Source organism: Bacillus sp. Pc3 (assembly GCF_000815145.1).
GTDB classification, from domain to species: domain Bacteria; phylum Bacillota; class Bacilli; order Bacillales; family Bacillaceae; genus Bacillus; species Bacillus velezensis.
In genome coordinates, this window is record NZ_CP010406.1 from 57,672 (window position 1) to 519,044 (window position 461,373).

Consider the following 461,373-nt stretch of genomic DNA (forward strand, 5'->3'; position numbering starts at 1 on the left):
TTACCATCCGGAATGAAGTTGACACGCCTGCTTTAAATCAAAAGCTAGATGCTCTAATCACACTCCTGTCACAGCAACAGTCTGGCGGGGCAGGCCAGGCCGCGATACCTCAGCAGCCTATTATCATCCATCCGGCTGCGGTGCATATGGACGGCCAACAAATTGCGACGATCGCTTTTGAAAAAGGAGATGGCAGGATACTTGACCAGAAAGCTGCAGACCGATACAACCAGAATGCCTATAAAGGCGGTGTCAGATCATAATGCTAGATTTATATATTGATTTTAATAACAGTATGGGAGAACAAAGCTTATCACGAATTCTCCCCCGTTTTAAGGTGCGCAGCTTCACGCCTGACTCACCGAATATTGAACGAGAAACAACAACCCTCCCAAGGATAAACGGTTTAGTGCTGCCGCAGCACCCCCGGGACGTTGTCTACAAAGAGAGAGACATCAAGGTTGATTTTTTATTAGATTCCATCATTCCCGAAACCTTTTATCAGAACAGGCATGAACTTTATTCATTGTTAGTGCAGCCGTTTCCTTATTATATTTCAACGGACCTTCTGCCTAACCGTCGGTTCCTTGTTACGTGTGACGGGAATTTTACTATCGCTAAGGACAAACAGAAAAACCATGCCACATTCACAGTGGGGTTCACGGATATTCTGGGGCTTGCCGAGTCGAAATATACCTCTTCTACCATCCAGAATTTCAATGGAGAGCACTGGAGTCCCGGTATGGGAATCCTTCGGAGAGATGATCTTGAATATCATTTCAAGAACCAAAAACGATTCAGCGTTTACAATCCCGGCGGCGCCGCGGTCAACACTCTGCAGCATGATTATAACGTCTTTCTGTGGGCCAAAGGGACAAACGTAACCATTGCGAACCGAACGAACGGGGAAAAATTGAAAATTGAGCAGGAGCTAAAACGCTCGCAAAAAGTCACATTCATCAGGCAGTACACTGTAATCGGGGATAAGCGTCTGAAAACATCCGGCCGTCTGCCGACACTGGATGTAGGATGGAACGATTTTGAAATTATAAACTCAAATGACTTTGAAATTTTATTTGATACTCGTTTTTATTATAAGTAAGGAGGGATGACATGGCTGTGGCTGACTTTATTAAAAGCCTGGTACCCGGGGCGAAAAAGGTATGCAAAAAATATAATGTCCTTGCCAGCCTTGTCATTGCTCAAGGCTGTCTGGAAAGCGGGTTCGGCACGAGCGGCCTTTCCAAACAAGCTTACAATTTGTTTGGGATAAAGGGAACCTATAACGGAAAATACGTGTTGATGTGGACCAGCGAGCAGGACAAATACGGAAATGTTGAGAGGGTACAAGCTAAATTCAGAAAGTACCCTTCATATGCTGAGAGTTTGGCAGATCTGGGAAGCTTGTACACTCGTCTTGATCGGTATAAAGCAGTGGTAGGGGAAACGGATTATAAAAAAGCATGCCGAGCCGTTCAAAAAGCTGGCTACGCAACAGACATCAACTATGCTAATAAATTAATTACCATGATCGAACAGTATAAGTTGATGCAATATGATGATACGTCAGAATTGCCGAACGAGCCTGATGATCCAGAATCCCCGGAGACCCCAGAAGAGGAACCGAGTTTTCCAAGTAAAGAATACGCGGGTAACGACATCCCTCTTAATAAAAAACTGCCGTCAGATGTGGACTTTCCTCAGCTGCATGTTTCCACGAAAGACGGAAATGACGTTGTGGAAGTAACAGGCGTGATCGTTGATCTTACAGACGATACTACCGGGAAAAAGAGCTTTACCTTTACAATTACCAAAACAGAGAGCAATGCGACTGAATTCGATTTACTGGTCAATGACAATATTCTTTACATTGACGAAAGAAGATTCAAACAACAAAAATACTATATTACAGATGTAGACTTGAAGCAGGCTAAAAACGTCCTGACAAAAACAATCACGGCCAATCATATTTTTACCGTTTTTCTTGCTGAGAACCAAGTAAATGACACTGTAACAAAGAAACTGACCGTAAAAGAGGCCTTTGACATTGCGTTAAAAGGTACTGATTTTTCATATGTGCTGGAAGAGCCTGAAAGCAAATTCGCCACCGCCGAAGAAGAGAATTTCGGTGATAAAAACTCCACCGAATTAATAGATCAGCTCATAAATGATTATGAGTTAGAGCTTGACGTGGATAATTATAAAATTCATGTCTATAAGAAAATGGGGAAAGAGATTCCTTTCACATTTGACTCCCGTTATAATATGCCGGGCATCAGTATCAAAACCAACTCGCAAAACTGCTCTACCCGTGCATGGGGATATGGTGCGATGTCTAAAGACAGTAAGAGCACAGACAAAAAACCGAAATACGTATTTGAGCCGATCTTGTACATCCATCCAGAGGAAAAGAAATTTCTGCGGGAAGGTAAGCCGAAGTGGGCCGACCCGATCAGAGACGAAACTATAAAAAAGTCGGGCAGCATGGTTTCTGCGCTGAAAAAACATGTGAATCCATATCCGGAAACAGTCGTCAGTGTAGATTATCAATATGTATACGAACCGAAATTGATCAAAATTGAAAAGCCGTTCTGGAAAGGCGATACAGTCCACATTTTAGCCGACACAGCAGACGGAACGACTTATGAGGATGATGTGCGGCTCTTAACGATTCAATACAATCCGCTAAATCCATACAGCAGCCCGAAGCTGACTTTTGCTAATTTCAGAAAAGACATACAAGATATTGCGGTGAATCAGGCGAAGAAGCTGAGAGAACAAAAACGATATATTGATCAAATACTGACAGCGCTTTGATAGGCGTTTTTTATTTTGTCGAAAAGGAGAGTGAATACAGTGTTGAGGTTGAAAAAAAATTACGATACCACTAGAAACTCTCGCTATGAGGATGAGCTATCTGGTGATATGGAAGCGATCGAGAGAAGCGTAAACGGACTTGAAAGTGAAATTACCCGTCATAAGAAAGCTGCTACGGCGCATACATCTGAGCAAATTGATCACGGGGGCTTTTCTTTACGAACTTATATTGACGGCCTGTATAATCGGGTGCGTAATCTCATTCTTAATGCCGACGGGACAAATGTAAAAGAAGTAGTGGACGCCCGTGTTAATGCTGATGGAGAAATTGCTCCACTGTTGAAAGAGCGTCTTGATAAGGAATATAACAAACTTCTGCGTAAAATCACCAGAAACGTTAACGTAGACGACTACGGGGCCGACCCTACCGGGGAGACAGACAGCACAGAAGCATTCAAAAGAGCGATCGGAAACGGAAAGGTGCGGCTCAATCTATCAGCCGGCGAATACGTGATAAGAGGCGTCAAACTGCCGTCATGGACGTATTTGATCGGCCAGGGCATGGGCGTCACCACTCTGAAGCTGCACGAGGACACGCCGGCCAGTGAGTGGGTTGTCACAAATGCTGATCATGCGAAAGGCAACCGGAATATCGTTGTGGAAGGTATGTCGCTTGACTGGAATCCTGATCGCCAGGGCGGCGTAGGCGCAACCGGTGGTGTACATTCAAGCTGTCTGCTTTTTGCGCAAGTAAAGTTTGGCATTGCACGTGGTGTTGAAGGCATTAACCCAGGTTTGCATTGTTTTGATGTATCAGCGCCTTCTTATAACATCACAGCAAAAGATTACACGGCAACAGGGAGCAAATATATTTGGATCGACAAGTGTGTTGGCTCTGGGTATGGTGACGACGGCATTACGACCCATTACAGCGAGTATGTTTTCATCACAAACAATGTGATGACGAATCCGCGCGGTACTGCACACCGTAAAGGCGGAGCCAATTCAAACGGAATTGAAGTGGACGACGGCTCTAAGCATGTCTGGGTTATAGATAATTATACGGAGGGGAATGTGCGGGGCGTAGAGGTAAAAGCTCATAAGGAATGGCCGGCACCGAGTGACGTTCACATTCGCGGTCATGAATCATTTCGTGACGTTCGCTCATTTGATTTACGGCATATTGATCACCATCTTGTAAAAGACCCTTGGAGCGAGACGGCTCGTGATGTGACGTTAGTAGACTGCACATCCCGTGAACCCGTCTATAATTCGCTTTATGAAGGATTAGCTCCGAAAGCCCTTGTCGTTTCGGCGTACCAGCGTGTTCAGATAATCGGTTTTAAAGCGATTGGCGATCCGACATATGACTACAAAGACGGCTCGATCATTGCCTTCCAGTATAAAAGCAGGAAGATAACAGTAAACAACTTGCACATTACCGGATTTAAAAAGGCTGATTGTGACATTTATATCACCGGCGGCGATCAGATGACCGACGATGTATTTATTTCTGATTTTGTTATCCATGATTCCGCAAGAACCGGCATCGCGATAGGGGGCGGCGTGCGTAATGTCAACTTGTTAAATGGCCTTCTGCATGTAGCAAGCGGAACGGCCGGCATCACCTCTCCGAACACCCAGACCAATATTTTTCTTGTCAGAGCTTACGGTTATAAGGATGCAGCTGTCCTTGCCGGAGAAAAGCATTCAGTAGTTCCGAATAACGTCAAGGGAGGATTTCGAGCAGCTTCCAGCTCGGGCCATGCACTTACGAAGTACAGTGCGATTATTGCGTGTACGGGGGCGACGTATGCGAAGGGTGAGCGCAATTTGCTTGCGGGTAATGCTGGCGGCTCTTCTTCTGAGGGTTCACGCAACGGCGTCATGTTTTCATATGACTCTCACACAACAGGAGATGGGGCGTCCGCGGGTGTCATGTTCTCCAAGGCCACTAAGAACAGCAAATCTTACACAATGGTTTTAGGCCATGGAAACGGCAAAGCCTCGGAAGCCAACAAAAAAATTGAATTAAACGCAAAGGGCGGAACAGTGCGGTCCACCGGCGCAATAGAAAGCGTATCGAATTTAAAAGACTTGGCGGAGTATTTTGAATCAGCTGACGGAACAAAGATAGAGGCATCTTATCTTGTAGCGTTAGAGGGCGACAAAATCCGAAAAGCTCAAGAAGGCGACAAGATACTAGGGGTCGTTTCCAAGACTGCCGGCGTTGTGCTCGGCGGAGCTGCCTTCTATTGGAATGATCGTTTTCTTCGTGATGAATTTGGGGGCATTATCTACCGGGAAGTATTTGACGGTGACGACATCATTACGATTCCAGCTGAGAACCCGAACTATGATCCGGAAGCTGAGTACAAGCCACGAGAGGAAAGAGACGAATGGCATATTATCGGTTTGATTGGTCAAGTCTTTGTGCGGGTTGATGATACTGTTAACGTCGGTGACAGCGTTTCAGCAGTTGACGGCATCGCCACAAAGGCGGAAAGCGGCGGCTACGGAACCGTTATGAAATTAGATACACCTTATGATGCGAAGAAAGGCTACGGCGTGGCTCAAATGATGGTTACGCCGCAGCACTAAGGGGGGGATAAACGACGATGTATAAAACGGGCAGCGTGCCGATCAACATTAATACAAATCCAATCAATGGCCGGAGTACAAATATACAATTTATGACGCAGGACACTGGCAGCGCAAAGCTGTTTTTTTCTTTTATAAAGGATGGTGTACCGTTGCCTCTGTCAGCCGTAGACGCAAAAATCGTTCTCCTGTATGATGATGGATCGTTTTATAAAAAGAGCCTTACCATCACTGACAAGATAAATGGCACGGCGGAATATGTGTTGTCGAATGCAGAACTCAAGCATTACGGGACGGTTAAGGCTGAAATCAAACTATATTACACGAACGGGCAAGCGCTGGCGACTTCTTTTTTTACTTTCTCTATCGCCAAAACGTTAGAGGATCAGAACATCATCCCAACAGCTGACTATTACATTGACGATTTTGAAACGCTGAAAGACGGGATAAAACACATCGTCGAAGAAATCAGCCAGACTGTCGAGGAATTGAGAAAGAAATTTGCTGACCTGGAATCCATTGAAACGAAAGAGGGCGCGCAGCAAAAGGCGGATGCTGCAGAGGAAAACGCCAAGTCTTACACAAACGAACATGCAAAAGATAACGTGAAACACATCACGGCTGCCGAGAGAAAAGAGTGGAATGCCAAGGAAACCCCTTCCGGCGCGCAGGATAAAATAAACGCCCATGCGAACGATGCAGATATGCATGTTTCTGCAACAGATCGGAAGTCTTGGGACGCCAAGGAAACCCCTTCCGGCGCTCAAGATAAAGTAAACAAGCATGCAAATAATGAAGACATTCACGTTAACAAACCTTTTAAAGATACATTGGAAGAGTTATCAAAGCTGTTCACAGCAGATTTTAAAGAAAAACTGGAAGAGTTATTACAACAGTTCACTGCCCATAGTTATAATCAAATTCGGCACATCTCTGCAGCTGAACGGAAGACATGGAACGGAGCCGCCACCTATGCTAACATCATGCTGAAGAACGGAGCCGCCGCAGGGACACGAACGCCTATATACGCAAAATGGGGGCCTCTTATCTTATTAAGGGGGCATGTTAGAACTGAACCAGAAATCATATTCGGCTCCATCCCCGAGGAATACGCACCAGCTGGCGGTGGCGTTTATACACTTCCGTTAAGTGGTACAGGTGGCACGGCCAATTTAATCATTTATGATAATGGGGATTTAAAAATAAAATACCCGGACCCGGCGGACTCAAGTAAGATGGGCGGAGGCTATTATCTGGATGTGGTCGTGGGCTTTCAGGAAGGAGGGACAGCATGATTCAGGTTTATGAATACGATGAAAATTTCATTTTGACCAAACCCGTTCAGATTGAGCCTGATGAAGAAGGTAACTATACAATCCCTGAGAATTGTACAACCGTCCAGCCTCCGTCTTTCATAAAGGCGATGTATCATCCGGCTGAGAAGACATGGACGGAGGCGGCCACCCAGGAAGAGAAAAAAGCCTTGGAAAAGCAAATTGAAAGCGGGCGGGTACCTTCTCCCGTTGATGAGTTGAAAGCTCAGAACGCGGCCATTACAACGCAGCTTGCAGAAGCTCAAAGTCTGGCCGAGTCACAAGCGCAAATGATAGCCAATCTTTATCTGATACTAGCGGAGGGAGGGAAAGGAGAATGATGGATTGGTTTACAAGCGTTAAAACAATCTATGGATGGGGGCCGCAGTATTACAGTAATGAAGACGTGGCCCGTTTTGTTGAGTGGGGGAGAATTACAGAAGATGAATACAATAAAATAACCGGCTTGACCTATCCGATGACAAAACAGCCTGTCAGTGTGGATTTAGGCGGCGCCGCAAACTGATCGACACCCCAGAGGTGTTTTTATTTTGCCTCGAAGGAGGTGATTAATAATTGGAGGGAATATACGTGTGGATGAATTTTGAGAGCTTACAGATCGCAAGAACATATCTTTTCGGGGAGGTGAAATACCTTGATTTACTTTTGATCCTCAGCATCTTGGATGTTATCACCGGCATTATTAAAGCGTGGAAAATGAAGCAGCTCCGGAGCCGCAGCGCGTGGTTTGGGTATGTTCGAAAGATGCTGAGTTTTATGGTGGTCATTGTCGCCAACATTATTGATACGATAACAAATTTGAACGGTGTTCTGACCTTTGGAACCGTTCTTTTTTATATTGCAAATGAGGGCCTATCCATCACGGAGAATTTGGCGCAGATCGGTGTTAAAATTCCGGCCGTCATCACTGACCGGCTTCACGTGATTGAAAGCGACAACGATCAGAAAACAGAAAAAGAGGAAAAAGCTGCTGAGTAAATTCAGCGGCTTATTTTATTACTCAAAAGGAGACGATGAAACATGGTGAAAATCACTAAAGACTTTATTCCAACGGGGCACAATAACAGACCGGGATACGCAATGAACCCGGCATACATCACAGTTCATAACACGGCAAACACGGCACAAGGGGCAAGCGCAGCCATGCACGCCCGTTATGAGAAAAATCCGGAAACACCCACCAGCTGGCACTTTACGGTAGACGACAAAGAGATTTATCAGCATCTGCCATTGAATGAAAACGGATGGCACGCGGGAGACGGAAACCGCGGAACTGGCAACCGGAAATCTATCGGCATTGAAATTTGCGAGAATAGCGATGGGGATTTTGAGAAAGCCGTGGCAAATGCTCAATGGCTGATCAAAAAGCTCATGAAGGAGCAGGGCATTTCCTTTGCAAACGTGGTCCCTCACCAGCACTGGTCCGGCAAGTATTGTCCACGCAAGCTGCTTGATCGATGGGACTCCTTTAAAGCATGTATCAGCGGCGCCCCGTCTAAAACGGTAAATTCTCCTGTTGATAAAACAAAAGAATCTTATATTAAAAATACAGTTGTTGCTGACAGCCTTAATGTGAGAACTCAACGCAATGCCAACTCGTCTATTGTGCTTGCTCTTCCTAAAGGTTCGACTGTCCAATATAAAAAAGGATCGACTCAAAATGGTTGGGGTTACATTAAATATACCAATTCTAAAGGAGCCACATACAGCGGTTACGTTAACGTAAGATATATCAAGAGTGATGCAGAGTTAGGGAAAACCTCTTCAAAATCTGCTCCTGCTAAACCTTCAAACAAGACTAGCGGGGGTATTAAGTCTGTAGGCAAAATTAAAATTGTTGGTGTTAAAAGTGCAGCCATTATTATGGACAAACCAGACCGTAAAAATGCCAAGAATGTGGATACGATTGGTCTCGGCAAGACAATTAACATCTCAGGTTCTGTTAAAGGTTCAAACAACTCTAAAGGCTATTGGGAAGTCATCCACGACGGCAAACGGCGGTATGTGTCTGGACAATATGGGGAAATGGTTTAAGTAAAACGCTTTTGAAATAATGAAAAAGCCCCCAAAAGGGGCTTTTATTTTGGTTCAATATTTATAATTAACGACATTTGAGGAATTTTAGCTAGTGTAACAAGATAGTCACCATCAAATACCTCAAGTGTATTTTGCTCGCTTTTTAGAAGGTCGTTTACATGCTTAATATCAATTCCTAAAGCATGAAAAACCGTAAGTGTATTAACCAGGCCTATTTGAGAAGCCATATTATCTGAACCAGAAGTGGATAAATGTAAACGGTAGAATTTATGATTCTTGTCATACCATGCTTCCAAAGTGAAAGTTCCACCGGAGTTATCAGTTTCTGTTTTCAGTTCTCTGGTGTAAATTGTACCATCTTTGGCTTCGGTAAGTTCAAAGTCTCCGATATTATCTTTATTAATACGATTGAGACCAGAGGATTCAATATCTTCATCACTTTCAATATCTCGAGTCGCTTCATTGAAAGACTGTACAAATTCTTCAGGACTGAAGTTAAATTCTTTTTGGTTATCTTCAACACTCCGGACGTCAGAGTCTTCCTCGTCTTCAGAATACATTGGCTCCTCTTCTGTACTTTCTGTGGCAGCAGTGACATCCTCAGTTTTGGTTTCGTGAGACTCTCGATTCAACGCACCCATAATGAAAAAAAGAGATAAAGCCAAAACAAGGCTTATTGGAGCTATTTGTTTACCTATTTTCTTAGTTTTTTCAAAGAAGATAAAAATCAATGCTGTAATAAAGACAAAGGTTGCTAATGTTGCAACAATACCAAGAATAATCATATGATCCCCCTCTTATTTTAAAACGAACGTTTACATTTTAAAGCAAAGGAGGATTCATTTCTATGCTTTGTAAAGGATTTGATAATGATTGGAATTGCGAACCGAAGACAAAAGCAATACTGGAAATATTATCGAAATAACAAAAAACCCTTCTCAAAAGGGAAGGGCTTTGTTTATATGGACTTTTTGTTTCTATTCTTCGTAGAGCTTATCTACCAATTCCGTAAACGAATTACATATATGACTCAGAGCACCCTCTGGATTTTCAAATGCAATTTCATGATCCCAAAAAACAAGAGGGGGATTACTATGATTCTTTCTAAAATCGAAACAGATCTCATTACCAAACACATCATCCGCAATAGGAATTACTTTATCAGGCATTCTGCCGTCTCGATAACGATTAGAAACGTTAATTATGTATGACTCACTATCCTCATGAAAACTATGTAAGTATCCGAAAGCAATCCCTTTTCTTCCTTCAAAATCAAAAGTCTCAGGAGTTGGTGTTGCGCCAGAATAACTTTTGACATATTCTAAGTAATCTTTTGGGAACTTTACTTGTAGCGTATTTTCTACTTCTTGAATTTCTTCGTTACTGATAGGATGTTCTCCGAAATCCCATTCAACCATGTTATTACTCTCCTTTTATCTGTATTCGGAACCTCCGCCCCAGATGTTTCTTCCACCAGTGTGACCTGTTTTACCATGTATATCTGAATCAACTAGCTGCATTATACCTTCATTTTGATGATGATGCCACGTAAACCCTTTTGGTTTTTTCCCTTTTAAAATTTGCTTCAACTGCATTTCTGTAAAGTGATTTTTCAACTCGGGATTTTTGTTGATTTCTTGCAACAGGAGTTCGGTTGCTTTTTTAAACTGTACAGTATCTTTTTCAAGATATAATGACTTATCAATTTTCACTTCTGCAACGGGCTCAAATATTGGAAAACCATTTTTATCATAGGGTATACCTGTTATAGGATGCACATCATTTTTTAAATGACCATTTTTTAAGTTAGTTGTTACTGTATTTCCAAAGGCATCTTTATGTGTGAACGGCGCGGCCTGTGTCAGCATATCTTGCTTTTTTTGAATTTCTTTCTTTAAAAGCGGGGTGTTTTTTACATTATGGGTGTTTTCAATATCTTTTGCTATTCCAACAAGGGCAGGTTCGTTTTTATTTTTCAATAAAGAGTTGATATAGTCTGTTCCGTTCTTTATTCCTGTGTGTACATGGCTTGCAGCGCCAGGCTCCAATAATTTTCCCACCTTGGAGAAGCCTGTTTTTGCGAGTTTGTTTGATACTTTAACCGTCGAGCCCACACCTTTCAGGCCGACAAGGCTGCCCACCGCATAGGAGACATAGTGCGCTCTAGAGTACGTATCACCATTCACCATTTGATCATTCCACGAATCGGCTAGGTTTGTCCATATGATTTTTGCGTAAGACGGAGTATTCAATACGGTAGAAATCGTTTTAACAACCTTTTGTTCATCAGAGAGCTGATAAAAGTCCCAGGCGCCGACAGCGAGGTCTTTCAGACCTAACACAGTATCTTTCCCAACATCATAAAGGCCGACTGCAACCCCTTTGAAACCGTCTGTGAGTTCTTGCGTGTTTTCAATTTGAGTGAAATAACGCTGCTGTTCTTTTGTCAGGTTTTCATAGCCGATTGTTTTAGCCATTGAGTAGAACTCATCGGCATTCGCATAGTCGAAATTGTTTAGCCTTTCTTTTAGTTTTTCAACCTCACGTTCTCTTGCTTCTTCTTTCTTAATCGTAAGGTAAGCATCCGAATGCCTAGCAATCTCGCCTTTTTTCTTATGGATGTCGCTTTCACGGTACGCCTTGGCATTGTAATGAAGCGGAGTTGCGCTTTTTCCTTTGCCCGTGGCGTTTTGAAGCTGCTGGAAGTCAGCTTGGATGAACTGTTCGTTCGCTTCGGTTTCTGCGTATTCTTTCGTTAGATCGTGATCAAGCTTGCCGAGCTTATGTATGGTTTCGCTTCTTTTTTTGTCAGCTGAAGAGAGCTTCTGATCCATGTTTTCGGTTGAAAACAGATCAAGCGAGATGATGTCTTCGATCTCTCCGAGGATGGAGCGCATGTCCTTTTTCTGCTCTTCCATAATCGCCTTTGATTTACTGAGGGCATGGGTGAGCTCGTGCTCGAGAAAAGATTCTTCTACATGAGATTCGGAAAGGCCTGCGTCTTCGACTTTGCCGGGAAGGCTTGTGAGAAATGCGATTTTCATATCGATCAGATCAAGCCAGCTGTCTGTGACGCCGGCGTGGTCCTGGAAAAAGGCTTTGATGTTATCTGCGCCCCGGCCAGAGAAATCGCCGTCACCGAGATCAGCCATGCCTTGAAATGCTTTTTTCAGGTTAACCATCTGGCCGCGGAGTTCTTTATATTCGTTTGCGCGTTGTTTAGCGGCAGAAAGCAGGGTGGTTGCTTCAAAGATTTTCATGCTCATATCCTTTCGCGATAAAATGTTATTCAAAATTTTACCACGTTGAAACTCGGAGTAAAATGAATATCTTTAAGAATTCGAAATTTACACAGATAAAAACACTTAAAATATTTTTCACAAATTTAGCACAAGTATTGTTTAAAAAGCTTATATATCAACGAATATAGAGGTATATTGTACGTTCTCCTAGAGCGTTTTTGGCATAAGATAGGCGCAGCTTAATAATGTCGGTAAAACAGAAACCCCCTTGTTATACAAGGGGGTTTTGAGTTGAATATTTTGTGAAAACCTGGTGGAAATTTATGTTTTGCACAAATTTTGCACATTGCTATGCAAGTGTTTTTGCGGCCGTGTTGTTTTTTAAAAAAATCAAGGATATTCGATTATCTTCTTCACAGAGTTCCTCCCATAAGCTGTTTCTTCTTAACCGTCAACTGCTTCTGAAAAACAGCCTTCCGTTATAATATGCCAGCATATCATTGAAAAAAGCCCGCTGTAAGCGGGCTTTTTCCTTATATGACAGCATCAAATTGATTGACTTTCCAAACGTTGTTTTCTTTTACGAATGTTACATCGCGTTTTGCTGACGGAGAACCGTCAAGAGTCGGTACAGTGAAGCGGTATGTTTGGACGCTTCCTTTTTTAGAAAGAAGGGTCATTTTTGCTTTTTTCCAATTCAGGAGGTTATCTCCGTCGCCGACCGGAACAGCCAATTTGCCGTCTTTTACAGTGAAGTGGTAATCTTTGAGCCCTTTGTCAATCGCTTGCTTTGTAAAAGCGGGTGTCAGATATTTTACGGCTTTCGCTTTTGTTCCGAGGTCTTTGCACATAAATACATATTGCAGATTTTGATATTCAAACGGTTCAGATGTGCAATTTGCGTTTGATTTAAGCGCACCGCCGCTCATTGTGTTCCAGAAATGTTCTCTCGCTGAAAGGGCCAGCTGAAGTGCTTGTTTTTGTGTAAGGTCATTAGGTGCATTTTTTGCGGTCGCCGCAGTGCCCAATGACAGAATCAATGTAATAGTAGTGAGGAATAATAGCCATTTTTTCATGATATAATCTCTCCTTATCAATCTCTTTCTCTTATGTTACAAATGTTACAATAATTACGGTAAGATTACAATACCTTTTCAGAAATATTTTCCGGACTTTTTATTTTTATGGTTTATTTCCATGTAAGACGCGAGAAAAAGATAAAGAGTTTCATTGAACAAAAGGTTTTTACAAGCTGTCTGCTGAATAATAAAATGGAAGAAAATCAAAAAAGGAGTCCTACATATGGAAGTACAAGATCATTTAGAAACAGCGGAAGGCCGCGGCCAGTCAGTCTGGCGATCGATGTCACTGTTTTTAGTGCCGCTGCTTTTAAGCAATGTATTGCAATCTGTCGGCCAATTGGTCGGAATGGTATTTGTCGGAAGGTGGCTCGGAGTCGATGCGCTTGCCGCCGTATCGTCTTTTTTTCCGCTGTTTTTTCTGCTGATCTCCTTTACGATCGGAATCGGTTCGGGAAGTTCCATTCTGATCGGGCAGGCTTACGGCGCGAAAAACGAAGAGAGGATGAAGGCGATTGTCGGCACTACACTGACTTTTACCTTTATGCTCGGTGTTGTCCTGGCAGTTGTCGGCAGTGTGTTTACGCTTGATATTCTGCGGCTGATGGGAACGCCGGAAAACGTAATAGATGTCAGTGTCCGATATGCGCGCATTTTGTTTTGCGCAATGCCGCTGATGTTTTTATATTTTGCGTATACGACATTTTTACGCGGAACGGGAGATTCAAAGACTCCGTTTTATACGTTAATCGTCAGTACAGTCATTAACATCGGGCTCTTGCCCTTATTGATTCTCGGGCTTTTCGGACTTCCGAAGTTCGGCATTTACGGTTCGGCGTATGCAACCGTGATTTCAAACATCGTGACATTTATCGTACTCATGGTTTATTTGCGGAAAAGGAAACATCCATTGGCATTTGACCGGACTGCGCTCCGTTCTCTTAAAATGGACAAAAAGCTGCTCGCGCTTTTACTCCGTCTCGGTATTCCGTCGAGCATCAATATGATTCTCGTGTCACTTTCTGAAATTGCGGTCATTTCATTTGTCAATCATTACGGATCAAACGCGACGGCTGCTTACGGGGTCGTCAACCAAGTGGCGAGTTATGTGCAGATGCCGGCGGTAAGCCTCGGTATCGCCGTTTCCATTTTTGCCGCCCAATCCATTGGCGCCAATCAATTCGGCCGGCTGAAACAGGTCATCAAAGTCGGCATCGGCCTGAATTATTTGATCGGCGGGGTGTTGATTGTGCTGATTTACACCTTCTCCCGGCAGATACTTGCTTTGTTTTTAACAGATCAGGATACACTCCACATTGCCCGCAATCTGATTATGATTACCCTTTGGAGCTATTTGATTTTCGGTCACGCTCAGATCGTTTCAGCGACGATGCGGGCGAGCGGTACGGTGTTATGGCCGACGATTATCAGCATTTTTGCGATTTGGGGAATTGAAGTGCCTGTGGCCTTTATTCTTTCTCATTATACGAATCTCGGCATTCTCGGCATTTGGGTCGGTTATCCGGCGGCTTTTGTCGTCAGCCTGCTGCTGCAATACGGATATTACCGGTTTGTATGGAAGAAAAAACAGATTACCCGGCTGATTCAATAAGGTTTTACCGCACATCGCTCAGTTCATACGGGCGATGTTTTTTTTAGAGAAGGAAAATGAGTTTAGAAAATGGAATTCCTATACATGCTAGAAAACAAGGAAAGGGCAGGTGCTTATGACGATTGAACATACGACTTATTTAGGGGCTTCAGCCATAAAAGCGGAGACTGATCAGGCTGAATGCATCATTGTGCCGGAGTGGGGATCAAATGTCATATCGCTTCGGGATAAAAGAACCGGTATGCGGCTTCTGAGAGAACCGGAAACTGCGGAGCAATTCCGCGCAAAACCGATGCTGTACGGCATTCCCGTTTTATTCCCGCCGAACCGGATTACGGATGGGACGTTTCGTTTTGACGGCCGTGCGTATCAATTTGAGATAAACGAAGAGGATAAACATAATCATATTCACGGCTTTCTTCACAATCAGCATTGGAAAGCGGCGGCAGCGAAAGAAGAGGGGGATGGAATGACAGTCGAAACAGAAATTGATCTTTCAAAGATTCCCCGTGTTCATAAACAATTTCCGCACGATGTCATTGTCCGGATGACCTATACTTTAAAAGACAATGTGTTTACGCAGCGGGCGCTGATTATGAATAAGGGAACGGAGGCTTTTCCTTGGGGGCTCGGCTATCATTCAACTTTTGTTTTCAATGAAGAGCGATCCCGTCTATTTTTGACGGCTGACCGCATGTGGGAATTAAATGAACGTTTCGTGCCGACGGGCCGTTTATTGGATGTGCCTGATAAAGAAGCGTTCCGTCAGGGGATGTCTTTGAAAAATAAACAGTTTGACGATGTTTTTCTTTCTTCCGGACGGAATGGCGGCAATAACGAAGCTGTTATTTATCATCCGGATGAGCAATTATCCGTTTTGTATCAAGCAGACACGTCTTTCAAGCATTGGGTGGTATATAACGGTGACGGAAAGCAAGGGTTTGTCAGTCTTGAGCCTTATACTTCCGTTACAGATGCATTTAATCTGAATCAGCCTGCATCACTGACAGGGCTTCAGATTCTGAAACCGGGCGAAGAAGCGGCTTCGTCATCCAGGATCACCATTTTGCATGACGAAGAATAGGAAAGAGGCGGGATAACATTGAAAACATATGTGAAACGCTTGAGCGCGGTGATTCTGCTTTTGATCATTGCCGCAGTTCCTTATATTGATGATGCGGTTAAGGCGGCTGAACAAAAAAATACTTTGCAAAAAGAGCTGGAACACATTCTGGATGAAGAACCTGCTTTAAAGGGGGCTTCAGCGGGCGTCAGTGTCCGGTCAGCAAAAACAGGGGAGGTGCTGTTCGGCAGCCGGGAAGATATGCGGCTGAGGCCTGCATCACTGATGAAGCTGCTGACGGCATCTGCGGCGCTTTCCGTTCTCGGAGAAGATTACACCTTTAAGACAGAAGTACGGGCAGACGGCGCCGTAAAAGGAAAACAGCTGCGCGGAAACCTTTATCTCAGGGGAAAAGGTGATCCGACCCTATTGGCTTCTGATTTTGAGAAGATGGCTAAACAGGTCAAAGCCAGAGGCATCCATGTCATTAAAGGAGATCTGGTCGGGGATGATTCGTGGTATGACGATACCAGGTATTCGGTTGATCTTCCGTGGAGCGATGAAGGCCAATATTATGGCGCGCAAGTATCAGCTCTTACCGCTTCCCCAAATGAGGATTATGATACCGGAACGGTGATTGCGGAAATCAGCCCGGCGAAACAGCCCGGTAAAAAGCCGCGCATTTCGATTTCTCCCCATACGGACATCGTTCGTGTGAAAAATGAAGTGAAAACCGTCGCTTCTGATGAAAAGAAAGATTTGACGGTTGAACGGGAGCACGGCGGCAATGTGATTACGATAAAGGGAACCATACCTGCCGGCTCGGCACAGGCAAGAGAATGGGCGGCAGTGTGGGATCCGTCGTCCTATGCTTTAGATTTATGGAAACAAGCGCTTACTAAACAGGGTATAACTGTAAAAGGGAAAATCAGAACAGGGCGAATGCCGCACCGCACCCAGCTCGTCACATCACGGACATCCATGCCTCTTTCAGAATTATTGATCCCGTTTATGAAACTGAGCAACAACGGGCACGCCGAAATTCTGATCAAGGAAATGGGAAAAGTGAAAAAAGGGGAGGGCAGCTGGGAAAAGGGCTTGGACGTGATGAAATCGGAGCTCAAATCGTTCGGGCTGAATCCGGATGAATTGATTGCAAGAGACGGATCCGGCGTTTCTCATATTAACGGCGTAACCGCCGGGCAAATCGGAGAGCTTTTGTATGCGGTTCAGAAAGAAAAGTGGTACCCGGCTTTCCTTCGTTCGCTCCCTGTCGCCGGTGCAAGCGACAGAATGACGGGAGGAACCCTTCGGAACCGGCTGAAGAATACTCCGGCAGAAGGCAAAATTAAAGCGAAAACCGGGTCACTAACATCAGTCAGTTCGATTGCCGGCTATGCAGACACAAAAACAGGAGATACGCTTATTTTTTCCGTGCTTCAAAACGGGCTGCTTGACGAAGATGACGGAAAAGACATTGAAGACAAAATCGCAGTCGTGCTGGCAAATCAATAAGAAGGGCCGAATCCTTAGAGGATTCGGCTTTTTTTGATGTCTGTAAAACATTATATTGCGATTATGAATCAATCTTTTCAAAAAGTAATATCGTCAATACCCTTCCTTTTTTTTACATACCGCTTTCTTACATGTTCACCGATTATTCATTTTTTAACATAAAACTTCTTTTCGGGAGGAAAACCTTTTTAAAAGCGCAATTAATTATACATTTTATTCCTTATTATAGTGTTTAAGAACCAGTTTATAGTATGCATACATACCGTTTTACATGGTATAAAGATTATAGAAATGAAGAAGTGAAGTGAGGAATATATACTATATTCTAAAAAATGTTAGAGAAAATTTAATTTTTTATTGTGATTTCTAAAATATGTTTTAAAATAATGCTTATATGGATGATTAAGTCATATGCTGTCGAAATTTAATTGTAATTATTTCACTTTCTTATCCTCTTAAATTGAAGCGGAGGGATTCCATTGGAGAACACTGTTTATTCTTTAACTCACGCACAAAGAAGAGTGTGGTTTACGGAGCTGCTCGAACCGGGCACAAGTATCTGCAATCTCGCGGCATGCGTCAAATTCAGGGGGGACATCGATTTTGACGTACTGCGCCATGCTTTAGATTTTTCTATCTCGCAAAATGATTCGCTCAGGTTTCAACTGACAGAAGGGGACGGATCAGAACCCCAGCTGTATCTGGCGGGGCATCGGCCGATTTCTCTAGAGACTGTTGATTTTACTCATACTGATCAGGCAGAGCGGGACGCATGGATTGACACGCAGACCCGTGTTCCGTTCAAGCTGTTTCATTCACCTCTGTATCAATTTACTCTGCTTGTCATGTCAGACGAAGAAGTTTGGCTTTATTCAAAATTTCACCATATTATCATGGACGGCATCTCGCTCAACCTGCTCGGCAACCAGCTCATTGATATCTACCAAAAGATCATGCGGAGCGAGGATTTAGCTGAACACCACAGACCTTCCTATCTCAGCTACATGGAAAAAGAACAGCAATACTTACAGTCTTCCCGTTTTCAAAAAGACCGTTCATTTTGGACTGAAACATACCGAACCGTTCCGGAACACCTTTCACTGGCGGAACGAACCTCTCATCTTAGACAAAGCACTGCGGCTTCCAGAGATACAATCACTCTTTCTCACTCCTTAGAACAATCAATCCGGCTTTTTTGCAAAGAAAATAATATCAGCATCATCTCTCTGTTTATGGCTTCGTTATACATATGCATCAGCCGTCTGACGGCTAAAAAGGATATCGCCATCGGCACTTATTACGGAAACCGGGGCTCCAGGCTCGAAAAGGATATGCTCGGCATGTTCGTCAGCACACTGCCGATCAGAATGACGGCAGATCCTGATGCGGAGTTCCTGTCCTTTGTCCGCAGCGTAGGAAAAGAGCAGCTGTCTGTTATGCGGCACCAGAAATATCCTTACAATCTTTTTGTGAATGAATTAAGGCAGACTCATCATGACCTGCAAAATATCATCGGTATTTCGATGCAGTATCAGCCGCTTGAGTGGCGTAAGGCAGACGGTTTCGATTATGAAACGGCCATGTTTTTCAGCGGACATACCGCAAACGAGCTCTCCATTTTAATTAAGGAGCGGACAGATACGGGATTGATTGAGCTGAATTTTGATTACCAATCCGCTTTATTTACTGAAAAATCGATTAAACGTATTCAAACTCATTTGCTGACGATCGTTGAAAATGCCGTTAGAAATCCAGACCGGCTGATTCGGCATATTGATATGGCGGATGAAAAAGAAAAGAAACGGGTGTTATCTTCGTTTAACCGTACAGAAGCGGTTGAACCGCCGGCTCCGACGCTTCACGGGCTGTTTGCCCGTCGCGCCGCGCTTTCGCCGCATCGTCCGGCGCTCCGTTTTCCGGGCGGTATGCTGACGTACGCCGAGCTTGATCAGTACACGGACAGGCTCGCCGCTCGGCTCCGACAAAAAGGCGTCCGCAAAGAAAGCATGATCGGCGTGCTCGCTGAACGCTCGCCGGAGATGGTGGTTTCAGTGCTTGCCGTGTTAAAAGCGGGCGGCGCCTACGTGCCGCTTGACCCGGAGTATCCTGAGGACAGGCTGCGCTATATGCTCGATGACTGCGGCGCTTGTCTCCTGCTTGCACAGCCGGGATTATCCGTTTCCGGTTTTTCCGGCGAGACGCTAGAAGTGTCTCTTTCTGCTCTGACAGGCGAGACGGAGACAGGGGCTGTCTCTGAAGAAGCGGATAGCGATTCGCTCGCTTATATCATTTATACGTCCGGTTCGACGGGAACACCGAAGGGAGTGGCTGTTGAACACCGTCAGGCCGCCGCCTTTTTATCAGGGATGCAAGGGCAGTTCCCGTTGACGGAAGAGGATATTATCGTGCTGAAATCATCCTTTTCTTTCGACGCTTCCATCTGGCAATTGTTTTGGTGGACGATGTCAGACGCCTCCGTGTATCTGCTTCCGGCCGGCTGGGAGAAAGATCCTGTGCGGATGATTGAAGCGTTTGTCTCAGAAAAGGTGACGACCGCGCATTTTATTCCGGCGATGGTCAACAGCTTTTTAGACGCGCTGGAAACAGAGCCTGCGGAAACAAGAACACGCCTCGGCAGAACCTTGACACGCGTGTTTGCCGGAGGCGAAGCTCTTTCACCGCTTACGGCTGCCCGGTTTGCCGATCTTCTGCCGGAGACCGTGCTCATTCACGGCTACGGGCCGACGGAAGCGACGGTTGATGCGGCGTTTTACGTCTGTGACCGAAAACGGGACAGCGGACGGACGCGGCTTCCGATTGGTAAACCCGTTCCGGGTGCCCGTCTGTATGTATTAGATAGCGGAGGAACCATCCAGCCTGCGGGCGTGGCAGGAGAGCTGTACATCGCGGGGACAGGGGTGGCCCGGGGCTATCTGAACCGGCCCGAGCTGACGGAGGAGCGCTTTCTCAATGATCCGTTTTATCCGGGAGAACGCATGTATCAGACGGGCGATATCGCACGCTGGACAGAAGAGGGCCTAGTCGAATGGCTCGGACGTTCAGACGGACAGGTGAAAGTCCGCGGCTACCGGATTGAACCGGGAGAGATCGAAGCGGCGATCCGGCGCATCGACGGCATTCGTGAGGCGGCCGTCACCGCCCGGACCGAACACGGCGAAACCGCGCTTTACGCCTATATCGAAGGACGGGAAAGCGATGACGTGCGGGCGGAGCTTGCGACACGCCTTCCGGCTTACATGATGCCGGCTCAGTTTATAGAGATGAGCGAATGGCCGGTCACGCCGAGCGGAAAACTTGACCGCCGCGCGCTTCCGGCTCCCGACGGAGCGGCAGACAGACAAGCGTACACCGCCCCGCGGAACGTCACGGAAATGAAGCTTTGCGCCCTTTGGGAAGAGGTGCTGAAAAACGGCCCCGTCGGCATCCGGGATCACTTTTTTGAGCGGGGCGGCCATTCGTTAAAAGCGACGGCTCTCGTCTCCCGCATCGCCAAAGAATTCGGTGTTCAGGTGCCGTTACAGGACATCTTCGCCCGGCCGACGGTGGAAGAGCTCGCTTCGGTTATTCAGGACTTGGAAGAAAGCCCGTATGAAGCGATTCAGCCTGCGCAAACACAGGACACCTATCCGGTGTCTTCGGCGCAGAAACGGATGTATGTGCTCCAGCAGCTTGAAGACGGCGGTGTCGGCTACAACATGCCGGCTGTGCTGGAACTGACGGGCCCGCTTGACCGTGTCCGGCTGGAGGAGACGTTCCGGCAGCTTGTGGAGCGGCACGAGTCGCTCAGAACGTCCTTTGAAACGGGGCCTGACGGCGAACCGGTGCAGCGCATCCATGACAGCGTACCGTTTCAGCTCGATGAGGCCGAGTCAGCTGACGCATTCGTCCGGCCGTTTTGTCTGGAGGAAGCGCCGCTCTTCCGTGCGGCCCTCGTGAAAGAATCGGACGAACGCCATCTTTTATTAACGGATATGCATCATATTTTTTCTGACGGTGTGTCCGTCAACACCTTGATTAAAGAATTCGGCGAGCTGTACGCAGGCCGTTCGCTTGCGCCGATGCGCCTCCAATATAAAGACTATGCCGTCTGGCAGCGGTCGTTTCAGCAGAAAGAAGGATATCAGAATCAGGAAGCGTATTGGCTGAAGCGGCTAGAAGGAGAGCTTCCGGTGCTGGAGCTTCCGGCTGACAAGCCCCGTCCGGCTGTCAGAAGCTTTGCGGGCGGCAGCGTATCGTGCACGCTTGACGCTGAAACGGCATCCGGCCTTCACCGCATCGCCCGGGATCACGGCTCCACTTTGTATATGGTGCTTCTCGCCGCGTACAATACGTTACTCGCGAGATTGAGCGGGCAGGAAGACATCATCGTCGGCTCGCCGATTGCCGGGCGCCCGCACAAAGACCTTGAACCGATTCTCGGCATGTTCGTCAACACGCTGGCCATCAGAACGGAGCCGAAAGGAGACAAACGGTTTACTGATTATTTGGCGGAAGTCCGCCAAGCCGCGCTTGAAGCGTATGAGCATCAGGACTATCCGTTTGAAGAGCTTGTGGAACGGCTCGGCGTGCAGCGGGACATGAGCCGCAATCCGCTGTTTGATGCGATGTTTATTCTTCAGAATATGGAGCGAGAGGAAATAAATCTGGCCGGTCTGAAGGCGTCACGATCAGAACATACCGAACATGATGTATCAAGTTTTGACCTGACCTTATCAGCGGCTGAATCCGATGGAAACATCCGCTTTGAAATGGAATTCAGCACCGAGCTTTTTATGAAAGAAACGATTGAACGCTGGATGGGCCACTTACTGAATCTCTTGCGCCATGTTGCCGCCGAACCGGAAGTCACACTATCGAAAGCTGACATTTTGGATGAAGAAGAAAAACAAAAGTTACTGATTGAGTTTAATAACACACAAACTGAATTCATGGAAAAACACAAACTGTTTCACCAGCTGTTTGAAGAGAAAGCAGAAGAAACGCCTCATCAGACCGCTGTTATTGAAGGAACACAACAGATCAGCTATTCGCAGCTTAATGAGCGGGCAAATCGGCTTGCGCGAACATTACACAAAAATGGATTAGGTCCGGGAAAAAGAGCAGCTATATTGGCAAACCGTTCGATTGAAGCAATCGTCAGTGTTCTTGCCGTCATGAAATCGGGAGGGGCGTATATACCGGTTGACTCCCATTATCCTGAGGAACGGATTCGCTATTTATTAAAAGACAGCGCGGCATCCGTCTTGATGGTGCAGTCAGAATACAAAGAACTTGCTTCACAGCTGACGGATCACAATTTATTTCTCATTCAGCTCGATCATGAAGATCAATACGATATTTGTGCAAAGAATATTCAGCCGTCAGCGTCACCGGATGATACTGCATATATCATATATACTTCGGGAACAACGGGAACGCCGAAGGGAGTCGAAGTCAGAAATCGCAGCTTTACGCATGCAGCACTTGCATGGCGCAGGATTTATGAGCTTGATCTTATACCGGTCAGAGTGCTGCAGATGGCGAGTTTCTCATTTGATGTATTTTCAGGGGATCTTGCACGCGCCCTGCTAAACGGGGGAACGCTTGTCATTTGTCCGGATGACGTCCGGCTTGAGCCGCAACAGCTTTATCGGCTCATTGATCAGCACCGTATCACGTTTATGGAGTCGACACCCGCGCTGATTGTTCCGTTTATGGAATATATATATCGCCGGAAGCTCGCGCTGCAAAGTGTAAAAATACTGGTACTGGGTTCAGATATGATCAAGTCGCAGGATTTTTATACGCTTCATGAACGCTTCGGAAAAGAAATGCGGATCATTAACAGCTACGGTGTAACAGAAGCGACAATTGATTCTTCGTATTATGAAGCCGAAATGAGCGAAAAGCCGCGGGAAGATGATGTGCCGATCGGTGTTCCGCTTCCGAATGTACAAATGTACGTCTTAAACAAAGACAAACAGGTCCAGCCGATCGGCGTTTTCGGAGAGCTGTATATCGGAGGGGCCGGCGTCGCCAAAGGATATTGGGGACAGCCTGAGCTGACAGAGGGCGCATTCAGTGACCCGTTACAAACGGGAGAAACGCTTTACAGAACCGGAGATCAGGCTTGCTGGCTGCCGGATGGTACTCTTCGTTTTCAAGGGCGGATTGATAAGCAGGTAAAAATCAGAGGCTACAGAATTGAGACGGGAGAAATAGAAAGTGTGCTTTTGAAACACGATCAAGTCAAAGAAGCGGCTGTTACCGTGATGAAAGATGCCGAAGGACAAGCCCGATTAGCGGCATACATCGTTCCTAAAGAGGCCGATATCTCATCACTTCGCCAGTCTCTAATGCAGGAGCTTCCGGCTTATATGATGCCGTCCCATATTATCGGTTTAGACAGCATGCCCCTGACACTGAACGGCAAACTTGATAAATCGGCATTGCCGGCAGAAGAGATACATTCATCCCAGGCATTTGTCGCGCCCGGCGATGAAAAACAGGCGATGTTATGCCGGATTTGGGAAGATGTGCTTCATATTCAGAAAGCGGGAATCCATCACTCTTTCTTTGAGCTTGGGGGAGATTCCATTAAGGCGCTTCAAGTGTCAGCCCGACTCGCCGGAGAAGGCTGGAACATGTCGATCCGCGATTTGTTTCAGTTCCCGACGATTGCAGAACTCGCGAAGCACCTCACGCCGGCTGTTGCAACTGCTGATCAGGGGCCGATAGAAGGAAGCGCTCCGCTGACACCGATCCAGCAGAGATTTTTTGAGGAGCCGGGTGCGTTTGAGCTTCATTATAACCAAGCGGTCATGCTGTGCAGTGAAGACAGCCTCGAAATAGATGCGCTGTATCAGGCGGTTTGCGCGCTGACCGAACATCATGATGCGCTGCGAATGACTTTCACTGAAAATGAGCATGGGGAAACGGTTCAATATAATCGCGGAATCACAAAGCAGTATGAAGAAATATTTACGCTTAACGTCATAGATATTTCAGAAGAAACGCAGCCCGAAAAACGGATAGCCGCTGAGGAAAAAGAAATACAGCAGGCTATGCGTCTTGATCAGGGGCCTCTGCTTCATCTCGGAGTGTTCCGTCAGAAGGAAGCCGACCATCTTCTTATAACGATTCATCATCTTATCGTGGACGGCGTGTCATGGAGGATATTGCTTGAAGATCTGCAGACAGCTTATCAGCAGGCATTGGACGGCAAACAAATCGAACTGCCGCCGAAAAGCGATTCTTATATAAAGTATGCCGAAGAACTTTTTGACATTTCCAAAAGCAAAGCATTGCTGGAGGAAGCCGCATACTGGGACAGCGTGATGTCTAGTGAAACAGCGCCGTTGCCGAAAATAACTGATGAAAACGCCGGACGATTGCAGGAAAACGCGCGCACTGCATCGTGGATATTAAGCAGCGAAGTCACGAAACAGCTGCTGTTGGAAACACAGCAGGCATACGGAACGGATGTTCATGAATTGCTTTTAACGGCGCTTGGAATGGCGCTTCATGAGTGGACGGGTTCTGAACAGATCCTTATCAGCACTGAGGGGCACGGGCGCCAGGGGCATATGCCTGACATTGATATGTCAAGAACGGCAGGATGGTTTACATCTGTTTACCCGGTGCTTTTGGATATGAGAGTGCCGGGAGGCTCAGGCGAAAAAACCGCTCACCGCATAAAGACGGTAAAAGACATGATGAGACGGGTTCCTCATCACGGAACCGGCTACGGGCTGCTGAGATATTCGCGAAACATTCTTTATAAAGACCCAGAAATAAGCTTTAACTATCTCGGTGCGTTTGACGGTCTTGAGGGAGCGCTGAAGATGTCACCGTTCAAGCCGCAGCATGATATAGCGGCCGGGCGCATCCGCGAGTTTGATTTGGATATTAACGCGATGGTGGCGGCCGGGCAACTGGAGGTAAAAGCCGTTTATACCGATGTATTTGCACCGGGGGCAATCGAGTTCTTCATGAATCGTTTCCATACTCACCTCGAGGACATCATCGCCCACTGTTCCGGCAAGAAAGAGCGGGAAAAAACATTAACGGATTACAGCCATACAGAATTGACCGCTCAAGCACTATCAAGCATTGAAGATCTCGTAAAAGGACTTTAATTTCATAAAAAGGTGTGTGGCATTCGTGACACAAGCGACAGAAATTCAAGATATTTACCCTTTATCATATATGCAGGAAGGCATGCTGTTTCATTCGCTTCTGGATTCCGGATCAAACGCATATGTCGAGCAGATTTCGTTTACAGTCAGCGGGGATTTATGCATTGATACATTCCAAAAAAGTCTGGATATGCTTATCAGCCGTTATGATATTTTCAGAACGATTTTCATAAAAGAAGTGCCTGACCTTGAAGGACCGCAGCAGGTTGTTCTTTCACGCCGTGACACAGCCGTACAGACTGAGAACATTTCAGACTATTCGGAAGAACGGCAGCAAAGCATCATTAAGGAATTCAAGGAAACCGACCGGAATAAGGGCTTTGATCTGCAAAAAGGCCCCTTAATGCGCCTGACTCTTTTTCAAACGGGAGAAAACCGCCATACATGCGTTTGGACTCACCATCACATTATGATGGACGGCTGGAGCTTGGGCATTGTGCTGAAAGATTTCTTCAGCATGTATTATGCGAACCGGAACGGGCGGCCTGTAAACCTCGGCAGTCCGGCTCCGTACAGCTCTTATATCAAATGGCTCCGAAGCCGGAATAAAGAAGAAACGTCAGCGTTCTGGTCGCGCTGCTTGGAAGATTACGGAGAAGTCGTTTCCGTTCCGCAAACGAAGAATAAGCCGGCGCAAAACGGTTATGCATCTGAGCATTTTCAATTTTCCCTTGAGTCTGAAACCGTGCAAAAGCTGACAGACATTGCCCGAAGCACCGGGGTCACGCTGAATACTTTATTTACGAGCATTTGGGGACTGCTTCTCCATCGTTACAACGGCACTGAAGATGCGGTATTCGGTTCAGTTGTTTCCGGCAGGCCGTCAGCTATCGCCGGCATCGAATCAATGGCCGGACTGTTTATCAATACCGTGCCGGTAAGGGTGCGCGCGGCTGGGGATATGACTTTTTCTTCTCTTCTCAAAAAGGTGCAAAAAGAGTCACTCGCTGCGGAAGAGCACAGCTATTATCCGCTTTATGACATCCAAAACGAAAGCGGCCTGCAAAAAGATCTATTGAACCACATCCTGGTTTTTGAGAATTATCCGGTTCAGATGCAGACTGCGGTAAACGGCTGGAAGCAAACGGAAAGCAGTGCGCTCTCACTTGAAAACTTTTCGATGGCGGAAGAAACCAATTACGATCTTAACGTCGTCATCGTTCCGGGAGAAGAGTTTTATGTGAAATTCAGCTACAATGCGGGCATCTACGATCGGGAAGACATGAAACGGATCAAAGGGCATATTCTGGAGGTCATCTCCTGTGTAACGGAAGATCCGGACAGGCTTTTATCAAGCATCAGTCTCGTGCCTCCGGAGGAAGAAGCCTTGATTCATTCGTTTAACGAAACGAACCGTCCGTACCCTGAGACAACCGTTCATGGGCTGTTTGAAGAACAGGCGGCAAAAACGCCTGACCAAGAGGCGTTGAGATATAACGGGGTAAGCTGGAGCTACAAGAAATTAAATCAGCGGGCGAATCAGATTGCGCATGCGTTAAGGGAAAAAGGCGCACGCCCCGACCAGATCACCGCTGTTATGCTGCGCCGATCAATGAGTACGGTTGCCGCTCTGCTCGGAATTTGGAAGTCGGGCAGCGCCTATATGCCGATTGATGCGGAATTCCCGCCTGAACGGATTTCATTTTTACTGAGAGACAGTGAAGCCTCACTGCTCGTGACCGAAAAGGACCTGCTCCCCCTCATTCCGCCGCATTTCAAGGGCAGCGTCGTCATCATGGAGGAAACGGTTTCCCAGCAGACCGCACCGCTTCTGCCGGTATCTGACAGCAGAAATTGGGCGTATGTCATTTACACCTCCGGAACGACAGGCCGGCCGAAAGGGGTGCTTGTACAACACAAAGCGATCAGCAATACATTGCAATGGCGGCGTGAAGAATACGGGATGACAGAAGGGGACATAGCGCTTCATCTTTTTTCATACGTATTTGACGGGTCATTAACGAGTCTTTTCACTCCGCTTCTGTCGGGCGCCTGTGTATTGTTAACTGATGAAGATGATGCGAAAGACGTCCTTTCAATAAAACAGAAAATCACCCGCCACGGAGTGAGCCATCTTCTGATCGTTCCGTCTCTGTATCGCGTTCTGCTTGATTCGCTGACGAAAAAAGATGCAGAGACACTTCGGGCGGTGACATTTGCCGGGGAAGCGGCCACTCCTGATATCGTGGAAGCGAGCCGCGGCATATGCCCGAATGCCGAGCTGCTGAATGAATACGGCCCGACGGAAAACAGTGTGGCCACGACGATTCTGCGCAACCTGCAAAAAAGCAGCCGGATTACGATCGGGCGCCCGATTGCCAACACTTCTGTCTATATGATGCACGGAGATCGGCTGCAGCCGGTCGGAGCCGTCGGTGAACTGTGTATTTCCGGAAAAGGTCTGGCGGACGGATATTTTCAGCAAAAAGAGCTGACGGACAAAGTCTTTACCCCTCATCCGTTTCGTGAAGGTGAACGGCTGTACAGAACGGGAGATGCAGCCCGATTTTTACCGGACGGAACGATTGAATATATGGGACGCTTTGACGATCAGGTCAAGGTAAGAGGTTACAGAATTGAATTAGGAGAAATCGAAACGGCACTCAGAAGTCTGTCCGGGGTAAAAGAGGCGGCAGTCACCGTGCGCAAAACGGCGGACGGGGAACAGGAGCTTGCAGCTTATGTCGTACTGGAAAACGCAGGTGTGACATTTGACCCTCATGCCGAATTGGCCGGGAGATTACCTGCTTATATGATACCGGGAAGCTTTACCAAATTAACGGAGATGCCGCTGTCTGTGAGCGGAAAACTTGATCGGGCCGCACTTCCTGAGCCGAAAGAAGCTGAGAGAACCGGAGATTATCAAGCTCCGCGCACAATGCTTGAGACCGAGCTGCTTTCTATTTGGCAAGAAGTGCTGAAACGGGAACATATCAGTATGAGAGATGATTTCTTCCAAATCGGCGGACAGTCGCTGAAAGCCGCGTCGCTTGTTTCAAACATACATAAACGGCTCCAAATTGAACTTGCCGTCCGCCATGTTTTTGAACATCCGACCATCGAGAGCATGGCCCGCTTCCTTGAACAGAGGAAAAGAGGAGAATATGCAGAAATCACGCCTGCTGTGGCAAAGGACTTGTACCCGCTATCTTTTGCGCAAAAAAGGCTCTATGCCCTTCATCAGCTTGCAGCGGACAGTACGGGCTATCATATGCCCGCTTGTCTGGAACTGAGCGGCAGACTCAACCGGGATCGGCTGCACGAAGCCTTTTCAGCGCTGTTACAAAGGCATGAAGCGTTACGCACTTCATTTGTTTTACGAAACGGGGAGCCGATGCAGCACATACATTCACATGTCGATCTTGACCTCACAGAGATTCACATGCCATCCGGGAACCTTCTTCAAGAGGTGATGGAAACTTTCGTCAAACCGTTTGACGTGGAAAAAGCGCCGCTTTTGAGAGTGACTTTAGCCAAAGTTACTGAAGAACGTCATTTTCTGCTGCTTGATATGCATCATCTTATCGCAGACGGTGTGTCAATGAGTGTTCTGATTCAAGAATTGACGGATTTGTACAGAGGAAAAGAGTTGCGGCCGTTAAAACTCCAGTACAAAGATTTTTCCGTCTGGCAGCATGAGCGGTTTGCCGCTGAAGAATTCAAAAGACATGAGCGTTATTGGCTGGATGCGATCGGGGAAAACATTCCCGTTCTTGATCTGCCGCTCGATAAAAAGCGCCCGCAGCTTCCTGATTTCAGCGGGTCCGTTGTTCGAACGCGCCTTCAAAAGGAAACGGCGGAGAACTTGCGCCGGCTCATGGATGAGACGGGTTCGACACTGTATATGATTCTTTTGGCAAGCTACTCCTTGTTCCTTTCTAAATTGGGCGGGCAGGAAGACATTGTCGTCGGTTCACCTGCGGCCGGCAGAAGCCGCGCTGAGCTTGACGGGGTCATCGGCATGTTTGTAAATACCGTGGCAATGAGAAGCAGGCCGAAAGGGGATAAGACATTCCGCGCTTATTTAGAAGAGGTGAAAATGCTCGCCCTCGGCGCGGCCGAACATCAGGACTTCCCGTTTGAAGAACTTGCCCAAAAGCTTGATACACACCGGGAAGTCAATCGCAATCCGCTGTTTGATGCCATGCTCGTTTTGCAAAACAGTGATGATTTCGAAGTGAACCTTCCGGGCTTATCCGTTTCTTCACATGCAGTGAAGCATGACATTTCAAAATTCGACTTGACGCTTCATGCCGAGGAACGGCCGGATGGCTCACTGGATTTTCATTTTGAATACAGTACCGCGTTGTTTGAAAAAGATACGATTGAACGGTGGGCTGGTCATTTTAAAGAGCTTTTAGGACAAATCGCATCGGATGATGAGCGGAAGCTGTCTGACATTCATTTGCTGGGCATAAACGAGCGGCAGATGCTTCTTCAAGCGGAAAATCAAACGGCGGAGTATCCGAGGCATGAAACGATTGTCAGTTTATTTGAAGCACAGGCGGAAAAAATGCCGGATCAAATTGCAGCCGTCATGTCTGATGAGCGTCTCACCTACCGCGAGCTCAATGAAAAGGCGGATCGAATCGCCGATATGCTGTCGGAAAACGGCATCCGCTCCGGACAGATTGTCGGAATTATGACCGAACGATCTCCGGATATGCTGATTGGGATTCTCGGTATTTTAAAAGCGGGAGGAGCTTATCTGCCGATTGATCCTGACTATCCGGACGAGCGGATTTCATTTATGCTGACTGACAGCGGCGCGCGTGTTCTGTTGACGCAATCGGGTCTTGGGATATCCGGAATGGACGGGCTGCCGGTTTTATACATCGATAAGCCTGAATCCGTTTCAGCAGACAGAACGAAAGAAATGATAACGCCTGAACAGCCGGCTTACGTGATTTATACATCGGGCACAACCGGAAAACCGAAAGGCGTTATGACGGAACACTGCAATGTCATCAGCCTTATCACACATAAAGGACTGCCGTTTGATTTCGGCTCTGAAGACGTCTGGACGCTGTTCCATTCCTATTGCTTTGATTTTTCTGTCTGGGAAATATTCGGCGCGCTCTTATACGGCGGAAAGGTAGTTATCGTGCCGAAAGACACAGCCCGTGATCCGCATTTGTACCGGCAGCTGCTGCAAAGTGAAGGCGTAACGGTGCTGAACCAAACGCCGACGGCTTTTTCCGGACTCATTCATGAAGAGGCCGGGCATACGGACAAGCTGAAGCTTCGATATGTCATTTTCGGCGGAGAAGCGCTTCAGCCCGGCATGCTGAAAAGCTGGAAAGAGAAGTACCCGGAGACGGAGCTTGTTAATATGTACGGTATTACGGAAACCACGGTTCACGTCACATGCAAAAAACTGAATATGGATGATATTGAGAGAAACAAAAGCAATATCGGCAGACCGCTGGAAACCCTTCGTGCTTTTGTTATGGACGCCTATATGAATCCGCAGCCGATCGGAATTCCCGGTGAGCTTTATATCGGCGGGGAAGGCGTCGCGAGGGGATATGTAAACAGGGATGATTTAACCGCCTCCCGTTTCATCACGAATCCGCACGTTTCCGGCATGCGGCTCTACCGGACGGGTGATATCGCCAAAAGGCTCTCAAATGGCGAGCTGGAATATGTCGGGCGGAAAGATGCGCAAGTAAAAGTCAGAGGCCACAGAATTGAGCTGGGAGAAATTAAATCAGCGCTGCAAGAGCTTTCCTCCGTGAAAGAGGCCGCCGTGATCACACGTGCTGATCAGCACGGTCAGCACTCCATTTACGCATACGCGGTCTTACACGGGAACGAAAAGATAAAAGAAGCAGAGATTCAGGCCTCTCTCAGAGCTTTTCTGCCGGAATATATGATTCCCGCCCGCTTGATAGAGCTTGATGAACTGCCTTTGACGGCGAATGGGAAGCTGGACGAGAAGGCGCTCCCGCAGCCTGAATTAAATGATAGCCTTGGAGATGATATCAGCCTGAGAAATGAAAATGAAGAAATGATGGCTGACATTTGGGAAGAACTCTTAGGTGTTGAAGGTCTCGGCCCCAATGCTCATTTCTTCCATCTCGGCGGGGATTCGATTAAAGCGCTGCAAGTATGTGCGAGGCTGAAACAGCAGGGCTATGAAACGACCGTCCGCGAGCTGTTCGAGCATCAGACACTGGGAGAAGTATCGATGCGGCTCCGGAAAGTCCGCCGCGTGATTGATCAGGCTCCCGTCACGGGAGACGTGCCGCTGACGCCGATCCAGCACTGGTTCTTGTCGCAATCATTGCCGCATGATCATTTTAATCAGTCGGTTATGCTCCGCAGTGCGGACAGAATCAATGAATCTGCTATGAGAAAAGCGTTGGCACAGCTTGCGGTTCATCATGACGCATTACGGATGGTATGCGGCACGCAAAACGGATCGGTGATTCAATATAACAGAGCGGAAAACCTTTTTGAAGAAGAACTCTTTACGTTTGAAACGCTTGACGTGAGAGGGAAAGGGTCATTACAAGAGGAGCACGCCGCAATTGAACAGGCGGCCGCCCGTATTCAAACTTCCATTCGGCTGGAGACGGGGCCGCTCGTAGCTGTCGGATTATTTCACGCTAATGATGGCGATCATCTGCTGCTTTCCATTCATCACCTTGTCATTGACGGTGTATCATGGCGGATTTTATTTGAAGATCTCACCGCGTGCTACAGGCAGGCGCTCGAAGGAAAAGAAACCGCGCTTCCGGCAAAAACCGATTCCTATCAGACTTACGCGAAGCAAATTTCTGATTATGCAAAAAGCCGCCGGCTGTTACAGGAAGCAGACTACTGGTCCGAAAGAGAAAAAGCGGCGGTCGAACCGCTTCCGAAAGATGCCCGCATCTCTTCCAATCTTCTGAAAGATACAGATGTGATGACCGTTACATTGACAAAACAGGAGACTGAGCAGCTGTTAACGGAAGCGAACAGAGCATACACAACAGAGACGGGTGAATTATTGCTTGCCGCGTTAAGCCTTGCGCTGAACAGATGGACCGGAAACGAGACATTCAAAATCAGCATGGAAGGCCACGGAAGGGAAGAGCACTTGGAGCATCTTGATATCAGCAGAACCATCGGTTGGTTTACGTCAATTTATCCGGTATTGGTTGACGCAAGTTTTCAAGATCAGGCTGATGACGGCGAGCGGCTCGGCTATCACATTAAGCGGACAAAAGACATGATGCGCCGCATTCCGCATAAAGGAGCGGGATACGGAGTGCTGAAATATATAAGCAAACTCTGGGAAGAGACGGAATCCGATTCTCCTGAAATCAGTTTTAACTATCTGGGACAGTTTGACCGTGAAATCCGTTCAAGCGGCTTTGGTGTTTCTCCCGTAAAAGCGGGAAATGAAGTCAGCCCAGACTGGGAACGTCCGTACACACTTGATATCAGCGGCTCCGTATCGTCGGAATGTCTCAGCATGTATGTCGTGTACAACCGTTTTCAGTATCAAAAAGAAACGATTGAAGTTTTGACGGGATATTTTCATGCCTTTCTCAAGCAGATCATCTCGCATTGCACAGGCAAAGAGGAGCGTGAATGGAGCGCCGCTGATTTCAGTGACGAGGAGTTAACGCTGGAAGATCTGAGTGACATTATGGGGGCCGTCAACAAACTATAGAAAAGGAGTGGCGCAATGGGGCAGCAACCGGAAATACAAGATATATATCCTTTATCTTTTATGCAGGAGGGCATGCTTTTTCATTCTCTGTTGGATCATGACTCAAGAGCCTACTTCGAACAAGCGGTGTTTACGATCAACGGACAGCTTGACCGGGAACGATTCCAAAAAAGTATAGATGCTGTTTTTGAACGATACGATATTTTCCGTACGACATTTATTCATAAGAATGTGGCGAAGCCCCGCCAAGTCGTATTGAAAAACAGGCCGAGCCGCGTTCAGTTTCATGATATTTCTCATTTGGACGAGAAGGCGCAAGACAAATATGCCGACCGGTTCAGAAAAGAAGATAAAGATAAAGGCTTTGATTTGCAATCAGACCCTCTCATGAGAGTCTCCATTTTGAAAAAAGCGCCTGAACGCTATGTTTGTATCTGGAGCCATCATCATATCGTCATGGACGGCTGGTGCTTCGGGATTGTCATGAAGGAATTTCTGATGATCTATCAATCTCTCGGAGACGGGCGGCTCCCGTCTCTCGAGCCTGTTCAGCCATATGGTAAGTATATTAAATGGCTCATGAAGCAGGATCGTAAAGAAGCCGAGATTTTTTGGAAAACGAGACTTGCCGATCTTGAGCAACCGGCGTCTCTTCCGAAAAAATCCGCGGAACCAAATGGCGAACTTGAGCAGGCGGTTTTCACTATTTCTGAAGAGCAGACAAATGAGCTGAAGAACATTGCGGCAAGGGCGGGAGCAACGCTGAATACAGTGTTCCAGGCACTGTGGGGCATTTTGCTGCAGCGTGTCAGCCGCTGTGATGACGCCGTTTTCGGTTCTGTCGTTTCCGGCCGGCCGTCGGATCTCGCAGGCGTGGAAAAAATGGTGGGGCTGTTTATTAATACGATTCCCGTGCGGGTGAAAAGCGGTTCATTTTCTTTTCTGGAACTCGTCAGGCATTTGCAGCAGGAGACGCTGCAAGCAGAAGCGTACAGCTATTATCCGCTGTATGACATTCAGGCGCAAAGCCCTCTGAAGCAAGCGCTGTTTGACCACATTATCGTGTTTGAAAATGTGCCGGCCCAGCGTGAAATTGAAAATGTGAGTCAGGCCGGTTCATTTGATTTTGCGGTAGAAGATTTCTCGATGGAGGAAGTCACAAACTACGGATGCAGCATAAAGGTGATTCCGGGAAATTCTCTTTATATCCGCTTAAACTTTGATACCGGTATATACGATCGTGTTTTTATGAAGAATATTGAAACATTTTTACGGCATATGATGAAGTCAGTCATTTCCGACCCTGAAATGAGCGCCTCCGAGATCGCATTGCTGGATGCGTGTGAAGCCAGAAATATGCTTGATGCGTTTAACCGTACAGAAACGGTTGAACCGCCGGCTCCGACGCTTCACGGGCTGTTTGCCCGCCGTGCCGCGCTTTCGCCGCATCGTCCGGCGCTCCGTTTTCCGGGCGGCATGCTGACGTACGCCGAGCTCGATCAGTACACAGACAGGCTCGCCGTTCGGCTCCGACAAAAAGGCGTCCGCATAGAAAGCATGGTCGGCGTGCTCGCTGAACGCTCGCCGGAGATGGTGGTTTCAGTGCTTGCCGTGTTAAAAGCGGGCGGCGCCTACGTGCCGCTTGACCCGGAGTATCCTGAGGACAGGCTGCGTTATATGCTCGATGACTGCGGCGCTTGTCTCCTGCTTGCACAGCCGGGGTTATCCGTTTCCGGTTTTTCCGGCGAGACGCTTGAAGTGTCTCTTTCTGCTCTGACAGGCGAGACGGAGACAGGGGCTGTCTCTGAAGAAGCGGATAGCGATTCGCTCGCTTATATCATTTATACGTCCGGTTCGACGGGAACACCGAAGGGAGTGGCTGTTGAACACCGTCAGGCCGCCGCCTTTTTATCCGGCATGCAAGGGCAGTTCCCGTTGACGGAAGAGGATATTATCGTGCTGAAATCATCCTTTTCTTTCGACGCTTCCATCTGGCAATTGTTTTGGTGGACGATGTCCGGCGCCTCCGTGTATCTGCTTCCGGCCGGCTGGGAGAAAGATCCTGTGCGGATGATTGAAGCGTTTGCCTCAGAAAAGGTGACGACCGCGCATTTTATTCCGGCGATGGTCAACAGCTTTTTAGACGCGCTGGAAACAGTGCCTGCGGAAACAAGAACACGCCTCGGCAGAACCTTGACACGCGTGTTTGCCGGAGGCGAAGCTCTTTCACCGCTTACGGCTGCCCGGTTTGCCGATCTTCTGCCGGAGACCATGCTTATTCACGGCTATGGACCGACGGAAGCGACGGTTGATGCGGCGTTTTACGTCTGTGACCGAAAACGGGACAGCGGACGGAAAAGGCTTCCGATCGGAAAACCCGTTCCGGGTGCCCGTCTGTATGTATTAGATAGCGGAGGAACCATCCAGCCTGCGGGCGTGGCAGGAGAGCTGTACATCGCAGGGACCGGCGTGGCCCGGGGCTATCTGAACCGCCCTGAGCTGACGGAGGAGCGTTTTCTCGATGATCCGTTTTATCCGGGAGAACGCATGTATCAGACGGGCGATATCGCACGCTGGACAGAAGAGGGCCTAGTCGAATGGCTCGGACGTTCAGACGGACAGGTGAAAGTCCGCGGCTACCGGATTGAACCGGGGGAAATCGAAGCGGCGATCCGGCGCATCGACGGCATTCGTGAGGCGGCGGTCACCGCCCGGACCGAACACGGCGAAACCGCGCTTTACGCCTATATCGAAGGACGGGAAAGCGATGACGTGCGGGCGGAGCTTGCGACACGCCTTCCGGCCTACATGATGCCGGCTCAGTTTATAGAGATGAGCGAATGGCCGGTCACGCCGAGCGGAAAGCTTGACCGCCGCGCGCTGCCGGCTCCCGGCGGAGCGGCAGACAGACGGGCGTACACCGCCCCGCGGAACGTCACGGAAATGAAGCTTTGCGCCCTTTGGGAAGAGGTGCTGAAAAACGGCCCCGTCGGCATCCGGGATCACTTTTTTGAGCGGGGCGGCCATTCGTTAAAAGCGACGGCTCTCGTCTCCCGCATCGCCAAAGAGTTCGGTGTTCAGGTGCCGTTACAGGACATCTTCGCCCGGCCGACGGTGGAAGAGCTCGCTTCGGTTATTCAGGACTTGGAAGAAAGCCCGTATGAAGCGATTCAGCCTGCGCAAACACAGGACACCTACCCGGTGTCTTCGGCGCAGAAACGGATGTATGTGCTCCAGCAGCTTGAAGACGGCGGTGTCGGCTACAATATGCCGGCTGTGCTGGAACTGACGGGCCCGCTTGACCGCGGCCGGCTGGAGGAGACGTTCCGGCAGCTTGTGGAGCGGCACGAGTCGCTCAGAACGTCCTTTGAAACGGGGCCTGACGGCGAACCGGTGCAGCGCATCCATGACAGCGTACCGTTTCAGCTCGATGAGGCCGAGTCAGCTGACGCATTCGTCCGGCCGTTTTGTCTGGAGGAAGCGCCGCTCTTCCGTGCGGCCCTCGTGAAAGAATCGGACGAACGCCATCTTTTATTAACGGATATGCATCATATTATTTCTGACGGTGTGTCCGTCAACACCTTGATTAAAGAATTCGGCGAGCTGTACGCAGGCCGTTCGCTTGCGCCGATGCGCCTTCAATATAAAGACTATTCCGTCTGGCAGCGATCGTTTCAGGAGAAAGAAGGATATCAGAAGCAGGAAGCCTATTGGCTGAAGCGGCTTGAAGGAGAGCTTCCGGTGCTTGAGCTTCCGGCTGACAAGCCCCGTCCGGCTGTCAGAAGCTTTGCGGGCGGCAGCGTATCGTGCACGCTTGACGCTGAAACGGCATCCGGCCTTCACCGCATCGCCCGGGATCACGGCTCCACTTTGTATATGGTGCTTCTCGCCGCGTACAATACGTTACTCGCGAGATTGAGCGGGCAGGAAGACATCATCGTCGGCTCGCCGATTGCCGGGCGTCCGCACAAAGACCTTGAACCGATTCTCGGCATGTTCGTCAACACGCTGGCCATCAGAACGGAGCCGAAAGGAGACAAACGGTTTACCGATTACTTGGCGGAAGTCCGCCAAGCCGCGCTTGAAGCGTATGAGCATCAGGACTACCCGTTTGAAGAGCTTGTGGAGCGGCTCGGCGTGCAGCGGGACACAAGCCGAAATCCGCTGTTTGATGTGATGTTTGTGCTCCAAAATATGGAGCGTGAATCCCTGGTGTTAAATAAACTGCATTTGGCTCAAGCTGCGGATACAAGTCATAAAACCGCAAAGTTTGATGCCACGCTTTACGCGTCAGAAGGGTCTGACGGTTCCATCAGCTTTGATTTTGAATTCAATACAGATATCTATCAAAAACAGACAATTGAAAAATGGCTTTCTTATTTTACCCGTATTCTTACAAAAGTAATTGAAAACCAAGCGATATCGCTTGGTGACATTCACGTACTGGATGATGCTGAAACAAATCGCGTCATTTATCAGTTTAATCAGACGAAAAGCGATTACCCAAGACACGAAACCATCAGCCGTTTATTTGAGCGTCAGGCAAAAGAAACCCCCGATGCCCGGGCAGTTGTATATGATGGACAAATCTTGACATACCGTGAGCTGAACAAACGGGCTAACAGAATAGCGGCGGCTCTCCGATCAAATGGCGTCGGTCCGGAAAGCGTTGTCGCATTATTAACCGGCCGCACAACAGAGCTTGCTTCCGGAATCCTCGGAATATTAAAAGCGGGAGGCGCCTACTTGCCTATTGGTGACGATGTGCCGCGGGAACGGGCTGAATGGATGCTTAAAGACTGTAAAGCTGATATTCTTCTCCAATCTGATAAACTTGACGGTCTGCCGCTTTCAGGAAAACGTTTATTCATAGAGGATATTCAAACAAAGGCCGGCTTGAGTTCGGAAAATCCCGAACCGCTCGGCGGACCTGAATCATTGGCCTACATGATTTATACGTCCGGGTCAACAGGTGCGCCAAAAGGCGTCATGATTGAACAGCGAAGCGTGATCCGCCTTGTGAAAAACAGCAATTATATCGATTTTACGCCGGAAGACAGACTGTTGTTTACTTCATCATTAGGATTTGACGTTACGACATTTGAAATATTCGGTCCGCTTTTAAACGGCGCTTCTTTATATGTAAGTGACCAGGAAACCTATCTCGACTCTGATGTTCTGGAAACATTTATACAGCAAAACGGCATTACGACACTGTGGCTGACATCGTCTTTGTTCAATCATCTATCAGAACAAAATGAACACGTGTTTTCCGGATTATCCCGATTGATTATTGGCGGGGAAGCACTGTCCCCAAGTCATGTAAACCGGGTTCGGAAAACGCTGCCGCATCTTTCAATATGGAATGGATACGGACCGACTGAAAACACGACGTTCTCGACTTGCTTTTTGATTGAACAATCATACGATCATTCAATCCCGATCGGCCGCCCTGTCGGAAATTCAACTGCTTATATCATAAACAGCAGGGGAACACCGCAGCCGATCGGCGTCATCGGCGAATTATGCACGGGCGGAGATGGTGTGGCAAGAGGATATTTCGGCCGCCCTGAGCTGACGGAAGAAAAATTTGTCCCTAATCCTTTTGTTCCCGGAGAACGGATGTACCGCACCGGAGATTTAGCCCGCTGGCTGCCGGACGGAACGATCGAATATGCCGGGCGGATGGATGATCAAGTGAAGATCCGCGGTTATCGGGTCGAGCTGGGAGAGATTGAAGCCGCACTGAGGAGCCTGGACGGCGTGAAAGAAGCCGCCGTGTCAGTCAGAACCGGGCAGTCCGGCAATAAAGAACTGATCGCATATATGAGTCTGCAGGCGGACATGGATACAGAAAAAGTGCGTTCTTCACTGTCTAAGCAACTGCCGAATTACATGGTTCCGGCCTATATAATGGAACTTGAGAAGCTGCCGCTTACGCCGAACGGTAAATTGGATCGGAAAAATCTGCCCGAACCGGAGCTCGCGCTTCAAACCGCGTACACAGCTCCCCGCAATGAGCTTGAAGAACAGCTTTCCGTGATCTGGCAGGAAGTGCTCGGCACAAAACAAGTCGGGATTGAGGACTCATTTTTTGAGTTGGGCGGCGATTCAATCAAAGCGCTGCAAGTTTCCGCACGGCTCGGACGCTATGGGTGGAAAATGACGGCAAGCGACTTATTCCGGCACCCGTCCATTAAGGAACTCGCGCCGCTTATTCGTAAAGCGGAAAGAGTCATCGATCAGCGGCCGGTGGAAGGAGACATACCTTGGACACCCGTTCAGCACTGGTTTTTATCACAGCGGATGGAAAACAGAAATCATTTCAATCAGTCCGTCATGATGTTCAGCTCTGACGCATTGCATAAACAGCCGCTCAAAGAAGCCTTGGAGCATCTTGTCATTCATCATGATGCACTCCGGATCACCGTTAGTGCAGAAAACGAAAGTTTCAGACAAATCAATCACGGTATTCAAAAAGACGAACTGTACACCTTGGACATTTGGGATATGTCTGGGACAGATACTTGGGAAAGAGAAATAGAAACTGAAGTGGCTGCGCTCCAACAGCGGATGGATATTGAAAAAGGCCCGTTATTAAAAGCCGGCTGGTTCAAAACCCGGTCCGGAGATTATTTATTCATCACCGTACATCACCTGGCGGTTGACGGAGTGTCATGGCGTATTTTGCTGGAGGATTTATCTGCCGCTTACACTCAAGCCGTAAAAGGTCAGCCGGTCCAGCTTCCGCCAAAGACCGATTCGTTTAAGCAATACGCTGAAAGGCTTTCAGAATACGCAAAAAGCAGCAAGCTGATGCGTGAAGAGGAATATTGGCGTTTTATTGAAGAAGAAACAGCCGCCGAACTTCCTTATGAAAAACCGCAGCATCAGACGGGAGCCGACAGCATTCGGCAAACGGTAAGCTTTACGCTTACAGAAGAAGAAACGTCCGTTTTGCTTCAGCAGGTCAACCGGGCCTACCATACCGATACGCAAGATATTCTTCTGACTGCCGCAGCTTTGGCTTTACGGGACTGGACAGGGGGCGGCAGACTGCGCATCGCGATGGAAGGGCACGGGAGAGAGCACATCATGCCGGAGCTCGACATCAGCCGCACCGTAGGCTGGTTTACCTCCATGTATCCGGTGCTCATTGACTTGAACACAGCAGGCGCTGAGCTTGGAACGGCGGTAAAAACGGTCAAAGACACACTCGGAAGAATACCGGATAAAGGAATAGGCTACGGCATTTTAAAATACATGACACCGCCTGAACAAAAAACAATCCGCTTCAGACAAGCGCCTGAAATCAGCTTTAACTATTTAGGGCAATTCAATGATACAGAAGATCAGCACACGTTCAGTCTGTCCGGTCTTGCAAGCGGGCACGACATCACGCCGACATGGCAGCGGGAACAAGCGGTGGAAATGAGCGCGATGGCCGCACAAAACAAACTTCACTTCAGTTTGAGCTATCCGCCGAGCCGCTTCCGCAAAGAAACGATGGAACAGCTGCTGCAAACTTTACAGCAATATTTGCGTGATATTATGGCGCACTGCACCGGCAAAGAGGAAGCAGAAAAAACCGTTAGTGATTTTAGCAGCAAAACGTTAACATCTGATGATTTGGACAGCATAGCGAGTTTTGTTGAGGAACTGTAGAAAAAGGCGACGGGGAGATTATAACATGACAAAAAAGAATGCAATTCAGGATATTTATCCGCTGTCTTATATGCAGGAAGGAATGCTTTTTCATTCCCTCCTGCAAAAGGAATCACAGGCTTACGCCGAGCAGGCCTCCTTTTCAATAACGGGGAAGGTTGACACCCGCGTGTTTGAAGAGAGCGTTCATGCCCTTTTCGAAAGACATGATATTTTCAGAACGATCTTTATCAGCCAGAACGTGTCAGTGCCGCAGCAGGTCGTATTAAAAGAGCGGAACGTCAGCATCATTGAGGAAAATCTCACCAATTTAAACAAGGCTGATCAAATCAAGCATATTGAAGAAGCCAAACGAAGAGACCGTAAGAAAGGGTTTCATCTGCAAAAAGACATGCTGATGCGGGTGACGCTGCTTCAAACCGGTGAATGTGAATATACGTGCATATGGAGTTTCCATCACATCATTATGGATGGCTGGTGTCTCGGAATCGTGCTGAAAGAGTTCTTCCAGATATACGCCTCGCGGCTCCGCCGGACACCGTTAACGCTTGAGCCCGCTGTGCCGTACGGGACCTACATCAAGTGGCTGATGGAGCAAGATAAAGAAAAAGCCGCTTCGTACTGGGAGCGGTACCTTGAAGGCTTTGAGCAGCAGACTGTACTGCCGAAGCAGAAAAAAGCCGGCGAAAGCAGACAAGAGGAAGTGACGTTTTCCTTTTCAAAAGAGGACACGGCTAAACTGAAAGAGCTGGCCGTAAAAGAAGAGGTCACGCTGAGCACCATTTTCCACACGCTCTGGGGCATTTTGCTCCAGGCGTATAACCAGACAGAAGATGCGGTTTTTGGTTCTGTCATTTCCGGAAGGCCGTCTGAAATCGAAGGCATCGAGCGAATGATCGGCCTGTTTATTAATACCGTGCCTGTCCGGATCAGCGGGGCAAACATCCCGTTTCAAAAGCTGATCAAAAACGTGCAAAAGGACGCTTTGAAAGGACAGGCATACAGCTATCATCCGCTTTATGACATACAGGCGAATTCACAGGTAAAACAAGGCTTAATTGATCATATTCTTGTCTTTGAGAATTATCCGGTTGAACAGGAGCTTGATGTGCTGAACAGCAAGGGGGACACGAAAGACCTTTTTCACATCCATGATTTCAGCATGGAAGACGAAACCAACTACAGTTTTTACCTGATGGTGGCGCCGGGTGACGAGATTCATTTGAAAATGAGATACGATTCAAGCGTGTATGAACGCCAATTTATTGAAAATATCAAAGGCCATTTGGCACATATCGTCTCCCAAGTTCTCGACAAACCGGACATCACGCCGGACAAGCTTGCAATCATCACTCCAGGGGAAAAAGCGCAGCTGCTTGCGCCGATTTCTGAAGAGACCGAAAAGCCTGAATATGACACGGTTCATGCGATGTTTGATCGGCAGGCCGCAAAAACGCCGGATCAAATCGCGATTCGGTATGAAGGCGAGTCAGTAACGTACAAAGAGCTGAACGAATCGGCTAATAAGCTGGCCCGCCTGCTGCAAAAGCGCGGATTAAAGCGGGAGGAACCGGTAGGCGTCATGCTCGGCCGTTCCCCTTCTTTAGCGGCGGCCGTTCTCGGTATTTTAAAAGCGGGCGGCGCCTTTGTCCCGATAGATCCGGGCAGTCCAAAGGAGCGTATTCGATATGTCATTGAAAACAGCGGCTGCGTCCATGTTGTAACAGAGCGGCATCAGTCAGTGCCCGCGGAACAAACGCTGCAGGTTACATACATAGAAGACGCCGGGACGGAAGCGGACGGAAGCAATGTGCAATCCATTAATACGGCCGATGACCTTCTTTATATGATTTATACATCGGGAACGACAGGGAAACCGAAGGGTGTGCTGCTCGAACATAAAAATATGGCCAACCTGCTTTCTCACCAATTGACGAACACAGACATTGATTTTTGCACAAATGTGCTGCAGTACGCATCTGTGGCGTTTGACGTCTGCTATCAGGAGTTATTTTCAGTACTCTTGAGCGGCGGCACCCTTTGTATCGTGCCCGAATCAATCAAACGAGACGTTTCTCAGCTGTTTTCGTTTATTGATCAGCACAACACGGAAGTTGTGTTTTTCCCGACTGCGTTTGTCAAAATGCTTTTCAATGAAGAAGGTTATGCACAGTCTTTTCCCCGCTGTGTGAAGCATGTCATTACGGCCGGGGAGCAGCTGACCGTTTCGCGTTTGTTCAGGCAGACGCTCCGTTTACACGGTATGCATCTGCATAATCATTACGGCCCGTCAGAAACTCATGTGGTTTCAACGTATACGATTTCTGCGGGAGATGACATACCTGAACATCCGCCGATCGGGAAACCGATCCATCATAACAAGATGTATATTCTCAGCAAAAATAGGCAGCTTCAGCCTCTCGGAATTGCGGGAGAATTGTATATTTCCGGCGCGAATACAGGAAGAGGCTATGTGAACAATCCGGCGCTGACCGAAGAGAAATTTTTGCCGGATCCGTTCAGAACGGACGCCGTCATGTACCGGACCGGAGATTTGGCAAGACTGCGTGCGGACGGCCAAATTGAATACATCGGCCGGACAGATGATCAAGTGAAGATCAGAGGGTACCGGATTGAACCGAAGGAAATTGAAACCGTCCTGGCAAATCATCATGCCGTGAAAGAAGCTGCCGTTCTGATTCAAACGAATGAGTCGGGCGAAAATGAATTATGCGCCTACTGCAGCGTCTCACAAGCGACTGATCCTTCTCAGCTGCGAAGTGATTTGGCGAAAGAGCTGCCTGATTATATGATTCCGGTCAAATGGGCTTTTGTTGACTCGATTCCGCTCACTGCGAACGGAAAAGTCGATCAGCGGGCCCTTCCGGAAGCTTCGGCATACGCAGCGGGCCGTCAATATACAGCTCCCCGGAATGTGACGGAGCTGAGGCTTACCCGCATATGGGAAGAAGTGCTTCAAAGCGGCCCGATCGGCGTTCACGATCACTTTTTCGAGCTTGGCGGCCATTCATTAAAGGCGACGGCACTCGTTGCAAAAATAGCTAAAGAGTGCAGTGTGCAAATCCCGCTGAGCGATGTCTTCAGCCATCCGACTGTAGAAGAACTCGCCAAAATCATCAGTGAAGCAGAAGAGAACCCGTTCGCATCCATAGAAAAGACAGAAACGAAAGAAACATATCCTGTCTCATCCGCCCAAAAACGGATGTACGTCCTTCACCAGCTTGAAAATGGCGGTGTCAGCTATAACATTCCAGCCGTTTTAGAGGTGAAGGGGCCGTTTGACCGAGACAGGATGGAAGCCGTGTTCAAGGAACTGATCCGGCGGCATGAACCGCTCAGAACATCCTTTGAAGAACAAAACGGCCTGCCCGTGCAGAGGATTCATGACGACGTGCCGTTTGCATTTACAAAAGAACAATCAGCCGAAGCGTTTATCCGGCCGTTCGATCTCGGCAAAGCGCCCCTTTTCCGGGCGGGATTTGTCCAAATAGAAAAAGACCGGCATCTGCTTTTAGCTGATATGCATCATATTATTTCAGACGGCGTATCCGTCAATCTTTTGATACGTGAATTCAGTGAGCTGTATGCTGAGAGAAGTCTGCCGCCGTTACGGATTCAATACAAAGATTATGCCGTCTGGCAGCAATCATTTATGGCGGGCGCCGCATATCGGAAACAAGAGGAGTACTGGCTGAACCGGCTTGCCGATGAGATTCCCGTGCTTGAATTGCCGGCTGATAAGCCGCGTCCCCCGGTGCGGAGCTTTTCCGGAGACAGGGTGTCATTTGTCATCAATGAAAAACATACAGCTCAGTTGAAAAAGCTGGCGAAAGAAAACAAATGCACACTGTATATGACGCTGCTTGGTGTGTACACAGTTCTGTTAGCCCGTTTAAGCGGACAGGAAGATATGATTGTCGGGTCTCCGATTGCAGGAAGGCCTCATGCCGACCTTGACGCCGTTCTGGGCATGTTTGTCAATACGCTTGCTTTCAGGACGCGTCCCGACGGAAGCATGACATTCAAAGAATATTTAAAGGAAATTCGCCAAACAGCGCTTGAGGCTTACGAACATCAGGATTACCCGTTAGAAGAGCTCGTCGATAAGCTCGGTGTGCCGCGTGACATGTCCCGAAATCCGCTGTTTGACACAACATTTGCGCTGCAAAATATGGAACAGCAGAAGCTTAGGGCAGCCGGACTTGAACTGCAGCCGGCAGACGTCAGCCTGCCGATTTCTAAATTTGACTTATCGCTGTACATCTCTGAAAACGCCGGTGAATTGTACTGCCAGTTTGAATACAGCACCGATTTGTTTAAGAGAAAAACGATTCAAAAATGGGCGGGATTTTTTACGACACTTGCCGAAAACGCCGCGGCTGATCCGGGCTTGGAATTAGACGATATTTCTGTTTTGACAGAAAAAGAAGAAGAGTCTCTGCTTCAAGATTTCAGCCCCTTGCAGAAAACAGCGTTTCCGCTTCATCAGCCTCTTCATGATCTGCTGGAACAGCAGGCGGAAAAAACGCCGGACCGTCCGGCAATTTTAACTGATGACATTTCGATTACGTATCAGGAACTGAACGAAAGGGCAAACGAGCTTGCGCACCAGCTGATCAAGCGCGGGATAAGGCTGGAGGATAAAACTGCCATTATGGGCCGGCGTTCTCCTGACATGCTGATCGGCATTTACGCTGTCTTAAAAGCAGGCGGTGCATATCTGCCGATTGATCCGGATTACCCGGAAGAGCGGATTCGCTTTTTACTGAAAGACAGCGGCGTGAAATTCTTACTGGCAGAACCAGAACTTTTCGCACCAGATCTTTTTGAGGGAGAAACGATCTCTCTGAAAAGCGGACAAACAGGAAAACCTGAAGCTGCGGCCAACCCTAACGTTCCGGTAAAACCTGATTCATTGGCTTATATCATCTATACATCCGGTTCTACGGGACGCCCAAAAGGCGTGCAGGTTGAACATCGGTCAGCCGTAAACTTTTTATACTCACTGCAAACGCGTTATGGATTAAGTGATTCTGACATCATTTTGCATAAAACATCATACTCTTTCGACGCTTCGATTTGGGAGCTGTTTTGGTGGCCGATCGCGGGAGCTTCTGTTTTCCTCCTTCCGCAAGGCGGCGAGAAAGACCCTGAAATGATACTGAACGCATTGGAGAATAACCGCATAACGGCGGCTCATTTTGTGCCATCCATGCTTCATGCTTTCTTGGAATATATAAATTCCAGAAAACAGCCGATCAAAAAAACCTGCTTAAAAAGGGTTTTTGCCGGCGGCGAACAACTGGGCCCGCACCTGGTTTCCCGTTTTCATGACCTTCTTGCGGGAACGGAATTGACAAATTCCTACGGTCCGACGGAAGCGACAGTAGAAGCGGCGTACTTTGATTTGCCGCAAGGAAAAGAATTTCATAATGTTCCGATCGGCATTTCCGGGCATAACATGCGGCTTTATATTTTAAATCAAAAGAAACAGCTTCTGCCGCCGGGCTGTATCGGAGAGCTGTACATCGCGGGGACAGGGGTGGCCCGGGGCTATCTGAACCGGCCTGAGCTGACGGAGGAGCGTTTTCTCAATGATCCGTTTTATCCGGGAGAACGCATGTATCAGACGGGCGATATCGCACGCTGGACAGAAGAGGGCCTAGTCGAATGGCTCGGACGTTCAGACGGACAGGTGAAAGTCCGCGGCTACCGGATTGAACCGGGAGAGATCGAAGCGGCGATCCGGCGCATCGACGGCATTCGTGAGGCGGCCGTCACCGCCCGGACCGAACACGGCGAAACCGCGCTTTACGCCTATATCGAAGGACGGGAAAGCGATGACGTGCGGGCGGAGCTTGCGACACGCCTTCCGGCCTACATGATGCCGGCTCAGTTTATAGAGATGAGCGAATGGCCGGTCACGCCGAGCGGAAAGCTTGACCGCCGCGCGCTGCCGGCTCCCGGCGGAGCGGCAGACAGACGGGCGTACACCGCCCCGCGGAACGTCACGGAAATGAAGCTTTGCGCCCTTTGGGAAGAGGTGCTGAAAAACGGCCCCGTCGGCATCCGGGATCACTTTTTTGAGCGGGGCGGCCATTCGTTAAAAGCGACGGCTCTCGTCTCCCGCATCGCCAAAGAATTCGGTGTTCAGGTGCCGTTACAGGACATCTTCGCCCGGCCGACGGTGGAAGAGCTCGCTTCGGTTATTCAGGACTTGGAAGAAAGCCCGTATGAAGCGATTCAGCCTGCGCAAACACAGGACACCTACCCGGTGTCTTCGGCGCAGAAACGGATGTATGTGCTCCAGCAGCTTGAAGACGGCGGTGTCGGCTACAATATGCCGGCTGTGCTGGAACTGACGGGCCCGCTTGACCGCGGCCGGCTGGAGGAGACGTTCCGGCAGCTTGTGGAGCGGCACGAGTCGCTCAGAACGTCCTTTGAAACGGGGCCTGACGGCGAACCGGTGCAGCGCATCCATGACAGCGTACCGTTTCAGCTGGATGAGGCCGAGTCAGCTGACGCATTCGTCCGGCCGTTTGGTCTGGAGGAAGCGCCGCTCTTCCGTGCGGCTCTCGTGAAAGAATCGGACGAACGTCATCTTTTATTAACGGATATGCATCATATTATTTCTGACGGTGTGTCCGTCAACACCTTGATTAAAGAATTCGGCGAGCTGTACGCAGGCCGTTCGCTTGCGCCGATGCGCCTTCAATATAAAGACTATTCCGTCTGGCAGCGATCGTTTCAGGAGAAAGAAGGATATCAGAAGCAGGAAGCCTATTGGCTGAAGCGGCTTGAAGGAGAGCTTCCGGTGCTTGAGCTTCCGGCTGACAAGCCCCGTCCGGCTGTCAGAAGCTTTGCGGGCGGCAGCGTATCGTGCACGCTTGACGCTGAAACGGCATCCGGCCTTCACCGCATCGCCCGGGATCACGGCTCCACTTTGTATATGGTGCTTCTCGCCGCGTACAATACGTTACTCGCGAGATTGAGCGGGCAGGAAGACATCATCGTCGGCTCGCCGATTGCCGGGCGTCCGCACAAAGACCTTGAACCGATTCTCGGCATGTTCGTCAACACGCTGGCCATCAGAACGGAGCCGAAAGGAGACAAACGGTTTACCGATTACTTGGCGGAAGTCCGCCAAGCCGCGCTTGAAGCGTATGAGCATCAGGACTACCCGTTTGAAGAGCTTGTGGAGCGGCTCGGCGTGCAGCGGGACACAAGCCGAAATCCGCTGTTTGACGCCATGCTTGTCGTCCAGAATATAGAGCATGAGGAACTGCTGTTGGACGGTTTGCATATTCAGAATGCGGACGTGTCCCGTCCGGTTTCCAAATTTGATGTCACTTTGCAGGCTTCTGAAGGCGGGGGACAGATTCATTTTCTGTTTGAATATGCGGCGTCTTTATTCCGGAAAGAAACGATGCAGCGCTGGGCTTCCCACTTTATGACGATGCTTGAACACATTGTCCGTGAACCGGAAACTTCTTTACAAGCGATCAGCATGCTGACTGCTCCGGAACGGAACCGGATTCTTTCGGACTTTAACGGCATGACGGATCAACAGCTGCCTGAAAAAACAGTTCATGAACTGTTCATCACCCAGGCGCGAAAAACACCTGATGCCGCGGCCCTTATCAGCGGGGAAACATTGATCACATACAAAGAATTAGATGACTGGTCGAATAAAATCGCCAGAGCCCTGCAAAAACGGCAGATCGGACCTGATGCAGCCGTCGGCATTGTGATACCAAGATCGCCGGAACAAGTAGCGGCAGTCTTCGGGGTATGGAAAGCCGGAGGAGCCTACGTCCCGATAGATCCTGAATATCCGGAGGAACGCAAGCAATATATCATCTCAGACAGCGGCACAGCGCTTCTCCTTACCGCACACGGTGCGATAGAACAAGTGCCTGATCGTTTTAACGGTGAAGTGCTCGCACTGGAGGATATCCAAGAACAGGATGCTTCGCCGGTCCAGTCATTATCAGCACCGGAAGATTTGGCTTACATCATTTATACATCGGGAACGACAGGCAGGCCGAAAGGGGTTATGGTCGAACATCGATCCGTCAGCCAAACCCTTCAATGGCGGAGCGGATTTTATGATCTGAATGAGAAAGATACGATTCTTCAGCTCTTTTCATTTTCATTTGACGGGTTTGTAACAAGCATGTTCACACCGCTGATTTCCGGTGCGAAAGCGGCCGTTTTAGCCGAAGACGAAGCAAGAGATATTCTTGCTATTAAACACTATCTTGCATCTTACCGCATCACTCACATGATCATTGTTCCCGTACTGTACCGTACACTGCTTGACGTACTGGAGCCGGGGGATGCAGAGTCTCTCAGAATTGTCACATTAGCCGGAGAAGCTGTCGACCAAAACATTATCAGCCGCAGTTTATCAGTTTGTCCACACACGGAGCTTGCCAATGAGTACGGCCCGACGGAAAACAGCGTCGCCACTACAGCGGCAAGACATATAGAACAAAGTAAGAACATCACGATCGGCCGTCCGATTGAGCATTCACACGTTTATATTTTAAACGGAGATCATCCGCAGCCGATCGGCGTAACGGGAGAACTTTGCATTTCGGGTTCCGGCCTTGCAAGAGGGTACCGCAATCTTCCTAAGCAAACGGCCCAAGCCTTTGTCCAAGACCCGTTCCAGAAGAACCGGCGCATGTACCGCACGGGCGACCTGGCAAAATGGCTGCCGGACGGCACGCTGCAATATATCGGCCGAATGGACGAGCAAGTCAAAATCAGAGGCTACCGGGTGGAACTGAAAGAAATTGAATCCGCCTTAACAGGCATAAAAGGAGTCAAAGAAGCAGCCGTCACCGCTCTGCCCGCATCAGCAGGCCAAACGGAACTATGCGCTTATATCGTGACAGAAGAAGGAACAGAAAGTGAAACCGTGCAGAAAGCACTCAGAAATGAAATGCCCGCTTATATGGTGCCGGCGTTCTTTGAAACACTTGAAGCCCTGCCTGTCACACCGAACGGGAAGCTTGACCGCCGCGCGCTTCCTGAGCCGCGGAAAAAAGCGCACACCGGACGGGCATTTACCGAGCCTGAAAGCGACATGGAAAAAGAACTGTCCGCGATTTGGAGCGAAGTGCTCGGAACTGAAAACATTGCCGCGGATCAATCATTTTTTGAACTGGGCGGCGATTCCATCAAAGCCCTGCAAGTATCAGCCCGATTACATCAGGCAGGAAAACAGATCGCCGTAAAAGATATTTTCAGCCGGCCGACAATTAGGGAGCTGGCGCCTTATGTCCGTACAGAGCGGCAGCCGATCAGCCAAGCTCCTGCAGAAGGAGAAGTGAAGTGGTCGCCGATTCACAAATGGTTCTTCACACAAGACATGAAGGAAGCAAATCATTTTAACCAGTCCGTCATGCTGACGAGAGCAAATTCAATAGATGAAGAGGCTCTGAGGAAAACGTTAAAAGCTATTACCGTTCATCATGATGCCTTGCGCATTGTCTGCAAAAAAGACGAAGAGAAAGGTCTTCTCCTCTTCAACAGACCGGCTGACCTCGCAGATGAGCAGCTTTACAGCCTGACCATATTAGAAATGGAAGGCGATGAGCATGAGAAGGAACGTTTTGTAAAACGCCGCGTCGCAGAGCTTCAGAGAAACATGGATTTAGAGAACGGGCCGCTTGTACAGGCGGGGCTGTTCCGCTCTGGAGCAGAAGATTACTTGTTTCTGACGGTCCATCATCTCGCTGTTGACGGGATATCATGGCGGATTTTATTGGAAGACTTGGCTTCTGCTTATGAACAGGCCGTCTCTGGACAGGGAATCAAACTCCCTTCGAAAACCATGTCATTCAAAACATATACGGAGCAGCTGGCCGATTATGCCGAAAGTAAACAGCTTCTTCAGCAGGCGGAGTATTGGCGGGAGATTGAACACTATGAAACAGAAAGTCTTCCTTACGAACAGGCAGATTTATCTCAAACTCCTGCAAAAAAACGGAACACGGTATCCTTCACTCTGACAGAAAGTGAAACGGACGCCCTGTTGAAAGATGTGCACAGTGCCTACAATACGGATACGCAAGATGTGCTTTTGGCTTCCGCCGTGCTTGCCATTCAAAAGTGGTCGCCGCGGCACGCTTTGAAAATCGCCCTTGAAGGACACGGACGCCAATCGGAGCAGGCAGGTGCGGACATCAGCAGGACAGTGGGGTGGTTCACTTCCATTTACCCGGTGCTTCTCCGGAGCGGAGTTTATGAACCTCTTGAAGAATATGAAATTCGCACATTGAAAACCGTCAAAGACACATTGCGGCGCATACCGGATAAAGGCAACGGATACGGCGTCCTCAAATATTTAACACCGCCGAAGCTTGCCGGGATGACTTTCGGGAAAGCACCGGAGATCAGCTTTAATTATCTCGGACAATTCGATGCGCCCGGCGGGAACCCGGCAGAAACGGAACAGCCTGACGCGTTTCAGTTTTCTCCTTTGGGAGGCGGAGATGATGTGACAGATACATGGAAACGGGAGCAGTCACTTGAAATCAGCGCGATTGCGGCAAAAGGCCGGATGACCGTCAGCATTTCCTATGAAACGGAGCGCTTCCGGCAAGATACGATCGAACGGCTGTCCGAAAGCTGCCGGTATTATCTCCTGAAACTGTCGGAACACTGCCTCAGCAAAACCGATACGGAGAAGACCGTCAGTGACTTTGATGATCGGGAGCTGACTGAGGAAGCATTGCAGGATATTGCCGACTTACTCAGCTTCCACTAAACCGAGCGGGAGGAACACATGGACAAAACAAAAAATATCCAAAATATTTATCCCCTCAGCCGAATGCAGGAAGGAATGCTTTTTCATTCCTTTCTGCAAAAGGAGGGGGCTGCATATATCGAGCAATCCGTCTTCACCATAAAAGGCCGGCTTCGTCCGGAATTGTTTGAGCAAAGCGTACAGTCTGTCATCAGCCGTCACGATATTTTCAGAACGGTTTTTTTACCTCATGTCGCTCAGCTGAACGGCCCCCGCCAAGTTGTGCTGCGTGAGCGGGAATTCCGGCTGCACCGCGAAGATCTTACACATTTGGACGAAGCGGAACAGAGCGCCTACTTACAGCGATTTAAGGAACGTGACCGCTTAAAAGGCTTTGACTTGCAAAAGGATATGCTGATGCGCGTTTCTTTGTTTAAAACGGCTGACGAAAAATATATATGCGTCTGGAGCCACCATCACATCCTTATGGACGGCTGGTGCCTCGGCATCGTCCTTCAGGAATTCATGCATATGTACCGGGCGATTGAATCAGGCTCACCCGTCACACTGGCACCCGCAAAGCCTTACAGCACTTATATTACATGGCTGACTGATCAGGACAAAGACGCGGCTTCTGAATATTGGAAAGGATATTTAGCAGGCTGCGAGACACCCTCAGGACTCCCGAAAATATCGGCCCGTCCCCAGGAAAAAGGCTACCGCAAGGAAGAGCTGCTGTTTTCTTTAGATCAAAACCTGACGGACAAGCTGAAAACCATCGCCAAAGAAGAGGGCGCTACGCTCGCTGTTCTTATGCAGACTGTATGGGGTCTGATGCTGCAGCGCTACAACCGGACGGACGATGCCGTATTCGGCGCCGTCGTATCAGGGCGGCCTTCCGTCATTGACGGCGTGGAAAGCATGATCGGGCTGTTTATCAATACCGTTCCGGTACGCATTAAAACGGGTGACGAAAGCTTTAGAGAACTGCTGGGCCGCTTGCAGAAAGAAATGCTTGACTCAGAGGCGTTCAGCTATCATCCGCTTGCTGACATCCAATCGCAGACTGAGCTGAAACAGGATTTAATCGACCATATCATCGTGTTTGAAAATTATCCGATTCAGCAGCAGATGAAAGACGCGGAAAAGGAATCGGATGCACCATTCCGGATCGGGAATGTCAACGTTTCGGAACAATCGGGCTACGATTTTAACCTCATCATAGCGCCTGGCGATGAGCTGCTCATCAAATTCAGCTACAATGCGAACGTTTATGACGAAGTATGGATAGAGAGCGTAAAAGGACACTTGGAAGAAGCTCTGCGCGGCGCCGCCTTCAATCCCGATGTTCCCGCTGATCGGCTTCCGATGCTCGGACAAAAGGAAAAATCAAGAATAATCGGCGAATTTAATGACACGAAAACAACTTATGAAAGAGATGAAAGCATCATCAGCCTGTTCAGCCGACAGGTGAAGAAAACCCCGGACCATCAGGCGCTTCACGCCGGCGGGCTGACGATGACGTACCGGGAGCTCGATGAACGGTCAACTGCATTCGCCCGCACCCTGCTGGAAAACGGTTTGGCGCCAAAGGGAATTGCCGGGATTCTGGCCGAACGCTCACCGGAATTTATCATCGCTGTTCTCGCTGTATTGAAAGCGGGAGGGACGTACCTTCCCCTTGATGCAGAACTGCCATCCGACAGGATCGCCGATATGCTCACTGAGAGCGGAGCACAGCTGTTAACGGTACAAAAAGGAATTGAGACTGACATTGACTTTTCTCACATCATCTCTATCCCGGCTGCAGCTGAAAAACAAACACCTGATGCGGGAAAACTGAATACCGATACAGCACCTGATGACCTTGCCTATATTATGTATACATCCGGTTCAACAGGAAAACCGAAGGGCGTGATGATTTCCAACCGAAACGTCATATCGCTCGTGTCAAACAGCAATTACACGTCGGCTGGCATGTCGGACCGTCTCATTCTGACAGGGTCCATCGGTTTTGACGCAGTGACGTTTGAAATCTTCGGAGCACTTTTGAACGGAGCATGTCTTCATGTGGTTGACCGCTCGACAATGCTTGCCCCTGAGAGGTTCGGCAATTATCTTTCTTCCAACCGGATTACGATTCTGTTTTTGACGACGGCGCTCTTTAACCAGTTCGCCCAGGCAGATCCGGAGATGTTTTCTGGGTTGCACACCTTATATGTCGGCGGAGAAGCTTTGTCCCCGGCGCTCATCAATAAGGTCAGACACCGCTGTCCGAATCTCAGCCTTTATAACATATACGGACCGACGGAAAATACGACATTTTCTACCTTTTACGAAATCAGGCACGATTTTTCTCAGCCGATCCCGATCGGAAAACCGATCAGCAATTCAACTGCGTATATCATTGATAAAAATGGCGGACTTGCGCCGATCGGCGTGCCCGGTGAGCTTTGTGTCGGCGGTGACGGGGTTGCCAAAGGCTATTTAAACAGGCCTGACTTAACAAGTGAAGCATTTGTCAGCCACCCGGTTCATCCTGAAGAAAAGATCTACAAAACAGGCGACTTGGCACACTGGCTGCCTGATGGAAGCATTGGATACATCAGCCGTATCGACCGCCAATTCAAGATTCGCGGGAAGCGGATTGAGCCGGCCGAAATCGAAGCGCGCTTGACTGAAATTGATGGAATCAGGGAAGCGGCAGTCATCGTGTCAGATGAAGGACAAGAAGCAATCCTTTGTGCGTATTATACGGGCGCACATGTTGAAGAAAGAGCCATTCGATCCCTGTTGGCCAGGTCGCTTCCCGACTATATGATTCCTCAGTATGTGATGAAGCTTGACCGTATGCCGCTTACCGCAAACGGCAAAGTGGACCGCCGCGGGCTGCCTGCGCCGGAACGGAAAAAAACGTCATCAAAAGCCGTTCCGCCACGAAACTGGGTAGAGCGTGAGCTGATCGACATTTGGACGCCGATCCTCGGCTGCAGGGAGCTGGGCATACAGGATGACTTCTTTGAGCTGGGCGGCCATTCTTTGAAAGCATTGCAAGTGATTCATCAGCTGAAGACCAGGCAGCAGATGGATGTGCCGATTGAAATGATATTTGAATATCCGACAATTGAACAATTGGCTGAAAAGCTGTATTCAAACACACTGACAGAAGCTGCAGAGCAGCATATCAGCAGGCTGAACCAGCCGAAAGGCCGAAATCTTTTCTGTTTTCCGCCTATCTCAGGTTTCGGGATTTTCTTTAAAGATCTTGCGGCGGCATTAAACGAACGGGCTGCTGTGTACGGTTTTAACTTTATTGAAGAAGACAGCAGAATGGAACAATACATTGATAAAATGCTGGAAATCCAGCCGGAAGGCCCTTATATTCTCTTCGGATATTCGGCAGGCGGCAATACGGCATTCGAGGCGGCAAAAGCGATGGAAAAGCGCGGCTTAGAAATCAGCGACGTCATTATCGCAGACGCGTACAGAAAGCTTGACACATTGGCGCCGCAGCCAACAAACGCGACAGCCGAAAATGTCCCGGAAGCCGTCAGGGAAGCGGTCATCCGAAAAACAGAGCGCTATCAAACGTACTGGGCGGAACTGATAAATGACGGCCAAATCGCGGCAAACCTCCATTTTATCGAGGCCGGCATAAAGGAAGAGCACAGTGATAAGACCGAGCCGATGAAATGGGAAGGCGCCACAACGGGACTCTATCAGGAATATCAAGGCGGGGGCGCCCATAAAGATATGTTTGAACCCGCCTTTGCACAGCAAAATGCTGAGGTCATACTCGACATCATTGCAAACAGCGGAAGACGCTTGGCGCGGAATCTGTAACATCCGGCAGAATGGTTCAGGATGACAGAGGGCAAGATAGGGGAATCAAACCAGTTTTTTGGAGGCTTTGACATGACGAACCTATCTTGGCTTACGTATGTAATGATTATTCTTGCCAGCTACCGGCTGACCCATTTGATCGTATTTGATAAGATTACGGAATTCATAAGAAAACCCTTTATAAAGCAAGAAAAAACCGTCGATCAAAACGGGCGCGCCGTCCAAAAAAAAGTTCCTTCCTCCGCATTCGGTTATATGCTGCAATGTTATTGGTGTGCGGGCGTCTGGTGCGCCATATTGATCGGCATCTGCTACTTGGTCTGGCCCCGCTATGCACATCCGGTTATTTTCATTTTGTCCATCGCCGGAGCGCAGGCCATTCTTGAAACGTGTGTCGGCGTCGGAACGAAGGTCATTGACGTGCTCGCCGCCATGAAACATAAAAAGTCCTGAAGCGTTTTGATTCGCTTTAGGACTTTTTTCTTTCCCTTTTAGGCTGAGAGGAGCAAAGCAGGCTTTCTGATTCACCGCCCGGAATGCTTCGGAATACCGTAAAGCAGAGAGGGGGGAAAAACATGAAAAGCTGCCGTTTTAGCATGATATGGTTTTTGGCCGCTGTACTGACAGCCGGCATCTTTACATTCTCAGCATCCGCACAAGCAAGCGGCACTCAGCCGGAGAGAGAAATGAGAGCCGTATGGATCGCGTCTGTCACCAATATCGACTGGCCCTCTAAAAAAGGGCTGTCACCGGAAGAGCAAAAAAGAGAATACAGCAAGCTGCTGGATGACGTTCAGGAGATGGGAATGAACGCCGTTATCGTCCAAATTAAGCCTGCGGCTGATGCTTTTTATCCATCAGATTACGGGCCTTGGTCAGAGTATCTGACAGGAACACAAGGCAAAAATCCCGGCTACGATCCGCTTGCTTTTTTAGTTGAAGAGACACATAAACGGAATCTTGAATTTCACGCTTGGTTCAATCCTTACCGAATCACGATGAATCACACAAATTTGAATGCGCTTTCAGATGATCATCCCGCGCGTTCGCATCCGGACTGGGTCGCTGCATACGGAAAACAGCTGTACTATAATCCGGGCATTCCGGAAGTAAGACAATTTATAACGGATGGAATCAAAGAGGTGGTCAGCCGTTATGACATTGATGCGGTTCATATGGATGATTATTTTTATCCTTATAAAATTGCCGGACAGGAATTCCCCGATCAGGCGGAATACGAACGGTACGGAAAAGCTCACTTTGCATCAGTTGATGACTGGCGCAGGGATAACGTCAACCGGCTTGTAAAAGAAATCAACCAAACCATCAAACGAGAAAAACCTTATGTCAAATTCGGAATCAGCCCGTTCGGCGTATGGAGAAATGCCGCAGATGACCCGACAGGCTCCGAAACGGCCGCAGGGGTGCGGAACTACGATGATTTATATGCTGATACGAGAGAATGGATCCAAAAAGGATACATTGATTACATCGCTCCGCAAATTTACTGGAGCATCGGATTTAAAGCGGCGGCATATGACGTCTTAGCGGATTGGTGGGGAAAAGAAGTGAACAATCGGCCGGTGCATTTATATATCGGGCAGGCAGCTTATAAAATCAACAACAACGCTGATCCGGCCTGGGCCGACCCGGGGGAATACGGAAGACAGATTGCTCTTAACAGGGGATCAGCATGGATAAAAGGCAGCATGCATTTCAGTTTAAAGGATTTAAACCGTAATCCGCTCGATGTAAAAAACCGTTTGATCAAAGACATGTACAGTCGGCCCGTATTAATTCCGGAGATGCCTTGGCTCGGACATTCCGCTTTAAAAAAACCGGCTGTCAAGCGGGCGGAGAAGAACGCTTCAGGCCATACACTCTATATCGAAGATGCGAAATCCAACGGTAAAAAAACGGCTTATTACGCCATTTACCGCGCAGAAAAGGGAAAGCAGCCTTATTTAGTGGATACAGTCAGAAAAACATCGTCACGGACGCAGACATTTTCAGATACTGATATTCGGGCGAAAGAAGCCTGCACCTATTTCGTTACTTCCGTTGACAGGCTTCACCATGAGAGCCGTCCCTCCGCAAAACGGACAATTAAATAGCCATTATTAATAAAACTGACAGTTGCGGCGCTGTCAGTTTTTTTGTAGCGGATGAGTCCGAATGTTCAGACTTTATTTGGATGGAATGAATAAAGACCCCCATTAATAAAATGTAGAAAGCAGCAGAAGGAGGAAGGTTAATGAATTTTCAACTGACAAAAGAACAGCAGATGGTGCGCGAAATGGTCAGAGATTTCGCCAAAAATGAAATTGCCCCGAAAGCCCATGAGGTTGATCAATCAGCCGTCTTCCCGATAGACACATTTAAAAAAATAGGCGAACTCGGGCTGCTCGGAATTCCGTTTCCGGAAGAATACGGCGGGGCGGGCGGTGACACCATTTCATATGCAGCAGCGGTCGAAGAAATCGGAAAAGCCTGCGGCAGCACGGGGCTGAGCTACGCGGCGGCCGTGTCACTCGGTGCAAGCCCATTATACTATTTCGGTACTGAACAGCAAAAGCAAGAACATCTTATTCCGCTTGCTTCGGGAAAAGCGCTCGGATCATTCGGGCTGACAGAGCCGAATGCAGGTTCCGATGCCGGCGGAACCCAGACAAAAGCCGAGAAAAAGGGCGATGACTATGTGATAAACGGAGAGAAATGCTGGATCACAAACGCAAATTACGCCCGCACGGTCATTGTCACCGCCGTTACGGGAAAGAACTCCGCCGGAAAACCGATCATTTCAGCTCTCATCGTCCCGACAGACACACCGGGATTTGCGATCACAAATCCGTACGACAAGATGGGTGTGAGAGGGTCGGATACGGCCGAGCTTGTGCTGGAGGATGTCAGGGTGCCTGCCGATAACCTGCTCGGTGATCCTGAAAAAGGTTTTAAACAATTTTTATATACATTAGACGGCGGGCGGATCTCGATTGCGGCACTGGCTGTCGGTATCGCTCAAGGCGCACTGGAGGCGTCGCTGTCATATGCGAAGGAACGCAAGCAGTTCGGCAGTCCGATATCGTCATTTCAAGCCATTCAATTTAAGCTGGCCGATATGGCGATGGAAATTGACCTTGCCAGACAGATGGTGCTTAAAGCGGCATGGCTGAAGGATCAAAACCTGCTATTTACGAAAGAAGCTGCATTCGCCAAGCTTTATGCTTCAGAAATGGCCGTCAGAACATGTCTTCAGGCCATCCAAATTCATGGCGGTTCCGGTTATATGAAGGAATGCGGTGTTGAGCGCATGCTTCGTGACGCAAAGCTGATGGAGATTGGCGAAGGAACGTCAGAAATTCAAAGAATGGTCATCGCAAGACAGCTTTTGAAGTGAAATGAAAACGTTTACTAAGACAGAGATGGAAGGGGGGCAGGTCATATGGCTGAACTTATCCATTTAACAGCCGGAAAGCTGCTTGAGCGGACCGCGAAGCTTTTTCCGGATCGTGAAGCGGTTGTTTACCCTGAGCGCGGCCTTCGTTATACGTATGCCGAGTTTGACCGGTTATGCCGGCAAACCGCAAAAGGGCTGTTGAAGCTGGGAGTTGAAAAAGGAGATCATGTGGCCATTTGGGCATCCAACATTCCGGAATGGCTCGCGGCGCAATTTGCAACAGCGAAAATCGGCGCCGTTCTGGTCACCATTAATACCAATTTTCAAATCGCAGAGCTCGATTACCTGCTGGCACATTCAGACGTTTCGGCCCTGATAATCATGGATTCCTACCGGCAGACATCTTATGTTGAAATCGTGAATAAGCTGATTCCGGAGCTGAAAACTTGTAAGCGCGGCAGGCTGCGTTCGAAACGTTATCCATTTTTACGGACGGTGTTATATATCGGTGATAAAAGCCCGCCCGGGATGTACCGTTGGGATTCATTGCTGGATAATGCCGAGTCTGTAACGGATGCAGCGCTTGACGGAAGGATGGACAGCCTGAAAAAGGATGATTGCATTCATATGCAATATACATCAGGTACGACCGGATTTCCGAAAGGCGTCATGCTCTCACATTTTAATATCGTAAATAACGCGGCCAATATCGCAGAATGCATGAAGCTTACTTCATGTGACCGTTTATGTATTCCCGTGCCGTTTTTCCACTGCTTTGGGTGCGTGCTCGGCGTGCTGGCATGTGTTTCCGCGGGTGCGGCGATGATTCCGATCGAACAGTTTTCTCCGCCGGCCGTTCTGAAAACGGTGGAGCAAGAAGCCTGCACCGCTCTGCACGGTGTACCGACGATGTTTATCGCCCTCCTAAATGACAGCCGTTTTTCTGAATATGATCTTTCCCACGTCCGAACCGGGATTATGGCAGGCTCGCCATGCCCGGCGGAAGTCATGAGAGAAGTGATCGGCAAAATGGGGATGACCGACATTACAATTGCCTACGGACAGACCGAAGCATCACCTGTTATTACGCAGACAAGAACGGATGATTCATTTGAAAGAAGAGTGGAAACAGCGGGGCGCGCGCTTCCCCATATCGAAGTCAGAATCGTTCGGCCCGGAACATCCCAAGAAGCCGCCCGGGGCGAACAAGGAGAGCTCTGCACCCGCGGATATCATGTCATGAAAGGCTATTATAAAAATCAAGAAGCGACCGAAGAAGCGATAGACAAAGACGGCTGGCTGCATACAGGTGATTTGGCGGTCATGGACGAGGACGGGTACTGCAAAATCACGGGCCGTCTGAAAGACATGCTGATCAGGGGCGGCGAAAATATCTATCCGCGCGAGATTGAGGAAATGTTATATCGGCATCCCGCGGTAGCAGACGTTCAGGTCGTCGGCGTTCCTGATCCGAAATACGGAGAAGAGGCCGCGGCGTGGATCAGGCTCAAAGACGGACAAACCGCTTCCGCAGAAGACATCAGAACCTTTTGCAAAGAACATATCGCCCGCTATAAAGTCCCCAGGTACGTTTTGTTTACAGATGAATATCCAATGACAGCCTCAGGAAAAATTCAGAAATTCAAGCTGCGGGAAAAAACGATTGAAGAGCTCAAGTTAACTTAATGAAAAAGGAGTGCTTCACATTTGTTTAAAAAAGTCCTGATTGCCAACAGAGGAGAAATCGCCTTACGAATTATCCGCACCTGCAAACGTCTCGGCATCCCCTCGGCAGCTGTGTATTCAGAAGCCGACCGGGACGCGCTGCATGTAAAAGCGGCTGATGAGGCCTATCCGATCGGTAAATCGAGAGTAAATGAAAGCTATTTACATATCGACAGAATCATAGAAGCCGCCAAATCCGCCGGAGCGGACGCCATTCATCCGGGCTACGGGCTGCTGTCAGAAAACAGCCTGTTCGCCGAACGCTGCCAGAAGGAACAAATCACATTTATCGGTCCGCCCGGTGATATCATCGCCAAGATGGGCAGCAAGATTGAAGCCCGAAAAACGATGCAAAAAGCAAAGGTCCCGATCGTTCCCGGTGTTTCAGAGCCATTGCCCGATGTTCACTCCGCCTTAGCCGAAGCCCGTGCCATCGGTTTTCCGGTCATGCTGAAAGCGTCCGCAGGAGGAGGCGGAATCGGCATGCAGATCGTACATTCAGAAGAAGAGCTGGCCAAAGCGTTTGAAGGCAATCAAAAGCGGGCCGCCTCCTTTTTTGGAGACGGCGCAATGTATATGGAAAAGGTCATTGAAAATGCCCGTCATATTGAAATTCAGATACTCGCAGATTCTTTCGGCAACACCGTTCATCTGTTTGAACGTGACTGTTCAGTCCAAAGGCGCCACCAAAAAGTGATAGAAGAAGCGCCGTCGCCGTTTGTTGACGATGAATTAAGACAAAGACTCGGTGAAACCGCCGTTAAAGCCGCTAAATCGATCGGCTACCAAAATGCAGGCACAATAGAATTTCTCGTCGACCAAAAGAAACAAATCTATTTTTTAGAGATGAACACAAGACTGCAAGTGGAGCATCCGGTGACAGAAGAAATTACAGGACTGGATCTTGTGGAAGAACAGCTGAAAATTGCCGCCGGGCAGGCGCTGCCTTTCTCGCAGAAAGATATCAACCACCGCGGTCATGCGATAGAAGTGCGGATCTATGCGGAAGATCCGGTCACCTTTTACCCGTCACCCGGTACCATCTCGTCTTTTTCCGTTTTAAGACACCCGTCAGTGCGACACGAATGCGCCGTCGAAAAGGGAAGCGTCATTTCTCCGTTTTACGATCCGATGATTGCCAAAATGGTCGTCACGGCGAATACGAGAAAACAAGCCATTGAACAACTGAAAACCGCCCTTGGCGAATATCATGTAGAAGGGATTAAAACCAACATTCCGCTGCTGACAAAAATTGCTCATTCAGAAGTGTTTGAAAAGGGCGAGGCAACAACCGGTTTTTTACAAACAATGAACGAGGGGGCGTCCAAATGAGCGTCATAAAAATTCAAATGGCGGGAAACCTGTGGAAAATTCATGTGAAGCCGGGTGATGTCATTGAAGAAGGACAGGAAGTGGCCATCTTGGAATCTATGAAAATGGAAATTCCGATTATCGCTGATGCAGCGGGTACGGTGAAAGAAGTGAAAAAATCAGAAGGTGATTTCACTGATGAAGGAGAGGTCCTGATTGAACTTCAATAAAACGGGAGGTGCAGCATGAACTGTCCGAAACATGTCCGCATCAATGAAGTAGGACCGCGTGACGGCTTGCAGAATGAATCGGCGTGGGTGGATACAGAAGATAAGATTGAGTGGATCAATATGCTGTCAAAAACAGGCCTTCCCTATATCGAAGTGACATCATTCGTGCATCCGAGATGGATTCCGGCTCTTCGTGACAGCCTGGACGTCGCAAAAGGCATTGCCAGATCTGAACATACGGTCTACGCGGCTCTCGTTCCGAACCTCATCGGACTGGAGCATGCGGCAGAAGGCGGAATCGATCAGGCATGTGTATTTTTATCTGCAAGCGAAACCCATAATCAAAAAAACGTAAACAAACCGATTGACCGGACCGTTCAAGAGCTCAGGCGGGTTATTACTGAAGCAAAAGCTGAAAAAATGGCGACGAGAGCTTATCTGTCCACTGTGTTCGGCTGTCCGTACGAACAGAACGTGCCGGTCGAACAAGTCATCCGCCTGTCAGACACCCTGCTCGAAATGGGTGTTGATGAAATATCGCTCGGCGACACGATCGGCGCGGCAAACCCCTTGCAGGTCATAGCCGTGCTTGAAGCCCTTTTGCCGAGAATTCCCGCCTCAAAAATCGCACTCCATTTCCATGATACAAGAGGAACGGCTCTAGCGAATATCATTCCCGCTCTTGATATGGGCATCACATCCTTTGATACTTCCTCAGGCGGGCTTGGAGGCTGCCCGTACGCCCCTGGATCAGCAGGCAACGCTGCCACAGAAGACGTCATTTATATGCTCGAACAAATGGGGATTGATACCGGGACGGACATGAATAAACTTCTTTATGCCGCAGGCTGGATCGCGGATAAAATAGGCAAAGACCTGCCAAGCAGAAACCTGCAGGCATTCAGAACGAAATGAGAAAGGAGAAGCCATGGGAGATTGCGTCTTGTATTCCGTCTGTCAAGAAACAATCGGTCTGATCACGCTGAACCGCCCGCATGCGGCCAACTCGCTGTCTTCAGAAATGATTGATCACTTACAGCGTGTGATTGAAGACATCAAAAACTCGCCATCCATTCGTTGTGTCATTCTCACCGGCACCGGGAACACATTTTGCGCCGGTGCTGATTTAAAAGAAAGAGCGGGGATGAATCATGAACAAGTTAAGCAAAGCGTCAGGCGTATCGGTGAAACAGCCGCATCCATTGAAGCTCTCCCGCAGCCGGTCATTGCAGCGCTGAACGGAACCGCTGTCGGAGGAGGCCTTGAACTCGCTCTCGCCTGCGATATCAGAACAGCCGTCAGCCGGGCGGGCCTCGGCCTTCCTGAAACAGGGCTTGCGATCATTCCCGGAGCGGGCGGAACGCAGAGACTGCCCCGGCTTATCGGCCCCGGCGCGGCAAAAGAATTGATCTATACCGGCCGAAGGCTTTCTGCCGAAGAGGGAAAAGACATGAAGCTGATCGAGCATGTTTGTAAAGCCGATGAACTAATGGAAAAAGCAAAAGCACTGGCCGGCCGCATCGCCGCTAATGGGCCGATCGCCGTCAGACAAGCAAAAGCCGCGATAAACAAGGGTCTGGAGACAGATCTCAATACAGGGCTCGAAATCGAACGAAAAGCATATGAACAAGTCATCCCCACACTTGACAGAGAAGAGGGCCTGCGCGCTTTTAAAGAAAAAAGACCCCCTGAATACAAAGGAAAATAAAACATGGAGGGACTCGGATGGATTACGAAAAAGAACGGCAGACACGCAGCAAAACGATTGAAAAGGGAGGAGCCGCGAAATATCACGCAAGCAACGAAAAGAAGGGAAAACTTTTTGTAAGAGACAGGCTGAAGCTTTTATTCGATGACGGCATATCCGTTGAAGACGCTTTTTTCGCCGAGTGCATGTCAGACGGACTGCCGGCTGACGGGGTCGTTACCGGGATCGGAACCATCGGCGGCAGAACCGTTTGTGTGATGGCAAACGACTCAACCGTAAAGGCGGGCTCGTGGGGCGCGAAAACGGTGGAAAAAATCATCCGCATTCAGGAGACGGCGGAAAAGCTTCAGTGTCCGCTCTTGTACTTAGTCGATTCCGCAGGTGCGAGAATTACGGATCAGGTCGACATGTTCCCGGGCAGAAGGGGAGCCGGCCGCATCTTTTATAATCAAGTAAAGCTGTCGGGCCGCATTCCGCAAATCTGTTTATTGTTCGGCCCTTCCGCTGCGGGCGGCGCTTACATTCCGGCCTTTTGCGACATTGTCATTATGGTTGAGGGCAATGCATCCATGTACTTAGGTTCCCCGCGTATGGCAGAAATGGTGATCGGCGAGAAAGTATCGCTTGAAGAAATGGGCGGCGCCCGTATGCATTGTTCCGTATCAGGCTGCGGTGATCTCCTCGCCCGGACGGAACAGGAAGCAATCATGATGGCGCAGACATATCTCAGCTACTTTCCGGCAAATTATACTGAAAAAGCGCCCGTCAACAAATCTAAGAACCCGAAAGCTTTTGAAAAACCGCTCTCAGATGTCATCCCGGCACATCAAAACGCACCGTTCAACATGATGGATTTAATTGAACGTGTCATTGATGAAGACTCATTTTTTGAGATTAAACCGTTATTTGCGCAGGAATTAATAACGGGGCTTGCGCGGATTCACGGACAGCCGGTCGGCATTATCGCCAATCAGCCGCGTGTAAAAGGCGGGGTTTTATTTCTCGATTCGGCGGATAAAGCCGCAAAATTTATCGCTTTGTGCGACGCATTCCATATTCCGCTTCTGTTTTTAGCAGACATTCCCGGATTCATGATCGGAACGAAGGTTGAGCAGGCGGGCATCATCAGGCATGGCGCAAAAATGATCTCCGCAATGGCGGAAGCGACTGTTCCGAAGCTTTCCGTTATCGTCAGAAAAGCCTACGGTGCCGGATTATACGCGATGGCGGGGCCTGCTTTTGAACCGGACTGCTGTTTAGCGCTTCCGACTGCGCAAATTGCCGTAATGGGTCCTGAAGCAGCGGTGAATGCGGTCTACGCAAACAAAATCAGCGAGCTAGCCCCTGAAGAAAGGCCGGCTTTTATTCAAGAAAAGCGTGATGAATATAAGGAAGACATTAACCTTTATCGGCTTGCTTCTGAAATGGTGATTGACGGCATTGTTCCTGCTGATTCCTTGCGGGAAGAACTCAATAAACGCCTCACTGCTTACATGTCCAAACAACTGACATTCACACACCGGAAACACCCCGTATACCCGGTATAAATAAAAAAAGACTGCATAGATCCGGCTCGCAGCCGCTCTTATGCAGTCTTTTTTCACAGTCTTGATCTCATTTTCTTCACAACAAAATAAACAACAATAAATACGAGAGCCAATATAATGATCGGAGTTGTATACATTCCGGCATAGCTGTCTACGTCTTTCCACTGTCCCCCGAGCTGATACCCGAGATAAACGAAAATGACAGACCACGGAATAATGGCAAGCGTCGTCAATATGACAAACTTGGAAAGAGGCATTTTCGCAAGGCCGGCCGGGATGGAAATCGCATGTCTGACGACCGGGATAAACCGCGCCGAGAACACAACGCCGGCGCCGTAACGGCGAAACCAGTTTTCCGCAACATCAACATGATGCTTTTTCAGAAGTAAGTACTTGCCGTACTTGTCCAAAAACGGCCGTCCCCCATAACGGGCGATCCAGTAAATAAAGCACTGCGCGATCGTTCCCCCGATCACACCGGCGACAATGGCGCCGATAAAGCTGATCGTGCCTTCTGACACCATATAGCCTCCGTAAGCCAGAACGATTTCACTCGGAATGATTTCGATCATTAATCCGAGCGCAATCCCTAAATAGCCCATACTTGTCAGCCAGGATAATATTTCACTAATAAAATTGCCCACACTGTTCACAACCTCTTTATCTTTTTACCCAATTATATGACTGATTGACAAGCAAAATGGTTACAAATTATTTTTTAACGCACGATTTCTTCAGATTCTCTTTTTAACACCTCTTCTAAATAAGCTAAAAGTTTCGGTCTCATTTCTTCCCGCAGAAGCCCGATCTCCGTGCCGGCCTTAAAACAGCCGAACTTATCTCCTATATCAAACCGGCTTCCTTCAAGCTCCCGCGCGTAAATGCTTCGGGTGCGGCACACTTCGCGCAGCGCGTCTGTCAATTGGATTTCGTTGCCCGCGCCTCTTCCGATCGTCTTCAGCGTTTTAAAAATAGCAGGGGTTAATATGTAGCGGCCCATCACGGCAATATGAGAGGGCGCCTTTTCAACAGCCGGTTTCTCAATCAGATCCTCAACCTGGTACACATGACCGCTCTGCCGCCCCGTGTGTATAATACCATATTTGCTGACATCAGCAGGATCGACGGGCTGTACGCCGATCGTTTCTGTGCCGTGTTGGTTATAGACGTCGATGAGCTGTGAAAGAGCGGGAGTGTCAGATACCATAATATCATCACCTAATAGAACGGCAAAAGGCTCATCTCCGATAAAATGCTCCGCACACAGCACCGCATGTCCTAATCCGAGCGGTTCTTTCTGACGGATGTAATGAATATTGGCCAAATCGGCAATCCGCTGCATTTCCTTCAGCGTCTCCGTCTTGCCTTTTTCCTCAAGATCGAATTCCAATTCCGCCGACCGGTCAAAATGATCTTCAATCGAGCGTTTGTTTCTCCCTGTAATAATCAATATATCTTCAATTCCTGACGCTGCGGCCTCTTCGACAATATATTGGATGGCCGGTTTGTCGACAATCGGCAGCATTTCTTTCGGCTGCGCCTTAGTCGCCGGCAGAAATCTCGTTCCTAAACCTGCTGCGGGAATGACCGCTTTTCTCACTTTTTTTCTCATTCATCTTCACTCCTGATCCTGTATGTTTTTCAGCGAATCTCCAAATACCCAGATTCGGTTTCCGATAAAATTCATCATCATTCCGCCGATAGTGGCGGCGAACTTACTCACCAATAGCGAACAGCCGCCTTTTTGAAACGCGTAAAGCAGCAAAAAGGTGATTCCCGACGCGGCAAGATTAATCATGAGAAAGCGCATGATCTCTTTCCCGTCAGCCTTGCGTTTTACACGAAACGTCCACTTCCGGTTCCATACATAGCTGTTGATGATCCCTGCCGAATAGGAGCAGATCTGCGCCGGAAGATAGGGGACATGACAAGCGGCGAGAAGAAAGAAGACACCAAAATCGATCAGCGTATTGCCGACGCCTACAGTGCAAAAACGGCCTGCTGTCTTTACTTTTTCTTTCAGCATAACGGCATCCGGTGTTGACCTCCCTTCATAAAAAAATCAGATGGCTGTCATATTTGTTGATATGGATTACTTTAGCGGACAGTGTTGAATAAACAATTACTAAAATATGAACAAAACATGAAAACGTAATGAGACTTTGCAAAACTCATTAAGTTAACATTTTGATAGTTTAGGTTGACATATTCCGCGGAGGGCACTAATATTCTGTATAAGAGTTAACCTTAAATTCATTTTGGTTAACATTAATTTTCAAAGTATGAGAAAGGAGGGGAATATATGCGGGAAGAAACCTATTACAGCGTCAGAATGAGAGCTTCCCGAAACGCCCCCCATGAGCAGGGCGGAAAACACATTTCCGGCGGAGAACGGCTCATCACTTACAGCGGTTTACAGGAAGCGGTAGATGGCTTATTACATAAAGGCTTCTCGCACTCAAGAGGGATACCTGATTTTATGCAGATTCAGCTTGAAAGCATTAATGAACCGATCGAAACGATCCGCCCTTTGCCGGTTGCTTTCCATCAAACAGACACGCCGGAAAAAGGACAAGCAATCGCCCGCGAGCTTCTGCAAAAGGCGGGGATTCCCCCGCACATGATAGAGAAAGCGTACGAAAACATTGCGGAATATGCAGAAGCAAGAGGAGCGGTCCTGTTTGATATCCGGGCAGGAAAACGCATTGACGGCAGAGGAAATAGAGGTGTGCGGGTATCCCGAGTGGATTGGCCGTCACATGATTTTCAAAAATGGGCTTTTACGCACAACATGCCGGAACATTCACGAATAAAAGAAGCACATGCCATCGCGGCAAAAGTTTGCGCACATCCGGGGATTATTGCTGAATTGTGCTGGTCGGATGACCCTGATTACATAACAGGCTACGTTGCCGCAAAGAAGCTGGGATATCAGCGGATTGCCAAGATGAAGAATGCCGGAGATGAAAGCGGATGCCGGATTTTCTTTACAGATGGCTCCATAGATACGGAGAGCTGTATCCATTTTTTAGAGAAGCAGCCTGTATTCATTCAGCGGGAGGGGAACATATGAAACAATCAATGATTGAAAAAAGCAAACAGCATCTTTGGCTGCCTTTCACACAAATGAAAGATTACGATGAAGATCCGTTAATCATTGAAAGCGGAAACGGGATCATGCTGAAAGACATCAGCGGCAAAGAATATTATGACGGCTTTTCTTCAGTATGGCTCAATGTACACGGCCACCGCAAAAAAGAAATGGATGAAGCGATTCAAAAACAGCTTGAAAAAATCGCTCATTCGACCTTGCTGGGTATGACGAACGTTCCCGCAACAGAACTTGCCGAGATGCTGACAGGCATCACACCGGAAAAGCTGACACGCGTTTTTTACTCCGACAGCGGAGCGGAAGCAATGGAAATCGCTCTGAAAATGGCCTTTCAATACTGGAAAAACATAGGGAGACCCGAGAAACAGACGTTTATTTCTATGCAGAACGGCTATCACGGCGATACGATCGGAGCCGTCAGCGTCGGCTCCATTGAACTCTTCCACCATGTGTACGGCCCGCTGATGTTTGAAAGCTACAAAGCCCCGATTCCGTATGTATACAGATCTGAAAGCGGCGACCCCGTACAGTGCCGGGATGAATGCCTTCACGCGCTCGAACAGCTGCTTGCAAAGCATCACGAAGAGATTGCCGCACTTACGATTGAATCGATGGTGCAAGGCGCATCCGGCATGATCGTCATGCCTGAAGGCTTTCTGGCAGGCGTACGAAAGCTGTGTACGGCATATGATGTGTTAATGATCGTTGACGAAGTGGCGACGGGGTTCGGCCGCACCGGAAAAATGTTTGCCTGTGAGCATGAAAATGTCCAGCCGGACTTGATGGCGGCAGGGAAAGGCATTACGGGAGGCTATTTGCCGATCGCTGTGACGTTTGCCACAGAAGCCATTTATGAAGCCTTCTACGATGACTACGACAAAATGAAAACATTTTTCCACGGCCATTCCTATACAGGAAATCAGCTTGGCTGTGCCGCGGCAATTGAAAATCTGCGTTTATTCGAATCAGAGCGCATCGTTGATCAAGTCGCCGAAAAATCAAAAACGGCAGCGGAATTTCTTCATGATTTGAAGCAGCTTCCTCATGTCGGCGATGTCCGCCAGCTCGGTTTCATGTGCGGCATAGAGCTTGTGCGGGATAAAGAGACGAAACAGCCTTATCCGCCTGAAAAGCGGATGGGATACAAGGTGTCCTTGAAAATGAGAGAGCTTGGTATGCTGACACGGCCGCTCGGAGACGTCATCACCTTTCTGCCGCCGCTTGCCAGCACAACCGATCAGTTACAAGCCATGATCTCCATTATGAAAGAAGCGATAGCCGAGGTGACCGGCCGTGGATTTTGACGGATGGCTCCTCGGAAGGCTCGATGCGGTGAAAAGAGACGGGCTGTATCGGACGCTGCGAACACAGGAAACCGCTCTCAAAACCAAGGGGCAAAAGCGGCAGACCTGGGCGTCCAATGACTATTTAGGCCTGTCAAAAGATGAGCGGCTGATCACAGCCGCGCAAACGGCGCTGAGCCGGTTCGGAGCGGGAAGCGGCGGCTCACGGTTAACGACAGGAAATACTGTGTGGCACGAAAAACTGGAACACACAATCGCGGACTTTAAACAGACGGAAGCGGCTTTATTGTTTTCAAGCGGTTACTTGGCAAATATCGGCGTGCTTGCCTCACTGCCTCAAAAAGGCGATGTCATTTTAAGCGATCAACTGAACCATGCGAGCATTGTTGACGGCTGCCGTTTATCAAAAGCGGAAACCATCGTGTACCGCCATATTGATATGGCTGATCTTGAGAAAAAACTTGCCTCCGTCCAGGCTCGGAACCGCCGCTTTATCGTCACAGACGGCGTCTTCAGCATGGACGGCACCATTGCGCCTCTTGACCGCATAATGGCGCTTGCAAAGCAGTACCAGGCATTTGTGATAGCAGATGACGCGCATGCAACCGGTGTACTGGGGGAAAACGGCGGGGGAACCAGTGACTATTTCGGTGTTTGTCCTGATGTTGTCATCGGCACATTAAGCAAAGCTGTAGGAACGGAAGGCGGTTTTGCCGCGGGATCAAACATTTTCATTGATTTTTTGCTGAATCAGGCGCGGACGTTTATTTTTCAGACGGCCCTCCCGCCGTCAATTTGTGCGGCTTCGCATACGGCATTTGACATCATATCAGATATGCACGATACGCGCCGTGAGCTGCAGTCGTCTGTCAAAATGATAAAAACGCGTCTGGCCGATATGGGCTTTACCGTAAGAGGCGGAGATACACCGATTATCCCCGTTATCATCGGTGATGCAAAAACAGCGGTTTCAGCCGCTGCGCTGCTGGAGAAAAAGGGAATCTGCGCCCCGGCCATCCGCCCGCCCGCCGTTCCGGAAGGCGAAAGCAGAATCAGGCTGACCGTTACGGCGGATCGCAGCTTACAGGATATAGACGAGCTGACAGAAGCATTTGATTCCATTAGAAAAGAGCTGAATATAAACAAATGAGAAGTTTTTTTGTTACAGGAACAGATACCGGCGTCGGAAAAACCATCGTTTCTTGCGGACTTGCCGCGGCATTCCGGCAGAAACAGGCGGATATCGGAGTGTTTAAGCCGTTTTTAAGCGGTGTGCCGCGGACTCATCCGGAAAGTGACACCTCGCTGTTGAAAGACATGTCACAAACCGCACTGTCTCATGAAGAAATCACGCCATTTGAATGGAAAGAGCCGCTTGCGCCGTACACGGCCGCCATGCTTGAGGGGAAATCCGTGAGCATGGCGGATGTCATGGCCCACTGGAGTAAGATTAAAAATCGTCATGAGTGTTTCATCGTTGAGGGGGCAGGCGGCATTTCCGTCCCGCTTGGTGAAAATTACTTAGTCAGTGATCTGATAAAAGCCATGGAATTGCCGGCAGTGATTGTGGCCAGGCCTGATCTCGGAACCATCAACCACACATATTTAACCGTTGAATATGCGAAAAACATGGGGATAGAGGTTCTCGGCATTATTATCAACGGCGTAAGGAGCAGGCCGGGGCTGGACGAAAAGACAAACCCGAGCATGATTGAAACATTATGCAAAGTTCCGATTTTGGGAATCACACCGAAGCTGGATCACGTTTCATCGGAAAACATTCAAAACATGATTGAGAAACATATAGATGTTTCCTCTTTCATGAATCTGACACAAATGGGGAGATAAACATGAATCAATGGATGGATCTTGCAGAGAGAGTGCTGGACGGGGCGGAAGTAACGAATCAAGAAGCGCTGGCCATTTTAAATTGTCCTGATGAGGATCTTTTATTGCTGATGCATGCCGCTTTTCATATCAGAAAACGATTTTACGGAAAAAAAGTAAAGCTGAATATGATTATGAATGCCAAATCAGGCCTGTGTCCGGAAAATTGCGGGTACTGTTCACAATCTTCAATATCAAAAGCGCCGATTGAGTCTTACCGGATGGTGGATAAGCATATATTGCTAAAGGGGGCAAAACGCGCCCACGACCTGAATATAGGGACATACTGTATCGTCGCCAGCGGGCGGGGACCGTCAAACAGAGAAGTAGATCAAGTTGTTGATGCTGTCAAAGAAATTAAAGAAACGTACGGTTTAAAAATCTGCGCATGCCTCGGTCTGCTGAAGCCGGAACAGGCAGAGCGGCTGAAACAGGCAGGAGTAGACCGGTACAATCATAACATCAATACATCACAAAGGAATCACTCAAACATTACGACCTCCCACACGTATGACGACAGGGTCAATACAGTGGAAACGGCGAAACAATCGGGGATGTCACCTTGTTCTGGTGTCATCGTCGGCATGAAAGAGACGAAACAGGACGTCATTGATATGGCGAACAGCTTAAAAGCGCTTGACGCCGACAGCATCCCGGTTAATTTTCTGCATGCGATTGACGGAACTCCGTTAGAAGGGGTAAGCGAATTACATCCGGTGTATTGCCTGAAAGTGCTTGCCTTGTTCCGTTTTATCAATCCGTCAAAAGAAATCCGTATCTCAGGAGGCCGGGAAGTCAACCTTCGTTCGCTACAGCCGCTGGGACTTTACGCCGCAAATTCGATTTTCGTCGGAGATTACTTAACGACAGCAGGGCAGCATGAAACAGAGGATCATCAAATGCTCCATGATTTAGGTTTTGAAGTCGAATCCGTTGAAGAAATGAAAGCCGGCCTGCAATCCGCCTGCAATACGGAGGTATAAGATGACGGCGGACCTATCGATTGCACATCCGTCTCTCCATGCGGATTCGGATTTTTGGAATGACCCTTACCCGTTTTATGACAAACTGCGATCCAGTGATCCTGTTTATAAAGGAACCGTATTAAAATATCCGGGCTGGTATGTCACCGGGTACAAAGAAGCGGCAGCGATTCTGAAAGACATTCGGTTTAAAAACCGCATTCCTCTTCCGGAAGCTTCAACGAAATATCAAAATCTATCGCATATCCAGCACGATATGCTGTTATTTAAAAATCAATCAGACCATAAACGGATGCGGATGCTTATCGGTAAAGAATTTACCGCAAAGACGGCGGAATCACTTCGCCCCTGTATAAAAGAAACGGTTCATGACTTGTTGGATCAAGTCCAAATCAAAAAAACCGCGGACCTTGTTTCAGAGTTTGCCTTTCCATTGGCAAGCCTTATCATTGCGGAGATACTCGGAGTGCCGAAAGAGGAGAGATATCAATTCAGACAATGGACGGCAGACGTCATTCACGCCATTGATCTTACCCGATCAAGAAAGACGTTAGTCAGAGCAAGCGACACCGCAGGCAGGCTGACGTCATATTTCAGAGATTTGATTCACAAGCGGAAAGCGCACCCTCAGCAAGACTTGATCAGCAGGTTTATTATGGAGGAGCAGCTTTCAAAAGAGGAAGTGCTCGCGACATGTATCTTACTTGTCATAGCCGGACACGAGACGACGGTAAACCTCATAAGCAACGGTGTGTTTACTTTATTGAAACACCCTGAACAGCTTAGCGCACTGAGAGAAAACCCCTCGCTTATTGAAACTGCAGTTGAGGAATGTCTGCGCTACGACAGCCCCACGCAGCTGACGGCACGCACCGCCTCAGAAGACTGCGAAATAAATGGGAAGACCATAAAAAAAGGAGAGCAGGTATATATCCTTTTAGGTGCAGCCAATCGCGATCCAAGCATATTCGATCAATCTCACAAAATGGATATCCAAAGAAAACCGAACCCGCATCTTGCATTCGGAAAGAACGCCCATTTTTGCATAGGCTCCTCATTAGCGCGCATCGAAGCACAAATTGCAATTCTCACACTGTTTGAGCGGATGCCTAAGCTTCGGCTGGCTGCACACCGCCTTGAATACCGCAAGCTCATTGGTTTTAGGTCGCTCAAAGAGCTCCCGGTTGTCATTGGCTGAATGACCATGCAGGAGGGCCGGATTTTATCGGTTCCTCTTGCAGGAAATAAATGAAAGAAAAAAGAATACATATTTATAAAGCAAAAATCCTCTCTGATCCATCTCACTATCCCTAAAAAAACTCACTGCTCAGCCAATCAATCTAATACAGCAAGAGTCTCCCTTTTTCGCCAAAACGGAACATTCACCATGATGCACATTTTTCCAGCCTCAGAAACTGTGCAAAACCGGCATGTTTTTCGCTTTATTTTCTCGATTCTTTGTAAGCGCTTACTAACATTAAGCAGAAAAGAGGGGGATTTGTGGACATTGTTATTATATTATTGGCATTAGGCATGCTGATGTTTGCGGCTTACCGGGGCTTTTCAGTCATTTTATTCGCCCCGATTTGTGCGCTGTTTGCCGTGCTCCTGACAGATCCAAGCTTCGTACTTCCTTTCTTCTCGAATATATTTATGGAGAAGATGGTAGGATTTATTAAGCTGTATTTTCCCGTATTTCTTTTAGGGGCCGTTTTTGGCAAGGTTGTTGAAATATCCGGGCTCGCCGAGTCGATTGCAAAAACAATCGTCAAGCTTGTGGGAGCAAAAAGAGCCATTCTCGCCATCGTCTTAATGGGTGCGATTTTAACGTACAGCGGCGTCAGTCTCTTCGTAGCGGTGTTTGCCATTTATCCGTTTGCTAAAAACCTATTTATTAAAGCTGATATTCCCAAGCGTCTGATACCCGGTACGATTGCATTGGGCGCCTTTACATTTACAATGGATGCGCTTCCCGGCACACCGCAAATTCAAAATGTCATTCCGACCGCTTTTTTTAAAACAAACATTTATGCCGCTCCCTGGCTCGGACTGATTGGTGCAGCATTTGTGCTTACGGCCGGAATGATTTATTTAGAATCCCGGCGCAAAAAAGCGGCCAATGCCGGAGAAGGCTATGCTGGATTTCAATCTGAAGTTTCCGCTGCAGAGGAATCCTCAAGTCTGGCTAATGAAACACATACGCCTGTTTTACCGCAACCCAGCCCCGCGCGGCAAGTGCTCGCCTTTGTTCCGCTTATCCTTGTGGGAGTCATGAACAAATGCTTCACGATGTGGCTCCCGCATTGGTACCCTGACGGATTTGATTTTGCGCCGCTCGGCTTAGAAGCGTTCGGGAAGATTGACCTTTCCTCCGTCACTGCGATCTGGTCAGTAGAACTCGCACTGTTCATCGGAATCATGACCACGATTTTGTTCGATTGGAAAAAAGTCCTCTTCAATTTGAAAGAAGGACTGAATGAGGGCATCGGGGGTGCCTTGCTGGCGTCAATGAATACAGGAGCCGAATACGGATTTGGCGGCATCATTGCGGCGCTTCCCGGCTTTAAAATGGTCAGCAGCGGCATATCGCAGACGTTTACTGATCCGCTCGTCAACGGAGCGGTGACGACCACTGCGCTTGCCGGGATTACAGGATCGGCATCAGGAGGAATGGGCATCGCTTTAAGCACGATGTCAGCAGCGTATACAGAAGCAATCAATACATTCCACATCCCGCCGGAGGTCATGCACCGGGTGATCTCGATGGCCTCCGGCGGGATGGACACTCTTCCGCATAATGGCGCCGTCATTACGCTGCTCGCGGTCACCGGGTTGACCCACCGCCAATCCTACAGGGATATCTTTGCCATTACCGTCATTAAAACAGCCGCTGTGTTTGTCATCATCGCCATTTACAGTCTGACGGGCCTTGTGTAGCCAAAACAGAAAGGGGAAACGAATATGGGAAAAGGAAAAGTGATGGACTCTTATCAAGATGCTGCTGCACTGATCAAGGACGGAGACACCCTCATCGCAGGAGGCTTCGGCCTGTGCGGCATTCCGGAACAATTAATTCTCGCGATCAGGGACAGCGGCGTAAAAAACTTGACCGTTGTCAGTAATAACTGCGGTGTTGATGATTGGGGGTTAGGCCTCTTGCTTGCAAACCGGCAGATCAAAAAAATGGTCGCATCCTATGTGGGAGAAAACAAAACCTTTGAACGGCAGTTTTTAAGCGGAGAGCTGGAAGTCGAATTGGTGCCCCAAGGAACGCTCGCAGAAAGAATTCGCGCGGGAGGGGCGGGCATTCCGGCGTTTTACACACCTGCGGGCGTCGGAACATCAGTAGCCGAGGGAAAAGAACATAAGACATTTGACGGACGCACCTATCTTCTGGAGAAGGGGATTACAGGGAACGCCGCCATCGTAAAGGCCTGGAAAGCCGATCCTCTGGGCAACCTGATGTTCAGAAAGACGGCGAGAAATTTCAATCCGCTTGCTGCAATGGCAGGCAAAGTGACGATTGCAGAGGCTGAAGAAATCGTCGATGCCGGAGAGCTTGATCCGGATCAAATTCATACGCCGGGTATTTTTGTGCAGCACGTGCTGCTCGGCGGGATTCATGAAAAACGGATTGAGCGCCGCACCGTCCGGCAAGCATGATAAAGGAGGCTGACAGAATGAGAGATAGCAGAAAACGAATGATCAAACGGGCTGTAAAGGAAATTAAGGACGGAATGAATGTGAACTTGGGGATAGGGATGCCGACGCTTGTAGCCAATGAGATACCGAATGATTATAACGTCCTGCTTCAGTCTGAAAACGGCTTGCTCGGGATCGGGCCTTATCCGGCGGAAGGAACGGAGGACCCCGATCTGATCAACGCGGGAAAAGAAACCATCACCGAAGTAAAGGGAGCCTCGTATTTTGACAGTGCCGAATCCTTTGCCATGATTCGCGGCGGCCACATTGATGTAGCGATCCTCGGCGGGATGGAAGTGTCCGAACGGGGAGATTTGGCGAACTGGATGATCCCAGGAAAAATGATCAAAGGAATGGGCGGCGCCATGGACTTGGTCCACGGAGCAAAACGGATTATTGTCATTATGGAGCACGTGAATAAATATGGGGAATCTAAAGTGAGAACGGAATGTACGCTGCCTTTAACCGGCAGGCAGGTGGTCGATCGGCTGATCACAGATTTGGCTGTATTCGATTTTCATGATGGCCGTATGACGCTCACCGAACTGCAGGAAGGTGTAACAATGGAGGAGGTCTTTGAGAAAACAGAAGGTCATTTTACTGTCAGCCAGTCGTTAAAAAACGGGGTCAGACCAAAATAAGGAGGTGCCGTCATGCATTCATTGCTTATTGAAAAAACAGCCGTTGTAACAGGAGCAGCCGGAGGAATCGGGCTTGAAATCGCAAAAGAATTCGCCCGTGAAGGAGCAGCCGTCATCATCTCTGATATAAACGAACAAGCGGGGAAAGAAGCGGCGGCAAGACTGAAAGAAGAAGGCTGTGAAGCAGTCAGCATCACATGCGATGTAACAAATGAAAAGCAAGTGGCCGACATGCTGCAGACGGTCGAGAAACAATTCGGGCGCCTCGATATCCTTGTGAATAATGCGGGCATTCAGTATGTCGCGCCCATCGAGGAATTTCCCACCGAACAGTTTGAACGGCTCATTCGTCTCATGCTGACTGCGCCATTTATCGCAATGAAGCATGCATTCCCCATTATGAAAAAACAGCAATTCGGTCGAATCATTAATATGGCGTCTGTCAACGGGCTGATCGGTTTTCACGGGAAAGCGGCATATAACAGCGCCAAGCACGGCGTCATCGGTTTAACGAAAGTCGGCGCACTTGAAGGCGCGGCTGACGGCATTACCGTCAATGCGCTTTGTCCGGGATATGTGGACACTCAGCTTGTCCGCAATCAGTTAAAGGACATTTCCGCAACAAGGAATGTACCGTACGAACGGGTGCTTGAGGACGTCATCTTTCCGCTCGTTCCCCAACAACGGCTGCTGTCAGTGAAAGAAATCGCTGATTACGCCGTATTTTTGGCCAGCGACAAAGCAAAAGGGGTCACAGGTCAGGCCGTAGTCATGGATGGCGGGTATACCGCTCAATAGTTCTTATACTTTTTTAAAAAAACAGCCGCTCTGAACGGCTGTTTTTTTATGCCTGAAAACCTTGTTCACTCAATAGGCCGATTTACTGCGCCAACCGGTATCCGGGCAGGGTCATTCACATGTTCTGCAGTTTTGTCCTTGCAGATTTTCCTCATCCAGATCCATCTCTTGCACCACATTTATAATCAAGCGCCATCAGTTTACAATCCTTCACAGATATACAAATGAATTTTTACAACAAACAGAAAATATGTAATTTCTGACACAATAATGCCAATAGCCCTAAAACTTATAAAACATGAAGAGCGCGTCCGAAGTGAAGAAGAGCCGGTAACAGGCTCCACCCCGGCTTTTCATCATCTCTCTTTAAGACTGATTTTCGGTGAAGCCCCATGTTTTATTTTATGAATAAATATATCTAATTCGTTTGTAAAATCGAACAATAACTCCTCCGAAAGTATTCTATACACATTTGTTATAATCATGCTAGGATGTTAGATAAAGGGATAATTTGTAGGATATTGTATTTTTGCTCAATATGATCGGAGGAATCTCATGAACAATCTTGCCTTTTTATTTCCTGGACAAGGGTCTCAATTTGTAGGAATGGGCAAACAATTTTGGAATGATTTTGTGCTCGCAAAGAGATTGTTTGAAGAAGCGAGCGATGCGATCTCCTTGGATGTAAAAAAACTGTGTTTTAACGGAGATATGAATGAATTGACAAAGACAATGAACGCGCAGCCCGCTATTTTAACGGTCAGTGTGATTGCTTTTCAAGTGTATATGCAGGAAATAGGGGTGGAGCCCCGCTTCCTGGCAGGCCATAGCTTAGGCGAATATTCAGCGCTTGTCTGTGCCGGCGCCCTTTCTTTTCAGGATGCCGTTACACTTGTAAGGGAGCGGGGAATTCTTATGCAAAATGCGGATCCCCATCAGCAGGGGACGATGGCCGCCGTGACACAGCTCTCTCTCCAAACGTTGCAGGAAATATGTTCGAAAGTATCGACGGAAGACTTTCCGGCAGGTGTAGCCTGCATGAATTCAGAACAGCAGCATGTGATTTCCGGACACCGGCAAGCTGTGGAACGTGTCATCAAGATGGCGGAGGAAAAGGGTGCGGCATACACTTATTTGAATGTCAGTGCGCCTTTTCACAGTTCGATGATACGATCAGCCTCCGAACAATTCCAGACTGTTTTACACCGGTATTCTTTCCGGGATGCCGCATGGCCGATCATTTCAAATGTCACCGCGCGCCCTTACAGCAGCGGAAATTCGATCAGCGAACATCTCAAGCAGCACATGACGATGCCGGTTAGATGGACAGAATCGATGCATTATTTGCTTTTACATGGAGTCACAGAAGTTATCGAAATGGGTCCGAACAATGTCTTAGCCGGTCTGCTGAGAAAAACAACGAATCACATTGTACCTTATCCCTTAGGACAGACATCTGATGTTCACTTGCTTTCCAATTCAGCGGAAAGAAAGAAACATATTGTCCGTTTACGCAAAAAACAACTGAATAAATTGATGATTCAATCCGTCATTGCGCGAAATTACAACAAGGATTCAGCGGCTTATTCCAATATGACGACGCCATTATTTACGCAAATCCAAGAGCTGAAAGAGAGAATGAAAAGGCATGAAGACGTGCTTTCAGAACAAGAACTCGAACATTCGATCCATTTATGCAAATTAATTTGCGAGGCTAAACAGCTTCCGGATTGGGAAGAATTGCGGATTTTAAAATAAAGCGCCCAGGAGGGGACCTATGTATACCAGTCAATTCCAAACCTTAGTAGATGTCATTCGGGAAAGAAGCAATATCTCTGATCGCGGGATCCGTTTTATCGAATCCGATAAAAACGAGACGGTTGTCTCTTATCGCCAATTGTTTGAAGAGGCGCAAGGGTATCTTGGCTATTTACAGCATCTCGGCATTAAGCCGAAGCAGGAAATTGTATTTCAAATCCAAGAAAACAAATCATTTGTCGTTGCTTTTTGGGCTTGTATATTAGGAGGAATGATCCCGGTTCCGGTCAGTATCGGAGAAGATGATGACCATAAACTGAAGGTCTGGCGCATTTGGAATATATTAAATCATCCCTTTCTGATTGCCTCTGAAAAAGTATTGGACAAAATAAAGAAATACGCTGCAGAACACGATTTACAGGATTTCCATCATCAATTAAACGAAAAATCTGACGTCATTCAAGATCAAACCTACGATTACCCCGCTTCATTTTATGAACCTGATGCGGATGAACTCGCCTTTATCCAATTTTCTTCGGGATCGACAGGAGATCCAAAAGGAGTCATGTTAACGCATCACAACTTAATACATAACACGTGTGCCATTGGGACTGCCCTACACGTTCATTCGAAAGACTCTTTCTTATCATGGATGCCCTTAACGCATGATATGGGGCTCATCGCCTGCCACCTTGTTCCCTTCATAACCGGAATCAATCAAAATCTGATGCCTACAGAGTTATTTATTCGCAGACCTATTCTTTGGATGAAAAAAGCTCATGAACATAAAGCCAGTATTCTATCCTCTCCTAATTTCGGATACAACTACTTCCTTAAATTTCTGAAAAACGAACCAGACTGGGATTTATCCCACATCAAGGTCATCGCAAACGGTGCAGAACCGATATTGCCGGAGCTCTGTGACGAATTTTTGAAAAGATGCGCAGCATTCAATCTGAAAAGATCCGCCATTTTGAATGTTTACGGTTTAGCGGAAGCGTCGGTCGGCGCAGCATTCTCTAAATTAGGTGAAGAATTCGTTCCCGTTTATTTGCATCGTGACTATTTAAATCTTGGTGAAAGAGCTGTAAAAGTCAGCAAAGAGGACCAAAATTGCGCTTCATTCGTCGAGGTGGGACAACCTATTGACTATTGTCAGCTTCGGATCTCCGATGAAACAAATGAAAGAGTAGAAGACGGAATCATCGGCCATATCCACATCAAAGGAGACAATGTGACGCAAGGGTATTATAACAACCCAGAGAGTACGGAAAAAGCGCTGACTTCTGACGGCTGGGTAAAAACGGGAGACCTCGGATTCATTAGTGAAAGGGGTAACTTAGTCGTAACCGGAAGAGAAAAGGACATTATTTTCGTGAACGGAAAAAATATCTACCCGCACGATATTGAACGGGTCGCGATTGAAATGGAAGAGGTTGACTTAGGAAGGGTTGCCGCCTGCGGTGTATATGATCAAAAGACGCAAAGCGGAGAAATCGTGCTCTTTGTTGTTTACAAAAAATCACCTGAAAAATTCGCACCGCTTGTCAAAGAGATAAAAAAGCATTTGTACAAGCGGGGCGGCTGGAGCATAAAAGAAGTCCTTCCGATCCGAAAACTCCCTAAAACAACCAGCGGAAAGGTTAAACGCTACGAACTTGCCAGACAGTATGAGGCAGGGAATTTTTCAACAGAGTCTGCCGCCATCAATGAATGTTTGGAGAGCAGCCCGGAAACATCCGGACAGACACCCATTCATGAGATAGAAACGGAATTGCTGTCTATCTTTTCCGATGTGCTCAACGGGAAAAAGGTTCACCTCGCTGACAGTTATTTTGATATGGGAGCAAATTCATTACAGTTATCGCAGATTGCCGAGCGCATAGAACAGAAATTCGGACGCGAGCTTGCCGTTTCAGATCTCTTTACGTATCCTTCTATCACTGATTTAGCGGCATATCTGTCTGAAAGCCGGGCTGAAATCAAGCAGGACGCGGCCGCGAAACCAAGCCATGTGACACCGAAAGATATCGCCATTATCGGGATGTCGCTCAATGTCCCGGGAGCGTCAACGAAAAGTGATTTTTGGAATCTGCTTGAAAAAGGTGAGCACAGCATTCGAGAATACCCCGAATCCCGGCTGAAAGATGCGGCGGATTATTTAAAGTCCATCCAAAGCGAGTTCAATGAGAGTCAGTTTGTGAAGGGCGGCTATTTAGATGAAATCGACCGCTTTGATTACTCGTTCTTCGGTTTAGCTCCTAAAACGGCTCAGTTTATGGACCCTAACCAAAGACTGTTTTTGCAGTCTGCATGGCATGCGATTGAAGATGCGGGCTATGCCGGCGGCAGCATGAACGGGAGCCGTGTCGGGGTATATGCGGGGTACTCGAAGGTGGGCTACGATTATGAACGTCTCCTTTCTGCGAATTATCCGGAGGAACTTCATCAATATATCGTGGGCAATCTCCCTTCCGTGCTAGCCAGCCGAATTGCTTATTTCTTAAATTTAAAAGGGCCGGCGGTCACAGTGGATACGGCATGCTCCTCATCGCTTGCCGCCGTTCATATAGCATGCAAATCTTTAATATCCGGCGATTGTGAAATGGCCCTTGCCGGAGGTATCCGAACATCGCTCTTGCCGATCTGTATCGGGCTTGATATGGAATCTTCGGACGGATACACGAAAACCTTCAGCAAAGATTCAGACGGCACGGGCACAGGTGAAGGCGCGGCCGCAGTCCTGCTAAAACCTTTGCAGGATGCTGTTCGCGACGGAGACCATATTTACAGCGTAATCAAGGGAAGCGCGCTGAATCAAGACGGAACAACCGCCGGGATTACAGCACCGAATCCGGCAGCTCAGACTGAGGTCATTGAAACGGCTTGGAAAGACGCGGGCATTGCTCCTGAAACACTGTCTTTCATTGAAGCGCATGGCACCGGAACGAAGCTCGGCGATCCGGTTGAATTTAATGGGCTTTGTAAAGCGTTTGAAAAGTATACGGCAAAAAAACAATTTTGTGCGATTGGTTCTGTTAAATCGAACATCGGTCATTTGTTTGAAGCGGCAGGCATCGTCGGGCTGATCAAATCTGTCCTCATGCTGAATCACAAGAAAAATCCGCCGTTAGCGCACTTTAATGAACCTAATCCGCTCATTCATTTTCACTCTTCACCATTTTACGTAAACCAGGAAGCTGCAGCGTTCACATCCGGTGATGAGCCGCTGCGAGGCGGAGTCAGCTCATTTGGTTTTAGCGGAACGAACGCTCATGTGGTATTGGAAGAATATATTTCTCAAAGTGAGTATGCACCCGAGGATGAACATGGGCCGCACCTGTTTGTTTTATCCGCTCATACTGAAAAATCACTCTATGAACTCGCACAGCAGTACTTGCAATATGTATCGGGTGACAGCCAAGCTTCATTAAAGTCCATTTGCTATACAGCCAGTACGGGCAGGGCTCATTTGGATCATGGCATTGCCATGATTGTATCCGGTAAGCAAGAATTATCGGATAAGCTGACCCGCCTGATTCAGGGAGACAGAAACCTTCCCGGTGTATACATCGGTTACAAGAATATGAAGGAAATGCTGCCTGCCCATAAAGAAGAGCTGAATCAACAAGCAGCCGCTCTGATTAAGCAGCGTTTACGTACGCAAGATGAACGGATCACATGGCTGCATCGCGCAGCCGAATTATTTGTGCAAGGAGCCGTTATCGATTGGCGCGCGCTTTATTCCGGTGAAACTGTACAAAAGACGCCATTGCCCCTGTATCCGTTTGAACGGAGCCGATGCTGGGCTGAAGCTGACCAATTGCGCTTAAACGAGGGCGAAAAGAAAGGAGGAGCAGCATTGAATATCAATCAATCGAAAGCGCACATTGAATCCTTCCTGAAAACTGTAATCAGCAACGCTTCAGGGATCAGAGCGGAGGAACTCGATCTGAATGCTCATTTTATCGGGCTCGGAATGGATTCTATCATGCTGTCACAGGTCAAAAAAGCCATCGCGGACGAATTTGGGGTAGATATCCCGATGGATCGTTTTTTTGATACGTTGACCAACCTTCAAAGTGTCATAGATTACTTGGCTGATACCGTTCCATCGTCCTTTGCATCCGCTCCGCCTCAAGAGAATGTTCCGGCGCAGGAAAAACAGGTCATTTCAGAAGCGCAGCCTGAATCGGATCGCAGAGATGGTCATCAAGAGCATACGCTCGAAAAAATCATCGCTTCTCAGAATCAATTAATTCAGGATACCTTGCAAGCTCAATTAAATAGCTTTAATTTGTTGAGAAACAGCGGACATCATTCCGATGAGAAAGAATATGCTAAAGCGCGAGAGAAATCAATTCCTTCTGTCAAGCAGGGGCCTCCGACCGTCAATGCAGAACAGAAAGCGGCTCAAGAAGCGAAACCCTATGTTCCTTTCCAGCCTCAGAACCTGAATGATCAGGGACACTATACCGCACGGCAAAAACAATACTTAGAAGACTTCATCAAGAAATACGCAGATAAAACGAAAGGTTCCAAACAATATACGGACAACACCCGATTTGCTCATGCAAACAACCGCAATTTGTCCAGCTTCCGTTCGTATTGGAAGGAAATCGTATACCCGATTATCGCCGAACGTTCTGACGGTTCTAAAATGTGGGATATTGACGGAAATGAATATATCGATATCACCATGGGATTCGGGGTTAACCTGTTCGGGCATCATCCTTCCTTTATTACACAGGTTATCGATGATTCAACCCGTTCATCATTGCCTCCGCTCGGCCCGATGTCAGATGTCGCCGGTGAAGTTGCCGACCGGATCCGCACATGTACCGGAGTGGAAAGGGTCGCTTTCTATAATTCCGGAACAGAGGCCGTCATGGTTGCCCTGCGTTTGGCGCGGGCGGCAACAGGAAGAAAGAAAGTCGTGGCGTTCTCGGGATCTTATCATGGCACGTTTGACGGCGTATTAGGGGTAGCCGGCACAAAAGGCGGGGCTGCGTCTGCGAATCCGCTGGCTCCGGGCATACCGCAGAGCTTTATGGATGATTTGATTATTTTACATTACAACAATCCCGATTCGCTGGACGTGATCCGCAGTCTTGGTGATGAATTGGCAGCCGTACTGGTAGAACCGGTACAAAGCCGCAGACCGGATTTGCAGCCGCGGGCATTTTTGAAAGAATTGCGGGCGATCACGCAGCAATCCGGAACAGCTCTCATTATGGATGAAATTATTACCGGATTTCGGATCGGTCTCGGCGGCGCACAGGAATGGTTCGGCATTCAGGCTGATTTAGTGACCTACGGAAAAATCATCGGCGGCGGACAGCCGTTAGGGGTAGTTGCCGGAAAAGCTGAGTTCATGAATGCGATCGACGGGGGTACCTGGCAGTATGGGGACGATTCCTACCCGCAAGACGAGGCGAAACGCACGTTTGTGGCCGGCACCTTCAATACTCACCCGCTTACCATGAGGATGTCATTAGCCGTCCTTCGCCATTTACAAACCGAAGGAGAACATCTGTATGAGCAGCTTAATCAAAAAACAGCCTACCTGGTCGATGAGCTGAATCGCTGCTTCGAACAAGCGCAAGTGCCTATCCGCATGGTTCGATTCGGTTCTTTATTCCGGTTTGTCTCATCGCTTGATAATGACTTGTTCTTTTACCATCTCAACTATAAAGGGGTCTATGTATGGGAGGGACGCAACTGCTTCTTGTCTTCGGCGCATACCGCGGATGATATCGAAAATATTATTCAAGCGGTGAAAGACACGGTGGAGGATCTTCGCCGAGGCGGATTTATTCCGGAAGGCCCGGATTCCCCTGATGGCGGAGGCCGTAAAAAGTCCGGGACGCGCGAGCTTTCACCTGAACAAAAGCAGTTGGTTATGGCATCCCATTACGGGAATGAAGCTTCCGCCGCTTTAAACCAGTCCATTATGCTGAAAGTGAAGGGCGAACTGCAGCATACACCATTAAAACAAGCCGTCCGGCATATCGTTGACCGTCATGAAGCTTTACGTACGGTGATTCATCCCGATGACGAGGTGCAGCAAGTGCAGGAACGGATGAATATAGATATACCTGTCATTGATTTTACCGGTCTCCCGCATGAACATCGGGAGCCGGAAATCCAAAAATGGCTGACAGAAGATGCCAAGCGGCCGTTTCATTTCCATGAACAAAAGCCTTTGTTTAGAATCCATGTGCTTACATCGGCTCACAATGAACATCTGATTGTGCTCACGTTCCATCACATCATTGCCGATGGATGGTCAATCGCCGTTTTTGTTCAAGAACTGGAGAGCAACTACGCGGCAATCGTACAAGGAAAACCGATTTCGACGAAAGAGGCAGATGTTTCGTTTCGCCAATACTTAGACTGGCAGCAGGCACAGATTGACAGCGGCCAGTATGAAGAAGGGGTCCGTTATTGGCGGCGTCATTTCTCTGAACCGATACAGCAGCCAATTCTGCCAAGCACAGCTTCTGTCCGTTATCCGAACGGGTATGAGGGAGACCGGTGTACCGTCAGGCTTGGACGGCCATTGAGCGAGGCTTTAAGGTCTTTAAGCATTCAGATGAAAAATAGCGTATTTGTAACGATGCTGGGTGCATTTCATCTTTTTCTGCACCGGCTTACCAAACAGTCAGGCCTTGTGATCGGGGTCCCCGCAGCAGGTCAATCGCATATGAAACAGCATGATCTGATTGGAAATTGCGTCAATATGATTCCGGTGAAGAACACGTCTTCTTCAGAAAGCACTTTATCCGGTTATCTTGGCAGTATGAAAGAAAGCGTGAATCTTGCAATGCGGCACCAAGCCGTCCCGATGACACTGGTGGCCAGAGAGCTTCCGCACGATCAAGTGCCGGATATGCGTATTATCTTTAATTTAGACAGGCCTTTTCGAAAACTGCATTTCGGAAAGGCTGAAGCGGAGCCCGTTGCATACCCGGTAAAATGCACCCTGTACGATTTATTTCTGAACATAACAGACGCGCATCAAGAATATGTTCTTGATTTCGACTTTAATACGAACGTCATCAGTCCGGAAATCATGAAAAAGTGGGGAGCGGGTTTTACAAAATTGCTGCAAAAAATGGTTGAGGGAGATTCAATCCCTCTTAACGCCATGATAATGTTTTCCGATGAAGAACAGCATGCTTTACAAGCACTTTACGCCGATCACCAGAAGCGGGTCTCTTCAATAGGAAGCAATACGGCAAATTTTACTGAAGCCTATGAGGCGCCGGTAAATGAAACGGAGCGGCAGCTGGCGCGGATTTGGGAGGAACTTTTCGGCCTTGAACGGGTTGGCAGATCAGATCGCTTTCTGGCTCTGGGAGGAAACTCACTCCAGGCGACGCTTATGCTTTCCAAAGTTCAGAAGACATTTCAACAAAAGGTTTCCATCGGACAATTTTTCAGTCACCAGACTGTTAAGGAATTAGCACATTTCATTCAGAACGAAACGAAAGTCGTACACCTCCCAATGAAGGCTGCCGAGAAAAAAGCGTATTACCCGACATCGCCGGCACAGCAAAGAGTATATTTCCTGCACCAACTGGAACCGGATCAGCTGGCGCAAAATATGTTCGGCCACATATCAATAACAGGGAAGTACGATGAGCAAGCCCTGATCTCATCTCTTCAACAAGTGATGCATCGGCACGAAGCGTTTCGCACGTATTTCGACATTATAGATGGCGATATCGTTCAGAAACTTGAAAACGAAGTTGATTTTAACGTTCATGTCCGGACAATGAGCCGGGACGAATTTGATGCCTATTCAGACCGGTTTGTAAAACCGTTCCGCCTGGATCAAGCTCCGTTAGTTCGTGCGGAGCTGATCAAGATTGAAAACGAGCAGGCCGAACTGCTTATCGATATGCATCATATCATTTCGGACGGTTATTCCGTCAACATCCTTACAAATGAATTGCTGGCTTTATATCATCAGAAACCATTACCGGACATTGAATTTGAATATAAAGATTTCGCAGAATGGCAAAACCAACGGCTGAATGACGATGCCATGAAGCGGCAGGAGACATATTGGCTGGAACAATTTCAAGACGAAATTCCTATCCTTGACCTTCCGACAGACGGTTCCAAAGCGGCAGAACGGTCTTCTGAGGGACAGCGTGTGACATGCTCCTTACAGCCGGATGTCATCCGTTCGCTTCAAGACTTGGCGCAAAAGGCGGAAACGACTCTCTATACGGTGCTTCTGGCCGCCTATAATGTGCTGCTTCATAAATATACGGGACAAGAAGACATTGTCGTAGGCACGCCTGCATCAGGAAGAAATCATCCGGATATCGAAAAGATCATCGGTATTTTCATACAAACCATCGGAATCCGGACGAAGCCGCACGCCAATAGAACGTTTACGGATTATCTGGAAGAAGTAAAGCGGCAGACGCTTGACGCTTTCGAAAACCAAGACTATCCATTCGACCGGCTTGTGGAGAAATTAAATGTACAGCGGGAAACAACCGGAAAGTCTCTGTTTAACACGATGTTTGTGTTTCAAAACATTGAATTTCATGAAATCCGGCACAATGAATGTACATTTAAAGTGAAAGAACGAAATCCAGGGGTCTCTTTATATGATTTGATGCTCACGATCGAAGATGCCGGTCAACAGATAGAGATGCATTTTGATTATAAACCGGGACGATTCACAAAAGACACCATTGAACAGATCACCAGACACTATACCGCCATTTTAAACAGCCTTGCTGAGCAGCCGGAGATAACATTGTCTTCCGTTCCTATGCTGTCTGAAACCGAACGGCATCAACTGCTGACGGAGTGTAATGGCACAAAGACGCCGTATCCGCATAAGGAAACGGTATATCGGTGGTTTGAAATGCAGGCTGAACAGAGTCCCGATCATGAAGCCGTTATTTTTGGCAATGAGCGGTATACGTACAGACAGCTCAATGAACGGGCGAACCGATTGGCGCGGACGTTACGGACAAAAGGCGTACAAGCGGATCAATTCGTTGCCATCATCTGCCCGCATCGGATCGAGCTGATTGTCGGAATTTTGGCTGTTCTGAAAGCCGGCGGCGCATACGTGCCCATTGATCCTGAATATCCGGAAGATCGGATCCAATATATGCTGAGAGATTCAAGGGCGGAGGTTGTGTTGACACAGCGCAGCCTGCTGGATCAATTACCGTATGATGGTGACGTTGTGCTTTTGGATGAGGAAAACTCATACCATGAGGATCACTCGAATCTTGAATCGGACAGCGATGTGCATGATTTGGCCTATATGATCTATACGTCAGGTTCCACGGGAAACCCAAAAGGTGTACTCATTGAGCATCAGGGGCTGGCTGATTATATTTGGTGGGCGAAAGAGGTTTATGTAAGAGGTGAGAAAACCAACTTTCCATTATACTCTTCCATCTCTTTCGATCTGACTGTGACCTCGATATTTACACCGCTGGTTACGGGAAATACCATCATTGTCTTTGACGGCGAAGACAAAAGCGCTGTGCTTTCTGAGATTATGCGGGACTCAAGAATAGACATGATCAAATTGACCCCGGCACATCTGCACGTCATCAAGGAGATGAATATCGCTGGCGGCACCGCAATACGGAAAATGATTGTCGGCGGAGAAAATTTAAGCACCCGTCTGGCCAAAAGTGTCAGCGAGCAGTTTAAAGGCCGGCTGGACATTTTCAATGAATACGGACCGACGGAAGCTGTCGTCGGATGTATGATTTATCACTTCGACGCAGAACGGGACAAGCGGGAATTTGTACCGATCGGCACTCCGGCTGCCAACACGGATATTTATGTGGCCAATGCAAGCAGAAACCTGGTTCCCATCGGGGTAATCGGCGAAATATATATCAGCGGACCGGGTGTTGCCAGAGGGTATTGGAACCGTCCGGATTTAACGGCAGAGAAATTTGTTGAAAACCCGTATGTCCCGGGAGCGAAGATGTACAAATCAGGGGATTTGGCTAAGCGATTGAAGGACGGAAATCTCGTATATATCGGGCGCGTTGATGAACAAGTCAAAATCAGGGGATACCGAATCGAGCTTGGTGAAATTGAAGCAGCAATGCATAACGCGGAAGCGGTGCAAAAAGCCGCGGTTACAGTGAAAGAAGAAGAAGACGGCTTAAAACAATTATGTGCGTATTACGTAAACGACAAGCCTATAGCGGCTGCGCAGCTTAGGGAACAATTATCATCGCAGCTTCCGGACTACATGGTTCCGTCCTATTTTGTCCGTCTGGAGCATATGCCGTTAACGTCCAACGGGAAAATAAACCGTAAGGCACTGCCTGCACCGGAATCGAGTCTGCAGCAGACAGCTGAATATGTTCCGCCGGGTAATGAGACGGAGTCCAAACTGACAGATTTATGGAAGGAAGTGCTCGGAATAAGCCATGCGGGGATCAAACATAATTTCTTTGATCTCGGAGGCAACTCCATCCGAGCGGCTGCCTTAGCCGCCAGAATTCACAAAGAGCTGGATGTGAATCTGTCTCTCAAAGACATATTCAAGTTTCCTACCATTGAACAATTGGCTGACAAGGCGTTACACATGGACAAAAATCGATATGTACCGATTCCGGCTGCAAAGGAAATGCCATATTATCCGGTTTCTTCAGCTCAAAGGCGAATGTATTTATTAAGTCACACAGAAGGCGGCGAGCTGACTTACAATATGACGGGTGCCATGAATGTGGAAGGGACGATCGATCCCGAACGGTTAAACGCCGCTTTCCGAAAAATAATCGCGCGTCATGAAGCGTTGCGTACCAGCTTTGATTTATATGAAGGCGAGCCGGCACAGCGTATTCATCAGAACGTCGACTTTACGATAGAACGGATTCAAGCAAGCGAAGAAGAAGCGGAAGACCGTGTGCTTGATTTCATCAAAGCGTTTGACTTAGCCAAACCGCCGCTGATGCGGGCCGGACTGATTGAAATTGAACCTGCGCGGCACGTGCTTGTGGTTGATATGCATCATATCATTTCTGACGGCGTGTCCGTCAATATTCTGATGAAAGATTTAAGCCGAATCTACGAGGGGAACGAACCGGGCCCGCTCTCTATTCAATATAAAGACTTTGCAGTTTGGCAGCAATCGGACATTCAGAAACGGAACATCAAGAGCCAGGAAGCGTATTGGCTGGATCAGTTTCACGGTGATATTCCTGTACTGGATATGCCTGCGGATTATGAGCGACCTGCCATACGCGATTACGAAGGCGAATCATTTGAATTTCTTATACCCGAACACTTGAAACAGCGTTTAAGCCAAATGGAAGAAGACACAGGAGCAACACTGTATATGATTTTATTGGCAGCCTATACGATTCTTTTATCCAAATACAGCGGACAAGAAGATATTATCGTAGGAACGCCATCTGCCGGGCGGACTCATTTAGATGTAGAGCCGGTCGTGGGAATGTTCGTTAATACGTTAGTCATTCGCAATCACCCGGCGGGCCGTAAAACATTTGATGCCTACTTAAATGAAGTAAAAGAAAACATGCTGAACGCCTATAAAAATCAAGACTATCCATTGGAAGAATTAATTCAGCATCTGCATCTTCCAAAAGATTCAAGCCGCAATCCTTTATTCGATACGATGTTTGTGCTGCAAAATCTTGATCATGCTGAATTGACTTTCGATTCCCTTCAACTCAAGCCGTATCCATTTCATCATCCGGTTGCCAAATTCGATTTGACCTTGTCGATTCAGGCGGACCGCGACAACTATCACGGACTGTTTGAATATTCGAAAAAACTGTTTAAGAAAAGCAGAATCGAGGTTTTATCAAACGACTACTTACACATCCTATCGGAGATTTTGGAACAGCCAAGCATTCTAATCGAACATATCGGATTGAGCGGAAGCAATGAGGAAGAAGAGAACGCGCTTGATTCTATTCAATTGAACTTTTAGGGAAAAGCATTATTTCTTTAAAATATATAAAATGAGGTGCTCCAATGTCGGTATTTAAAACTCAAGAAACGTACTGGGAAAACCTGTTTGATGAAGAAGACGGCCTAAGCGCATTCCCTTACTTTAAAGCAGCGGATAAAGCGTCGTTGGCCCGTACCGGCTACCAGGAAAAATGCATCTGCCGTTCCTTATCTCCGGAAGTATCTCAAAGAATCATGACAATGGCGAATCATTCCGATATGGCGGCCTATCTGATTTTATTGGCGGGTATTGAATGCTTGTTATATAAATATACGGATCGAACGAGCCTGATTCTTGGCATTCCAACGGTATCGAAGCAAAAAGCCGGCCAGTCAGCCGTTAACAACATTGTCCTCTTAAAAAATACGCTTTCAAACGAGAGCACATTTAAAACCGTATTCGGGCAGCTGAAAGAAGCCGTTAATGATTCTCTGAAAAATCAAAACCTGCCGTTTAGAAAAATGGCCCGGCATCTGAGCGTGCAATACAATGACGAGCATATGCCTTTGGTTCATACCGTCGTTTCGCTTAACGAAATTCATTCCTTGCAATGTAAAGAAGATACTGCAACCGATACGCTGTTTCACTTTAATTTGGAGAACAACGGGATTCATTTGAAGCTTTTTTATAACGGCAATCTGTACGATGAGCGCTATATCAATCAAATTGTATCCCATTTGGATCAGCTGCTGTCTGTGATCCTGTTTCAGCCTCAAGCCGCGATCCATACGGCAGAGATCTTACCGGAAGCGGAAAAACAGAAGCTATTGTTTGATTTTAACGACACCGTCAGAGATTTCTCCGGGAGCAGAACAGTCTATCAATTATTTGAAGAGCAGGCAGAAAGAACGCCTGAGCATGCGGCCGTCAAGTTTAAAAACGACCATTTGACGTACAGGGAACTGAATGAGAAGGCGAGCCGTTTGGCAAGAACATTGCGTAATTGCGGGGTTCAACCCGATACGTTAGTCGCCATTCTCGCTGATCGTTCATTAGAGATGATCGTATCCATTATAGCTGTTTGGAAGGCAGGGGGCGCTTATGTGCCCCTGGATCCTGAATATCCAAAAGAGCGGCTTCAATATTTGCTTCATGATGCGGATGCAGACGTTCTCCTTGTTCAGCATCATTTAAAAAACAGCCTCGCCTTTGACGGCCCGGTGATTGATTTGAATGATGAGGCATCATACCATGCCGATTGCTCATTGTTATCACCAGTAGCGGAACACAGCCATTTAGCCTATGTCATTTATACGTCGGGTACAACAGGAAAGCCGAAAGGGGTCATGGTTGAACACGGCGGCATTGTGAACTCGCTTCAGTGGAAGAAGTCGTTTTTCAAGCATTCTCCGGCGGATCGCGTGCTTGTCTTGTACCCGTATGTTTTTGATGCGTTCATTTTAAATTTCTTCGGCCCGCTCATCTCGGGGGCAACTTTGCACCTTTTGCCTAATAAAGAGAATAAAGAAACTTTCGCCATTCAAAATGCCATAAAACAAGAAAGAATTACCCATTTTTCAACTTCCCCCCGTCTTCTGAAAACGATGATCGAACAGATGAACAGAGAGGATTTCATCCATGTTCAGCATGTTGTTGTAGGCGGTGAGCAGCTGGAAACAGATACAGTTGAGAAGCTGCATTCTCTGCAGCCTCGCATTCGGATCAATAATGAATACGGACCGACAGAAAACAGCGTGGTATCTTCATTTCACCCTGTTCAGTCCGCTGATGAACAGATCACAATCGGCAGCCCGGTGGCCAACCATCAAGCTTATATTTTAGGAGCGCACCATCAAATCCAGCCGATCGGCGTACCGGGAGAGCTGTATGTCGGAGGAGCGGGAGTGGCCCGCGGCTACCTCAATCGGCCTGAATTGACGGAGGAAAAATTTGTGGAGCATCTGCATGTCCCTGGTCAAAAGATGTATAAAACGGGGGATCTCGCAAGATGGCTGCCGGATGGAAGAATCGAATATTTAGGGCGGATTGATCATCAAGTGAAAATTCGCGGCTACCGGATTGAGATCGGCGAGGTAGAGGCAGCCATGTTCAATCTGGAAAACGTTCGTGAAGCCGCAGTCGTCGCGCGGGAAGACGCAGACGGGGCCAAACAATTGTATGCCTATTATGTCGGCGAGCCTTCTTTGACCGCTGCGCAGTTCAGAGAAGAATTATCCCGGGAACTGCCTAATTATATGATTCCCTCCCGCTTTATCCCATTGGAACGCATTCCGCTCACTTCCAATGGGAAGATTGATCTGAAAGCTTTGCCTGCTGCTGACGAAAATACGCGGGCGGAAAACGAATACATAGCCCCGCGGAACACAATAGAAGAACTGCTGGCGTCTATCTGGCAAGAAGTATTGGGGGCAGAACGTATAGGAATTTTGGATAATTTCTTTGATTTTGGCGGAGATTCGATTAAATCAATTCAGGTGTCATCCAGATTGTATCAAGCCGGATACAAGGTTGATATGAAGCATTTGTTTAAACACCCCTCGATTGCTGAACTCAGTCAGTTTGTAGCACCGGTCAGCAGGGTGGCTGCTCAAGGAGAAGTGAATGGCGGAACCAAGCTGACCCCGATACAGCATTGGTTTTTTGAGCAAAAAATGCCGCATGCACACCATTACAATCAGGCCGTCATGTTATATTCGGCGGAAGGCTTTAAAGAGGGCCCCCTTCGCCGGACGATGGGACGGATCGCGTCACATCACGATGCCTTGAGGATGATTTTTGAAAAAACGCCGGATGGATACGCTCCGCGAATTACAGGAACAGATGAAAGTGAACTATACCATCTGGAAGTGATGAATTATAAAGGGGAAACCGATCCGGCTCAAGCGATTGCCGATAAAGCGAATGAGATTCAAAGCAGCATGGTATTAGACAAAGGGCCATTGATGAAGCTCGGTTTGTTCCAATGTCCGGACGGAGATCATTTGCTGATTGCAATTCATCATTTGCTGATTGACGGAGTATCCTGGCGTATTTTACTCGAAGATTTTGCAAGCGGATATGAGCAGGCAGAACGCGGACAAACGATCCAGCTCCCGCAAAAAACAGACTCGTTTCCATCCTGGGCCGATCAATTGTTCAAATATGCGGCGGAAACCGATATGGAAGAGGAGATTGCGTATTGGACCGAGCTTTCAAGTATAAAGCCTCAGCCATTGCCTAAGGACACTATCAGCGAAGGGTCGTTATTAAGAGACAGCGAAGAAGTGACGATTCAATGGACAAAAGAGGAAACGGAGCAATTATTAAAACAAGCGAACCGCGCCTACAACACGGATATCAACGATCTGCTGCTGACTTCGTTAGGGCTGGCTGTTCACAAGTGGACAGGCACGGAAGACATTGTCGTGAATTTGGAAGGCCACGGGAGAGAACCGATTATTCCGGATGCTGACATTTCCCGCACGATAGGATGGTTCACAAGCCAGTACCCTGTCGTCCTGAGGATGGAAGCCGGAAAAAACCTGTCGCAGCGGATCAAGATCGTAAAAGAAGGGCTGCGCCGTATCCCTGACAAAGGAATGAATTACAGCATCATCAAATATATATCCGGGCACTCGGAAGCCGACAGCCTGCAGCTGAATCCGGAGATATCGTTTAATTATTTGGGACAATTTGACCAAGACCTGAAGCATCAGGCTTTGCGCATCTCGCCTTTTTCCACAGGGTTGTCAATGAACGAAAAACAAGAGAGAACGGCCGTGCTTGATTTGAACGGCATGATTGCCGAAGGGACATTATCACTGACACTGAGCTACAGCAGCAAACAATACGAAAGATCTACTATGGCTCAATTTGCCCGGGGGTTGAAAGAAAGTCTGCAAGAAGTCATTGCACATTGCGTAAGCCGGCAGCAGACTTCTCTCACACCAAGTGACATCCTGTTAAAAGACATCTCAATCGACGAACTGGAACAGCTTTTGGAGCAGACGCGTGAATTAGGCGAAGCGGAAAATATTTATCCATTAACGCCGATGCAGAAAGGCATGCTGTTTCACAGCTTATTTGATCCGAATTCAGGTGCTTATTTTCAGCAAACGATGTTTGATCTGCATGGAGATCTGGAAATTGATTCATTTTCAAAAAGCTTGGACGGCTTATCGCAAAAATATGATATTTTCCGCACGAATTTTTACAGAGGCTGGAAGGATCAGCCGCTCCAAATCATATTCAAAACGAAAAAAATCGGTTTTCAATTCAATGACTTACGAGAGATGAAGGAATCACAAAAAGAAGCGATGATTCAGCAGTATGCCAGAGAAGATAAGATGCGGGGGTTCGACTTAGAAAAAGGCGCGTTAATGCGGTTATTTATCCTTCGTACGGATGAAAAGACATACCGTTTTATCTGGAGTTTCCACCATATTTTGATGGACGGCTGGTGTCTGCCGCTGATTACAAAAGAAATTTTCGAGAATTACTTTGCTTTGCTTCAGCAAAAGCAGCCTGAACAATCGTCAATTACTCCGTACAGTCAATATATTGAATGGCTCGGCCGGCAAGATGCGAAAGAGGCCGCGGCTTATTGGGATAAGTACTTGGAAGGATATGAGGAGCAAACCGGCCTTCCTAAGGATCACCATGCAACGGAAGACGGACGATACGTTCCTGAAAAAGTGACGTGTGACATAAGCTCCGATCTCACTTCGAAAATGAAGCGGACGGCCGGCAAGCATCATGTCACGCTGAACACGCTGCTGCAGACGGCATGGGCGGTTTTGCTGCAGAAATATAACCGCAGCCGGGACGTTGTGTTTGGAAGTGTTGTATCCGGAAGACCTGCTGGAATTCCAAACGTGGAAACCATGATCGGCTTATTCATTAACACCATTCCCGTCCGGTTCCGATGTGAAGCCGGGACAACGTTTGCCGGGCTTATGAAAGAGGCGCAGGAAAGGGCTGTAGCGTCTCAACAATTTGAGACACACCCGCTGTACGATATTCAAGCGCGTACAACGCAAAAGCAAGATTTAATTACACATTTAATGATATTCGAAAATTATCCGGTTGATCAGTATATGGAAAGTATAGGCCGCCAAAACGGAACATCCATCACGATTTCCAACGTACAAATGGAAGAACAGACCAACTACGATTTTAATTTGACTGTTATTCCGGGCGACGAGATGAACATCTCTTTTGAATACAACGCAAATGTGTATGAGCGGGCAAGCATAGAGCGGGTTCGGGAACATTTCATGCAAATCCTGCATCAAGTCGTGACAGATGCGGATATTCGGGTGGATCAAGTTGAATTGTTAACGGAAGGCGAAAGAAGAACCCTTCTGCAGACGCTTAACGACACGGCCGCGCCGTTTCCGCAGACGCCGGTTCATCAATTATTTGAAGAGCAATCGCAGCGTACGCCCGATCAAGCAGCCGTCATTGATAAGGACATGCAGCTCACGTACGGAGAGCTCAATAAGCGGGCCAACCGACTGGCGCGAACGTTAAGAGCGAAAGGAGTGCAGGCGGATCAGCCTGTAGCCATCATCACAAGAAACAGCATCGAATCGGTGGTCGGAATCCTTGCCGTTTTAAAATCAGGCGGAGCCTATGTCCCTATAGATCCGGAATATCCGCAAGACCGCATCCGGTATATGCTGGATGACTCCCAAGCCGGAATCGTTTTAATGCAGCGGGACGTCAGGAAACAGCTTGCCTATGAAGGCGCCACGGTTTTACTGAATGATGAAAGTTCTTATCACCAAGATGACTCTGACCTTGCTCCGGCAAATGATGCGAGTCATTTGGCATATGTCATTTATACGTCAGGTTCCACAGGGCGGCCAAAAGGCGTATTAATCGAGCACGGAGGCTTGACCAATTATATTTGGTGGGCGAAAGAGGTTTATGTAAAAGGCGAGAAAGCCAACTTCCCATTGTATTCGTCAATTTCTTTTGATCTGACGGTGACTTCTATTTTCACGCCGCTTGTCACAGGCAATGCAATCATCGTCTATGATGGAGAGGATAAAACAGCTCTGCTTGAATCGATTGTGCGGGACCCGAGGGTGGATATCATTAAATTGACCCCGGCCCATTTGCAGGTCTTGAAAGAAATGAACATTGCCGATCAAACGGCTGTCCGAAGAATGATTGTGGGCGGGGAAAACTTAAGCACCCGGTTAGCCCGCAGCATTCATGAACAGTTCGAAGGCCGGATTGAAATATGCAATGAGTATGGACCGACGGAAACCGTTGTCGGCTGCATGATTTACCGTTACGATGCCGCAAAGGACAGACGGGAATCGGTACCGATCGGAACCGCTGCGGCAAACACGAGCATTTACGTTCTTGATGAGAATATGAAACCCGCGCCGATCGGTGTCCCGGGAGAGATCTATATCAGCGGCGCCGGTGTGGCAAGAGGATATTTGAACCGTCCCGAATTAACGGCAGAGAAATTTGTCGATGACCCGTTTGAACCCGGAGCGAAGATGTATAAGACCGGGGATTTGGCGAAGTGGCTGGCGGACGGAAACATTGAATATGCGGGCAGAATAGATGAACAAGTGAAAATCAGAGGCTATCGTATCGAATTAGGCGAGATCGAGGCGGCACTGCTTCAAGAAGAAGCGATCAAGGAAGCTGTCGTTACAGCCAGAGAGGACGTCCACGGGTTTAAACAATTGTGTGCATATTACGTGAGCGGCGGGCAAACAACGGCAGCCCGGCTCCGGAAACAATTGTCACACAGCCTGGCGGGTTATATGGTTCCGGCTTATTTTATCGAGCTTGATGAAATGCCTTTAACTTCTAACGGAAAAATAAACAGAAAAGGGCTGCCGGCTCCGGATTTCGAGCTGCAGGACAGAGCAGAGTATAAAGCTCCCCGAACAAAAGCTGAAGAAATATTAGTTTCTGCCTGGGAATCGGTATTAGGCGCTGAAAACGTCAGTATTCTTGATAATTTCTTTGACCTTGGCGGAGATTCCATTAAATCCATTCAAGTATCCTCCAGATTAAATCAGCAAGGATACAAAATGGAAATCAAAGACTTGTTTCAATATGCAACAATTGCTGAATTGAGTCCGCATATCAAGCAGAATCTGCGTATAGCCGATCAAGGTGAGGTCAAAGGAAAAGTCAGCCTGACTCCTATTCAGCATTGGTTTTTCGAACAAATAACAACAGATCAGCATTATTACAATCAAGCCGTCATGCTGCATGCGCCGGAAGGTCTTCAGGAAACGCAGCTTCGTCAAACCCTGCAAAAGCTTGCTGAACATCACGATGCGCTCCGCATGACGTTCCGGACTACGGAAAATGGCTGTGAGGCACACAATGAAGAAATCGCCCAAAGCGGGCTGTACCGCTTAGAAGTCCTGAATCTGAAAGAAGATCCCGATCCGGGACGTACAATTGAAGCCAAAGCTGATGAGATACAAAGCAGTATGCATTTAAGTGATGGGCCGTTAATGAAAGCCGGGTTGTTTCAATGCGCAAATGGAGATCATCTGCTCATTGCCATCCATCATTTGCTGATTGACGGAGTATCCTGGCGTATTTTACTCGAAGATTTTGCAAGCGGATATGAGCAGGCAGAACGCGGACAAACGATCCAGTTCCCGCAAAAAACAGACTCTTTCCAATTATGGGCTAAGAGACTCTCAGAATATGCGCAAAGTGAAACCATAAAACAAGAACAGGAATATTGGACAAAAATCGAACAAACCGAAGTCAAACCGCTGCCTAAAGATTTTCATGAAACCCATACAACTGCAAAAGACAGCAAAACAGCAACTGTGGAATGGACGAAAGAGGAAACGGAGCTCTTATTAAAACAAGCGAATCGCGCTTATCACACGGAAATAAACGATTTGCTTTTAACTTCTCTGGGTCTTTCCATATCGCATTGGTCAGGACTGGAACAAATTCCGATTCATTTAGAGGGACACGGCCGAGAACAGATTATACAAGATATAGATATCTCCCGCACGGTCGGGTGGTTTACAAGTCTGTATCCGGTTGTGCTGCACGCGCAGCCGGGCAAAGAAATCTCTGATTATATCAAGACGACCAAAGAAGGATTGCGCCAAATTCCGTATAAAGGGATCGGATATGGAATAGCAAGGTACTTAAGCGGCGGAATGCCATCGAAACTCAATCCTGAGATCAGCTTTAACTACCTGGGACAGTTTGACCAAGATTTACAGCAGCATGGGGTTCAGTTATCTTCTTATTCTTGCGGTTCAGACTCAAGCGGACATCAAGAAAGACCGTATGTATTGAATATAAACGGAATGATCACCGAGGGCCGGCTGAAGCTTACGATCAGCTACAGCAGCAAACAGTACGCAAAAGAAACGATCATGCGGTTATCGGAAACGATTCAAAGCCGCCTGCGGACCATCATTACGCATTGCGTTCATAAAGAACAATCGGAACTGACGCCAAGCGATATTTTGTTAAAAGGCATGTCCATTGGCGAATTGGATCAGCTCCTCATTCAACTGCCGCATGCAGGTGAGGTTGAAAACGTGTATCCGCTCACTCCGATGCAAAAAGGAATGCTCTTTCACAGCCTGCTGGACGAGGCCTCAAGTTCTTATTTTGAACAAGCATCGTTCGATTTGCAGGGAGAGTTAAAGATTGATTGGTTTAAAGCAAGCCTTGAACGATTATTTGAAACATACGCCGTGCTCAGAACCCGTTTTTACAGCGGCTGGAACGATACTCCTTTACAAATTGTCTATAAAACGCAAACACCGCAAATTCATTTTGCAGATTTGCGTGATAGAGAGGAGCACCTGAGAGAGGATGCAATCGCAGCCTATCAAAGAGAAGACAAGGCAAAAGGATTTGACTTGGCTCGGGATCCGCTGATGCGCATAGCGATTTTCCGTATGGAAGACCGCAAATATCATTTGATTTGGAGCTTCCATCATATTGTGATGGATGGCTGGTGCCTGTCTCTTATCACGAAGGAAGTGTTTGATCATTATAGCGCCTTACAGGAAGGAAGGGAACCAGAACCGCCATCGGCAGCTCCTTACAGCGACTATATCGAGTGGCTTGACCGCCAAGATCAGGGAGCGGCAAAGCGGTACTGGAGCGGGTATCTTGAAGGATATAAAGGTGAAACCACGCTTCTTCATAAAATAGCGCAGCATGAACAAAAAGAATACGCCTATGCCAATGTGATCTGCCGATTTGATCACGAACAGACAAAACAATTACAGCAGATCGCAAATCAGCATCAGGTTACGTTAAATACGTTGATCCAAACGTTATGGGGAGTATTATTACAGAAATACAGCGGGTCCGCAGACGTTGTCTTCGGCAGTGTCGTGTCGGGAAGGCCGGCGGAAATTCCTGATGTGGAACAGATGATCGGCCTGTTCATCAATACGATTCCGGTCCGCATCCGTTGCGATGAGGACAGCACTTTTGCTGATACGATGCAAATGGTTCAACAAAACGCGCTGGCTTCCCAATCGTACGATACCTATCCTTTATACGAAATACAGGCCCAAACGGAACAAAAGCAAAACTTAATTGATCATATCATGATCTTTGAAAATTATCCGATAGGGCAGCAAGTTGAAGAGACGGGACATTATGGTACGGAGCTGAACATTACGAATTTTCATATGCAGGAACACTCCCACTATGATTTGAATGTGGTTGTCATACCTGGCAAACAGCTGGCCGTTCATTTCGGTTTTAATGAAAACGAATATGAAAAATCAGAAGTGGAGCGGCTCCGAGGTCATTTTGAAAAACTCATGCAGCAAGTATTGCGGCAGCCGTCTGTCAAAATAGAAGATTTGGAGCTTCTCTCTCAGCAAGAAAAAGAATATCTGCTCAGCCGCTTTCAGTCTAATGACATGCATTACCCGCGTAAAAAAACGATTCATGAGTTGTTCGAGGAACAGGCGCATCGTACTCCGGACAATACAGCGGTTGTATTCGAGGGTAAACAATTCACCTACGAAGAACTGAACCGGCGTGCCAATCAGCTTGCTCGAACCTTGCAGGCAAAAGGAGTGCAGGCGGATCAGCTTGTCGGCATTATGACTGAACGCTCGCTTGAGATGGTTGTAGGCATCTTGGGAGTTTTAAAAGCGGGCGGTGCATATTTGCCGATAGATCCTGATTCTCCGTCTGAACGCATCCGTTATATTTTAAATGATTCAAGCATCAGCGTATTGCTTTACTGCGGGAAGCTGCAGGATGACATCGGCTTCTCAGGAACATGTATCGATCTCATGGAGGAACATTTCTATCACGAAAAAGACAGCAGTCTTGCACTCTCTTATCAGTCCAGTCAACTGGCCTATGCCATTTATACTTCCGGCACGACAGGCAAGCCTAAAGGCACGTTAATTGAACATCGCCAGGTCATCCACCTGATAGAAGGGCTGAGCCGCCAAGTATACTCTGCCTATGATGCGGAGCTGAATATAGCCATGCTCGCTCCATATTATTTCGATGCTTCTGTTCAGCAAATGTATGCTTCCTTGCTGTCAGGCCATGCCTTGTTTATTGTTCCGAAAGAGATAGTGTCAGACGGTGCTGCCTTATGCCGTTACTATCGGCAGCATTCGATTGACATCACTGACGGAACACCTGCCCACTTAAAGCTTTTGATAGCTGCAGGTGATTTGCAGGGAGTCACGCTTCAGCATCTTTTAATCGGAGGAGAGGCTCTTTCCAAAACGACGGTAAATAAGCTCAAGCAATTATTCGGCGAGCATGGCGCTGCGCCTGGGATTACTAATGTATATGGGCCTACGGAGACTTGCGTAGACGCGTCTCTGTTCAACATTGAATGTTCTTCCGATGCTTGGGCACGCAGCCAAAACTATGTCCCTATAGGCAAGCCGTTAGGCAGAAACCGAATGTACATTCTTGATTCAAAAAAACGGCTGCAGCCGAAGGGCGTCCAAGGCGAGCTGTATATTGCAGGGGACGGTGTCGGGCGGGGTTACTTGAACCTGCCGGAACTGACGGACGAAAAATTTGTTGCCGATCCGTTTGTACCGGAGGACCGAATGTACAGAACCGGTGATCTGGCCCGCCTTCTGCCGGATGGAAATATTGAATATATCGGCCGGATTGATCATCAGGTGAAAATTCAAGGTTTTCGGATTGAACTCGGTGAAATCGAATCGGTGATGCTGAACGTTCCTGATATTCAAGAAGCCGCCGCAGCTGCCCTTAAAGATGCAGATGATGAATATTACTTGTGCGGATACTTTGCAGCAGATAAGACAATACAGATCAGTGAACTTCGCGAAAGAATGGCCCGGCATTTACCCGGATATATGATCCCGGCTCATTTTGTGCAGCTGGATAAGATGCCGCTGACGCCAAACGGGAAGTTGAATCGCCAGTTATTGCCGGCTCCGGTCAAAAAGCGTGACAGCGGCATAGAGTACGTCCCGCCGCAAACTTCGGCAGAAATCCAGCTGACAGCAATTTGGGAGGATGTCCTTGGACTAGAGCAGGTGGGGATCAGAGATCACTTTTTTGAGATCGGCGGACACTCCCTGCGGGCAACGGCGCTGATTGCAAAAATACAAAAGCAAATGCATGTCCAAATTCCTTTGCGGGACGTCTTCCGTTTCCCAACCATTGAACAGCTCGCACGGACGATCACGAAGACGGAGCTGACCGGGTATGCCGCGATTCCTGCAATTGAAAAAAGACCTTATTATCCGGTATCCTCAGCACAAAAACGGTTGTACATCCTGAATCACTTGGAAGGCGGAGAACTCAGTTACAACATGCTGGGACTGATGACTGTGGAAGGAAAGCTTGATCGTGACAAGCTGCAGCAAGCCTTCCGCACGCTGATTTTGCGCCATGAATCTTTGCGCACCGGTTTTAAAATGGCTGACGGAGAACCTGTTCAGTATGTCTTGGATCACGCGGCGTTTGAAGCAGAGTGGTACCAAGGGGAAGAAGTTGATGCGGACCTTTATATCCGCCAATTTATTCGTCCTTTTCACCTGGATGAGCCGCCGCTGCTTCGCGTAGGGCTGATTGAACTTCAATCTGACCGGGGAATTCTGATGTTTGATATGCACCACATTATTTCTGACGGAACATCCATGAGCGTATTGATCAAAGAATTTATCCGGATTTATGAAGGAGAGACATTACCGCCCCTGCGCATCCAGTACAAGGACTACGCGGTATGGCAGACCGGCGAAGCGAGATTACAGCAGATTCAAAAACAAGAAGCCTATTGGTTAGAGCTGTACAGCGGCGACGTTCCTGTCCTTCATCTGCCGGCCGATTATATCCGGCCGTCGGCACGGGATTTTGCGGGAGCCACAATGCATTTTACGCTTGATAAGCAAAAAAGCGACGGATTAAAGCAGCTGGCATCCCAAACTGAATCGACTTTATATATGGTGCTCCTTGCGTCTTATACATTATTGCTTTCAAAATACAGCGGCCAGGAAGACATTATTGTCGGCAGTCCTATAGCGGGAAGACCGCACGCCGATTTGGAACCGATTATCGGAATGTTTGTCAATACATTGGCGATGAGAAATTACCCTGAAAAAGGGAAGACGTTCTCTCAGTATCTGTCCGAAGTGAAGGAGAATGCATTAAAAGCTTATGAACATCAGGATTATCCGTTCGAAGCGCTGATCGATCAACTGAATATCGCCAGAGACTTGAGCCGCAATCCATTGTTTGACACCATGTTTGTGCTTCAAAACACGGAGCAGGAACAGTTAGAGATAAATGACATCACTTTCAAACCATATCCAAACGGACATACGATGGCGAAATTTGATCTAACTTTAACTGCTGTGGAAGAAGGGGCGGGTATTCAGTTCACGATGGAATACTTGACGGCTCTGTTTAAACCGGAAACGATCGAACGGATGATGGGGCATTTTGAACAGCTGGTTGATTCAATTATTAAACAGCCTGAGGCCGAGCTGGCTCGTTTAAATATGATGACCAAGGAAGAGGAAAGAGACATTCAGCAACTCTTTAACGATACTGCAGTTGCGGAAAAACGAATTCCGACAACGATTCATCAGCTTTTTGAGCAGCAGGCTGAGCGTAACCCGGATCATGAAGCCGTCATGTTTGGAAATCAGACGCTGACTTATCGTCAGCTGAATGAACGTTCCAATCAGCTGGCGCGCGTTCTTCAAGATAAGGGTGCCTGCACTGATCAGGTTGTTGCCGTTCTCACGGATCGCTCAGCACATATGATCATCGGCATTTTAGCCATATTAAAGGCCGGCGCAGCATTTCTCCCTATCGATCCGGAGCTTCCCGAAAAACGGCGGGCTTTTATGCTAAAAGACAGCGGTGCCGATGTGCTTTTGACTTGTGCAGGTCACGCTATTCCGCCGCTCTTTGAAGGAGAAGTGCTTCTGCTTGATGATCCGTTACTATATCAAGGCAGAACAGACAATCTTAATCTTTCCTGCTCGGAAAATGATTTAATGTATGTTATTTACACGTCAGGCACAACAGGGCAGCCGAAAGGCGTTCAGCTGGAGCACAAGACGATGACGAATCTGCTCGCTTATGAGCAGGATCATACGCAGCTTCGCTTTGACAGAGTGCTGCAATTTGCCGCAATGAGCTTTGATGTCTGCTATCAAGAAATGTTCTCCGCGCTTTCAAGCGGAGGAACACTCTTTATCATCGGCAATGAGGCAAAACGTGACATACGGCAGCTCAATGATTTTGTCAGAACGCACGGGATACAAACAGCATTTCTCCCGACAGCGTTCCTTAAGCTCCTTGCCTCAGAGAAACACTATTTCGAACCGTTTGCCGAGTGCGTGGATCACATCATCGCTGCGGGAGAACAGCTCATCGCAACAAGGATGCTGCGTGACATGCTGGCACGACACCAAGTCACATTGCATAATCATTACGGTCCGTCGGAGACGCATGTTGTGACCATGTATACCGTCGATCCTGATACAGATCAGGAGCTTCAGCCGATCGGAAAACCGATTTCAAATACGGAGATTTTCATTTTGAATGAAGCCGGAACGCTTCAGCCTGTCGGAATCGTCGGTGAACTTTGTATTTCAGGAGTGAGCTTGGCCAGAGGCTATCATAACAGGGAGTCTCTGACGCTCGAAACTTTTGTTCCGCACCCATATGACTCGAATCAACGGATGTATAAAACAGGCGATCTGGCTCGTTACCTTCCTGAGGGAAACATTGAATATGCGGGAAGGAGGGACCATCAAGTCAAAATCCGCGGTTATCGGGTTGAACTCGGTGAGGTGGAAGCCGCTCTTCTCAAGCACGTACAGGAAGCAGTTGTCCTAGCAAAAGAAAATACCGATGGCCAAAGCGATTTGTATGCCTATTTTACAGCAGAGCAATCACTCTCGATCAGTCAGCTGAAAGAAAAACTTGCTGGCCAAATACCGGGATATATGATCCCTTCATACTTCATCCAGCTGGAGAAACTGCCGCTAACCGGCAATGGAAAAGTAAATCGAAGAGCATTACCGATGCCTGAAGCAGGTTTGCAAACGGGGACTGACTACGTTGCTCCGCGGACGAATATGGAAGAGCAGCTGATATGCATCTGGCAAGACGTTTTGAAGGTAAAAGAAATAGGTGTAAAAGATAACTTTTTCGATTTGGGCGGCCACTCGTTGCGAGGGATGACGCTCATCGCCAAAATTCATAAGCAATTCAGCAAAAACATTTCATTAAGAGAAGTCTTTCAATGTCCGACAGTTGAAGAAATGGCACAGGCTATTGCAGAAGCTGAAACCAACGGACCGGACTATATTCCGAAAGCCAAAGCAAAAGATGTCTATCCCGTATCGTCCGTGCAGAAGATGGTTTACCTGTCAACACAAATAGAAGGCGGAGAACTGAGCTACAATATGCCGGGAATTCTTACATTAGAAGGAAAACTCGACATGAATCGCTTGCAAACCGCTTTCCAAAGACTGATCCAGCGCCATGAATCGCTGCGTACCGGTTTTGAAATGGTCCGCGGAGAACCGGTGCAGGTGATCAAATCGCAAGTGGAGTTTTCGATGGAAAGATACAAAGCAACAGCCGACGAGGTTGAGGAATGTTTCCGGGCCTTCGTGCGGCCGTTCGATCTCAGCCAAGCTCCATTACTCAGGGCCGGACTCATCGAGTTAGAACAAGACCTGCATATTTTCATGTTTGACATGCACCACATTATCACGGACGGCGCCTCCATGAATATTTTTGTCGAAGAACTGATTCAATTGTATGACGGCAAAGAGTTAGCTCCGCTCCGTATTCAGTACAAAGACTTTACGGAATGGAAACATCAAAAAGAACAAAGAGAACGAATCAAGAGCCAGGAAGAGTATTGGCTTGGTGTATTTCATGAAGAGCTCCCGTCATTCGAGCTGCCGAAAGATTTTGCGAGACCGTCGGTTAGAAGCTTTGATGGGAAAAGGCACAATTTTACGCTCGATAAGACTGTCACCCAAGGGATAAAGCAGCTGGAAGAATTGACCGGAACGACCGCTTACATGATTCTATTCTCGGCCTATTCCATACTGCTGGCAAAATACAGCGGTCAGGATGATATCGTTGTCGGTACACCTATTGCAGGGAGACCGCATGCGGATTTGGAACCCATTATCGGAATGTTTGTCAATACATTAGCCATCCGCACCGCTCCAATGGCGGAAAAGACATTTTTGGATTATATAACGGAAACGAAAGAAACCATGCTGAAGGCTTTTGAACATCAAGAGTATCCTTTTGAAGAATTAGTTGAAAAACTGGGTGTGAAACGGGACTTAAGCCGCAATCCATTGTTTGATACGATGTTTGTCCTGCAAAATACCGAACAAACAGATATTGAAGTGGACTCTCTCGCAGTCAGGCCTTATGAACAAACAGAGACGGCAGCCAAGTTTGATTTACAGCTGAACTTCTTAATAGATCAAGATGAGATTCAGGGCAGTTTTGATTACTGTACGAAACTGTTTAAAAAGAAAACCATTGCTGTATTGGCCAAGGATTACGTCATGATCCTTTCGGCGATTATGAGAAACCCATCCATTCCTTTAAAAGACATTCAATTAAGCGAAAAAGTAAACAAAAGTAAACATCTCGCAAGCACAATCGAATTGGATTTCTAATCACAGGGGCAGCGGCTGTCCCGGCATGAATGCCGCGGCTGCCGCCAGTCGCCTGAAAACAGGAATGAAACCAACTGGAGGGATATGAGTGTCAGAATTCAAACAACAGGAGTTGTTCTGGGGCCGAATGTTTCACACGGAAGACCGTCCTAGTGCATTCCCTTCGTTTCAAATGTCCGACTCAACAGTAAAGCGTGATATAACAAGTGGATCTGACTGTATTCACAGTTCATTGAGTGCGGATGTATCACGGCGCATCCTGACCATGACGAACCAAACGCCAATGGCCGTCTATCTGGTTCTCCTGATCGGAATTGAATCCCTTTTATACAAATACACGGGGGAAGAAGGCGTGATTACAGGGGTTCCAACCTTTGAAGACGAAACTGATGAAGATCTTCGTTCAGACCAGCTCATGTTAATCAAACAGCATATCAATTCCGGCAGTACGTTTAAATCAATTTTCCATGAATTGAAACATACGCTGGACGAAGCGATCTTATATCAGGACGTTCCCTTTGATAAAATGGCCGGACAGCTGAGGCTGAACTACAATGCAAATCATTTGCCAATCATCGATACAGTCGTTTCACTAGAGCAAATTCATCCTGATGGTTTCATAGAAACGGCTGCTGCAGATGCTTTATTCCAGTTTGCTATGGGTGAAGACTTGATTGACATAAAGTTATGTTTTAATGAACAAGTCTATGACCGTCAGTATATGATGCAGGTGCTCGGACATTTAAACCGGCTATTTTCTGTCATATTATTTCAGCCTGAGCTCCCCCTCGGTCAAGTGAATATTTTGCCAGAATCGGAGACACATTCACTTCTCGTTGACAATCAAACTGCGAAAACTGAATATCCGCGGGATAAGACGGTTTATCAGTTATTCGAAGAACAGATGAAACGAACACCGGATCAAGCAGCCGTTATTTACGGAGAAAAGCAATTCACATATCGTCAGCTCAATGAACGTGCCAATCAATTAGCCCGAACGTTAAGGAAAAAGGGGGTAAAGACGGATCGGCTCACTGCGATTATCTGCGAACATGAGATCGAACTGGTCGTGGGAATACTGGCCGTTTTAAAAGCGGGAGGGGCCTATGTGCCAATTGATCCGGATTATCCGAAGCATCGCATACAGTATATAGTAGAAGACTCCCAAGCTGATATCGTCCTGACGCAGAGCCATCTTCAAAAACAGTTGGAACTTGCGGGCACAATGGTTTTCCTCGATCAGGAAAGCTCTTACCACGAAGACGGCTCTGACCTGGAACCGATCAGCAGTACGAAGGATTTGGCCTATGTCATTTATACGTCAGGCTCCACAGGCAAGCCTAAAGGAGTGGCAATTGAGCATCAGGGCTTAACCAATTATATTTGGTGGGCCCGCCGGGTCTATGTCAAAGGGGAAAAAACCAACTTTCCCCTATATTCGTCCATCGCTTTTGATCTGACGATAACGTCTGTTTTTACTCCGCTCATTACAGGAAATGCCATTATTGTCTACGGAGGAGAAAACAGTGCTGCCTTGCTTGATTCCATTATTCAGGATTCAAGGGCGGATATTATCAAGCTGACCCCGGCGCACTTGCAGTTATTGAAAGAGATAAATATCCCTGCTGAGTGCACCATTCGGAAATTCATTGTCGGCGGTGACAATTTAAGCACGCGGCTCGCCCGAAGCATCAGCGGGAAATTCGGCGGAAAAATCGAAATTTTTAACGAATACGGGCCTACAGAGACAGTCGTCGGCTGTATGATTTATTCCTTTGATCCGCAATACGACAGACGGGAATCAGTGCCGATAGGAACCGCCGCGGACAACATGAACATTTTCGTGCTGGATAAGAACATGAAGCCGGTGCCGGCCGGCGTCCCGGGAGAAATATATATCAGCGGGGACGGCATCGCCAGAGGATACTTGAACAGAGCGGAATTAACGGCGGAAAGATTTTTGCAGCACCCCTTTGTACCAGAGGTGAAAATGTACCGGACGGGAGACTTAGCAAGACGGCTGCCGGACGGAAATATCGAATATTTAGGCCGGATCGACCACCAGGTGAAAATCCGCGGTTACCGCATTGAAATCGGGGAAGTCGAATCCGCATTTTTCCAAATACCGCCGATTCAAGAAGCTCTCGTTACGGCACAAGAAACCAACGGGGAAACATCCTTGTGCGCCTATTATACCGCACAGCATTCTTTAACCGCAGGCGAAATTCGGGAGCACCTGTCCCGGCAGCTTCCGTCCTATATGATCCCTGCTTATTTTGTACAGCTGGCAGCGATGCCGCTTACTTCCAACGGAAAAATAGATCGTCAGGCGCTGCCTGCTCCAACGGGAAATCTCACCGGCAATCCTTATACAGCTCCGCGGACAGAACTGGAAAAAATACTGGCCGGGGTGTGGGAATCGGTATTAGGCGCAGAACAGGTCGGAATCGATGACCATTTCTTTGAGCTGGGAGGAGATTCGATTAAGTCGATTCAGGTAACCTCAAGCTTATATCAAGCCGGGTATAAGCTTGACATCAAACACTTGTTCAAACACCCGACGATCTCCGGGCTTGCTCCTTTTATTAAGCCCGTTACCCGAATCGCAGAACAAGGGGAAATCAAAGGCCGTACCTTATTGACGCCGATTCAGCATTGGTTTTTCGCCCGGCAATACCCTGATCCGCACCATTATAATCAATCTGTCATGCTTTATTTTAAAGAGGGGTTGGACGAATCGAAGCTTCAGAAAGTCATGAAGAAGATTGCCGAGCATCACGATGCTTTGCGCATGGTCTATGTTCAGGGAGATCATGAATACGAAGCCAGAACCCGCGGGATCAGTGAAGGAGAATTATTCAGCCTCGACGTATTCTCTTTACTCGAAGAAAACAACCCTGCCGAAACGATAGAAATGATAGCCAATGACATTCAGCAATCCATCCATTTAGCCGATGGTCCGCTCATGAAACTGGGATTGTTTCAATGTCAGGATGGCGATCATTTGCTGATTGCGATTCATCATCTGGTTGTAGATGGCGTATCGTGGAGGATTTTACTTGAGGATATAACGTCAGCTTATGAGCAGCTCCAAAACGGAGAAGCGATCACGCTCCCTAAGAAGACGGATTCCTATCTGTTATGGGCTGAACGATTGAAACGTTATGCAGAAAGCCCGGAATTTGAAGCGAAAAATCAATATTGGCTTGAGCAGAAACATATCTCGCAACACAAATTGCCAGAGGATAATGAGCAGGAGACCGGTCTGGCCGAAGACCGGGAAACGATCATCGTCCAATGGACAGAGGAAGAAACCGAGCGTTTATTAAAAAAATCGAACCGTGCCTATACGACTGACATTAATGATTTATTGCTGACCGGACTCGGAATGGCTGTTCATCGCTGGACAGGGCATGAAGAAATTCATGTTCATCTGGAAGGACACGGCAGGGAATCTGTTTTTCAAGACGTTGATATTTCACGTACGGTGGGCTGGTTCACAACCCAATACCCGGTTTCTCTTCAAATCCAGGCGGACCGGGACATCTCCCAGCGGATTAGGACGGTGAAAGAACAGCTGCGTCAGATTCCCCAAAAAGGAATAGGATATGGCCTGATGAAATATTTGTCCGATCATCCGAAGGCATCAGAATGGACCGGACATCCGGAAATCAGCTTCAATTACCTCGGACAATTTGATCAAGATTTCGAAAATGGAGGAATCGAGGTATCTCCTTACTCCGGAGGGAAAATTGCGAGCGACAGGCACCCCATTGCCTATACGCTTGACATTAACGGCATGATCTCAGACGGTCGGCTGTCATTGGCCATCAGTTACAGCGGTAAACAATATCGAAGAGAAACAATGGAAACATGTGCAGCTCTCTTAAAGAAAAGCCTAAAAGAAGTCATCGAACATTGCGCAGCTCAAGAACACATTCACCTGACGCCAAGCGATATTTCGCTGAAGGACATAACAATCGAGGAATTAGATCAATTTGTTAAGCAAACACAGCATATCGGCGACATTGAAAATATATATCCTTTAACTCCCATGCAGAAAGGTATGCTGTTCCATAGTTTAATCGATTCGGCTTCCAGAGCTTACTTTGAACAAGCCGCTTTTGACCTCAAAGGCGACTTGGATATTGAGGCATTTACAATGAGTTTGTCGCAGCTGGCGGAAAGACACGAGATTCTCCGGACTCATTTTTATACGGAATGGAAAGATCAGCCTTTACAGATCGTATTCCGAAAAAAACCGATCGAAATAACTGTTGAAGATATTCGAAGCATGAAGAATAAACAACGAAACGAGTTCATTGCCGGCTTTGTACAAAAAGATAAGGCAAGAGGATTCGACCTTACCCAAGATGCGTTAATGCGCGTATCAATCCTTCGTACAGAGGACGACCAAGTCCGATTGATATGGAGCTTCCATCATATTTTAATGGATGGCTGGTGTCTGCCTCTTATTACGAAAGAAGTGTTTGAAACCTATTATGAGCTTCTTGAGAGAAGAAAACCGGAGCGGGAAGCCGTCACCCCGTACAGCCGATATATCGAATGGCTAAAAGACCAGGATCATCAGAACGCTTTGGCCTATTGGCAAAAATATTTGGACGGTTATGAAGGACAAACCGTTTTACTGAAAGAACCTGTCTCAAACCAAGCCAAGAAATATCAAAAACAAAGGCTTGCATGCCGGCTCGGAAAGCAGCTGTCAGAAGAAATCAGACAGACTGCAAGCAAGCATCACGTCACCGTGAATACATTCATTCAAAGTGCGTGGGGGCTATTGCTGCAAAGATACAACAACAGTCAGGATGTCGTTTTCGGGTCGGTTGTATCCGGACGCCCGGCAGAAATTCCGGGTATTGAATCCATGGTCGGCTTATTTATCAACACCATTCCCGTACGTATTACCGCTCAGCCTGGAATGACTGTGGAACAAGTGTTGAAAATGAGCCAGGAGCAGGCATTGGCCTCTCAGGCGTATGATACATTTCCGTTGTATGAAATTCAGGCTCAAACCGAACAAAAGCAGCAGCTGATCAGTCATATCATGGTATTTGAAAATTATCCGGTCGAGAAACAAATGGAGCATATGAAACCGAATCGTGACGCGCTGGACATTATCAATTTCCATATGGAAGAGCATACCCATTACGATTTCAATTTCATTGTCATGCCGGCTGGAGAAATCGACATTCATTTTGTATACAATAGCAACGTCTATGATCATGCAAGTGTCAAGCGGATGGAAGAGCATTTTATGCAAATCATTAAGCAGATGGTGAACAGTCAGGCGATTCGCGTCCAAGACTTGGATATACTTACGGGAGATGAACGTTCGCTCCTTATAGAGGCATTTAATGATACGGAAGCAGATTATCCAAAGGAAAAGACGCTTCATCAATTGTTTGAGGAACAAGCACAGCGTACGCCTGATCAAACGGCTGTCGTATACGGGGAAAGCCAGCTGACATACCGGGAACTGAATGAAAGAGCGAATCAACTTGCCCGGACATTGCAATCAGAAGGCGTGCAGCCGGATCAGCCGGTCGGGATTATGGCCGAACGTTCCTTGGAAATGATCGTAGGACTCTTCGGAATCTTAAAAGCCGGCGGCGCGTATGTGCCGATCGACCCGAGCTATCCGGTAGAACGGATTCACTATATATTGGAGGATTCGGATACGAAGCTGTTGTTAGCACAGAGTCACTTGAGAAAAAGCGTGCCTTTTACGGGAAAAATGCTTGACCTGGAAGATCCGCGATTCTCTTGGGAAGATGGTTCAAACTTGAAACAGACGGCCGGACCGAATCACTTAGCTTATGTTATCTATACTTCGGGATCAACAGGCCGACCGAAAGGGGTTATGGTGGAACACCGATCCGTAATCAACCGTCTCGTTTGGATGCAGGAACATTACCCGCTGGATAAGCAGGATGTCATTTTGCAAAAAACCCCAATCACCTTTGATGTATCGGTGTGGGAATTGTTCTGGTGGTCGATGACTGGTTCTAAAGCGGTATTGCTGTCAAACGGAGGAGAAAAGAACCCTGACGTCATTTTAGATACGATTGCGCAGAAAAATGTCACCATTATGCATTTTGTGCCTGCGATGCTGCATGCTTTTCTTGAGTCCATGGAGCAGAAATCCGACGAGGAATTAAAGAGAAAGCTGGCGTCATTAAAATATGTATTTGCAAGCGGCGAGGCTTTGACGCCTGCGCACGTTGCCGGGTTTCATCGCATGATCACACCGGCGGGCGAGGCTCAAATCATTAATTTATACGGACCGACCGAAGCGACGATCGATGTATCGTATTTTGAATGTGAAGCGGGAGAAACGCTTAACTCCGTTCCGATAGGTAAACCGATTTCCAACATTCAATTGTACATCGTACAGCCCGGATCGGAATATTTCCAGCCGCTCGGTGTGGCAGGAGAGCTGTGTATCGCCGGAGACGGGCTCGCTCGGGGCTATTTGAACCGTCCGGAGCTGACAGCTGAGAAGTTTGCAGCTCACCCATTTGAAGCAGGGAAGCGGATGTACCGGACAGGCGACTTGGCAAGATGGCTGCCGGACGGAAATATCGAGTATTTGGGACGAATCGATCATCAAGTGAAAATCCGAGGCTACCGGATAGAACTCGGCGAGATTGAAGCATCTTTATTACAACTCGATGCTGTCAAAGAAGCGGTCGTCATCGCGATTGAAAAAGAGGGCTCAAAGCAGCTGTGCGCTTACTTGTCAGGAGACGAGTCATTAAATACGGCGCAGCTGAAGCGTCATTTGCTGAACAAACTGCCTGCGTATATGATTCCGGCTTATTTTGTACAAGTAGAGAAGATGCCGATAACTGCTAATGGAAAAATCGATCGAAAAGCTTTGCCGGCTCCTGAGGGAAATAGGCTTACCGGAACCGAATACACAGCGCCAGGAACGTTAATTGAAAAGCAGCTGGCCGATATATGGAAGGATATTTTAGCTCTGCCTGACCCCGGGATTAAAGATCACTTCTTTGACGTTGGCGGCCATTCACTTAAAGTATTGCAGCTCATTCATCAAATTAACGCCGGTATGGGACTCAACATGCATTATCAAGCCGTATACGATTTTCCTACCATCGAAACAATGGCACGCGCCATTCAAGCGGCAGTTTTCGAATCCGAGACGGATCATAACGTATTCGTCAAGCTGAACCAGGAAGATTCAATCCCTGTGTTCTGTTTCCCGCCTTTAATCGGATATGGACTCGTTTATAATGAAATGGCGAAAAGACTTGACGGCGTCAGCACCGTCTATGCTGCTGATTTCTTAGAAGAGCCGTCTCATGAGAAAGAAATCGTTGACCGATATGCAGAAAGCATGATACGCATTCAGGAACAAGGGCCTTTTGTTTTGCTTGGTTACTCTTCGGGATCGAATTTGGCTTTTGAGGCTGCTAAAGCTTTGGAGAAGCGAGGCCGCACCGTATCTGATGTGATTATGCTGGATTCTAAAATAACCACTTCTGTAACTCATTTATCGGAAGAGGAAATCGAAGAGATCGTCCATCTGAATATGGACATTATTCCGGACTATTACAGAGAAATATTAACCATTCCTTCGATTAAGGATAAAATCAGAGGCTATCTTGCGTACCACAATGAAGTGATCAATTCCGGCGCCGTTAACGCCAACATCCATCATTTGCTATGCGGCGATGTAACCGATGATAGGGGCTGGACACAATCAACAGCACAGCATTATCTTGAGTACAAATTAAAAGGAGATCACGTGACGATCTTTGAACCTCACAACATCGAAGAAAATGCGGAAGCCATTCGATCTATTATTAAAAAGATTGAAGAACGGCATCATCACGGACTTGTTCTTGAAGAACAACTGTCAATGGGATCGTTTGCGGGGGACGCAAAGTTTGACAAAATGTAAATGATCAAGTGTAAAACGCCGCTGGCCTGGCACTCAGCGGCGTTTTTATTAAAAAGGCGAGAGTCATACTCCTGTGTTCGCAAGGTTTACTCCAGAGCCGTTCTCCATGACCAGTTGTCATCAAATGGTAAAAAAATCATCATACATTTTAAGGAAAAAGGAGGATGTCAAGTTATTAGAAAAAAGTGTAGCGTATGTTTATGGGTACTAGCTCTATTATTGAGTTGCTTAACTGCGGAGTCTGCTTTTTACTGCCGGTACTGCAATTTGTTCTCAGATGGTAAAAGTTGCCTAAATTTTTAAAAAAAGGAGGAGCGTTAAGTTATGTGTAAAAAATGTTGGGTATGCCTATGGGTCCTTGCTTTATTATTGAGCTGTTTACCTGGGGAATATGCGAATGCGGTAAGCATTCCAATTGCAAAACATGTTGGGAATTCAAATCCGCTTATAGACCATCATCTGGGCGCAGATCCGTTTGCGCTGACCTATAACGGAAGAGTCTACATCTATATGTCAAGCGATGACTATGAATATAACAGCGACGGCACGATTAAGGATAATTCATTTGCCAATTTGAATAAAATATCCGTCATATCTTCAGCGGATATGGTGAACTGGACAGATCACGGAGCGATTCCCGCAGCGGGTGCCAATGGGGTGAATGGCGGCCGGGGGATTGCCAAATGGGCAGGAGCATCATGGGCCCCGTCAGCCGCGGTGAAAAAGATCAACGGTAAGGATAAATTTTTCCTTTATTTCGCAAACGGCGGCGGAGGTATCGGGGTTCTCACCGCAGACAGCCCGACCGGCCCATGGACAGATCCGATCGGAAAACCGCTGGTGACGCCAAGTACACCAGGAATGTCCGGCGTTGTATGGCTTTTTGATCCGGCAGTATTCGTAGATGATGACGGTACCGGTTACCTATATGCCGGCGGAGGCATCCCTGGAGGTTCAAATCCAACGCAGGGGCAATGGGCCAATCCTAAAACAGCAAGAGTCATGAAATTAGGGCCTGATATGACCAGTGTTGCCGGAAGTGCATCTACGATCGATGCGCCTTTCATGTTTGAAGATTCGGGAATGCACAAATATAACGGGACATATTACTATTCCTATTGCATCAATTTCAGCGGCGCGCACCCGGCCGATAAACCCCCGGGTGAGATCGGCTACATGACCAGCTCAAGTCCCATGGGTCCCTTTACATATAGAGGGCACTTTCTGAAAAATCCGGGTGCATTTTTCGGAGGCGGCGGAAACAACCATCATGCCGTTTTCAATTTTAAAAACGAGTGGTACACGGTGTATCATACTCAAACTGTCAGCTCCGCTCTGTTCGGGGCCGGCAAAGGATACCGTTCTCCCCATATAAATAAGGTTGTGCATAATCCAGATGGCTCCCTGCAAGAGGTAGCGGCAAATTTTGCAGGTGTCAAACAGCTATCCAACTTGAATCCATATCACCGGGTAGAAGCGGAAACGTTTGCCTGGAACGGACGGATTTTGACAGAGGCATCCTCAGCACCCGGCGGGCCGGTCAATAATCAACATGTCACAAACATTCATAACGGAGACTGGATTGCTGTAGGAAATGCAGACTTCGGGTCAGACGGTGCCAGGACGTTTAAAGCAAATGTAGCATCCGCTCTTGGCGGAAAAATAGAAGTGCGTCTCGATAGTCCAACAGGTAAGCTTGCGGGAACACTGAATGTCCCTTCCACAGGCGGAACGCAATCTTGGAGAGAAATAGAAACTGCGGTAAGCGGCGCAGCCGGTGTACACAACGTATTCTTTGTATTTACCGGAACAGGTTCAGGAAACTTGTTTAACTTTGATTATTGGCAGTTTACGCAAAAATAGCATCAGTACTGTGATTTAAAAGCAGGACAGAACACATTTTTCTAATACGGTAAAAGACAGATAAAGGAGAGGAAAAAATGATGTCGAGCGTAAAAAAAACAATTTGTCTATTATTAGTATGTTTCACTACGCTGTCAGTAATGTTAATGGGCCCAGGCGCTGCTGAGGTCTTGGCGGCAAGTGATGCAACAGTTAATATATCTGCAGAAAGACAAGTGATTCGCGGTTTTGGAGGAATGAACCACCCGGCTTGGATTGGAGACTTGACTGCGGCTCAACGGGAGACCGCTTTTGGCAATGGACAGAATCAGTTAGGTTTTTCGGTCTTAAGAATTCATGTAGATGAAAATAGAAATAATTGGTACAAGGAAGTGGAGACTGCAAAGAGTGCGATCAAACATGGAGCAATCGTTTTTGCTTCCCCTTGGAATCCGCCAAACGATATGGTTGAGACTTTCAATCATAATGGTGACACAACAGCTAAGCGGCTGAGATACGATAAGTACGCCGCATACGCGCAGCATCTTAACGATTTCGTTAATTTCATGAAGAGTAATGGTGTGAATCTGTATGCGATTTCTATGCAAAACGAGCCTGATTACGCTCACGAATGGACATGGTGGACGCCCCAAGAAATCCTGCGTTTCATGAGAGAGAATGCCGGTTCCATTAATGCCCGCGTGATTGCGCCGGAATCATTTCAATACCTGAAAAATATATCGGACCCCATTTTGAATGATCCGCAGGCGCTTAGGAATATGGATATCCTCGGAACCCACCTGTACGGCACTCAGGTCAGTCAGTTTCCTTATCCTCTTTTCAAACAAAAAGGAGGAGGGAAAGAGCTATGGATGACGGAGGTATACTATCCGAATAGTGACAACAATTCAGCGGATCGCTGGCCTGAGGCTTTAGGTGTTTCAGAGCATATTCATCATTCAATGGTAGAGGGAGATTTTCAAGCTTATGTGTGGTGGTACATCCGCAGATCATACGGCCCTATGAAAGAAGATGGGATGATCAGCAAACGCGGATACAACATGGCTCATTTCTCAAAATTTGTGCGCCCAGGCTATGTAAGGATTGATGCAACGAAAAATCCTGAACCGAATGTTTACGTGTCAGCCTATAAAGGAGACAATAAAGTCGTGATTGTTGCCATTAATAAAAATAACACAGGGGTCAACCAAAACTTCGTGTTGCAGAATGGAACTGCTTCGCAAGTATCCAGATGGATCACGAGCAGCAGCAGCAATCTTCAACCTGGAACGGATCTCAAAGTAACGGACAATCATTTTTGGGCCCATCTTCCGGCTCAAAGCGTGACAACATTTGTTGTAAAGCGTTAAAGGCATCAGCATCGCAATAAGCCAATTTTCTTACTCAATAAAGAAAATTGGCTTATTTTCTGTGGGAGAGAAGTGTTGATTTTTAACGATACACGGACATTGGGTATAATAATGACAATGACTTCAAGGAGTGATCAATATATGTCACGGCTTCACAGCAAAGTATTAATCATAGACGATGAAAAAGAAATTTTGGAACTGATCAAAACCGTATTAATAAGAGAAGGCATTGATCGCGTAGTGACCGCTTCGACTGCCCGTGACGGATTGGCTCAATTTCATCAAGAAAATCCCGATCTGGTGATATTGGATATCATGCTGCCAGACGGTGAAGGCTATGATATCTGCAAGCAAATAAGAGACATTTCACACGTTCCTATTATCTTTTTGTCTGCAAAGGGGGAGGAAACGGATAAAATTGTAGGACTTGCCATCGGCGGGGACGACTACATTACAAAACCCTTCAGCCCTAAGGAAGTTGCATACCGGGTCAAAGCGCAGCTGAGACGGGTCTCTTACTTACAGCCTTCTCAAACCGGAACCGTAATAAAAAAAGGGCCATTTGAATTAAACCAACAACAAGCCGAGCTCACCAAAAATGGAGCGGCTATTGAGTTAACACCTAAAGAACTTATGCTTATGACCTATTTTCTGCAGCATCCCAATCGGGTGATCAGTAAAGAAACACTCTATCAAGCTGTATGGGGAGAAGATTTCTTCGGTTCTGACAACACGGTGATGGTTCATATACGCAGGCTCCGTGAGAAAATAGAAAACACCCCGTCAAAACCAGACTTTCTCGTCACTGTGAAAGGGTTAGGCTACAAATTTGTTGTAAAGGATGCATAAGGATGAATTGGCGATTAACAGGCAGATATATGGTCTCTGTCATTATCGTGACCATCATTACAGTCTTCATTAATTTATTTATTTTTATGTTTTGGCTCGTTTTCCAGGCGAACAGCCAACATGACGAAGAAAGTACACCGGAAACTTTCACAAGATCATTCCGACAATATGTCACGTTATCGAACAATGGTATCACGGTAAACAAAGAGGGCCAAAAAGCTTTAAAAGAGCAGAATGCATGGATTCAAATATTAGATGAAAACGGACAGGATGTTTATCATGATAGAGAACCTAAAGGACTGAAGAAAAAATATACGCCTATTGAAATTGTAAATTTACATAAATATAAGGATGAACAATTATTATCAACCATTTACGCCGGCGGAAAAAAAGTAAACGGCAAGGAGTACAGTTACTTTATAGGGTTTAAAAATCCCTCTCTCGGAAAATTTGTCCTCTCATATGATACCAAGGAATTTGTGACGAAGTTCAATGCAGGAACCATCATATTATTATCAATAGATGCATTGATCGCGTTAGTCATTGGCTATCTATTCAGCCGGCAGCTCACAAAACCGCTCGGCCGTGTCATTCAAGGAATCCAGCGGTTAGCTAATGGAGATTATACGATCAACATGAAACCCAAAGGCATTTATAAAGATGTCTTCTATAATGTCAATCATTTATCGGAACAACTATCTTCAAGCAAAAAAGAAAAAGATAAATTAGAGCAAATGCGTGAAGAGTGGATCAGTCATATTTCTCATGACATTAAAACACCATTAGCATCTATTCAAGGCTATGCAGAAATCATCAAAGATCCAAATTACCATCTCACAGCCGAACAGGTCAGAGAGTACGCCCAGATCATTGAGAGTAAATCCCTCTATATGAAAGATGTGATGGAAGATTTAAATTTAACGACAAGGCTGAAAAACAACGATGTGATGTTACATACAGAACGGGTAAACCTTGTATCGCTGCTGCGGGAAACGTTAATTGATATGTTAAACGATTCTAGATATGCGGATAAGTCCATTGAACTTCAAACGAACGTGGAAAAGCTGATGCTGAACCTTGATGCGATATTGATTAGGAGAGCGGTCACGAATCTCATTTTAAATGCCCTCGTTCACAATGATCCTGATGTGAAGATCGTTGTACAGCTTGAACAAAAAGAACGGACCCATGTGACAATTAAGGACAATGGCAAAGGGATAGAAGAAGAGGAGCTGGAAAAAGTGTTTGATCGCTATTACAGGGGGACAAATACAGGAACGACGCATGCAGGCTCTGGTCTTGGAATGGCCATAGCAAAGGATATTATCCAAAAGCACGGAGGGGACATCACCATTCACAGCACCGCGGGAGAAGGGACAACGATAGATATACAATTATCATAATGGCTATACAAAAAAAACGGTTCTGCTGATTAAAAACAGAACCGTTTTTTCCTATTGTTCCGAAAACACTTTGATTCCTTTGACAATGTTCCAAATGAAAAAATAGATCGCCACAAGGAATGTAACAGCATACGTCGCAAGCAGGAAAGGCCCGGCGTGCCTGATATCATTCATACCAAGTAAACCTGAAGCGATGATGCCAATTCCAAAAATCAAATAAGGAATCAGATGCGTCCACAAAGATTTTTTCGCATGATATTTCACATCATCCTGGCCTAAGAAATAGACGATAATCGGAAACAGAAACGGCGCAAAAAATATACTGAAGTAACATAATGAAGACAACATTTTATTTTCTCTCAAACCTTTTCACCTCTATGATTTATTGAAGGGGGAATTCTTCTGGCTGAATCCCTCACTGAAGTACAATCTTATTGTACAACTCCAACCTTAACCCGTATTAATCCGAACCTTACATCAACCTTAAATTAACAAGGACTCGTCTTCTTACAGCAATCATAAGATTCAATGCCATACTGAGACTCATCACATTCAGCGTGTCTACGTTGGAAATACATTTAATTTTTCGATTCGATTGAAAAATGACGTGTAAAGTCCCGATTCAGCCCGGTTTTCTTTGTTCTATATGTGTCAGGTGTGTCTTATTCAATAGAGATAGAGCAAATTGACAGACTTTAACACCTCCCAAAAACAAGAAATTAGGTTGATAGACAATCATGAGAAAGATTTTTACAATGAGTTCGAGCTCATAAGAAAGAGCCAAAATGATGCGAAGGAGGAAAAGATCAGATATGAAACGGTCAATTTCTATTTTTATTACGTGTTTATTGATTGCGGTATTGACAATGGGCGGCTTGCTGCCTTCGCCGGCATCAGCAGCAGAGACAAAAACGCCAGTAGCCAAGAATGGTCAGCTTAGCATAAAAGGTACACAGCTCGTAAACCGAGACGGTAAAGCGGTACAACTGAAAGGGATCAGTTCACATGGATTGCAATGGTATGGAGATTTCGTCAATAAAGACAGCTTAAAATGGCTGAGAGACGATTGGGGCATAACCGTTTTCCGCGCGGCGATGTATACGGCAGATGGCGGTTATATTGACAACCCGTCCGTGAAAAATAAAGTAAAAGAAGCGGTTGAAGCGGCAAAAGAACTTGGGATATATGTCATCATTGACTGGCATATTTTAAATGACGGCAACCCAAACCAAAATAAAGAGAAGGCAAAAGAATTTTTCAAGGAAATGTCAAGTCTTTACGGAAACACGCCGAACGTCATTTATGAAATTGCAAACGAACCAAACGGTGACGTGAACTGGAAGCGTGATATTAAACCGTATGCGGAAGAAGTGATTTCCGTTATCCGCAAAAATGATCCAGACAACATTATCATTGTCGGAACCGGTACATGGAGCCAGGATGTGAATGATGCTGCCGATGACCAGTTAAAAGATGCAAACGTCATGTACGCGCTTCATTTTTATGCCGGCACACACGGCCAATTTTTACGGGATAAAGCAAACTACGCACTCAGCAAAGGAGCGCCTATTTTCGTGACGGAATGGGGAACAAGCGATGCGTCTGGAAATGGCGGTGTATTCCTAGACCAGTCGCGGGAATGGCTGAATTATCTCGACAGCAAGAACATCAGCTGGGTGAACTGGAATCTTTCTGATAAGCAGGAATCATCTTCGGCTTTAAAGCCGGGAGCATCTAAAACAGGCGGCTGGCCGCTTACAGATTTAACTGCTTCAGGAACATTCGTAAGAGAAAACATTCGCGGTACTAAAGATTTAACGAAGGACGGCCCTGAAACGCCAGCACAAGATAACCCCACACAGGAAAAAGGCGTTTCTGTACAATACAAAGCAGGGGATGGGCGTGTGAACAGCAATCAAATCCGCCCGCAGCTTCACATAAAAAATAACGGCAATGCGACGGTTGATTTAAAAGATGTCACTGCCCGTTATTGGTATAACGCGAAAAACAAAGGCCAAAACGTTGACTGTGACTACGCGCAGATGGGATGCGGCAATCTGACCCACAAGTTTGTGACGCTGCATAAACCTAAGCAAGGTGCAGATACCTATCTGGAACTGGGGTTTAAAACAGGAACGCTGTCACCGGGAGCAAGCACAGGGAATATTCAGCTTCGTCTTCACAATGATGACTGGAGCAATTATGCACAAAGCGGCGATTATTCCTTTTTCCAATCAAATACGTTTAAAACAACGAAAAAAATCACATTATATCATCAAGGAAAACTGATTTGGGGAACAGAACCCAATTAGTAAGCTTAAGGCGGACATCAGCAACGATGTCCGCTTTTGTCATCTTAAACAGCAATACAAGGAGGTTTACGTGGCGGATGAACTCTGAAACAGTATATGGGCCTGTACAAATGTTGTTAGCAATCTCAAGAAAGCCAAGGAGTAGATATGATTCACTGAACATATGATGTAATCGTTTCACAGTTTTGAAAAGCGTTTATAGCGCAATGTATGTATTTCACATCCGCCACATTTTTTACGTAAGGGGGAACAAGAGAATGAAAAGGTATGACGCATTTCCAGAGCCAATTGGCGGCTATACTGTCGGCCGAATCCAGATGGATTTTGAGTACACGGCATCAGATCATACAAAAAGAGAACTGACGGCGTTTGTATACTATCCGTCCGACAGCAGCGAAGGTAAGACTACATCAGCGTACATGTTTCCTGAAGTTTGCGATCGGATGTCATTATGGCGTTTTCTGAAGATCCGGAGATGCTGGCTTTGGCTGGTAAGATGGAGATGCGGCCCGACGATGAAACTGCCATTGAGATGTGTCAAAACGTGCTTACACTGCCGATACTTGACAAGTTAACAGAGTATAGTGAATTACAGGCAGAAGGTGTAAGGTATGTAGCCGATTATCTTGTCAAATTGGATTCTGGAGAGCTGAATTCCATCTTTAAGGGCAGATTGTTGCTTGACATCGGCATGGGCATAGTCGGACATTCTTATGGAGGGCCGACGACGGCGATTGTTTGCGGGGACGACGACCGGTTCGCCTGCGGGATTGGCTTGGATAGCGGAGCGTTCGGCCTTCAGGGCAGCGACATTAAGAAACCCTTTTTGCTGCTGTTTTCTGAACCGAACTATAACATGAATGCGATCATTGGCGCTAACAATAGCATGGATACCTATTATTTCTCTGTTGATCGTGCTGCGCATTTAGATTACTGCGACATCGTGTTTACCAGTGTGAATGAGGAACTTAGAGCGAACGGGATGCCATGGAGATGCGAAATCTTGTTACAGACTATACGAAGAACTTTTTTGATCATTACATCCTGCAGAAGGCTGCAAGTGTGGAAAGTCTGGCATACGATGGCGTGGACTTGATCAAGAAGACCAGCAACAAGTGACATAACCGATTAAAATACTCAAACTGAAAAACCTTTATGACCAACTTAATTTATTAAGGACGTAGAGTTTTTTTAATATTACCTTACAAAAAGGGGATGTTCTTAGAATATGGATCCACTTTTATATTCTCTTCACAATTCCTAGTTTACATAATATATATTCTAGGAAGTTAAATAGTAAATAAAAAATTTTGTCTCATTATCCTAAGTATACTTAGATATTGAGACAAAATGAGAAAAAATAGGACTTATTACGATTTATCTTCGCTATATACTATGAATAAGACTTATTCATTCATATACGTAACAAACTCCGCCTTCTGTAGTTACACACTCAAAATCTTCCCAATAATATTTTCCTTCACTGTCTCTAAAGAAAATTCTAACAGTATCATTACCAAGCCATCTGTATTCTTCAACCTTATCATCAAATTGTTTGTTTCGAATTGGGATTAAATTTCCTGGTTTAGTTGCTGCATCAGCCGCTTGTACTCCAGATACTAGCAAGGCCCCCACCAGTGCTGTAGCTCCTGCTATCTTCTTGAATTTACTTTTTAACATTTTTATTGCCCCCTTTTGATTTGTTGCCTGCTGCTTACTCACTTAGCAGGCAATCTGATTTTATCACCTTGCAAGAGGGAAATTTGTCATATTTTGTAGATGAGAGTATTATTTTTGGAAAAAATACAAAATTATGGCGATTCTTTTCCATTCTTGAATTCTGAAACTTTTCGAAGGGCTTCTGATAGCGATTCTTTTTGCAAATATGCTTACATAAAAAACCGGCGTGTTGGCCGGTCCTTTCTTCTAGAACAAAATGTACCCTTCTTGATACTTCGTGAGGAAGCATTAAAGCCTTTATTAAGCCTCGTAATTTCTGCTGTTTGAACCTAAATTTCTAAAGAGTAAAGAAGAAAGCAGAGCTAACACAAAATAAACAACTACAAATCCGCCCCAGAAAATTATTGCTTGATCAAAAGGTAAGCCAAACATTCTAAAGATTACTCTATGAACGACCCCTGTAATAATAATCAGGACACTTGTAGACAGTGCAAAAGTAATATGTTTCATTTAGAACCTCTCCTTATGAAAGATTGATCACTCTATCCGAACCATTGGCGATTTCTTGATCATGAGTAACACAAATAATCGTTTTCCCCATGTCTTTTAACTGATGGAATAAAGACAAAATAATGCTTTTGTTATATTCGTCTAAGTTTCCTGTCGGTTCATCAGCCAGGATAATATCACAAGGCTTCAAAATAATTCTTGCGATGGCCACACGTTGCTGCTCTCCGCCACTCAGTTGATAAACCTTTTTCTTTAAAAAGCTTTTATCCAGACCAACCATTTCTAAAGCTTCTGTCAACTTTTCTTTCTTGAAGTCTTTTGCATAAGCCGTCGAAAGTTGTAAATTTGTTAATACTGTTTCATTGTCCATAAGCACATAATTTTGAAAGATATACCCTAAGTTCTCTCTCCGTAGTTTCATCACGTCGTTAGGTTTAGGGTTTCGAAAGCCTAAAATCTCAATATCTCCTGAGTGTGGAGTATCAAGAAGGCCTATTATATTTAGAAGGGTTGTCTTCCCTGAACCACTCTTACCAACAATTGAAACAAATTCATTTTCTTTTATCTGAAGAGAGAAATTCGAAAGAACAGGTTTTTCATCAAACGTCTTTGATATGTTGTTGAGTGTAATCATATTCTATCTCCTTTTAAGATCCTATTCATGTTTTTCCTGTTTAAATAGACACTCAGAAAATAAAGAATAAGCAGCTCGATTACAATAAACAGCGCGATGAAAATTGTTAATTCGAAGATTTTGTAATAAATACTGCATCCTAAACCTATAAGGCAATTGGTTAAAAGGGAAAAGATGATTAAATTTTTATTTCTGGCCCAATATGAATATCCAAAAAGCTCTTTAAGGTAAAGCCGATATGCATTTGCGCTGTAATACGACCAAATATAAGCGACAAGAAAGGCTGCGGACAGGATAACCGTTATTGTTAGGCCAATTAAATTCTGTAAGAATTGATTCTGAATTCTTGCTATATTGTCGCTTAACTCTTGATAAACCGAAATAGATGAATCAATTAGATCTCTCGTATTGGTCTTCTCCAAATAAGGAACTATGCGATCATACGCCATGCCTTTTGAAGAATCTGAAAAGAATAAACATGAGGTTGAGTAAGCCCCTATAACAGATGGATCAACGTTGTCCGTGAAAATTGCAGCTATCGGATCAACAATGTTATTTTTATTGCCGGCATCCCCAAACTCACTATTAAAGGTGAAATACTTCTGCCTATTTTTAGTATAAATGATGTTGATTTTCAATTCATCTTTTTTGAGGGTGTTTAAAGGTTGATTAATCTCCTTGTTATACATATTATCTAATTCAACTTTTTTAAAGAAAAAGTGATCCCTGTATGCAGCTATTATTTTTTCTTTATATTTTTCATACTTTTGTGGAACAAGCAGGTTCAATGTGTTTGAATCAACCCTTAATTGCTTTTGGCTTATGGCTTCCCTATTAGCGCCGATAATGGGATTCACCTTTAAATAATTAGGGCTGATTGTAATGCTTTGTCCAGAAGGAGAGTAAACTTCATTTTTCTTTGTCGTATTTAAGGTGTAAAAATAAACAGTTTTTTTTCCATCTTTCCTTAGTACAGCATAGTTATGTGCATCAATGACGAACGCATTTTTATGCTTCTCTAATTGATGATACAACGCGCGAACTCTAACATTTTTCTCCCTGTCTAATTTTAAATCACTATAGTCTATCCCGGTATTTGCAAAGCTTGTCTTATAAGTGTTTTGTGTCTTTTTCCAATACGATTGATTATCAAGCTGCTGTTTGAGATCGAATAAGTTAGAAAGTGAAAACGCAACAATATTGAAAAGCAATATCGTGACAACAATTTTAAAGCCTACAGATAACCATTGGAATTTTTTAATCGGTGTGCTGCCTTTGATCGAACCACTAATGTCGCTGTTGTTATACAAGATTAGGGTAACAATGATGGTGTATACCATCATGATAAGCGCACCAATCACCGCGTTCCTAATGTAAATTCTAAGATATGCAGCCAGCCAGTCATTTAAACTGAAAGAAAAGGTTAGCAAAGCCACAATAATTGCACCGCAAAATATGATTATAATTAGAGGTTTCAAAAACATTGCTGGGTAAGAAAGCAGTGTTTTAACCTTGGAATACCCCCATAACTTTTGCAGCAGAAGCCGTTTGCGATTTTTAATTACAAAATAAAGGACACCAATAAACAAAATCAGCATAGAAAGCAACACTAGCATAAGCAAAGTTTTGTTAAACATAAAAGCAGTATTCTCAGTGATGTTTTCAAAACTCACTTCACCATAGTCAGCAAAAAGGTTTTGTGCTTTTTCCAATACCTTTTCATCGTTAGATGAAATATAAAATTTGCTTCCTATGCCTATATTCTTTATTTGGTTAAAATCAAAATATCTGATTTTCCATGTCGAGAGTGGAAAAGTAATGCTGCCGATCATCTTCTGCTCTGAATGGCCTCTTAGAAAATTTGACACAAGTTTATTGCCGTTATGTATTGATGGTTCATTTTCAGGGTTTGTAGAATAAATGTTTAAGCTCTTTTCATCCAAGAAATTGTATTGAGAAATGTTCACTTTGTTTTCTTTGGAGAAGGCGACCAATCTCTTTACAAAGTCCTCACTTTTAAATTCTGAAGTATAATTGATTATCAATGCTTCTTTATTTGAGAATAAAGTGTAATAGATTTGTTTGTTAAGAGTGTAATGATAGCTTGACATATTCATTGAGAGCAAAACCAAAATGAACAATATGTAGATTGTTTTCTTCATTGGACAGCCTCCATAAAAAGAAATCCGGTGCTGACTTGTATTCAAGTTTGACCACACCGGAAGAAAAATTTAAAATCACTTTGCTTTATTTTGTATCCCAAAAAGCCTTGTTTCCGAAAAGGGTTTCATATACAGAAGCGTAAGTATACCCTTCATCTTTTGTATTCCATTGAGTTTCATAGAATCTTGCTCCAGCTGCAGCACTCGATTTGTGAGTCTTTTTCTTATGATTGTAATTGGAATGAACTCGGCCTTTTTCGAAGCCATGATACCAAGTACCGCCGCCCGGTGTTGATTTATCAAGCTTCATGGCGCTCATTAAATCTCTTGATTCGTCCAGATTAACTTCCCCATGATTGACATCGTTCGACTGACTGGCAAAAGCAGCTTGTCCTCCTAGTAAACCTATACCTAATACAATTGAAGCAAGAACCTTCTTTTTCAATGAAATCTCTCCTTCCAATTAGGGTTTATTTGGTATTACAAATCAAAATTACCATATTAAGAAAGTGTTTACAATGAGAATCTTAATAATCTTACAATATATTTGCATTTATTCGGAAAATGGATATAGATAATGGACAAATCAGAGCTTGATAGACTCATAATTCTTGTTAACATGTACTGATAGAATACAAGAGGTTTAATCGTAATAGCCCAAAACCTCCTCCTCTTCCCAAACCGTGTCTTATAGCTATTTGAGGGTTAAATCAACTTCCTATATGATATAAGTATAATCATAAACTGAGGTGCTTTTATGTATAAGGAACTCTTTAATTTTGTTCAAAGTGAAGTGAAATGCATAGCTGAAGAGTTAGACAAGCATAACTCTTCCCAATCAAAACAAATGATTGAGGAAAGATTAGAGTTGCTTGATATATTACAAAGGATTCAGCCGTTAGAAAATAAAGACCCTGATCCTGAGAGTCAGACTGTCGAGGAAACATTATCTGTCGAAAACGATCAAAGCTCAACTAATGAAAAAGATGAAATAGTTAACCAATCACTTTATGAATTTCAAAGAAAAGCAGTTGGCGGAGAACTTCAATCACTTTCAGAGTCACGCCCCTCTTTGTTTATTCCAGAAACCGTAATTCGGGATCTTGAAGGCGCAACCGAAACACAGGAAAAATTAAAAAAATTATTCGGTTCAGCTGGCATCAATCATCAGTTATTAAGAGGTGATGAAAGTGGAGTGAAGATTAGTTCTGCTGTAAGGAAAAGTGATGCTGTTATAGTTATTACGCCTTTCACTGAAAGACATGCAGGAAGCCAACAAGCAAATAAATATTGTAAAGAGTACAACGTCCCTTTTAGGCAATCAAAAACATATGGAGTGAAAACAATAACTAACTTGATATCTGTCCTGATTTTCTCAGGATTGAATTTGGCATCTATGCTAACTTGTATTTCCGCCTTTTGATTATGCAGCCGAACTAGCTCAAATCGATTTTGAGCTGATACCAAGCATAAACAAGCATCTTTGCCTTGTGCGATGTATTCAAACTCGTATTTTCCCTCACCATATAACTCGTTTAATGTACCTTTGTTCTTGAATCATTGTTTTTCTCTCCTCTTATGCTTGTTTAAAGTTTTGAATGTTCGAGTGCTTGTTTTATGAATGATACATAAAAGTGTCTTTTGCAGTTTAAGTTTTCTTCTTTTGAAAGCTTGCCGTTTTTTAAAATTTTAACACATTCATAGTGTGGAGAGTCACTGACATTTATGATTTCCCAAGTGCCTTTCAGGTTTTTTTGAAATCCGTAATTTATTGTAAACCGTTGGCCGACTTTAAAAATTGGGTCTTCTTTCTTTTTCGGCTCACTCCATCCCATAGAAGCATAAAGCTCTTTAGATGCACTCATATATAAGCTCTCCTTTCATGTTCGCAGTTTTCACTCATCAGTGTCCAAAAAATAAGCCCTTAATTAAGGCTTTTAACATAAAGGTTGGCAGCTGACATTCTCTCATTAAAAAACCGGCACTTTGGCCGGCTTAAAATACTTTTATCAGCGATCTTTTTATCCGTTTTTCTTCTTATCCCAGTGCTCCATTTTCGGCTGTTTGGAAACCGTTTGATATGCCGAGCCATCCGTTTTCTTTTGTCCCATAATCATTTCCTGACACAAGAAGCAGTCCGAGAATAGCAGCAGTAATTAAAACAGTACGTTTTTTCATGACAACGCCTCCGTAAACTTTATTATTTGATCCTTAGCAGTACAAGCTTCCTCAAAGTATTTAGATGACAGATCAGCGTTTTCCTGCTTTTTGTAATACAATGCTGCATTTAGAGACAGGTCAGCGACATCCGACCACAAGTTTTTCCCCTTCAGTACATTCATATTCAAATCAAAGGACTCATGATCAGTCGCATCGTATACAAAGTATATGAGGTTCAATTTTGCCCTGTATACTTCTTCGTTTACATTATCAGCATATGCAAGTGCTTTACTTCTCCATACCCGCGCTGATTCAATTGATCCTAATTTGTAAAAAACACGACTCAACATGTACATTGAGCGAATGGAATAGACGGAATCGCAATGTTCAGGAATATCCAAAGCCCTTAAAAAGCTTTCCTTGGCTAATTCAAGGCGTTCCTGTCTTTCATAGCATACACCTAGATTAAAATGCCCTAAACCTTCTGAAAGCCCGTCTTTAACTTTTTGAGCGATATGTATTGCGTTTTTATACAAACTGATCGCTTGCTCCCATTGCTGTAGGTCAACTTTATTCATGGCAAAGAGCATGGTGCATTTGATTACACGATTGGTGTAATTATCGACTGCTCTGAAACTTTCTAGCGCTTTTTCAGCATGGTTGAGCGAGAAAAAGTTCTGGCGAATTTCATAGTAGGCAATCGCAGTTTGATAATGGAATTCTGCCCTCTCTATTTCGTCGGGTACTTTGCTGAGTCTGCTTTCAGCGATTTTGTAAAAGTTAATTGCTTCGATAAAATCCTTCTGATAGAAGTTATACAGGCCATTAAAGAGATAAAAATAATATTGAATCATGTCATCTGTACATGTTTCATAATCTGCTTTTCCAAGTAGATGACCTGATTCCCTATAGTTTTCAGTCATGAGTTTAAATCGTGAATCTATGAGATTGAAGTACAGCAACACATTCTGATTTTCTTCCATGTCAGGTAATGCTTTAACAATTTTTCCCCTCATTGCTGTTGCTTTAGGGATATTGTTTTGCTTGATAACTGTATACCATTCATTAAGACTTTGGGCAACCTTTTCAAACTCTATCTTTTTGGTTTCCACCTTCCTCATCCTTTCTTTAAATATTCAGAATTTTGATTTTGGATTATGCGTACTATTTCATAATCTTTTTCAGAAGTCCCAATCAGATGTGCGTCATATTCATTTGTCATTACCTAATATTTTATCACAATTCTAATTAATGGAAACGTATTCTTCACATCTTTGCGGTTGATTTTCGGTCAACGAAAAGATACAATCAGTATAGATTCAATAAGCATTACATGATTATATTTCTCCTTTCTGATGATATTGTGAATATAATACACAGAAAGAGCATACAATAAAAAAGATCGAAGATGCTGGTAACATCTCCGATCGGCAATAGAATAGCTCCTGTAAGGGAGTCGGCTTTTTTCCAAAAGTCTAGTTTATGAGTGGGAACGCCAAGATGTAGGAGTCTGGGGCGTTCTTACTTTTTTTGTTTGAGAAACTATAGGCAAGCGTTAGAATCCCTACAATGAGGATTCCGAATTGAAACATCAATCCAAGTGCGCTTTCTACTGCCATATTCTCACCTCCCTTCTTTCCAGATATGGAGGTGAGCCGAACGCCACTACGAAAAGCCGATCTATTGCTAACTCCACTTTATCTGAATTGAATAAAAAAACAACGTATGACTTTGTACTCTTTCTTCTATTATAGCAACTTCTTCGCCCCACCGTTTCAGTTCTTTAACATTTTGAGGTACGGTGTGACTTTGCCATCAAAATAACCTATGATATACTTTGGATTAAGAGAGATATATTTACTTTTCAAGAAAAAGGAGGAACAGATGAAAAAAACAGTAGTTGGAATCTTGGTTGTAGCCTCTTCTTTATTCATGTTTAGTATTGCTCTATATGCAGTAAACGGTAATCAAAAAACACCAGATGAAGTGTTAGACAATGCTTGGGAGAAATTCGGATTGGTCAGCTACGGAATCGGAGAAACAGATCCGGTTATTTCAATTGGAATGGATAAAACCAAAAGCGAGACGAAGCTGCGAGAATATTTAAATGACAATTTGTCTGAAGACGTAAAAGAGAAATACAAAATCGAAGTTATTAAAGAGGATAGAAAAGTCTTGGAAAAGGAACATCAAAAATATTTAAATGATACAAAGCAATAAAAAACTGTGTGTTCCGAAACCCGACAAGGCAAAAGGGTTTCTTTTTTTGTATTCAGAGGTTTCCTGTGAAGCTTATTAGCCTGCTATAATTAAAGCAGGCCCTTTTAGGGCCTGCTCTTCTTTACCAGTTATACCACACAATTACTTCCTTAATTTTCACAGTTACATCACTGCTGCTGTCATTAATAAAGTTAAAGTGATAGCTTTTTCCTCTTTTCAAATGAGTCCAGTTCATATGAATCTGGCCTGTCCATCCGCCGGGTAATGATACTTTCCCTGCTTGGCCCCCTACTCCACCTTTCCCATTGTCATACTTTACTGCTACCGAGAACTTTTTCGCAGTCCCTTGCGGGGTAATCAACAAAGTACCAGGGTTTTTAAATGCTTTCCCGTATGTTCCTCCACCAATTGAAAAGTTATATTTGAAACTAAAGGCTTTGCTTGTATATGTTGAATATAAAACATGAAATGAGCCATCCAACGGCATTTCTTCCTGTAGCTTGATCATATCTTTTAATTCCTTCAACGTGTAAGGATGAATCTGATTATTTTCTTCATTATAGATTTTTATTTGAGAAGCTACCTCTTCTTTCTTAGCATCGAGTGTAATATCTGTGGTTGCATTGTCTTTTTGGGCGGCATGTGCTTGGCCTGTCCCGATAATTCCATAAAGAACAATACTTAAAACAAACGCAATTGACCAGAACTTAAAATGCACCTTCATATTTAAACATACTCCTTCCATTTTCGGGTTATTTATGTTTGTTCTTATTGATGAAGTTAGATTTTAAGCTTGATAGCTATTTCGTGGTGTCTAAATGTTTGAGGCCAGTTATTTTTAGGAGAGTTTCTTCCTGTGCCCTATTACGGGCCAGCTACGAACTGTTAGAGTCAGAATTTTGTCAAAGATGCCATTGGACTCATGTTGCGTTTCTTGAATTAAGCTTTATCATCAAATCACCCCTCCTTATGTTTGTTCTTCCACTACCAATTTACCCTATAATTATCCAAAATACAACAATTAATCCATTAATTATTTATCTTGAGAGGTATTCTCTCCTGTAAATGCTTGTTTTTAATTTTATAATCTATGTATCAATGTGCTTGGTAATGTGATTTGACGGAATGAATTATCGTCTCAATAACTAAGTATACTTTAGTTATTGAGACGGAAGGGAAATTTATTCGCAATGAGATCATTTCTTTAGGCAAGCATATAAAAAAATCATGTCTGGTAATACTTTGCCGCATCTTCCCTGCACTTTTCCGACGAGTTTTTGCATCGGCTCCCCACATATGAGCAAGTATGACAGCCGCCAGCCAGAGCACTGCCGCGAAATAAAATCCGGCTCTGAGCCCAGCCAATCATTAAAAAATCCCGCAACCAAGGTTCCGAAAATACCGAGTGCATAAAGCGCCTGATATGCCCCATCGATGTTGCTCTCATGCCCGCCGGAACAGACTCAATCGACATTCCAAGCAGCACAGGAAAGATAATGCCGAGTGAAAACCTATTAAAAAACGTTTCCATCACCAGCAGAGCCAGTGCGTGCGGAATCATAGCGGTCGTTTTCATTTCGCGAATCATGAAAGACAGGCAAAGACCGAGGCCGCTCCCAATCCAAAATGCCGAGTGCCATCCCCATTCACTGACAACATAACCGCTCAGGCTCATCCCTGACAGCTGAGCTAACACGAGAATAAATGAGATCCAGCGCATGGCTCCTTTCGTGTCATCCGCCGCAAAATAGCTCGTAAATAAAATGGTGAATATAACCCATGTAGATGAGAAAAAGCCGCCTGATGAACAGACGGCGCTGCAGCTAGTTATTTGCTTCGGTTACCTGCGGAAGCATGAGTGATCCGATAATGCACAGTTAAAAATTTCAGTCCGAACAGCCACATATGATGAACGGCCTTCAGGCTTGTTTCGCTCTGGGCTGAAATAAGAAATGTCTCTGCCAGCGGAAGATGACACGTCCCCCATTTCGTCTGCAGATAAATCCCTTCATCACCCGCTCCGCTTTTTCGCCGTCTGCTTGTCAAAACAAGATTCTGCTTACGCGCATAAGGCTTTAAAATGCCCGTCATTTGGCCGTACGGCAGCGGAAGAGAGATATTCATGTATCCTTCCCCTTTTGCCCTGTACGCTGAATACAGCGCAGTAAAAACGGTTTCCTGCTTTTCATTTGTTCTGATCCACGCACGGACATTTTTTCTGCTGTCTTTGTCAGAGTCAACTCCTATAATATCACTGTGCATAATATACCAATCCGGATTCATGGACAGGTGAATCTGCCCCGCTCTTCTGCTGAACGGCTCGTACACGCGCGCGAACGGACGAAACCATCCGCTCCACGTCACTTTTGCCATGATGTCATAATCAATTGTCTCTTCATAAAAGGAATTAACGGCCGGCGCCAGTTTTTCAGTTGAAAAGTCTTCAGAATGCAGTTCTCTCATCTGATCCAGAAGGCCGGTATAATGGATGTCATTTGCTGCATGAATATCAGTCAAAAAGTCTTTGCCTATCGTTCTCTTCCCGTAAATACGGCTGAACGTTCTTTCGCTGCCCTCATCAAACGGTCTCGGATTTTCCAACCTCCACCCCGCCAAAGCCGGAAGGATAACGCCGAATGCATTGACGGCCCCGTGAATCCAAATCATCTGGCTGATCGTGAGCATTGCCTCCTCGCGGTAGACACCGTACGAATATATCAAAGAAAAAGCAATTGTGATCATTAACACAGCCGAAGAACTCCTGATCAAGATCCTGCCTGTTTTCGTAACAAACGGCACCGTAAAGACGAGATATGCATTTACATACAGACCCGCCAGATACAGAGCGACAGCAATCACATCAAGTGTTTTTGAAAATGTAATCCCCAAGGCAATAAGGATCGGCGAAATCAAAATAATGACCGTGCTCCATCTGTAAAGAACCCGTTTCTCCCGTATGATCCTGCCGAGCAATCCGTTAAAGATCGGAATGAGAAAAGCGGAATAGTGAAAGTGCACCGCCGTCAGCAGAACGATAAGCGGACCGAAATTCATAACGGGAATCTCAAGGACATATGCGAAGAACCAGAATCCGCCCCCGGCCAAATAAATGAAACCCGCCATAACAGACATCTCTTCTGTTCTGTGAATATTTGTTTTCATCAGCCGCCGGGCAGCATACAGTGCCAGCCCAAGCGTATAAATGAGCCACACAACGGCAAAAAAACTGAAGTCTGTGACAAGCGCAAGCACCGCACATAAAGCGGCAACAGGATAACTCCGTAATAACACATTCTCTAAGGTCTTTGACGGCCGAAAAGCAAAATCGAATACAGCGGGAACGAAAAAAAGTACGGAAAATAAAACAAACGTCTCAGCAGCTGATATATGCGGAGCTTCAGCCGCCGCAAATCCCAAAAAGCAAATCACGCTTACCATGAGATGACGCTTCAGCATGTTTCCCCCTCTGTTTCACGGAAAGTCCCCCGGTAAGAGAAAAGCGTGCCGAGTATCCGGTTTTTCACATGAACCTTTATGCTGAAGCAATTCATTTCCTCATCATAAGCCTCATAAACGGTTGAACTGCCGCACAGCCATGCCGGAAGCGGGATTTTCTTTCCGACTATCAGGAGCCACTGCCTTCCGGATGTAATAACAAGCCCTCCGTCTGAAGACGCTTCTAAATGCAGTTCAGACAGTAGGATGCGGGGTTTGCCGAAGTAATCAAGAATTCTGTTTTCCCGCTCATCATATTCCATGACGGCATCAAAAAAACGCGTTTTGCTTTTAAAGAAAAAGGTACGATTCCATTCCACGCCATTTTGCCTGTTTTTGTTTTCGATAGTGAAAGGGATATCGTTTCCCCTCTCTGAGAAAAAACATCTGAAAAAAACACCTGTCTTTAAAAGCATTCTGACAAGAAAAGAACCTCCCTTTATTTCTGACATAATTCCTTCTCCGCAAAACGTGCGTGATCCGTCAAATCTGTACCGTTTCTGCAGCATCGGGTGCAGTGCAGTGATTGATAATGAGTAATCGCTTTTTCATACATTGAATCCGTCATTTCACTTCTCTCTTTCGTTTTGTATGCCAGGCGCTCGGCAGCTTGAGCTTAAGAATCATGCCGGCTATTGTAAGTACTCCTAATGAGATCAAGAATCCGCCGCCCGAATATAGCAGTGCCGTTACACAAAAGAAGACTGACTGCCCGGTGTGAATCAGCCACTTTCTCCGCATGGGAAGCAGCCATAATACCCCTAACCCTGTCTCCAGCGCTCCCCTCACGATCTCTGCATCGGCACAGCCATCATGAAAGCCTTGAAAAAACCAATACAGACTGAATACGAGACACATAAAGACATAGACAAACCCGAAACGGACTGATATCTTCGGATGTCTGTTTTGTTCTATCCAAAGCCGCAACGCATCAAAGCTCCATGCGGTAGCCCAGCTTAGCAGAGGACGAAATAAAAACCGGTCTATCCAACTTCCCGGCAGACCGCGGGCCGTTTCATATTGATATTGAGTCAAAAATGCGGTTTGTCCGTTATCCCGCTCTATATACTTCCAGTAGCCCCTGCCTTCTTTTATAAGTGACAGCGGATGATCAGAGGCAAAAGCGAGCGAAGACACTCTTTCTGACGAGCGAAGCCTTATGTCACCTATTGATTCGCCCGTGCCGGATACCTTCAGCCCAAAACCGATTCGTGTTTCATATAGAAATCTCTGCGGTTCATCTGGCAGCCTATGAAGATATGTAATGTCAGAAAACCGCAGATCCCATTCCTTATGAAGATGCGGGTTTTGCGTATATTCCCAAAGCGTTTCTATATCAGATGCAATATTGATTTCGACATATATCGGCTTCTGTTTCATGCCCCCTCCTCTTCCCTTCTTTTGTAAACAATTCCTATATTATCATAGGAACAGATCAAGCGGCAGAACGAAAAGGCCATCCCGTTATCGGCAGGACAGCCTCAGTGGCTTTGATGACTTATGAATAAGGTATCGTGTCTTTATTATCTTCAGAAGCGGTTTGAATGATAATCGGGCGCACGAAACGGATTACCGCAGCCGAGGCCAAAACGGCTAATCCGCCTGCAAGCAAAAACGACCCGGAGAATGATCCGCTTTTGTCCGCGATAAAGCCGGTTAAAGCAGGCCCGATAATACCGGCCGTGTTTGCAAGAAAATGCATAAAGCCGCCGACTGACCCGACATTCCTTTGATCAACCACATCATGAATCACCGCCCAATAGATAGAGCCCGTTATATATAAAAAGAAGACTGATAAAGCAACGAGAATAACGGCACTTACGGTAGTGGTAACAAGTCCGGCAAATCCGATCAGTACAGCGGAAGCGAACAAACAAGTGACAAGAATGACTTTCCGTGAGAACAAAACTCCTTTTCCGGCGGTTTTTTTGAATACATAATCAGAAATCATTCCGCCTGCCGCCAAACCGATAAATCCAAGAATCCAGGGAATAACAGTCACCACGCTCATAAATTCAACACTTAAACCGCGTTCTTTCACCAGATAGCTCGGAAACCATGTTAAGAAGAAAAATAAGATGTAATTGTAAGCGAAAAAGGCAAAAGCCGTGAAGAGAACCGTTTTTTGTTTCAAATAAAAGGTCATCGGGATATGCTGCTCATGCGGTTGAATCTCCGCTTTCATTGCCGGGGCGTCTTCCGTCGGCGCCGGCCGTTCTTTGACAAATTTAAACCAGATGACCGCCCAGACTAAACCGATGAACATGATCAGGACAAAGGAAACTTTCCAGCTGAACGCCACAGCAATCATCCCGACAATCGGGCCGGAGATCGCCCCGCCGAGCGGCGTGCCGCTGTTTGTCAGGCCAATGACCGTGGCGCGCTGAGACGGAGGAAACCAATTGTTGACCATTTTGCTTATGGCAGCCGACAGCGGCCCCTCTCCCATACCGAATAAAACACGGATAATCAATAGACTTACAAATCCGAAAGCAAGCGCAACCGCTCCGCTGAAAAGAGACCAAACGATCATCGCCGTACACAATGTCAATTTAGCCCCATACCGGTCAGATGCAACACCGCCGAGAAAGTTAAACACAGCGTATCCGACAGAAAAACTGCTGAAAATCAGCCCCATTTGGGTTGCCGACAATGTGAGATCCTGCTGTATGAACGGCGCTGCAATAGACAGCGCTGAGCGGTCTAAATAGTTAATCACCCCGGCTGAAAATAAAAGAAGAATAATAGGGAATCTATCTTTTGAGAACATAAAAAAATCCCCCTCTCATTTCGCAATATTCAGACATTTAAATTGCCGGAGTAAACCGATTTATGCAATGAAACCGGTTATCCGGATTGCCTTGCGAGCAGCGCCGGTTTATAGCGGTGAATCCGTTTTTCACCGCCATCTTTTTCTTGTATCTGACGAAGAAGAAGGCTTCCCGCTTTTCGCGCCATTTCTGCCGCAGGCTGGACGATCGTCGTAATTGGAGGAGTAAAAAAACCAGCAAAAGGAACTTCATCAATTCCGATGACGGCTGCCTTATCCGGAATTGCCATATCATGCTCCTTCATATACTTCAGCACCTCAACAAGAACGATATCGTTTGCCGCCAATATCCCTTTCGGAGGCTCCTCAAGTGAGAACAGCTCTGACAAAACATTGGAAATATCAGCCGCATCGGCTGTTTTGATATATTCGTCCCGCACCATCATTCCGTGGCGGTCAAGCGCCTTCTTATACCCTTCAATCCTTTCTACCCTCGGACTGATTTCCCGAATAATGGACGTCGTAATAATCGCAATTCTCTTAATGCCGCTCTCGATAAACCGGTCAACGGCAAGACCGGCTGCATGATGGTTATCAAGCATCACTGTCGGAATCCCGAGTTCTTCAATGGTTCTGTCCATAAACACGATCGGAAACGTATCACGTTTCATCTTTTCATATAAAGAGAGATTTTCGCCCGTCGGAAAAATAATAATTCCGTCCACCTGCTTAGCCCGCAGCATTTCAATATATTTCTTTTCTTTTTCCGGTTCATCATCCGCATTGCAGACAATAATATGAAATCCTTGTTCATGAAAATAGTCTTCCACCGCCCTGATGACCTGAGTGGAAAAAGTGTGAAGAATATTAGCCACCACCACACCTACTGTAAATGTTGATTTCTGTTTTAAGCTGCGGGCGACGAAATTCGGCTGATAGTTCAGCTCTTGAATGGCCGCTTCTATTTTTTGTTTCGTTTTCTCGCTCATATAGTCATAGCGCTGATTTAAAAATTGAGATACGGTGCTTTTAGATACGTTTGCATATTTCGCCACATCAGAAATTGTAATGGTTTTCATAGACTCATCCCCGTCTGTCTTCATTTTTCACTAGTATAAGTCAGAAGTAAATGGTTTACAATCTGACAGGGACATGGATTCTGTCACACTCCGGAATAAGCCATAAAACCTCCGTCGACGGGAACGGTGACCCCGGTGACAAAGCCTGAGCATGAATCATCCGAAAGCCACAGGAGCGTTCCCAGAAGGTCTTCCGGTTTCCCGAAACGTTTCATCGGTGTATGTGCCATAATCTTATTGGATCGGTCTGTCAGACTTCCATCTTCCTGTAATAACAACCCACGGTTTTGCGCTGTCAAAAAGAAACCCGGAGCGATGGCATTCACCCGCAGCCCTTTTTTTGCGAAATGAACAGCCATCCACATCGTAAAATTCTGAATCGCCGCCTTGGCCGCGCTGTAGGCGGGCACCTTTGTCATCGGTGTATACGCACTCATAGAAGAAATATTAATAATCGCGGGACATTCCGCCTTCAAAAGGTCTTTTCCAAACACTTGCGATGCCAGAAATGCACCGGTAAAGTTGGTTGAAAATACGCTGGAAAACCCCGTTTCGTCCATATCAAAAAATGATGTGCCCTGCTCATCCTCTTCATACGTCTCGCTGGCAGTGATCGCATCAGGGTGGTTTCCCCCGGCTCCGTTAATTAAAAGATTGACAGAACCGAACCGGCTGATAATCTCGTCTTTTGCCTTTTCGAGCGAATCACGGGCTGAAACATCAGCCGGTACAGAAACCGCGGTTCCTCCAGCATCAGCAATCTCGGCCGCCGCACGCTCTGCTTTATCAGCATTCCGGCTGACGATCGCAATTTTCATCCCCTGCCGTGAAAGCTCCTTTGCCATTGCTGAACAGAGAACACCGCTCCCGCCTGTTATGACAGCGGTTCTTCCTGATAAACGTTCATGAATCGGTCTCATCCCTTCACCTCTTTCTCATGAGACGAGAATGCATCCCACAGTCCGCTCAAGTACATAATTCCTAAGGCACGATCATATAAACCATAGCCCGGCCGGCATTGTTCGCCCCAGATATGACGGCCGTGATCAGGCCGTACATATCCTTTGTAGCCTTGGCCGTGCAATTCTTTTACCACACCGGTAATATCAATGGACCCATCACTGGTAAGATGCGAAGTTTCCGTAAAATCACCGTTATCGCAGATTTTCACATTTCGTATATGGGCAAACGGCGCAGCTCCCGCATAGTGTTTGGCGATCTTCACCATATCATTGGCGGGATCCGCTCCCATCGAACCCGTGCACAACGTAATACAGTTGGCGGGTGAATCTGAAATCTCTCGCAGCTTTTCATAACTTTTCTCACCGGTGATAATACGGGGCAGGCCAAAAATTGACCAGGGCGGATCATCCGGATGAATGGCCATTTGAATGCCGTGTTCCTCCGCTACAGGAAGGATTTCATGTAAAAAGAATTCTAGATTGGCCCAAAGCTGTTTTTCATCAACCGTTTGATAGGCCTCAAACAGTTCCTTGATCCGGGTCATTTTCTCCGGCTCCCACCCGGGAAGCGTCAAATCAGAAGATTCTTCAACCGTGCGGATGAGTTCCTCCGGAGGGAGACTTTCCACTTTCGCTTTTTCAAAAAACAAAGCGGTTGACCCATCCTCCAGCGCGCGGAACATATCGGTACGCGTCCAGTCAAATATCGGCATGAAATTGTAACAGATGACTTTCACGCCGAATTCGGACAGATTGCGAATGGTCTGTTTATAGTGCTCAATATATTGTCCGCGTTCTTCATGACCGAGTTTAATGGCTTCATGAACATTCACGCTTTCCACGACCTCTGCATGAAACCCATAGGATTGAATGAATCTGACTTCCGCTTCAATGTCCTCCTTTTCCCATACATCGCCCGCGGGCTTCTGGTGAAGAGCCCAGACGATGCCTTTGACCCCGGGAATTTGTCTGACATGTTCAAGAGTCACCGTATCATTACCTTGGCCGTACCAGCGAAACGTGATATTCATGTTACACCCCCGTATATTCGTTTTTTCGGCAGACGTATTCTTTGCTGAGGGATACGGCAGCTTCATAGCCGCCCTTTTGATATGCTTTTGTCAAGTCGCTTCCCACACCGACCGCGACCGCTCCGGCAGAGAGCCAGTCATTCATGCTGTTTAATGAGATACCCCCGGTCGGCATAATGCGGACATTCGGCAGAGGACCGTTGACCGACTTGATAAATGAAGGGTCAAACGAATTAGCGGGGAACAGCTTTACCACATCACATCCGGCTTCGAGCGCCAAAGCCATATCAGACACGCTCATGCATCCCGGAAGATACGGTACGCTGTACTGGTTGCATAGAGATGCTATCTCTTTTACAAAATGAGAGCTGACGATAAATGAGGCGCCTGATAAAATGGCGTGTCTCGCCGTTTCTGTATCCATTACAGAGCCGGCTCCAAGAAGAATATCTTGATGCCGGAGTTCCTTAAAGACATCTTCCACTTCAGGAGTTGTGTATGTAAGCTCAATGGCGCTGATACCTCCTGAAATGGCCGCTCTTGAAACTTCAAGCGCCTCTTGGCTGTTTTGTCCCCTTATGACAGCCACTACTTGTGCATGCAGAAGTTTTTCGTAAATGGCGTACTTAGGCAGCATTCTCGCTCCTCCTTTAATCAAACGTAATGATTGCTTTTCCCGCCTTGCCCGGGTGCTGTTCGATCAACTGAAATGCTTGATGGACGTCATCTGCTGAAAATGTATGTGTAATAAGACCGCCGTGCGTTAACATGCCTTTATTCAGTAAGTCTGTAATGTACGGAAACTGATTCGTCTGCAATCTTGAACCGGTTATCGTGACTTCCTTTTTTGTGATCGGAAGCTGAGAAATGCCGGCAGTCCTCTCATCAAAACCAAGCACAACCACATGACCGGCCGGAGACACCGCGTCAATGGACGTTTCAAACGTTGAGGGGAGACAGACGGCATCAATGATGACATTGGCGCCTTCATTTTTTGTCCATTCGTTCACCCGCAAAACGGGATCTTCTTTTTGCGCGTTGACGGTAACGTCCGCACCGTTTTTTTCAGCGAATGCCAAGCGTTCATCATTCAAGTCGGTTATCATGACGGAAGCGCCTTTGAACTTTGCCATTTTTAATATGCAGATTCCGATCGGTCCCGCTCCCTGAATCAAAACGGTATCTTCCTTCTCGACACGGCCTCTCCAAACGGCCTGGGCGCCGATCGTATATGGTTCTGCCATGACCGCTTCCTCCCAGGGCAGATCGGGCGAAACGGCATGCAGCTGCTTTTCCGGAACCACGATATATTCCCGCATCCCGCCATCTTCATGAACGCCGAACACCGAAAGCGCTTTGCAGACGTTCGGACGTCCTTTCCGGCAGGCGTAGCATGTTCCGCAATAAGATATCGGTTCAACCACTACCCGGTCACCCGGCTTGAAACGCCGAACATGAGAACCGGTCTTTGCGACTTCCCCTGTGACTTCATGTCCGATTACTCTCGGCAAAGACGCTAACGGATTTGTCCCATGATAAATATGCAAATCTGATCCGCAAATTCCGACCCGCTTCACCTTGACAAGAACATCATCCGCGTGGACAACAGACGGTTTCTCACATTCCGTCACCACCAGATCAAATGCTTTCCGTACTTGAACCGCTTTCATTTTTCCACCCGCTTTTTAAGTTGTGCTTGCTACCGTTCAATCACAGTCTCTTTGTTTACAAATGACAGAACCTCTTCTAGATAGGGAAGCCCTTCATTATCACCGGAAACTGTGGTGACGAGCGCACCGACTGCATTTGCAAACTCCAGACGTTTTTCCGGTTCAAAACCATGCAGATAACTGTACAGGTAGCCGGCATTAAAGCCGTCACCCGCTCCTACCGTGTCAACAGGCGCAACCTGGAAAGCCTCTTTGTGAACCCACTTATGATCATGATACAGCGCAGAACCTGCTTCACCGTTCTTTATGACAAGCTGACTGATTGAATAGGTCTCTGCAAACCGGGCTAATGCTTCATTTTCCCCTATACCTGTCAGCTGTTTTATTTCGTCCCGGCCCGCCAGAAGAATATCAGTATGCGGAAAGATTTGATGAAATGCCGCACGCGCCTCCTCGATTGTCCACAGCTTCAGCCTGATATTCGGATCAAAAGATACGGGAATCCCCCTTGCTTTGGCGAGGGAAAGCACCCTTTCAGCAATTTCAAGATTTTTCTTATCAAGCGCGAGGAACACACCGGTAAGATGAACGATGTGAATGCCGTCAAACATATTCTCTGTTATATCTTCCGGTGCAAGAGTCAGAATTGGTGAATTGAAACGATAATAAAACGTCTTGCCTGAACCGTCATTTCTGATCTCTTTGACATTTAAAGATGTAGGAAAGCCTTCAACATAGGAGACGTCAGTCACATCAATTCCTTCTCCTTTGGCAAACTGATAAATCACTCTGCCGAACTCATCCTTCCCCAGTCTGCTGACCCACTTTGAGTGCAGATTCAATCTGGCGCATGCAATCGCAAAATTCAGTTCAGCTCCTCCTGCTTTTCGTTCAAAATGGGTAACAAAACGCAAAGGTCCTGTGCTTGCGGGATTTAAGGTGATCATCGCGTCACCGATCGTAAAAATGCCATAATCAGAAGCCACATCAATACTCCTTTCTTTTAAGACTAACTCGGTTTGGTAAACCGGTTTAGTAAAACTTTATATGAAAACCCTTACACGTGCAAGATAAAAATACAATAAATTCAAAAAAATCTGTTTTCAGTAAAAATAACCCGATTTTTCACATAAAAAACCCCTCACAACAAAATGTAAGGGGTTTTTGAAAATTGTATGCATGTTTCCTCAGTTAGCAGTCTTACGTTCGGGGCTTGTACCTTCTTCTTCCGCCCATGTTTCAATATGCTTGAGCTCCGGGGTGTTCTCGGCTTTGAATACGGGATCAAGACCTTTTTTGCGCTGAGCGGCATAATCCTTATAGATCTTGTAGGCTACATTACTCAGCAGTAAGATTGCCACTAAGTTAATGAGAGCCAAGAGTCCCATAAACAAGTTTGCCATGTCCCAGACGATCTGGAAGTCAGCCAAACATCCGTACACCACCATCACTACAACGAATACGCGGTAAATATTAAGCCATGTTTTGCTTGTTTTAATAAATTCAATATTCGTTTCACCATAGTAATAGTTGCCGACGACAGAGCTGAATGCGAATAAAAACATCGCAATCGCAATAAATGTCGGCGCCCATCCGCCGAGGTGGTGCTGCAATGCGGCTTGTGTCACTTGGATGCCGTCGCCTTTAGGCGTAAAGCTGTACAATAAAATGATAAAGGCAGTCGATGTACAAACAATAAATGTATCAAAAAACACGCCGAGCGTCTGAATTAATCCCTGCTTAGCCGGATGCGACACATGTGCAGCCGCTGCGGCATTCGGCGCGCTTCCCATACCCGCTTCGTTTGAAAACAGGCCGCGCTGCGCACCGATAATAATGATGCTTCCTAAGCTTCCGCCGACGATCTGTTCAAGACCGAACGCATTTTTCACAATCGCAGCAAACAGCTCAGGTACCGCTGTAATATTTACAATCACGACATACAGCGCGATCAGAATATACATACCCGCCATGACCGGAACGATTAATTGCGAAACGGAAACAACACGTTTCAGACCGCCGAATATAATGAAAGCCGTTAATACAGCTAAAATGATTGCGATAACTGTTTTATTCACATGGAATGCTTCGTCAAACGCCACAGAAATCGTATTTGACTGCACGGCGTTAAAGATAAGTCCGAAAGAAACGGTAATCAATACCGCGAATAAAATACCGAGCCAGCGGGCGCCCAGTCCCTTTGCCATGTAATATGCCGGACCGCCGCGGAATTCGTCACCGGAACGCACTTTATACAGCTGCGCCAAGGTGCTTTCCACAAAGCTGGAAGCCATACCGACAATCGCTACGATCCACATCCAAAATACTGCGCCGGGACCGCCTGTTGCAATCGCCAGCGCGACGCCGGTCAAGTTTCCGGTTCCGACACGAGAAGCGGCCGAGATAAAGAATGCCTGCATTGAAGACACTCCTTTATTTCCTTGCGGCTTCTCCCCGACGATTCTGAACATTTCAATAAAGTATTGGAATTGAATAAAGCGAAAACGGAACGTAAAGTACAATCCGATCCCGACTAAAATATAAACAAGATACTTCCAAATAAAATCATTTGGAACATTTATGATTTCACTGATGAAAGCCTCCATGTTTAACCTCCCTTTTACATATCTTTTACTGTCATTTTTGCTGCATATGTTAGATCTTTTAACACAACGAGTATTATTATATCACAACAACAGTGGTTGAGAAGTTTTTTTAAGAAAATGTTTCGGTTTCTTCATACGTCTTTTGCTGTCATGCCCCGTTTTTTATCTTACAGCCCGAAAAATGTTGTCACGTCATAAGGAATGCGTGCATATCATAACAAATAGGTCTTTAAGAAAAAAGAGATGAAAAGATGGATGGAATGGTATATACTTAACCAGGATAATAATTTTTTAAATTTAATAAATATGTTTACTTTACATTTAAATTAGGGTATTATAATAAAAATATTCAGACTTATGAAGGGGGGAGAACATTTGAAAAAAATCTTGTTTTTAAAAGCTTCTATTTTATTTTTAGCGATTGCAAGCTTTCATTTGCTCTCCATTCCCCATGCGTTCGATACTGCTCATCATTTTAAAGCGGTAGCCGACCAGCAGGAAATGCACGAAATGAAGGCCGGCCAAAATGCTGATGATGAGAAAAAATCGCTGACGGGCTCATATATCTTGACGGCGCTTTTTGCCGCTTCTGTCTCACTGATCGTGATATCAGACAGGAGACGCCCCGCTTCCCGGAGAAGACAGCGAAAGAAAAGCTTTTTAATCGCTAAATTTTATCAGTCCTCGTATTTCGATGAGCTTCATGTTCAACATCGCCTATCTATGTAACATAAAATGAGGAGGTTGTTAAACATGTTGTTTATCTTACGAATGGTGATTTTAGGGTTGTTTTCATTCACTGCACTGAATTTATTTGTATGGCAGGGAATCGAAGTCATTCACGCTATCACTGACTTATTCGGCAGCCATGAAAGCTAAATAGTAAAACCTCCGCTCAATGAGCGGAGGTTTTTTTATTTTATTTTTACTCTTAAACATCAGACGCGGGGATACGCCATACATCTGTTACCGGCCCTGTCTCATCTTCATCGGTAAAGAAGGAACCGTTGCTGTATCGGTCATTCGCCCGCAAGGACTTCACGGCGATTTCGATTCTCTCGCCTTTTTCTGTTTCCGCAGCGATCATGTCGGCTAAAGCGCACGCGAATACGCCGACTGCGCGATGCGGGTTCTTTTTAAGCTCACGCAGCATGATGACACCGCGCTTCGCCCTGGATGTTTTTTCGAATTCAGATAGGTTCATCCGCTTGATTGCTCCCCGCTGTGTGACAAGGACAAGCGAATCTGTCTCATGCAGGATTTGTCCTGATACGACGGTATCACCGTCTTTTACATTTATGCCCTTTACGCCGGCCGCACGGGCACCGACTACATTTACTTCATCTTCACCGAACCATAAACCGTACCCGAGGCGGGTGGCGATAAACAGCTGGCTGCCGCCGTCTGTGACATGAACATCAATCAGCTCGTCGTCCCCTTTAAGGTTAAGGGCAACAAGCGCTTTCGAGTAACGCTGCGCTTTGTAATGCGTCATTTCAGTTCTTTTCACCATGCCGTTTTTCGTCATAAACAATAAATATGATGATGGATCAAATTCTTTTACCGGTATAGCTTTCACGATGGTTTCATCACGGTCAATCGTGATGATGTTCGTTACGTGCTGCCCCATGTCTTTCCACCTGATATCGGGAAGCTGGTGAACCGGACAATAAACATAGCTTCCCTTATTGGTAAAGAGCAGGAGAACATCCGTTGTATTCATTTCAAATTGGTGAATCAGCCTGTCAGTATCCTTCATACCGAAATCCTGGCCGTTAGAAGCGGCAAATGACCGCTGACTTGTTCGTTTTACATAGCCGTCTTTTGTGACTGTCACATATACGTCCTCAGAGGCTACCATGACTTCAAGATTGATTTTAATTTCCTCAATCTTTTCTTCAATGACAGACCGTCTGCTGTCAGCATAGGTCTTTTTCAATTTTTTCAGGTTGCTTGTAATGACTTTTAACAGCTTTTTATCATGACTTAAAATGGCTTCGAGCTCCTGAATTTTCTTGCTGAGCTCTTCCGCTTCCTCTTTTAGCGCCGTAATATCCGTGTTTGTCAGACGATACAGCTGCAAGGATACGATCGCTTCGGCCTGCGGCTCCGTAAATGTGAATTTAGACATTAAGTTTTGTTTCGCATCTTTCTTGTCGCTGCTTGCCCGGATGACGGCTATGACCTCATCTAACACAGACAGTGCCTTCATCAGTCCTTCAACGATGTGGTGCCGCTCTTTTGCTTTTTGCAATTCAAAGACGGAGCGGTTTGTCACCACTTCCTTCTGGTGGGAAATATACGCATCCAGGATGGCCGTAAGACTCATCAGCATCGGCCGGCGGTTATGTATGGCGACCATATTAAAGTTATAAGTTGTCTGCAGATCAGTGTTTTTATATAAGAAATTCAAAATGCCTTTTGCATCGGCTTCTTTCTTTAACTCAACGACCACCCGAAGCCCCGTGCGGTCAGTTTCATCCCGGACTTCAGAAATGCCTTCGACTTTTTTGTCTATGCGGTATTCGTCCATTTTCTTTACGAGATTGGCTTTGTTTACTTCAAACGGAATTTCTGTAATGACGATCTGCTCCCGTCCGCCTCTTACGGATTCCACTTCAGCCTTGCCGCGGATAATAATTTTGCCTTTCCCGGTTTCATAAGCCTTCCGAATGCCGTCGACTCCTTGAATAATGCCTCCTGTCGGAAAGTCAGGCCCTTTAATCACCTGCATCAAGTCATCGACGGTGCAATCCGGAGATTCAATCCGTTTAATGACGGCATCAATGACCTCACCCAGATGATGAGGGGGAATATCAGTCGCATAGCCCGCTGAAATCCCGGTTGATCCGTTGACAAGCAAGTTAGGGAACATGGCGGGCAAAACAACCGGTTCTTTACTAGTGTCATCAAAGTTCGGAACGAATTCAACCGTATTTTTATCAATGTCACGCAAAAGCTCTGATGCGATAGAAGATAATCTCGCTTCCGTATAACGCATGGCAGCCGGCGGATCACCGTCAATGCTTCCATTGTTGCCGTGCATCTCAATCAGGACATTCCGCACTTTCCAATCCTGGCTCATCCGCACCATCGCTTCATAAACGGAGCTGTCACCGTGCGGATGATAATTACCGATAACGTTTCCGACCGTTTTCGCCGCTTTACGGAAATTTTTATCGAAAGTATTTCCGTCTGCGTGCATGGCGTATAAAATTCTCCGCTGCACCGGCTTTAAACCGTCACGAGCATCAGGCAGCGCCCTGTCTTGAATAATGTATTTACTATAGCGTCCGAAACGGTCGCCGATTACTTCTTCTAACGGTAAATCATGAAATAATTCTGGCTGTGCCACTATTAAACCTCCTCAGCGACCGACAAGTTTTCATTTTCTAAAATATTGCTTTCCTCATCTAATCCGAAGGCAACATTTTTTTCAATCCATTTTCTTCTCGGTTCTACTTTGTCTCCCATTAATGTCGTTACACGGCGCTCTACCCGTGCCGCATCGTCGATCTTGACTCTGACGAGCGTTCGCGATTCGGGATTCATCGTCGTTTCCCAGAGCTGGTCTGCGTTCATTTCTCCCAGACCTTTATAGCGCTGGATGGTATACCCTTTGCCGACTTTCTTTAAAACGCCGTCCATTTCTTCGTCGGACCAAGCATATTCAATAATCTCTTTCTTACCGCTTCCTTTGCTCACTTTGTAAAGAGGCGGAAGGGCGATGAAGACTTTTCCGTGCTCGATTAAAGGTTTCATATAGCGGTAGAAAAATGTTAACAGCAAGACTTGAATGTGCGCGCCGTCGGTATCCGCGTCCGTCATGATGATGATCTTGTCATAATTGATGTCGTCTATCTCAAAATCTGCGCCGACACCGCCTCCGATCGCATGAATAATCGTATTGATTTCTTCATTTTTGAAGATGTCTGCAAGCTTTGCTTTCTCTGTGTTGATGACCTTTCCGCGAAGGGGCAGCACGGCTTGGAACTTCCGGTCTCTTCCCTGTTTTGCAGAACCTCCCGCAGAGTCTCCCTCCACAAGATACAATTCATTCTTCGCCGGATTTCTGGAACCGGCCGGTGTGAGTTTTCCGCTCAGCGTCGCTTCTGATTTTTTGCGTTTTTTGCCGCTTCTCGCTTCTTCTCTCGCTTTACGGGCCGCTTCACGGGCCTGGCTTGCTTTAATCGCTTTTTTGACAAGCAGGGTTGCTGTATCGCGGTTTTCTTCCAGGAAATAAGCAAGATTCTCGGAAATGACGGCATCCGCGGCGGATCTCGCCTCACTTGTGCCAAGCTTCCCTTTCGTCTGTCCTTCAAATTGCAGCAGTTCCTCCGGGATACGCACGGAAATAATTGCGGACAAACCTTCCCTGATATCGGCGCCTTCAAGGTTCTTGTCTTTCTCTTTTAAAAGGGCGACCTTTCGCGCATACTCGTTAAACGCCCTTGTCATTGCCGTTTTGGCTCCTGATTCGTGGGTGCCGCCGTCCTTTGTTCTGACGTTATTAACGAATGACAGCATATTTTCTGAATACCCGTCATTAAACTGAAACGCGAAATCGACTTCAATGTCATGATGCTCGCCTTCAAAGGAAACCACTTCGCATAAAGCGTCTTTTTCCTCGTTTAGATAAGCGACAAATGCTTCAATTCCGTTCTCATAATAAAATACTTCCTTTACGCCGTTCCGTTCATCTATTAATTCTATTTTCAAACCTTTTAACAAGAAAGCCGATTCGCGCAGACGTTCTGACAGCGTGTCAAAATTATAAACCGTTGCGCTGAACATTGACGGATCAGGTTTAAAATGGGTAAGCGTTCCCGTTTTTTTGGTCGTACCGATTTTTTCAAGTGAAGTCACGGGCTTGCCGCCGTTTTCAAACCGCTGTTTATACACATATCCGTCACGCTCAATAGTAACCGTCAGCCACTCCGATAATGCGTTTACGACAGATGCGCCGACACCATGCAGACCGCCGCTTGTTTTATAGCCGCCCTGTCCGAATTTCCCCCCGGCATGCAGCACGGTGAAAATAACTTCCGGCGTCGGCTTTCCTAGCTTATGCATCCCGGTCGGCATTCCGCGTCCTCTGTCCTGTACAGAGATGCTGTTGTCCTTATGTATCGTTACGATAATATGATCTCCGTAGCCGGCAAGAACTTCATCGACGGAATTGTCGACGATCTCATATACCAGATGGTGCAGGCCGCGTGCGTCCGTCGAACCGATGTACATTCCCGGTCGTTTTCTGACGGCTTCCAGGCCTTCAAGCACCTGTATGGCATCTTCGTTGTAATCAAATTGCTGTTTTCTAGCCAAACGTACAAACCCCTTTCAAAAAACCTGCTCTTAATCATTTTCTTTTTTAAATGTTTTCATGTCTTTGTTTTTCAGTATGCGCAAGCTTCGGTCCAATTCTCCTCGGACTCACAATTATAACCAATATGCTTGATTTCGCAACATATTTAAGCGAATGGCTCGTTTTTTAGGCCGCAAGACATACATTCGAACGGCTTTTCATCTTTCTGGTGCCCTTTTCAGCGAATAAGAACATGAGTTCGCTTTCTATTATATAGCTTTATGCCGGCCATCGCAAACAGACTGTAAACCCCTGTATAAAGGGGTTTCTAAAAAAGCTGTTCATGCTTTATTGTATCTGTTTCATCATCATACGCAAAGAGTATTCTATCAATAAAAAAGCAAAAACCCCTGATTTGCCAAGGATTTTTGCTTTTTTTGTTCCTATTTTATAACAGCGCGGGCGACTTTTATACATAAATCCATAACAGCCGTCCGTCCTTTGTCTGTAATCATGCGATACGCTTCTTCATTTGCAAGGCCCTGCTGCGCCCAAAAAACGGGAGCGTCCGTCTGTAAAAATTCTTCAGCGACGCCGGGAAGCTGCTCAGAGCGTCTGAACACATTCACGATATCAATCGGTCCCTCCACGTCTTTTAATGAAGCGACGGCTTTAACGCCAAGCGCCTCATCAATCGTTGGATTGACGGGAATAATTTCATACCCTTCATCCTGCATCGCTTTGGAAACCATGTAAGAAGTCCGGTCGGGACGGTCTGACAGCCCGACGACTGCGATCCGTTTGCTACGGTCCAGAATTTCTTTAATCTCTGATTTTGAAGGATTTTGCATCTTTACCATCTCCTTTTGATATATTGTACATGACCGCTTCGCCGGAATCAAAAAAAGCGATTTGTCAGCTTAATTCTCAAAAAACTTGTCATCAGACGGTAACAACTCGTGTTAAAATAGAGTGAAGGGACATTGAAAAGGAGAAATGTAGATGTTGATTGCTTTATTGATTATTTTGGCCTATGTAATAGGCAGCATCCCGTCAGGTTTAATCGTAGGCAAACTTGCGAAAGGGATCGATATTAGAGAACACGGAAGCGGCAATTTGGGCGCTACAAATGCTTTTCGCACGCTTGGCGTTAAAGCGGGATCTGTTGTCATCGCAGCCGATATTTTAAAAGGCACCTTGGCCGCGGCGCTCCCATATTTACTGCACGTCCCCATTCATCCTCTTCTCGCAGGGGTGGCAGCAGTAATCGGCCATGTATTCCCCGTGTTCGCAAAGTTTAAGGGAGGCAAAGCCGTAGCCACATCAGGGGGCGTCCTGCTGTTTTATGCTCCGCTGTTATTCGTTACGATGGTTGCAGTATTTTTCGTATTTTTATTCCTTACGAAATTTGTTTCTCTGTCTTCAATGTTAACAGGGATTTATACGATTATTTACTGTCTGTTTGTAAAAGACCCTTATTTATTAGTCGTAGTGACGCTCTTGACCGCGTTTGTTATCTACAGACACAGGGCAAACATCAAACGGATTATAAACAAAACAGAACCGAAGATCAAATGGTTTTGATGAAACTTCAATTTTGACATCAAAATGCCATATGCGTTTATAATAGAGATAATTTCTTTATATGAGAAACAAAAAGGGAGTGTTCCGGATGAACATGAAAGTAACGAAAGGCGCGCTGGATTGGTACAAAGAAGAGCTCGATCTGGAAACAGGCGACCATGTCCGTTTCTTTGTCCGTTACGGGGGATGCAGCAACGTTCAGAAAGGCTTTTCTCTCGGCATTTTAAAAGACCGGCCGATGAACATCGGCACCAGCACGGAAGTTGAAGGCATTACCTTTTTTATTGAAGAAAGCGACTTATGGTACTTTGATAATCACGATTTGTCAGTCACATATTCAGATCAGGCAGAAGAGCCGGTATTTGATTACGTGTAAGAAAAAAAGAACGCAGCGGATGCGTTCTTTTTTTTACAGCCTGAACCTTTTGAGATGATCAGTCAGACGTTCTTTTTCTAATATGCTTCTTTGCGTATCACCGAGCAGGTCAAAGTGGGGAAATTCATTTTTATGGTGAATCCACTCCGGCTTCAGCCCGTACTCCGCTCCCCATCTGATCAGTTTATTGAGATCGCTTGAACCGGCCTTCGTCACTGTCTTAGCCTCCGGAAAGCGGTCGTCCAGCCAGTAATGCGTTAAAAAAGCGATTTTCCCTTCCGATACATCCCGCTTCCATCTTTCCAGTTCCTTACGCGTAATTCCAAATGCCATAACTGCAGCCGCTCCTTATTTTTTTGCCTTTTCGTAAGCGGCATGCCAATCAGGAAAAGCCTTGCGAAACTGAATCGGTTTGAAGCTCTCTTTATCAACGCATATATGAGAGGATGTCGCTTTGATGGCAAGTTCTTGATCCGGATTATAGATGTGGTAGCCGTAAACGGTTTTAAATCCGTTATATTCTTCAATCCAAGTATGTACGACAGCCGTTTCTCCGTAGCGGAGCGGCTTTTTATAAGAAATGCTGATATCCAATACAGGGGACAGCACTCCTCTGTCTTCCATATCCTTGTAAAGGAATCCGAGTTCCTTAATCAGCGCCGTTCTGCCGACCTCCATCCAGACTAAGTAATTGGCATGATAGACGATGCCCATTTGATCTGTTTCCGCATAACGCACTTCTATTTCTTTTTTTGACACATACAACGTTCTCTGCTCCCTTATTATCAGATTAGCCCCATTTTATCACAACGAGCCGGAAAGAGAAAAAAACCAGGTTTCCCTGGTTTTTATTATGATTGATAGCCGTTTTCTCTTGCAGCCGATTCATCCTGGATTTCACTGCGGAACGATTCAATGCTTTCATTGCGTCTGGCATTCTTCTCTTGAATGCGCTGTTTTTCCTCATCTGTCGCAAATTCCATTGATTCTTTGGCTTCTTCTATATTTTCAATTGTATTCTGGACCATATCCTGCAGCTTTTCAACGTTATCGGAACGGTCATCCGGATTTGGTTTTTGATCATTGTTTGTCATAATGTCTGCTCTCCTTTGTTGATGTTATTCGCCTTTCGTCTGCATGACAATCGGATGTCCGTTTGACTTGTCATGAAACTTTTCCCCTTTGTTGCGTTTATATTTAACGGGTTTTGTCCCTAAGTGGCTCGGAGCGTATTGCGGCTGGCCGTCTTTCTTGTTTATGCCCATGTTCATCCCTCCTTAAGAGTATATTTTGCAAAAGGAGGTGCAAACATGACTGCAAATTAAAGGTTATTTTTGTTTGAACCGCTGCTCCAGCTTTTCTTCAAGCTGATTCAAATATTCCGTATTGGTCATCAGCTCACGTTTATTTTCCATAACCAATTCATGAAAAGAACGTTTTCGCATTTTTTTCAATCTTCTCACCTCCGTGTTTTCATTCATTTTTTCCAATTTTTCAAAACCTAAGTCCTTCACAATAAAAAAACTGAACCTCTATTTGAGATCCAGTTTTTCTTTCATTTCTTTTTTTGTCATCGTGCCTACGCGAATGTGCTGAATGGTTCCTTTTTCGTCTAATATGTATGTTGTCGGATAAGAAAGCACGTTGAAATCTCCGTTAATTCCGCTTTTGTCAATCAGAATAGGAAAGGTCAGCTGATAATGATCAGCAAATGATTTCACAGCCTGTATATTTTTTTCAGAGGACGTAAAATTAACGGCTGCTACCGCAATATCAGGATATTCTTTCTGCAGCTCCTGCATATCAGGCATTTCCATTCGGCACGGCTTACACCACGTCGCCCAGAAATTGAGGAGCACTTTTTTTCCTTTATAATCAGAAAGGGAGATACTTTTTCCTGACAATGTATCAAGTGTAAAGTCAGGGGCTTTCATCCCTTCTTCTGTCCCTTCTTTCGGACTTTTTTGTACAGAATAAATGTTCCAGCCCGCATACACTAACAACCCGATAAGTAACATTCCGCCCAGCCATTTCGCAAGCATCTCAAGGCCTCCCGCATAAAAAGAGAGAAAGCAGACTGCTTTCTCTCCTTTGTTCATTCTGCTACTGTTTCATTTTATCGCGAAGCACCATTTGTAAAATGCCGCCGTGGCGATAGTAATCAATTTCCACTTCACTGTCAAAACGGACAACAACTTCAAATGTTTTTACCGTACCGTCTTCACTGATTGCTCTGACAGTCAGCAAGTCGCGCGGACGTACAGATTCATCAACATCCACCTCGATGACTTCCTTACCGGTTAAGCCGAGTGTATCCGCGTTTTCACCCTGTTTGAACTGGAGCGGCAGCACACCCATGAAGACGAGGTTGCTTCTGTGAATTCTTTCAAAGCTTTCGGCAATGACTGTTCTGATGCCGAGCAGGTTTGTTCCTTTTGCAGCCCAGTCACGTGAAGAGCCCATTCCGTAATCTTTTCCGGCCAGGACGACAAGACCCGTTTTATCATCTTTATACCGCATGCAGGCATCATAAATAGATGTCACTTCCCCGGTAGGCCAATGTGTTGTGTATCCGCCTTCTGTACCCGGTGCGATTTGGTTTTTAATGCGGATATTGGCGAATGTTCCTCTCATCATGACTTCATGGTTTCCGCGGCGTGAGCCGTAAGAGTTAAAGTCACGAGGAGAAACGCCTTTTTCCTGCAGGTATTTGCCCGCCGGTGTGTCTTTTCCGATCGCTCCGGCCGGAGAAATGTGGTCAGTCGTCACGGAATCGCCGAATTTGCCGACAACGCGAAGTCCTCTTAAAGGCTCAACTTTTCCCGGCTCTACAGACATTTCCTCAAAGAACGGCGGGTTTTGAATGTAAGTGGAATCCTGATCCCACTTGTACAGCGCTTCATCCGTCGTTTCGATTTCGTTCCAGCGCTGGTTGTCGTCAAATACCGTTTCATACTCTTTGCGGAATAATTCCGGCGTAACAGTCTGTTTGACGAGAGAATTGATTTCATCCATGGACGGCCAGATGTCATCGAAATAAACATTTTGTCCGTCATTTCCGACACCGATCGGATCCGTTTTCAGGTTGATATTCACAGTGCCTGCTAACGCGTATGCGACAACAAGCGGAGGTGACGCAAGGTAGTTTCCTTTGACAAGCGGATGGATCCGGCCTTCAAAGTTTCTGTTACCCGACAAGACAGAAGTGATCAAGAGATCATTTTTAGCAACCGCTTCTTCAATCTCTGGAGAAAGCGGGCCGGAGTTCCCGATACATGTCGTACAGCCATACCCTACGAGGTTAAAGCCGAGCTCCTTCATGTAAGGAAGCAGGCCCGAGTTGACTAAGTATCCAGTAACAACCTTAGACCCCGGTGCAAGTGATGTTTTAACATAATTCGGCACTTTCAAGCCTAATTCTACCGCTTTTTTGGCTACCAATCCGGCACCGATTAATACATAAGGGTTTGATGTATTCGTACAGCTTGTAATAGCGGCGATTGCAATCGCCCCCGTTTTCATAACCGCATCTTCACCGCTGTTAAGTTTAAATGAAATTTCTTTGTTCTCTTCAGCAGCATCCGCTCCGAATCCTTGGTTGCCGGCCGGGCTGACAAGATGTTTTTTAAACGTTTCCTGCATAACGGAAAGCGGGATTAAATCCTGCGGACGTTTCGGGCCTGAAAGGTTCGCTTCAATTTTTGACAGATCAATTTCCACAACGTCTGTAAAAATCGGCTCTTCCGCGTCAGGCGTATAGAATAAACCGTTGTTGCGGCAGTATGCCTCTACAATATCGATCTGCTCTTCTTCACGGCCGGTCAGACGCAGGTAAGAAAGTGCTTCCTCGTCAACAGGGAAGAATCCGCAAGTCGCTCCGTATTCCGGCGCCATATTGGCAATAGTCGCACGATCCGCAAGCGGAAGCTCAGCAACACCAGGACCGAAGAATTCAACAAATTTATTGACTACGCCTTTTTCGCGCAGCACTTGAGTGACTTTCAGCGCCAAGTCAGTCGCCGTCGTTCCGTTAGGCAATTTTCCGACAAGTTTCGCGCCGATGACCTCAGGAACAGGGAAATATGAAGGCTGGCCGAGCATTCCCGCTTCCGCCTCAATACCGCCGACACCCCAGCCGAGGACGCCGATTCCGTTAATCATTGTTGTATGGGAATCTGTTCCCACCAATGTATCAGGATATGTCACAAGTTCTCCGTCTTCCTCTTTCGTATGAACGACACTTGCCAAAAACTCAAGGTTTACCTGGTGAACGATACCTGTTGCAGGCGGAACGGCCTGATAATTGTTAAACGCTTTCTTTGCCCAGCTTAAAAATTTATAACGTTCTGCATTTCTTTCGAATTCTAAGTCCATATTAATGGCTAACGCGTCTTCCGTACCGGCTTTGTCGACTTGTACGGAGTGGTCAATGACCAGGTCAACCGGAATTTCAGGATTGATTTTATCAGGGTCTCCGCCGACAGAGGCCATGGCTTTTCTTAAAGATGCCAGGTCAACTACGGCCGGAACGCCTGTAAAGTCCTGTAGAATAACCCGTGACGGTTTAAACGGCACATCGATATCTTTTAATTCAGCAGTACCCCATCTTGCTAAATTTTCAACATGTTCTTTTGTAATGACGCGTCCGTCTACCTGACGCAAAACGGATTCCAAAAGAACCTTAATAGAATAAGGAAGTTTTGAAACATTGCCGACCCCTGCGTCTTCCAATGCTTTTAATGAATAGTAGTTGTATGTTTTCCCATTTGAAGAAAATGTTTTTCTTGCTTGGAAAACGTCTTGTGTTGCGACTTTTTGCTGATTTGTCATTCTCCAAAATCCCCCTTCAATGATCAAGATCGTTCTTTAGATGAATGTTCACATTCCATCACAATTTTCTCACAATTTCATCTTAGTATAAAATCATACATAAGTAAATATCAATGTTTTTATTAAATACAATAAGATCGTCTTATCAGCATGATTTTCGGTAAATTTTGTCCGATTTTCCGCCTCATACAACGGGCTGTAAAGAGCCATATTAATGTTGAGGTGATGATCATGGTAAAACGGAAAGCCAATCATGTCATTAACGGCATGAATGATGCGAAAAGCCAAGGCAAAGGCGCGGGTTATATAGAAAATGACCAGCTCGTCCTGACGGAAGAAGAACGGCAGAACAATAAAAAAAGAAAAACAAACCAATAGCCGGAACACCTTAAAAAGGAGGCTTTAACATGACAAATAAAAATACGAGTAAAGATATGCATAAAAATGCTCCGAAGGGCCATAACCCCGGCCAGCCGGAACCGCTGAGCGGAAGCAAAAAAGTGAAAAACCGCAACCATACAAGACAAAAACATAATACAAGCCACGATATGTAAAACAGACCCCGTGTCTGTTTTTTTGTGCCATTCACCCATTCAAAGCTTCTGCATACGTTATAGCAAGGCTTTTTAATATGGAGGAATGCTTCCATGAATCACTCAAAAAACGCTGAAGAATTTGATGATACGGAAGAATGGCTGCGGCAGTTTTACGAGGACCCGTATGCTTGGTATGACGAGACGCTGCCGATCGATCTATATGAAACAAGCCGTCAATATATCATTGAAGCCGACCTGACGGCGCTGAAGCAGGTGCAAGCGATAACCGTCACTCTTTCGGGAAATGAGTTTATGCTCTCTGTTAAAACGCTTGAACGGACGTTAAACAAACAAATGATGCTTCCTTTTTATCTGAATGACAAACATATTTTCACTGATTTCACCAACCATATTCTGACCGTCTCCATGAACAAGGAGCCAAATGAGACTCCTGCCTCTTTTTCCTTTCAATTTCCTCTATAACATAAAAAAGCCGCTTTCATCCCTCAATGGAAGCGGCTTTTTTTGTCCGGTCATATCAGTCATATACCCTCAAAGTGAATCTCCCATGGCCAAATAGCAGAATCACTATACGATAGAATATGTTCTACCAACCGGAATGACTGGACATCTATCATTTTTTCTATTCTTTTTTTCTATTCTTTTTTTCATGTGTTCTTCTATTCTGTCTTCGTTTACAATATGGTTAAAGTAAGGAGGAGATAGAACAATGCTGGAAGGCTGGTTTATGTGGTTTATTTTATTTTGGGTCATCGTGATGATCGGATTGCTGTCTATCGGCGGGTTTTTTATGTTTCGAAAATTTTTAAAACGCTTACCGAAAGAAGACGGCCGGTCAGAACTGGATTGGCAGGACTATTATATTGAAAAAAGCAGGCACTTATGGAATGAGGGTGACAAGGCGTTTTTGGATGAACTGGTCGCCCCCGTACCGGAGCTCTTTCGGGATGTAGCCAAAGCGAAAATCGCCGGAAAAATCGGTGAACTTTCCTTAGCGGAGGAAGCTGAACAAATAAACCGTGATTTAATCATCAGGGGTTACATACTGGCCACCCCTAAGCGTGATCATCAATTTTTAAAAAAGCATCTCCGTGAAAAACAGATTGATCTTACTCCTTATCAAGCCCTGCTCAAATAAAAAACCTTTCCGGCGGACGGAAAGGTTTTAATTCATCTGAATATCAGCGGTCTTCAGTTCATTCGAAAGTTTGCGGTAAGACAAAAACATCGCGATGCGCCACGGGACAATCATTCCGAAAGCCAGAATCCAAAACATTCCGCTTAAAGCTCCGTAATCAATCGTCGTGCTCAAAATGGATTTCATAGCGATTCTGATAACCAAGAGACCAATCAGGATAAACACAAACGCTTTTGACCGTTTTAAATAGATTTCATTATTTTTAATCTCAAATTTAGATGTTTTAATCAGAAAAATAGAGAAGATCACGCCCAGCGTAATGGCCTCCAAAAATTCTTCGCCCGTCACTCTGAAAATCGGAAAAAGGAACATAAGCGCTCCCGTACTCATGAAAATCGGCGGGAGAATTATTTTTTTAGGTGAAGCGGGCTTGTCGGAGGATTTAATCCTGACGATCATCACGGAAATTGCCATGGCCGCTGCAATAACGGATGAAATTATAATCATCATCTTTATCATTCCTTTGCTTGCACGGAGTTTAATACTATATACTATACTCCAAAAACATAAAAAAAACCAATTTGAAAAGAGAACACGTTTACGTTCCCGTTACCCGGCCAACGGCCTCCAGCACTTTAGATGCTTCAAACGGTTTAACGATAAAGTCTTTAGCGCCTAATTCAATCGCTTCCAGAACGATCCGCTGCTGCCGCATGGCGGTGCACATGATGATCCGGGCTTTCGGGTCAAAAGCTAAAATATCCTGCAGAGCCTGTATACCGTTTTTGACCGGCATGGTAATATCCATTGTCACCAGGTCGGGACGGATTTTTTGATATACTGACAGGGCTTCCTCACCGTCAGCCGCTTCCCCGGCCACTGTGTAATTCGCCGATTCCAGAATCTCTCTGATTTTCACCCTCATGAACTTGGCGTCATCTACAACTAAAACTCGTGTCATATTCCCCTCCACATATTTAACATTAACTAGTCTTATTGTACCAAAAACAAAAGGGTATATAATAGTTCAAAAGTTATTAATCCGTTACAGACCGGTAAATCCTCCGAAAAGATTTGACAGAACGATCAGAATGTAGCTCATCCAGTTAAAAAACAGCATAACTCCGATCAGAATCATAAGAATGCCGCCGATTTTCATGATAAGCAGCTGATGCTTGCGAATCCAATTCATTCTGGTAATAAAAAATGAAAGAACAAGAAAAGGAATCGCAAACCCGAGAACATATAAAAACATATACGGCACTGCTGAAGAAGGATTTGTATTGGCCAGCGAAAACACGGCTCCTAAAATAGGCCCGCTGCACGGCGACCAGCCGGCTGCAAATGCAAGACCGATCAGAACCGAACCGATAAACCCCTCCGGACGGCGCTTAAAGTGAATGCGCCGCTCTTTCATCATGAATTTCGGCTGAAACACACCGGCAGTAATCAGCCCGAAAAGGATCAGCATGATAGCGCCAAACTGGCGGATCGCTTCATGATATTGGGTAAAAAAACTGCCGATAAAAGAAGTTCCATATCCCAATGCGATAAAAATCACGGAGAAACCAAGCAAAAAACAAAGTGTATGCACGAGGCCACGCTTTTGCAGCATCACCTTTTCTGTTTTCACCTCGTCCATACTGACACCAGTTATGTAAGATAAAAAGGCGGGGTACAACGGCAGACAGCATGGAGAAATGAAAGACAGAAATCCGGCCCCAAACGTCAAAAAGTAATTAAAACTCACGATGACACACTCCCTTCGAGTTATGACAAAATCATTTCATTTTTTTAACACTTTCCCGAGAAGGATTACTTTTTATAGAAAAAGCTTATATAATTTAATTTGACATCGAGATATTATACTCCTTCTTATTTGAAAAACAGTATAAATGTGGATATAATAATAGCGACTCAGGTGAAAGATTTATGTATGAAAGGATATATCCCTGTGATTAGAGAGCATCTATTAAATGAAATTGAAAAAAAACGGGCAGAGCTGCTTAAAATCGTCATGACAAACGGAATGACATCAAACATTACGATAGAACTCAGCCAGGAGCTTGACCACCTTCTCATACAATATCAAAAAGAACTGCACACCGGCAGTTGGGGTGAAACATGACGCCAAAATAAAAAACCCTCTCCGGGTTTTTTATTTTTATAACCATGTATCTCTATATCATAATCTGTACGTATTATTTCGCTTGATTATTCATGGCTTTCATCATTTGATTAATTTTCTTTTGAGAAGGTTTCATTCCCATTTGCATCATCATCATGCGTAGCATTTGTTCATTAATAGGCGGATTCTTTTTCAAATAGCTCATCATATATTTACGAGCAATAAAAAACCCGAGTGCAACACCTATGAGCAATGCGACAACGCCCACTAGGATGCCAACCCATAAAGTCATTTTATTTCCTCCTTCATGTTGTCTAGTTTAAAGTGTACTAAACCAAAGGCTATTATACAACATTTACATCTCTTTTTCCTCGTTTTTAGACAAAATTTCTTTCTCTGACCGGATTTAACCACCCGTAGCGCCGTGTCTTGAAATCCATTGCAAGAAAACAGGGGCTGATTTTACGCAGAATCTCAAAGAAAATCGTTTCCGCCTCATAATCTCCCGAAGCCGCAATCTCAATTAAACTGTCTTTCATCATGAAGGTGGCGCGGCCCTTTTCTCCGGGCAGTGTAAGCCGGTAAATGGAATCCAAACGGCTGTAACTCATTCGGTTTAAATGCAGCTGGAGACGCTGATGCATATGTATCACCGGAATCGGTTCCGTTATATATTGAACTTGCTTTTCTGTCATTTGATATTCCTGGGGTGTCAGGTCTGTCCAATGATAGTCTCGAAACAACTCAAACATAGCCGTTTCCCGCCCGAAGTAGTGGTTCGCAAACTCATCCTTTATCAGGTGCGTATAGTAATGACGTTCCATTTCCTCATCCCCTTTTACAGCGCTTCGTTATTGCTTTCTATTATACAAAAGGAGAAAAGAAAGAATTGTCTATTACTGTTACGCCGCCCCTTCTATTTTTGTCGCATAAACAGGAAAAAGAGGATGATTTGACTCATCCTCTTTTGTCTCGTTATTTGTTTAAAAGTTTTTTCACGCGGTCAACCACGTTTTCTGCAGTAAACCCGTATTCTTTCATAATTGTTTCTCCCGGAGCTGAAGCACCGAAACGGTCAATTGCGAGAACGTCTCCTTCAAGACCGGTAAATTTGCCCCATCCGAAGCTTGAACCCATTTCGATCGCAAGACGTTTCGTCACATTCGGAGGAAGCACGCTGTTTTTGTACTCGGCCGATTGTTTTTCAAAGCGGTCCCAGCTCGGCATGCTGACTACAGATACGTGAATGTTTTCTTCAGCCAGTTTCGCTTGAGCTTCGATCGCAAGTCCGACTTCAGAACCTGTCGCTAAAAGAAGAGCGGCCGGTGATTCCGTTTGGGCTTTTGAAACGATATAAGCCCCTTTTTCCACGCCCGCATACGCTTCTTCAGCCTGCTGATCAATCGTCGGCAGGTTTTGGCGTGTCAATACAAGAGCTGTCGGATGATCTTGGCTTTGAACGGCAACCTTCCATGCAGCTGCGGTTTCATTTCCGTCAGCAGGTCTGATCACAGAAAGGTTAGGAAGTGCGCGTAAAGAAGCAAGCTGCTCAATCGGTTCGTGAGTCGGCCCGTCCTCTCCTACGGCAATACTGTCATGCGTGAATACATAAGTGACGGGAAGACCCATCAATGACGCCAGACGAATGGCAGGTCTTAAATAATCAGAGAACACAAAGAATGTGCCGCCGAATACGCGGAGGCCGCCGTGAAGCGCCATTCCGTTTAATGCAGCGCCCATCGCAAATTCACGGACACCGAACCAGAAGTTTTTCCCGGCGTAGTCTTTGGCCGTGAAGTCTCCTCCATTTTTGATTGTCGTTTTATTTGAACCCGCAAGGTCAGCAGATCCCCCGACAAAGAAAGGAATTTTCTTGGCGATCCCGTTCAGCACCTCACCTGAAGATGCGCGGGAAGCAAGGCTGCTGCCTTTTTCATAAACGGGAACTTCCTGATCCCAGTCTTTAGGAAGCTCGCCTTTCATGCCGAGTGACAGCTGTTCAGCAAGCTCAGGATATTTTTCTTTATAAGCCGCGAACAGTTCATTCCATTCCTGTTCTTTTTTCGAGCCGGCTTCTTTTACAGCTTGATTGAAATGCCCGTATACTTCTTCCGGAACATAAAAATCTTCTTCAAACGTCCAAGCATACGCTTCTTTTGTCAGCTTGCTCTCTTCTAGTCCTAACGGAGCGCCGTGAACGCCGGATGTGCCCGCACGGTTTGGAGAGCCGAAACCGATCGTGGTTTTCACTTCAATCAAAGTCGGTTTTTTATCATTCTGGCGCGCTTTTTCAATTGCAGCCGTCAATTCAGCGATGTTGTTTCCGTCCTCAACATAAAGAACTTCCCAGTTCATTGCTTCAAAACGCTGCTTTACATTTTCAGAGAAAGAACGGTCTAAATCGCCGTCTAAGGAAATGTCATTAGAATCGTATAATACGATCAGGCGGCCTAATTCAAGATGGCCTGCAAGAGAAGCGGCTTCGGAAGAAATGCCTTCCATTAAATCACCGTCTCCGCAAATACTGTATGTATAATGATCAACTACGTTGAAAGAATCACGGTTATATGTCTCAGCCAGATGGCGTTCTGCAATTGCCATTCCCACTGCCATTGCAATACCCTGTCCAAGCGGCCCGGTCGTTGCGTCTACTCCGGCTGTGTGCCCGAACTCCGGATGTCCCGGTGTTTTGCTTCCCCATTGACGGAACTGTTTCAAGTCTTCAATGCTGAGGTCATATCCGCTTAAATGCAGCATGCTGTATAAAAGCATTGAACCGTGGCCTGCTGATAAAACAAAGCGGTCGCGGTTAAACCAGCCCGGATTCTGCGGGTTTACATTCATAAATTTCGTCCACAGCGTATATGCCATCGGAGCGGCTCCCATCGGCATGCCCGGATGTCCGGAATTCGCTTTTTCAATTGCGTCTATAGATAGTGTACGAATGGTGGCAACTGATTTCTTTTCAATTGTATCCATTATAATCCCCTTCCTTATTGTTGTACCTTTTCATCATAAAGCGATGCTGACTTTTTCTCAACTCTTTCAGCTTAAATTTGAGATAAACTTGTTGAAAATTGTCGTAAAGCACAGCCTGATATTAGTATATACGAAAAAAGAATACGTATTGCCGTATTCTTTCTGTTTAATGAAGATTATTTTTCTGTTGTTCTCTTTTTAATTTTTCAGGGGTGACATCGTTGCCTTCCGGATCAATCACTTTTACGCTCTTTAACGTATTTTTCATTGAGGAGCGGAATCCTTTCAAATACTCCTGGCGAAGCTTTTGCTGTTCAGCTTTTTCCTCATCCGTTATCGTGTTTGATTTAGCTTTTTGAGCCAATTCGTTAATTCTTGCGATTTTTTCTTTAGAAATCATAATAAGCTCCTTTGGTGCGTGTTGATTATATACTACTAAAACGCAGTCTTTTTTACAACTGATGCGCGTCAGCTGCCTTCTGTGTCTGCGGTATATTCCTGAAACCGCCGGTGAACCGTGGCTTTGGACACATCGTAGCCGAATCCCCTTAAGGTCGCTGCGATTTCTGCAAAGGTAAGCTTGTTGGCTCTCAGCCTGATAATTTCCGAAACCGGAACCTCTTTTTTTTCTTTTCCGCTGTTTTCATGTCTGTTTTTCAGATTCCGTTCAGGTTTGTAGCCGTTTTTCACGGCTCTTTTCATTCCCCGCCGGATTTTCATATTGTGAATTTTCCTTTGATATTCCTCAACAATACTGACGATTTCGAGTACCATCGAATCAGCTTCGGAAAGCTCCAGTTCACCTTTATGAGCCGTCGTATATATTTTTACGTTCTCCCTGTAAATGCAATGCAAAAGCGCAATCTTGGCGTTTCCTCTTCCTAATCTCGTTTCGTCCTGCACCAATATCGCGTCAATATGTGATTTTTTAATTTCATCAAGCATTTCAAATACTCCGTCGCGATCCATTTCGTAACCGCTGGCTTTCTCAGAAATGACTTTCACGACTTCCATGCCGTTTGCAGCAGCGATCTCACTGAGCTCCTCTTCCTGTCTTTTTAATGACGTTTGCTGCTGTTCTTTGTTTGTGCTTACGCGGGCATAAATGAGTGCCTTCATTTCTCTCTTTCCTCTCTAATTGACAATGGCCAGCTGATATACGGCCGGATGCTTTTTCTTAACCGGAAGAATAAGTTCGTCTCCGGGCTTTATATCAGCAGTTTGGAGATGATTATTCTCCGTCACCCACTCAATGAAATCTTCTTTATTAATGTGTTTCTTTTCTGCTACATGATCCGCAAGTGACCAGAGTGTATCGCCGTCCTGAACCTTTATTTTAACATATTGGCTGAGGGACTGATCATTTCCCGCACATGAGACAAGTAAAATAGCGGCACTTAAAATCGCAGTAAACAGCCCTACAAATATAATAGATTCTTTCGCCATGTAAACAACCTCCGATAAGAATGTTTGTTCGCTTTTTATACCTTTCAGTATATACGAACAAACGTTTCTGTCAATCGTTTTTTTCGAACCTATGTTTGTACTGTCAGGAAAATCATGCTATAATCTACTTAAAATCGACGTTTTGAGGTGCGAAATATGACGAAGCTATCAAAAAGGCAGCTTGATATCCTGCGTTTTATTAAAGAAGAGGTAAAAACGAAAGGATATCCGCCTTCTGTAAGAGAGATAGGAGAAGCAGTAGGACTGGCTTCCAGTTCAACCGTGCACGGCCATTTGGCGCGGCTGGAGACAAAAGGCCTGATCAGACGGGACCCAACTAAACCGAGGGCGATTGAGGTATTGGATGAAGAAGAAGTCCACATTCCGAAAAGCCAGGTCGTAAACGTTCCGGTCATCGGGAAAGTGACGGCGGGTATTCCGATTACGGCTGTTGAAAATATCGACGAGTATTTTCCGCTTCCTGACCGGATGGTTCCTCCGGGCGAACATGTCTTTATGTTAGAAATCATGGGAGAAAGTATGATCGACGCCGGTATTTTTGACAAAGATTACGTCATTGTCAAACAGCAGAACACGGCCAATAACGGAGAAATCGTCGTAGCTATGACCGAAGATGATGAAGCGACGGTCAAGCGCTTCTATAAAGAAGACAATTATGTGCGGCTGCAGCCGGAAAATCCGACGATGGAGCCGATTATCCTGCAAAACGTAAGCATTTTGGGGAAAGTTATCGGCGTATTCAGAGCCGTACATTAATTCTATTAAACTTCATTTATTGTAAAAAACCCCTTAAAGAGGGGTTTTTTTTGCATAAAAAAAGCAGATTCGCCCTGGCTTAAGAAACGAATCTGCTAAGGAGGAAAAACTTACATTCTTATTATCCGACATCACACTTTTGAAGTCAACTAATAATGTTTCCTTAGAGAAACTTTTCATTCATTTTTTAACTTTGTATATTTGTGCGTGATGAATTTACTTTTATTTATGTTTCCTTTGGGCGGATGCATAAAAATTTATCTATGAAAATTTAGTACATAGTGTAATAAGTTATATTTAAATATAAAAAAACCCGCTGCCTTTAGCGAGTATCTATTTTCAATCAAAATGATAATATTCTACACCGTAAAACCCTTTAATATAGACGGGGCCACAGACGTTTGAAGAACTTTCAACCAGAATTCTGTATTTGTGATACGGATCAATTGATTTTTTATCCTGGGCACTGAGGTTTAACCAGCTGCCGCTGTAGTTTTTAGAACTTAATGTATAAAAATTCCCGTTCAGCGCCATCCGCTGGAGTTTCATGCTTAAACCGCACGAAGAGTTGTTCATTATGGTGAACTTATATCCTAAAAAGTAATCGTCGGCAGCTACAGCCCCCGGATTTTCAATATGAAACTCTTTTGCATTTCCCTCCAAAGTGAAGCTTGTTTTTGATCCGAATTCAGTGGTAGCCGCTTCAGCTGAGTGTATTCCGCTAAAACATAATAAAAAAACAGCAATACATAACCAGTATTTTTTCATTTGCATCCCCCTTTTTACATATTTTAACTTGTGAATCCTGTGATGTCTATTCACATTTTATTAAAACGTATACTTTATAACCACTATATACCAGTTTAAAAATTTGCGGATTGCTTACAATGAAGACTAAACGAAATAACGAAGGTGGTTCAAATGAAACACGTAATTGCTTTCGCTTCTAAAACGGCGCTCACACTTGCTTTACTGTACATTGTTCTGGATCTTATGTACCAAGTAACCTTTTTAAACGTTCTGTTTATTACAGTGATCTTAAGTTTAATCACTTATTTTGCGGGTGATTGCATGATTCTGCCGAGAACAAGCAATTTCACAGCCGTTGCAGCTGATTTCGGGATTTCATTCATTATATTATGGATATTCCTTATGAACATTGGCGGATTTAATGTCTCGCCTGCCGCGGCATCGGTTATCTCTGCACTTTGCATTTCTGTTTTTGAGGCATTTTTTCACCGGTATTTGCAGCAATATGTACTTCCCGAAGATTATCAGGACACAACAGAGACGGATAGCACGCTATGGAGCTATCAAACCGAGGCGTCTGAAGAATTAGTGCCGGAAAAAGACCCTCAGGAAAAAACATAAAAAGGAGGCAATCGCCTCCTTCTCTTTTTATTTTTGCTTCTGATCGTCCAGCGGCAGCTGCAGCAGTGAGTCTGTGCCTGTCGCTTTCGGTGTTTTTCCGTCCCATTTTTCAATCCATTTATATTTGATCATCTCATCGGACATTGATTTCTTTATGATTTCGTTATAATCAGCGATCCCTTCCGCTTCAATTTTTTTCTTTTTCGCTTCGGCTTCGGCTATTTTAATTTCAGTTTGTGTCCGTTCAAGTTCCTGTGAAGACTTCACCCTTGCATCGATGGCTTCCTGTGTGGCTTTATCCGGCTTCGGTACGCCAAGCGTCAGATCATCAATTAAAAATCCAAGACTCTTCATATCATCAGCAAATCTCTTTTGAACATCGGCAGCGGCTTCTGCAGATTTTTGCCCGTATGTGTCAATAACCGAGTATTTGCTGATTGATTTTCGCGCCGCATCCCACAGCCTTGTTTTTAAATATGTATTTTCAATCGTTTCAACGTCTACCGCGCCGAATTTGTTAAACAGATCGACTACTTTATCAGGCTGCACGACATAGTTGTAAGCGATATCCATTTCTATATTTTTACCGTCTGAGGTTGCCACTTTTATATTTTCATTATTCACTGTCTGCATACGCACCGGATATTCCGTTACTTTATTAAATAACCCGACTAAGTGCCAGCCTTGGTCCAATGTGTCGGATTTTACCCCGCCATTCGGTGAGTATACAACCCCGACATAACCGTTCGGTATTTTTTCAATGAATAGTGACGCTGTAACGCCCGCAATTAAAAGGGCTGCACCTATAATCACACCGCCGATAATTTTTTTTGTGTTTCCGCGCTTATTTTCGCTCATGCTGATCTTCTTCCTCCCATGACTTTTTGAATTTTTTGGCTCCGCTTCCCACTTGTTTAAAGATTGGACTAAGCATCAGCCATAAACCGAATCCGATGATGACAAGAAGAATGATAGACCCGATCATCACTTTCATTTGCCCACCTCTTTTCTTTCATCCTGTCAATTATGTATACGATCTTAAGAACTTAAAGTTTCATAAATTTCAAAAGAAAAAGCCCCGCCGGCAAAATAGGCGTGCTTATTAATAATTGTCACTGATAAAATCAGAAACCGTTTTTGTGAATTGATAAAAGGTCCCATTTTGTGTGGATGCTCTGCTTTTCAGCGTAAAAGTGTCAAATAGTGATTTTCTGAAGCCGGTGCTCACTTCGATTTGAATACTCAATCCGGATGAAGATTGATTGGCAAGGTTGTTCGGACTGACGCCGGCATATTTATCATTTATGCCAAGAAGAACGGCAGGATACCCGTGTCGTTTCAGCACATCGGTCAAAAGTTCGGCCCGTTCTCTGTCTGTACCGCCGATTTTTATCTTTTTATCGTCACTGCCGTAACCGTGCAATGAAATGACATGAGAGTGCTCTTTCACCATTTGCACGGCCTTAGGTTCATCGAAATGCGAACTTGTCAAATGCAGAGCCGCATTACCGGCTGATTTTAACCCTTCAAATAAATATAAACTCCGGTTTTCGGCAATTTCTCTGGCTAACTCACTGGTCCCCGGCTCTATGCCTCCGCCGTGTATAGCTAATATGAGGACAGAAGGGTCATGCTCTCGCGTTGAAATGGAAAAAACGGAAGGATCTTCATTCAGCTTTAATTCCTCAAAACTGCCGTAAATATCTGAAGCGGCATTAGCCCGAAAGAACGGCAGAAGCAAAAACGGTAAAATTAAAACTAAAATTCCTTTTTTGGTTATTGATGGCATTTGTATGTTTATGTTACAATACAAATGCTTCAGCCTTTGAAGCGAACGGCAGAACAGGGTGACTTTGGACGGTTTCTTCTGCTCTGCCTCTTTGCCAGCTGCTTTATGGTCTATTCTTCTAACCCTTTTTGCCATAACATCATCCTTTCTTTTGTTTACACTTTTGTCACAATATTATATACGTTGGACAAAACCTCCGTTCATCTTGAAGAATAAAAACATCAAAACAACTTCTATCCTTTAACCTAAAAAAGTCTTTCTGTTCAAAGAGATGGAAGGCTTAAATGATAAAAATGAAACCCTTCTCCAGTTTTGGAGGAGAGTGAGGACTGCAGGGAAATCATTTTATCAATATGCTGAGCTGGGCTGGCGTCCGGCTCAAATATTTGCTTCCGGCATAGACGGTTACGGAGCGGCCGCTTATTTCGAAGTCAAATTCGAACGTGACGTATGATTTCCCAATTCTAGAATCCCCGACACAAATTGAATGTAACTGCTGTTTCCATAAAAAAAAGACTGCTGTTAAGCAGTCTTTTTTCGTTTTATTTCGTGCCTGTTGATCCCAGTCCGCCGCGGTCATTGTTCCCGAGCTTGTCTACTTCGATCAGCTCCACTTCAGGCATTTTCTTCATGATTCTGAATTGGCAGATCCGCTCCCCCTTGGAAATATCGGTATCCCGAAGCGCGAATGCAGGAAAAAACCAGAAGTCATTGTCGCCTTTATAAGATTCATCAATGACTCCCATTGAATTTGTCTGAATGATACCGAAATGCTTATATGTACTTGAACGCGGAACGACATGGGCCTCATATCCTTCCGGCAGTTCCATCGCAACTCCAAGCGGGATAAGTTTGAATTCACCTTTTTTGATTGTTATATCTTCAGCTGCCCGCAGATCAATCCAATCGCCCTGTTCAATTTTACTGATTCTCGTTTGCGTATCATCTGAATATTTAATTTTGATTTGTAAAGTCATGTTCGCTGCTCCTTTTGCTTCCCTATTTCAGTCGTATTGATGACCAATCCGTGCCCCATTATACCATTTAACTGATAAGAATGTTGATTTTGGTGTATATGCAGCCGAAGAGGAAGCACTGCGAAGCCAATGAGAATAAACCTAAAATGAGGGCCCCTCCTATCGGTTTTTTCCTCCATTTTCACATGACAGCTTCAATTACAATAATGCAAAGCTTTATATCCGTTCTTTCAACAGAGTTTTTAAAATTTCATCTTGGTTTCAAAAGGAATTTCGTTCTGAATAAAGAATTTGAAGAATAAGCGCTTAAAGGGCGCGCGACTCTTTTCTGCCCCCTGCCTCAGGCGCTTATATCAAAAGAAAGAGGTGTCTTTAGAATGGTTCAATTTAAAAACTTTCCTGATCCGTCTTTAAACGCCCCATTGCAGTCTCACCCTGCACAGCCCTCTGAATTGGAGCATCTCAAAGCAAGGATGCAGAATTTTATTAAGCATTCCGCAACGGATGATAATCTTGAGATCGCAGATGCCCGGGTGACGGCGGAAGGAATGGTCACCTCACTTTTAAAAGAACGGCTTGATACCGAATACGAAATGCTTAAGAATAAAATCACCCGGGAAGTGAATGTGGAGGACTACGGAGCGGTCCCTGACGGCCGGGACAATACGGAAGCCTTTCGGAGAGCGATCGGGAACGGCCGGGTCAAAGTAAATGTTCCCGCAGGAGAATTTTTGGTTCAAGGGATAAAACTCCCCTCATGGACTACCATTTCCGGTGAGGGACAAGGGATTACCGTGCTTAAGCTTCATGAGGACACTCCCGCATACGAATGGGTCATTACTAACGCTGATTACGAAAATGGAAACCGTAATATTTTTGTCCAGAACATGACTTTAGACTGGAATCCTGATCGTCAATGCGGAGTCAGGAACCCCGGAGGACAGTTTTCCAGCTGTTTAACGTTTGCTAATGTGCAATACGGCTGGATTAAGAATGTTGAAACGGTTAACGCGGGTCTCCATGGTATTGATATTACATCTCCGACTTACGATCATTTGCCTGAAACAGAATGGACGAAAGACGGCTGCCGATATATATGGATTGATAACTGTGTGGCATACGGCGCCGGAGACGACGGCATTACCACCCATTACAGCGAGTATATTTTCATTTCCAACTGCCATTCCGGAAACCCCCGCGGCACAGAGCATGCTGAGGGCAGCGCAAACTCGAACGGCATTGAAATTGACGACGGCTCTAAACATGTTTGGCTTTTAAATAACTATACGAGCGGTAATATCCGCGGGATTGAGGTAAAGGCGCACAGCCTGTGGCCGGCTTCTCAAAATGTTCATATTATCGGTCATGTTTCGTATCGTGATGTACGTTCATTTGATATTCGTCATATCGGCCATCATCAGGCCTCAGATCCCGAAAGCACGACGGCTTATGATGTTACTTTAACCGATTGCACCGCGATTGAACCGGTATTCAATGCTCTCTATGACGGTGTGACCCCGAGGGCGCTGGTCATCTCTGCCTATAAAAACGTTAATGTAAACGGATTCACAGCTATTGGTGATCCCTCATACGACTATGGCGGGAATCCAGTCGTAGCTCTTCAATACCGCAGTCAAAATATTACGATCAACGGCATTAAAATACGCGGCTTTACACAAGCCGGTGTTGACATCAATATATCCGGCGGATCAAATAAAACCGATTATGTTAAAATTTTAAATTTTGATATATACAAGTCATCTCCTAAAGGCATCTCAATCGGCGGAGGCCAATATAACGTAAATATTATAAACGGTACGATGATCGGAGACGGCGGTTCCGTCGGAATTACGTCCCCTAACAGTCAGGCCGTCATTCTCGGGGTGCAAGCGGAAGGTTACAGCGCGGCCGCATCTATAAAAGGACAGACTTATGATCAGATCCCCGTCAATTTAAAGGGAGGCGCACAGCTCGCGACCAGCTCCGGTTTTGCATTCAACCCGACAAGCGCCGTTATTGCGGGAACAGGCGATATTACGGCAAGAGGTGACAGAAATGCGATCATCAGCTCTTCCGGAGGTTCAAGTTCTGAAGGTTCAAGGGCATTTATCGCCGCTTCAAACAATGTCCATATTACGGGCAGCAAAGTCTCCAGAACGATTCTGTCATCAGAAAGCATTACATTGGAAGAACCATACACGGTTGCCGGAGGGCATCAGTCCATCAAATGGAAACTCGATTCAGCGGGCGGCCACGGTACGTTCGCCGGAGCTGTCACCTCTTCCCTGTCAGGGTACGGAGAATACTTTGAAAGTGTAACCGGCCAGACAATTCCCGCCGGGACAATCGTCACAGTGAAAGGCGAAAAAATTGAATCGGCTCACGTCGGTGATTACATGCTCGGCGTCATTTCAGAAACAGCCGCTTTTATCTCAGGAGCCGCAAGCTTCGGATGGCAAAGCCGCTTTTTGACAAACGAGTTCGGCGGTTTCATTTACGAAAATGTGACTGACGAGGAAACAGGAGAAACGGTACGCGTGCCGAAACAAAACCCGGACTGCAGTCCGGCTCTTGAAGCTGACTATGAAGCACGAGCGGCCAGAGACGAATGGCACATTGTCGGACTCAACGGCCGGCATTACGTACGGGTCGACAGTACGGTCAGCCCGGGAGATTATATCACGGCTCATAACGGAATCGGGACTAAAGCCGCGGAAGGCTGGAAGGTATTGAAACTGACAGCCTTATACAGTGCTGAAAAAGGGTACGGCATTGCAATTGCGGTTATCAAATAGGGTCTCAATATCAGGATCATCTCCTCTCTTTTCTATCGGGCGGGTATGATCCTGTTTTTTATACCGAATGAGATGCCTCTTTTTCAGCATACCGTTTCATTTGTCCAAGCCATCCATGCTTTCTGTCATAGAATACTACCGTCAGATGAAAAAAGGAGGAATATGAGTATGGATATGGGTATGGGAATGGATATGGATATGAACGGACATTATGATCACCACCCAAAACAGCCTAAACAAAAAAAGAAGAAACAAGATAAAAAGCATCTTGATTATGATTACATCGTTGTTTATAAAAGAAAATGCAAAAAATGTAAAAAATGCTGCTAACTTGACATATCAACATTTTTACACCCGGTAAACTCCGGGTGTTTTTCTTATTATGGCGTTTCTCCGGGCTATTTTCACCCAAAATCCGGTCATCCTATCACAATACATAAAAAGACTCTATTATTTTCTTCCCTTTTCGCCTAATGAAAAGTATTTCATTTACAGAAAACAACACAAATAGAATGACATGACTTTTGAGAAAATCTACTCTTTGCTTGGTCAATTTTTCTGCGATACCATGAATTTGCAACAATTTTTAAAAATTTCCTCAGGAGGTCATTGCCATGAAAATCGCCAGAACGATAGTCGGATCATGCTTAGCTTTATCTCTAACAATTCCTTTCACAGCCAGTGCCTCAGCAGCCAGTCAGTCTGAACACGCAAACGCGCCTCACGTTTCACCCGTTGCAAATCCGTTAGAAAGTAAATTATCCCAAACAGCAGACCAAAACGTAAAAGCAGCAGGTGTTGATGCCGGGCTGAACGTAAACGTAGATGTTCTCGGAATCTCAGATCGCATTGCTGAAGCGGTTAAGTCAGATCAAAACCGAACCGGCTGGGTAAAAAATGTCATGGAAACAACATTTTACGCATCAGGACAGAAGTACAATGTCATGGTGTTCAATTTAAATCAAGAATATGAAGACCGGTTTAACGGCGTTCAATTTTACGGATCAGCCGTTTATGACGGTATTACTTACGGAATCTGGGTCTTCGAAGACGGGTCCTTCGATAACAAAGGAGACGGGGGCTGGATCAATTGGGCATTCAGAGGGTGGTTCGATCGTGATAATCAGCATATTGAATTCCACAGACCTTAATACGGTGAAAACTTGCGGCAGCGCCCGCAAGTTTTTTTAACTGGACTGCACATTTTTCACCGTTATAACGACTATACTTGAAGTGCGGGCTCCGATCGCAGCCCCGGTAAAGTCTTTCAAAGTGAGGTATACCATGTCAAAGTCTTTAAAAATAGTGTTGTGGAGCATATTGGTGTTGATCATCTTGTTAGTGATTATCGGAATCGTTTCTTACAATCAAACTCCGTCTGCAGAAAGCATAGCAAAAAGAATGCTTTACAGCGTCTAATCAATGTTAAGCCTTCATCGGCTTTTTTTATTTACCGCAGAACACTTGACAAAACGACGAATTTTCAATTTATTCGTTAACGATCTCATTCAGTATAGAATATACACGTGTATCATGGGGCAGTCCGTTTTGATACATATATCTTCTCAAAATTCCTTCAGATTGAAATCCCGCCTTTATCAGTAATTGATGAGACGCTGCATTCTCAATGAAAACAACAGCGCCTATACGATGCAGCCCAAGCTTTTCAAACCCAAAAGAAAGAACATTCTCCAACGCTTCAAAAGCATAGCCATTCCTCCAATAATTCGGATGAATCTCATAACCGACCTCCGCCCGCTTATGCTTGGGCACCCAAGAATTAAAACCAATAGTTCCGATTATTCCCTTCGCATCTTTTCTCTCGATTCCCCATCGCATTCCCTTTTTATCATGATATTGATCTTTAAACCAGCCAATCATTTTTTCAGCCTGTTCCATTGAATCAAAAGGTTCCAAACCATAATAGCGTGTTACATTTGCATTTGAAAAACAAGCAAATATTTGCTTTGCATCTTTCTTTTCAACTTCTCTAAGAATAAGTCTGTCCGTTTCTATTACAGGAAGCATTTACGGTCCCCCTTTAAAAGCAATGTGAGAAGAAAATATATGCAGACTAAAAAAACTTTTTTTCAAAAAGTAAACTAGCATCCCTATCAAACTTTTCATTTCGGCATAATATGTATTAATCCTCTTTAGGAGGTGAGATTATATGGGATTCTCAGGTGGTTATGGTAGCTCCTTTGCGTTAATCGTGGTGCTATTCATTTTATTAATCATCGTTGGGGCTTCTTTCCTCGGCGGTTATTAAGAATCCTCTTACCTCCGCATCCATGTCAGCAGCACCTCCATGATCGTACGGCGCCATAAATGAAATGTTTATGGCGCTCTGCTGTTTTTCCCCTTTTCATTCACACATTAAAATTAAAAAGATCGGCCGATGTATCAACATGCAGCCGATCAGTAATTCATAGATTATTGTGTAAGGTTTACATCGATGACGTTATAGAAGGCATTGGAAGTATCCGCAACGTCCCATACCCCTAAAATGACATGATACCCGCTTCGATCAGTCGGCACAAAAATCTTATGAGTCAGATTCGTATCTGCCTTGGAACCGTCGTGGTTTACCGTTCCGATTAATTCGAATTCATCTCTTGACAAAGGTTTATTCGGATTCCAGTTTTTCTTGGTGATATAATAGTGCCACTTTGATGTCGCATGAGGGGCCGTGTAGTACCAAGTAAAGGTGTTAAAACCGCCGCGGATGTTTTGTTTCACCCAATAATCTGCAGTCTGCTTGTCTAAACCGAAGTCAATTTGTCCCGATCCCCCATTTGCAGACGCGATTCTTCCATCCGGCGGACCTGCAGCCGGAAATCCTTTCGGCCCTTCTACAGACTGAGGATTATCAATGACGGAGCCATATTTCTGCGCAGCGGCCGTCCAGCCCAATGTTTGTTTCTCTAATGCTCCCATGTACGCTCTGCTGACGGGCTCTTTTATATACCCGTGTGCAGATGCATCACTTGAATAGAAAGCGCCTCCAATACCAAGAGTAACAGTTAAAACTGCAGCTTTTACTAAACCTTTCATTACTGCATCATCCTCCCTCTTTTGTTAATAAAAACCCTTCAGTGTATACACTTCACGATGGAGGATGAAATGACCTTCCTTTCCTTGATAGGAAAAAGCAATGAGATTGGCGCTTTTCCCTTTGTTTTTTATAATCATAAAGAAAAAGCCGGGCCGATTCTGTTATCGAATCCGCGGTTGACCGGCCCGCCCCTTTTGCTCAGAACTTCATTCGCTGGATTTGCCGGTTTCCTTTCGGATAACCGGTGCTACTTCCGCTGCTAATCGTTCGATGTTTTCCGCGGCTTTTTTAAACGGCATACCTCCTATATCGATTTGCGCGAGAAATCGCTGATGTCTGAATAACTCGTATTGATGCATGATTTTTTCAATGATCTGCTGTGAGCTTCCCACAAATAAAGCTGTTTCTTTTCCGGACGCCCGCTCAAAATCTTCCTTCGTTAAAGGCTCATCGATCCCGTGATATGAATGAACGTGAGACCAGTAATTTGAATGATACGGGTAAAATTCTTGTATTGCCTGTTCATTCGTTTTTGAAATGAACATATGTCCGGTTACGGCAACCTTCACATTTTCCGGAGGATGACCGGCTTTAGAAGCCGCTTCCCGGTATTTGTCAACAAGCGGCTTAGATGACATCGGATCACCGCTCAGTACAGCTAATGCCAACCCCGCACCTGCACGCCCGGCCCGTTCTGCGCTTTCCGGAGTCCCCGAAACACCTAACCATAGCGGAATGCTTCCGCGAAAAGGCCGCGGAGAAATCTCTGCCTCGCGCAGCGGCGGCCGGTAACGTCCTTTCCAGGTAACCGATTCTTCCCCGGAATTTAATTTTAAAAAAAGGTCAATGTGTTCTTCAAAAAGTTCTTTATAATGGCCTACGTCATAACCGAAAAGAGGAAACGAGTCTAAAAATGCGCCCCGTCCCGCAATGATTTCCGCCCGGCCGTCTGAAATCAGATCAAGCGTTGCAAAATCCTCAAATAAACGGACGGGATCTGCGGTGGATAATACAGTCGTGGCACTGGTCAGCTTAATATTTTCAGTGATCTGTGAAATCGCTGATAAGATGGCCGGCGGCGAAGATACCGCATAATCAAGACGATGATGCTCGCCTACACCGAATACATCAAGCCCTGCGTCGTCAGCCAGTTTCGCCAGCTTCATCAATTCATCTATCCGCTGCTTTGCGCTGACTGTTTTCCCTGTCAGAGGATCGGGATATAATTCTGCAAATGAATAAATTCCAATTTCCATACAATCACGGTGTTCAGCCCTCACATGTCTCTCCTCCTGCACTGTGTAAAAAAGCTTTTATGTTATTCTATTCAGCCGTTTTACAAATAGGAATTCGTTCAAAATAAATACAGAAGCTTAACATGCAGAAGGTCGGTATGAGAGAAAAAAAAGTTTCAGGCGTCCTTCAATTCTGCCCATTATACTCATGCAGCCGGACTAGGCAAGAACAAAGCCGGCACAAGCGGATTCGAATTCATGTGTTCATTTTCAGTCCAATTCAATCCAATCGTGATATTGATCATAAAGCTTTCGTATTCTTCCGGCATCAAGAGCAATGACTTCACACCCTCTGTCATCATACAGAAAGAAAATAATATCTTTTGTCATATTCACAAAGAAAACATCAGGATACCCAACGGAACAGCCCCCGAACCTTGGCTTCAGCGGAAAATCTTCGTGGACGGCTGCCTTAAGTAATTGGGGGATACGCAGATTTTTCCGTTTACATAATAAAGAAAACTGCTGTATTTCATATTCTTCTTCGACCGGGCATGGACAGGTCTTCACTTGAATCCGATATAAATCATCCTTACACTTCAGAAACGGCTGATAAACCTTTAATTTTCTCGCGTGATTACCTTGAGATTTGTGCTTATACACGTTGGCAACAAGAAATAAGTCATCGCTATGTTCAAACAGCTCATTGAAAAGCGCGGCGGTTTGGTGATGAACAAGCTGAAAATACTCAAGATTCAAAGCACCGCTTTCATTAAATTGATACATATTGCCGCCGAGAGAAAAATGAATTCCCACGTCCCATTGATGATAAATGCCGGGCACTAATTTTAAAGTCGGAAACCTTTCCTTCAGATAATCATTTATTTTCATTCAAACATCTCACTTTCCTTTTCCCGCTCCAGAGGCAGAAGAAGCCGAAAACATTCCGCTTATTTCTTTTTCACCCTTGTAATATTATTCCGATTGGAATACAATGAAATAGAACACTGTGAACCCCATTGATCAGGGTGGATGCTGGTCACATTCATCCTGATTCTTTCTTTTACACAAGATCGCCCCAACTTTGAACCCCTCCGTTTCCAACCTTATTCATTGATATTACATATATTTCAATGGTATTATTTTCTTATGCATAAGCATCAAGAGGTGTCCGCTTTGAACAACATCAGAAGTTTAAGAGAATATTTCCGGTCTCACTGTAAAATAGGTCTAAACTCTGAACAGCTTTTAACATTTTGAGTATCAACCATTTTTCCATTCTCGAGCGCATCTTATAATTCATCAAAATGAATTGAACATTGCTGATTCGAATTACTTCCCGCTCCTTCTGTCGCTAAACTGCAAAATGTCCATCCCATTCATCCTCTCTCCAATTTTACAACGTTGCTATAATGAATTTCATGTTTTCCCCAACCTTCAGCTTAATCTTTTTGATCGTTACTAATCTAAGTACTTTTTTCAATTCCATAATCCATTGGTATGATCGGTAACCTAATGAAGTATTTAACTTAAATACAAAAAAACCTGCTTTCAGCAAGTTTTTTTCGACAAAGGGGAGGTTATCTCCCCACAAATTCTATTAACTATGTTTTTGTTTTAACCATTCTTTCTTTAGCAATGCGTATTGGAAAGTGTTTTCATATTTAGGTGTTCCATCCTCGTGTGCAGTAAATGAAATAAATTCAAGAAAATAACCTTCTTTACGTATTCCTAATCTGTGACCTGCAGTTATCATCTTCAACATATGCATAAAGAGATACTCAAAGAAAGCCTTCGCACTTTCACTTGCGTATCCCTTCCCTTCAAAACGGGCATTGAAATTCCAACAAACGGAATAGGTATCTGGCTCTTCTTTTAAATAAAATAGTTCTCCAACTTGATCATTACTGTCTTTTAAACAAACTGCAATATAAGAGTCATCTCGGCTTCTTTTTTGAACGTTTACGGCAGCTTCTTCTAACGTAGACATTCTGTCATCAAGAAAGCAATTCACTCTCGGATGTGCAGAATATTCCAACAGACCTTGCGCATCTCTCTCGGTAAAATTTCTTAAAATTAAGCGAAGGGTTTCAATTTTTTGCATTTGCAGTCTCCTGTTTCATTGTTATCGATCTTTGAAAAGAACTTCTTCGTTTGTTGAAGAACTTGTCTCAATCTATTTTTACTATAATGATGGACGTTATCATCTTTGTCAAAAACAATAATCATTCTTTTGCCGCCCGCGATGAAAAGTACTGAACAATTTTCGTGAAAAACCCTCAGTATCGAATATAGAAACGAGGAATAGTAATAAAACAAAGTTAAGCCATTACAAGCTTATTGAGTTTTTTTTCAAACTTATTCACGCTCATCATCTCATGAGTGAGAAATGTCCCATTATAAAACACGCTGAAAGTCGTCCAAACTGCCGGGGATTTTTGCGCCATATCTTTTGACGTTATTCGCCGGGCCTGAAAATGAAGTCCTTTCTTTTCAGTCAGTTCCTTTAAATCCTTTAACAATCCGACTGCAAATGAGCATTGGGCTGTATAAAATATTGTGATTCCCTCATCATTAACGAAATTACTTTTCACCTGTTTTTTAAATACAGGAGGATGTGCATGTTCATTCCACGTCAGTGACATCAACTGAAAATAGGGTTCTGCTTCATCTTGCACAGCAAATCCCATATGTTCAAAGAAATGCTTATCACTTAAATAAGGGAGCTTTTTCTTCCCCACTATATGAACTATCCCATCCATACCGCGGGATTTTGCATCTGACACACATTTTTCTAACAAGTGTTTCGCATGTCCGTTATTCTTATATTTACCTGAGACCCAAAGACAATTAATAAACATAAAATGAGGTGCGCTTACCGGAACCCACGCTTCTTCTGCAGGTAAATATTCAATAAAAACTTTTGCCCGTTCGTTTAGGCGATAGAACACCAAGCCATCAATCATCCGATCTTTGAGCCAGCTCTTCTTTTCATTTACCGCATCCTCATATTGTTTCGTACCTAATGCACAGCAAATATGATTGTCATCAATATTGTCCCTAGTCAACTCAATGTACTCCATTTTTCCTCACCCGCTTTCTTTTGGAAACATCAGCTTTACTTGCAGTGAACATTGTAATTTCTCAGAAATATAGAGTCCCAGAACCAATATATGAACGCAGCAACAATGCTCATTATGTAATAAATGGGCATTCTGAAAACTGTGAAATCAATTGGCGGATTATCTATGTACCAGAACAAGAACACAGCTAAAAAAGCGACTGCTGTATAAATGAAAAGATGAACCAAACTAAACTTTTTAGGCTTCTTTCTTAACCATAGTTGCACAGGAACAGCAAACAAAAAGTAAATAATAAATGCGTAAAAAGCAATGATAACTACAGTAACCAATGCAAATGGCACAAAACCCGAGTATACAAACATATATAGCCCGAAGATCAAACCATACGACAAACTTGAAAAAGCCAATGTGTAAGTATAGCTTTGACTTTTGCTCCAAGACGCCGCTCCCATATATTTCACCTGCTTTTTATAAAAATACATTTCTCATTTTTTTCCTATTGTTTAAAATCAGTATATATCCATCACTTTAAAAGATCTATGTTTTTTTGGCAGATCATCAATTCACTATCTTAATATCCAGAAATTTTATTGCCATTAAAAAAGGTCAAGGAAATACCTTGACTGTGTATCGCTCACCAATCTGCATCCGGCTCATCGTGTTCGAATCCGTAAAAGCCTTTAATCCACACATCTCCGCAGCCGGCTCCTTTTGTGATCAATAAGTAATGATTTCTGTTTGCATCACCATTCACCTTATCAGCCGCGCTCAAGTTCAAATGATTACCCGTGAAATTCTTTTCACTAAGGGTAAAATTATCTCCTGCCAGTGTAATTCTCTGCAGTTTAAGCTCAAATATCGACAGAAAGATTACGACCACAAATTCAAAGCAAGAAACGACAGCCCCCATGCGGATAGACCAAACATTACAAAGAACCTAAGCAAAGCTTCGAATTTTGTAAGTCTTCGCTCCCTTTTCGTTTTACCCAATTTCCAATAAACGGCGTAGCAGGAAAACACCAAAATGAGTTGTCCAAGTCGCGACACAGATTCTAAGAATTCTATACCATTCATTGATTTTCACCTCGTTTATTTAAACAGAGAGTCCTTCTTACAGCGTTTATCCAAAGCACTAATTTCTTCGGTTATAAAAACCGCTTGAGGAATTTGTTTGTAAAATGGTTTGCGTTTGATAAAAACAGCCCATCCTTACTCCCCCATGAATCAATCAAGATGAATTTTATTATCTCAGATGGAAAGATGATTTCCAACAGTTATGTAAAAATAAGTAACTTCAATATGCTAATTGTATAAGAAAAGTTGTCTTATCCAGCAGAACCATGAGTGCTGCGTTTCCCATTAAAGCGTCAAAGAAGCATCATAAAAGAGCCGCTTTTAGGCTCATTCGCGAAGCATCATTTTATTTTTATGATTGTATCCTCCTGTCAATCCTATTGGGATAAAATTTGAGGGAAGGTCAGTTTTAATCCGCCGCCCTGCTCACCTTCGACCCTTCTTGCAGCTTCCCCACAAATATCCGATGAACAGCTTTTAACTCTTCCCTTTGCGAATCCCTGACCGAAATCTGACTCTCAAAACTTATCTGACCTTGCATCGTGGGGCGCCAATTCTCATGCATCAATTTAATTCAGGATATTCGCATTTTGCTTTTCGTCCGATGAACGTGTGATTTCCAAGATAACAAGGGCCATAAATGAGAGTATCATGTCCGACACTTACATTGTTTCCGATATAAATGGAATATGCCTTATCTTTGATTGAAACAAATTGTTTTAACAAATCATGTAAAATGACTCCCTCTTGAAGATTTGTATTTGAACCAATCGCACGAATAGCAGCATTTGGCGCTACTTAAACTCACGTCTCCTTTCACGCTGGAAAACGGACTTATGAACGAAGTTTTATCGATTTTAAGGTATCTTTGAACCCGATTAAATGATGTAACAGGGTTAGGGCTGATAAAGGGCAAAAAGTTAGTGAGCCGGTGATTGTCAAATTTATCTTCCGTCAGCTTTTTATCGCTCAAAAAAAGCCTCCTTTGAAAACGCATCTATTTATGTATATATGTAAATTCTGTGCATTTGGAGATGACACATAATATCCATATAAGCCTCCCTGCATAGCTCCCTCAACTTTTGTAGAGACACTTGTCCGCAAAAAATGTAAGGGTTTTCAAAAGGAGAGCAGTGTGCTAAATTGTAAGATAAGTAAAAATTTTCTGCTAATATTCGAAAGGGGTGCATGATTTGAAAGCAGTAGTAGCAACAAAAGACAAAAGTATAGCGATCGTACAAAAAGAATTACGTCCTTTGCGACATGGTGAAGCCAAAGTTAAGATGGAATACTGTGGTGTATGTCATACTGACTTGCATGTTAAAAATGCTGATTTCGGGGATGTTACAGGCGTCACTTTAGGTCATGAGGGAATAGGCATTGTAACTGAGATTGGTGAAGGCGTAACAAGCCTGAAAAAAGGTGACCGCGTCTCTATTGCCTGGATGTTTGAAAGCTGCGGCTGCTGTGAATATTGCTTAACTGGCCGTGAAACCTTGTGCCGGGATGTAAAAAATGCCGGCTATACAGTTGACGGCGCAATGGCTGAAGAAGCAATCGTAGCGGTTGATTATGCAATAAAGGTGCCGGAAAATTTAGACCCTGCAGCAGCAAGCAGCATTACTTGTGCAGGTGTAACAACTTATAAAGCCGTTAAAGTTAGTGAAATTAAGCCAGGTCAATGGATCGGTGTATTTGGAGTCGGCGGTTTAGGAAACTTGGCTGTTCAATATGCAAAAAATGTCTTTAACGCTAAAGTGATTGCGTTCGACATTAGCGACGAAAAATTGAATTTTGTTAAGAGCTTAGGCGCTGATGCGGTTGTAAACAGTTTAAACGAAGACCCCGTCGCTAAGGCAAAAGAAGTGACTAACGATTTAGGGCTTGATGCTGTGGTCATCACAGCTGTCTCTAAAACCCCTTTCAATCAAGCGATTGATGTTGTAAAAGCAGGAGCTCGCGTAGTCGCTGTCGGTTTACCGGTGGACAAAATGGATTTAGATATTCCCCGTCTCGTGTTAGATGGCATTCAGGTAGTAGGTTCATTAGTAGGTACCAGAGAAGACCTGAAGGAAGCTTTTCAATTTGCTGCAGACGGTAAAGTTGTACCTAAAGTGACAAAACGCCCGATCGAAGATGTGAATGATATTTTTGAAGAAATGGAGCAAGGTAAAGTGACCGGCCGCATGGTTATCGATTTTACTTCCTAATCATTAAGGCTGCCGGGAATGATACGGCAGCCTTTGATCTCGATTCTTGCTCGGCGCCCCACCCAGACTGAATGAGACTTTGTCATTTAGTTCAGAAAAGAAACTTTACAAACCATTCGGCGGTTATTTATTTTGCAAGTACTGCCTGAACTAACCCTGATACCAATATAATGCCAGGTCATTCATTGCCGAAGCGTAGCCCTGCTGTCTTAACATAGTTGTTATGCTGCCCTGATGATAAGTTCCGTGATTGGCAACATGGAATAAAATTTCTGAGTAAGCAGTTTCTCTGTAACCTAACCAAGGGTTATTTAAGTTCATTTTTTGTTCTACATCGGTTTGGCTATTCATCCATTCTTCAAACTGTGAAGCCAGTTCTTCATAAGACGCCGCAAATTCATCTGCAGAATATAAATGAGCCCTTTCAGCATAAGCCATAGAACCTTCCAATGCTTCCTGCATGTCTATTCCTTTAAGTACTTGCAGCCACATAACATCCACCGCGCAGATGTGACTGAACGTTTGAGCAATTGTAGGATATGAACTGTGAACCTCTTCATATTCATCTTCACTGAGTAATTTGAGGCCTTTTTCGAACTTCTCTAATTTAATCTACATAATAGTTCACTGAATCTCTCAACAATTTTAGATAAACATCTTCTTTTTATAGAGATGTTCGTTCAATCGACATCCTTGTGATATTTATGGTAAAATTTATAGAAACAAAGGAGTGTTGTTACATATGAGTCTTATCATTTTAGCATCCATGCTTTTATGGGGTGCAGTGATCCACGAGCTAAACAAACCTTCAAAAAAGCAAAGTAAACGAAAAATGATCCCTTTGGTATCCCTCAGTTCTTTATCTACTTTAATCATCACAATTTCGCTTTTTTCTAATTTAATTGGTTGATATTTGTTATGAGGAAACCCGCCAGAGGTTCCTCATAACACTAAAAACCTACTCACTGCACTTTTTACAGCAGACCTTATCAGAGTGTTTGCTTAACACTTTATCCATTCTCCCCACAGGCATCTTCTTCTCACTCGGAAGTGTAAGATAAGCTGTTATCTCATCCCCTGATTTTAATGTTTTTCCGCAGATAGAGCATTTTAACTCAGTATTAAAGAAATTTTTTAATCCCATTCATAAGCCTCCTTATTTACCTTTATAAAGTAATACGTTAATGCTTTATAAAAGTTTCAGGTTAAAGAAATACTCCTTGCCTGGGAATATACTTCGTTTCAGTTGATCCGCAGCCGCCCCGGCATCGTTATACCCTTGCTCAATCAGGAAGCTTCTTCCTTATATCCTCCACGACATTAAATGCGGGGAAAACGTTCATTCAGGAATTCAGCGTTAACCAAAAAGGAGAATACATCCTGAAATATGATAGCGGCACCGGTGATAGTGTCGATGGTTTCTTTAGAGATCTGTTGAGATCTAAATTCCGTTAGGAAAGTCGGCAGTTTTGCCGACTTTCTTTTACAAGCATTCTGCAGGAATAAACGTAAAGTTCCGAATAAACATACGACCTTTTTGAAACGGAAACTTTATCTGCACCACAAACCCGCAAGCAGCCTCCTTGTATCGTACCTTCCGTTCCTTTGTGATTTGTTTTGATTTGTCGTATACTGCGCTTGCCCGGGAAATGATGAATATTTTCGTTAACTATAATTTCCCTGTACCTCTTCGTATGTGACTCTGCATGATGAAGTAACTTCATGCTCACCACTTTCATACACAGTTTTATTGCATGTTTAGCCATATCCCTCCTCTTTAAACAGCAAACCGTCCCATCCATTTCTCTCTTTCAGTTAACCTCCCATTATTTTATTGTTTTAGAAGCTCTTCATTTTAGACATAACATCCATTTTTTCTTATTTAGACTTAAATCTATGTCGAAATTTATCGTCCGGCATATTATGTACTATCCTAACAACAGGAGGTGGCAATAATATGGGGAACTACGGTGGAAATTATGGCGGAAACTCTTTCGTATTGATCGTTGTGCTGTTCATTTTGTTAATCATTGTAGGTGCTGCATTCCTTTTCTAGCACATTGACGATTTATATTCGTCTCCCAAACATTGCATCCCTTAGTTCGGACAGACGCCATAAGAAGTTTTATGGCGTTTTTACTTTTTAAAAAAACCAATCTGAGATAAACATTTTTTATTTTCACTCTGGTAATCTGGTAAGCGGGAGAGTTTCCACCCCTGCCTGCGCAAATATTGCCGCTATGAAGAATGAGGCGAACAATCCAATCCGGATAAAAACTTGTTCATGAACAAAACTCCTAAATAGTTGTTAAAAAACTAAGGCGTTTTTAATTCATCGGATTACAGATGTTGTGAACTTAAAAAGGATATTACTCACCTTTATAAAATTGTCATTTGTTAGATTTAGTCACTGAATCTTTTTTGTTTGGTATCTTAGCGGCCTTCCACACTCATTTAAAAAGAGTCCGTCCACAAAATGCGGTGTTCACACATTAAGTCATTTTCACATAAAAAAAACCGAATTCCTCCTCTAAGAGGTTCCGGCTTTTCTTAGTAAAATGCGGGAAATATCTGGTGACGTGCTGCACACACCCGCTATTATAATATTTCAATAGAGCCTTCTGTTCCATGAACGCGTATTCGCTGCCCATCTTTTATCAATTGGGTTGCATTTTCAACTCCGACAACTGCAGGTAAGCCGTATTCACGCGCGATAACCGCTCCGTGGGTCATCAGTCCGCCAACTTCAGTGACCAGGCCTTTTATGGATACAAACAATGGTGTCCAGCTGGGATCAGTATAGGAGGTAACTAATATATCCCCATCTTCCAAATCGGCATCTTCCATGTTTAAAATAACCCGTGCCCGCCCCTCTATGACTCCCAAGGAAACGGGCAGCCCTGCAATCGCTCCGGCCGGGAGATTTTCTCGTTTGTACTCGCCTGTAACGATTTCACCGTCAGACGTGATAACACGCGGCGGAGATAGTTTTTCATATATTTTATACTCGCCTTTTCGTGTGCTGATGATTTGGTAATCCAATTTATGTGTGCGTACGACTTCCTGAAGTTCTTCAAAAGTGAGATAGTATATGTCTTCTTTTTCATGAATAACGCCCGCTTCTGCGAGTTGTTCGGCTTCTTTCAGTAAAGCCTGCTTATAAACGAAGTAGCGGCTGATCATGCCGTATTTTGGATATTCCCTGAACCCGCTGAAGTTCCGGATGATGCGGATCATTCGTTTGGTTTCTTTGGCTTTTTGTTCACCATCCGGTAATTGCTTCAATCGGTCTAATAACTCTTGTTCTTTCTTCAATGCCTCCTGCCGCCCTTGCTCAAATTTCCGCTGGCTGGCATTTGGCTCAAAGTTTTTGAGATTATTAAGAATCATAGGGACAAGTGCAGTTGGTTTTTCGCTCCATCGAGTTCTTGTCATATCAATTTCTCCGGCACATCGCATTCCGTACTTGTTGAGATAAGCATAGATAGCGTCACGGGTTTCCCGCCCACCTTCAAACGTCACCAGCCCATCCAAAAAGTGATCATCTTTTACATTCTCTAAATAGGCAATTACTTCTGGGTAAGGGCGGATCACATCGGCGACGTCCAATAGCGCAAGCCCCATTTCTGAAGTAATATTATGGGGTACAGATTGAGAAAGTGTATCTGCTGCGTTTTTTTCACCTAACCACTCGTTCATTTTTTCGTTAATCCATGATGAAGCATCCATTGCAGTTCGAATCAACACCGAACTTTTTGGGTTAAATAGAATCTTCTTTAATTCCTTGATATCTTCCAAAATAAAACGAAATAAACCATCTCCTGATTTCGTCTGGATGTTTTGTTTTAACTCTTCTATCGATGCTTGACTGCTCTTAATCAAATCAGGAACAATTGCCGGATCGTTTTCAGCTTGTTCCGGCATATCTGCATTGCCTTTGCCGGGAATCGGTGCCGTTTTATCAGGTATCGGCTTAATGAAATCATCTCGCTCTATTATGGTCATAAGTGCGTCTTTTAAGAGCGGATCGTGCTGCCCCATGCCTTTTAAGAAAACTTCTCTGACAGTAGGAGATGCCAGTTGATGTGTGACATCAACGAATAGCCTTCCGCCGGCTTTACGCATAGGTGCAGCAGTCGTCAACAGAAAAAAAGACAATCCAAGGGGTTTTATGGGATCCGTCATCATTTGCTGATGACCAACAGAGATATAGACGTGATTTTCTTGATCGTTCGCTTCAGGAACGGGGTATAATGTTGTGATCGGCCGGCTTTGGACAATATAAAAAGTATCGCGGTCCAAACACCATTCGATATCTTGCGGCTGGCCGAAATGAGCTTCGATCTGTCTCCCGATACGTGCCAGCTGTAAAATTTGTTCATCAGTCAGTGTTTGAATCTTTTGCTGATCAAGAGCGATCTCCTGTGTTTCTGTTCCGCCTTCTTTTCGTCCATAGATAGCCAATTTTTTAGTTTCTATTCTCTTATCGACGATTTGTCCGTCCTGTACTTTATAACAATCGGCAGAGACTAAGCCGGAGACCAGTGCTTCACCAAGTCCAAAACCGGCATCGATGGATAGCAGCTTTCGGTTTCCGGTCATCGGATCAGCGGTAAATAAAATTCCCGAAGCCTGTGGGAACACCATCCTTTGGATGATAACGGATAAATAAACTTGGCTGTGATCAAATCCATTTTGCATACGGTAAATGACCGCGCGATCAGTAAATAGGGACGCCCAACATTTACTGATATGCTGCAAGATCGCATCGACGCCGGTAATATTTAAATAGGTGTCTTGTTGACCGGCAAAAGAGGCATGCGGTAAATCCTCAGCTGTCGCACTGGAACGTACGGCATAGGCATGTTCTTCGCCGAACCGGGAGAGTTGATAAGCAACTGCTTTGACTACATCTGAAGGAATTTCTGTTTCCATAATGGTTTGCCGGATTTTTTTGCTGACTTCACCAATTTGATCCCGATTCTCCACTTTCAGCATGGTCAGTTGATCCAACAGCGCTTGTAACGTTTCGTTTTGTTCAATGGCTTTTTGATATCCTGCGGTTGTGACACAAAATCCTTCCGGTACTTGTATTCCTTGAATTTTTGATAATTCCCCTAAATGTAACCCTTTTCCTCCAACGAGCAAAGGCTGTGTTTTTTCAATTTCGTGAATGCCGAGAACCAAAGAACTCATTCTATATCTCCCCTTCAAAAAAATTTGACAAGAGCTTTTCAGCATGATATAATCATAATATAAGATGGATAACTATGACTTTTCACACAAAAAGCACGCGTGTTCTGATTATATCACCGTGTCTGTTTTTGTGCAATATAAAAAGAACCTGGCCAATTTGGCGAGGTTCTTTCTTCATTTTTGTCGAAAGCTCTTTAAAGCTGTATTGAGATCTTTTGTGTGAACGTAAATGTTCTTATACAACTCGAATAGTGTTTTATATGTTTGAACATTTTGTTTTTTTGGATAAAATGCAGCTGCTTCATGAATGAACTGCTCTGCACATTCTTCAAGAGAGTCAAACCACCCGCTTCCGAAGGCAGCTAACATCGCAGCCCCCATGGCGGGACCTTGTTCATTCTCTAACTTAACAACCCTCGTATTGAAAATATCAGCCTGCATTTGAAGCCACGTTTCATTTTTAGCTCCCCCGCCAATAGAGACAACCGTATCAACTGATTTTCCCGCTTCGCGGAATAGCTCAATTGATTCATATAAAGAGAATGTGATGCCTTCCATTATCGCCCTCAAAAAGTGCTCTCTTTTATGGGCTCCGTCCATTCCGATCAAGCTTCCCCGAATAGATGAATCAGCATGCGGCGTTCTTTCACCGACTAAGTAAGGAGTGTACAGCAGTCCATTTGCTCCTATCGGAACAGATTCCACTCCCTGCAATAATTGTTCAAACGATTCGTTCGGCGCAAACGTTCTTTTAAACCAGTCCAAGCTGTACCCTGCAGCGAGCGTGACTCCCATCGTATAAAAAGAATCCTTTTTTCCATGATTAAAAAAGTGCACTTTCCCTTTAAAGTCCCTTTCTTTGTCTTCTTCACAGGAAAGTATGACTCCTGACGTCCCGATACTGCATAATGTTTTTCCGGAAGAAAGAATACCGGCTCCGACAGCACCGCAAGCATTATCTGCTCCCCCGGCGTACACTTTTGTTTTTTCCAACAGCCCAGTCTCCGCCGCAACGCTCGGAAGCAGCGATCCTACACAGTCATGGGATTCAACAAGCGGAGGACAAATTTCCGCTGACATACCAAATTGATTGCAAATCTCCTCGCTCCACTCTTTGCGGGTCATATGTAAAAGTAACGTTCCCGCCGCGTCGGAGTATTCGGTGTGAATGGCGCCAGTCATGCGGAATCTCACATAGTCTTTCGGAAGCAAAAAAACAGCGGTTTTGTGAAAAAGTTCAGGCTCATGTTCCTTCACCCATAACATTTTAGGTAATGTAAACCCTTCAAGGACACGGTTTTTTGTGATATCAAGCAGATGATCGCCAAATGTCTCGGTAATTCTGCTACATTGAGGCGTCGTTCTGGTATCATTCCAAAGAATCGCATGTCGCAGCACCTGCCGATCTTGATCAAGCAGTACTAACCCATGCATTTGTCCTGAATAGCTAATCCCGTCAATATCCCCGGGTTGAACGTTGGATATCGAAATCAATTCAGCCAATGCTGCAATTGTTTGCTGCACCCAGTCTTCAGGATTTTGCTCACTATATCCCGCCTTCTCTTGGATGAGCGGGTAACTTTTGGACGTTTCTGCACAAACCTTGCCGTTTTGATTGACTAAAATGGTTTTAACGGCACTTGTTCCAAGGTCTATTCCAATGACATACTTCATTTTTTCACTCCTTCCTCTCTAAATAGATCCCCATTGAATTGGCCCGCCATAACAGTAACTTCATGACGGGCAATTCCGGGAACTTGGCTGCCTGCATCTTTTTACAGCGGGATCTGGAGCTTCTTTTTTCACTTGTTATACCTGTAAAATGTATTGGTTTAATATCGCTTTTAACCGCTCCTGTCTCCCTGATTCGTTTTTAATTGGCTGATTGTTCAGCGCATATTGCTCAAGTGTTTTAAAATCAGCTCTTCCTTCTGCAATTTCAAGACCAATCCCTTCAGTAAAGCTGCGGTAACGGTGTTGAATCACATCTTCAAACACACGATCTTCGATTAATTTGTGGGCGGCTTTCAACCCTCTCGCAAATGTATCCATCCCTGCAACATGGGCATATAGTAAATCATCAGGCTCAAAAGAAGATCTCCTGACCTTTGCGTCAAAGTTTAATCCTCCGCTTCCAAGACCGCCATTTTGCAGAATTTCGTACATTGCTAATGTCGCAGAATATAAATCTGTCGGAAATTCATCTGTGTCCCAGCCTAAAAGCGGATCACCCTGATTCGCGTCAACAGAGCCAAGCAAGCCATGCACTCTCGCCATTCGTAATTCATGTTCGAATGTATGTCCGGCTAATGTGGCATGATTGGCTTCGAGATTTAATTTAAAATGATTGTCTAAGCCATATTGCTTTAAAAAGGCAATGGTTGTTGCTGCGTCCGTATCATATTGATGGGTGGTCGGCTCTTTTGGTTTTGGTTCAATCAAAAACTGCCCTGTATACCCGATTTCCTTCGCATAATCCACTGCCATATGCATAAATCTGGCCATATTATCAAGCTCAAATTTTAAATCGGTATTTAACAAAGTTTCGTACCCTTCACGTCCGCCCCAAAATACATAGTTCTCGGCGCCAAGCTCCTTTGCTGTTTCTAATCCTTTTTTTACTTGGGCTGCGGCATACGCAAATACATCTGCATTACAAGAAGTCGCCGCACCATGGACGAAACGGGGATTCGTAAACATGTTTGCAGTATTCCATAATAGCTTAACGCCGCTGGTTCTCATGTAGTCTTTTATCATGTCCACGATTATATCCAGATTTTGATTTGTCTCTATTAACGTACTTCCTTCCGGTGCGATATCCCGGTCATGAAAAGCAAAAAATGGCGCATCCAGTTTTTCAAACAGCTCAAACGCTGCATCTACCCTCGCTCTCGCCAGATCCATGCCTTTATAATGATCCCACGGTCTTTGCATCGTAGCTGCTCCAAACATGTCTGTGCCGTCAGCGGTAAATGTATGCCAATAGGCAATAGAAAATCGCAAATACTCTTTCATCGTTTTTCCGCCAATTACTTCTTGAGAATTATAGTATTTAAATGCTAAAGGATTCGTGGATTCTTTCCCTTCGTAAATCACTTTGTTTACGCTTTCAAAATAGTTGACCGAACCGGAATGAGAGTGAGCCATGTGTGATTTCCCCCTTAAAAATAAATTCTAAAATGATCATTCAAATACAAATGCTTTTATGTCATGTTGCACATTAGTTTGTTGCCTAAACAAACTAACTTATTTTCATCTTATATAACCTCATCAGTATTTTCAATATTTTTTTTAGTTTTTTACGAACACATTAGATATAATAAAGGTTGGATTCGCTATGTACTGCGTTTCGCACGATAACACAGAACGTTCAACTTAATTTAAAGATTATACAAATGGAGTGGATGAAGTGGATATCGCTGATCAAGCCTTTGTCAAAAAAGTTAACCAAAAGTTATTACTAAACGAAATACTTAAAAATTCTCCTATTTCAAGAGCAAAATTATCTGAAATGACCGGATTAAATAAATCAACTGTTTCGTCACAGGTAAACACATTAATGAAAGAAAACCTCGTATTTGAAATAGGTCAGGGACAATCAAGCGGCGGCAGAAGACCTGTCATGCTTGTTTTTAATAAAAAAGCAGGATACTCCGTAGGAATAGATGTTGGCGTGGATTATGTTAATGGCATTTTAACAGATCTTGAAGGGACGATCGTCCTTGATCAACACCACCATTTGGAATGCAATTCTCCAGAAATCACTAAAGATATTTTAATTGAGATGATTCATCACTTTATTGCAAATATGCCGCAATCTCCATACGGTCTTATTGGTATAGGGATATGCGCGCCCGGGCTGATTGACAAAAATCAGAAAATTGTTTTCGCTCCGAACGCCAACTGGAGAGATATTGACTTAAAATCTTTCATCCAAAAGAAGTTCAATGTGCCCGTTTTTATTGAAAATGAGGCAAATGCCGGCGCATATGGAGAAAAAGTATTTGGTGCGGCAAAAAATCACGATAACATTATTTATGCAAGTATCGGTACAGGAATAGGGATCGGTGTTATGATCAACAATCATTTATATAGAGGGGTTGGCGGATTCTCTGGAGAAATGGGACATATGACAATAGACTTTAAGGGTCCTAAATGCAGCTGCGGAAACCGAGGATGCTGGGAATTGTATGCTTCAGAGAAAGCTTTAGTAACATCTCTTCAGACGAAAGAGAAAAAAGTGTCCAGCCAAGATATCATAGACCTCGCCCATCTGAATGATGTTGGAACTTTACAGGCATTACAGAATTTTGGTTTCTATTTAGGAATAGGCCTGACCAATATTTTAAATACATTTAATCCGCAAGCCATCATTTTAAGAAACAGCATCATTGAATCGCATCCTATGGTTTTACATTCAATTAAAAGTGAAGTGTCATCCAGGGTTTATTCCCAACTAGACAATAGCTATGAATTATTACCATCTATCTTAGGAAAAACTGCCCCTGCTCTAGGAATGTCCTCTATTGTTATTGATCATTTTCTCGACATGGTTCATAACTGAAATGTACATACTTCTATGTTTTACGCTCATCTTTAAAGATGGGTTTTTTTATTCTAGGCGTATTTCTGAATCAATACTGACATAGGCACCTTCTAATATGAAAAAGGAGTTCTAAAATAGAAATCTCCTTTTTCATGTGCTAATTATTTTTCTTTATAACGAAAATATCTGAAGTCGGCCGGAATATGATTTCCGCTCGTATCTTGGCATTGCATCCCTACAAAAGCTCCTGTAAAGAATCCCCCGCCGCGGATGTAATCATCTGATAATTTTTTCGATTCTAATGCAATGTCGATTTTGTGCCAATCTTCTTTGTTAAATGAATAGAAATAATAATATTTTTCGTTTTCAATATTCACTTTTAAATAGACATACTTGACTTCACGAGGAATCACAATTTTATTTTTTAACGGCTGCGAAAAAGAAAAGTTATCACATATCGTTAATTCAAGAATACGGCCAAGTTCTTCATCATACGTGACTTGAAGAGCCGTCCAATTCTCTGTATTGTAATAGTTCACCAAACCAGCAGCTTGCTGAAAATTTTCCGGATAAAACGCAACAGCCGTTTCCGCTTCAAAATGGAGACTTTGCCAGCGTCTGGCTGCAAATGCCTGAGTAAATGTCGAAGTTAAGGATTCATGGCCGTATAATCGTAAATGATTTGGCACTTGAGTTAATGATCCTAATTTCTCCGTAAACGGAATTCTTAACGTTTGAAAATTAATATTTAATGTTGCATCCTCAAATTCATCAACTTCCGGATACGTGTCTTCAAACATTGTTTCTGGTATAGAAGGCGCATCCACTTCCAAGCTCCCTTCTTTTCCGCCTTCTACATAAGGCCAGCCATCTTTCCAATAGAGCTTTTGAATAGCTGTTTCTCTGCCCAGAGGACAATATCCTCTCTGCTGAAAAATTGAATCATCGTCCGGATGAATGGGACGTCCCGTTAAATGAGCTAAATACCACTCGCCTGTATGTGTTTGTACAATGGATGCATGTCCGCATTTTTGCAGCGGATTTTCCGGCGCATGCCATGACGTTAAGATAGGATTATCAGGATGAACTTCATATGGACCCTCAATATTTGCAGAGCGGGCAATTGTAGCAGCATGTTCGAACCGCGTTCCTCCTTCTGCGGTTAATAAATAATAATAGTTCCCGATATGGTAAAGGTGCGGCGCTTCTGTCAGCTTTCTTTCAGTTCCTTTAAAAATCACTTTTGGTTTACCGATTAGTTTTTGCTCCTTATCAGAATATTCCTGCATGACAATGCCTCCAAAGGAGTGCCGATCAATACGCTGATCCCATAACATATTTAATAAATATTTTTTCCCATCCATATCATGGAACAAAGAAGCATCAAATCCCGAGCTGTTTAATGTGATCGGCTCCCCCCAATCACCATTAATCGTGTCACAAGTCACTAAATAATTATGACAATCTTTCCAGGCGCCATCTACGACCTTAACATCCGTATAGATCAGCCAAAACTTTCCGTCACTGTAACTTAAACATGGCGCCCAGACCCCGCCTGAATTAGGATTTCCTTTCATGTCTAATTGCGATACTCTCTGTAATGGATGTGCAACTAAGTGCCAATTGACTAAATCTTTTGAGTGGTGTATCTGGACTCCCGGAAACCACTCAAATGTAGATACAGCGATATAATAATCCTCTCCAACCCTGCAAATACTCGGATCGGGGTTAAATCCTTTAAGTACTGGATTGATAATCTTCATTTTGAACTCCTCCTCAGCTATTTTCTGTTGACTCATCATGTTTTAAGCTTTGAAATCGTCAATATGATCCAAATAAACTTTGTCTCTATTCTCTAATTCTCGAACCATGCTTTTATATTTTTTCTCATCTAAGTTATAGAAATTAATATCAATCATGGCCAGAACCAGTAAGAACACGGGGATAATGGTTGTTGTAATTAAAATTCCCGTCAATGCCTCCGGCGTTTGCACCTGATTTGCCACATATCCAAACTGATCTAGAACCAAACCCGGTACAACCCCTCCCAAGGCCATGCCGAATTTAAAGAAAAATCCGATAATAGCGTATATGAGACCGCCCATTCTTTTCCCGGTCTTATACTCTCCATATTCTATTGTTTCAGGAATAAGCGCCCACATATATCCCCCGGCAGTGAGACTTCCGGCAGCGGCCAGCAATCGAAAGGAAAGTATCAGGAATACATTACTTGACGGAACGAAAAGTAAAGCTAAGAGGCCGATCATATTCAGTAATAATGCATAGTTTAGTAATTTCTTCTTCCCTAATAATTGATGAAGCTTTGGAATAAACGGTAAAATGACCAAAGCAGGCAAACTTCCCAACAAACCGTACCACTTCACTAAATCCGCTCTTTCTAAATTATACGTTACGTAATAGATGCCAACCGAATTACTGATTGAATTCACTCCAAAAATAATAATAAAGAAAATACTTAATACAACTAGAGGCCGATTAACACGAAATTGCTCAAATATATCCGAAAATTTAATTTTTTCTTCCGATTTTTGAAGCGTGACACGCTCTTTTGTGCTTTTAAAACAAAAGATTAAAAGGCACCCGCCTATAACTCCCATAATACCCATGGTTAGCTGCCAGCCAAGAGATTCGCTGCCGGAATTATCGCTTAAATAAGCAGCCAGTAAGGGAACAAAAAATGCAACGACAAGTCCTCCAAGATTTGCAAATAACATACGGACAGACGTTATACTAACAACTTCTTGATTATTTCTGGTCATTGCAGATGTTAACGCGCCATATGGCACGTTTATCATGGTATATGTAAGCGATAAGCCGACATAGGTGATATAGGCATATATTAATTTCCCCAAATCCGAAAAATCCGGGGTTGTAAAACAGAGTATGGCCAATATGACAAAGGGAAAAGCTCCGAATAAAAGATACGGTCTGAAGCGGCCAAACCTGCTATTTGTTCTGTCAACTATTGTTCCGATAAAAGGATCAGCGAGAGCGTCGATGATTCTAACCACTAAAAACATCGTACCGGCTGCTGCTGCCGATAAACCAAAAACATCTGTATAGAAGAACAAAAGATACGTAGACACTGTTGCATAAATTAAATTACATGCAAAATCTCCAGACGCATATCCAACTTTTTCAACCATGCTGATCTTCTTTACATTTTCACTGAGCATGATTTCTCCCCTTTTCGATCCTTTACATAAGGAACATGATGAATGGTATAACATTTTATTTAAAATTATCGGCCAGTGAGCGGTGTATAAAAGCGCTTTCAAAGAATGATAGCGGTTTACTTTCACAGAGCATTTTCAACATCCAAATGGTGATCAGATAGCAGTGAACAGGATAAAAGCTTGGCTTTCGCTTTTTATATACCTCCAATTAAATCGAGCCTCTTATCCCCCTCCCATTTAAGACCTTTACATGATGGACAATTAAAGTGGTTTTATTAGTTTGTTGATCGAACAAACTAACTTGATTTCATATTATAAAATCTTTTCTGCTTTTTCAACTCTTTTTTCAGAGAATTTAAAACCGGCAAAGGACATACCATGTTGTAATTGCCGACTGCTTCGACAGACGTTAAGTAAAAACCCCCCTGTGTCACCTGACTGACTTATTAAATGAAAAGAACTTCCATCATCTTTTGTTTAGAAAAACTTATTAAGAAACGTGCACTAGAAAAAATGCGAATCATATATAAGTGATATCCCGTTTAATTGGTTGAGGAGGATATTATGAAACCTATGCTGCCTTTTGAAAAATATTTTGGGGATTTAGAACTGGTTTATACATTTTATGGAGCTATGCCTACCGGTGTTACTGTTTCAGAAACTGGTCGTATTTTCATTTGTTTTCCGAAATGGGGAGACAATGTTAAATTTACGGTGGCGGAAATAATTGGGGATAAATTACAGCCTTATCCTGATTTACAAACCAATTTGGTTAACCCTGAGAATATCAAAATGACTTTCATCAGTGTCCAAAGTGTAGTTACTGATGGAAGAGGAACGCTTTGGGTATTAGATACGGCGGCACCCAATTTTTCTGAACCAATTAAAGGCGGGGCAAAATTAGTCGCTGTTGATTTAAAAACCAATACAATCAGAAGAGTTTATACCTTTACAGAAGATGTTGTCCTTCCAACAACTTACCTGAATGATGTCCGATTTGATTTTCGTGTTGGAACTGCAGGTTATGCCTATATAACGGATTCTTCTTCCAAAGGACCAGGAGCTATTATCGTCGTGGATTTAGAAACCGGAAACGCATTTAGACGGTTAAATGGAGCAAATCCAACTTCACCGGATTCCTCTTTTATACCGAAAGTAGAAGGCAAAATTTTGATGAATCGTAATAGGGATGGTTCAACTTCCCCATTTAGGCTGGCATCCGACGGTATTGCGATTTCTCCTGACGGAAAGGTATTATTTTTTTGTCCACTGACCAGCCGCCATTTGTTCTCGATCTCAACAGAAGCCCTGAGAGATAGAAATATACCGGACATGGATTTACTTTATCATGTGGCGTATTGGGGAGAAAAAGGCGCGTCTGATGGAATGATTACAGATGCGAAAGGAGCCATTTATGCCGGAGATTACGAGAACAATAGTATTCGAAAAATGCTGCCGAATGGCACAATGGAAACCATCGCACATGATTCGAGAATTTTATGGCCGGATACTTTTTCGATTGGTCCGGATGAATACTTATATGTCATCGTGAACCAATTACATCGGCAGGCTAGATTTCATTATGGAAAAGACTTACGACAGAAACCTTATAGTTTACTTCGTATCAAAATTGATGAATTTCCTGCTCCTTCCTATTGAAAATAAAAAATGAAGGAAATCATATAATATCCTCATTTAAATATAAATGATTATTCGAGCCGTTTATAATCGGCCTATTGACGTATATAAGAAAAAAACAGACCTCCCTTGAGCCTCAGAACCTGAAGGAAAAGGTCTATCATGAATATCAGCTGAGCAAGTCCTTTGATGGGCAGCTTTTATTACAGAGCCGGGGTGATACCAACACCCTGGTCTTTTTATTAAGGGAAAAACACTGTAACCCGTCTGTAGTTTACAGCAGGAAAAAGACTTTATCTGGATGACTTTATTCATGATCCCAAAACAATATCTTTTCATTATCGATATCCATACATATTTCATTCCCGCCTGCAGAGCTGCTTGCAATAGGAATTATATTTCTAGGAAACCGATCAGAATATGTATCGATCACTTTCTGAAGACTGCTATGATCGTTCGCTAAACCGTAAAAATCCTCTAACAATTGCGTATCATCGTCCTTACCCATCCAAAGGTCTTTCTCTATTGGTTTATAGCAAACGTCATACTCAACTTCATCTGTTGTTTTTTTACTTTCTAAATAACATCCTCCATATATCTTCAAAAAGTCCTTATAATCTGAAGGTAATTGATTGCCTATGTTAATTTCAAGCTCTTTTAGTTGTTCATTTGTATTAATGCTAGGATCTGTGCCAGCATCAATCGTAAACTCTTTCAACTTTTGTTCGATCTTATCTTAGTAAAGCTCATTTTAATACTCCTTCATATGCTATGGAAAAACAAGTTATAGACCTTCTTTTTAGTTTTAATCGTCCCAGTCCTCATCATCAATCCAGTCGTCTTTCGCTTCTTCCAGTTCTTCTATTAAAAACTCAAGGAATGTACTACCAACTTGTTTACCATATCCCTCTTGGTTGTCCCAAAGAATGACAGGGCATTCACCATTTTTCATCTTATTAGTGTCAAGACAATAAGAAAATTCATCTACATATTCGATCACTACAAGACCATCGGAAAGGTTATAATATTTTATATATTCATTGGTCTGTTCGACAACTTCAGCGCCGTGAGAGTCATATCCGAGTATCATTGTTCCATATGCTCCCCCTGAACCATACTCAGTTAAAAACCACTTATAGCTGTCTGGAAGAGTTACATTGAGATCCTCTTCTATTTCTCTAATCTGCTCCTCAGTGACTCCTCCCGTGAGAATTGAATTTTCTTTATTTTCATCAAAGAAAGTTTTTATTTTTGAATAATCCATTAAACTTTCACCTCTTATTCTTGGTTCTCAAATTGCTGAGCTCTCCATCTCCAATACCTTCTTCTGAAACTTTTATATTGTTTATCAAGTACTAGATCATTTCTAAAACTCTGTCCATTCCCTTTTAATCCATGCAAAACATCACTGTACTTATTATGCCAGCTTTCAGGTATCTCCAGTATAGTACCAGGCTCTTCTTGAATTAAGTGATGTAAATTTATTTGCGTGCCATCTTTAGCAAACGGAGCATTACCATTTTTCATCAGTTGTAGATTCGTAAGGCCTTTACGATTTTTTTGATTAAGATCAATATCTTTCATTGTATATACTCTACGGCTTACATCTCTAGGCTCTCCTTTAACTTTTACCTTACCGTCTATTTCGTATGCTTCATATTTTTCTTTATTTAACCAAGGGACATCAACTTGCTGACCTGTAAATGGCTTTCTGCTTTCATCCAATTTCTTTGCATTGGTCAAAAGTTCATTTTTAAGGTTTTGGCTATCAACCACATTGTATGGCACGTCCCCTGCCATCGCAAGATTATATTTAGAGTTATACGGAAGCAGATCTGGAAGTTTAACATCCTTAATTTTCTGACCTACCTGTCCTGCCTTGTTTATGACCTTCCCCGCCGCATCAGCTTTGTTAACGGCTCCTGCTCCTTTCGTTCCGACGACAGCCACAGCCACTGAACCGACCGCATATGTCACCCATCTAGATCTGGAGTAAGCATCTCCGTTCACCATATCCTTTTGATACGATTCTTCTATTGCTGCTGAAACAGCATCATATGTTTTAACAGGATGAAGTACTGCATTCCCCAGTGCTGACAAGGTTTCTCCCGGATCGGTTATGAAGTCCCATAAACCGGTTACCGTGTCTTTCCCAACATCATATAAACCAACGCCGGCTCCTTTTAAAATATCCCAAGTCACTTCTCCGGCTTCTTCCAGCTGTTTTGCTTGTTCAAGCTGCATGACATGTTGCTGCTGGGAAGGTTCAAGGTTTTCATAGCCGATCTTCTTCGCAATTTCCAAATATTCATCCGGATCGGTCACACCGTCAGCGAGTTTTTTCTTCAAATCCTTGATTTCCCGCTCTTTCGCTTCTTCCTTCTTAATTGTCAGGTAAGCGTCTGAGTGTCTTGCAATCTCGCCTTTTTTCTTATGTATGTCACTTTCTCTGTACGCCTCGGCATTATAGTGAAGCGGAGTGGCGTTTTTCCCTTTTCCCGTAGCGTTTTGGAGCTGTTGAAAATCGGCCTGAATGAAATGTTCGTTTGCCTCGGTTTCTGCGTATTCTTTCGTTAGATCGTGATCGAGCTTTCCGAGCCTATTTACGGTATCGTCCCGTTTTTTGTCTGCTGATTCCAGATTTTGATCGACATCTTCTGTAGAGAAAACATCAAGATGAATGATATCGCTGATTTCATCACAGTCTGTTCTGACTGTCATACACGGTTTTATCTCGTTCTGTAATAATTTTCAGCGGTATAGTATTTCCAATCCCAAAAAGCATCCCCGTTCGACATAATATATCGGTCTAAAAATATTTCAAAGTTTAAATTTAATGGATTATATTCTGAACCACTTTCAAATATAAATAGATAGTTAGGATCACCTTGATTCACTCTATCCTTATCGATCATTAAATGACATTCTTCCAACAGATAGCCAATAGGTATTCCATTGATCCCATCAAACAAATCCTCATATTTTAGTTCTTCCTCTATTTCCTCAAGGCTAAATAAATGAAGCCCTCCGCCAATATTCTCACCCTTTGAAAGGATTTCGAAAATTTTTGCGCCATTATGCTGAGAAATAAACTTCAGGTAATCATCAGGAAGAGTGAATTTATGATTCGACTGAAAGTTTTGGATTTCACTAAGAGACGCTTTGTTCGGAGAAAAAGTCACAAGACTCTCTATAATATATCCCTCAGAACAAAACAATTTAATGGCCCCTTTTTCATCTAAAAGACTTTTCAAACCATTGATAGTCTTATGGACAAAGTTAGTCAATAAAAACACCCCCATACTCCTCAGAATAATTACTGAGGATACGAATTTGTTAATCAGTAAGAATTTTATTCATAATTGAAGCAGCATTAGAAGTAAACAAAATATAAGTGTTTTTTGCCGTTTTAATTACTATCCTATCCGTAGAGCCATAAGGAAACCCAATCCTTACTGCATTTTTCTCCTGTCCCCCATAGTATGGATCCAGTAATACATCGTTGATTTCTTTGATTGGAATTTCAATTTTAGATAGTTGCCAATTGATAATTAATTTACCATCAGATTTTTCAACTTTAATCCCAAGCAAAATTGCATTTCCCCTTCCGTCTATATACTAAGTTAAATTGTAACATAGGGTTTGCATAAAATAACATATTAAGGAAAATGGAAATGATTGCCCACAATTTTCAGATAAGGATGTTGTGAAATCGTTTTAGTGAAAGCTGTAAAAAAATATTACGAAAGAACGCCTTACCTGGCGTCTTCAGTTTCAAAGAGGAGGTGGAGGGATGGAAGTCTTTAGTCTTGTTCATTTTTTCATTTCACCAGTTCTACCGTACCCTGAAAGCCCTATTAAAGGTCTGTTTCATTTATGTCAGAAGAGACAGCATTTTTGCTTTAGTTTTTGGTCGGACACTCCGTCAGCAGACAAGCCATATATACGTTTCGCAGTTACTGTTTTCAGAACGCAACAGCCATCAATTCCGTTGTTAGCTGCCCCCATTTTTAGAAGCCGTCTACTCAAACCAAAACCGAATAAAGAATCACGAGAAATACGAGTCATCAATTGCGGAGTTAGATTCATAACTTCAAATTTTTTTGGTCATATTTTGGTCAAGGACCAAAAATATTGTTCTTTTAATCTTATGATCAAAACCAAAAAATCCCCTGACACCAATAGTGCCAAGGGATTGAGAGATTAATACTGAGACATGTATTGTTCGCGCTCCCACGGATGAACCTGTGTGCGGAACATATCCCATTCGATTTCTTTTGCTTCGATGAAGTGTTCGAACAGGTGCTCGCCGAGTGCTGCAACCATGACTTCGTTTGATTTGAATTCGTCGAGAGCTTCCGCCAGTGTCGCCGGAAGATCTACGATGCCGTTTTCCATGCGCTCTTCTTTGCTCATGACGTAGATGTTGCGGTCAATCGGAGCCGGTGCTTCAAGTTTGTTTTTGATTCCGTCAAGGCCTGCTGCAAGCAATACGCTTAACGCCAGGTACGGATTTGCCGCCGGGTCTACGCTGCGGACTTCAACACGCGTGCTGATGCCGCGGGAAGCCGGGATACGGATCAGCGGGCTTCTGTTTTGCGCGCTCCATGCCACGTAGCAAGGTGCTTCATAGCCCGGAACAAGGCGTTTGTAAGAGTTCACTGTCGGGTTTGTGACAGCCGTAAAGCTTGTCGCGTGTTTTACGATACCGGCAATGAAATGTTTTGCTGTTTCACTCAGCTGAAGATCAGCGTCTTTATCAAAGAACGCGTTAACGCTATCTTTAAAGAGTGATAGGTTGCAGTGCATACCGGAACCGTTTACGCCGAACAGCGGTTTTGGCATGAATGTCGCATGCAGACCGTGTTTGCGGGCGATCGTTTTGACAACCAGTTTGAAAGTTTGGATGTCGTCACAAGAACGGATGGCACCGGCATATTTAAAATCGATTTCGTGCTGGCCCGGAGCAACTTCATGGTGAGATGCTTCGATTTCAAAGCCCATTTCTTCAAGCTCAAGCACGATATCGCGGCGGCAGTTTTCTCCCAAGTCAGTCGGAGCCAGGTCGAAGTATCCGCCTTTATCGTTCAATTCAAGCGTCGGTTCGCCTTTTTCATCTAATTTAAACAGGAAGAATTCAGGCTCAGGTCCAAGATTGAAATCGCTGAAACCGAGTTCTTTCATTTCTTTCAGAATCCGTTTGAGGTTGTTACGCGGGTCACCTTCGAACGGCGTGCCGTCCGGATTGTAAATGTCACAGATGAAGCGTGCTACTTTACCTTTTTCAGCCGTCCATGGGAAGATTACAAATGTGTTCAGATCAGGGTATAAGTACATATCAGACTCTTCGATACGGACGAAACCTTCGATGGAAGAACCGTCGAACATGCATTTATTATCAAGTGCTTTTTCAAGCTGGCTCACAGGAATTTCCACGTTTTTAATCGTTCCGAGAATGTCTGTGAATTGAAGGCGGATATACTTTACGTTTTCCTCGTTTACTAATTTTACGATGTCTTCTCTTGTGTACTTTGCCATTTCGTAAAACTCCTCCTCTAAAAGGTAAATGTATATAGCAAAACAGTTGCTAACGGATTAATGAAAGAATCGGGACATGTCACCTTGGCGGAAAGTATTTCCCCGCTGGAAACGGCCTGCCTGCATCAGTTCGTTTTTCAGAAGCTTTCTGAGTTCGTCATCAGACAGATTGTGCTTCATCGGTTTGGCGGTTTTTTCGGATTTTTCTTCCGGTTCGGCAGATGCCTTATCCAGAATTTGTTTGATCCCCGCCATATTGACGCCTTGTTCAATCAGATTTTTGATTTCTAACAGTTTATCTACATCATGGAATGAAAATAATCGTCTATTTCCTTCGCTTCTCGCTGGAAATATCAATCCATTTTCCTCATAATATCGAATTTGCCGGGCAGAAAGTTCTGTTAACTGCATGACAATCCCAATTGGAAATAAAGGCATTGAGCGGCGAATGTTATCACTCATCTCAATTTCCTCCTTTTCTTATCTTAGTCTCATTATAGGTGATGTTATATTTTGTGTCAACACAATGTAAGGAATCTTAACATCAAATTCTTTGAAAATTGCAAACGGCCTAAATCAGCTCTTTTTCCATTAAAGCATTTACGGCGCTGCAAATCGCATTTTTCACGTGCGCGTAGGTTAATCCTCCTTGGACATACGCGACATAAGGCGGTCTGATGGGTCCATCTGCTGATAATTCAATGCTTGCTCCCTGTACGAAAGTGCCCGCTGCCATAATGACATCGTCTTCATATCCCGGCATATAGCTCGGATAAGGCGTCACATGCGCATTAATCGGTGAAGCATATTGTATCGCCTGGCAAAAAGCGATCATCTTATCAGGGTCCTGAAACTCAACTGATTGAATCAGATCCGTTCTCGGCGCATTCCATGCAGGGTTTGACGTAAAGCCGAGCTTTTCAAGAAAACGGGCGGTAAATACCGCTCCCTTCAAGCTTTGCGCCACTACATGCGGAGCGAGAAAGAAACCTTGATACATTTCCTGCAGTGAATAAAGCGAAGCGCCGGCTTCACTTCCGATTCCCGGGGAGGTCATCCGGTAAGAGCAGGCCTCAATCCACTTGGCTTTCCCTACAAGATAGCCGCCCGTTTTAGCAAGGCCGCCGCCCGGGTTTTTAATCAGGGAACCGGCCATAAGATCCGCTCCGACATGGCAGGGTTCCCGCTCTTCTGCAAATTCTCCGTAGCAATTGTCCACAAAAACAATGACATCTTCTTTGATTTCCTTTACGAAACGAATCATCTCTTCAATTTCATTTATTCTGAAAGACGGACGATTCGCATATCCTTTTGAACGCTGGATGCCGATCACTTTTGTATTCGGCCGGATTGCAGCTCGGACCGCTTCAAAGTCCACTCTGCCTTCTGATGTTAAATCGACTGCATTGTATCCGATTTGAAATTCCTTAAGCGAGCCTGAATACTCCCCGCCTCTTACTCCGACGATTTCCTCGAGTGTATCGTAAGGCTTGCCTGTTATATAAAGCAATTCGTCCCCGGGTCTCAGCACACCAAAGAGCGCGATTGAAATCGCATGCGTTCCGGAAATGATTTGCGGCCGCACGAGTCCCGCCTCTCCTCCGAACACATCAGCATAGATCTTCTCCAGTGTATCTCGTCCGATATCATCATAACCGTATCCGGTTGAAGGCGTAAAATGCGTATCGCTTACTTTATGTTTTCTGTAGCTTTGCAGGACTCTCCATTCATTCCGTTCACTGATTTCTTCTATTCTTTTATGAACGGCGGAGATTTCCGCTTCTGTTTCTTCGGCGGTTTTTTGTAAAAGAGCGCCGTGGGTCAGTGTGTCAAACATGTTGTGTATACCTTCCTTACATGAATTTCTTCAGTTCTCCGAGTATGCTTTGTTCTTCCTGTACATAACCTGAGACTTCGTAGCGTTCATTTTCTTCATTAAAATAAAGGCTGTCGATCATGGTCTCTGATTTGATGCGTGACATCAATTTGCCTTCGGCGGCAGGCACATGAACTTCATACGGCGTCAGCAGCTCCCGGCGCAAATAAGCTTCGATTTCCGCTTTTAGTTTTGCTTCATCCCCGGCGATTCTGGCGCTGATCATGATGTGGCCTTCGCCCGCTGTCGGGATGAAGTCAGGAAGTGTCTCATCACGTTTGTTATAGGCGGTCAGCACCGGAATATCATCTGCCTCAAGCTCTTTTAACAGACCGAGGACCGTCTGTTCATGCCCGGCATAATCTTCATTGGATGAATCAATGACATGAATGATCAAGTCTGCTTCCTTCACTTCCTCAAGCGTTGAGCGGAAAGCGGCAATCAGCGTCGTCGGCAAATCCTGAATGAAGCCGACCGTATCAGACAAAAGGACGCTGTAGCCGCTTGGGAGCGCCATCTTTCTCGTCATCGGATCAAGTGTTGCAAACAGCAGATCTTCTTCATAGCTGTCTGAACTTGTTAATTGATTGAACCATGTTGATTTTCCGGCATTGGTATACCCGACGAGTGCAGCCTGAAGCACGCCGTTCTTTTTACGTCTCTCCCGATAACGGCTTCTGTGTCGGATAACCGTTGAAAGCTGCACGTTAATTTCGTGTATGCGGTTTCTAATGTGGCGCCGGTCTGTTTCAAGCTTTGTCTCACCGGGCCCTCTCGTCCCGATTCCGCCGCCTTGTCTTGAGAGATTGATTCCTTGTCCGCTTAGACGGGGCAGCGCGTATTGAAGCTGGGCCAATTCGATCTGAAGCTTTCCTTCTCTCGTCTTCGCTCTTTTTGCGAAAATATCCAAAATAAGCTGCGTGCGGTCGATGATCTTCGCTTCAATTGCAGTGGCGAGTGATTTAAGCTGGCTCGGTGACAGTTCATCATTAAAAATGATCAGATCCGCTTCAAGCTCTTCACACAGCGCCTTCAGCTCGTCTACTTTCCCCTTGCCTATATATGTAGCGGCATCCGCTCTGTTCCGTTTTTGCGTAATCCGGGTCAGCACCGTTCCGTCAGCCGTTTTTGTCAATGAAGCAAGCTCTTCCATGGAATGTTCAAAGTGCTCATCTGTCATGTGCGGAAGCTGGCAGCCGACCAAAATGACCGTTTCTTTTTTTCCTTCCTGTTCGTTCAAATGGATGTTCCTTTCTGTGTCGTATTGGGCAGTAGTACTATCATACCAAACCCGCAGGGCGTATACCACACATCCGGCGGGTTTTAAAGAGAGAAATAAAAAAGAGACCCCTCAAACCGGCTGAGAGGTCTATTCGTGAGCTGCCGCCTCATCTTTTATAAGTAAATCCTGGCTCTTGATCGTCATTAAATCGTTTTTTAAGTATTGGTCTCCCATTAAAAGTCTCATGGCCTGAGCGCGGATTGATTTTTCAATCACGTTTCTGACAAAGCGCCCGTTGCTGAATTTAATGGGGCTTGTCGTGCTTTTCACTGTCATTAAGTAATCTTTTAACTTCCACTCGGCTTCCTGGCTTAATTGATACTCCCGCTCTGCTATCATGCGCTTTGCGATGTCCATCAGCTGAGTGACAGAGTAATCCGGAAAATCAATGCTGATAGGGAAACGCGATTGCAGGCCGGGATTTAATGACAGGAAATGTGTCATTTCTCTCGAGTACCCTGCCAGGATCAGAATAAATTCATGCTGTTTGTCTTCCATATGCTTGACAAGCGTATCAATCGCCTCTTTACCGAAATCCTTTTCTCCGCCCCTTGCAAGTGAGTATGCTTCATCAATGAATAAAATGCCCCCGAGCGATTTTTTAATCAGATCTCTCGTTTTTTGCGCCGTGTGTCCGATGTATTCACCGACCAGATCGGCACGTTCCGCTTCGATCAGATGTCCTTTGGAAAGCACGTTCATTTCGAAGAAAAGCTTGCCGATCAGTCTCGCGACGGTGGTTTTCCCGGTGCCGGGGTTCCCTTTGAACATCATATGAAGAGCTTGTTTTCCGACTTTCAGCCCTTGTTCGGCCCGTTTTTGGTTGACGAATATCCACGCGTAAATTTCTTTAATGTTGCGTTTCATTTCTTCCATACCCACTAATGTGTTCATTTCTTTTTCAATTTCTTTCAGAATGCTGTGCTTGGCTTCATTTTTTTGCAGGGCGGCCTGATATTCCGCCTCAGCTTCCGCATTTGTCAGCACTTGCTTTTGGCCATTAAGAATGATGTTAATTTGTCCGTTATTTTTATAGGTTACAGCGCGCTCCAACATGCTCACCTCTCTGTTCTCTCTTTATCTTACTCATGATGAAGCGGTTCCGTGACATCCGCCTATCATCATGAGACCCGTTTTCCTCTTTATCTGTCACTTTTTCCGATCTCTTCGGGAATGATGTTGAATCTTGCGCTTTCCCGAGAAATATTTTTCATTTCTTATTGTATTCAGCAGAAACGGGAGGACAAACCATTTATTTTTATTTTCCGGGAAATGTTGGGTATATTTCTCATTTTTTTCATGAATGACAGCCGTACAAGCACCATTTGAATATCATCATATGCTGTAATGAGGTGATGGAGAATGGTTAAAATTTTTATAGACCCCGGTCATGGCGGAACTGATTCAGGTGCAACCGGAAACGGACTTCAGGAAAAAGCGGTCACGCTGGAGATCGCGCTGGCTTTGCGCACGATTCTGACGAATGAGTATGAAGGAGTTTCTGTCACGATGAGCAGGACAAGCGATAAGACAGTCAGCCTGACGGAAAGAACGGATGCCGCCAACAGCTGGGGCGCAGATTATTATTTATCCATTCATATTAACTCAGGAGGCGGAACCGGGTTCGAAAGCTATATTTACCCCGGTGTTGGAGCGCCGACCTCGACTTACCAATCAGCCGTCCACACGCAAGTGATTCAAGCATCGGGTTTTAATGACCGAGGAAAAAAAACAGCCAACTTCCATGTGCTGCGGGAGACAAGTATGCCGGCAATTTTGACGGAGAATGGTTTTGTTGATACGTCAGCTGATGCAAACAAACTGAAAACAGCCAGTTTTATTGAAAGCCTTGCAAGAGGACATGCCAAGGGCTTGGAGCAAGCTTTCGGTCTAAAAAAAAAGGCTGACTTATATAAAGTGCAAATCGGCGCATTCAAAGTGAAAGCAAATGCTGATGCGCTTGCCGCCGATGCGGTGTCTAAAGGTTTTGACGCGATTGTGCTTCCAAAAGGCGGCTTATTTAAAGTGCAGATCGGCGCATTCTCTTCCAAAGATTACGCTGAAGCGTTGGCCGCGCGGGCCGAAAAAGCCGGATTTGATGCCTTCATTGTGCAAAACTAAATGAAAAACCCCCGCTCTCCCTTTTTTGGAACGAACGGGGGTTTTTTGTTATTGAAGTATATCGGCGACAAACTGAGACCAAGCTTCAAGACGCTGATACACATTTTCCTCTTTCAGTTCGCTCAGTTTCATCCAGCGCCCGGCGATTTGATCTTTTTCTTTCACTTCGACTTGTGCCGCAGACGCTAACTGGAGCGCAGAAAGGATGCCGATATGCACCTTCCCTACATCGTTTTCATCATCATTGATCAGGCCGAGTGTGACAATGTTTTGTTTGTCCTCCTCGCGGATGTACAGTTCTTCCGCCAGCTCCCGGTCGGTATTCTGTTTCAGCACTTCCGTAAATGAAGCCGTCCCTTCCATAGGGTTCATGTGTCCGCCGAAGCCGAGAGAAAGCTTATTATGGAGGCGCGATTCCCCTCCGCCGGCGAGCCGTTCATACACAAACACCTCATCATCGCGGCGGATGACGACATACGGAATCGGCTGTTTAAATCGCGGGTCCTCTTCCGCGTCGCCTCTTCTGATTTCAAAAAAATGCGCCTCAATTTGAGCCATAATGTTTACGATACGTTCATCCTCGCTGTTGACTCCCTGAAATGTCAGCATTTCGTTTTGAAAGACGTCACTCCGCGGTGCAGCCAAGATGATTTCATCCATTTTATTCATGCCCGTTCCTCCTGTCTTACCTCTCCATTCAAGCCAAAAGAGCAGATATTATATCTGCTCTTCATCTTGGCCAAAATAAAAATCTTCGTCCTTAATCGGTTCTACCGTCGCCTTTTTGTAGCCGTTCCCTTTCATGGAGAAGAAATCATGTGATTTTGTTTTGGTGTTTAATCCGTTTAATACGATCGGATTAATATCCTCTTCTTCAAAGTAAGGATCGAACCCTAAGTTCATCAAAGCTTTATTGGCGTTATAGCGGATGAATTTCTTTACATCGTGTGAGAGTCCGACTTGATCGTACAAGTCCTCTGTATATTCAAGCTCATTTTCATATAACTGATTCAGAAGGTCAATCGCAAATTCACGAAGCTCTGCTTTTTTCTCTTCTGTCTGTTTATTATAAATTTCCTGAGCAAGGAGACCGACATACACGCCGTGAATCGCTTCGTCACGAAGGATCAGGTTAATGATCTCACCGCTTTGCATCAGTTTTCCTTGTCCGTAGAAATATAACGGATAATAGAAACCGCTGTAGAAAAGGAAGCTTTCCAGATAGACGGAAGCAACCATCGCTTTGAACAGTGAAATTTCATCATCTTTTTGAATGGCTTTGTAAAGCCCGACAATCATTTGCGCTTTTTTCTGCAAATATTTATTCTGCTTTACCCATTCAAATACTTCGTTGATCGTTTCAGTCGGAGCAAGCGTCATAAAAATATTTGAATATGATTTTGCGTGCACCGCGTTTTCCATCATCGCCATGAAATTAAGAACCGCTTTTCGCTGATGGCCTTCGACGTGCTCGGCCACAATCGGCATGCCCGTGTTCCCCTGCTCTGTATCAAGCAGTGTCAGGCCGGCGAGCACCTTCATGTACGTATCCTGCTCATTTTTACCCAAATACTTCCAAGTGAGAAGATCGCCGTTTAATGCGATCTCTTCCGGAAGCCAAAACTGCTTTACGTTTTGGTTGTAAAACATTTGGGTGAAATCATCTTCATGCTTTGACCAGTTTGCTGCGTCATAAATTTTTGTCACTGTAAACTCTCCTTTAATCAAACGACACAAGAAAGACAGCTGTCCTGCCCGGTATCTTTCGTTCTTGCATAGTAAATGGTTTTGATGCCTCTATGGTGGGCATACAGATCAATACGGTTCAGATCACGAGTTGTCATCGTATCTTTCAAAAACAGGGTAAAGCTGATTCCCTGATCGATATGCTGCTGGATTGTCGCGATCATATCCACCACTTTGAACATGTCCATATCATAAGCTTCTTTGTAGAAGAACCAGTTATTAGACGCTAACCCCGGCATCGGGTAATACGTTTTTGAATTTCCGTATGTTCTTTCTTCGATCCGTTCCATGATCGGCATAACGGACGCCGTGCTGGATTGGACATAGGAAATGGAACCTGTCGGTGCGATGCACAGTCTGTAGCTGTGGTACATGCCGTTTTCAGCGACAAACGCCTTCAGCTCTTTCCAGTCTTCGATTGTCGGAATGTGCATGCCTTCAAAGAGCGCAGCGATTTTTTCGTATGCCGGTGAGAACTCTTTTTCGATGTATTTATTGAAATATTCTCCCGTTGCATAAGTGGAGCCTTCATAATGCTCAAACGTTTCGCCTTTTTCTTTCGCAAGCTCAGCTGAACGCTGAATGGAATAAAAGTTCACCATCATAAAGAACGTATTCGCGAAATCTCTTGCTTCCGGGCTTTCATACGCGATGCCGTTTTGGGCCAGGTAGCCGTGAAGGTTCATGGCGCCTAAACCGATCGACTTCATCGCTTTGTTCGCGCGTCTGACTGCCGGCGCGTTGCGGATATCCGTCGTCTCAGATACATGAGTCAGGGAATCCGTCGCGAGTTTCACCGTGCGCTCAATCGATTTATGTTTCATGACATTCAAAATATTTAATGAACCAAGGTTGCAGGAAATGTCCAAGCCGATTTCGTCTTCCTCGTCATAATCTGTGTAAGCCGAAACCTGTGACGCCTGAAGCACTTCAGAGCAAAGGTTCGAGAATTTCACTTTTGATACGTGGTTATTCGCGTGCTCTTTGTTTACGTTGTCCTGGAACATAATGTACGGATAACCTGACTCGGAACGGAGAACGGCAAGCTTTTCAAGCAATTTGCGCGCATTCACTTTTTCTTTTTTGACACGCGGGTTGTCGACAAGCTCCTCATACATCGCCGTCATGTCCATTTCGTCCATATGCTGGCCGTATTCTTTATAAATCGTATGCGGATAGAATACATAAGCCGCTTTATCCTCACGCGCAAGCTCAACGAACTTATCCGGAATGACGACACCGATAGAAAGCGTTTTGACGCGCACATCTTCATCTGCAGAAATCTTTTTCGTATCAAGAAAATCATTGATATCGCGGTGGAAAATATTTAAATACGCCGCGCCTGAGCCTTGTCTTTGGCCCATTTGGTCAGCGTAACGGAACGCATTATCAAGAAGCTTCATGACGCCTACAACACCTTTTGTGGCGTTTTCAACATCTTTAATCGCTTCGCCTTTCGCGCGAAGCTTGGACAGATTAAGAGAAACCCCGCCGCCCAATTTAGACAGCTGCATGGAAATATCGATCGCCCGTGAAATATCGTTTAAGGAATCATTGACTTCGAGCAAGAAGCAGCTCACCAGTTCTCCGCGGCGTTTTCTGCCGGCATTCAAAAATGTCGGTGTACTCGGCTGATATTCCTGGTTGATCATCAGGTTTACATATTCTTTTGCTTTCTCAGTGTCGCCGTTTGCGAAGAACAGCGCGACGATTGAGATTCGGTCCTCATAACGCTCGAGGATTCTTTTCTTGTCATTCGTTTTCAAAGCATAGTCATTATAAAATTTAAACGCACTCATGAAGGAAGGAAAACGAAACTTCTTTGCGTAAGCTGTCTTAAACACTTCTTTAATGTCTTCAAAAGAGTAAAGGCTTAAGAATTCCTCTTCGTAGTATTGGTTTTCAATCAAATAATCCAGCTTCTCTTTTAAATCGTGAAAGTAAACTGTGTTTTGATTGATATAGTCAACAAAATAGCTATGTACAGCCTCTTTATCTTTATCAAACTGGAATTTTCCATCTTGTTGGATCATGATTTCGTTATTTAACTGGATCCATTTTGGCACTTGATTTTGTGACAACTCTTTCTACCTCCTGAGTAAACAATTCAACGTCTTTAGATGTGCCGCTGAGTTCAAATTTGTGCAAGATCGGCACCTGATATTGTCTTGAAATGGTATCGGCGCTTTTTGCAAAGTTATCGCCCCATACTTTGTTGCCGCTCGCAGCGACTCCTAATAAGAGATGGGCGTATTTTTCGAGAAATGATTGTGTTGATGCCGGTACCTGACCGAAGTTTGTCGTGTAGGTGACCAAAACAAACGGAGTGTCCACGTGGTTCGTTTCGTCCACCTTGCGGATCAGCTGAAAGTCTGTTTTATTCACAAAACGCTGAACATTCCCTGTCTTTGAATCAAATATGATTTGAACCATCCTTATCACGACCTATCAAAAATAATGAATCTCTTAACACTATATATAGTATACTAACCTCTCAGAAAAACACAACATATTGAGATCGATTTATAAAAAATTCATATTTTTGAAAGAGCGGACTTTGGCTCTGGCCCGATTAACGCCCAAAAAAGAGAGCAGAACGAGAATCATCTCTCATCCTACTCAAGGTGTCATGTGTAAGCCGATGTCTATCATAACATGAAAAAAAACTGCTTAGTAGTCTAGACTTTTATTCTTATTTTTTGTAAGAATCACATTTTTTTTCGCTTTCAACGGTTTCTTCAATCTCCACATCAGCACCGATTTCTTTCAGTACGGCTTTCAGAGCGCTTGTGATGGAAGCCTCTCTGATCAGTTCTTTGCCGTCAACGATGATGCTGGTTCCATATTCATAGCAGGAATCATCTTCACAAGTTTCTTCCCAATGGTTGATTATCACCTTGTGTTTCAATCGTCTCACCCTCTGCATGATCAATGTCAGTACTTAGTGTAGCTTGTGCGGCCCGCTTTGTAAATTCGAACGCTTGTGAAATTTATTCAAGCTCATCCAGCGCCGTTTCTTTTTTCAGTTCGATTTTATTCGTTTTTTCATCATAGCGGTATATTTTTAAGTAACCGTCCTCGACGATGCCGAAACGATTATGTTCCAGCTGCACCATGCCTTCTGTCTGCGGTTCGGTATCCGCCAAGCCGCCGTCATCATCCGTCACCACCGTCTCATGATTGCTGCAAGCTCCAAACAGCAAAAAAACAGCGATCCAAACGAGCGTAATCCTGATTCTTCTCAGTTCATTTTCACTTTCGAACACGATTTTCCGAACCCCCTTTTATGTTTCCGATATACAGCCTGCAATATACAGATGCGCATAGAAAAAGACCATTGTTCATGGTCTTTTTCAAAAAGTCTATTCAAGCTCAAGCTGGACGTTTTTTTGCGGGGCGAACGTGGAGATGGCATGTTTATAAATAAGCTGCTGCTTCCCCTCCGTTTCGAGCAAAACGGTAAAGTTGTCAAAGCCTTTTACCTGGCCGCGAAGCTGGAAGCCGTTGAGTAAAAACACCGTGACGAACGTATTGTCTTTTCGGATTTGATTCAAAAACTGATCTTGAATATTAATCGGTTTCATGTTTCGTCCTCCTTGGTTCTCAATACAATACTGTTTCGATTAAATTTCCAGTTTTCCTGCTATGCACTCGAAAATTTCCTTTTTTTTCTGCTCAATATCAACAGGCGGCGTCATATCTGTCCATGAAACGGGCATTTTATTGCGAAACCAGGTCAGCTGGCGTTTCGCATATCGCCTAGAATTTTGTTTTAATTGTTCCACAGCCTGAGGGAGCGGCACTTTTCCATCAAGATATTCATACAGCTCTTTATAGCCGATCGCCTGAATCGATTGGCTGTCCCGGATATTCATATCATACAGCCGCTTTACTTCGTCAAGAAGGCCGGTTTCCAGCATCAGGTCAACGCGCTCGTTAATCCGGCCGTACAACACTTCTCTGTCCATTGTAAGACCGATAAGAACCGCATTGTAAAGCAGCTCCCGTTTTTGGGTTTTAAGATGCTCTGACATTGTTTTTCCCGATACATGCAAGATTTCGAGCGCGCGGATGACTCTTCGCGTATTGTTTTGATGAATGGCTGCCGCCGCTTCCGGGTCGGCTGCCGCAAGCTTGGCATGAAGCGCTTCCGCCCCTTCTTCAGCCGCCAATTTCTCCATGCGCTCCCGGAATACAGGGTCGCCGGAGTTTTCCGTGAACGTATAGTCATACAGCACGGACTGAATGTACAGACCCGTCCCTCCGACAATCATCGGCAGCTTTCCTCTATCGGCAATCTCGGTGATTTTTCCCCTCACCATTTTTTGATAATCCGCCGTTGAAAAAGTGTCGGACGGCTCCAAAATATCAATCAGGTGATGCGGCACGCCTTCTGTCTCTTCTTCGGTGACTTTGGCCGTTCCGATGTCCATCCCTTTATATACCTGCATGGAATCTCCGCTGATGATTTCCGCATTCAGCATTTTCGCGAGTCCGATGCTTAGTTTTGTTTTTCCGACTGCCGTCGGTCCGACAAGTATGACGACAGGCTGTTTTTTATTTTTCAATATGTATCACTCTCTTTTATAAATCTCCCCCTAATTATAGCATTCATTTCTTCAGGCACCTATCCATTTTGCCCTTTTTCCTGAGCGCTAAACGTCCGCTACCACCCGATCGGCTCGTTTCCGACAACCTCTCTCGTTTTTCCTTTGAGCGTATGGCGGTGCGTTTTCCGTCCTTCCTCCCGCGGATCGTAAACGACGCCGCCGTGCTGGATCTGAATCGGCTCATTGTAGGCGGCAAAGGTGGTCTCTGAAAGCTCATGGTAATGTGTTCCGTCAACCCTCGGGATGGCAGGGCCGGAAATGCCGTAATACCTATGAAAATGGCCGTTTTCAAACGAGGTGATGCCCGTATAGAAATGTGTATGCTCATCTGTATTGCTGCCGTTCTCCGGCTGCGAAAAGCCTTCGATCAAATGGTAATGCCCCTGCACAACATCCGTAACCGCCCGGTATGCGTGTGTGTGCGGAGGTTTTTTTGACCAATCGGACTGATACAGGCCCACAAAAGCTCACTCCTTTATTTTTTTGATAAACGCCCAATCAAAAATTGGTGGGCTGAATACTCTGTTATCATCTCAAATTTATTCTTGGAGGTACCTTAATTATGAATGAAGAATACACATACGCAGCAGATAGTGATATGAGACCGTTCGGGCGGCCTGGATTTGGGTTCGGACGGCCGGGCTTCGGATTCGGACGGCCCGGATTCGGATTTGGATTCGGACGGCCGGGTTTTGGATTTGGCCGGCCTTGGTTTGGTTATGGATTCGGACGGCCGTTTGGTTTTTACGGCGGACCGTTTGTCGGAGGGCTTGTCGGGGGGCTTGTCGGAAGCGCTTTATTCAATCCGTACCTGTACGGGGGTTACGGCTACGGCTATCCGTACGGAGGTTATCCGTATTACTATTGACGAATCAAAAAGGCTCCTCCCCGGGGGCCTTTTTATATAGGCCTAATGTCTTGACTTGGCGGGCAAAGTTCGGATATTATTTTATTTTACTGCCTTAAACAAAAGGCATAAGGATTATGATGAGAGGGGGATTTGATATGATTCTGGGTTATATCTTCCTCACAATTGCTATTTTATCAGAGTCAATCGGCGCGGCCATGCTGAAGGTCTCCCGCGGATTTACGCGGTTTTTGCCGAGCGCGCTTGTAGTGGCAGGCTATTCATTGGCCTTTTATATGCTTTCACTGACACTGAATCTCATTCCGCTCAGCTTATCCTATGCAACATGGAGCGGAGCCGGAACGGTGCTCGCATCCATTATCGGAGCGAAATGGTTTCATGAAAAACTGGACAAGCAGGCCGTCATCGGACTCTTTTTCTTATTAGCCGGTGTCATTTTGATGAATTGGTAGAAAGGAGAGGCATGCTGATGAAAGGATTACTTTGCTTGGCATTAGCCATTGTATCAGAAGTGTTCGGGAGCACGATGCTGAAGCTGTCGGACGGTTTTACGCACCTGTGGCCCGCTCTCGGCGTCATTGCCGGAATCGGAGCCTCTTTTATGTTTTTGAGCTTCTCTTTGAAAAGCCTTGATTTATCCGCCGCATACGCGACATGGTCAGGTGTCGGCACCGCTTTAACGGCAATTGTCGGCTTTTTTGTTTTTAAGGAGGCCATGACAGTCAAAATGATGATCGGGCTTGTTTTGGTCATCACGGGCGTCATCCTGCTGAACCGTTCCAAGTCTCAAAAAGCTAAAAAAAATCAAACGGCCCGGAGCTGACCGTTTGAACTCGTCAAGCGCGGGCAGCTTTTACTTCAACCTCAAGCTCCATCTCCACGTTTCCTTGGACCGCTCGTGAAATCATACATGAGGACTCCGCTTTTTGCGCTAACTTCCTGGCGAGCGTAAAGTCCGTTTCGGCTGCACCCGGCTTTAATAATATAAACGGACGGTGAATGATTTTCTGGTACGTGAACACACCGTTCGTGACGTCTACAATTCCTTCAGATTCCATATGTAGATCTTCTTTATCCAAGCCGCTTCTTTCCATCATCGCCGCAAGCGTTATAATATAACAGGTCGCGGCCGCTCCGAGCAGCATTTCATCAGGATTTGTGCCTTCTCCGGGTCCGTCCATTTCCTTAGGAATGGACACAGCCGTTTCCAGCCGGCCGCTTTTAATATCGCCGACGTCATTGCGATTTCCGGGCCAATTTGCTTTTAAATAAAAGTGATGTTTTGCCAAGGGACAAACCTCCTTTTTTTCAGTTTACTCATCTTTCACTCGTTTGTCTTTTTTTAAGCTTACGAATACTCTTGATTGATCACTCTTTTTATCGTACGGACAAACCGGTAAAATTCCTCCGTTTTTGTGAATTCCCTTTCGCGGTAATCAAAATTATCAAAAAACGCTTCCCGCTGTTCTCTGCTGATCTCAAGCTGTATGCTCAGCCCGGTTTGCGCCTGGTTATTGATATTTTCGGTGTCAACCCCGGCCAGACCGGTTTTTGAGTTTGCCAATTCTGCAGAAAATCCGTTTCGTTCGAGAGCTCTCACCAATTTTTTCGCCCGCTTCCGGTCGCTTCCTCCGACAAGAGTATTTTTCTCGTCGCCTTTATAACCGTGAACTGCGATAACATAATGGTGCTGCTTAATGCTTTCGACTGCTGAAGGCTCATCGAACCTGGTGCTCGTAATATGAAGAGTCTGGTTATCATGCGTTTTTAATCCCTCAAACAGATAGGTTGAATAATCATCTCTGAAAGAGCGGACGATCTCGCTCACCCCGCCCTCAATTCTCCCTCCGTGCGGCGACATGATCAATACGGGGCTCCCCTTTCGCTTATTGTACGATATATGATAATCATCGGGGTCTTCATGTTCAGCCAAATCTTTAAAATCTGTGTATGTATCAGAAGAATTCGAGGGATCAGGGTCTGACGCATAATGAGCACATCTTATTAGTAAGACCATTGCTACGATAATGATGACATTAAGTAAAATTCTTTTCATCAGCTCTCCTTCTTTGCTCCTTTCTGAAAAATGACATGTTCATTATATGGATTTTTGTCAATAGGTCTTATCTTAACATTCTATTAACATTATCATCAGTGAAAAACTTCCCGGTTTCGAAAAATCAATGGATTGTCACGGTTCAAGCGCTCAAATGCCGGGCATCAGTGAAAAAAGGTTGAGAGAGGGCAAAAAAAAAGGGAGGAACGCCCGAATTTTCAGGGGCGGGAGATTCACGGCCGGAAACGGACGGCATCAAGAATACGCTTTTAAAAATGAATATCCGCCTCCCGAAGCAAATGCGCAGGACAGAATGGAGCCCGTCAAAAAAGTTCTCATCTGCCTTTTTGTACAGCAAAATGCCGTTACAGCCCGCTCATCCCCTTTTTTTATCATAATGGTCCGTTTTGAAATGGAACCGTCTTTTTTCATATATATAATATCAATCGGAAGCTGTTTTTCCAAGGAATGTCTCAATATTATGTTCATGTATATACCTCCTTCCGCCGGCTTCATTATAAACGAACAAACGTTCCGTTCCAACTCGATTTCTTCTCCTGAAAAAGCCGCAAGTAACCAGCGCTCCTGAAGGACAAACAAACTGACCGAACATACGGCCTGTTCATATGGTATAGAGAGAATCGCCAGAATGGGAGGAAAAGTATATATGTTTGGTTACTCAATGGTACAAATGGTGCGGTCAAATGCTCATAAGCTGGACTGGCCGCTCAGAGAAAACGTATTACAGTTATATAAACCTTTCAAATGGACACCTTGCTTTTTGCACAAGTTTTTCGAAAAAAAGGTGAAAAACAGAAAGAAAATGTCAGTCATCATTGAATTTGAAGAGGGCTGCCATGAATCCGGTTTTCACAGCACAGGACAGGTCTTATCAAAAGAAAAACGCTGCACCATAAAAAAGCAGTTTCAAACAATCAATTGCTGCAGCGCCGAAGTCACTCCGTCCGCCCTTCACATGCTTCTTTCGCAATGCCGGGATATCCGTAAAATCTATTTAAACCGTGAAGTAAAAGCGCTCCTTGATACGGCAGCTGAATCGTCTCATGCAAAAGAAGTGACCCGTAACGGCACCGTATTAACAGGAAAAGGCGTAACCGTCGCCGTTATTGATACCGGAATCTATCAGCATCCCGATTTAGAAGGCAGAGTTATCGGATTTGCGGACTTTGTCAACCAAAAGACAGAACCGTATGATGACAACGGACACGGCACCCATTGCGCCGGTGATATCGCAAGCAGCGGCGCTTCATCTTCCGGTAAATATCAGGGGCCGGCGCCGGAAGCCGATCTGATCGGAGTCAAGGTATTAAACAAATCAGGATCAGGAACCTTGGCTGATATCATTGAAGGTGTGGAATGGTGCATACAATATAATAAAGAACACACAAAGAATCCGATCAGAATCATCAGCATGTCACTGGGCGGAGATGCGCTCAGATATGATAAAGAAACGGACGACCCGCTCGTCAAGGCCGTTGAAGAGGCATGGAATGAAGGAATCGTCGTCTGCGTCGCCGCGGGCAACTCCGGTCCGGAAGCTCAAACGATTTCAAGCCCCGGTGTCAGCGAGAAGGTCATCACGGTAGGCGCCTATGATGACAATGATACGGCCGGCAATGAGGACGATACGGTCGCTTCTTTCTCAAGCCGCGGCACGACGGTGTACGGAAAAGAGAAGCCTGACATTCTTGCGCCCGGGGTCGATATCGTATCTCTCCGTTCTCCGCGTTCATACCTTGACAAATTACAGAAATCAAACCGTGTAGGCTCCTTGTATTTCAGTCTGTCGGGCACGTCCATGGCCACTCCGATCTGTGCGGGCATTGCCGCCTTAATCCTTCAGCAGAACCCGCAGCTTTCGCCTGACGAAGTGAAAACACTGATCAAACAAAGTCCGGATAAGTGGACAAATGAAGATCCGAACATTTACGGAGCGGGCGCAGTAAACGCTGAAAACGCCGTGCCGAAAGAGTAACTTTTTATCATGAGAACGGAGTCGTCTGCACCTGCAGATGACTCCGTTTTTCAGGTGAACAGATGAAACACTTATAATGAAGAAACTCGGAACGCTTCACAAATCGGCTGTCAGGAAAAAAGATTAATGCAAGGCAGTGTATTTCTAAAAAAATAGGGAATAAGTATGGTGTAGATAAAAGGAGGAATCACAATGGCACTTACAAACACCGAATTGTCTGAATGGCTGCAAAAACAGATCGGACAAACGCTTGATATCAGAAAAGGAGAGCTGACAGACAGCCGAAACGAGATTTCTGATATGGACCAGATCATGCTTCACCTTGATGATGTTCTCGTCCGCCGGACAAACCATCCCGATGACTATGTAGCGGACGAAGAACTCGTCTTAAAAGGGCACGGCACAACCTATACGGAGGAAGGAAATGTCCCGCTTCCCCAAGATGCGTATGAAATCCCTCTGCTCGGCGACATCACCATCCAAAAGGAGCAAGACGGATTAAAGGTACATACAGATCGGGCCGTTTATACAATCGGGACCCGGAAAGAGCAATAAAAAGAAAAAACGCCCTGAATCAGCGGCGTTTTTTTATTGGTTTTTTTCTTCTGAATATCCATGGAACATCGTGAATGCGCAAAGCATAATGCCTAAAATAATGATAATCGGGAGCCAGATCACGGCAAACTTATAATCCGGTTCAGCGAATGCACCGATGACCGCCCCAAAGCAATACAGCACCAAAGCAAGCGCGCGCAATACAGCATCTCTCGTAAACTGCTTCCGCTTGTCCGCTTTGTAAAACCTTGCGGTGAGATCTTCAAAAAAATTAGCGAGCGTTCCCGTTAATACGGTCGTGGAAATCCCCGCTACACCAAGTTTTCTCGCGGCTGTCGTCTGCATTCCCATTGCGAAGCTGAGCAGCATAATCAGCACATAAACAGAAATGGCATCTGCAAAAAAGCAGGAGAACAAAGCAAACAGCAGCAAAACAGCTCCTTCAATAGCTAAAGCGGCAGTTACCGCAGGGGGCCAAAATGATTTCTTTTTATTGCCCACAAGCAGGGCCGCGGCAATAACGCCGGCAATAAATCCGATTAACGAGGTTAACGATTTGAGTACGGCAAGGTGCCACGAGTTGCCGATCGCCAGGCCGAACAGAACGATGTTCCCCGTCATATTGGCGGTAAAGATATGTCCCAGGCTTAAATAACCGATCACATCCACAATTCCCGCTGTTAAACAAAGAAGTAAAAGTGCAATATTTCGGTATGTAGTCACTGTCAATGTGATCCAATCCTTTCTCATGCTGATTCCAACATATAAGTTTACTCTTTGCCATTTCATATGTCCAGCCGGCGTGCCGCTTTTTCAGAGCATAAAAAAACTCCGGCGAACCGGAGAAGCTACTGAACGATAAATAATACTCTCGTGCCGTCGGAATATCCGCTCATTTGATTTCCAACCCACGAACCGGCCCCGCGGTTATCCGACGGGGTTACATATCTGATATCAGCCCCCGCCCCGCCTTCTGTGCAGACTGCCATGGGCCATTCATCACGGTCAAACCCGGGCTTTGTCGGAATTCCTTTCAATGATTCTTTCCTTCTATTCTCTGCTCCGCCCCGATCAATTGTACAAATCTCAGAATGACCTGCCGAAATGGCGTCTTTTATATGATTTCCCGTCTCCGGATATTTTGACAGCGGGAAATACAGCACCTGATCGTATCGGGATGCGGCACGAGCAGCACTGTCCGAATGGATGCCGGCGCCCGTAAAGCCGAACTGAAGAGAGATCACCAAAAGCAGACTTGCCGCCCATTTCATAAACGCATTCATTCACATCCTCCTTAAGAAGTTGATATGAAGCGTAAATATGTATATTAGCCGGATTTAACACACATGATGAAATGGCAAAAAAAGTTTGCTGTTTTGTTGATAATCAACGAAAATGGCGGCTTTACGATTTGTCTATTGAACCGGCTTCTGTTTCCTTATATATTTTAGACATACTTATGAGCCGTTGTGATCAGTGTCTTCGGCAGATAAAAGGAGGAATGCCGTCCGGTCGGCAGGCACCGGCTGTTTGTTATGTCTTTTCAAAAACATGAAGGCGGGGAAATCCAGATGGAAAAAACAATGTTTCACCCACACTCACCCGAGTTTCACGAAAACCCTTTTGCGGTTTTAAGCAGATTCAGAGCGCAGGACCCCATACATAAATTCGAACTGCAGCGTTTCGGAGGCACCTTTCCGGCTTGGCTCATCACGCGTTATGATGATTGTATGGCGTTTTTAAAAGACGGCAGAATTACGAGAGATGTAAAACGGGTCATGCCGAAGGAGCTGATCGCGAAGCTGAATGTCAGTGAAGATATCGATTTTGTCTCAGATCATATGCTGGCAAAAGACCCTCCGGATCATTCACGTCTTCGCTCTTTGGTGCATCAGGGGTTCACTCCCCGGATGATTGAGCAGCTTCGCACCGGGATAGAGCAGATCACAGAAGAGCTGCTGGATGAAATGGAAACAAAAGCAGACCCTGATATCATGAGAGATTTCGCCGCACCGCTTCCGTTTATCGTCATTTCCGAACTGCTCGGGATTCCGAAAGAGGACCGCGCCAAATTTCAAGTGTGGACAAACGCAATGGTCGACACGTCAGAAAGCGGACAAGATGCGACCAACCAGGCTCTCAAAGAATTTAAACAATATATGAAAACACTGATCGAAGGAAAAAGAAAACATCCGGGTGAAGACTTGACGAGCAAGCTTATTTACGCTGAAGAGGACGGCCAAAAGCTGAGTGAATCAGAGCTGTATTCCATGCTGTTTTTGTTAGTCGTTGCCGGGCTTGAAACAACGGTTAACCTTCTCGGCTCCGGCACCCTGGCGCTTCTTCTGCACAAAGACCAGATGGAGAAGATAAAGCGGCAGCCGGAAAATATCCAGACGGCGGTCGAAGAGCTTTTGCGTTATACCTCTCCCGTCATCATGATGGCGAATCGATGGGCGATTGAAGATTTCACCTATAAAGATGTTTCCATTAAAAAAGGCGATATGATATTTATCGGCATCGGTTCAGCCAATCGGGACCCGGAATATTTTGATGATCCTGATACATTAAATATAGCGAGAACACCGAACCGTCATATCTCTTTTGGATTCGGCATTCATTTTTGTCTCGGGGCTCCGCTCGCCCGGATGGAAGCATCCATTGCCTTTACTGCGCTTTTAAAACGATTTCCGAATATAGAGCTGAAAGGCGCGCCCGAGGATGTAACATGGAGAAAAAATGTGTTTTTGAGAGGGCTTGAAACATTGCCTGTCAGATTTTAATATCGCCCCCCTGTTTATCGGGGGTTTTTTTAATGTCTTATAAACAGAAATCAATACAACAATGAAAATTTAGTACACAGTAAGTTTAGTTCTATATAGATAAAAAAAGCGGCCGGATTGCTCCGGCCGTTCTCTATTACCGTTTTACCAACTCATTTGTTTCGTCCAGCTTTTTTCTGAAAGATTTAAGGAAATTTGCGCTTATCGTTCCTTTGTTTGCGTACAGTTTTTCGCAGAATGCCTTAATGGCGTTTTGCGGCTTTGGTTCCGACAGCATTGTGACATGATTGGAAGAGTGGACGTCCAGCAGGTGAAACTGTTTCATCTGGCGTTCCCATTCTTTCCAATACGCACCATGGTCTAGCGGAATTTGTTCTTCCTCTGCTGTCAGATAACGTTCAAGATCTCCGAGGAACAAACCGCTTTTATTACGGAAGTAGTAGCATTGCAGCGCTTCCGGATGAGGCAGCGGCTTCATGTCATACTCTTCCATTCCGTAAGCGAGCTGCGTCTTCATCATTTGCTCCAGCTGCATCCGGATCGCTTCTTCGGATTTTGGCAGACCGCGCTTTTTGGCAAGGCCGATCAATTCTTTCAATACTTCTTCTTCCTCAGCCTGGACGGTAATGTCTTCTCTGCTGATTAATGCCTCTTCAAGGTTTTCAGGCTTAAGATATGCTGTAAGCATCGTATTGATCGTTTGCAGCATGACTGACTTAACAGATGGTTTTCTTTCTTTCCATTTTTCACTGTACGGAGTGTCGATCATGACGGCGCTTTTTACCGTATGACCTTCCTCCTGCAAGAGGCGCGCGGTTTCATATGCAAGCATTCCGCCCAAGGAATATCCGCCGAGGTCATAAGGGCCTTTCGGCTGTACCGCTTGGATGATTCTCTTATAAGAAGCGGCCGTCTCTTCGATTCCTTGCAGCGGCTCTTTCCCTGTCAAACCTCTTGCCTGGATGCCGTAAAAAGGTCGCTGACTCTTTTTGGCGAATGGCTGGTATGCTTCCACGCCTCCCGTTCCGCCGTGAAACCAAAAAACAGGACGGCCTTTTTCTCTATCATTCAGCTTGACGAGTTCTGGAAAATTTCGGCCCGCCTCCTGCGATTGGTTCGTTTTTAACAGCATGCCGATCTCCTGAAGAGTGCTGCATTTCTGAAGAGCCTCCAGACTGATGCGGCTGTCTCCGTCCTCAAGTTTCTTCAACAGCTGAATAGAGGAGATTGAATCGAAGCCGTATTCAGTCAGCGGCTTATTTTGATCCATTTCCGCTGCCTTCATCCCCAAAATGTCTGCCACAATGTCAGCCGCGCTCCCGCAGCGGATCTGAGGATTCTGTGAAACCGGTGCAAGGCTGATGTCTTCTGACTGACCGCCGTTCCAATACTTATGGTTTTCAAAAGGATATGTCGGAAGCGGCACTCTTTGAACAGATTTGCCTTGGTGGAGTCTGTCCCACGGTATATCCGCACCTTTCACCCAGCAAAATGCAAGCTTTTCGAGATTGTTTTCAGCCAACAGCGTCTCTGTGACGACTGTACCGAGAGTCCCTTCCAGTAAAACGCCGATATCTCCTGATCCAGTCTGCTGACTGCCTGTAAAGAAGCTTTTCATTCCATTGCCTTCTTCGGAAAATGCTCTGTACTCTTTCAGTTTTTCCAGCAATTCATCTTGATTGCGGGCAACGAGTGCCAGGCGGCAGTTCATCGCCTCACGGCCGGTCTGAAGCGTATAAGCAATATCCCGCAATGACGGAGTATCTCCAGTTTGCACAAAATCAGCCAGCTGACTTGCGGCCGCCTTAAGACGCCCTTCGCTCTTAGCAGAAAGCACGATAAGCTGCGGTTCTTGCGCAGATTCTTTGTCCTTATGGCGCGGGCTGTACTGTTCCAAGACGACATGCGCATTCATGCCGCCGAAGCCATAGCTGTTAATTGCGGCCCGGCGCGGGATCGGTCTGCCCGTATGGTCGGTGAGCTGTGTCCATTCCTGATTGTCTTCGGTGAAACGGAAGCGGCTTTTCTGAATGGCCATTTGCTCATTTGCAGCTGTAAATCCGGGAATGCCCGGGATGGTATGATGCTTCATGGCCATCGCCACTTTTATAAGGGCGGCCAGTCCGGAAGCGAGTTCGCCGTGCCCGATGCAAGGTTTCACGGTGCTGATATAACAAGGCGCGCTTTCCTCTTGATTTGCAGACTCGCCGTAACCCGCTTTGATTGCATTAAACTCCAGCGCATCTGCCATTTCGGAGGCAATGCCGTGCGCTTCAATATAAGTGACGGTTTGCGGATCAACATCGGTGTCTTCGTACGCTTTTTTCATCGCGGCCTTCATTCCCGCCGGATTCGGCGCGTGAAGCGACATGCCTTTACCGCCGTGAGACACTCCTGTTCCTTTAATGACCATGTGAATATGATCGCCGTCTTCAATTGCCGCCTCAAGCGGTTTGATGATGATAACGCCCGCCCCTTCGCTTCTGACAAAGCCATCGGCATCTTTTTGGAACGATTTCGCCCGGCCGTTTTTGCTTAAATACCCCATTGAATCAAAACCGATAAAGCCCTTCGGCGACTGCAGAATATTGGCGGCACCCACGACAGCCTGCTCACATTCGTTATGACGTATTGATTGAACCGCCCTGTGCAATGCCACCAGGGTTGACGTGCAGGCAGCCTCGTAATATTCACTCGGTCCTTGTAAATTCAAGGCATATGATATTCTGTTCGGAATGATGGACGGAATGGCTGTTCCATTGTTCGGATCGCTGTTGCCCGCGGCAACGAAAACGCCTGTCGGTCTGCTTGCTAACGCCTTATTTGTCAGGCCCGCATCCTCCATTGCCTTCCATGTATGCATCAAAAGCAGAAACTGCTCCGGCCCCATTTGTGATGCCTCTTTAGGAGAAATTCCGAAAAAGAGCGGGTCAAATTCGCCGACACCATCAATAAAACCGCCCCATCTGAGACTCGTGTCATTCTCATCACCGGCGTAACGGCGCCAGTCCCAGCGGTCCGCCGGAATTTCGGTAATACAGTGATCCCCGTTTACGATGTGCTCCCAAAAAGACTGGATATCCGGGGATTGCGGAAACTGAGCTGACATACCGATAATCGCGATTCCTTGCTTGACATCGGCGTTATCACAAGGCGTATGCTGTTTCTTCGGTAAAGTGCGCTCTTCTGTTTCCGTGACCCTGGCCTCTTCTGAATGCTTATGATCGGCAAGCAGTTGAGAAAACTTGCTCTCATATGCTGACGCGAAGTGGCGGGTCAGCTCCTCCGCGGTCGGATACTCGAAAAACAATGTTGGATTCACATCGATGTCCGCCTCTTGGCCGATCTCTTTTGTCAGCCCGATCAGGCTCGCTGAATCAAGTCCCAATTCCATGATATTCGCGTCAGAACGAAGAGATGGCCCGGGTTCATCCATCATCTTGGCGAGCTTGCCAAGGACGTAGCTGCGGATATCATCTGTCAGACTGCCGGCGGAAATCGGTGCTCCCGCATTCTTAACAGCCGTTCGGGCCGGCTGATTCATCTGTTCGGTTTTCGGGCGGAACCGTTTCAAGGCATAGCCTTCAAAACGCATCACCACTTCCGATCGGCTGCTGATGACATCTGCGTTAATCAGAATCATTTCCCCCGTTTGTTTGGTCAGCTTGATGTGCAGCCAGCAATCGGTAAGATCTTCAGGGCTGCTGAAGGTGACGGAATTAATGCCGAACGGCAGATAGCTTTCCGCCTCCGTTTGATCCAATAAAGAAAGCGAGGCCAAGTAAGCACTGTTGGCAATTAATGGATTTACGACATAATGATGCGCTCGTTGTGAGTCGCTATTGTTCAGGTTCACTTTCGCTAAAACGGCATCAGAGCCTTTGTACAGGCGGGTGATCGTTTTAAATTCTTCTCCCCACACGACGGTTCCCGTTCCGTCTCCGTATAACTCATCTATCCGGCCCACTTCCCGGTAAGAGCGCTGAATGGCCGCCAGATCCGCGTGCTGCTTTTGAAACAGATACGGGCTGCACTCGGCATACGCCGCTATGCTCCAATCAGGAGACGTGCGGCTGCGGTGCATTATGCTCAGTTCAAATCCATCCCCATTTTGTTTCGATTCTGTTTTCAGCTCGATGCGATCGCCTTTTTTTACGGTAATGGGGCTCGCGTAATTCAGTTTTTTAATTTGTCCTCCTTCCGCTTCAGGAAAAAGATCACAAAAATGATCGACTGCCAGACTGTTATATGTAGCGCCGACGAGTACCGGTTCTCCGCTGAATTGATGCCCTTTCACGTATGGATCGTCATCACTGTATACCGCCTGAACGCCGCCAGCGTTTTCTGATTCACCGAATTGAAAAGAAGTCCCGTGGTCAAAAGCGTAGGCCGGCAGATGAACGGCGTGCTCTTGCTGCAACTGATCAAACGCGATATTCTCTCCTTTTTCCCATTGCCGCGCACGCCGGCCAATATCAGATTCAGAGAAATTGAGATTCCGCTGATCCATGCGGTAAGCGGCCAGCTTTTCCAACAGTTCCTGAACGGAGGAAGCCGTAAATGCCGCCCGATACTCCGAATGATGTGTTCTTTTTTGCAGCGCGGATGCGATGGCGGCCGGATGAAGAGATGGCGTCTTTTCTAAAAAGGCCGCCAGTCTGTCAAGATAGGCTTCAAAACTCCATTTTGTTTTCGCTGACACAGGGAAAATATATTCCTCACCGCCGTGACGGGCCTGATCGGAATTCGGGCTGATATATTCTTCTACGATGAGATTTGCATATGCCCCGCCTGCCCCGAAGGAATTAATCATGCTTCTCCGCGGGATGATGTCCCCCGTTTCGGCATCCCTCATACGCTCCCAATACTCGTTTTTTTCCTGCAGGTAAAAAGCCGTTTGTTCAAGGTTGATATTCGGATTTTGCGGTTTTGCGTTAATCGTCGGGACTAATGTTTCCCGCTCCATTTGCAGCAGCACTTTCGCGAGCTGGGACATGCCGGAAGCCGCCTCTAAATGACCGAGATTTGACTTGACGGACCCAAGCGCGCAAAAACGTTTTTTATCAGTATATTGCGCGAACGCATTTGTCAGGGCAATGACCTCAATCGGATCTCCCAATACAGAGCCGTTTGCCGCTGATTCAACATAACTGATTGTTTCCGGATTGATTCCGGCCTTGTCAATGGAAGACGCCATGAGCTTCGCCTGCTGTTTCGGATCCGGAGCCGTGTACATCTGCCTTCCGCCGCTATGGCACAACGCGCTGCTTTTAATGACCCCGTAAATATGGTCTTTGTCGGCAAGCGCTTTGGAGAGCGGCTTCAAGAGCACTGCCCCGACTCCTTCTCCCGGCATCAGGCCCGTGCCGGTTCCGAAGCTTTTGCTTTCACTTCCCTGTTCAAGCAAATTCGCCCGTTCGAGCGCATCATATTTAGACGGTTCAAGCGTGAGATTGACCCCTCCGGCAATCGCCATGGAACAGCTGTTAAGCTTCAGGCTTTCACAGGCGAGATGAATGGCGCTCAGTGAGCTGGAGCATGCGGTCGTAACGCCCATGCTCGGTCCCGTTAAATTGAAAAAATGGGAAATGCGGTTGGCGATATGCCAATCCCCTCCGTTAGAGCTGAGCGCAGCTTTTTCCAATGACGGGATATTCCAGAAATATTGATTGTACATACTGCCCATAAATACACCGATGCCGCTGTCTGATTCCTGCCATTCGTTTACTCTTTCTAACGAGTAGCCTCCGTTTTCAAATGTTTCCCATACGGTTTCAAGGCTTAGACGGAGCTCAGGCGTCATCTCCATCACATGGTCTTCCCGGATGTCAAACAAGTGATGGTCAAAAGCGTCAATATGCTGCAGAAATCCGCCGTACCGTGTTTTGCGTTCTTCTTTTCGTGTTTCTTTTGCCATTGTTTTCAGAAGACCGGATTTCCATCTGTTTTCCGGAGCTTCCGTAATACAGCTGTCTCCGGCTTTTAAATGCTCCCACAGCTCATCGAGGGTTTCAGACTCGGGATAGCGGCCGCTGATGCCGATAATGGCAATGTCGTCACAATCAGAACGATTAACGGTGACGGTTTCTATTTCCGGCTTTGGCGCTTTTGGCTCTTTTTGTTCAGTGATAAACCGCCGCGTTTCCGTGACAAGCGGCACCGGTTCATTCATTGCAGGTTCCAGATGCTTTGTTTCAGGAGGCGCTTGTTCGGCTCCGAATGCCTGTTGCAGCTTATCCGGGTAAGTTTCCAGCAAATACTCGGCAAGTTCTTTCGTATTCGTGTGTTCAAATAAGACCGTTTTCGGCAGCTCGCCCGTCAATGTTTCCAGTTCGCGGATAAAATTCACCTGCAAAATGGAGTCGATGCCGTATTTTTCAAAGCTGGTTTCCGGCTGAATGCGCTCGGGAGCAAGCTTTATGGACTTGGCTAACGTTTCTTTTATGAATTGCACAGTCCGGTCTGTGACTGAGAAAGACGGTTCTGTGACATCAGCCGGCTCTTTGGAAGCCGCAGTTTCTTCAACCGCCTGTGCGTCCGGCTGCTTTTGCCTGATGACACCGTCGCTTTCTGCCGCCACGATCTGCTGGCCGAGGTGATGTGACGATTCCGCCATAAATGTAACGTACCGATATCCCTCGCTTTCCAGCGCAGACTGCCACGCTTCAGGATACAGCCCCGGGCATCCGGGTATGCGCAGTTTGGCGTCTTCATACAGCCACCAGCCTTCCAAAAGGCCGAATGTCAGGTGAGAATAAACCGAATGGCTGCTGATCTCATTTAATAACAAAATCCCATTCTTTTTCAGCACCGCTTTGGCATTGCGAAGTGTCCGCCGAATATTTTTTGTCGCGTGAAGCACATTTGCCGCAATTACCGCGTCATATGCGCCCGCCTCTATACCCTGTAAAGCCGGGGGCTCTTCCACATTAAACCGCTTATAAGTCAAATACGGATTGTCGGGACCGTATTCTTTTTCAGCATGCATGAAAAAGGCCTTTGACAGATCGGTGTAGCAATATTCTTTCACATGATGTTTGTACTCTTTTAATCTTTTGAAAACGGCCGCGCTCGTCCCGCCCGTCCCCGCTCCGATCTCTAATATCCGGATTTCCGCGTCCGGGTCTTCTTTCAGGCGTTCTTCAATGAAAGCCGTCAATGTGTCAGCGAGCACCTCATTAAAATAGTCTGCCGTTTCATTGTTTTTATAGATTCCTTCCACCAAATCCATTGAGGAATCAGGAAACAGAACATCAGTGGCAGAAACTCTGCCGGATAAAATATCCGGCAAAGCTCTGAGAGCGGTCTCCACTAAGGTGATCATCGCCTGTTTGCTGCTGTCCTTGAGTAAAGGAGCTTTCTTTTCATCCCATTCTTGCCACAGAACGTCCGCACGCTCTATCGGACCTGTTAACACATACGTACTGCCTGACTGTTTCAAAAAGCCTTTTTGCACCAAGATGGAGATGCTTTCTTCCAGCCACCTGCCGTAAAACCCCTGCATGACAGGCTGCGTTTCGTTTTCCGTAAAAAATCCGACAGATTTCAGCTGGCCTGCCAATAGTTTGTAAAGAAGATCTTCAGTGTTTTGCAAAGCCGTCCCCTCCTTAACTCAATTGTTGTACATGTCTTGTTACTTTAGGCTGATAGCTTCGCAGTTTTTGCATCGCCGAGCCGTGATGTTCAGGGTATACTTCTATCATTTCTTCCGGTTTTTCCTCCGGCTCTTCCGCCTGTTTCATCATGACGAACTGATTCAACGGGCCGCCGAGCAATCGTTCAAGCGCCGCCATTGCTTCCGGCGCTTCAATTGATCCGACTCCCGCCTGTTTCATCCGTTCTTGATAGTCGGCAGATGATACGATTCCGACACTGCCCCAGTAGCTCCAATTCATCACTGCCGCCGAATACGGCCGCGTTTTAGCCAAATGAGCGGCAAAGGCATCTTTGAAACTGCATCCGGCAGCATAATTGCTTTGTCCGGCCGCTCGTGCAAATGATTGAACAGATGAGAAGAACAAAGCAAAGTCCAGCGGCTCATTTTGGAACACGCGGGCCATATTCACGCTGACATTGACTTTCGCAGCGAGCACGCTTTTCAAACGGCTTTCCGGCATATTTGCCAGGCTCTGATCCTCTAAAACAATTGCGGAATGGATGATTCCGTTAATTTGCGGGTGCGTGCGTTTGATCGTTTCATACGCACGTGTGAGCTCATTCGGATTTGCCGCGTCAGCTTCAATATAAATCGGCGCCGGGCCGAATTGGCTGAGTCTGTCGATTTTTTCCTGAATGGCGCTGTTATGTTTTCGTCTGCCGATCCAAACGACTCGCGCCTGATATGTTTTCACGGCATATTCGCTCCATGCCTCGCCGATGCCCCCCGCGCCGCCGATGACGACATAAACGCCGCCTTTTTGGTAGGCGGGCCGGCTTGACACCGGCTGCTGTACAGGAATGAGGCGCTGTTTGTACCAGTGATTGTTCCGGTACGCCCAAGTATTGCCTTGCTCATCAAACGGCGCTGAGAACAGCTCCGCCTTTGAAACATCTTCCGGACAGCCGGCATCAATCAGCCTTGTTTGCCAGTTCGGATACTCTTTTGCGAGCGAGCCGACCAACCCGTGAATGCCTGCATGAGCCGGATCAATAATGTCCGCCGGCTGTACGGACTGTGTTTTTATTGTGACTGCAGTCAAGCTGATTCGCTTGTCTCCATATCCTAAAGCAAGCATGGCCTTAATCACTCTGTACATCTGGATGACGCCCGCATCCTGAGCTTTTACCATGTCATCAGCGCTGTGAAAAGGAGCGATCCATACGATATGCCCGAAAGACCCTGTTGCTTTCAGTTCAGCCGCAACAGCCTCTATTTTATCTTCCGGGTTGATATGAAGCCGTTTCGCAGAAGGATGATGCAATTGAAAAGCCGCGCTTTCCTCATCCCCCGCGATAAAGACAACCTCTTCCGTCTTATATGCCGGGCTTTGATCACGGAATTCCGCGAGATCCCACACCGGAGCCAGAAGGTTTGCTCCATTTAATGATGTTTCCGGCGCGGGGCCTTCCATCATTCTGGAAGAAATCCCTTTAATTTTGACACAGACCCGGCCGGTCTCATCGCATAAGTCAATGTCCATACGCTGTATTTTTTCATCCGTTCCCCGGGAGCTGACATACGCCCACATGCTTGTCGTGCATGGACTGAAAATGTCCAGTTCTTCAAGGGCGAACGGCAGTGACAGCTGGTTATCATCTGCGTGCAGCTTCAGACCGATTGTCGCTTGCAAAGCTGAATCAAGCATACACGGGTGAAGAACGTATTGATCTGCCGTTTCTTCGAGGAAGGAAGGCAGCCGGAGCTCAGCCAATGCTTGATTGCTTCCGATATGAATCTGCTGAATTCCTTGTTGTCCTGGACCGTAGTCAATGCCGATTTTGCTGAATGAGCCGTAACACTGTTCAGAAGTCAGTATACTGAGGCCGCATTGAGCTTTCAGTGCGCCTATATCACGGTGCGGAGCCTCCCCGGCGCTGAGAATGCCGGCAGCCCCCTGACTGTGTATCTGCCTGCCGCTTGCTTCTGTTTGTGAGTCCGTGTAAATGTCATACACGATTTCACCGTTTTCCCTCGGGTTCAAGCTGATTTGCGCTTCAATCGGGCGGGTTCCCGCTTCGATCGGCCGAACCCAAACGATGTTTTTCAGGCGGGTGACAGAAGGACGTTCCTTTTGCCCTTTGACTGCCTGAGCAACCGCCGCCCTAGCCATTTCCAAGTAGGCAACGCCCGGCATAACCGGCTTGCCTTTAATAAGATGATCGGTGAAAATCGTCTCTTGTCCCGTAAATTCGGATCGGTACCGCTGCTCTGTTAAATCTGATACATTTTCGTGAAGCAGCGGGTGCAGCACCCGCGACGTCGGCACAGCTTGCGGTTTCTCTGCTTTCGGCCGATTGTCCGTGATCCAGTACCGCTCTTTCGCAAACGGGTAAGCAGGAAGACTCATCCGTTGAGGCTTGATATCAGAATATAGGCCGTCCCATTTGATATCCGCGCCCTGCACCCATAATTCCGCAAGCTTGTCATTCTCTCGGCGGCTTATCAGCTCTTCGATATCCGCTTCCCCGTTTGCGCCTGCCAGAATGGATTTCAGGGAGGTTTTACCCGCTTTTCCTTTATAAATACCCGCTATATCATAACGTCCTTTCGCACAGCTCTTTAGCTTGTCCCGCAGTTCTTCGGCCGAGGAAGCGATAATGGCCGCTCTTTCTTCCATCGCATCACGCCCCTGCTGAAGCGTGTAAGCAACATCGGCAAGATCCGCATCCGTAAAAGAAGCTTGCGCCAGCTGCTGCGCCTGTTCCTGCAGACGCTCTTCTTCTTTGGCCGACAGCACAAAGATTTGAGGGTGTGTGAAAACAGCTGTTTTTCTTTCTACCTTCGGGATATATTCTTCAATGACGACATGGGCGTTTACGCCGCCGATGCCGAAAGAACTGATTCCCGCACGGCGCGGCAGATGATTGCCGTTTTCGTCTTTCAATGCCGTCCATTCTCTTTTTTCCTGTACGATGTAAAACGGACTGTCTTTCAGCTTGATATACGGGTTGATGACCTCGCTGTGGAGGCTTTTTGCAAGTGTTTTATGCTTCATCTGCATCAGCACTTTGATCACACCCGCGACACCGGCTGCCAGTGACAGGTGGCCGATATTGGTTTTGGCCGAACCCAGACCGCAGTGACTCGCATAAACGGCGGAATCGCCTGTTTTTTCGTACAGCTTTTGAAAGGCGGATTTCAGGCCGTTGATTTCGACCGGATCGCCAAGCTCCGTTCCGGTTCCATGCGCTTCTATATAAGTGACGGTTCTCGGATCAATGCCTGCTTTGTCATAAGCCGTTCTGACGACTTCCGCCTGGGCTTTCGGGTTCGGTGTCGTCAAGGAGTTCGCACGTCCGCCGTGATTGACCGCGCTGCCTTTAATGACGCCGTAGATATGATCGCCCGCTTTTTCCGCTTCTGACAGCTTTTTCAAAAACAGAATTCCGGCACCTTCACTGACAGCAAATCCGTCCGCCCTGTCGGAGAATGTTTTACATTTCCCTTCTTTGCTCAGCGCACCCGCTTTGTCATAAGCGATGTGGCCTTGCGGAGTGACGACGGTATTCACGCCGCCGGCGATCGCCATATCGCAGTTCCCGTTTTCAATGGCGCATACGGCGTGATGAATCGCGACCAGCGAGCTGGAACAAGCCGTGTCGATCGGTTCACTCGGCCCGTGCAGATTAAGCATATAGCTGACGCGGTTCGGCCCCGCTGACGGACTCATATTTGCGGCTGACGCACCGCCGATATCCAGGTCGGAAAACAGTGAGCCGTATCCGGTATTCCCCGTGCCGATATACAGGCCTGTTTTCGTGCCGGAAAGGCTTTTAGCGGAATATCCCGCATCTTCTATCGCCTTCCACGCATACATCATTAACAAGCGCTGCTGGGGATCCATCTGTTCGGCTTCCAGCGGTGAAATTCCGAAGAACAGCGGATCAAAATCCGCAACTCCGTCAATAAATCCGCCCCACTTTACATTTGTTTTATTGGCTTCATTAAGCGGGTCACCGTAATACTCACGCCAGTCCCAGCGATCCGCCGGCACCTCTGTTATACAATCTTTTCCCTCTTCTAAGTTGCGCCAATACTCATCAATATTTGCGGCCTTCGGAAACACTCCGCTCATGCCGACAATAGCGATCGGTTCCGGCTTATGTTCAGCCGCCGTCTGAACAGGCTGTACGGCAGTTTTTGCAAATCGTTTGTTCCCTGCCAGTCTGATACCGCCATCATCAGTTACGCTGCTTTGTTTTTCTTCTTTCGGCTGTGTGCTGCCGGCAAATTGTGTTTGATAGTCTTCTGCTAAATGATGCGCTAAGGCTTGAATCGTCGCATATTCAAAAAATACGGTCGGTGTCAGATCAAGCTGATAAGTGTCATTCAGCTTGTTGGCGAATTCCGTCAGCGTAATGGAATCAAATCCGTATTGATTAAACTCCAATTCGATATCGATTTCTTCAATATTTATTTTCAGAAGCCCGGAAACCTCTTTTGCCAGCAATTCCTGAAGTTTTGCCGTCAGGTCTTTCGGCGCAGGCGTTTCCTCCGTTTTCTTAACCGGTGCAAAAGCGGCTGCCGGAGTCTTTTGAAGCAGCTTTTCCCGCATTACGGCGCGGTTTCCTTCCATGACGAGCACGCTTGTTTTCCCCATGCTCCATGCGTTGTAAAGAGCTTCTATTCCGGTCTCAGTGCGCATCGGCGTTACGCCGGTTCTTTTTTCGGTGAGCTTCGCCATTTCTTCATTGACTTGCATTCCGCCGTTTTTCCACAGCGGCCAATTGACCGACAATGTGTGACCGTGGCGGTACATTGCGGTAACCAGTGCGTTGCGGTATGCCGCATAGCTGTCCATAAATGCGTTTGCCGCCGCATAATCCGCCTGTCCCGCATTCCCGGTGACGCCGGAAATGGATGAGAAAACGATGAAAAAGTCCAGCGCTAAATGCTCGGTTGCTTCATCAAGGTTGACAAATCCGTCCGTTTTAGGAGCCAATACACTGTAAAACTCTTCGGTTGTTTTCTTTGCGATATACTGATCTTTCATCACACCCGCGCTATGAATGATGCCGTGAAGGCCGCCATATTCCGTCTCAATTGTTTTGACCAGGTCTGCCGCAGTTTGAGCGTTTGTTACGTCAGCCTGCTTGTATTCCGCTTTTGCTCCGAGTGATTCAAGCGATTGCAGCTGCATCCGCTGATTCTCGCTTAATGCCGAACGGCCTGTCAAAACCAGTGTCGGCTCTTTGACTTTGCGGGCGATTTCTTTCGCGAAAATAAAGCCTAAGCCCCCGGCTCCTCCGGTAATGAGATATATGCCTCCGTCGTTCCACGGAATGCGTATTTTGCCGCCGGACACGTCCGTTTCTTTGACATCTGCGCAGTATCGGATGCCGTTTTCATATTTGATATGGCTGTCATCAGCCCGTGTTTTATTTTCTCTGATGATGTCTGTGATTCTGCCGTTTTCCGCCGGTTCTATTTCAATCAGCTGGGTTTTCAGTTTTTTATGTTCCAGGCCGGCTGTTTTTAACAAAGCTGAAATGCCTGAGAGCAGCTGATGCTTATCTGTTTTAGAGAGAACCGTCTGGATGAGGACGTCTCCATCCGTCTCTTCCTTCAGCAGTTTTTGCAGCGTCTCCAATATCCGTCCTGTATAATCACGGAAGCGCGCCGCTTTCCCGTGCCTGGAGGTCATTTCAATACATTCAGCTCCCGCGGCTTCAACGGCTTGTTTCAATCCGGCGTCTGTGTCACAAAGCAACACGATATGCCGGGCAAAAACCGGTTCCGTTTGAGTAGCAGTTTCATCGCTTCGGGTCCATACCGGCTCAAGCATGAGCGTTTCCGGAGCTTTTTCTTTTTTCTCAGATTCTTTTTCAGCCGTTCTGAATGACAAACCTTTCAGCCTTACGCAAACCTTGCCGTTTTCATCACAAATATCAAGATCGCGTTTTTCAATCTGGCCGGCTTTGTGGTCTTCAGAAAGTCTGGCGTAAACCCACATCTCGGCAGCGCATGCGCTGAATACTTCAAGCTCCTGAACCGCAAACGGAAGCATCAGTTTTTCATCATTTGTTCCGGTTAATATGCTTGATGCCTGCAATGCAGAGTCCATTAAGCCCGGATGCATGACATACTCCTGTACCGTGTCCGCACAAGCCGCATCAAGTGACAGTCTGCCCAATACGAAATCATCACCTGTATAAATCGCTTTGACACCCCGGAAAGCCGGGCCGTAATCAAAACCGATTTTGCGGTACATATCGTACACTTCATCTGCAGAAAACGGTGTCTCGGAGGATTGTGATCTCAGCTTTTGGAGATCAATGACCGGTGCCTCGGCGTCAGGGCGGACTGATACTGCCCCTTGGCTGTAAACGGACGGCTGATCTGTTTTCCGGCCGCTGTAAATGTCAAATTGAACGTCATTTGCCGTTTCAGGAATGAGACGGATGTTGACATGAACCGGCTCGTCTTCAATGGTGATCGGCCGCACCCAAACCGTATTCTTAAGCTTGACGCTTCCTTGTCCGGCCGGAACTTCAGATGCCTGTTCCATTGCTGCGCGCGCCATTTCAAGATGTGCCACTCCCGGTAAAATCGGTACGCCTTTTACAACATGGTCCGCAAGGTAAAATTCTTTTCCTGTATAGATTGAACTGAACCGCTGTTCTGCAAGGTTTGAAGTATTTCTGTGCAGAAGCGGATGAAGCGCGTCTTGTTTTCCGGCAGATACAGTGCTTGTTTTTTCGTGTTTTCCGGTGCTTTTTGCCGCCCAATAGCGGTCTTTTGCAAAAGGATACGATGGCAGGCTCTTGCGTTTAGGCGGCCGGTCTCCATACAGCTTCGCCCAATCGACGTTCAGCCCTTTGACCCATAATTCAAGCAGCTTCGCGTATTTGCCGCGTGCCATCCATTTTTCAACGGCTTCTTGAATTTCTTCATCTTCCGTCAGCATTTGCAGCGTGCCTTTGTCTATTCTTCCTCTGTACAAGTCCGCGTGCTTATCTCCAGTGATAAACTGTGACAGTTTTTCCTGCAGTTCTTCTGCAGATCCGGCAATAACCGCCAGGCGTTCTTCCATGGCGTCCCTTCCGATTTGGAGGGTATATGCCATAGAAACGAGGGAGGATTGATCGTACCGTTTTTCAGTAAGCACACGTTTCAGCTGTTTTGCCTGCTCTTTCAGGCGTTTTTCATTTTTGGCGGACAGAACGAAAAGACATGGGTCGATATGAGAATCATCTGCTTCCTCTCTGTCTTCTGGAATGTATTCTTCGATGACGACGTGGGCATTTACGCCTCCGATGCCGAATGAGCTGATGCCCGCGCGGCGAGGCTGTTCGTTTCCGCGTTCGTCCGTCTGCGTCTTCCATTCCATTGTCTCCCGCACCAGATAAAACGGGCTGTCTTCAAGCTGAATGTACGGATTTACCGTCTCACAGTGGAGACTTTTTACTAGTGTCCGATGCTTCATCTGCAGCAAAATTTTAATAATGCCCGCTGCTCCCGCGGCAAGGGATAAATGGCCGATATTCGTTTTGACCGACCCTAAGCCGCAATAGCCGGCCGCTTTCTCTTTTCCGTCTGCAAACGCGCTGAACGCTTGTTTCAGTCCGTTAACTTCAACGGGATCTCCCAGTTCTGTTCCGGTGCCGTGCGCTTCGATATAAGAGACTGTTTTCGGATCAATGCCCGCTTTTTTGTATGCGGCTTTAATGACTTCCGCCTGTTGTTTCGGGTTAGGCGTTGTTAAAGATGCCGCACGGCCGCCGTGATTCACCGCGCTTCCTTTAATGACGCCATAAATATGGTCCCCATCCGCCTCAGCGGCTTTCAGCTTTTTGAGGAAAAAGAGACCGGCTCCTTCACCATGGGCAAAACCGTCAGCCTGATCAGAGAACGTTTTGCATCTTCCTTCTTTACTCAGCGCGCCCGCTTTGTCAAAACTGATATACACGTCCGGAAGAACAATCGTATTGATTCCTCCCGCCAAAGCCATGTCGCACGTTCCTTCTTCAATTGAAGAAACGGCATGGTGTATGGCAACGAGTGAGCTTGAGCAGGCGGTATCAATCGGCTCGCTCGGCCCGTGCAGATTGAGCGTATAGCTGACACGGTTCGGTCCGACAGACGGACTTGTATTCGCCGCGGATGACCCTTCAATCGCCGCATCGGCATTGGCTAAAAGAGAACCGTAGCCGGTATTTCCGGTCCCGATAAACACACCTGTTTTTGTGCCTGAGAGACTCTTTGACGCATACCCGGCATCTTCGATCGCTTTCCACGCGTACGTCAGCAAGAGGCGCTGCTGAGGGTCCATTTGCTCCGCTTCCCGGGGTGAAATCCCGAAAAATAACGGATCAAATTCAGCAATTCCGTCAATAAATCCGCCTTGGTTGACGTTTGTTTTATTGGCTTCTTTTGCGGGATCCCCGTAATAGTCCCGCCAGTCCCAGCGGTCTTTCGGAATCTCGGTCATGCAGTCTTTGCCTTCTTTCAGGTTCTGCCAGAAAGCTTCAATGTCTTCTGCCATCGGAAAAATCCCGCTGATGCCTACGATTGCGATCGGTTCCGCCCCTTGGCCCCGCTGCACTGTCTGCGGAAGTGTCTCAGGCAGAGTGCGGCGCCGCTTAACGGCCGGGCGCGTGATTTGAGTCTCTTTTACCGGTCTTGCCGATTGAACCGTTTTTGTATTTACCGCAAACCGTCCGGCAAATTCCTCTTCGTATTCACTGATTAAATGAACGGCAAATTCATGGATTGTCGGATGATCAAAGAAAATCGTCGGCGTTAACGTAAGCCGGTACGTTTTGTTTAACTGGTTCGTAAACTCAGTCATCGAGATGGAATCCAGCCCGTATTTTGTCATTTCTTCATGAGGGTCAATTTTGTCAATGTTTACTTTTAACAATGAGGCCGTCTGCTGTTTTAACAGATGCTTCACTTTTTCAAGCAGGCTGTCAGCATCAATGTCATGACGTACGCCGGTCTCTGCTTCCGGATGATCATTCTCTTTGCGGAACAGTTTTGCTTTCATATGTTTCACATCTCCTTCAACAACCGTCATCCGGGTTGTCCCGCTCATCAAGCCTTGATATAAAGCCTTGATGCCGGCATCTGTGCCGAGCGGTGCGATTCCCGCCTCCTGCATCAGCATATCTTCCGTCTGCTTTCCTGCCTGCATTCCGCCTTCTTTCCATAACGGCCAGCTGACAGAAAGCGTCTTTCCGTATCTTTGTCCCGCGGCTTGTAAAGAACGGCGGTACTCGGCATACATCTCCATAAAGACATTTGCAGACGCATAATCAGCCTGGCCGACGCTTCCAAGCACACCTGATAAGGATGAAAAGACAATAAAGACATCTAATTTCTCATGTTGTGACGCTTCATCAAGATACACAAGGCCCTTCACTTTCGGAGCGAGAACGTGTTGGTATTCCTCTGCCGTCTTCTTCACCATGTAGTTGTCTTTTATAATGCCGGCACTGTGAACAATCCCGTCCAGCTTGCCGTGCCGTTTGCGGATATTGCGGATCAATCGGTATACTTCTGCTTCGTCCGTGACATCGGTCTGCTCGTAGAAAACAGAAGCGCCGGCAGCACGTACTGTTTCCAGCATGTCTTTCTGCTTTTCTCTGAGAGCGGACCGGCCGGTTAGTATGATGACGGCGTCTTTTGTACGGTTTGCGATCTCTTTTGCAAAGATCAGACCTAAACCTCCCGCACCTCCTGTAATGAGATAAACACCTTCGTCTTTCCACGGAATATCCGGCTCCGCTTGAGAAATCTCCATCTCTTCCCAATCAGCGGCAAAGCGCTTGCCGTTTTCATATTTCACATGGACGCTTTCGGCATGCATACGGTTTTCGGACGCTTTTTCCGCTATGCCTTCAGCACTTTCTTTCTCCTCGGCTTCGATCATTTGACAGATCAGCTTGGAATGTTCAAGGCATGCGGTTTTGAAGAGGCCGGTAATGCCTGAAAACACCCGCTGTAAGCCTGCTGATCGCGTAACAGCCTGAAAAAGAACGCGGCCCTTCGGCTTGCCTTTCATTATGGTTTTGATATGGTCAAACAGCTGGCCCGCATAAGAATGATACCGCTCTGCAATAGATGCGGGACGCTCGTCCAAGATAATGACGCTTGCATGTTCAAGCTTTGCTTCGACAGCTTGTTTTACGGCTTCATCGTACTCACAAAGGAAAATGATATGCTCTTCATATGAAGGCTTGTGATCGGCCGGTTCCGTATGCTCTTTCCAGACCGGTTCAGCGAGCAATGTGTCCGTACGGCTGACCGAAACGCCGGCACCCGCGTTTTCTTCCATGATCCGTGTTGAGAAACCTCTCATCCGCACACAAAGCCCGCCGTTATTGTCATATAAATCAATATCGGCTTTTTGGATAGGATCGCCGGCTTTATTGTTCGCACTGAATGTGACGTGCACCCACATATCATCAGCGCACGGATTCAGAACGTCCAGCTCCTCTAAAGCAAACGGCAATGCGGCTTTGAATGGTTCCCCGCTTTCTGCAAGCAGCGCTCTCGTCACGTTTTGCAAATATTCGGCGGCCTGAAGCGCACCGTCCATCATACTCGGATGAAGGATATAATCAGCTTTTGTATGAGAGACGGATTCAGGAAGCTTCAATTTAGCAAGCAGCCGGTCATCGCCTTTGTATACAAGCTGCACCCCTTTGTATCCGGGCCCGTAATCAGCACCGATCATTCCTTTGTAAAACGCTTGAGATTCGATTGTTCCCTGTGTGCACCGGCGCTTCAGCTGCTCAATATCCGCCGCTTCCTCCGGTTCCTTCCGGATGATTTCAGCGATGCCCTGATTATAAAGAGGAGCTTCTTCACCGATAGAATCGTTATCCCCGTACATTCTGTATTGAATCTGTCCGTCCTCTTCTTCATAAAATCCGATATGGACACGGACAGCCTCCTGATCGGCTATCACCGGACGGACCCATACAATATTCTTTAAGCGCAGGCCCAGAGATTCCTCTGTTGCCCCGCCGATGCTTTTCTCCGCCGCGGCCCGTGCCATCTCAAGGGTAACGGCAGCCGGCACGATCGCCATTCCTTTAATGATATGCTCGGCAATAAAATACTCTTTTCCCGTGAATTCCGAACTGAACCGCTGCTCCTGCAAGACGGATGTATTCTGATGTACCAGCGGATGCAAAAGCTTGGTATCCGTTTGCTTCACAGTTCCCTCCGGCCAGAAGCGCTCTTCTGCGAACGGGTAGGTCGGCGCACTGATTCTTTGCGGCGCGGAATCCGGATACAATAAGCCCCAATCGACACGCGCTCCTTCAACCCAGAGCGCCGCGAGTGCTTTCAGCTTTTCATCCCGTGTCTGACATGCCGCAAGCTCTTCCATCTCCTGAGCTGACACTTCTCTGCTTCTCACTTTTTCGCCCCGTAAGATGTTTTGGTCATTGCCGTTGATGAAATCCTGCAGCTGACGCTTCAAATCGTGACGATCATGACTGATAAAAACGGCCCTCTCTTCCATCGCTTCACGTCCGGTCTGATACGTAAATGCCAGATCATGCAAGGAAACATCGTTTTCGGCTTCATCCAGAAAGCCGGATAAACAAGATGCATAGGCAGTAAGACGCTGCTTATTTCTCGCTGACAGCGGAACGATATAAGGCGGCTGTCCGTCATTTGATCCGCTGATCGTTTTGTTTTCATACTGTTCAAAAATGGCGTGTGCGTTTGTTCCTCCGAGTCCGAATGAGCTTAACGCTGCGCGGTGCGGCGTCTCCCTCTCCGGTAGCGGTTTTCTCTTATCCGCCACATAAAACGGCGAACCGCTGAATTTGATATTCGGATTCGGTGACGTGTAATTAATGGTAGGCGCCAGCTCCCGATGATATAAACTCATGGCGACTTTGATGCACCCGGCCAGACCTGCTGCTGTATCCAAATGTCCGATATTCGTTTTTACGGAACCGATCCCGCAATACTGCTCCCGGTCCGTGTAACGTTTATACACTTGCTGCAGCGCGGACATTTCAATCGGATCACCCAATGTCGTTCCTGTGCCGTGCGCTTCGATATAGGAAATCGTCTCCGGGTGAATATTCGTGCTGTCTAAAACATGCTGGATGACGTCAGTCTGACCTTTTACACTTGGTGCGTAAAAACCGACTTTATCCGCTCCGTCATTGTTCAGACCGATGCCTCTGAGCATGGCGTATATGTGATCTCCGTCCTGAACGGCTTGTGACGCCTTTTTCAGCAGAATGACGGCAGCTCCTTCTCCGCCCGCCATACCGTCGGCTGAAGCGTCAAATGCTTTGACATGCCCGTCGCTTGAAAAATTCAATCCGTTTTGGTGCACATAGCCGATGCCGGTCGCTGCATGCAGAGTTGCTCCGCCGACGAGTGCGTATTCCGATTCTCCGCTCGTTATGCTTTTGTAGGCTGAATAAAGACCGACTAATGATGATGAGCAATTGGAATGAACGAAATAGCTTGGCCCTTTTAATCCGAGCTTATGGGAAACCATCGTCGGAATAGTGCCGCTCTGCGCTAACACCCATGACACATAGCCGTCGGGAGATTCATGGCCTTCTGTCGTTTTCTCCGGCAAAAGCGACCGATACGAATTATTGCTTGCCGACATATAAACGCTTGTCTTCGGAATCTCTTTCGATACATATCCCGCGTCCTCGACGGCTTTCCAAGAATGAAGCAGCAGAAGCCGAAGCTGAGGATCCATAAATTCTGCGTCTTTCGGAGAAATGTGAAAGAACTCAGGGTCAAAGAGATCTTTTCCTTCTATCGTCGATAATGCCGGCACATAGTCGGGATTTTCGATCAAATCTTCAGGCACGCCGGCTTCCCGAAGTTCTTCTTCCGAGTAGAACCGGACGCTTTCCTTTCCTTCTCTTAACTGCTTCCAAAACTCATGATGATTTTTCGCGCCGGGGAACTGGCAGGAAATCCCCACTATCGCCACACTGTCATCAAAGTAAGACGGCACCCCGTTTTGCGGTGTTTGTTCTCTTTCTCTCTCATCTTGGCCGGGCGCCTCTGATTCAGCCGCCTGTTTTGTTTCAACAATAAATCGGCTGATCGCCTGAATGGTAGAGTGTTCGAATAAATCCGTGACGGTAAAATCGCATTCAAGCTCCTGTTTAATGCGTTCTGCCGCCGCAACAGCCAGAAGCGAGTCGCCTCCCACATCGAAAAAGCCGTCTTCGATTTTGATGCCCCCCGTATTCAGCAGGTCTTCCCATATTGCGGTCACTTTCGCTTCCGCTTCTGATAACGGCAGTCTGCCCGTCTTTTCAGACCGGTGAACGATTACCTTGCGCTGTTTTAGGTCTTTGCGGTTCACTTTTCCGCTCGGTGTTAACGGCAGTGCATCCAGGCGGATAAAATGGGCAGGCGCCATATAATCCGGCAGACTCGATAAAAGATGGTTGCGGAGCGCTTTTTCATCTGCCGTATGACCGGAGCGGGCCGTATAATAAGCAATCAGCTTTTTATGTCCGTTCTTTTCCTGAACCACAACCGCCTGATCAAGAATGTCCGGATGTTCGCTCAATTTCGTTTCAATCGCTCCCAATTCGATGCGGAAGCCGCGAATTTTCACCTGACTGTCAATCCGGCCGGCATATTCTATATTTCCGTCAGGCAGCCATCTGGCCAAATCACCTGTCTTGTAAAGTTTTTCTCCTTCACTAAACGGATTATCAATAAATGATGCCGCCGTCAGCTCAGGCTGATTGTAATAGCCTCTGGCCAGACCGGCGCCGGCCACGCAAAGCTCCCCGGCCACACCGTCAGGGACGGGGCTGAGCTTTTCATCGACGATATAAAGCCGCGTATTGTGAATCGGTTTCCCGATCGGCGTATTCCTGCTTGTGATTTCCTTTTGGCCGCAGCTGTAGTAAGCGGCATAAATGGATGTTTCCGTCGGGCCGTATATGTTTTCAATTCTGGCATGTTTGAAGATGGAAACTGACTTTTTAACTAAATCTTTCGGAAACGCCTCACCGGCCACCATCACATATTTCACAGGGCCGTCTTCTGTAAATGCCGTATGCCGCTTTACCGTTTCCAGAAATACATTAAACACGGCGGGCGCAAAATTCAGATGCGTGACCTGGTGGGTTTGGATATATTCCATGCAAAGCTGCGGATTTTTTTCTGCACCAGGCGGCAAAATGACAAGCCGTCCGTTTCCGATAAACCAGCCGAATAATTCAGAAATCGAAACGTCAAATACGTAATTCGTTTTTAACAGATAGGCATCCTCTTGAGCGACCGGATACTCAGCTTCCAAAAACTGCAGCGTATTCATGATGGCCCTGTGCTCAACCATGACGCCTTTCGGTTTTCCCGTGCTTCCGGACGTATATAGAATATAAGCGAGATGATGCGGTTTTGAACGCGGCGTCAGTTTTGCCCCGCTGACAGAACGTCCGCTGTTTTCAATTTCCACCGTGCTCACACCGCCGATGGCCAACTGTTCAATCATGCCGCGCGTCTTTTCCTGCGTTAATACGATTGACACGCCGCTGTCAGTCAACACGTGGGCCATCCGTTCGTTTGGAAAAGCCGGGTCCAGCGGTACATACGCGCCTCCCGCTTTTAAAATGGCGAGGATGCCGATGACCATCTCAAAAGAACGCTCCGTACAAATGCCGACCGGGCATTCCGGTGTGACGCCCTTTTCTTGCAGGTACACAGCGAGCGCCGTGCTTCGTTCATCTAATTCGCGATATGTAAGACTGTTTTCACCGAATGTGACGGCTTCTCTGTCAGGGTGGCGTCCGGCTTTTTCCGCAAACACTTCATGAATGCAGCGCTCTTTCGGCTGATGGGATGAACGGCTTTCATCCCGTCTTTGATTGAGCAGGCCGGAACAGGCTTCAAAAGCGATCTCCGGATCAGAAAGCACCTTTTCTGCCAGTTTCATATAATGCTCCGCCATTCGTTCGATGAAAGAAGGGCTGTAGACATCCGGGTTGTACAGAAATTGCAGGACGGTTCCCGTTTCTTTTTTATAGACTTCAAGCGCAAGCTCAAATTCGCCTTCCTGATGAATGTCTTCTATCATTTCAATGCCGAGTGATTGATATAGTTCCGCCAGCTTTTCCGCTCCTTCCGTCCGGAAGAAGTTTTGATAGAAAAACGCGGTTTGAAAAACAGGCGACACCGCAGGCGAGCGTTCCGTCTTCAATTCTTTGACAAGCGCGGGAAACGGATACGCGGCATGGTCCAGCCCTTCTGCCAGTGTCAGCTGCAGCTCCTTCAAAAACGACGTAAAAGATTTGGCGCCCGTCTCCCTGCTTCTGACCGCGATCATATTAATAAAGTAGCCGATGACAGACTCAAATTGAGCCTCAGAACGCCCCATCGTCGGCATGCCGACGATGATATCTTCCTGATTCGTATATTGATAGAGCAGTCCTTTGAAAATAGCGAGATACACAACGGATTCATTGACATTATTTTTTTGGGCGCAAACTTTAATCTGCCGGTTCAGTTCATCAGGAAGCAAGCGCTGATACGCCTGCCCTTTGCACGTTTGAACCGATGATCTCGGGTAATCCGACGGAAGCTCAAGCACCGGCAGCGGTCCTTCCAGCTGCTTTTTCCAATAAGAGAGATGCGTTTTTCCCGCTTCGCTTTCCAGCAGCTCTTTTTCCCATTTCACAAAGTCATGATAATCTGCGGCCTGCTGAAGCATGACAAATTCTTTGCCTTCACTTGCTTTTGCATAAGCGTCCAGCAGCGCCGACATAAACGTCATAAGAGAGACGCCGTCAAAAATGATATGGTGAATGGTGATTAACACAATCGGCTCCCGCTTCGCCCGCCGGAATACTTGAACACGCAGGAGCGGCCCGGTTTCAAGCGAGAACGGTTCTTTTGCTTTTTCTTTAATAAACGAAAGAGCGTCACGCCCGCTTAATTCAGAAAGATCCATTTCTTCAATCGGAAAATGCCGATCCGTATCTTCTATCTGATACGGAAGGCCGTTTTCCTCTTTTATCACACTGGTCAAAATAGGGTGCTGGCGCTGCACGGACAAAAGGGCGTTTTTGAATGTCTCGATATCCAGCTTTTGAAAACGAAAGCATAACGGAATGTTATATGCGCTCATCTCCGGAAACATTTTCTGAAGCATCCACAAACCTTTCTGGCCTTCAGAAAGCGGACGTTTTGCAGTTGTCCGCTTAGAAGCCTGAAGCTTTTGTTCTACTTCAGCGATGGTGAGCGTTCCTGATCTGTAGGCATCGAGAAGTTCTTTATGATTCATAGGTCTTACTCCCTTCTATGATGTCTTGCACTCTTTTAAAATCTAATGTCCCCTCAGAGACCTGTTTCATCATGGCGATGATCTCCTGATCCGTATACTCCTTGCTTTCCGGAGCGGCGGCTTCTGTTTCGGTTTCTTCCGTTCTGTAAAACGTTTCGATCGTTTCTTTGTGTTCTGTCAAGTAATAGCTGATGACGTCTCCGAGCGTGGCATAGCTGTAAAATAACGCCGGAGTGACTTCAATGCCGTAATGACTCGTCAAAAGAGCGGCAAATTTGGCTAAATAGATGGAATCAAATCCGAATTCCGCCCAATTTTTATGCAGGACGAGTTTATCTTTGGATATTTTCAGCAGACTGTGTATCAGCTCTTTCAAATCCGCTTCGAGCCGTTTTTCTGCGCTTTCTTCCGGGATGCGGCGGCTCACGGTTTCCAAAAGAGCATCCGGTTTTGATGAATCGTCCCGCCGTATGCCTAAAAATCGTTCGGCACGGCTTCTTTCGCCGGCAATGATAAGGCACTGGGTGTTGTCTTGAGAAATAACGCGCTCAAACAGCTCAATGCCTTCATCTGTTTCTAACAGGCGCTGGCCGCTTGATTTCAGGTACATGCCCGTCGTCTCTTCACCGCCGACGGCCATTCCGCCGTTTTTCCAGACCGGCCAGTTGATGACAAAAGCGTTTCCGCTTTCTGATTGTTCGTTTTTATAGTTGGCATACGCCATTTGGAACCTGTTCGCGACCGCGTAATCACAGCAGCCGAAATCTCCTAAAACAGCCGATGTGGATGAAAAGTAGCAGATGAAATCCGGCGTTTCGTTTTTCAGCCACTCGTCAAGAAGCAGGCTTCCGTTTATTTTCGGTTCAAGCGTACTGCGGAAATTCCCGATTTCATTTTCAAAGACGGATGTTCTGCTTTCGATGCCGGCCGCATGAATGACGCCGTGAATGGCTCCGAATCGTTCTTTCGCGCGCTTGATGCAGTCGCCCATTCCGATCGGATCACAAACATCGGCTTCGGCGTAAAGAACACCCGCACCGAGATTTTCCAGGTCTTTCATTTTTTCTTTCTTTTCTTCATTGATCGGCGACCGCCCCGTGAGAATGACATTTGCCTGGTAGTTCCGGGCGAGATGGCGGGCAAATAAGCAGCCGAGCCCTCCTAATCCGCCTGTAATGAGATATGTTCCGCCGGTTCTGATCCTGCCGTTTTCTTTCGTTAGTCCGGTTGGTTCGGTGTGATAGACATATCGTTTTCCCTCTTCCAAGAAAACGGTATGGTCTGTTTCAGCTTTCAGCTCGTCCCAAATGGTTCTCATCCAGTCCGTTATGGCCGCTCCGGCTTTTCTGAAGTGGCCGGTAACACTTGTTTTCGGGAGAACAATGCCGAGCGAACGCTCAAAGCCGATCCATGATTCCAAGTAGCACCTTTCCAGACCGGATGCATATTCCCCCGCCAATAACAGCCTTTCCGGCTGCAGACCGGTCTCAGCCATTGCTTGGAGAATATGGACGATACATGAATAATCTTCGATGCAGCTTTTATCTTCAAGCGCCCATAAATACAAAATGGCAGAAGCTTCACCGTACTCTTTTTGAATATCCGCAAAAGCGTTCACATATGATTGCGGATCTTCCCGCACCACTTGGCAGCGGCCGGCGGACAGAGCCTCATACCGGTCTCCCTGAGCGATAAAAATAACGTCAATGTCATTGTCATTGTCATTGTCATACGATTTGATCACAGAGACGGCTTCCTGCTGCTTCTTCTGATCAGATAAGAAAGAAATCACCGTTTTGACTTGCTTTTCTCCGGCAGCCGGCAGAGCCTGTTCTTTAAGAACTTCTCTAAAAGCCATCACTTCAAATTGTTCCGCCGGATCACTTTCATCAGCCGGCGCCTTAACGGGCGCGGCCTTGCTTTGTACAGGCTGCTGATGCCAGAAGCGTTCTTTCGCAAACGGATAAGCAGGCAGGCTGATGCGGGCCGGAGGACGGTCTCCGTATAATTTCGCCCAATCGATGTCCAATCCTTTTACCCAAAGCTCAAGCAGCTTAGAATATTTCCGTTTGCTGATCCAAGCGTCTATGATTGTTTCCATATCATCATCCGCCGAAAATACGGCAAGCATCCGTTTGTTTTCTTCCGTGCCGTCACGGTGCAGTCCGGCGCTGTTGTGTCCGGCGGTAAATCCATTCAGTTTTTCCTCAAGTTCATGAAGTGAATGGACGATAAAACCGAGACGCTCTTCCATCGGCACCCGGCCCGTCTGAAGAGTAAAGGCTATGCTCATAAGGTCGCGGCCGCTGTATCTTTTTTCACGGATGGCGTCTCTGAGCTGTTTTGCTTTTTCAGTGAGCCGTTCGCTGTTTTTCGCGGACAGGACGATGATGGCGGGCTGATCTGCCGGCATCTCATCAGGCTCTTTGTCTGCCGTATATTCTTCTATGACGAGGTGGGCGTTTGCTCCTCCCGCGCCGAAGCTGCTTAACCCCGCCCTTCTCGGAAGCTCTTTGCCGCCGATGACGGGACGTTTCCACTCACCGAGCTCCTGCTGAACGGCAAACGGCGTATACGCGAAATCAATATTCGGATTCAGCTGTTCCGCGTGCAGGGACGGCGCAATTTGTCGGTCTTTGAGCTGGAATAGTATTTTTGTCAGACCCGCAATGCCCGCGGCGCTTTCACAATGACCGATATTTGATTTTGCGGAGCCGATGGCGCAAAACTGTTTATCTGTTGTATCCTCTTCAAATGCTTTCGTTAATCCGGCGATTTCAATCGGATCTCCTAATGCGGTCCCCGTACCGTGGGCTTCAATATAACTGACGGTGCGCGCCGGGACGTTTGCCCTTTCGAAAGCTTCTTTTATTAAGGCGGCCTGCGCATTCGGATTCGGAACGGTGTATCCGTTCGTTTTGCCTCCGCTGTTAATGGTGCTTCCTTTAATCACACCGTAAATGTGATCGTTGTCGGCAATCGCCCGGTCCAACGGCTTTAATACGACCGCTCCTACCCCTTCTCCGTCGACAAAACCATCCGCGCGGTCTCCGAACGATTTGCACGTATCGCCTGCGGAAAGCATGTTCATGACTGACAGATTCATATAATGGATCGGGTCGGTCACTATGTTTACGCCCCCGGCAATCGCACATTCGCTTGAACCGCTGTATATGCTCTCAAGCGCCAGATGAATGGCCGTCAAAGAAGAAGAGCAGGCTGTATCAACGGCAATGCTCGGCCCTTGGAAATCAAAAAGGTAAGATACCCTGTTGGCAATGGACCAATAGCCGTAGCCTGTCGGGTAGTTTTTGTTCATCGCGCCAGCAAAAACACCGATTTTTCTGCTTTGGCACAGGTTGTCAGGCGTATAGCCGGCATCCTCGATACTCGCATACGCCGTTTCTAAAAATAATCGCTCCTGCGGATCCATTCGCTCCGCTTCCAAAGGAGAAATCTGAAAGAACAGCGGATCAAACTTGTCCATATCCTCAATGAAGCCGCCCCATTTCGTATAAATAGAGCCTTCTTTACCTTTCTCTTCATCGTAGTAATCCTGCCAGTTCCAGCGTTCCCGCGGGATTTCTTCTATGCAGTTTTTTCCTTTTTTAATATTAGCCCAAAGCTCAGCCGCTGTTTTTGCCTGCGGGTAGCGTCCTGAAACACCAATGATGGCCACGTCGCGAACCGAACTTTGCCGGACGGTCTCTTTGGCTGCCCGTTTTTCCCTCCGCCGGAAGTCAGTGCGAAGCGGCTTAGCAGGCTGTACAGCCTGCGGTTCTGGTGATGCCTTCCGTTCTTCCTGAACAGGCGTTTGTCCCGTCAGTTTGATCATCGCGTCTTTTTTCGTTTTGATTAAGTGAGCGACGAGCGCCTCAATCGTCTGATATTCAAAAAATAAAGTGCTGCTGACTTGGTCCAATACATTTCGTAACGCGTTTGTCAGCTGTACGACGACGATAGAATCAATTCCGTATTTTTCAAGCGGCGCTTTCGGATCAATTTGAGCCGGCGGAATTTTTAATGTTTCTCCGATTAACGTTTTCAAGTACTCGGTGCTTTTTTCTGTTAAAGACGTGTCGCCTTTTTGCACCGTTGTTTGCGCCTGAAGTTCCGGCGCATGTGCTGCTTTTGGCGGAGCGGTCCGTTTTCCGGCCCCTGCTTTAAACGTTTTTTGGCGAACAATGCCGTTGCTTTTTGCCGCTATAATCTGATGGCTTAATTCATGTGCCGCTTCTGCCGGGAAGAAGACAGAATGCCAGCCTTCACTTTCTAACACGCGCTTCCAGCTTTCCGGATACAAGCCCGGGCACCCCGGAATACGAAGGGCAGAATCTTCATGCAGCCACCAGCCTTCAAGCAGTCCGAAAGTAATATGCGGGAACAGGCTGTTTCCCGCCATTTCATTTAAGAGCAGCAAACCATTGTCTTTTAAAACGGCTTTGGCATTTCTCAGCGTCTGGCGGATATCTTTCGTCGCGTGGAGCACATTGGCCGCAACGACGATGTCGTATGCGCCCGGCTCTATGTCCTGGCCGGCAAGCGGCGCTTCTGCGTTAAAAAGCTTATACGTCAGATAAGGATTCCGTTTGCCGTATTCCGTCTCCGCATGCACGAGAAAAGCTTTCGATACATCGGTGTAACAGTATTCTTTTATATGGTTTTGATACGGCCTAAGCTTTTCAAATATGCCTGCGCTTGTGCCGCCTGTGCCCGCTCCGATTTCCAGTATGCGGATCTCGGCTTTTGAATGTTTGCTGATGTTTTCTTTCACATAAGCCGTTAATGTATCTGACAAGGCGCTGTTAAAGTAATCCGCGACTTGATTGTGCTTATAAATTCCTTCAACAAGTTCCATTGAAGAGTGCGGGAACATGATATCTGTCGCCGGCACGTCTTCGCGCAGAATGTCCGGCAGTGCTTTAAGCATCGTCTCGGCTAAAACAGTCATCGCTTTTGTATCGGCGTTATTGAGCCATTCCTCTTTTTCCCGCTCCCATTTTTGCCATAGCGCGGCGGTTGTGTTTTCGGCTCGCGCCGACAGTTTATATGAATCCGCATTCCCTTCCAGATAGCCATGTTCCAGAAGGAAAGCGATCGTTTGATTGAGCCATTTTTTAAAGTATTCGTGTTCGGGCTCATACGCTTTAAGGCTTTGCGGTGTCAGCAAGTCTGCTTCTTTAAGCTGGGCGATCAACAGCTGATACAGAAAATCATCGAGCTCCTGATGTTCAGCCTCTCTAACAAGACGTGCGCCGGGCGGAGCGACCTTCGGCTGTTGTGAAAAGACAAGCGGCTGAGGCGGATAAACGGAAATCTTTTCTCTTTCATTCATCCCTTCGACTGCGACCGGTTTTGTCGTATGAATGAAAGCCGCCTGATCAACCGGCAGCGTCATAAGGGTTTCAAGCGCCTCCATTGCAGCGTCCGGTTCGATCAATCCCAATCCGATCTGATCCATCAGCTGAATAAAATCCCCGTCTTCAGCCGCTTCGCTGTTGCCCCAATAGCCCCAATTCATCACTTTGACCGGACAATTCCATGTCTGATCAAGTTCTTTCGCAAATGCGTCACTGAAAGCGCATCCCGCGGCATAATGGCTTTGTTTCACGTTATGGATAAATGCCACAAGCGAGGAGAAGAAGAGCGCAAAGTCAAGCGGCTCCCGTCCAAATACCTCCGCCATGGACACACTTACATCGGCTTTTGCCCGCAGCACCGATTTGAACTCTTCTGTCTTCATATTACTTAAGCTTTGCTCAGACAAATCCATTGCCGAGTGGATGATTCCATTCATTTTTGTGTGGCGCTCTTTTATGAACTGATAAGCCCTCTCTAAGGAAGCACTGTCGGCGGCATCGGCGGAAACATATTCAGGCGCCGGGCCGAATGCGCTGAGCCGGTCGAGTTTCGCCTGTATGGAATCATTCAGTGTGCTTCTTCCGATCCAAATGATGCGTGCTTTGTAGCGGCGGATCATGTATTCACTCCATGCCTCGCCAAGATACCCGGCGCCTCCGATCACGGCATAAACCCCGCCTGTTTGGTACAGCGTGCCGTTTTTCGGCATATTGTCAAGCGGTATCAGCTGCCGCTCAAACAGCTGCTGATTGCGGTACGCCCAAATTTGACCGTTTTTCCCGGCAGAAAGACTGAGCGCCTCTTCGATCGGCCAGCTGCCGTCCGTTTCTGTGTCAATCATGCGGATATGCCAATGCGGATATTCTTTCGCCATTGTTCCGGCAAGTCCGCTGACTGCGGCTTGTGACGGGTCGGCGCTGTCTTGATCCGAAAACGGCTGGGCATTTGCTGTGACGATGCACCAGTCCAAACGTTTTTCTCCGTACCCTAAGGCAAGTAATGCTTTCATCAGCTTGAACACATGAAGAACGTTTCTTTCCTGTTCTTTGAGGCTGTCCGCACTCTCAGCCTGCGGAGCAAGCCAAATGATTTGCTCCAGTTCTTTTTGTCCTTCAAGCATGTGCGTAAGAGATGTGATATCATCCGTACTTCTGATCGGATAATAGGAAGCGTTCGGCAGATGTTCTTTTATGCGCGTATGTCTCGAACCCGTTCCGCCGAATACTGCCGTCTGCTTATCCGCCGCTGCTTCCCCGGCTTTTTCAAGCGCAACAGGCTCCCAAGCCGGAATCAGCATCGTATGGCCGACAGGCGCCTCCGAGGTTTCTCCGCCCGCTGTTTGGCTTGTGTCAAGCGCCCGGACGGACGCGCCTTTCATCCGGACATAAACCGTACCGGCATCATCGCACATATCAATGTCAAATTTTCTTACGTTGTCATCTGCTTTGCTGCCTTCTGTGTACCGGATATATGACCAGATATGTTCAGGACACGGCCCAAACACTTCCACCTCCTGCATCGCAAACGGCAAAGAAAGCTCGTGGCTGTCTGCATCGTCATGTATCGAGCGGACAAGCAGACCGACGGAAGCGTGAAAAGCGGCGTCCATCATACTCGGGTGAAGCGTATACTGTTCTTTTTTGTCATGTACGGCTGCTGGGAGTGAAATACGAGCCAATAATCGGTCTTCTCCGATCAGCAATTGCTGTACGCCCCTGTATGCCTCTCCGTAATCCAGACCGATCTTCTCAAAAGCACCGTAACATTCTTCCGCAGTCACGATTCCTAAATTGCAGGAAGCTTTGACAGACTCGATATCAATCTGGGCGCTTCCCGGTTCGGTAATGACCGCTTCACCCTGGCTGTGAATAACCGGATCTTCGCCGTTTTCTGCCTCACTGTATATTTCATAGGTAATCTCACCATTGTCTTCTGGGTAAAGGGCAATATGTATTTCCTTCGGTTTGTCTTCAATCATGACCGGCCGGACCCAAACAACCTGTCTGAGTGTGACGCTATGGTCTTTTTCCGTCACGGCAGCAGCCTTTTTGACCGCCTCTCTGGCCATTTCCAAATAGGCGACGCCCGGCAGTATTTTTTGTCCGTTGACGACATGGTCAGATAGGAAAAATTCATCTCCCGTAAAAAGAGAGGTGAAGCGCTGCTGCGAAAAATCTGACGTATTTTCTTGTAAAAGCGGATGCAGCACTGTGCCTGAAAGGCTTTTCTCCTGTTTTTTCTGCTGCGGAATCCAATAGCGTTCTTTTGCAAACGGATAAGTCGGAACGCTTGTTTTACGCGGTTTACCCGAAGCGTACAGCTTATTCCAATCTACTGTTTTCCCTTCTGCCCATAACTCGGCAAGCCGTATCGGATCATCCGTCTCGGGAGCGGCTTCGCTCAGTTCCGGCAGCTCGGCTTGTCCGCGCCAAAGACCGGGGATGTTTTCGTTTCCTTTTACGAAATCATTCAGCTTTTCTTTCAAGTCGCGGGTGTCATTTACAAGGAAGACAGCTCTCTCCTCCATTGCTTCACGTCCTGTCTGAAGAGTATAAGCCAGTTCAGACAGCACCGTCTTTTCTGAAAGCGATCGGGCTAGTTTTTCCGCATAGGCCAGAAGCCTGTCTTTATTTCTTGCTGACAGCGGGATGAGTTTTGCTGCATCGTTCTCAGGTGCAGGCGCTTTTTGTTCAGGCTGAATGTATTCTTCTAAAATGATATGGGCATTCGAACCGGATGCACCGAAGGAACTGAGCCCGGCCCTGCGCGGATAATGTGTGACTTTACCGTTTTCTTCGGCTGCCGGCTGCTTCCACGGAGCAGTCTGCTGCTGTACGTAAAAAGGAGATCCCTCAAATTTCAGGTAAGGATTTAATTCCGCAGAATGCAGTGATTTGACAAGCGTTTTGTGATGAAGCTGCAGCGCCGCTTTTGTTAACCCGCTGATCCCCGCCGCTGATTCTGCGTGGCCGATATTTGATTTGACCGAACCAATGGAACAAAATTGCTGATCCTGCGTCCCTTGACTGAACGCTTTTGACAGACCTTCAATTTCAATCGGGTCTCCTAACGAAGTACCCGTGCCATGGGCTTCCACATAACTGACGGTCCGCGGGCTGATACCTGCTTTTTTCAGACAGGCCTTAATGACTTCTGCCTGTGCAGCAGGACTCGGGACGGTAATTCCGCTTACTTTCCCGACGTGGTTAACGGCGCTTCCTTTAATGACCGCGTAAATGCGGTCGCCGTCTTGTTCGGCTTTTTCCAGCGGCTTGAGCAAGACCGCACCGACTCCTTCTCCGGAAACGTAGCCGTCCCCGCCCTCGCCGAATGTACGGCAGCGGCCGTCACTTGAGTGCATGCCCACGCTTCCGTAGCTGAGATATTTCGCCGGGTGCAGCGACAAGTTCACCCCTCCCGCAAGCGCGGCCTCACATTCGCCGCGGCGGATGCTTTCAATGGCCAGATGAACGGCGGTCAATGATGAGGAACAAACGGTATCCACCGCGATGCTCGGCCCGTGGAAGTCACAATAATAGGACACTCTGTTGGCGATCTGCGCATAATTCAGTGAAACCGGAAAAGGATCAGTTTCAGATAATTGTTCTGCGCCGATTAAGGAATAATCTTTATGCATCACCCCTGCAAATACGCCGATCGGATGCTGTTTTTCCCCTTTATTCCCCAGCGTTTCAGGCGTATACCCCGCATCTTCAATCGTTTCCCAGCATGTTTCTAAAAACAGGCGCTCCTGCGGGTCCATCGTTTCCGCCTCACGCGGTGAGATTCTGAAAAACTGCGGATCGAAGCAGTCGGCATCGTCAATGAAACCGCCCCATTTTGATACTGTTTTTCCAGACGGGGACGTTACGTTTTGATATGTTTTCCAATCCCATCGGGACTTCGGAACTTCAGTGATGCAATCCGTGCCTGCCTTCAGGTTTTCCCAAAACTCCGCCACACTTTTCGCTTTCGGATAGCGGCCGGCCATTCCGATAATCGCGATGTCTCCGGTGTTTTTATGATGTTCTGGCGCGTCCGGTGCTTCAGCTTCAGACCGTTGTGGTTCGGCTGCACGTTCCGCACATTCAAATGAAACGGTCTTTTTCAAAAAGGCTGCGAGTTCTTTTATATTTGTATATTCAAAGAGAAGAGTGGGCGCGAGGTCCGCACCCGTCTTTTTACTGATATCCTGTACAATCTCAAGCAAAGAAGATGAATCCAGCCCAAGCTCGTAGTATCCTGCAAGAACGTCCAGCGTCTCCCAAGGCTGCCCAAGCTTATCAGCCAAAAGCTTCTTTAAAAACAGAATGATGTCTTTTTCATCTGCGCTTTCCGGCTCAGTTGCAGCCTGTTGATTCTGTTCGGCTGTATTCGCGTCTTCTTCGAGCCGAACCGCTTTTCCCGTAATGTTTTTCAGCTCCGCCACCTTTTGTCCGGATCGGCTGAAGTACTCGATCGTCATCGTTGTGAGTTCTTTTTCCTGACGGACGCCGGAAGCGGCGATACGCGCCGTGCACTCAGATTGCAGCCTGTCGGCGGCCGTGAACGATTCATAATATAAAGGCAGATGAAGCCGGTTTGTTTCAGAAAGCAAACCGCTCGCCCCGATTCCGCTCGCATCCAAAAGTGCCGGATGGAATAAAAAGAAATCTTTTCCTTCTTCGCAAGAAAGCTCAGCCAGCATTCCGCCTTCTGTTTCGTACAATCGTCCGTTCGATTTCATCATGCCGGAATGAACCAAGTCATGATCCAGGCATCGGTTATACATGTCATCAAGATTCAGAGATCTGCCTGACTGCTTCACATCGCCGAAATCAATGGTTTCGTCAAATGTCACAGCGTCTCTTTTCACCATTTCAGCCGTCGCATATTGTATATTGTCTGACAGCTCGTCACCTTGCTGTTTCTGCCCTGAAAGGGAGATGAGCCACTTTCCATCTCCGCTATCAGAACATTGAATGGTCAGAATGATCGCAGCCGTTTCACTGACGGTTAAAGGCTGATAAATCGTAACGTGCTTCAATTCGAGCTCATTGTATACATAACCGTGTTCCTGAAAAACCTGATAAATCAAATCGATATAAGCAAGACCGGGCAATACCGCTTCACCAAAGACCATATGGCCCTTCATGATGGGATGATCCAGTGAGATATTGATTTTTTCCGATATCATTCCTTCCCACTCCTCTCTCATTTAAATGCTTTCCAGAACATTTTTTTCGCAGGAAGCTCTTGTTTCTCCGCTAGTACGTCAGGTTCTTTTACCAGAGCCTTACGTCTTAATGACGGTACCGGCAGCGGCTTTCTTTTCATTCGGGTATCTTTTTCTTCCCAAGCTTCCAGAATGACGTGGGCGTTCGTTCCGCCGTCGGCAAAGCAGTTGATGGCTGCTGACGGTCTGGCTGCATCCCATTCACCGGCTGTTTTATGAAAATGAAAATCTGTCTTTGTTATATCAAAATGCGGCATCGGTTCATCTCCTGAGAGGAACGGAACCGTTTGTTTATGCTTCAGCATTAATACGATTTTAATGAAGCTTGCGATGCCTTCTGCGCAAAGCGGATGCCCGATGTTCGGCTTAATTGACCCGATGCCGAGCGGAACATGCTGACCTGAGCGGTATACGGATTGAATCGCCTTCAGCTCAAGCAAATCAGTGACCGCGGAACCCGATCCGTTTGCTTCGATATAACTGATGTCTTCCGGCTTTTTGCCGCTTTTGAAAAGCGCGCTTTGCATGACGTCTTTTTGCGCCTGCATATTAGGAGCTGACGGGCCTGCCGTTCTGCCGTCATTGTTCATGGCGGCGGCCTTAATGACCGCGTGTATCGTGTCGCCGTCTTTTTGCGCCTGGCTTACTGTTTTTAACAGCACCATGCCGACGCCTTCACCGAGGACAACTCCGCCTGAACGCTTGTCAAATACGTGAAATGCCGGTTTTTCGTTTAACAGCCCGCGCTCTTGGAACATCCGGTGCGCCGCATCCGTGTTCAGCAGGCTGACACCGCCAACTACCGCCGCTTTGATATCGCCGCTTCTCAGTGCCTGAACGGCCATGTTCATTCCTGTCAAAGCCGATGAACAAGCCGTATCAAGCACGATGCTCGGCCCGCGCAGATCAAAAAATTGCGAAACGTTTGCCGCTAAATAATTCTGCCCGCCCGCAACGATCGGGTTGCGGGTATTCGCAAGAATTTCAGGATCAGGCTGATGCTGGCTGCGGCCTCCGATATACACACCGGCTTCTATGCCCTTGATTTCTTCACGGGTATAGCCGGCATGGCACCAAAGTTTCAAGCTCTCTTCCAACACCGCCAATGCCTGAGGATCCATCGCTTTCGCGTCGTTTTCCGGAATGAAAAAGAATTCGGAATCAAAGTGATCCATATTGTCAATCAATCCCGCAACGTATTGATTTGCATATCCGAAACGTTCCGCCGGGACTGAGCCGATTGCGGACCTGCCGCGTCTCAGCAAGTCCCAATATTGTTCTAACGATTCCGCTCCCGGAAAACGGCAGCTCATTCCGACGACGGCAATGTCTTCAGTTACGGCATCACGCTTTTGTTCAGTATGAACCGTTTGTACGGCAGCCGGAACCAAGATTTCTGTATCAGGTTCCTCCCTTTCTGCAAGCAGCGGCTGTCCATTGGATACAAGCCATTCGGCAAACGCGTCAATCGTCGGATGTTCATATAAAACAGACGGATCTAAGTCCTCTTTGAGCGCTTGATTCATTTGCTGTAAAAGCTGCGCTAAAATGATCGAATCAACCCCGTAATCCTGAAACGGTTCGTCTGTTTCCAGTTCTTCCGGAGCGATTTTCAGCTCATCGGAAAACAGTTTCACAAGCCACGCCTTCGTATCAATAAGCAGTTCTCTGTCTGAATGTTTTTCAGCGGCTTTGCCGGTTATTACGGCTTTTTGTGTTTTCTCTTGACAGAGCAGCCTGTCAGGATGCCATTCGCTCCGATCAACGATAGCCGGCAGAACGGACGGGCGGATGTTTTCAGATAAAATACGGTCCAGCAAGTCAAGTCCTTCCGCGTTGGACAGTCCCAGCAGCCCGGTCTGCTTCAGGCTTTCTGTGCGGACTTCACCCAATCCGGTTTCCTTCCAGTTCGGCCATTGAATGCTGACTAACGGATATTGATGCTGATGAGCCGCCGCGAAATAATCCATGTACGCATTTGCCATCGCATAATCCGACTGTCCCGCCGCGAGCGCCGGAACGACTGCAGATACTGAAGAAAATAAGACAAAAAATTGCAAAGGATCATTTGTGAAAAGGCTGCTTAATGTTTGAAGCCCTGCGACTTTCGGTTCCAGCACTTCTTGTATGTCGTCGGCAGTCTTTCTGATAAACGCCGGATTTACTGAATTAACCGATCCCGCACAATGAATGACGCCGCCGATCGGTCCCATCGTGCGCCGGATCGTTTCAATTTCCGCTGCCGCCGCATCATGATCAGACAATTTCAGACTGATCACCGCCACTTGCACTCCTTTTGCTTCAAGCTCTTCAATCGCCCGTATCTTCTCTTTCAGCCTCGTCTTAACGGCTGAACGTTTATGACGGGGAGGAATCGGCTCCCTGCCTGTCAGCACTACTTTTTTCACGCCGTGTTTTTCTGTGAAATGGCGGGCGCATAAGAGACCCAGTCCCCTCGTGCCTCCGGTAATGAAAAGCACATGGTCTTCAGGAAACGGTGCGGGCTTATGTTCTGCTCGCTTCCCGCTTGGAATCTCCCTGAATAAAGCACGGTATCTCTGTCCGTTTCGGCGGCAGATTTCCGGTTCTGTGCAGTCCGCCGAAAATTCATCTGCAATCTGTTTGGCAAGCGTCTGCTGATCCGTATCTGTATCGGCATCCATGTGTCTGGACGTCACGTTTTGATACTCATTTTGAAGCATTCTGTACAGGCCGCTTTTTGCCGCTCCTGCAAGATGAATCGTTTTCTGCTGAAATGGCTCCAAGCCTTTTGTTACATATAGCAACGTCAGCGGCCGCGCTTGCCGGCGGCTTGTATCAATCAGAGTCTGGAGCCGGCTGATCCCTTCCAGTGAAGGGTCTTCGTCTCCGCATCCCGTCAGATCGATTGCGCCATCTATGTGATTCCAATCGCTAGCTGCAGTGTCAGCCGAATCGACCGGGAGAATGAATGAGTCAGCGAAATGCTTTGCAGTCTCTTCGGCTAGCTCCGCTGTTCTTCCATCAGCCAGAATCATGACCGTCCTGCCGCTTTTCTTACCGGCCGAATCGATCTCACACGGAACCCATTGCTTTTCTAAAAGCACAGCCTCGCGCCGGTCTTCTGTTTCCTGCGGTATGACTTTCGGCTCAGGCAGCCAGTACGGCTCCTTCGCAAACGGATAAGCCGGCAGACTGATTCTGCGGGGTTTTTCGCCTTGATAGAGTCTGTCCCAGTCCATCTGAAGCCCTTTGGCCCACAATTCTGCTATTTTGGCGTATTTTTTCTTATCGAACCATGACCTCACAAGCTGCTTCAGGTCATCGTCCGTTTCAAATGCTTTGATTTCTTTTTTAGCCGTTTTGATATGGGCTTCATATATCCCTTCACCCGTATTTCCGTTTACAAAATCGGTTAAACGGCTGATCAGTTCTTCTCTCGAACCGGCTGTAACCGCAAGACGGTAATCCATCGCATCACGCCCGGTTTGAAGCGTGTATGCCATATCTGAAAGGTTGATATTCTGATTGGCTTTTGCAAATTCGATCACAGACTCGGCATAGGTTTTTACCTGCAGCGCTTTTTTCGCCGACAGCACAAAAATGTTTGTCTCATCAGGCTTACGGCTTCCCCGGTCTTTCGGCTGATACTCCTCGATAACGAGATGAGCGTTTGTGCCGCTGTAGCCGAATGAGCTGACACAAGCCCGCCGCGGTGCTCCGCCTGTTTCCCAAGGTTTGAGTTCGGTATTGACAAATAAAGGCGAGTCATCGAAATCAAAATGTTCATTCGGCGTGCTGAAATGAAGGGTCGGCACAAGCTGCTGATGCTTCATCGACAGCAGAACCTTCTGGACGCTTGCTACACCTGCCGCCGCCGACGTATGCCCAATATTCGATTTAACCGAACCGATGGCGCAAAATTGTTTGCGGTCCGTTTTTTCCTTAAATACAGAAGACAGGGCTTCTAATTCAATCGGATCCCCCTGCTTTGTGCCGGTGCCGTGCATTTCCGCATAGGTGATGCTCTCAGGGTGGATGTTGTGCGCTTCATACACTTGGCGCTCTAAATCCATTTGGCTTTTCGCGCTTGGTGCGGTAATGCCGTTGGTTTTTCCGTCCTGGTTAATTCCAGATCCGATAATGACTCCGTAAATATGGTCTTGATCGGCTTCCGCATCTTTCAGCCTCTTCAAAATGAGCGCCCCCGCGCCTTCGCCAGGCACAAATCCGTTCGCACTGTTATCAAATGCTTTACATTGGCCGTCAGGAGACAGCATTCCTGCTTCACACATGCTGATGTATGATTCAGGCGTTAAATACAAGGTGACACCGCCGACAAGCGCCATGTCAATTTCATGATTCAACAGCGCCTGACGCGCCAAATGAGTCCCGACGAGAGATGAAGAGCATGCCGTATCAATCGGAATGGCCGGCCCTTTCAAATTGAGATAATAAGGCAGACGTGCCGCCGCGATGCTGAAACTGTTGCCCGTCGCGCTTCCTCCTGTCTGATGTTTGTTTAACATCATGCCGTATTCATTGTTCATAATCCCCAAATAAACGCCGCAATTTTTCCCGTTTAATTCTTTTGAGCTGTAACCCGCATCTTCAAAGGCTTTAAAACCTTCCTGTAAAAATATCCGGTGCTGCGGGTCCATAAGTTCCGCTTCAGACGGAGATATATTAAAGAACAGCGGATCAAACTCTTCAATGCCGTCAAGCATACCGATTGATCTGCAGTATACTTTGCCCTTCTTGTTTAAGGCCGGATCATAGTATTTGTTTACATCCCAGCGGGAAAGCGGAATGTCGCGAATGGCGTTTTTCGCACGGGCTAAGTTGTCCCAATACGTCTTTAGGTCCGGCGCATCCGGGTACTTTCCCGACATGCCGACGATGGCTATCGCGTCCGCTATCTCGTCTTTATGCTCCCGTTTGGCCTGCACCGGTTCAGGTTCCTTTTGAATCGTTAATCTCTCCGGCTCGGCAGGTGTTTTCTCCTGCGGGGCATGTTGCTGCGTAAGCGGCTTTGGACGTACGGGAACCGCCTGTTTTTTTCTGCCGCGGACGGACGGCTGCGTACGCAGAAAATCGGCAAATTGACGGATTGTCGGATAATCATACACTTTCGTTACGTTACAGTCCGTGCCGTACCGTTTATTGACGGCCTTTATCCATTCAAGACCGGTAATCGAATCCATACCCAAGTCAATAAAGGCCTCATCAATATCTACTTCATGCCGCTCCATGTACAATACATCAGCCAGTGCTTTTGATAACTCGTCATGCACCGCTTCAATCGGTTCTTCCGGTTCGGCGGAAGCTGCCGTTTCAGACATCGCCTCCAGAATATCCGCTTCTGCTTGTGTCACATGCTGCTTATGAGCGTTTAAAGGCTGCAGCATGATGTTTGACGGTTTTTTCACGGCCTCTGATTTCTGCGGTTCGGTTGCTTCCTCAAGGATCGGTTCTGTCCCGAGCTCTTTTTGCAAGAAAGCCGCAAACTGGCGGATTGTCGGATAATCATATACTTTCGTCACCGTAAGGGACGTGCCGTATGCTTTATTAACAGACTTTATCCATTCAAGACCGGTAATTGAATCCATGCCGATATCAATAAATGTGTCGTCTGCGTCGATATCGTCGGCATCCATATATAAAACGTCTGCCAAACTTTCGGTCAATACGGCACTTACTTTTTCAGCGGAAACCGCCGGACGGGAAACAGACTGTACGGTTCTTTTCGGTTTCGCGCCGCTCAAAGGCTGCAGTGTAATATTTGACGGTTTTTCTTTGACAGTCTCCTCGTGAAGAGTTGTTACTTCAATGACCGGTTCCGGGGCGGCCGCCGGTGCGATCGGCGCAGACTGTGTTTCGGCCGGTCTTTTGACAGCTGCATCTGCTGATATGTCGATCCAATAACGGTCTTTTGCAAACGGGTAGGCCGGGAGACTGATTTTTTGCGGTCTGCCCATTTGATACAGCTTATCCCAATTCAGCGGAAGGCCCTTCACCCAAAGCTCTAATACCTTTGCGGCTTTGCCTTTTTCAAGCCACGCCTCAATGGTTTTTTCCATGTCCTCATCAGCCGCAAACAGCGCCATCGTGTCTTTATTCTGTTTGACTTGTCCCCGGTAGAGCTGGTCAATTGACTCCTTGCCGCCCGTAAATTCGTCAAGCTTCTCTTCAAGCTCGCGCAAATTGCTGACAATCATTCCGAGACGCTCTTCCATCGGTTCACGGCCGATTTGAAGCGTATATGCGATCCGGCTCAGATCCGCTTCCCGGTAACGCCCGCTCCGCAGTGCATCAAGAAGACGTTTCGCCCGTTTTTGAAGCCGTTTCTCATTTTTTGCGGAAAGGACGATCATCGACGGATGAGGCGCGGCAAAAGCCGTCTCCTTATCCTCATCAGCGGAATATTCTTCGATGACGATATGAGCGTTGACGCCGCCGGCTCCGAATGAGGAAAGCCCCGCGGTTCTCGGCAGTTCCTTATCATTTATGACCGGTCTTTTCCACTCTTCAAGCGTCTGCTGCACTTTAAACGGCGTAGCGAGAAAATCAATATTCGGATTAAGCGTCCGGGAATGCAGTGACGGTGCTAGCTGCTTATGTTTCATTTGCAGGAGCACCTTCGTCAGCCCGGCGATGCCCGCCGCGCTTTCACAGTGGCCGATATTGGATTTCGCTGAGCCGATGGCGCAAAACTGTTTATCTTGTGTTTGTTCTGAAAAGGCTTTTGTCAGACCCGTGATTTCAATCGGATCGCCGAGTGAAGTCCCGGTGCCGTGGGCTTCGATGTAGCTGACCGCCCTCGGATCGGTTCCCGCGTCTTTTAACGCCTGTTTGATCACCGCGGCTTGGGCGTTCGGATTCGGTACGGAATACCCGTTTGTTTTTCCATCATGGTTCACGGCCGTTCCTTTGATCAGACCGTAAATATGATCACCGTCCGCTTTCGCTTTAGAAAGCGGCTTAAGGAGTACGGCGCCCACTCCTTCACCGGGCACATAACCGTCTCCGCCTTCTCCGAAACTTTCACATCTGCCTTTGCTTGATAAAAATCTGTTCTGGCCGAGCATCAAATATTTATTCGGATGAACGGATACATTGACGCCCCCGGCAAATGCTGCTTCGCATTCCCCGTTCCGCAAGCTTTGGCATGCCAGATGAATGGCTGTTAAAGAAGAAGAGCACATCGTATCCAGAGCCATGCTCGGGCCGTTAAAACCGAATACATAGGAAGCCCTGTTCGCAATTGATGACGGATTTCCGGTCAGCGCAAGCGATTTTCCGCGCGCCTGTTCTTCGGCTCCGTAAAGCTGATATTCCTCGTACATGACGCCGACGTAAACACCGACATTGGCGCCAAGCAAATCACCCGATTTTTCCGTGAGCTTTTTGCGCGTGTAACCGGCATCTTCCATCGTTTCGTAGACACATTGCAGGAATAACCGCTCCTGCGGGTCCATCAATTTTGCATCCCGGGGCGAAATAGAGAAGAATTGCGGATCAAATTTGTCCACGTCTTTCAAAAATCCTCCCCATTTTCCGTACGTCTTGCCTTCTTTATCTTTATCAGCGTCGTAATAAAGACTGTGATCCCAGCGATCGTTTGGAATTTCGGTTATGCAGTCAGTGCCTTCACTCAAATTCTTCCAAAATCCCTGAAGATTTTCGGCCTGCGGATATCGTCCTGATATACCGATAATCGCGATATCTTCACGCTCTGTCAGCTGCTGATTTTCCCGCGTTTCCGGACGGACTTGCGCAAAGCCTTTTTTGCCTTCATTCCGTTTGAAAACGGGCTTTACTTTCTCTTTCTCAGACAGCGCAGGTTTGGCTGCAGGGGCTTCTTCTGTTTTCATCCCGGTCACTTCCAGCAGCGTGTCCCGGTGTGCTTTCATAAAATACTGCGCCAGCGATTCGATATTCTGGTACTCGAAAAACAATGTTTTTGATAATGAGCCGAAGCTCTTTTCCAGCCGGCCCGTCAAATGCATAATCATAATCGAATCAATTCCGTAATCTTCCATAGGCGCCTTGGCATCAATTTTGCCGACAGGAAGTTTGGTCACTTCCGAAAGCACTTGTTTCAAGAAATGCTCCGTTTTTTCTGCAAGCATGTTCTCTCCGCCTGCTGTAAGACCCGCCGGTTCTTCGGTTTCGCTGCCCTTATCCGGCTGATCATCCGCTGATTTTTTCAGAAACGCCCGGATTTTTGCGGCGTAGCCTTCCGTCACCATGACTTGGGATGTGTTTGCCGCCCACCCGCGGTATAAAGCCTGAATGCCGTTTTCTGTTTGCATAGGGACCATGCCGCTTTCTTTTGTCAGCATGGCTTCCGTTTCAGCATCAACCGTCATGCCGCCGTCTTTCCAAAGCGGCCAGCAGATTGAAAGGGTGTGTCCATAGCGTTCATTTCGGGCTTTTTTACGGTTTCTTTTTTCACTGAAGGCGTTCATAAACGCATTGGCCATCGCATAATCAGCCTGGCCCGCGCTTCCGGCGCTTCCGGCTCCGGAAGAGAAAAGAATCAGAAAATCAAGCTCAATGTCCTTTGCCGCTTCATCAAGATGAACCAGCCCGGAGACTTTCGGCGCCAGTACATCACGGATTTCATCTTTGTGTTTTTTCAGAATATAGTTGTCTTTTATCGTTCCGGCGCTGTGTATGATACCGTTTAATCCGCCGTACTGCCGACAGATGTCCGCTGTGAGCGATTGAACTTCTTGTTTTTCCGTCATGTCCGTTTGTTTGTACACAGCTTGCGCGCCGAGATCGGACAGTTCTTGAAGCTGGGCTTTTTTACGGTTATCCAACAGAGAACGCCCCGTTAAAATAAGAACGGCGTCTTTTGCATGCCGGGCGATTTCTCTGGCGAATAAAAATCCGAGTCCGCCCGCACCGCCTGTGATCAGATAAACACCTTTATCCTTCCACGGCTTTTCGGCGCCGAACTGTTCAAGACCCGTTTCCTGCCATTGTGCCGTATAGCGCCTGCCGTTTTCATAGCGAATATGCTTGTCATCAGGATGAGCGCTGCATTCACTTACATATCGGGACAGAATGTCTGCCTTGACGTCCGGCTCCAATTCAATCAGCTGGCCGGTCAGGTTCGGGTTTTCAAGCGCCGCTGTTTTCAAAAGCCCCGTTAAGCCGCAAAGGAGCTGCGTATCCGCTTCTTGAGGCACGACAATCTGAATGAGTTCGCGCCCGCCGGAATTTGAAGCGAGGATTTTCTTCACTTCTTCGAACGCCTGAAGCGCACAAGCTTCAAACCGTTCGTCTTCACTCTTATGCTGATCACGGAGCACATGACAGCTGAAGTCTGTCTGTATGCTGTTCATTTGATCCGTAAACCGGTCAGATATCATCACGTGACGGGCTTTGAAATGGATCGGCGCTTCTTCATGTACAGCGGTCTTCTCTTCCCATACGTGTTCAAAATATAGTGTATCTGTTTTATCCGTTTCAATTTCCCGTGCGGAATAACCAGTCATTTTCACACATACATTGCCTTGTTCGTCACATACATCAATATCCAGCTTCTGCACGGCATCTTCAGGCTTGCTTTCGCCGCTGTACGCAATGGAAACCCACATATTGCTTTTACAGCTTTTCAACACATCAATCTGTTCGAGAGCAAACGGCAGCATCGGCCGTATGTCAGTCCCGTCTCTGTCAAGCATTAACCCGATTGTCGCGTGGAAGGCCGCATCCAAAAGGCTCGGATGGAGGACAAACTGATCTTTTGTATGAGAAATAGATGACGGGAGTGAGAGCTTCGCGAGCACTTTGCTGTCTTTTGCATAGATTTCCGTGACCGCTTTGTGAGCATCCCCGTATTCAATCCCCATCTGTTTGTATGCCTGATAGCAAGCGTCAGGTGTGATCAGACGGCGTGACTCTCTTAATTTGTCAATCTCGATTTTGGCCGGTTCGCCCGTTCGGGCAAACGCCGCGCTTCCTTGCGCATAGAGAACGGGCTCTTGTTCCGAGGAAGCCGATTCACTGTAAACCGTAAATCCCATCTCCCCATTTTCTTCGTCATAAAGACGGAGATACAGTTCTGCGGACTCATCCGCCGCTGTAAACGGACGTATCCATACGACATGTTTCAGCCGGACTGTTCCTTCTTCCTTCGTTTCTGCCGCATGTTCCACGGCCGCCCGGACCATTTCCAGATAAGCCGCGCCCGGTAACGTCCGCTCGTTTTTGACGACGTGATCTTTCAGGAAGAATTCTCCGCCGCTAAACGAGGACCGAAAACGGACGCCTGACATGTTTGATACATTTTCATGCAGGAGCGGATGCAGCATGCCTGCATTTTTTTGCGGCAGCGATTCTCTTTTCTCCGCCTTCGGCACCCAATACCGGATTTTTTCAAACGGATATGTCGGCAGGCTGATCCGATTCGGTTTGTTTTCACCGTACAAGAGATTCCAATCCATCGTTCCTCCGCCGGCCCACTTTTCGGCAATCATCTCCAGTCTCCCGGAAGAAAGCCATTTATGTATCAAGTCCGGAGCAAGCTCTGCCTGTTTGCTTTTATCGGCTCGGTTCCGCCAGCACCCGCTGACCGTTTTACCCGCCAGAAAGCCTTCCAGCCGCTCTTTGAGCTGTGTCATATCCTGAGCGGTGAACGCAACCCGCTCCTCCATCTGTTCACGGCCGATCTGAAGTGTATACGCCGCATCCTCAAGCGGCAGGCCGGGATGAATAAATGCAGACAGCTTCGCAACGTACTCTTTTAGCCGTTCTTCATTCCGGGCTGAAACCGGGAAAATGAATGTCTGTTCTTCTGCCGGTTCAGCATTTGTTCCGTGTGATTCTTCAGGGATAAATTCCTCCAGAATGAGATGCACGTTTGAACCTGTCGCCCCGAAAGAGCTGATGCCCGCACGCCGGGGATATACGGTTTCGGTTCCGTTTTCCGTCACTGATGGCTGCTGCCATGCTTCGGTATGATGCTGGACGTAAAACGGTGATTGTTCAAAATCTAAATACGGATTCAGCTCCTCCGAATGAAGAGACGGCACCAAAGTTTTATGGTGAAGCTGCAGGGCAACCTTGCTTAAGCCGCTGATGCCCGCAGCCGATTCCGCATGGCCGATATTGGACTTCACTGATCCGATCGAACAGAACTGTTTGTCCTGTGTGTACTGGCGGAACGCCTTGACAAGGCCTTGAACCTCGATCGGATCGCCGAGAGAAGTTCCCGTCCCGTGCGCCTCAATATAACTGACCGTGCGCGGATCGATGCCCGCTTTGTCCAGGCATTCTTCAATCAAATCGGCCTGCGCGACAGGACTCGGCACGGAAATTCCGCTCACTGTCCCCACGTGGTTGACGGCACTGCCCTTTATCACCGCATAAATCCGGTCTCCGTCTTTTACCGCCTCTCGCAGCGGTTTTAATAAAACGGCACCGATTCCTTCAGCCGGTACATAGCCGTCTCCGTCTTTCCCGAATGTATGACAAACCCCGTCTGTTGAAAACATGTCCCATAAACCGTATGTCAGATATTTATTCGGATGCAGCGACAAATTGACCCCTCCGGCAACCGCCGATTCACATTCCCCGCGCCGAATGCTTTCCGCAGCAAGGTGAACCGCAGTCAGCGAAGATGAACAGACCGTATCGACCGCCATGCTCGGCCCGTGAAAATTGCAAAAATATGAAACTCTGTTTGCGATTTGCGCATAATTAAGAGAAAGCGGGAATACATGATCTTCAGAAGAAGCTTCAGCCCCGACCAACGTATAATCCTTATGCATCACCCCTGCGAAGACGCCGACGCGCTGTCTCTTATTCCGTCCGCGCGCCTCTGCGAGCGACTTCGGCGTATATCCGGCATCCTCAATCGTTTCCCAGCATGTTTGTAAAAACAGCCGTTCCTGAGGGTCCATTGTTTCAGCTTCCCGCGGCGTAATCCGGAAAAATTGGGGATCAAAGCAATCCGGATCATCAATAAATCCGCCCCATTTTGAAATGCTCTTTCCGGAAGGCGACTTTACATTTTCAAACCGGCGCCAGTCCCAGCGAGACTCCGGAATTTCGGTGACACAGTTTTTTCCTTCTTTCAGGTTTTCCCAGAATTCATGAATATTTTCGGCCTGCGGATAGCGGCCGGCCATGCCGATAATTGCGATATCTTCATCTAGCGGCACACTGCTTTTCCGCCTGTTTTCTGTTTGCGGCTCAACCGGCTTCTCCATCTTTGCCGGAGACGCGCTGAAATGGCTCCCGTACTGCTCAGTCAGGAAAGCTGCCAGCTCTGCTGCCGTCGTATATTCAAACAGCAAAGTCGGAGAAAGGGTTTCGCCGATTTTTTCGCTGATCGTTTCGACGACGTCAAGCAGTCCGGACGATGTCAGCCCCATTTCATAGTAGCCGACTTGAGAATCAATCTGTTCAAGCGGCTTGCCGATTTTTTCAGCCATCAGATTCATGACATACCGTTCCGCTTCCTCATGCGGGTGTCCGCCTTCAAGCGATGCCGCAACTTCCGGTAAACCGGCTTTTTCAGGAGAACTCTCAGCAGTCTTTCGTTCTGTATTGATCAGCTCGGCATCCCGCACGAGCTTGCTTGTGAAATCTTTCAGCTCGGCTACTTTCCGGCCGGATGCGTTAAAAAACTCCAGTGTAATGTAAATGAGCTCCTTTTCCTGCCGAAGCGACGAACGTTTGATTCTCGTGATGCAGCCGCTCTGCAAAGGTTCGGAAGCTGTAAAAGATTCGTAGAAAAGAGGCAGAAACAGCCTCTTTTCCCCATTTAACAGCGATGAGATCAATAGGTTTGCGCCGACGCCGCTTCCGTCAAGAAGAGTCGGATGGAACAAAAACCCTCCGGCCTGTCCCATCGCGTCTTTTCCGAGCGATACATCAAAGGTGACGCCGTCCCGCTCCTCAAACACTTCTCCTTCCGCTTTCATATATCCGCTGTGAACCAATTCCTGGCTTCTGCATTGTGCATAAAGCTCATTTAAATCAATGGTGCGTTGCGCCTCGCGTTTGACAGAGTCAAGATCAAGCGTTTCACTGAAAATTGCAGGTGCTGTCTCGTGCATTTCCGCTTTGACGTAAATACGTTCTTCCGGCTGGACTCGTCCGCCGCTGACCTCAGCCCCTTTTGCGGTAAGTTTCCAGCGCCCTTCTTTTACCTTTGTACATTCAACCGTAAGCTTGACGGCGCTGTCTTCTTTCGCGATAAGCGGCTGATATATGGATAAATGGCGCAGCTGAAGCCCGTCGTATGAATAGCCGCGCTCTTTGAAAATCTGATAAAACATATCAATATAAGCCAATCCCGGAAGGACTTTTTGTCCGTAAACGTCATGATGTAAAATAAACGGATTTTTCAGCGATAAAGTGATTTGCTTATTGAAGTTCTTCACGTTAAACCTCCACTTCATAGGTATCCCAGATGTTTGCCGCAGCTTTTTCGTTCGTTTCTTCTTTGCTGTCCGGCGAAATCAGCCGCTTATTTAATGCAGGCGGTGTTAAAGGATGGCGCTTGATTCGGCGCCCTTCGTCTTCCTGCCACGCTTCCACAATGACGTGAGCGTTTGTTCCGCCGTCGGCAAAGCAGTTAATTCCTGCCGCCGGCATTGGTGACGGCCAGTCTGCCAGAGTGCGGCTGAACTGAATATTGGCCTTTTCTCTATCAAAATGTGTATTTTCATGCTCGCCTGATAAAAACGGGATAAAGCTCTTTTCTTTCAGCATGAGAACAACTTTTATGAAACTTGCAATTCCTTCGGCGCAAAGCGGGTGCCCGATGTTCGGTTTCACAGATCCGATTCCGAGCGGGCCGGCGTCTTTTGAACGGTAGACGGATTGAATGGCCTTCAGTTCTAACAGATCCGTCACGACCGTGCCTGAACCGTTCGCTTCAATATGAGTAATGTCTTCCGGCTGTTTTCCGCTTTTTTCAAGAGCCGTCTTCATGACGGATTTTTGCGCTTCCAGACTCGGCGTAGCCGGGCCTGCCGTTCTTCCGTCATTATTGACGGATGCCGCCTTCACTACGGCATAAATAGAATCTCCGTCTTCAATGGCCTGAGACACGGTTTTTAATAGAACCATTCCGACACCCTCGCCCAGCACGACTCCATCGGCGCGTTCGTCAAATACATGGAACGACTGCGCTTTACTTAATATGCCGCGCTGTTCAAATAATTTATGGGTTTCTTCTGATTCAAACAGGCTCACGCCGCCGACGACGGCCGCTTTTATTTCTCCTGTTACAAGAGCCTGCACGGCCATATTCATTCCGACTAAAGCAGAAGAACAAGCCGTATCGAGGACAACGCTCGGGCCGCGCATATCAAAGTATTGAGAGAGATTGGCGGCCAAATAATTCTGGCCCAGCGCGACGATCGGGTTTTTCGCGTCCAGCAGTTTCTCTTCACCCGGTCTGTGACGGCTGCGTCCGCCGAGATACACACCTATTGCTTCTCCCTTTATCTCATCCGGCGTATAGCCCGCGTGATGCCACAGGTTAAGGCATTCTTCCAGAGCGGCCAAAGCTTGAGGGTCCATTGCCTTTACATCTTCTTCAGCCAGTAAAAAGAAGTCTGGATCAAATTGATGAATTCCATCAAGCATTCCCGCGTAATAAGGCGTCTTCAACCCCCATCGCTCAGCCGGAACAGGACCGATAGCCGAACGGCCTTCAGCCAAAAGCGACCAGTACGCCTCTAAAGAAGCCGCTCCCGGAAACCGGCAGGACATGCCGACGACCGCGATATCTTCCCGGTGAATCTGTTTTCCGGCCGCCTCTTCTTGCACCTTAACGGCTTGTGTTTCAATCAACGGCTCAGCCGGCTTCTTCTTAACAGGCTCCGCCGTCGCCAAATCAAACCGTTCTGACAAAACTTCTGTATATCCTTCGAGAAGCCAATTTGCGAAAGATTGAATCGTCGGATATTCATACAGAATGGACGGGTCAAGCGATGCCGAGAGATTCCGATTGATCCGCTGCAGAAGCTGAGCAAGAATAATGGAATCCACTCCGTAATCTTGGAATAATACGTCTGTCTCAAGCTGATCCTGGTCAATCCGCAGCTCTTCAGAAAATAATTCTTTCAGCCATTCTTCTGTTTTCCTTGTTAATTGAGCGTTGTCTGCGGCAGTATAAGCGGTTTTTTCCGCCGGTTTTACCATAGCCGGACTCATTGGCTGATCCTGCCTGCTCCGCCGCAGGAATCGCTCCGGCTTCCACAGCTTAGGATTCAGAACGGCCGGCAGCACCGGGCCCCTTGCTGATTCAAGAAGTATGCCGTCAAGGAGCTGTAATCCTTCTGCATTCGTGATGCTGTATAGCCCGCTCTCTTTATAAGCTTTGTTCGTTACTTCGCCCATTCCGGTTTCTTTCCAGTTCGGCCACTGAATGCTTACGATCGGCAGCTGCTCTTTGTATGAGTTTGCAAAATAGTCCATATACGCATTGGCCATGGCATAGTCGGCCTGTCCTGCCGAAAGCGCCGGTATCGCAGCTGACACGGAAGAGAACAAGACGAAAAACTTCAGCGGCTCTTCGCTGAGCACACTGTATAACGCCTGAAGCCCGTCTACTTTCGGCTCGAGCACGCGCTGTATGTCTTCATCGGTTTTTCTGATGAATGCGAGCGTCTCTTTATCGGTCACACCCGCGCAGTGAATCACGCCGCCGATAGGTCCGAGCGTCTGTTTTATCTGACTCAGTTCCTGTCTCAGCCCGGCTTCATCAGCTAACGGAACTGACAAAACCTTCACTTGTACACCTTTGGATTCCAAGTCGAGAACGGCTTCAATTTTCGCTTTTACAGAAGCCGTCACCCCATTCAGTCCGCCCGTCCACTCACTTCGCGGCGGAAGGGTCTCGCGGCCTGTAAGCACCAGTTTTTTCACTCCGTAATGTTCGGCAAAATGGCGTGCGCATAAAAGACCGATCCCCCTCGTCCCTCCGGTGATCAGAAGCACATGGTTGTCCGGAAAATCAATTCTCTCGCCTTGCATATTCATATTTTCTGAGCCGCTTAATACAGCGCGGTAGCGCAAGCCGTCCCTCCGGCAAACTTCCGCGTCATCAGTGCGAGCATGAAACTCATCGGCAATCTGCTTCGCCAGTTTGTCATCCGAAAGCGCTCCTTCAAGGTCGAGATGCCTTGAAGACAGGTGACCGTACTCGCATGCCAGCATTCTGTACAGACCGGCCCGTTTTGCTCCTGTTGTTTGATTGGCTTCTTTATCTAGTGACTCAAGGTCTTTCGTGACACAAAGCAGTGTCATCCCTTCTTTATGCCCATGCTCAATCAATTGCTGAAGCCATTTGATTCCGGCCATGTCTTGAGAATCTTCTTTCGCTGCGCCGAGGAGGTCGATGACTCCGTCAAACGCCTGCCAGTCATATTCACCGGTAAGGTCTGATGCGGTGATGATACGGTGATTCGGCATGTGCGCTGCGATCTCTTCTGCTAGATTGACCGTGTCCCCGCCTGTCAAAATCGCAACGGAACGTGGGCACGGTTCACCCAGTTCGAGCGGGCTCAGTTCCCATTGTTTCGTCAAAATACGTTTCATCCGTTCCTCTGTATGGACCTTCTTTTTGTCAGGATTCTCAGGCACCCAATACGTGTCTTTTGCGAACGGATAAGACGGAAGACTGAGTAAACGCGGCGTACCCTTTTCATACAGCCGGTTCCAATTCAATACGCCGCCTTTCACCCATACCTCTGCCAGCTTGGCGAATTTTCCTTTTTTAATCCAGGCGTCAATGACGAGGTCCATATCTTCATCGGCCGTGAACAAGGCAAACGTATCTTTATTGCGGTGAGACTGGCCGGTATACAGCCCGGCGATGTTTTTCTCATTTTTCGTAAATGCTTCCAGCTTTGTTTCCAATTCCGCCATCGTCGCTGCAAGAATGGCCAAGCGCTCTTCCATTTCGTCCCTTCCGGTTTGCAGCGTATAAGCGACGCCCGCCAAGTCTTGATCTGTATACGGCGTTTGACGGATCGCTTTTTGCAGCTGCTGCGCCTGTTCAAACAGTTTTTCTTTTGATTTGGCGGACAAAAGGATGATTGCCGGATTTTCCGGGCTGTGCTCAGGCTGAGCGGCTGCTTTCGGGACATACTCTTCAATGATGATATGGGCGTTGACCCCGCCGATGCCAAATGAGCTGACCCCGGCCCGGCGCGGAACAGCATTTCCGTTTCTATCTTTTGCTGCCGTCCATTCCTGATTTTCCTGCACGATGTAGAAAGGACTGTCATCGAGCTGAATGTACGGATTGATCGTTTCGCAATGCAGGCTTTTCACCAGCGTTTTGTGCTTCATTTGCAAAAGCACTTTCATGACGCCTGATACTCCCGCGGCAAGCTCTAAATGGCCGATATTGCTTTTGACCGAACCGATGCCGCAGCGGTGACCGGAGACTTCGGGCTCTTGATTTGTTTTCGCCAGCTCGTGAAACGCCGCTTTCAGACCATTTATTTCAATCGGATCGCCCAATTCCGTTCCTGTACCGTGCGCTTCAATATACGTAACGGTGCTCGGGTCCACTCCCGCTTTCCGGTATGCTTTCACCAATAAATCAGCCTGCAGTTTCGGATTCGGCGAGGTTAACGTATTCGCCCGGCCGCCGTGGTTTTCAGCCGTACCGCGGATCACACCGTAAATCGGATTGCCGTCACGTTCTGCATCTGTCAGTTTCTTCAGCATCAGAATTCCCGCGCCTTCTCCTCTGACATACCCGTTGGCATCTTTGGAGAAGGTTTTGCATTTTCCGTCTTTGCTGAGCATGCCTGCTTTGCTGTAGCTGATATGCGCTTCTTCCGTCAGAATCGTGTTGATTCCCCCGGCAATCGCCATGTCGCATTCTCCGTTTTCTATAGCGGATACCGCCCGGTGAATCGCCACAAGCGAGCTTGAACATGCCGTTTCAATCGGCTCGCTCGGCCCGTGAAGATTTAACAAATAGCTCAAACGGTTCGGACCTATGGAAGGAATCATGCTGCCTGTCGCCGCATGTCCTTCCGGCGCAAGACCTGCCCTTATGAACAAATCTTTATAACCGGTATTTCCGGTTCCGATAAAGACACCCGTATTTGTACCGGAAAGGCTTTCCGGCTTACAGCCCGCATCTTCTATCGCCCGCCATGCATAAGTCAATAACAGCCGCTGCTGCGGATCTAAATATTGGGCTTCCCGCGGTGAAATCCCAAAGAACAGCGGATCAAATTCAGCTATTCCGTCGATAAAGCCGCCCCACTTGATATTCGTTTTATTCCCTTCAAGATTCGGGTCGCCATCAAACGCTTGCCAATCCCAGCGTTCTTTCGGAATGGTTGTGATCGAATCCTTTCCTTCTTTCAAATTGCGCCAAAATTCCTCTATATCCTTTGCACCCGGGAATCGGCCGCTGATTCCGACAATGGCAACCGGGTCCAAGCGTCGCGGCTCTTGTGTCACTGCCGCGGCGTTCATTACCGTTGCGAAGCGCTTTTTCCGCTGCATTTTCGGTTTTTGGGCTTTTGGCTGCTCTTTTTTCGGAGACTCTTTCTTCTTTTCGCCGAAACGGCCCGGATGCTCTTTTGCCAAATATCCGGCGAGACCGCTGATCGTTCCGTACTCAAAGAAAATCGTCGGCGCCAGCTCCAGCTGATACGCTTCATTTAATTGATTCGTAAAGACGGTAAACGATACGGAATCAAAACCGTATTCACTCAATTCCGTATCTGTCTCAATGTCCTCACGGTCAACTTTTAAAATGCCGCTTACCATGGCTTTCAAAGCGGTGTGAAGCGTTTGAAGAGATTCTTCTGCATCGTGTTTTTCTTCCGGCTGAGAAGGAAGGCCGGCTTCTGCCTCATCCGTCAAATACTCTGCTAAACTGCGGATCGTCCCGTGTTCGAAGAAGATCGTCGGCGCCAGCTCCAGCTGATACGCTTCATTTAATTGATTCGTAAAGACGGTAAACGATACGGAATCAAAACCGTATTCACTCAGTTCCGTATCAATATCAATCTCGTCTTGGCCGACTTTTAAAATTGAACTGACCATTCGGATAAGCGCACCGTGCCATTTGTCTCCCGAAACGGCGGATACAGGCTCTATTTTCTCCACCTGCGGCTTTTCAGTTTCAGAAATGGACAGGAACGACTGTTTTAATTTTGCAGCTTGTCCTTCAGCTGCTAAAAGCTGCGGCTTTTCCTGAGCCATTCCTTCATAAAATGCAGCCAGGCCTGACGCCTTTTGAAGCGGAACCATGCCGAAAGCTTTTTTCATCATTCTCTCTGTCTCGTCTCCCGCCTGCATACCGCCATCTTTCCACAGCGTCCAGTTAAAGGCGACCGTTTTTCCGTGCCGCAGGCCATTCTCCGTAAGGGATTGCCTGTAAGCGGCGTATGCATCCATAAACGCGTTGCCGGCGGCATAATCAGCCTGCCCGACGTTGCCGAGAACGCCGGAAACACTGGAGAACAATACGAAAAAGTCAAGATTGCAGTCTTTGCTGGCTTCATCTAAATAAGCGGTTCCGATCACTTTCGGGTCAAGCACTTCTCTGAACTCTTCCTTCGTTTTTTGCAGCAGGAAGCGGTCTTGTATCACTCCCGCAGCGTGAATAATTCCGTTAAGCTTTCCGAATTCCGCCGTAATCTCTTTGATCAGCGCTTCATTTTCCCGCCGGTCCGCCGCATTCAGTTTTTTGTAGACGACATTTGCGCCTGAGTGCTGAAGCATAGCAAGCTCACGCTGTTTGGCTTCTGTCAGATTTGAGCGGCCCGTCAGAATGATGTTCGGGTGTTTTACGCGACCTGCGATTTCTTTTGCGAACATCAAGCCCAGGCTTCCTGCGCCTCCGGTAATCAGATATACGCCTTCGTCCTTCCAGACGATGCCGCCCCCTGCGGGATGCATTTCTTCCCAAGCCTTCACATACCGTTTTTCTCCTTTATAACGGATATGTTTATCATGCGGCCGATGACTGTCGTTTTTCAGTTTTTGAGCGACAGCCGGCATTTCGCCGATTGATTCCATTTCGATGAGCTGACAGTCAAGTTTTCCGTATTCCAGCTCGGCTGTTTTTAACAAACCTGTTAACCCCGCAAACAATTGCTGGCTGCCGTCTGCTGAGATAACGGTCTGAATCAGAATGCGGCCCTGCCTTTTTTCGCTGATGATCAGCCGGATGTGTTCGGCGATTGTCTGCGCGTAGCTTTGGAAGCGTTCAGCGGCTGTTTCACCCTCACCTTCTGCAATCAGCAGTTCGGCGTCTTTCAGGCCGGATGCCGCTTCATCTTTTATACGGCAGGCATCTTCACAAAGTATGATCAAATGCTCATCAGCACGGACAGCAGCTTTCTCGGATGCGGCGGCTTCTTTCCAGACCGATGCAAACAAGACCTTTTCCGATCCTGATGGCGGCTGAGCCGATTCTGCATCGCCTTCAAGCACTCTCGTAGAGAATCCTCTCACCTTCACGCAAAGCGCTCCTGTTTCGTCGAACAGGTCAATGTCGGCTTTCTGCACGGAATCACCGGTTTGATATCCTTCGCTGAAGCGTGCATGCGCCCGCATAGCCGGCGTGCATGCTTTGATGACTTCAAGATATTCCAACGCAAACGGCAGAATCAGCTTTTGTCCGGAAAACTCCTGCATAATGCAGATCGTCGCCGTCTGAATAGCTGAATCAATGATGCTCGGATGAAGCGTAAATTTTCCGTTCGTGTGAGAAACAGAATCCGGAAGCTGTATGTCCGAAAGCACTTCTTTCTCGCCGATAAAGGCGGACTTAATGCCTTGGAAGGCTTTTCCGTGGAACATCCCCCTGCTCCGGCCTTCCCGATAAAAGGCCGCCGGATCAAGAATGTCCGCTGTGCACCTGTTTTGTATGGCAGAAAGGTCGGCCTCAGGCTCTCGTTCAGCCTTTATGATCTCGGCCCGTCCTTGGCTGTGCAGCACTTCTTCGTCGTCAGCGTTTACGCTGTAAATGTCATATGAGATGATGCCGTCCTCTTCAGGGAACAGCGCAATATGGACTTGGCGCTCTTGTTCGTGAACGACGATCGGCTTCATCCAGACGGTATGATGGAGCGTTATTCTGTCTTGGTCTTTTAATAAGCCGCCAAGCGCCCGTTTTACCGCTTCATAAGACATTTCCAAATATGCCGCTCCCGGCAGCACCGCTTTTTCCCTGACCACATGATCCTTCAGGAAAAATTCTGAGCCTGTAAACCGTGAGCTGAACCGCTGAACGGCCAAATCTGACGTATTTTGCTGCACGAGCGGGTGTAAAACTGAGACTCCGGTGTGTGCGGCTGATGTGTTCTTTTCTGCTTTTTTCGGCCAGTACGGCTCCTTTGCAAACGGGTAGACCGGCACGCTGATTCGTTTCGGATGCTTGTCTTTGTAAAGCTTGTGCCAATTGATGGCGACGCCTTTACTCCACATTTCACAGAGCTTCGGTCCTTTTCCTTTCGCAAGCCATTTCTCAATGAGTTCAGCGCTGTCATCATCATCAGAAAGCCAGGCAATATCTTTCGCCTGCTGTTTTTCTCCTCTGAAGCAGCCTGTTACAGCCGGCTTATCATTGATAAAATCGGCAAGCTGCCGCTTCAGCTCCGCAATGCCGCTTGTGATAAAGGCCGCGCGCTCTTCCATCGCTTCCCTTCCGACTTGGAATGTGTAGGCAAGATCAGCGAGGTCTGTGTCCGTTTTTCTTTCCAGAAAAGCCAGCAGCTGTTTTGCGTACTCCTTCAGACGATCTTTTTTTCTGGCAGACAACGGAATGATGAACGGGCCGGCAGCGTCTGCTGCTTCGGATGCATCCGGATATTGTTCAAAAATCGCGTGTGTGTTTGTTCCGCCAAGACCGAAAGAGCTTAAAGCCATGCGGTGCGCTCTGTTCTCACGGGTTAACTCTTTCTTTTCTTCCGCTACGTAAAACGGAGAGTCTTCTAAATGAAGATTCGGATTCGGCTCTTTGTAATTGATGCTCGGCGCGATTTCCTGATGATATAAGCTCATGACAACCTTGATGCAGCCCGCCATTCCGGCCGCTGTATCCAAATGCCCGAGATTTGTTTTGACTGAACCGATGCCGCAGTATTGTTTTTTATCTGTATATCGGCCGTACACCGATTGAAGTGCGGACAGTTCGATCGGATCGCCGAGTTTTGTTCCCGTGCCGTGAGCTTCGACGTACGCGATCGTTTCGGGATGGATGCCCGTCTGATCAATGACCTTCTGAATGACCTCAGCCTGTCCTTTGACGCTCGGCGCATAAAATCCGACCTTATCCGCTCCGTCGTTATTGACGCCGATTCCGCGCAGCAGCGCATAAATATGGTCGCCGTCCTTAACCGCATCAGACGCTTTTTTCAAGAGCACGGCGCCGGCCCCTTCACCGCCGATCATTCCGTCAGCATCCGCGTCAAACGCTTTAATATGCCCGTCGCTCGAAAAATTCAGCCCCGGCTGATGAACATACCCGGCGCTTGATTCCGTATGAAGGGTCGCACCGCCGACAAGGGCGTACTTGGCTTCGCCGGACTGCAGGCTTTGAAAAGCCGAATGCAGGCCGATTAACGAAGATGAGCAGTTGGCATGGACAAAATAGCTCGGCCCTTTCAACCCGAGTTTATGAGAAATCATCGTCGGAATCGTACCGCTTTGGGCAAGCACCCATGACACGTAGCCATCCGGCGTTTCCAGCTGTGCTGTCGTCTCCTCCGGCAGCAGGCTGCGGTAAGAGTTTGTGCTGGCAGACATATACACGCTTGTTTCCGGAATTTCTTTGGAGATATATCCCGCATCCTCGATTGCTTTCCATGAATGGAGCAAAAGTATTCTCAGCTGAGGGTCCATATACTCCGCATCTTTCGGTGAAAAGCCGAAGAAACCGGGATCAAACATTTCTTTCCCCTTTAAAACTGATTTAGCCGGAACGAAGCCGGGATGATCAGCCAGTTCTTCAGAAATACCGAATCGGCGGAGCTCTTCTTTTGAAAAGAAGGTGATGCTTTCTTTGCCTTCTTTGATGTTATTCCAAAATTCATAATGATCTTTCGCTCCCGGAAACTCACAGGATATACCGATAACCGCAAGGCTGTCCTCGTAATAATCGGGAAATTCTCCCGCCGGGTGTTCCCGGTATTCTGTATTCACTTTCTTTTGCGGCACAGGAGCCAAAACGGTTTCTTTCGGTTTTTGTTCTGTGATGTACCGGCTGATGTCTTTTACCGTCGCGTATTCAAACAGCTCCGTTACACTGAATTCACAATCCAGTTCCTGCGTCATCCGGTCAGTGACAGTCACGGCAAGAAGCGAATCTCCCCCCGCATCAAAAAAGCGGTCATCAAGCTCTATATCTTTGCTTTTCAATACATCCTGCCAAATCGCCAGCACCGCCTGCTGGATATGAGTTGATGAAAATGTTTGTGTGTCCGGCTGCTTTTCCGTCAGATCGCGGGCAGCAAGAAGCTTGCGGTCCACTTTTCCGTTCGGCGTAAGCGGCAGCTCTTCAAGACGGATAAACGAAGCTGGCGTCATATAGGCCGGCAGCGCTTGTTTCAAATGATTGCGCAATTCCTTTGCAGACGGAAGCGGCTCTCCGTTTTTCCGGATATAAAACGCGCAAAGCTTCTCATTTCCGGAGTGATTGTTCACAACCACTACACTTTCCTGTACGGCCGGATGGGCATTCAGCCTGCTCTCAATATCTCCGGGTTCAATGCGGTAGCCGCGGATTTTGACTTGGGTATCCATCCGTCCCATGTATTCAATGCGGCCGCCGGGAAGAAAACGCGCCATATCGCCTGTTTTATAAAGCTTTGATCCCAGTTCGAGCCGGTGGCTGACGAAAGCTTTATCTGTCAGCTCAGGCTTGTTGAAATACCCTCTTGCCAATCCGTCTCCCGCAATACAAAGTTCTCCCGGCACCCCTTCTAAAACAGGGTTGAGACCGGAATCCATAATATACACGCGGGTATTGGCGATCGGGCGTCCGATCGTAAGCGCGCTCTCATTCTCCGTTATCCGCTGCACCGCGGACCAGATTGTCGTCTCTGTCGGCCCGAACATATTCCAAGCCTCACTTTTCGTATCGAGAAACTGCTGCTTCAATTGTTCGCTAAGCGCCTCTCCGCCGCAAAGGATTTTCACATTTTCTTCATTTGACCATCCGGAATGAAAGAGCATTTTCCACGTAAACGGGGTCGCCTGCATGATCGTCGGTTTGTACTCTTGAATCAGCTCTTTCAGCTTCCGTGCGTCTTTTGTGACTTCTGTCTTACAGATGTTGCACTCCGCTCCTTTGATTAAAGGAAGGTAAAGCTCCAGTGCCGCGATGTCAAAGCAATATGTCGTGACGGCAAGCAGTTTGTCTTCGGACGAAAGCCCCGGTTCATTCGCCATCGAGAGTAAGAAATTGGTCAGCGCCCGGTGCGGAATCATCACGCCTTTCGGTTTGCCCGTGCTGCCCGACGTGTAAATGACATACGCCAGATCGTCAGGTGTCACTAACCGCTTCAGCGACGTTCTTTCCGCGGCTGTACTTTCAATATGAGACCAATCGCGGTCAATGGCAGTTGTCTGCACGCCTCCCCAGTTCAAAGAGTGCTCTAAATCAGCTGTCGTCAGGCACATTGAAATCCTGCTGTCGGCGATCATATATTCCAATCTGTCAGCGGGATAAGAAGGATCAAGCGGCACATACGCTCCCCCGGCTTTTAAAATGCCGAGAAGTCCGACAGCCATATGCAATGAACGGTCTGTATAAATGCCGATGAGATCATCAGGGCCTGCACCGTGCGCCTGCAAATAGAGCGCCAGCTTCGTGCTTTTTTCATTAAGCTCACGGTACGTCAGCTTTTGCTCTTCATACACAACCGCACAAGCGTCCGGCGTTTCTGCCGCCTGACGTTCGAACAATTCATGGAAGCAGGCATCCGGATATTCACGGCTTGTCTCATTCCAAGACTTAAGAATCATGTGCTCCTCTCTTTTTGTCATGAGAGAAACGTTCTCAAGCGGCGTATCCGGATTCGCCGTCAAAGCTTCAGCAGCTTGTACAAATTGGCTGAAAAGCCTGGCCGCCCCTGCTTCGTCGAATAATTCGGTGCTGTATTTAATCGTAAGATCCATGCCTGATGCTTCTTCCCACATTTCAAATACAAGATCATATTCCCCCTCCTGATGAATGTCTTTTACAAACTCACAGGAGAATTCCTTGTATTCATCAAGCATCGATTGATAGCTCGAATGCTGCAGAAAGTTCTGATAGAAAAAGGCATTGCTGAAAACAGGCGAACCGTTCTGCCGGGGTTTCGCATGCACATCACGCACCATTTTCGGAAAGGGATAAAAGGAGTGATCCAGTCCGTCCAGAACGGCATCCTGCACCTTTTGAACAAAGTCAGCAAATGTTTCTTTTCGTCCGGCTCTGCTCCGTATGGGAAGCATGTTAAGGAAATGGCCGACCACTCCGTCAAAGCGTTCTTCGGGTCTGACCATTGCAGGCATGCCTGTCACAATATCTTCCTTATCCGTATATTTGCTTAAAAGCACCATGTAACAGCTCAGCATGACGGTAGACAAATGAATCGAACGGGATGCGGCAAACGCCGTTATATTATTCAGCAGCCGTTCGGGAAGACGGCGTGTCAGCGTATCTTCTGTAAACTCCGGAACACTGCTTTCCGTGCGCATCGGCGGAAGCTGAAGGTCAGGCAGATCGCCCTCGAGCTGTTTCATCCAGTAAGCGCGGGCAGCTTTGCTTTCTTCACCCGCTAAATACCGCTTTTCCCAAGCCGCGAAATCGGGATGAATACCGGGAGCGGCAGCTGTAAACTCTTCTTTTCCCTCCAGCAGCGCCTGATAATGATCCAGCAGACTGTGAATTAATGTAATGGATGAAATGCCGTCAAACACGATGTGGTGAATGACCGTCAAAAGATAATGTTCCTCGGCGGATTTTGAAAGCAGCTGCACGCGCAGCAAAGGCCCGCCTTCTTTGACAAACGGCTCTTTCACTTTTTTCCGTATCAGAGCGGATATTTGTGATTCATTGACGTCAGAAATATCTTCTTCCGAGAATACAAAAGGATCTGCCGCTTCTATGAAATAAAACCCGCCGTCTGTTTCATTCACGGCGCTTTTGAGCATCGGATGCTGCTTTAATACGAGCTGAAACGCCTGTTTCAGTTTCTCTTTGTCGATTCCGGATGTGAATCGGAAACAGAGCGGGACATGGTATGCAGTCGTTTCAGGCGACATTTTCTGCAATGTCCACAGCCCTTTTTGGACTTCTGAAAGCGCTGGCGCCGTTTGCCGTCTCTCCCGTTCTGCCGGCGGTTCGGCTTTTTGGGGATGATGGTCCGCTGACATGTTTGCCGCTTTTTCAGCAGTATAAGCCGCTAAAGCGCCAATCGTCGGGTTTTTGTGCAGCTCTCTTGCCGTCAGCCGGATGTGATACGTTTTTTCAATTGATCTGGCGAGTTTCATCATCTTGATGGAATTGACGCCAAGACTTTGAAACGGTGTATTTGGATCAACGAGCTCATCCGCGATGGAAAGTTCCTCTTTCAGAAAACGGATAAAATCCCGTTCAATTTCTTTCTCTGCAGAAGCCGTGTCTGAATTGCCGCCTTCTTGTCTGTTATTATGTAATGAATCAAATTGCCCTTGTTCAAATGAATGTTTCAGCTGAGTGCGCTGGATTTTCCCGATCGCCGTCTTAGGAATGTCTTCTTTTGCGACCGGAAGCAGATAATCAGGGGTAACGCCGATTCTCTGTGTCACGTGCTGGTGAATGTGATGAAGAAGCTTCGTCATGCGGTTCTCATCCAACGGAACAGATGTCACAAAGAAAATCGCCAGCTCATCTGTCGTGCTTTGATTCGGCCGGACGGCGCATGCCGCTGTATATGACGTTTCAATTTCCGGCAATTCCTCAACGGCTGATTCAATGGCGTGGCTGTAATAATTCACACCGTTGATAATGATGGCATCTTTCGTGCGCCCCGTTATCGTCAGGCGGCCTTCACGCAGAAATCCGAGATCTCCCGTTTCAAACCAGCCGTCTTCTGTAAAGACACTATCATTTAAGTCCGGGCGCTCATAATATCCGCTCGTTACAGTCAGACCCGACACTTGGAAGCGGCCGATTTCTCCTTCTTCCACCACTTGATTGCGGTCATCCGTAATTCTCATATTAAATCCCGGGATCGGCAGACCGATCTCGACGAAACGATCGTCGTCACTCGTGTTTTCCAATGTAAACTCATCTGAGAAAATAACGCCCGAAGACGTTTCGGACATTCCCCATGCGGGACGGATGGCATTAGCCGGCAGACCGTGCGGCTCTAAAAGCTCCATAATTCTGCGTCCGACTTTCGCAACCGCGGCCTCCCCGCCGTTCAGCATGTAACGCATGGAAGATAAGTCCCATTTCCGCGTTTGAATCTCTTCTGCAAAATCAGCAAGCAGCCCAAAGGCAAAATTTGGGGCCCACGTGACCGAAGCGCGGTAATGATCAATCAGGTCGAGCCATTTTAAAGGGTCCATCAAAATGGATTCGCTCGGTATGTTGATTTCCTCACATCCGAGATAAACATCACGCAGATGAAGCATTCCGATGCCGCCGACATGGTCAAAAGGCATCCAGTTAAACGTGACATCCTCACTTGTATAGCCCTGCATCTGAATATTTCCTTTGACCATGCAGACGATGTTTTCATGGCTGAGCATCACGGCTTTCGGCGTGCCCGTGCTTCCCGAGGTCAAAAGCAGCATCGCCAAATCTTCCGGACGGGGATGATGACAGTCCGTATCCATTTCGTGCGCACTGAGATCTTCTGCCGCTAAAGCGCAAAAACCGGAAAGCTCCTGCTCCTCCGCCCATTCAGTCATCTCCGGCAGCACGTCACGGCTTGTGATGACATACGGCTGATTCAAAAGCGTCCAGGCGTCTTTCAGTTTTTGCGTCCCGCTGTTCATTTCTGTATAAGCCGGAGCGGCCGCAAGCGGAACAGGGATCGCTCCTAAAAAAACACAGCCCCAAAAAGCAGGAATCAACTGGGAATTGTCACTGAGCTGTAATATGACTTCATCCTGAGCCTTCACTCCTGATTGGCGGAGCCCTTTCACAATCGAAAGAGCGATCTTTTTCAGGCCGCTGTAAGTCTGGTACACTTTGGTGCCGTCAGGCTGTATATATGTGATGCCCTTTTGGTCTCCCGCTGCCGCGGCGGTTTTGTGCAGGACTTCAGGAATCGTCATCGGCTGATCCGCTGAAAGCCGCAATGATTTTCCATAGCTGACAGATGGCTTGAGTAACCCGCTTGCCTTCATATCACTTTTCATAGAGCTGCCTCCATTTCATCTGTATGTAAGATGTATGTCTTATACTCCGTACATCGTCGTGATTCGTTTTTTCACTTCATCATCATGAAACGTCTCATCGTGCATGATTAACTCCTTCTCAATGACGGCCGGAAGCTGCTCGCGAAACGGCGTCACCAAGTGCCTTTTCAATGTAATTAAAGAGTTTCTCGGTTTTTCCGCAAGCTCACGGGCCAATTCCTGCGCATAGTCTAGTACTTCCTGCCGAGGAAGCACCGGAAAAGGCACCCCTCTTTTCTCCAGGTCACCGCCGCGGTAGTGGCCGCCGTTTAACAGCATTTCATGGCCGAGGCTTGCCCCAAGCTTCTCCGGAACGATAAAGGTAGCGCCCATTCCGGGGGTGAAACCGTATTTCATAAAGTTTGCGGTATACACGCTTTCTTTGCTTAAAATGACAAAATCACTGAAAAGCCCCATGACAAACCCGCCTCCGATTCCGTGGCCCTGCATGGCGGAAATGACGGGAATATCACATTCCAGCGCCAAAGAGTACATGCGGTCTTCCGTAAACTTCGTGATGCCCTGCTGAATCCTGAGCAGGCCTTCCTGTGTGCCTCCGGAAGCAAAGTAATGGCCGTATCCTGTTAAAATCACAGCTTTATAGACTGACGATTTTTTTATACGGGTGAATGCTTCCATCAATCCATCCGTCAGTTCTTTGGAGAAGGCGTTTTTATGGGCTTTATCCTGCATTGTCACTTGGATAATATCCGGTTCAATTTCGAGCAGTTCAACTGCGGCGTTCGGCATGATATCCTCCTAACTGTTCTCCGTTTCCCAAGGAAGCCGCCCCGTTTCTGCATAACGGGTGATGGCTGATTGGTTATCCGGATCTGAAAACATCGCTTGATTTTCGGCTAAAGCAATGGATTTCGAACGATGAACAAGGTCGTTTAAGGAATCCATGTATTGTTTATAGCGGATGACTGCTTTTTTCGACAGCGGGCGGAGGCGCAGCAAATGCTTTCTCAGCTCTGTTGCTGAGTCCGGGACGCATACGTCACAAAGTCCCCATTCAAGCGCCTGGCGTGCCGGCACGGGCTTTGTCATGATCGTCATATAATGCGCCTTTTGAAATCCGATTCTTTGAATTAAAAACGGCAGAACGCAGGCCGGATAAAGTCCGAATAACAGTTCAGATAAACTGAACGAAGCATTCTCCTCTGCAATGACGATATCGCACGCGGCGGCAAAACCGACACCTCCCGCATTTACTTTTCCGCGGACGCGGGCGATTGTGATGTACGGCCCGGATTTTAATGCCAGCCACAAACGGTAAAGCGGCTCCTGCGATTCCGCATGCTGCATTCCCTGCCTCATTTTCCGGTACATCTCATCAAAATCCGCCCCGAAACAAAATACCTCCGGCTGCCCTTCAAGCACTACGGAGGTCACGGAGTCTTCACATTCAGAAAGAACATGCAGGCATTCCTCCACTAAACGCTCATTAATCGTATTGTTGGCTTCAGGCCGATCAAAGGTGATGAAGCAGACATTTTGCTGAAAACGGACGTTTATCGTTTCATAGGTCACGATATCCACCTGTATTTCCGATGAAATTCCGTGATTTCTTCCAAATATAAACGAGGGCTCCCGGCATGATGGTCTAAAATGTTCGGAATCATATTCATATCCAATTTGACATTCCGGGTACCGAACTTCACCAAACCGCTGCCTTTAAACAGTTCTTCATACTCTTCCATGGACAGCCTGTATCTGTTGTTCAGATGCTCTTCTATTTTGAAAGAATGCTGCCGCGCTTGCCCTTCAGGCGTCACAACGCCGCTGTAAAATTCTGAACAGCATCCGGAGCCGTAGGAGAAACAGCCGATCCGCTTAGAAGTGTCAAATGCCCCTTGGTCAATCGTGCTTGCAAGAGCCAGTAAAGAGGCTGCTCCCATAATGTTTCCGACTCTTTGGCAGTAGCGGAGCCCCGGCTCTACTCTGGTTTGAAAATCCTGTTCGATTTCAGCGTTTTTCGCTTTTGCAAGCTTGCGCATCATCGTCCGGTGGGCCCCTTTGACCATGCCGCCAAACGGTGTATGGAAGGCTAGATAGTGAAACGTCTCTTTGTAGTCAGCGCCCGGCACACGGTTTTTGTACTCGCGAAATGTCTGTTCACAGCAATCGAGGTAAGACATCAATGACAAATCGGCGTCACCGGCTTCACTGTCCGGGATCGGACGGCATGTATCCATCACCTCATAGCCGTAGTAGCCGTTAGCGCCCGCATCCGCCTGAAATACAATTGGATTTTCACCGATCAATAAGGCGACGGCACCCGCTCCGGCGCTGGGTTCGGCGTAAGACCAATCCTCACTTAACGCATCACCGCCTTCGGCAATTAAAAACCGGGAAATATCCGTCGCGACGACAAGCGCCTTCGCTCCGGGGGATGTCTGCGACAAAATAAAGTTAAGCGCCATCTGCAAACCCGCCGTTCCTGAATAACAGGCTTGTTTCAGTTCAAATAAACGGCAGTTCCGGTTGAGGCCTAAGTAATCATGAATATATGTACTGAGTGATTTTCCGAAGTCGATGCCGGACTCCGAGCAGGTAATCAGCAGCTCGATTCTGTCTTTTTCAGCCTCTGTCAATCGGTCGATAATCGGCTTTGCCGCGTTAACGCCGAATGTAACGGGGTCTTCGTACGGAAGCGCCACCGCTTTTTCTTTCATCAGTAAATTTTCAAATCTGGCAGGGTCTAAGTTTCTGTACTCCGCCAGCTGCATGACATCAAGGTATGCTGTCCCGCCAAACACATTTATCGCTTCTATTCCGGCAGCCGCCATGAACTTCGCCTCCAATATGAATTTTGAGTTTCCGATTATTTCACCGTTTTATCAGACAGCCTGTACCTTTTCATAAAGCTTTGCCGCCAATTCGCCGATGTTTGACACTCCCGTCAGCTCAACACGCGGGATCTGCAGTGATAATTCTTCAAGCATCATCGTGATAATTTCGGCGCGGTCCACTGAATCCGCCCCCAGATCAACTAACCGGTCTTCCTGTGAAAGCTGTTCGCCTTCTAAATCAGGCAAAACCTCGTAGATTGTGTTCTGCAGCAATTCAAAGATTTTTTCTTTACTCATTGTCAGTTCCTCCCTGTTTCATTTTTTATGAATATTCCATGTTTTCAATCTATCATTTCGTCTTGTCAACACGTTTGCAAAAATGAACCTAACTTCTGATTCAAAAGCGTGGCCGTCTCTTCCATAAGCCGCAGGCCGATACCATCGGCATGGCGGTTTTTCCAGGACTCCAGCTCCGTACCTTTCACCCATTGATTAAAGGCGCCTAATGCCGGGCCGCAATGAATCTGGAAGTCTACCTTGGCATCCGGGTCACCTTTAATCGCCGAAGCAGAACTTTGCCTGAAATACCATTTGAATATGAGCGCCATTTTCTGTTTCGGATTCCGTTCGGCTTTTGAAATGTCTTCATTCGAATAATGAGCCTTCACTTTGTCATAAATACTGCTTACACTTGCCTTAAAATACTTCTCTTCTATTTGTCTGAGTGTCTTTTCATCAATTTCTTCAATTGAGCGGTGACGCTGATACAGTTCATGCAGCTTAGAGGCGCGGGTCGGAAAGAACAGCCCTTTCTTTAATACCTGCACCTTGCTGCCTGATTCAAACATATCGCCGGCCGGCGCGTAGGCCGTGTCCTGTACATTCATCTGCTGCAGGAGGTCCTTTACGAGGCTGCTCGTCGCTGCCTCAACGGTGCATTGGTTAATAGATCCGGTCACAATAAAATCAGCGCCGAGCATAAATGCGGCCATGGCAGCCTCGGGCGTTCCGATTCCCCCTGCGGCTCCGATGCGGACGGTTTTGCCGTATCGGTATTTTTTCATCATGTCATCTCGTAAACGGATGATCGCCGGCATGAGACTGTAAGCAACTCCGCCGTCAGTGTGGCCGCCTGAATCAGCCTCTACGCAGATGTCATGCGCAACGGGTATTTCTCTCATCAGACTTGCTTCTTCAGCGGTAATTTTGTTTTCGGCTGCAAGTTTCTGCAGAATGTGATCAGGCGCCGGGCTGAGAAACGCTTCCGCTACTTCCGGACGGGACAGCTTGGCGATAATCCGCTGACGCGCTATTATTTGTCCGCCGGCACCGCGTTTTAACCCCTTAGCGCGAAACCTTACTAAAGCGGGAGTAACCGTTAAAAACGCTGATGCTTCCAAGTTCTGAATCCCATGCTTCAGTAAAAGATCAATCATTTTTTCTTCTGAATCTGTATGCTTCATGTTATGTACAACATTTATGCCGAAGGAACCGCCGTCACGAAGCTCATGCTGAATTGACAAAATGACGTCCTCAACGTGCGCGATGTTCAAACCGCCCGTTCCGAAAAAGCCCATCATTCCTTTTTCGGCCAGTTTGACGACCATTTCCTTCGAAGAAATTCCCCGGTACATGCCGCCGGCCAAGTAGGCGTATTTCAATTGATAATCGCGCTTAAACTCTTCATTTCCTAAAGACGCCGCCGTAATTGAGCTTTTTCCAGCCTCAGCCGGGACTTTGATTTCATCTGTTATCGGCTCCGCTTCAGCCGTAATTCTTTGTATCAGCCCCGTCAGCACTTTTCCGGGACCGATTTCCTCAAAGCTCATGTTCTTTCTTCCCATTAAGAAACGGATGCTGTCTGTCCAGTTCACCGATCCCGTTATTTGTCCGGTGAGTGTCTCTTTCAGCTCTCTCTGCTCATAGGGTCTTGCCGTCACATTTGAAATGACCGGGATGGACAGCGGCTTAAAATGGAAAGATTCAATAAACCGTGAAAACTCTTCCTTCGCTTCCAGCATGTATCTGGAATGAAAGGCGCCGCTGACATTTAAGCGGTGAACCATTTTCACGCCGTTTACGGCTTCAAAAACGGATGCTGCTTTTTCAATATCTTCTTTATATCCGGAAATGACAATTTGCTGCGGTGTGTTCATGTTGGCGATATCAATCATATCCAAGTGATTTTCTCTTAAAACATCCGTCACCTGCTCATGAGTCAGGCCGATCACCGCTGCCATGCCGCCTCCTTTTGCGCGGCTCATCAGTTCGCCCCTTTTTTTGACCAGCTGTAAGCCTTCTTCAAAACCAAAGGCGCCCGAAGCGTATAACGCGTTATATTCGCCCAAACTGTGTCCGGCGGTAAAATCCGGTTTCAAGCCGGTTTCTTCTGTTTTTTTCAAATAACTGAGGGCATTGACGACATAGAGCGCCGGCTGAGTGAATTGAGTCTGATTGAGACGTTCTCCGTCCCGGCACAGCTCCTGAATGGAATATCCGAGAATGTGATCGGCCTTTGCGGTTAATTCAGGATAGCGGCCGAACAGGTCTTCCCCCATCCCTATTCTTTGCGAGCCTTGGCCTGGAAAAACAAAGCTGATCATCTTACAGTCTCCTTCCGGGCGGTGATAAAATGCTGTCTTCTATTTGCTGCAAATGTGTTTGTTCTTTATGAAACGGCGTCATAATGGCACGGATGCGTTCAGCCGATCCTGCGGGAAGAATCTGTTTGGCAAATGCGGCCAATGTTCCGGAAGGCCCGGCATCGATATACAATCCTTTTTGGCGGCTGTCTGCGAATTGAAGCGCTTCGCGGAATCGAATCGGCTTTCTTACGATATCCCAGAAAAAGTCCGCTTGTATATCGGTCTCAGCCTCTCCGGTCGCACTGGAGATGTACGGTATAAACGGAGTCCGGATTGATTTCTGAGCTAAAAAGCGCTTGTACGGCTGTTCCGCCTGATCAACCAGCGCTGAGTGAAACCCGTAAGATACCGGCAATAGCTGATGAGGAATCTGCTTTTCTCTCAGATCGTCCATGATCTTTTTGATATGTTCCCGCTCTCCCGAGATGACAAAGTGAGAATGATAGTTTACAGATGCCAATTCACTATGTTCGCCGAGCAGCGGATCATCTTGATATAAAGCCGGATCACCCAGTATCGCAAGCATGCTGCCGTTACGGCAAGTTTCCGTAACGATTCGGGCCTGTTCCAGCACGCAATCTAAAGCATCCTCGGCGCTCAGCACGCCCGACACAGCGGCCGCTGCATACTCTCCGAGGCTTGCTCCGATCACATAATCGGGACGTATGCCTCTTTGCTCCAAAGCATATGCAAGTGCGTACTCAGCCATAAAAATGGCAGGATGGCTGAAAAGAAGGCGGTCAAATGGATCAGACAGACGATTGCCTGTATGATACATCTCTTTAAGGACAGAGTAACCGAAACGGCTGACTGCAAAATCGTCCAAGTCAAGCATTTTCTGCCGAAAAGCGGCGTTATGTGCAAACAGCTCTTTCCCCATTTGATAGTATTGGGAACCCTGTCCAGAAAACATGAAAACAATTGGCTGGTTCATTAGTTCTCCTTTTTGCTCTTTATTTTTTCAAAATATTGATTTATGAGTTTTTCGTGATGTCGTGTGCAGGTGAAGTGGTCGTGATGCTGTATGGCTGGCACTATTGTGTGAGATAAGAATTTTGACTTGCGTTCCGCTACATGGCGGGTGAAGCTTCAGTTTCTTTTTTGATGCGGTGAATAAGTCCTGTCAGCACATGGCCCGGGCCGACTTCTTCAAATTCCATCCGCCCTTTGTCCAGCAGATAGCGGATGCTGTCGTTCCATCGCACTGAATGGTCGATCTGATCGGCCAGAACGGAGTGGATTCCGTCTTGCTCATAAGGTCTGGCATGCACATTAGAAATGACAGGAATTGATATAGCAGAAAAATGAAATGACTGTAAAAATTTTTCGAACTCTTGTTTTGCTTCACTCATATACCTCGAGTGAAAAGCGCCGCTTACGTTTAACGGATGAAACATCGTAACGTCTTTTAATCCTTCGAATACGCTTTTGGCTCTTTCAATGTCTTCTTTGCGTCCGGATATGACAACTTGGTGAGGAGAATTCATATTGGCAATATCAATCGTATGTAATCCGTGCGTTTGAAGGGCGTCTGACACTTGAGCTGCAGTTAACCCCATAACAGCGGCCATTTTTCCGTCAGTGGCCATACTCATTAATTCGCCTCTTTTACGGACAAGCTGCAGGCCGGTAATAAAATCAAACGCACCTGCTGCAAACAGCGCATTATATTCTCCCAAACTGTGGCCGGCCACATAATCCGGCTTTATGTCATTGTCTTGGATTTTTTTCAAATAGCTTAACGCGTTTACAACATATAAAGCAGGCTGGGTGAACTGCGTCTTGTGAAGGTTGGAATACGGATTCTCAAGACAAAGCCGTTTCATGGAATATCCGAGTGTTTCATCAGCCTGCTCCGTTAAGTCTTTAAATTCATCAAACAATGAGCTCCCCATTCCCTGCTTTTGAGAACCTTGTCCGGGGAATAAGTATGTGATCATTTTCTCAGCCATCCTTTCTCGGATTCAGATAAGAAGCATGTTCAAGTTGATAGTAACTTCACAAAAATACCATGTCAAGTTAATTTATCCTATGCGAACTCCTGAATAATGCCTATTTTTCCCTGTCGAAAGGCGGGCTCAGGGCTTTCGGAACAGGCGTAAGCAGAATGTCCCATCCGGCCTGCCCGGCGTTCTCTTCCGCAAACTCCCGTTACTCAGCCATTCATCACCAGAAATCTAGTAATAACTACCATTCCATTTCAGAACTTCTTTGCCTCAAAAGAAAAGCTAGTTAGAAAGAACTAAATCACACATTACTTAAAATGAAACAGCCCTTTTTGATTTTTTCTGTTGCGGAAATTCACAAAATGTTCTTTTTTTTCAATCTGAAAGTAAATATTGTTTTTCAAAAGACTCTCCATTTTTTGACCCGGCTTCTCCCCGAAGGAGTGCCCCGGATACACACGCACATGCGGCGGAATGGAGGCTTTGATCCTCTGTATACTGTGAAACATATCTTCAGCTGAGCTGCCCCTGTCCTCACATATACCACACCCTTCTGTAAACACGGTGTCACCGGTAAAAAGATGATCAGATAGCAAATAGCACATTCCCCCGGCCGTATGTCCCGGGGTCAGTATACTTCTGATGATAAACCCTCCGGCCGCAAAGGTTTGGCCGTCTTCAAGCGCTATTAAGTTTCTGCACCGGAATTGATAGAAATCGATTTCCGCCGACGACATGTATATATCAGAATGATAGATTTGCTGAAGCGGCTCCGCCAAGTTTACATGGTCATAATGCGAATGTGTTAATAAAATAGCTGATAAATCAACATCCAATTCATGCAGTTTATCGGTTATTTTATCGATTTCCCAGGACGGGTCCACCGCTATCGCAGATTTTTTTGAGCGGTCTGCGATAATATAACAATAGTTGGACCACATCTGGTGATAAGTTTTGATTTGATGCACTTCATATGTATGATCCATTGTCACCATTCCCATTTAAAAGATCCGGGCAGACTGCTGCCGCCGCCCAGCCGACTGTAACCACTTTACCAGATGACACCACGTTTTTCCATGGATTTTCCGGTAAAGTTAAAAAAACTTTCTGCTCCCGCCAAAAGCACCAGTCTGGACCTTTTTTACAAATTGCTATGCTGATATATAAGGAAATTAGAATATTAATTTAGATGAATTCTTTAGGGAATTTTATTCAGAAAATGAAGGATGAATATGAGTTTCGGATAAAAAGAAAACAAATTGAGCTTTTGTTTTGAAAAGCAATTGCCGAAGCGGCCGAAGGGGATGATCAGTTTTTAGAAATGATCCGCAATCAAGATTATTATTTCAATCCTTTCTTCAAGATAATACCGAATTGCAACGTTATGTTGACATTAACATAATTAGATTTAGAAAAGTACAGCGTAATTTACACTCTTTTCTTTTGTGAAAACACCATTTTAAAAATCAGTCCTAGCTGCAACAATTCACGAAAGCGCCGCGCATGAAAAAAGACGCCAGTTGAAGACGATTAATATTTGATCTGCTGCCCAATGATTTAAGCATATTTTGATCAAATTGAACAAACAGGCGCAACATCAACTGATAAAACAATTGCCCCAATAATTGATCATAAAATATCCAGATTACCAAAAGGAGGTTTTATAAAAATTAAAATTCTTAGGGACTTCCCTTAAGGCAGGGATCAACATACTTTTAGAACAGCTAGTCTAGTTGCTATATTTTCGCCTAAACTTTTACTTAATGATTTTATATTAATTTTGATTTACACAGTAAAAAGATAAACCTCATTTATCTTCTTCAATTGTCCAATAAATCTTTAATCAGAATTAACAAAAACATCTGATCTCCTTGTCAAATAATCGAATATTATACGTTTATAAGAATGAGATAGATCCATACTTTTATATATAATTCTATTATTTACACTTATAATATTTTCCATTTAGGTACGATATACCTATTTACCTAAAAAATCCATATTGCTAGAATAGCAACTAAGGAAGGAGGAGTAATTAACTGTGTTCAATCCAAAAACAGAGAATAAATCGAAAATCAACATTTTAAGCTCTGTTTAATATTGGAGGCTCATACTATTTCAAAAAGCATTTTACTTACAGGGTCTTTAGTCTTTTCTCTCTATATGTTGTCAAACAATCGGGCTACAGATTCTAAATAAACAGCTATGAATTATGCATCACTTTTCAGGAGATAAAACAAATTTTCTTACAAATTAAAGTGTTTCTCAATCTATAAAAGTTGTAATTAGGTATGTATTAAATCATAAAACAAAGTTTTTGGCAGGAAACAGAATTAGAATTGAACTTGAAGCCAGGTTTACTAAGATTGAACCTGCCTTTAGAGATTTGATTGGTTATCCGGTAAATTATCAAATCCAAACATTATCGATAAAACATTACTCATTTTACAATATTGGTTATCTTGGGTTTCCAGAGAAGATCAAAAAACAATAATATAGATTAAACGGAGGATTAACAATGAAAAAGTCTGTAACTAAAGGTCTTATTATGTCCACTGTCGCAAGTGTATCTATTTTTTCATTAGTTCCACTAGCAGGAGCTGTTTCAGCAGAAAAAGAAGTCCAAACTAATCAAACAATACAAAGCCAATATCAAAACGAAGCAGTCTTACATAAAACTGCACAATTACCGAAAGATAACGTTAGTCTTGACGAAATAGCTAAACACTTTGAATTAACCAAAAGTGAAACAAATCAACTTAAAGAAGCTGTTAAAACTGTTAAAGAAAAACAAGGGTCGGAGTTTACTGCTCAAGGTAAATTGTCCTGGGCTGTAAAAGCACTCAGAGCAGCTTGGGATGCAATACCTACTAAGGTTAAAGCTGCTATGGGCGGAATCGGCGGTTTTGAAATAATTCTTAATACCATCGACAATTTTACTGGTGCGGTTGAAGATGCGTGCTATGCGGGTGCTTTAAAAGTAACTGGGAACCCAACAGCCGCTTGGTGGATTACTAAAACTCTTATGCTTTTCCTTTAAACGGGACTATTGTTGGTGTTTAACAAATTTATCCTGTGTTAAGCTTTAAAGTGATTATTTCTAAAGTGTTAAGACAGGAGGTAACTATGGAAGATAAAAGTAACGCTGAACCGAGCCCAAAAGCTATAAAAATTCTAACTTACATTATTCCTATAGTTTTAATAGGGCTTATCCTTGTTCTTAAGAATATTAATACCGCAGCAGCAGAAATTTCATTTTATATCGTTGCTATCGGTGTGGTTCTCTTAGTGGTTTTCAGTTTGATCAAAAATAGAAAAAACCGCAGGAAGAACTAAATGTAAGGGGGGCTAATTACTAGTCCCCCTTGACTAACTTGCGGATAGTATAACCTGCCAAATTCGAATTTTATTTAAATTCCCCCTCCATCTCCTCCCTGTGAATTTGGAAAAGCAGCTGGATGTTAAACAAATTATTTTCATGATTTACGGCATACAGATGCAACAATTATACCAGAAATTAAAAAACTCAAAAGTTATCTCTGACAGGCTGGGTCATTCAAACTAGTAAGGCTGCTTGTGGGCAAATAACGGTTTAGTCTCACATAAATCATTGTTCTTGCATCACACGCTTAAACATCTTCTCCATCTCATACGTACTGTTATTTTAGTTTTTTGACAATAAACCATGATTACTCAAAACATTGATATTTCAGAGCTTCTAATAGTTTTCTGGGTAAATATTTTTATTAAATTAGCATGGTTAGACATAAAGAGAGCAGCCTCCTTTTTTGATGATAATAAATATGATGATGAGTGGACCGAGAATGGTTACAAAATTAAATTTAAGCGAACCCCTATTATAAATATAGCGGATGTTTATATCTAAGAAATAGTCTTAACTTTTTAATTTAAGGGAATGAAAGATATGCTGACTCAGAAAGGAAATATACCGTATTATACTTAACATGAGCTACCGATGTAAAAGGCCAGTTAAAGAGAAAAACAGGAAAAAGCGAAATAGATTTACGTGCAGTTGTAAAAAGTCTCATGCGACAAGGAGAGGTTCCGTAAGACAAAATACAAAATTGCATCATCTAAAAAAGCCCAAACTCTAAAAAGTTGGGCTTTTAATTTAAGCGGGGAGAAAGCGATTTGTAGCCTTAAAATAAAGTTTGATTAAATGAACTTAATAAACCTTGATAAAAGTACAAATAGAAAAAACGTGTTTTGAAAAAAAGATTGATCAAAACACGTTTTTTCTATATTCATTTCAATCATCGTTTTATAAAAAAGTTTGATCATTTTATGTCTAGAATCTTCAACAAACGCGCAGTCTGAGGAATAGTACCTTATAATAAAAACTGCTGAGTGCTACCTAGACTGAATACTCCACCCATGTGTTTTAAGCTTTTTTATATAATCTTCAACACTAATTTTTTCAACTTCAATTGCTAACGGCGTCAGTGAAACAAGGCACTCATTTGAAGTATAATTTATTGTAACTTTTACCACCTCGTATCCATTATGGAAACCTGAATCAAATCCAGGATCGTCAATTATATCTCCTACTTGAGGGCGAAAGTCAGATTCAAATGTTTTCACTAATGTTTGAGTATTTTCCTCTGTAGGTTCTTGATTAATTGATGAGACAAATAATATTAAATTTATATTCAAAGCATTTCCCCCCCTTTCTATGCTGTTTAAATAATCTTTAGTTTAATTCTATTGTTATTGATGATAACAAATTTTAACTTGCATCACAAATTAATTGTGCCATTAAATGGACCGTTTGTTGAATTCTAAAAATCTGTATTGTTAATGTGATTCTATCAAACTTTTTTATAAATTATCGGACTTTGTTTTACATAATCAATCTTTATTTTAAAGCTACACGATTAAGTTTTTTAGTCCTCCCCTGTTTTTCTTTTATTTGATTTTACTACTATCCCCGTAATTTGCACAAATGGAAAAACCGCAATATGATTGCGGTCTGCTGTGAATCTGTATTTGAAGTTATTCAGTCCGCTCATCAGCTTGCGGCTTTAGTAAGATGGTTAAGACAATTCCTGATAATATCAAAACATTTCTATAAAAAAAGATTCGGATTATAGAATGCTTAAAGACAATTACCTGGACAAGGAACAAGTATCTGTCTTTATGGAGGCAGCAAAATCTTCTAAATATCATCATTACATGATCGCTTTAACTCTTTTAAGGACCGGCTTAAGAAAAGGTGAACTCATTGCTTTATATTGGTCCGATATTGACTTTAATAACAAAACTTTAAGGATTGCTAAATCTAAGAACGAGTTTGGAATCATAGCACCTAAAACCCGTAAAAGTGTTAGAACTATAAGCATCGATGACACTTTAATTAAAGAGATGAAAAAGTTTAAGGAATGGCAAGAAAAAAATAAAATAAAACACGGTGATAATTATAACCAGTCTCCCTTTTTTATTACCAACCATAAGGGAGATGACCTTGGACCGTTTGGAATTGATAAAGTCATAGATTCCTTGCTAAAGAAAACTGATCTGCACCACATTACTCCACATGGTTTGAGACACACACACGCCATTATGCTGCTAGAAAGTGGTGCAGATATCAAATTTGCAAGTGAGAGACTCGGTCATACGGATGTGAAAATGACAGCTGATGTCTATATCCATATCTTGCAGAATCACAATCAAAAAAGCATTAATCAGTTTGATGAATACCTAAACAGCTAAAATCAGTGGGCAAAATGTGGGCACGAGAGAGAAATCCCTCACAGAATCCTTCTACATCACACGCTTAAACATCTTCTCCATCTCATACGTGCTGTGATGAATTATGATCGGCCGGCCGTGCGGGCATGTGAACGGGTCTGTCGTTCGGCGCAGGTCATCCAAGAGCGCTTTGATTTCGTCGTTTCGCAAATGGCGGTTCGCTTTGATTGAGCCTTTGCAGCTCATCATAATGGCCGCTTCCTCCCGCAGTTTCTTAATATCGATCTGTTTGGCGTCAAGCACCTGCTGAATGATTTCTTCAATCAGTTCAGCTTCTTCCCCTTTTGGAAACCAGGCCGGATGGCAGCGAACGATGTAGCTGTTCGTGCCGAATGCTTCTAAAAATACTCCGACGCTTTCAAGCTCATGCTGATGCTGGTCAATGATCAGCGCCTCATTTGCCGCATAATGAAAGGTGAGCGGCACGATCATATCCTGCACTTCAGGCTCGACCTGCCCGACTTTCTCCCGGAAATATTCGTATTTAATCCGTTCTTGTGCCGCATGCTGGTCAATGATATACAAGCCGTTTTCGTTTTGGGCTAAAATATATGTCCCGTGCATTTGGCCGATCGGATACATCACCGGAACTCTTTCTTCCCGTATTTCTTCAGCGACAGCTTCCGGTTCCGGAGTATCGGAAACAGGCGCTTCCGGTTCCGGCATGCCGATCTCCGGCGGCACATCGTGATCCGCTTCATTCGGGAGGATCTCTTCTTCTATTATTACCGGCTCAGGCTCTTTTACGACCGAACTCAGCTTCATTGGTGAGTAAGACGGCTCCGGCGTTTTTTCAGGAAGTTTCCGCTCAGGCGCGCTTTCCTCGAATGTCATAAATTGCTGTTCGTTTTTGGCCGGTGCCGGCGCGGATTTTTTCGGGAGCTGGGCGCTCGGAATAAGCCGCTGCTTTTGAAACACTTCCTTTATCCCGTCACGGATCAGCTCATGCAGCTCCGTCTCTTTGCTGAGGCGGACTTCAAGCTTCGACGGATGGACATTGACATCGACCAAAATCGGGTCCATCGTAATTTCGATAAACGTAATCGGATGGCGGCCGATCGGCAGTAGTGTGTGATAGCCCTCATGCACCGCTTTTACAAGCGGGAAATTCTTAATGTATCTTCCGTTAATGACAGATGACATGTAGTTTCTGGATGCACGCGTGATTTCCGGAAGCGCAATGTAGCCCTTGACTTCAAAATCAAGCGAGCTGACATGGAGCGGTATCATTTTTTTCGCAACCGCCGTCCCGTAAATTGCGGCCAGCACATGGCGCACATCCCCGTTACCGTTTGTCTGCAGCAGACTTTTCCCCTGATGGCGGAGACGGATCGATACTTCCGGATGCGCAAGAGCGATCCGGTTGACAACATCCGTAATATTGCCGAGCTCCGTATGCACGGTTTTCATATATTTCAATCTGGCGGGTGTATTGAAAAACAGGTTGGTAACGATAATTTCCGTTCCTTTTCTGCTGGAGGATTTCTGCTCAGAAATGATATTCCCGCCCTGAAGAATGAGATGGGTTCCCGCTCCCTCGCCGATGCTCGTTTTGATTTCCAGATGAGAAACAGATGCGATACTTGGCAAAGCTTCTCCGCGGAAACCGAGTGTTCTCACCCGGAACAGGTCGTTTTCATCTTTGATTTTACTGGTCGCGTGGCGGCGGAAAGCCCGCTTGCAATCATCGGTTTCCATCCCTTCGCCGTTATCGAGCACCCGAATCGACGAAAGCCCCGCTTCCTCTATGTCGATTTCAATGACTGTGCTGTTTGCGTCGATGGCGTTTTCCACCAATTCTTTAACGACTGAGGCAGGCCGTTCGACCACCTCGCCGGCCGCTATTTTATTTGAGAGTTCATCTGAGAGCTGGATGACTTTTGCCAAGTCCGTCACCTCTTTCTATTTTAATTTTTTTTGCAGCTTGTACATTTCATTCATCGCCTCAAGCGGCGTCATATCGAGAATATTAATTGACTTAAAAGCTTCAAGCACTTGTTTTTCTTTATTAGAAACAGCCGGTGCCTTCTGTTCTTTTTCACCGTCAGTAAAAAAGGACAGCTGTGCCGGTTCTTCTCTGACGGCGGACTTTTTCTCAGATACCGCCGGAAGCTCCGGTTTATCCCCCGACTGCTCAAGCTGTTTCAAAATCTCCTGCGCGCGGCTGATCAGATCGTCCGGGAGCTCGGCAAGCTGGGCGACATGAATGCCGTAACTTTTATCTGCGGCTCCTTCTTTGATTTGATGGAGAAACACGACCGTTCCGTTATATTCCTCTGCGCGCACATGAACGTTTTTCAGCTGAGGAAGCTTATCTTCAAGCACCGTCAGCTCATGATAATGCGTGCTGAACAGTGTTTTAGCGCCGATATGATCATGGACATACTCAATAATCGCCTGTGCCAGCGCCATTCCGTCGTACGTTGATGTCCCGCGGCCGATTTCATCAAACAGGATCAGGCTGTCTTTTGTGGCGTTCACAATCGCGTTTTTCGCTTCCAGCATTTCCACCATAAAGGTGCTTTGTCCGGAAATCAAATCATCCGCTGCCCCGATTCTCGTGAAGATTTGATCAAAAATCGGCAGAACCGCTTCTTTTGCGGGCACAAAACAGCCGATCTGAGCCATGATCGATAGAAGTGCGATCTGTCTCATATACGTGCTTTTACCTGACATATTCGGACCCGTAATCAGGAGCATTTCCCGCGAATCGCCCATCAGGCAGTTGTTCGGCACGTATTCTTGACTGTCCATCACCTTTTCAACGACGGGGTGTCTCCCTTCAATGACTTTTACTTCATTATCAGAAAAGACGGGCTTTGTGTAATGCCTGTTTTCACTGATCGTAGCAAAGCATTGCAGTGCGTCCAGCTCACTCATTTGTTTGGCAAGACGCTGCAAGCGCGGAATAAATTGTTTCACCTTTTCACGCAGTCCGGCAAAAAGCTCATATTCCAGCTCGCAGATGTTGTTTTCCGCTTCTAAAATAAGCGCTTCTTTTTCCTTCAATTCCGGCGTAATGTACCGTTCGGCGTTTGTGAGGGTCTGCTTCCGCTCATACCGTCCGTCTTCAAGCAGATGAAGGTTTGCTTTTGTGACTTCAATATAATAGCCGAACACTTTATTGAAACCGACCTTTAATGAACGGATGCCCGTATAAGCGCGTTCCTGCTGCTCCAGTCTGGCAATCCAGTCTTTACCGTTTTTGCTGGCGTCACGGTACTCATCGAGCTTCTGATGATAGCCGTCTTTAATTAAATTGCCTTCTTTTAACGATAACGGCGGGTTTTCATGAAGGGCATCTTCTAACAGGTCAAGCAAATCTCCGCACGGATCAATCAAGCCGGCGCGTTCTTTTGCTTTTTTATGGTTAAGAGACCCTACAAGCTCTTTGATGCTCGGCACTTGTTTTAAAGATTCTTTCAGCTGAATTAAATCCCTTGCGTTGACGTTTCCGAATGCGACCCGGCCCGCCAGACGTTCTAAATCGTATACTTCCTTCAGGCGCTCTCGCAGATCTTCACGCTCAAACAGATGATTGATCAGCGTCTCGACCATTTCCTGGCGTTCTTCGATTTGGGATGCCCTGATCAGCGGGCGGTCAATCCATTGTTTGAGAAGCCGGCCGCCCATCGCTGTTTTCGTCTCGTCTAAAAGCCAAAGCAATGACCCTTTTTTGCTTTTCGAACGGATCGTTTCCGTCAGCTCAAGATTCCGTTTTGAATACAGGTCAATTTTCATCGCTTCTTCCAATTCATATACTTGAACCGGCTGCAGGTGATCCAGGCTCCGTTTTTGCGTTTTTTGCAAATACGTATATAAACGCATAAACGTCTCTGTCAGCTCTTCGCCCGGCAAGTGCTTTGCGATTTCAATGCGTTCTGTTATTTCCCCGTCTTCGATGGAAATCGTGGCGCCGCACCGTTCTTTCAGCTGAGCAGCTGTATGTTCGTTAAACTTGCTCGATACGACAATTTCCTTTGCGCCGACTGAGTAAATTTCTGACATGACATCTTCAATCCGCTCAATAAATACGGCCAGGTTTTCTCCGGTCGTTAAGTCCGATAAAGCGAGACCGTATCCGTCACGAAATTCGGAAACGGAAGCGATAAAGTTGTTTTCCGACTCGTGGATGCCTTTTCCATCCATCACGGTTCCCGGTGTGATCAGCTGGACGACTTCTCTTTTTACAACGCCTTTAGCCGCCTTCGGATCTTCCGTCTGTTCACAGATCGCCACTTTATAGCCCTTTTTAATCAGCTGTTCAATATAAGCCGCCGCGGAATGATAAGGCACGCCGCACATCGGAATTTTATCAGCCGAACCTCCGTCTCTGCTTGTCAGTGTAATTTCAAGCTCTTGTGACGCTTTTTTTGCATCTTCAAAAAACATTTCATAAAAGTCACCAAGCCGAAAAAATAAAAAGGCATCTTGGTGCTCTGCCTTTATCTTCAAGTATTGCTGTATCATAGGCGTGTAACTAGCCATCATTTAATCCCTCACTATGTATCTTCTCTTATCCGAATCCCATTATAACATAAACAAAAGAGTGATATCTTTATATATAAAAAAGAGACTTGGGGTGTTAAACTCCCCTAGCCTCAACTTATTCTTCAGGATCTCCGACTAAAAATTCAGGGTTAATGTCCTCTAATTCTTCATCAAGATCGTCTTCCCAATCATCATCATCGTCTTCTTCCCAGTCAGGATTGACTTCGACGACGACTTTCGTTTCACCGACCACTTCTGCTAAAAATTCTCTCTCTGCCTGAACCACGATTTTATTTCCGTTAGGAGAAATGGTGACTTCAAGACAATTCGGCTGCTGCAGCACTTTGGCAATGACTTCGTGTTCGTCATCTAAGTAATTTGTGTCTCTGTATCTGAGTTTAATCACATCGACATACTTTACTCTCTCGGTTACAACTTCCGTTTTTGTATTATCGGCGTAAGAGTACCAGACGTTTATATCATAATACCCTTCAATTTCTACAGTCTTCCCGATCTTTTCGGCATCGTACTTGTGGTTGATAATCCAGCCGCCCAATATACTTGACGGTTTTTCTCCAGGTGAGATCGTGTTGGTGCATTGGGTGAATTTTCTTCCTTTCGCAACTACCGCTTTCGTAATAATTTCCCTGTATTCAGACATTCCGGCAGGCCTCCTTGTTCTTCTTCGTGTTATCTTATGCTGGGCATTTGTCTCATGTGCATTTTTATAATAAAAATATAAAAATACAAAGTTTCTGTTTCATTGTATGCAGCCCTGCCCAGAAACTTTACTTTTAAGTATGATAAAACTTTCCAGTAAAATGGGACAAAACGGTGAGTCAATGAAAATTTAGTACATATTACAATTAGTTCTCAAATAACAAAAAAAAACACGGGCCGATGAAGGCCCCGTGTTTAAATAGAACAGCTATTATTCGAATGTTTTACTTTTGAACCGGTTTCTCCCGTCAGCAGGTTGCCTCCGGTAGATGTAATGATTTCGTTTGTCACCTGATTTGAGATCGTATGTGCGACAAGCTGAAGAAGGTCATTGACCTCAATCTGGGAATCTCTGAATTCCTGAATGATCGGAATCCCTTCAAGCTCTTCCTGCAGGGCGTCAATTTTACTTTCCACTTGTTTCAGCGCTTCAAGCTTTTCGTAGTGCTTCAGGTTAACGGCTTGCTTTTGCAGAGTTTTAATCTGATTAATAATCGCAGAGACTTTTTCATTTTCGTTAATCTGCGCCTCGGCGCGTTTGAAAAAATCAACTTCTTCTGTTTCAGAAATCATTTTCGCAAGGTTCCTAGCCTGCTGTACAATGTCTTTCTTAGAGTAAAGCGTCATTATTATTTCACCTCGATTGCTTCTCCTGCCATCACACCGTCAAGCGACCATGTTTTCGCCTGTTCGATTTTGACGCGTACAATCTTGCCGATGGCGTCTTTCGGCCCTTTGAAGTTGACGAGCTTGCTTTTTTCCGTATAGCCGGCAAGAATGTCAGGGTTATTTTTGCTTTCTCCCTCAACTAATACTTCGACAGTCCTGCCTTCATATTCCTTCATTTTTTTGGCTGAAATTTCTTTCACCAAATCATTGAGGCGCTGAAGACGTTCTTTCTTGACCCTCATCGGAACATTGTCTTTCATCTTCGCTGCCGGCGTGCCTTCACGAGGAGAGTAAATAAACGTATATGCGCTGTCAAATTCCACTTCGCGATATAACGAAAGCGTTTCTTCAAATTGTTCATCGGTTTCATTCGGAAAACCGACAATAATATCGGTCGTCAGTGAAGCGTTTGGCATCGCCGCTTTAATTTTTCCGACAAGCTCCAGATAGCGTTCTCTGTCATATTTGCGCGCCATCATTTTTAACATCGCTGAGCTTCCTGATTGAACCGGAAGATGGATATGGTCAAGAAGGTTGCCGCCTTTGGCGAGCACTTCGATCAGATGATCATCAAAGTCACGCGGATGACTCGTCGTGAATCGGATTCTCGGAATATCAATTTTACGCAGTTCGTCCATTAAATCACCGAGACCGTACGTCATATCCTCAAAATCTTTTCCGTACGCATTCACGTTTTGACCGAGCAGCGTGATTTCTTTATAGCCTTCGCTTGCAAGTCTTCTGACTTCCTGGATAATTTCCTCAGGACGGCGGCTTCGTTCTTTTCCGCGGGTATACGGTACGATGCAGTATGTGCAGAACTTGTCACAGCCGTACATAATGTTGACCCAGCCTTTAATTTTTCCGTTGCGGACTTTCGGAAGGTTTTCAATGACATCCCCTTCCTTCGACCACACTTCAATGACCATCTCTTTTGATAAATATGCCTCTGATAACAGTTCCGGCAGACGGTGAATGTTGTGCGTGCCGAAAATCATATCGACAAACGGGTGCTTCTTAAGGATGCGGTTTACGACTGATTCTTCCTGTGACATGCAGCCGCAGACGCCGAGAATCAAGTCCGGGTTATTTTTTTTGAGCGCCTTTAAATGGCCGAGCTCTCCGAACACTTTGTTTTCAGCATTTTCCCGGATAGCGCAAGTGTTTAATAAAATAACGTTCGCGTCATCAACCGAATTTGTCGCTTCATAACCGAGCGCCATAAAAATACCCGCCATGACTTCCGTATCATGCTCGTTCATTTGGCATCCGTACGTGCGGATATAAAATTTCCTGCCTTCACCGAGGCCTTTAAATTCTTCTGAGATTTTAAAATCGTTATGATATTGAACGGATTCTTTGCCCCGTTTTTTCGCATCTTTTAAAGAAGGCGGAATATATACGGCTTCAAAATACTTGCTGTAATCCTTTTCGGATGTTTTGTCCGCCGGATTCACTTGTCCGCTTTCCTGCTTTTGCTTTTCATTCATGTTCGAATGTCTCCTTTCAACCGAAACTTCCACCCTCAAGTATACTGGTTAAAAGCGTTTGACACAACCGCCAGCCTATTATTGTACACCTTATTGAGAATAAGAATCAATAAGAAATAAAAAAGAGGGAATCATTTCCCCCTTACACAAGCTGCAGCTCTTTTGCGGCTGAACGGATTACTTCCAGGGCCCGGTCAAGCTCCTCTTTTGTATGCTCCGCCGTAATAATGGTGCGGATTCTCGCTTTTCCTTGGGCGACCGTCGGATACACGATGCTTTGTGCAAAGACGCCGCGGGTCAATAAAAGGTCTGATAATGCCTGGGCTTTTTCTTCCTCCCCTATTAATATCGGCACGATCGGTGTTTCGCTTTTTGTGAGGGTCAGCCCCATTTGAACCAGTTTGTCTTTGAAATACGCCGTGTTCTCCCATAGCTTTTCCATATGCTCAGGCTCTTCCAGCAGGACGTCAATGGCTTCTATGCATGCGGCCGTTACCGCAGGCGGATGAGAAGTGCTGAATAAGAAAGGACGCCCTTTATGGCGCAGGTAATCGATCAGAACCTGCGACCCTGCGGCGTAACCGCCAAGCACTCCGATGGCTTTGCTTAATGTGCCCACCTGTATGTGGACTCTTCCGTCAAGCCCGAAGTGATTAACCGTTCCCCTACCGTTTTTTCCGAGTACGCCGGAAGCATGCGCGTCGTCGACCATCACAAAGGCATCATACGCCTCTGCAAGTTTGACGATGTCAGGCAAAGGAGCGATGTTGCCGTCCATTGAGAATACGCCGTCGGTGACGATCAGGCGCATGCGGTAATTCATTGATTTTTTCAGCACCCTTTCCAAATCGTCCATATCAACATGGCGGTACACCTTTTTATCTGCTTTCGTCAGCCTGATCCCGTCAATAATGGAAGCATGGTTCAGTTCGTCAGAGATCACGATATCTTCTTTTGTAAGAATGCTTGATAAAACGCCCTGATTCGTTGTGAACCCCGATTGAAAAACAAGTGCCGCTTCTGTTTTTTTGAAGTTTGCCAATTTTTTCTCCAGCTCATTGTGCATGGTGAATGTTCCGGCGATTGTCCGGACGGACCCCGTACCCGCTCCGAATTCTTCCGCGGCGCGTTTGGCCGCTTCGACAAGCCTTGGATGCGACGTCAAACCGAGATAATTGTTCGATGAAAGCTGTATCACGTTTTCCCCTTTGACTTCCACCGACGGACCCTGCTTCGTTTCAATTTGTTTCATTTGCTGCCATGTTTTATTTTCTTTCATTTTATCAAGCTCGGCTTTTAGAAATTCAAATTCTTTCATTATAGAACCCTCCCCTTATGGAATCAAAATGACTTTGCCGCACTGGCCCTTTCTCATCAGGTCAAACCCTTTTTCAAAGTCTTCAAGCGGAAACTGATGCGTGATCACCGGCGTCAGATCAACAAGGCCGAATTCAAGCATGTGCGATACCTGCCGCCATGTTTCAAACATTTTTCTGCCTGTGATGCCTTGGACGGTAAGTCCTTTAAACACCACGTCATTTGTCAGGTCAACCGTCACCGGACGTTCCGGCAGACTCAGCATATGGAACCTTCCCCCGTTGGCCGCCATCTTTAATCCTTGTGCGATAGCTGCCGGGTGGCCTGACATTTCGCAGACAAGGTCGATCCCTTCTCCGCCTGTTAAGGTGTCGATCACCTCAAGCGGATCTTCCTTATCAGCTGAAATGGTGATCGCAGCTCCCAATTTCTTCGCAAGAGCCAGCCTGTAATCATTTTTATCAATCGCCGCAATACGGGATGCACCGGCCGCTTTAGCCACCGCCACCGCCATCAGCCCGATCGGTCCGCAGCCGATAATTGCAGCGGAACCGCCCGCAAGCTGGCTGCTTTCCAGCACCGTATGCACCGCGTTGCCAAGCGGCTCTTGAACAGAAGCGACGGCGGGGTCCATATCAGCGGGATTTTCCCAAACATTTCGAGCCGGCACTTTGACATATTCAGCGAAGGAACCGGCTGTATCTACGCCGAGGATCTTTGTATGGGTGCACACATGATGTTTTCCTGTTAAACAAGGGACACAAGTACCGCAGACGAAGTGGGTTTCAGCCGAAACGTAGTCACCTATTTTGACATTTGTGACGTGCTTGCCCGTTTCCGCTATGATACCGCTGAATTCATGTCCGAATACTTGAGGTGTTTTGATTCGTTTCTGCGCCCATTGATCCCAATTATAAATATGCACATCTGTACCGCATATAGATGCGGCCTGTACTTTAATGAGAACTTCATTCTCATTAATGGAAGGTATGGGAATTTCTTTCAGAGTTGCTCCGAAAGCGTTTTCATTTTTGACGATAGCTTTCATCTTTCCTCCCAACATGTACACTCCTCCTCGAAAAAACACTGTAATAACTGGATTGTAACATGAGATAAAAAGGAGGTAAACACCAGTGTCCACTCCGAGAAAACAACTGCTTCCGTCCGAAAAAATGGGCGGGATTTTTTTTGATTATTATATGAATAAAGCCATTTATCATCTCTTCGTACTATCAATATAATATTGTGAGAAAATATGACAACAATAAAAACAACCCGCTCGCCTTACGCAAGCAGGTTGAGAATGTCATGTTTTTGTTTTTAACGGGGTTCGACGATTAACTTAATCGCCGTTCTTTCTTCTCCGTCAATCTGTATATCTGTAAAAGCCGGAATACAAATCAAATCTACGCCGCTTGGCGCGACAAAGCCTCTGGCAATCGCAACCGCTTTAACAGCCTGGTTTAAGGCGCCCGCCCCAATTGCTTGAATTTCGGCGGCTCCGCGTTCCCTCAATACACCGGCAAGCGCGCCTGCTACTGAATTTGGACTTGATTTTGCTGAAACTTTTAAGATTTCCATTTCTGCTCCCCCTTAGTTTTACAATGGATAAGTGAGTGTTCATTAGAACAATCATTATTAGATGTTGCTATCCAAAAAGCCATCCCCACAATGCTTTTCAAAAATAGCGGGCTACCTTCCATTTCTACTATATTCACTAAGAAGTTGCTATATTCCTGCTTTTCCTTTTAATATTTTTATAAAATAAACACATGATCACCTATTCAAAGAACATATGGTCATCATTGATTAATATCCGTTCGATATTTACGGCCTTTTTCGTTTGATCGTCGATGTCAATGAGCACTCCGCTCAGCGTAGTTTTACCTTCCGCCACCGTAAACCGGACGGGAAGATTGGTTTTAAACCGCTTGATGACCGTTTCTCTGTCCATACCGAGAATTCCGTCGTACGGACCCGTCATGCCTACATCAGTAATATATGCCGTTCCTTTCGGCAAAATGCGGTTATCTGCCGTTTGCACGTGTGTATGGGTGCCTACCACGGCAGAGGCTCTTCCGTCTGTGTACCAGCCGATCGCAATTTTTTCGCTTGTCGCTTCGGCGTGAAAATCAATAAAAATGTACGGCGTGCGCTTTTTCGCTTCTTCTATTAATTCATCCGCTTTAGCAAACGGATCATCAAGCGGCGGAAGAAACGTCCGCCCCTGTAAATTAATGACGGCAAGCTCTTTTCCGTTCGATTTAATATAAGTAATGCCTTTGCCCGGCGTACCTTCCGGGAAATTCGCCGGCCGGACAAGATGCGGCACATCATCAATAAAGTCGAAGATCTCTCTTTTATCCCACGTATGGTTTCCCATTGTAATGGCATCTGCTCCCGCTTCCATCAGGCTGTGGTAGATCTTTTCTGTCAGTCCTTTTCCATGTGCTGCATTTTCTCCGTTAATAATTGTAAAATGCGGTTTATGTTTCGCTTTCAGTTTCGGGACATATTCTTTTACCATGTCGCGGCCCGGGGAACCGACAACATCTCCAATAAATAAAATTCTCATACATTCCATTCCTTCCTTTTCAGGGACTCAAAAAAATAAAGTGATGCGCTAAGCATCACTTTATTTTGCATACTCTACGGCTCGAGTTTCTCTGATTACGGTCACTTTAATGTGGCCCGGATAATCAAGCTCGTCCTCAATTCGTTTACGGATATCACGTGCCAAACGATGGGCTTCTAAATCATTAATGGAGTCCGGCTTCACCATGATGCGAACTTCACGGCCGGCCTGAATCGCAAATGATTTTTCAACACCTTCGTAAGACTCGGAGATTTCTTCAAGCTTTTCAAGTCTGCGGATATAGTTTTCGAGCGTTTCACTTCTCGCGCCCGGTCTTGCGGCTGACAGTGCATCAGCGGCAGCGACCAGAACGGCGATAATGGAAGTCGGCTCTTCGTCTCCGTGGTGTGACGCAATACTGTTAATGACGACTGGATGCTCTTTATATTTGGTCGCAAGCTCCACTCCGATTTCCACGTGGCTTCCTTCCACTTCATGGTCAATTGCTTTTCCGATGTCATGCAGAAGACCGGCCCGCTTGGCAAGCTTTGCATCTTCTCCAAGCTCGGAAGCCATTAAACCTGCTAAAAACGCAACTTCCATTGAATGTTTCAGTACGTTCTGCCCGTAGCTTGTACGGAATTTCAACCGGCCGAGGATCTTGATCAGATCCGGGTGGAGTCCGTGAACGCCGACTTCAAACGTCGTCTGCTCACCCATTTCCCGGATATAGTCATCTACCTCACGGCGGGATTTTTCAACCATTTCTTCAATGCGCGCCGGGTGAATACGGCCATCCTGAACGAGTTTATCAAGAGCGATTCTTGCCGTCTCCCGTCTGATCGGATCAAATCCGGAAAGAATGACTGCTTCAGGTGTGTCATCAATAATCAGGTCAATACCTGTAAGCGTTTCAAGCGTACGAATGTTACGCCCTTCACGGCCGATGATACGTCCTTTCATCTCATCATTCGGAAGATTGACGACCGATACCGTCGTTTCGGCAACATGATCTGCTGCACAGCGCTGCAAAGCAAGCGACAGAATGTTTTTCGCCTTTTTATCTGCCTCTTCTTTCGCACGGTTTTCGGTTTCTTTTGTCATGATGGCGATGTCATGTGAAAGCTCATTTTCAACCCGGTCAAGAATGATTTGTTTCGCTTCATCCCGTGTCAGGCTCGAAATGCGTTCGAGTTCTGACTGCTGCATACGAATCATCTCATCCACTTTGCTTTCCATCTCTTCAATATGTTGTTGTCGTTCATTCAGAGAATGATCTTTCTTCTCCAACATCGCTTCCCGTTTATCAATTCCTTCATGTTTACGGTCAAGATTTTCTTCTTTTTGAAGTAAACGGTTTTCTTGTTTTTGAAGCTCATTTCGTCTTTCACGAACTTCCTGTTCAGCATCTATTCGAAGTGTATGGATTTCGTCCTTTGCTTCAAGCAGAGCTTCTTTTTTCAGTGCTTCAGCATCACGCTTTGCATCTTCAAGGATTTGCTCGGCAGCACCGCGTGCGCCCGCAATCTTTGCTTCGGCAATGGTTTTACGAACATAGTAGCCAACAACTAAACCGAGCAGAGTCAGCAAAATGGAGATGAGAACCGTCATTGGGGTCATACTTTCACCTCCTCTTGCTATGAACTTGGTTTTTGCTTAAATAAGTGCCGGCATGTACATTGTCTGATTTTCTCAACATACAGAACCTTCACAGGGAATGAGTCTCTCATGCCCTTGTCAAGTTTAAATGGTTTAACAATCATGTTAAAAAAACAAATGTTACAACTTCATTGTAATTGTGTCGGAAATACTTGTCAAGCTTGCCAGCTTAACGATTCGCCTTCAGCTCGGATCTTCGCCCATGTATATATCATACCATACCTTCATCCGCTTTTCGTGAATGACGGCTCTGTTAGTCCGCCTGGTTAAGCAATTGGTAAATTCTATTGTTTACCTGTCCTAATTTGGCGTTATTCTGAATGTTTGACAGTAATATGACATATTTGCTTGCCGAATGGCTGAAGCTGTTCAAAATGTTGTAACCGGGCATAACACCGTGATTGGAATAGCTTCCCGGATCAATGTAAAACCCCATGCCGTAAGCGGCACTGCTTCCTGCTGTAAACATTTTTGTGAAGCTTTCTTTTGAAAGGAGCGTGCCATTTACGATCCCTTTATCAAATTTATAGAGATCTTCAGCGCTCATATACATGTCGCCCGCCCCGTACAGCTGCGATAAGTCCAGAAGGTGCGGCGTTACAAGACTGCCGCTCTCATCGACTTTGTAGCCGACGGCAGGATATTTGGCTTTGGCAAATGTTTTGTAAAATCCGGCATGCTTCATTCCGGCCGGTTTGAACACGTGTTCTTTTATATATTGTTCATAAGACTCCCCGCTGACTTGAGATACGATATAAGCAAGCACTGAATAGTTGGAATCCCTGTAATCCCAAACCCCGGGCTGCCGTTTAATTCCGCGGTATTCTATATCCTTGATTAAATCAATTGGAGAAATCGGTCCCTGTCCCTCAATATGCCCGTTTATGCCGGACGTATGATTGAGCAGGTTTTTCAATGTAATGCGCGTGCCGTTAGGAAAATTCGGCAAGTATGTACTGACGGGGTCACTCGTCTGCAGCAGCCCTTTTTCTTCAAGCTGCAGGACAGCCGTCGCGATTAACGCTTTTTGTGAAGAACCGATATAATATGATGTCTCCGGATTGTTTTTAATTTTTTGTTTTCGGTCCGCATAGCCAAAGCCTTTTTTCAGCACAACTTTTCCATCTTTTACGATCATTGCCGTGCCGCTGAACCCGATCTGTTGCAGGTAATTGCTGATCTGTTTATTGTGATCGATTGATTTAGGTGTTTTCTCTTTTTGCGTCTTTTCTTTTTTCTGTTGAGTCTGGTCTTTTGAAGTATCAGATTGAGCGGCGGGAGCGTTTTTAACGGATTCCTTCTCCCGGTGATGCGCCGTGACGGTCCAGATCATAATAAAAACAGTGACAAGCAGCAGAAAAAGAAACAGCCCTCCCGTTTTCATCAGCTTCTTCTTTCTTTTTTTGTTAATTCTTGTGCGGCGGGGGCTCGTCATCTTTTTTCCTCCTCAGATATAATTTCAACTTTCGCCATGATGTTAGACGAGTGAAGGGTGAAAAAAGTTGTAACATTTCAGATAAAATTTTCCGAAACAGCCAGTGTTTTTTTAAACACACAAAAAAAGAGCGGAAATTGCTTATTCCGCCCTTTTGATCGTGTTTTTATTCTTCTAATTCCATCTCTTCCTGAGTTTCTTCCGATTTTTCCGTAACACCGTTATTGTCCAAACCGTAATGTTCACGGATTTGTTCCTGAATCATCAGCATGATGTCTTTATTTTCTTTTAAGAACTGCTTGGCATTTTCACGGCCCTGACCGAGGCGTTCTTCTTCATAAGAATACCACGAACCGCTTTTTTGCACGATATCCAGTTCAGTTCCAAGGTCGATGATTTCCCCTTCTTTGGAGATTCCTTCACCGTACATAATGTCCACTTCAGCCGTACGGAACGGAGGAGCGACTTTGTTTTTTACGACTTTAATTCTCGTTTTATTCCCCATCACGTCGTTGCCCTGCTTTAATTGCTCGGCACGGCGCACTTCAAGGCGCACGGAAGAATAGAATTTCAGCGCGCGGCCGCCCGGTGTCGTCTCCGGATTTCCGAACATAACGCCGACTTTTTCACGAATCTGGTTAATAAAGATTGCGATTGTTTTAGATTTATTGATGGCGCCGGAAAGCTTACGGAGCGCCTGAGACATGAGACGCGCCTGTAAACCGACGTGTGAATCACCCATGTCACCTTCAATTTCAGCTTTTGGAACAAGCGCCGCAACAGAGTCAACGACTACGATGTCAACAGCGCCGCTTCGCACCAGCGCTTCAGCAATCTCTAGCGCCTGCTCTCCCGTATCCGGCTGAGAAAGCAGAAGCTCTTCGATATTGACACCGAGCTTTTGCGCGTAAACAGGATCAAGAGCATGCTCAGCATCAATAAATGCTGCCTGTCCGCCTTTTTCCTGAACCTCAGCGATTGCGTGAAGCGCTACAGTCGTTTTACCTGAGCTTTCAGGTCCGTATACTTCAATAATCCGTCCGCGCGGGTATCCGCCTATTCCGAGAGCGGTATCAAGTGCAAGGGAACCGCTTGGCACCGTTGAAATTCTTGTATCCGTTTTTTCTCCGAGCTTCATGATGGAACCTTTGCCGAATTGTTTTTCTATTTGCTTAAGAGCCATATCTAAGGCTGCCTGACGATCACTCATTTATTTTTTCCTCCTTTATCTTGCCACTACATATACTATACCTTGTTTACTGGCATTTGCCAAGAAAAAAGCGAACGCATATTCGGATTTTTTCCGCGTTCGCTTTTCTGCAAAAGAGCATAATTTCCCTTGTAAAACTTAAAAATCAGAGAAAACGCCTCTTTAAAACTTTATTTTTGATCCAGCATTTTCAAAATGAGATGGCAGCCGTATTTAGCGGCGCGCTTTCTGATTCCGGTTCTTGAGCCGGCAAAGTTAAATTCGTGCACCTCTTCTTTTCCTTCCGCCGCAATGCCGATAAAGACGCGGCCCGGCGCATGCCCTTCCTGCGGGTCGGGACCCGCCACCCCGGTAAAGCTGATGCCGATATCGCTTCCGGTCAGCTTTCTCACACCGGCTGCAAGCTCTTTCGCACACTCTTTGCTGACCGCTCCGCTTTCTGCGAGCGTCTCAGCTTTCACGCCGAGCACATGCTGTTTCACGCTGTCGGAATAACAGACAACGCCCCCTGCAAATAGTTGAGACGCACCGCTTAAATCAGTCACCCACTCTGAAAACAGGCCGCCTGTAAAGCTTTCGGCAGAAGAAATCGTAATTCCGTTTTGTCTGCATGCTTTTGAAAGCTCCTTCACCAGAGACGTATCATCATATCCGTAGAAAAATTCACCGACACGTTCTAAAATGGCGGCTTCCGTTTCTTTTAAAAGCCGTTCTGTTTCTTTTTCGTCGGCATGTTTCGCCGTTAAACGCAGCGTGACCTCTCCGTCAGCAGCGAGCGGCGCAATCGTCGGGTTCGTCTGCGCATCAATGATATCTTCTAAATCAGCTTCAAGCTGGGATTCACCGATTCCGAAAAACCGCAGCACGGTTGAAACGATTTTCTCATTAGAACCGAGCTTTTTAAGAAGCAGCGGCTTCGCTTCATTTTCAAACATCGGACGCAGCTCGCTCGGCGGCCCGGGAAGCAGCATATAAAGCCTTGAGCCGTGCTCTGCAAGCATTCCCGGCGCCATGCCGAAATGATTCGCCAAAACGTCTGAGCCCTCAATGACGAGCGCCTGTTTGCGGTTATTCGGCGACATGGTCCGTTTTGTTTTCGCGAAATATTCTTCGATCGACCGGAATGCTTCGTCATTCAGAACGAGCGGACGCCCCAGTGTGTTTGCAATGGTTTCTTTCGTCAAATCGTCCTTGGTCGGTCCGAGGCCGCCTGAAAAAATAATCAGGTCTGAGCGCTCTTCGGCAATGCGGATGACTTGCTTAAGCCGCTCCGGATTGTCACCGACAGCGGTATGATAAAACACGTTCACACCGATTTCCGCCAGCTCTTTACTGATAAACTGCGCGTTCGTATTGGCGATCTGGCCGAGCAGAAGCTCCGAGCCGACTGCAATGATTTCTGCTTTTTTTGCTATTTCCATCTTTAAGTCCTTCTTTCTTAGTTAGATGTTTTTAACGCATCCCAGTTCTTCGCAAAATAATCCCAGCCGGAAATGACTGTGAAGAGCACGGCCACCCATAAAGCGATATCGCCGAACGGGAAAGAAACGAGCTCAAACGGAAGATTATGCAGCAAAAGCGCGGCAACAGCGATGATCTGAGCCCATGTTTTAATTTTCCCCAGCATATTGGCGGCTACAACTTCCCCCGTTCCCGCCAGCACAAGTCTTAATCCCGTTACGGCAAATTCGCGGCTGATGATGATGATGACCATCCACGCCGGCGCAAGGTCAAATTGCACAAGCGTAATTAATGCCGCGGACACCAGCAGTTTGTCAGCCAGCGGATCTAAAAATTTCCCGAAGTTTGTCACGAGGTTCAGTTTTCTGGCATAGTAGCCATCCACCCAGTCAGTCGTTGATGCGATAATGAACAAAACAGCTCCCGTAAGATGCGCGACCGGAATCGATTCATCCCCTATATGAACGCTGCCCCACTGAAAAGGAACAAGCATGATAATCATAAATACAGGAATTAAAGCGATTCTTGCCAGTGTGATTTTATTCGGTAAGTTAAACATAAAGCCCCTCCAATATATGTACTCGGACGTGAAGAAAAAGTCATCTTAATCGTTCAGATGACTTTTCCCCTTTTATTTTTTCATCTTGATTGTGATGGTCTGCGCCATCACATCATGCGGATTGAGTTCATAGGACAGAACCTCTCCGTTGATTTTAATTTTCAGGTTAGGGGCATAGCCCGTGCGGATTTCAATCTGCTTTTGATCCGTGACGTCTTTTTTAAAGGTTTCGCCTTTTTGCAGCGTTCCTTCTTTTAAAGAACCGCCGCTGTCATCACGGACGCGGATCCATGCGCTGTCAGAAGCAATCAGTTCAAGCTTATACTTATCTGCCCCGGAGACGTTGTATGAAGAAGCCGAGCCTTCCGTTCCGGCCGCTTTGATCTCCGTCTTTTCACTGCTTTTTTCTTTCTTCTGCTCTGACGCTTTTGTGTCCTTTTTGTCTTTTTTGCTGTCAGATTGCGCTTCGTCATTTGTATTGCCGTCGTTTTTCAGCGCAGAATCCTTAGGAATCTCATACTTGCTCTCACTTTGGGTGACTGCCTTATCTCCATCTGTCTGCCCGGATTTGCTCATTCCGAGCTGAATAATCGCATAAATGATCGCGATGACGATAATGACACCGATGACGACAAGGACGGTCGGAAGCCATTCCGCCGCCTTTGAAGCGGACTTAGGAAGCTCCCTTTGCATGGCGAGACCGGAGATTTTTTCCGACACATCATCATGGTACGTGTTAGGGATGTCTTTTTTATATTCTTCAAATAACTGATCTGAATCAAGCCCGACAGCTTCAGCGTATTGCTTGATAAACGCCCGCACATAAAAATTGCCGGGAATGACGTCATAATTGCCTTCTTCCAGAGCGGTTAAGTATCTTTTCTGAATTTTCGTCGCCGCCTGGAGTTCATCCAATGACATCCCTTTTTCCTCTCTGGCTTCTTTAAGCCGGATTGCTAATTCTGTCACAACAAACACCTTCCAATATTAAAAATCAAAGCTTGAAAAACCGGTCTGATCAAATATTTGCGGTTCTTCTGCATGTTCATATGTAATAACTTCGTCAGGATCATTTCTGAGTTCGATAATATAATCGAAATCATCGAGCGTATACTCCGAATTTTGAACAAAAATATCGGGGTGCTCCACGACCTTTGTCGCCGGAAGCCGCATAATTTCACTGACGAGCTGAAGATGGCGCTCAGATCCCCGTCTTGTCGAAACGATGCCGTCGAGGATAAACACGTTTTCCGTGCTGTATTCATCGGCAACCAGCTGGCTCCGGATCGTTTGTTTTAGCAGCGTTGATGATACGAAAAGCCATCTTTTGCTGGCACAAACGCTTGACGCAACGATGGACTCCGTTTTTCCGACCCTCGGCATTCCCCGGATTCCGATCAGTTTGTGCCCTTCTTTTTTAAACAGCTCGGCCATAAAGTCAACCAGAAGACCGAGCTCGTCCCTTTCAAAACGGAAGGTTTTTTTGTCATCGGCATCACGCTGAATGTATCTTCCGTGGCGGACTGCGAGACGGTCGCGAAGCCTCGGTTCTCTCAGCTTCGTTACTTTAATGGTCTCCATTGTTTTTAAAATTGATTCCAATCGTTTAATTTGATCTATATGCCGGCATCTGAGCAGCATTCCCCTTCTGGAAAGGTCGACACCGTTAATTGTGACAATATTAATTGACAGCATCCCGAGAAGAGATGAAATATCCCCGAGCAGGCCGGGGCGGTTCACTTGAATTTCATATTCAAAATACCATTCGAGCTTTGCCAAATGATATACCCCCTCCATTGTGGCAAATTTTTACCTTCCTTTATCATAAAACATTTTTCTCTAATTAGAAAGAAGAATGTTGCTCTATAGAGGAAAACATAAAAAAAGAGAGGAGAAATCCCCCCTCTTAATGAGTGCTGTTATTTTCAACAAGCTTCACCATCATATTTGCGATGGCGCGCTGTTCATCTTCAGAAGCAACGCTCCAAAGATCAGCAAGCACTTTTTCCTGATGGTTTTTCGAGTCGACTTCGTTCGCAAGGTAACCGCCGATTTCTGTAGCGAGGTCAGTGATCGTTTCATCACTCATCCCTTTTTCCTGCGCATAGTTCAATCTGTCACCAAGGAAATTCTTCCAATTATCCCAGTTTTCTAATACTGACATGTTGGGTTCCTCCATTTCATCTGTTGTTACAAAATTATTTTGTCCGTACAGATGCAAACTATACACACATTTTTTCAGCAGTGCCAGCCGCCGTTTACGGATAATATATGCCCCGTAATATAGGAAGCCTTGTCCGATAATAAAAAGGCCGCCGCTTCGGCGATTTCCTCCGGCTTTGCCAGCCGGCCCGCGGGAATTTCCTCTGCCAACGCTTCTTTTTCATCAGACGTGAACTGATCAAGCATATTTGTGTCAACGGCACCCGGCGAGACTGCATTCACGCGGACGCCGCTCGGAGCAAGCTCTTTGGCAAGCGCTTTGACGAACGAATGCTGCGCTCCCTTGACCATGCTGTATAATACCTCGCACGATGCGCCTGTTTCTCCCCAGACGGAACCGATCGCGACGATGCCCCCGCTTTTTTTCCGGATCATGCCGGGCATCAGATTACGCGCCAAAAAAAACGGACTCGTTACATGCAGCTGCACCATCTCCCGCGCCGTGTCATCCGTAACGTCCGTAATCAGGCCGAAATGACTTTTGCCGCTGTTTAATACCAGAGCATCCACAGGCTGCTTAACGGAACGGCTGAGTGTCTCCGCGCCATCCGGTGAGGACAGATCCGCCTGAATAACGGAGGCTTTTACGCCGAATGATGTGCTCAGCCTTTCCGCAAGCCTGTGTGCGGCTTCCTTATTAGAATGATAATGCAAGAGGACGTCATATCCGTTTTTTGCGAGGACTTCACTTATACTTTGTCCGATTCCGCCGCTTGCTCCGGTTACGAGCGCTGTCTGTTTCATCAATCAATACTCCTTCTTTCCCCAGAAAAACATCCCTCAGGGCGTGAGGGATGTTTTTGTTATGATTTTGGCACGACTTTGCAGACTGTCAGCCTGTCTTCTGATATTTCTTCTTCAATGACCCGCTTTACGTCATCCAGCGTAATCTGCTCCAGTACGGTTACGACATCAAACAGACTCATATCTAAAAAGGCGTAGCGTGTGAATTGGTTGGCGATATATTCAGGCGAATTGAGCGCTTTTAAGAATGACCCGATCTTCTTTTTTCTCGCAAGATCAAGTTTTTCCGCAGTCACGGCTGATGCTGCATCAAGCAGCATGTGTTTTAATTCGTCAGCGAGCTTATCCGGCTCCGGTGTATCTCCTCCGACAGAGGCAAAACCGAATCCGTATTCAGCCGTGTAATCAAAGCTGAAGGTCTCATCAATGTAGCCTTTGTCGTACAAGTCACCGTAATGCGGTGAGCTTTTTCCGAAGAGACATTCAAGCATGAGGTTCATGCTGAGCTCGTGCTTCAACAGCTCCTGCCCCGTTTTATAAGGGTCTTTCGCCTTTAAACCGACCAGACATTTTGAGCCTTGCACGTTCATTTTTAATTCCTGCTCCCGGCGGAAAACCGCTTCCTGCTCCTGAACTTCTTCACGTTTGATTTCAGGCTGGTCTGTAAACGGCTTTTTCTCCTGGTTTTCCCGCACCTGGCTGATGACCGCTTCAGGATCTACGGGACCGACGATAAAGAGCAGCATATTGCTCGGGTGATAAAACGTTTCATAGCACTCATACAGCAGATCTTTCGTAATATGAGAGATGCTCTCCACCGTCCCGGCAATGTCAATTTTCACGGGGTGGTCTTTATACATATTTTCGATAAGGCCGAAAAACAGCCGCCAATCCGGATTATCATCATACATATTGATTTCCTGGCCGATGATGCCTTTTTCTTTTTCAACTGATTTTTCCGTGAAATACGGGTCCTGAACAAAATCTATGAGTGTTTCCAGGTTTTTCTCCACATTAGAAGTGCTGGAGAACAGATAAGCGGTTCGTGTAAATGATGTAAAGGCATTTGCCGACGCCCCTTGCTTACTGAAGTCCTGAAACACGTCGCCGTCCGCTTTTTCAAACAGTTTATGCTCCAGAAAATGCGCGATTCCGTCAGGGACGTGTACCATTTCTTCCTTATTTAAAGGAACGAATTGATTGTCAATGGAACCGTACTTTGTCGTAAACACAGCGTATGTTTTATTAAAGCCCTGTTTCGGCAGCACATAGACATCAAGGCCGTTTGCCATTTTTTCATGATACAGCGTTTCCTGAAGCTGTTCGAAGTTTATCGGTTTAGTCAAGATGCTCCCCCCGTCCCTTTTAAGAAATAAGTCGTATCCAGCTTAATGTTCTTTCCGACATTGATAATGTCCTCTTTTGTCACTTTCTCGATATTGTCAAGGAATTTTTCGATCGGTATCTCTACTTGGGCTGAGGCCTGCTGATACAGAAATTCCGCTAAACCGTATGCCGTATCAATCGTTTCTAATACTTGATTTTTAATAACGGCTTTCGTTTGGGCGATATCATCTTCTGAAAAGTCACCGTTTTGCATAGCCTGAAACTGTTCTTCAATGATGGTGACGGCCTGCTTGTAATTTTTCACCTCAATGCCCGACATGACCATCAAAAGCCCTTTGAAGCTTTCCACCCTTGAGGCCGCATAATAGGCGAGGCTCGCTTTTTCACGGACATTTATAAACAGCTTTGAATGAGAGAAACCTCCGAACAGCCCGTTAAACACCTGCAATGCAGGATAATCCGGATCTGTATATGTCGTATTGGTCCGGAATCCGATATTCAGCTTGCCCTGCTTGACGTCCTCTTCATCAATGACTTCCTTCGGATCGGGCTGTTCATTCGCCGCGCTTCTTTCAAAAGGCTGCAGCTCCCGTTCTTCCGTTTTAAAATACGTATCAACGGCCGTTTTCACCTGATCTGTATCAACATCGCCGATGACGTACAGGTCCAGCTGGTCTTCGCGTATGGCTTTTTGATAGGCTTCATACAAATCTTGCGGTGTAATGTGTTCAACATCATCGAACTCGCCGTTGACGTGAAGCGCATACGGTTCGCTTTTGCACATTTCCTGAACGAGACGCAGATTAGAATATCTCATCTTATCATCATATACGGCTTGAATCCGCTGTTTCAGCGTCCGTTTTTCCTGCGTGACATAAAGGGGCAGGAAGGCGCCGTTTTCCAAAGCGGGCGAAAAGACAAGCTCTGATAAAAGCTGAAGGCCTTTTTCCAATAACGGTGTGCGGTCCTTCAGATACTTTTCATTAGGAATCTCAAGTCTGAACGTAATGACATGACGTTCTCCCTTTTTTGTCAGATCAGCTGAAACGGATGTGCCGTACAGCTCATCAAAATAAGACCGCAGATCAGCGGTTTTCGGGCGGCTTTCTGTTCCGCGCAGAAGCACATGCGGAAACAGCGCCCTTTTTGTTACGAGCTCTTTCGTTAAAGGAGCCAGCATTTTAAACGTCAGCGAAACGGTTTTAAATTTCTCGGTCTTTACGATGTGGGCGGTGATCCCGCCGTGCTTTGACTTCATTTCATTTACGTAAGTCATGTGAAACCTCCTTCGTTCATTCTTTCATAGTATGTATTATGACCAAATTTCAGCATTCGCAAAAAAGAGTGCGCAGATGTAATTATATCAACTGGAGGATTTATAAGGAAACAAAAAACCTCTGCCCGAAAACAGGCAGAGGCATTGAACGTTATTTTTTCAAATTGAAAGGCCACCAGTTGGCTCTTCCGAATATTTTCACCATGACCGGTACAAAAAACGGAAGGACGACAATTGCGTACATGAGAAGGCCTGTTAATACCACGGTTGCAATCTGTAATAAGGAAAGAACGCCTGACGGCAGCATGGCCGCAAAGGTTCCCGCTAAAATAATGGCCGCAGAAATGATGACGGAACCCATATTTTTCATACTGCTGATCATTGCGGGTTCCGTTCCTTCTTTTTTCAGCTCATTAAAGCGGTCCATTAAAAAGATGGAATAATCCACGCCAAGAGCCATCAAAATGACAAAGCCGAAGAACGGCACGGCCCAGTTTACGCCCGGATACCCGAAGAAGTGTGTAAAGATGTATTCCGTCACGCCGATGGATGCGAAATACGTCAGTACGAGCGACGCCACTAAATAAACAGGCATAATGAGGGAGCGCAGCATCACGATGAGAATCAGAAAAATTCCCGCCAGCATAAACATGGCCGTCCGTTTGAAGTCTGAATCCGATACTTCCTTCAGATCGGCATTCATGCTGGAGACTCCCGAAACGCCGAAGGAAGCATTCTTCAGATCCGTGTTCGGAATGGCCCTTTTTACGCTCGCTTTGATCGCTTGAATATCTTGAATGGCCGTATTTGAGTAAGGATTGTTATCAAGAACGACGGTCAATTCTGTCGTTTTTCTGTCATCTGACATGTACGTATTAAACACGCTTGTGAAATCACTGTTTGTCAACGCGTCTTTCGGCACAAACCAGCCTGTCATTTCTTTGTCTGACGCCTTGTGAAGCTCACCCAGGTAATCATTCGCCCCCATCATGCCGCTTGATACTTTCTTAAGCCCTTTTACACTGTCGTTAAGGCCGGAAGAAAGTTCGCTGAGCCGGGAAGAAAAATCACCGAGACCGCTCTTCATTTTTTTCTGGCCCTCGGCGAGCTGTCCTGCCGCCGATTCAAGGCGCGGCATTTGTCCTGCGAGAGCCCCCTGTCCGTCTGACACTTGCTGCAGACCGTTTTCAATACTGGTCAGACCGTTGATCATTGCGTTAATTTGAGTGTCAATCTTCTTCTGAGCGGCTGCCAGTCGGGCAAATTGTTTTTCCGCTTGCTGCAGATGAGCCTTTTGACTGTCGACCTGTTTAGAAAACGCTTCTGCATCCGCGTTTGCCTTGGAAACGGCTGACTGTACACCCGTAAAGGCCGATTTGATTTCTTGGTAAGAGGGATCGGTTTTGACTGACGGTATTGACGCTTCCAATTTTGCAAACGGCAGCCGGGCAAGCTGCTTGTTCAAATCGGCAAGCTGTCTGCTGGCTTCATCTTTCATCGGCAGGACGGTTTTTACCAATTTTAAAGCGTTTTGCGTTTCTGAAGCGAGACCGCTGTTTTGTTTGAGCTGTGAAGTCAGCATTTGTTTTTGCTCTTCAATCCGCTTTCTCATCTGGGCGACGCCGGCTTTATTCTCGTTCACGCCAGCCTGCAGTTTATTCAGGTTTTCTCCTATATCAGAAAGCCCGGATTTCAGAGACAATGTTCCGTCAATAAGCTGATTGACGCTTTTGCCCGACTCTTCGATCTGCGGCTGTGAATCAGCTAACGACTTTGCGGCATGCCCTAATCCGTCCGTGATTTTTTCAAGTCCTGTATTGCCTTTATCAAGCCCTTCTTGAAGCTGCTTTGCCTGATTTGTGACAAATAATTGATTCAATCCGTTTCCAGCGGGGCGCGTGGCGCTTCTGACCGTTTTTACACCCTCTGTTTTTTCAAGTTCTCTGCTGATTTTTTCGATATCAATCAGGTGTTTTTCGGTATTTAATGTCTCATCATTTTTGATGACGACTGTGGCCGGAAGAAGTTCTCCCGGGCCGAATGCGTCTGAAATCGTATTAAACGCGCGGACGGATTCATATTTATCCCCGATTTCGTCAAGACTGTTGTAAGACAGCGACCCTTTGTAAAGAAGGATAGGCGGGACGGTGAATACCGCAACGATTGCAAGACTGATGAGCGGCCTTTTAAATGAAAACCGCCCTGACGATTCCCATGCTTTGCTTTGAGGATGCGAAATATCGCCCTTAACAGGCCAAAACAGGCTTTTTCCTAAAACAGCCATAAAAAACGGCACGATCGTCATGAGCGCAAGCAGCAGCACCGCGACACCGACCGCAACGGCCGCTGCCGACTGATACAGCTTAAATGTCGCAAATCCGATGCAGGCAAATCCGATCAGCACCGCACCGCCGCTGTACAAAACCGTCTTTCCGGCCGTTTTGTAGGTGACGACGATCGCTTCTCTTATATCAGCGCCATGCGACAGCTCTTCTTTAAATCTGCTGAGAAGCAGAATGCAGTAGTCTGTGCCGATCCCGAACATAATCGCAACCATAAAAATCTGAGTAAAAGTTGAGAGCGGAAAATTCAGCTGATCGACTAAAAATGCGACAATCGACTGGCTGACTAAATAAGATATCAATACTGATAAAAGCGGCACGAACGGAGCGACCACTGACCGAAATACAAGGATCAGCACGATCAGGATAAAAGCGACCGTTATATATTCAGTCTTTTTCAAGCCGTCCTGTGAGCTTTTTAACACATCTTCGTCGATCAGCGATTGGCCTGTAATGCCGTATGATACGCCGTACGGTTTCAGCTCTTTATCAATTTTATTTTTTATTTCGATGATATCGTTTTTGGATGTATCAAGCTGCAGCTGAACGAGCATCGTTTGTCTGTCTTTTGAGAGCAGCTGTTTTTTAATATCGTCATTTTTCTCCCCGAAGTATGAAGTCACCGTTTTAATCTGAAGCGCTTTTTTATGTTCAGACAAAGTGCTGACGGCTTCTTCCAGACGATTTTTTTTGTCTGTCATTAAGCCTTTTTCGTGAAATACGATGACGGCAGAAGAAGACGGTGCATCGGAATCAGACATTTCATCAAGCAATTCATGGGCGTAAGAAGAGGAATATCCGTCCGGTACGGAAATCTGCCCTTTCTCCCGTGTCAATTCAGCCATATCAGGCGCTGTAAGCATAAATATCACCGTTGCGGCGACCCACACCGCGGCGATGATCCAGCGGGCTCGGATAATGTTTTTCATTATGTCTGCTGATCCTCCTCAGTCATCATCAATCGATATAATTTTTCATATGTATTTACGAACATTTCCGCCTCGTCTTCATCAAAATACATAATATATGATCGGACGAGTTCCTCAATCCGCCGCTCCACACGGTGAAATACTTCCGTCCCCTTTTCCGTGACATTTAAAAGTATGCTCCGGCGGTCGCTTTGGCTGCGTTCTCTATTGATGTAGCCTTTTTCATACAGGCGGTTCGTCATAGATGTAATGGCGCTTTTATTGACGTGGCACACCGCGGCCAGTTCAATTGATTTGCAATCCGGATTGAGCATAATATAGCGGAGGATGTAATATTGATCCAATGTCAGTTCTTTGTTCACTTTTTCAGCGATAATGCTGTCAATTTTTTTTAAGACGTGCAGGTATACATCGGAATAACGCTGAATCAGCTGCTTTACTTTTTCTTCATGCACCTTTTCCCCCTCCTTCCGATAGTTAATATGTTTAACTATTAAAAAGAATAACGACTTGACGGTATCATGTCAATCTTCAAAATAAAATAAAAAAAGACAGTGCAGATTACACCGTCTTTAATGATTCCTTTTTTTCTTTTGCTTGTGATGAGATATTTAACAGCGCTAAAAATACAGACACAATGCCGCAAAAAGCGGATAAAATAAAAATCAGCCAGCCTGCATTTGACATCAGGGCAGCAAAGATCGGCGGTCCCGCCGCTACTCCGATAAACCGCATGCTGTTATAAAATGAGGTGATGGTTCCCGATTCCTCGTTGTCTACGCCTTCTGTGATGACAGCGTCTAAAGCCGGCAATGCCATTCCGATACCGATACCGCTGACACACAAAAAGATAAATAATAAATAAAAACTGTGATTCCACCATAGGCCGATAAACGACAGTGTCACGGCACTCATTCCGAAAACGATGCAAAACTTCATTTTGCCTTGGTCTTTTCCGATTTTCCTGCCTGCTATATATGAACTGACGGATAGAAATAAAAGCGGGATTGCCAAAAGCGCTCCTTTAGCCACACCGTCAATGCCGTATTTCTTCTCCAGTGAGTCTGATAAATAAAAAAGAACCCCGAACAGCAAAAACATAATCACGCAGCCGATGATAAAAACCGTAAAGAGCCAGCGTCCGTCACGCTTAAATATGCGGCCGACATTTTTCACAAATTCGGAAATAGAAGGCGCTTCTTTTTGTTCCTCCGGCTTTGCCACCAAAAACAATACGAGAAAAAAACTGATGAGCGAAAAAAACGGAATGAACCAAAATGGCATAAACCAAAACCATGCAGCCAAGAGCGAACCGAGAATCGGGCTTATTACTTTCCCGGCAGTGTTAGACGTCTCAATATCGCCGAGCCCCGCGGTAATCCGCTCATCATCCCCTTTGAATAAATCACCGATAAACGGCATCACTACAGGAGCCGCCCCTGCCGAACCGATTCCCTGCAGCACCCGCCCCGCCAAGATAATGGGATAAGGATGCTTGAACGCGGTGGAAGCTATCGCGGCAAGCGCTCCGCCCGCACCGGCTATGAGAAGACAAGGCAGAAGAACCTTTTTTCTTCCGAATTTATCGGACAGATATCCGGCAATCGGAATACAAATAATCGCCACAATCGAATAGACCGTTATAATTAACGATACTTGAAAAGACGATATGGACAGCTTCTTTTCAATCATCGGAAGCACAGGAATCAGCATGGAATTCCCGAGTGTCATCACGAGCGGTACAGAAGCCAGAGCAATGATATTTTTCGTTCCATTTTTCTTCTTACTCAACTTATTCACCCATTCACTATACTTGGTTGTTTCCTGTTTTATTGTGCCTTGCAGAAAACAAAGTATGTACTGAAACGGCAAATAAAAAAACAGACACATGACGCGTCTGTCTTAAAAACGTTTTCTTACAACATGAAAACTGAACTTATCAGCCCGGAAATAATTTAATGAATACAGCACAGGTTCATCATTCTGATTATAGTGGGTTTGCTTCAGCAATAAAAGCGCCGTCTCCGGCTCGCATTCCAAAACCGGTGAAATCGTATCGTGATATCCGATCGGTTCGATATCAGCAACGGCATAGCTGATCACAGATCCGGAGTTTTTTTCCAAAAGATCAAAAATAGACTCCTGTTCATGACAGAAAGAATTCGGCAGAATGTGCATCGGAATCGTATCTAAACAGTAAACGACCGGAGTGCCGCTTGCCGTTCTCACGCGTTCCAAATAAAAAAGCTCCTGCTCGGGCTCAAGCCGGAATCTAGCGATATCTTCATCAGACGGCGTGATGACCTGAGACGACAAAAAAATCGTACCCGGCACCATGTTCGCCTGCTGAATCGTTTTCGTCACGCTGTTGAGCTGTTCAATACCTGAAAGAAACAGCGGTTTTGTATGGACGAAAGTGCCCACACCGTGCCTTCTGATAATCACATGCTCCTCTTCAAGGATACGCAAAGCTTCACGCAGAGTTGCCCGGCTGACACCCATTGATTTTGAAAGCTCAAATTCAGAAGGAAGCTTTTCCTTTTCGGTGTAAATTCCGTTTTGTATATCCTCTTTGATTCGCTCAATCACTTTTAGATACAAGTGACGATTGTCAGCTTTTGTAGACATGTTTCCCCTCCGTAAACCACTTTCATAAATTATTGAACAATTGGGACAACTATATCATGTTTTGATAAAAAAATAAATAGGAATGATTTTGGTGATATCATTTTCAGTGAAAACTCTCTCCTTTTTAAGAAGAGAGCTCATCATATTGTTCCTTAGATAATAGTACTTCCCTCGGTTTGCTTCCTTCATACGGCCCGACGACGCCCCGTTCCTCCATTGCGTCAATCAGACGGGCAGCTCTCGTATATCCGATTCTGAACCGCCTTTGAAGCATGGAGACTGATGCCGTCTGCATGCCGATAATCAAATCGACCGCTTCGTCATAGAGATCATCCGTTACTTCACTGTGTGTTTCCGAAACTTCTTCCGGAATCATCTCTTCTTGGTACTGCGCTTTTTGCTGCGTAATGACATGATCAACGACATGCTCAACCTCTTCATCGGATAAGAATGCCCCTTGCACACGCACCGGCTTATTTGCGCCTACAGGCAGAAACAGCATGTCTCCGCGCCCCAGAAGCTTTTCAGCGCCGCCCATGTCTAAAATTGTCCGTGAATCGGTCTGAGATGAGACACTGAAGGCGATTCTTGACGGGATGTTGGCTTTAATAACACCGGTAATAACATCGACTGAAGGCCGCTGTGTCGCGATAATCAAATGAATTCCCGCCGCCCGCGCCATCTGTGAAAGTCTCGTAATTGAATCTTCCACGTCGGAAGAAGCGACCATCATCAGATCGGCAAGCTCGTCAACGATGACGACGATGTACGGCAGCTCAGGCTGCTTGACTTCTTCTTCGGCATTTGACCGCTTAATATGATCGTTATAGCCTTCTATATTTCTCGTACCCGTATGGGAGAACAGCTCATAGCGGCGCTCCATCTCATTGACGACCTTTTTCAAAGCCTGCGAGGCCTTTTTCGGATCTGTCACGACCGGCGCAAGCAGATGAGGAATGCCGTTATACACATTCAGCTCAACCATTTTCGGGTCAATCATCATCATCTTCACTTCATGCGGTTTGGCCCTCATCAGAATGCTCGTAATAATACCGTTGACACAGACGCTTTTTCCGCTTCCCGTTGCCCCCGCTACGAGCAGGTGGGGCATTTTGTTCAGTTCGGCAAGCACGGCTTCCCCGGAAATATTTCGTCCCAAGCCGATCAGAAGCTTTGCGTCCGGCTTGTCATTGAGCTTGGATTCAAGCACTTCTTTTAACGAAACCATCGCAACTTCAGCATTGGGCACCTCGATGCCGATTGCCGATTTACCCGGAATCGGCGCTTCGATCCGGATATCCTTCGCGGCAAGCGCGAGCGCGAGGTCATCGCTCAGATTCACGATTTTACTGACTTTGACCCCGACGTCCGGATACACCTCATATTTTGTGACCGCCGGACCGAGATGAACCTGCGTCACTTTCGCCTTTACGCCAAAGCTTTGAAAAGTCCGTTCGAGTTTTCTTGCATTCTCGTAAATGTTTTTCTTATCGGTCTGCTGGCCGGTATGTTTCGGGTCAGCCAGTATGTCCAATGAAGGCATTTGATAATCTTTATTTTCAAGCTCTGTAAACGTCATCGGCGGAGCCGCAGCCGTTTCGCCACTGTCTTGAGCGCCGCCGGAAGGCTCATCTTTTACCGCTTGTGCAGCCTCCTGAGTTTTTTCCGGAATCAGCGGTTCGACGGGCTCTTCCTGACGGTCTGAAAAGCTTGAAATAATCGGCTCTGAATGGATGATCGGCGAAATGATTTCCTCATCCTCTTCCTCCGGTTCAGGCTCTTCTTTTTTCTTTTGAACCCGTTTTTGTTTTTTGCCCGATTTTGTTTTTGTTTTCGGCGAAGACATATTCGTTCTGACCGTCTTCATATCCTCAAGAAATGCCTGCCATTGACCGCGGATAAACCGGCCGACGGGGCTCGTCCACTTTTTGAGCGTTTCCTGCAGTGAACGGCCCGTTACAAGAATCAGCCCCATTAAGATCAGCACGATCGCCATGATCTGTGAACCCGTTGATGCAAATAAAAAGTGGGAAGCTGCAAACAGTACCGCGCCGATCATGCCGCCGCCCAAATCAGGGGAAGCAGCCTGCTGTTTCATGTCAATCATAAACAGCTCCCACGTGTTGCCGATGACACTTGCCGACCGAATCGACCCGTGATGAGACAGATTTTTAAAGAGCTGCACGTGAGACAGCAGCAATATACTGGCGATAATACAGTACAGCCCTGCCTTTCTTCTCGTTAAAAGGCTTGGACTCTTCTTTTTCCAAAACAGCGAAATTCCGAGAAGGAAGAGCGCAATTAAGCATAAAATAAACCACTCTCCGGCAAAAAAACGGAACAAGTACACAAATGTCTGTCCCACAACGCCGAGCTGCAAAACAGCAATAATTGAGATTGCAACACAGAGCAGTCCGCTTAGTTCGTATTTTAGATTGAGCTTACTCTCTTGTTTCTTTTTAGATTTCCGTTTTTTCTTTGCCACACTCATCACCTTACTGCGTTAAAAAATGTAAAATCATACATCATGAAGAAAAGCAGCCTTTTGCCGGCTGCATTTTTCTGTAGGATTCCCCTATTATAGCATATTTTGCCCCCGAGAAACGGACTGAATGCCGGTTAGATTTTCAGCTTGATTTTTTGTCCCGGAGCGATGTCCGGATTCAAGAAATCCATCGGGTTCGTACTTAAAATCTGTACGACTTCAGCTTCATTTCCCTTCATCTCAACTAGCAGCGGCACGCCGGCGTAATCTACCTGTTCATGCACGCTTTGCTCTATATCCTGACCGTAAACGACTTCTTGGGGCATGACGGTATAAAGGATCATTGAATCATCCTTCCTTCCTCGCTCTTTCGTTCCTCAATCAGCTGATTCAGCTTTTTTATCGCCTGTCCGACGCCGCCCACGGCATCAATTAATCCGTAATCAGCCGCATCTTTCCCGACTACGTTCGTCCCGATGTCCCTGGTTAAGTTTCCTTTTGAAAACATCAGCTCTTTGAATTTTTCTTCGGAAATATTTGAATGATGGGTCACAAAGTTGACGACCCGCTCCTGCATTTTGTCCAAGTATTCAAATGTTTGCGGAACCCCGATAACCAGACCTGTAAGCCGAACGGGGTGAATGGTCATAGTCGCTGTTTCCGCGATAAAACTATGATCACATGACACGGCGATCGGCACACCTATCGAGTGTCCCCCGCCGAGTACGATTGAGACGGTCGGTTTTGATAAGGATGCGAGCATTTCCGCAATCGCAAGCCCCGCTTCCACATCGCCTCCGACGGTGTTTAAGATGATCAGAAGTCCTTCGATTTTCGGATTTTGCTCAATGGCGACGATTTGCGGAATGACGTGTTCATATTTGGTTGTTTTATTTTGCGGCGGGAGCTGGACGTGCCCCTCAATTTGGCCGATGATCGTCAGGCAGTGAATATTGCTATCTTGGGACATTTGCGGCAGAGATGTCTCTCCCAGCTGCTGAATTTTGCTCATAATGCTGTCTTTCGCATCTGATTTTTCGGGCTGCTGTTCTTCGGTGTTTTCCATACGATGATCCATTTTATCTTTCACCCTTTCCGAATGTCTCTTTGTATTATGAACAAAGATGATGATTTCCATCCGGGACATGAACAAAAACAAAGCCGGAGCATCATGCGCTCCGGCTTTGTATACATTATACTTCCATAATGATCGGAATGATCATCGGCTTGCGTTTTGTTTTTTCATAAAGGAATTGATTCAGCGCATCACGCATGGCTTGTTTCAGCGTGGACCATTCTACGGCAGATGTTTCCGTCGCTTCAGTCACGATAGAGCGGACGAGCTCAGTAGCTTGTACAATTAAACCTTCTGATTCTCTGACATATACGAAACCGCGCGTAATGATCTCAGGACCTGATACGAGGTTCTTTTTCTGCTTATCGAGTGAAATCACGACGATGAGAATGCCGTCTTGTGACAATAAGCGGCGGTCTCTCAGCACGATGTTGCCGATGTCGCCGACTCCGAGGCCGTCAATCAGAACGTTTCCGTACGTGACTTTATCCCCGATTTTCACATTCTGGCCGCGGAATTCAACGACGTCACCTTTTTCAATCAAGAAAATGTCGCTGCGTTTCATGCCGATCTCTTCTGCGATTTTGGAATGCGCTTTTTGCATTCTGAATTCACCGTTAACCGGAATTAAATATTTCGGTTTCAGCAAATTAAGCATGAGTTTCAATTCTTCCTGCGAACCGTGACCGGACACATGCACGCGCTTTTGGGCGAAAATGACTTGAGCGCCGGCGCGTGCAAGCAGGTTGACGGTTTTGGAATATATCAATTCATGCCCCGGAATCGGTGTTGATGCAATGACAACGGTGTCTCCTTCTTCAATGTTAAGCTGCTTGTGCGCCTGCTTGGCCATCCGCGTAAGAGCGGCCAGCGGCTCACCATGGCTTCCGGCTGTAACAATTGCCACTTCCCGCTTCGGATATTTTTTCACATCCTGCACAGGAATAAACATTTCATCTTCGGCTTCAATATAGCCGAGCTTGCGCCCAAGCTGAAGCACGTTTTGCAGATTTTTTCCGGCGATTGCAAGTTTGCGGCCGTTCTGGACGGCAGCCTGTATCACTTGCTGGATCCGGTTGATATTAGACGCGAATACAGCAATGATGACCCGGTTTTCTGAATTGTTCATCGCATCGGAAATTTCACCGCTTACATATGCTTCTGACGGAGTATACCCCGGGCGCTCCGCATTGGCGCTGTCAGAAAGCAGGGCGAGCACGCCGCTGTTTCCGATTTTGGCAATTTCGCCAATATCACATGATTGGTGATAAGCAGGCGTCTGGTCAAATTTAAAGTCTCCCGTGCATACAATAGAGCCAAGTGATGTTTTGAAGCTGACTCCCACTGAATCCGGAATACTGTGAATCGTTTTAAAGAACGATACTTTCGTTGATTCAAATGTAATGACTGATTTAGAGTGAACTTCACGCAAATCAGCTTTTCGATTATGCCCGTACTGCTTGAGTTTTTCTCTCAGTAATGCAAGCGTAAGCTTCGTTCCGTATACCGGCACCGACAGCTTGTTCAATAAATAAAAGACGCCTCCGATGTTTTCATCGTGCCCGTGTGTCAGAAAGATGGCCTTCACGCGGTCAGCCCGTTCTACTAAGTAGGAAATATCCGGAATGACGACATCAATACCGAGCATTTCATTTTCAGGGTGCATCAGCCCTGCATCCACTACAAATATGTCTGAGTCAATTTCAATGACATATAGGTTCTTCCCAATTTCTCCGACGCCGCCAAGGGCGATAATTCTGACGTTTTCTGTATTTTTCTTTTTCAAAATCTGTATCCTCCTAGTCTCATACCCGTCCATCATCACTTGTTCCTATTATAACTGATATCAATTTTAGAAAACAAGAAGAAGCGGAAGGTTTAGGGAAAACCAATATGTATACAAAACGGTCAAACTCACGATAAAAATGAGAATGACCGCGTATTTTAACTGTATAAATTTTTTCTTACAGTTCGCTGATGACGCTGCTCAGGCTCAGACGTTCATCTTCATTCAGCGGGATAAGAGGAAGACGCACAGATCCGACATCAAGGCCTTTCAGCTGTAACGCCGTTTTGACCGGAGCCGGATTAGGCGCTTTAAAGAGCTCCTTCATGATCGGCAGAAGCTTCTGATGAATCAGTGCCGCGGTTGCCGTCTGCCCGTTCGTATAGTTTTTAATCATCTGCTGCATGTCAGAACCTACGATATGGCTGGCCACTGACACGACTCCTCTTCCGCCGACTGCGAGAATAGGAAGCGTTAACCCGTCATCACCTGAATAGACGTAAAAATCTTCCGGTGTTTCGGCAATGATTTTCGTAATGGCATCAAGATCGCCGCTCGCTTCTTTAATCGCAGAGATATTCGGTATCTCCGCAAGTCTGATGGCCGTTTCCGGCGCAAGCGAAGCGACCGTTCTGCCCGGCACGTTGTAAAGCATCACAGGAAGAGACGTTTCTTCAGCTATGGCTTTAAAATGACGGTACATCCCCTCTTGGGAAGGCTTATTATAATACGGCGTGACAAGCATAACGCAATCGACGCCGGCTTCTTCAGCTTTTTTTGTCAGTTTAATGGAGTCTTTCGTATTGTTGCTTCCCGTACCCGCAATAACAGGCACGCGTCCGTTCACTTCTTTGACTGTAAATTCAAAGAGTGCAATTTTTTCTTCCGTTGAAAGTGTCGGAGATTCGCCGGTCGTGCCTGCGACAACTAAAGAATCCGTGCCGTTTTTCAACAAATAGTCGATTAATGTAGACAGTTTTTGAAAGTCTACATTCCCTTTACTGTCAAAGGGGGTAATCATCGCTGTAGATATATTTCCGACATTCATTTTTTTCACCTCATCATGATTCAATCACATTTACTTTGAAAGTTCAAACACTTCATGCAGCGCATTTACGGCCGTTACCATATCTTTTTCATGAACGAGCACCCATATCGTCGTATGGCTGTCGGCAGATTGCAGAATCGGAATGCCTTTATCAGAAAGTGCGGAGACGATTTTTGACGTGACACCCGGAACACCCATTATCCCGGCGCCGACCGCTGACACTTTCGCACAGCTCTCCGTCACTGTCGGCTCATATCCTAATTCAGCCAAAATGCTGCGCGCGGCTTCCGTTTTACTGCCGGCTACGGTATATACGATTTCACTCGGCGTAATGTTAAAGAAATCTACGCTGATTCCGGCATTTGCCATTGCTTTAAAGACTTCAGTCTGAACGTTGTATTGCCCCATTTTGGCGGGAACCTTAAATTGCGTCACATCTTTCACATGGGCGATCCCCGTGATCAGCCGTTCGAATACATCGCTGCCGATGTTAGACGAATGATGGGACGTCACCAAAGTGCCTTTGTCTTTTGAATAAGTGGAGCGCACGCGGATCGGCACCTTTGCCTGCATGGCGATTTCCACCGCGCGCGGATGAATGACTTTCGCGCCTTGATAGGCAAGGTTGCAGATTTCCGTATATGTGACGTTCGGAAGCGGCTTAGCATTTTCCACGATTCTCGGATCGGCTGTCATAACGCCTTCCACGTCCGTAAAAATGTCGATAAACTCAGCATCTACCGCCGCGCCGAGCGCCGCTGCTGAAGTATCGCTTCCTCCTCTGCCGATCGTCGTCGTGTCGCCTTTTTCAGTCGCTCCCTGAAATCCCGCGACAACGACAGCGTCATGGCTGGCAAGTGCAGCGAAAAGCCGCTCTGTTTTCATTTCTATAATTTTGGCGTCAGTATGCTGGGCATTGGTTAAAAAGCCGGCCTGGGCTCCTGTTAAAGCTGCGGCTTTTATGCCGTTTTCCTTCAGCATGCTGGAAAAAACAACGGACGAAATCGTTTCTCCGCAAGACAGAAGCATATCCTGCTCTCTCGGAGAAATGTCGGACTGGCTGCCGTAAAGGAGCCCGATTAAAGAATCTGTCGCGTACGGGTCTCCTTTTCTTCCCATCGCCGATACGACAACGACAACTTTATAACCTTCACTGATGGCATCTTTAATGTGTGCTAGCGCAAGCTTGCGGCCTTTGTCATCTTTTACGGATGTTCCGCCGAATTTTTGAACAATGATCTTCACTATTTTCACTCCAAATTAGTCTGACGTAACAGAAGAGAGCAGGCAGAGCCTTACTCTCTTCTGTTCGCCTATAGAAAATACGTTTGTTTTATACGAGGTTCAGTTTTTGCAGGCTTTCCGCGATTTGGACTGAGTTCCAAGCGGCGCCTTTTAACAGGTTATCAGAAACAACCCACAAATGAAAACCGTTTGCTCTGTCCAAATCTTTACGGATTCTTCCTACAAACACATCGCGTTTGCCGACGCAATCAGCAGGCATCGGGTAAAGCTGCTCCGCCGGATCATCCTGAAGCGTGACACCCGGAGCTTCTTTTAAAAGCTGTTTCATATCTTCAACGGTTGCGTCATCACGGTCAAGCTCAATGTAAACAGATTCTGAGTGCCCTGTTTCAATCGGCAGTCTGACACATGTCGCAGCCACTTCCAGATTCGGCATATGCATGATTTTTTTCGTTTCATTAATCATTTTCATTTCCTCAAACGTATAGCCGTTATCTTGGAATTTATCAATTTGCGGAATGGCGTTAAATGCGATTTGATAATGCTTTTTGTCGCCTTTAACCGGCATAATGGACGGTTCTGCGGGTTCATTGTTTAAAATCGCCTTTGTCTGGCTGTACAATTCCTTCGCCGCTTCATTGCCGGCCCCGGACACAGCTTGGTAAGTAGATACAATGACTTTTTTCAATCCGTACGCTTTGCGGATCGGTTCAAGCGCAGCCACCATCTGAATCGTTGAACAGTTAGGGTTGGCGATAATGCCGTTATGTTTGTGCAGATCACCTTCGTTCACCTCAGGCACCACGAGCGGTGTATTTTCGTCCATACGGAATGCGCTGGTATTGTCAATCACAATGGCTCCCCGTTTTACAGCCTCAGGCGCCAAGCTTTGTGATACGCTTCCGCCGGCGCTGAATAACGCGATATGAACGCCTTCGAAGCTTTCAGGAACAGCTTCCTGCACTGTATATTCTTCGCCTTTAAACGTTACTTTCGTACCAGCAGAACGCTTTGAGGATAGTAGTGTGAGTGTTTCGATTTCAAAGTTTCTGTCTTCCAGTGTTTTCAGCATTTGCTGTCCTACGGCTCCCGTCGCTCCGACAACTGCTACGTGTAATCCTCTTCCCATCTGTAAAACTCCTTCCGCCAATTAAGCATCATTTGTTGAATTGACTTTGCATTTTACGTTTTATTTTACCATAGAATAGTCACGGATTGACCGAATTTTTTTATTCCGGAATGATTTTCTGTCATCATGATTTTTTATTCATGATGGTGTACGAGCACCGGCTGAACCTGCTGGTGCAAAAGAGCTTTTTCTACCGTAATCGGAAGGAGATCCATTCTGGCGACGAGCGATGTCGGTTTTTTCACGTGGTCGTCCTGGCCGAACGGGATGAAATATATGTTTTTTGCAGACATCAGCCTCATTAAGTTCGTTCCGTTTAAACCGAGTCCGTCGTTTGTCGAAATTCCGAGCACGACCGGGCGGCCGTTGCGGATCGTGGCTTTCGCAGCCATAAGGACGGGGCTGTCAGTCATCGCATTTGCGAGTTTGCTCATTGAATTTCCGGTTAAGGGGGCGATGACCATGCAGTCGAGCGGAAGTTTCGGCCCGAGCGGCTCCGCTTTTACGATGGAATCAATCGCCTCAAAGCCTGTTGCTTCTTCAATTTTTCTGACCCAATCTCCCCCCTCCCCAAAGCGGGTATCGGTCGATTGAACGGTTGACGTCACGACCGGCCGGACTTCAGCTCCTTGACTGATAAGCGCCTCTATTTGCGGAAAAACTTCCTCATATGTGCAATGCGAGCCGGTTAATCCGAATCCGATTCTTTTCCCTTTCAGAGACATGGTTATTTCCCCTCTTTCTTTAAGTCTGCCAAAAGCTTGCTCAATACGTTCGCAATAATCTGTCCGGCTGTTTTCGGGGCCACAATTCCCGGAAGACCCGGAGCAAGCAGCGCTTTAATGCCTTGTTTTTCAGCATATTTGAAATCCGTTCCGCCCGGACGGGATGCTAAATCCAAAATCAAGGTCTTCGGCGTCATGCGCGATAAAACGCTTTGATTCAGAATCAAGCTCGGTACGGTGTTAATGCAGATATCAATATCATTTACATGTTCAGTAAGCTCTTCAAGTTGAAAAGGAGAAAGCCCCATTTCCGTTATACGGGCCAAATGAGCCGAACTCCGCGCGCCCACTTTTACCTTCGCCCCTAACGCCGCAAACGTCCGGGCGATCGTCATACCGGTGCGCCCCATGCCGAGAACGGCGACGTTTGATCCGTGAATGGTATAATCCGTATGCTGAATCGCCATCATGATTGTTCCTTCAACAGTGGGAATCGAGTTGAATATCGCGATATCGTCCCGCTCAAATAATTTCACAAGCTTGCGGCCCGCTTCGCTGGCGATCCCCTCAAGATACGCGTTGGAGATGCCTGAATAAATGACGCAATGCTCCGGTGTCCGCTCAAGATAGCTCTGCTTTAATACCACTTCTTCATTTGAAAAAACCGTGGAAACAACGCCTTCTCCGGTCGTTGCCGATACAGGCAGGATGATACTGTCTATTTTTTGAAAGGGAATCTCATCGATTTTGCATTTGACGGTTCCTGTAAAACCGTCATCCAATTGGTCAAACCCTGCAAGATAAATATCGGCATGCTGTTCTGTCAGCTTTCTTATAATCTCAAGCTGTCTTGCGTCACCGCCAATGATCGCAATTGTCAATCCGGTTAACATCTGAAACGTTCACCTTCTTTACAGTTACTGGATCTTTTAAGTGTCATCCTCCTCTTCATCGTATGTGCGAAGAGAAAGGGCGGTGAATGTACAGCGTCTTTTTCATAAAAAAAGCACCGGCTGTATGAGCCGGTGCTTGCAAAAAATGAATAAGATCTACTCTTCGGGAGGCGTGATCTCCCCCGGAACGTCTAAAATGATCATGTCTGACCCGATTTTTTGGATATGGTTCCAGGGGACGCGGATGTCGTGGCCTTGTTTTCGCAATCCGAACCATTTTACCGTCGGTATCAACAGCGCGGTAATTTGTCCATCCTGTTCATTAATTTCCAAATCGGTCTGGCCGAGCACGCCGAGCCGCTCTGCCCGTTTAATGTCCACTATTTCTTTACCTGACAGTTCACTGAGCCTCATGATAGCCACCCCCTTGTACTATATGACCCGGAGCAAAAAAAAATGCCTGCCCCGTATAGAGGCAGACTGCTTTTCCGCTTAAGATGAAGCCGGCATATTGCCGGTCGGGCTGATGAGCGATAGTGCGTAATCATCCGTAAATAAGCGGCGGCTGAGGCCGTTGACGCTTTCCAGGCTGACCGCATTTAATTCAGTGATAATTTCATCCATGGTCTTATGCTTTCCGAGCAGGAGTTCGTTTTTCCCGTTCCGGCTCATTTTGCTGTTTGTGCTCTCTAAGCTGAGCATTAAGCTCCCCTTCATTTGCTCTTTGCTGTTTTCCAGCTCTTTCGGGGTGATACCGTCACGTTTTAGAACCGATAACGTTTCCTGAATGGTTTCAGACAGAAGTCCGAGCTGATTCGCGCCGGTGCCTCCGTAAATCGTCAGCATACCGCTGTCTTCATAGGAACTGTGATAGCTGTATACAGAATAGGCCAGTCCTTTATCTTCGCGCACATCCTGGAAAAGACGGCTGCTCATGCTTCCGCCCAGCACGTTGTTTAAGACGATCAAATCGTAAATGTCCGGATCTCCGACTTTCAGGCCTTTGAAACCGAGACAGAGATGCGCCTGTTCGGTGTCTTTTTTTCTGGTCAGTTTTTCATAATGAAACTCAGGCTCGCTGATACCGCTTGCTTTGCCCTTCGCTTCGTATGTACCGAACCATTTCTCCACGTCTTTAATGAATTGTTCCGTTACATTTCCGGCGACAGAAATGACGACGCGGTCCGGCGTGTAAAAGTCATCCATATGCTGTCTGAGAGAATCGCCGTTAAATGACGAAAGCGTTTCCTCCGTCCCGAGAATCGGGTAGCCGAGCGAATGATTGCCGTATGTCGCTTTGCTCAGCAGATCGTGGACAATGTCATCCGGCGCGTCTTCATACATTTTGATTTCTTCATATACGACGTTCTTTTCTTTTTTGAGCTCATCTTCGTCAAAAGCAGAATGAAAGAACATATCAGCCAGCACATCAAGTGCGTAGTTTGCATGCTCATCCAGAACTTTGGCGTAATAGCACGTATATTCTTTTGAAGTGAAGGCATTCACTTGGCCGCCTATCCGATCGAAGGATTCTGCGATTTCCCGTGCGGATCTGGTATTTGTTCCTTTAAAAAACATATGCTCAAGAAAGTGCGAAATACCGTTTGTATCCGGCGTTTCATGACGTGACCCCGTCCCGATCCAGACGCCGATTGCCACAGACCGCACCGTTGGATTATTTTCAAGCACAACTCTTACACCGTTTTGGCATGTATAGCGTTTTATCAAGTCTGTTCCTCCTATTCAAAGACAGGCAACTGCCGCCTGCTACTTCATCAGCCTGTTTTCATCCATTAAGTCAGACACTGAGCCGAGCGCGTAGCCTTTTTCTTTGATTTTTGCAATCAGTGTATCCAGGCTTTTCGCAGTCGGATCAGTCGGATGCATTAAAATCATGGCTCCGTTATGTATTTTGCTCAACACCCTTGTTTGTAAAACAGCGGGAGACGGTTTTTGCCAGTCAATGGTGTCAACGGTCCACATGATGGTGCCCATTCCTTTTTCCGCCGCAAGGTCGACCACGGCTTTTCTGAAGCTGCCGCTTGGCGGCGCAAACCATTTCGGCTTCATGCCGAGCGTCTCGCTGATTTGTGCATTGGTTTTGTCAAGCTGTTCGGAAATGCTTCCTGAAGTCAGTTTGCTCATATCAGGGTGATTGTATGAATGATTTCCGATTTCATGTCCGTCTGCCGCTATTTTTTTCCCCAGTTCCTGATTGTTTTTCAGCCATTTCCCTTCAAGAAAGAAAGTTGCTTTGACCTGGTGCTGCTTCAGAATAGGCAGCATTTGCTCCACGTATTCATTTCCCCAGGCGACATTTATCAGGAAAGCGACCATCGGTTTGTCGGGATTTCCTTTATAAATGGGTTCGGGCGCGAGAGAATCAAGATGGACTTTCGGTTTTACCTGCTCATAGACAAGGCCGTCTTCGTGAAATTCTCCGTCCTTTTTCATTTGTTTATAGGATTTTTCCACATTGACTTTTAAACCGTTATATCCCGGTATACTCTTCCATATTTTATCAATCCGCGCGTCTTGCGGCTTCACTTCATACTCTGACGCTTTTTGCAGTAATTCTTCATAGAGCGGATCTTTTGATGCTGACACAGTTACAGCGTCTTTTTTCATTGCGTCTATGTAATCAACTGTATACGGATTTTTTAACATTTCAAACGAAACAAAAAAAAGAAATAAAAAAACGGCAAACGGCACGAATTTTTTCAACATGTCCTTCCCCCCTCACCACACATTATGTATGAGGAGGACAAGGTAGAACCCGTCTGTTGTCTTTCTCAAAATAAAGAAGCCGGGTCTCCCAGGCTCCTTGTTAGGTTTTCATTTAAGATTGTTGTTGTTCCTGTTCTTTTTCTTTCTCTTCGCGCAGCACTGCTTTACGCGACAGATTCACTCGTCCCTGTTTGTCAATTTCAGTTACCTTCACAAGGATTTCGTCACCGATTTTCACAACATCCTCAACCTTGCCGACCCGTTCGAGCGCTAGTTCAGAGATGTGAACGAGACCGTCTTTTCCGCTGAAGATTTCAACAAAAGCGCCGAATTTCTCAATCCGTTTGACTTTACCGAGGTAAAGCTGGCCGACTTCGACTTCTCTGACAAGATCTTCGATGATTTTTTTCGCTTTTTGGTTGCTGCTTTCATCAGTAGAAGAAATAAAGATGGTGCCGTCTTGTTCAATGTCAATTTTAACACCGGTATCTTCAATGATTTTGTTGATTTGTTTACCGCTCGGTCCGATAACGTCACGGATTTTATCCGGATTAATGTTCATCGTTAAAATTTTCGGCGCATATTGAGAAAGTTCTTTTCTTGATTCACCAAGCGTGCTGAGCATGCTGTTCAAGATTTCCATTCTTCCTTTTTTCGCCTGCTGAAGCGCTTCTTCAAGAATTTCTCTTGAAAGGCCTTCAATTTTAATGTCCATTTGCAGCGCTGTCACGCCTTTTTCCGTGCCGGCTACTTTAAAGTCCATGTCACCGAGGGCGTCTTCCATCCCTTGAATATCCGTTAATACAGTATAGTACTCGCCTGATTTCACAAGTCCCATCGCGATACCCGCAACAGGGGCTTTAATCGGAACACCTGCGTCCATCATGGCAAGCGTGCTCGCGCAAATGCTGGCCTGTGAAGTGGAACCGTTTGATTCAAGCACTTCGGATACGAGGCGGACCGTATACGGGAAGTCTTTTTCATTCGGAATGACCGGCTCAAGCGCACGCTCTCCAAGAGCACCGTGACCGATCTCACGGCGTCCCGGTCCGCGCATCGGGCCTGTCTCCCCTACGCTGAACTGCGGGAAGTTATAATGATGCATAAAGCGTTTTGATTCTTCCACGCCTAAACCGTCAAGAATCTGAACGTCCCCAAGGGCGCCTAATGTACAAACGCTGAGCGCCTGCGTCTGTCCTCGCGTAAACAGCCCGGAGCCATGCGTTCTCGGCAGAAGGCCGACTTCTGAAGAAAGCGGGCGGATTTGATCAACGCCGCGGCCGTCCGGACGGACTTTTTCTTCTGTGATCAAACGGCGCACTTCGTTTTTCACGAGTTTAGACAGTGTCTGTTTCACTTTTTTAATCGTATCTTCATCATGCTCTTCTTCTTCGAATTTCGCGACAACTGCATTTTTCACTTCATTGATCGCGTCTTCGCGAGCATGTTTTTCGTGAACCTGAATGGCGCTGAGAAGATCCGGCTCCGCAAGGCTTTTTACTTTTTCGCTGAGCTCTTCGTCAATTTCATACAGTTCGATTTCTGTTTTCTCTTTGCCGACTGCTGCGACGATTTCTTCTTGGAATGCGATCAGGCGCTTAATTTCTTCGTGACCGAACATAATCGCCTCAAGCATGATTTCTTCAGGAACTTCATCCGCTCCGGCTTCCACCATGTTGATGGCGTCTTTTGTGCCTGCAACGATGAGGTTGATATCACTTTTTTCAAGCTGGTCAACCGTCGGATTGATGACGAATTTCCCGTCAATGCGGCCTACCGTCACACCCGCGATCGGGCCTTCAAACGGGATATCGGAAACGCAAAGAGCGAGTGATGAACCGAACATTGCAGCCATTTCAGATGAGCAGTCCTGATCAACACTCATGACAATGCTGATGACCTGTACTTCGTTACGGAATCCGTCTGCGAAAAGCGGGCGGATCGGACGGTCGATCAGACGGCTGGCTAAAACGGCCTTTTCACTTGGACGGCCTTCTCTTTTAATAAAACCGCCCGGAATTTTACCTACTGCGTATAATCTTTCTTCATAGTTAACGGTAAGCGGGAAAAAATCTAGCGGTTTCGGTTCTTTTGATGCGGTTGCTGTGCTGAGCACTGCAGTATCGCCGTAGCGGACCATGACAGCGCCGTTTGCCTGTTTGGCAAGCTGGCCGGCTTCTACTGTAAGCTGTCTGCCGGCCCAATCTATGGTAAAGACATGTTTCTCTTGTCCCATTCGATTACGAGCTCCTCTCTTAATGTGTGAAATAATCAATTACTCCTATTATGAACGAAATGAATTGAACATATCAATGTCAAAGTAGTATGTAAAAGGATTTCATTGTTTTTTTATCATTATTTTTTTCGCTTTAATACGATAAAAAAGCGGGAATCCTCCCGCTTTTTACGATTATCGACGTAAGCCTAGTTTGTTAATTAACTCACGGTAACGAGTTACGTCTTTATTACGCAGATACGTAAGAAGATTACGACGTTTACCTACCATTTTAAGAAGACCGCGACGTGAGTGGTGATCTTTCTTGTGAGTACGCAAATGCTCGTTCAAGTTGTTAATTGAGTCTGTTAGGATAGCGATCTGAACTTCTGGAGATCCAGTATCAGATTCGTGTGTTTTGAACTCGCTGATGAGTTGATTTTTACGCTCTTGAGTAATTGCCATCCTGTTTCACCTCCATATCATAATTAGCCCCAGTTACCTAGCAACCGTCGGTGACTTCGGATTGCCAAGCAATGGTTTTAAGACTACGAAACATATGATACTAAAAATCGCGCCCATATGCAAATCTTTTAGAAGAAAATTTGTGTACTTTTGATGTTTTTTCCGTTATTTGCTGAAAAAACGGATCGCTTCTTGCTTGTCTTTCCCGATCTGAGCCGTCAGTTCATCGATGCCGTTAAATTTCCGTTCGCTTCGGATTCGTTTGTACCACTCGATTTTAACGTCTTCTCCGTATACATCCTGCTGAAAATTAAACAAATGTACTTCAATTGACGGCTGATCGGGACGCTTTTCATAAAAGGTCGGTTTGTAGCCGATGTTGCAGACGCCTTCAAACACCTCGCCTTTTATTTCGGCTTTCACTGCATACACGCCTGTCGGCGGCACGATATAGCTGTTGTGCAGGCCGACATTCGCGGTCGGAAAACCGATGGTGCGGCCTCTTTTATCTCCGTGAATCACAGTGCCCCGGACAAAATACGGCTGGCCGAGAAGAGTGTGCGCAAGTTCAACGTCACCATCCTGCAGCGCTGACCGGATATAAGTGGAGCTGATCTTTCTGTCCTGCTCGGTCTGTTTCTCGACAGTCGTGCATCCGGCCTTGCCGTTTAAATCGTCCGGCAGCGTCTCCATCGTGCCTTTTCCGTATTTTCCGTACGTAAAATCGAAGCCTCCCACAGCGTGCCGCGCATTTAACCCTAAAATATACTCCTCAGCAAACTGTTTTGGAGACAGAGACGCAAACGCTTCATCAAACTTTACGACATACAGCACATCAGCGCCTAAACGCCCGATCTGGCTGATTTTATCTTCAAGCGGCGTAATCAGATCCTTTGGCTCTTTGTCCCTGCCCAACACATGGGAAGGGTGGGGATGAAACGTCATAACGGCCAGCGACAGGCCTTTTTCTTCGGCAATTTGTCTGGCTGTTCCGATTACTTTCCGGTGTCCCAAATGAACGCCGTCAAAGTAGCCGAGCGCCATAACAGACGCCGGCTGCTCTTCTTTTTGTAAATGATGCGGATGAGAAATATGTATCGTCTTCACAGAACGGTCACCTTTTTTCTTATTGTTCGCTTTTTTGCATGAGCACTTTAGCCGGTTTCAGCAGTCCTTTTTTTGAAGGATGCGGCATATAAATGGCCACACATTCTCCGTCTTCAGTACAGACCGCTATACGGGCGTCAGCTGTCATTGCAGAAAATTCCCCCGGGATGTCAAACACTGACCCGTTTTCAGCTTTCTTAGCTAATGTATCACTTATGACCCATTTCGGCAAATGATTGAGCGCTCTATCGATCGGCACGGCATGCTCTGCAACCGTTCCGTCTGAAACCTGCTGTTCAAGTTCCTCAAATGTGAAACACTCATCAAGGCTGAAATCGCCGGAAGCGGTGCGGATGAGATGCGACATATGCGCGGGATAGCCGAGTTTTTCACCGATTGTCACCGCCAATGTTCTCACGTAAGTGCCCTTTGAGCACGTGACTGTAAAGCGGAATGATGCTGTGTCTTCTTTATAAGTGACAGGGGAAGTGAGCGCGATATCTTCAATCGTGATATTCCGCTTCGGCCGCTCCACTTCAATACCGGCTCTGGCGTATTCATAGAGCTTTTTCCCGTTAACCTTTACAGCGGAATACATCGGCGGCACTTGCTCCTGCGGTCCCTTCAGTTCGTCTAAAACGGCTTTGATATCCGCTTCTTTCAGCGGCTCCTTGACAGGTTTTACGCTGACCGTTTCTCCCGTCTGGTCTTCGGTCGATGTGGAGAAACCGAGAGTGATCTCAGCATCGTACGTTTTTGACTTGTCGGTGACGTACTCAACAATCTTTGTGGCCCGTCCGACACAGATCGGCAGTACGCCTGACACTTCCGGATCAAGCGTCCCCGTATGTCCGACTTTCTTTGTTTTTAACAGTTTTCTTATTTTCATTACACAGTCGTGAGAAGTCATGCCGACCGGTTTATGTAAAAGGAGAACTCCGTTAACCATATGTCTTTCGCTCCTTTGTTATCAATTGTATCCCGTAAAACGCAGAAAAGAGGACAGACGACACTCGCCCATCCTCTTTCCTTGTTATTCAGACGGTTTATCTGAATGCAGTTCGTGAATCAATGTTTCAATACGATTGCCGTACTCAATTGATTCATCAAATTCAAATTCAAGCTCAGGCGTTTTGCGGAGTCTGATTCGGCTGCCGATTTCGGAACGGATAAACCCTTTCGCTTTCTCAAGCCCTTTCAGCGCCTCCTCTTTCTTTTTCTCTCCGCCGAGAACGGAGATATACACCTTCGCTATTTGTAAATCACCTGAAACGCGTACGTCTGTTACAGTGAGAAATCCGATTCTCGGGTCTTTCAGCTTTCGGCTGATAATATCCCCGAGCTCTTTTTTCATCTGCTCGCCGACACGGTTTGCTCTCATACTCAATTCAATCACCTCTAAGTTAAAACCACTCTGTTCTAGTGATCGTCCGTTCTATTTCGGGAAAGGAGTCAATAAACGCGAGTACGCGCTGGATCTCCTTTTCCGCCTGAACGTGAGAGGAGGAGACGACGGCGATTCCGAAGCTGGTCCGCTGCCAAGTGTCCTGATAGCCGATTTCTGCGGCCGACACGTTGAACTTATTCTGAACCCTCGTTATAATCCGCTTCAGAACGGCTCGTTTCTCCTTTAATGATCCCGCATCATAAATGATGCATTCACATTCCGCAAATCCGATCACTTTCTTTCGATTTCCTGCATGACATACGCTTCAATGATGTCGCCTTCGCGAATGTCATTGTATTTCTTAATTGTAATACCACATTCATATCCTTGTGAAACTTCTTTCACATCATCTTTGAAGCGTTTCAGAACGTCTACTTCGCCTTCGAAGATAACGACGCCGTCACGGATCAGGCGGAGTCCGCTGTCACGTGTAATGTGGCCGTCTGTTACATATCCGCCGGCAATCGTGCCGATTTTCGACACTTTGAATGTTTGGCGCACTTCAACCTGACCGATGACTTTTTCTTCGTATTCAGGATCAAGCATTCCTTTCATCGCCGCTTCAATTTCTTCGATGACTTTGTAAATGATACGGTGAAGACGGATATCTACATTTTCAGCTTCAGCCGTGCTCTTAGCATTTCCGTCTGGGCGCACATTAAACCCGATAACGATTGCATTTGAAGCAGATGCGAGAATGATGTCTGATTCCGTAATCGCACCGACGCCTGTGTGAATGATTTTCACTTTTACGCCTTCTACTTCAATTTTTTGAAGAGCGGCTGTTAACGCTTCGGCTGAACCTTGAACGTCAGCTTTTACGATTAAATTGATGTCTTTGACATCGCCTTGTTTAATTTGTTCAAACAGATCATCGAGGCTCAGCTTCGCTTTGTCGCTGCGCTGTTCTTCCAGTTGCTTGGAAGCGCGTGCTTCACCGACAGAACGGGCTGTTTTTTCGTCTTTAAAGACGAGGAATTGATCGCCAGCCTGCGGTACGTCGTTTAAGCCCGTGATTTCTACAGGTGTGGACGGTCCGGCTGTTTTCACGCGGCGGCCGAGATCATTGACCATGGCCCGCACGCGGCCGAATGTATTTCCGACAACGATCGGATCTCCGACATTCAATGTTCCCGTTTGAACGAGAAGTGTCGCGACAGATCCTCTTCCTTTATCGAGCTCAGCTTCAATAACCGTTCCTTTTGCCTGACGGTTCGGATTGGCTTTCAGCTCTTCCACTTCACTGACAAGCAGAATCATTTCGACAAGCTCGTCAATTCCCTTGCCTGTAAGAGCGGACAGAGGAACGAAAATCGTTTCTCCTCCCCATGCTTCAGGAACGAGTCCGTATTCAGTCAGCTCCTGCATGACACGGTCAGGGTTCGCGCTTTCTTTATCCACTTTATTCACGGCAACGATAATCGGAACCTCAGCCGCTTTCGCATGGTTGATGGCTTCGACTGTCTGCGGCATAACGCCGTCATCAGCCGCTACGACTAAAATGGTAATATCAGTTACTTCCGCACCGCGCGCACGCATTGTTGTGAACGCCGCGTGTCCCGGAGTATCTAAGAACGTGATTTTTTTGCCGTTTTCTTCGATCTGGTAAGCCCCGATATGCTGGGTGATTCCGCCGGCTTCACCTTCAACAACTTTTGTTTTTCTGATGCTGTCAAGGAGGGTCGTTTTCCCGTGGTCAACGTGGCCCATGATCGTCACGACAGGCGGACGGATTTGAAGATCTTCTTCTTTGTCAGCCTCTTCATATTTTTCAAGCTCAGTTTCTTCAAGCACAATCACTTCTTCTGTTTCTACACCGTATTCAGATGCGATCAGTTCGATTGTGTCTTTGTCAAGCTCCTGGTTAATGGTAGCCATTACGCCCAGAAGCATCAATTTTTTAATGAGTTCAGACGGCTCTTTGCCCAGTTCCTCGGCTAAAGCTCCGACTGTTAAAGAGCCGGAAAACGTAATTTTCTCAGGAAGCTCTTTTTTCGGCTTCAGCGGTTTTTGCTGATACTGATTTTTGTTGTTATGATTGCGTTTGTTTTTGTTTTTGTTGTTGTTGTTATTCTTCTTGTTTTTGTTAAATTGATTATTCTGCACGTCATTCTTCTTTCCGTCTCGAATTTTGTTTGGTTGATTCCCAGCAGGCTGCTGATTAATCCCTTGCGGCTTGTTTTTGTTCGTTTCCGCAGGCTTCTGAGATGTAACGCCGGCGCCGCCTTTTTTAAATTTCGCATCAAGCTGCTTAATGGTCTTTTCTTCAAGCATTGCCATATGGTTATTTACTACTATATCCATGTTTTTCAGCGCAGTCAAAATTTCCTTACTTGAAACATTGATGGCTTTTGCATATTCGTAAACTCTCATTTTAGCCATTCGTTCACCCCCAAAAATATTAATCGAGCAAGCTGATCAGCTTATTCGCAAAACCTTGGTCAGTGACGGCGACAACGACACGTGATTCCTTGCCGATAGAGCGGCCGAGATCAGCGCGGCTTTCGACTTTTTTATAAGGCACTTTATAATAATTGCATTTATCGGATACTTTTTTTGCAGTATTCGCAGATGCATCTTCTGTCAGCAGAACAAGTTTTGCACGCGCATTTCTAATTTCTTTTATAACCAAGTCCTCGCCCGACACGACCTTACGAGCTCGATTGGCCAGACCCAGCAAGGGAAACCATTCCATTCCAGACATGTTATTTTTTCACCTTTTCCGCCAGTTCCAGCAATTCTTCGAAAATCTGGTCATCGATTTGTGATTGAAATTGATTTTGCAATGTGTTTTTCTTTTTCGCAGCTAAGATGCATTCTTTCTCAAGGGTGATATAGGCACCCCGCCCGTTCTTCTTTCCGGTCGGATCGACTGAAATCTCTCCTTCTTTAGAACGGACAATTCGGATCAGTTCCTTTTTAGGCTTCATTTCCCCCGTTACCACGCATTTGCGCAGAGGAATTTTTTTTCGCTTATTCACCTAAAGTCACCTCTTATTCATCCGATTCGGCTGTTTCAGGCTCCATAAAGAGCGGCTCTAAATCGTCATCTTCTTCATGCTCTCTCGGATAGATGCCAAGGTCTCTTGCATCCGTTTCACTTTTGATATCGATTTTCCAGCCTGTCAGTTTCGCAGCTAAGCGGGCGTTTTGCCCTCTTTTTCCGATTGCCAGAGAAAGCTGGTAATCAGGAACGATGACAGTCGTGGCTTTTTCTTCTTCGCTGACGATGACATCCAGCACTTTAGACGGGCTGAGCGCATTGGCAACAAATTCAACCGGATCGTCAGACCAGTTGACGATATCAATTTTTTCGCCTTTCAGTTCATTGACGATCGCCTGCACGCGCTGGCCTTTAGGACCGACGCATGAACCGACCGGATCAACGTCAGGATCATCAGTGCGGACGGAGATTTTAGAGCGGTCGCCCGCTTCTCTGGCAACGGATTTCAGTTCGACCGTTCCGTCATAAATTTCCGGCACTTCGATTTCAAAAAGACGCTTCAACAGACCAGGATGCGTTCTTGATACATAGATCTGAGGCCCTTTTGTCGTTTTTTCGACCTTTGTGATAAATACTTTAATCCGATCGTGCGGTTTATAGCTCTCATTCGGCATTTGTTCATTGACGGGCAGCAGCGCTTCAATCTTGCCGAGAGACACGTAAATAAACTTGCTGTCTAAGCGCTGTACAATTCCCGTCATGATGTCTTCTTCACGATCGATAAATTCTGAGTAAATCACGCCGCGCTCAGCTTCACGGACACGCTGCGTCACCACTTGTTTCGCCGTCTGCGCAGCAATGCGGCCGAAGTCTTTCGGCGTTACTTCTATTTCAACGACATCTCCGACAAGGTAGTTCGGATGGATGTGCTGGGCGTCGTCAAGCGAGATTTCAAGTCTTGAATCGTATACCTCGTCTACGACATCCTTTCTTGCGAACACGCGGATCGTGCCCGTCTCACGGTTCAGATCGACCCGTACGTTTTGCGCCTGGTTAAAATTTCGCTTATACGCGGAAATTAAGGCAGCTTCAATTGCTTCGATGATAATGTCTTTACTGATGCCTTTTTCTTTTTCAAGAATAGTGAGAGCATCTAATAGTTCACTGCTCATGTTAGCGGTCTCCCCCCTTAAACACTAATACTTCATTCATTAAAATGTTACAGCTAATCTTGCGTTAGCTATTTTTTCATACGGAATATTGACCCGTTTCTTTCTTGTTTTGACCGTCATCTCTATTGTAACAGTTTGTCCATCGAATTCAGCCAATTTGCCTTCAAACACTTTTAAACCGTCAATCGGTTCGTACGTTTTCATGTACACATTTTTGCCCAGTGATTTTTCGAAGTCGGCTTTTTTCTTTAATGGACGCTCGGCTCCAGGAGAAGATACTTCAAGAAAGTAGTTCTGGGTGATCGGATCGGCCTCATCCAGCTTTTCGCTTAACGCTTCGCTGACTTTGGCGCACTCCTCAATATCAACACCGTTCTCGGAATCAATAAACACGCGAAGGAACCAGTTTTGACCCTCTTTGACAAATTCAATGTCTACGAGTTCAAGCTGAAGGTCATCCAGTATGGGCTGAGCCATTTCTTGAACGGTATCAGTCACTTTTTTGCTCATGTTTTTCCTCCTTGTGCTGTCGATATCATATCAGCCGTTCCTCTGCATAAAAACCCTGCTTCAAAAGAGCAGGGGCATTGAGAAAACGATGGACATGTCGAGGCAAAATTGCCTGTTCAATACAAAAGAGCGGGTTTCCCCACTCTTTGCCTCGGTAATCGTTAGCATTTCCAATAAAACTATACCATAACCATATATTTAATGCAAATCAAACTCCGCTCGGAGGCTGTGCACAAAGCTTAAAACAGAGACAGCTGATTTTGGTCCGGAAGCGACTCAAGACAGCCGTGACGGTCTAAATACTCTAAAATGGTTTTTGACACTTTTCCTCGTTTTTGAAGATCCTCTTTTGAAAGGAACTCCCCTTCTTTCCGCGCTTTCACAATATTGAGAGCGGCGTTGGTTCCGAGTCCCGGAATTGAGTTGAACGGCGGGATGAGACTGTTGCCGTCAATGATAAATTCCGAAGCGCTCGAACGGTATAGATCGACCTTCTGGAAGGAATAGCCGCGCTCACACATTTCAAGCGCAAGCTCTAACACGGTAAGGAGGTTTTTCTCCTTCGGCGAAGCATCAAGCCCTTTAGAGCTGATATCATCCATCACCGCTCTGATGGCGGTCGAGCCTTTAATCATTGTATCAATGTCAAAGTCATCTGCGCGGACGGTAAAATACGCAGCATAATATAAAAGCGCGTGATGTACTTTAAAATAGGCAATCCGCACCGCCATCAGCACGTATGCGGCGGCGTGGGCTTTCGGGAACATGTATTTGATTTTTTTACATGAATCAATATACCAGTTCGGCACATTGTTCTTTTTCATTTCTTCTTCCCATTCCGGCGTCAGGCCTTTGCCTTTACGGACGAATTCCATGATTTTAAAGGCCAGTGAAGGCTCAAGGCCCTGATAGATCAAGTAAACCATAATGTCATCACGGCAGCCGATCACTTCGCTCAGTTCACACGTATTGTTGTGTATCAGTTCCTGCGCATTGCCGAGCCATACGTCCGTTCCGTGAGAAAGCCCGGAAATCTGGACAAGCTCGGAGAACGTAGTCGGCTTCGTATCCTCAAGCATCTGCCGCACAAATCGCGTCCCGAATTCAGGAATGCCGAGCGTCCCCGTTTTACAGCCGATCTGCTCTTCAGTAACGCCGAGCGATTCTGTACCTTGGAAAATCTTCATAACTTCCGGATCATCTGTCGGAATCGTCTTCGGATCAATTCCGCTTAAATCCTGGAGCATCCGGATGACGGTCGGATCATCGTGCCCTAATATATCAAGCTTCAGCAGGTTGTCATGAATGGAGTGGAAGTCAAAATGAGTCGTTTTCCATTCAGACCCCGTCGCATCTGCCGGGAATTGTATCGGTGAAAAATCGTAAATATCCATGTAATCCGGGACAACGATAATCCCCCCCGGGTGCTGGCCGGTCGTTCTCTTAACCCCGGTGCAGCCTTGCACCAGACGGTCGATCTCCGCGCCGCGCATGTGCAGGTTGTGGTCGCCCGCATAGCCTTTCACATATCCGTAAGCCGTCTTTTCCGCGACGGTGCCGATCGTTCCAGCGCGATACACGTTATCTTCACCGAACAATACTTTCGTGTAGTTATGGGCATGCGGCTGATACTCACCTGAGAAGTTCAAGTCGATATCGGGTACTTTGTCACCTTTAAAGCCTAAGAACGTTTCAAACGGGATATCATGCCCGTCCTTTTTCAAAGGTGTGCCGCAAGACGGGCAGCTTTTATCCGGCAGGTCAAAACCGGAACCGACTGATCCGTCATTAAAGAATTCGGAATATCGGCAGCTCGGGCACACATAGTGCGGAGCGAGCGGGTTCACTTCAGTGATTTCCGTTAAGGTCGCCACAAGCGATGAACCGACGGACCCCCGGGAGCCGACGAGATAACCGTCATCCAGAGACCGTTTTACAAGCTTATGAGAGATGAGATAAATAACGGCGAACCCATGACCGATGATACTTTTTAATTCTTTTTCTATTCTCGCTTCCACAATTTCGGGAAGCTCTTCACCGTAAATGCTTCTGGCGCGCTGATAGCTCATTTCACGGATTTCTTCATCAGCCCCGTCAATTTTCGGCGTGTACAGATCGTCTTTGATCGGTTTGATCTCATCGACCATCGAAGCGACTTTCTGCGTATTGTCAACCACGATTTCTTTCGCTTTTTCCGCACCCAGAAAGGAGAAAGCCTCCAGCATTTCATCTGTCGTTCTGAAGTGCACTTTAGGCAGTTCGTGTCTGTTTAACGGGTTGGCGCCGCCTTGGGAAGATATTAAGATCTTCCGGTAAATTTTATCCTCATCGTTTAAATAGTGGACATTTCCCGTAGCCACGACCGGCTTATTCAATTTTTCTCCGAGCTTCGTAATGTTGGCGATGATTTCTTTCAGCGCTTTTTCATCCCGGACGAGCTCAAGCTGCAGAAGGTGTCTGTATACTTCCGGCGGCTGCACTTCAAGATAATCATAGAAGGATGCGATATCTTCAACCTCTTCAGGAGATTTTTGCATCATGCCTTCAAAGACCTCACCCCTGTCACAGGCAGAGCCGATTAACAGACCTTCTCTGTATTTATTAAGCTGCGACCTCGGAATGCGCGGCACTCTGTAGAAATATTGAATATGAGAAATGGACACGAGCTTAAACAGATTTTTAAGGCCGGTCTCATTTACGGCAAGCAATGTAGCGTGATAAGGTCTTGATCTCTGATAAGCATTGGATTGTCCCATATTCTCATTCAGCTGATCATGATAAAAAATATCTTTTTCAGCGGCATCTTTGAGCATTTTCAACAGCAGGTAGCCCGTTGCTTCAGCGTCAAAAACCGCTCGGTGATGCTGGGTTAATTCGATATCAAACTTCTTACATAACGTATTTAAGCGGTGATTTTTAAACTCAGGATACAGGAAACGCGCGAGTTCCAGCGTATCAATGACCGGATTTTTCGCTTTTTCCGTTTTCAAAAGACGCTTGTACGCCACATTTAAAAATCCCATATCAAAGCTGGCGTTATGAGCCACAAGCACGTCATCGCCGATCCATTCTTTAAAATCCCGGACGACGTCAACGACATCGGGAGCGTCGCGGACCATGTCGTCCGTAATCCCGGTAAGCTCTATCGTCGTTGCTGACAGCGGATGGTGCGGATTGGCGAACGCTTCGAATTTATCGATAATTTCTCCGCCTCTTATTTTGACTGCGGCAAGCTCAATGATGGTGTCATACACTGCGGACAGACCTGTCGTTTCAACGTCAAAGACAACGTATGTGTCTTCTTCCAGGAGACGGTGAGCTGGATTGTATGCGATCGGAACGCCGTCATCTACGATATTGGCTTCCATTCCGTAAATCATTTTAATGCCGTGTTTTTTCGCGGCGGAATAGGCATCCGGGAAAGACTGCACAACGGCATGATCAGTTAACGCAATCGCTTCATGTCCCCATTTTTTCGCCTGTTCGACAAGCTTTCCGATGCCCGTTACAGCATCCATTTGGCTCATCGGAGAATGCAGATGAAGCTCAACCCGTTTTTCGCCTTCAGGAGCGGTGTCTTCACGGGTTTTGGCTTTTATTTCATTCACGTCATTTGCAATCATGACGAGGTCTCTAACGAATGTATCGTTTTGAATGCTTCCCCGCGCCTTCACCCACATGCCTTTTTTCAGCGTTTTCATCAAAGCGGCGTCTTCTTTTTCTCTGGCGAACATTTTTACTAAAATGCTGTTTGTATAGTCCGTGATTTTGAAAATGCAGAGCGTGCGTCCGCTTTTCAGCTCGCGTGTTTCAGCATCAAACACAAACCCCTGCACCGTAATTCTTCTTTCTTCATCCATGATGCTGTCAAGCGTCCGGATTTCTTCGTTCTCTTTAATTTGATAGCCGATGACAAGCGGTCCGGACGGTGCCTGATCCTCATCGCCCTCTTTTTCCTTCTTCTCCATCTCGATAAGCGCCTGCATCGCCCGCTCCTGATCTTCAGCAAGCTTTTGCTCGCGGAATTTCTGGACTTCTTGGTCAGATACGAAAATTTCGGTATCCAGCTGCAGTTCCGGAAAGCCGAATTGGCGGTAGCTGTGCTGAATCAGTGCGCTGTATTTATTTTTGAGCGCAGATGCTTCTGTATCTGTTTTTGTTTTCACGATCAGTTTGTTTCCCTTGAGCTTCGGCTTCTGCTGATTCAAAAGAGCCACCATCGGCGGCGAGGTTCCTTCAAGCTCTTCAATACAGCGTGTCCAATAATCCTGTACAAGCTCCTCTGTCACTGTAGGGTCGATGACCTGAACAGACGATGTGACACGGGCGATGTGAGCAAACGATTGTGTTAACCTCATCATGAATGAATCATATATTTGATACGGCAAAAGAGCCTTAAAGCGAAATTGGAAATGCCAGGCTTTTTCTGCTTTATGGATTGTCAGTTTATCAATCTCTCCGTCTTCAAAGTATGTCATGAAGGTATCATCTGTCATATTAAGCTGCTGCAGAAGAATCTGAAACTGTCTTCTGTTTACTGATAACTGTTCCATTCAGACAGTATCCCTCCCTTAAAACATCATAAGTGAAGGTACCTCCGCAGGTGATGAGGTACCTTCTTTTTTCTCTATTTTAACATGATTTTGTATGATTCGTTATGGTGATTACTTCGTCTTGATAAATTCAGAAAGCTCATCCACTGAAACTTCGGCAGATTCACCGGTTTTGCGGATTTTCACTTCTACGATGCCTTCATCGGCACGTTTTCCGACAGTGATGCGGATCGGAAGGCCGATCAGATCAGAATCAGCAAACTTCACGCCTGCGCGTTCAGCACGGTCATCGTATAATACCTCATAACCTTCCGCCTGGAATTTGCCGTAAAGCTGTTCAGCAAGCTCTTTTTGCGCTTCGTTTTTCATATTCAGCGCCAAAATATGAAGGTCATACGGAGCAACGCTTTTCGGCCAGATCAAGCCTTTTTCGTCGTGATGCTGTTCAGCGATGGCTGAAAGCGTTCTGGACACGCCGATTCCGTAACATCCCATCAGCATCGGCTGCGCACGCCCGTTTTCATCAAGGTATGTCGCATTCATCGCTTCAGAGTAACGCGTGCCGAGTTTAAAGACTTGTCCGACCTCAATCCCTTCAGCGAAACGGATCGTGCCTTTTCCGTCAGGTGACGGATCGCCTTCCTGAATGATTCGAAGATCGGCATATGCTTTTACTGACGCGTCACGTTCGATGTTTACGTTTCGGTAATGACGGTCTTTTTCGTTCGCGCCGCTAACGGCGTTTACCATTACTTTCACGGCTTGGTCGGCATAAATCTCAATGTCGCCGGCAGCGCCGATCGGCCCCGCAAATCCCGGCTCCGTGCCAAGTTTCTCTGCTACTTCTTCATGAGACGCAAGCTCAACCACTTCCGCGTTCAGAAGGTTTTTCACTTTCACGTCATTGACCTCATGATCGCCTCTTACTAACACGAGAACAAATCGGTCATCAGCTTTAAACAGCATTGATTTGATGCAGGCGCTCGGCTCGATCTGCAAGAATGAAGCGAGCTCTTCAATGCTTTTGACATTCGGCGTATCAATTTCCTCCAATGCTTTGGGTGTTTCATCTGACGGCTCGCTGTTCATGACAACTTCCGCCATTTCCGTATTGGCTGCGTAAGAGGATCCATCGGAATAAGCGATGGTATCTTCCCCTATTTCAGAAAGAGCCATAAATTCATGCGTGTCTTTTCCGCCCATCGCGCCCGAGTCGGCAATAACGGGACGGACGTTTAATTCACAGCGTGCGAAAATGCTGCTGTATGCGCCGTACATGTTTTGGTATGTTTCCTCCAGACTTTCTTCAGAAGCATGGAAAGAATACGCATCTTTCATGATGAATTCGCGTCCGCGCAATAAGCCGAAACGCGGGCGTTTTTCATCTCTGAATTTAGACTGGATCTGGTAAAGAGTGAGCGGCAGACGCTTATAAGATTTCACCTCATCGCGCACGAGAGAAGTAATGACTTCTTCATGCGTCGCGCCTAAAGCAAATTCACGGCCGTGGCGGTCTTTCAGACGCATTAATTCAGGCCCGTACGTATACCACCTGCCTGATTCCTGCCATGTTTCAGCCTGCTGAAGGGCCGGCATCAGCATTTCCACCGCGTTGATTTTTTCCATTTCTTCACGCACGATCTTCTGAATGTTTTGAATGACCCTGTAAGCCAGGGGCATGTAGCTGTAAACCCCGCTCGTATTTTGTCTGATAAATCCCGCTCTCAGCAGAAGCTTATGGCTTTTTGCTTCAGCATCAGCCGGCACTTCTCTCAGGGTCGGAATAAGCGTCAAACTTTGTCTCATGTCTTCGCACCTCTGATTTTTTACTAGTCAATTATAAGAATAAACGCTGGATATCGTTCCATGTGACAACCAGCATAAGAAGCATTAAGAAAGCTACGCCGATAAATACGACAAATGCTTCCTTGTCACGGTTTATCGGCTTGCCGCGGATTGCTTCAATGAATAAAAACAGCAGCCGCCCGCCGTCAAGCGCCGGTATCGGCAGCAGGTTGACAATTCCCAGGTTGATGCTTAAAAACGCCGCAAACTGGAATAGGTTGATAATACCGGTTTTTGCAACTTGATCCGTCATATCATAAATGCCGACAGGACCCGAAAGCATATCAAGCTTAAACTGGCCTGTCACAAGTTTGCTCAGATTGGTCAGGATCGCTTTTGTGACATCAACGGTAGATGTCGCGCCGTAGGCAATCGCTGCAAGCGCGCCTTTTTCAGTCGGCGCATAAGAGCCGAAGCGGCCGATTGTTTTTTTATTTTCATCTTTTACAGCTTCAGGTGTAACCGAGATATGAAACGATTTGCCGTCCCGTTTGACGGCGACATCGATTTTTTTCCCGGGATTTTCTTTTACCGCTGTCACGATGTCGGTCCATGACCTCATTTTTTCACCGTTAATGCTCTGGATATAGTCGCCTTCTTTTAAACCGGCAGCCGCTGCGCGTCCATTGTCTGTCAGCTTCCCGAGCTCAGGCTGATTCGAAGGCACGCCTTGAATGAATCCAAGCATGACGAGAATGACATACGCTAAGATGAAGTTCATTATCGGACCGGCAGCAATCGCCTTAATCCGCTTCCATACGGGTTTAGACCCGAATTGTCGATTGTAAGGCGCAATCTGCACTTCTTCTCCGTCTACGATAAAAAAAGAGGTCTGACTGACAGTAAAGCCCGCCAGTTCATCTTCTTTCCCCTGCTCGTACCCGGTAATCTTCATTTCGTGCTCAAGATCAGCCGTCTCCACCTCGATAATTAAAGCGTCGGGATATTTTTCCTTTTGATTAATGATGACTTTTTCCACTTCGTCATCTTTATTAAAAAGAAGCCCGACGGTATAACCGGGTTTGACTTCAATCATCTCCGGGTCTTCACCGGCCATGCGGACGAACCCGCCGACCGGAAGGAGTCTGATCGTATACACGGTTTCATTCTTTTTAAATGAAAAGATTTTAGGGCCGAAGCCGATCGCAAATTCACGGCAAAGGATTCCCGCTCTTTGGGCGAGCAATAAATGCCCGAGCTCATGGAAAAAAACGAGCGTTCCGAAAATAATAATAAACGCGATAACTGTATTCACGAACATACCACCTTATGTGAGTATTGAATTAACGTATCCCCGGGTGTCTTTGTCCACTTCTTGGATATCCGCAAGACTCGGATCCTGAATTACGCTGTGACGGTCCAATGCTTTTTCAATCAGGTCCTCAATCGATAAGAATGAAATCCGTCCGGCAAGAAAAGCGGCAACGGCTTCTTCGTTGGCCGCATTTAAAACCGTCGGCATCGTTCCCCCTATTTTACCTGATTCAAAGGCAAATTGTAAGCAGCGGAACCTTTCAAAGTCAGCTTTCGCAAAATGGAGGTTTCCGATCTCCCATAATTCAAGCCTTTTAGTTTCAGGCAGAGGCAGACGGTCCGGATATGTCAGCGCATATTGAATCGGCACCCTCATGTCCGGATTTCCGAGCTGGGCGATGACGCTTCTGTCGTGAAATTCAACCATCGAATGAATGATGCTCTCCTTATGTAATACAACGTCAATCTGTTCATACGGAATGTCAAACAGCCAATGCGCCTCAATGACTTCAAGTCCTTTATTCATCATTGTAGCCGAGTCAATCGTAATTTTTGCGCCCATCGACCAGTTCGGGTGGTTAAGGGCGTCGGCAATCGTTACAGACTCAAGCTCCTGCCGCGTTTTATCTCTGAAACTGCCGCCGGATGCCGTAATGATCAGGCGCTCGATATTTTTGCTCTGTTCGCCTTGCAGGGCTTGAAAAATAGCGGAATGTTCGCTGTCGACCGGAAGAAGAGGAACACCGTATCGTTTTGCGTGTCCTTTCACTATATGCCCGGCAGTGACGAGAGTTTCCTTATTTGCAAGCGCAATTGTTTTTTTCTGTTCAATCGCTTTCAAAGTCGGGATTAAACCGACGCTTCCAAGCAGCGCATTGACCACGATATCCACTTCGTCCATGACTGCCGCTTCAATCAGGCCTTCTTCTCCGATGCCGATTTGACATTCATGAGAAAAAGACGCTTCTTTCACTTTTTGGTATGTATCCATGTCGCCGACTGCTACATATTTCGGCTGAAACGTTCTGATCAACGGGATCGCTTTCTCGGCGTTTTTACCGAAAGTCATCGAGACGAGACGGAACTGATCTTGATGCATGCGCAATACGTCTAACGTCTGCTCCCCTATTGATCCTGTTGCTCCTAAAAGACAAATATTCTTCAAAATGCCACTCCCATTCTATGCGTCCAGATCGGTCTTATTTTCATATTAGCCTTTCTCATGAAAAAAGCGCAAGCAGAAAGTATAAGAACGGCATGACAAACAAAAAGCTGTCAAATCGATCTAAAATGCCGCCGTGCCCGGGAAGGATTTTTCCCGAATCCTTCACATCATAGTGCCGCTTAAGCGCTGATTCAACCAAATCCCCGATCTGTCCGAATACAGACAGAACAAGCGTGATGACCAAAAGAACCGGGTATGAAATCGGAAGGTGCGCAAACAGCTGAAAAACAGCCGTAAAAATAAGGGCGATGACAATACCGCCGAGAAACCCTTCCACTGTTTTGTTGGGGCTGATTTCGGGCCACAGCTTCCGCTTCCCGAGCGACTTTCCGACGAAATATGCGCCTGAGTCCGTTGACCATATGACAACACAGGCATAAAAGATATACAAAAGCCCGTTTGTTTCAATGTTTCTGATTTCAATAAAATAATGAAAACACAGTCCGATATATACCGTCGCGAGAACGATAAACCCGACTTCATCAAACGTAAAGGTGTTTTTCACGAGCACCGTATAGCTGAGCAGAATCAATACTGCGAAAATCGTTACTTCCATTTTCGCATCGAAAAAATGATATTTGTCCGGCATCATATACAGCCATAACAACAAGAGGCTGATCAGACCCGGAAAAGAAAAAAATCTGAGCTTTTTCATCCGCAAAAGCTCAAAAAGCGCTATACTTCCCATCACGTAAACAAATACGGTGAACGGCAATCCTCCGAAAATAACCAAAAATAAAAATAATGCCGCTGCCAGAACACCTGTTAACAATCTTTGTTTCATTTCCACCATCCTCTAAATTCCGCCAAACCTCCGGCCCCGCTGCTGAAATTCTCCCACTGCCTGCAGAAAGTGATCTTCTTTAAAATCGGGCCACAGGACATCTGTAAAAACAAATTCACTGTAAGCCACCTGCCAAAGCATAAAGTTGCTCAATCTGATTTCTCCGCTCGTTCTGATGAGCAGCTCCGGGTCCTGGATTGATTCTGTCATTAAATGCCCGGAAAAGAGCGCTTCATCAATGTCTTCGATATTCAGCGTGCCGCTTTTCACCTGTTCAGCCAGTGCTTTTGCCGCATTGACGATTTCCGTGCGTCCGCCGTAGTTCAAAGCGAAATTGAGAATCAGCCCGTCATTTTGTTCTGTATCTTTTACGGCCTTCTCAATCGCCCTGTACGTATGAGAAGGGAGCGCGGATTCATCTCCGATAATTTTCACCTGTACATTTTCCTCTATTAATTCAGGAAGATACGTATTCAGGAACTCTTCCGGAAGCTTCATCAAAAAGTCGACTTCCATCTTCGGGCGCTTCCAGTTCTCTGTTGAAAACGCATAAAGAGTCAGAACTTTAACGCCGAGCTGACTTGCGAGCTTTGTCACCCTTTTTACCACTTTCATTCCTTCATGATGTCCTGCAATCCGAGGGAGTGAACGCTTCTTCGCCCAGCGTCCGTTTCCGTCCATAATAATGGCAATGTGTGCGGGAATTTCACCCTTCAGTATGTCTTCTTTTGTATACCGTTCTAAGTTGGAAGCCGCATTCTGCTGATTCTTCCAATTTTTGAGTATGTTGAGCATGAGATTCCTCCGTCACCCAAAAAGGTTGCGTTGCTGATGATCAATGTAATCAACAGTATTAACAAAAAAACCCCCTGTAAACATGAGAGGGTCTTTTCACATTATCTATTGTACATAGTTTTTCATTAAACTTCCATGATTTCTTTTTCTTTGTCCTTTGTGACGCTGTCAATTTTTGACACATATTCATCTGTCAGCTTTTGAACGTCTTCACTGGAAGCACGAAGCTCGTCTTCTGTGATGTCTCCGTTTTTCTCAAGTTTTTTGAGGTCATCGTTGCTGTCACGGCGGACATTACGGACTGCTACTTTCGCTTCTTCCGCGTATTTTTTCACGACTTTGACAAGTTCTTTACGTCTTTCTTCCGTCAGAGCCGGGATCGCGATGCGGATAATTGTGCCGTCACTTGTCGGCGTTACGCCAAGATCAGCTTTCAGAATCGCTTTTTCAATATCGCCGATTGCCGTTTTGTCATACGGTGTGACAACAAGCATACGCGCTTCAGGCACATTGATGGAAGACAGCTGGTTTAAAGGTGTTTGGGCACCGTAGTATTCTACTGTCACTTTATCCAATAGAGATGGGTTGGCACGTCCTGCGCGGACTGACGCCAATTCACGTGAATAAGCGGCAACCGCTTTTTCCATGCGTTCTTTTGTTTGTGTTAATACTTCGTTTGACAACGTTATTTCCCCCTTACGATCGTTCCGATTGATTCGCCGATTACGGCACGCTTAATATTTCCTTCTTCCATAATAGAAAAGACGATCAGCGGAATATCATTATCCATACATAGTGAAGAAGCCGTAGAATCCATGACTTCCAGCCCGTCTTTTAACACATCGAGATAAGATAATTTTTCGTATTTAACGGCTGACTCATCTTTTCTCGGATCAGCATTATACACACCGTCGACATTATTTTTTGCCATTAAGATCACGTCCGCTTCGATTTCAGCGGCACGCAGCGCTGCGGTTGTGTCCGTAGAGAAATAAGGGTTTCCTGTTCCCGCGGCAAAAATAACAACGCGTTTTTTCTCCAGGTGGCGGATGGCTTTTCTTCTGATGTAAGGCTCAGCGACCTGACGCATTTCAATTGATGTCTGCACTCTGGACTGAATTCCGAGCGTTTCCAGGCTGTCCTGCAGGGCAAGTGAGTTCATGACAGTAGCAAGCATGCCCATATAATCGGCCGTCGCACGGTCCATTCCTAAGTCACTGCCCGTTTTTCCGCGCCATAAGTTGCCGCCGCCTACGACTACGGCCACTTCGACGTCAAGCTCAGCGATTTCTTTTACCTGTTTAGCGATGGATTGGATGACAGTCGGATTAATGCCGTTTCCCTGCTCTCCTGCCAATGCTTCTCCGCTAAGCTTTAAAACGATACGATTGTATTTTGGTTTTTCCATAATAACCTCCAAGTGTAAACATTGCCGTTTCCTATTATGCAAGAGAAAAAAAGGTTTGTAAATATAGTTTTAAAAATAGGGAACACAAGTAGTGTCCCCTATACTGCCTGAAAAGCCGCGAAAGATTCGCCAAGGCTTTCCGCCATTATTTTTTCACTTGGTTCATAACTTCTTCAGCAAAGTTTTCTTGGCGTTTTTCAATACCTTCTCCAACTTCGTAGCGGACGTAAGTTTTAACAGATGCGTTTTTCGCAGCCACAACTTGTTTCACTTTTTCGTCTGGGTTTTTAACGAAAGCTTGGTCTAATAAGCAAATTTCTTCGAAGAATTTGTTCAGACGGCCTTCAACCATTTTAGCTACGATGTTTTCCGGTTTGCCTTCTTGAAGAGCTTGCTGAGTCAGAATCTGACGCTCATGGTTTGCTTCTTCTTCAGACACTTGGTCGCGGGAAATGTAACGAGGATTTACCGCTGCAACATGCATCGCGATGTCTTTTGCAAGATCTTCGTCAGTTGTTCCGCTAAGAACGGATAATACGCCGATGCGGCCTCCCATGTGAAGGTAAGCACCGAACGCTTCGCTGTCTTCTTTTGTAATAACAGCAAAACGGCGAAGAGTGATTTTCTCTCCGATTTTAGCAACGTTGCTTGTGATGTATTCTTCAACAGTAGAACCGTTTTCCATCTTTTGACCCATTGCTTCTTCAAGATCAGCAGGAGCGTTTGCAAGAAGGTGGTCAGCAAGCGTGTTCAGAAGCTCTTTGAAGCCTTCGTTTTTCGCAACGAAATCAGTTTCAGAGTTTACTTCTAAGATAACGCCTTTGTTGCCGTCAGTTTTAATAAGAGTAGAACCTTCAGCAGCGATACGGTCAGCTTTTTTAGCCGCTTTCGCAATTCCTTTTTCTCTCAGAAGGTCGATTGCTTTGTCCATATCTCCGTCAGTTTCAGTCAATGCTTTTTTACAGTCCATCATACCAGCGCCTGTTTTTTGACGCAGTTCTTTTACCTGCTGTGCAGTAATAGCCATTTGAATTCCTCCTTATATGTGTAAACAAGATATGTATAGATACATTTTTCTTGAAAAAAGGTGATAAAAGGCAGTCCCTCTTATCACCTTTTGATTAGGTTACGCAGTTGTCGTTTCTGTTTCAGGTGCAGTCTCTTCAGCAGCTTCCGCTTCTTCTTCGCCTTGCTTCGCTTCAAGAATAGCATCTGCCATTTTAGAAGTAAGAAGTTTGACAGCGCGGATTGCGTCATCGTTTGCAGGGATTACGACATCAATTTCATCAGGATCACAGTTTGTATCTACGATTCCGATGATAGGAATGTTCAATTTGCGAGCTTCGGCAACAGCGATGCGCTCTTTGCGAGGATCGATGATGAATAATGCATCAGGAAGATCCTTCATGTCTTTAATTCCGCCGAGGAATTTTTCAAGACGCTCTAATTCTTTTTTCAATTGAACAACTTCTTTTTTCGGAAGTACTTCAAATGTACCGTTTTCTTGCATTTTCTCGATGTCTTTCAGACGCTTAATGCGTTTTTGGATTGTTTCGAAGTTTGTCAGTGTACCGCCCAACCAGCGTTGGTTGACATAGTACATGCCAGAGCGTACAGCTTCTTCTTTAACAGAATCCTGAGCTTGTTTTTTTGTGCCGACGAAAAGGATTTTTCCGCCTTCAGCAGCAAGGTTTTTCGTGAAGTTGTAAGCTTCCTCTACTTTTTTCACTGTTTTTTGAAGGTCAATGATGTAGATTCCGTTACGCTCCGTGAAAATGTAACGCTTCATTTTTGGGTTCCAGCGGCGTGTTTGGTGGCCGAAGTGAACACCAGCTTCAAGCAATTGTTTCATAGAAATAACTGACATGTGATTTCCTCCTAATAAAATGGTTTTTTTCCTCCGCTTAGGTCATTTTTGTGCAGAACTGCCGTTTGCAGCACCCTCTGCATAAATCGTTAAGCGTGTGTATTTAACACCAAGACATAATATAACACAGCTTTATGCGACAATCAAGAATCCTTTACAGCTTTGCCGCGAAATTTTAAAAACAGCTCGATTTCTGTCTTTCCGCTCTGCATCCGTTTGGCGATTTCCGCGGGGGTGAGCCCTTGTTCATATAATTCTGAAACACGTTCTTCAAACAAATGCGCGCCCCTGTTTTCGTCACTTTCAACCCGTTCCGTTGCACTGATAAGCTTTTCCATGTGGTCCGGAATATCAGGCTCTTCTTTCGGTTCCGGCCGGGGTTCGGCGTCTTCTGCGTCCGGCGCTTGACGGCTTTTTGCGTCTTCGAGTCTTTCATTTTCTTCTTTCAGCTCAAGCAGAAACGCTGCAAGGGTGTTTTCCGTCTCTTCAAGAATCTTCTTCTGCTGGCGCTCCGTCTCCTTGAGGGCTGAAAACCTCGTGTACAGAATAATGACGGCATAAAGCAGTACGCCGTGAAGCACAAAGCTTAAAAGCCATAATAGTGTTGACATGTTTTTCACTCGCTAACCATGAGTTCATTATTGAATTACTTTTTCAAGCAGATGCTTTAATTTAAACAGCGCCTTTGAATGAATCTGTGAAATCCGCGACGTCGAAAGGTTCAGGACTTGTCCGATCTCGGTCAAAGTCAGTTCTTCTTTATAGAATAAACTGACGACAAGCTGCTCTTTTTCAGAGAGCTCGTGAATTTTGCCCGCAAGCTGAGCGATCAGCTCGTCCTTCATGATTTTTTCTTCCGGCGGCACATTTTTGTCATCTCTGATCATCACTTGAATATTCTCACCGTCATCCTGGTCGTGAAGCTTTTCATCAATTGATAAGAGATTGGCAAAAAACCCTTCATTCATCGTTGATACTACGTCCTGCTCCGTCATCCCCAGCTCTTCTGCGATCTCTGAAGGAGTCACATTCCGAAGGTAGCGCTGTTCAAGTTTTTCGATCGCCGCTTCGACTTTTTTTGTCTTCTCCCGTGAAGTTCTGGGCAGCCAATCTTCTTTACGCAGCCCGTCGATGATTGCACCGCGAATTCTAAACGAGGCATAGGTATCAAATTTTAAATCCCGGCCGGGGTCAAATTTTTCCAGGGCATCATATAAACCAAGCATACCAAGGCTCATTAGATCGTCTTTATGCACCGATTTCGGCAGTCCGACGGAAATTCTGCCGACATGATATGTGACCAGCGGCATGTAACGGCGCATTAAATCATCACCGGCTTTAGGATCTTTCCACTCTTTCCAGCGCGACCAAAGCACCTGATCTTCATAATTCAAGGATTGCATTGTTATCCCCCTACCTCATACCTTTATTAAATCGTTGTTTCACCTTGTTTAACAGTTCGAATGTGCAGCATGCAGGACTTTGGCTCAAATTCAATCGTCCGGCCGCTTGAGCCGCCCGTATCTTCACTGATGACCGGAATGTTATACAATGAAAGCTGCTCTTTGATGGCCGCTACATTCCTCGGACCGATTTTCATCAGGTCGTTTGTCATTTTAAACTTAAACATCTCCGCTCCCCCGGCGAGTTTTGCCTTCAGGGCAAACTTGCGGCAGCCGGCTTTCAAAAGCATATCAATCGTCATCTTAACGGCGGTGTCCGCGTATTTTGCACGGTTGAGCTCCGCCGTTTTTGATAAACCGGAGTCCGGCAGCATGACGTGAACGAGTCCTGCCGTTTGTTTGTCTTTATCGTATAAAACCAGCCCTACGCATGAACCGAGTCCCGAGGTCCGGATTTTATCCGGGTAACGCGCGACTTGAACATCCGCAATCCCCACTTTAACGACTGCGGCTTCCGCACGGCTCATAAAGCCGCACCCAATGAGACGAAGAGCTTTTCAAAAGAATCATAGTCCGGGAGCATAAACATGTGGGCTTTGAGCTCCTGCCGGCTGCCCTGGTCAAAAATAGAAGTATCCACGACAATGGCATGCTCTCCGACTTGGCTGAGCTCCATCAGCCCTTCACTGATAACCGCGCCGAACATATCAAGTGAGATTTCCGGCACGCTCGGGTAAATCTCAAGCTTTGTCAAATCAGCCAATGCCGTTAAATAGGAACCTGCTAAAATATTGCCGAACTCATGTAAAGCAGAAGAACTCAAATGATCTTCACCCAACTGGTCAATATCAAAATCCGGATTTCCGATCAGCTCTCTGATAAACTGTTCCGCCTGATGGAAAGGCATGATGAGAAAGATAGAGCCGGTCATGTCGCCTTCCATTCTTAAAAAGATACTGGCGACCGGCGTTTCAGCCCCGCCGAAAAAATCAGCGAGCTCATCAAATGTCAATAAAGTCGCAAACGGCACTTCCATGTCTATCTTTCTGTTCAGCAGCTGAGCCATTGCAGAAGCCGAGTGACCCGCCCCGATATTTCCGACTTCCCGCAAAATATCCATCTGCTCTTCTTTGATCGCTTCAAACTTACTCATGTTGTCTTTTCCCCTTTAAGCATTAGGCTCTCCGGACGCAGATGCCGAAGCACCTTTATCCAGCACCGCATGCGCATCGATAATATTGAGGAGCCTGTTATCTTGCTTGACGATCTGTTTAATCCACACATCCGTTTCCTTTGTCTGGCTTTCAGGCGCGGATTCGATTTCATTTTCATGCACGGTGATGACGTCATTGGCCTCATCCACGACCCATCCGACATCGGCGTCACGATAAGAAATGATGATAATCCGAGTCTCTTCTGTGATGTCCTGTTCAGGCTGATTCAGACGTTTTCTTAAATCAAGAACCGGGGTAATCACTCCGCGCAGATTGATAACGCCGCGGATATAAGATTCCACACCCGGGACCCTCGTCGGTTTTTGCCACTTTTCAATTGATTTCACCTGGGAAACTGAGATAGCGTATTCTTTCCCGTTTATCATAAACACAATCATTTTTTCACCTGTTTTGATTTCAGCAGTCATTCGGGCACCTCCTCGTGTCGTTTTAGTAGATCAGCGCATTGCAATCAATAATCAGCGCCACTTCTCCGTTTCCGAGAATCGTAGCGCCGGAAATCGCAAAGACGTTCGTCAAATAGTCGCCGAGTGATTTCAGTACGACTTCCTGCTGTCCGATAAAAGAGTCCACGACAAAAGCAGTGGATTTATCGCCCTTTTTCACGACGATGACATGGAACTGATCGGCATCCTGTTTTGAATCCGTAATGCCGAATTCTTTTTTCAGATAAACGATCGGAACGATTTGGCCTCTGAAATCAATCACTTCTCTGTCATGCGTCTGCAGGATATCTTTCTTATCAATAACAGCCGTCTCTATAATAGAAGAAATCGGTATCGCAAACGTCTCTTCTTCCAGTTTAATGAGAAGAACGGATATAATTGAAAGTGTCAGCGGAAGCTGGATACTGAAAAGAGAACCTTGGCCTTCCGCGGATTTGACACTGACAGAGCCGCCGAGTGATTCGAGTTTATTTTTTACGACATCCAGGCCGACGCCCCGCCCTGAAATGTCAGAAATTTGATCGGCAGTCGAGAAGCCCGGAGCAAAAATAAGTTCGTAAATCTCATTATCTTCAAGCGTTTCAGCATCACGTTCGGTGATTACACTCCGCTCGAGCGCTTTTTCAAGAATTTTCTTTCTGTTCAGGCCGGCCCCGTCATCTTCAACCTCAATAAAGACGTGGTTGCCGCTGTGATATGCCTTAAGCACGACATGACCTGATTCCGGTTTTCCTTTATTCACCCGCACTTCAGGCGATTCAATGCCGTGATCGATGCTGTTTCTGATTAAATGAACAAGCGGATCGCCGATTTCATCAATCACCGTGCGGTCCAGCTCCGTTTCAGCTCCGATGATGGACAATTCGATTTTCTTGTTTAATTCCTTTTGAAGCTGGCGGATCATTCTCGGGAAACGGTTAAAGACGGTTTCTACCGGCACCATCCGCATATTAAGAATAATAGACTGAAGGTCGCCCGAGATTCTGGTCAGGCGTTCAACGGTTTCAGTCAGCTCATTGTGGTCAAGCTCTTTGGCGATCTGCTCAAGACGTCCGCGGTCAATGACAAGTTCTTCAAAAAGGTTCATTGAAGAATCCAGTCTTTCAATGTTGACGCGAATCGTTTTCGAGCCGCTGTGATGCTTTGGCTGTTCTACCGTTTTCGCTTGCGGCTTAGGCTGTTTCTCAGCCTTTTTAACCGGAGCTTCCTTCACCGGTTCAGCCGCTTGCGGTTTTTCGGCCGTTTTTAACGGCGCACCGGCAGAAATTTCGACATTCTCCACTTCTGAAATGCCGCTGATGAGTTCTTTAATTTCTTCAGCAGGCTGCTTTGTCAAGAAACACACCTGAAAATCCGTTCCGAAATCTTCCGTCTCAAGCACTTCCGCGGCGGGTATTGTTTTTGCGACTTCCCCGGCTTCATTCAGCTTTTCAAATATCATGTACACGCGCACGGCTTTGAGCATGCAGCTTTCATTCAGGGAAACCGTTATTTCATAGCGGCTGAATCCTTGCTCTTCCGCCTCTTCAATAACAGTCCGTTCGAACTCGTCATAATTCCATTCAGTTGAAGCCAGTTGTTTTGAAGCCGGCGGTTCTGCTGTTTCGGCTGAAGCCGCAGTCTCATGCACCGCATTTACGTCGAGCTTCGCACTCACTTCAGAAATATCACGTTTGCCGTCTCCTCCGTCAATAATGGACTGCACCATCTCTTCAAGATGATCAAGCGCTTCAAACAGCACATCCAGCCAATCTGATGTAACGGGCATTTCTCCGTTGCGGATGGCGTCCAGCACATTTTCCATCAGGTGGGTTAAATGCGCCAGATCTGTATATCCCATCGTTGCGCTCATGCCTTTCAGCGTATGGGCAGCTCTGAAGATGTCATGCACAAGCTGAAGGTCTGCCGGATCTTTTTCCAACAGCAGCAGCTTTTCGTTACATGTCTGTAAGTGCTCTTTACTTTCATCAATAAAGACATCTAAATATTGATTCATATCCAATTGATTCACACCCTCTCTTTTTTCACACATCCGGTGATGGATGCCGCGATATCTTCCACATGTTTAATCTCATGAATGAGGCCCGCCTTTATCGCTGACTTCGGCATTCCGAACACAACACAGGATTCGTCCGATTCCGCAATCGTTTTAACGCTGCCTGTTCTGAGCATTTCTTTTACGCCCTCGGTTCCGTCGCTGCCCATGCCTGTCATAATGACGGCTACCTTTTCGTAATCGGATAAGCGGCTTGCCGACCGAAACAAATAATCGGCTGACGGTTTATGCCGGCTTTCCGTATCATGAACGTCAAGAATGATGCGGAGCCTTCCGCCTTCCTCTGCAACCGTCATATTTTTTCCGCCGGGCGCGATGTACACCCATCCGTCTTTCGCTTCTTCACCGTTTTCCGCTTCTTTGACCTGAATATCTGACAAATGGTTGAGTCTGTCTGCAAGTGAAGCGGTGAAGCCTTCAGGCATGTGCTGAACGACAAATACAGGCGCCTTTAAATCCTTCGGCAGTTTCGGAATCACCTTTTGCAGAGCCCGCGGTCCGCCTGTAGAGGTCGCGATGAATACGGCCTGCTTGGCGGATTTTGCTTTCGGTCTTTCAAATCCCGCCAAAGCCGAACGTTCCGGGATAGAAGACTCTTTCACTGCCGCCTCAGGTTTTTGTGCGCGGGACAGCCCGGCTGCAATCACCCTCTCAATCAGCTGCTCTTTAATTTTATAAAGATCAAGTGAAATCGCTCCGGAAGGCTTGGTGATAAAATCAAAAGCGCCCATTTCCAGGCAGTTGATCGTTCGGTCCTTCCCTTGCTGTGTCTGGCTCGATACCATGATGACGGGAAGTTTATATATGCTGATGATCTTCCGCAATGTATCCGTTCCGTTCATGACCGGCATTTCAATATCAAGCGTGACAACATCCGGTTTGAGAAGCTCTATTTTCTTCAGCGCCTCTTCCCCGTTTCTGGCTGTCCCGATGACTTCTATCTGCACTTCCGCAGCCAGAAAATCGGTAATCATCTTTCTCATAAAAGCTGAGTCATCAACGACAAGCACACGAATCACTGTAAAGTCCTCCTCAATAAAAAAGAAGATAATCTCTCAATAAATGCCGGTTTCTCTTCTCTTGGTTTGTTTTCTTCCGTTTGAAACAAGACATCCGTCAGAAGACGGACGGACCTGCTGGCTTTTGCTTGAGGACTTTTTATTAAAAAAGGCACCTGGTCAATGACGGCTTGACTTACTAACGGGTCATCGGGTATGGAGCCGGCGAAACGCACCTCCGCGCCTAAAAACATGTGAATCGCATGAGAAAGGCGGTTGTACGTGTCCAGCGCCTGTTTTTGGGCGCGGGCGCGATTGACGGCAATGTTTACGGTCAGCCGTTCATCCGCGAGCAAGAGATGTTTGATCGCGCTGTAGGCATCCATAATGGCCGTCGGCTCAGGCGTTGTCACGGCGAGAATGTCTTCCGCCGATAAAATAAACGGCAGCTGTTCTTTTGAAAGTCCCGCTCCCATATCAAACAGAACGTAATCAAAATCGCTTAATACAGCGGAAAGACCATTCATAAAAGCCGACCACTTCTCTCCGTCTGCTTGATAGATCGCCTCAAGCCCCGTTCCTCCGGATATGTAGCGAAGGCCTTTCGGACCGGAGGACAGTGATTGCGCCAACGTGTGCCGATTCTCCATCACATCAATAATGGTGCGGGAAGAAGCAGCGCCGATCAGCACATCAATGTTGCCCATTCCGATGTCAAGATCAATGATGAGTGCTTTTTTTCCTTTTTCCTGCAGGGCAACTGCCATGTTTAATGTTAAATTAGATTTTCCGACGCCGCCTTTACCGCTGATGACGGCTAATGTCTTCGCTTTTTTCTCATAAAGCTCCGGCTTGATCATTTGCCGCTCTCTCATTTTCCTTCTTAATGACTCTGCCTGATCGGGTTTCATGTCAAAAGCATCCTTACAAACTCTTTTGGTGAAGCCGATAGGATGTCTTCAGGCACATCCTGTCCATTTGTCAAATAGGCGGCGCCGATTCTTGATTCCGACAGCACTTGAAACACGGAGCCGAGTGAGGCGGTTTCATCCGTTTTCGTGAAAATGAATTGATTGACCGGCACACCTGAAAACTGTTTCAGCACCTGTTTCATATCTTCATATTTTGCAGATGCGGATAATACGAGAAAGGATTGTAAGCCTGATTCAAACGGAATCATCTCTTGTAATTCCGTAATATACTGCTCTTCTTTAAAGTTTCTACCGGCTGTATCAATGAAAACATGGTCATATTCAGCGAATTTTTCCAGTGCCTTCAGACATTCTTCCTTTGAATAGCATACTTCAAGAGGAGCCTGAAGCAGCTCCGCATATGTCTTCAGCTGCTCGACCGCGGCAATCCGGTAAGTATCCGTCGTCATAAAGGCAATTTTTTTATGCTCTGTCAGCATTGATGAGGCCGCGAGTTTCGCAAGTGTAGTCGTTTTGCCGGCCCCGGTTGAACCGAAAAGCACGACGTATTTTGATTGAATCCCTTCCTGCCACCTGTCTGCCGAAGGGAGCTTTTTCACTAACAAATCCTGCAGTTTTGAGCTGACATTATCTTCAGTTAAATCTCCGGAAACAATTGAAGAACGGAGCAATTCACTGAGTACGGCGTTTTGCGTATGATCAGGAAGCCCGGCTTGCTTCAATAGTCTCTCGGCTTTTTTTAATGGTTCAGGGAGCACTTCTTTAAAATGCGCCAGTTCGCCGGAAATACTTTGATCCGGAAGACGCGGCGGCTGAACAGGCTCAGCTTTCTCCGCCGTTTTGGTCTTTTTCATTTCTTCAGCGGCAGCCGGCGGCGTTTTTCTCGCTTCCCTGACGTCACGATCTAAAACCGCTATCACTTCGACGGCCTGCTGCGACCGCAGCCCCAGCCATTTTCGTTTCTTTACTTGTTTGGAATGTAAAATAACGGCATCATTGCCGAGTTCCTTTTTGATTTGCTTCGCGGCATCCTGCATTGAAGCGGCTGTAAATTTTTTTATTTTCATTAAATATCCACCACTCCAATGCTCTGTACTTCAACATTTGCTTCCAGCTCATTATAAGAAAGAACCGGAAGATCAGGGAAATACCGTTCTAACAGCTGTTTTACATACATTCTGACAGCAGGCGAGCAAAGCAGAATCGCCGACTCCTGGCGGATGGAAAGCTGCTCGGCCTCTTTAGCGACAGAACGGATGATGCTGTCTGAAACCTCAGGGTCAAGTGACAGGTAATTGCCCTGTTCAGTCTGCTGTACCCCGTCTGCAATCGCTTTTTCCACCCGGCCTGAGCATGTGATGACCTTTAGCGTTTCATGCTCTCTCGCATATTGCGCCGTGATTTGTTTGGCAAGCGACTGTCTCGCGTATTCTGTCAAAAGGTCTGAATCTGTCGTTAATCTTCCGTAATCGGCAAGAGTTTCAAAAATGGTCACCAAGTTTCTGATTGAAACTTTTTCTCTTAGCAATTTGGCAAGCACCTTTTGAATATCGCCGACAGAAAGAGGGTTTGGCGTGACTTCCTCAACAAGCACAGGATAATTTTCCTTCAGATGATCGATCAGCTGCTTTGTTTCCTGTCTGCCGACCAGTTCATGGGCATGCTGCTTAATTTTTTCTGTAATATGCGTAGATACGACTGACGCCGGATCAACAACTGTATATCCCAGCATGTCCGCTTCATCTTTTGCAGCTTCACTGATCCATTTTGCGGGAAGTCCGAACGACGGCTCTATCGTTTCAATTCCTTCAATGACGTCATCTTCAGGCGTCGGTGACATCGCTAAGTAATGATCCAGCAGGAGCTCTCCTTTAGCGACTTCATTGCCTTTAATTTTCAATCTGTATTCATTCGGCTGGAGCGCGATGTTATCTCTGATGCGCACAACCGGAATGACAAGTCCCAATTCAAGCGCAAGCTGACGTCTGATCATGACGATGCGGTCAAGAAGATCACCGCCCTGCCCCGCGTCTGCAAGCGGCACGAGTCCGTATCCGAACTCAAATTCAATCGGATCAATATGTAAAAGCTGCACAACGCTTTCCGGGCTTTTCAGTTCATCCGCCTGAGCCTCTTCTTCAAGAATTTCTTCCTCTTCTTCGCTCGGCTTATCCGCTTTGGACAGCATGTAAGCGCCGAATGCAAGCAGACCGGCGATCGGCCCCGTCAGCAGAATGCCGATCGGTGTAAGAAGACCGAGCAAAAGTACAGTTCCCGCGGCTACATACAAGAGCTTCGGATAAGCAAACAGCTGGCCTGTAATATCATGACCGAGGTTTCCTTCAGATGCCGCTCTCGTCACGACGATCCCCGTAGCCGTTGAAATGAGCAAGGCCGGCATTTGAGAAACGATACCGTCACCGACCGTCAGCATTGTAAAGTGAGACGCAGCTTCTTGTATGCTCATCCCCTGCTGCAGCATGCCGATTACGATTCCGAAAATAATATTGATCATCACGATGATGATACCCGCGATGGCATCCCCTTTGACGAATTTGCTCGCACCGTCCATGGCGCCGTAAAAATCCGCTTCCCGGGCGACTTTTTCACGTCTGTGCTTTGCATCCTGCTCCGTAATCATGCCGGCATTTAAATCCGCGTCAATACTCATTTGCTTTCCGGGCATCGCATCGAGCGTAAATCTCGCCGCCACTTCCGATACCCGCTCGGCGCCTTTTGTAATGACGATAAACTGAATAATAATCAAGATAATGAAGACAACAAGCCCTACCAGCACATTTCCGCCGACAACGAAATTCCCGAATGTCTCAACAACCTTTCCCCCTTCTCCGTGAGAAAGAATCGAACGTGTCGTCGACACATTGAGCGAAAGCCGAAACAGCGTCAATAACAGCAGCAATGACGGGAATATCGAGAATTGCAGCGGTTCTTGCATATTCATTGTGGTGAGAAGCACGATCAACGCAAGAGAGATATTAATGATGATCAAAATACTTAACAACCATGGAGGGAATGGAATCACCAGCATTGCCACAATGAGGACAACACTTATTAAAACCGATAAATCTCTTGTTGACATGCTGTTTTTCTCTCCTTTTGAATCTGAAATTCACTATACTTTTTGTTTCGTTTTATATACATAAGCCAAAATTTCCGCAATGACTTTGAAAAACTCTTCCGGCACGGCCTGGTCAATGTCAACCTGATCATATAACGCACGCGCGAGCGGCCTGTTTTCAATCGTCATGACATCGTGTTCTTTGGCGATCTGCCTGATTTTTAATGCGAGATGGTCGACCCCTTTGGCAACAATGTAAGGAGCGTCCATTTTCTTTTCATCATATTTTAAAGCTATCGCATAATGGGTCGGGTTGGTAATGATGACATCCGCTTTCGGTACTTCCTGCATCATCCGCCTCATCGCCATTTCCCGCTGCTTCTGCTTAATCTTGGACTTGATAATCGGATCACCCTCCGATTTTTTGTATTCATCTTTTATATCCTGTTTTGACATTCTGATATTTTTCTCATAATCAAAACGCTGATATAAGTAATCAAGCCCGGCCAGCAGCATTAAAGCCCCTGATCCCGCAAGCCCCATCCAAAGAGTGAGCTTGGAAACGAAAGTGAGCACTTCCGCAGGAGTCAAAAGCGGAAGGCGGAGAATATCGCCATAATGCAGCCAGAGCACCATAAAGGCGGCAAAACCGACCACAGTAATCTTCAAAATGGATTTGACCAGTTCAACAATCGCCCTCATGCTGTAAATCCGCTTAAATCCTTTCAGCGGGCTGAGCTTATTCAAGTCAGGCTTGAGGACTTCCGCAGAAAACAGAAAACCCACCTGCATGTAATTGCTCACGACACCCGCCACAAGCGCGACCAGCATAATCGGCGCGAGAATGAGGCTGATATCTTTCACCGTATCCACGAACAGTTCATGCACGGCAGATGCTGACAGATGTAAAGATATCGATTTCGTATAAAACGTTTTAATAAAGGACAGCAGCCTGTCCCGCATATAAGGACCGAGCGCGATCAGCGAAAGAAAGATAATCAGTAAAGAAACGGCTGTATTCACATCCGTACTTTTCGCGACCTGTCCTTTCTTTCTTGTATCCTTCCGTTTTTTCGGCGTGGCTTTCTCCGTTTTTTCACCGGCAAAGAATTGCAGATTCAGTCTGAGCCTCATCATGTCACACCGACCAATGCCAATAGATTCCGCATGGTTTCAACGGTAAGGCTGAAGATGTTGCGGACAACGACAAACATCACCGCCATACAAACGATCAGCATAATAAAGCTCACGGCTATTTTCAGAGGAAGCCCGACAACGAAAACATTCAGCTGCGGCACCGTTCTCGCCACGATACCGAGCGCCAAATCAACTAAAAACAGACTGGCCACAACCGGCGCAGACATTTGAAAAGCGATAATAAACATGGCATTGAAGCTTTTTGCGATAAAAAGTCCAAAGTGATCATTTCCAAACGACGGAAATGCCTGATCAAGCGGGATATACTGAAAGCTGTAATAAATCCCGTCCAATAAAAGATAATGGGCGTTTACGCTGAGCATAAATAACAGCGCCAGCGTATAAACGAATTGTCCGATCAGCGGGCTTTGCGTTCCTGATTGCGGATCAATGACATTGGCGATGGAAAAGCCCATCTGAAAATCAATAAAGGAACCTGCTATCTGAATGGCTGTCATCATCATGAAAGCGATCAGCCCGAGGCTCAAGCCCACAACGGCCTCTTTTATGACAAGCAGCATATATTGTTCCCCTATTTCTATTTCCGGCGCATGTTTCAGCGTGCTGAAGCAGATCACCGAAAGAAAAAAAGCAAAGCCGATTCGGTGAACCGCCGGCAGATTCCGATGTCCGAACACCGGCACCGTTACAAAAAAAGCAGAGATTCTGATAAAGACCAATAAAAAAGCGGGAAATAAATCAATGATGGAATTCATTTGATTCTACCCTGCAAATCGGTTCAGATGAGAAAACAGATCAGTTGTGAACGAAAGAATCGTCGACAGCATCCAAGGACCGAAAAAGATCAGTCCAAGCATCACCGCCACGATTTTCGGAATGAACGCAAGCGTCTGTTCCTGGATTTGAGTTGTCGCTTGAAAGATACTGACGAGCAAACCGACGATCAGCGCGATCGCAAGCAGCGGCCCGCTGATCATTAGTGTTACATATACGGCTTTTTCCGCCATGGAAATTACAAATTCTGAACTCACAATTAGCACCTACCCTAAAAGCTGTCAAGCAAAGATTTCACGATTAAATACCATCCATCGACCAAAACGAAAAGCAATATTTTAAAGGGCAGAGAGATCATAACCGGCGGTAGCATCATCATTCCCATTGACATTAAGACGCTCGCCACGACCATATCGATAATTAAAAACGGAATAAAAATCATAAAGCCCATTTGAAAAGCGGTTTTGAGTTCTGATATCGCATAAGCGGGCACCATCGTCGTCAAAGGAATATCCTGAATCGATTCAGGTTTTTTCATTTTGGCATAGTTCATAAACAGCGCCAGATCCTTCTGCCTTGTATGCTTGCTCATATACTCTTTAATCGGCTTCTCGGCTTTTGTATATGCTTCATCGAGACTGATTTTATTGTCCATCAGCGGCGTTAAGGCTTCCTTATTAATCTCTGAAAAAGTCGGCGCCATAATAAAAAACGTCAAAAACAGCGCAAGGCCGATTAAAACCTGGTTGGGAGGCATGTTCTGCGTCGCCAGTGAGGTTCTCACAAAAGACAGGACGATGACGATTCTCGTAAAGCAGGTCATCAAAATCAGAATCCCCGGCGCCACTGAAAAGACAGTCAAAAGCAGCAGTAATTTAACAGTGGAGCTGACTTCGGTCGGACTGCTTGAATTAAAAAGATTAATAAATTCATTCATGATGATAAGGGCCTTTCTTCTTTCCTTCAGAACGGCTTTGTTTCAGCTCGTTCAGCTGTTCTTTCAGCGCTTTTGAAAACGACGGAAGCATCGTTTGCGGTTTTTTTTCTCCATCCTTACGCGGATTTACGAGCTTGGTCCATTCCACTTTTGAAGACATCGACTCTTCGTATTGGCTCAGAATCGCCTCGCGCTCTTTTTCATCTTCAATTTCTTTTAAAAGCTGTATCGTTTCGCCCACACCGACTACGAGAACACTGTTTCCCACTTTAATCAGCTGCACGGAACGGTTTTGGCCGACTGACGTTCCGCCGATATTTTCTACATATTGAAACGGCTTCAGCAGACGGTTTCTTCTATTCATCAGTTTGACAAATCCATAGATCAGCAGAATGACGAATAATAACGCCCCAATCATCTTTACAAAATCAAAAGCGGAGACAGAAGATGCAGAAGCATCCCCTATCTCTTGATCAGCCGTTTGTTTCGATGTATCGCTTTTTTTCTCTGTTTTGTTTGTTGATTGTTTGTCAAACCATTCGTTGACGGTGGAATTGTCAGACTCCGCCGCAAAAGCAGGGAACGGATGTACATTGAGTAAAACGAAACAACAAATCAAAGCTAGTAAACCATGACTCTTTTTCAACAGTCGTACACCCTTTAGCTTAATGTTTTATTAATAGCTTCAAGCACGCGGTCCGCTTGGAACGGTTTCACGATAAAGTCTTTTGCGCCGGCTTGAATCGCGTCAATAACCATTGACTGCTGGCCCATAGCCGAACACATGATGATTTTCGCCTGCGGATCGATTTGTTTAATTTCCTTTAAAGCTGTAATCCCGTCCATTTCAGGCATTGTAATATCCATTGTCACAAGGTCGGGGGAATGCTCTTTGAATTTTTCGACTGCCTGCGCTCCGTCTGAAGCTTCAGCTACAACGTCAAAACCGTTCTTCACTAAAATATCTTTGATCATCATTCTCATAAATGCTGCATCGTCTACAATTAAAATTCTGTGTGCCATAATCTGTTTCTCTCCTCTATGTTCGCTTATTTTAAATTGTTAAGGCGGTCTGCCTGACTTAAAATATCAGTGACTCTCACGCCGAAGTTTTCTTCTATGACAACGACCTCGCCCTTTGCCACGATCCGCTGGTTGACCAGAATGTCAACAGGTTCACCAGCCAGCTTGTCAAGCTCAATAATGCTTCCCGCAGAAAGTTCAAGGATTTCTTTGACGCTTCTCTTCGTTCTGCCGAGCTCAACCGTAACGGAAAGCGGAATATCCATCAGCATATCAAGGTTATTCCTTGATCCTTGCGCCGCTTCGTTATGATCAAACGCCTGGAATTCTACCGGAGCGACTTGAACAGGAGCAGCTTTTTTTGCGGTTCCCTGTCTCTTCGGAAGCTCGGGTTTTGCCTGCGGCTCCGGCTGCATGGCAGGTTCCGGCTGCGGCGTTTCGTATGTTTGCTGAGGTTCTGATACAGTTTCTGCGGCCTCTGACTCATGCTGGTCTGCAGTCATCAGTTCTGCGATCAGATCTTTCGCAAACGTAATCGGATAAAGCTGCATGATGCTCGAATCGATTAATTCGCCGACTTTCAGACGGAATGACACTTTTACGAGCAGGTCATCCTCAGGTATTCTGTCGGTCCCTTTTTCTTCCGTCACATCCAGAAGTTCAACCCTTGGCGGAGAAATGTCAATCTTTTTACTGAACACGGTCGACATTGACGTAGCAGCCGAGCCCATCATTTGATTCATTGCTTCCTGCACGGCGCTCAGGTGGATTTCACCGAGTGACGGATCGGCGCCCCGGCCGTCCCCGCCGATCATCAAATCCGCGATGATGGCCGCGTCGCTTTGTTCGACGACGAGCAAATTGCTGCCGTCAAAGCCTTCTGTGTAGTTCACTTCAATGGCAACATACGGATGAGGAAATTCATCACTGATTTTGCTTTTTGAAATGACGGTCACACTCGGTGTCGTAATGTCCACTTTTTGATTTAAAAGAGTGGACAGCGCCGTAGCCGAGCTGCCGAACGAAATATTCCCGATTTCTCCGATCGCATCGCGCTCAAGTTCAGACAAGTTCGCCCCTTGAGGCTGTTCTGTATCCTCTGACTGACTGCTTGTGCCGTTAAGAAGAGCATCGATTTCATCTTGAGATAATCTATTGTTCATCTTGTTCACCTCTTATGTCGTGATCTAAAATTTGCACTGCCTGTCTTCGATTCACCCGGCCGGCCTGCCCTAAAAACTTCGGTTTGTTTCCGACCAATACAGTAAGAGGATCAGTCACTGATTTGTCCAGAGTTATACAGTCCCCGACTTCCAAACTTAAAAATTCTTCTATTGTCAGTTCAGAAGCGCCCAAGAGAGCCACAACGGGAATTTGAGCCGTCATGATGCGCTTTTCAAGCAACTTCGTTTCTTCGGGCTTCGCTTCATTCCGGTCTGATTGCATCCAATAATGTACGGAAAGCTTAGGGATAATCGGCTCAAGTACGACATGGGGAATACAAAGATTAATGACACCGCTGATTTCACCTATCTGCGTATTGAGAGAAATGACAACGACTGTTTCATTTGGGGAAACCATTTGTACAAACTGAGGATTCACTTCAAATTCAGTCATTTCAGGGTCAATATCAGCAATCGATTGCCACGCTTCTTTGTAGTTGCCCAGTGCATTTTCAAATAAGTTAGAAATAATATTCGTTTCAATTTCCGTAAGGCTGTCAGCTTTGTTATGAGTGATGCCGATGCCTCCCATGACGCGGTCAAGCATTGCGTATGCGATGGTGGGATTAACCTCCATCATGATTCTGCCTTCCATCGGATGAACATCGAATAAATTTAAAATCGTCATGTTCGGTATGGAACGGATAAATTCTTCATACGGCACCTGGTCAACTGAGCTGACGGATATATGAATATACGTTCTGAGCTTGGCGGAAAAGTGTGTTGTGAGAAGCCTCGCAAAGTTATCATGTATCCGGGTTAAACTGCGTATCTGATCTTTCGAGAATCTGAGAGCCCGTTTAAAATCATATACCTTTACTTTTTTCTCTTTAACTTCCTTTTTCAGCTCTTCCGCATCCGCCTCACCCGTGGAAATGGCGGAAAGCAGTGCGTCTATTTCATTTTGGGAGAGAACTTCTCCTGACATTTTCTTCACCTCCGTATTCTGTCAAATTTGTTTTTATTGCAGATTAAAGGAGGTAATGTACACTTTCTGAACTTTTCCTTCTTGGAGATAGCTGTTTACTTTCTCTTTTAATGATTGTTTAAACGCTTCTCTTCCTTTATCTCCCTCAATCTCTCCGGCGCTTGTGTCAGCTAAAATGGAAATGATGTTGTCTTTCACCTGAAAATCGCGTTTTTCAAGTTCTTCCTTCGCTTTAGCCGAGTCGGTTTCAAGTTTGATGCCGATACGGATGATGCTGTCAGACTTTAAGTTTGTCGTGATATCGTCGACAGACACAGTGGCTGCAACGACTTCGTCAATTGTCGGCTTTTTATCTTTGCCGGAATTTCCGCTGACGACAAAATATGCTGCCGTTCCGAGGCCGGCGATGACAATTAAAATAATCAGCAAAATGATGACTAATTTTTTCTTCATTCTTCTTCCTCTATTCCCTGATCCAGTGAAAATATTTGTATGCTATGGTAAAACGATATGACTTTTTTGAGAACTGCTTCTTCCGGTTCTTTCACTACGAACTTTTTGCCGTTGGACAGTGTAATCGTCGTGTCGGGGAAGCACTCAATCTGTTCGATAAACAGCGCGTTCAGCGTAAAAGGCTGGCCGTTTAAACGGGTGACTTGAATCATAAAATCCGGAGAAGCGGCCTAACCGCCTCTCCTCCCTCCTTACCGTTTCAGATTAACCAGCTCCTGAAGGATTTCATCTGAAGTCGTAATGATTTTTGAGTTTGATTGGAAACCGCGCTGAGCAACGATCATTTCGGTAAATTCATCTGTCAGATCTACGTTTGACATTTCAAGATAGCCTGCCAAAAGCTTACCTGTTCCGTTTTCGCCCGGAGTGGTGACTGCGCTTGCAGCTCCTGAACTTAATGATTCTCTGTAAAGGTTGCCTCCGATTTTTTCCAGACCGGCGCTGTTAGGGAACGTGACCAGACCGATTTGTCCGGCATCATGAACCTCATCCCCTGCATCAGTGTATGTAACGGTTCCGTCTGCACCGATGCTGTAATCTTTCGCATCAGTCGGAATATTGATTTTGCCGCCGCCGATTTTTTCAAGATAGTATCCGTCAGTCGTAACAAGGTTCCCTTGATTGTCCTTTCCGAAATTCCCCGCACGTGTGTAAACAATTCCCGCACCTGTATTAATCTGAAAGTAGCCGTCTCCGTCAATGGCTAGGTCGGTTTTATTCTGTGTAGCCTGCGGGGCGCCGGTTGAATGAACAACATCAATGGAAGAAGTCGCGGCACCCAAGCCGATTTGTTTTGAATTGGTCACGTTTGAACCGCCAGCGACTGTCTGGCTGATCATATCTTTAAATGTAACGCGGCTTTTCTTAAATCCCGCTGTGTTGACGTTGGCGATGTTATTGCCGATTACATCTAGTTTTGTCTGAAAGTTTTTCATGCCGCTGATACCGGAATATAATGAACGTAACATGTTAAATTCCCCCTGAGTTTCTTATTATTTAGATGTTTCGCTGACGGCCGTGACATTCCACGGACTGATCTCTTTGCCATTTTCAAGCACGAGCACGTAATTGCCGTTTGAATGCTTGACTGAATTGACCGGGCTTGTCTGATCCTTCCCGTCGCTGTCGCTGAATGTGACATTTTTGCCGATCCAGTTCACATACATCGTAAACGGATCTTGATTTTCTACAAATTTAGTCATCGTCGTATTCATATTCATCATTTGCTCCAATGAAGAAAATGTCGCCATCTGGCTGATGAATTCTTTGTCATCAACCGGATTGAGCGGGTCCTGGTTTCGAACCTGTGTCATTAAGATCTTCAGAAATTCGTCTTTCCCTAAATTCGTGCTGCTGTTTACTGCGGCGGTGCTCTTCGCGCTTGAAGTGGTTGAAGCGCCCGCCGCGGCATAATCCGAGTTTACTGATGTCAACTATTCTTCCTCCATTTCATTGAGAGAAAGCTCCTCCAGCATATCTCCGAAATCGCCTGACTGCTGCTGGTTCTTCTGCTCTCTCTGTCCCTGATGCTGCTGTTTATTGTGATCGGCCGTCTGCCCGTAAACAGGCTGCTGATCCCCGCTTTGAAGCGGGACTGTAAAACGGTCGACCTGGACCGCCATATTCGGAAGCGACTGTTTCAGCTGAGGAAGATGCTGTTCCAGCAGCTCTTTCGCGGACTGGCTGGATGCGATTATTTTGCTTTGAAACATCCCGTTTTCGTTTGTCACCTTAATTGTGACAAATCCGAGGTTTTCGGGATTAAGACGAATCGTAAAGCTTCCGGTTGTTTTCCCGAAAGGCGTGTATTTCATCTGTTTCCAGCCGCTTATGACCTGATCCGTTAACGGTTTATTTTCTGCCGGCTGCTGTTCAGCTCCTGCGGACGTTTGCTGAATGCCGGCAAGGCTTCTCGTTCCCGACAACAGTATATGTGCAGACAATTTGCTGTCAGGCGCCTTTGCGTGAGAAACCGTGCCGCCGTTTTGCTGTTCTGTTTTCCCGGCTGACTCTTGGGATGATTCAGATGATTGAGATAACACAAAAGCTTTCAGCTCAGTTTCAGCCATATCCCATTCCTTTGTTCCCTTTTGAGAAAGGCCCGCAAGCTGCTCCGCGACGCTTTGAAAGCTCTTCAGCTCAGCGGCTGTCATGGAGTAAAGTTTAGATGCAGATTCGTTTTTCGGAAAAAATGTCTGCCGCAGGTCTTGAATCACGCGGTCTGGGACGCCTTGTTTTTTCAATGCCTCTAATAAACGGGCGCCTTCCTGGTAAACCGCCTTTGCCTGCGCGCTGTCCGGCAGTTCCTGCTGAGATGTGAAGAGCTGGGATACGGCTTCTTGAATGAAAAGCAGACCCTTCTCAAGCGCATCCTTGACGGAATCCCCGTCTTTTGCGGAAGAATCCGGCTCATCCGTTTCAGGCTTCGCCCCATGCTGTTTGCCCGCTAACATGTCTTCTACAGATTCGGCAAGCTGTTTCAATAAAGGAAGAGCTGTTTCAGCCGTCTGCTTTCCTTCAAGAGCTTTTACCGCCTCAAGCAGCTTTTTTAGCTCCAATTCTTTATCTTCCGGGCCGGCTTTCAGCCAATCACCGATTTTCGATAGGGCATCATTCAGCTCTGCGTCACTTGTTTTTGTTTCATCTCCGGGCTGCCGGGGAGAAGTGATTTCCGACAGGAGCCAGTTCTGAAATAGACCTAAGCTGTTTACATTCATCTTCGCATTGCTGTTTTGCACAGTCTGCGTACGATTACCCGTTAATTCAAGCAGCTTCAACTTACATCACTCCTTATTTCCGTCAGCGGATAGTTTTTCTGTATATTTAGCCGCTTGTTCAGGAGTCATTTTCGTCAAGATTTCAGCAAGCTGCTTTTTACTTAATCCGTTTAAAATATCGAGGGCTTCTTTTTCTTTCAGCTTTACGATAATGCTTGCCGCTTTACCGCTGTCCATACTTTTATAGATGTTGATCATTTTATCTTTTCCGGCTGAATCCGCAGCGTCTTTTTTCGTTTCATCCGTCTTCGTTTTCTGCTGCTGTTCAGCTTCCTGTTTCAGTGAACGGATTTTCTGATTCAGATTATCGATTTCGGACTTGCTTGTGTCTAAATCTTTATTCAAAATGTTAATTTCACTTTTTTGTTCCTTTATGGTCTTTTCAAGAGAAGCCGTTCTGTCTGCCTTCTGCTTTTCCGCCGCGCTTTTCATTTCTTTCGTTTCGGGAACCAATTCTTTTAAAACAGGCGTTTTAGCGGCTGTTTCCTGAATCGGCTTCATCACATCAACGCCGGCAGCCCAAAGGATGATGCTTGCGACGATGATCAGAAAAATCAGCGGGATCATGATAAAAAGCAGGATTGAACCGAACTTTCCAGATCTCTTTTCTTTATCGGCCATTTCATTCGCTCCTAATGCCCCTGAATCATAAACTGCTTGATTGAAATGTCGTCCATTTCCCTCATCTCTGCAGCTTTGTCTTCAAGTGCGAACATATTAAATTGTTTTTCCCGCATTTTTTCAAATTTCTTTACTTCAATGTTTTTTTCGGTGAGCTGTTCCTGCTTCTCATTCATTTCATTTCGTTTCATGATGACAAGCTTTTGATAATGATAGATGGTGTTCTCAAGATTGGAAACGAATTGCTGATAATGTCTCATTTCCTGAACGCTCATCCCGCATTTCAGCTTTGATTCTTTGTCTTTTTCGAGCAATTCTTTTTTGCTCATATTTTCATATAGTTTTTCAGCCACTGTCTCAAATTCAGAAACCGATTGTCTGTATTCAGTCAATGTTTGGTCTTTTTCATTTTCTTTTAATTCCAGCAGCTTTTGAAATCTGAATTGGTATGCCACGATGTTTATTCCTCTTTTCCAGTCAGACTCGTCAATGCCGCAATGCTGTCTTCCAATTGAGCAGGTTCTTCCGTTCCTTGTTTTAAAAATTGAATAAGCTGCGGATAAAACTGAATCGCTTCATCAATTTCTCTTGATGATCCTCTTTTGTAAGCTCCGATATTAATGAGATCTTCAGAGTTTTGATAAGTTGACAGAAGATCGCGGAATTTGTTGGCCGCCTCTTTGTGCGCTGTGTCTGAAATATTAGACATGACCCTGCTGATGCTTTTCAGGATGTTCACGGCCGGGAACTGCCCTTTGTTGGCAAGCGCCCGATCGAGAACGATATGCCCGTCTAATATTCCGCGCACCGTATCGGCAATCGGTTCGTTCATGTCATCTCCGTCTACGAGAACCGTATAAAAAGCGGTTATCGTTCCTTGTTCATTCGCGCCCGTTCTTTCCAGCAAACGGGGCAAAATAGCGAACACAGAAGGTGTATATCCTTTTGTTGTCGGCGGTTCTCCCGCTGCCAGGCCGATTTCCCGCTGCGCCATCGCGACCCTCGTCACGGAGTCCATCATGAACATCACATTCCGGCCTTTATCGCGGAAGTACTCCGCAATGGCGGTGGCCGTATACGCCGCTTTCAAACGCATTAAGGCAGGCTGATCAGAGGTCGCGACTACGACTATCGAGCGTTTCAGGCCTTCTTCGCCTAAATCCTTCTCGATGAATTCACGCACCTCGCGCCCCCGTTCCCCGACGAGTGCGATAATGTTTAAATCAGCTTCAGTCTGCTTCGCGATCATTCCCATCAGGGTGCTTTTTCCGACTCCGCTTCCGGCAAAAATCCCGATTCTCTGCCCTTTTCCTACCGTCAGCAGACTGTCAATCGATCTTACGCCGACACCCATCTTTTCCCGTATCGGCGGGCGTTTCATCGGGTTTGGCGGCGGCTGTTCCGTCGAAACGGGGGACAAACCTTTCGGGAGCGCCCGGCCGTCAAGAGGTTCGCCGAACGCGTCGACAACTTGTCCGATTAAACCCGCGCCTACTTTGATGCGGAGCGACTCGCCAGTGGCCTCCACAATGCTGCCCGGCGCGATGCTGGCCGCTTCCAGATAAGGCATTAACAGAATGTTTTCATCTTGGAAGCCTACAACCTCAGCTTTAATCGCTTTTTTCGCATGGCCTTTCGGATAAATGAGACAAACATCTCCGATTGAGCTTTCGGGCCCTTTTGATTCAATCATCAGCCCGATGACCCGTTTAACCTTGCCGTAGCGCTTGTACGGATCCGCTGTTTCAATTGAGTCTATTAAATACTGTGTCTTCATTGCTCCGCTCCCGCCTCAAGCGCCGTTAAAAGCTTTTGCTTTAATTGCATCAGCTGGGTGTCTATGCCTGCATCAACACGTCCGAACGGAGTTTCTATCGAGCACGTTCCCTTCGCGGCTTTTGCATCGGCATATAAGCTTAATCTGCATTCTTTGTATAACAGCTGCTGAATTTCGTCCATATGCTGATGAACCGTCTCATAATATTCAGGGTCCACATAGATGGAGATGTCATCATAATCTTTCACTTCGGCTACTACCTGTTTGACCAGCAGAAGGAAAGCCTCTTTATCATCACTTTTTTGCCGCCATACTTTTTTAGCGAGCGCAACGGAAAGCTCAATGATTTCTTCCTCAGCGCTTTCCAGTTTTTCCTCGACTGACTGTCTCGCCATTTCCATAACGGCATTGGCCCGGCTGATGAGATTGGCGTATTCAGCTTGAGCCTCGGCTTTTCCCAATGCCATGCCTTCTTCATATCCTTCTGCCTTTGCTTCTTCTATCAATCTTTGTTTTTCTTCCGCCCAGCGGTTTTTCTCTTCTTCAATCTGCAGAAGAGTGTGCTCTAATTGATTTTTCGCTTCTTCAGACACCCTGTCGGCTTCTGCTTTGGCAAAAGCCATGAGAGCCTCCGGATTTTCGGGTTCCTCCCGGTCTGGATGGGAATGTGTTTTCCTGACTTCCTGCAAGGAAAGCTTGCGCCGTTTTTGTTCAGGAGAAAATGATGATTGCTGTTTAATGATATTAGACAATAATATCGTCTCCTCCGCCTCGCGCGATTACAATTTCTCCGGCTTCTTCCAGCTTGCGGACGACGCCCACGATTCTTGATTGCGCCTCTTCCACATCACGCAAACGCACAGGCCCCATAATTTCCATTTCCTCTTTAAACGTTTCAACCATACGCTGTGACATATTGCTGAAGACGATTTCTTTGACTTCCTCGCTCGCAACCTTCAATGAAAGCAGGAGGTCGTCGTTTTCAACGTCTCTGATCACGCGCTGAATCGCACGGTTATCAAGGGTGACAATATCTTCAAAGACAAACATCCGTTTTTTGATTTCATCCGCCAACTCAGGATCTTGGATTTCCAATGAATCAAGGATCGTTTTTTCCGTTCCTCTGTCTACGCCGTTTAACACTTCAACAACGGCTTCTATGCCGCCGGTCTGCGTATAATCCTGCGTAAAGGAGGAGGACAGCTTTTGTTCAAGGACCCGCTCCACTTCATTTATGATTTCAGGAGACGTTCTGTCCATAACCGCAATCCTTCTTGCCACCTCAGCCTGAACGTCCGGGTTCAGCTCAGACAAAATCTGTCCGGCCTGCACCGGGTCAAGGTAGGATAAAATCAGCGCCATCGTTTGCGGATGTTCCTGCTGAATGAAATTTAAAATCTGTTCGGGCTCCGCTTTTCTCGCGAAATCAAACGGCTTTACCTGCAAAGAAGAGGTGAGCCTGTTTAAAATGCTTACCGCTTTGTCTTCTCCGAGCGCTTTTTCAAGCACTTGGCGGGCGTAATTTAAACCGCCTTGTGAAATATAGTCCTGAGCGATTGCGATATTATGAAATTCTTCAATGATTTCATCTTTTCTTTGATGATCGACGCTTCTGACTCCCGAAATCTCGAGTGTCAATCTTTCAATTTCTTCTTCAGACAAATGCTTGTACACAGAAGCTGATACATCAAGGCCTAAGGAAATCATGAGGATGGCTGCTTTTTGTTTTCCTGTAAGCTTGTTCTGATCACGTTTCGCCATTTTCCATTCCCCCTAATCCTCGTCCAGCCAGCTTCGAAGCAATTTAGCAAAGTCTTCCGGTTTTTCTTTAGCCATTTTTTCAAGCTGTTTTCGTCTGACTGTTTCTTCCGTTTCAATTTTCTCTTCGTTGATATCAGGCAATCGAACCGGCTCGGGCGGTGTTTCATATTCATATTCTTCGTATTCATCCTCTTGTGAGCGTTTCTTTCTGATGAGGAGAATAATAAGCAGAATAATGGCCGCAAGCAGTACGCCGCCTGTAATGTATACCCAGATCGGAAGACCTGAAGATTGTGCCGAATCTGTGTTCAGGCTTGTTTTTCCGTCAAACGGCTGAACGGATACAACGATTTTATTATTGATATCATTGTCTGTCAGGTTTTGATTTTGCGTTTCGTTTTTATCAAGAGACGTTCTGACGACCGTTCCTAAAATCTTCTGTATATCAGCCTGTCTCTGTGCTGATAAGGAAGCGGCATTTTTCGGATTAGGCGGCTCCACCATGACCTGAATGCCTAAATCACGCACTTTATACGGGCTTTCAGCGATTTCTTTATGAATGCGGTTGACTTCATAGTTGATTTTATTGCTGCTTTTTTCGTAGTCCCCGCTGTTTGAACCGCCGTTTGTCTCGGCATAGTTCGCGGTGTCATTGCTTCCCGTTCCGGCCGTGCCGCCGTTGGCCGCGCCGTCGCCTTTATACGTTTCCGCAACTTTTTCGGCGCTTACCGCTATGCCTTCCATGTTATCTTTATCGACAGGTTCGACAGTGTCTTCAGTGCGTTTTTCCTTCGTGAAGTCAACATCCGCCGTCACGGAAACAACGACCTTATCCTGCCCCATCATTGTGCCGAGCAGTGACTGAACATGTTTTTGAATGTCCTTTTCGACCTGCGACTTAATACCTTGCTGAGAAGCATAACTGTCAGAAACGGACCCTGCACCGCTGTCACTTTTGTCATAATATGTAGAATTTTGATCCATTATGACGATATTATCTTCTTTTAAGTTCGGAACACTTTTAGAAACGAGGTGGTACAGCCCGTTGATCTGGTTTTGATCAAGCGAGTAGCCCGGTTTCATCTGCAAAACGATTGATGCGGACGCTGCCGGCTGATCTTCACCGACGAACACGGCTTCTTTCGGCATATTGATCATGACCTTCGAGCTTTTAATACCGTCCATTTCATTTATCAGGTTTGACAATTCGGTCTGAGTCGCCTCAACCTTTAAAACGTCAAACTCATTATCCGTCAGGCCGAAGCCCGCATTTTGTCCGAAAAACGAATAATCAATTGATCCCGTTTTCGGCAGGCCTTCCGCGGCAAGCTGGACTTTAAGCGAATCCACTTGGCTCTCAGGAACCTTAATGACCGTGCCGCCGTCAGCAAGTTCAGAAGACACCTTTTTCGTATCGAGCTCTTCTTTAATCTTCCCCGCTTCTTCCGCGGACAAATCTTTATAAAGAGGCACCATCTTTTCAGACGAAGTAAAAATAATAACGACGATGAGTAAAATAATGAATGCGGCCAAGCCGCTTACCATGAGTATCTTCTGTGTTTTTGATCTGTTGTTCCAAAACGCTGCCGTTTTGGTTTTCATTTGCATTAGAGTACGATTCATGTTAACCCCCGGTCATTCCAGTCATTCTCTTTAATCTGACCACTACATCTGCATTCTCATGATTTCCTGATAGGCTTCCACGGCTTTATTGCGGAATTCGGTAGCGGCCGTCAGAGAAATATTTGCTTTTTGGGCAGCGATCATGACCTCGTCAAGGTTTACATCCTTTCCTGCAGCCAGTTCGTTCGTTATTTGGTCAGATTTTACTTGTGACTCATTTAACGAATCAATAGAGTTTTTTAAAAGCTCCGAAAAGCTTGTTTGGTTTGAAGAATCAGTTTTTTGAGTTTGGTTTAATTGATTCGTTACGTTTTGAGTGTTTTGGGTTTGTTGAAGCTGAAAAGGAGTAATAGCGTTAACCACTTACATCACCTTACTTTCCGATTTCTAACGCCTTCAAAAGCATGCCTTTGGAAGCGTTTAATGCAGTTACGTTTGCTTCGTATGATCTCGAGCTGCTGACAAGATCCACCATTTCCTTTAATGGATCTACATTTGGTTTTTGTACATATCCGTCTTTATTCGCATCAGGATTCTCCGGATCATAAACGAGATTAAAAGCGGACGGGTCTTCCGTAACACCAGATACCTTTACGCCACTTCCCGCGCTTCCTGTTCCGTTCATCTTGGAATGTAAAAGGGACGAAAATGATTCGCCTCCGGATTGGAGAGATACCAGCTTTCTTCTGTAAGGCACCCATTCGCCATTTACCTGCTTCGCTCTCGTTGTATCCATATTGGCCAGGTTGGACGATACGACGTCCATCCGGACACGCTGCGCAGTTAAAGCGGAACCCGAAATATTTAAGCTTTGAAAGCCACTCATTATTTTCCTCCTGTCAAGACGGTTTTCAGAGAATTGAATTTGCCGCTCATTCTTTCAACCAAAGCCTGATAATTAATTTGGTTTTCGGCTAAATCTGTCATTTCTTTGTCGATATCGACATTGTTTCCGTTTTGCTGGTACGATGTATCACTGCTGGACACGATAGAATAATCGTCCCCCGAACCCGTAAAGTCAACGTGCCGATAGTCGGTTTTTACAGCCTCAAGATTGGATGTTTCCTGATCTAACAAATTTCGGAAAGAGACTTTTTTTGCCTTATAGTTCGGTGTATCTATATTGGCGATATTATTAGTTAAGACTTTTTGCTTAATGTCCGCTCTCCCCAAGGCATTCTCAAGATTTTGTATAGTTCCAGAAAATAAGTCCAAATCCACTTACCTCCATTTCAGATATTTTTCTCCTAAAAATCCTTGTCGAGAATTGTAAAACCATATGCTTATTGTAAGAAATAACAGGCTTAAAGTCTATGAAGTTAGGCTAAAAAAAAGTGCTCAATTATATCTATTTTGCATGTAGGTATTAAGTCCTAGAATATTTGTACTACAAGGATTTGTTTAATATAAGACTGAAAATAGCCCAATTTCTGTTTCTTCCTCCTTTTTTCACACAGCAAGATGGATTATCTCAGATCAGATTCCAATAAGCAACTTTAAACTGCAACTTTTCACCTATTGTCCATAAAAAAAGCAGAACCCCCATTTTCAGGGATCCTGCTTTTGTCTTAATGAGATTTAAGGTTTTCCAATTCAATAAGGAATTTGTTGTTCAGAACTTTAATGTACGTCCCCTTCATTCCCAGTGATCTGGATTCAATGACGCCTGCGCTTTCCAGCTTTCTCAGCGCGTTAACGATTACTGAACGCGTAATGCCGACACGGTCCGCAATCTTACTTGCCACAAGCAAGCCTTCGTTTCCGTCAAGCTCTTCAAAGATATGCTCAATCGCTTCAAGTTCACTGTAAGACAGAGAACTGATCGCCATTTGAACAACCGCTTTGCTTCGCGCCTCTTCTTCGATTTCTTCCGCTTTTTCTCTTAAAATCTCCATTCCTACAACGGTTGCTCCGTATTCAGCAAGAATGAGATCATCATCTTCAAATTGATCCTGCAGACGGGACAGAATGAGCGTGCCCAGTCTCTCTCCTCCGCCGATGATCGGCACGATCGTTGTTAAGCCCGCTTGGAACAGGTCTCTGTTTTCCACAGGAAACGCCGTGTATTCGCTGTTGATATCAAGGTTTGAAGACGTCTCCGGAACATTGAACAGATTTCTCGTGTACTCTTCCGGGAACTGGCGGTCTTCAAGCATTTTTTTCATGCGGTCATTTTCAATCTGCTGATTAATAGAGTAGCCCAAAAGCTTTCCTCTGCGGCTGACGACGAAAATATTAGAATCAATGACGTCACGAAGCGTTTCAGCCATTTCTTTAAAGTTTACGGGTTTGCCTGCCGCAGCCTGCAGCATGCTGTTAATAATTCGTGTTTTTTGTAGTAAAGCCATGATAAATAATCCTCCTAGAATTCCTCTTATTAAATTTTCACAATATAAATTGACTTAGATCTTTGTTGTTTGCAATCGTTCCGAGCTTTTCTTCAACGTATTGCGGCGTGATGGCGACTTTTTCCATCGTCACGTCCGGCGCTTCAAACGACAGGTCTTCCAAGAGACGTTCCAATATCGTGTGAAGCCTTCTCGCTCCGATGTTGTCCGTATCCTGATTCACATGATAAGCCACTTCGGCGATCTTACGAATAGCTTCGTCAGAAAATTCAAGAGATATACCTTCTGTCTGCAATAAAGCCTGATATTGTTTTAACAGCGCGTTATCGGGTTCGACGAGAATCTTCACAAAATCATCTACCGTCAGCTTGCTCAATTCTACACGAATCGGAAAGCGGCCCTGCAGCTCCGGAATCAGATCAGACGGTTTGGCCATATGGAATGCCCCGGCTGCGATAAACAGCACGTGATCTGTTTTGACGGAGCCGTATTTCGTGACGACGGTAGATCCTTCGACAATCGGAAGGATATCTCTTTGAACGCCTTCTCTCGATACATCTGCTGAGGAAGAAGCCCCTCCGTTTTTTGCGATTTTATCTATTTCGTCAATAAAGATAATGCCGCCCTCTTCAGCTCTTAACACGGCCTCTTGGCCGACTTCATCCATATCGATTAATTTGCCTGCCTCTTCATTGGTCAGAACCTTCCTTGCTTCTCTGACCGTCATTTTGCGGCGTTTTTTCTTTTTTGGCACCAGATTGCTCAGCGCATCCTGCATATTCATGCCCATCTGCTCCATCCCGGAGCCTTGCAGCATGTCAAACATCGACGGCTGCTGCTCTTCCACCTCTACGGAGACGTAATGGTCTTCGAGCTCTCCCAATGCGAGCTGATGCGCCATGCGCTTTCTTTTCTCTTCAAGGCTTGCTTCTTCCTGCTGGTCGGCTTCATCATCATTTGCCGCCTGGCTTCCTCCGAAAAGCATTTCAAACGGATTTTTCACACCCGCTTGTTTTTTCTTTCCCGGAACGAGAAGCCGCACTATACGTTTGTTTGCATTTTCTTCAGCCTGTTCTTTCACTTCGCTGATTTTTTCTTCTTTAATGAGCCGCACGGATGTCTCAACGAGGTCTCTGACCATTGATTCGACATCTCTGCCTACATAGCCGACTTCTGTAAATTTTGTCGCTTCAATTTTTATAAATGGCGCACCGGTAAGCTTGGCGATCCGTCTGGCGATCTCTGTTTTCCCCACCCCGGTCGGGCCCATCATCAGGATGTTTTTGGGAACGATCTCGTCTCTCAGTTTTTCATCAAGAAGACTTCTGCGATAGCGGTTTCTTAATGCCACGGCGACAGCTTTTTTCGCATCCTGCTGTCCTACAATGTATTGATCCAACCGATCTACGATTTGTCTCGGTGTTAACGGTTTGTTTTCCATGCGCCTCAAGTCCTTTCTATTCAAGTTCTTCCAAAATGATCTGATCGTTTGTGTACACACAAATCTCGCCCGCGATTTTCAAAGCGGCTTTTGCAATATCTTTGGCGGACAGATTCTCTCCGGCATAGGTTTTCAGCGCTCTTCCTGCTGACAGGGCGTAGTTTCCGCCGGAGCCGATTGCCAAAATGCCGTCATCCGGCTCAATCACTTCACCTGTTCCCGATACGAGAAGCAAGGTATCCTGGTTCATGACAATCAGCATGGCTTCCAGCTTGCGCAGCACTTTATCGCTGCGCCATTCTTTCGCAAGCTCAACCGACGCACGTTTTAAATTGCCGTTGTATTCTTCAAGCTTCGCCTCAAACATTTCAAAAAGTGTGAAAGCGTCTGCAACAGATCCCGCAAATCCGGCCAGAACCTTTCCGTTAAACAGCTTTCTCACTTTTCTTGCAGTATGTTTCATGACTACAGCCTGACCGAATGTGACCTGGCCGTCTCCTGACATAGCGCTTTTCCCGTTATGCTGGACGGCAAAAATCGTTGTCGCATGAAAAGATGACATGAGAAGGGCCTCCTTTTAATTTTCTTTAAAAGCTCTCGGGTGGTGGGACATATATGTGTTTCTCAGCATTTCCTTCGATACATGCGTGTATATCTGCGTAGAAGACAGATTGGAATGGCCCAAAAGCTCCTGGACGCTTCTTAAATCAGCCCCTTCATTCAGCAGATGAGTCGCAAACGTGTGCCGAAGCATATGCGGGTGTATATGTAAAGTGCCGGATGCTTTTTTTACAAGCCCGCTTAAAATATACCGGATTCCTCTGGCGGTCAGCGGGCCGCCTCTTTGATTGACAAACAGCACATCATGAGGCTCTTTTGCTTTTTCAAGCAGGCACTGCCTTCCGCTGTTGATATACAGCTCCAGCGCATCACGGGCATATGAGCCGAACGGGATATAGCGCTGCTTCTTGCCTTTCCCGTGAACGAGCACCGTATCCATGAACAGGTCAAGATCGCCGACAGTGAGCGTACAGCACTCACTGACCCTCATTCCGGTCGCATAAAGAAGCTCAAGCAGGGCCTGATTGCGCATCCCTGACGGCTGACTTCTGTCTGAAACAGCGAATAGTTCCTCAAGTTCTTTTTCATAAAGAAACTTCGGAATCCGTTTCTCTTGTTTCGGCAGATGAACAAGCTGAAACGGATTCTCTTCAACAAGCTTTTCCCTCATTAAAAATTTATAGAAGCTTCTCAAAGCTGAAATTTTCTTGCTGATTGTTTTTCTTGACAGGCCTTTTTCATAAGCCTCTGTCAAAAATATTCTCACATCATGATATGCAGCTTCTTTCATTCCATTTATATTTTGAGCATGCAGAAACATCCCAAATTCTTCAATCGAATTAACATAATTCACAATAGTATATTGTGAATAATTTTTTTCAATTTGTAAATATTCAACGAATAACTTTAAAAAAAAGTTAACATTCTCAGTCATTATGAAGACCTCCCTCTCCGAAGGGCTTTTAAATGGTATCATATAATGCATCGAAGTTGCAATGAAAAGCTATATCGTTTTCGAAATAGTTTGAATAGTCTCAATTGCGCGTTTAGCGTATTCTTCATTTCGTTCTTTTTTGTTTTTAATTTTTACAGGCAATTCTTTTAAGAGGCCGAAGTTTGCATTCATCGGCTGGAAGTTCTTCTGATTTGTCGTCGTAATGTAGTGAGCCATGCTTCCGATCGCCGTCTCCTGCGGGAATGTCACAAGATCCTGACCGAGCACAAGTTTGGCGGCATTGATTCCCGCTACAAGACCTGAAGCGGCAGATTCAACATAACCCTCTACACCGGTCATTTGGCCCGCGAAAAACAGATCGTTCCGCTGTTTAAATTGATATGTCGGGTTCAAAAGGCTCGGCGAGTTGATAAATGTGTTTCTGTGCATGACGCCGTATCTGACGATATCAACATTTTCAAGGCCGGGGATCAGTTTAAGCACTTCTTTTTGGTCTCCCCATTTTAAATGTGTCTGAAAACCTACAATATTATAAAGCGTTCCCGCCGCATCATCCTGTCTGAGCTGAACGACTGCATAAGGGCGCTTGCCTGTTTTCGGATCTTCCAGTCCGACCGGTTTCATCGGTCCGAACAGCATTGTTTTCTTGCCTCTTTTCGCCATGACTTCAATCGGCATGCAGCCTTCAAAGAAGATTTCTTTCTCGAATTCTTTTAAAGGAACCGTCTCAGCCGTCGTCAATGCTTCATAGAAACGGTCAAACTCTTCCTCTGTCATCGGGCAGTTTAAGTATGCCGCTTCTCCCTTGTCATAACGGGATTTTAAGTACACTTTCTCCATATCGAGGCTGTCTTTTTCGACAATCGGCGCCGCCGCGTCATAAAAATACAGATACTCTTCTCCCGTGAGCTCTTTCAGCTGCTGTGAAAGCGATTCTGACGTAAGCGGTCCGGTCGCGATAACAGTCGGGCCTTCCGGAATCTCTGTTACTTCCTCAGTAAGAACCGTTACGTTCGGATGGTTTTTCACGAGATCCGTCACGCTTTGCGCAAATTCATGACGGTCAACGGCAAGCGCTCCCCCGGCCGGAACCGAGCATTTATCAGCAGATTGAATGATTGCCGAGTCAAGCGCCCGCATTTCTTCTTTTAATACGCCTACCGCATTGGCGAGTGTATTTGAACGGAGGGAGTTGCTGCATACCAGTTCGGCGAATTTATCAGTATGATGGGCTGCCGTCTGCCTGACGGGCCGCATTTCATATAGTTTTACTTGAATTCCTCGTTTTGCAAGCTGCCATGCCGCTTCACTTCCGGCAAGGCCTGCTCCGATTACATTAACTGTTTGCTGGTTCATTTCTTTTCATCTCCTGTTGTTTGTCCCTTCCACACAAAGAAGGTGAGCAAGGCTCTGCTCACCGCTACTTCTGTGGTTCTTCCTTATAATCGCATTCGACGCATTGGACTTGTATGCCTTTTTTAAGCTTTTTCTCTACGAGCATATTTTCACATTTCGGGCATTTTCGTTCAATCGGTTTGTCCCAAGATACGAAGTCGCATTCAGGATAACGGTCACAGCCGTAAAAGATGCGTTTCTTTTTTGATTTTCGTTCGACAATGTTTCCTTCATGGCACTTAGGGCATTTTACGCCGATTTGTTTGACAATCGGTTTTGTATTCCGGCAGTCAGGGAAATTGGAGCACGCCATAAATTTACCGTATCGGCCCATTTTATAAACCATCCGGGAGCCGCATAACTCACAATCTTCATCGGCGTATTCAGGTTCAATTTCCACTTCTTTCATTTCGGCTTCCGCTTTTTTCACGCGTTTTTCGAAATCAGTATAGAAGCTGTCAATGATTTGAACCCATTCTGTCTGGCCATCTTCAACATGGTCAAGATCTCTTTCCATTTTAGCCGTGAATTCAACGTTAATGATTTCCGGGAAAAACTCCATGATAAGATCCAGCACGATCTGCCCAAGCTCAGTCGGCACAAACCGTTTATTGTCTAATCCCACGTAACCGCGGCGCTGGATGGTGTCAAGAGTCGGCGCATATGTCGAAGGACGGCCGATCCCCAGTTCTTCAAGCGTTTTAACCAGGCGCGCCTCTGTATAACGCGGAGGCGGCTGAGTAAAGTGCTGCTCAGGCTCAATATCTTTCGATAAAACCGTGTCTCCCTCTTTAAGGTCCGGAAGCATGCGGTCTTTTTCTTCCAGCTGATCGTCTTTACCCTCTACATAGACTTTCATGAAGCCGGCGAATTTGACTTTACTTCCGTTTGCCCGGAATGTCAATCCGTTATTGCTGAGATCGACGCTCATCGTATCAAGGACGGCAGGGGCCATCTGACTTGCAACAAAGCGCTCCCAAATCAGCTTGTATAATCTGAGCTGGTCTCTTCCAAGCACCGCTTTTAAGTCGGCAGGTTTTCTGAGCACCGAAGTCGGGCGGATCGCTTCGTGAGCATCTTGTGCGTTTTCATTTTTCTTTGCCGGTTTCCGTTTTCCCGCTAAGTACTCTTTGCCGTACGCCTGATCAATAAAAGCTGACGCTTCTTCAACGGCTGTATTGGAAATCCGCGTTGAGTCCGTTCTCATATACGTGATGAGCCCGACTGTCCCTTCTTTGCCGAGATCAATTCCTTCATATAATTGCTGCGCGATCATCATCGTTTTCTTCGCTCTGAAATTCAGCTTTCTTGCAGCCTCCTGCTGCAGAGTGGACGTTGTAAACGGCAGAGCGGGATTTCGTTTGCGCTCTTTTTTCGTAACCTTGTCAACTGTATACTTATTGCCTTTCAGCTGAGCAAGGATGGCTTTTACGTCTTCTTCGCTTTTTAAAGGAAGCTTTTTGCCGTTTTTCCCGAAAAATCCGGCTTCAAACGTCTCTTTTCCTTTTAAAAATGAGCCGGTAATCGTCCAGTACTCTTCAGGTTTAAAGTCGTTGATTTCCTTTTCCCTGTCGATGATCAGCCGGAGCGCAACGGATTGCACACGGCCCGCACTGAGGCCTTTTTTTACTTTTTTCCAAAGAATCGGGCTGATTTTGTATCCGACGAGTCTGTCTAGTATGCGGCGCGCCTGCTGCGCATCGACAAGATCCATATTAATCATGCGCGGATGTTTAAATGATTCTTTAATGGCGTCTTTCGTTATTTCATTAAAGACGACCCGGCAGTCCGAGCTGAGATCCAGATCAAGGCTGTGTGCGAGATGCCATGCAATCGCTTCCCCTTCTCTGTCGGGGTCGGCCGCGAGATAGACTTTTTTTGCTTTCTTTGCCGCTGTTTTTAATTCTTTTAAAACAGGGCCTTTTCCGCGGATCGTAATATATTTCGGTTCAAAGTTCTGTTCGATGTCAACTCCCATTTGACTTTTCGGAAGATCCCGGACATGTCCCATTGAAGCTTTGACTTTATATTTCTTCCCTAAATAACGTTCAATCGTTTTCGCCTTTGCCGGCGATTCCACGATGACTAGATAATCAGACATTTTCATCCCCCTCAAGAGGTGTTCTCTCTCTTTTCAAGTATCAATTCATTTTAGAGCTGCCTTTTTATGGCTTTCAACATTTCATTCTTTATGATGAACGTCATTTTATACATGAAAATAATGTGCAACTTTAAATCCTCACTATTATTAAATATTACAATACCGTTTGTCAAACGATATTTCAAAAGGGTTCCGTATACTGAACGCATCGGGCGGTCAGCTCTCCGTCAATATCCTCTGCGCATAATACAGCTTTCGCCCCTTCTTGAATGAGTTTTATAGGTCCTCCGGAATATGGATTAAATATGGAACCCGGAACGGCAAATACCTCTCTGCCTTGATCGAGAGCCTGGTAAGCTGTGATTAATGAACCGCTTTTTTCTTTTCCCTGCACGACCACAATTCCTTCACTTAGTCCGCTGATTATGCGGTTTCTCATCGGAAAGTGCCATTTTTTCGGCTTTGTTTCAGGAGGATGTTCTGAGAGTAGGAGATGGTGTTCAGCCATGTATTCTGCTAACAGGAGATTTTCCCGGGGATAGATGTGATGGAATCCGCCGGCTATCACGCCGATCGTAAGCCCTTTTGCCCTGATGCTCGCCTTATGAGACAATCCGTCTATACCGGATGCAAGCCCGCTTACAATGACCCAGCCTTTTTTTGAGAGTTCGGCGGAAAGATGCCCAACCGCTTTTATTCCGTCTTCCGTCGGTTTCCGCGTTCCTACAATCCCGATTTTTCTGCCTTTTTCAAGAAGCAGCGTGTTCCCTTTTGCATACAAGACAGCCGGCGGATCATAAATCGCTTTAAGCCATGTTGGATAGCGGCTTGATGAAATCGGAATGACAGTAATGCCTTCGCGGCGGTAATCGGACAGAACTTCATCAAGTTTCGGATCCTTGCGCTCTATTTCCCGAAAAATTGCTTCCGGGGCTGTTTTCCCTTCTGATAAAACAGTTAATGGATGCGGATCCGGTAAAAAAGACAGAGAATGATCAGCTTTCCACCATTTTAATAGAAGAGACGGGGAAATGATTTGATTAATACTGCAGACCATTAAACATCGCGATGCTTGATCCAAATCTGGAAACCTCCTCTTTTTTTCAGCAAAAACAGGAACAGCCGTTACGGCTGCCCCTGCTTCGATCAGTGCGTTTTGCACGTTTCAAATAAGCCTTTTTCTTTTAACACCTTAATCAGCGTTTCACCCATTACAGAAGGGGTTTCCGCGACTTCAATTCCGCAGGCGTTCATCGTTTTGACTTTTTCTTCTGCCGTGCCTTTTCCTCCGGAGATGATGGCGCCCGCATGGCCCATGCGTTTTCCCGGAGGCGCGGTTTTACCGCCGATAAAGCCGACAACAGGCTTCGTCATGTTCGCTTTCACCCACTCAGCCGCTTCTTCTTCAGCTGTGCCGCCGATTTCTCCAATCATGATGACTGCATGTGTTTCAGGATCTTCGTTGAACGCTTTTAACACGTCAATAAAGTTCGTGCCGTTGACCGGGTCGCCGCCGATCCCTACAGCGGTAGATTGGCCTACGCCGGCTTCTGAAAGCTGATGGACGGCCTCGTATGTCAATGTTCCTGAACGGGACACAACGCCTACATGACCCTTTTTATGAATGTATCCCGGCATAATGCCGATCTTGCATTCTTCAGGTGTAATAACACCAGGGCAGTTCGGCCCTATTAATCTCGTTTTCTTGCCTTCCATAAAACGCTTCACTTTCACCATGTCCAAAACCGGAATGTGCTCAGTGATACAAATGACAAGATCAATTTCCGCGTCAACCGCTTCCATAATTGCGTCCGCCGCAAACGGAGCCGGCACGTAAATAACTGACGCATCTGCGCCCGTTGTATGAACCGCTTCTGCGACCGTATTGAATACCGGTACGCCTTCCGCTTCCGTTCCGCCTTTTCCAGGTGTTACACCGCCAACGATATTCGTGCCGTATTCCAGCATCTGCTTTGTATGAAATAAAGCGGTAGAACCTGTAATCCCCTGTACAATAACTCTTGTATCTTTATTGATAAAAACACTCATTATCTGGTCCCCTGCCTTTCATTCTTTCCTAAACTAAGGATACGATTTTCTGTGCGCCGTCTGCCATTGATTCCGCAGATGTGATGTTTAAGCCTGATTCATTCAGGATTTTCTTTCCTAAATCTACGTTTGTCCCTTCAAGGCGCACGACCAGCGGCAATGTCAATCCGACTTGTCTCGTCGCTTCAACAACGCCCTCGGCGATGACATCACACTTCATGATGCCTCCGAAAATATTGACGAAAATTCCTTTTACGTTTTGATCGGAAAGAATGATTTTAAAAGCTTCCGTCACTTTTTCTGCGGTTGCGCCGCCCCCGACATCAAGGAAGTTTGCAGGTTCTCCGCCGTAGTGTTTAATGATATCCATAGTAGACATTGCAAGACCCGCGCCGTTTACCATACAGCCGATATTTCCATCAAGGGAAATGTAGCTTAAATCGTATTTTGACGCTTCGATTTCTTTCGGATCTTCTTCATCTAAATCTCTGTATTCCATAATGTCTTTTTGTCTGTATAACGCATTGCTGTCGAAATTCAGCTTAGCATCCAGCGCCATGACGTTTCCGTCCCCCGTAACGACGAGAGGGTTGATCTCGGCGATGGAGCAGTCCTTCTCAACAAATGCTTTATATAAACCGAGCATAAATTTAGCGGCTTTGCCGACAAGCTCTTTCGGGATGTTAATTGCGAATGCAATTTCCCTTGCCTGATAGCCCTGAAGGCCGACAGCCGGATCAATTACCGCTTTTTTAATTTTTTCAGGTGTTTTTTCCGCTACTTCTTCAATCTCCGTTCCGCCTTCTTCAGACGCCATTAAAACGATTCTTGAAGTAGCGCGGTCAAGTACAAGCCCGACATAGTATTCCTTTTTAATATCGCAGCCTTCTTCAATAAGTAAGCGTTTTATTACTTGTCCGTCCGGACCCGTTTGATGTGTGACGAGCGTCTTGCCTAACAGTTCTTCGGCATACTCTTTCACTTCATCTTTTGTTTTTGCAATCTTTACCCCACCAGCTTTGCCGCGGCCGCCAGCATGGATTTGCGCCTTTACGACATAAACCGAGCTTGACAGGCTCTCTGCTTTTTCAACTGCTTCCTCTGCTGTAAAAGCCACTTTACCTTCAGGAACAGACACCCCGTATTTTCTGAGGACTTCTTTTCCCTGGTACTCATGGATATTCATTTCCCATCCTCCTAACTTATGTAGCAAAACTAAAAATAGACTGCGCTTTCATTCTATATAATACTGGAAGAATTGTCTAGGGTTCAAAACAAAATCTTTATATCCTTCCAAACATTCTAACTTTTATTTTATTGAAAATATAAATTTAAACGGAGTCCGGGAAATGAATGGTCCTTATTTTTCGTTTTTCAGGGTTTCGTCCAGTCTGTAAACAAATGAAAAAATTTCGGCAACGGTTTCATAGAGCGCCTCCGGTATCTGATCGTCAACCGTCAAATGGCGCATTAATTCGACAAGGGTTCTGTCTTCCTGAATGGGGACCCCAGCTTTCTCAGCTTCTTTTATAATATTTTCCGCCACGTGCCCCCTGCCTGTTGCGACAACCTTCGGGGCTTGGTCTTTCTGCCGGTCGTAATGCAGGGCGACAGCTCTTCTTAACGGCGTTTGCTCTTTCATATTTTCACATCCACTTTTCTTCCGCCGTCTTTTTCTATAAACTCTTCCACAAGAGCGCTCTGGTCTTTCGGGCGCCGTTTTTTAGCCGTGACGCCTGACAGGCTGAAGCCCGTTTCTTTTACGGCTTCTTTTAAAGCCGGTACGAGAGGGTCGATGGCCGCCTGAAGCTCAAAATCAGTCTCAACCGTAATGGTCATTACATTTTGCTGAATCATGCAGTCCACAACGGTTTCTTGCAGTGTTTCAAGGTGCAGCAAAAACAGGAGCCTGCAATGTGACGGATCGAGTTTTCCGTCCGGCTTCTTCCGTCCTTTAAAGAGAACGGTGATGTCATTCTCATACGCGGACGCTCCCAGCGGAAATGACAGCACCATCTGTGTAAAAGAAGGGTTATGCTGCTCAATAAACAGCTGGCCGTTTAATTTATGAATAAGCGGTTCCGCCTCTTGTTTAACGGATTGGGGCGCCTCTTGAAGCGTCCGGACGGCTTGGAGGGCCGTTTTCAGCGCTTGTTTCTCCGGCTGCGGAGACACGCCTTTTTCAAGCGCTGTAATGAATGATAATTCATCACGCGTGCCCAGTCCTTTTTTGATTTTCTGCAAAAGGCTTAATACATCATGTTTTTCTGCATATTTCAATTCGGTGAGCTGAGCGGCTTTTTCGAAAACAGCCGCCTCCTGTTCTGTCAGATGTGCGTTTTGAAGAACAGGTGCTGTTTTCAATGTTTTTTCTTGAGAAATGAAAGCCTTAATGATCTCCGCCGTTACTTTTACGGGACGGTTTTCAGTTTTTTCTGCCGATGTCATTAATTTCTCTATAATCTGTTTTGCCGTTTTTTCAGGAAGTTCCGGATTTGCCCGCGCACTCGGAGGAGAAGGCTGGCTTGAGACTGCCTTTCCGTTTTCACGAGTCTCTCGGACAAATGGTGATTGTTTTGATTCCGTCCGTTCTCCTTCATCCATCAGCCCGGTTTCTGAGATCGGCATGCGTGCAGCCTCGGCAAGCTTCTTCAAGAGACGTTCTGCATGAAGATCCGTTTCCGCGTTTAACACGTCAGAAACCGCCTCTTTGAGCACAGACAGCTCTTTTGCCGATTGCGGAGCCTGATTGATTGCCTGAAGCAGTCCTGAGAGGAGGCGCCGGGTCGGAACCGGATATTTAACGGCATGAATGGCTGACAAGACTTCCGGATGTGCGGGCAGTTCCCGTTTCAGCGCAAATACGATTGTTTCCGCCGCTTTTTTCAATTCGGCGGCCGGAAGCGATTCAGCCCAGCGGATGCAAGCTTTGAGGCTGTTTTCCGTCATCGGCAGCTTCTGCTGCATAAACGTTTCGGCAATCTGCAGAGACACAGGGCCCGGTTTGACAGAAAGAGCGTTTAACAGTCTTCCCGCCGCTTCCTGAACGGTTTTCGGGCTTCCTTCGAATTGGTCAATGACATGAAGCCGGCCCGTTTTTTCCGCCGGCTGTTTGTCATAAGAAAACCAGTAATACGCCTGCGGACGAAGGGGGGTTTCAAGTTTTCCCTGCATCGTCCGGCCGCCGATTTGGATAAGAGCGCTTTGATCGTCCAGCAAACGGAGAACCTTCCCTAACAGCAGCCTTTGAGCGCCGCTGTCTTTACCGCCGTCTTGCCGGTCCGGAGGGATTTCCGCCGTCAGCTGTCTGAAAGCCGCTTGGATTTCGCCGCTTATGTTCATGTCTTAAGCCTCTTTTCTAACAATAAGATTGAACGGGAGCGAACGTTTTTCGGTGAATAGTTGTCGGTCCGTATGCCTGAAGAGCTTCAAGATGTTCTTTCGTTCCGTAGCCTTTATTTTTTTCAAAGCCATACATGGGGTAGGTTTTGGCGTACTCAGCCATGAGACGGTCCCGCGTTACTTTTGCGATGCAGGCTCCGGCGGCAATTGACACGCTTTTGGCATCCCCTTTTATAACTGATGACTGCGGAATGTCAAGCGGAAGGGTCATGGCATCAACAAGCAGATAATCAGGTGTTTCCGTTAAAGCATTGACGGCTTTTACCATCGCCAGTCTCGCGGCCTCATAAATGTTGATCCGGTCAATGACGTCCGCATGGACAATGCCGACTCCTACAGCCGCCGCTTCTTCCGCGATCCGGCTGTAATACTCCTCGAGCTTCTTTTCCGACAATTTCTTCGAGTCCGTGAGACCGAGAATCTCGCATTCTGCCGGCAAAATGACGGCGCCGGCGACAACCGGTCCGGCAAGCGGCCCTCTTCCGGCTTCGTCAACACCCGCAATCAGTCGGAAGCCCTTTTTGGATGACAGTCTTTCGTATGCCGTCATGTTCAGCCATTGCTCTTTAAGAGCTTTTTCCTTCGCGTGCTTTTTCAGCCATTGCTCTAAAAGCGTCTGTACGCTTTTTCTCGGGTCTTTCTCACATTGGGCAAGGAAGGGGTCGCTTTCGTTCCTGACCTCTTGCAGGCGTTCTTTTACGCTTTTTACGGTTAATGTATTCACGTTCTCTTCTCCCTTACATTATGTATATCGGTATTCTGCGGAAAAAATAAAGACCCGCATCGCTGCGCGTCTTTATTCTGATGGTGTTTCAAATGAAAGTCTGCCGAATTTTTCCGTCCGGATGTCCCGAATGATGACTTCCGTTGTTTTATCATAGTCAACCATTCCGCCGCCCATCAAACAGCCGCGTTTTTCACCGATCGCGTCGAAAAGAGCGGCGATATCCTCAGGGATTTCCTGAAGTCCGTAGCGCTCCTTCAAGCGGTCGGGATAATGCTCTTCCAGAAAGCGCAGCCCGAAGACGGCCACATCCTGCAGGTTGATAATCGTATCTTTAATCGCCCCGGTGATCGCCAGGCGCAAGCCGACAAGCTCATCTTCAAATTTAGGCCATAAAATTCCCGGTGTATCGAGCAGCTCTAATTCCTTGCCTACCTTGACCCACTGCTGTGAAGTGGTAATGCCGGGCCTGTCTCCCGTCTTGGCAATGTTTTTTTTGGCCAGCCGGTTAATGAGCGTAGACTTGCCGACATTCGGAATGCCGATGATTAATGCGCGGATTGCTCTTGGCCTGACACCTTTTGCTTTCATTTTATCGAACTTATCTTTCAGCAGCTCTTTCGAGGACGGCACGATTTGATGCAGTCCCTGCCCGTTAACGGAGTTTATTGAAAGAGAGGGAATGCCCTGTTCCTGAAAGTGGTCCTTCCACTGAGCAGTCACAGCCGCATCCGCCTTATCGGCTTTATTTAAAAGCATAATGCGCGGCTTATTTTTTAAAATCTCCTCAATCATCGGATTTCTCGATGACATCGGGATTCTCGCATCCACCAATTCGTATACGATATCAATTAATTTCAGTTTTTCTGTTACTTCCCGTCTCGCTTTAGCCATATGGCCCGGGAACCATTGAATGGTCATGTGACTTCGACACCTGCCTTATTTACCGGAACCGGATGTTCCGATGATCTCTTATGTATTTTACGTTGCTTGTTCTGCTTTTACAAATTTCATATAAAAAAAGAGCCTGTTACGGGTAACAAGCTCTTTTCGTTCGTTATCATTATCGTCTGATTTCTTTAATACGAGCCGCTTTTCCGCGAAGTTCACGCAGGTAGTAAAGCTTAGCGCGACGTACTTTACCGTAACGTACAACTTCGATTTTCGCGATTTTTGGTGTGTGTACAGGGAATGTACGTTCAACGCCAACACCGTAAGAAATCTTACGAACTGTGAACGTTTCGCTGATTCCACCACCACGACGCTTAATCACAACACCTTCGAAGATCTGGATACGCTCACGGTTACCCTCAACAACTTTTACGTGTACACGTAAAGTGTCACCAGGACGGAACGCAGGAAGATCAGTGCGAAGCTGTTCTTTTGTGATATCTTGAATTAGTTTTTGCATCGTTTTCAACTCCTTCCAACAGATGCTCTTGGCCACAACTGCAAGGCACAGCGGAACATCGTTTTCAAGCTTCTGAAGGATAAGCCTCCTTAAGCCACAAGTAGTATCTTATCATATCTTCATCGCCTGCGCAATAGAATCTATTCGTTTTCCCACTCGGAAATCCATTTTCTTTGCTCATCAGTGAGAGGATAGTTTTCAAGAAGATCCGGACGTCTTAAAAAGGTTCTTCTGATTGATTCTTTATTTCGCCATTCTTGTATTTTGGCATGGTTGCCGGACAGAAGGGTCTCAGGCACTTTTAAGCCTTTATAATCTGCTGGCCTCGTATAGTGAGGATGCTCTAAAAGCCCCGTGCTGAAGGAATCCTCCACGTGGGATGCTTCTTTTCCGAGGACGCCCGGCAAAAGCCTGACAACGCTGTCGGCGATCATCATGGCAGGGAGCTCTCCCCCGGTCAGCACAAAATCCCCGATGGAGATTTCATCAGTGACAAGATGTTCCCGGATCCGTTCATCATACCCTTCATAATGTCCGCAAATAAACATGAGATGTTCCTCTTGTGCCAGCTCCTCGGCTTTCTTCTGCGTATAACGCTCACCTTGCGGGCAGACGAGAATAATGCGCGGCTTGGCGTCCGTACCGGCTGTCAGCTTTTCAACCGCATCAAATACGGGCTGCGGCTTTAACACCATCCCGGCTCCCCCGCCGTACGGGTAATCATCAACCGTTTGGTGTTTATTATCCGAAAAAGCCCGGAAATTGATGACGTCAAAACGGACAGCCTCTTTTTCCTGTGCTTTTTGCAGAATGGAGGAGCCGAGCACCCCTTGAAACATTTCGGGAAACAGTGTTAAAAAGTCGATTTTCATTCGTCTATTAACCCTTCCATTACATGAATCTTAATTTTCTTCTTATTTATATTAATATCCTTTACCACAGAAGCAATATACGGAATGAGCGCATCTTTTTTGCCTTTTCTTGCAACCACCCATACGTCATTAGCCCCTGGCGTCAAGATTTCCTTCACTGTGCCGATCAGTTCCCCGTCTTCTGACACAACCTCGCAGCCGATGATTTCATGAAAATAAAATTCATCTTCTTCAAGCTCTCCCAAGTCTTCTTCAGGGACTTTGATCACCATGTTTCTTAGGTGTTCGACTTCATTGAGACTCGGCATTTCTTTGAATTGCAGCAGATGAAACTGCTTGTGAAGCCTGTGGGCGCTGACCGTTACTTTGATTGGCTCCGCAGCCCCTTCCGCAAACAAATAGAGCGTATTGCCGGGCTTGTACCGTTCTTCGGCAAAGTCCGTTTTAGAAATGACCCGCACTTCGCCTTTAATGCCGTGGGTATTTACAATTTTGCCTACATTAAACCATCTGTTTGTCATATTATCACCTCGGGCGGATTTCAATTACTACCCCGTCTTTTATGACGATGGTATTTGCCGCTGTTTTTTCATGCCAGTTATCACCGACATTGATTGAAAGCAGCGCATCGATCTCCTTTTCCTTCACTTCGCTTCCAAGCGGGAGCGACTCTGTCTGGCTTATTTGGAAATCGATCATTTTGATTTTGTCTTGTCTTTTCTCAATGGCTTTTTTAAAAGATTCCGCTACATCGGGATTCTGCTGATCTTTTTCATGTTTTCTAAGCTGAAAATAGAGCTGGCTGCATTCTCGTTCAAGCGATTGCTTTTTTTCTGCAAAAGTGGCCAAAAGCTTTTCCTTGCTTTGCTCGGTCAGAACCTGCATAACGGTTACCCTGTGAATAATCTGCATAGGACCAGACTCCCCACTCTTCCAACATATTTCTGTTCATTTGCCTTTTTTACGTGTAAAAAAAGGGGAGGTGCCGGCCCTCTCCCTTTTTCAGTCAAATATTTCAAATTGAACTTTCTTAGAAGACTGTGCGCCAGCTGCAAAAACGACGGTTCGAATCGCTCTTGCAGTCCGGCCTTGCTTTCCGATAATCTTACCGGTATCTGACTTATTGACAGATAAGCGCAGCGCAATCTTTTGATCAGTCTCTTCCTTTGTGACCGATATGTCTTCCGGATGGTCGACAAGCGGAGCCACAATGCTGACAATCAAATCTTCCAAGTTCTGATCAGTCATTACTTGCCTTGTTTAGCGTTGTGGAATTTTTCCATAATTCCTTGGCTTGAGAACAAGTTGCGGACTGTATCAGAAGGTTTAGCTCCTGTTTGAAGCCATTTAAGAGCAAGCTCTTCGTTGATTTTCACTTCAGCCGGCTTTGCAACCGGGTTGTATGTGCCGACTGTTTCGATGAAACGGCCGTCACGCGGTGAACGAGAATCTGCTACAACAATACGATAGAAAGGAGATTTTTTTGCTCCCATACGTTTTAAACGAATTTTTACTGCCATTTTACTAGCACCTCCGAAAATATTTCAACAAGATAGTATATTAACAATGATAAAAGTGTTTGTAAAGTGTTTTTTCTTAACAACGGTTTTATCATGTATAACCGATTACATAAAAGGTAATTTAAAGCCTTTTTTCTTCCCTTTTGACATGTTGGTCATCTGCTTCATCATTTTTTTCATTTCCTCAAACTGCTTTAAAAGACGGTTGACTTCCTGAACGGATGTTCCGCTTCCTTTGGCAATCCGCTTCCGCCGGCTGGCGTTAATGATATCCGGCTGTTCTTTTTCAAGAACAGTCATTGATTTAATGATCGCTTCCACATGATTCAGCTGTTTTTCATCGACTTGGATGTTTTTTAAGCCTTTCATTTTGCCTGCGCCGGGCATCATTTGCAGCAGTTCGTCAAGAGGCCCCATGTTTCGGACCTGGCCGAGCTGCTCCAGAAAATCATCCAATGTGAAGCTCATCGTTCTCATTTTCTGCTCAAGCTCTTTGGCTTTGTCTTCATCAACGGTCGCCTGAGCTTTTTCAATCAAGGTCAGCACGTCACCCATTCCGAGAATCCGGGATGCCATCCGTTCGGGATGGAACGCTTCAAGAGCATCGAGCTTTTCTCCCATTCCGGCGAATTTAATCGGCGTTTCGGTGACCGCGCGGATAGAAAGCGCCGCACCTCCGCGGGTATCCCCGTCAAGCTTTGTTAAAATGACGCCCGTTAAACCGAGCTGGTCATTAAAGCTTTTGGCGACGTTTACCGCATCCTGACCGGTCATTGAGTCGACGACAAGGAAAATTTCCTCAGGATTTGCGACTTCCTTTACGCCGGAGAGCTCATCCATCAGTTCATGATCGATGTGCAGCCGTCCGGCGGTATCTAAAATCACATAATCATGATGCTCTTCCTTCGCTTTTTCAATCGCCTGTCTGGCGATTTCCACCGGGCTGACCTGATCGCCAAGCGAAAAGACCGGCATATCAAGCTGTTTCCCCAGTGTTTCCAGCTGTTTAATCGCGGCGGGTCGGTAAATATCCGCAGCCACGAGCAACGGTTTGCGGTTATGTTTTTTGCGCAGCAGGTTGGCAAGCTTCCCCGTGGTTGTCGTTTTACCGGCACCTTGGAGCCCGACCATCATAATAACGGTCGGCGGGCGTTTGGCGACGGCAATTTTGCTTTCTTCGCCGCCCATCAGCTCGGTAAGCTCTTCTTTTACGACTTTAATAACCTGCTGACCGGGTGTCAGACTCTGCATAACGTCCTGTCCGACAGCCCGTTCACTTACTTTTTTCACAAAATCCTTTACGACTTTAAAGTTAACGTCAGCCTCAAGAAGCGCAAGACGAACTTCACGCATCATCTCTTTTACGTCTTGTTCGCTGACTTTTCCTTTTCCGCGGATTTTTGAAATCGTCTTTTGCAGTCGGTCGGCTAATCCTTCAAATGCCATTGTTTGCCGCCTCCTAATCTAATTTCTCAAGCGCTTCAATCAGAGCCGTCATTTTTTCCTCTTCCTGCAAACCGGAAGCAAGCTCTTTCAGCTTTGTAAACATTTCTTTACGCTCCTGAAACTTTTTAAAAAGGAGCAGTTTTTCTTCATATTGTTCAAGCATCGCTTCAGTCCGTTTGATGTTATCGTAAACGGCTTGCCTTGAAACGTCATACTCTTCGGCTATTTCACCAAGGGAGAAATCGTCCAGATAATAAAGCGACATATAGCTCTTTTGTTTTGACGTCAGCAACGACTGATAGAAGTCAAATAAATAGTTCATTCTCGTCGTTTTTTCGAGCGACATTTGAGCTCTCCCCTTTGTTAAGTCAAATCCCTTTACAAAAACTTAGTTTACATGGTTTCAGAGCGTGTGTCAAGTTTTTATCTTGTCAAAGCAGGATGCTCTTTTTACATAATAAGTTTTTTTAAAAAAATTCATATAGACCGTCGTTAAAATACTCGAATTCTTGTTTTGATACACGATAGCGGCAATAGCCTTCGTAAAAAGCATTGAGGCATGCTTCATTTGTGACAAAATGACTGATCGCTAATGATTCATCATATCGCGGATCTCCCGCCGATATTCCCGCAGCATCGATAAACAGATAGACCTCTCCGTCTTTCACCAGCACATTATCAGTCGTGCAGTCACCGTGAATCATTGTCTGCTGAACAGGAACAGGCCTGTACCTGTCCAATTCCTTCAAAAGCTCTGCACTTCCTTCAGCCTGTCCTTTTTTGACATATTCCCCGGCTCGTTTGATTTGCAGATCGAGCCAGTCTGATTCCGGCTGTAAACCAGGGACCATTTCGGTTTCATGCAGACGTTGCAGAAACTGGCCGAAACTTTTGATCAGCTTTTTCTTTTCAGTATCCCCTTTTGCTTTTCTTAAAGCCGAAGTCAGGGTGATTCCATCCTCAAATGACATGATGATATGGCTGGCATGCTGTTCCTGTATCATCCCATAATAAATAGGAACAGGCAGACGACGAGTTTCCGTCAGTTTTTGTAAAACGAAGGCTTCTCTCATTAACCATTCCCGATACTTCTGTTGAAAAGAACTTTTCAGCAGAAATGCGTCTTGGCCGGCCACTATTTTTCGAACGGTTGAAGTGCCTCCCTGTTCATCCAACAGCGACATATGGTTTATCGCGCCGATCTTACTTTCCAATTCAGCTTTCAGCCATTTGTCCAACAATTGCCCCCTCCATTCCGATCTATCAATCCGTATAAAAAAACGAGTATAAAACCGTCCATTTTATACTCGTTTTTTATTCATTAATCCTCGGCTTTTTCAACTAAATCAGAAAAGAGACCGTATACGTAAGATTCTGCATCAAACCGCTGGAGATCGTCAACCTTTTCTCCGAGGCCGACCAGTTTCACGGGGATGTGAAGCTCATTGCGGATCGCCAGGACGATACCGCCTTTAGCGGTGCCGTCAAGCTTCGTTAACGCGATACCCGTCACATTCGTCGCTTTGGAGAATTCTTTCGCCTGCGCCATCGCATTTTGGCCTGTCGTCGCGTCCAGCGCAAGGAGAACCTCATGCGGAGCCTCAGGCACTTCGCGTTCGATGACGCGTTTGACTTTTTCAAGCTCTTTCATTAAGTTTACTTTATTCTGAAGGCGGCCGGCCGTATCACAAATCAGCACATCCGCTCCTCTTGCTTTAGCCGCGTGTACGGCATCATAAATAACCGCAGCAGGGTCGCTTCCGGCAGCCTGTTTAATGACAGGCACGCCTGTACGCTCCCCCCACACTTCAAGCTGTTCAATCGCCCCGGCTCTGAAGGTGTCTCCGGCAGCGAGCACAACGGATTTGCCTTCATTCTTCAGCTTATGGGCAAGTTTTCCGATCGTTGTCGTTTTTCCGACGCCGTTTACCCCGACAAGCAGAATAACGTTCAGGCGCCCGTCCTGAATATTTAATTCAGAAATCTGTTCGTCGCCGCTGTTATAAATGTCGACAAGCTTTTCAGAAATGACGGACTGCACTTCCTGAGGATCCTGGATGTTTTTCAGCTTCACTTCTTTTTTGAGCTCATCAATCAGCTCCATAACGGTTGTAAAACCTACGTCAGCGCCAATCAGCACTTCCTCAAGCTCCTCGAAGAAATCCTCGTCGACTTTCCGGTAGCGGGAGACAAGTTCGTTCACTTTATTTGAGAAGGAATTTCTTGTTTTTTCAAGACCATCTTTAAATTTTTCAGAGACGGAGTCTGTCTGTTTCGTGATTTTCTCTTTTAATTTTTTAAAAAAGCTCATCTTTCAACCTCTTTCCTCGTTACTGAACGAATTCTTTTGTTTCTTCCAGTTTGACCGAAACCATTCGGGAAACGCCGGATTCCTGCATCGTAACACCGTAGAGGACATCCGCTTCTTCCATGGTGCCTTTTCTGTGGGTGATGACGATAAACTGGCTGTCGCCGCTGTATTTTTTTAAATATTGCGCAAACCTGAATACATTGGCTTCATCAAGCGCAGCTTCCACTTCATCAAGGACGCAGAACGGCACGGGCCTTACTTTCAGAATGGAGAATAAAAGGGCAATGGCAGTCAGCGCCCGTTCTCCCCCTGACAAAAGATTTAAGTTTTGCAGTTTTTTGCCCGGAGGCTGCGCGATAATGTCCACCCCGGAATTAAGAAGATCATTCGGATCAGTCAGCTTCAGTTCAGCCCGTCCTCCTCCGAATAAAGAACGGAACACGTCGTTGAATTGAGAACGGATCTGGATAAACGTTTCATGGAATCGCTTCGTCATTTCAGAATCCATTTCTTCAATGACTTGAAACAGTGTGTTTTTCGCTTCCGTCAGGTCATTTTTCTGCTCTGTTAAAAACTGATACCGTTCGTTTACTCTTTCAAATTCATCGATGCTGCCGAGATTGACCGTTCCGAGCTCTTCAATTGAAAGCTTGATCAGTTTGACCCGTTTTCTCGCCTCTTCAGGCTCGAGTTCGAGCTGATATTGTTCTTTTGCTCCTTCAAAGGATAAGCTGTATTCCTCACGTAAATACTGCAAGAGATTATCAAGCTCAACTTCCATCCGGCCGAGTTTTACCTCTTCATCTTTCAGAATGTCTGTTTTTTGCTTATACAGACGCTTCATCTCTTTCAGTTCAAGCTCGTTCGTATCAAGAGCCCGCTGGAGCTTCACACGCTGGTCGCGCCGGCTGGCGATCAATTCGATCGTTCTCGTTTTATCGTGAAGCTTGTGATGGGCTGCTTCTTCAAGCTGCTCCTCACCGCTTGTGCTGGACGTCATCTCTGAGGTCAGGAGGCTTAAATCTTCCCGTGTTTCTTTCAGAGCGAGCTGCGTTTCTTCAAGCTCTTTTTTCAGCCGTTTGAGGTTGTCTTCTTCACTCGAACAAGCCTGTTCTTTTTTCGCAGCAGCCACTTTACATTCCGTCAGTTCATGAGAGAGCGTTTCTTTTGTTGAGGATAGGGTCTGCTTTTGTTTTGTCAGCCTTTCCATCTCTTCCTCAAGCTCTTTCAGCTGGCCGGATGCCTCACTCAGCTGTTCTTCCAGAGCTGATTTGCGCGTCTCTTTTTCCCGGCTGCTTTCCGTCAGTGATGCTTTCTCCTGATCGTAAAGCTCCAGATGGGTATTGATGTTCTTTTCAGCAACTTCGAGTTCATACAGCCTGCCTTTTACATCCTGCTGCTTTGTTCTGAAAGCTTCACCGTCTTCACGGAGACCGCTCAGCGTATGTTCAAGCTCTTGAATGGCCTGCTTCAGCGTTTTGACCTCTTTTTCGAGCAGAGCTGTTTTTTCTTCCATTTCGGCAAGCCGCGCAGTCACCGTCTCAAGCTCACGGCTTCTGCCGAGCAGAGAATTGTTTTTCTTTTTGACCGCGCCGCCTGTCATTGATCCGCCTGGATTGACGACATCGCCCTCAAGCGTCACGATGCGGTAGCGGTGCCCGAGAAGCTTGGCCAGTTCATTCGCGCCTTTTAAATCTTCAGTGATCAGCACGGTGCCGAGAAGGTTTTGAATGACATTCCGATACGCGGCATCATATGTGACAAGCCCGCTCGCTGTGCCGAGGAAAGACGGATGCTTCTGAGCCGTCTGTTCATCACGGGTTTGGAGCTGGCGCGGTTTCATAACCGTAAGCGGCAGGAACGTCGCACGGCCGAAGGAATTCTGTTTTAAATATTGAATCGCTTTCCGCGCCGCCTGCTCGTCGTCTGTGACAACGTGCTGCGCCGCTGCGCCGAGTGCAATCTCGATCGCCGTTTCATATTTTTGTTCGGTGGCAATCAGTTCGAGAACGGCACCGCGGATGCCGCCAAGCTGCTCTTTCTGCTTCAGCACTTCTTTTACGCCTTGGTAAAATCCTGAAAAATCGCCTTGCATCGTTTCAAGCATATCTTTTTTGGATCTGGCCTGCTGGACGAATTGATATGCCTGATACAGCGCTGATTCTTTCTTTTCATATTGGCGTTTTTTCTGTTCATATGCTGTCTGGACTTCGCGAAAGCGGACGACCTGATTGTGAATATCCTCTTCAACGGCGGCCAATTCTTCTTCGCACGCCGCTTTGCGGACTGTAATATCGTTACGTTCTTCAAGATATTTTTCATTGTTTGCGGTCAGTCTCGCCTGCTGGACCGCGGATTGGGACATCTGGTCATCTAAAAGCTGCAGCTCGTTGCGAATCGACGCCTGGCTGTTTAACAATTCAAAGTAATCGCTTTTTAATTGTTCAATTTTCTCATCTACATTTTCATTATGCAGACTGAGAGCCTGCTGCTTTTCTTTCACTTGGGCGTTTAACCGCTTCACTTCCGCACGCAGCTTATCATAGACGGCAGACTGTTTTGCAATGTCCGCTTTCAGTTCGGCTTCTTTGTTCGTGTAATGTGTAACGGATTCCTCAAGCTGTTCCCGGTTTTGCGCGGCGTTTTTTTTGCGCTCTTTCAGCACTTCTTTCCGGCCTTCCAGCTTTTCCAGCTCTTCACTTGTCACGAGCAGAACCTGCTGCAGTTCGTTGACGGATTCATCAAGCGCGTGGATTTTATCTCTCGTCTCTTCTATCATCGCTTCTTTTGCGGATAGAGCCGATGATTCCGCCAATTCTTCTTCTTTAGCAGCCTGCACCTTGTCTTTTAAACCCGACCATCTGCCATGCAGTTCTTCGATGTCAAAGGCGGTAAGGGCAATTTCGACATGCTCAAGCTCTTTCTTTTTTTCTAAGTAGTCTTTGGCGATTGATGCCTGGATTTTCAGCGGTTCGACCTGATCTTCAAGCTCGTGGAGAATATCTTCCACCCTGTTTAAGTTATCCTGCGTCTCAAACAGTTTGTTTTCCGCTTTTTTCTTTCTTGTTTTATATTTCAGCACGCCGGCCGCTTCTTCAAAAATACTGCGGCGGTCTTCCGCTTTGCTGCTGAGAATCTCTTCGACTTTCCCCTGGCTGATAATAGAGAATGCTTCTTTTCCGAGCCCGGAGTCCATAAATAAGTCAATGATGTCTTTCAAACGGCACTGCTGATTGTTGATGAGAAATTCACTCTCTCCGGAACGGTACACCCGTCTCGTCACGCTGACTTCGTGGTAATCGATCGGGAGAAAATGATCTTCATTATCAAGCGTTAACGTGACTTCGGCAAGGTTCAACCGCTTGCGCGAATCACTTCCCGCAAAAATGATATCTTCCATTTTTCCGCCCCGAAGCGAGCGGGCTGATTGTTCGCCGAGCACCCAGCGGATGGCTTCGGTAATGTTGCTCTTTCCGCTGCCGTTCGGACCGACAACGGCCGTGACGCCTTTTACAAAGTCAACGGATATCCGTTCTGCAAATGATTTAAATCCTATAACGTCTAAACGTTTGAGGAACATCCCAGATCCTCCTTATCGTATAAGTATCTCAATATTATCATAATCACCCGCTTATATCAGGCGCAGACATACTGAAATCCCCCTAGGGATACAGGGGGATTTTATTGTTTCGTATGATGTTTTTGCAATTTTGCAAGAGCTTCCTGTGCCGCATGCTGCTCGGCTTCTTTTTTGGAACGTCCGTTCCCGATACCGAGCGCCTCACCTTTAAGAGAGACTAGCGCCTCGAATTCCCGGTTGTGGGCAGGCCCTTTTTCATTGAGAATTTTGTACTCAAGCGATCCTTTTCCGTCCCGCTGTACAAATTCTTGAAGCTGGCTTTTGAAATCCATCACATGAGAAAAAGCACCATCGTTTATTTTAGGGAACACGTACACTTTCAGGAATTGCTGAACCGGGTCAAGGCCCTGATCCAGATACAGTGCGCCGATAAACGCTTCAAACACATCCGCTAAAAGCGCAGGACGCTTTCTGCCGCCCGTCATTTCTTCTCCTTTTCCCAAGAGAACAAGATCGCCGAATGACAATTCGTGGGCAAGTGAGACGAGTGACGGCTCGCATACGATAGCGGCTCTCAGCTTCGTCAAATCTCCTTCACTCATGGCCGGATATTTGGCAAATAAGAATTGGGAGATCGTCAGTTCCAAAACAGCGTCACCTAAAAATTCAAGCCTTTCGTTGTCTTCATACGGCTTTTTCCGATGCTCATTCACATAAGATGAATGTGTAAATGCTTGATACAAAAGTTTCTCGTTTTGAAAATGAACCGAAATCCGTTCTTGGAACTCTTTAAATTGCTCTATTTTTTTATAGAACTTTTTTTTATCTTTAAAATGTGAGTGTTTTGACATAGTAACCTCCATAGGCACATCAGGTTCACCGCGCTCCCCGCCGTAAACGGAATCGGCAGCGCGTACAGCGTCAGACGCCGGTAACCGAACGATTAAAGGGCTAAAGCCCCGCTGTCAGGCGGGACTTTTAGCATCAGCTTATTGCTGGTTTTGTATGTAGTTCACAGCGTCGCCGACTGTTGCAATCTTTTCAGCATCTTCGTCAGAAATCTCCATATCAAACTCGTCTTCAAGTTCCATAACAAGCTCAACTACATCTAGGGAATCAGCACCTAAGTCTTCCTTGAAAGAAGCTTCAAGTTTGACGTCAGCTTCATCAACGCCAAGGCGGTCTACGATGATTTTCGTTACACGCTCTAATGTATCTGCCATAGCAATTCACCTCCCCTCAAGTATTATAGAGGATTCGTTTTTAAAAAACTAGAGAAACTAGGATGAAATTTTAAAAACAAATCTTTACATCACCATTCCGCCGTCAATATGAAGGGTTTGGCCCGTCATATAACGCGATCCTTCAGAAGCAAGGAACGTAACAACGCTGCTGATATCGGAAGGATCACCGAAACGCGCGAGCGGAATCTGCTTCAGCATTTCATCTTGGACTTCTTTAGAAAGCTTGTCCGTCATATCTGTGGAAATAAAGCCCGGAGCAATGGCATTGACCGTAATATTGCGGCTCGCAAGCTCTTTGGCTGATGACTTCGTTAAGCCGATTACACCGGCTTTTGCCGCCACATAGTTCGCCTGGCCGGGGTTTCCGCTGACGCCGACGATTGATGATACGTTGATAATCCGGCCGGAGCGCTGTTTCATCATCTGTCTTGTCACGGCTTTCGTGCAGTTGAATACACCTTTTAAGTTAATGTTAATGACGTCATCCCATTCATTTTCTTTCATTCTCATCAGAAGATTGTCTTTTGTGATCCCCGCATTGTTCACGAGAATGTCAATTGAAGAAAATGCAGCGACAGCCTCTTTCATCATGTTTTGTACTTCTTCGGAATTTGATACATCGGCTTTTACCGCGATCGCGTTTCGGCCCAAAGATTTGATTTCATCTACGACTTCGTTCGCTTTCGCTTCATTCCCGGAGTAGTTGACTACTACGTTACAGCCGTTTTTCGCAAGATCAAGCGCGATCGCCCGCCCGATTCCGCGGGACGCTCCCGTTACCACTGCTGTTTTTTCATTAAGCATCCTGATTCTCCTCCTTCAGCGTTTGAATCGCCAGTTCGATGGTTTCATGGTCAGAAACCGCGATTGTTTTAAGGCGGCGGTTCACTTTTTTCACAAGGCCTGAAAGCACTTTTCCCGGCCCGATTTCAACAAACGTCGTGACGCCTTCGTCAATCAGTTTGTTAATGGTTTCTTCAAAGCGAACAGGTGAATACAGCTGTTCGATCAGTTTTTTCTTGATATCGTCTTTTTCTGTCATAACGTCAGCCGAAACGTTTGAAATCACGGGAACAGCCGCATTTTTTAACTCACAGGCGCTGAGCACCTCCTCGAGTTTTTGCGCTGCCGGCTTCATTAATTCAGAATGGAACGGTCCGCTTACTTCTAATGGGATTGCCCGTTTTGCTCCGTTGTTTTTCGCTTCTTTTGAAGCCAGCTCCACGCCTTTTGCCGTTCCGGAAATGACGATTTGGCCGGGGCAGTTCAAGTTTGCAAGCTGTACGAGATGACCGTTTTCCGTCACTTGATCCGTTACCTTTTTCAAGGACTCCGCATCCATGCCGAGAATAGCGGCCATGGCGCCTTCTCCGGCCGGCACGGCTTCATTCATGAATTCTCCCCGTTTTCTTACCGTGTAAACGGCATCCTTAAATGTCATCGCTCCCGCCGCAACAAGCGCCGAATATTCTCCGAGGCTGTGGCCGGCGGTGAAATCAGGCGTGATGCCGGATTCTTTAAACTTTTCCAATACGGCGATGCTCGTTGTCAACAGCGCAGGCTGCGCATTGTATGTAAGGGTTAATTCTTCGGCGTCGCCTTCAAAAATGAGCGAGCTCAGCTTTGTTTCAAGCGTTTCATCCGCTTCATCAAAAATACGTTTTGACGCTTCTTCGCGTTCGTACAGGTCTTTTCCCATACCGATATATTGTGATCCCTGTCCGGGAAATAAAAATGCAATCTTACTCATGATGCGGTAACCTCCAGACTACTCATCTGTTTTTTCTTCTTTTACTTCTTCTTCTATAAATGCGGCCACGTTTTGGCTGACCATTTCTCTCGCCTGGCGCAGCGCATGGTAAACAGCGCGTGCGTCAGAAGAGCCGTGCGCTTTAACGACGGGCGCTTTCAAACCGAAAAGACTCGCCCCGCCGTACTCAGAATAGTCCATTTTCAGTTTCATTTCCATCAGCTTCGGCTTCAGCACTCCCGCTGCGAGCTTAGAAACAAAACTTGAAGTCAGTGTATCTTTCAGCATTTTGAAAATCGATAACGCTGAACCTTCCAATGTTTTCAACGTGACGTTGCCCGTAAAGCCGTCTGTGACAATGACGTCAGCAGCGCCTTCGAGCAAGTCTCTCGCCTCAACGTTTCCGACAAAATTCACGTTTGTTTCTTTTAATAGTTCAAACGTCTTTTTTGTCAGGTCGTTTCCTTTCTTTTCTTCCGTGCCGACATTTAACAATCCGACGCGGGGCGAGCTGATTCCGAGAACCTGCCGGGCATATACAGATCCCATAATTCCGTACTGGACGAGATGCTCCGGTTTGGCATCGACATTGGCTCCCACGTCCAAAAGAAGGAAACCGTCGCCTGAAACGGTCGGAAGCGTCGGCGCAAGCGCAGGCCGGTCGATTCCTTTAATTCTGCCGACGATAAACAGTCCGGCTGTCATGAGTGCGCCCGTATTCCCCGCTGAGATGCAGGCGTCCGCTCTGTTTTCAGCCACTTCCTGCGCCATCAGCACCATAGAAGAGTTTTTCTTTCTGCGTACGGCGCGGACCGGTTCATCCGTCGGTTCAATCACTTCATCGGCGTGCAACACAGTGATGCGGTCTGATGTTGTTGGCAAGTGTGATTCTATTGTTGTCTTGTCACCGACCAGCGTAATATGAAGATCGTCAAATGCCTCAATACTCTTCATTACTCCGTCAATAACAGCTTTGGGTGCGTTGTCGCCTCCCATTGCATCTACAGCTATTCTCATGCATGCTCCACCTTTATGATTGTTTTGAACGGTACATGTCAAAGCAGCCGGAGAACACGACTTCTTCTCCCACATAGCTGTTGACTTCAACTACCGTTCTGCCTTTTTCTTTTTCGACTGCCGTCACTTTGGCTTTCGCAACGACGCGCTCGCCTTCTTTCACCTGTCTTGTAAAGCGGATATTTGCGCTTGCGGTCAGCGCCAGCTCATCATCAATGACGGCTACGGCGAGTGAGTTCGCCTGCGCAAACAAATGATGCCCCCGCGCAATTTGATTGCGGCTGAAGACATGTTCGCGTCTTACTTCTAATATGGAAATGGCCTGGCCGTCAAGCTCCAGATCAATGATTTCACCGATCACTTCGTCTAAAGACAATGATTTCACTTCATCATCAAGCGTTTGTTCTGCCACGTTTTTAATTCTTTCCCTCAGCTCCGGTATTGAGAGCTCTAAGCGGTCTAAACGGATCGTCTGAATGCTGACGCCGAATTTCCCCGCTAATTCTTCATCTGTGATGAAGGGTGTCGATTTGATCGTCTGCTGCAATAATTTTTGGCGTTCTTTCTTGCTTCTTCTCATCTGTAAACACCATCCGGACAATTAAGACTAGGTACTAATAGTAGTATATAATCTCATAGATTGGAATGCAATGATTGTTTTTTGAAAGCCGCCGAATTTTACAGAATCAGCTTAATTTCTCCCCTTCTAGGACGCCGCTTGAAAGTAATTGACCGCGCAGCATGCGGTATTCGTCATCTTTCCAAAAAGCCTCTGAAGACACCAGGTTGGCCGCATCCTGGCGGGCCGTTTCCAAAGCTCTGTAGTCATGAACCATATCCGCTACCTTGAACTCGGGCATACCGCTCTGTTTTTTTCCGAAGAAATCACCGGGGCCGCGCAGTTCAAGGTCCTTTTCAGACAGCTCGAAGCCGTCGTTTGTTTCTGACATGATTCTCATCCGTTCCTTCCCGGTTTCGGATTTCGGATCGGCCATCAAGATGCAGAAAGATTGGTGGTCTCCCCGCCCGACCCGGCCGCGGAGCTGATGGAGCTGAGATAATCCGAAACGGTCGGCGTCATAGATGACCATAATCGTCGCATTCGGCACGTTCACCCCGACTTCTACGACGGTTGTTGACACAAGTACCTGACATTGATTGGCGCTGAATTCTCTCATCACCTGATCTTTTTCATCAGAATGGAGCTTCCCGTGCATCAGGCCGACATTCCATTTACCGCGGTAAACGTCAGACAGCATGTTATATACGTCAATCGCATTCTGTACATCCAGTTTATCCGACTCTTCAATGAGCGGGCAGATAATATAGGCTTGCCTTCCCTGCTTCAGCTCTTTTTCTATAAAAGCCAAAATCCGCTCCAGCATGTCGTGTTTCACCCAATACGTTTCGATTTGTTTTCGCCCCGCGGGCATTTCATCTATCACGGAAACATCCATTTCTCCGAAGACGGTAATGGCCAACGTTCTCGGAATCGGGGTGGCTGTCATAAACAGCACATCCGGATCCTGACCTTTATTCTTGAGTTTTTTGCGCTGTTCGACCCCGAACCGGTGCTGCTCGTCCGTAATAACAAGACTCAGCGCTTTGAATTCCACTTCATCCTGGATTAAAGCATGGGTCCCTACTAAAATATCAATCTCTCCGAGAGCAAGCCGCTCCAAAAGCTCCCTGCGCCGCTTTCCTTTTACAGAACTCGTCAAAAGCGCGATATTTACATCTTCATTTGCAAACAACGATACGAGAGAATCTGCATGCTGTTCGGCCAGAATTTCAGTCGGCACCATTAATGCCCCCTGATACCCCGACAGAATCGCAGCGTACAAAGCGATGGCGGCGACGGCTGTTTTCCCTGAACCGACATCACCTTGCAGCAGACGGTTCATTCGGTAAGGGGATGTCATATCAGCGGTAATTTCCCGAAGCACGCGCGTCTGTGCGGTCGTGAGTGAAAACGGCAGGCTGTCTGTGAAAGCGGCGAGCTTTTCAGCAGGAAACACATGGCTGATGCCTTTTGACTGTTCCCTTTCCGCTTTACGGAACGCCTGCATTTTCAGCTGAAATAATAAGAATTCCTCGTAAACAAACCGGCGTCTTGCCTGCTGTAACGATTCCCTCGTTTCAGGCTGATGCATCGTCTGCAGGGCATGTTTGTAATCAGGCAGCTTATAGCGGATTCTCAATTTTTCAGGAAGCGGATCGGCCGCACTGTCCAAATGATGCTGCAGCGCTTCCTTAATAAACCGTCTCATCATTTTTACGGTGACGTTTTCTTTAACGGAATAAACAGGCTCAATGCTTTTATCTTCTTGATGAGGACCAGTTTTTAATTCCTGCACGGAAACGATCTGTCTGTGTTTATCCCATTTCCCGGATAGCGTGACGACAGAACCTAACGTCAGTTTCTTTTTTAAGTAGGGACGGTTAAAGCAGACCGCGGTAATTAAATAATTGCCGACAAGCACCCTGAATGTCAGCCTGTTTCGTTTTTTGCCGTAATAGGTAAGAGAAGGTTCTGAATGAACCTTCCCTTCTACCGTCACTCTTTCTTCATGTTTTACTTCTTCTAAATCCCTCAGCTCATAGTCGTCATAACGGTAAGGGAAATAATTCAGAAGATCAGAAATGTCATAGATACCAAGTTCGTGCAATGTTTTTTCTGTTTCCGGCCCAATGCCCTTAATTTCCGCTATACTAGTTTGCTGATGGTGTGTCACTTGATTTCAGCGCTCCTCCGAAAATTTTTTTCTCTAATTCTCTTCCCGTCGGTGTCGCGGCTAAACCGCCTTGTCCCGTTTCACGCAGTGCTGTCGGCATTGTCTGGCCGATTTTGTACATCGCGTCAATCACCTCATCGCAAGGTATGCGGCTTGTAATCCCGGCCAGCGCCATATCCGCCGCGATCATTGCGTTGGATGCTCCCATTGCGTTTCGTTTGACACACGGCACTTCTACCAATCCGGCGACCGGGTCACATACGAGACCGAGCATATTTTTCAGTGTAATCGCCATTGCTTCCGCTGATTGCTGAGGCGTTCCGCCCGCCATTTCCACAATCGCAGCCGCTGCCATGCCTGATGCTGACCCGACTTCCGCCTGACAGCCTCCTGCCGCTCCTGAAATACTCGCATTATTTGCTACGACAAAACCGAACGCGCCGGCTGTAAACAGAAAACGGATCATTTGTTCTGTCGTAGGGTTCAGCTTATGCTTTACGGCGAATAACGTTCCCGGCACGACCCCGGCAGAGCCGGCGGTCGGTGTAGCGCAGATCGTTCCCATCGCCGCATTGACTTCATTTGTCGCCACAGCTTTAGAAACGGCGTCTAAAATCAGATTGCCCGACAGGCTTCTTCCCGATTGGATATATGCCTGAAGTTTCACGGCATCTCCGCCTGTTAAACCGGTCTGACTCGTGACGCCCTTCAGCCCTTTTTCAACAGCTGCTTCCATGACGGAGAGATTGCGCTCCATTCCTTGAAAGATTTCTTCCCGCGTTTTTTGCGTCACTTCCATCTCTTGCGTGATCATCACTTCCGAAATCGGAATTTGTTTTTCTTGAGTGATTTCTATTAATTCTTTTACATTACGAAACATGTCATTTTCCTCCTGACTTTTTAGTCAGCTATCTTAGTAACCTGTATAATATTAGGAAGTGTTGAAAGCTCGTCAAGCACTTCTTCTTCAATATTCTGATCGACCTCAATCGTCATCAGCGCAAGCTGGCCGACGTCCTTACGCGCCACTTCCATATGTCCGACGTTGATGGAGAATTTCGCAAGCACATTGGCAACGCCTGCAATCGTGCCGAATTTATCATTGTGAACGACTAAAATAGCCGGATGGTTTCCGGACAAACGCAGCTCAAAGCCGTTGAGCTCCGTGATTTCTATTTTTCCGCCGCCGATGGAAATACCGGTAAGGGCAAGCTCTCCCTCATCATCAGAAATGACGATGCGCGCCGTATTCGGATGAACGGGCACGGCATCCTCTGTACGGAACTCTACATATATGCCCTTCTCTTCCGCAATTTGAATCGCTGTTTTAATCCGTTCATCAAATGTATCAAAATCAAGCAGGCCGCCGATAATCGCGACATCAGTGCCGTGACCCTTATACGTCTCCGCAAATGATCCGTAAAAAGACACAACGATCCGGCGGGGCTCCCGCCTGAATAAGCTTCTGGCCACTCTGCCGATCCGGGCGGCGCCTGCGGTATGTGAACTGGACGGACCGATCATTACCGGGCCGATAATATCAAAAACGCTTCTATACTTCATGCTGGTTTGCTCCTCCTTAACATCACTTCATTCAGCGCTTTTCTTTAGACTAATTGAACATTTCTCAATTGGCAAGCAGGCACACTGCCGCACTGCCGCAGGTAAATAAAGGCATAAGAATAGAAGGGCCTGATAAGCCCTTCTATTCTGCCGCAAATATATATGGATACAGAGGCTGTCTGCCGCTATGGATTTCAACCTCGATATCTTCACAGACGCTTGCAATATACTCAGCGAGTTTCTCAGCTTCTTCTTCGGGCGCGTCCTCTCCGTACAAGATGGTTACGATTTCATCTTCTTCCCCGATCATTTCATCCAGCAGCAATTTCGCCGCACTTATCCGATCTTCGGCGCTGCCGATAATTGAACTGTTTAAAATGCCGATAAAATCACCTTTTTTAATATCTTTGCCGTCGATATGGGTGTCTCTGACTGAATATGTCACCTGTCCGCTTTTCACATTCCGGATGGCCTCAAGCATATTGGCTTCATTTACGTCAGCCGGCTGGTCAGGGTTAAACGCAAGCAGGGCGGTCATGCCTTGAGGGACCGTTTTTGCCGGAATGACAATGACATTTTCTTCAGCCACGCTCGCCGCCTGATTGGCAGCCATCACAATATTGGAATTGTTCGGAAGAATGAAAACCGTCTCCGCATTGACAGACTGAACGGCTTCAACAATATCTTCCGTGCTCGGATTCATTGTCTGGCCGCCTTCGATTACGTGTGAAGCGCCGATGCTCGTAAACAATTCAGAAATGCCCTTTCCCATTGCCACAGTCACGATGCCAAAAGGCTTGCGGGCTTCTTTCATAACGCCGGCCGGCTTTTTTTCATCATGTTCTTGGCTGATGATTGAAGTATGCTGTTCCCTCATGTTTTCAATTTTAATTTTAATCAAATCGCCGTAACGCTGTGCGAGATTGAGTACGTTCCCTGGTTCTTCGGCATGAATATGAACTTTCGCAAGCGTATCATCAGCCACGACCAGCAATGAATCGCCGAAACGGCTCAGTTCGTTTCTGAACGTCTCTTCCTTGAACGTCCGTTTATCTTGATCCAGCCTTACCATCACTTCCGTACAAAATCCGAATTCAATGTCTTCTGTACTCAGCATGCTCTGCGCGCTTTTATGGTGCTCGGCATTCACCATATCATCGAGTGCCGGAAGAACCGCTTTTTTCGGTACGGCCTCTCCTTTTAAAGCAGCCAAAAAGCCTTCATATACACAAAGCAGACCTTTTCCGCCGCTGTCAACGACACCGACGTCCTTTAAAACAGGAAGCAGATCCGGCGTGCGGTTCAGCGACGCTTCCGCTTCTTCAATAACGGCCTCCATGAGAGCAATGATATCGGTTTCTTCTTTAGCCGAGGCGACCGCTTTTTTAGCCGCATCCTTGGCCACGGTTAAAATCGTTCCTTCAACCGGTTTCATGACCGCCTTATATGCCATATCCACTCCCGCTTGGAGTGCTGCGGCAAATTCTTTGGCGTCTATTTGGTTTTTGTTTTCAATGCTCTTTGTGAAACCTCTGAACAATTGGGACAAGATCACCCCTGAGTTTCCTCTCGCCCCCATAAGCAGGCCTTTTGACAGGGCGATGCCGACTTTGCCGATGTCGGGTGAGTCAATGTGCTCTACCTCTCTTGCACCGGATGACATCGATAAATTCATATTTGTTCCGGTATCGCCGTCAGGCACGGGAAACACGTTCAGCGCATCCACCGCGGATGCGTTTTGAGACAATGTCTCAGCCCCCGCCAGAATCATTGCCGCAAAAGCTCTCCCATCTAAGTTTCGTCTAGACAATACTCATCCTCCTCACTACGGGTTCGTTACTCGTACGCCTTGGACATAAATATTTACAGAATCAACTGCAAGTCCGATTGTTTGATTTACTGTGTATTTTACCTTCGTCTGAACATTGTGGGCTACTTCGGATATTTTAGTGCCGTAGCTGACAATAATGTACATGTCGATATGTATTTGTTCGGCTTCCTGACGGACATGTACGCCTTTTGCGAAGTTCTCTCTCCGGAGGATTTCAGACAAACCGTCTTTAATCTGGTTTTTTGAGGCCATCCCCACTATTCCGTAACAGTCAATGGCAGCGCCTCCGGCAACCATTGCGATGACTTCGTTGGATATATCAATCTGTCCGTATTTTGTCTTCATTTCAATGGACACACAGGTTCCTCCTTCAGGTGCATAGAGTTATCATTATTCTACTATATGTATCCCATTATGAAAAGAAAAGATACAGACAGCGGCCTTCAGCGCGGAAATGTGATTGGTTTTACATGTCAAGTGATTTTTCTTGAAAGTAAGGGAAACAATAGTTGCAAACGGTTTTTAGCTGTGGTAAATTATTTAAAGTATTGTATAACGAAAGCATCTGAGACACTATGTTTGAAAAGATGTTTCGCGCAGTTAGGAGGGAAACAAATGGCACGTAAATGTTTTATTACAGGTAAAAAAACAAAAGCCGGAAACAACCGTTCTCACGCAATGAACGCTTCTAAGCGTACTTGGGGCGCCAACCTTCAAAAGGTCCGCATCCTCGTTGACGGCAAACCTAAAAAAGTGTATGTATCTGCCCGGGCTTTAAAATCCGGTAAAGTTGAACGTGTATAAGCAAAAATGAACGCCTGCCCTTTTATGCGGCAGGCGTTTTTTATGCGTTCAAAGAGGGCAATTTCAGCTTCTTGGGCTTACTCTTTTCTAAATGAGCCCAGCATCGCCCGGACAATTCCTCCTAAAAACTTCGGCAATTTAATGGTATAAAATTTCATTTTGTCCCCTCCTATAAGTCCCGTATCCGCTGCGTTCATCACTTTAGGATTCATGGTTTTTTCCGCATATGGCAGAAGCCGCTTTTCTAATCCGCGCTCCTTACCATTATTAATATGCCTTTTGCAAACGAAAAAGTACCTCGTGAATGAATGAGTTCGTTACTAATACATAGTGTGGAACCCAGAGGAATATGACAATTATCAAGGGGATATTTAAAACCGTCGAGTGTCAGGCCGTCTGCCGCTTCCGTAAACGGAATGAAAGAAATATAGCGTCTGCGCGCTTTTTCTTCAATTGTATAACGGCCGGGCCCGAACATCTGAATGTCATTCTGCCGGTCGATCAGCTCGACATCGGTGTTCTTATGTAAGGCTTTATACAGCAGCTGGATGTTCCCTAAAAAGTGATCGGCTCTTCCGCCCGTCACACCGAATATCCGAATAGTTTCCGGTTCTTTTTGTAAAGCCCAGTCAAGGGCGAGTTCAAGATCGGTATAATCTTTTTCCGCCTGATACACATGGAGGGCCGGCGCCGCTTTTTGAATCTGCATGAGCTCCTCTTCCGTAATGCTGTCAAAATCACCGAAAGCTTCCTGCGGAATGATTCCGGCCTCCAAAAGAGCAACCGTCCCTTTATCGACTCCGATCCACGACGTATCTCCGTCAGTGTATTCGGATAGATCGGGAATAAGCTCCCGCGGGCCGCCCGCAACGATATTGATTGTCTTCATATGTTATCCTCTCTCTTAGACGCGAAAAGAGCCGGCGGCTTTCACCGGGCTCTTTTTCAGCATGTTTATGATGCGTTTCGGATGTCAGCGATGGCTTTTTTCCGATCCGGCTGATTATATACGGCAGACCCGGCAACAAGCAGATTGGCGCCCGCTTCAGCGCATAAAGGGGCTGTTTCTTTATTAACGCCTCCGTCCACCTCGATTAAAAGCTCAGACAGGCCTTTCTCCTCAGCCAGCTGTTTGACCTGACGGATTTTCGGCAGAACCGAATGAATGAAGCGCTGTCCGCCAAAACCGGGGTTAACCGTCATTAACAGCACAAGGTCAAGCTCCCCGATCACATGTTCAATCATGTGGACGGGCGTATGCGGATTGAGCACAACTCCCGCTTTTACTCCCTGCTCTTTTATCAATTGAATGGTCCGGTGAAGATGCGGACACGCCTCAGCATGAACGGAAAGGATGTCCGCACCGGCTTTTGCGAATGCCGGGATGTAGCGGTCCGGGTTTTCAATCATAAGATGGACATCCAGCGGCAGATCAGTCACCGGACGGACGGCTTCAACGATAAGCGGCCCGATTGTAATGTTAGGGACGAAATGGCCATCCATGACATCAATATGGATATAGTCCGCCCCTCCTTTTTCCACGTCTTTAATTTCCTCGCCCAGTGAAGCAAAATCGGCGGAAAGAATTGATGGCGCAACCTTAATCATATTAATACCTCGGCTTTCTCTCTTTTATTTCCTGCATAAATTCTTTGTAATGCTCATAGCGGTACGGCTGAATCTCCCCTTCTTCCACCGCTTGCTTTACCGCGCATTTCGGCTCCTTAAGATGCAGACAGCCTCTGAATTTGCAAGAGGCGCTTATTTCTCTGATCTCAGGGAACGTGCTGCTCAGCTCTTCTTCCTCAATGCCGGTAAATTCAAGCGAACTGAACCCCGGAGTATCCGCAACCAGACCGCCTGATGTATGAATGAGCTCCACATGGCGCGTCGTATGTTTTCCGCGTCCCAAATGCGCGGAAATCTCGTTTGTTTTCAGCTCAAGCTCCGGGCTGATCGCATTTAAAAGCGAAGATTTTCCGACTCCGGATTGACCGGCAAACACCGTCGTTTTGTTCTCGAAGTGTTTCACAATGCCTGTTAAGCCGCTGTTTTCTTTTGATGACGTCACATATACGTCATAACCGATCGCCTGATAGTCTTGCACGTAAGAAAGTATCGCCTCTTTCGATTCCCCGTCTGCAGCTAAGTCCATTTTGGTTATGCAGATGATCGGGTGAATGCCGTTGGCTTCCACAAGGACGAGAAAACGGTCCAATAAAGACGTGCTGAACGCCGGCTGAACGGCAGAAAAGACAAGAACGGCCTGATCGACATTTGAAATTGGCGGCCTGATCAGCTCGTTTGTTCGTTCTTTGATTTCCAGCAGGTAGCCTTCTTTATCATTTTCAGCCTGATAAACGGCATAATCGCCGACCAGGGGCGTTATTTTATTTTTTCTGAAAATGCCCCGGCCCCTGCATTGAATGATCTTGTCCTGTGATTCATCCAAGACATAATAGAATCCGCTTAACGCTTTTATAATTTTGCCCTCAGGCATAGGGTCCCTCCTTGTCAGTCATTATCTTTCGGGTATTCAATCGTTTTGTAGCTGACGACTTTATGATCGACCATCACTTGATAATACCCCTTCTGTCCCTGATCAATCTTCAGTTCAATTGTTTTTTCAGTCGGCTCTTTTATTTTAAAAGAGTCATACGTATCAGAGATGCTGTGGTCCTTATCATCGATGGCGATTTGCACTTCAAGCTCGTCCCCTTCATGTTCGGGTTCGTAAGGAATGCTGATTTTTTCTTTTACCGTTTTCGCCGGTTTTTCTTCAGGTCCGAGCGAGAACGTCACTTCAACATTACTTCCCGGCTTAACCGCAGTGCCGGCTGTCGGCTCTTGCTTCATGACTTGTCCTTCCGGCACGTCATCTGAATGGGCTTGTTTTTCAACAAGCTGCAGGCCGTTATCTTCAAGATACCCTGAAGCCGCTTCTTTGCTGTAAGTCTTTAAGTCCCTCAGCGTAACGTCCGCCGGGCCGAGGCTGACCGTTAGATTGACTTCATCGTCGCTTGCGACCATATCGGTGCCGGCTGAGGGGTTCTGATCAATTACGGTGCCGGCCTCGCTGTCATCGTTTTCTTCTTTGACATTGACATGTTTGAAGCCTTTTTCCTTCAGCGCTTTTTTTGCGTCGCCGATCTGCCGCCCTTTCACGTCGATCAGCTGGGTTTTCGGTTTTCCGATGCTTTTGTACAGTTTTACAGAAGAGCCTTCTTTAACGGTAGACCCCGCTTTTGGGTCCGTTTTGACCATTAATTCCTCTTCTATTTTTTCATCTTCAATATCCGTTATATCAGGATCCGCCCGGAGCCCGTTCTTTTCAAGCAGGGCTTCCGCTTTTTCGTACTTCATGCCCCGTACGTCGGGGACGCTTACATCTTTAGGCATAAACAAAGACGGGAACACGGTGACCGCAAGAACAGCTGCCATAATGAAAATGAAACAGACGGCCAGCAAAACCCACGGCCATTTCCGTTTTTTCTTTTTGGCGGGCTGCTGTTCCTTATCATCCGTCTCCCCCGGCGTTTCCGCCTGAGGCGCGGCTTTTGCGCCGTCAGTAATAACGGGAATGGCTTTTGTCATTTCCTCATCATCCTGCACGGAAAATTTTTGTTCATTCAGCCTGCCGGCGTCAAAAGCCGTTCTGATGTCCGCTTCCATGTCCTCGGCGCTTTCATAGCGGTGAAACGGGTCTTTAGCGGTTGCCTTTAAAATAATGTTTTCGACGCTCTGCGGAATGGAAGGGTTCCACTTTCTGGCGGAAGGCGTTTCTGTTTGCAGATGCTTTAGCGCTATGCTGACGGCTGATTCTCCGTCAAAAGGAATTTTACCTGTTAAAAGCTCAAACAGCACGATGCCGAGCGCGTAAATATCTGATTTTTTCGTTGCCAGACCGCCTCTCGCCTGCTCCGGAGACAAATAATGAACCGAGCCCAGCACAGAATTCGTATGTGTGATTGTCGTAGACGTAAGCGCTGTGGCGATGCCGAAATCCGTCACCTTGATATGCCCTAAATGATCTATCAATATATTGTGCGGTTTAATATCCCGGTGCACGATATGGTTTTGATGGGCATGGGCGATGGCCGAGACGATCTGCTCCATAACGGACAGCGCTTCTTTCGGATGAAGCGGTCCGTGTGCGTTTATGTATTCCTTTAATGTCATGCCTTCCACATATTCCATGACAATGTAATAAATATCGCCTTCCTCCCCGATATCGTAAATACTGACGATATTCGGATGATCGAGGCTTGATGCCGACTGTGCTTCTCTTCTGAAACGCCTGATAAAATCAATGTCATTCACAAAGTCAAACCGCAGAATTTTAATTGCGACTTCACGTTCGAGAATGATGTCCTCAGCTAAAAAAACGTTTGCCATTCCGCCGCCGCCAATGGGCCGGAGGATATGATAACGCCCGCTGATCCGCTTGCCGGTTAGCACTTGTCTTCACCCTCTTTTGCATCTGCGGAAAACTCAATCAACACAGCCGTGATGTTATCTTCGCCGCCGTTTTGATTCGCTTTGCTGATGAGAAGGTCTACTTTTTCCTGAGGATCAGATTCGGCTTGAAGCATTTGTTTGATTTCGTGATCTTCTATTTTATTTGACAGTCCGTCAGAGCATAAAAGCAGCTGATCGCCGTCAGACAGTTCAAAAGAACGGGCGTCGGGACTGATGGTTTCATCTGTCCCCAGCGCTCTCGTCAATACATTTTTCCGCGGATGGTGCTCGGCGTCCTCTTTCGAAATTTCCCCCGTCTTGACCAGCTCATTCACAAGCGAATGGTCCTCAGTCAGCTGAGTGAATTCCCCCTCTTGAAGCAGGTAGCACCGACTGTCACCGATATGAGCCACAGTGACAAACTTCCCGGTGAATAAGGCGCAAACAACGGTGGTTCCCATTCCCCGGCATTCTTCATTCGCTTTAGCGTGGTCATGTACTTTGACATTCGCCTCATGAATCCGGTCTTTCAGCCAATCCTCGCAAGCAGACGGCAGAGAAGGAACCGTTTCGGTCCGGTTCCACTGCTCTTCCATCGCCGCAACCGCCATCCTGCTCGCTACATCTCCGGCAAGATGACCGCCCATGCCGTCGGCGACAACCGCAAGCACCGCGTCTTCTTTTGTGAAAATGCCCGCCGCATCTTCATTATGCCGGCGGACTTTACCTGTATCTGTTTTCAAGGCTGTAATCAACCTCTTCACCTCGTCTCGTCTTGACGCTCCTTCGCGCGAAGCTGACCGCAGGCCGCGTCAATGTCATGGCCTTGCTCTCTTCTGATCGTGACATTTACACCGCGGGATTTTAACGTTTTTTCGAATGCGAAAATCTGATCTCTCGGTGTGCGGACGTAATCCCGTTCAGGCACATAGTTTACCGGAATTAAATTGACATGGCATTTCACGTCTTTTAACAGTTCTGCAAGCTCTTCTGCATGTTCGACCTGATCATTTACGCCGCCGAACAGCCCGTATTCAAAGCTGATCCGTCTGCCTGTTTTCTCGATGTAATATTTGACGGCCTCCATAAGGTCAGGAAGCTTATAGGCTTTGTTAATCGGCATCAGACGGCTTCTGATTTCCGTATTCGGAGCATGCAGAGAAATCGCGAAATTGATCTGCATTTTTTGATCGGCGAAATCGTAAATCTTCGGAATGATTCCGCTGGTGGAAACTGTGATATGACGCGCTCCGATGTTCAGCCCTTTATCGTGGTTAATGATTTTTAAGAAAGCGAGCATTTCATTGAAATTATCAAACGGCTCTCCGATTCCCATGATGACGACTGAGCTGACGCGTTCATCCGTTTCATCAAGCGCCTTTTGCACTTTCACGACTTGAGCGACGATTTCTCCCGCTTCAAGATTCCGTTTCAGTCCGCCGAGCGTTGACGCGCAAAATGTGCAGCCGATCCGGCAGCCGACCTGTGTCGTTACACATACAGAATTACCATACTCGTGTCTCATTAAAACCGTTTCGATCGTATAACCGTCATGAAGCTCAAATAAAAATTTCATCGTGCCGTCTTGAGATGTCTGTTTTACAGCCGTTTTCAGCGTTGTCAGCACAAAATGGCTCTCGAGTTTTTCACGCAGGCTTTTTGAGAGGTTTGTCATTTCATCAAATGAAGAAACCCGCTTCTCATAAAGCCATTCAAAAATCTGTGCTGCGCGGAACGGCTTTTCGCCATTCTCGGTCAGCCATTGTTTGATTTCATCTAATTCAAAAGAGTAAATGGACGGCTGCTCAGTCCGCAGCTCTTTCCGTACGCTTGTCTTTTTTAATTGTGTCATTTTTTATCCCTTCTTTCTCATGCTGCTAATAAAGAAACCGTCTGTTCCGAAATAATGCGGAAGAATTTGAAGGCTTCCATCCTGAACAAAGGGTCTCGCCTTTTCAGGCAGCCGCTTTTCAAGAGACAAATCGGGTTCAAACTCAGGGTGTTCTTGTATAAACGCATGCATAACTTCTTCATTTTCTGTCCGGTCCATTGTACACGTACTGTATACGAGTGTGCCACCTTTTTTTACTAATGGGGCGATTTCCCTTAAAATGCCGAGCTGGATTTCTGCCAGCCGTCTGCTGTCCTCCGGCGTCTTCGTATATTTCATATCGGGTTTTCTTCTGATGACGCCGAAACCTGAGCAAGGGGCATCAACGAGAACACGGTCAAACCGTTCTGCGCCAAAGGCCTCTCCCGCTTTTCGCGCATCCATCGTTTGCGCGTCGATGATCGTAAGCCCGAGCCGTTCTGCGCCCTCTTTAATCAGCTTCACTTTATGGCGGTGAAGATCAAGCGATGTGAGGCTCCCCTCGTTCTCCATCAGTTCCGCAATGTGAGCCGACTTTCCGCCCGGTGCGGCGCATGCGTCTAAAACGGTTTCGCCCGGCTTCGGATCCAGCGCCCGCGCGACAAGCATTGAGCTTTCATCCTGTATGGATACCCGGCCGTTTTGGAAAAATGCCGTGTTCGCGATGCTTCCTTTTAAAAGCTTAATCGCATCAGGAGAAAGGTCTCCGGCTTCAGCTTCAAGACCGGCATTCTCCATCTCATTCAGCACCGCGTCCCTGTCGCTCTTTATGTGATTGACACGGAGCGTCTGCTTCGGCGGACTGAGATGAATCCGGCAGATTTTTTCAGCCGCCTCAAAGCCGTACGCCTCGACCCACTCTTTTACGAGCCACTCGGGATGGCTTGTCTCTGTGGAAAGACGGAGAACCGGGTCTTCAATTTCAGCGAATGACGGCGCCCCTTCACGCTGCAGGGAGCGGAGGATGCCGTTGACAAAGGACGCAATGCCCTTATGCCCGCGTTTTTTGGCGATCTCAACCGCTTCATGAATGGCGGCGCGATCCGGTATTTTTTCTAAATACTCCATTTGATACGCGGACAGACGAAGCAGCTGAATCACCCATGGCTTCACTTTATTCGGCTTGCGGATAAAAGGCTTCAGCATGTAGTCTAAGGCGATTTTATTTTGCAGCGTTCCGTAGACAAGCTCTGTCAGCAGTCCTCTGTCCTGATCGCTGAGCGTGTTCGTTTTGATAACCGATGTAAGAAGCAGGTTGCTGTATGCCTGATTTTGCTCAAGCTTCTCAAGCGCTTCAAGGGCGAGCTCCCGGACATTAATTTTCTTCATTTGCTTCTCCTAACACGTCACCGGGCTGCACATTTTTGCCTCTTACAAAATCTTCGCCCTTCATCCGTTTTTTTCCCGCCGGCTGCAGTTCAGTGATTAAAAGGGCGGTGCTGTTTCCTGATGCGACGACAATGCCGTTTTGCTCCGTGCGGATGACTGTTCCGGGCGCAGCTTCAGTTTTTGCCGCAACTTTTTCAGAAGCCCATACTTTCATATTTTGACCGTTCAAAGTTGTATAGGCGACAGGCCAAGGGTTTAAACCTCTGATCTGGTTGTAAATCTCTTCTCCGGGCTTTGCCCAATCAATCCGCTCCTGCTCACGCTTAATGTTAGGCGCGTAAGTCGCTTTTGATTCGTCCTGTTTGATCGGTTTAATATTTCCGGAAATGACGTTCGGGACGGTCTCTGACAAAAGCTTTGCCCCCGCTATGCTTAATTTGTCGTGAAGCGTGCCGACGTTATCCGTTTCATCAATTTCCACTTCGATTTTCGAAATCATATCGCCCGCATCAAGCTTTTCAACCATATACATGATTGTCACGCCCGTTTTCTTCTTGCCTTGGAGAATCGAATAATGTATCGGCGCTCCGCCTCTTAATTCAGGCAATAGTGACGCGTGTACGTTGATACAGCCGTATTTCGGGCCGTCCAGCAGCTGCTTGGGCAGGATCTGTCCGAATGCCGCCGTAACAATCAGGTCCGGCTTCAGGCTGAGCACTTTTTCTATTTCTTCTTCGAGCCTTACTTTTTCGGGCTGAAGAACGGGAATGCCGTGACGTTCAGCTTCAGCCTTTACAGGAGGGGGCGTCATGATTTTTTTTCTGCCTTTCGGGCGGTCAGGCTGCGTAACGACACCAACCACTTCATACCCGTCTTCAATAAGCGTGCGCAGGACGGGAACTGAAAAGTCGGGCGTTCCCATAAAAACGATCCTTGTCATCCAATCATCCTTCCATTTCTGCCAGTTCTTCTTCAGTGTAGTAAGCCGTAATTTTTGATGTGAATAAAATACCGTCTAAATGATCCATTTCATGCTGAACGGCTCTGGCCAAAAAACCCTCCGCTTCTAAAATAAACGGTTTTCCTTTACGGTCGTGGGCTTTTACCTTTACGTAATCCGGGCGGGTGACATCACCGAAAACCCGGGGGAAACTTAAGCAGCCCTCGACTCCGGTCTGTTCACCGCTCTTTTCAAGAATAACCGGATTTACAAGGTCGATCCGGCCGCTTTCTTCACCGATGTCCACGACGGCCGCTCTTTTTAAAATGCCGATTTGCGGCGCGGCGAGACCGACGCCATCCATTTCGAGCATCGTATCGTACATATCGTCAAGCAGTTTTTTTAATTTTTTATCAAACACTGTCACTTCATCGGCGGGTGTTTCCAGAACCTCCGCCGGGTGTGTGACGATTTTTTTCACAGCCAAAATTTTGCCCTCCAAAAACTAATGTTACATCAGCATGTACGGATTCATATCGATTGAAATCATTACATGCTTTTGCGCAATGTCGCGTTTATAGTGCTCCAGTATCTTTTTCAACTGAATCTGCAACTCGTTTTCCTGTCTGTATTTTATCACGCATTGATAGCGATATCTATCTTTGATCCTGGCAATCGGGGAAGCCGCCGGCCCGAGAATTTTCGTATCAGGCCCGCATCCCGCTCTTAAATAGTTTGTAATCTTTTCTGCGGTGACCGCAGCTTTTGCCGCCTCTTCATGAGAAACGGTCACCAGCGCCACGTAATAATACGGCGGGTATGACTGGGCCCGTCTGTGCGCCATTTCCTGCTGAAAAAAAGTTTCATAGTCGTGCGTTTTCGTCAGCTGAATGCTGTAATGAGACGGTGTATACGTTTGAATGACCACCGTTCCCGGCTTTTCATGCCGCCCGGCCCGTCCGCTTACCTGCGTCAGCAGCTGGAATGTCTTCTCCGCGGCTCTGAAATCTGGGATGTGAAGCGTCGTATCTGCGCTTAATACTCCGACGAGCGTCACGTTCGGAAAATCAAGCCCTTTTGCGATCATTTGCGTACCGAGCAGGATATCCGCCTTCCCTTCACCGAACGCTGACAACAGTTTTTCATGTGCGCCTTTTCTTGAAGTGGTATCCACATCCATCCTGATCACGCGCGCCTGAGGCAGCACTTTGGTAAGCTCCTCCTCCACACGCTGCGTTCCCGTGCCGAAAAAGCGGATATGTTCGCTGCCGCATTCCGGGCATGTTCCCGGGACAGGTTCCTCATGGCCGCAGTAATGGCATTTCAGCCTTTGTCCGTAGCGGTGATAAGTCATGGAAATGTCGCAATGCGGACATTGCGGCACATAACCGCAGTCCCGGCACATCACAAACGAGGAATACCCCCGTTTATTCAGAAAAAGGACGGCCTGCTCTTTTTTTGCAAGCTTCTCTTCCAGCTGTTCCATCAGCTCTCTTGAAAACATTGATCTGTTGCCGTTTCTCAGTTCTTCTCTCATATCAACGAGAGAAACGTCAGGCATGAGCTGGCGGTTTACGCGATGTTTTAACGGAAGCAGCTCATAAACGCCTTTTTTCGCCCGCGCAAATGACTCCAATGTCGGCGTGGCGCTCCCGAGGACGACCGGACAGCTGTGATGCTCGGCCCGGCGGATGGCTACGTCCTTTGCATGATACCGCGGCATTTCCTCCTGCTTATAGGAAGATTCGTGCTCTTCATCAATAATGATCATGCCGAGATTTTCAAACGGGGCAAAGATGGCCGATCTGGCTCCGACGACAAGCCGGACTTCCTTGCGCTGAATCTTCCGCCATTCATCGTATTTTTCACCTGTGGATAATCCGCTGTGCATGACCGCAACCTGTGAGCCGAAGCGGCCTTTAAAACGGTTGACCATTTGCGGTGTCAACGAGATTTCCGGAACGAGCACGATCGCTTCTTGTCCTTTTGCCAGCACTTTTTCAATGGATTGCAGGTAAATTTCCGTTTTGCCGCTTCCCGTGACGCCGTGAAGCAGAAAGACGTGGTGGACATGGTCGGCTACGGCTTGTTTAATCGGCTCAAAAGCGGCCTGCTGCTCTTCTGTAAGAGAGAGCGGCTCTGTTTTTTTGAACATTCTGTCCTGATAAGGATCACGGTAAACCTCCTCGAAGCTTTCCGTAAGGAGCCCCTTTTTAAGAAGCGTTTTCAGCGTCGCGGAACTGGAATCGGTCTTTTTGCAAAGCTCGGCCGCGGAAATCTTTTCTCCCCCGCCGATAAAATAAGTAAGCACGGCGAGCTGTTTAGAAGCCTGCTTTGTCAATGAATCTGCGTGCCGGGCGAGTTCTTCTTTGTCTGCCCCCGCTTCGATCATGCGGATCATTTTTTTATTCGTTTTTTGGGCGACTTTATATGTGACATCAATGCTTCCTTTACGCACGAATTTCTGAAGTGACGAAAGAATGCTTTCATCGGTAATATCCGAGTACAGAAGACTTTTTTGATTCCTGAAAAGCTGTTTGATGTCCGGGGTCAGCGCTTCTTCGTCAACGACTTTCAGCTCTTTCTCGTACTTCGCCTTCAGTGCGGCGGGCAGCATTGCCTGAAGCGCCGTGATTTTAAACGACAGCGTTTTGTCAGAAAGCCATGAAGACAGCTGCATCAGTTCCTCAGTCAGAACTGGCGTCAAATCAAGAAGCTTCTCGACTTCCTTCATTGAGCCGCCGTTTAATTCGGACGAATCTTTCAAACCGGTCACAAATCCTTGAAGCTTGCGCGGGCCAAACGGGACAATCACCCGCATGCCGACTTCGATCATCCCTTTTAAATGATCGGGAATTTTGTAATCAAAGGGTCTGTCAATGTTTTTGGAGCTGACATCGACAATGACTTCTGCTACATTCATACGGGTTTTCGGTCCTCGGCTTTCAAAGCGGTCATTTCCTTCAGCATTTCAAAGGAAACGTCAAGTTTAGACATAAGCGCAAGCTCCCGTTTTCTTCCGTCCCGGAAATAGAAGGTGACGACATTCGTATCCGTGCCAAATCCGGCCCCTTCCGCTTTCACATCATTCGCAACGATCATATCAAGGTTTTTCTGTTCGAGTTTTCTGCGCGCATAGCGTTCGACATCTTGCGTTTCAGCCGCAAATCCGACCAGCAGCTGGTGTGTTTTCCGTTCGCCGAGTTCTTTCAGTATGTCTGCTGTACGGTTGAATTCGATCACGAGCGAACCGTCTTTCTTCTTCATTTTGTGATCAGAAACAGCCGCCGGCGTAAAATCGGCCACGGCCGCCGTCTTAATCACCATGTCGCATGAATCAAACACAGAAAGCACGGCTTCTCTCATATCGGCTGCCGATTGCACAGGAAGAAACTGATACAGCCCGACTGGCGGCTCTATTGACACCGGGCCTGAAATCAACGTCACCCGCGCCCCGAGACGGACGGCGGCTTCAGCAGCAGCGTAGCCCATTTTGCCGGTGGATTTATTTGTGAAGAAGCGGACAGGGTCCACGGCTTCGCGCGTCGGACCGGCCGTAATGACAATATGTTTTCCTTTCAGCGGCGCATCGTCTTCAGGCTCCTTAAAATGCTCTCTGACACGTTCAACAATAAGCTCCGGCTCCTCCAGCCTTCCTTTGCCGACATATCCGCATGCCAAATAGCCTTCACTCGGCTCGATAAAGCGGACCCCGTCCTGATAAAGCACAGAGATGTTCCGTTTCACCGCCGGATGATCATACATATGGACATTCATCGCAGGCGCCACCCAGACCGGGGCCTCAGCCGCCAGCACCGTCGTTGTGAGCATATCATCAGCAATTCCGTTGGCAAGCTTGCCGATGATATTTGCCGTAGCGGGCGCGACAATAATTAAATCCGCCCAGTCAGCGGCATCAATATGAGAAATCACCTTCGGATTCTGTTCATTAAATGTATCTGTATACACTTCATTCCGGCTCAGCGCCTGAAATGTCAGCGGAGAAACAAACTCACGCGCGGACTCAGTCATAATCACTTTGACGTTTGCGCCGGCCTGAACCAGCTTGCTCGTGAGTGCGGAAGCTTTATAAACGGCGATTCCCCCGCTTACGCATAGCAAAATGTTTCGGTTTTTCATGAAGTCTTCTCCCCTTTATGAAAGCATTGGACAAATCCCAAACGGAAAAAAATAACAACCTATGTAGAGATAGGTTGCTACGTGTGCTTGTTATTCGCTGTCTTCTCTTTCAAACGAAAGCAGGCCCGCGTCAATTTCTTCTAAAGCTTTGCCTACATATTTGTGAGAAATGGTATGTTCAATCTGCTGGTCCTTTTTGATCTGCATTTCACGCGCGCGTCTTGCAGACACAGTCACCAGCGTATATTTAGAATCTAATTTATTCATTAAAGAGTCAATTGACGGATCTAACATAAGTTATTCTACCTCCAGCATTTTCTTATATCTCGGAGCAACGCGTTCACGTTTTAAGTGCTCGGCGAGAACGATTGCGTTAATCTTATCACAAGCCGTTTGGATATCGTCGTTTTCAACGACATAATCATACGCGTCCATCATTTCGATTTCAGCTTTTGCGGCATTCATTCTGTTTTCGATTAAATCGTCGGTTTCAGTCCCTCTTGTCACGATTCTGTTTTTCAGCTCAGAAAGACTCGGCGGCGCTAAGAAGATAAACAGGCCTTCCGGAAATGCATTCCGCACTTGGAGCGCGCCCTGCACTTCAATCTCTAAGAAGACGTCTTTTCCTTCTTGAAGCGTCTGTTCGACATAATCAACGGGCGTTCCGTAATAGTTGCCGACATATTCCGCCCACTCAAGCAGTTTGTTGTTTTCAATCATGCGTTCGAATTCATCTCTAGATTTAAAGAAATAATCGACGCCATCGACCTCGCCCTCTCTCGGGTTTCTCGTCGTGACTGAAATCGAGTATTCAAATTTCGTGTCCTGTTGTGAAAATATTGCTTGCCGAACCGTTCCTTTTCCAACTCCGGAGGGACCTGAGAGAACGATTAATAACCCTCTTTCTTTCATGCGGCAATTACCCCTGCCCTTCATCCATAATTTCTTCTTTCACAGAAAGTCTGTGTGCAACTGTCTCAGGCTGGACGGCAGATAAGATAATGTGATCACTATCCATGACGACAACTGCACGGGTTCTTCGTCCGTATGTAGCGTCTATTAGCATTCCGCGGTCTCTTGCATCCTGGATCATTCGCTTTATTGGCGCAGACTCCGGGCTGACAATCGAAATCATCCGATTGGCGGAGATGATATTGCCAAATCCGATATTAATCAGTTTAATCGTCATCTTCTACGTTCCCCCTGTAAAATAGACGTCTCTAGTGTAACCTGAAGAGGCCGTCTGTAAACAATACGCACAGTCGCTATTCTATATTTTGCACTTGTTCCTTCAATTTTTCAATAGAACTTTTCATTTCAACGACAAGCTTTGTGATTTGATGATCATTGGCTTTTGAGCCGATCGTATTCGCTTCTCGGTTAAGCTCCTGAACAAGGAAATCAAGTTTGCGGCCGACTGCCCCGCCTTCTTTTAATATATCACGGAATTGAACAAAATGGCTCTTCAATCTGGTAATTTCTTCCGTTATATCAGAACGATCGGCGAAAATGGCGCATTCCGTGATCAACCTGCTTTCGTCGAGCGCATCCTCCGTCCATTCCTTCATTCGGGCGTAAAGACGCTCGCGGTATTGAATAACAACGGCCGAAGCGCGCTCTTTCACCTGTTCGGACAGCGTCTCAAGCCGCTCGATGTGCAGAAAGCAGTCTTCCGCCAAAAGCCGTCCTTCTTTTTCCCTCATGTCACAAAGTTCCTTTACAGCCAGCTCAGCGGCTTCCCTGATGACTTCTTCAAGCTTGTCATCACGCATCTGTTCTTCGTGTATCTGCGCAATATGTTCAAATTTAAAGAACTCCATTGCATCGGGTTCTGCGGCCAGGCTGTAGCGCTCTTTCATGACGCGTGCGGCGCTCACATATTCATCAAGGAGCTCCCAATCGATGTTCAGGCTTCTTTTTATGAGCGCGTCACTGTTTACAGTGAGAAACAGCTCTACTCTTCCGCGCTGTATATGCTGCAATATCGTTTGTTTCAGCTTATCCTCTACATATAGCAAAGGCCGTGGCAGGCGGGCGTTCACTTCTTTGAACCGGTAATTGACGGATTTCAATTCAACGGTTGCCGAGAGATCGCCTTTTGTGCTGCTTGCGCTGCCGAAGCCTGTCATACTCCGTATCATATGAAACACCCAATTCTTTCCCGTTATCAAAATAAAAGGGCAATAGACATGCTATTACCCCTAAGATTATATCATATGGAATTATTTTTTTCTTGTCAAAAGTGAACCCGCCAGCAAAAAAGTAGGTATGCCCGACATACCGATAATCAGCATCCAATCGCCCGGCGTAATCGGCACTGTTTTGAAAATCGGCTGCAGCGGCGGATAATAGATGACGATGACCATCAGGAAGATAGAAGAAATGATGGCCCCGAGCAGATAGATATTTTCAAACGGATTCCGGGAGAAAACAGACGTTTCGCTCCGGCAGTCAAACACGTGTATAAGCTGAGCCAGGACAAGAGTCGCGAATGCAACGGTCTGTGCGTAGGGCAGATTTTCAGGATTGCGGTGATAGACGATGATAAACGCTAAAATGGTTGCAGCTCCGATTAAAAACCCTCTTGATACGACTTTCCAGCCCAGTTTTCTCGCAAACACTCCTTCTTTCGGATGCCGCGGCTTCCGCCTCATCAGGTCTCCTTCCGGCTGATCCATACCGAGGGCCATCGCCGGCAGCCCGTCAGTGACTAAGTTCACCCACAATATCTGAATCGGAACGAGCGGCAGCGGCAGAGCGAGAAGCATCGCAAACAGCATCACTAAAATTTCACCGACGTTGGAGGCGAGCAAATACCGGACGAATTTTCTTATATTTTCATAGATATTCCGTCCCTCTTTTATGGCTGATTTAATCGTAGCAAAGTTATCATCTACCAGAATGAGAGAAGAGGCTTCCTTTGCCACATCCGTTCCCGTCACGCCCATGGCAACACCGATATCTGCCTGCTTTATGGCCGGCGCGTCATTAACCCCGTCTCCCGTCATGGCGACGACGTGTCCGTTTTCCTGGAACGCTTTGACGATTTTCAATTTATGTTCAGGCGACACGCGTGCGAAGACGTAGACATCATCGACCGTTTCGATAAGTTCTTTGTCCGTAAGCTCATTCAGCGTCTTCCCGTCCATCACACGCCCCTTTTTCGGAAGAAGACGCAAATCTTTTGCAATGGCCTTTGCCGTTTCGACGTGATCCCCTGTGATCATAACCGTTTTAATGCCGGCTTCACGGCATTCTTTAATCGCCTGTCTGACCTCCGGACGGGGCGGATCAATTATGCCTGACAAGCCGAGCATCGTCAGATTTTTTTCCGCCTGCTCCATTGTCGGCTTTTCTCCGGGCTTAAGCGGTTTATAAGCAATCGCGATCGTACGCAAAGCTTGCGACGCCAGCTCTTTCAGAACCGCTTCCGTTTCTGCTTTCTTTTCTTCTGAAAAAGGCGTACTTCTTGCGCCGTGCATCAGATGTGACGAGCGGTCAATCAGCACATCGGGCGCTCCTTTAGTGATGACGAACTGCTTTTTTTCCTGATCCTCTACAATGACGGTCATCATTTTGCGGACGGAGTCAAACGGAAACTCGGCAACCACGCGGTAGTGCCCGCTGAGCCAATCGTTTGAATAGCCGCCCTTTCTTGCAGCCGTCAGCAGCGCTCCTTCTGTCGGATCGCCGTCGAGTACATAACGGCCGTCTTTCAGTGCGATTTCGGATGTGTTGCACAACGCGCCGAAAACCAGCATCTGTTCAAGAATCTTCTCATCTTTCGGCTTGATTTCCCGCTCATCTCGGGTGAAAACGCCCTCCGGCTCATAGCCGATGCCTGACACTTTATAAATTTTGCCGCCTGACCACATATGGGTGACGGTCATTTTGTTTTGTGTCAGCGTGCCGGTTTTATCAGAACAAATGACAGAGGCGCAGCCCAATGTTTCAACCGCCGGGAGCTTTCTGACAATTGATTTTTGTTTGATCATGCGCTGGACGCCGATTGATAATGCCACCGTAACAATGGCGGGAAGCCCTTCCGGAATCGCGGCGACGGCCAATGACACCCCGGCCAAAAACATGCTGTAAAGATCATGTCCCTGTAAGACGCCGACTGCAACGACCAATACCGTTAAAAGGAGCGCGACGATAATTAAAATTTTGCCGAGCTCTTCAAGTCTTCGCTGCAGCGGTGTTGAAAGGCTGCCGGCGGATTCCAGCATATCGGCGATTTTGCCCATTGCCGTATTCATTCCTGTACCGACGACGACGCCGACACCGCTGCCGCGCGTTACGATCGTACCCATAAACGCCATATTGCTGATGTCGCCTAACGAAACATCCGGCTTTCTCAGTTTATCAGCTTGTTTAACCACCGGAATTGATTCCCCGGTCAGCGCCGATTCCTCAATTTCAAGGCTTTTCGCTTCAACGATCCGCACATCCGCGCCAATCCGGTCGCCGCTTGAAAATTTCATGATATCGCCGGGAACGAGCTCCTTGGACTGAATTTTCTTCCAGCTCCCGTCCCGCAACGCTGACACATACGGCGTTGACAGCTCTTTTAATGCGTGTAAGGACTTTTCCGCCCGCCGCTCTTGAAAAAAACCGAGAACCCCATTGACAAATACAATCGCCATAATCGCTACGGCATCTACATATTCGCCTAAAAACCCGGATATTAAGGTTGCCGCCAGCAGCACGAGCACCATAAAATCTTTAAATTGGGCGAAAAACACGGCGATCGCCGGTGTCCTCTTGCCCTCCTGAAGCTCGTTCGGCCCGTGCTTTTCAAGGCGTTTTTTCACCTCTTTTTCGGTCAACCCCTGTTTAATGGACGTATTTGTTGCTTTCAGCAAATCGGTTTGTCCCATTTCATGAAACTTCATTCTTCTCGTCCACTCCCCTGCCTCGCTTTAGAGATGTCACTCTGTAAACAAGCTTATTCTGACTCGTCCCTTTTCATGCTATAATTATCGAATGCAGGAAGAAGGAAAGGGTGTTTTATATGTCTTTTGATGGCATGTTTACATACGGAATGACACATGAATTAAACAGCCGGATCGCCGGAGGCCGGATTACGAGAGTCCATCAGCCTTTTAAGCACGATGTGATATTTCATATCCGCGCTAACGGAAAAAACCATAAATTATTATTATCGGCGCATCCGAGCTATTCACGGGTGCACATGACAAACCAGGCCTATGAAAATCCGAGCGAGCCGCCGATGTTTTGTATGCTGCTCAGAAAGCATATAGAAGGCGGATTTATTGAGAAAATAGAACAGGCCGGATTAGACCGGATTATGATATTCCGGATAAAAAGCAGAAATGAAATCGGCGACGAAACCGTCAGAACGCTGTATGTGGAAATTATGGGACGGCACAGCAATATTATCCTGACTGACGGAGAAGGAGCAATTATCGACGGACTGAAGCATTTATCTCCGTCGATGAACAGCTACCGGACCGTTCTGCCGGGCTATGATTACAAGCTTCCTCCCGCTCAGGAAAAAATTTCGCCGCTTGCCGCGGATGAAGAGGACGTTTTGCGTTATCTCAGTTTTCAGGAAGGACGGCTTGACCAGCAGATCGTCAGACATTTCTCCGGTGTTTCTCCGCTGTTTGCAAAAGAAGCCGTGCACAGAGCGGGCCTCGCTAACAAAATAACGCTGCCGAAGACGCTGATTGAAATGTTCCATGCCGTGAAAGATTGCAGGTTTACACCGAACATTACGACAGCCGGCGGAAAGGAATACTTTTATCTCCTGTCTCTCACACATGTAAACGGAGAAGAGCGCACCTTTCACTCACTGAGTGAGCTGTTGGACCGGTTTTATTTCGGCAAGGCGGAACGCGACCGCGTCAAACAGCAGGCTCAGGATCTCGAGCGGTTTGTCGCAAACGAACGGAAAAAGAACGCCAATAAGATAAAAAAGCTGGAAAAGACGCTCGACTACTCAGAAAATGCGAAGGAATTCCAGCTATACGGCGAACTGCTGACGGCAAATTTGTATATGCTGAAAAAAGGTGACAAAGAAGCGGAAGTCATCAATTATTATGATGAAGAAAGTAAGACGGTGACCATCCCTTTAAATCCGAACAAAACACCGTCAGAAAACGCGCAGATGTATTTTACAAAGTATCAAAAGGCGAAGAATTCCGTCGAGGTGGTAAAAGAACAGATCCGTCTGGCCGAGGAGGAAATCGCTTATTTCGATCAGCTGATCCAGCAGCTCTCCTCCGCCTCCACAAAGGATATTCACGAAATAAGGGAAGAGCTTGTGGAAGGCAAATATCTGCGACCGAAACAGCAGCGAGGACAGAAAAAACAGAAGCAGCACGTTCCTGTTTTGGAGCAATATGAATCTTCACGGGGATTGACGATTCTTGTCGGCAAAAACAATAAACAAAATGAATACTTAACGACAAAAGCTGCCGCAAGGGATGATTTATGGTTCCACACGAAAGACATTCCGGGTTCCCACGTTGTGATTAAAAGCAGCGATCCAGATGAACAATCCATACTGGAGGCGGCTGCGATCGCCGCTTATTTTTCCAAAGCGAAAGATTCCGGCTCCGTTCCCGTTGATTATACAAAAATCAGACACGTGAAAAAGCCAAACGGCGCAAAGCCCGGATTTGTCACCTATGACAGCCAGCATACCGTATTTGTCACACCTGATGCCGACCTTGTCATACGGCTGAAAAAATAAACGCACCTCCAAGCTGAAACCCGCACTCAGCTTGGAGGTGTTTTTTATTACGTATAAACGGAGATGACACTCTCCCAGCCGTCAGAACCGATCTATACAGTATCTGATCAGTTTCCCGTCATGTCTGCCTGAATCCGCCGGGGGCCGTCTCTGATTAAAGCGGTCACACCTGATTTGGCGGCGGATACTGTCACCTTCCCTCGCCGCACCTGAGCACATCCGGGCAGTCAATATAATCATGCCGAGGTCTCTGACCGTTCCTTTGTATGCGGGCGGAGTCCAGGCGGCATGGGGAGGGACTGACAAGGTGTTTTTTATGGTCTTCTTCTTTTCTCAAATAATCGATCCACTTCTTCAGCCAAATCAGCAGTAATGAGAGGCTCTATGTCCTCAGCCAGTCTTTTCGTATGTGCCGGGCTTGCGCCGCTTGTTGATACGGATACTTGAATGCGCCCTTTGCGGATGATCTTCGGCATATACACGCTGCCCTGTTCAGCATCGCTTACACAATTGACCAGCTGCGTTTCAGAAGCGCTCGCGGCTATCTCCTGATTTACGCTGCGGTCATTTGTCGCGGCAATGATGAAGAAAGCGGGCGCGAGATCCTTCATTTCAATTTTACGGGAAACCCAGCGGATACGTCCTTCATCCGCCAGCTGTTTAATTTCGGGCAGGGCATCGGGACTGATTACAGTAATATCCGCGCCTTCCGGAAGCACCGTTTTTAGCCTTCTTAAGGCAACATTGCCTCCGCCCGCGATGATAATTCTTTTTCCGCTTAAATTAATGTGCAGAGGCAGCATACTGTCCCCCCTTAAAATCAAACTGACCGCCGGGGTTTCGAACAGCTTCTGACACACGGTTCAAAAACGCCTGCTTAATATGCGGGTGAAAACCTAAGTATGAAGCGAGATGAACATTTTGATTGATCGTTTGAAGCTTTTGAACTTCCCGTTCAATCTCAGTCATTAAAAGCCCGGTAAACAGAAGATATGGAACGATAAAAACGGGTGCTCCGTCATCCTCTTCAAGGCCGGCAAACACTTCTTTATAGTGCGGGTCACATGCTGTTAAAAAACAAGGGATGACTTCTTTAACAGGTGTAATCGCCTCAAGTTTTCCGGCAATCTCACTGACTGCGTTTTTAACTGCCGGATCTGTGCTTCCTCTTCCGATCAGCACCACTTTCGCCTGCTCAATGGGCACTCCGGTATCTTCAATGCGATGATGCACCGCTTTTACGACTTCATCGTCCACTCCGATCGGAACACCATATGTCACTTTTATATCGGGATGCAGGGCCGCCGCACGGGCGATTTCAGCCGGAATGTCATGTTTTGCGTGGGCAGCGGTCAACAGCAGTAAAGGCACGGCCGCAATATGAGTGGCGCCTTGTCTGACACATGCTTCAAATCCCGCTTCAATAGACGGTTCCTGCAGTTCTAAAAAACAAATTTCCTGAATGGGAGCGTCAGCGTGCGGCATGCACCCTTTTAAAAACGCCGCCGACTCTGTCTGCGCTTTTTTCAGCCTGCTTCCGTGCCCGATGTATAAAATCGCCTGCTTCATTTACAACGCCTCGCTCAAATCCAGATTTTTCTGATCAGATGCATACCAGTCCAGTTTGCAGTGATAATTGACGACATCGCCGATAACAATTAAGCTCGGGTTTTTGATTTCTTCTTTTATCACTGTGTCTGAAAGCGTGCCGACGGTGCAGACGACTGTTTTTTGCCTGTCCGTCGTTCCCCAATGAATAAAGGCTGCCGGGGTGCCGGCGTCTCTGCCGTTTTCCTGCAGCATTCTTTCAATCTGCCGGATATTTTTAATTCCCATATAAATCACCAGCGTATCAATGCCCGTCGCCAGCGCTTTCCATTTTTCTTCAAAGTCGTCTTCTTGTTTATAATGTCCCGTAACGAATGCGACATTGGAGCTCGCCTCTCTGTGCGTCACGGGAATGCCGGCATAAGCAGCAGCCGCGATTCCTGATGTAATGCCGGGAACGATCTCAAACGGAATGGCGTTTTGTGCGAGAGCCTCCGCTTCTTCGCCTCCGCGGCCGAAAACAAACGGGTCGCCTCCCTTGAGCCTTACAACGGTTTTCCCCTTTTTCGCATACTTCACAAGGAAACGGTTGATCGTATCCTGTTTCATAATGTGAAAATCCGGGAGCTTTCCGCAGTAAATCAGATCCGCTTCTTCTCCGGCATATTGTAAAATCTCTTTGCTAACCAATCTGTCATATAATATAACGTCCGCTTTCTGTATGGCTTTCATTGCCTTCACCGTTAATAAGTCCGGATCTCCCGGACCGGCTCCAACGATAAATACTTTCCCCATAGCATGTCTCCCCGATCCGTTTTGAAATCTTCCCAGAACAGCCGCGAGGCCGCACTTCAGCTATTTTACCATATCCCGCCATTGCGGGGGATATCCGGCTGATTGCGCGGCCTTTTTGGACCTATTATGCTAAGCTGTTTTTCACAAAGTCAACCAGTCTTCCGGTGCATTCTTCGCGTTCACATTTGCCTGAATCAAGTACGAGCTCAGGCGCTTTCGGCTCTTCATACGGTGAGTCGATCCCCGTAAAGAACGGAATTTCACCATTTCTTGCTTTTTTATATAAACCTTTCGGATCGCGCTTTTCACATATATCGAGGTCGCATTTAACATAGATCTCATTAAATTCGCCCTCCGCCACAAGCTCTCTCACCTGATCTCTGTCCTCACGGAACGGAGAAATAAAAGCCGTGATGACGATGGTTCCCTGCTGAACGAAAAGCTTCGCCACTTCCCCGATGCGGCGTATATTTTCCTTTCGGTCATCATCGGAAAAACCTAAGTCCTTGTTTAAGCCGTGGCGGATGTTATCACCATCAAGCACGATGACTTGATAGCCTTGTTCAAACAGCTCGCGCGCTGCGGCGTTTGCAATCGTGGATTTCCCTGAACCGCTTAAGCCCGTCAGCCAGAGGATAGAGCTTTTATGCTTGTTTTTCTGCTGGTATTCTTCTTTCGTTATTGAGGCTTCATGCCACACGATATCACGATTTGTCATTCTATTTTCCTCCTTAAGAAACGCCTGCTTCTTCTTTCGTTTTCAGCCCTTTAATCAACACCTCGACAACTTCAGGACGGCTGAATTCCGCCGGCGGCATGACGCCGCTTCGCAGCATTTCTCTGACCTTTGTTCCTGACAGAATGACGTGGTCTTCTCTGTCATGCGGGCATGTTTTGGCCGTTCCCATGTTGCCGCATTTCTGGCAGAAGAAGCTGTGCTCGAATTTCATCGGTGTAATCCCGAGTTCATCCGCTGTAAATTGATCAAACAGCTCTTGCGCTTCATATGTGCCGTAGTAATCACCGACGCCGGCATGATCGCGGCCGACGATAAAATGCGTGCAGCCGTAGTTTTTGCGGACAAGCGCGTGGAAAATGGCTTCTCTCGGCCCCGCATACCGCATAGCCGCCAAAAATACGCCGAGGAACACGCGGTCTTTCGGATAATAATGATCGAGCAGCACCTGGTAGCTTTCCATTCTGACATCCGCCGGAATGTCATCTGATTTTGTTTCACCGACGAGCGGGTTCAAAAACAGGCCGTCAACCGTCTCAAGCGCGGTTTTTTGGATATATTCGTGGGCGCGGTGAACCGGATTTCTCGTTTGGAAACCGACGATGGTTTTCCAGCCCTTTTCTTCGAAGCTTCGTCTTGTATCAGCAGGTTCAAATGTAAACTCGGGAAACTGCTTTGACGCTTTTTTAACTAATGTGATCGGCCCGCCGACATACGTATCGCCGCGTGAAAATAATTTTTTCACGCCCGGATGCGCGGCATCATCGGTTTTATATACGTGAACGGCTTCTTTTTGTTTATCCGGCGTATAAATATCTTCGATGTCGACTACGCCGTATGTTTCTCCGCCGTAAGTCAGTTTCACCGTGTCGCCGACGGCAAGCTCAGCCGCTTTTTCTGAATCGACCGGAAGCGTGATCGGCAGGGACCAGACAACCCCGGATGCCAGACGCATATTTTCAACGACTGACACGTAATCTTTTTCTGTGAAAAATCCTTCAATCGGGCTGTACCCCCCGATCCCGATCAGCTCTAAATCAGCGAACGAAATCAAATCAAGCTCAATTTCTTTTTGGACGGATGTAAGATCATACTGCTCATTTACCCGGTTAATTAATGTTCCTCCGTGCGGTGCTAAACTCATAATACATGATTCCTCCCAGTTAACAGATAAATAAACTCAGATTAATAGTTAAATGCCTCCGCCTTGTTCATGGACAGAGCGTTTCTCTTTTCGGATGGCTTTCATCAGACTGGCGGCTCCGCCAGCTGCCAAAAGCACGCTGGCCATCATAAAGATGGAATAGTAATCTCCTTTTAACAGCAGGGAGACAAGCAAATACGAAATCGACAGTGACAAAAACGGCGAAACGACCCATACTTTGAGCATCGTTTTCACGACTTCTTTATGAAAAACGTTCGGCCCGTTTTTGGCCATTCCGATACCGATAATTGATGATGATGTGACTTGCGCCAATGGGACCGGCAGACCGAAGACGGAACTGATAATGACAAGCCCCGCGCCGGTTCCTGAAAGCAGTATGCCTTCTCCGGCTGAAAATCTCGTAATCTTTTTCCCGTTGGTTTCAAGCACTTTACGTCCTAAAAGCAGAGCGCCGAGAGCGACAAAGATGCCTCCGTACAGCGTTCCTTTGGACACGCTGAGCACGCCCGCAGCAACCAAAGGGCCCACCGCATTTGCGACATTGTTCATTCCGGCTGAAAAAGCTTCCCAAAACCCCGCAATCAGCAGCACAATCCCCAAAATCTTCTGTTTCCGATTCGAAATGACTCGAATATTCAGAGAACTGAATACCTTCGAGACGAGAAACGTGAAACAGAACGCGACGAACGGTACGAGCACCCAAAAACTCACGATGACTAAAAGATGCTGTAAAAACAATACTTTGTACGCGACGCCGACACCGACAATCGCCCCGACAGTGACCTCACTCGTCGACAGCGGAATGCCGAGCACATTCGCCGTGAATAACGATAGCGCCGCCGATCCGATAATAATGCAGACAATGGTGAGCGTAATGGTTTGTTCGGGAATGATTCCGCCGCTGATCGTCTTAACGACTTCTCCGCCGCCGATAACCGCCCCTGACAGGACTCCGGCCGCGCAAATGATCAGCGCATACGTTTTCTTTTTAACGGCGCCGGACCCGTAAGCGACTCCCATTGAAGCCGCGGCTCCGCTGGCTCCGATATTCATGGCAAAAAACAGGCAGAATAAAATAGCGGCTAATTCCATCGTGCAGCTCCTTTATTCATGCAGTCCGCATTCTGTTTTCGCCATGCCGTTCCATCTGCCGCTCCGCAAATCTTCCGCGGTAAACGCAGGTGAAGTGCACGGTTCACAGCCGATGCTCGGATACCCCTGATCATGAAGGATATTGTAATCCAGCTCATGCTTGGAAGTATATCTCCAGATGTCTTTCCATGTCCAATGGATCAGCGGGCATACTTTAATCGATTGAAACTTGTCGTCTTTATTCAGGAAATTCGTATTCGCCCGGCTCGGCCCTTGATCCCGGCGAAGGCCGGACAGCCATGCCGGATGCCCTGCGAGCGCTTCTCTTAACGGCAGAATTTTTCTGATGTAGCAGCACTGGTTCGGTTCTCTTTCCCACAGTTTATCTCCGTGAGCCTCGGCCTGTTCTTCAAGAGTAAGGCTGGGCTTTTTCAGGATAATGTTCAGTCCCGGGTAACGCTCTTTCACTTTTTCGATCGTTTCATATGTTTCTTTAAAGTGAAGACCCGTGTCGAGAAACACGATTTCCGCGTCTTTCTTTACTTTAGAAATTAAATCGATCAGGACGATGCCCTCAATCCCGAAGCTGCACGCGTAAACAAGCTGGTCTCCGTAGTGGCCGTATGCCCATTTTAAAACGGACAGCGCGCCTTTATAGGAATCGTCTTCCGGAAATGTAATCGCCGGCTCTTCCCATGTGTCATACGTTAGCATTTTTCCTTTCCTCCTCCCGGAGACAATCAAACAGCTGTTGTTTTCTGCCGGTTGTCTTATCCCTCAATCTTTTTTTCATATAAAAAACTTTCAATCCAGCGGAATGAAAGACAGTGACCCGGTATAGCCCTTATCTTCAAAATGCTGTGCATTTTTCTGGATGCGGCACCTTGCATGACACGCAGGTTGCCGGGCGTCATCGGTCCAGTCCCTCAGCCGCTCTTGATAAGCTTTTTAGATTTGTACTAAATTTTAGCACAATTCTAACAGAAGTCAACCCGAGTTTTTTGATAGGAATAATAAAACAGGCCCTGAGGCCTGTTTTTATTGTCATTATTTTTTAAACCAATCTTTTGACTCGGGATTCTGTTTCCATGATTTCAGTTTCTCAACGTCATCTGAATGAATCGTTCCGTTTTCAAGCGCGACTTCAATCAGCGTGTCATAATCCGTTAACGAGTAATAAGGAAGACCCGCTTTTTTAAAGGCTTCTTTTGCTTTCGGCAGTCCGTATGTAAAAATGGAAATGACGCCGAGGACTTCCGCGCCCTCTCTTTGAAGGGCCGCCGCAGCTTCAAGCACGCTGCCTCCGGTAGAAATCAAGTCTTCAATCACGACTGTTTTTTGTCCTTTCTTAATGGCGCCTTCTATTTGATTTCCTTTGCCGTGCGCTTTCGGTTTGCTTCTGACGTAGCACATCGGCGCGCCTGTACGGTCTGCGAGAAGCGCAGCATGCGGAATGCCCGCCGTTGCAGTGCCCGCGATCATCTCCGCCTCGGGAAAATGCTCTTTCAGCAGTTTGCCAAGCCCGTCCGCCACATCATTTCTCACTTTTGGATACGACAATGTCAGACGGTTGTCACAATAGATCGGTGATAAAATGCCGCTCGCCCACGTAAACGGCTCATTCGGGCGTAAAAAGACAGCTTCAATGTGTAATAGATGTTTTGCGATAGCCTGTTTCATCGGCGAACGCCCTCCCATTCCAGTTTAATTGCTTCATATGCTTCAACGGGGTTTTCCGCTTTTGTAATTGAGCGGCCCACAACGATGGCTGACGAACCGTTTTCTTTCGCAAATGACGGAGTCGCCGTCCGGACTTGATCGTCAGCTGTGTCACTGGCCGTGCGGATGCCCGGTGTGACTGTCAGAAATGAAGGCCGGACCGCTTCATAAATGGCTTTTGTTTCATGTACCGAACATACCACTCCGTCCAGCCCGCACTCTTCCGCCATTTTGCCGTAATGCACAACCGTTTCTAACAGCGGCTTATGCAGCAGAAGCTCTTCCTTCGCCACCTGCTCTGAAGTGCTGGTCAGCTGAGTCACCGCGATTAAAGACGGGCGTTTTCTGCCTGCCGGCGTGCCTTCTTCAAGCCCCTCAAGGGCCGCGCGCATCATGCGTGCGCCCCCTGCTGCATGCACATTGACAAGATCAACGCCGAGGCCGGCCAGCCGCTTCATCGCTTTATTGACCGTAGTCGGGATATCATGAAGCTTTAAATCTAAAAATATATCACAATTTCGTTCTTTTAATTGGTGAATGATGGCGGGGCCTTCCTGATAAAAAAGTTCCATCCCCGTTTTGACAAAAAGCCTTTCCTTTTCAAACAAGTCTAAAAACGTTAAAGTCTCTTCCCCTGATGCAAAATCAAGCGCGATGATGGGCAGGTTGTTTTTCATGTTTCCAGCTCCTTCCGATGCATTCACTTACAGATTGAAAGCCGTGCTGGCGCAGCACACGGGGGAGCTGTTCTATGATTTCCGGGCAGACGAACGGATTGACGAAGTTTGCCGTGCCGACGGCAACCGCACTCGCTCCCGCAAGAAGAAATTCTAATGCATCCTCTGCGGTCTGAACGCCGCCCATCCCGATAATCGGGATTTGAACGGCCTGGCTGACTTCGTATACCATCCGGATGGCGACCGGTTTGATCGCCGGGCCTGACAGTCCGCCCGTTTTATTTGCTAAGATCGGCCGTCCCGTCTTAAGATCGAGCCTCATCCCGATGAGTGTATTAATCATCGTCAGACCGTCAGCACCGGCCGCTTCAATCGCTTTAGCAATTTCGGTTATGTTTGCGACATTAGGCGAAAGCTTCACATACACAGGCACTGCGGAAACTTCTTTCACCGCTTTTGTCAGTTCGGCCGCCATGACGGGATCAGTACCAAAAGCAATCCCCCCCGTTTTGACATTCGGACATGAAATGTTAAGCTCAAGCGCATGCACATTCGGCGCTTGGCTGATGTGCTCGGCCACTTCTTTATAGTCGTCCACCTGAGAACCGGCGACATTTGCGATAATCGGCGTGTCAAATTGTTCGAGCCAAGGCAGCTCATGATTGAGCACATGCTCAAGGCCGGGATTTTGCAGACCGATGGCATTCAGCATGCCCGCGCTTGTCTCCGCCACTCTCGGCGTCGGATTTCCGAAGCGGGCTTCGTTCGTCGTTGCTTTAATCATAATGCCTCCGAGGCATGATAAATCGTAAAATCCGGCATATTCTTTCCCGAAACCGAAACATCCGGAAGCGGGGATGATCGGATTTTTCAATTGGAGACCCGGCAGATTCACCTCTAACATTACAGCGCCACCTCCTCAGCTTTAAATACCGGCCCGTCAAGGCAGACCTTTACATAGGATGTATCGCTTTCACCCGTGCGGCACACGCAGGCGAAGCAGGCTCCGATGCCGCAGCCCATCCGCTCTTCCATCGAAAGATAAACCTCTTTATGGCCGTACTGCTGCTTCAGAGCTTTCAGCATCGGTGTCGGTCCGCAGCTTAGCAGGACATCGAATTCGAGCTGCTTTTCACGGATGACATCGGTGACAAACCCTTTCTCTCCATATGTTCCGTCAGCCGTCGCCACATAGGTGTCTCCGTACGCACGACATTCCTGTTCGTAAAAAACATCCTTTGCTGATTGAAATCCAAGCACATGAATGACGTTTACGCCTTTTTCCGTCAGGCGCTTTGACAGTTCCTGCAAAGGCGGAACCCCCACTCCGCCTCCGACTAACAGCGCGGTTTTGCCGGGTTCAATCCGCCGGATGGGGAATCCGTTGCCGAGAGGGCCGAGAACGTCTATCCTGCCGCCCTCTTTTTTCTCGGACAAAAGACGCGTTCCCTCACCGTCAGCTCTGTAGATAACGGATACTTCATCCGCGGCGAAATCGACGTCCGCAATGCTGAGCGGTCTTCTTAATAGCGGCGTGACCGCGTCACTCACCTTCAGATGTAGAAATTGACCCGGCTCGGTAAGGTGCCGGACAAGCTCTCCTTTCAGCACCATCTTATAAATCCGGTCGGCAATTTCTAAGTTGGATTGAACAGTCAAATGCACTTTCTTCATATCGTGACTGCCGCCTTTTGATTGGTTTCGGATGCAGGCATATGATCCGCCCGGAATGTCATGCTTTCCAGTACCCGCAAAATGGCTTCGGCCGTATCTAAAGATGTCAGGCAGGCGACTCCGTTCTCAACGGATTCGCGGCGGATTCTGAAGCCGTCTCTGGCCGGCTGTTTGCCCTTTGTCAGCGTATTGATGACAAATTGCGCTTCGCCGTTTCTGATCACATCGAGCAGATTTTTCCCTTCTTCGCCGATTTTCCCGACGACTTGAGCCGGAATCTGAGCGTCTTTTAAATAAGCCGCCGTTCCTTCCGTCGCCAAGATTTTATAGCCGATGGCGTGGAACCGCTTCGCGATCAGCAGTCCTTCTTCTTTATCTTTATCGGCAACAGTCAACAGCACTGAGCCGTAGTTCGGGATTTGAATGCCAGAAGCAATCAACGCTTTATAGAGCGCTTTTTCCAGGGTTGAATCTTTGCCCATGACCTCTCCCGTCGACTTCATTTCAGGGCCTAACGTAATATCCACTCTTCTCAGCTTCGCGAATGAGAAGACAGGCGCTTTCACGAATACCCCCTGCTGTTCAGGCTGCAGCCCCTCTTGGTAGCCGAAATCAGCAAGCTTTTGGCCGAGAATGACCTTTGTCGCCAGATTCGCCATCGGAATCTTTGTGATTTTGCTTAAGAACGGCACGGTTCTGCTTGACCGCGGATTTACCTCAAGCACATACACTTCACCTTGCGACAGTACGAACTGGATGTTCAGCAACCCGATGATGTTAAGGCCTTTTGCCAAGGCTACAGTGTATTGTTCGATTTTTTTCTTAATGTCTTCGCTTAAAGACTGAGGCGGATAGACGGCGATTGAATCCCCTGAATGGACGCCGGCCCGCTCGATATGCTCCATAATTCCCGGAATAACGACTGTTTCGCCGTCAGATACGGCATCGACTTCGATTTCTTTCCCCGTCAGATAACGGTCGATTAACACCGGATGCTGCGGGTTGATTTTGACCGCATTTTTCATATAGTGAAGCAGCTCTTCTTCGTGATAGACGATTTCCATCGCCCGGCCGCCGAGCACATACGAAGGGCGGACAAGTACCGGATAGCCGATGGATGCGGCAATTTTGACCGCTTCGTTCACCGACACAGCGGTTTTTCCGAGCGGCTGCGGCACATTCAGCGCCTCAAGCGCCTGCTCAAACTTATCCCGGTCTTCCGCACGGTCTAAATCTTCAAGTGATGTGCCGAGGATTTTGACGCCGCGGGCGCTCAATTCTTCCGCAAGATTGATCGCCGTCTGGCCGCCGAATTGGACGACAACGCCTTCCGGCTGCTCCAAATCGATGATGTGCATGACATCTTCTACCGTCAGCGGTTCAAAATACAGTTTGTCTGATATGCTGAAATCAGTGGACACCGTCTCAGGATTGTTGTTGATAATAATCGCTTCATAGCCTGCCTGCTTGATCGCCCAGACAGAATGAACGGTCGCATAGTCAAATTCGACGCCCTGTCCGATACGGATCGGCCCGGAACCGAGGACGACGACGCTTTTTCTTGAAGTAATCTCAGACTCATTTTCTTCCTCATATGTGCTGTAAAAGTACGGGGTTTCTGATTCAAATTCCGCCGCGCATGTATCCACCATTTTATATACAGGCTTGATGGCTGCTTCTTTTCGCATTTGATACAGCTCTTGTTCCGGCATGTTCCATTCCCGGCTGATATATTTGTCGGAGAAACCGAGTTCCTTCGCTGTCTGCAGGACGGTAAGGCTGCCTTTTTCCGCTTTCAGCTCTGTTTCAAAAGCGACCAGCTTACAGAGCTTGTGCAAAAAGAATACGTCAATTGCAGAAAACTCATGAAGCTGCTCGACTGTGTAGCCTCTTCTGAACGCTTCAGCAAGATAAAACAGCCGTTCATCTCCGGCCTTTCTGATCCGTTTTTCCAAAAGCCCGTCAGAAATCTCTTCCGCATCCTTCAGTTCCAGGTGATAGACATCGGCTTCCAGTGAGCGGACCGCCTTTAACAGCGATTCTTCAAGGGTGCGTCCGATGGCCATGACCTCTCCGGTGGCTTTCATTTGCGTCCCGAGCCTGCGGTTTGCCGACTCAAATTTGTCGAACGGCCAGCGCGGGATTTTAGAAACGACATAGTCAAGCGCGGGCTCAAAAGCCGCATATGTTTTTCCCGTTACGGGATTCATCATTTCATCAAGAGAAAGCCCGACTGCGATTTTCGCCGCAAGCTTTGCGATCGGGTAACCCGTCGCTTTTGAGGCAAGGGCAGATGAGCGGCTCACCCGCGGATTCACTTCGATAATGTAATATTGGAAGCTGTCGGGATCGAGCGCGAGCTGAACATTACAGCCGCCTTCAATGCCGAGCGCGCGGATCAGCTTTAATGAAACATTGCGCAAAAGCTGGTATTCCCGGTCGCTCAAAGTCTGGCTCGGGGCAACGACGATGCTGTCGCCCGTATGGATGCCGACCGGATCGATATTTTCCATGTTGCAGACGACGATCGCGTGATCTCTGCTGTCTCTCATGACTTCATATTCGATCTCTTTGTAACCGGCAATGCTTTTTTCAAGAAGGCACTGATGGACGGGGCTGAGTTTTAATCCGTTTTCGACGATCTCTTTCAGTTCTGTTTCATTCGAGCAGATGCCGCCGCCCGTTCCGCCTAATGTGTAAGCGGGGCGCACGATAACCGGAAACCCGATCCGGCCGACAAATTCCTCGGCTTCCTGTAAAGTGCGGATGATCTCACTTTCCGGCACCGGTTCATTCAGCTCATTCATCAGCGTACGGAATAAGTCGCGGTCTTCCGCCTGCTGGATGGCGGACAGCTTTGTGCCGAGCACTTCCACCCCGCATTCCTCAAGAACCCCGAGTTCAGACAGCTCGACGGCAAGATTCAGTCCGGTCTGTCCTCCCAGAGTCGGCAGGATGGCGTCCGGCCGTTCTTTTCTGATAATACGCGTGAGAAACTCCGGCGTCAGCGGCTCTATGTATACCCGATCAGCCATTTCAGTATCCGTCATAATCGTTGCCGGATTCGAGTTGACGAGAATGACTTCATAGCCTTCTTCCTTTAAAGCGAGACACGCCTGTGTGCCCGCATAATCAAATTCCGCCGCCTGTCCGATAATAATCGGGCCTGATCCGATCACTAAAATCTTTTTAATATCTACGCGTTTTGGCATACCGCTTCCCCTTCTTTCTCAGTTGTTTCGATCAAGTCAATGAATCTGTCAAATAAATGATTGGCGTCTTCCGGCCCCGGTGAAGCTTCAGGGTGGTACTGAACCGTAAA

The 461,373-nt window shown here is 46.4% G+C and carries 338 protein-coding genes, 4 pseudogenes and 1 riboswitch (2 of these 343 running past the window's edge); of the genes and pseudogenes, 80 read left to right on the top strand and 262 right to left on the bottom strand.

The features are described 5' to 3' along the window. From SB24_RS00345 to SB24_RS00385, 9 genes are all read left to right on the top strand, one after another. Positions 1-263 carry the end of a phage tail tape measure protein gene (locus SB24_RS00345; protein ID WP_039251300.1) on the top strand. The gene continues 3,613 nt to the left of window position 1, outside the view, so the window shows 263 of its 3,876 coding nt (coding positions 3,614-3,876); its start codon lies off the left edge, out of view; its stop codon occupies positions 261-263. Then, the gene (locus SB24_RS00350) at positions 263-1,102 is read left to right on the top strand and encodes a phage tail family protein (protein ID WP_039251302.1); all 840 of its coding nucleotides are present in this window, start codon (positions 263-265) and stop codon (positions 1,100-1,102) included. Before SB24_RS00345 ends, SB24_RS00350 begins: the two co-directional genes overlap by 1 nt. 11 nt (positions 1,103-1,113) lie before the next feature. Then, entirely contained in the window at positions 1,114-2,817 is a 1,704-nt protein-coding gene (locus tag SB24_RS00355; RefSeq protein WP_039251303.1) for a phage tail protein, read from the top strand. 108 nt (positions 2,818-2,925) lie between these two features. After that, positions 2,926-5,418 carry a peptidase G2 autoproteolytic cleavage domain-containing protein gene (locus SB24_RS00360; protein WP_225562145.1) on the top strand — a complete coding sequence of 831 codons (2,493 nt, stop codon included), beginning with the start codon at positions 2,926-2,928 and terminating at the stop codon, positions 5,416-5,418. A 17-nt stretch (positions 5,419-5,435) separates the two neighbouring features. Then, positions 5,436-6,713, top strand: a complete 1,278-nt coding sequence (locus SB24_RS00365) for a phage baseplate upper protein (RefSeq protein ID WP_039251305.1) — start codon at positions 5,436-5,438, stop codon at positions 6,711-6,713. After that, positions 6,710-7,072, top strand: coding sequence for a hypothetical protein (locus tag SB24_RS00370; RefSeq protein ID WP_039251306.1), 363 nt, complete (start codon positions 6,710-6,712; stop codon positions 7,070-7,072). The genes SB24_RS00365 and SB24_RS00370 overlap by 4 nt, the downstream gene beginning before the upstream one ends. Next, entirely contained in the window at positions 7,069-7,257 is a 189-nt protein-coding gene (locus tag SB24_RS00375) for an XkdX family protein (RefSeq protein WP_039251307.1), read from the top strand. Before SB24_RS00370 ends, SB24_RS00375 begins: the two co-directional genes overlap by 4 nt. A 71-nt stretch (positions 7,258-7,328) precedes the next feature. Further along, positions 7,329-7,730, top strand: a complete 402-nt coding sequence (locus tag SB24_RS00380) for a phage holin family protein (protein WP_430491418.1) — start codon at positions 7,329-7,331, stop codon at positions 7,728-7,730. 42 nt (positions 7,731-7,772) lie between these two features. Further along, positions 7,773-8,786 carry an N-acetylmuramoyl-L-alanine amidase gene (locus SB24_RS00385; RefSeq protein WP_039251309.1) on the top strand — a complete coding sequence of 338 codons (1,014 nt, stop codon included), beginning with the start codon at positions 7,773-7,775 and terminating at the stop codon, positions 8,784-8,786. A gap of 44 nt (positions 8,787-8,830) precedes the next feature. Here SB24_RS00385 and SB24_RS00390 read toward each other — a convergent pair whose 3' ends face one another. The 4 genes from SB24_RS00390 to SB24_RS00405 form a co-directional block, all read right to left on the bottom strand. Continuing rightward, positions 8,831-9,574: a hypothetical protein gene (locus SB24_RS00390; RefSeq protein ID WP_039251310.1), complete on the bottom strand. Its 744-nt coding sequence runs from the start codon at positions 9,572-9,574 to the stop codon at positions 8,831-8,833. A 192-nt stretch (positions 9,575-9,766) separates the two neighbouring features. Further along, complete coding sequence (locus SB24_RS00395; protein WP_024085400.1) at positions 9,767-10,207, bottom strand: SMI1/KNR4 family protein; 441 nt, start codon at positions 10,205-10,207, stop codon at positions 9,767-9,769. Between the two features lie 15 nt (positions 10,208-10,222). Then, on the bottom strand, positions 10,223-12,049 hold the full coding sequence (locus tag SB24_RS00400) for a T7SS effector LXG polymorphic toxin (RefSeq protein ID WP_039251312.1): 1,827 nt from the start codon (positions 12,047-12,049) through the stop codon (positions 10,223-10,225). Positions 12,050-12,564: 515 nt separating this feature from the next. After that, positions 12,565-13,107: an IseA DL-endopeptidase inhibitor family protein gene (locus SB24_RS00405; protein ID WP_014418077.1), complete on the bottom strand. Its 543-nt coding sequence runs from the start codon at positions 13,105-13,107 to the stop codon at positions 12,565-12,567. A gap of 226 nt (positions 13,108-13,333) precedes the next feature. Here SB24_RS00405 and SB24_RS00410 point away from each other — a divergent pair, with 226 nt between their 5' ends. The 17 genes from SB24_RS00410 to SB24_RS00490 all read left to right on the top strand — a co-directional run bounded on the left by SB24_RS00410 (position 13,334) and on the right by SB24_RS00490 (position 65,367). After that, positions 13,334-14,722 carry an MATE family efflux transporter gene (locus SB24_RS00410; protein ID WP_007407362.1) on the top strand — a complete coding sequence of 463 codons (1,389 nt, stop codon included), beginning with the start codon at positions 13,334-13,336 and terminating at the stop codon, positions 14,720-14,722. A 115-nt stretch (positions 14,723-14,837) separates the two neighbouring features. Then, positions 14,838-15,806: an aldose 1-epimerase gene (locus tag SB24_RS00415; RefSeq protein ID WP_031379061.1), complete on the top strand. Its 969-nt coding sequence runs from the start codon at positions 14,838-14,840 to the stop codon at positions 15,804-15,806. A gap of 18 nt (positions 15,807-15,824) precedes the next feature. Then, entirely contained in the window at positions 15,825-17,300 is a 1,476-nt protein-coding gene (gene dacB, locus SB24_RS00420; protein WP_015417592.1) for a D-alanyl-D-alanine carboxypeptidase/D-alanyl-D-alanine endopeptidase, read from the top strand. 479 nt (positions 17,301-17,779) lie between these two features. Then, a complete protein-coding gene (locus tag SB24_RS00425; protein WP_039251316.1) occupies positions 17,780-25,438 on the top strand; it encodes a non-ribosomal peptide synthetase in 7,659 nt (2,552 codons plus the stop codon). Between the two features lie 25 nt (positions 25,439-25,463). Next, a complete protein-coding gene (locus SB24_RS00430) occupies positions 25,464-33,161 on the top strand; it encodes a non-ribosomal peptide synthetase (RefSeq protein ID WP_039251318.1) in 7,698 nt (2,565 codons plus the stop codon). Positions 33,162-33,176: 15 nt separating this feature from the next. Beyond that, the gene (locus SB24_RS00435) at positions 33,177-40,826 is read left to right on the top strand and encodes a non-ribosomal peptide synthetase (protein WP_039251320.1); all 7,650 of its coding nucleotides are present in this window, start codon (positions 33,177-33,179) and stop codon (positions 40,824-40,826) included. Positions 40,827-40,851: 25 nt separating this feature from the next. Further along, a complete protein-coding gene (locus SB24_RS00440; RefSeq protein ID WP_039251323.1) occupies positions 40,852-51,627 on the top strand; it encodes a non-ribosomal peptide synthetase in 10,776 nt (3,591 codons plus the stop codon). 18 nt (positions 51,628-51,645) lie between these two features. Next, complete coding sequence (locus SB24_RS00445) at positions 51,646-55,449, top strand: non-ribosomal peptide synthetase (protein ID WP_039251325.1); 3,804 nt, start codon at positions 51,646-51,648, stop codon at positions 55,447-55,449. A gap of 72 nt (positions 55,450-55,521) precedes the next feature. After that, on the top strand, positions 55,522-55,902 hold the full coding sequence (locus tag SB24_RS00450; protein WP_007410116.1) for a DUF1360 domain-containing protein: 381 nt from the start codon (positions 55,522-55,524) through the stop codon (positions 55,900-55,902). 122 nt (positions 55,903-56,024) lie between these two features. After that, entirely contained in the window at positions 56,025-57,563 is a 1,539-nt protein-coding gene (locus SB24_RS00455; RefSeq protein WP_039251329.1) for a glycoside hydrolase family 10-like protein, read from the top strand. Positions 57,564-57,703: 140 nt separating this feature from the next. Continuing rightward, the gene (locus SB24_RS00460; protein WP_039251331.1) at positions 57,704-58,846 is read left to right on the top strand and encodes an acyl-CoA dehydrogenase family protein; all 1,143 of its coding nucleotides are present in this window, start codon (positions 57,704-57,706) and stop codon (positions 58,844-58,846) included. A gap of 45 nt (positions 58,847-58,891) precedes the next feature. Beyond that, a complete protein-coding gene (locus tag SB24_RS00465) occupies positions 58,892-60,532 on the top strand; it encodes an AMP-binding protein (protein ID WP_039251333.1) in 1,641 nt (546 codons plus the stop codon). Positions 60,533-60,553: 21 nt separating this feature from the next. Continuing rightward, complete coding sequence (locus SB24_RS00470; RefSeq protein ID WP_039251335.1) at positions 60,554-61,903, top strand: acetyl-CoA carboxylase biotin carboxylase subunit; 1,350 nt, start codon at positions 60,554-60,556, stop codon at positions 61,901-61,903. Continuing rightward, the gene (locus SB24_RS00475; RefSeq protein ID WP_007410121.1) at positions 61,900-62,112 is read left to right on the top strand and encodes an acetyl-CoA carboxylase biotin carboxyl carrier protein subunit; all 213 of its coding nucleotides are present in this window, start codon (positions 61,900-61,902) and stop codon (positions 62,110-62,112) included. The genes SB24_RS00470 and SB24_RS00475 overlap by 4 nt, the downstream gene beginning before the upstream one ends. Positions 62,113-62,127: 15 nt before the next feature. After that, positions 62,128-63,027 carry a hydroxymethylglutaryl-CoA lyase gene (locus SB24_RS00480; protein WP_007410122.1) on the top strand — a complete coding sequence of 300 codons (900 nt, stop codon included), beginning with the start codon at positions 62,128-62,130 and terminating at the stop codon, positions 63,025-63,027. 13 nt (positions 63,028-63,040) lie between these two features. Beyond that, positions 63,041-63,820 carry an enoyl-CoA hydratase gene (locus SB24_RS00485; RefSeq protein WP_039251339.1) on the top strand — a complete coding sequence of 260 codons (780 nt, stop codon included), beginning with the start codon at positions 63,041-63,043 and terminating at the stop codon, positions 63,818-63,820. A 17-nt stretch (positions 63,821-63,837) separates the two neighbouring features. Further along, positions 63,838-65,367, top strand: a complete 1,530-nt coding sequence (locus tag SB24_RS00490) for an acyl-CoA carboxylase subunit beta (RefSeq protein ID WP_032865964.1) — start codon at positions 63,838-63,840, stop codon at positions 65,365-65,367. A gap of 53 nt (positions 65,368-65,420) precedes the next feature. Here the strand turns inward: SB24_RS00490 and SB24_RS00495 are convergent, their stop codons facing one another. The 3 genes from SB24_RS00495 to SB24_RS00505 form a co-directional block, all read right to left on the bottom strand. After that, a complete protein-coding gene (locus SB24_RS00495) occupies positions 65,421-66,011 on the bottom strand; it encodes an undecaprenyl phosphate transporter UptA (protein WP_007410125.1) in 591 nt (196 codons plus the stop codon). Between the two features lie 74 nt (positions 66,012-66,085). Further along, entirely contained in the window at positions 66,086-66,979 is an 894-nt protein-coding gene (galU, locus tag SB24_RS00500) for a UTP--glucose-1-phosphate uridylyltransferase GalU (protein ID WP_015417581.1), read from the bottom strand. A gap of 6 nt (positions 66,980-66,985) precedes the next feature. Continuing rightward, positions 66,986-67,393 carry a GtrA family protein gene (locus tag SB24_RS00505; protein WP_014418060.1) on the bottom strand — a complete coding sequence of 136 codons (408 nt, stop codon included), beginning with the start codon at positions 67,391-67,393 and terminating at the stop codon, positions 66,986-66,988. 276 nt (positions 67,394-67,669) lie between these two features. Between SB24_RS00505 and SB24_RS00510 the strand changes: the two genes are divergently transcribed. The 18 genes from SB24_RS00510 (at position 67,670) to SB24_RS00595 (ending at position 121,062) form a co-directional block, all read left to right on the top strand. Continuing rightward, on the top strand, positions 67,670-68,440 hold the full coding sequence (locus tag SB24_RS00510; RefSeq protein WP_015417580.1) for a 6-carboxyhexanoate--CoA ligase: 771 nt from the start codon (positions 67,670-67,672) through the stop codon (positions 68,438-68,440). Continuing rightward, on the top strand, positions 68,437-69,783 hold the full coding sequence (gene bioA / locus SB24_RS00515; protein ID WP_039251343.1) for an adenosylmethionine--8-amino-7-oxononanoate transaminase: 1,347 nt from the start codon (positions 68,437-68,439) through the stop codon (positions 69,781-69,783). Before SB24_RS00510 ends, bioA begins: the two co-directional genes overlap by 4 nt. Then, the gene (gene bioF, locus SB24_RS00520; protein WP_015417578.1) at positions 69,773-70,933 is read left to right on the top strand and encodes an 8-amino-7-oxononanoate synthase; all 1,161 of its coding nucleotides are present in this window, start codon (positions 69,773-69,775) and stop codon (positions 70,931-70,933) included. The genes bioA and bioF overlap by 11 nt, the downstream gene beginning before the upstream one ends. Then, positions 70,930-71,631 carry a dethiobiotin synthase gene (gene bioD / locus SB24_RS00525; protein WP_039251344.1) on the top strand — a complete coding sequence of 234 codons (702 nt, stop codon included), beginning with the start codon at positions 70,930-70,932 and terminating at the stop codon, positions 71,629-71,631. Before bioF ends, bioD begins: the two co-directional genes overlap by 4 nt. A gap of 2 nt (positions 71,632-71,633) precedes the next feature. Further along, the gene (gene bioB, locus SB24_RS00530; protein ID WP_003153914.1) at positions 71,634-72,653 is read left to right on the top strand and encodes a biotin synthase BioB; all 1,020 of its coding nucleotides are present in this window, start codon (positions 71,634-71,636) and stop codon (positions 72,651-72,653) included. Between the two features lies 1 nt (position 72,654). Next, positions 72,655-73,851 carry a cytochrome P450 gene (locus SB24_RS00535; protein ID WP_039251349.1) on the top strand — a complete coding sequence of 399 codons (1,197 nt, stop codon included), beginning with the start codon at positions 72,655-72,657 and terminating at the stop codon, positions 73,849-73,851. Positions 73,852-74,153: 302 nt separating this feature from the next. Beyond that, complete coding sequence (locus tag SB24_RS00540) at positions 74,154-75,590, top strand: GntP family permease (RefSeq protein WP_039251350.1); 1,437 nt, start codon at positions 74,154-74,156, stop codon at positions 75,588-75,590. Between the two features lie 24 nt (positions 75,591-75,614). Then, entirely contained in the window at positions 75,615-76,316 is a 702-nt protein-coding gene (locus SB24_RS00545; RefSeq protein ID WP_007410135.1) for a CoA transferase subunit A, read from the top strand. Between the two features lie 17 nt (positions 76,317-76,333). After that, positions 76,334-76,996: a CoA transferase subunit B gene (locus SB24_RS00550; RefSeq protein WP_007410136.1), complete on the top strand. Its 663-nt coding sequence runs from the start codon at positions 76,334-76,336 to the stop codon at positions 76,994-76,996. 12 nt (positions 76,997-77,008) lie between these two features. Next, positions 77,009-77,794 (top strand): 3-hydroxybutyrate dehydrogenase, encoded by a 786-nt coding sequence (locus tag SB24_RS00555; RefSeq protein ID WP_015417574.1) that lies wholly within the window; start codon positions 77,009-77,011, stop codon positions 77,792-77,794. Positions 77,795-78,349: 555 nt separating this feature from the next. Further along, a complete protein-coding gene (bamD, locus tag SB24_RS00560) occupies positions 78,350-79,552 on the top strand; it encodes a bacillomycin D biosynthesis malonyl-CoA transacylase BamD (RefSeq protein WP_015417573.1) in 1,203 nt (400 codons plus the stop codon). Between the two features lie 19 nt (positions 79,553-79,571). Then, the gene (bamA, locus tag SB24_RS00565; RefSeq protein WP_039251353.1) at positions 79,572-91,520 is read left to right on the top strand and encodes a bacillomycin D hybrid PKS/NRPS BamA; all 11,949 of its coding nucleotides are present in this window, start codon (positions 79,572-79,574) and stop codon (positions 91,518-91,520) included. 44 nt (positions 91,521-91,564) lie between these two features. Then, positions 91,565-107,653, top strand: coding sequence for a non-ribosomal peptide synthase/polyketide synthase (locus SB24_RS00570; protein ID WP_039251355.1), 16,089 nt, complete (start codon positions 91,565-91,567; stop codon positions 107,651-107,653). 88 nt (positions 107,654-107,741) lie between these two features. After that, on the top strand, positions 107,742-115,598 hold the full coding sequence (locus tag SB24_RS00575; protein ID WP_039251357.1) for a non-ribosomal peptide synthetase: 7,857 nt from the start codon (positions 107,742-107,744) through the stop codon (positions 115,596-115,598). Positions 115,599-115,922: 324 nt separating this feature from the next. After that, positions 115,923-117,461: a glycoside hydrolase family 43 protein gene (locus tag SB24_RS00580; protein ID WP_039251359.1), complete on the top strand. Its 1,539-nt coding sequence runs from the start codon at positions 115,923-115,925 to the stop codon at positions 117,459-117,461. A gap of 77 nt (positions 117,462-117,538) precedes the next feature. Continuing rightward, positions 117,539-118,810, top strand: a complete 1,272-nt coding sequence (locus SB24_RS00585; protein ID WP_039251362.1) for a glucuronoarabinoxylan endo-1,4-beta-xylanase XynC — start codon at positions 117,539-117,541, stop codon at positions 118,808-118,810. A 141-nt stretch (positions 118,811-118,951) separates the two neighbouring features. Next, positions 118,952-119,659, top strand: a complete 708-nt coding sequence (locus SB24_RS00590; RefSeq protein ID WP_017417897.1) for a response regulator transcription factor — start codon at positions 118,952-118,954, stop codon at positions 119,657-119,659. A gap of 2 nt (positions 119,660-119,661) precedes the next feature. Beyond that, entirely contained in the window at positions 119,662-121,062 is a 1,401-nt protein-coding gene (locus tag SB24_RS00595) for a sensor histidine kinase (protein WP_031379071.1), read from the top strand. 51 nt (positions 121,063-121,113) lie between these two features. Here SB24_RS00595 and SB24_RS00600 read toward each other — a convergent pair whose 3' ends face one another. Beyond that, entirely contained in the window at positions 121,114-121,425 is a 312-nt protein-coding gene (locus SB24_RS00600; RefSeq protein WP_007410147.1) for a magnetosome magnetite crystal formation protein family, read from the bottom strand. Positions 121,426-121,874: 449 nt separating this feature from the next. On the opposite strand from SB24_RS00600, the gene SB24_RS00605 reads away from it, so the two are divergent. Continuing rightward, complete coding sequence (locus SB24_RS00605; RefSeq protein WP_039251371.1) at positions 121,875-123,374, top strand: cellulase family glycosylhydrolase; 1,500 nt, start codon at positions 121,875-121,877, stop codon at positions 123,372-123,374. 257 nt (positions 123,375-123,631) lie between these two features. Then, positions 123,632-124,493, top strand: a pseudogene (locus SB24_RS00610) (alpha/beta hydrolase). Between the two features lie 291 nt (positions 124,494-124,784). Here the strand turns inward: SB24_RS00610 and SB24_RS00615 are convergent. From SB24_RS00615 to SB24_RS00635, 5 genes are all read right to left on the bottom strand, one after another. Further along, positions 124,785-125,054, bottom strand: coding sequence for a hypothetical protein (locus tag SB24_RS00615; protein ID WP_052250225.1), 270 nt, complete (start codon positions 125,052-125,054; stop codon positions 124,785-124,787). Between the two features lie 300 nt (positions 125,055-125,354). Further along, positions 125,355-125,564, bottom strand: a complete 210-nt coding sequence (locus SB24_RS00620) for a bacteriocin-like WGxF protein (RefSeq protein WP_031379075.1) — start codon at positions 125,562-125,564, stop codon at positions 125,355-125,357. A 13-nt stretch (positions 125,565-125,577) separates the two neighbouring features. After that, a complete protein-coding gene (locus SB24_RS00625; protein ID WP_031379076.1) occupies positions 125,578-126,198 on the bottom strand; it encodes an ATP-binding cassette domain-containing protein in 621 nt (206 codons plus the stop codon). After that, complete coding sequence (locus tag SB24_RS00630; RefSeq protein WP_031379077.1) at positions 126,195-128,360, bottom strand: DUF1430 domain-containing protein; 2,166 nt, start codon at positions 128,358-128,360, stop codon at positions 126,195-126,197. The genes SB24_RS00625 and SB24_RS00630 overlap by 4 nt, the downstream gene beginning before the upstream one ends. Before the next feature lie 85 nt (positions 128,361-128,445). Then, positions 128,446-128,805 carry a lactococcin 972 family bacteriocin gene (locus SB24_RS00635; RefSeq protein WP_031379078.1) on the bottom strand — a complete coding sequence of 120 codons (360 nt, stop codon included), beginning with the start codon at positions 128,803-128,805 and terminating at the stop codon, positions 128,446-128,448. Positions 128,806-129,117: 312 nt separating this feature from the next. Here SB24_RS00635 and SB24_RS00640 point away from each other — a divergent pair, with 312 nt between their 5' ends. Beyond that, positions 129,118-129,783, top strand: coding sequence for a DUF2325 domain-containing protein (locus tag SB24_RS00640; RefSeq protein ID WP_031379079.1), 666 nt, complete (start codon positions 129,118-129,120; stop codon positions 129,781-129,783). A gap of 163 nt (positions 129,784-129,946) precedes the next feature. On the opposite strand, the gene SB24_RS00645 is transcribed toward SB24_RS00640, so the two are convergent. The 4 genes from SB24_RS00645 to comI all read right to left on the bottom strand — a co-directional run bounded on the left by SB24_RS00645 (position 129,947) and on the right by comI (position 132,139). After that, positions 129,947-130,225: a hypothetical protein gene (locus SB24_RS00645; protein ID WP_031379080.1), complete on the bottom strand. Its 279-nt coding sequence runs from the start codon at positions 130,223-130,225 to the stop codon at positions 129,947-129,949. Between the two features lie 172 nt (positions 130,226-130,397). Then, on the bottom strand, positions 130,398-130,538 hold the full coding sequence (locus SB24_RS20120) for a hypothetical protein (protein ID WP_172437931.1): 141 nt from the start codon (positions 130,536-130,538) through the stop codon (positions 130,398-130,400). Then, positions 130,535-131,632 carry a response regulator aspartate phosphatase gene (locus SB24_RS00650; RefSeq protein ID WP_223255213.1) on the bottom strand — a complete coding sequence of 366 codons (1,098 nt, stop codon included), beginning with the start codon at positions 131,630-131,632 and terminating at the stop codon, positions 130,535-130,537. Before SB24_RS00650 ends, SB24_RS20120 begins: the two co-directional genes overlap by 4 nt. A 363-nt stretch (positions 131,633-131,995) precedes the next feature. Then, positions 131,996-132,139: a competence inhibitor ComI gene (gene comI, locus SB24_RS20615; protein ID WP_219622380.1), complete on the bottom strand. Its 144-nt coding sequence runs from the start codon at positions 132,137-132,139 to the stop codon at positions 131,996-131,998. Between the two features lie 265 nt (positions 132,140-132,404). Between comI and SB24_RS00655 the strand changes: the two genes are divergently transcribed. Continuing rightward, entirely contained in the window at positions 132,405-132,740 is a 336-nt protein-coding gene (locus tag SB24_RS00655) for a YolC/YozM family protein (RefSeq protein ID WP_031379082.1), read from the top strand. Between the two features lie 121 nt (positions 132,741-132,861). Here SB24_RS00655 and SB24_RS00660 read toward each other — a convergent pair whose 3' ends face one another. The 13 genes and pseudogenes from SB24_RS00660 to SB24_RS00720 form a co-directional block, all read right to left on the bottom strand. Next, on the bottom strand, positions 132,862-133,464 hold the full coding sequence (locus SB24_RS00660; protein WP_031379083.1) for a hypothetical protein: 603 nt from the start codon (positions 133,462-133,464) through the stop codon (positions 132,862-132,864). Between the two features lie 501 nt (positions 133,465-133,965). Further along, positions 133,966-134,460, bottom strand: a complete 495-nt coding sequence (locus SB24_RS00665; protein WP_039251374.1) for an MFS transporter — start codon at positions 134,458-134,460, stop codon at positions 133,966-133,968. 107 nt (positions 134,461-134,567) lie between these two features. Further along, the gene (locus tag SB24_RS00670; protein WP_039251376.1) at positions 134,568-136,196 is read right to left on the bottom strand and encodes a YndJ family protein; all 1,629 of its coding nucleotides are present in this window, start codon (positions 136,194-136,196) and stop codon (positions 134,568-134,570) included. After that, a pseudogene (locus tag SB24_RS00675) lies at positions 136,190-136,803 on the bottom strand (DUF4166 domain-containing protein). The gene SB24_RS00670 and the pseudogene SB24_RS00675 overlap by 7 nt, the downstream one beginning before the upstream one ends. Beyond that, the gene (locus SB24_RS00680; protein ID WP_039251377.1) at positions 136,800-137,615 is read right to left on the bottom strand and encodes a hypothetical protein; all 816 of its coding nucleotides are present in this window, start codon (positions 137,613-137,615) and stop codon (positions 136,800-136,802) included. Before SB24_RS00680 ends, SB24_RS00675 begins: the two are co-directional and overlap by 4 nt. A 118-nt stretch (positions 137,616-137,733) precedes the next feature. Further along, the gene (locus SB24_RS00685) at positions 137,734-139,005 is read right to left on the bottom strand and encodes an MFS transporter (protein ID WP_039251379.1); all 1,272 of its coding nucleotides are present in this window, start codon (positions 139,003-139,005) and stop codon (positions 137,734-137,736) included. A 77-nt stretch (positions 139,006-139,082) separates the two neighbouring features. After that, positions 139,083-140,084 (bottom strand): substrate-binding domain-containing protein, encoded by a 1,002-nt coding sequence (locus SB24_RS00690; RefSeq protein WP_015417557.1) that lies wholly within the window; start codon positions 140,082-140,084, stop codon positions 139,083-139,085. 83 nt (positions 140,085-140,167) lie between these two features. Beyond that, a complete protein-coding gene (locus tag SB24_RS00695) occupies positions 140,168-141,004 on the bottom strand; it encodes an SDR family oxidoreductase (RefSeq protein ID WP_039251381.1) in 837 nt (278 codons plus the stop codon). Then, the gene (gene uxuA, locus SB24_RS00700; protein WP_039251383.1) at positions 141,001-142,077 is read right to left on the bottom strand and encodes a mannonate dehydratase; all 1,077 of its coding nucleotides are present in this window, start codon (positions 142,075-142,077) and stop codon (positions 141,001-141,003) included. The genes SB24_RS00695 and uxuA overlap by 4 nt, the downstream gene beginning before the upstream one ends. A 1-nt stretch (position 142,078) precedes the next feature. Then, a complete protein-coding gene (locus SB24_RS00705) occupies positions 142,079-142,714 on the bottom strand; it encodes a bifunctional 2-keto-4-hydroxyglutarate aldolase/2-keto-3-deoxy-6-phosphogluconate aldolase (protein ID WP_014418028.1) in 636 nt (211 codons plus the stop codon). Positions 142,715-142,727: 13 nt separating this feature from the next. Further along, positions 142,728-143,747, bottom strand: coding sequence for a zinc-binding alcohol dehydrogenase family protein (locus SB24_RS00710; protein ID WP_039251385.1), 1,020 nt, complete (start codon positions 143,745-143,747; stop codon positions 142,728-142,730). Between the two features lie 29 nt (positions 143,748-143,776). Then, on the bottom strand, positions 143,777-144,733 hold the full coding sequence (locus tag SB24_RS00715; RefSeq protein ID WP_039251387.1) for a sugar kinase: 957 nt from the start codon (positions 144,731-144,733) through the stop codon (positions 143,777-143,779). Positions 144,734-144,934: 201 nt separating this feature from the next. Beyond that, positions 144,935-146,353 (bottom strand): alanine/glycine:cation symporter family protein, encoded by a 1,419-nt coding sequence (locus SB24_RS00720; protein ID WP_033574809.1) that lies wholly within the window; start codon positions 146,351-146,353, stop codon positions 144,935-144,937. A gap of 375 nt (positions 146,354-146,728) precedes the next feature. Here SB24_RS00720 and SB24_RS00725 point away from each other — a divergent pair, with 375 nt between their 5' ends. After that, positions 146,729-147,082, top strand: coding sequence for a hypothetical protein (locus SB24_RS00725; protein WP_003153956.1), 354 nt, complete (start codon positions 146,729-146,731; stop codon positions 147,080-147,082). A gap of 24 nt (positions 147,083-147,106) precedes the next feature. Further along, on the top strand, positions 147,107-147,232 hold the full coding sequence (locus tag SB24_RS20470) for a hypothetical protein (protein ID WP_003153957.1): 126 nt from the start codon (positions 147,107-147,109) through the stop codon (positions 147,230-147,232). A gap of 52 nt (positions 147,233-147,284) precedes the next feature. On the opposite strand, the gene parC is transcribed toward SB24_RS20470, so the two are convergent. From parC to SB24_RS00740, 3 genes are all read right to left on the bottom strand, one after another. After that, a complete protein-coding gene (gene parC / locus SB24_RS00730; protein WP_039251392.1) occupies positions 147,285-149,708 on the bottom strand; it encodes a DNA topoisomerase IV subunit A in 2,424 nt (807 codons plus the stop codon). 2 nt (positions 149,709-149,710) lie between these two features. Next, on the bottom strand, positions 149,711-151,678 hold the full coding sequence (gene parE, locus SB24_RS00735; RefSeq protein ID WP_007611767.1) for a DNA topoisomerase IV subunit B: 1,968 nt from the start codon (positions 151,676-151,678) through the stop codon (positions 149,711-149,713). A 423-nt stretch (positions 151,679-152,101) separates the two neighbouring features. Further along, a complete protein-coding gene (locus tag SB24_RS00740; RefSeq protein ID WP_007410316.1) occupies positions 152,102-152,509 on the bottom strand; it encodes a CoA-binding protein in 408 nt (135 codons plus the stop codon). A 151-nt stretch (positions 152,510-152,660) separates the two neighbouring features. Between SB24_RS00740 and plsY the strand changes: the two genes are divergently transcribed. After that, positions 152,661-153,242 (top strand): glycerol-3-phosphate 1-O-acyltransferase PlsY, encoded by a 582-nt coding sequence (gene plsY, locus SB24_RS00745; RefSeq protein ID WP_007410317.1) that lies wholly within the window; start codon positions 152,661-152,663, stop codon positions 153,240-153,242. A gap of 88 nt (positions 153,243-153,330) precedes the next feature. Beyond that, positions 153,331-153,618 carry a HesB/YadR/YfhF family protein gene (locus SB24_RS00750; protein ID WP_007410318.1) on the top strand — a complete coding sequence of 96 codons (288 nt, stop codon included), beginning with the start codon at positions 153,331-153,333 and terminating at the stop codon, positions 153,616-153,618. Positions 153,619-153,651: 33 nt separating this feature from the next. On the opposite strand, the gene SB24_RS00755 is transcribed toward SB24_RS00750, so the two are convergent. The 7 genes from SB24_RS00755 to acnA form a co-directional block, all read right to left on the bottom strand. Then, positions 153,652-153,951: a hypothetical protein gene (locus SB24_RS00755; RefSeq protein ID WP_007611759.1), complete on the bottom strand. Its 300-nt coding sequence runs from the start codon at positions 153,949-153,951 to the stop codon at positions 153,652-153,654. A 15-nt stretch (positions 153,952-153,966) separates the two neighbouring features. Beyond that, positions 153,967-154,383, bottom strand: coding sequence for a YbgC/FadM family acyl-CoA thioesterase (locus tag SB24_RS00760; RefSeq protein ID WP_039251395.1), 417 nt, complete (start codon positions 154,381-154,383; stop codon positions 153,967-153,969). 86 nt (positions 154,384-154,469) lie between these two features. Then, positions 154,470-154,712 (bottom strand): small acid-soluble spore protein Tlp, encoded by a 243-nt coding sequence (gene tlp, locus SB24_RS00765; protein WP_003153975.1) that lies wholly within the window; start codon positions 154,710-154,712, stop codon positions 154,470-154,472. Between the two features lie 24 nt (positions 154,713-154,736). Then, entirely contained in the window at positions 154,737-154,883 is a 147-nt protein-coding gene (locus SB24_RS00770) for an acid-soluble spore protein N (RefSeq protein ID WP_003153977.1), read from the bottom strand. Positions 154,884-154,946: 63 nt separating this feature from the next. Continuing rightward, complete coding sequence (locus SB24_RS00775; RefSeq protein ID WP_012117651.1) at positions 154,947-155,072, bottom strand: FbpB family small basic protein; 126 nt, start codon at positions 155,070-155,072, stop codon at positions 154,947-154,949. Between the two features lie 78 nt (positions 155,073-155,150). Continuing rightward, entirely contained in the window at positions 155,151-155,660 is a 510-nt protein-coding gene (locus SB24_RS00780) for a TlpA family protein disulfide reductase (RefSeq protein WP_003153980.1), read from the bottom strand. A gap of 61 nt (positions 155,661-155,721) precedes the next feature. Beyond that, positions 155,722-158,448 (bottom strand): aconitate hydratase AcnA, encoded by a 2,727-nt coding sequence (gene acnA, locus SB24_RS00785; protein WP_015417550.1) that lies wholly within the window; start codon positions 158,446-158,448, stop codon positions 155,722-155,724. 231 nt (positions 158,449-158,679) lie between these two features. Here acnA and sspO point away from each other — a divergent pair, with 231 nt between their 5' ends. From sspO to SB24_RS00805, 4 genes are all read left to right on the top strand, one after another. Further along, the gene (sspO, locus tag SB24_RS00790) at positions 158,680-158,826 is read left to right on the top strand and encodes an acid-soluble spore protein SspO (RefSeq protein ID WP_003153982.1); all 147 of its coding nucleotides are present in this window, start codon (positions 158,680-158,682) and stop codon (positions 158,824-158,826) included. Between the two features lie 29 nt (positions 158,827-158,855). Next, complete coding sequence (locus tag SB24_RS00795; protein WP_003153984.1) at positions 158,856-159,002, top strand: small acid-soluble spore protein P; 147 nt, start codon at positions 158,856-158,858, stop codon at positions 159,000-159,002. A 93-nt stretch (positions 159,003-159,095) separates the two neighbouring features. Next, positions 159,096-159,467 (top strand): Hsp20/alpha crystallin family protein, encoded by a 372-nt coding sequence (locus SB24_RS00800; RefSeq protein WP_007410324.1) that lies wholly within the window; start codon positions 159,096-159,098, stop codon positions 159,465-159,467. A 247-nt stretch (positions 159,468-159,714) separates the two neighbouring features. Then, positions 159,715-160,143, top strand: a complete 429-nt coding sequence (locus tag SB24_RS00805) for a DUF2621 domain-containing protein (protein ID WP_007410325.1) — start codon at positions 159,715-159,717, stop codon at positions 160,141-160,143. 27 nt (positions 160,144-160,170) lie between these two features. Here the strand turns inward: SB24_RS00805 and SB24_RS00810 are convergent, their stop codons facing one another. From SB24_RS00810 to SB24_RS00820, 3 genes are all read right to left on the bottom strand, one after another. Beyond that, a complete protein-coding gene (locus SB24_RS00810; protein ID WP_007611735.1) occupies positions 160,171-160,662 on the bottom strand; it encodes a CcdC family protein in 492 nt (163 codons plus the stop codon). 79 nt (positions 160,663-160,741) lie between these two features. Continuing rightward, a complete protein-coding gene (locus SB24_RS00815) occupies positions 160,742-161,104 on the bottom strand; it encodes a response regulator (protein WP_033574804.1) in 363 nt (120 codons plus the stop codon). A gap of 84 nt (positions 161,105-161,188) precedes the next feature. Continuing rightward, the gene (locus tag SB24_RS00820; RefSeq protein ID WP_088056486.1) at positions 161,189-161,896 is read right to left on the bottom strand and encodes a cytochrome c biogenesis protein CcdA; all 708 of its coding nucleotides are present in this window, start codon (positions 161,894-161,896) and stop codon (positions 161,189-161,191) included. 201 nt (positions 161,897-162,097) lie between these two features. On the opposite strand from SB24_RS00820, the gene SB24_RS00825 reads away from it, so the two are divergent. Then, on the top strand, positions 162,098-162,271 hold the full coding sequence (locus SB24_RS00825) for an aspartyl-phosphate phosphatase Spo0E family protein (RefSeq protein WP_012117647.1): 174 nt from the start codon (positions 162,098-162,100) through the stop codon (positions 162,269-162,271). Between the two features lie 73 nt (positions 162,272-162,344). On the opposite strand, the gene SB24_RS00830 is transcribed toward SB24_RS00825, so the two are convergent. The 6 genes from SB24_RS00830 to yneA form a co-directional block, all read right to left on the bottom strand. Further along, positions 162,345-162,563 carry a YneF family protein gene (locus SB24_RS00830; protein WP_003153994.1) on the bottom strand — a complete coding sequence of 73 codons (219 nt, stop codon included), beginning with the start codon at positions 162,561-162,563 and terminating at the stop codon, positions 162,345-162,347. Positions 162,564-162,648: 85 nt separating this feature from the next. Then, the gene (sirA, locus tag SB24_RS00835) at positions 162,649-163,095 is read right to left on the bottom strand and encodes a sporulation inhibitor of replication protein SirA (protein WP_003153995.1); all 447 of its coding nucleotides are present in this window, start codon (positions 163,093-163,095) and stop codon (positions 162,649-162,651) included. A 151-nt stretch (positions 163,096-163,246) separates the two neighbouring features. Further along, the gene (gene tkt / locus SB24_RS00840) at positions 163,247-165,250 is read right to left on the bottom strand and encodes a transketolase (RefSeq protein ID WP_007611727.1); all 2,004 of its coding nucleotides are present in this window, start codon (positions 165,248-165,250) and stop codon (positions 163,247-163,249) included. Between the two features lie 166 nt (positions 165,251-165,416). Continuing rightward, positions 165,417-165,650, bottom strand: coding sequence for a DUF896 domain-containing protein (locus SB24_RS00845; protein ID WP_003153997.1), 234 nt, complete (start codon positions 165,648-165,650; stop codon positions 165,417-165,419). A 68-nt stretch (positions 165,651-165,718) separates the two neighbouring features. Then, the gene (locus SB24_RS00850; protein ID WP_003153998.1) at positions 165,719-166,369 is read right to left on the bottom strand and encodes a YneB family resolvase-like protein; all 651 of its coding nucleotides are present in this window, start codon (positions 166,367-166,369) and stop codon (positions 165,719-165,721) included. 15 nt (positions 166,370-166,384) lie between these two features. After that, the gene (gene yneA, locus SB24_RS00855) at positions 166,385-166,696 is read right to left on the bottom strand and encodes a cell division suppressor protein YneA (protein ID WP_003154001.1); all 312 of its coding nucleotides are present in this window, start codon (positions 166,694-166,696) and stop codon (positions 166,385-166,387) included. A gap of 156 nt (positions 166,697-166,852) precedes the next feature. On the opposite strand from yneA, the gene lexA reads away from it, so the two are divergent. Further along, positions 166,853-167,473 (top strand): transcriptional repressor LexA, encoded by a 621-nt coding sequence (gene lexA / locus SB24_RS00860; RefSeq protein WP_003154004.1) that lies wholly within the window; start codon positions 166,853-166,855, stop codon positions 167,471-167,473. A 339-nt stretch (positions 167,474-167,812) separates the two neighbouring features. On the opposite strand, the gene SB24_RS00865 is transcribed toward lexA, so the two are convergent. Continuing rightward, positions 167,813-168,241: a hypothetical protein gene (locus SB24_RS00865; protein ID WP_015417546.1), complete on the bottom strand. Its 429-nt coding sequence runs from the start codon at positions 168,239-168,241 to the stop codon at positions 167,813-167,815. A gap of 153 nt (positions 168,242-168,394) precedes the next feature. On the opposite strand from SB24_RS00865, the gene SB24_RS00870 reads away from it, so the two are divergent. Then, complete coding sequence (locus SB24_RS00870; RefSeq protein ID WP_003154009.1) at positions 168,395-168,844, top strand: YndM family protein; 450 nt, start codon at positions 168,395-168,397, stop codon at positions 168,842-168,844. A gap of 27 nt (positions 168,845-168,871) precedes the next feature. Here SB24_RS00870 and SB24_RS00875 read toward each other — a convergent pair whose 3' ends face one another. The 3 genes from SB24_RS00875 to SB24_RS00880 all read right to left on the bottom strand — a co-directional run bounded on the left by SB24_RS00875 (position 168,872) and on the right by SB24_RS00880 (position 170,768). Next, on the bottom strand, positions 168,872-169,702 hold the full coding sequence (locus tag SB24_RS00875; RefSeq protein WP_007410333.1) for a prohibitin family protein: 831 nt from the start codon (positions 169,700-169,702) through the stop codon (positions 168,872-168,874). Continuing rightward, positions 169,689-169,838: a hypothetical protein gene (locus SB24_RS20125; RefSeq protein ID WP_007410334.1), complete on the bottom strand. Its 150-nt coding sequence runs from the start codon at positions 169,836-169,838 to the stop codon at positions 169,689-169,691. The genes SB24_RS00875 and SB24_RS20125 overlap by 14 nt, the downstream gene beginning before the upstream one ends. 108 nt (positions 169,839-169,946) lie before the next feature. Further along, on the bottom strand, positions 169,947-170,768 hold the full coding sequence (locus SB24_RS00880) for a poly-gamma-glutamate hydrolase family protein (RefSeq protein ID WP_039251404.1): 822 nt from the start codon (positions 170,766-170,768) through the stop codon (positions 169,947-169,949). 211 nt (positions 170,769-170,979) lie between these two features. Between SB24_RS00880 and SB24_RS19880 the strand changes: the two are divergent. After that, a pseudogene (locus SB24_RS19880) lies at positions 170,980-171,087 on the top strand (DUF4177 domain-containing protein); the annotation flags it as partial. An 88-nt stretch (positions 171,088-171,175) separates the two neighbouring features. Here the strand turns inward: SB24_RS19880 and SB24_RS00885 are convergent. Further along, positions 171,176-171,610: a dUTP diphosphatase gene (locus tag SB24_RS00885; RefSeq protein WP_003154017.1), complete on the bottom strand. Its 435-nt coding sequence runs from the start codon at positions 171,608-171,610 to the stop codon at positions 171,176-171,178. A gap of 377 nt (positions 171,611-171,987) precedes the next feature. On the opposite strand from SB24_RS00885, the gene SB24_RS00890 reads away from it, so the two are divergent. The 3 genes from SB24_RS00890 (at position 171,988) to SB24_RS00895 (ending at position 175,556) form a co-directional block, all read left to right on the top strand. After that, a complete protein-coding gene (locus SB24_RS00890) occupies positions 171,988-174,405 on the top strand; it encodes a peptidase G2 autoproteolytic cleavage domain-containing protein (protein ID WP_039251405.1) in 2,418 nt (805 codons plus the stop codon). A 168-nt stretch (positions 174,406-174,573) separates the two neighbouring features. Next, on the top strand, positions 174,574-174,735 hold the full coding sequence (locus SB24_RS20130; protein WP_162492831.1) for a hypothetical protein: 162 nt from the start codon (positions 174,574-174,576) through the stop codon (positions 174,733-174,735). Between the two features lie 284 nt (positions 174,736-175,019). Beyond that, complete coding sequence (locus tag SB24_RS00895) at positions 175,020-175,556, top strand: hypothetical protein (protein WP_007410338.1); 537 nt, start codon at positions 175,020-175,022, stop codon at positions 175,554-175,556. 337 nt (positions 175,557-175,893) lie between these two features. Here SB24_RS00895 and SB24_RS00900 read toward each other — a convergent pair whose 3' ends face one another. Then, the gene (locus tag SB24_RS00900) at positions 175,894-176,433 is read right to left on the bottom strand and encodes a GNAT family N-acetyltransferase (RefSeq protein ID WP_033574803.1); all 540 of its coding nucleotides are present in this window, start codon (positions 176,431-176,433) and stop codon (positions 175,894-175,896) included. A gap of 142 nt (positions 176,434-176,575) precedes the next feature. On the opposite strand from SB24_RS00900, the gene SB24_RS19325 reads away from it, so the two are divergent. Next, positions 176,576-176,674 (top strand): YjcZ family sporulation protein, encoded by a 99-nt coding sequence (locus tag SB24_RS19325; protein ID WP_003154022.1) that lies wholly within the window; start codon positions 176,576-176,578, stop codon positions 176,672-176,674. A gap of 164 nt (positions 176,675-176,838) precedes the next feature. Here SB24_RS19325 and SB24_RS00910 read toward each other — a convergent pair whose 3' ends face one another. The 8 genes from SB24_RS00910 to SB24_RS20300 all read right to left on the bottom strand — a co-directional run bounded on the left by SB24_RS00910 (position 176,839) and on the right by SB24_RS20300 (position 182,852). After that, positions 176,839-177,459, bottom strand: coding sequence for a lytic polysaccharide monooxygenase auxiliary activity family 9 protein (locus tag SB24_RS00910; protein ID WP_003154023.1), 621 nt, complete (start codon positions 177,457-177,459; stop codon positions 176,839-176,841). Between the two features lie 207 nt (positions 177,460-177,666). Then, positions 177,667-178,740 carry an LLM class flavin-dependent oxidoreductase gene (locus tag SB24_RS00915; RefSeq protein WP_039251409.1) on the bottom strand — a complete coding sequence of 358 codons (1,074 nt, stop codon included), beginning with the start codon at positions 178,738-178,740 and terminating at the stop codon, positions 177,667-177,669. Between the two features lie 225 nt (positions 178,741-178,965). After that, positions 178,966-179,586, bottom strand: a complete 621-nt coding sequence (locus tag SB24_RS00920; RefSeq protein WP_033574801.1) for a DUF3885 domain-containing protein — start codon at positions 179,584-179,586, stop codon at positions 178,966-178,968. 709 nt (positions 179,587-180,295) lie between these two features. Beyond that, on the bottom strand, positions 180,296-180,799 hold the full coding sequence (locus SB24_RS00925; protein ID WP_039251410.1) for a GNAT family N-acetyltransferase: 504 nt from the start codon (positions 180,797-180,799) through the stop codon (positions 180,296-180,298). 217 nt (positions 180,800-181,016) lie between these two features. Continuing rightward, positions 181,017-181,778 (bottom strand): N-acetyltransferase, encoded by a 762-nt coding sequence (locus SB24_RS00930; RefSeq protein WP_039251413.1) that lies wholly within the window; start codon positions 181,776-181,778, stop codon positions 181,017-181,019. 35 nt (positions 181,779-181,813) lie between these two features. Then, on the bottom strand, positions 181,814-182,230 hold the full coding sequence (locus tag SB24_RS00935) for a UPF0715 family protein (protein WP_039254920.1): 417 nt from the start codon (positions 182,228-182,230) through the stop codon (positions 181,814-181,816). A 182-nt stretch (positions 182,231-182,412) separates the two neighbouring features. After that, positions 182,413-182,556 carry a hypothetical protein gene (locus SB24_RS20295; RefSeq protein WP_007611678.1) on the bottom strand — a complete coding sequence of 48 codons (144 nt, stop codon included), beginning with the start codon at positions 182,554-182,556 and terminating at the stop codon, positions 182,413-182,415. Between the two features lie 92 nt (positions 182,557-182,648). After that, positions 182,649-182,852: a hypothetical protein gene (locus SB24_RS20300; RefSeq protein ID WP_017417852.1), complete on the bottom strand. Its 204-nt coding sequence runs from the start codon at positions 182,850-182,852 to the stop codon at positions 182,649-182,651. A gap of 1,193 nt (positions 182,853-184,045) precedes the next feature. On the opposite strand from SB24_RS20300, the gene adhP reads away from it, so the two are divergent. Beyond that, the gene (gene adhP / locus SB24_RS00955) at positions 184,046-185,062 is read left to right on the top strand and encodes an alcohol dehydrogenase AdhP (protein WP_032871559.1); all 1,017 of its coding nucleotides are present in this window, start codon (positions 184,046-184,048) and stop codon (positions 185,060-185,062) included. 150 nt (positions 185,063-185,212) lie between these two features. Here the strand turns inward: adhP and SB24_RS00960 are convergent, their stop codons facing one another. Together SB24_RS00960 and SB24_RS00965 are read right to left on the bottom strand one after the other, a co-directional pair. After that, positions 185,213-185,674: a DinB family protein gene (locus SB24_RS00960; RefSeq protein ID WP_052250226.1), complete on the bottom strand. Its 462-nt coding sequence runs from the start codon at positions 185,672-185,674 to the stop codon at positions 185,213-185,215. A 346-nt stretch (positions 185,675-186,020) separates the two neighbouring features. Beyond that, complete coding sequence (locus SB24_RS00965) at positions 186,021-186,206, bottom strand: hypothetical protein (RefSeq protein WP_003154035.1); 186 nt, start codon at positions 186,204-186,206, stop codon at positions 186,021-186,023. Between the two features lie 813 nt (positions 186,207-187,019). On the opposite strand from SB24_RS00965, the gene SB24_RS19340 reads away from it, so the two are divergent. After that, positions 187,020-187,118 carry a YjcZ family sporulation protein gene (locus SB24_RS19340; RefSeq protein WP_072589120.1) on the top strand — a complete coding sequence of 33 codons (99 nt, stop codon included), beginning with the start codon at positions 187,020-187,022 and terminating at the stop codon, positions 187,116-187,118. Between the two features lie 542 nt (positions 187,119-187,660). Here SB24_RS19340 and ppsA read toward each other — a convergent pair. From ppsA to xylA, 3 genes are all read right to left on the bottom strand, one after another. Further along, the gene (gene ppsA / locus SB24_RS00975; RefSeq protein WP_039251420.1) at positions 187,661-190,258 is read right to left on the bottom strand and encodes a phosphoenolpyruvate synthase; all 2,598 of its coding nucleotides are present in this window, start codon (positions 190,256-190,258) and stop codon (positions 187,661-187,663) included. 174 nt (positions 190,259-190,432) lie between these two features. Then, on the bottom strand, positions 190,433-191,932 hold the full coding sequence (xylB, locus tag SB24_RS00980) for a xylulokinase (protein ID WP_039251421.1): 1,500 nt from the start codon (positions 191,930-191,932) through the stop codon (positions 190,433-190,435). A 135-nt stretch (positions 191,933-192,067) separates the two neighbouring features. Continuing rightward, positions 192,068-193,405 carry a xylose isomerase gene (xylA, locus tag SB24_RS00985; protein WP_039251423.1) on the bottom strand — a complete coding sequence of 446 codons (1,338 nt, stop codon included), beginning with the start codon at positions 193,403-193,405 and terminating at the stop codon, positions 192,068-192,070. Positions 193,406-193,667: 262 nt separating this feature from the next. Here xylA and xylR point away from each other — a divergent pair, with 262 nt between their 5' ends. Beyond that, positions 193,668-194,822 carry a transcriptional repressor XylR gene (gene xylR, locus SB24_RS00990; RefSeq protein ID WP_039251425.1) on the top strand — a complete coding sequence of 385 codons (1,155 nt, stop codon included), beginning with the start codon at positions 193,668-193,670 and terminating at the stop codon, positions 194,820-194,822. A gap of 143 nt (positions 194,823-194,965) precedes the next feature. On the opposite strand, the gene xynB is transcribed toward xylR, so the two are convergent. Together xynB and SB24_RS01000 are read right to left on the bottom strand one after the other, a co-directional pair. Continuing rightward, a complete protein-coding gene (gene xynB, locus SB24_RS00995; protein WP_039251427.1) occupies positions 194,966-196,567 on the bottom strand; it encodes a xylan 1,4-beta-xylosidase in 1,602 nt (533 codons plus the stop codon). Positions 196,568-196,609: 42 nt separating this feature from the next. Beyond that, positions 196,610-198,001 (bottom strand): MFS transporter, encoded by a 1,392-nt coding sequence (locus SB24_RS01000; protein ID WP_039251429.1) that lies wholly within the window; start codon positions 197,999-198,001, stop codon positions 196,610-196,612. 564 nt (positions 198,002-198,565) lie between these two features. On the opposite strand from SB24_RS01000, the gene SB24_RS01005 reads away from it, so the two are divergent. Beyond that, positions 198,566-199,660, top strand: a complete 1,095-nt coding sequence (locus SB24_RS01005; RefSeq protein ID WP_039251431.1) for an L-dopachrome tautomerase-related protein — start codon at positions 198,566-198,568, stop codon at positions 199,658-199,660. A 289-nt stretch (positions 199,661-199,949) separates the two neighbouring features. Here the strand turns inward: SB24_RS01005 and SB24_RS01010 are convergent. The 10 genes and pseudogenes from SB24_RS01010 to spoVK all read right to left on the bottom strand — a co-directional run. Beyond that, positions 199,950-200,369: pseudogene (locus SB24_RS01010) on the bottom strand (SMI1/KNR4 family protein); the annotation flags it as partial. A gap of 75 nt (positions 200,370-200,444) precedes the next feature. After that, the gene (locus tag SB24_RS01015) at positions 200,445-200,903 is read right to left on the bottom strand and encodes an SMI1/KNR4 family protein (RefSeq protein WP_039251434.1); all 459 of its coding nucleotides are present in this window, start codon (positions 200,901-200,903) and stop codon (positions 200,445-200,447) included. Positions 200,904-200,917: 14 nt separating this feature from the next. Further along, positions 200,918-202,360, bottom strand: a complete 1,443-nt coding sequence (locus SB24_RS01020) for an HNH/ENDO VII family nuclease (protein ID WP_076983570.1) — start codon at positions 202,358-202,360, stop codon at positions 200,918-200,920. An 8-nt stretch (positions 202,361-202,368) separates the two neighbouring features. Next, positions 202,369-202,926, bottom strand: a complete 558-nt coding sequence (locus SB24_RS01025; protein ID WP_031379094.1) for an SMI1/KNR4 family protein — start codon at positions 202,924-202,926, stop codon at positions 202,369-202,371. Positions 202,927-202,975: 49 nt separating this feature from the next. After that, positions 202,976-203,230, bottom strand: a complete 255-nt coding sequence (locus tag SB24_RS01030) for a SunI/YnzG family protein (RefSeq protein WP_033574791.1) — start codon at positions 203,228-203,230, stop codon at positions 202,976-202,978. A 612-nt stretch (positions 203,231-203,842) separates the two neighbouring features. Continuing rightward, the gene (glnA, locus tag SB24_RS01040) at positions 203,843-205,177 is read right to left on the bottom strand and encodes a type I glutamate--ammonia ligase (protein ID WP_007410365.1); all 1,335 of its coding nucleotides are present in this window, start codon (positions 205,175-205,177) and stop codon (positions 203,843-203,845) included. A 57-nt stretch (positions 205,178-205,234) separates the two neighbouring features. Then, positions 205,235-205,639: a MerR family transcriptional regulator gene (locus tag SB24_RS01045; RefSeq protein WP_007410366.1), complete on the bottom strand. Its 405-nt coding sequence runs from the start codon at positions 205,637-205,639 to the stop codon at positions 205,235-205,237. Positions 205,640-205,748: 109 nt separating this feature from the next. Next, on the bottom strand, positions 205,749-207,014 hold the full coding sequence (locus SB24_RS01050; protein WP_007410367.1) for a methionine gamma-lyase family protein: 1,266 nt from the start codon (positions 207,012-207,014) through the stop codon (positions 205,749-205,751). A 16-nt stretch (positions 207,015-207,030) separates the two neighbouring features. Further along, entirely contained in the window at positions 207,031-208,293 is a 1,263-nt protein-coding gene (hflX, locus tag SB24_RS01055) for a GTPase HflX (protein ID WP_039251436.1), read from the bottom strand. Positions 208,294-208,422: 129 nt separating this feature from the next. Continuing rightward, on the bottom strand, positions 208,423-209,391 hold the full coding sequence (gene spoVK / locus SB24_RS01060; RefSeq protein WP_015417523.1) for a stage V sporulation protein K: 969 nt from the start codon (positions 209,389-209,391) through the stop codon (positions 208,423-208,425). A gap of 306 nt (positions 209,392-209,697) precedes the next feature. Between spoVK and SB24_RS01070 the strand changes: the two genes are divergently transcribed. Beyond that, positions 209,698-210,456 (top strand): N-acetylmuramoyl-L-alanine amidase, encoded by a 759-nt coding sequence (locus SB24_RS01070; protein WP_039251438.1) that lies wholly within the window; start codon positions 209,698-209,700, stop codon positions 210,454-210,456. A gap of 48 nt (positions 210,457-210,504) precedes the next feature. Here the strand turns inward: SB24_RS01070 and SB24_RS01075 are convergent, their stop codons facing one another. The 9 genes from SB24_RS01075 to SB24_RS01115 form a co-directional block, all read right to left on the bottom strand. Then, positions 210,505-211,125, bottom strand: coding sequence for a hypothetical protein (locus tag SB24_RS01075; protein WP_039251439.1), 621 nt, complete (start codon positions 211,123-211,125; stop codon positions 210,505-210,507). Positions 211,126-211,173: 48 nt separating this feature from the next. Next, a complete protein-coding gene (gene nrdF, locus SB24_RS01080; RefSeq protein ID WP_012117608.1) occupies positions 211,174-212,163 on the bottom strand; it encodes a class 1b ribonucleoside-diphosphate reductase subunit beta in 990 nt (329 codons plus the stop codon). Between the two features lie 17 nt (positions 212,164-212,180). Continuing rightward, positions 212,181-214,283, bottom strand: a complete 2,103-nt coding sequence (gene nrdE / locus SB24_RS01085; RefSeq protein WP_007611605.1) for a class 1b ribonucleoside-diphosphate reductase subunit alpha — start codon at positions 214,281-214,283, stop codon at positions 212,181-212,183. Continuing rightward, complete coding sequence (nrdI, locus tag SB24_RS01090) at positions 214,243-214,635, bottom strand: class Ib ribonucleoside-diphosphate reductase assembly flavoprotein NrdI (protein ID WP_015417520.1); 393 nt, start codon at positions 214,633-214,635, stop codon at positions 214,243-214,245. The genes nrdE and nrdI overlap by 41 nt, the downstream gene beginning before the upstream one ends. Before the next feature lie 259 nt (positions 214,636-214,894). Beyond that, complete coding sequence (locus tag SB24_RS01095) at positions 214,895-215,110, bottom strand: hypothetical protein (protein ID WP_003154062.1); 216 nt, start codon at positions 215,108-215,110, stop codon at positions 214,895-214,897. An 82-nt stretch (positions 215,111-215,192) separates the two neighbouring features. Beyond that, the gene (locus tag SB24_RS01100; protein ID WP_017417823.1) at positions 215,193-215,468 is read right to left on the bottom strand and encodes a YmzC family protein; all 276 of its coding nucleotides are present in this window, start codon (positions 215,466-215,468) and stop codon (positions 215,193-215,195) included. Between the two features lie 96 nt (positions 215,469-215,564). After that, positions 215,565-215,786, bottom strand: coding sequence for an RNA chaperone Hfq (gene hfq, locus SB24_RS01105; protein WP_003154064.1), 222 nt, complete (start codon positions 215,784-215,786; stop codon positions 215,565-215,567). Positions 215,787-215,825: 39 nt separating this feature from the next. Next, positions 215,826-216,770, bottom strand: a complete 945-nt coding sequence (miaA, locus tag SB24_RS01110; RefSeq protein ID WP_007410375.1) for a tRNA (adenosine(37)-N6)-dimethylallyltransferase MiaA — start codon at positions 216,768-216,770, stop codon at positions 215,826-215,828. Positions 216,771-216,868: 98 nt separating this feature from the next. Further along, complete coding sequence (locus SB24_RS01115; protein ID WP_014417831.1) at positions 216,869-217,273, bottom strand: YmaF family protein; 405 nt, start codon at positions 217,271-217,273, stop codon at positions 216,869-216,871. 101 nt (positions 217,274-217,374) lie between these two features. Between SB24_RS01115 and SB24_RS01120 the strand changes: the two genes are divergently transcribed. The 3 genes from SB24_RS01120 (at position 217,375) to erbB (ending at position 218,503) form a co-directional block, all read left to right on the top strand. Beyond that, positions 217,375-217,680: a hypothetical protein gene (locus SB24_RS01120; RefSeq protein ID WP_039251440.1), complete on the top strand. Its 306-nt coding sequence runs from the start codon at positions 217,375-217,377 to the stop codon at positions 217,678-217,680. 137 nt (positions 217,681-217,817) lie between these two features. Beyond that, positions 217,818-218,132, top strand: coding sequence for an SMR family multidrug efflux transporter EbrA (erbA, locus tag SB24_RS01125; protein WP_007410378.1), 315 nt, complete (start codon positions 217,818-217,820; stop codon positions 218,130-218,132). Positions 218,133-218,149: 17 nt separating this feature from the next. Then, positions 218,150-218,503: an SMR family multidrug efflux transporter EbrB gene (gene erbB / locus SB24_RS01130; RefSeq protein ID WP_007410379.1), complete on the top strand. Its 354-nt coding sequence runs from the start codon at positions 218,150-218,152 to the stop codon at positions 218,501-218,503. A gap of 13 nt (positions 218,504-218,516) precedes the next feature. Here the strand turns inward: erbB and SB24_RS01135 are convergent, their stop codons facing one another. The 3 genes from SB24_RS01135 to SB24_RS01145 form a co-directional block, all read right to left on the bottom strand. Then, complete coding sequence (locus SB24_RS01135) at positions 218,517-218,969, bottom strand: OsmC family protein (RefSeq protein ID WP_039251441.1); 453 nt, start codon at positions 218,967-218,969, stop codon at positions 218,517-218,519. Between the two features lie 59 nt (positions 218,970-219,028). Next, positions 219,029-219,736: a poly-gamma-glutamate hydrolase family protein gene (locus SB24_RS01140; RefSeq protein ID WP_039251443.1), complete on the bottom strand. Its 708-nt coding sequence runs from the start codon at positions 219,734-219,736 to the stop codon at positions 219,029-219,031. A gap of 255 nt (positions 219,737-219,991) precedes the next feature. Beyond that, on the bottom strand, positions 219,992-220,225 hold the full coding sequence (locus SB24_RS01145; RefSeq protein ID WP_015239897.1) for a hypothetical protein: 234 nt from the start codon (positions 220,223-220,225) through the stop codon (positions 219,992-219,994). A 178-nt stretch (positions 220,226-220,403) separates the two neighbouring features. Between SB24_RS01145 and SB24_RS01150 the strand changes: the two genes are divergently transcribed. After that, the gene (locus SB24_RS01150; RefSeq protein ID WP_039251445.1) at positions 220,404-221,732 is read left to right on the top strand and encodes a serine protease AprX; all 1,329 of its coding nucleotides are present in this window, start codon (positions 220,404-220,406) and stop codon (positions 221,730-221,732) included. A gap of 192 nt (positions 221,733-221,924) precedes the next feature. Next, positions 221,925-222,287 (top strand): protein YmzB, encoded by a 363-nt coding sequence (locus SB24_RS01155; RefSeq protein WP_007410383.1) that lies wholly within the window; start codon positions 221,925-221,927, stop codon positions 222,285-222,287. A 33-nt stretch (positions 222,288-222,320) separates the two neighbouring features. Here SB24_RS01155 and SB24_RS01160 read toward each other — a convergent pair whose 3' ends face one another. Continuing rightward, positions 222,321-223,076 (bottom strand): YoaK family protein, encoded by a 756-nt coding sequence (locus tag SB24_RS01160; protein WP_003154084.1) that lies wholly within the window; start codon positions 223,074-223,076, stop codon positions 222,321-222,323. A 59-nt stretch (positions 223,077-223,135) separates the two neighbouring features. Continuing rightward, on the bottom strand, positions 223,136-223,570 hold the full coding sequence (locus SB24_RS01165) for a NucA/NucB deoxyribonuclease domain-containing protein (RefSeq protein ID WP_012117601.1): 435 nt from the start codon (positions 223,568-223,570) through the stop codon (positions 223,136-223,138). Positions 223,571-223,858: 288 nt separating this feature from the next. On the opposite strand from SB24_RS01165, the gene SB24_RS01170 reads away from it, so the two are divergent. Further along, entirely contained in the window at positions 223,859-225,070 is a 1,212-nt protein-coding gene (locus SB24_RS01170; protein ID WP_039254928.1) for a cytochrome P450 family protein, read from the top strand. Positions 225,071-225,206: 136 nt separating this feature from the next. On the opposite strand, the gene SB24_RS01175 is transcribed toward SB24_RS01170, so the two are convergent. From SB24_RS01175 to SB24_RS01235, 13 genes are all read right to left on the bottom strand, one after another. Continuing rightward, positions 225,207-232,664, bottom strand: coding sequence for a beta-ketoacyl synthase N-terminal-like domain-containing protein (locus SB24_RS01175; protein ID WP_039251449.1), 7,458 nt, complete (start codon positions 232,662-232,664; stop codon positions 225,207-225,209). Positions 232,665-232,677: 13 nt separating this feature from the next. Beyond that, positions 232,678-248,976, bottom strand: a complete 16,299-nt coding sequence (locus SB24_RS01180; protein WP_039251451.1) for a non-ribosomal peptide synthetase — start codon at positions 248,974-248,976, stop codon at positions 232,678-232,680. Next, entirely contained in the window at positions 248,966-259,513 is a 10,548-nt protein-coding gene (locus SB24_RS01185) for a type I polyketide synthase (RefSeq protein ID WP_039251452.1), read from the bottom strand. Before SB24_RS01185 ends, SB24_RS01180 begins: the two co-directional genes overlap by 11 nt. Positions 259,514-259,530: 17 nt before the next feature. After that, positions 259,531-272,937: a type I polyketide synthase gene (locus SB24_RS01190; protein WP_039251454.1), complete on the bottom strand. Its 13,407-nt coding sequence runs from the start codon at positions 272,935-272,937 to the stop codon at positions 259,531-259,533. Position 272,938: 1 nt separating this feature from the next. Next, on the bottom strand, positions 272,939-287,890 hold the full coding sequence (locus tag SB24_RS01195; RefSeq protein WP_039251456.1) for a non-ribosomal peptide synthetase: 14,952 nt from the start codon (positions 287,888-287,890) through the stop codon (positions 272,939-272,941). 39 nt (positions 287,891-287,929) lie between these two features. Next, positions 287,930-288,679, bottom strand: a complete 750-nt coding sequence (locus SB24_RS01200) for a polyketide synthase (RefSeq protein WP_003154094.1) — start codon at positions 288,677-288,679, stop codon at positions 287,930-287,932. A gap of 9 nt (positions 288,680-288,688) precedes the next feature. Further along, positions 288,689-289,462, bottom strand: coding sequence for an enoyl-CoA hydratase/isomerase (locus tag SB24_RS01205; protein WP_031379104.1), 774 nt, complete (start codon positions 289,460-289,462; stop codon positions 288,689-288,691). Beyond that, entirely contained in the window at positions 289,459-290,721 is a 1,263-nt protein-coding gene (locus SB24_RS01210) for a hydroxymethylglutaryl-CoA synthase family protein (RefSeq protein WP_031379105.1), read from the bottom strand. Before SB24_RS01210 ends, SB24_RS01205 begins: the two co-directional genes overlap by 4 nt. 51 nt (positions 290,722-290,772) lie before the next feature. Beyond that, the gene (locus tag SB24_RS01215; RefSeq protein ID WP_014417817.1) at positions 290,773-291,021 is read right to left on the bottom strand and encodes an acyl carrier protein; all 249 of its coding nucleotides are present in this window, start codon (positions 291,019-291,021) and stop codon (positions 290,773-290,775) included. A gap of 65 nt (positions 291,022-291,086) precedes the next feature. Then, the gene (gene fabD / locus SB24_RS01220) at positions 291,087-293,327 is read right to left on the bottom strand and encodes an ACP S-malonyltransferase (protein WP_031379106.1); all 2,241 of its coding nucleotides are present in this window, start codon (positions 293,325-293,327) and stop codon (positions 291,087-291,089) included. A gap of 1 nt (position 293,328) precedes the next feature. Next, entirely contained in the window at positions 293,329-294,303 is a 975-nt protein-coding gene (locus SB24_RS01225) for an acyltransferase domain-containing protein (protein WP_012117590.1), read from the bottom strand. A gap of 136 nt (positions 294,304-294,439) precedes the next feature. Further along, positions 294,440-295,309, bottom strand: a complete 870-nt coding sequence (fabD, locus tag SB24_RS01230) for an ACP S-malonyltransferase (protein WP_015417505.1) — start codon at positions 295,307-295,309, stop codon at positions 294,440-294,442. A 314-nt stretch (positions 295,310-295,623) separates the two neighbouring features. Continuing rightward, entirely contained in the window at positions 295,624-296,301 is a 678-nt protein-coding gene (locus SB24_RS01235; RefSeq protein WP_003154103.1) for an MBL fold metallo-hydrolase, read from the bottom strand. 1,532 nt (positions 296,302-297,833) lie between these two features. On the opposite strand from SB24_RS01235, the gene SB24_RS01240 reads away from it, so the two are divergent. Together SB24_RS01240 and SB24_RS01245 are read left to right on the top strand one after the other, a co-directional pair. Continuing rightward, positions 297,834-298,355, top strand: coding sequence for a hypothetical protein (locus SB24_RS01240; protein ID WP_015417503.1), 522 nt, complete (start codon positions 297,834-297,836; stop codon positions 298,353-298,355). An 86-nt stretch (positions 298,356-298,441) separates the two neighbouring features. Then, positions 298,442-298,651, top strand: coding sequence for a hypothetical protein (locus SB24_RS01245; RefSeq protein ID WP_015239884.1), 210 nt, complete (start codon positions 298,442-298,444; stop codon positions 298,649-298,651). A 1,035-nt stretch (positions 298,652-299,686) separates the two neighbouring features. Here SB24_RS01245 and SB24_RS01250 read toward each other — a convergent pair. Next, positions 299,687-299,989 carry a hypothetical protein gene (locus tag SB24_RS01250; RefSeq protein WP_007409833.1) on the bottom strand — a complete coding sequence of 101 codons (303 nt, stop codon included), beginning with the start codon at positions 299,987-299,989 and terminating at the stop codon, positions 299,687-299,689. A gap of 438 nt (positions 299,990-300,427) precedes the next feature. Here SB24_RS01250 and SB24_RS01255 point away from each other — a divergent pair, with 438 nt between their 5' ends. Then, on the top strand, positions 300,428-301,045 hold the full coding sequence (locus SB24_RS01255) for a site-specific integrase (protein ID WP_052250227.1): 618 nt from the start codon (positions 300,428-300,430) through the stop codon (positions 301,043-301,045). Positions 301,046-301,096: 51 nt separating this feature from the next. On the opposite strand, the gene mutL is transcribed toward SB24_RS01255, so the two are convergent. From mutL to SB24_RS01875, 124 genes are all read right to left on the bottom strand, one after another. Then, a complete protein-coding gene (gene mutL, locus SB24_RS01260) occupies positions 301,097-302,971 on the bottom strand; it encodes a DNA mismatch repair endonuclease MutL (RefSeq protein ID WP_039251463.1) in 1,875 nt (624 codons plus the stop codon). Positions 302,972-302,986: 15 nt separating this feature from the next. Beyond that, the gene (mutS, locus tag SB24_RS01265) at positions 302,987-305,572 is read right to left on the bottom strand and encodes a DNA mismatch repair protein MutS (RefSeq protein WP_039254933.1); all 2,586 of its coding nucleotides are present in this window, start codon (positions 305,570-305,572) and stop codon (positions 302,987-302,989) included. A 118-nt stretch (positions 305,573-305,690) separates the two neighbouring features. Next, positions 305,691-306,236 carry an outer spore coat protein CotE gene (gene cotE, locus SB24_RS01270; protein ID WP_003154111.1) on the bottom strand — a complete coding sequence of 182 codons (546 nt, stop codon included), beginning with the start codon at positions 306,234-306,236 and terminating at the stop codon, positions 305,691-305,693. A gap of 254 nt (positions 306,237-306,490) precedes the next feature. Beyond that, the gene (locus SB24_RS01275; protein ID WP_003154113.1) at positions 306,491-306,922 is read right to left on the bottom strand and encodes a regulatory iron-sulfur-containing complex subunit RicA; all 432 of its coding nucleotides are present in this window, start codon (positions 306,920-306,922) and stop codon (positions 306,491-306,493) included. 2 nt (positions 306,923-306,924) lie between these two features. Next, the gene (gene miaB, locus SB24_RS01280; protein WP_012117585.1) at positions 306,925-308,454 is read right to left on the bottom strand and encodes a tRNA (N6-isopentenyl adenosine(37)-C2)-methylthiotransferase MiaB; all 1,530 of its coding nucleotides are present in this window, start codon (positions 308,452-308,454) and stop codon (positions 306,925-306,927) included. A gap of 142 nt (positions 308,455-308,596) precedes the next feature. Next, the gene (locus SB24_RS01285) at positions 308,597-309,775 is read right to left on the bottom strand and encodes a glycine C-acetyltransferase (RefSeq protein ID WP_029325912.1); all 1,179 of its coding nucleotides are present in this window, start codon (positions 309,773-309,775) and stop codon (positions 308,597-308,599) included. Positions 309,776-309,787: 12 nt separating this feature from the next. Further along, positions 309,788-310,834, bottom strand: a complete 1,047-nt coding sequence (tdh, locus tag SB24_RS01290; protein ID WP_039251466.1) for an L-threonine 3-dehydrogenase — start codon at positions 310,832-310,834, stop codon at positions 309,788-309,790. Between the two features lie 257 nt (positions 310,835-311,091). Then, positions 311,092-311,352 carry a stage V sporulation protein SpoVS gene (gene spoVS / locus SB24_RS01295; protein ID WP_003154135.1) on the bottom strand — a complete coding sequence of 87 codons (261 nt, stop codon included), beginning with the start codon at positions 311,350-311,352 and terminating at the stop codon, positions 311,092-311,094. A 199-nt stretch (positions 311,353-311,551) separates the two neighbouring features. Further along, on the bottom strand, positions 311,552-312,346 hold the full coding sequence (locus SB24_RS01300) for a TIGR00282 family metallophosphoesterase (RefSeq protein ID WP_003154137.1): 795 nt from the start codon (positions 312,344-312,346) through the stop codon (positions 311,552-311,554). A 60-nt stretch (positions 312,347-312,406) separates the two neighbouring features. Next, positions 312,407-313,966, bottom strand: a complete 1,560-nt coding sequence (gene rny, locus SB24_RS01305; protein WP_003154140.1) for a ribonuclease Y — start codon at positions 313,964-313,966, stop codon at positions 312,407-312,409. A gap of 292 nt (positions 313,967-314,258) precedes the next feature. Then, positions 314,259-315,440, bottom strand: coding sequence for a serine hydrolase domain-containing protein (locus tag SB24_RS01310; RefSeq protein ID WP_039251468.1), 1,182 nt, complete (start codon positions 315,438-315,440; stop codon positions 314,259-314,261). Between the two features lie 166 nt (positions 315,441-315,606). Further along, on the bottom strand, positions 315,607-316,650 hold the full coding sequence (gene recA / locus SB24_RS01315; protein WP_039251470.1) for a recombinase RecA: 1,044 nt from the start codon (positions 316,648-316,650) through the stop codon (positions 315,607-315,609). Positions 316,651-316,820: 170 nt separating this feature from the next. Continuing rightward, positions 316,821-318,071, bottom strand: a complete 1,251-nt coding sequence (locus tag SB24_RS01320) for a competence/damage-inducible protein A (RefSeq protein ID WP_039251473.1) — start codon at positions 318,069-318,071, stop codon at positions 316,821-316,823. A 17-nt stretch (positions 318,072-318,088) separates the two neighbouring features. Beyond that, positions 318,089-318,670 (bottom strand): CDP-diacylglycerol--glycerol-3-phosphate 3-phosphatidyltransferase, encoded by a 582-nt coding sequence (pgsA, locus tag SB24_RS01325; RefSeq protein ID WP_007409821.1) that lies wholly within the window; start codon positions 318,668-318,670, stop codon positions 318,089-318,091. A 72-nt stretch (positions 318,671-318,742) separates the two neighbouring features. After that, positions 318,743-319,639: a helix-turn-helix domain-containing protein gene (locus SB24_RS01330; RefSeq protein WP_007409820.1), complete on the bottom strand. Its 897-nt coding sequence runs from the start codon at positions 319,637-319,639 to the stop codon at positions 318,743-318,745. A gap of 18 nt (positions 319,640-319,657) precedes the next feature. Further along, positions 319,658-320,449 carry a DUF3388 domain-containing protein gene (locus tag SB24_RS01335; RefSeq protein WP_007409819.1) on the bottom strand — a complete coding sequence of 264 codons (792 nt, stop codon included), beginning with the start codon at positions 320,447-320,449 and terminating at the stop codon, positions 319,658-319,660. Positions 320,450-320,576: 127 nt separating this feature from the next. Beyond that, the gene (locus tag SB24_RS01340) at positions 320,577-320,834 is read right to left on the bottom strand and encodes a DUF3243 domain-containing protein (protein WP_003154150.1); all 258 of its coding nucleotides are present in this window, start codon (positions 320,832-320,834) and stop codon (positions 320,577-320,579) included. 74 nt (positions 320,835-320,908) lie between these two features. After that, on the bottom strand, positions 320,909-321,637 hold the full coding sequence (gene ymfI, locus SB24_RS01345) for an elongation factor P 5-aminopentanone reductase (RefSeq protein WP_039251477.1): 729 nt from the start codon (positions 321,635-321,637) through the stop codon (positions 320,909-320,911). A 59-nt stretch (positions 321,638-321,696) separates the two neighbouring features. Next, positions 321,697-322,983 (bottom strand): EF-P 5-aminopentanol modification-associated protein YfmH, encoded by a 1,287-nt coding sequence (gene yfmH, locus SB24_RS01350; RefSeq protein WP_039251479.1) that lies wholly within the window; start codon positions 322,981-322,983, stop codon positions 321,697-321,699. Further along, positions 322,980-324,260, bottom strand: a complete 1,281-nt coding sequence (gene yfmF / locus SB24_RS01355; RefSeq protein WP_015417495.1) for an EF-P 5-aminopentanol modification-associated protein YfmF — start codon at positions 324,258-324,260, stop codon at positions 322,980-322,982. The genes yfmH and yfmF overlap by 4 nt, the downstream gene beginning before the upstream one ends. A 151-nt stretch (positions 324,261-324,411) precedes the next feature. After that, positions 324,412-327,531 (bottom strand): MMPL family transporter, encoded by a 3,120-nt coding sequence (locus SB24_RS01360; RefSeq protein WP_039251481.1) that lies wholly within the window; start codon positions 327,529-327,531, stop codon positions 324,412-324,414. Then, positions 327,531-327,986: a MarR family winged helix-turn-helix transcriptional regulator gene (locus tag SB24_RS01365; protein ID WP_003154157.1), complete on the bottom strand. Its 456-nt coding sequence runs from the start codon at positions 327,984-327,986 to the stop codon at positions 327,531-327,533. Before SB24_RS01365 ends, SB24_RS01360 begins: the two co-directional genes overlap by 1 nt. A gap of 106 nt (positions 327,987-328,092) precedes the next feature. Continuing rightward, the gene (locus SB24_RS01370; protein WP_311379459.1) at positions 328,093-329,262 is read right to left on the bottom strand and encodes a bacillibactin exporter BcbE; all 1,170 of its coding nucleotides are present in this window, start codon (positions 329,260-329,262) and stop codon (positions 328,093-328,095) included. Positions 329,263-329,433: 171 nt separating this feature from the next. Continuing rightward, positions 329,434-330,159, bottom strand: a complete 726-nt coding sequence (locus SB24_RS01375) for a GntR family transcriptional regulator (protein ID WP_007409813.1) — start codon at positions 330,157-330,159, stop codon at positions 329,434-329,436. A 124-nt stretch (positions 330,160-330,283) separates the two neighbouring features. Beyond that, entirely contained in the window at positions 330,284-332,644 is a 2,361-nt protein-coding gene (locus tag SB24_RS01380; RefSeq protein ID WP_015417491.1) for an FtsK/SpoIIIE family DNA translocase, read from the bottom strand. 134 nt (positions 332,645-332,778) lie between these two features. After that, positions 332,779-332,988, bottom strand: coding sequence for a YlzJ-like family protein (locus SB24_RS01385; RefSeq protein ID WP_003154161.1), 210 nt, complete (start codon positions 332,986-332,988; stop codon positions 332,779-332,781). Next, positions 332,985-333,722: a ClpP family protease gene (locus SB24_RS01390; protein ID WP_015417490.1), complete on the bottom strand. Its 738-nt coding sequence runs from the start codon at positions 333,720-333,722 to the stop codon at positions 332,985-332,987. Before SB24_RS01390 ends, SB24_RS01385 begins: the two co-directional genes overlap by 4 nt. 115 nt (positions 333,723-333,837) lie before the next feature. Then, positions 333,838-335,505 carry a ribonuclease J2 gene (gene rnjB / locus SB24_RS01395; RefSeq protein WP_007409811.1) on the bottom strand — a complete coding sequence of 556 codons (1,668 nt, stop codon included), beginning with the start codon at positions 335,503-335,505 and terminating at the stop codon, positions 333,838-333,840. A 178-nt stretch (positions 335,506-335,683) separates the two neighbouring features. Then, the gene (gene dapA / locus SB24_RS01400; RefSeq protein ID WP_003154166.1) at positions 335,684-336,553 is read right to left on the bottom strand and encodes a 4-hydroxy-tetrahydrodipicolinate synthase; all 870 of its coding nucleotides are present in this window, start codon (positions 336,551-336,553) and stop codon (positions 335,684-335,686) included. Positions 336,554-336,583: 30 nt separating this feature from the next. After that, positions 336,584-337,798 carry an aspartate kinase gene (gene dapG, locus SB24_RS01405; protein WP_003154168.1) on the bottom strand — a complete coding sequence of 405 codons (1,215 nt, stop codon included), beginning with the start codon at positions 337,796-337,798 and terminating at the stop codon, positions 336,584-336,586. A gap of 88 nt (positions 337,799-337,886) precedes the next feature. After that, positions 337,887-338,927 (bottom strand): aspartate-semialdehyde dehydrogenase, encoded by a 1,041-nt coding sequence (gene asd, locus SB24_RS01410; RefSeq protein WP_012117572.1) that lies wholly within the window; start codon positions 338,925-338,927, stop codon positions 337,887-337,889. A gap of 134 nt (positions 338,928-339,061) precedes the next feature. Next, positions 339,062-339,652 (bottom strand): dipicolinate synthase subunit B, encoded by a 591-nt coding sequence (gene dpaB / locus SB24_RS01415; RefSeq protein WP_007409809.1) that lies wholly within the window; start codon positions 339,650-339,652, stop codon positions 339,062-339,064. A 2-nt stretch (positions 339,653-339,654) separates the two neighbouring features. Beyond that, the gene (gene dpaA, locus SB24_RS01420; RefSeq protein WP_007409808.1) at positions 339,655-340,545 is read right to left on the bottom strand and encodes a dipicolinic acid synthetase subunit A; all 891 of its coding nucleotides are present in this window, start codon (positions 340,543-340,545) and stop codon (positions 339,655-339,657) included. 156 nt (positions 340,546-340,701) lie between these two features. Then, complete coding sequence (locus tag SB24_RS01425) at positions 340,702-340,959, bottom strand: YlmC/YmxH family sporulation protein (RefSeq protein ID WP_003154176.1); 258 nt, start codon at positions 340,957-340,959, stop codon at positions 340,702-340,704. Between the two features lie 78 nt (positions 340,960-341,037). Continuing rightward, positions 341,038-342,273, bottom strand: a complete 1,236-nt coding sequence (locus SB24_RS01430) for a M16 family metallopeptidase (protein ID WP_012117570.1) — start codon at positions 342,271-342,273, stop codon at positions 341,038-341,040. Between the two features lie 39 nt (positions 342,274-342,312). After that, positions 342,313-343,272: a polysaccharide deacetylase family protein gene (locus tag SB24_RS01435; RefSeq protein WP_015417486.1), complete on the bottom strand. Its 960-nt coding sequence runs from the start codon at positions 343,270-343,272 to the stop codon at positions 342,313-342,315. A gap of 112 nt (positions 343,273-343,384) precedes the next feature. Further along, positions 343,385-345,508, bottom strand: a complete 2,124-nt coding sequence (pnp, locus tag SB24_RS01440) for a polyribonucleotide nucleotidyltransferase (protein WP_007611468.1) — start codon at positions 345,506-345,508, stop codon at positions 343,385-343,387. 174 nt (positions 345,509-345,682) lie between these two features. Then, a complete protein-coding gene (gene rpsO / locus SB24_RS01445) occupies positions 345,683-345,952 on the bottom strand; it encodes a 30S ribosomal protein S15 (RefSeq protein ID WP_003154182.1) in 270 nt (89 codons plus the stop codon). A 165-nt stretch (positions 345,953-346,117) separates the two neighbouring features. After that, entirely contained in the window at positions 346,118-347,059 is a 942-nt protein-coding gene (gene ribF, locus SB24_RS01450; RefSeq protein ID WP_039251488.1) for a bifunctional riboflavin kinase/FAD synthetase, read from the bottom strand. 19 nt (positions 347,060-347,078) lie between these two features. Beyond that, positions 347,079-348,008, bottom strand: coding sequence for a tRNA pseudouridine(55) synthase TruB (gene truB, locus SB24_RS01455; protein WP_039251490.1), 930 nt, complete (start codon positions 348,006-348,008; stop codon positions 347,079-347,081). 84 nt (positions 348,009-348,092) lie between these two features. Then, entirely contained in the window at positions 348,093-348,446 is a 354-nt protein-coding gene (rbfA, locus tag SB24_RS01460) for a 30S ribosome-binding factor RbfA (protein ID WP_003154185.1), read from the bottom strand. Between the two features lie 16 nt (positions 348,447-348,462). After that, positions 348,463-348,741 carry a DUF503 domain-containing protein gene (locus tag SB24_RS01465; protein WP_003154188.1) on the bottom strand — a complete coding sequence of 93 codons (279 nt, stop codon included), beginning with the start codon at positions 348,739-348,741 and terminating at the stop codon, positions 348,463-348,465. Next, positions 348,738-350,888: a translation initiation factor IF-2 gene (gene infB / locus SB24_RS01470; protein ID WP_007611462.1), complete on the bottom strand. Its 2,151-nt coding sequence runs from the start codon at positions 350,886-350,888 to the stop codon at positions 348,738-348,740. Before infB ends, SB24_RS01465 begins: the two co-directional genes overlap by 4 nt. Positions 350,889-350,907: 19 nt before the next feature. Further along, positions 350,908-351,210 carry a YlxQ family RNA-binding protein gene (locus tag SB24_RS01475; protein WP_003154192.1) on the bottom strand — a complete coding sequence of 101 codons (303 nt, stop codon included), beginning with the start codon at positions 351,208-351,210 and terminating at the stop codon, positions 350,908-350,910. 1 nt (position 351,211) lies between these two features. After that, complete coding sequence (gene rulR / locus SB24_RS01480; RefSeq protein ID WP_003154193.1) at positions 351,212-351,487, bottom strand: glucose-induced regulator RulR; 276 nt, start codon at positions 351,485-351,487, stop codon at positions 351,212-351,214. Between the two features lie 13 nt (positions 351,488-351,500). Then, on the bottom strand, positions 351,501-352,622 hold the full coding sequence (gene nusA / locus SB24_RS01485; protein WP_003154195.1) for a transcription termination factor NusA: 1,122 nt from the start codon (positions 352,620-352,622) through the stop codon (positions 351,501-351,503). Positions 352,623-352,661: 39 nt separating this feature from the next. Continuing rightward, entirely contained in the window at positions 352,662-353,132 is a 471-nt protein-coding gene (gene rimP / locus SB24_RS01490; RefSeq protein WP_007409801.1) for a ribosome maturation factor RimP, read from the bottom strand. A 239-nt stretch (positions 353,133-353,371) separates the two neighbouring features. Continuing rightward, positions 353,372-357,685, bottom strand: coding sequence for a PolC-type DNA polymerase III (locus SB24_RS01495; RefSeq protein WP_015417483.1), 4,314 nt, complete (start codon positions 357,683-357,685; stop codon positions 353,372-353,374). 111 nt (positions 357,686-357,796) lie between these two features. Beyond that, complete coding sequence (gene proS / locus SB24_RS01500) at positions 357,797-359,491, bottom strand: proline--tRNA ligase (RefSeq protein ID WP_039251495.1); 1,695 nt, start codon at positions 359,489-359,491, stop codon at positions 357,797-357,799. A gap of 31 nt (positions 359,492-359,522) precedes the next feature. After that, positions 359,523-360,791, bottom strand: a complete 1,269-nt coding sequence (rseP, locus tag SB24_RS01505) for an RIP metalloprotease RseP (protein ID WP_007611459.1) — start codon at positions 360,789-360,791, stop codon at positions 359,523-359,525. A 6-nt stretch (positions 360,792-360,797) separates the two neighbouring features. Continuing rightward, complete coding sequence (dxr, locus tag SB24_RS01510) at positions 360,798-361,949, bottom strand: 1-deoxy-D-xylulose-5-phosphate reductoisomerase (RefSeq protein ID WP_039251497.1); 1,152 nt, start codon at positions 361,947-361,949, stop codon at positions 360,798-360,800. 55 nt (positions 361,950-362,004) lie between these two features. Then, complete coding sequence (locus SB24_RS01515; protein ID WP_007409796.1) at positions 362,005-362,802, bottom strand: phosphatidate cytidylyltransferase; 798 nt, start codon at positions 362,800-362,802, stop codon at positions 362,005-362,007. Between the two features lie 3 nt (positions 362,803-362,805). Continuing rightward, the gene (locus SB24_RS01520) at positions 362,806-363,588 is read right to left on the bottom strand and encodes an undecaprenyl pyrophosphate synthase (RefSeq protein WP_007611457.1); all 783 of its coding nucleotides are present in this window, start codon (positions 363,586-363,588) and stop codon (positions 362,806-362,808) included. Between the two features lie 125 nt (positions 363,589-363,713). Beyond that, positions 363,714-364,271 (bottom strand): ribosome recycling factor, encoded by a 558-nt coding sequence (gene frr, locus SB24_RS01525; protein WP_003154212.1) that lies wholly within the window; start codon positions 364,269-364,271, stop codon positions 363,714-363,716. A 2-nt stretch (positions 364,272-364,273) separates the two neighbouring features. Beyond that, positions 364,274-364,996: a UMP kinase gene (gene pyrH / locus SB24_RS01530; protein WP_003154213.1), complete on the bottom strand. Its 723-nt coding sequence runs from the start codon at positions 364,994-364,996 to the stop codon at positions 364,274-364,276. Positions 364,997-365,141: 145 nt separating this feature from the next. Continuing rightward, entirely contained in the window at positions 365,142-366,023 is an 882-nt protein-coding gene (gene tsf, locus SB24_RS01535; protein ID WP_007409794.1) for a translation elongation factor Ts, read from the bottom strand. A 99-nt stretch (positions 366,024-366,122) separates the two neighbouring features. After that, complete coding sequence (gene rpsB / locus SB24_RS01540) at positions 366,123-366,863, bottom strand: 30S ribosomal protein S2 (protein ID WP_003154215.1); 741 nt, start codon at positions 366,861-366,863, stop codon at positions 366,123-366,125. 143 nt (positions 366,864-367,006) lie between these two features. Then, a complete protein-coding gene (locus tag SB24_RS01545; RefSeq protein ID WP_039251501.1) occupies positions 367,007-367,474 on the bottom strand; it encodes a DUF6115 domain-containing protein in 468 nt (155 codons plus the stop codon). Positions 367,475-367,501: 27 nt separating this feature from the next. Continuing rightward, positions 367,502-368,266 carry an RNA polymerase sigma-28 factor SigD gene (sigD, locus tag SB24_RS01550; protein WP_003154217.1) on the bottom strand — a complete coding sequence of 255 codons (765 nt, stop codon included), beginning with the start codon at positions 368,264-368,266 and terminating at the stop codon, positions 367,502-367,504. A gap of 26 nt (positions 368,267-368,292) precedes the next feature. Then, the gene (gene cheD, locus SB24_RS01555; RefSeq protein ID WP_003154219.1) at positions 368,293-368,793 is read right to left on the bottom strand and encodes a chemoreceptor glutamine deamidase CheD; all 501 of its coding nucleotides are present in this window, start codon (positions 368,791-368,793) and stop codon (positions 368,293-368,295) included. Further along, positions 368,790-369,419 (bottom strand): CheY-P phosphatase CheC, encoded by a 630-nt coding sequence (gene cheC / locus SB24_RS01560; RefSeq protein ID WP_003154222.1) that lies wholly within the window; start codon positions 369,417-369,419, stop codon positions 368,790-368,792. Before cheC ends, cheD begins: the two co-directional genes overlap by 4 nt. A 15-nt stretch (positions 369,420-369,434) precedes the next feature. Continuing rightward, positions 369,435-369,908, bottom strand: a complete 474-nt coding sequence (gene cheW, locus SB24_RS01565; protein ID WP_003154225.1) for a chemotaxis protein CheW — start codon at positions 369,906-369,908, stop codon at positions 369,435-369,437. A gap of 22 nt (positions 369,909-369,930) precedes the next feature. Beyond that, positions 369,931-371,949 carry a chemotaxis protein CheA gene (cheA, locus tag SB24_RS01570; protein ID WP_039251503.1) on the bottom strand — a complete coding sequence of 673 codons (2,019 nt, stop codon included), beginning with the start codon at positions 371,947-371,949 and terminating at the stop codon, positions 369,931-369,933. A 5-nt stretch (positions 371,950-371,954) separates the two neighbouring features. Continuing rightward, positions 371,955-373,022, bottom strand: coding sequence for a protein-glutamate methylesterase/protein-glutamine glutaminase (locus tag SB24_RS01575; RefSeq protein WP_039251504.1), 1,068 nt, complete (start codon positions 373,020-373,022; stop codon positions 371,955-371,957). Next, the gene (locus SB24_RS01580; protein WP_015417476.1) at positions 373,019-373,912 is read right to left on the bottom strand and encodes a MinD/ParA family protein; all 894 of its coding nucleotides are present in this window, start codon (positions 373,910-373,912) and stop codon (positions 373,019-373,021) included. The genes SB24_RS01575 and SB24_RS01580 overlap by 4 nt, the downstream gene beginning before the upstream one ends. Further along, on the bottom strand, positions 373,909-375,000 hold the full coding sequence (flhF, locus tag SB24_RS01585) for a flagellar biosynthesis GTPase FlhF (RefSeq protein ID WP_015417475.1): 1,092 nt from the start codon (positions 374,998-375,000) through the stop codon (positions 373,909-373,911). Before flhF ends, SB24_RS01580 begins: the two co-directional genes overlap by 4 nt. Beyond that, positions 375,000-377,033, bottom strand: a complete 2,034-nt coding sequence (gene flhA / locus SB24_RS01590) for a flagellar biosynthesis protein FlhA (protein WP_007409788.1) — start codon at positions 377,031-377,033, stop codon at positions 375,000-375,002. Before flhA ends, flhF begins: the two co-directional genes overlap by 1 nt. 33 nt (positions 377,034-377,066) lie before the next feature. Continuing rightward, positions 377,067-378,146, bottom strand: coding sequence for a flagellar biosynthesis protein FlhB (gene flhB / locus SB24_RS01595; protein WP_007409787.1), 1,080 nt, complete (start codon positions 378,144-378,146; stop codon positions 377,067-377,069). Then, positions 378,146-378,925, bottom strand: coding sequence for a flagellar biosynthetic protein FliR (gene fliR, locus SB24_RS01600; protein ID WP_003154233.1), 780 nt, complete (start codon positions 378,923-378,925; stop codon positions 378,146-378,148). Before fliR ends, flhB begins: the two co-directional genes overlap by 1 nt. A gap of 6 nt (positions 378,926-378,931) precedes the next feature. Next, on the bottom strand, positions 378,932-379,201 hold the full coding sequence (gene fliQ, locus SB24_RS01605) for a flagellar biosynthesis protein FliQ (RefSeq protein WP_003154234.1): 270 nt from the start codon (positions 379,199-379,201) through the stop codon (positions 378,932-378,934). Between the two features lie 14 nt (positions 379,202-379,215). Then, the gene (gene fliP, locus SB24_RS01610) at positions 379,216-379,881 is read right to left on the bottom strand and encodes a flagellar type III secretion system pore protein FliP (protein ID WP_007409786.1); all 666 of its coding nucleotides are present in this window, start codon (positions 379,879-379,881) and stop codon (positions 379,216-379,218) included. Then, positions 379,874-380,527 (bottom strand): flagella biosynthesis regulatory protein FliZ, encoded by a 654-nt coding sequence (fliZ, locus tag SB24_RS01615; RefSeq protein WP_003154237.1) that lies wholly within the window; start codon positions 380,525-380,527, stop codon positions 379,874-379,876. The genes fliP and fliZ overlap by 8 nt, the downstream gene beginning before the upstream one ends. Before the next feature lie 14 nt (positions 380,528-380,541). After that, on the bottom strand, positions 380,542-380,904 hold the full coding sequence (cheY, locus tag SB24_RS01620; protein WP_003154238.1) for a chemotaxis protein CheY: 363 nt from the start codon (positions 380,902-380,904) through the stop codon (positions 380,542-380,544). 26 nt (positions 380,905-380,930) lie between these two features. Further along, on the bottom strand, positions 380,931-382,067 hold the full coding sequence (gene fliY / locus SB24_RS01625) for a flagellar motor switch phosphatase FliY (RefSeq protein WP_039251507.1): 1,137 nt from the start codon (positions 382,065-382,067) through the stop codon (positions 380,931-380,933). After that, positions 382,057-383,055, bottom strand: coding sequence for a flagellar motor switch protein FliM (gene fliM, locus SB24_RS01630; RefSeq protein WP_003154240.1), 999 nt, complete (start codon positions 383,053-383,055; stop codon positions 382,057-382,059). The genes fliY and fliM overlap by 11 nt, the downstream gene beginning before the upstream one ends. A gap of 33 nt (positions 383,056-383,088) precedes the next feature. Further along, positions 383,089-383,508, bottom strand: a complete 420-nt coding sequence (fliL, locus tag SB24_RS01635; RefSeq protein WP_014417773.1) for a flagellar basal body-associated protein FliL — start codon at positions 383,506-383,508, stop codon at positions 383,089-383,091. After that, on the bottom strand, positions 383,505-383,720 hold the full coding sequence (locus tag SB24_RS01640; RefSeq protein WP_003154243.1) for a swarming motility protein SwrD: 216 nt from the start codon (positions 383,718-383,720) through the stop codon (positions 383,505-383,507). The genes fliL and SB24_RS01640 overlap by 4 nt, the downstream gene beginning before the upstream one ends. A 39-nt stretch (positions 383,721-383,759) precedes the next feature. Continuing rightward, the gene (flgG, locus tag SB24_RS01645) at positions 383,760-384,536 is read right to left on the bottom strand and encodes a flagellar basal body rod protein FlgG (protein ID WP_015417471.1); all 777 of its coding nucleotides are present in this window, start codon (positions 384,534-384,536) and stop codon (positions 383,760-383,762) included. A gap of 24 nt (positions 384,537-384,560) precedes the next feature. Then, positions 384,561-385,001, bottom strand: coding sequence for a flagellar hook assembly protein FlgD (flgD, locus tag SB24_RS01650; RefSeq protein ID WP_015417470.1), 441 nt, complete (start codon positions 384,999-385,001; stop codon positions 384,561-384,563). Further along, positions 385,002-386,345, bottom strand: coding sequence for a flagellar hook-length control protein FliK (locus SB24_RS01655; protein ID WP_015417469.1), 1,344 nt, complete (start codon positions 386,343-386,345; stop codon positions 385,002-385,004). A 6-nt stretch (positions 386,346-386,351) separates the two neighbouring features. Continuing rightward, a complete protein-coding gene (locus SB24_RS01660) occupies positions 386,352-386,966 on the bottom strand; it encodes a MotE family protein (protein WP_015417468.1) in 615 nt (204 codons plus the stop codon). An 11-nt stretch (positions 386,967-386,977) separates the two neighbouring features. After that, positions 386,978-387,421: a flagellar export protein FliJ gene (fliJ, locus tag SB24_RS01665; protein ID WP_003154253.1), complete on the bottom strand. Its 444-nt coding sequence runs from the start codon at positions 387,419-387,421 to the stop codon at positions 386,978-386,980. Positions 387,422-387,426: 5 nt separating this feature from the next. Next, positions 387,427-388,743, bottom strand: coding sequence for a flagellar protein export ATPase FliI (gene fliI, locus SB24_RS01670; RefSeq protein ID WP_015417467.1), 1,317 nt, complete (start codon positions 388,741-388,743; stop codon positions 387,427-387,429). Further along, positions 388,740-389,495: a flagellar assembly protein FliH gene (gene fliH, locus SB24_RS01675; protein ID WP_015417466.1), complete on the bottom strand. Its 756-nt coding sequence runs from the start codon at positions 389,493-389,495 to the stop codon at positions 388,740-388,742. Before fliH ends, fliI begins: the two co-directional genes overlap by 4 nt. After that, entirely contained in the window at positions 389,488-390,504 is a 1,017-nt protein-coding gene (gene fliG / locus SB24_RS01680; RefSeq protein ID WP_003154256.1) for a flagellar motor switch protein FliG, read from the bottom strand. The genes fliH and fliG overlap by 8 nt, the downstream gene beginning before the upstream one ends. Positions 390,505-390,516: 12 nt before the next feature. Then, entirely contained in the window at positions 390,517-392,127 is a 1,611-nt protein-coding gene (gene fliF, locus SB24_RS01685; RefSeq protein ID WP_012117551.1) for a flagellar basal-body MS-ring/collar protein FliF, read from the bottom strand. 42 nt (positions 392,128-392,169) lie between these two features. Next, positions 392,170-392,490, bottom strand: a complete 321-nt coding sequence (gene fliE / locus SB24_RS01690) for a flagellar hook-basal body complex protein FliE (protein WP_007409777.1) — start codon at positions 392,488-392,490, stop codon at positions 392,170-392,172. A gap of 10 nt (positions 392,491-392,500) precedes the next feature. Further along, the gene (gene flgC, locus SB24_RS01695) at positions 392,501-392,953 is read right to left on the bottom strand and encodes a flagellar basal body rod protein FlgC (RefSeq protein WP_007409776.1); all 453 of its coding nucleotides are present in this window, start codon (positions 392,951-392,953) and stop codon (positions 392,501-392,503) included. Continuing rightward, entirely contained in the window at positions 392,953-393,342 is a 390-nt protein-coding gene (flgB, locus tag SB24_RS01700; RefSeq protein WP_003154260.1) for a flagellar basal body rod protein FlgB, read from the bottom strand. The genes flgC and flgB overlap by 1 nt, the downstream gene beginning before the upstream one ends. A gap of 353 nt (positions 393,343-393,695) precedes the next feature. Then, positions 393,696-394,475, bottom strand: a complete 780-nt coding sequence (gene codY, locus SB24_RS01705) for a GTP-sensing pleiotropic transcriptional regulator CodY (RefSeq protein ID WP_003154263.1) — start codon at positions 394,473-394,475, stop codon at positions 393,696-393,698. A 37-nt stretch (positions 394,476-394,512) separates the two neighbouring features. Next, the gene (hslU, locus tag SB24_RS01710) at positions 394,513-395,916 is read right to left on the bottom strand and encodes an ATP-dependent protease ATPase subunit HslU (protein ID WP_007611413.1); all 1,404 of its coding nucleotides are present in this window, start codon (positions 395,914-395,916) and stop codon (positions 394,513-394,515) included. A 16-nt stretch (positions 395,917-395,932) separates the two neighbouring features. Beyond that, a complete protein-coding gene (hslV, locus tag SB24_RS01715) occupies positions 395,933-396,478 on the bottom strand; it encodes an ATP-dependent protease subunit HslV (protein WP_003154267.1) in 546 nt (181 codons plus the stop codon). Positions 396,479-396,493: 15 nt separating this feature from the next. Continuing rightward, the gene (gene xerC, locus SB24_RS01720) at positions 396,494-397,411 is read right to left on the bottom strand and encodes a tyrosine recombinase XerC (protein WP_039251511.1); all 918 of its coding nucleotides are present in this window, start codon (positions 397,409-397,411) and stop codon (positions 396,494-396,496) included. 69 nt (positions 397,412-397,480) lie between these two features. Further along, a complete protein-coding gene (trmFO, locus tag SB24_RS01725; protein WP_012117550.1) occupies positions 397,481-398,788 on the bottom strand; it encodes an FADH(2)-oxidizing methylenetetrahydrofolate--tRNA-(uracil(54)-C(5))-methyltransferase TrmFO in 1,308 nt (435 codons plus the stop codon). A gap of 64 nt (positions 398,789-398,852) precedes the next feature. After that, the gene (gene topA, locus SB24_RS01730; RefSeq protein WP_007409771.1) at positions 398,853-400,928 is read right to left on the bottom strand and encodes a type I DNA topoisomerase; all 2,076 of its coding nucleotides are present in this window, start codon (positions 400,926-400,928) and stop codon (positions 398,853-398,855) included. 181 nt (positions 400,929-401,109) lie between these two features. Then, entirely contained in the window at positions 401,110-402,009 is a 900-nt protein-coding gene (gene dprA / locus SB24_RS01735; RefSeq protein WP_039251514.1) for a DNA-processing protein DprA, read from the bottom strand. A gap of 65 nt (positions 402,010-402,074) precedes the next feature. Further along, on the bottom strand, positions 402,075-402,977 hold the full coding sequence (gene sucD, locus SB24_RS01740; protein WP_003154281.1) for a succinate--CoA ligase subunit alpha: 903 nt from the start codon (positions 402,975-402,977) through the stop codon (positions 402,075-402,077). A gap of 28 nt (positions 402,978-403,005) precedes the next feature. Beyond that, complete coding sequence (sucC, locus tag SB24_RS01745; protein WP_003154283.1) at positions 403,006-404,163, bottom strand: ADP-forming succinate--CoA ligase subunit beta; 1,158 nt, start codon at positions 404,161-404,163, stop codon at positions 403,006-403,008. Positions 404,164-404,337: 174 nt separating this feature from the next. Then, on the bottom strand, positions 404,338-404,619 hold the full coding sequence (locus SB24_RS01750) for a FlhB-like flagellar biosynthesis protein (protein ID WP_007409769.1): 282 nt from the start codon (positions 404,617-404,619) through the stop codon (positions 404,338-404,340). Continuing rightward, positions 404,616-406,319, bottom strand: coding sequence for a hypothetical protein (locus tag SB24_RS01755; protein ID WP_039251516.1), 1,704 nt, complete (start codon positions 406,317-406,319; stop codon positions 404,616-404,618). Before SB24_RS01755 ends, SB24_RS01750 begins: the two co-directional genes overlap by 4 nt. A gap of 16 nt (positions 406,320-406,335) precedes the next feature. After that, on the bottom strand, positions 406,336-407,103 hold the full coding sequence (locus SB24_RS01760) for a ribonuclease HII (protein ID WP_015417463.1): 768 nt from the start codon (positions 407,101-407,103) through the stop codon (positions 406,336-406,338). Between the two features lie 72 nt (positions 407,104-407,175). Continuing rightward, the gene (gene ylqF / locus SB24_RS01765) at positions 407,176-408,024 is read right to left on the bottom strand and encodes a ribosome biogenesis GTPase YlqF (RefSeq protein WP_007409766.1); all 849 of its coding nucleotides are present in this window, start codon (positions 408,022-408,024) and stop codon (positions 407,176-407,178) included. 142 nt (positions 408,025-408,166) lie between these two features. Continuing rightward, entirely contained in the window at positions 408,167-408,514 is a 348-nt protein-coding gene (gene rplS / locus SB24_RS01770) for a 50S ribosomal protein L19 (RefSeq protein WP_003154288.1), read from the bottom strand. Positions 408,515-408,654: 140 nt separating this feature from the next. Next, the gene (gene trmD / locus SB24_RS01775; protein ID WP_015417462.1) at positions 408,655-409,386 is read right to left on the bottom strand and encodes a tRNA (guanosine(37)-N1)-methyltransferase TrmD; all 732 of its coding nucleotides are present in this window, start codon (positions 409,384-409,386) and stop codon (positions 408,655-408,657) included. Further along, positions 409,383-409,907: a ribosome maturation factor RimM gene (gene rimM / locus SB24_RS01780; protein ID WP_039251519.1), complete on the bottom strand. Its 525-nt coding sequence runs from the start codon at positions 409,905-409,907 to the stop codon at positions 409,383-409,385. Before rimM ends, trmD begins: the two co-directional genes overlap by 4 nt. 4 nt (positions 409,908-409,911) lie before the next feature. After that, positions 409,912-410,298, bottom strand: a complete 387-nt coding sequence (locus SB24_RS01785; RefSeq protein WP_039251520.1) for a YlqD family protein — start codon at positions 410,296-410,298, stop codon at positions 409,912-409,914. A 90-nt stretch (positions 410,299-410,388) separates the two neighbouring features. Then, positions 410,389-410,634 (bottom strand): KH domain-containing protein, encoded by a 246-nt coding sequence (locus tag SB24_RS01790; protein ID WP_015417460.1) that lies wholly within the window; start codon positions 410,632-410,634, stop codon positions 410,389-410,391. Then, a complete protein-coding gene (rpsP, locus tag SB24_RS01795) occupies positions 410,634-410,906 on the bottom strand; it encodes a 30S ribosomal protein S16 (RefSeq protein ID WP_003154296.1) in 273 nt (90 codons plus the stop codon). Before rpsP ends, SB24_RS01790 begins: the two co-directional genes overlap by 1 nt. Before the next feature lie 105 nt (positions 410,907-411,011). Beyond that, positions 411,012-412,352 carry a signal recognition particle protein gene (gene ffh / locus SB24_RS01800; RefSeq protein ID WP_014417759.1) on the bottom strand — a complete coding sequence of 447 codons (1,341 nt, stop codon included), beginning with the start codon at positions 412,350-412,352 and terminating at the stop codon, positions 411,012-411,014. 13 nt (positions 412,353-412,365) lie between these two features. Further along, a complete protein-coding gene (locus tag SB24_RS01805) occupies positions 412,366-412,698 on the bottom strand; it encodes a putative DNA-binding protein (RefSeq protein ID WP_003154299.1) in 333 nt (110 codons plus the stop codon). A 121-nt stretch (positions 412,699-412,819) separates the two neighbouring features. After that, entirely contained in the window at positions 412,820-413,590 is a 771-nt protein-coding gene (locus tag SB24_RS01810) for a phosphotransferase family protein (RefSeq protein ID WP_033574578.1), read from the bottom strand. An 83-nt stretch (positions 413,591-413,673) separates the two neighbouring features. Next, positions 413,674-414,663 (bottom strand): signal recognition particle-docking protein FtsY, encoded by a 990-nt coding sequence (ftsY, locus tag SB24_RS01815; RefSeq protein ID WP_003154301.1) that lies wholly within the window; start codon positions 414,661-414,663, stop codon positions 413,674-413,676. Positions 414,664-414,682: 19 nt separating this feature from the next. Continuing rightward, positions 414,683-418,243, bottom strand: coding sequence for a chromosome segregation protein SMC (smc, locus tag SB24_RS01820; RefSeq protein ID WP_039251523.1), 3,561 nt, complete (start codon positions 418,241-418,243; stop codon positions 414,683-414,685). Between the two features lie 101 nt (positions 418,244-418,344). Continuing rightward, on the bottom strand, positions 418,345-419,094 hold the full coding sequence (rncS, locus tag SB24_RS01825; RefSeq protein WP_007409760.1) for a ribonuclease III: 750 nt from the start codon (positions 419,092-419,094) through the stop codon (positions 418,345-418,347). 138 nt (positions 419,095-419,232) lie between these two features. Continuing rightward, entirely contained in the window at positions 419,233-419,466 is a 234-nt protein-coding gene (gene acpP / locus SB24_RS01830; protein ID WP_003154310.1) for an acyl carrier protein, read from the bottom strand. 84 nt (positions 419,467-419,550) lie between these two features. Then, a complete protein-coding gene (fabG, locus tag SB24_RS01835; protein WP_003154312.1) occupies positions 419,551-420,291 on the bottom strand; it encodes a 3-oxoacyl-[acyl-carrier-protein] reductase in 741 nt (246 codons plus the stop codon). Continuing rightward, positions 420,284-421,237, bottom strand: coding sequence for an ACP S-malonyltransferase (gene fabD / locus SB24_RS01840; RefSeq protein WP_015417458.1), 954 nt, complete (start codon positions 421,235-421,237; stop codon positions 420,284-420,286). Before fabD (SB24_RS01840) ends, fabG begins: the two co-directional genes overlap by 8 nt. 18 nt (positions 421,238-421,255) lie before the next feature. Then, on the bottom strand, positions 421,256-422,254 hold the full coding sequence (gene plsX, locus SB24_RS01845; protein WP_007409758.1) for a phosphate acyltransferase PlsX: 999 nt from the start codon (positions 422,252-422,254) through the stop codon (positions 421,256-421,258). Between the two features lie 13 nt (positions 422,255-422,267). Beyond that, the gene (fapR, locus tag SB24_RS01850) at positions 422,268-422,834 is read right to left on the bottom strand and encodes a transcription factor FapR (protein ID WP_039251526.1); all 567 of its coding nucleotides are present in this window, start codon (positions 422,832-422,834) and stop codon (positions 422,268-422,270) included. Positions 422,835-422,940: 106 nt separating this feature from the next. Beyond that, positions 422,941-424,989, bottom strand: coding sequence for an ATP-dependent DNA helicase RecG (recG, locus tag SB24_RS01855; RefSeq protein ID WP_039251528.1), 2,049 nt, complete (start codon positions 424,987-424,989; stop codon positions 422,941-422,943). Beyond that, positions 424,967-425,869, bottom strand: a complete 903-nt coding sequence (gene sdaAA / locus SB24_RS01860) for an L-serine ammonia-lyase, iron-sulfur-dependent, subunit alpha (protein ID WP_003154324.1) — start codon at positions 425,867-425,869, stop codon at positions 424,967-424,969. The genes recG and sdaAA overlap by 23 nt, the downstream gene beginning before the upstream one ends. Before the next feature lie 20 nt (positions 425,870-425,889). After that, positions 425,890-426,552 carry an L-serine ammonia-lyase, iron-sulfur-dependent subunit beta gene (gene sdaAB, locus SB24_RS01865; protein WP_003154325.1) on the bottom strand — a complete coding sequence of 221 codons (663 nt, stop codon included), beginning with the start codon at positions 426,550-426,552 and terminating at the stop codon, positions 425,890-425,892. A 142-nt stretch (positions 426,553-426,694) separates the two neighbouring features. Next, positions 426,695-428,362, bottom strand: coding sequence for a DAK2 domain-containing protein (locus tag SB24_RS01870; RefSeq protein ID WP_039251530.1), 1,668 nt, complete (start codon positions 428,360-428,362; stop codon positions 426,695-426,697). Positions 428,363-428,377: 15 nt separating this feature from the next. Next, the gene (locus tag SB24_RS01875; RefSeq protein ID WP_003154327.1) at positions 428,378-428,740 is read right to left on the bottom strand and encodes an Asp23/Gls24 family envelope stress response protein; all 363 of its coding nucleotides are present in this window, start codon (positions 428,738-428,740) and stop codon (positions 428,378-428,380) included. Positions 428,741-428,998: 258 nt separating this feature from the next. On the opposite strand from SB24_RS01875, the gene rpmB reads away from it, so the two are divergent. Next, positions 428,999-429,187: a 50S ribosomal protein L28 gene (gene rpmB / locus SB24_RS01880; protein WP_003154328.1), complete on the top strand. Its 189-nt coding sequence runs from the start codon at positions 428,999-429,001 to the stop codon at positions 429,185-429,187. Positions 429,188-429,264: 77 nt separating this feature from the next. On the opposite strand, the gene spoVM is transcribed toward rpmB, so the two are convergent. From spoVM to SB24_RS01965, 17 genes are all read right to left on the bottom strand, one after another. Further along, complete coding sequence (gene spoVM, locus SB24_RS01885; protein WP_003154329.1) at positions 429,265-429,345, bottom strand: stage V sporulation protein SpoVM; 81 nt, start codon at positions 429,343-429,345, stop codon at positions 429,265-429,267. 86 nt (positions 429,346-429,431) lie between these two features. Next, the gene (locus SB24_RS01890) at positions 429,432-430,076 is read right to left on the bottom strand and encodes a thiamine diphosphokinase (protein WP_015417455.1); all 645 of its coding nucleotides are present in this window, start codon (positions 430,074-430,076) and stop codon (positions 429,432-429,434) included. Positions 430,077-430,141: 65 nt separating this feature from the next. Then, positions 430,142-430,795, bottom strand: a complete 654-nt coding sequence (gene rpe / locus SB24_RS01895; RefSeq protein ID WP_015417454.1) for a ribulose-phosphate 3-epimerase — start codon at positions 430,793-430,795, stop codon at positions 430,142-430,144. A gap of 1 nt (position 430,796) precedes the next feature. After that, positions 430,797-431,687: a ribosome small subunit-dependent GTPase A gene (gene rsgA / locus SB24_RS01900; RefSeq protein WP_015417453.1), complete on the bottom strand. Its 891-nt coding sequence runs from the start codon at positions 431,685-431,687 to the stop codon at positions 430,797-430,799. 14 nt (positions 431,688-431,701) lie between these two features. Next, positions 431,702-433,645 carry a Stk1 family PASTA domain-containing Ser/Thr kinase gene (gene pknB / locus SB24_RS01905; protein ID WP_039251532.1) on the bottom strand — a complete coding sequence of 648 codons (1,944 nt, stop codon included), beginning with the start codon at positions 433,643-433,645 and terminating at the stop codon, positions 431,702-431,704. Then, the gene (locus SB24_RS01910) at positions 433,639-434,400 is read right to left on the bottom strand and encodes a Stp1/IreP family PP2C-type Ser/Thr phosphatase (RefSeq protein ID WP_007409750.1); all 762 of its coding nucleotides are present in this window, start codon (positions 434,398-434,400) and stop codon (positions 433,639-433,641) included. Before SB24_RS01910 ends, pknB begins: the two co-directional genes overlap by 7 nt. Before the next feature lie 5 nt (positions 434,401-434,405). Further along, complete coding sequence (gene rlmN, locus SB24_RS01915; protein ID WP_014417746.1) at positions 434,406-435,497, bottom strand: dual-specificity RNA methyltransferase RlmN; 1,092 nt, start codon at positions 435,495-435,497, stop codon at positions 434,406-434,408. Between the two features lie 3 nt (positions 435,498-435,500). Then, positions 435,501-436,844, bottom strand: coding sequence for a 16S rRNA (cytosine(967)-C(5))-methyltransferase RsmB (gene rsmB / locus SB24_RS01920; RefSeq protein WP_039251535.1), 1,344 nt, complete (start codon positions 436,842-436,844; stop codon positions 435,501-435,503). Continuing rightward, positions 436,831-437,784: a methionyl-tRNA formyltransferase gene (fmt, locus tag SB24_RS01925; RefSeq protein WP_012117531.1), complete on the bottom strand. Its 954-nt coding sequence runs from the start codon at positions 437,782-437,784 to the stop codon at positions 436,831-436,833. The genes rsmB and fmt overlap by 14 nt, the downstream gene beginning before the upstream one ends. A 4-nt stretch (positions 437,785-437,788) precedes the next feature. Continuing rightward, positions 437,789-438,271 (bottom strand): peptide deformylase, encoded by a 483-nt coding sequence (gene def / locus SB24_RS01930; protein WP_039251537.1) that lies wholly within the window; start codon positions 438,269-438,271, stop codon positions 437,789-437,791. 24 nt (positions 438,272-438,295) lie between these two features. Continuing rightward, positions 438,296-440,707 (bottom strand): primosomal protein N', encoded by a 2,412-nt coding sequence (gene priA / locus SB24_RS01935; protein ID WP_014304990.1) that lies wholly within the window; start codon positions 440,705-440,707, stop codon positions 438,296-438,298. Beyond that, the gene (gene coaBC / locus SB24_RS01940) at positions 440,704-441,924 is read right to left on the bottom strand and encodes a bifunctional phosphopantothenoylcysteine decarboxylase/phosphopantothenate--cysteine ligase CoaBC (RefSeq protein WP_003154345.1); all 1,221 of its coding nucleotides are present in this window, start codon (positions 441,922-441,924) and stop codon (positions 440,704-440,706) included. The genes priA and coaBC overlap by 4 nt, the downstream gene beginning before the upstream one ends. A gap of 90 nt (positions 441,925-442,014) precedes the next feature. After that, on the bottom strand, positions 442,015-442,218 hold the full coding sequence (gene rpoZ, locus SB24_RS01945; RefSeq protein ID WP_003154346.1) for a DNA-directed RNA polymerase subunit omega: 204 nt from the start codon (positions 442,216-442,218) through the stop codon (positions 442,015-442,017). Positions 442,219-442,221: 3 nt separating this feature from the next. Continuing rightward, entirely contained in the window at positions 442,222-442,836 is a 615-nt protein-coding gene (gene gmk / locus SB24_RS01950) for a guanylate kinase (RefSeq protein WP_003154347.1), read from the bottom strand. 7 nt (positions 442,837-442,843) lie between these two features. Beyond that, positions 442,844-443,113: an extracellular matrix/biofilm regulator RemA gene (gene remA / locus SB24_RS01955; protein ID WP_003154355.1), complete on the bottom strand. Its 270-nt coding sequence runs from the start codon at positions 443,111-443,113 to the stop codon at positions 442,844-442,846. Between the two features lie 76 nt (positions 443,114-443,189). Next, the gene (locus SB24_RS01960; protein ID WP_007409745.1) at positions 443,190-444,065 is read right to left on the bottom strand and encodes a YicC/YloC family endoribonuclease; all 876 of its coding nucleotides are present in this window, start codon (positions 444,063-444,065) and stop codon (positions 443,190-443,192) included. A gap of 81 nt (positions 444,066-444,146) precedes the next feature. Then, entirely contained in the window at positions 444,147-446,819 is a 2,673-nt protein-coding gene (locus SB24_RS01965) for a calcium-translocating P-type ATPase, SERCA-type (RefSeq protein WP_015417445.1), read from the bottom strand. A 119-nt stretch (positions 446,820-446,938) separates the two neighbouring features. On the opposite strand from SB24_RS01965, the gene SB24_RS01970 reads away from it, so the two are divergent. Next, on the top strand, positions 446,939-448,645 hold the full coding sequence (locus SB24_RS01970) for an Rqc2 family fibronectin-binding protein (protein WP_031378752.1): 1,707 nt from the start codon (positions 446,939-446,941) through the stop codon (positions 448,643-448,645). Positions 448,646-448,959: 314 nt separating this feature from the next. Here SB24_RS01970 and SB24_RS01975 read toward each other — a convergent pair whose 3' ends face one another. From SB24_RS01975 to SB24_RS02035, 13 genes are all read right to left on the bottom strand, one after another. Beyond that, entirely contained in the window at positions 448,960-449,448 is a 489-nt protein-coding gene (locus tag SB24_RS01975; RefSeq protein ID WP_015239834.1) for a precorrin-2 dehydrogenase/sirohydrochlorin ferrochelatase family protein, read from the bottom strand. After that, positions 449,429-450,214, bottom strand: a complete 786-nt coding sequence (locus SB24_RS01980; protein WP_020955802.1) for a sirohydrochlorin chelatase — start codon at positions 450,212-450,214, stop codon at positions 449,429-449,431. Before SB24_RS01980 ends, SB24_RS01975 begins: the two co-directional genes overlap by 20 nt. Continuing rightward, positions 450,215-450,988 (bottom strand): uroporphyrinogen-III C-methyltransferase, encoded by a 774-nt coding sequence (cobA, locus tag SB24_RS01985; protein WP_039251546.1) that lies wholly within the window; start codon positions 450,986-450,988, stop codon positions 450,215-450,217. Between the two features lie 124 nt (positions 450,989-451,112). Then, on the bottom strand, positions 451,113-451,706 hold the full coding sequence (gene cysC, locus SB24_RS01990) for an adenylyl-sulfate kinase (RefSeq protein ID WP_007611313.1): 594 nt from the start codon (positions 451,704-451,706) through the stop codon (positions 451,113-451,115). Positions 451,707-451,719: 13 nt separating this feature from the next. After that, positions 451,720-452,868 carry a sulfate adenylyltransferase gene (gene sat, locus SB24_RS01995; RefSeq protein ID WP_007409738.1) on the bottom strand — a complete coding sequence of 383 codons (1,149 nt, stop codon included), beginning with the start codon at positions 452,866-452,868 and terminating at the stop codon, positions 451,720-451,722. Between the two features lie 48 nt (positions 452,869-452,916). Beyond that, a complete protein-coding gene (locus tag SB24_RS02000) occupies positions 452,917-453,981 on the bottom strand; it encodes a sulfate permease (RefSeq protein WP_012117522.1) in 1,065 nt (354 codons plus the stop codon). 12 nt (positions 453,982-453,993) lie between these two features. Beyond that, on the bottom strand, positions 453,994-454,695 hold the full coding sequence (locus SB24_RS02005) for a phosphoadenylyl-sulfate reductase (protein ID WP_003154369.1): 702 nt from the start codon (positions 454,693-454,695) through the stop codon (positions 453,994-453,996). 127 nt (positions 454,696-454,822) lie between these two features. Beyond that, positions 454,823-454,927, bottom strand: a riboswitch (SAM riboswitch). Between the two features lie 101 nt (positions 454,928-455,028). Continuing rightward, the gene (gene pyrE, locus SB24_RS02010) at positions 455,029-455,661 is read right to left on the bottom strand and encodes an orotate phosphoribosyltransferase (RefSeq protein WP_015417440.1); all 633 of its coding nucleotides are present in this window, start codon (positions 455,659-455,661) and stop codon (positions 455,029-455,031) included. Next, positions 455,658-456,377, bottom strand: a complete 720-nt coding sequence (pyrF, locus tag SB24_RS02015; protein ID WP_015417439.1) for an orotidine-5'-phosphate decarboxylase — start codon at positions 456,375-456,377, stop codon at positions 455,658-455,660. The genes pyrE and pyrF overlap by 4 nt, the downstream gene beginning before the upstream one ends. Next, positions 456,346-457,281: a dihydroorotate dehydrogenase gene (locus SB24_RS02020; RefSeq protein WP_003154377.1), complete on the bottom strand. Its 936-nt coding sequence runs from the start codon at positions 457,279-457,281 to the stop codon at positions 456,346-456,348. The genes pyrF and SB24_RS02020 overlap by 32 nt, the downstream gene beginning before the upstream one ends. Next, positions 457,281-458,051, bottom strand: a complete 771-nt coding sequence (locus SB24_RS02025) for a dihydroorotate dehydrogenase electron transfer subunit (RefSeq protein ID WP_015417438.1) — start codon at positions 458,049-458,051, stop codon at positions 457,281-457,283. Before SB24_RS02025 ends, SB24_RS02020 begins: the two co-directional genes overlap by 1 nt. Further along, positions 458,048-461,263: a carbamoyl-phosphate synthase (glutamine-hydrolyzing) large subunit gene (gene carB, locus SB24_RS02030; protein WP_039251550.1), complete on the bottom strand. Its 3,216-nt coding sequence runs from the start codon at positions 461,261-461,263 to the stop codon at positions 458,048-458,050. The genes SB24_RS02025 and carB overlap by 4 nt, the downstream gene beginning before the upstream one ends. Continuing rightward, positions 461,248-461,373, bottom strand: partial view of a carbamoyl phosphate synthase small subunit gene (locus tag SB24_RS02035; RefSeq protein WP_007409730.1) — the 3' portion only. It continues 969 nt past the right edge of the window; 126 of the gene's 1,095 nt are visible here — the last part of the coding sequence; the start codon falls outside the window, past its right edge; it ends in the stop codon at positions 461,248-461,250. Before SB24_RS02035 ends, carB begins: the two co-directional genes overlap by 16 nt.

Coding starts and splice junctions, on each gene's coding strand:
- erbA (WP_007410378.1), top strand. CDS start 217,818: ATGATTCTGGGTTATATCTTCCTCACAATTGCTATTTTATCAGAGTCA.
- SB24_RS00555 (WP_015417574.1), top strand. CDS start 77,009: ATGCATTCATTGCTTATTGAAAAAACAGCCGTTGTAACAGGAGCAGCC.
- bioD (WP_039251344.1), top strand. CDS start 70,930: ATGAGAAGTTTTTTTGTTACAGGAACAGATACCGGCGTCGGAAAAACC.
- galU (WP_015417581.1), bottom strand. CDS start 66,979: ATGAGAAAAAAAGTGAGAAAAGCGGTCATTCCCGCAGCAGGTTTAGGA.
- SB24_RS01155 (WP_007410383.1), top strand. CDS start 221,925: ATGGCACTTACAAACACCGAATTGTCTGAATGGCTGCAAAAACAGATC.
- recA (WP_039251470.1), bottom strand. CDS start 316,650: ATGAGTGATCGTCAGGCAGCCTTAGATATGGCTCTTAAGCAAATAGAA.
- xerC (WP_039251511.1), bottom strand. CDS start 397,411: ATGACTGAGAATGTTAACTTTTTTTTAAAGTTATTCGTTGAATATTTA.
- flhB (WP_007409787.1), bottom strand. CDS start 378,146: ATGAGGCTCAGACTGAATCTGCAATTCTTTGCCGGTGAAAAAACGGAG.
- SB24_RS00550 (WP_007410136.1), top strand. CDS start 76,334: ATGAGAGATAGCAGAAAACGAATGATCAAACGGGCTGTAAAGGAAATT.
- SB24_RS00455 (WP_039251329.1), top strand. CDS start 56,025: ATGAAAAGCTGCCGTTTTAGCATGATATGGTTTTTGGCCGCTGTACTG.
- fliP (WP_007409786.1), bottom strand. CDS start 379,881: ATGAATGAATTTATTAATCTTTTTAATTCAAGCAGTCCGACCGAAGTC.
- SB24_RS01965 (WP_015417445.1), bottom strand. CDS start 446,819: ATGAAGTTTCATGAAATGGGACAAACCGATTTGCTGAAAGCAACAAAT.
- SB24_RS01370 (WP_311379459.1), bottom strand. CDS start 329,262: ATGACACTCGGGAATTCCATGCTGATTCCTGTGCTTCCGATGATTGAA.
- SB24_RS00910 (WP_003154023.1), bottom strand. CDS start 177,459: ATGAAAGGTTTAGTAAAAGCTGCAGTTTTAACTGTTACTCTTGGTATT.
- SB24_RS20300 (WP_017417852.1), bottom strand. CDS start 182,852: ATGAATGGTATAGAATTCTTAGAATCTGTGTCGCGACTTGGACAACTC.
- cheY (WP_003154238.1), bottom strand. CDS start 380,904: ATGGCACACAGAATTTTAATTGTAGACGATGCAGCATTTATGAGAATG.
- SB24_RS01245 (WP_015239884.1), top strand. CDS start 298,442: ATGGAAGATAAAAGTAACGCTGAACCGAGCCCAAAAGCTATAAAAATT.
- dpaA (WP_007409808.1), bottom strand. CDS start 340,545: ATGTTAACCGGATTGACAATTGCGATCATTGGCGGTGACGCAAGACAG.
- yneA (WP_003154001.1), bottom strand. CDS start 166,696: ATGGCGAAAGAATCTATTATATTTGTAGGGCTGTTTACTGCGATTTTA.
- hslU (WP_007611413.1), bottom strand. CDS start 395,916: ATGGAAAACAAACCGTTAACACCGAGACAAATCGTAGATCGGTTGGAT.
- flgG (WP_015417471.1), bottom strand. CDS start 384,536: ATGTTACGTTCATTATATTCCGGTATCAGCGGCATGAAAAACTTTCAG.
- rlmN (WP_014417746.1), bottom strand. CDS start 435,497: ATGACACAATTAAAAAAGACAAGCGTACGGAAAGAGCTGCGGACTGAG.
- SB24_RS19325 (WP_003154022.1), top strand. CDS start 176,576: ATGGGATTCTCAGGTGGTTATGGTAGCTCCTTTGCGTTAATCGTGGTG.
- asd (WP_012117572.1), bottom strand. CDS start 338,927: ATGGGAAGAGGATTACACGTAGCAGTTGTCGGAGCGACGGGAGCCGTA.
- SB24_RS00625 (WP_031379076.1), bottom strand. CDS start 126,198: ATGATTACACTCAACAACATATCAAAGACGTTTGATGAAAAACCTGTT.
- rimP (WP_007409801.1), bottom strand. CDS start 353,132: ATGAGCAAAAAAGTGACTGATACCGTTCAAGAAATGGCTCAGCCCATA.
- bioB (WP_003153914.1), top strand. CDS start 71,634: ATGAATCAATGGATGGATCTTGCAGAGAGAGTGCTGGACGGGGCGGAA.
- tlp (WP_003153975.1), bottom strand. CDS start 154,712: ATGACAAACAATGATCAAAAACCAAATCCGGATGACCGTTCCGATAAC.
- rsmB (WP_039251535.1), bottom strand. CDS start 436,844: ATGAAGAAAATTAATGTCCGGGAGCTCGCCCTTGAAGCGCTTGAGAAG.
- fabD (WP_015417505.1), bottom strand. CDS start 295,309: ATGATCACATACTTATTCCCCGGACAAGGTTCTCAAAAGCAGGGAATG.
- SB24_RS00895 (WP_007410338.1), top strand. CDS start 175,020: ATGAAAATCGCCAGAACGATAGTCGGATCATGCTTAGCTTTATCTCTA.
- SB24_RS00595 (WP_031379071.1), top strand. CDS start 119,662: ATGAATTGGCGATTAACAGGCAGATATATGGTCTCTGTCATTATCGTG.
- SB24_RS00400 (WP_039251312.1), bottom strand. CDS start 12,049: ATGAAAATCTTTGAAGCAACCACCCTGCTTTCTGCCGCTAAACAACGC.
- sirA (WP_003153995.1), bottom strand. CDS start 163,095: ATGGAACGTCATTACTATACGCACCTGATAAAGGATGAGTTTGCGAAC.
- carB (WP_039251550.1), bottom strand. CDS start 461,263: ATGCCAAAACGCGTAGATATTAAAAAGATTTTAGTGATCGGATCAGGC.
- SB24_RS00720 (WP_033574809.1), bottom strand. CDS start 146,353: ATGGAGGCTTTCATCAGTGAAATCATAAATGTTCCAAATGATTTTATT.
- spoVK (WP_015417523.1), bottom strand. CDS start 209,391: ATGTTGGAGCGCGCTGTAACCTATAAAAATAACGGACAAATTAACATC.
- fmt (WP_012117531.1), bottom strand. CDS start 437,784: ATGACAAGGATCGTTTTTATGGGAACGCCCGACTTTTCAGTTCCCGTC.
- SB24_RS00355 (WP_039251303.1), top strand. CDS start 1,114: ATGGCTGTGGCTGACTTTATTAAAAGCCTGGTACCCGGGGCGAAAAAG.
- uxuA (WP_039251383.1), bottom strand. CDS start 142,077: ATGAATATCACGTTTCGCTGGTACGGCCAAGGTAATGATACGGTGACT.
- SB24_RS00475 (WP_007410121.1), top strand. CDS start 61,900: ATGAGCGTCATAAAAATTCAAATGGCGGGAAACCTGTGGAAAATTCAT.
- rseP (WP_007611459.1), bottom strand. CDS start 360,791: ATGTTCGTGAATACAGTTATCGCGTTTATTATTATTTTCGGAACGCTC.
- smc (WP_039251523.1), bottom strand. CDS start 418,243: ATGTTCCTCAAACGTTTAGACGTTATAGGATTTAAATCATTTGCAGAA.
- bioA (WP_039251343.1), top strand. CDS start 68,437: ATGAAACAATCAATGATTGAAAAAAGCAAACAGCATCTTTGGCTGCCT.
- SB24_RS00480 (WP_007410122.1), top strand. CDS start 62,128: ATGAACTGTCCGAAACATGTCCGCATCAATGAAGTAGGACCGCGTGAC.
- flhF (WP_015417475.1), bottom strand. CDS start 375,000: ATGAAAATAAAAAAATTTACAGCCGCTTCAATGCAGGATGCCGCGAAG.
- SB24_RS01210 (WP_031379105.1), bottom strand. CDS start 290,721: ATGGCGGCTGCCGGAATAGAAGCGATAAATGTGTTTGGCGGGACAGCA.
- SB24_RS00385 (WP_039251309.1), top strand. CDS start 7,773: ATGGTGAAAATCACTAAAGACTTTATTCCAACGGGGCACAATAACAGA.
- SB24_RS00545 (WP_007410135.1), top strand. CDS start 75,615: ATGGGAAAAGGAAAAGTGATGGACTCTTATCAAGATGCTGCTGCACTG.
- SB24_RS00490 (WP_032865964.1), top strand. CDS start 63,838: ATGGATTACGAAAAAGAACGGCAGACACGCAGCAAAACGATTGAAAAG.
- SB24_RS00670 (WP_039251376.1), bottom strand. CDS start 136,196: ATGCTGAAGCGTCATCTCATGGTAAGCGTGATTTGCTTTTTGGGATTT.
- SB24_RS01015 (WP_039251434.1), bottom strand. CDS start 200,903: ATGGATTATTCAAAAATAAAAACTTTCTTTGATGAAAATAAAGAAAAT.
- priA (WP_014304990.1), bottom strand. CDS start 440,707: ATGAATGTAGCAGAAGTCATTGTCGATGTCAGCTCCAAAAACATTGAC.
- SB24_RS20130 (WP_162492831.1), top strand. CDS start 174,574: ATGGATATGGGTATGGGAATGGATATGGATATGAACGGACATTATGAT.
- SB24_RS00770 (WP_003153977.1), bottom strand. CDS start 154,883: ATGGGCATAAACAAGAAAGACGGCCAGCCGCAATACGCTCCGAGCCAC.
- SB24_RS01360 (WP_039251481.1), bottom strand. CDS start 327,531: ATGAAAAACATTATCCGAGCCCGCTGGATCATCGCCGCGGTGTGGGTC.
- SB24_RS02000 (WP_012117522.1), bottom strand. CDS start 453,981: ATGGAATTAGCCGCTATTTTATTCTGCCTGTTTTTTGCCATGAATATC.
- SB24_RS00535 (WP_039251349.1), top strand. CDS start 72,655: ATGACGGCGGACCTATCGATTGCACATCCGTCTCTCCATGCGGATTCG.
- fliF (WP_012117551.1), bottom strand. CDS start 392,127: ATGAATCGTACTCTAATGCAAATGAAAACCAAAACGGCAGCGTTTTGG.
- pyrH (WP_003154213.1), bottom strand. CDS start 364,996: ATGGAAAAACCAAAATACAATCGTATCGTTTTAAAGCTTAGCGGAGAA.
- ymfI (WP_039251477.1), bottom strand. CDS start 321,637: ATGAAACAGACAGCGCTCGTAACCGGAGCAAGCGGCGGAATCGGACAA.
- trmD (WP_015417462.1), bottom strand. CDS start 409,386: ATGAAAATCGACTTTTTAACACTGTTTCCCGAAATGTTTCAAGGGGTG.
- fabD (WP_031379106.1), bottom strand. CDS start 293,327: ATGATCAGCTTTGTTTTTCCAGGCCAAGGCTCGCAAAGAATAGGGATG.
- SB24_RS01545 (WP_039251501.1), bottom strand. CDS start 367,474: ATGTCAACACTATTATGGCTTTTAAGCTTTGTGCTTCACGGCGTACTG.
- erbB (WP_007410379.1), top strand. CDS start 218,150: ATGAAAGGATTACTTTGCTTGGCATTAGCCATTGTATCAGAAGTGTTC.
- SB24_RS02005 (WP_003154369.1), bottom strand. CDS start 454,695: ATGCTAACGTATGACACATGGGAAGAGCCGGCGATTACATTTCCGGAA.
- glnA (WP_007410365.1), bottom strand. CDS start 205,177: ATGGCAAAGTACACAAGAGAAGACATCGTAAAATTAGTAAACGAGGAA.
- ffh (WP_014417759.1), bottom strand. CDS start 412,352: ATGGCATTTGAAGGATTAGCCGACCGACTGCAAAAGACGATTTCAAAA.
- SB24_RS01005 (WP_039251431.1), top strand. CDS start 198,566: ATGAAACCTATGCTGCCTTTTGAAAAATATTTTGGGGATTTAGAACTG.
- SB24_RS00360 (WP_225562145.1), top strand. CDS start 2,926: ATGGAAGCGATCGAGAGAAGCGTAAACGGACTTGAAAGTGAAATTACC.
- SB24_RS01050 (WP_007410367.1), bottom strand. CDS start 207,014: ATGTTTGACACACTGACCCACGGCGCTCTTTTACAAAAAACCGCCGAA.
- SB24_RS00680 (WP_039251377.1), bottom strand. CDS start 137,615: ATGAAACAGAAGCCGATATATGTCGAAATCAATATTGCATCTGATATA.
- SB24_RS00800 (WP_007410324.1), top strand. CDS start 159,096: ATGAATCACTCAAAAAACGCTGAAGAATTTGATGATACGGAAGAATGG.
- SB24_RS01310 (WP_039251468.1), bottom strand. CDS start 315,440: ATGACGAGCCCCCGCCGCACAAGAATTAACAAAAAAAGAAAGAAGAAG.
- SB24_RS01240 (WP_015417503.1), top strand. CDS start 297,834: ATGAAAAAGTCTGTAACTAAAGGTCTTATTATGTCCACTGTCGCAAGT.
- flgC (WP_007409776.1), bottom strand. CDS start 392,953: ATGAGTGGCTTTCAAAGCTTAAATATTTCGGGTTCCGCTTTAACTGCG.
- SB24_RS01640 (WP_003154243.1), bottom strand. CDS start 383,720: ATGATTCAAGTCACCCGTTTAAACGGCCAGCCTTTTACGCTGAACGCG.
- gmk (WP_003154347.1), bottom strand. CDS start 442,836: ATGAAAGAAAGAGGGTTATTAATCGTTCTCTCAGGTCCCTCCGGAGTT.
- SB24_RS00780 (WP_003153980.1), bottom strand. CDS start 155,660: ATGCTTGCGAAATGGCTGGGCGGAATGTTACTTATCGGGTTGTTAGTG.
- fabG (WP_003154312.1), bottom strand. CDS start 420,291: ATGCTTAATGAAAAAACAGCAGTGGTAACGGGAGCGTCCCGCGGAATC.
- ftsY (WP_003154301.1), bottom strand. CDS start 414,663: ATGAGCTTTTTTAAAAAATTAAAAGAGAAAATCACGAAACAGACAGAC.
- SB24_RS01195 (WP_039251456.1), bottom strand. CDS start 287,890: ATGAAAAGTGATATGAAGGCAAGCGGGTTACTCAAGCCATCTGTCAGC.
- tsf (WP_007409794.1), bottom strand. CDS start 366,023: ATGGCTATTACTGCACAGCAGGTAAAAGAACTGCGTCAAAAAACAGGC.
- fliY (WP_039251507.1), bottom strand. CDS start 382,067: ATGAACAATAGATTATCTCAAGATGAAATCGATGCTCTTCTTAACGGC.
- SB24_RS00615 (WP_052250225.1), bottom strand. CDS start 125,054: ATGTTAAAAAGTAAATTCAAGAAGATAGCAGGAGCTACAGCACTGGTG.
- SB24_RS00750 (WP_007410318.1), top strand. CDS start 153,331: ATGAACATGAAAGTAACGAAAGGCGCGCTGGATTGGTACAAAGAAGAG.
- fliR (WP_003154233.1), bottom strand. CDS start 378,925: ATGAATTCCATCATTGATTTATTTCCCGCTTTTTTATTGGTCTTTATC.
- SB24_RS01520 (WP_007611457.1), bottom strand. CDS start 363,588: ATGCTCAACATACTCAAAAATTGGAAGAATCAGCAGAATGCGGCTTCC.
- SB24_RS00620 (WP_031379075.1), bottom strand. CDS start 125,564: ATGAAACATATTACTTTTGCACTGTCTACAAGTGTCCTGATTATTATT.
- SB24_RS00435 (WP_039251320.1), top strand. CDS start 33,177: ATGGGGCAGCAACCGGAAATACAAGATATATATCCTTTATCTTTTATG.
- rpsP (WP_003154296.1), bottom strand. CDS start 410,906: ATGGCAGTAAAAATTCGTTTAAAACGTATGGGAGCAAAAAAATCTCCT.
- SB24_RS01225 (WP_012117590.1), bottom strand. CDS start 294,303: ATGAACCAGCCAATTGTTTTCATGTTTTCTGGACAGGGTTCCCAATAC.
- SB24_RS00655 (WP_031379082.1), top strand. CDS start 132,405: ATGAAAAAAACAGTAGTTGGAATCTTGGTTGTAGCCTCTTCTTTATTC.
- SB24_RS00740 (WP_007410316.1), bottom strand. CDS start 152,509: ATGCAAAATCCTTCAAAATCAGAGATTAAAGAAATTCTGGACCGTAGC.
- rpsO (WP_003154182.1), bottom strand. CDS start 345,952: ATGGCAATTACTCAAGAGCGTAAAAATCAACTCATCAGCGAGTTCAAA.
- SB24_RS00365 (WP_039251305.1), top strand. CDS start 5,436: ATGTATAAAACGGGCAGCGTGCCGATCAACATTAATACAAATCCAATC.
- SB24_RS01495 (WP_015417483.1), bottom strand. CDS start 357,685: ATGGAACAGTTATCAGTAAACAGAAGACAGTTTCAGATTCTTCTGCAG.
- SB24_RS00805 (WP_007410325.1), top strand. CDS start 159,715: ATGCTGGAAGGCTGGTTTATGTGGTTTATTTTATTTTGGGTCATCGTG.
- sat (WP_007409738.1), bottom strand. CDS start 452,868: ATGAGTTTAGCACCGCACGGAGGAACATTAATTAACCGGGTAAATGAG.
- SB24_RS20470 (WP_003153957.1), top strand. CDS start 147,107: ATGTTGTTTATCTTACGAATGGTGATTTTAGGGTTGTTTTCATTCACT.
- SB24_RS00815 (WP_033574804.1), bottom strand. CDS start 161,104: ATGACACGAGTTTTAGTTGTAGATGACGCCAAGTTCATGAGGGTGAAA.
- SB24_RS00925 (WP_039251410.1), bottom strand. CDS start 180,799: ATGCAAAAAATTGAAACCCTTCGCTTAATTTTAAGAAATTTTACCGAG.
- SB24_RS01375 (WP_007409813.1), bottom strand. CDS start 330,159: ATGTCTACAAAAGCTGACAATCGTCACTTGTATCTAAAAGTGATTGAG.
- cotE (WP_003154111.1), bottom strand. CDS start 306,236: ATGTCTGAATACAGGGAAATTATTACGAAAGCGGTAGTTGCGAAAGGA.
- SB24_RS20120 (WP_172437931.1), bottom strand. CDS start 130,538: ATGAAAAAACGTACTGTTTTAATTACTGCTGCTATTCTCGGACTGCTT.
- SB24_RS00630 (WP_031379077.1), bottom strand. CDS start 128,360: ATGAAGAAAACAATCTACATATTGTTCATTTTGGTTTTGCTCTCAATG.
- dpaB (WP_007409809.1), bottom strand. CDS start 339,652: ATGTCTCTGAAAGGGAAAAGAATCGGATTCGGATTAACCGGCTCGCAT.
- rncS (WP_007409760.1), bottom strand. CDS start 419,094: ATGTCAAAACACTCACATTTTAAAGATAAAAAAAAGTTCTATAAAAAA.
- SB24_RS00590 (WP_017417897.1), top strand. CDS start 118,952: ATGTCACGGCTTCACAGCAAAGTATTAATCATAGACGATGAAAAAGAA.
- hfq (WP_003154064.1), bottom strand. CDS start 215,786: ATGAAACCGATTAATATTCAAGATCAGTTTTTGAATCAAATCCGAAAA.
- SB24_RS00795 (WP_003153984.1), top strand. CDS start 158,856: ATGACAAATAAAAATACGAGTAAAGATATGCATAAAAATGCTCCGAAG.
- SB24_RS00690 (WP_015417557.1), bottom strand. CDS start 140,084: ATGAAAACCATTACAATTTCTGATGTGGCGAAATATGCAAACGTATCT.
- SB24_RS00705 (WP_014418028.1), bottom strand. CDS start 142,714: ATGCTGCCTAAGTACGCCATTTACGAAAAACTTCTGCATGCACAAGTA.
- SB24_RS01785 (WP_039251520.1), bottom strand. CDS start 410,298: ATGCAGATTATTCACAGGGTAACCGTTATGCAGGTTCTGACCGAGCAA.
- SB24_RS01435 (WP_015417486.1), bottom strand. CDS start 343,272: ATGTTGAAAAAATTCGTGCCGTTTGCCGTTTTTTTATTTCTTTTTTTT.
- SB24_RS00510 (WP_015417580.1), top strand. CDS start 67,670: ATGCGGGAAGAAACCTATTACAGCGTCAGAATGAGAGCTTCCCGAAAC.
- SB24_RS01000 (WP_039251429.1), bottom strand. CDS start 198,001: ATGCTCAGTGAAAATGTAAAGAAGATCAGCATGGTTGAAAAAGTTGGA.
- SB24_RS00660 (WP_031379083.1), bottom strand. CDS start 133,464: ATGAAGGTGCATTTTAAGTTCTGGTCAATTGCGTTTGTTTTAAGTATT.
- sucD (WP_003154281.1), bottom strand. CDS start 402,977: ATGAGTGTTTTTATCAATAAAGATACAAGAGTTATTGTACAGGGGATT.
- SB24_RS01320 (WP_039251473.1), bottom strand. CDS start 318,071: ATGGAAATAGCAAAAAAAGCAGAAATCATTGCAGTCGGCTCGGAGCTT.
- SB24_RS00350 (WP_039251302.1), top strand. CDS start 263: ATGCTAGATTTATATATTGATTTTAATAACAGTATGGGAGAACAAAGC.
- fapR (WP_039251526.1), bottom strand. CDS start 422,834: ATGAGAAGAAGCAAGAAAGAACGCCAAAAATTATTGCAGCAGACGATC.
- SB24_RS00645 (WP_031379080.1), bottom strand. CDS start 130,225: ATGAGTGCATCTAAAGAGCTTTATGCTTCTATGGGATGGAGTGAGCCG.
- rpe (WP_015417454.1), bottom strand. CDS start 430,795: ATGATTAAGGTTGCGCCATCAATTCTTTCCGCCGATTTTGCTTCACTG.
- SB24_RS00380 (WP_430491418.1), top strand. CDS start 7,329: ATGAATTTTGAGAGCTTACAGATCGCAAGAACATATCTTTTCGGGGAG.
- rplS (WP_003154288.1), bottom strand. CDS start 408,514: ATGCAAAAACTAATTCAAGATATCACAAAAGAACAGCTTCGCACTGAT.
- SB24_RS01660 (WP_015417468.1), bottom strand. CDS start 386,966: ATGGCCGATAAAGAAAAGAGATCTGGAAAGTTCGGTTCAATCCTGCTT.
- SB24_RS01150 (WP_039251445.1), top strand. CDS start 220,404: ATGTTTGGTTACTCAATGGTACAAATGGTGCGGTCAAATGCTCATAAG.
- spoVS (WP_003154135.1), bottom strand. CDS start 311,352: ATGGAAATCTTAAAAGTTTCAGCAAAATCAAGTCCAAATTCAGTAGCA.
- SB24_RS01070 (WP_039251438.1), top strand. CDS start 209,698: ATGGTTAAAATTTTTATAGACCCCGGTCATGGCGGAACTGATTCAGGT.
- pgsA (WP_007409821.1), bottom strand. CDS start 318,670: ATGTTTAACTTACCGAATAAAATCACACTGGCAAGAATCGCTTTAATT.
- acpP (WP_003154310.1), bottom strand. CDS start 419,466: ATGGCAGATACATTAGAGCGTGTAACGAAAATCATCGTAGACCGCCTT.
- fliL (WP_014417773.1), bottom strand. CDS start 383,508: ATGAAGAAAAAATTAGTCATCATTTTGCTGATTATTTTAATTGTCATC.
- SB24_RS00810 (WP_007611735.1), bottom strand. CDS start 160,662: ATGATAAAGATGATGATTATAATTTCATCCGTTATTGCAGCGGCCATG.
- SB24_RS01180 (WP_039251451.1), bottom strand. CDS start 248,976: ATGAATCATAAAGAACTTCTCGATGCCTACAGATCAGGAACGCTCACC.
- sigD (WP_003154217.1), bottom strand. CDS start 368,266: ATGCAATCCTTGAATTATGAAGATCAGGTGCTTTGGTCGCGCTGGAAA.
- nusA (WP_003154195.1), bottom strand. CDS start 352,622: ATGAGCAGTGAACTATTAGATGCTCTCACTATTCTTGAAAAAGAAAAA.
- SB24_RS00405 (WP_014418077.1), bottom strand. CDS start 13,107: ATGAAAAAATGGCTATTATTCCTCACTACTATTACATTGATTCTGTCA.
- SB24_RS01475 (WP_003154192.1), bottom strand. CDS start 351,210: ATGTCTGGAATGGAATGGTTTCCCTTGCTGGGTCTGGCCAATCGAGCT.
- pnp (WP_007611468.1), bottom strand. CDS start 345,508: ATGGGACAAGAGAAACATGTCTTTACCATAGATTGGGCCGGCAGACAG.
- SB24_RS00460 (WP_039251331.1), top strand. CDS start 57,704: ATGAATTTTCAACTGACAAAAGAACAGCAGATGGTGCGCGAAATGGTC.
- ylqF (WP_007409766.1), bottom strand. CDS start 408,024: ATGACCATTCAATGGTTCCCGGGCCATATGGCTAAAGCGAGACGGGAA.
- SB24_RS01515 (WP_007409796.1), bottom strand. CDS start 362,802: ATGGTGGAAATGAAACAAAGATTGTTAACAGGTGTTCTGGCAGCGGCA.
- SB24_RS00900 (WP_033574803.1), bottom strand. CDS start 176,433: ATGCTTCCTGTAATAGAAACGGACAGACTTATTCTTAGAGAAGTTGAA.
- fliG (WP_003154256.1), bottom strand. CDS start 390,504: ATGGCGAAACGTGATCAGAACAAGCTTACAGGAAAACAAAAAGCAGCC.
- SB24_RS01170 (WP_039254928.1), top strand. CDS start 223,859: ATGGAAAAAACAATGTTTCACCCACACTCACCCGAGTTTCACGAAAAC.
- SB24_RS01390 (WP_015417490.1), bottom strand. CDS start 333,722: ATGGATCATCGTATGGAAAACACCGAAGAACAGCAGCCCGAAAAATCA.
- SB24_RS20125 (WP_007410334.1), bottom strand. CDS start 169,838: ATGAAAGTGATGATCGGGTCTATCATTCTTCTTGTCATCATCGGATTC.
- SB24_RS00465 (WP_039251333.1), top strand. CDS start 58,892: ATGGCTGAACTTATCCATTTAACAGCCGGAAAGCTGCTTGAGCGGACC.
- plsY (WP_007410317.1), top strand. CDS start 152,661: ATGTTGATTGCTTTATTGATTATTTTGGCCTATGTAATAGGCAGCATC.
- SB24_RS01750 (WP_007409769.1), bottom strand. CDS start 404,619: ATGAAAGAGCAAACGCCGTTAAGAAGAGCTGTCGCCCTGCATTACGAC.
- xylB (WP_039251421.1), bottom strand. CDS start 191,932: ATGAAGTATGTCATTGGAATAGACCTTGGAACAAGTGCCGTTAAAACC.
- codY (WP_003154263.1), bottom strand. CDS start 394,475: ATGGCTTTACTACAAAAAACACGAATTATTAACAGCATGCTGCAGGCT.
- SB24_RS00395 (WP_024085400.1), bottom strand. CDS start 10,207: ATGGTTGAATGGGATTTCGGAGAACATCCTATCAGTAACGAAGAAATT.
- xynB (WP_039251427.1), bottom strand. CDS start 196,567: ATGAAGATTATCAATCCAGTACTTAAAGGATTTAACCCCGATCCGAGT.
- SB24_RS01385 (WP_003154161.1), bottom strand. CDS start 332,988: ATGATCCTTTATACCGTCATGCCCCAAGAAGTCGTTTACGGTCAGGAT.
- SB24_RS00880 (WP_039251404.1), bottom strand. CDS start 170,768: ATGGCAAAAAGGGTTAGAAGAATAGACCATAAAGCAGCTGGCAAAGAG.
- SB24_RS00755 (WP_007611759.1), bottom strand. CDS start 153,951: ATGGCATTTGGAATTACGCGTAAGGAACTGGAAAGATGGAAGCGGGAT.
- SB24_RS00370 (WP_039251306.1), top strand. CDS start 6,710: ATGATTCAGGTTTATGAATACGATGAAAATTTCATTTTGACCAAACCC.
- SB24_RS00450 (WP_007410116.1), top strand. CDS start 55,522: ATGACGAACCTATCTTGGCTTACGTATGTAATGATTATTCTTGCCAGC.
- proS (WP_039251495.1), bottom strand. CDS start 359,491: ATGAGACAAAGTTTGACGCTTATTCCGACCCTGAGAGAAGTGCCGGCT.
- SB24_RS01580 (WP_015417476.1), bottom strand. CDS start 373,912: ATGAAACCCGATCAGGCAGAGTCATTAAGAAGGAAAATGAGAGAGCGG.
- SB24_RS01300 (WP_003154137.1), bottom strand. CDS start 312,346: ATGAGAATTTTATTTATTGGAGATGTTGTCGGTTCCCCGGGCCGCGAC.
- SB24_RS00850 (WP_003153998.1), bottom strand. CDS start 166,369: ATGAAGGCACTCATTTATGCCCGCGTAAGCACAAACAAAGAACAGCAG.
- flhA (WP_007409788.1), bottom strand. CDS start 377,033: ATGTCAACAAGAGATTTATCGGTTTTAATAAGTGTTGTCCTCATTGTG.
- rpsB (WP_003154215.1), bottom strand. CDS start 366,863: ATGTCAGTTATTTCTATGAAACAATTGCTTGAAGCTGGTGTTCACTTC.
- trmFO (WP_012117550.1), bottom strand. CDS start 398,788: ATGAACCAGCAAACAGTTAATGTAATCGGAGCAGGCCTTGCCGGAAGT.
- SB24_RS00875 (WP_007410333.1), bottom strand. CDS start 169,702: ATGAGCGAAAATAAGCGCGGAAACACAAAAAAAATTATCGGCGGTGTG.
- infB (WP_007611462.1), bottom strand. CDS start 350,888: ATGGCTAAAATGAGAGTTTACGAATATGCAAAAGCCATCAATGTTTCA.
- mutS (WP_039254933.1), bottom strand. CDS start 305,572: ATGGCTAGTTACACGCCTATGATACAGCAATACTTGAAGATAAAGGCA.
- SB24_RS01160 (WP_003154084.1), bottom strand. CDS start 223,076: ATGAAATGGCAAAGAGTAAACTTATATGTTGGAATCAGCATGAGAAAG.
- dapA (WP_003154166.1), bottom strand. CDS start 336,553: ATGAATGTCGGAAATATATCTACAGCGATGATTACCCCCTTTGACAGT.
- SB24_RS02025 (WP_015417438.1), bottom strand. CDS start 458,051: ATGAAGAAAGTGCATTTGACTGTTCAATCCAACTTAGAAATTGCCGAC.
- SB24_RS01165 (WP_012117601.1), bottom strand. CDS start 223,570: ATGAATGCGTTTATGAAATGGGCGGCAAGTCTGCTTTTGGTGATCTCT.
- SB24_RS00445 (WP_039251325.1), top strand. CDS start 51,646: ATGGACAAAACAAAAAATATCCAAAATATTTATCCCCTCAGCCGAATG.
- SB24_RS01020 (WP_076983570.1), bottom strand. CDS start 202,360: ATGACAGTCAGAACAGACTGTGATGAAATCAGCGATATCATTCATCTT.
- yfmF (WP_015417495.1), bottom strand. CDS start 324,260: ATGACTTACGTAAATGAAATGAAGTCAAAGCACGGCGGGATCACCGCC.
- SB24_RS01255 (WP_052250227.1), top strand. CDS start 300,428: ATGCTTAAAGACAATTACCTGGACAAGGAACAAGTATCTGTCTTTATG.
- rsgA (WP_015417453.1), bottom strand. CDS start 431,687: ATGCCTGAGGGCAAAATTATAAAAGCGTTAAGCGGATTCTATTATGTC.
- topA (WP_007409771.1), bottom strand. CDS start 400,928: ATGTCTGATTATCTAGTCATCGTGGAATCGCCGGCAAAGGCGAAAACG.
- SB24_RS00665 (WP_039251374.1), bottom strand. CDS start 134,460: ATGCGCTGGATCTCATTTATTCTCGTGTTAGCTCAGCTGTCAGGGATG.
- cobA (WP_039251546.1), bottom strand. CDS start 450,988: ATGGGGAAAGTATTTATCGTTGGAGCCGGTCCGGGAGATCCGGACTTA.
- SB24_RS01970 (WP_031378752.1), top strand. CDS start 446,939: ATGTCTTTTGATGGCATGTTTACATACGGAATGACACATGAATTAAAC.
- SB24_RS00885 (WP_003154017.1), bottom strand. CDS start 171,610: ATGACTTTACAAATCAAAATTAAATATTCAGATGATACGCAAACGAGA.
- SB24_RS01890 (WP_015417455.1), bottom strand. CDS start 430,076: ATGAAGACAATCAATATCGTTGCGGGCGGCCCGCGGGAGCTTATTCCC.
- ppsA (WP_039251420.1), bottom strand. CDS start 190,258: ATGAGTTCTTTGGTTCTCGGCATTCACGAAATTGAAAAAACACAGCCT.
- SB24_RS01975 (WP_015239834.1), bottom strand. CDS start 449,448: ATGCTGCCTCTGCACATTAATTTAAGCGGAAAAAGAATTATCATCGCG.
- SB24_RS00410 (WP_007407362.1), top strand. CDS start 13,334: ATGGAAGTACAAGATCATTTAGAAACAGCGGAAGGCCGCGGCCAGTCA.
- nrdI (WP_015417520.1), bottom strand. CDS start 214,635: ATGGTTCAAATCATATTTGATTCAAAGACAGGGAATGTTCAGCGTTTT.
- sspO (WP_003153982.1), top strand. CDS start 158,680: ATGGTAAAACGGAAAGCCAATCATGTCATTAACGGCATGAATGATGCG.
- SB24_RS00845 (WP_003153997.1), bottom strand. CDS start 165,650: ATGATTTCTAAAGAAAAAATCGCAAGAATTAACGAATTGGCTCAAAAA.
- SB24_RS01045 (WP_007410366.1), bottom strand. CDS start 205,639: ATGAGTGATAACATTCGCCGCTCAATGCCTTTATTTCCAATTGGGATT.
- SB24_RS01145 (WP_015239897.1), bottom strand. CDS start 220,225: ATGAACATAATATTGAGACATTCCTTGGAAAAACAGCTTCCGATTGAT.
- lexA (WP_003154004.1), top strand. CDS start 166,853: ATGACGAAGCTATCAAAAAGGCAGCTTGATATCCTGCGTTTTATTAAA.
- SB24_RS19340 (WP_072589120.1), top strand. CDS start 187,020: ATGGGGAACTACGGTGGAAATTATGGCGGAAACTCTTTCGTATTGATC.
- SB24_RS01960 (WP_007409745.1), bottom strand. CDS start 444,065: ATGATACGGAGTATGACAGGCTTCGGCAGCGCAAGCAGCACAAAAGGC.
- fliI (WP_015417467.1), bottom strand. CDS start 388,743: ATGAAGACACAGTATTTAATAGACTCAATTGAAACAGCGGATCCGTAC.
- hslV (WP_003154267.1), bottom strand. CDS start 396,478: ATGTCATCTTTTCATGCGACAACGATTTTTGCCGTCCAGCATAACGGG.
- SB24_RS00505 (WP_014418060.1), bottom strand. CDS start 67,393: ATGCTGAAAGAAAAAGTAAAGACAGCAGGCCGTTTTTGCACTGTAGGC.
- SB24_RS01120 (WP_039251440.1), top strand. CDS start 217,375: ATGAATGAAGAATACACATACGCAGCAGATAGTGATATGAGACCGTTC.
- SB24_RS01755 (WP_039251516.1), bottom strand. CDS start 406,319: ATGAACATAAGCGGCGAAATCCAAGCGGCTTTCAGACAGCTGACGGCG.
- SB24_RS00440 (WP_039251323.1), top strand. CDS start 40,852: ATGACAAAAAAGAATGCAATTCAGGATATTTATCCGCTGTCTTATATG.
- cheD (WP_003154219.1), bottom strand. CDS start 368,793: ATGAGCCGTGCGGAAGCCGCAGTCGTTAAAGTGGGGATTGCGGATGTT.
- acnA (WP_015417550.1), bottom strand. CDS start 158,448: ATGACAAATCAGCAAAAAGTCGCAACACAAGACGTTTTCCAAGCAAGA.
- bamA (WP_039251353.1), top strand. CDS start 79,572: ATGTATACCAGTCAATTCCAAACCTTAGTAGATGTCATTCGGGAAAGA.
- rpoZ (WP_003154346.1), bottom strand. CDS start 442,218: ATGTTAGATCCGTCAATTGACTCTTTAATGAATAAATTAGATTCTAAA.
- pyrE (WP_015417440.1), bottom strand. CDS start 455,661: ATGAAACAGGCTATCGCAAAACATCTATTACACATTGAAGCTGTCTTT.
- SB24_RS00390 (WP_039251310.1), bottom strand. CDS start 9,574: ATGATTATTCTTGGTATTGTTGCAACATTAGCAACCTTTGTCTTTATT.
- cheC (WP_003154222.1), bottom strand. CDS start 369,419: ATGAGTAAGTTTGAAGCGATCAAAGAAGAGCAGATGGATATTTTGCGG.
- SB24_RS00585 (WP_039251362.1), top strand. CDS start 117,539: ATGATGTCGAGCGTAAAAAAAACAATTTGTCTATTATTAGTATGTTTC.
- SB24_RS01185 (WP_039251452.1), bottom strand. CDS start 259,513: ATGATATCGGAAAAAATCAATATCTCACTGGATCATCCCATCATGAAG.
- SB24_RS01275 (WP_003154113.1), bottom strand. CDS start 306,922: ATGACGCTTTACTCTAAGAAAGACATTGTACAGCAGGCTAGGAACCTT.
- SB24_RS01790 (WP_015417460.1), bottom strand. CDS start 410,634: ATGACTGATCAGAACTTGGAAGATTTGATTGTCAGCATTGTGGCTCCG.
- coaBC (WP_003154345.1), bottom strand. CDS start 441,924: ATGAAAAACCGAAACATTTTGCTATGCGTAAGCGGGGGAATCGCCGTT.
- sdaAB (WP_003154325.1), bottom strand. CDS start 426,552: ATGAAGTATAGAAGCGTTTTTGATATTATCGGCCCGGTAATGATCGGT.
- SB24_RS00865 (WP_015417546.1), bottom strand. CDS start 168,241: ATGAAAAAATACTGGTTATGTATTGCTGTTTTTTTATTATGTTTTAGC.
- SB24_RS01235 (WP_003154103.1), bottom strand. CDS start 296,301: ATGGATCATACATATGAAGTGCATCAAATCAAAACTTATCACCAGATG.
- SB24_RS01980 (WP_020955802.1), bottom strand. CDS start 450,214: ATGAAGCAGGCGATTTTATACATCGGGCACGGAAGCAGGCTGAAAAAA.
- SB24_RS00710 (WP_039251385.1), bottom strand. CDS start 143,747: ATGAAAGCGGTTCAAGTACGGAAAGCATTTGATCTGGTGGTGACGGAA.
- fliM (WP_003154240.1), bottom strand. CDS start 383,055: ATGTCAGGAGAAGTTCTCTCCCAAAATGAAATAGACGCACTGCTTTCC.
- rimM (WP_039251519.1), bottom strand. CDS start 409,907: ATGACAAACAGATGGTTTAATGTAGGCAAAATTGTAAATACCCACGGC.
- rpmB (WP_003154328.1), top strand. CDS start 428,999: ATGGCACGTAAATGTTTTATTACAGGTAAAAAAACAAAAGCCGGAAAC.
- bamD (WP_015417573.1), top strand. CDS start 78,350: ATGAACAATCTTGCCTTTTTATTTCCTGGACAAGGGTCTCAATTTGTA.
- tkt (WP_007611727.1), bottom strand. CDS start 165,250: ATGGATACAATTGAAAAGAAATCAGTTGCCACCATTCGTACACTATCT.
- SB24_RS00830 (WP_003153994.1), bottom strand. CDS start 162,563: ATGACTTTATGGGTTGGCATCCTAGTGGGCGTTGTCGCATTGCTCATA.
- plsX (WP_007409758.1), bottom strand. CDS start 422,254: ATGAGAATAGCTGTAGATGCAATGGGAGGCGACAACGCACCCAAAGCT.
- SB24_RS01805 (WP_003154299.1), bottom strand. CDS start 412,698: ATGTCGCTCGAAAAAACGACGAGAATGAACTATTTATTTGACTTCTAT.
- spoVM (WP_003154329.1), bottom strand. CDS start 429,345: ATGAAATTTTATACCATTAAATTGCCGAAGTTTTTAGGAGGAATTGTC.
- SB24_RS01200 (WP_003154094.1), bottom strand. CDS start 288,679: ATGCCGAACGCCGCAGTTGAACTGCTCGAAATTGAACCGGATATTATC.
- sucC (WP_003154283.1), bottom strand. CDS start 404,163: ATGAATATCCATGAGTACCAGGGAAAAGAAGTCCTCAGAAAATACGGG.
- SB24_RS01140 (WP_039251443.1), bottom strand. CDS start 219,736: ATGAAAAGAATTTTACTTAATGTCATCATTATCGTAGCAATGGTCTTA.
- SB24_RS00695 (WP_039251381.1), bottom strand. CDS start 141,004: ATGAGACCGATTCATGAACGTTTATCAGGAAGAACCGCTGTCATAACA.
- SB24_RS00965 (WP_003154035.1), bottom strand. CDS start 186,206: ATGGGATTAAAAAATTTCTTTAATACTGAGTTAAAATGCTCTATCTGC.
- SB24_RS00640 (WP_031379079.1), top strand. CDS start 129,118: ATGTATAAGGAACTCTTTAATTTTGTTCAAAGTGAAGTGAAATGCATA.
- sdaAA (WP_003154324.1), bottom strand. CDS start 425,869: ATGTTTCGTAATGTAAAAGAATTAATAGAAATCACTCAAGAAAAACAA.
- pyrF (WP_015417439.1), bottom strand. CDS start 456,377: ATGAAAAACAACCTGCCCATCATCGCGCTTGATTTTGCATCAGGGGAA.
- SB24_RS01215 (WP_014417817.1), bottom strand. CDS start 291,021: ATGAGTAAAGAAAAAATCTTTGAATTGCTGCAGAACACAATCTACGAG.
- cysC (WP_007611313.1), bottom strand. CDS start 451,706: ATGACAAATCGTGATATCGTGTGGCATGAAGCCTCAATAACGAAAGAA.
- SB24_RS00375 (WP_039251307.1), top strand. CDS start 7,069: ATGATGGATTGGTTTACAAGCGTTAAAACAATCTATGGATGGGGGCCG.
- SB24_RS00570 (WP_039251355.1), top strand. CDS start 91,565: ATGTCGGTATTTAAAACTCAAGAAACGTACTGGGAAAACCTGTTTGAT.
- SB24_RS01425 (WP_003154176.1), bottom strand. CDS start 340,959: ATGAGGCTCAGTGAACTGTCAGGTAAAGAAATAGTGGACATTAAACGG.
- fabD (WP_015417458.1), bottom strand. CDS start 421,237: ATGAGTAAGATTGCATTTTTATTTCCCGGACAGGGATCACAATATATC.
- cheW (WP_003154225.1), bottom strand. CDS start 369,908: ATGACTGCTGAAATCAAAACAGGTGAAAAAATGATTGTGTTTATGATA.
- remA (WP_003154355.1), bottom strand. CDS start 443,113: ATGACGATTAAACTGATTAATATCGGATTTGGCAATATCATCTCCGCC.
- rny (WP_003154140.1), bottom strand. CDS start 313,966: ATGACCCCAATGACGGTTCTCATCTCCATTTTGCTGACTCTGCTCGGT.
- SB24_RS00485 (WP_039251339.1), top strand. CDS start 63,041: ATGGGAGATTGCGTCTTGTATTCCGTCTGTCAAGAAACAATCGGTCTG.
- truB (WP_039251490.1), bottom strand. CDS start 348,008: ATGGTTAACGGAGTTCTCCTTTTACATAAACCGGTCGGCATGACTTCT.
- SB24_RS00935 (WP_039254920.1), bottom strand. CDS start 182,230: ATGGGAGCGGCGTCTTGGAGCAAAAGTCAAAGCTATACTTACACATTG.
- comI (WP_219622380.1), bottom strand. CDS start 132,139: ATGGCAGTAGAAAGCGCACTTGGATTGATGTTTCAATTCGGAATCCTC.
- SB24_RS00930 (WP_039251413.1), bottom strand. CDS start 181,778: ATGGAGTACATTGAGTTGACTAGGGACAATATTGATGACAATCATATT.
- SB24_RS00580 (WP_039251359.1), top strand. CDS start 115,923: ATGTGTAAAAAATGTTGGGTATGCCTATGGGTCCTTGCTTTATTATTG.
- tdh (WP_039251466.1), bottom strand. CDS start 310,834: ATGTTGGGAGGAAAGATGAAAGCTATCGTCAAAAATGAAAACGCTTTC.
- SB24_RS00890 (WP_039251405.1), top strand. CDS start 171,988: ATGGTTCAATTTAAAAACTTTCCTGATCCGTCTTTAAACGCCCCATTG.
- xylA (WP_039251423.1), bottom strand. CDS start 193,405: ATGGCTCACTCTCATTCCGGTTCGGTCAACTATTTTGAAAGCGTAAAC.
- SB24_RS00920 (WP_033574801.1), bottom strand. CDS start 179,586: ATGAAAATAAATGATTATCTGAAGGAAAGGTTTCCGACTTTAAAATTA.
- miaB (WP_012117585.1), bottom strand. CDS start 308,454: ATGAATGAAAAGCAAAAGCAGGAAAGCGGACAAGTGAATCCGGCGGAC.
- SB24_RS02020 (WP_003154377.1), bottom strand. CDS start 457,281: ATGTTAGAGGTGAATCTGCCGGGTCTCCAATTGAAAAATCCGATCATC.
- SB24_RS00415 (WP_031379061.1), top strand. CDS start 14,838: ATGACGATTGAACATACGACTTATTTAGGGGCTTCAGCCATAAAAGCG.
- SB24_RS00605 (WP_039251371.1), top strand. CDS start 121,875: ATGAAACGGTCAATTTCTATTTTTATTACGTGTTTATTGATTGCGGTA.
- SB24_RS01340 (WP_003154150.1), bottom strand. CDS start 320,834: ATGTCAGTATTAGAAAACTGGGATAATTGGAAGAATTTCCTTGGTGAC.
- SB24_RS01075 (WP_039251439.1), bottom strand. CDS start 211,125: ATGAATAAAATGGATGAAATCATCTTGGCTGCACCGCGGAGTGACGTC.
- SB24_RS00870 (WP_003154009.1), top strand. CDS start 168,395: ATGAAACACGTAATTGCTTTCGCTTCTAAAACGGCGCTCACACTTGCT.
- SB24_RS00685 (WP_039251379.1), bottom strand. CDS start 139,005: ATGTTCTCAAAAGATAGATTCCCTATTATTCTTCTTTTATTTTCAGCC.